The sequence below is a fragment of the Streptomyces sp. NBC_00237 genome (genome assembly GCF_026342435.1).
Taxonomy (GTDB): Bacteria; Actinomycetota; Actinomycetes; order Streptomycetales; family Streptomycetaceae; genus Streptomyces.
In genome coordinates this window covers 170,589-623,193 of the sequence record NZ_JAPEMT010000004.1, presented here as the reverse complement: position 1 = coordinate 623,193, position 452,605 = coordinate 170,589, and the positions used below count along the sequence as shown (strand labels likewise).

Here is a 452,605-nt window from a genome sequence, read left to right as displayed (position 1 = left end):
CTGTTACCCGGCGTGGCAGGCGAACGCGTGGCCCGGCTGTCCCGCCACCGGCCTGGGGTCGGGGCGCTCGGTGCGGCAGCGCTCGCGGACGTCCTCGTCGGCGAGCCGGTACACGGGGCAGCGGTCGATGAACACGCAGCCGCCGGGGAGGTTCGTGGCGGTGGGCTGCTCGCCCTCCAGGACGATCCTTTCGCGGGTGCGTTCGCGCTCCGGGTCGGGCACGGGGACCGCCGAGAGGAGTGCCCGGGTGTAGGGGTGCTTCGGGTCGGAGAAGAGCGTCTCCGTGTCGCCGATCTCGACGACGTGCCCCAGGTACATCACCGCGACGCGGTCGCAGACGTAGCGGACCACGGCGAGGTCGTGGGCGACCATGAGCGAGGCGAGTCCCAGCTCGCGCTTGAGGCGCGCGAGGAGGTTGATCACTCCGGCCTGGACCGATACGTCCAGCGCGGAGAGCGGCTCGTCGAGGGCGAGCAGTTTCGGCTCCGTTGCCAGGGCCCGGGCGATGCCGATGCGCTGGCGCTGGCCGCCCGAGAGCGCGGCGGGGAAGCGGTCGCTCACCGAGGCGTCGAGGCCGACGAGCGTCAGCAGTTCGTGGACCCGGGAGCGGATCGCGTCGCGGTCGTGGCCGACGACCCGCAGGGGTTCGGCGAGCAGTTGGTCGACCGGAAGGCGCGGGTCCAGGGCGCCGAGCGGATCCTGCATGACGATCTGCACGTCGTGCCGCAAGGAGCGCCCGCTGGAACCGGTTGGCGTGGCGGTGGTGCCGAGCGCGGCACCGGCAACCGTGCCGTCCGTCGCCCCGACCTTCCTCCCCGCGATCTCGATCCGGCCGCCCTCCGGCTGCCGGAGCCTCAGGATCTCCATCAGCGTCGTCGTCTTGCCGCTGCCCGACTCGCCGACCAGACCCAGCGTCTCCCCCGCGCGCAGCTCGAAGCTGACGCGGTTGACGGCGTGCAGGGTGCCGACCCGGCGTTTGACGAACGCGCCCTTGGTGACGGGGAAGGTCTTGACGAGGTCCTCGACGCGCAGCACCACGTCGCCGCTCCCGGCGCGGCCGGTGCCCGGCTGCTGTCCGACGACGGTGACGGGTTCGACGGGGGCGACGGGGGCGACGGGTTCGACCGGTGCGGCACCCCCGGTGGGGTCCAGCGTGCCCTCGGCCATCTCGGCAGCGCGCAGGCAGGCCACGTAACCGTGTCCGGCGACAGGGCGCAGCTCCGGTTCCTCCGAGCGGCACGCGTCGAGTGCCACGGCGCACCGGTTCGCGAACGGGCAGCCGACCGGCAGGCCGGTCAGGGCGGGCGGCTCTCCGCCGATCGGGACGAGGGGGCGGCGGACCCCGCCGTCCACGGTCGGCACCGCGGCCAGGAGGCGAGCGGTGTACGGCATCGACGGACGGCGGAACAGCTCGTGCACGTCCGTCCTCTCCACGAAGCGGCCCGCGTACATGACGGCGACGTCGTCCGCGTGGCCCGCCACGACGCCGAGGTCGTGGGTGATCAGGACGAGGCCGGCGCCGGTCTCCCGCTGTGCGAGGCGCAGTACGTCGAGGATCTGCGCCTGCACGGTGACGTCGAGCGCGGTGGTGGGTTCGTCGGCCACCAGCACCCTCGGACGGTTGGCGATCGCCATGGCGATGACCACGCGCTGGCGCATGCCGCCGGAGAACTCGTGGGGGAAGGACGAGGCCCGGTTGCGGGGGTCGGGAATGCCGACGAGGTCGAGCAGTTCGACGGCCTGCTCCCAGGCCGCCTTCTTGGACAGGTCCTGGTGGACGCGGAGCGCGTCGGAGAGGAGCCTGCCCACGGAGAAGATGGGGGTGAGTGCGGACAGGGGGTCCTGGAAGACCATGCCGATGGACTTGCCCCGTACCCGCGACAGCGCCCGGTCGTCGAGACCGATCAGGTCCTGGTCGCCGAGCAGGACCTGGCCGCTCAGGGTGGCGGTGGGCGGCAGCAGGCCCATGATGCCCATCGCGGTGGCCGACTTGCCCGAGCCCGACTCGCCGACGATGGAGAGGGTCCGGCCCGGCAGCAGGTCGAAGCTGACGCCGCGCACCGCCTCGACGGGCCCGCCCTCCGAGGGGAAGGAGATCCGCAGGTCCCGTACGGAGAGCACGGGCGAGGCGTCGGCCGACGGGACCGGGTCGAGCAGGGGGGTGGTGAGTGTCATCGTCGGCCTCCCGCCGCGCCGGTCACAGAGGTGGGGTCGAGGGCGTCGCGCAGCCCGTCGCCGATGAAGGTCATCGAGACGGTGAGCAGGACGACGAGGCCCGCGGGAAAGGCGAAGAGCCAGGGGGCGCTGGTGACGGTGGCCGCCCCGTCGGCGAGCATCGTGCCGAGGGAGACGTCCGGGGTCTGGACGCCGAATCCGAGGAAGGACAGCGCGGTCTCGCTGAGCACGGTCGCCACGACTCCGAGCGTCAGGTTGACGATGAGCAGGGAACCGAGGTTGGGGATGATGTGGCGCAGGATGATGCGCAGTGGCCCGACCCCCATGAACTCGGCCGCCGTCACGTAGTCCCGTTCGCGCAGGGAGGTCGAGACGGACCAGATGACCCGGGCGGTGGACATCCAGCCGAACACGGTCAGCACGGCGATGAGGACGCGCCAGTCACCGGCCAGGCGGTTGGAGACCAGGGCCAGGATGAGGAACGAGGGAACGATCAGCAGGAAGTGGATGACGGCGAGTGTCAGCCTCTCCACCCGGCCGCCGAAGTACGCGGCGCTCGACCCGATGACCGAGGCGACGACGATCGTCAGGACGGACACGCTCACGGCGATCACCAGCGAGCGCCGCAGTCCGTGTACCGCACTGGCGTAGATGTCGTTGCCGCCCTGGTTGGTGCCGAACCAGTGCGCCGCGCCGGGCGGTTGGGTGAGGGCGGCGAAGTCGGCGTCGGTGTGGGTGTAGGAGGTGAACAGGCCGCCGAAGGTGCTGAACAGCACGAGCAGCGCGAAGATCACGACGCCCGCGACGGCGAGCCGGTTGCGCAGGAAGCGTCGCAGGTAGAGGCGGCCGAGGCTGAGGCTTCCGGGCGGCTGGGCGGCGTTGGTGGGCGGCTGGGCGGCATCGGTGGGCGGCTGGACGGTGGGCGGCTGGTCGGTGTCGATCGCTGTCGCCATGTCAGTTCACCCGCACTCTCGGGTCGAGGAAGACCGTGGCGATGTCCGCGAGGATCGCGCCGATCGCGGTGAGCACCGCGGCGAACGCGGCCGTCGCGACCGCACCGTGCACGTCGTTCTTGCTGATGGTCTGCACGAAGTAGCGGCCCATGCCGTTCCAGCCGAAGACCGTCTCGGTGATCATGGCTCCGGTGAAGATGGCGGGCACGCTGAACGCCACGGAGGCAGCCGTCGGAATCAGCGCGGCCCGCAGGGCGTGCCTGCGGACGGCCTGGCTGCGGGTGAGACCGGTGGCCTGGGCCGTGCGCACGAAGTCGGCGTTGATCGTGTCGAGCAGCAGCGAACGCTGCGTCAGGTGGTAGCCCACATACCCCATCAGCGTCAGGGTCAGCGTCGGCAGGATCAGATGGAGGAGGCGGTCCCCGATGGTAGGGAGCAGCCCCTCGACGTTGGGGGAGTTCTCCCCGGCCACGTAGAGGAAGTCGAGCCCCGCGTGCTGGTTGAGCCAGATGGCGACGAAGACCACGGCGAGCGCCGCGACGGACGTCGGGACGTTGAACATCGCGATGGACAGGGCCTGCGTGACCCGGTCGGCCGTGCCGTACTGGCGTGCGGCGGTGTAGACGGCGAGCGCGACACCGATCACGACGGACAGGACGGTCGCCGTGACGACCAACTGGGCGCTGACGAGCGCGCGGTAGCCCATCTCACCGTTGACGGAGACTCCGGTGGGTGACTGGCCCCAGTCGAAGTCGGTGAGCACCGAGGTGATCCAGTGCCACCACCGCTGCACGAGCGGGACCCCGGCATCGAGGTTGTACGGGGCGAGGGCCCGGGAGATCTGTTCCTCGCTGCGGGCGGGCCGCAGCTCCCGGTAGTTCGATCGCGGGTCCAGGAACCAACTGGCCAGGAAGTAGGTGGCGTTGGTCGCGACCGCGATCATCAGGAGCCAGCCGCCCGCCTTGCGCATCACATAGCGCACGGTGCGGACCGCCCCCTCGTCACACACGTGGGATGCGCCGGGAAGGCGCCGGAGGGACAGGTCGAGTACATGTGTGGTGGAGCTTTCTGCGGGCTTGCGGGTACGGACTTACGGGTACGGAACGGCGCCACGAGGGGGCGAATGTCAGCTTGATCCGTACCTAGGTGGCCGCACCAGGTTTTGGCTGGTTTAGCCACAAGGCCGCAATGTGTTCGCAAAGACCGCAATGTTGCCGTAGCGGATTGATCATCTACGCAGCCGCAGGGCGGGGTGGGCCCTACCGCGTGGGTTCCCAGGCCGCCGCGCACAGGGACTCGGCCACGGCTGCCGTGTAACGGGCGGCGGCGAGCCAGTGCGTGGCGAAGCCGTCGGTGTCGGCGGGGAGGAGGCGGCCGAAGTGGTCGCGGTCGCGCTGGGCCGCCGATGCGCACAGGGTGGTGAGGAGTCCGGCGGCCGTGGGGAGGCCCGCGCGGCGGATGCGGCGGGTCTCGGCGGTGACGTCGCCGAGCATGCCGAGGGTGGCGCGGCCCGCCAGGACCGTCTGTTCGACCCGGCGCTCCAGGAGGTACAGGGGCGAGTGCCCGCCGGAGGTTTCCGGCTGGGGCAGGGCGGGGGGCACGGGGGCGGTGGGGTCGAGGAGGTCGGCGCGGCTCAGGCGGTCGAGGCCGAGGTCGACCGTGCCCTCGCCGGTGGGGTGCGAGCAGGCGAGGAGGGTGAGCCGGGGGTGGGGTGCGGGCACCAGGCGGCCGATGATCCGCAGCCGGGTTCCCGGTGCCCTGGCCAGCAGCATCAGGTTGTCGCGGTGGGCCAGGGCGGGGTCGTCGTCGGCGACGGCGAGCCGGACGGTGATGCCGCCCTCGCACAGCGCGAGAAGGCAGGTGCCGCTCGCCTCCCGTACCGGGCCCAGGAGTTCGACGTCCAGGAAGAGCAGGTCGCTGCCTCCGCCGTCCGGGGGCGCGTAGCGGGAGGCGGACCGCAGCGCGCGGGCGGCCTGTTCGGAGGGCGGCGTCTGCCACAGGGCGGCGAGCGGCTGCTCCGTCCATGCCGCGCCCCGGGCGGTGACGGCCTTGACGCCCTTGCCCGCGCCCAGTCTGCCGTCCGGCGAGAGCGTCGCACCCGAGACCGCCAGTCCGGCCCGGCCCAGTTCCCGGTGGGTGAGTGCGGTGTCCCCCAGGCGCACGGCCCGGTCGGCCACGCCCAGGGCGCGCCCGACGCCGCCGGGCGCCACGTCGCCGACCGTACAGAGACGACCGTCGGTTCCGGCGACCCAGGTGCGGACGCCGCCGTGCCCCGAGTCGGTGACCACGGGTTCGGTGAACAGGCCGTACAGGCGCAGCGAACCGTCCGGGCTGTACGGGCGGCGGGCGCGGCCCCTGACGGCGGCCAGCTCCTCCCCGGACGCCGTCCCCACCCGGTGTGCGGTGCCCAGGAGTTCCCCCAGGGCGGTCACGAGGTCGGCGGTGCGGTAGGACGGGTCCCCTGTGCGGGCCGCCCGCAGCAGGGTGACGACGGACAGCGCGGCACCGGCGGCGCGCGGCAGGTGCCGGAGCCTGGCGGTGTGCGCGGCGCGCAGGAGGGCCGCCTGGGTGACGGCACCGGCGCCGTCCACGCCCGCCTCCAGCACGGCGGCGCCCGCCGACCACAGGGCGTCGGCGGCGGCGCGCTGTCCCGGGCTCGCCACCTCGGGCGAGGCGTCGGGGGTGGGGGTGAGTCCCGTCGCGGAGGCTGGTTCGGGGACCGACCGGGTGGGCTGGTCGGCTGGCTCGGGCGTGGGGTCCGGCATGGGGTCAGGCATGGAGTCCGTCCCCGGGGCCGCCGTGGAGTGCGCCGTGAGGTCTTCTACGGGGTCCGCCGTGAGGTCCTCTGCGGGGTCCGCCGCAGGGGCGGCGCAGGCGGCGGCCGCGCGGTGGACACACGCCGGGGCGAGGAGGCAGCCGCACGTGATGGCGTCCGCCGTCGCCACCACTCCGCCCGGGGCGTGCAGGCGCAACTCGGTCTCGTCGTCGACCGCGATCGTCACCGTGTCCCCGTCGCGGTGCGTCGGACGGGCGGCGAGCTTGGTGACCGCCGCGTCCAGCCGCTTGCGGAGCCGGGGCGAGAGGTTCTCCACCAGCGTGGCCGTGACCTCCGGCGCGACGGGTGGCAGTGGGGTGGCGTTCATGCGGTCTTCTCCCCTATCCAGCGGGCCAGTTCGAGTGGGCTGAGAGCCGCCACGGGCATACCGGCGGCTACGAGCTGTCCGGCGACGCCCGTCGAGTAGCGGGGCCGACCGGCGTCGTCCAGACTCGCGCAGCCGAGGACGTGGCAGCCGGTGTTCACCAGGGCCCGCACCTCGGCCAGCAGTCCGCCGAGCGGCGCGCCCTCCTCGAAGTCGCTGATGACGACCACGAGGGTGCGGGTGGGCACCGTGATCAGGCTGCGGGCGTGCCGCAGCCCGGCGGCGATGTGCGTGCCCCCGCCCACGCTCACCTCCAGCAGGAGGGAGAGGGGATCGTGCACGTGGCCGGTGAGGTCGACGACCTCCGTGGAGAAGGCCAGGAAGTGGGTGCTCAGGGTCGGCACCCCGGCGAGCACGGAGGCCGTCAGCGCGGACCAGATCGTGGATGCCTCCATGGATCCGGAGACGTCGGTGACCAGGATCAGCCGCCAGTCGGCCGAGCGGCGGACGCGACTGCGGAACACCGGCTTCTCGGGGATCACCCGGACCGTCCCGTCGGCCGTCCGGCGGGCGGTGGCGAGGTTGGCGCGCAGCGTGCGCGGCAGGTCCAGCCTGCCGCCGGGGCGGCGGGTGGGCCGGGTCGACATCGTGCCGGTGAGGGCGGGGCGCAGCCGGGTCGCGAGCTGGCGGGTCAGTTCGTCGACCAGGTGGCGGACCAGGGGACGGAGCGCCGCGAGGCGGGCTTCGGGGAGCCCGCCGGCGTACCGCAGGACCGTTCGGAGCAGTTCCACGGAGGGTGTGACGGCCGCCGGGTCGAATGCGGCGAGGACGTCCTGTCGGCCGGTGACGGCTGCGGCGGCGAGCACCTCCTCGCGGATGCCGGGGCCGAAGAGCGCGGCCAGTTCCTCGGACCACTCCCGGACGCCGGGGAACGACGGCTCCCGGCCGCCGCGCCGTCCCGGGCCGCCACCGGGTCCAGGCAGGCCGCTGCGGGATCCCTCGCCGTGCCCCGTGCCGTAGAGCTCGTCCAGAGCGGTCGCCAGACGGGCGGCACCGGACGGCAGTCGGTCGGCACGCCGCCCCAGTACGAGCCGCCACCGGTCGGCGGGCGCGAGGGTGAGGGTCGGGGTGGGGGCGGGCGTGGGCGCGGGGGCGCTCTCGGGACGTGGTGCGACGGTGGGCGTGACGGGGGGACGGGTCGCGGCGGGTCGGCCGGACGGCGGTGGGATGCGTTCGTCGGGCGCGGGTGGCGGAACGGGCAGGCCGAGGAGGGTCAGGAGGTCGCGCGCCGCGAGGTCGGCTGCCGTTCGGCGGGCCAGTTCGGCGGGGTCGTCGGCGTCGAGGGTGTCCACCCTTTCCCCCAGCCGCTCCTCGACGGTCTCCAGAAACCGGTCCCGGGCGGCCGGGCTCAGGGTGTCGAACCCACCGCGCAGGGCCGGCAGCCGGGCCAGGAACGCGGTGTCGTCGAGCTCGACGATCCGGTGCAGCAACGGGTCCAGGGCACCGGCGCCGATGTTCAGGAGCGGACCCGCCACCGTCAGGACGCCGGTGAGGCGGGCGGTGAGCGCTGCCCGGGAGGCGCTGTCCCCGGCCCCGTCCACCCAGGAGGCGACGCGCTCGCCGAAGGTCTCGGCCGACTCGTGGCCCGTGAGCACCCTGACCGCTCCGGCGGCCGAGGCGATCAACGGGGTGCCGTCGGCGGCCAGCCGGGCCAGGGCGGCGGTGAGCCGGATGCCGCCCACCCGGTCGGCGCGCTGGGCCAGTTCGAGCAGTGCCCGGGCGTCCTCGGGCTCCTCGGATCCGGTCAGTCCTTCGACCTGCCGGACCGCGGCCGAGGTCAGGAGTTCGGCCGCGTGCGCGGTGCGGGCGGCAGGGACGGCGGGGGCCGGGGCCGAGGGGTTGTCGGGCGCGGCCGGGCCCGGCAGGTGGCCGGCGTCGATGCGGTCCAACAGGTCGAGCCCGGCGAGGAGTTCGGGAAGGGTGCCGCTCGCGGGGAGTACCGCCGCCAGCTCTGTCAGACGTTCGTCGGCCAGGGCGGGGAGGCCGCACTCGGCGGCCTCGGTGAGGCCCCGGACGGCCTGGGCGGCCGTCGGGCCGCCCTCCGCGCGCTCGGCCGCGTGCCGCTGCCGCAGCACGCCCTCGGCCGCCTGGGCCGGGGTGACTCCTCGGGCTCCGGCCGCGGTGAGCATCGCGGCCGTCGCCGGAGTCCATCGCACCTGCCAGCGCGTCGTGAGTCCTTCCGTACCCGCCGCGCCGGTCACGCCCTGCTCCTGCCCGTACGGGATGCCGCACACCGTCAGCCTGCGCAGCAGCAGTTCGCGGCGCCGGTCCAGGGGGGAGCGCGCCGGATCCAGCCGGAGGTCACGCGGTGCCTTCTCGTGCGCGTCCCCGGGGCCGGGGAGGGCGAGCGCCTCGGTCTCGGCCTCGACGGCGGGGCCCAGTCCGCTGCGCGGCGCGGCGGGCGCGGGCCGTCCGGTGCGGGCTCCGACGAGTACGAGTTCGAGGGCCCGGGCGACGGCGCGGCCCGTGCCGTGGGTCTCGCCGCGTCCCAGCACCGTCTGCGCCGCTTCCAGGAGTTCACCGCGCCCGGGGGCGGGCAGGTCACGCAGACGGGCCAGGTCGCCGGCCACCCGGACGACCTCCCGGCCGTCCGCCGGGCCGTAGGGGTGGCCCTGTTCGCGCAGCGCGGCGCAGATGTGGACCGAGGTGCGGATCAACGCCTCGTGCAGCGCGGCCGGGTCGCCTGCGGCGTCCAGGACGGTGTGCTGCCACTCCGGGTCCCGGATGCCCGCCGGGTAGCCGGACCGGGAGTCGAGCAGGGGGTAGGTGTACGGGACGAGGGAGACCGTGCACTCCGTCGGCCCGGCGGGGTCGTCCACCTGGCCGTCCGCCTCTGGGTGGGGCGCGGCGTTCGCGTCCGGCCGGGGCGCGGCGTTCGCGGCGCGCGCGTCCGGTGCGGGGCCCCCGGCCCCGGTCGGCAGCAGCGCGGGGGTGTGGAAGGCTCCCACCACGACGGCGGGCCGCCGCCCGCTCGCCAGGGCTTCGGCGAGGTGCCCGCGCATGTGTGCCTCGCGCACCAGGTCCGTGCCGGGCACGCCGCCCCGCGCCTCGGCCTCGTAACGCAGCGCCCAGCCGGTGAGCAGGGCGGCGCGGCGGAGCGCCTCCGGTGGCGAGCCGGGCGCGTGGGCCTCCACCAGCCGGTCCCACAGGTCGTCGCCGTCCCGGCCGGTGAGCCGGGACCGGAGTGCGTCGGACAGCCCGTGCCCCTCCCCCGGCAGTACGTCGGACAGCCCGTGCCCCTCCCCCGGCACGGGTACGGAGTCGGCGCCCGGGGCGGGTGCGGGGGTGTCGGGACCGCCCTTCGCCCACGCCCGGTCGGCCAGCGGCAGATCGCAGGCCACTGCCGGGATCCCGTTTCTCGCCGCCCAGCGCAGAGCGACCAGCTCGGGCGAGAAGTCCGCGAACGGGTAGAAGGCAGGGCCCCGTTCGCCTGCTTGCCCTGGCCGGTCGGAGGGTACGGCGGCCAGCGCCACCGGGGCCTCGGTCTCCTCGTGGGCGAGCCAGCCCAGCCAGGGCTGGAACTCGGCGGGCAGTTCGACGAGGAGGACGTCGGGGGCCGCCTCGTCCAGCAGTGCCGGGAGGACGGCCGCCAGCGAGGGTGCGTGGTGGCGCACCCCGATCAGGAACGGCAGCCCGGGTCCGGTCGCCGCGAGGGCCGCCACCGCGGTCTCCGGGGTGGCGGGCCGGGCTGCTGCCTGTGCTGGGAAGGTGTCCGGCCTAGTGGCGGTGGGCGACGCCTCGGGGGCGGTCGGTTCGCTCATCGGTCAGTTCTCCAGCACCGCACGCAGGTCCCACAGGGCACGCCAGGTGGCCGAGCCCTGCTCCGCACGTCTGCGCACCGGCCCGTCCCAGTACCCCAGCAGCCGTGCCGCGTCGGCGGGGTCGTCCTTACGGACGACCCCGAGCAGGTGGCCGGGCAGGAGGGAGAGCACGTCCCGGTCGCCGGGGAAGTAGGCGGCGGCCAGGCCCAGGGAGCCCGCGACGGAGACCGCCTCGGCCGTGCTCATCACCGTGGAGGGCCGCTCGACTTCCCAGCCTTCCTGGGAGCGGCCATCGCGCAGGTCCCGGAACGCGGTGACGAGGGCTTCGAGGATCGCGTCGTCCACCTGGTAGGCGGCGCCCACGCGTTCGACGGCCGCGCGCGACTGGCGTCGGACGAGCGCGGTCTCGGCGTCCACGTCCCCGATGGGGCCGACGGTCTCGAAGTTGAAGCGGCGCTTCAGTGCGGCGGACATCTCCGAGACGCCCTTGTCCCGCAGGTTGGCGGTGGCGATGAGGGTGAACCCGGGGGCCGCGTGCACCTGGGCGCCCTCGCTGCCCGCGAGTTCGGGGACGGCGATGCGCCGCTCGGAGAGCAGCGACACGAGGGCGTCCTGCACCTCCGGCAGACAGCGGGTGACCTCCTCGACGCGGGCGACGGCTCCCCGGGTCATGGCGGTGAGCACCGGGGAGGGCACCAGGGCCTGCTCGGTGGGGCCCTGGGCGAGGAGCAGCGCGTAGTTCCAGCCGTACTTGAGCTGGTCCTCGGTGGTGCCCGCGGTGCCCTGCACGGTGAGCGCGCTGGTCCCGCAGACGGCCGCCGACAGCAGTTCGGAGAGCATCGACTTGGCGGTGCCGGGCTCGCCCACGAGGAGGAGTCCGCGCTCTCCGGCGAGGGTGACCACGCACCGTTCGACCAGGGCGCGTTCGCCGACGAACTTCTGCTCGATCACCAGGCGGCGCGGCACCCCGGCTCCGGGCCTGGCGCCCTTCGGCAGGCCCAGTGCCTCGCCCGCGCTGCCCATCACGAACGTGACGACAGCGCGCGGCGTCAGAAGCCAACCGGGCGGCCGGGGCCCGGAGTCGTGGGCGGCGAGGAAGGCCAGCTCGGTGGCGTACCGGTCCTCGGGCAGCGTGACCTGACGGTGCTCGCGGCCCGGCTCGCTCGTCCGGCCCGGGAGGCCGCCCGCGGCGCTGTCCAGGGTGGTCGTGGTGTCGTTCGTCATCGGCGGCGGCCCTTCCGGGGTGCTCGGGTGTCCAGTTCTTCGAAGGCGGGGGCGTCGCCGCCGCGGACCCGTGCCCAGGCGGCTGCGTACAGCGCGGGTACGGGGAGGTGGGGCAGGGTCCGGCTGTCTCCTGCCACGGGGTACAGACGTTCCTTCCAGGTCTCCAGCGGCAGCCCGGGGGCGCCGCGTTCGAGCCAGCCGCAGGGAAGGAACAGGGTGCGGCCCGCGCGGGAGCGCTTCGCCTCCACGACGAGTTCGGTGGCGGCCAGTTCCGCGCGGGCCTTCTTGGTCCGGACGGGCTTCCACTGGGTCCAGCGGACGCAGTTGCGGTCCGTCGGGTCGGGCAGGGCGAGCAGCATCAGGTAGAGGGCCGCGGCGTCCTCGCTCAGGCCGAGGGCGTCGACGGCCTCGGCCACCAGTGCGGGCACCGCACGCGTCGGGTCCTGGGCTGGGTACTGCGGGGAACCGTCGGGGGCGCCCCCGCAGACCAGTGCGTCGATCTCCTCGCCCAGCAGTGCGCGCAGGGCGAGCAGGTCACCGGTGCGGTGCGGGCTGACGGTGCCCTCGACCAGGCCGAACGCCGGGTCGTCGGGGCCCGTCAGTCCGGCCGGGCGAACCATCAGCCTCTCGCGGTCCCCGTGGCCGGGGGTCAGGAGCAGCGCCGTACCGGCTCGGACGAGTCCGTCGGCGTCCGCGCCTCCTGACGCGGGGAGCCCGTGGGCGGCGCGGATCGCGGGGCCGATCGCGTCTCCCGACTCGGTCCAGTCCAGGCCGATCTCCAGCACCAGGCGGGGGTCGGCGAGGCGCTCGCGCAGGGCCGCGAGACCGGCGGGAAGGTGCGCCCGCAGGGGGTGCCCGTACGGGAGTGTGTAGGCGAGGGTGCGCAGGGCGGTCAGGGCCGTGAGGAGTGCGCCGCGTGCTTCCACCAGGCGCAGCCCGGGGCGGCCGGTGCCGTCCTGGACGTCGGTGCCGTGGGCGAGCCAGCTCCGGGAGCCCGCGTTGAGGATCAGTTCGACGGCGTACGACGTGGTGCCCGACAGGTCGAGGTCCAGTTCCTCGGGAACACGGACCAGCGAGGCCAGGCGCTCCTGCCAGACCTCGGCGGCGGCCCGGACGTCGGGGCCCGTGGACCACAGCTCGGCCGGGTCGGCGGGCAGCAGTGCCCGAAGCAGGGCGTGCCGGTCGTCGCGGGGCAGGGCGTTCAGCCTGTCCTGCGTCGCCTCGAAGGCACGGGGCTTCGTACCGAGCAGCGCCAGCGTCTCGGCTCCGGGTTCCGCGACGGCTGCCGACAGCAGGGCAGCGGACTGGAGGGCACCGATTCCGGTGGCCGTGTGGAACGCCTCGGCGGCTTCCGGCCGCCAGAGCGCCGGGCCCTGTTCCCGTACGAGTGCGATGAGCCGGGTGAGCCGGTCGCGGGCGATGCCCTGCTGGTGAACGTGCTCGCGGTCCAGGGTGAAGCCGGGGACGGGGCCGAAGGCGCCGGTCGGGTCGTGGTCCAGGGCGAGCCAGCGTGCCGCGTCGTTGCGGCCGTTCCAGCCCCGGCTGTCGATGATCACGACGGTACGGGCGCCCTTGCGGAGCACCTGGCCGAGGCGGGGCACGACCTCGTGGTGTCCCGTCCCCGGTGTCACGCCCAAGGGCTCGATGAGCTCGACCTGGCGGACCGTGCCCGCCGGGTCGGCCAGGGGGCCCGCGGCGAGGGTTTCCAGCAGCACGAGAAGCCCGGCGCGGTGTTCGGGGGAGGTGGTCGCCGAGGCGGCCCGGTAGGCCAGTTGGGGCAGCTTGTCGAGGAGGGACACCCAGGTCAGGGAATCGCCGGGCACGGTGGACTCGTCCCGCTGCCAGCCGTCCACCGGAGTGAACGGGACCTTGGACGGCGTGGGCGGGCCGAACGCGGGCTCGCCGCCGAAGACGTGGTTGACGGCGAGGATCTGCCGGATGGTGGTCCATCGGTTCCCCGCTCCCCACCAGCCGCCGTGGATCTGCTCGGAGCTCCAGGCGGTGGCGTTGCGCAGGCTGGTGTCGTCGGCGTGCTCGGGTTCGCGGTCGAAGAACATGCCCTGGGTGCGTGCGGTGTCGCGGGGGGTGGTGGGCTGTGCGGGCTTGGGCGGTTCCAGGTAGCGGACGGCTGCGACGGCCCGGTCCACCGCGTCGCGGACGAGGGCGGTGACGCCCGCGAGGAGCCGTGCGTCGGACACCTCGGGCAGCACCCGGGCGACGGCCTTCTCGCTCATCTGCTGTGCCGAGGGGCCGGTGTACTTCTCGACTGCCCGGAACGCCTCCCCATGCCGGGCGACCTCGGCGGCGACCTCCTCGAACAGCTCCGCCGCCCGCGAGTCCGTGAGGTTCCGCAGCGCGGTGGAGCCCCGCTCGTCCCTCGGGCGCAGGGCGTGCCAGTACGCGACGGGAGGCACGTACGGAGTGCCCGCCGCGTCGTGGCCGCCTCGGGAGCCGGGGGTGACGGACCACAGGCTGCCGCCGGCGCCGTCCGTGTCCGCCGGGTGCACTTCGACGGACCGGTGGTGCAGGGCCGCGACCGGCCGTGATCCGCCGGGCAGGGTGAGGGCGCCGAGCGGCACCGGGGAGTCGCCGTCGGGCAGCGGGTGCGGCAGGGTGACCGTGCGGCCGTCGGGGGTGCCGGCGACGATCCGGTGCCCGTCGGCGGGGGTGGCCGTGCCGGATTCGGTGACCGTGCGGCGGACCCAACGGCCGAGGACGGTGCCGTCCGTCCCGAACGGGGTGCGCTCCAGACCGGGTTGGAGGGGCAGCACCTGGCAGTGCTCGGGGAGCAGCCGGGTGCCGTCGCCCACCCCGGAGCGGAGGAAGGCGGGGAGGGAGGCGCGGCCGTGCGTGCCGGTGGCCGGGTCGTACTCCAGCCACACCCGCTGGGTGCCCTGGTGGCCCTCTCGCCAGAGGCCGGTGCCGTCGGCGATGACGGCACGCTCGGGCGGGAGGGAGGTGTCGCCCGCGTGCAGGGCCTTGCCGCCGGTGGCGCGGCCGCCGCCGGGCAGCGGCAGGGAGACCTCGTCCGAGGCGCTGGTGCCGCCCCAGCGCGGGATCTGTTCGCCGCCGACGGTGAACACCTCGGCGGGGCGGTGCGACCAGTAGCCGCGCTGCTTGCCGTCCTCCCACCACATGACCAGCAACTCACCGTCGACGTACCGGAAGGCGAACGTCCGCCACTGGTCGACGGTGGTGGGCAGCCGCAGGGTGTGCCGCAGCAGTACGCCCTCCGGGCCGACGACGACGGCCCGTTCGAGGGTGTTGAGGATCAGCGCGGGCCATGCGCCGGTGACACCGATGCTCTCCGAGCGTCGGTGCCGCTGGTGCGCGGCGGCGGCTGCCGAGACCTCGGCGGCCAGTTCGGCGTAGGTCTCGTCGAGTGCGGACCAGCCCAGTTCGTCGAGGACGCCGGTGCGCAGGGTGGCCGCGAGCAGCGGTACGACGTCGTGGCCTTCGAGGAGCCGCACGGCCTCCGGGGCGACGTCGGCGACCACGCTGCGGAACACCGAAAGCCTGTTCAGCGCGGTGCGCAGGCCGGGGAGTCCTCGCGCGGCCGTGTACTCCTCGGCGCGTGCGGTGAGCCACTCCCGGAGGAGTTCCGAGAGCACCGGGTGCGCCGCCAGTGTGGCCAGGCCCGCTTCGCCCTGCCGCTGACCGTGCCCTTGACCGAGACCGCCGACGTTCTGGCTCAGCAGTGCGCGGAAGACCGGCTGCTTCGCGACGGCGGTGAGGTCCCGCGCGCCGGGCGCGGTGTCGGTGAGCCAGGTGCCGACGAGGATGAGGGGCGGCTGCCCGGTGCCTGCGGCCTGGTCGTCCGGCTCGGCGACGGGGACGCCCGAGCCCAGGCAGAGGTCGAGGAGGTCGAGGTCGGCGTTGCGCTGCCAGCGGCCCTGGAACAGTTCGACGGGGCGTCCGTCGGCGCGCAGCCGGTCCACCATCCTGGCGGCCAGGTCGAGGGTTCGCGGGCTGCGGCCCGGGGTGGCCCGGTCGCGTCGTCGGTGTGCCTCCCAGCGACCGAGCCAGTCCGCCGGCGAGACCGGAGCGCAGGGAGCGTGGCCGGAGGCGTCCGGGAGGGCGGTCAGCAGGTCCTCGGCACCGGACTCGGCCAGCAGCTCCAGCCAGTCGCGTTCGCCGTCCGTTCCCCGGCCGCTCTCGCTGAAGGTCTCGGGGAAGAAGCCGAGGAGCCGGGCGCGCACGGCCGCGTCCCTACGGGCGAGCGCGACGAGCGCGGAGCGGTACGCGGCCCAGAACGAGGCGGGGGCGCGGACGACTCCCGGGGACGCGATCAGATCTGCCACCAGCTCGCACTCGGCGGCCTCGCGGTCCAGCCCGGCGGCCTTGACCAGCGCGCGCACGTCCTGGGGCAGTGCCGCGTACGGCGGCATGCCTGCCGCGCAGCGCTCGACCAGCAGTCGGCGGAACTGTGCCCAGGCGTCCGCCGGTTCGAGCCGGGCCGCCAGGTCCCGCACGTACTGCCGCAGCGCCTTGACGGTCAGCGCGCCCGCGAAGGCGAACTCCAGGAAGACGGCCCGCTGCCGGTCCTCGTCCACGACCAGTCCGTGGACGCGCTCGGCCTCGCGGGCCTTGCCGAAGAAGGAGGCGGCGTAGGTGGTGTTCTCGGCCTGGAGGAAGAGGCGTGCCACTTGCTCGTAGTAGGTGGGGAGGAAGTGCGGTACGGCCCGGCCGAGGCGGGTGCCGAGTTCGTCGAAGCCCTCCTTGGCCGCTCCGGCGCGGGTCCCGGCCTGTCGGCCCAGTCGCTCGATGTCCTTGACGAGGGCCAGGGCGTGGTGCCCGTTGGCCGGGTCGTTCACCAGTGCCCAGGCGGGGAAGCCCAGCGTCTCGCGGCGCACTTGGCCCACGACGGGGGCCTCGGCGGTTCGGGCCAGCCCGAGGAACTCCAGGGCCAGGTCCTCGGCCTCGCCGAGGGTGCCAGGCACGAGCCGGACCACGGGGCGGTCGCCGAGGGCGGTGTGCGTGTAGGTGCGGGCGGTCAGGGTGTCCGCGTCGTCCCGGTCGACGGTACGGGCGGGGAGGATCGCGCCCGCGTCCAGCAGCGCCGCCGCGCGGGCCTCGGCGGCGGGGGTGCTCGCGCCCCCGCCCCCGCCCTGGGCGGGCAGGAGAGCCACGCCTATCCCCTTCGTGCTCGTCTCGGCGCTCGTCGCCTCTGTATTCGTCTTGTTGGTGTTCGTCTTGTTGGTGCTCGTCGTCGTGGTGCTCATGCCGCCCGCTCCTCGTCCGCCACGTCGCGACCGGCGTAGAGCGCCGCCGCCATGCGCATGCCTTCCGACCACGCGACGGGGCCGACCTCGGCGGCCGTCAGCGTGCGCCCGGCAGGGTCGGTCCAGGCCACGGGGCCCGTCTCGGTGCCGTACTCGTCGTATCCGTCGTTCTCGCCGATCCAGATGCGCACCTCGACGGTGGCGCCGTCCTCGACGACCGGGCAGACGGCGTATCCGCCGCGCGACCGGTAACCGAGTTGGGTGACGCGGCCGTGCAGGAAGCGCAGTTCCTTGAACACGCCACCGGCGTAGGTGTCCACGGAGGTGGTGTCCGGGGCGAGGCCCGGCGGGCGCCGCCACACCTCGCGGAACAACTGCTGCACGTTCTGGCTCACTCCCAGTTCCACCGCGAACTCCCGCAGGTCGTCGAGGTCGTCGAGGAGGACGGGGTGGGGCACGCTGACGACGTCCGGGGTGACGCGGACCGTGTCGCCGTCCAGGTCGACGAGGCCGAGACCTCGGTCGGGATCGACATCGCGCAGGAATCCGGCGACCCCGCCGTCCGCGCCGGTGACCACCACGTCCCGCAGGACCGCCTGCCACGCCGGGTCGGGCCAGACCTGGGCGAGCACGGCCGTGGGAACGGACAACGAGCGCACCATCCACTGCTCGACGTCGGCCAGGCACCGGCGTTCGTGCCGCTCCAGCCACTCGGTCAACTGCCGCAGCCCGACGACCGCCGGGTCCTCCTTCAGTTTGGCCGGAACGGACTTCAGCCGCCGGCCCTTCCCGTTGCGGCAGACCACCTTGCCCGCCTCCAGGGCGACTTCGTAGTCGCCCGCAGGAACCCACCCCATGCGCTGTTCTCCCCGCTGCTCCGGACGGCCGCCGAACCCGGCGGCACGCTGATGAAACCCATCAGCGGCAACGCACCGTGACGAGTGAGAAAGACTCTAGGCGGCCCCACTGACAATGAGATCCGGGCCTTCCGCTTCGCCGTGGAAGCCGACGTCCTGGGGGTGCCCAGTGGTCCGGCGTCCTGGGGGTGACCGGTGGTCCGGCGTCCTGGGGTGCCCGGTGGTCCGGGCGCACGTCGCGGCCTCGCCGACGAGTCGTTCCTCGACTGGATCCGCCACATCCACACCACCACCACGTGGACCACGTCGGTGTGCACCGGTTCTCTGCTGCTCGGCGCGGCTCGCTTCCGTTTCGCTACGGCGAAGAGGCGCGCAGCACCGCTGTCGCCCGCCCTGCCACCCGCCTGCGACGGCGTACGCACGAGGCGGCGGGAGACCCCCGTCACCTGAGAGATCAGGCCAACCTCACGGCAGTGCAGCATGATCGCCGAGCCCCCAGGGCACAGTTGGCCCCGTGCGGACGACAACGGACCAGCGGGCAACAGCCGACGAGACGGATGGCTTCACAGTGGTGTCGGCGCAGTTGACCGGGTTCGACGCCCGGCATCTTCGCGCGACGGGACTCGTCGAGGCGTATGGAGCCGTGGCCCTGGAGCAGCTCGGGGCAGACGTCTTCGGGCGGCTGCTGCGGGAGGAGGGCCGTCCGACGGAGGGCCTGGAGGGCGACCTGCTGGACGCCGCCCGCTCCGTAACCTACCTGTGGTACACGGGCAGTTGGCCAGGACCGCCACCCTTCGTGGTGTCACCGCGCGCCTACGCCGGAGGGCTCGCCTGGACAGCGGCCGGTCTTGCCGCACCCGCCACCGCGCCCGCCGGGTACGGGAGTTGGGCCCAGAGCCCGGCCGAGGCGAGGGGCCGATGACGCGCTACGACGTGATCGTCGTGGGGGCGGGCGTCGCGGGCTCGCTCGTCGCGCACCGGCTCGGTCTGCGCGGCCGCCGGGTCCTGGTCCTGGAGGCAGGTCCAAGCACCACCGTTCCCGGGCAGGGCGGTCCCGGACAGGGCGAGCCCGGGCAGGGCGAACCCGGGCAGGGCGAACCCGGGCAGGGCGAACCCGGGCAGGGCGAACCCGGGCAGGGCGAACCCGGGCAGGGCGAACCCGGGCAGGGCGAACCCGGGCAGGGCGAACCCGGGCAGGGCGAACCCGGGCAGGGCGAACCCGACCCCCTCACCACGTACGTGACGGCGTCCGCGAAGGTGCCCGGATCCGCCTACCGGCCCCAACTCGCCGCACCCTGGCCCGAAGTGACCGACGTCGTCGGCACGGACGAAGCCCCCGGGTTCCGGGCGGCCGGGCACCTGCTCCAGGACGGCCCGCTGCCGTACGCGAGCGGCTACGTCCGCGTCAACGGCGGCACCGGCAACGTGTGGACCGGCCTCGCGCCACGCATGCTGCCGGAGGACTTCGACACCGAAGCCTTCGGATACGGTCGGCGCTGGCCTCTCACGTACGACGCTCTGGAGCCCTACTACCGTGCGGCGGAACGTGAGTTGGGGGTGGCGGCGGATGCCGCCGAGCAGCGCGAGCACGCGGGGCTGCCGCTCGCCGACGACTACGTCTTCCCCATGCGGCCGCTTCCCGCCAGCTATCTGGACCGGGTCCTCGCGGAACGCCTCGACGGTCGGCGCGTCAAGGACCCGGTCGCCCTGAGCGAGGCGGCTCTGCGTGTGGTCGGCACCCCGCACGCGCGCAACGGCATCCCCAACTCCGCCTACGAACACGGCCGGGGCTACGTTCCGCGCGGGGCGCACGGGCGACCGGATCCGGCCAACCGATGCGTGGGCAACGCTTCGTGCATCCCGCACTGCCCTTCGTACGCGAAGTACACCCCGCTCAAGACCCAAGGGCGCTGGAGCGACTCGGTCCGGCTCCGGGACCGGGCGGTCGTCAGTCGTGTGCTGGTCGACGGGAGCGGCCGGGCAACGGGCGTGGAGTACCTGTCCCACGACGGCACGGTGGCCGTCGCGCACGCCGATGTCGTCGTGCTCGCCGCGCACGCCGTCGAGAACGCCCGGCTGCTCCTCCTGTCCGGGCTCGCCAACCGCAGCGACCAGGTCGGGCGCAATCTGATGGACCATCCGGTCCTGCTGACCTGGAGTCTGTTGCCGCACGCCGTCGGTCCCTACCGGGGGCCCGGCTCCACCTCCGGCTTCGAGAGCTTCCGGGCAGGACCCGGGCGCCGGGTGCGGGCGCCGTTCCGCATCGAGATCGGCAACTGGGGATGGGCCTGGTCCAAGGGGGCCGTCGACGGCGACGTCGCCCAACTCATATCCGAGCAGGGGCTGTTGGGGGCCGAGCTGCGGCGCGCCGTCGGCGACCGGATCAGCCGCCAGTTCACCCTTCAGTTCGAGATGGAGCAGAGCGCCGACCCCGCCAACCGCGTCACGCTCCACCCGCACGCGCGCGACCCTCTCGGACTGCCCCGGCCCCTGGTCACGTACGACCTCGACGACCACGTCAAGGAGGGAATGGTCGCCGCCCGGGCGGTCTCCGACCAGATCTTCGCGCTGCTCGGTGCCGAGGACCACACCGACTTCACTCCCCCGGCCGCCTGGCCGGGACGCTTCGACCACGACGGCCGTACCTACGGCTACCGCGGCGCGGGACACGCCGCCGGCACGCACATCATGGGCGACTCCCCGACCGCCTCGGTGGTCGACTCGTGGCAGCGCTGCTGGGACCATCCCGGCCTGTACGCCGTCGGCTGCGGCAGCATGCCGTCGGTCGCCACCGCCAACCCGACCCTGACCATGGCCGCGCTCGCGCTGCGCAGCGCGGAGGGCATCGAGGCCGAACTCGCGGCACGCGACCGCCCCGCACCTCTCACTTCTCACACCGCGCACACCCCTCGTACCCCGCGCCCTCCAGGAGGAGCACCCGCATGAGCCCGCTGCCGCTGCCGCCGGTACCCGAGCCCTTCCAACTGCCATTCCACTACGGGGCTTTGCATCACCTCGGCATCGACTGGCTGGTCGATCCGGAGCCCGTCCACGACCTGCTCGCCAAGCACCACCCCGACCTGACCGCGGCCGAGTTCGGCGGACGGGCGCTGGTGTCGTTCAACTACCAGCTCTACTTCGCGCAGTACGCGTTCGGGGGCGGCGTCACCCAGGAGATCGAGTACAACGTCGTCGCCTTCCCGAGCGCCGAGAGCGACCGGATCCCACGCCTGACCTACGCCCAGTACGCACAGGGCTGGGACCAGACGAAACTGCTCGGCATCGCCCGCATCCACGTCCTGTGCGACAACCCGTTCGCCATCGAGGCCGGGCGCGCGCTGTACGCGGAGCCGAAGCACCCCGGCTGGTTCGAGGTCGACCTGCCCTCGCTGAACGGACCCGCCGGTGAGACGTGGACCGTGCACGGCAAGGCGGCCGAAACCGACGCGGAAGGAAATCTGCGCAAGGGCTCAACTCCCCTGTTCTCCCTCACGGCCACGCTGGACGGCCTCCCCGCCGCCCCCGCCAACACCACCCCCGTCACGGGCTACGGCACCGACCCGGAGGGCCGCCTGCTCGCGGGTCCCATGAACGTCTACCAGCCCTACCGGTGGTACGACCTCGCCGCCCCCGAGCACGCCGACCGCGTACGCCTGTCGATCCACGCTCCGGACGGCGACCTCGGCCGGGACGCTCGCTCGCTCGTCGCCGACACCCCGGCCGCCGGTGCCTGGACCTACCAGTCGCCCCCGGTCGCCGCCCACAACCGCCCCTACTACCTGCCCGCCCGGCCGCCCGCCGTCTGAACGCCCTCAGCAAGAGGACGACTGCTCAGCCTGTGGGCGGCTTGCTCAGCCTGTGGGTGCCCTTGTGGGCGACGGGTAGGCCGTGCAGAGGGTCGGGTTGAGCTGTTCGATCCGCTCCAGGTGCGCGGTCGGCGGTGGCGGGGGACACGACGGGGGGGCATGGCGAATTCCCCTCCGCCCGGCGTGGATACGCGGTCCGGAGTACATTCCGCGTGCAGGAGTAGAGCGATCAAGGAACGGGCGAAGCGCACATATGGGCTTGAGTGATGACGTATCGGCTGAAGGCATGTCTTGGTGCCGAGGTCAGAACCGTCCGTCGGTACGGAGTTAGCCCGGTGGGAACCTTCGGCCGAGTGCCGGACACGTACAGGGCATGGAACTGAACGACGCTGATCCCGCCGTGCCGGTCGGAGGACTGTCCGACCGAGAACTGTGGGCGAGGGCCGTCGACGGTGACCAGGAGGCATTCGGCCGGATCTTCGACCGCCACGGGAAGACCGTCTACAACCACCTGTTCCGGCGCACGGCCGACTGGTCCGAGGCCGAAGACCTCACGTCGACGGTGTTCCTGCATGCCTGGCGTCGGCGTTCGGAGACGGTCCTCGACCGCGACTCGGCCTTGCCGTGGCTGCTGGGCATCGCCGACGGACTGCTGTCGAACACCAGGCGGCGGCTGAGGCGGGCCGAGGCGTTGCTGCGTCGGCTCGTCTCCCACGACGAGCCGGTGGGCGACCACGCGGACCGCGTCGTCGGCCTGGTCGACGACGAGCGCCGCATGTCGGAAATCCACCGGGCGTTGGCGCGGCTGCCGCGCCACGAACGCGACGTCGTCGAGCTCTGCGTGTGGTCGGGCCTGGATCAGCAGGCGGCCGCGGCAGCGCTGGGGGTGGCGGTGGGAACCGTGAAGTCCAGGCTGCACCGGGCCCGGCGGAGGCTGGGCGCCGACCTCCTGGCCGGAGCTGTCGTTCCGGTGTCGTTCAGTGCCAAGAATCCCGTCAACGCGGAAGAGGTCGCACGATGAATCACAGGCAAGGCATTCCTGCGGCTCCTTCCGATCGTGATCTGCCGGACCACCGGCGGACCCGAAAGGAACTCCTGATGAAGATCGACTCAGAGAACAACTCGGAGAACAACCGTGCTTCGCTGCGCCGCAGGTGGGGAGTGCCGATCGCGGTGGCCACCGGCGTCGCCGCGCTGAGCGTCACGGCCGTGACCGTCCTCGGCGGAAGCGGGGAGGCCCAGCCGCTTCTCGCCGACCCGGCCGGAAACCCGACGCGCGCCACGACACCGAGTCCGAGCCCGAGCACGGCACCCGGCTCCACGTCGGGGGGCGCCGGATCCACGTCCGGAGGAGCCGGTTCCACCTCGGGGGGCGCCGGATCCACCTCCGGAGGAGCCGGTTCCACGTCCGGTGGGGGTTCCGCCCCGGCGGCGTCGTTCTCCGTCGCCAGCACGAAGACGACCCCGATCGACGCCGGGACCGTCACCAAGATCCTGGCCTCCTGCCTGGGCTCGGACGCATCGCGGTTCCACCCGGTGGCCGCGGTCCGCGCACCTGTCTCCGCGCAGGACCGGGACGGCGTGGTCATGGCCGTCGACTCGGGCGGCAAGTACGTGCAATGCGTGGCGAAGGGCGACCGGGGCAAGAGCGAGAACTCCCCGCCCACCTTCATCAACGACCGCCTGTGGGGCGCCGGTCACAAGATCGCGTACTTCGACACCACCAGCACGCCCGCCGGTAAGGGGAAGTACCAGGTGGTGGGCGCCGGACACTACAAGTCCGGCATCGCCAAGATCACCATCAGCTACGGCAACGACCCGAAGCAGTACCCGGCGGTCATGGCCGGCGGCGCGTTCGTCCACGCGGCGGCGCTCTCCGTCGAGAACGCCGACCCGCGCTCTGCGGACCCCAGCCCCTACGTCCACGCCTTCGACGCGTCCGGCAAGGAGATCTACAACCAGAAGAAGGACCCGGAGTTCTCCGACCAGCCGTAAGCCGGCCTGTCGCCCGGCCTCGGTACTGCCCTAACGACGCGCCCCCTGTTTCCCCGGCTCCATGGCCGGGGAAACAGGGGGCGTCGGCAGGCCGCAGCCGATCGGCTACTTGGACTGGGTGGAGACGCTCACCCCGCTGAAGCCCTGCGCGGCGGCGAGGCTGAAGTAGACCCAGCCGGACGGCGGGTTGTCGATCGTCAGGGTCTCGGTGTTGCCGTTGTTGGTGGACTTGGACTGGTAGCTGCTGGTGGTGGCCCAGCTGCCGCCGCCGTAGTACAGGTCGGCGTTGCCGGTGCCGCCGCTGCTGGTGATGGTCAGCTGCTTGACCCCGGCCGGAAGGTTGACGAAGTGGTAGCTGTAGCCCCCGGTGGCGGCGGTGAGGTTGTCGCGGCGGCAGTTCTGGTCGAACTGGCGGGGGTCGCTGAGCGTGCAGAGCGGGGTGGTCGGCGTGGTGGTCGACGCGTCCGGCAGGGGGCCGCAGTCGTTGGTCGCGCAGGTGGTGGTCAGCCAGGTGGTGAAGTCGGCGTCGTAGCGGGTGCCGATGGTCTGCTTCAGGAAGGTACGGGCTCCGTTCCAGTCACCGGTGCGGTACTTGGTGAGTACGGTCTCGACGTCGGCGGGGTGCGCCTGGAGCATGTAGCGGACCGCGAGGAAGCCCCAGCGGTAGACCCGGTTGGAACCGGCCACGGGGTCCGCCTCGCCGCCGTAGACGGTGTCGAAGAGGTCGCTGAGCTTGTAGGTCTTCTTGGCGGCCTCGGCGATGGCGTCGGCGTTGCGCTCGTTCCGGTAGCCGAACGAGATGTTCTCGGCGATGCCCTCGACCCACCAGATGGTCGGCGTGGTCATGCCCGCCTCGAAGTCACCGGCCATGTTGAACCGGCCGTCGAGGTAGTGGGTGTACTCGTGGTTGAGGTTCCAGATCTGGAAGTCCGGGCGCAGCCACTGGGCCTCGTGGGCGATGAAGCGCGCCTGGTTGCCGGGGGTGGCCGGGTTGCCCTCCTCGTACATGCCGCCGTTGTCGACGTCGATGTTGTAGATGGCCCAGGCGTACAGCGAGTAGTGGGTGTAGTCGTCGAAGACGACGACTTCGAGGTTGGTGTTCACGTCACCGGGGATCGCGCCCTTGTCGCCGATGATCCGGTGGAAGTAGGCGTCCTGGTTGACCAGGCTGGTGCAGGTACCGGCCAGCTGGCCGGGGGACATGTCCTGCGCGCGGATCTTCAGGCCCGGGGTGCAGGTGTGCTGGAGCGGCAGGATCGCCGGGAGCACGCGCTCCCCCAGGTCGCAGATGGCGTAGGCCGCGCAGTTGCCCTTGTCGAACTGGCGCGTGGCCCAGCCCAGGTTCATGGTGATCGGCGCGGTGGGGCCGACGTTCGGGTAGCGGTTGATCAGGTCCTTCAGCAGCGGCCTGAGCCGCTCCTTGAGCTCGGGGATGTCGAGGGCGCGGCCGAGGAAGCGGCCGACGTTGCTCACGACGTCCAGGCGGTTCAGCTGGGCGCCGTTGCGCGTGATGAAACCGGCCCAGGTGTTCAGGATGGCGGGGTCGGCCTTGAGGGCGGCGCGCCAGCCCCGGGCGTCGTTCTTGGCGTCGAAGCCGTTCTCGACGACCCACTCGACGTGCTGCATGGCGAGGTTCATCTGGGCGGGCCACGTGCCGTCGTAACTGCCGAGCATCCACTTCACGACACCGGCGTACCGGCCCGCCGCATGGGTGCTGTCGATCAGTGTGACGACCTCGTTCAGGATCTCGCCGTTGGCGTCGGTGACGTCCTTGCTGCGCGGGGAGGCGAAGAAGGCGTCCAGCGCACCGCGTGCCGCGCCGTCCAGGGCCGTGCCGTAGTCGCCGACGGCGTCCGCGTGGTTGTCCTGCACGTAGTAGCCCGCGCGCAGGAACATCACGAGCTGCCCGACGGAGGCGCTGTTGCTGCCCGTGTACGTGGCGGAGGCGTCGCGCAGCGCGTTGGCGACGGTCACCATCTGGGGCTCGCGGAACGCCTTGCGCGCGTTGTCCCCGGTGAGGTTGAACAGCGGGTAGGTACAGGTGATCTGGGGAAGCGCCTTGAGCTGCTGGACCAGCGAGCCGCCCGTGGCGTTGATGACGCCGGAGAGGTCGGGGCACGCTTCCGCGGCGGCGGCCGAGGACTGCTTGCTGGGCTTGACCGCGGGGGCGGCCTTCGGGGCGGACTCCGCGGTGCTGTCCTGCGAGGAGATCCGGAAGCGGGCGTTCTTGTTCGTCGCGTCGGGCGACTTGGGCACCGGGATCGACCGGGGTGCCGGGGCCGCGGGCCCGCTCACGTTCGCACCGGCCGGGGCCGTGGCGCCGACGGGGGCGGCCTGGCTCTGCGGCGTGAACATTCCGAGCGTGATGAAGACGGCTGCGCCGAGCGCGGGAAGTCTTCGCGCGCGGGTCTTCGCTATGCGGAAGGTATGCATCTGTGGGGGCCTCCGGGGCCGTCGTGGCCGCGTGCTGGGGCGCACGGGCTTCTAACACGTGACGTGTAAAATTTCACATGTCGCATTGTTCGGGAAGAGTTCTGTAAAGATTCATCGGCCACCGAACTTGGGACGGCCGGGGGGGGGCGGGCCCGGCCGGTGGCATCGGCCGGGCCCGCCCGCTGCGGACGGACTGCTCCGCGACGGTCCGTCAGGGCAGCAGCTTGGCTCCGGCCCAGTCGGCGTGGTCGCTGTTGATGCCGTCGCCCGCGTCGGTGACCTTCAGGACCAGGGACTTCACGTCCTTGACGCTGACGTCGATCGGCTGGGTCGGGCTCGTCGGCGTCATCACCGCCGGAGTCTCGTACAACTTCCGTCCGTCGCCCCATACTTCGAACCTGACGGTCGAGTTCGCACCGACCTCGTCATCGACGCCCACGTCCGAACTGAACCGCGAGTAGGCGCCGTTCAGGGCGTACGTGAGGCTGCCGTTGGCGTGCGTGCCGACGCCCTTGGCGTACGCCGTGCCGTTCAGCCTGATCGGGTTGCCGTCGACGCTCCGGTCCTTGCGCGGCGTGCCGAAGTCGCTCCGGGCGTCGCTCCAGGCGAGATCGCTCAGCTGGACCGCCTGGCCGCCCCCGCTCCCGGCGGTGGTGGTGACGGCGACGGCGGTGCTGGCGCCGGAGGCGTTCTTGGCGGCGTCCACCGCCTTGACCGTGAACGAGTACGGTGTCGAGGCCGTCAGCCCCGTGGCGGTGTAGCTCGTGCCCGTGGACGTACCGACGAGCGTGGTGCCCCGGTAGATCTCGTAGCCGGTCACGCCGACGTCGTCGGTCGAGGCCGTCCACTTCAGGTCCACGCTGGTCGAGGTGGTGTTGGCGGCCGTCAGCCCGGTCGGCACGCTGGGGGCCTCGGTGTCACCGGCCGTGGCGCCGGTGCTCGCGGTCACGGACGCTCCGGCGGCCACCGGGACCTCCACGTAGGAGACCGTCTTGCCGTAGAGCGACTTGGTCTTCGGCGTCCGCGCGACGCCGTTCACGGTGATCGAGGCGGGGGTTCCGTAGAACTGGGCCTCCCACGTGACGGCGGATCCCCCGTTGTTGGTCAGCGTGGAGGCCGTCGTGCCGGTGTGCTTCAGCTTGAGGTCGCTGTCACCGACCTTGAGGTGGTCGAGCTCCACCCACGGCGTCTCGGCGGTCAGCCGGGAGACGGTGGCCACCTTGTGGTTCGGGGCGTCGGGCTGCACGCCCATCATGCCGTCGGTGACGCTGCTGACCGCGAGGAACGCTATCTCGGGGTAGGTGTTGCGGCCCGTCATGAGCTTCTTCAGCCAGGCCCAGCCCTCGTCCGGCCGGTTGTACTGGTAGTACATCTCCGGCAGGTAGGAGGCCGCCTCGACGTTCAGGCCGTCGTCGTTGGCGGCGACGAAGTCCAGGTAGCCGCTGGTCCGGGGGCCGTGGTCGCCGAGCCCCGTCAGCATCATCAGGAAGCTGGCCTCGTGGCCCCAACTGCTGTAGCCCGTACCGGCCGCGTCCTTGCCCCGGATGTAGCGGTTGTTCGAGGCGTCCCACCACTTCGCCTCGAAGTGGTCGCGCACCCGCTTGGCGCGGTCGGTCCACTTCTGGCTGTCGGCGGTGTTGCCCTTCGCCTTCAGGATCTCCGCGTAGGCCAGCATCGACTGGTACTGGTAGCCGAGCGAGTCGGCGGCCGAGACCAGCTTCTCGTTCGGGAACTCGAAGTACGTCGCCGTGTACTCGCCCTCCTGCTTCTTCGAGACGGGCTGCTCGGCGGACGGATTCGCGTCGTTCCAGACCACCTCGTGGTCGGTCAGGAACGTGGTCATCGTCGAGTCGTAGTACGCCGAGAGGGTCGGGTCGTTGATCCAGTCCTTGTTGCCCGTCCACTGGTACTGCTTGAACGCCTTGGTCATCAGGTTGAACGGGGACGGCAGCTCCCGGAACCCGGTGCCGTCGATGTAGTACATGGCGCCGTACGAGCTGTGCGCCCACAGCGGCCAGCCCTTCTGGCCCGGATCGTCGGCGTCGTCGGCGAAGGTCTTCAGCATGCTGAAGGTCTCCTTGTCCAGGCCGACCGCGTGCGCGCCGTCGGACTGGTGGGAGATGTCCCGGTTGTAGAAGGACTCCCGGTTGGTGTACGCGCCCCAGTAGCCGGGGGTCACCGAGGTGTGGTTGGCATCCTTCAGCCGCCACCACTCCGGCTCGTGCCCCATCATCGGGTTGCCCGGGTAGAAGGTCATGTCCAGGGCGCGGTTCTTGCCCCAGTTGAAGCCGTCGTTCAGCGTCTGGTTCGGCGAGTTGATGCTGAGCGGGCTGGTCGGCGGACCGACGTGGGCCTGGACCGTGATCCGGTCCACGCGGGGCACCTCGCCCGCCGAGACGGCGGTCAGCTCGATGACGTCACCGGCCTTGAGCGCGATCTTGCTCGACGTCCGGGTGTCGATGTTCACCGGGTCGGTGTGGTCACGGCCGTAGCGCTGGGAGGTCTCCCAGGAGTCCGCCTGGACGGAGTTCACCGAGAGCTTGTACGTCACGCCCTTCGCGGTCTTGCCGTTGTAGCGCGTGATGAGGTCGTACGTTCCGGCGACGCCGTTGAAGACCGTCTTGGCGCTGCTCGTCTGTCCCGAGGCGCCCAGGGCGTAGGTGACCTTGTCGACCGGCTTGTCCTGCCAGGTGTGGTCGATGGTCTCCGTCCCGAAGTTGGTCAGCGACATCTTCTCGATTTCGAGCACGTAGGGCTCTGCCGCCGCCCCCGCCATGGCGGGGGGAGCGGGCAGGGCTGCCAAGGTGCCGGCCGTCGCGAGCACGACGGACAGTGCACAAGCCAATCGGCGCATGGGCGATCGGTCCTTTCGGGTGGGGGGTTCCTCGTGCCGGGACGGTCGGCCTCGACCGCCTGGCGGTGGAGGGACGAAACGTGCCGGGTGGAGCACTCCTGGCGACAGCCGTCGGCTCTCTCCACCGCACGGCGTGTTGGAAGAAGTTGACCTGTGTCGCATATTGAGGGCTTCGCGATGAGGCGCTGTCAATACCCGTGACCGGTCGGGCAGTTGGGCCTTCACCCTCCGCGCAGGCCCGATCCTCACCCCGGACCTGACCATTTCGACCGGGACGCCGCAGAGCCTTCGCAGGCCAGGCACCTGATGTGGGCGGGTAACACCGAGTGGCCGAGGCGGATCGGACGCACCGGGAACGACCTGCCCACCCACCCCGGATCATCAACTTGCAGCGGACAGCTGACGTCAGTTCAGAAAACTTTCAATGTGACATTGCATAGTGCGGAAAGCGCGAGTAGCTTTCCGACCCGGAGTCCTCATTTCCGCACACCCCGTCACCCGGTCGGCAGCCAGCGGTCGCCGCCCTCCGTACGCCGACACAGGCTGTGAAGGACCTGACCGAGAGAGCGACGCAACCGCACGGGCCGCACCACGGGGCCGGAGAAGACATGACTCTGACGCCACAGGCCCGCAGACTGGCCCCGCTGATCCTCCCCGCGCTGCTGGTCGGCGTCGGATCGAGCCTGCTGCTCCTCGCGCTCAGCTGGGTCTCCGACCGGCTCCAGGACGTGCTGTGGGACCGGCTGCCGGACGCCTTCGGAGTGTCCGGGACCTCGGCGGGCTGGATTCTCGGCACGCTCACCTCGGTCGGCCTGGTCGTCGGGCTCGTGGTGTGGAAGGTACCGGGGCACGCCGGGCCCGACCCGGCGACGACGGGCCTCGTCGATCCGCCGCTGCCGGTACGGGTACTGCCCGGCCTCGCGCTCGCCGTGGTCATCGGCCTCGCGGGCGGCGTGAGCCTCGGCCCGGAGAACCCGATCACCGCCATCAACATCGCCCTCGCCTACGCACTGGGCATGAAGGCCATGCCGCGTACGCCCGCTGCCGTCTGGGTCTCCCTCGCCGCCGCCGGAACCGTCGGCGCCCTGTTCGGCACCCCCGTCGCGGCGGCGTTGATCCTCTCCGAGATCAGGGCGGACGCCGACCCCCGGCCCCTGTGGGACCGGCTGTTCGCACCGCTGGTCGCGGCGGGAGCGGGGTCCCTGACCACGGTCCTCATCGCGCACCCGGCCTTCCAGGTCGACATCGCGCCCTACCCGGGACCGCAGCTGATCGACGTGGTCTCCGCCATGGTGATCAGCTCGGGTGCGGCGCTGGTCGGACTCGTCGCCGTCCACGCCTTCCCGTACGTCCACCGCGCCTTCCGGCGGCTGGGCCACCCCGTCATGATGCTCACCGCCGGTGGGCTCGTCCTCGGAGTCCTGGGCGCCGTCGGCGGCCACCTCACCCTCTTCAAGGGTCTGACCGAGATGAAGGAGCTGACCGGGCACGCCGACGAGCACGATGCGGCGAACCTGCTACTCCTGGCCCTGGTGAAACTGGCCGCGCTGGTCGTCGCCGGGTCCTGCGGCTTCCGTGGCGGTCGCATCTTCCCCGCCGTCTTCGTGGGCGTGGCGCTGGGCATGCTGGCGCACGCCCTCGTCGGCTCCGTGCCCGCGTCGCTCGCCATCACCTGCGCCGTACTCGGCATCCTGCTCGCCACCACCCGCCAGGGCTGGCTCAGTCTCTTCACGGCCGCCGCCGTCGCCATGGACCTCGCCCTGCTGCCGCTGCTCTGCGTCGCGGCCCTGCCCGCGTGGCTCCTCGCCACCGGACGCCCCGAGATGCTGATCGAGGAAGAGGGCCGCACGACGGGCCGGGCCGCTGCGTGACGTCACCCGGATGGGCCCGGCGGGGTGAAGCCCCCCGGTGGCCGGGCCAGACTTGTCCTCCCCGGCCACCGAGCGATCAGGAACGGCGGTGTCCGCCACGTGACGACCCACTCGCACGAGGCCGCCGTCCGGTGGCACCGGCCGACCCTTCTCGCGGTCTCGGCCGCCGTCATGGTGGCGGTGTACTTCTGGCTGCCGCTGCACGTCTTCGGCCATCACCGGCCCTTCCTCAGTTGGACCGCCCTGGCGTGCGGCCTCGTCCTGGTCGCCGTGGGGCTGCTCGTCCAGATCCAGTACGTCCTGGCGAACCGGGGCGGATCCCGGCCCGCCTGGATCATCGCCGGGCTGATGTGCCTGACGATTCTGCTGTTCTCGGCCACGTACTACGTACTGGCCCAGCAGCAGGACGAGTTCGACGGGCTGCGCACCAGGCTCGACGCGCTGTACTTCACCGTGGTCACCCTCGCCACGATCGGCTTCGGTGACGTCAGCCCGACCGGCCAGACGGCGCGGGCGGTGACGCTGCTCCAGGTCCTGTACAGCTTCGTCTTCCTCACCGCAGGCGCCACCACCCTCACCCGCGACCTGCGCAGACATCTGCTGCACCGGAAGGACAAGCACCCCCGGCACGACTGAGGGGCCCGGGTCGTCGCGGGTCCGGTCGACGGGTTCCGATTCTTGTTCAGCTGTACTAAATTTGGGTTGTGCGTACAAACAAGACTCCCGCAAGGCGTCCGTCGGCGGTCGGCGCGGTGCGCAGGCGGCAGATCATCGACGCCGCCGTCACCGTGCTCGCGCGGGACGGGCTGTCCCGTACCTCGCTGAGCCGGGTGGCGGAGGAGGCCGGGCTGTCCAGCCCCGGGCTGATCACCTACCACTTCGCCGACAAGGACGACGTGCTGGTGCAGCTGACGGAGGACCTGCTCGGCGAGTGCGTCGCGACGGTCGAGGCGGCGTTGCAGGACGCGCCGGACGCCATGTCGGCACTGCTCGCGTACATCGATGCCTTCGTACGGTTCCAGGACCGACACCGCGACGGCGTACGGGCGTTGTGGCGGCTGGCGTCGAGCTGGAAGGCGCCGGGCCGCACCGACGCGTTCGACGCGCGGGCGCTGGCAGGGCCAGTGGAGGAGATCCTGCGGCGCGGGGTGGCCGACGGGGAGTTCCGGGAGTTGAACCCGGCGTGGGTGGCGCAGAGCGTGCAGTGCTCGGTGGAGGGGTTCCACGAACTGTTCCGCGCGGACCCGGAGGTCGACACGGACGCCTTCGTCGGCGAGCTCCAGGAGCTGTACCGCAGGGCCGTCGCCAAGGGGGACGCACGGCAGGAGTAGCACACGTTCCGTACGGTACGACCGGAAGAGGCATCGCCATGGCAATCAGCTACTGCACCCGCCCTCCGCAGAACGACCGCACCGAGGGGCGCCCGCCGCCCGAGCGGCGCGGGCCGTCCCGCACGCGGCGGCCCACCCTGTGGGAGGAGACCGGCGGGCCCGTCGGGCTCCTCCACTCCTCCCTCCCCTCCGTCGCCTTCGTCCTCGTGAACTCCGCCTTCGGACTGCGGCCCGGGATCTTCGCGGCCATCGGCACGGTGATCGCGTTCACCGTGCTGCGGGCGGCGCGCCGTCAGCCGTTGAAGCCCGCGCTGGCAGGGGTCGTCGGAGTCGGCATCTCCTCGTACTTCGCGAGCAGGTCGGGCGAGGCGCGTGACTTCTTCGTCGTCGACATCTGGCTGAGCCTGACGGTGTTCGTGCTGTTGGTGCTCTCCCTGGTGGTGCGTCGGCCGCTGGCCGGGGTGGTGTGGAGCGCGGTGAACCGCAGCTCCCGGGCCTGGCTGCACGACCGCCCGTCGCGCTTCGGCTACGACGTGGCGACGGCGGTGCTGGCATTCGTCTTCGGCTCGCGGTTCGTCGTGCAGTTCTGGCTGTACGACCGGGACCTGGCGGGCTGGCTGGCGTTCGCGAAGATCGCCATGAACTACCCACTGTGGGCCGTGGCACTGGCCGTCTGGGCATGGGCGGTGCGCCGCGCCGCCAGGCGTGCGGGACGTACAACTCCTTGACCCTCAGGGCTTGGCGATCGGCTCCTGGAGTTCCGTCACCCACTCGTTCTGGTCCGGCGGGCATTCCAGGTTGATCTCCCGGGGGTAACCGGAGGAGCGGTAGCCGTTGGTGTCGATCCACTGGCCCAGGGTCTGGACCGTCGGCAGGATCGTCGCCATGGAGCCCCGGTGCACGATCGTCGCCGCCGCCTCCACGGGCGGCAGGTCCAGGATCCGCAGGACCCCGTCGTCCCGTACCGGAGCGGAGACCTGTACCCCGGCGTGGACGACGACGCCGCCCTCCGGGGCGTCCTCGTAGTAGGCGACGCCGGGACCGCTCGGCGTGACGCCCGCTGCTTCGAGGCGCTGGAAGAGTTCGGCGTAGAGCGGCTGGATGGTGGGGCCGATGGTGTCGAAGTCCGGTGCGACACCGGTCAGTTCGGCCACCCGTACGCCCGGCAGGCTCTTCATCACTACGTCGTTCGTGGACATGCGTCCCTCGTTCTCGATGGACCGGAGCCTCGCCTCGACGTGGGCCAGCCGGGTCGCCGCCTCCGTCATCGCCGTCTCCAGTTCGGCCTGACGCAGCCGCAGCATGGCGCGCAGCCCCTCGGGGGTCACCTTCTCGTCGAGGATCTCCCCGACCTGCTGGAGGGTGAAGCCGAGGCCCTTGAGCGCGATGACGCGGTTGAGCCGGGCGAGCTGGGCGGCGGTGTAGAAGCGGTAGCCGGTGGCGGGGTCGACCCGGGCGGGGCGCAGCAGTCCGGTCGCGTCGTAGTGACGCAGCATCCGGACCGACACGCGGCCGAGCCTGGCGAAGTCTCCGATGGTGAACATGACGAGAACGTACTTCAGCCCCTCACACGGTGTGAGGGTCAAGCACGGGCCTGCGGTCACCCCCAAGCCCATCAAGTTCATTCCGTACGAGCCTGGTTGCCGCGCCCGCGCCCCGGCGCCATAAGCTGGGAGACATTGTGCGAAATCGCGGCGCGCGGTACATTCGAGGCCGTTGCGCGCGGTGGAGGTAAGTGCGCCTATTTGGGGTATGTGGGGAATTCAGTGGCTACTGGAAAAGTCCTTCGGTTCGACGAGTTCCGAGGATATGGATTCATCGCTCCGGACAACGGCGGCGAAGACGTGTTCATTCACGTCAACGATCTCGACTTCGACAAGAGGCTGCTCGGCCCGGGCATGAAGGTCGAGTTCGACGTCGAGGACGGCGGGCGTGGCCTCAAGGCCAGCAAGGTCCGCTTCCTGGGCAGCGCCCCCGAGCGGGAGTACCGGACTCCCCCGCCGGTGAGGGTGCCTTCGGGCTCCCCCGCCGACGAGGGAATGTGCGACGTGCTCTCCGTGAAGGAGTTCATCGAGGAGATCACCGAGACCATTCTCGGGACCGCTCCGACGGTCACCTCCGCGCAGATCCTTCAGGTACGGCAGGGCTTCGTACAGGTCGCCCTCTCGCACGGCTGGATCGACGCCGAACCCGGTACGGAAATTCGTGCCGGTGGGCCGGTGTCGCCGTCCGGGGTCTTCCGGGCACCCTGACAGCGCGCGGTCCCGACTGTTTCCGCCGAGGCCCTTTGCGGGCGACTTCCCGTCGCCCGCAAAGGGCCTCGGTCCGTTTTTCCGGACGGCTGAACCGCCTCAGCCCCTCCGATGGGCGCCCGGCGTATATCCGTACGCCCGCCGGAAGACGTCGATGAACGCGCTCGCGGACGCCCATCCGCAGCGGTGTGCGACGGCCGTGACCGGGGTGTCGTCGGCGAGCATCCGCAGGGCGTGGAAGAGCCGTAGCTGGGTGCGCCACTGGGGGAAGGTCATGCCGAGTTCGGTGCGGAAGAGGCGGCTCAGGGTGCGTTCGCCGGTGTGGGTGCGGGCCGCCAGGTCGGCGAGGGTTGCCGGGAGGGCGGGGTCGGCGTGCAGGAGGTCGCAGACGGCGGCGAGGCGGGGGTCGGTGGGGGTGGGGAGGTGGACGGGGCGCTGCGGCGAGAGCCGGAGCTGATCGAGGAGTACGGCGCGCAGCCGCAGGACCTCGGGGGTGGGAGTGCGGTCGTGCCGGGGGGTGCGGGTGTACTCCAGGATCAGTTCGCGCAGGAGCGGGCTGACGCCGAGGACGGTGGGGGCGGTTAGGCCGAGGGGGTTCTCGTCGACGGGCAGGCCCAGGGTGTGCATGTCGAGGTGACCGTGGGCGCGGTGCGAGTGGACCGTCCCGGCGGGCACCCACAGGGCGCGGGTGCCGGGCGCGAACCAGGTGCCGACGTCGGTGGTGACGGCCAGGAACCCGGAGCCCGCGTAGACGATCTGGTGCTCGTCGTGCCGGTGCGGGTCGACGCGCTCGCCGGAGGCGAGGGGGCGGGTGTGGGTGGGGGCCACGGGCAGGTGGTCGACGGGCAGGCGGTCGGCGGGCGGCAGGAGCTCCGGGGGCTGGCGGATATTCGGCATTGCTTGGCATTTTATCGGAAGTGCGACAGGAGCGATCCGGTCGAGGATCGATGAGTGCTGCAAAAAGAGTCCTCACCCATAGCTGACGCATCCTCAACTCCACGCCCCTCGCGGCGTTTTCGCTCCCCCCTCGCCCTCCTCGCCCTGAGCCACGCCTGCGTCGACGTCTATCAGGGCGCGGTGGCGGCGCTGGTGCCGTTCTTCATCGCCGAGCGCGCCTACACGTACGCCGCGGCCTCCGGCATCGTGCTCGCCGCCTCGCTCCTGTCGTCCGTGGCGCAGCCGCTGTTCGGGGCCCTGACCGACAAGTGGCCGATGCCGTGGCTGCTGCCGGTGAGCACGCTGGTGGGCGGGATCGGCGTGGCGCTGAGCGGGGTCGGCGGCGGCTCGTACGCGCTCACCCTGGCGATGATCGCGCTCTCCGGGGTCGGCGTCGCCGCGTACCACCCGGAGTCGGCGCGGGTCGCGCGGCTGGCGAGCCGGGGCAGCCACACCGCGATGGGCTGGTTCTCGCTCGGCGGCAACCTCGGCTTCGCGACGGCTCCGCTGCTGGTCTCGGCGGTGATGGCCACGGGCGGGCTGCGCGCTTCGCCCCTGCTGGGGGTCCCGGCGCTGGCGGGTGCGGCGCTGTGCGTGGTGGCCGTACGGGCGCTGCGTACCCCGGCCGGTGGCGGCACACACCAGCCGTCCGCACCTGTCGGCGAGGACGACTGGCCCGCCTTCCTGAAGATGTCGGCGGCGGTGATCTGCCGTTCGGTGGTCTTCGTCGGGCTGAGCAGCTTCATCGCGCTGTACGCTCGCGAGAGGGTCCACGGCGGTGAACTCGCGGGCACGGCAGCCCTGTTCACGCTCTATCTGGGCGGTGCGTTCGGCACGGTCGTGGGCGGCAGGCTGGCCACGCGGTACGGGCGGGTGCGGGTCGTGCTGTGGTCGTACGCGCTGACGGTGCCCGCCGTCGCGGGCACGGTCCTCGTCCCCGGACCACTGCTGTACGTCTTCGTCGGCCTGACCTCCGCCGGTCTGTACGTCCCCTTCTCCCTGCACGTCACGCTCGGCCAGGACTACCTGCCGCGCCGGGTCGGGACCGCGAGCGGGGTCACGCTGGGCCTGACGGTGAGCGTGGGCGGTCTGGCGAGTCCGCTGATCGGGGCGGCGGCGGACGGGTGGTCGCTCCAGGCGGCACTGGCACCGTTGATCGTGCTGCCGGGGCTGGGGTGGCTGCTGATGCGGAAGCTGTACGAGCCGAAGGGGTGAGCCGTTGAGCGCGGCGTCCTCCGCGACCGCTCCGCCCACGCCGTCAAGTCCCCCGGTGCGTGCGGGGTTTCGCAGCAACCACTATAAGTAGTTGCATGACAATGGGTTGGAAGTTGGTCATCGACAGCGACAACGCCCCCGTCCTCGCGGACTTCTGGGCCGAGGCCCTGGGGTACGTGGTGGAGGACCCCGGCGCGCTCATCGCGCAGCTCCTCGCCGCCGGCCACCTGCCCGAGGAGGCGGTCACCGAGCACAACGGCCACCAGCTCTTCCGAGGGCTCGCCGGTGTCCGGCACCCCGACGACCCGTACGACGAGAACAGCGGCGTCGGCCACGGCCGCCGGCTGCTCTTCCAGGACGTGCCCGAGCCCAAGTCCGGCAAGAACCGGCTGCACATCGACGTACACGCCGAGCCCGGCGACCTGGTCAAACAGGTCGAGCGGCTGGAGAAGCTGGGAGCCTCGCGCGTCAACGAGGTGGACCGGGGCCCGGCCGGTCATTGGTGGGTCATGCGGGACCCGGAGGGCAATGAGTTCTGCGTGGCGTGACCGCGTCACCGCACGAGGACATGCGCAGGGGCCCCGGGTACGTACGGACGCGCCCGGGGCCCCTCCACGTGCCCGCCGCTCTAGCTGGGCGCCTCCGCACCCTTGCGGGCGTAGAACCACCAGGTCACGACCACGCAGCTCGCGTAGAACCCCACGAACCCCCACATCGCGCTGGTCACCGCGACCGACCCGAACAGCGCCGGGATGAAGAAGAACCCGTACGCGGCGATGGCGGCGGTGAAGCCGGTGACCGCACCGGACTCCATCTCGGCCTGCTTCAGCGCCTGGTCGTACGCGGCGGAACCCTCCACGAGCCCCTTGAGGTGCGTGGAGCGGAAGATCACCGGGATCTGCCGGAAGGTCGAACCATTGCCGATCCCCGAGAAGAGGAAGGCGAAGAGGAAGCAGACGAAGAAGCCCCAGAAGGAGCCGTGGTCGCCGCCGGAGGGGAGGAAGTTGATGACGCCGACGAGCGAGACGCCCATGCCCACGAAGGAGAGGACCGTGACGCGCGCACCGCCGAGCTTGTCCGCGATCCAGCCGCCCGCCCAGCGCGCGAGCGCGCCGACGGCCGGGCCCATCCAGGCGTAGGTGGCCGCCGAGTAGGCCGCGTCGATCGGGGTGAAGGTCGTCTTGATGAGCAGCGGGAGGGCGGCGGCGAAGCCGATGAAGGAGCCGAAGGTACCGACGTACAGCCAGGCCATCACCCAGTTGTGCTTGCGCTTGAAGATGATCTTCTGGCGGGAGAAGGGGGTGGAGGCGACCTTGAGGTTGTTCTGCCCGAACCAGGCGACGGCGGCCAGGACCACCAGGACCGGCACCCACAGGAACGCGGCGTTCTGGAGGTGGACCGGGGTGCCGTCCGCCTTGTGCTGGGCGGTGCCGATGGCGATCGTCGACCAGGTGATCACGATCGGGGTGAGGAGCTGGACGACGGAGACGCCGAGGTTGCCGAGGCCGCCGTTGATGCCGGTGGCGTTGCCCTTCTCCTTCTTCGGGAAGAAGAAGCCGATGTTGGCGAGCGAGGAGGAGAAGTTCGCGCCGCCGATGCCGCAGAGCGCGGCGATGGTGATCAGGACACCGTACGGGGTGGCCGGGTCCTGGATGGCGATGCCGAGCCAGATCAGCGGAACGACCAGGATCACCGTCGACAGCGCGGTGAAGGTGCGCTGGCCGACCATCGGGCCGAGGAAGGTGTAGAGGATGCGGGCGGTGCCGCCCGTGAGGCCGGGGACGGCCGTCAGCCAGAACAACTGGCTCTGACTGAGCCCGAATCCGACGTCCGTGAGGTTCGTGGCGGTGATGGACCAGACCTGCCACACCACGAAGGCGACGAGGAGCGCCGGGACCGCGATCCAGAGGTTGCGGTGGGCGACCTTGCGGCCGGTCGTGCGCCAGAAGGCGGGGTCCTCGGGACGCCAGTCGGTGATGGTGCGGCCGGGACGGTACTGCGCCGGGTCGGCGGCCTCGGCCGCGTCGTCGCCCGTACGGGGTGCCTGTGCGAGGGAACTCATGACTGCTTCCTGTACGTCTGGTGCGTCCGAGGACCGTCGAGGGTCAACTCGTGTACGGGGATGAAGACTTCGGGGTCGTCGAGGCACTGGCCCGTCCGCAGGTCGAAGGCTTGCTTGTGCATCGGGGAGGTGACGACGGGGCGCTCGCCGACCGTGCCCATGATTCCGTCGGCGAGGACGTCCGCGCCGGAGAAGGGGTCGCGGTTGCCGACCGCGTACACCTCGCCCGCCGCGTCACGGAAGACCGCGGCCTGCCCCGCGCCGTCGGGAAGGAAGGTGACCCGGCCGCGGCCGGGCTCCAACTCCTCCGTCTCGCCGGTGAATTCACCGAACCGGCCGAGCTTCACCGGGTCGGCGAGGACCGCCTCCCACTCGTCGCGGTAGGCGTCGACGTGGCGTTCCATCTGCTCCTGGAGCTCGGCGCAGATGCCGAGGGAGTCCTCGACGAGAACCTTCTTGAGGTTCTCGATGCCGCCGCCTCCGTCGGGGCGCTCGATCCACGCGGCCGTGCGCTCCAGTCGCTCGCCGGTGCGCAGGTAGTACATGAGGAACCGGTCGACCAGGGCGAAGAGCTGTGCGCTGTCGAGGTCCTGGGCGAGGAGGTCGGCATGGCGGGGGCTGGTGCCGCCGTTGCCGCCGACGTAGAGGTTCCAGCCGCCCGCCGTGGCGATGACGCCGATGTCCTTGCCGCGCGCCTCGGCGCACTCGCGCAGACAGCCGGAGACGCCGCCCTTGAACTTGTGCGGGGTGCGCAGGCCCCGGTAACGCAGCTCCAGATCGACCGCGAGCTGGATCGAATCGCCCTGCCCGAAGCGGCAGAAGCGGGCGCCGACGCACGACTTGACGGCGCGCAGCGACTTTCCGTACGCCTGACCGGACTCGAAGCCGTGTCCGGCCAACCGCCGCCAGATGTCGGGGAGTTGGTCCTTGCGGGCCCCGAAGAGGCCGATCCGCTGGGCACCGGTGATCTTGGTGTAGAGGCCGTACGCCGCAGCCACCTCGCCCAGCGCCACCAGCTGCGCCGGGGTGATCTCGCCGCCCGCGACGCGCGGGATGACGGAGTACGTTCCGTCCTTCTGGATGTTGGCGAGGAAGAGGTCGTTGGTGTCCTGGAGGGCGGCCTGCTCCCCGTCCAGGATGTGTTCCAGGCCGAGGTCAGGACCGAGCGTGCCGAGCACGTTCGCGACGACCGGCTTGCAGACGGCACACCCTTCGCCCGTGCCGTGGCCGTCCCTCAGCTCGCTGAAGGAGCGGATCTTCTCGGTGCGTACGAGGGCGTAGATCTCGGATCGGGTCAGCTCGGGGAAGTGCTCGCACAGCCCGCGCGCCTTCTCGACCCCGGCGGCGTCGAGGACGGCTTGCAGCGTGCCGATGCAGCCGCCGCACCCCGTACCGGCCTTGGTGCAGCGCTTGACGCCTGCGACGTCGGTGACGCCCTCCTCGGTGACGGCCGCCTGGACCTGCCCCTTGGTGACGTTGTGGCAGGAGCAGACGACGGCGTCGTCGGGGAGGGAGTCCGCGCCGGGCAGCTCGACGCCTGCGGTGTTCGGGACGATGAACGCCTCTGCGGTACCCGGGAGTTGACGCCCGGTGTGCGGCTTCAGCGAACCGTAGGCGTCCGCGTCGCCGACCAGGATGCCGCCGAGGAGCTGCCCTTCGGGACCCAGCAGCAGCTTCTTGTAGACGCCTTCGCGCTCGTCGGAGAAGACCACCGCGACGGCATCCTCCTCGACGCTGAACGGGTCACCGAACGAGGCGACGTCCGCGCCCATCAGCTTCAGCTTGGTGGAGGTGTCGGCCCCGGTGAAGACGCCGTCGGCCTCGCCCGCGAGGGCGTCCGCGACCGTCTCGGCCATCTGGTAACCGGGCGCGACCAGCCCGTACACCCGCCCGTCGACGGTCTGCGCGCACTCCCCGACCGCGTAGATGTACGGGTCGGAGGTACGGCAGTGGGCGTCGACCGCGACGCCGCCCCGGTCGCCGACGGCGAGCCCGCACTCGCGCGCGAGCCGGTCCCGGGGACGTACGCCCGCCGAGAAGACGACGACCTCGGCGTCGATGACCTTCCCGTCGGAGAGCCGCAGCCCGCTGGCGGCCCCGTCGTCGTCACGCACGACCTCGGTCGCACCGACACCCGTGTGGACGGCGACGCCCATCGACTCGATGGTGGCGCGCAGGGCCGCGGCACCGCCGTCGTCGACCTGTTGGGGCATCAGGCGCGGGGCGAATTCCACGACATGGGCGCGCAGACCGAGGGTGCGCAGCGCTCCGGCCGCCTCCAGACCGAGGAGCCCGCCGCCGATGACGACGCCGTCGCGGGCGTTGTCGGCGTACTGGGTCAGGGAGTTGACGTCGTACTGGGTGCGGTACGTGAAGCAGCCGGTGGAGTCCGCGCCGGGGACGGGCGGGACGAACGGGTACGAGCCGGTGGCCAGCACCAGCGCGTCGTACGCGATCGTGCTGCCCGAGGCGGTGCTGACGGTCCGCGCGGTGGGGTCGATGTGCTCGGCGGGGTCGCCGAGGCGCAGGTCGACGCCGTGCTCGGCCAGGAACTCCGGTGTGGAGAGGGCGAGTTCGGCGGGCGCGACACCCGTGAAGAGGGAGGAGAGGTGGACGCGGTCGTAGGCCGGAACGTCCTCCTCGGCGAGGACGACCGCGTGCCAGCCGGGCGAGCCTGGCCCGGTCAGTGCGCCGCGCTCGGCGAGCGCCTCCAGCAGCCGGTGGCCGACCATGCCGTGGCCGATCACCACCAGGGTCTGCGTGTCGGGATCGTGCGCCTCGGGGTCGGGTGCTCCGGAACTCTGGGCCTCGGAATCCTGGGCCTCGGGGTCGTGCACCCCAAGACTCTGCACCCCAAGACTCCGCGCCCCAAGACTCTGCGCCTCGGGGCTGCAAGCCTCAGGGCTGGGCCCCCCTGCGCCCGGGTCCCTGCGTGCGTGCGTCATGGGCGAATCTCCGCTCCGTCGCTACCGCCCGGTACGGTGCCGGGCACTCTTGACGCTAGACCTGTGAAGGGGTCGTAACTGTCGGCGAAAGCCCCAGGTGGGAGGGCCGGATGACCCTTCTCCTCCGGGACGTTCGACGGGGGCGCGGAGGGCGGTCGCGGCATAGCGTGAGAGGTGGAGGCCCCTCTCTCCCGAGAAGCGGGCGCCGCTCTCCTCCCCCTTTCGGCTCGCCCTCGGAGGCACGGATGCTGGTCCTCGCCGTACACGGCAGTGCGGTCCCGGAGGCCGCCGCGACGATCGGCCGGTTGGCCGCACGGCTCGCGGAGACGACGGGGGTGCGCCCCGTGGTGGGCCACCTCGACGTGCAGCGCCCGTCATTGGGCGAGGTACTGGCGGAACACCCCGGTGCGGTGGTGGTGCCGGTGCTGCTCGGCGACGGCTACCACCGAAAGGTCGACATCCCGGAGGTGGCCAGGGCGTACGACTGCACGGTCACCGAAGGGCTGAGCGGCGAGCGGGACGTGACGCTGGCGGTGCACGCCCGGCTGCGGGAGGCGGAGGCGCCGCTCGGGGAGCGGGCGGACGCGATCGTGGTGGCGGGGGCGGGCTCCACCCGGCCCGGCGGCAACGACGGCACCCTCGCCGTGGTCGAGGGGCTCCGCGAGCTGCGCGACGTTCCCGTACTCCCGGCGTACTGCTCGGCGGCGGAGCCAACGGTCCCGGAGGCGGTGTCACGCCTGCGCGCCGACGGCCACCGCCGCATCGCCGTCGCCACCCATCTCCTGGCCCCGGGCCGCTTCACGCGCGCGCTGGCGGAGTGCGGGGCCCGGGCGGTTTCGGCGCCGGTCGCCGATCACCCTCGTATCGCACGGCTGGTGGCGGACAGATACGCGGCGGAGCGGGTGGTGCGGGCGGCGCGGAGGGGTGCGTAGCCTGGGAAACCGGCGTGCTGAAGGGGGACCGGATTGTCGACGCGAGAAGGTGCCGGAATGAGCGCACGAGCACGTGCCAGGGTGCTCGCGTTCCTCGACGAGTGCGTCGCCGCCGCACCGGAGGGTCAGCGCGGGGCGCTGTGGCGGCTCGCCGAACGAAACCGGCAGCTCGACGCCAATTTGGTGCGGCTCCTCCCCCACGCCTCGGTGGCCCCTCATGTCGAGGGCGCACTGGACGTCCTCCTGATCGTGGTGGAGGGCGAAGGACTGCTCGACGACGGCTCGGCCACAGCACAGGAGTTGCGGCCCGGCGGCCTGGTGTGGCTGCCGAGGGGCGCGTCCCGGGCGCTGTCGGCGGGGGCACGCGGCCTGACGTACCTCACGGTGCACGGCCGCCGCCCGGGGATGGAGGTGGGCCGCCGCCCTGCCGGGCCCGCCGAGCAGGAGGGTGGGGAGCCTCCCTGTGCGCTGGACCGGGTCTGCCCGGGGTGCGGGCGGCTGGGGTCGGAGGCGGGGGCGCGTTACTGCGCGTGGTGCGGGGAGGAACTGCCGATCGCCCCGTGAGAGTCACAACGGCGTTCAGCACGGGAGGAGCTTGCCCGGGAGGGACGTGCCCGGAAACAGGGGCTGGGACTGTGGGCAGTGGGCCCGGGACTCAGTCCTGCTCACTGAACAGCAACGGTTCGAAGGCCCGGTAGGCGTCGTAGTTCTTGAAGTGGCGGCTGTAGAGGTCGGCGCGGTCGCCGAGCGAGGCATCGAGAACCTCGTTGACGTCCACGACGTGCAGGAGCTTCCAGGTGATCCGCTCACCCTGTTCGTTCTCGTAGCTGGTCTCCTGGGACCGGCCGTGAGTGAGGGCCTTGGCGCGGGCCTCCTCCTCGCTGTCGGCGGTCAGCAGGACGAAGTCCTCGGCGTAGAGGGGCTCGTGGTCCGGTGCCTCGGAGGTCGCTTCGGTCAGCAGGATGGCGATGTACGAGCTCGGCATGCGTCGGCTCCTCGTTCCCGGTGGGGCGGGGGGTACATATCGGGACCTTACGCCATGTCAGCGCGTAGCCGCGGAGACCGGCACCTCCGCCGACGCCCCACCCGGCTCGACACCCGGCGCAGCACCCGGCACAGCCCCCGCGACAGCCGTCGACCTGCCCGCCCTCGGCCGCAGCTGAGCCAGCACCACGGCCGCCAGCGCCAGCAGTGCGCCCACCAGTTGCAGCGGGGCGAGCTGCTGCCCCAGCAGCGCCCAGCCGAGCACAGTGGCGACCAGCGGACTGAGCAGCCCGAGGAAGGTGACCTCGGTCGGCGAGAGCGCCTTGATGCCACGGAACCACAGCGCGTACGCGACCGCCGCACCGATCAGCGTCAGATACCCGTACCCCATCAGGTTCTCCCCGGTGAAGGACGACGGCGGCGGCCCCTCCACCAGGAGCGCGACGGGCACCAACAGCACGCCACCCGCGACGAGTTGCCACCCGGTGGTGGCGAGCAGCGGCGCCGGGGAGACCCAGCGCTTGCTGAGGACGACACCGGTCGCCATGACGACCGCGCCGCCGAGCGCCGCCGCCACACCGAGCGCGTCCAGCCGGGCATCGGCGCGCAGCACCAGGAGGGCCACTCCGGCGATTCCGGTCACGGCCGCCAACAGCGTACGGAGCGTGAGGCGTTGGCCGAGCAGTCCGGCGGCGAGGCCCGCCACCAGCAGGGGCTGTACGGAGCCGACGGTGGCGGCGACTCCACCGGGCAGACGGTAGGCGGCGACGAAGAGCAGGGCGAAGAAGACGCCTATGTTGAGCGCGCCGAGAACGAGGGACTTCCACCACCAACTCCCCTTCGGGAGTCGCCTGGTGATGAGTACGAGAAGGAGTCCGGCCGGGAGGGCGCGCAGCACACCGGCGAGCAGCGGGCGGTCCGGGGGCAGGAACTCGGTGGTGATGAAGTAGGTGGAGCCCCAGACGGCAGGGGCGAGGGCGGTCAGCAGCACGAGAGCCGTTCGATTTCTTAGCACTAAGACAACATATCTCACCACTAAGAGATCGGCTAGGGTCTCCCCATGACGACAGACGGAGAACAGCCCCCCGCCAAGCCCGACGACCGCGCGGACCACGTGGACCACGTACTGGCCCAGTGGCACACACAACGCCCCGACCTGGACGTCTCCCCCATGGCGGTGATCGGCAGGCTGAAGCGGCTGACGCTGCTGATGGACCCGGAGATGAAGCGCACCTTCGCCGCACACGGTCTGGACCGGGCGTCGTTCGACGTACTGGCGACCCTGCGGCGCAACGGCCCCGACACCCCCCTCACCCCCGCCGAGCTGATGGCCTCCGCGATGGTGACCTCGGGCGCGGTCACTCAGCGCCTGGACCGCCTCCAGGGGCGCGGCCTGATCACCCGCAAACCGAGCCCCACGGACGGGCGTGTGGTCCAAGTGGCGCTGACAGAAGAGGGGTTGGCACTGATCGAGGGAGCCCTGCCGGACCATCTGGCCACCGAGACGCGACTCCTGTCGGCCCTCTCTCCCGCCGAGCGGGAACAGCTCGCGCTCCTGATGCGGACACTGCTGCTGGGGCTGGGGGACGAGTTCTGAGTACGGACGAACACACGGGGCCAGCAGAGGAACGGCACGACGCGCCGACGGGCCGAGGGGCCGACGCGCCGAGAGGCCGCGACCAGCCCTCCGCCGGTTCAGCCCTGCTGGCGCGGGTTCGGCTTCAGTACCGCGAAGGGCGCCCCGGCCGGGTCCGCGAAGAACGCCATCCGCCCGACCTCCGGGATGTCCGAAGCGGGCACGAGAACGCTGCCGCCGCCCGCCACGACCCGCGTCGCGACGGCATCCGGATCGGCCACGCCGAAGTACGAGATCCAGGCGGTGCGCTCGTCCGGCCTGGCCGGTGCGACGCCCCCGAAGGACGTGTCCTCCTGGTCGCCGTCCGCCGAGGAGATCACCGAGTACGACATGATCATGCCCGGCACCTCCATCTCCTGCGAGCGCCAGCCGAAGAGCGCCCGGTAGAAGGCAAGCGCTGCCGACGGGTCGGGCGTGTGCAGTTCCACCCAGAGCAGGGTGTCGTCCTCCGACGCCACCTCAAACCCCTGGTGCGCGGCGGGCTGCCACACGGCGAACTCGGCCCCCGTCGGATCGGTGAAGCACGCCATCCGCCCCGCGTCCATGACGTCGAACGCCTCGACCCGTACGGTCCCGCCCGCCTGCTCGACCGTCTTGGCGACGGCCTCCGCGTCGGGCGTGGCGAAGTAGACGGTCCAGGCCGGGTGCGCACCCTCCTCGGTGAGCGAGCCGATGCCCGCGACGGTCCTGCCGCCCTTGCGGAAGAAGCCGTAGCCGCCGCTCTCCGATCCGGCGGACTCGAATTCCCAGCCGAAGACGGAGCCGTAGAAGGCGGCCGATGCGGGGATGTCGGGGCTGCCGAGGTCGAGCCAGTTGGGTGCGCCAATGCGGAATTCGGTGGAAAGCATGAGGATGCGACCTCCCTTTCGCGGGGGCTTGTGCCGCCTTGCCTCAAATCGTACGAGCGTGCAGCCCACCCTTCAGGGCGAACGGCCACATCACAGTCGCTCGACTGGCATCTGTAAATCGAACAGACGTACGCTTTCCTTATGTCTTCCTACTCCGCCCCCTTCCCCGAGGACCTCATCGACCTCCAGCAGCAGCTCCACCAGGCCCAGGCCGACTTCCACACCCTCGCCACGGCCCCTCCCTGGGGGGCCGCCGACTCCGCCCCCGTCTTCACCGAGGAGGAGGTGGACCAGGTCGAGGAGCTGTGGGAGCGGATCCGCGAGCTGACGATGGCCGTCAACGAGCATCCGTACTGGACCACCACGGCGAGCAGCGGCCCCGTGAACAACGCCCGGCGCGGGCTGCACGTCGTCCGCGACCCCGACGCGGGCGCCGCCTGACACAGGAGGCCGCACCCCCTGTTCGCCGCCCGGTTCCCGGGTACACGTACCGCAGCGGCCGGTGACACACGGACACGAGCACGCACCGGACGGCGATACGGAAGAAGGGCAGGGCCATGTCGATGCGCGCGGTGGGCTGGGCGAGGACGTTCCCGATGTCGGGGGGCGTGCGCGAGGGCAGAAGGTGGACGGAGGAACACCTGTCCCAGCTGCCCTGGTACGAGAGCAGCCCCGACACCGCTGACTCGATCGTGCTGGCCGTGTCCGAGCTGCTCACCAACGCCCATCTGCACGCCCGCAGCGACGCCCAGCTCGTGCTGACCTGGGACAGCCGCTGCGTGCACATCTCCGTGCACGACGAATCACCCGACCGCGCCCCGAAACAGCGCGCCGAGTCCACGGGCGCGACGTCCGGACGCGGCATCGCGATCGTGGACGCGCTGGCGGACAGCTGGGAGACCCACGAGCAGCAGCACGGCAAGGCGGTCACGGCCTGCTTCACCCCGCAACTCCCGGAACCGGCCGACGCGAAGGGCTGACTCCCACGGGCGACGCGCCAGGGCCTGCGGCAGAACCTTGCGGGCGACGCGCCAGGCCGCGTGCCGGAAGCGCTAGGGCCGGTGGCCCAGGTGCGAGTGCTAGGGCCTGTGTCCCGGGTGCGGGTGCTAGGGCCGGTGGCCCGGGTGCGGTCGCCCGTCCGTGCGTACGATCTTCAGCCCGTACCGCGCCCACAGCGCCCGCTGCACGAACAGTGTCAGGGTCCCCGCAACGAGCATGCCCGCCAGGTTGACCCCGAGCTGGATCAGCGAGGCGCCCACCTCGTTCCAGTGCGCGAGCGGGACGGCGACCGCCAGGTTTCCGGCGGCGGGCACGGTGGTCACCGAGATGAAGACCCCCACCAGCGTCGCCGACTTGCCCGCCGTCATGGAGAGGATGCCCGCGACCCCGGCGAGCAGCGCCACGATGAACGACCACCGGTCGGGGTGGATGATGAACGCGGTCAGCGGCCGGTCGTCCAGCATCGTGGGCTCGATCCAGCCCAGCAGCCGCCCCGCCCCCGCGCACGCCATGGTGATCAGCACGGCCACCGTGAAGCCGACGACGAGGGTACGGACCGCCTTGGCGACCAGCACCCCCTTCCGGCTCATCACCCCGAAGCAGATCGCCGCGATCGGCCCGAACTCGGGTCCCAGCACCATCGCGCCCACTATCAGGATGGGCTGATCCAGCAGCGCACCGATCGCCGCGATCTGCGTGGCCAACGCGAGGAAGGCGAGAAAAGCCCAGGTCAGACGGGTTTCTGAGGAGGTACGGGCGACCAGCTCGTCCCACACCACGGCGTCGTCCGGATCACCGGGGGCGTCCTCCTCCGCCTTCTCCGCCGCCGTAGAGATCGACAGGTCGAGCTGTTCGACGGTGATTCCGCCGGTGTCCTTCAGGCCCAGCTCGCGCAGCGCGTCGAGCACGCCGTTGGCGGCCTCCCTCGCCACGTCGAACTCGACGAGGTCGCCTGCGGGGGCGTGCGCGGCCCCGGGCAGCTTGAGGACGTTGACGACGGCGGGGCACTCCGTCGCGATGCCCAGCACCTCGTCGGTGCGTTCGGCCGGGCTGATGACTCGTACGTGCAGCATGCGTCGCATTCTGCCCGGCCCCACGCCGTACGTTGTCCCCCATGGGAAACCCGAGCGACACCGTCGACATACGGACTCTCCAGATCGACGCGACAAGCCATGTGAACGGCGCCGCGATCGACGCGCCCCTGGTGCGGGGCCTGTTGGAGGAGCAGCACCCGGACCTGGCCGGTCTTGAACTGCGCCGCGTCCGGGGCGGCTGGGACATGCAGATGTGGCGCCTGGGAACGGAGTTGGCGGTACGGCTGCCGCTCACGCCGAGCGGTCCCGAGCTCCTGCGCAACGAGCAGCGCTGGCTGCCCGGGCTGGCTGCCCGCCTTCCACTGCCGATGCCCGTGCCGGTGCGCAACGGGAAGCCCTCCTGCCGTTTCCCGCGCCCCTGGTCGGTCATGACCTGGGTGCCCGGCGAGCCCGCCGACGGCTCCCCGGTCGCCGACGCGCACCGGCTGGAGGCGGCCGACTCCCTGGCGGGCTTCCTGCGCGCCCTGCACGTCACGGCCCCGGCGGACGCCCCGGTCAATCCGATGCGCGACGTGTCACTGGCCGACGCGACCGCGAGCTTCGCGGAGATGCGGGACCGCAACCTCGCGCAGGGGACCACCTCGGTGGTACGCGGCGTGGGCGTCGACCGGGTGGACGCCCTGTGGGCGGACGCGGCGTCCGCACCCGCCTGGGAAGGCCCTCCCGTGTGGCGGCACGCCGACCTGCACCCCGCGAACGTGGTCGTCACGGACGGCAGGCTCTCCGGAATCATCGACTTCGGCGACCTCTGCGTGGGCGACCCGGCGCAGGACCTGGCGGCGGCGTGGACACTGCTGCCGTCCGGGCCGCCGGGTGCGGAGCCCGCGACGGTGGCGCGCTTCTTCGCCTCGTACGGAGAGCGCGGAGAAGACGGAGAGGAGGGAGAGGAGGGAGAGGAGGGACAGCACGGAGAGCGCGGAGGGGCGGATGAGGCGGATGAGGCGACGGTGCGCCGGGCCAAGGGCTGGGCCCTCTTCCGTGCGCTCATGCTCCTCAACATCGGCCACGCCGGAGACAAGGGCCTGCCCGGCGGCAAGCCCACGTGGGGCCCGGCGGGCCGGGCGTCGCTGGAGCGCGTGCTCACCGCCTGACCGCCGGATCGGGCCGAACAGCCAGTTCCCCGGAGCCTGGGGGTCTCGGGGTCTCGGGGTCTCGGGGTCTCGGGGTCTCGGGGTCTCGGGGTCTCCAACTCGGTGCGGGGCACGGAGGTTTCCCGCGAAGTGCGTACGTCGCATCCGGGTGCGGTCGGCGTCCGCCCAAACCGGGTGCGGTTCGCTCGTACCGCGTGATAGGCATCCTCCCCATGAACCTCACCACGAACGACGGTCCCGCACGCCCCAGCCCCGTACCCGACCTGCTGACGGAACGGCTCGTCCTGCATCCGCTGTCGGTCGCGGAGTGCGAGCGGCTGGTGGCGGACGGGCCGCGTTCCGGGCCGTCCCCCGGCTACCCCGCCGAGGGAGACGTGTCCGCCGCCGCGCGGTTCCTGCGCGTCTGCGCGGAGAGCGGGCATCCCGGGCCGTACGTCAACTTCGAGATACGCCTGCGCGCGGACGGCCGACCGCTGGGCGGCATCGGCTTCCACGGCGCGAAGGACGCGCAGGGGTCCGTGACCATCGGGTACGGGCTGGTCCCTTCGGCGTGGGGAAACGGTTACGCGTCCGAGGCGCTCCGGGCACTCCTGCTGTTCGCGCGGGACCGGGGCGCTTCCCGGGTGAAGGGCGACGCCGACCACGACAACGTCGCGTCGCAGCGGGTGATGCGGGCCGCGGGGATGCTCCCGGCCGGGGAGGACGAACGGGTCAGGTACTTCGAGGCGGCGTGGGGACCCGCAGAGTGACCGCCTCCAGCTCCAGGAGGAGGGCCACCGGACGCAGCCTCGGGGCTTGACCTGCGGAAATCTGATGACATGATCGCGCCATGGTGAACTCTCCCGCTGACTCCCCGCCCCCTTCCTCCCCGTACTCCTCCTACCCGGCCCCCGACGGAACCCGTCTCGCGTACCGCGTCATCGACGGTGACGGCGACGGCGACGGCTCCACAGGTACGGGTACGCATGCGGATACGGATACGGATACGGACGAGTCGGCGGCCCCCCTCGTCTGCCTCCCCGGCGGCCCCCTGCACGACTCCCGCTACCTGGGCGACCTCGGCGGTCTGGCCACGGTCGCGGGACGCCGCCTGCTCCTCCTCGACTTCCGCGGAAGCGGAGGTTCCGAGGTGCCGGAGGACTCCGCCTCGTACCGCTGCGACCGTCTCGTCGAGGACGTCGAGGCCCTGCGCGTCCACCTGGGCCTGCCCGCGCTCGACCTGCTCGCGCACTGCGCCGGGGCGAACGTCGCGGTGCAGTACGCGGCCCGTCACCCGGAGCGCGTCACCCGGCTCACCTTCATCACCCCGAGCACGCGGGCGGTCGGCATCGCGATCTCCGACGAGACGCGGCGCGAGGGCGCGGAGTTGAGGAAGGACGAGGCGTGGTTCCCCGAGGCGTCGGCGGCGCTGCGGGCCGTCGCGGCGGGAGAGACCGCGAACGTCGACTTTGCGGCGCTCACCCCCTTCTTCTGGGGCCGCTGGGACGACGCGGCCCGCGCACACACCGCCGAGTCGCAGGCCAGGAACACCAACCGGGACTCCGGCCCCGCCTTCGCCGCGGAGGGTGCTTTCGACCCGGAGGCCACCCGGGCGGCCCTCGCCGAACTCACGGTCCCCGTGGGCCTGCTGGCCGGAGAGTACGACCTGAACAGCCCGCCGCGCTCGACGGAGGAGTTCGCGGAACTGTTCCCGGCCGCGGAGACGACGTACGTGCTGCAACCGGGCGCGGGACACTTCCCGTGGGTGGACGGCGCGAAGGCGTTCGCGACGGCTGCGGCGAGCCTCCTGCGCCGACCCACAGGGAACTGACCCACAGGGACCTCTGCGCCGAGGCGGGGGCGGGCCGCACCGGACCGGTCCGCCCCGCTTTCCGCCCGCGAGGCCGCACGTACTCAATTCAGTTTCTCGGTCCTTCGGTCCCTCTCGGGCCCTTCAGTCCCTCGCCCGGCCCCGACGATTCCCGTCAGATCGCCGCCAGCGCCTCGATCTCGACCCGGAACTCCGGGTTCACCAGACCGCTGACCTGCACCAGCGAGCAGGCCGGCGGCTGCGTCGTGTCGATGAACTCGTCCCGTACGTTCCGGAAGTCCTCCAGGTCCGCGAGATCCGTCAGGAACACCGTCAGCTTGACGATCTGGCCCATGCTGCCGCCCGCTGCGGCGAGCGCGGTCCTGATGTTCTCGAAGACCTGCCGGATCTGGTGTTCCGGGCTGCCCTTGCCGACGAGCCGACCCGTGGCGTCCAGCGGGACCTGCCCCGAGATCACGACCGTCCGGCCGCTGAACACGACCGCGTGGCTGTACCCCTTCACCGGGGGCGAGCCCACGGGGCGGTGTATGTGGTGCTGCACGTCTGGCTCCAGAGGGTGAGGCGTCAGTGGTCGGCGGGGGTGGTGCCGTGTTCGATCTCGTGCTGCTCGATGAGGTGGTCGTACGTGGACCTCCACTCCGGGTCCCGCGCGGTGAGGTCGCGGAGTTCGAGGGTGACCGGCGCGCCGGTGAGACCGCAGACGCCCGCAGGGTCGATGCGCAGGGCGGTGCGGGCGCGTTCCACCAGCGCCTCGGCTTCCGGCGCGGTCGCGTAGAAGGCCAGCGTCGCCTCGACCGGCAGGTCGGCCGGGTCGTAGTCGTCGCCGTGTTCGGCCTCCATCCGGTCGGCCGCCTCCTGCACGTGCCCCTGCCCGGAGGACCAGGCGTACGGGCAGGCCCCCGCGTGCGATTCGTCCGCGCAGATCAGCGTGTGCATGCCCCGCACGACCGGGTGGCTGAAGGACTCGTCGGAGAAGGGCACCGGGACCTGGGGCGGCGACCCCACGCCCATGCCCGCCGCGATCTCCCAGATCCTCCGGCCCACTTCACTCATCGGGGACTTCACTCCTTCGTCACATGCGCTGCCGGTACGCACGCTACCCCGCCCCTCCTGATGACCCGCGCGGCCCCTGTCAACCGATCGGCCGACACCCGGTTCCGACCTCGGGTCGCTACTGCCCGCGCCCCCGCCTCGGGACGATTCGTCCATGACCTTGAACAGCACGGACACAGCAGTACGGGTAAGGGACTTGACCAAACGGTACGGCCGCACACCGGTCGTCGACGGGCTCGATCTGGACATCGCACACGGCGAGGTCTTCGCCCTCCTCGGCCCCAACGGGGCGGGCAAGACGACCACCGTCGAGATCCTGGAGGGCCACCGCGCCCGGGACGGCGGCAGCGTCTCGGTGCTCGGCGAGGACCCGGCCCGCGCCGGACGCGCCTGGCGCAGCAGGATCGGCATCGTGCCCCAACAGGCATCCGACGCCGCCGACCTGACGGTGCGTGAGGTGGTGCGCCACTTCGCGAAGACGTATCCCCGGCATCGGGACCCGGACGCCGTGATCGAGCAGGTCGGCCTCGGCGAGCACGCCCGGAAGCGGGTGGGGCGGCTGTCCGGCGGGCAACGGCGCCGGGTGGACGTGGCGCTCGGGATCGTGGGCGATCCGGACCTGCTGTTCCTGGACGAGCCGACGACGGGGTTCGACCCGGAAGCACGTTCCCGTTTCTGGGAGTTGATCCGCCGCCTCTCCTTCGAGGGGACGACGATCCTGCTCACCACCCACTACCTCGACGAGGTCGAGGCGCTCGCCCACCGCGTCGCCGTGGTCGACCGGGGGCGGCTGAAGGCGCTCGGCGATCCTCAGACGCTCGGCGGCCGGGCGGACGCGGCAGCGGTCGTCAGCTGGCAGCAGGACGGTCGGGTGGTGCGGCGGGAGACCACCGACCCCGACCGTCTGGTCGCGGAACTGGTGGCCCACAACAGCGACAACTCCGGTCGCGTGGCGGGGCTTTCCGTCCACCGGCCGAGCCTGGAGGACATCTACCTGCGGCTGATCGGCGCCTCCGGCCCCGAGCACCACCCCACCCCCGGACGCACCCCCGCCCCCGGAAGGACTTCGGCATGACCGCCTTCACCACCACCCCCCACCTCCGCTCCCGCCCCGCACCCCCCTCCCCCCTCCGCGGCGGCCTCTCGCGCGGCGGCCTCGAACTCCGGCAGTTCTTCCGGGAGAAGGACGCGGTCGTCTTCACCTTCTCCCTGCCCGTGGTGATGCTCGTGCTGCTGGCGAGCATCTACCGGGACACCGTCCCCGGTACGGGCGTCGGTGCCGGTCAGATCTTCGCCGCGAGCATGATCGCCGCCGGGATCATGTCCGCCACGTTCGTCAGCCTCGGCAACGGCATCGCCCAGGACGGCGACGACGGCACCCTCAAGCGGTTGCGCGGCACACCGACACCCCTCACCTCGTACTTCCTCGGAAAGGTGCTGCTGGTACTGGTGGTGAGCCTGGCGGAGGTGGTGCTACTGCTGGCCGTGGGGCGAGGCTTCTTCGGCCTCGTGCTCCCCACGGAACCCGAACGCTGGCTGACGTTCGGGTGGGTGTTCCTGCTGGGGGTCGTCGCGTGCGCGCTGCTCGGCATCGCGGTGGGCAGCCTGGCGAGGTCCGCGAAGAGCGCCTCGGCGATCATCATGCTCCCCTTCATCGGACTACAGTTCATTTCCGGGGTGCTGGTGAATCCGATCACCAACCTGCCCGCTCCGCTCGTGCAGTTGGGCTCGGTGTTTCCGCTCAAGTGGATGGCGCAGGGCTTCCGTTCGGTGTTCCTGCCGGACTCGATGACGTTCCAGGAGGTGGCGGGTTCGTGGGAGCCGGGACGGACGGCACTGGTGCTGGCGGCATGGTGCGCGGGTGGTCTGGTGCTGTGCCTGCTGACATTCCGCCGGAGGAACTCCCAGCGGGGCTGAGGCCCGCCCCCGTGCGGAGCGAACCCCACGCCTGGCTGCGCGGCTACGTCACCTGGGACGCGTACTACGCCGTCACCCTCCTCGCCTGCCTCGTCTTCGTCCTCACCCTGGACGACCCCACCGCGCAGAGCCCCGCGTACGCCGCGTGCGCGCTGCTCGGCGGGGCCGCCTGGTACGTGGCGTACGGCAGACGGCTGATGCGTACGGATGAGGCGGCGGCCGGAGCGGGAACCGGCCGCCGCGCGCCGGTTTACCTCGGCCCCCTCCTCGCCCTCTTCGCCACGGCGGTCGTCCTCGCACCCGCCGCCTCCCTCTCCCTCGTCATCGTCGTCCCGCAGGTGTACTGGACGCTACGTCCGACGCCCGCGACGGCGGCGGTCGTGGCGTTCGCCCTGGTGCCGCTCGCCGTGGACGTCGTACGTACGGGGTCGGCGGCACACGGGATCACCACCCAGGGCCCGACCGCGCTGATGGTCGTCGCGTTCTCGGTGCTGTGCGGGAGCTGGGTGCACCGGATCATCGCCCAGAGCACGGAACGGGCCGCGCTCATCGAGGAGCTGAGGGAAACCCGTTCCGAACTCGCCGCAGCGGCCCAGCAGGCCGGGGTCGCCGCCGAACGCGAGCGCCTCGCCGGGGAGATCCACGACGCGATCGCGCAGGGCCTGAGCAGCATCGTCATGCTGGCCCAGGCCACCGGATCGACCCTGGACCGGATGGACCGACTCCCGCCCCACCAGGCAAAGCCACTGGACCGGGCACGCACCCAGATCGACCTCGTCACCCGCACCGCACGGGAGTCCCTCGCGGAGGCGGGCGCACTGGTGGAGGCCCTTCGCCCGGCTGCGCTGGACTCGGCGTCCCTCCCGGAAGCCCTGCGCAGGCTGACGGACCGGGCCGCCGAGGGAACACCCCTGACCACCGCGTTCACCCTGCACGGCGAGCCGGAGCCACTGCCGGTCGCCGTCGAGGTCGTCCTCCTGCGAGCCACCCAGGAGGCCCTGACCAACGTACGCAAACACGCACAAGCGACCCGGGCCGACGTCTCCCTCACGTACACGGAGTCCCGTCTGTCCGTCCGTATCCAGGACAACGGCACGGGCCTCACCCAGCCCCCCGAAGCCTCCCCAGGCTACGGCCTCGCCGGCATGCTCCGCCGCGTCGAACAGCTCGGCGGCACCCGACAGCTGACCAGCACGCCCGGCGCGGGCACGACCCTTCACGTGGAGGTCCCCCGATGACCCCTGGCACTCCGCCGGAAGCCGTCTCCGTCCTGATCGTCGACGACCATCCGGTCGTGCGGGCGGGCCTGCGCGGAATGCTCGTGGGAGAGCCCGACATCGAGGTGGTCGGCGAGGCCGCGAACGCCGACGAGGCCCTCGCCCTGACCCACGCCCTGAGCCCCTCGGTCGTCCTGATGGACCTGCGCATGCCGGGCGGCGGAGTCGCGGCGACGGCCCGCATCACGGCCGAGAAGCCCACCAGCCGCGTCCTCGTCCTCACCACCTACGGCACCGACGACCAGATTCTCGCCGCGGTCGAGGCGGGCGCGACCGGCTACCTCCTCAAACACGCGGACCTGTCCGAACTCCTCCAGGCCATCCGGGGCGCCGCCTCCGGCGAAACGATCCTCGCCCCGTCCGTCGCCGCCCGCCTCACCCGCCACCTCCGCAACCCGAAACGCAGCACCCTCTCGGCCCGCGAGACGGAGGTCCTCCGCCTGGTCGCCCGTGGCCTGACGAACGCGGCGATCGGCTCGGCCCTCTTCATCAGCGAGGCCACGGTCAAGACCCACCTGCTGCGCATCTTCGGAAAGCTGAAGGTGGACGACCGCACGGCGGCGGTGATGACGGCGGTGGGCAGGGGCTTGATCACGGTGGAGGAGTAAGGCTGGGGCCGCGGAGACCCGGTGCCCGGAAGGACGAGGCTGCTGCTCGCGGCGACGCGAACGGTGGCCGGGATCGTGGACCTGCGACGCCCGCACCAGCGTGTACGGCCGGACGAGGTCGGACCCCGGACCACCTTCACCTGCTCGTGCCCGCCTGGATCCCCGTGGTCAGGCTGCCAGATGAGCCCCGGACACCTTCTGTTCGCCCTGCGCGCCCTGTGCGGGTACGGGGACGGGCTCCGGCATGACCGTGCCGGTCGGTTCGACCGCGTGTGCGCAGCAGGTGCGGGCCAGCAGGGCGTCGGCCACTGCCAGGGCCGCCTCGATTCTCGTCGTCGAGGTGGTCACACACAGCGTGTACGTGACGTCGTCCAGCGCCTGCTTCGATTCCGGGGTCGGGTTCTGGGCGTGGGCGAACCGGTTCTCCGCGTAGCGCGTGAGAAGCGTGCGCAGCACCTTCGGGTCGGGCACCAGCATGTAGGGGTTCCCCTTCATCTCGTCTTGTTGAGTTTTGTGTTCTCTTGTCTCGTACGTCTTTTACGTCTTCGTGCGTCGTGTAGGTGGACGTACGTCGTTGTACGTCGCCGATTGCATCCTCTGATGCGGGTACGTGGCATGCGCCGCGTGCGTCACGTGGTGGCACGCCTCAGCCTGTTACGCATGCTCTTGGTGCGAGTTCCCATCTTTCACGTACGCCACACCGGCAGTTTTGCGCCAGAGTGTGGCGGGCGCGGCACGCACGGTGAGCAGAGGGCGCGCTGAAGACCCGCTAAGTACCGGTGAGTCAACCTCTGGCCTGCGCCTGGGCGGGCCGCCGGGGCCGTCCGGCAGGATCAGGCGGTCGTCAGCATGCCGGTGCGGAGCTGGCCGAGAATGCGGGTCAGGAGGCGGGAGACCTGCATCTGGGAGATGCCGAGGACCTCGCCTATCTCGGCCTGGGTGAGTTCCTGGCCGAACCGCATGGAGAGGATCCGGCGGTCCCGGTCGGAGAGGTCGGCGAGCAGCGGCGCCAGGGTGTGCAGGTCCTCGAAGAGTTCCATGGCGGGGTCGCAGGCACCGAAGAAGTCGGCGTACGAGACGGCGGACTTGGCGTTGTTGTCGCTGCCGGTCTCTGCGGGGAGGTCCAGGGAGCCCGCCGTGTAGCCGTTGGAGGCGACGAGGCCGTCCGTGACCTCCGCCTCGGTGAGTTCGAGGAGCTCGGCGAGCTCGGCGACGGTGGGGTCGCGGTCGAGGACCGTGGCGAGCTGCTCCTTGGCCTTGGCCAGTTCCGTACGGAGTTCCTGGAGGCGGCGCGGGACGTGGACGGCCCAGGTCGTGTCGCGGAAGAAGCGCTTGATCTCACCCGAGATGTACGGAATCGCGAAGGAGGTGAACTCGACCTCGCGGGTCAGGTCGAAGCGGTCGATGGCCTTGATCAGGCCGATCGTGCCGACCTGGATGATGTCCTCCAGGTCGCCGCTGCCCCGGTTGCGGAAGCGCCGCGCGGCGAACTTCACCAGGGAGAGGTTCATTTCGATGAGGGTGTTGCGCGCGTACTGGTACTCGTGCGTGCCCTCTTCCAGCTCCTGCAAGCGGTCGAGGAACAGCTTGGAGAGCTGGCGGGCGTCCTTGGGGGCGACGGCGGTGGGGTGCGCGATGTGCGGGAGTTCGACCGCGGCCTGCCGGGAGCCCGATGCCGGGATCTGGACGTCCGGGCCAGCTTCTTCCACAACGGTGGCGGTGGCGATGGGGGCTGACAGCGTCACAGTTCCTCCTCGGGTATCGGTCGTCTCCCACCCGAGCCTTGCCCACGAACGCGTGTTCACTCTCGGCAGATGCCAACTTTCTTCCGGGAACCTTCCAGGATTCCTTCCGGGAACCTTCACGAAAGCCGCCCCTCACCCCTGCCTTCCGGACCGTGCGCGGTGACGGGCCACGGCGTCGTTGTTGGCGCAGCGCACCGAGCAGTACGTACGCCTGCCGTTGCGCGAGGTGTCCACGAAGGCGAGGCCACAGGTGGCGCGGGCACACCGTCCCAGGCGCTCGGGCGCCGCCGAGCACACGACGTACGCGAGTCCGGCGGCGGTGACGGCTCGGATGTGGGCCGCGGCGTCGGAGCCGGGGGCGCTGTAGTGGAGGTGCGGGCGGCCGTCGTGGAGGGAGATGCGGGGCGCGCTGGAAGCCTCGGCGAGCAGGGAGTTGACCGCCTCGCACCGCTCTTCGAGCCCTTGCCGCCCGAAGCAGACGGCGAGGCTCCGGCTCCAGGCCCAGAGGTCCTCGGCCTGCGCGGCAGTGAGCCTGCGGCGGACGATGCCGTGGGCGGCGAGGAGGGGCTCCAGGTCGTCGGGGGCGGGCGGTCCGGTCAGGTTGGCCAACTCGGCGGCGAGGCGGGCGGCTTCACCGCCGTAATTGTCGAAGTGCATACGTGCATTACAGCAGTGCGTGCGGGACAGCAGTGCGTGCGGGACAGCAGCGCGTGCGGGCGTGCGGGAACCCTTCCGCCGTAATGGTTGAACTGACCAAGACCCTTACCCCACATTGGCCGCATGACGATGCCATCGACGGACCCGATGCGGGCCACGCCCACCGCAGTCAGGTCGCCGGACGAGGACTGCCCCTTCTGTCTGGGCAGGATGCCTGCCGGGACCGGACGGGAGTGGTGGTCCCTCCGGTCCCGGCACGCGACCTCCCGGGGTGAGGTGGAGTACGTACGGGGCGGCTGCGGCTGTCTCGTCGTCCTCCTCGGCGGAAACCTCGTCAGGGCACTGCCCGCGAGGGCGTGACCGGTCGCGGAGTCACCCCGGCGACCGGCCCCGGGGTCACCCTGCCCTGTACAGCTTCCGCTCCAGCTGGGCCGGAAGCGGATAGATCCGCTCCGGGGGCAGCAGCCGCCGGGCCTTCGCCCCCTGCCCCGCCCGTACGAGCGGGGCGGCCTTGCGGACCTGAGGGGTGAGGTCGGTGAGACTGACGATCCAGTCGCCGTTGAACGTACGGATCAGGTCGCGGCCGATGCCGACCTGGATGCTGTAGTGGTTGAGCGCGGCCCCGCGCGGCGAACGTTCCGGGTCCCACTGGACGTGCACGGGCGCGTGGGACACGGCCGCCGGGTCCCCGGTGGTGAGCACGGCCTGCGACAGGGCGTGCTCCCAGCCCTCCCGGGAGATCCGCACCGCGAGAACGCGCTCCTGGCCGGGCTTGGCGGCCCAGTTACTGCGGTGCATCAGCCACATCAGCGACGGCTTGATCCACGTCATCCGCTGGAACGAGAACGGCGCGACGAAGCGCCCGGCGCGCAGTGCGGCGTCGGCGATGGCGGTCGAGTACGCCTGGTAGACCACGATCGTGCGGGCATCGTGATCAGCGCGGATCTCGTACGGAGCAACCATGCGCCGCACCCTGCCATCCGCCCCACCGTCCCGGCGAGCGGATTTCGGCGGCCTCGGATACCGCGTCAGGCATCAGGTGCCAGGCGTCAGACGTCAGACGTCAGGCATCCACGGTGGCGAGGAAGTCCAGCAACGCCGCATTGAAGAGGGCCGGTTGTTCCGCGCCGGGGAGGTGGCCCGCGTCGGCGACGACCGTGAGGGTCGCGTGCGGGATCAGGCGGTGGAGCTCCTCGGCGGCGGGGACCGGGGTGTAGACGTCGTCCGTGCCGACCAGGATCAGGGTGGGGGCGGTGACGTCGGGGAGGGTCTGGCGGTAGTCGGGGCGCTGGGCGCGGCCCCGGAGGGCGGCTGCGGCACCGCGTGGGTCGGTGGTGCGCATCATCGTCAACACGGCTTCTGCCAGAGCGGGTTGGGCAGTGACGTTGTACGGGGCGAGCATCTTGTCGATGACCTCGTCGGCGTAGCCCGCCATGCCCTCGGCGAGGAGGCGGTCGGCCAGGGCGTTGCGGAACGCCTTGCCCTCGTCGGTCTCGGCGGGAGCCGAGGTGTCGGAGAGGACCAAGCCGCGTACGCGGTGCGGGTGCCTGCGGTGGAACTCCATGGCGATCTGGCCGCCCATCGACACGCCGCCGACCACCGCGCCGGGCAGCCCCACGTGGTTGAGGAGCGCGGCCAGGTCGTCGGCGAAGACGGAGAGGAGGGTGGCGGGCGCGTCGGCGGGAAGCGGGCTGTCGCCGTAGCCGCGCAGGTCGGGGGTGAGGACCCGGTAGCCGTTGGCCGCCAACTCCCTTGCCTGCGGGGCCCAGAGCGACCGGTTGAAGGGGTGGCCGTGGACCAGGAGGACCGGGAGGCCGTCGACGGGGCCGTGATCGTCGTAGTGAAGGGTGGTGTCCTGGGCCTCGTGGGTACTCATGGGGTCACGATACGAGCTTGATCACGGGCGAGCGGGAGCGGGGAGCGGCTGGATGGGCACGAGGGAACCGGGCGGGGCGTACGGGGTGTCTCGGCGGGCAGTGCTGGGGGCAGCGGTCGCGCTGCCGTGGCTGGGGATGGTGGGGTGTACGTCCAAGGAGCCTGCGGGGGTACGGGATTCGGGCGGGCCGAACCGGTCGCAGGGGGCCGCCTCCCCGACGCCCTCCGGCACCGAAACCCCACGGCACCGCGCCCGCTTCGCCGCCCTGGAGCGCGCCCACGGCGCACGCCTCGGTCTCTACGCCCTGGCCACCGGCAGCGGAGCCGTCCTCGCCCACCGCGCCGAGGAGAGGTTCGCGTTCTGCTCCACCTTCAAGTCCCTGGCCGCGGCGGCGGTCCTGCACCGCAACCCGCTCAGCCACCTCGACAAGCGGGTCGCCGTCACCCGGGCCGACGTCAGTTCCGTCTCCCCGATCGCGGAGAAACACATCGGGTCCGACATGTCGATCCGCGAACTGTGCGACGCCGCCGTACGGCACAGCGACGGAACGGCGGGCAATCTGCTGGTGCGTGATCTGGGTGGGCCGAGGCAACTGAACGCGTTCCTGAGGGAGTTGGGTGATCCCGTCAGCCGCATGGACCAGTACGAACCCGGCCTGAACAACAACCCTCCCGGTGACCCCCGCGACACCACCACCCCGCGCGCCCTCGCCGACACCCACCGGGCCCTCCTCCTGGGCACCGCCCTCCCCGCCGACAAGCGCGCCCTGCTGGAGGACTGGCTCCTGAACACCGTCACCGGCGCGAAGCGCATCCGGGCGGGGCTGCCCCGGGGGTGGGCCTGCGCCCACAAGACGGGCACGGGGGACTACGGGCGGGCGAACGACGTCGCCGTGATCTGGCCGCCCGGGGGCGCCGGGGACAAGGGGGACAAGCGGGGCAAAGGGGCGCCGATCGTGCTGGCGCTCATGTCGGACCGTCCCGGCCTTGCGGCGGAGCCGGAGGAAGCGCTCCTGGCGGAGGCGACGGCGTATGCGGTGTCCGTCCTGGCCTGACCCCTCCCCTCCCCTCCCCTCCCCTCCCCTCCCCTCCCCTCCCCTCCCCGGCGAATTTCACATCTGATTGTTCAAGTGAACATTCCTGTGTGAGTATCACGGCATGGGAGTAGCCAACCGTCTCGATCTCACCCTGCGCCTGGTCCAGGGCTCCGACCGGGTTTCCGTGTCCGAGCTCGCCCACCGGCTCGGGGTTTCCGACATGACCGTGCGCCGCGACCTGGCCGAGCTGGAGCGCCAGAGCCTGGTCAAGCGGGTGCACGGAGGCGCGGTCGCCACGCGGAAGCGGGAGGAGGGGGCCGGATTCGCGGCGCGCGAGCCGTGGCAGGCCGCGACGAAGGACCGGTTGGGCCGCGCGGTCGCCGAGCTGGTCGAACCCGGTTCGCGGGTACTGCTGGACGCCGGGACCACCACCGTGCACGTCGCCGAGCACCTGGCGGCGCGGGCCCCGCTGACCGTCGCGGTGCTCAGCATCCAGGTGGCGGTACGGCTCGCCGACCTGCCCGGCGTCGAGCTGCTGGTCGTCGGGGGCAGGTCGCGCCCCGGCGAGCGCTCGCTGGTCGGCCCGCTGGCGCTCCGTACGCTCGAAGCCCTCGCCTTCGACTGCTTCGTGATGTCCATCGGCGGTGTGCACGGCGAGCACGGCTGGTCGGAGTTCTCGCTGGACGACGCGGCCGTCAAGCAGGTCGGGCTCGCCCAGTCGACCCGTACCGTCGCGGTCGCGGACGCGACGAAGCTCGGGGTGCGGTCCTTCAGCCGGGTCGCGGAGCCGGGCGCGGTCGACACCTTCGTGACCGACACCGCCGCCGAGGATCCGACCACCCACCCGCACGGCCCGCAGACCCTGGCCGCGCTGCGCGACGCGGGCGTGCACACGATCCTCGTCTGAACCATTCCCGTACGTAAGAGGAGTTGACCCATGATCCCCCTGCACGGCCCCCTGATGATCCTGGTCGCCGGGCCCTACCGGTCCGGCACCGGCGACGACCCCGCCAAGCTCCACGCGAACGTCACCGCCATGAACGAGACCGCGCTCTCCCTCTTCCGGGCCGGTCATCTCCCGGTCACCGGCGAGGCGCTGGCGCTCCCGCTCCTGGAGACGGCGGGCAGCGCAGGGCCTGGCGACGCGCTGTACGACGAGATATTCCACCCGGTCGCGGAACGCCTGCTGGCCCGCTGCGACGCGGTGCTGCGGATCGGCGGCCCGTCCGAGGGTGCGGACCGGATGGTCGAGCAGGCCCGTTCGCAGGGCGCGGCGGTCTACGCCTCGCTCACCGAGGTCCCGGAGGTGGTCGCCGCATGAGCACGCACGCCGCCGGGACTGCCGGGAGCGTCGGGACCGAGGGAGCCGTCGGGACCGAGGGAGCCGCCGGGACCGAGGGAGTCGTCGGGACCGAGGGAGTCGTCGGCGTCGACGTCCCCGACCGGCGTGGCCGCACCGCCCTCGACACCCACGGCCGCGACCTCTCCGGCAACCCCGACGTGCGCGTCCGCGACGTGGAGGTACTGGCCTGCGACTGGTACGTCCTGCGCAAGACGACCTTCGACTACCGCCGCAGGGACGGGAGCTGGAGCCGCGAACAGCGCGAGACGTACGACCGGGGCGACGGTGCGACGATCCTGCTGTACGACGCCGAACGGGCGACGGTCCTGCTGACCCGCCAGTTCCGGCTGCCCGCTTACGTCAACGAGCACCCCACCGGCATGCTCCTCGAAACGGCCGGGGGCCTCCTCGACGGCAACAGCCCGGAGGAGGCGATCCGCCGCGAGGCCGCCGAGGAGACCGGCCACGAGGTCGGCACCCCCGAGCGGGTCTTCGCGGTCTACATGAGCCCCGGCTCGGTCACCGAACGCGTGCACTTCTTCGCCGCCCCGTACGGAACCTCGTCCGCGACGTCGGAGGGCGGCGGGGTGGTCGAGGAGGGCGAGGACATCGAGGTCGTCGAACTCCCCTTCCCCGAAGCCCTGTCGATGATCCGCAGCGGGGAGATCGCGGACGCGAAGACGATCATGCTGCTCCAGTGGGCGGCCTTGGAGGGCCCGTTCGCGGCGCGTCCCGCTTAGGGCCCGCGCACGCCCGACGTCACGGATCCAGCGTCACGGGCCCGGCGTTACGGGCCCGGTGCGGGGCCCGGCGTCACGGGCCCGTGACGCCGTCGATCCGCTCCCTGATCAGATCGGCGTGGCCGTTGTGCCGGGCGTACTCCTCGATCATGTGCACCAGGATCCAGCGGAGCGACACCGTGTCGCTCCCGGCCATCGCCGCCTCCGGTCCGGTGAGCCGTCCGGGGGCGTCGAGGGAGGCTTCGACGACGAGCGCGCGGTTGCGGTCGACGGTCTCGCGCCAGGTGTCCAGCGCTTCCGCGATGCCGCCCGCGTCCGCCTCGGTCTCGGGCCCGTCTTCGAGCCCGAAGCCGCCGTCCCGCCTCATCAGGTCCAGGAGGTCGACGTCCTCGCCCGCGAAGACCTCCTGGAACCAGTGCCTTTCCACCCCCTCCAGGTGCCGGACCAGTCCCAGCAGCGTCATCGGCGACGGCGGCACGGAGGCCGTCCGTATCTGCTCGTCGTCGAGGCCCCGGCACTTCAGGGCAAGCGTCGCGCGGTGGAAGTCCAACCAGCTTTCCAGCATGGTGCGTTCGTCCGCGTGCGGGGGCGGAACGGGGCGGCCGTCGGGCATCGTGTTCATGGACATCACTGTGACACGGGGGTCTGACAACGCCCCTTCTCACGACGCCCCGGCAGCAGGGCCGCCGGAATCACGCCCAGCGCGCCGAGTCCGGCGAGCAGGAGCAGGGCGGGCGTGATCGGCGCGTCCGCGACCCCGGGGCCCATCGTGCCCGCCGCGACGGCGATGCCCAGGCTCGGGCCGATGTTCATGGCGGTCTGTTTCAGCCCGCCGACCACTCCGGCGTACCCGGGCGGCGCGTCCCCGACGACCGTCCCGGTGGCGGCCACCATCACTGTCGCGAACCCGGCCCCCAGCACCCCGAACGCCGCCCCCTCCGCGAGCCACGCGTCGGCCGCGCCGACCCGGGTCGCGCCCGCGAGCCCCGCCACTCCGGCGACGACGAGGCCGAGCCCCGTGAGTGCGGCGCGGCGTGCTCCGTACCAGCGCAGCGCACTGCTCGCGACGGGCGCCCCCAGCACCATCAGCACGGTCATCGGAAGCACCCGCACACCGCACGCGAGCGGGTCCAGGCCCCGTACGCCCTGGAGGAAGAACGTCAGCACGAACAGTGCCCCGAACATCCCCGCCGCCGTGATCAGCAGCAGTGCCATGGAGGCCGTCACCGGTACGGCCCGGGCGACGACCGTCGGCACGATCGGGTGCGCGGTACGCCGCTCGTGGGCGACGAAGCCCGCCGCGACGAGCGCGGTCAGGGCGAGGGCGGCCCAGGTGGGACCGCCGGTCCAGCCGTGTTCCGGCACCCCGGTCAGTGCGTGCACCAGGCAGGCGAGCGCGGCCGCGAGGAGCACGGCCCCGGGCAGTCCGAGCCGCTGGCCTCCGGTACGGGGCAGAACGGGGACCCGTATCGCCAGAGCCAGCGCGGCGACCACGAGCGCCACCGGCACGTTGAGCCAGAACACCGACCGCCAGCCGAACTCGGCGACGAGCACGCCGCCGATGAGGGGTCCGGCAGCGGCGGCGACACCGATGGCACTCGTACGGAGCGCGATGGGCCCGCCGAGCCGGTCGGCGGGGTGGGTGAGGCGGAGGAGGGCGAGCGTGGCGGGTTGCAGGAGCGCGGCGCAGACGCCCTGGGCGGCGCGCAGGGCGATGGCCCAGCCGATGCCGGGGGCGAGGGCGATGGCGGCGGAGGTGAGGGCGAAGCCGACGAGGCCGGTCAGGAGGAGGCGGGTGTGCCCGTACCGGTCGCCGAGCCGCCCGGCGACGACGAGGAGGGCGGCGACGGCGAGGAGATAGGCGGTGCTGGTCCACTGGACCTGGGCGGGGGCGGCGTGGAGGTCCTGTCGCAGGGCGGGCTGGGCGACGAGGAGGACGGTGCCGTCGAGAGCGACGAGCATGGCGCCGGTGACGCTGACGAGGAGGGCGAGGGTGCGGGTGAGGCGGGGGACCGCGGGGCCGGTCGCGGGGGAGGCTGCGGCGGTGGTCGCGACGGAGGTCGTCATACGGATTCCGGTTCCGGGCGCGGGTCAGCTTCCTGATGCGAACCCGGGTGCGGGTGCGGGCCCGGGTCGGCGAGGTGGGCGTCCACCGCGGCCGTGACGAGACGGTCGAGCGCCTCGCGGGAGGCGGGGCTGCCGGGCCGGACGTCGAGGGCGAGCGGCAGGCTGCCCCAGATCCAGAGCAGGGCGATGCCGTGCAGGTTCGCCCAGAGGGCGGCTGCCGTGGTTTCGGGGCTGCTTCCTGCGGTGCCGCTCCGGAGCTGGCCCACGAGACCGGCCACCGTCGCCAGCAGGGGCAGCGTCTCCTCCCGGAGCCGGGGCCCCTCCGCACCTGTCCCGTGCTCATCTCCCGCCGCGTGCACGTCGCTGTCCAGCAGGTCATGACGGAACATCAGCTCGAACATCCCGCGCCGCTCCAGTACGAAGTCGACGTACGAGCGCGCCAGCACGCGGAGTCGCCGCTCGGGCGAGGCCCCGGCCTCCCCTCCCAGCACCTCTTCGAACCGTGCCTCCAGGTCGGCGAATCCGCGCCGGGCGATGGCGGTGAGGAGTGCGTGGTGGGTGGGGAAGTGGCGGCGCGGAGCCCCGTGCGAGACCCCGGCCCTGCGGGCGATCTCCCGCAGACCGAGGGAGGCGGCACCCCCGGTCTCCACCAGTTCGACCCCGGCGTCGATGAGCCGCTCCCGGAGGGGTGTTGGGTCCGGAACGTCTGGTGATGGTGGCATCGCTTGCGGGTCCATGAACCGTGTCTACCACCTCAAGTAGACACTGTCTACGCCCTGTAGTGCCTGCTCAGAGGCAATTGTCAGACCCTTCCCCTACCTTGTCGGCATGGCAACTTACGTAATGGTGGCAGGCGCTTGGCTCGGCGCGTGGCCCCAACCCCGCTGCTGCGGCATCCAGTCGGCCCCGGAAGCCTGCACTTCGCCCTCACCGACCGCCGCTGGACCGCGTCGAACGGGCGGAGTTCGCCTCTCACCTCCGGACCGTGGAGGGCTCTTGACGTATGCTTCGCGTGCGTGAACTGAGCCTCGGGCGTCATCTGCTTCAGCAGCGCCTCCCGGGCTTCAACTGCGCTTTCATGTTGCCTGTGTTGGGGGAGCACAGTGACGTCACAGCACCACTCCGGCGGACCTGCCGAGCGGGACGGCGGTGCGGACCCCAGCGCGGGCCGCCGCACCTTCGGGAAGGCCGTCGAGGCGTATGCGCGCGAGGACTTCGCCGCGGCCGTCGGTTATCTGCGCCTGCTCGACCGGAGCGGTCCGGTGCCCGAGCCCATCGCCGCCGCGCACGCCGCCCTCCACGGAACGCTCGCCGCCCGCGCGCGCAACTGGGACCGCTGCTGCGACTGGTACCTCGCCTCCCTCGGCCCGCGCGACGCGGACGTCCGCCTCGCCGTCTCGGGCCCCTGCTCCGTCACGGGCTGCGGAGGTGACGCCGAGTCGCTCTGCGGCCAGTGCGGGGCGGGCCTCTGCCCGGCCGACGGTGTGCGCGCCGACGACGGCACCCTGCGCTGCGTCCCTTGCCTGAACGGCGTACTGACCAACCTCGCCCAGGCAGCCGTCCTCGCCGGGCGCACCGAGGAAGCCGTACGCGTCCTGCGGTCCTGGTCGCACCCCGACGGCCCCTCGGCCGACCCCTCGGCGGCGAGCGACCTGCTGGGGAGCCTCGCGCCCGAGGACACGCGACAGCCCGCAGCGCCTGACGGCACCGGCGGCGTACGGCCGAGAACCGCCCCGCCCCACTCCCGCAAGCTCACGCATGCCCTCGCCCTCCACCAGGCACTGGGGCGGGGCGGCTTCGCCGAGTGGGAGCGCGTCGGGCGCCCCACCGCCCGGGACGCCACGGGCCGCGCGTCCGAGCTGTACGGCCAGGCCGCCGCCCGCACGGCGCGGGGCTTCACCGAGCGCGGGGACCACCTGCGCGCCTGGGGCGCCTGGCTGCGCCTCTGGCAGACCAGGCCCTTCGACCTCGGCGCGACCCACGGACTCGGCGTCGCCGCGCTGCGCCTGCTGACCTCGGGGGACGCCCTCACCCAGGGCGTCCGGATCTCCGCGACCCGGCAGAGCATGGCCTGTTGGGCTGCCGTACTGCACTCGCCCACCTACCGGAGTGCCGTGCAGCAGGCGTGCGGGGAGGTGTTCGAGGACGGCGTGTGGGCGACCGCCGTCGAGTCCCTCCACACACAGCTCGCCCAGCTGTACCAGGGCTGGGACCGCATCAGTGGCAACTCCCCTCCCGAGTCACTGGACTTGAGGTGGCGGATGGAGTGCGAGGCCGCGAGCCGCTGGGCGGAGCTTCCCGCCGCCAGCGCGCCCGCCCCGCCCGCTCCGGACTTCTTCTGCGGGCCGTACTTCCTCGGAGAGGTCGGGGCCATCAACGCGCGCTGGAAGGAGCGCATGGCGGAGGTACGGTCGAACATCCCGCTCGCGGGACCCTTCGCCGCACTGGAGACGCCCGCGCTGGCCGAACTCTTCGGCCCCCAGGCGGTGTTGGCGAAGCTGCTGCGGGAGGGGCGCTGGGACGAGGTGATCAGCACCGTCCAGAAGTCCCACCCGGGCTGGCGTACGGGGCCGGACGCCGAGCAGCCCGCCGCCGTGAAGATCCTCGCCACCGCCTTCGCACGCCGGGCCCAGGAGTACGCGAAGGGCAAGCGCTGGACGGAGGCGCTGCGGGACTTCGAGCAGGCGCGGGAGGCGGGGCAGGACGTCACGCCGTACGCGGACAGCATCTGCCGTGCCGCCGTGGGGGCCGGGGCGACCGTGCGGGGGCAGGTCAAGGCCACGTACACGCAGATCGGCCTGCTGGAGCGGGCCATACAACTCACCCCGGATCACGTGGAGTTGAAGCGCAATCTCACCGCGGCCTCCCTGCGGCTCGCCGAACAGGCCGAGAAGGCGGGCCGGAAGGAAGAGGCGGAGCGGCGCTACCGGCGGGCCTGCGAGCTGTCCCCTGAGGACCGGCAGGCGGTCGAGGGGCTGGCCAGGGTCCGCCGGGCGAACGGGAGCGGCGTACCGGCCGGGGAGCGGCCGACGGGCGGGGGACGATCGGCACCACCACCACCGCCTCCTCCGCCACCTCCGCCACCCGCCATGGACCGGCAGTCGACGAGTACCGACGGGCCTGACGGGCCGCCCGACGCCGTCCGGCCCGGGGCCTGGCTCCTCGCCGGAGTCCTGTATCAGGACTCCCTCCGCGAGGCCCGCGAAGGCTCACGCGCCAAGGCCCTGGGGCTCATGCGGGAGGCGGGCGCCCACCTGCGCGGGTACCCGGACGAACGGTTCGCCGGTGCGAGCGCGGCGGTCGACCTGGCCCGGGGACTCTGGCGGTCCAGGGGCCGGTACGACGCGACGGACGAGCAGAGCGTGCGCGCGTACGCGGAGACGCTCTGGCTGTCCCTGTCCTTCCAGCCCATCGAGGAGAACACCGAGCTCCCCTCGGTGCTGGCCATCCTGGCCCGACACCTCCTGAAGCGGCGCGCACACGCGGAGGTCATCGCGCTCGGGGAGCGCTGCACGGGAGCGGAAGGAGACCTCACGGAGTTCCACCGCCTGTTGGCGGACGCCCACAACCTGCGGGCGGCGCACCGCAGGAACGCGGGTGACGAGGCCGGGTCGTACAGGGACTTCCAGGCCGCCCGCAAGCTGCGGAATCCCGCACGGAGGAAGCAGCAGAAGCCCGTGCAGGGCGAAATCTTCGAAACCGACTTCCCCGAAGGCTCGTGATCCTGCCATGACCCAGCAGCCGACTCAGCCCGAGCGCACGACCCCACCCGACGAACCCCTCTCCCCCGCCTTCGGCCCCACCGCCTACGACGTGCTCGGCATCGGCATCGGAGCCGACGCCAGAGCGATCAGGGCCGCGCGGCTGAAGGGGATGGCCGACCCGAAGGCGCGCAGCGCCGTCTCGCGCGCGGCGAACGCCCTCTCCCGGCCGAGCGGCAGGCTCAAGGCCGCGCTGCTCACCCCGCTGACGGGCGCGCTCTCGGACGAGGAGCTGAACGCCCGGGTCTCGGAAGCGGCGCGTGACCTGCTGGCCGAACTGCCCCCCTCGCTGCCCGAACCCGACCGCTTCGGCCCGTTCCCCAGGAGCGATTCGTGAACACGCCCGTCACCCCGTCCGAGCACACCTCCCCCGACCAGACCCCGTCCGAGCACGCCTCCCCCGACCAGACCCCGGCGGTGCTGTCCGAACAGGACCGCCGCATCAAGCAGTTGACCTTCCGCGCCCAGGCCCTCGAAAAGAAGAAGGTCGCGGCCGAACGCACCCTCCGGAGCCTCCTGGAAGGGCTCCTGGAGGTGGACGACATCCTGGGCGACGCCGTGCGGCGCGCCGCCTGGGACGGGACGCGGCCCCCGCAGGCCGTGCCGGAACTCTTCGAGGAGCAGATCGGCGCCGCGCACCGGGTCCTGCGCCAGCACCTCCTCGCGGCGGGCGTCGAGCCGATGGACCTGGTGGGGAGCAAGGCCGTACCGAGCATCTCCCGGGTGGTGGCCAAGGAGCCCCGGGCGTCCGTACCGGCGGACACGGTCCTGGAGGAGCGGGTCACCGGCTTCTACGCGGACCACGAGGTGCTCCGCGAGGCCCTGGTGGTGGTCGCCGTACCCGGTGAGGACCCCGAGCCCGAGCCCGCGCCCGTACCCCAGCCCCTGCCGGAATCCCCGGCCGACCCCGCACCCGCCCGGCGTCAGCCCCGCCGTCTCTCCCGGCACAAACGCCGCCCCCGTCGCAGGGGCTGACCCGTCGCACCGCACCCTCGCGACCATCCGCAGAACCGGCAGAATCCGCAGAACTGGAGCCACCCACCGTGCACAGAACCCTCGGAATCGACCTCGGCACCACGAACTCCGTCGTCGCCTGGATGAAGAACGGCGCCCCGGAGGTCCTCCCCGTCGCGAACGACCGGCTCAGCATGGCGTCAGCGGTCGGCGTCACCGAGGACGGCGGCCTCCTGGTGGGCGAGGAGGCGCTGCGCTGGCTGGACCGCGACCCCGAGCGGGTCGTCACGTCGGTGAAGCGCTTCATGGGCCGGAAGTTCGACGAGCCCGCCGTCCAGGAGACCCTGTCCCGGATGGGCGACGCGGCCTCCCACTTCAGCGAGGGCGGCGACGGCGGCATCCTCGTGCGGCTCGGTCCGCACCAGTACACGCCGGTCCAGATCTCCGCGATCGTCCTCCGCCGCCTCAAGACGGACGTCGAGGCCCGCCTCGGCGTCGTCTTCGACCGTGCCGTGATCACCGCGCCCGCGTACTTCGGCGAGCGTCAGCTCGCCGCCACCCGCGCGGCGGGGGAGCTGGCGGGCCTGCACGTCGTACGGGTGCTGGTCGAGCCGACCTCAGCCGCGCTCGCGCACGGTCTGACCCGCCCCCAGGACGCGGCGCCCGCGACCTTCGTCGTCTACGACCTGGGCGGCGGCACCTTCGACGTATCGGTCCTGAACACGGCCCCCGGCTACCTGGACGTGATGTCCCTGGGCGGCGACAACCTCCTCGGCGGAACCGACTTCGACGACCTCCTCGCCACCAGCCTCAAGGAACGCTGGCAGAGCGAGAAGAACCCTCACGAAAACGCGAAGCACCCTCCCGCAGGCGAGAAGAACCCCTACGAAGACGCGAAGAACCCTCCCGAAGGCGCGAAGAACCCCCACGCGTACGTCCCCGCCCCCAGCGACGACTTCCGCCTGCGCCGCGCCGCCGAGCAGGCCAAGATCCGCCTCTCCCTCACCACGGGCACGGACGTCACCGTCTCCCCCCTGGGCACCCACGGCGCGACCCTCGAACAACACGTCACCCGCGCCTCCTTCGAAGCCCTGATCACGCCCCACATCACCAAGACCGTCGGCCACACCACCGAAGCCCTCTCCCGCATCGACCACCTGCCGGAAGACGTGTCCCAGGTCCTCCTGGTGGGCGGTTCGAGCGCGATCCCTCTGGTACGGGAGAACCTCGCCGAGCTCTTCGGCGAGGACCGGCTCCGTACCGACATCGACCCCATGCACTGCGTGGCCCTGGGAGCGGCGGTGCAGTCAGCCCTCCTGGACGAACTCACCTGCCCCTCCTGTCACACCACCAACCCGATCGCCGCCGATGCCTGCACCGCCTGCGAGGCCGCCCTGACCGGCGCTCCCACGATCGACTGCCCCGCCTGCCACGTCCCCGCCCCCTCCGGCAGCGCCGCCTGCCCGGTCTGCGCGCAGGACCTCTCCGCCCTGACCCCGCCCCCGCTCAAGGCAACCGTCGTCGAATGCTCGCAGTGCGGCGAGGAGAACCCTGCCGCCGCGATGCTCTGCACCCTCTGCGAGGAGCCCCTCCCCGGCTTCGCGGGCCTGAAGTGCCCGCGCTGCGGAATGGTCAACTCCGCGGGCCTGAGCGCCTGTTCCCACTGCGACAAGGAGTTCGCGGTCTCGACCCCCCTCGAAGTGACGGCCCTCCCCTTCGGCATCCAGCAGAAGGACGGAACGCTGCGGGTCCTGGTCGAGGCGGGTGAGTCGTACCCCACCGACTGGCACGTCAAGGAGTTCCAGCTCACCGGCCGCAGGGGCGACATGCTGGAGATCCTGCTCCGCGAGGGCGATCTCCAGCCCGCCCACCTCAACGACCTCTGCGCGAGCCACACCTACGAGATCGAGGAGGACTTCACCGGCACCCGCTCACTCGTCATCCGGGCCCGCCTCAACAGCGACCGCATCATCGACCTCGAATTCCGCATCGACAACGCCGACTGGCACGCTGTCGAACTCAACCGCAACCCCCTCACCAGCAAGTTCCGGGGCCGCGTGCTGAACGTCCACCGCGACTACGTCACGTACCTCGCCAACTGGCAGCACGAGCTCGAACAGGCGGAGATCGCCCAACTCGAAGACACCGAACGCCGCCTGCGCGCCCTGCTCGCCGGAGGCAGCACCAGCGGCACCCTGGACCACCTCCTCGACGACGCCCGCCGCCGTCGCGAGCAGCAGGACTCGGTCCGCTGGGCCGCCGCGCTCTCCGCGCTCTACCCGCGCTACGTGCCGCACCTCGTCTCCCCGGACGACCTGGAGAGCATGCGCCGCAACAACACGGACATCCGCGCGGCCCGCAGGGAGGGCGACCTGCCCACCGCCTACGCCATCGCCGAAGAGGTCATCGCCCGCAAGGAACGCCTGGGTTACGACCTCTACCGCGTCATGTCCACCCTGGCCTCCGCCTCCCAGGGCCGCGTCTCCTCGGCCCTGGCCCGCCGCATCCTCGACGTCGGCACCCAACTACAGGAAGCCGCCGCCGTCGGCGACACGGCCGCCCGGGACGCGGCGATCTCCCGCATGGTCGACCTGCACAAGGAGACCTCCCGGGAACTCCAGCAACAGGACGTCCCGGAACGCCAGACGATCCGGCCGGAGGGGGTCGGCGGCTGATCGGCTCGACGCCGACACGGCGAGGGGCGGGCCCTCCGAGGACCGGAGTGCCCGCCCCTCGCTCACCCGCACACGTCGGTTCACTCCATGAGGAAGACCTGTTCAGCCGCTGCCCACCACTCGCCGTCCCGGGCTTCCGGCACCCGCTCCTGGCAGGGGTCGGTGAGCTTCCACCACTCCCGGGTGGCCGGGTCGTCGGCCATCGCGGCGAGGTCGGCCGCGAGGTCGTCGCCGTGGTACTCGAAGTAGCTGAAGAGCCGGTCGCCGAGCAGGTGGATCGAGTAGTTGGCGATGTGGGCGGTCCGCAGCCGGGCGAGGACGGGCTCGGGCACCGCCGCGTGCAGTTCCTTGTACTCTGCGAGCTTTTCGGGCCTGACCCGGATGACCTGTGCGATCCGCTGCATGTGGATCACCCCCCTTCCGGCAGGAAGGTATAGGAAAAGTTCGCGGGTGGGGAGGGCAGCCCAGACGTCGGCTTCAGCTGGCTTCAGGACATTCCACCCGGTGGCTCGTCCGAGTGTGTGACACGGCATCGATGAAGCAGACACCCTCACCTGCGGTCTCCACAGCATCCGCAGGCTCGGTCCCGGTGGAGGACTTCGGGCCCTTCGCGCACCTGCCCGCGCCCGACTCCGCCTTGTACCGCCAGGTGATGGCCGTGTTCCTGGGAGCGAAGCAGCGGTTCGTGGTGCATCTGCGGCCTGGGGATGTCCACTCCGCGGCCGCGCCGCCCGGACGGCTGATCCCGGCGAGCCACCGGGTGAGCACCGGTACCAACTGTGGCCCGTAGTGCCAGACGTGCCGCAGCAGCGCACGGTCGATGCCCGGCCGGTCGTGGGTGAGCGAGACCCGCCCGTCGGCACCGAAGCGCACTCCCGCGTCGGAGCAGCGCACCATCTCGACGTACGGCCTCCGGCGATCCTGGTGATCCTTCGGGTCAGGTCCCCCTTGAGGGGTACCCGCCACGGCATGACAGACAGCAGCCGTGGCGATTCCGCTGGGAAACACGCAGAAGAGCGCGCCGCAGAGCGCGCAGAAGCGCCTGACGGGGCCGCCGAGAGCCCCAGTGATCTGCCCAAACGCTCCTGGTGGGCCGTGCTCAAGCGCACCGGCAAGGAGTTCCTGGACGACGAACTGCCGGACCGGGCGGCCTCGCTGACGTACTACGGCGTGCTCTCGGTCTTCCCCGCGATGCTGGTGCTGGTCTCGCTGCTCGGGGTGATCGGGGAGTCGGCGACCAAGACCGTGCTCGACAACGTGCGCAGTCTCGCGCCCGGCGCGGTGAAGGACATCCTGACGCAGGCGGTGCAGCAGCTTCAGGGCAGTGGCGGCACCAGCGGGATCATCGCGATCGTCGGTCTGGTCGCGGCGCTGTGGTCCGCTTCGGGGTACGTCGGTGCGTTCATACGGACCTCGAACGCGATCTACGACATGCCGGAGGGTCGGCCGGTGTGGAAGGTGACCCCGTTGCGGGTGGGGCTGACGGTGGTGCTGATGGTGCTGCTGGCCGCCAGTGCGCTCATCGTGGTGTTCACCGGGTCCGTGGCGGAGTGGGCGGGCGAGGCGATCGGGCTCGGCAGCGAGGCGGTCACGGTCTGGTCGATCGTGAAGTGGCCGGTGCTGTTGTTGCTGGTGATGGTGATGATCGCGCTGCTGTTCTGGTCGGCACCGAACGTGCGGGGGCACGGGTTCCGCTGGATCAGCCCGGGGAGCGTGCTCGCCGTGGTGCTGTGGCTGGTGGCTTCCGGCGGCTTCGCGCTGTACGTCGCGAACTTCGGCTCGTACAACAAGACGTACGGCGCTCTCGCGGGCGTGATCGTCTTCCTGGTGTGGCTGTGGCTGTCGAACCTGGCGGTACTGCTGGGGCTGGAGTTCGATGCGGAGCTGGCCCGGCAGCGTGCCATCAGCGGCGGGCTTCCGGTGGAGGAGGAGCCGTACGTCGAGCCGCGCGACACCCGGAAGTGGCCGCCCCGCATGCGGCGGAACCAGAAACGGAAGCAGGCGGCCGAGGCGAAGCCGTAGACACCGCGACACCGCCCGAGCCCGCCGCGACCACCCGGGGACCACCCAGGGACTACCCAGGGGCTACCCAGGGACCACCCAGGGCGGACGCCTCAGGCGCGCCGCCTGAGGTAGACGCCCCAGGTCACCGCCAGGCACAGCACGTAGTACGCGAGGAACGCCAGGTAGGCCGCGTCCCCGGTCCCCTCCGTCAGGAAGGACTGCCGGAACGCGATGTTCACCAGCACCCCGCCCAGCGCACCCACCGCGCCCGCGATGCCGATCACGGCACTCGCCCGGCGGCGGGAACGGTTCCCCGCCTCGGCCGGGTCCGCTCCCGCCGCCGTTTCGCGTTCCGCCTTGGCGTGGAAGATGCCCGGGATCATCTTGTACGTGGAGCCGTTGCCGACGCCCGAGAAGAGGAAGAGGGCGACGAAGCCGGTCAGGAAGAGGGGCAGCGAGCCGGACCGGGAGGCGAGGAGTACGAGGAGGGCGGACGCCGCCATCGCGACGAAGGTCCAGAAGGTGACGCGCGCCCCGCCCCAGCGGTCGGCCATCGCCCCGCCGACCGGCCTGATCAGGGAGCCGATCAGCGGTCCGAGGAAGGTCAGGTACGCGGCGCTGACCGCCGTCGGGAAGTCCGCGTGGAACTGCACCAGCAGCACCTGCCCGAAGGCGAAGCCGAAGCCGATGAAGGACCCGAAGGTGCCGATGTAGAGGAGCGACATCACCCAGGTGTGCGGCTCGCGGGCGGCCTCGCGCAGCGCACCCCGGTCGTTGCGCAGGGCGGGCAGGTTGTCCATGCGCAGCGCGGCGGCCACCGCCGCCAGGACGATCAGCGGTACGTACAGGAGCGGTACGAGGCGGGGGTGGGCCGCGCCCGCCGTGGCGAGGACCAGCAGGCCGAGGAGCTGCACGGCGGGGACGCCGAGGTTTCCGCCGCCCGCGTTGATGCCGAGGGCCCGGCCCTTGAGGTGCTGGGGGTAGAAGGCGTTGATGTTCGCCATCGAGGAGGCGAAGTTCCCCCCGCCGACGCCCGCGACGGCCGCCACGCACAGCAGGGTCGTGTAGGAGACGCCGGGTTCCAGGACGTATGCGGTGAGGAGGGTGGGGACGAGGAGGGCGAGCGCGGTGATGACCGTCCAGTTGCGGCCGCCGAAGATCGCCACGGCGAAGGTGTACGGGAGCCTGAGCGCCGCGCCGAACAAGGTCGGGACGGCCGTCAGCACGAACTTGCCCGCCGGGTCGATGCCGTACTCGGGGCCGAGGAAGAGGACCAGGACCGACCACAGGCTCCAGACCGAGAAGCCGATGTGTTCGGAGAGGACGGAGAAGATCAGGTTGCGGCGGGCGACCTTGGCTCCGGTCGCGGCCCAGAAGGCGGGGTCATCGGGGTTCCACTCGTCGAGCTGTGGGCGGGTGGAGGTGGACTGGGGCGGGCGGACGGTGGTGGTCATGGGGTGCGCCTAACTCTCTTGGTCGGACGGGGAGTTGGTGCGTACGGGCCAGACCGGGAGGGTGGCCGGGGCGCCGTCCGGGGTCTCGTCCTCGTCGAGGCAGACGCCGGTCCGCAGGTCGAACGCCTGCTTGTACATCGGGGAGAGGACGACCGGGACGCCGTCGCGGCTGCCGAGCAGACCGCGCGAGAGGACGTACGCGCCGCTGAAGGGATCGCGGTTGCCGACGGCGTGGACGGTGCCGGTGCGGTCGCGGTAGAGGGCGATCTGCTCGCCGTCGACGAGGGCGGCGACACCCCGCCCGGGGACGAGGGACGCGTAGGGGCAGACGGGGAACCACGTGTCGCCGACGGCCACTTCGACCATCGCTGTCGCCGTGGCGTGTTCCATGACGGCGCTCATACGAGGGACCTCACTTCCAGGGTGGCGCCCGCGACGAAGGTGTCGGCGGGACGGATCTGCTCGCGCTCCGGTACGAAGCGGATCGTCGGGTCCGGCGTGCCGGGCGCGTTGACGAACGACACGAAGCGGGCGAGCCGGGCCGGGTCGTCGAGGGTGGCGCGCCATTCGTCCTCGTACGAGGTGACATGACGGCCCATCAGGTCGTCGAGGTCGGCGCAGATGCCGAGGGAGTCGTCGACGATGACGGCGCGCAGGTGGTCGAGGCCGCCCTCCATGCGCTCGATCCAGGGGGCGGTGCGCTCCAGGCGGTCGGCGGTGCGGATGTAGAACATCAGGAAGCGGTCGATGGTGCGGAGCAGGGTGTCGTAGTCCGCGTCGGTGAGGAGGAGGTCGGCGTGGCGCGGGGTCATTCCGCCGTTGCCGCCGACGTAGAGGTTCCAGCCGCTGGAGGTGGCGATGACGCCGAAGTCCTTGCTCTGGGCCTCCGCGCACTCGCGGGCGCAGCCGCTGACGGCGGACTTGAGCTTGTGCGGGGCGCGCAGGCCCCGGTAGCGGAGCTCCAGCTCGATGGCGAGGGCGACCGAGTCCTGGACGCCGTAACGGCACCAGGTCTGGCCGACGCAGGACTTCACCGTACGGAGTGACTTTCCGTAGGCGTGGCCCGACTCGAAGCCCGCGTCGACCAACCGCCGCCAGATGAGCGGGAGTTGGTCGACGGACGCACCGAACATGTCGATGCGCTGACCACCGGTGATCTTCGTGTAGAGGCCGAAGTCGCGGGCGATCTCACCGATGGTGATGAGCCCGTCCGGGGTGACCTCGCCGCCGGGGATGCGGGGGACGACGGAGTAGGAGCCGTTGCGCTGGAGGTTGGCGAGGAAGTGGTCGTTGGTGTCCTGGAGGGCGGCCTGTTCCCCGTCCAGGATGTGTCCTGAGACGCCGTCGCCGAGGGCGGGGCTGAGGGAGGCGAGGACGGAGCCGACGACGGGCTTGCAGATCTCGCAGCCCTCGCTGCCGGTTTCAGGGGTGCCGTGTTCGTCGATCAGGCGGGCGAAGGTGGTGATGCCCTTGACGCGCACGATCTCGTAGATCTCGGCCCGGGTGAGGTCGAAGTGGGCACACAGCCCACGGCTCAACTCAACACCCTGGGAAGCCAGTTCGTCGTTGACGAGGGTGGTGAGGAGCTTTACGCAGGAGCCGCAGCCGGTGCCCGCGCGGGTGCACTTCTTCACGGCGGGAACGTCCGCGCAGCCGGTGTCGGCGACCGCCGAGCGGATCGCACCCTTGGTGACGTTGTGGCAGGAGCAGACGACCGCCTCGTCGGGGAGGGCGATCGGGCCGGGGGCCGCGCCGATCGAGGCGGGGAGGACGAGCTGCTCGGGCGGGGCGGTGAGGGGCGCGCCGGACAGGGCGAGCGGGCGCAGGAGGTCGTAGGAGTCGGTGTCGCCGACCAGGACGCCGCCGAGGAGGGCGCCGTCGGCACCGATGACCAGCTTCTTGTAGACGCCCTCGCGACTGTTGGCGTAGAGGACTTCGAGGGAGTCGGGGGTGGCGCCGTGGGCGTCGCCGAAGCTGGCGACGTCGACGCCGAGGAGCTTGAGCTTGGTGGAGAGGTCGGCTCCGGTGAACTCGCCTTTCTGGGAGGTGAGTTGGCCTGCCACCGCTTCCGCCATCGCGTAGCCCGGGGCGACCAGGCCGTACACCCGGCCGTCGACGGCGAGGGCGCATTCGCCGATCGCCCAGATGGCGGGGTCCTCGGTGCGGCAGGCGGCGTCGACGGTGATGCCGCCGCGTTCGCCGACGGGCAGGCCCGCGTCGCGGGCGAGCTGGTCCCGGGGACGTACACCCGCCGAGAAGACGACGAGGTCGGTGTCGACGGTCGCTCCGTTGGACAGGACCATGCCCGTGACGGTGCCGTCGGCGGCGGTCTCGACGGTCTGGGTGCCCGCGCCCGTGTGCACCGTGACGCCCAACTCCTGGATCTTCTCCCGGAGTACGGCACCTCCGCCGTCGTCCACCTGGAGGGCCATCAGGCGCGGCGCGAACTCCACGACGTGCGTCTCCAGGCCCATGGCGCGCAGTGCGCCCGCCGCTTCGAGGCCGAGCAGGCCGCCGCCGACGACGGCTCCGACACGGGCGTGGTCGGCGGCGGCGCGGATCGCTTCGAGGTCCTCGATGGTCCGGTAGACGAAGCAGCCGGGGGCGTCGTGGCCGGGGACCGGCGGGACGAAGGGGTAGGAGCCGGTGGCCAGGACGAGGGCGTCGTACGGGAGGACCTCGCCTGACCGGGTCCGTACCGTGCGCGACGGGCGGTCGATCGCTTCGGCCGGGTCGCCCAGGCGGAGATCGATGCCGTGCTTCTCGCCGAACTCGGGCTCCCACATCGAGAGTTCGTCGGCGCTCGTGCCGGAGAACCACGAGGTGAGGTGGACGCGGTCGTAGGCGGGGCGGGGCTCCTCGGCGAGAGCGGTGATGTGCCAGGCGGGGGCGTGGCCGCCGCGCTCGGCGAAGGCTTCGAGGAAGCGCTGGCCGACCATGCCGTGGCCGACGAGGACGAGCCTTCGGGGGGCTTCCTGAGCGTCCTGAGCCTCCTGGGCTTCCTGGGGGTCCTGGGTGTCCCGGGTCTTCGTCACAGGGCGGCTCCTTCGGAGAGGGGGGTCAGCAGGTCGAGGGGGCGGGGCGGCAGCGGCTCGCCCCTCTCGTAGGTGCGGGTGAGTTCGCCGATCGCGGCGAGGTCGCCGACGAGGATCGCGCCGACGAGGCGGTCGCCGCGCATCACGAGCTTCTTGTACGAGCCGTAGGTGCCTCGGGTGCCGTCGGCGAGGCGCAACGCGTCGCCCGCGGAGTCGTCGGTCTCGCCGAAGGCGGCGATTTCCAGGGGGCCTGCGGTGAGGCGGGCCGTTCCGTGAGTGCCGGTGTAGGTGGCGTCGGGGTCCTTGCCGGAGAGGCGGGCGGCGAGGGTGTCGGCCTGGGCCCAGGCAGGGCCGGTGACTCCGTGGACCGCGCCCCGGTGTTCGGTGCAGTCGCCGATCGCGTAGACGTCGGGGGCGGAGGTGGCGAGGGTGTCGTCGACGACGATGCCGCGCCGGACCTCGATCCCGGCGGTGCGGGCGAGGCCCGTGCGGGGGCGGACGCCACAGGCGAGGACGACGAGGTCGCAGGTGAGGACGTGGCCGTTGGCGAGTTCGACGCCGGTGACGGCGGTGTCGCCCTGGAGGGCGCGGGCGCGGTTGCCGGTGTAGACGGCGGCTCCCATGCCTTCGAGGGCGCGGCGGACGGTGGCGGCGGCTTCGTCGTCGAGGTGACGGTCCATCAGGTGGGGGGCCTGGTGGATGAGTTCGGTGGGGATGTCGAGGGCGGCGAGGGCGCGGGTGGCGCTGACGCCGAGGAGGCCGCCGCCGATGACGATGGCGCGGGTGGCTTGGCGGGCGGCTTGGGCGAGGGTGGTGGAGTCGGTGAGGGTGCGGAAGGGGTGGACGCCGAGTTTGAGGTCGGGGGTGGTGGTTGGGGTGGGCGGGGTCGGGGTCGGGGTCGGGTCGGAGGGTGTGGCGGTACGGGGGTGGGGCGGGGCCACGCTGGACGGGGCGGCGGTGCCGGGGCTGGGCGGGGCGGCGGCGGGGTGGGCCCGCAGTGCGGGGGCCGCCCCCTTGCCCGCCCTTCCCCAAGCTCTCAACTCCGTTCGAGCAGGGGATGCCCCACTCGCCCCCGGGGGGCGGCCCCGCCGCCCAAGGAGACTGGGCGGAGCGGAGCGTACAAGGGGGCTGGGCGGGGGCGGAGGGGATATGTGGAGGTTGCGGATGGGGGGGAGGACGGGGTTGGCGCCGGTGGCGAGGATGAGGGTGTCGTAGGGGAAGGTTTCGCCGGTGGCGGTGCGGAGGGTGTGGGAGGCCGTGTCGATGGCGACGACCTCCGTGTCCGTACGGACCGTGGCTCCGCCCGTGGGGAGGGTGAGGGCCTCCGGGGGGTAGCGGCCGTCGAGGACGCCCGCGAGGAGGGCGCGGTTGTAGGGGGCGTGGGGTTCGTGGCCGTACAGGGTGATGTCGAGGGTGCCGGGCGGGGCCTGGGCGAGGGTCTGCTGGGCGAGGCGGGCGGCGGCCATTCCGGCGCCGATCACCGCGATGCGGCGGGGGGTGCCCAGGGAGGGGGCGCCCGTGGAAGAGGTGTCCGTCGAAGGGGTCTCCATGGACGGGGTCTCCATGGACATGGAAGGGGTACTCATCGGACTGCCTCCCCGGTGGCGGGGGCGGCCTCGGAGGGGATCGCCTTCTCCGCCCGTACCGCGCACACCTTGAACTCCGGCATGCGGGACTGCGGGTCCAGGGCCGGGTTGGTGAGGGAGTTCGCGCGGCCCTCGCCCGGCCAGTGGAACGGCATGAAGACGGTGTCCGGGCGGATGGCCGTGGTGATCCTGGCCGGGGCGGTGGCGCGGCCCCGGCGGCTGGTGAGGGCCAGGGGCTCCCCCTCCGTGACGCCCAGCCGGGCCGCCAGCCGGGGGTGCAGTTCGACGAAGGGGGCGGGGGCCGCACGGTTCAGTTCGGGCGTGCGGCGGGTCTGCGCGCCGCTCTGGTACTGGGCGAGCACGCGGCCGGTGGTGAGGAGGAGGGGGTAGTCGGCGTCCGGCTCCTCCCCGGCGGGGCGGTGCGAGACGTTCACGAACCGGGCCCGCCCGTCGGGAGTGGCGAACCGGTCGAGGAAGAGGCGCGGGGTGCCGGGGTGCGGGACGACGGGGTCCGCTGCGTCCCCCGCAGGGCAGGGCCAGAACACCCCCTCCTCCGCCCGGATCCGTGCGTAGTCGATGCCCGAGTAGTCCGCCTGGCCGCCCGCCGACGCCGCGCGGAGTTCCGTGAAGACCTCCTCCGGATCGGCGGGGAAGCCCTTCCCGTGGCCCAGGCGGTCGGCGAGGTCGTGCAGGATCCGGAGGTCCGTGCGGGCGTGACCGACCGGCGGGAGGGCCGCCTGGCGGAGGATGACGCGGCCTTCCAGGTTGGTCATCGTGCCGGTTTCCTCGGCCCATTGGGCGGAGGGCAGGACCACGTCCGCGAGCGCCGCCGTCTCGGAGAGGACCACGTCGCACACGACCAGCGAGTCGAGGGCGGCGAGGCGTGACGTGACGTGGCGGGCGTTGGGGGCCGAGACCACCGGGTTCGAGCCCATCAGGAGCAGGGCCCGCGCCCCGCCCTCCGTACCGAGCGCGTCGAGGAGTTCGTACGCGGAGACTCCCGGCCCCGGGAGGTCGGCGGGGTCGACGCCCCACACCCGGGCGACGTGCGCCCGTGCCGCCGGGTCCGTGATGGAGCGGTAGCCCGGGAGCTGGTCGGCCTTCTGGCCGTGTTCGCGCCCGCCCTGGCCGTTGCCCTGGCCGGTGAGGCAGCCGTACCCGGACAGGGGTCGGCCCGCGCGGCCGGTGGCCAGGCACAGGTTGATCCACGCGCCCACCGTGTCGACGCCCTTGGACTGCTGTTCCGGCCCGCGCGCGGTCAGCACCATTCCCGTACCGGCGGAGACGAACAGCTCGACGCAGCGCCGCAGCTGCGACACCGGCACCCCGGTGATGGCCTCCACCCGCTCCGGCCAGTGCGCCATCGCCGCCTCGCGGGCCGCCTCCCAGCCGTTCGTACGGGACGCGATGAAGTCCTCGTCGACGTGGCCGCCCGCGACGACCAGATGGAGGAGGCCCAGGGCGAGGGCGAGGTCCGTTCCGGGGGCCGGGGCGAGGTGCAGGTCGGCGAGGTCGGCGGTGCGGGTGCGGCGCGGGTCGACGACGATCAGCGTGCCGCCGTTCTCCCGCATCTCGCGTACGTAGCGGACGGCGGGCGGCATCGTGTCGGCGAGGTTGCTGCCGACGAGGATCAGACAGCCGGTGCGGGCCACGTCCGCGAGGGGGAAGGGCAGGCCCCGGTCCAGGCCGAAGGCGTTGCGGTGGGCGGCGGCGGCCGAGGACATGCAGAAGCGGCCGTTGTAGTCGATGTTGGCCGTACGCAATGCGACGCGGGCGAACTTGCCGAGCAGGTACGCCTTTTCGTTCGTCAGGCCGCCGCCGCCGAAGACGCCGACCGCGTCGCGCCCGTACCGCTCCCCCGCCGCCGCGAAGGCCGACGCCGCCCGGTCCAGGGCCTCGTCCCAGGTGGCCTCCCGCAGCGGTCCGCCCTTCTCGTCCCGTACGAGAGGAGCGGTGAGCCGGACCCCCGGCGCGAGCACGGCGGCGGCGCTGTGGCCCTTGCCGCACAAGGCCCCCCGGTTCACCGGGAAGTCGGGGCGCTCGACGATCTCCACGGGCGAGGGACCTGACGCCGCCGCACCGAGACGCATGCCGCACTGGAGCGAGCAGTACGGGCAGTGGGTGTCGACAGGGACACCTGCTGGGGCGCCGGCGGGGGCCGTCGGGGTCTGGTTCATGGACCACACCGTGCCCGCGCGGCGTTACGCGCCCGCATCCCGTGCGTTGCGCGGACGGTACAGAGCGCTCACTTCCCGCAGGTGAGCGTGCGAGACGAGGGACACATGTCCGTAGCGCAGGGCTAACTCCCAGGAGACACCTCGGCAACAGGGACTTAACACGACTCAGCCACTGTCGGCTCATGACAACAGCGATGCCCGCCACGCCCGTTCCGCCGGAGGGCTCACTGACCGGACTCACGGTCGGGGTCACGGCTGACCGCCGTCGCGACGAACTCGAATCCCTGCTGCGGCGGCGCGGCGCGAAGGTCCTCTCGGCGCCCGCCCTGCGGATCGTGCCGATCGACGACGACGCTCTCGTACGGGACGCCACCGACGCCTGTCTCGCCCGCCCGCTGGACTACGTCGTCGCCACGACCGGCGTCGGCTGGCGCGGCTGGATGAGCGCGGCGGAGGGCTGGGGGACGGGGGCGCGCCTGGTCGACGCGTGCCGGAGCGCGACGGTGATCAGCCGGGGTCCGAAGGCGACGGGCGCGATCCGGGCGTCGGGGCTGCGGGAGAGTTACGCGCCCGCGTCCGAGGCCGTGGACGAGATGCTGGCGTGGCTGCTGGAGCGGGACCTGTCGGGCAAGCGGGTCGCGGTGCAGGAACACGGCGCCCCGCTGCCGGAGTTCACGGCGGCACTGCGGGAGCGCGGCGCGGAGGTCGTGGAGGTGCCGGTGTACCGGTGGGGTCCGTCGCCTGACCCGGACGCGGTACGGCGTCTGGTGGATGCGACGGTACGGGGCGAGGTGCACGCCCTGCCCTTCACGAGCGCGCCCGCGATCGACGCGTTCCTGGCGGCGGCGGACGAGTCGGGCCGCCGCGAGCAGGTCCTCGCGGCACTGCGTACGGACGTGCTGGCGGCCTGCATCGGGCCGGTCTGCGCCCGCCCGCTGCTGGCGGCCGACGTGCCGTGCGTATGGCCGGAGCGGGGGCGGCTCGGCGCGCTCGTACGCACTCTCGACCAGGAGCTTCCCGCCCGTCACCGGCGCGAACTCGCCTCCTGGGAGGGCCCGCTGGCTCTCCAGGGCGCGGCCGTCTCGGGCCCGGCGGGCACCGTGCAGCTGACCCCGCTCCCGGCGGCGATCCTCCGCGCTCTGGCGGAACGCCCCGGCACGGTACTCAGCCGGGCGGAACTCCTGCGCCGCGCCTGGCCCGCCGACGCCCCGGACGCGCCGCGCCCGACGGACGAGCACGTGGTGGAGGCGGCGGTGGGACGGCTCCGCGCGGCCCTCGGCCCGTACAGCGGTCTGATCCGTACGGTCACCAAGCGGGGGTACCGGCTGGCGGTGGACCCGGGGTGAGGCTCTCACCGCAGACCCCGCTGTCACCGAGGCCGCTGCTCGCCGTGGCGCACGGGACCCGGGACCCCGACGGCACGTCCGCGACGGAGGAACTCCTCGCGCGGGTACGGGAGTTGCGACCGGGCCTGGAAGTGGTCCTGGCGTACGTGGACGTGGCCCGCCCCGCCCTCCCCGACGTCCTCGCCACGCTGCGCGGCGACGTCGTCCTCGTGCCTCTCCTCCTCGGTACGGGTTTCCACATACGGGTGGACATCCCCGAGGCCCTGGCCGCCGCGCCGCACGTACGCGCCCGGATCACCCGTGCCCTCGGCCCGCACCCCTTGCTCGCGACCGCGCTGGCGGACCGGCTGACGGAGGTACGGGCCCCGGCGACCGGCCCCGTCGTCCTCGCCTCCGCAGGCTCGTCGGACCCGCGTTCGCGCGCCGACACCGCCGCCATGGCCGACCTCCTCACCCACCGCCTGGGCCGCCCCGCCGTCGCCTCCTACCTGTGCGGCGGCACCCCGACCCCGGCCGACGCGGTGGCGGCGCTGCACGCGGAGGGCCACCGTCGGGTCGCGGTGTCGAGCTATCTGATGACCCCCGGCTTCTTCGCCCGCAAGGCGGCGGCCACCCCCGGAACGGTCACGTCCGCCCCCCTGGGCGCGCACGACGCGGTGGCCCGGCTGGTCCTGGACCGTTACGACGAGGCGTCCGCCCACCCCTGTCACGGCACGACCCGGTAGTGCGTCGTCAGGCGGCCCCCGTCGTCCAGTACGTGGAAGGCCAGCCCGGGCGGCTGTTCGCGGTCCGCCGCCCGGTCTCCCTCCCACGGCAGCCGTAGCGTCCAGGTGATCGCCGGGCCCACGAGAAGCGGACGGCCCGCGAAGGCCGTGGCGGCAGCGGTGTGGGCGTGGCCAGTGAGAACGGCTGTGACCTGGGGAAACTCGGCGAGGATGGCGGCCAGGTCCGCCGGGTTCTGGAGGAGGTAACCGTCGGGGAGCGGGTGGTGGACCGCGACCGGGGGGTGATGGAAGGCGAGGAGGGCCCGGCTGGTGGCGGGCAGTCCGTCGAGGGTGCGCCTGATCCAGCGGAGGGTGGCCGGGTCGAGGAGACCTTCGTCGCGGCCGGGGAGGGTCGAGTCGACGAGGAGGAGGGCCGTGCCGTTGATGTCGTGGACACGGTTGACGGGCGCGTCACTCCCCGGCTCCCCTTCCCCCAGAAGCCCCTTGCGGTAGGCGGAACGTACGTCGTGATTGCCGGGGCACGGGAGCACGGGGAAGGACGCGTCCAGCAGGCGTGCGGCCTCCTCGTACTGGGCGACCGTGCCGTCGTCCGCGATGTCGCCGGTGACCAGGAGCGCGTCGACGGGGCGTGGCAGGGCACGCAGGTAGTCCATGACCCGGGCGGCACGCTCGGTGGAGCGTGCGCTTCCGTCCAGGTGCAGGTCGCTGATCTGGGCGAGCAGGGTGGGCATCGAGACAGTCCCCCTAATGGAAGATGGATGCGTTTCCGTTAGGCGGACAGTAAGCTGTGGACGCGTCGGTGATCAAGAGGGGCGAGAGAAGGAGCGCGGGCGTGGAACCGCATCTGGCACTGGAGTTGGCGAGCACCATTCGGCACGACGGGAACGGCGGCGTCGCCGACGACCTGTCCGACTCCGGCGAGGAGGGCGCGGCACGGTGGCTGCGGGCACAGCGGGCCGCACTGCTCGCGCACGGGCTCACCGCCGCCGACCTCGCCGCCGCCGAGGATTCGGGCACCGTACGGGAGGACCTCGTACCCCTGCGTGAAGCGGTACGCGCACTGTTCGCGCACGCGGTGAGCCCCGCCCCGCCCAGTCCGGCGGACGCGAACCGCCTGCTTCCCGTACCCGAAGCCCTGGAGCGGTTGAATTCGACCGCCGCACGCCAGCCCGTGGCCCCCCACCTGGCCTGCTCGGACGGCGAGTTCGAGCAGACCCTGAAGCCGCTGACGGAGCACGGTCCACACGTGCGGCTCACGGCGGCCGTGGCCCGTGCCGCCATCGCCTTCCTCGCCGGACCCGAGCGGGAACTGCTGCGCGCCTGCACCGCTCCGCGCTGTGTGCGCTACTACGTCCAACAGCACGGCCGCCAGGGATACTGCAAGCCCTCCTGCGGAAACCGGGCGCGGGTGGCGCGCCACTACCAGCGGCGGCACGCATCGGCGCCCGACGCCTGAGCCCGCTCGCCATGCCGTCGGGGGCCTGCGCCCCCGGAACGCCGCCCTGGCCGATCACTTCGCGCCCTGGCACCGGTCATGCGGTGGAGGGTGGCGTCGGTGGGCACGCTCCTCACCGCGCCTGCTTCCCGCACGCTCCTCACCACACCTGCTTCCCGCGCCGCCCCGCGCGCCGTTGACGTCGTACGCGCGAGCGCCGGACTCTCGAACGATCCTGACTCAGGGGGTGCCGAGTGATCGACGCAACGGCCCACGCCGAAGCCCGCAAGAAGCACCAGAACGGTCCGCACCGCACTTTCGCCCGGCTCCTCGCCCGGCTCTTCGGCCGCGTCCGGATGGGCGAGCCCGTCGTCTCCGCGAGTGAGCGGGAGCTGTTCGGCGGGCCGCTGCGGTACGACACCGGGTGGTCCCAACACGAAAGCGCGCACCTGGAGTTGAGCATGCTCGGCGCGGTCCGGGTGATGCCTCGGCTGGTCGGCGCGACCCTGCGCCGGGCCTGGCACGCGGACCGGAACGCCCTGCTCGCGGTCGGCGTCAGCGAGGTCGGGCAGGGGGTCGCCGCCGCCGTCGGGCTGCTCGCGGTGAACGCCGTCATGCATGCCCTGCTGGGCGCCGCCGCCCCCGTCGACCGCCTGTACGAGGCGCTGCCCGCGCTCTTCACCGCCGGGGGCGCGGCCGTCGTCAGCGCGGTCCTCGCCTGCTGGTCGACGTCCCGGGCGGGGCGGCTGGAGCCGATGGTGGAGAGGCTGGCCACCACCGAGTACCTGGCCGCCGCCTCGGCGGTGGAGCTGGAGGCCATCGAGGACCCGGAGTTCCGGCGGCTGATCGACGTCGCGCAGTTCGGCGCGCAGTCCGCCCGCCAGATGATCGGCGCGTGCGTCGCCGCCCTCAACGGCACCATCTCGCTGATCGCCGCCGGAGGCGTCCTCACCGTCCTGCACCCGGCGCTGCTGCCGATGCTGATCCTGATCGCCGCCCCGCGCGGCTGGGGTGCGATGCGGGTGGCACAGGAACGGTACGTCTCCGTGCTGACCTGGATGGAGCACCTGCGGGCGAGCCGCCTGATCGCGCAGCTCCTCACCTCGCGCACGGCGGCCCAGGAGGTACGCATCCACGCGGTCGGCCCGTACCTGCTCACCGCGTACGAGGACATGGCACACAGCGCGGAGTCCGAGCAGAAGCGCCTCGCCACCGGAAAGGCACTGACCGAGCTGGTCGCCTCCGCCCTGTCGGGGGCGGTCATGGTCGGCACGTACGCGTTGCTCGGCTGGCTGATCGTCGCCGGGCACATGGAACTGGCCGTCGCGGGCACGGCGGTGATCGCGGTGCGGTCGGGCTCGGCGAGCCTGGGGGCGCTGGTGATGCACGTGAACCGGCTCAACGAGGAAAGCCTGTACGTCCAGGACCACGAGAAGTTCCTCGTGGAGGCCGGGCGGCGGGCCATCCCGCAGGGCGGCGGGGCGCTCGCCGAGCGGGTGGCGGCGATATGCCTGGAGCAGGTGACGTACCGCTATCCGGACCGGGACGAACCCGCCCTGGACGGGGTGTCGTTGAGCCTTCCGATGGGGTCGGTGACGGCGGTCGTCGGGGAGAACGGCTCCGGCAAGTCCACCTTGATGAAGGTGGTCGCCGGACTGCTGCTGCCGCAGACCGGGATCGTGCGGTGGGACGGGCAGGAGGTGACCGGGGTGGACCGGGCGCAGGTGTTCTCGCGGGTCTCGCTCCTCACTCAGGACTTCGAACGCTGGCCGGTGACCGCCGCGATGAACATCCGGATCGGCCGACCCCAGTCCTCTTCCTCAGAGGGCGAGTTGATGGAGTCGGTCGCGTACGCGGACGCCTCCGGCGTGGTCCGGAAGCTCCCCTTCGGGCTGGGCACGCTGCTGGCCCGGATGTTCCACGGGGCGTCGGAGATATCCGGCGGGGAGTGGCAGAAGTTCGGGCTGGCCCGCACGCATCGGCGTACCGCCACCGCACCCGCCGACAGCATCCTCATCGTCGACGAACCGACTTCCGCCCTCGACCCGGAGGCGGAGATCGCCGCCTTCGATCGCATCCGCCGCCTCGCGGGCCCGAACCGGGCCGTGGTCCTGGTGACCCACCGCATGTCGGGGGTCCGGCACGCGGACACGATCCACGTACTGAGCCGGGGCCGGATGGTCGAACACGGTACGCACGACCAACTGCTGGCGGCGGACGGCAGGTACGCGGCGATGTTCCGGACCCAGGCGGAGCAGTACGCGCCGTCGGGGGCGGTATAGAACCGTAGGGGAGCGGTGGGCTCATGCGTCACGCGTCCTCAGCAAGGTCCCGCCCGCCGCCAGCGCGACGAGGGCCCACAAGGCGAGCACGCCGAGCCCCTCCCACGGGCCGATCGGGAGTGCCTCGACGCCGACCGGTCGTCTGGACGTTGAGGCCCGCGGGCATGGGGGCGGCCTGCTGGAGGAGCCGCTGCCAGTCCGGGTCGGCGATCACCTGAGCGAGGATCGGGAAGAAGAAGAAAAGCCCGAGCACGACACCGACGGCCGCCGCCGAACTCCTGACGAGCAGCGCCACGCCGAGGCTGAGCAGTCCGACGAGGACGAGGTAGAGGACGGAGCCGGAGGCGGCGCGCAGAGTCGGTTCCTCGGTCAGGGACAGGGGCGGGTAGCCGTGACTCGCCGAGTATCTGGACCAGTTCGGCGCGGGAGTACTGCGCGAGACGGCGGACAGAGAGGGGCGGGGGCTCGGATACGTGATCAATCATGCCTGCATGATGGCCCATCGGGTCCGACGGGGAACCGCCTACCGGCCCCGCCCTGCCCTGTCGTCGGGAAACGGCGTCGCCCATTCTTCTTCCTCCAGGAGGAGCCCGTTGGCCAAGTGCGCGACGGTCCGGTACCAGCCGGTGAGGACGAGGAGTTCCAGGAGCTGGGGCTCGTCGTAGTGGTCGTGGAGGGACTCCCAGGCCGGGGCTGAAAGGCGCGCGGTGTCGTGGAGTTCGTCGACGGCGACGAGGAGGGCCTCGTGTCGCGGGTGCCAGGGCGCGGCGCGCACGGGGTCGTCGGCCGCGGTGGCGCGGAGTTGCTCGGGCGTGAGCCCGACCCGGTCCGCGAACGCGGCTGCGTGCACACCCCATTCGTACGCACAGCCGCAGCGGGCGGTGGTCCTGGCGATGACGATCTCCCGGTCCAGGTCGGGCAACAACCCGTGCCCGAGCAGCCCCGCACCGAGGACGAACATGCGGGAGGCGAGGTCGGGGCTTCGGTGCAACACCCGGAAGAGCGCCAGGGGTTCGTGATCCACACCGGGCGGCATCCAGCGCCGCAGAGCCTGTTCGATCTGCGGGGAGTAGGGCGGGGCGAGCGGTTCGATGCGTGACACGGGGCACTCTCCCTCACGCTTCCAGCGAGAAGCGCTTCGGTTTCAGAAGCATCCGGAAGCCCTATGCTGATGCTTCTGAATCCGAAGCACAAGGGGTGGGCATTCCATGGTCAGGGAAAAGAACTCGGGTACGGCAGACAGCGGCGACCCGACGCCCCCCACCACCCCCCGCCCCGGCACCCCCGTACGCGGTTCGGCCTCCGGCCGTCCCCTCATGGCCGCGCTCGACCTCCTCGGACGTCGCTGGGCGCTGCGCGTCGTATGGGAGTTGAGCCAGTCCCCCGCCGGGTTCCGGGAGTTGCAGCGCCGCTGCGCCCAGATGTCCTCCAGCGTCCTCAGCACCCGACTCGCCGAACTCATCGACGCCCGCCTGATCGCCCTGCGCCCCGACGGCTACCACCTCACCCCGCTCGGCACCGGCTTGGTCACGGCACTGCGACCGCTCGACGCGTGGAGCCGACGGTGGGGCGACGAGAACGAGGAGTCCTGAGCGCCGATTTGTTGTCCGCGGACAACAAATCGGCGGACAACGGGTCACTCACATCGCTCCGTTGACCCGACCTCGCCCGACCCGTCTCAGCGTGAGCGGGCGGCCACGACCGCTTCCTGAGCGGCTTCCGCGTAGGTACGGAAGAGGGTGGGGAGCGGGGCGCCGGAGTTCCGGGATTCCGCGCGCACGTCCAGGGCCTCCCAGCAGCGGGCCACCAGGGTGCGGGCCTCCGCGCCCGGCCAGGGAGCGGGAAGGAGTTCGGGCGGAAGGAGGGGATCCGGGTCCATGGCGCGGCTGAGTTCGGCGGCGAGCTCCACCGCGAGGGTGAGGAGCTGGGGCGGAGTGAGGGGTTCCGGAGAGGTGAGGCGGGCCAGGCGGGGGCGGGCGACGGCAGCGAGGCGGTCGTAGCGGGCGGCGATCTCCTCGTGCGGCCAGAGGGCGCGGGAGAGGTCGGCAGGAGCCTGGTGCACACCCCGGCGCAGGTCGGTAGTGGTGAGGAGGGTGAGCGCGTCGCGTACACCGAGGTGCTCGACGGCCTCTTCGACGTACGGCTCCCAGGGGTTGGCGCACACATAGAGGCCGCCCTGGAGAGAGGCGCCGCCCAGGTGGACCAGGGTGTCGCGGAGGGTGTCGCGGGCCGCCCGTTCCGTTTCGGGGAGGGCGAAGGCGGCCAGGTGCCAGGTGCCGTCCCAGGGGGCGAGACCGGCGTCCTGCCGGAACGCGTGCCGAAGGAAGTCGGGGTGCGGGGCAAGGGTGCGGGCCGTGTCCTCGGTGACGTACAGAACGGCCTTGCGACCTCGGCCCTCGTGCGTGAAGCGGCCTTCGGCGACGAGCCGTTTGATGCAGAGCCGTACCTGCTGGTCGCTCATGCCGAGCATGTCGGCGACCTCGTACAGCTCCCCCGTGGCGACCGTGCCGTCCTCGCGGATCAGCGCGTGGACGAGCATCCGGGTGGGGACCTCGACACGGTCGTCGGCGGTCGTGTCCATCACGTCACTGGCCCCTGGTTCCCTCGCTCCGATCCGGCACGGGCTTGTGCATCGTCGTCACCGCCCCGAATCCCAGCAGCTTACGCAGGTACGGAGTCGACTCCGTCCGTCCGGCCCTGAAGCCCCGGCGCTCGTACAGCGCCCGCGCCCTCGGGTTCACGTCGATCACGTCGAGCCGGATCCGCCGACAGCCGTGCTCCGCGGCGACGGCCGCCACCTCGTCGAGGAGCAGGGTGCCGATCCCCAGGCCCCGCGCCGTGCCGTCGACCGCGATGCCGTCCATCACGAGCTCCCCCGCGGCGGGCCGTCGCGCGAAGAGAGCGAGCAGCGCGAGGCGATGCAGACCGCGCACGGGTCCGTACGTGCGGAGCACGTCGACGGCAGACCCTCCGGTCAGCGAACGGCCGCCGACCTGGTATCCGGCGAGCCCGACGAGGCATCCGCCGACGAGCGCGCTGACGGCACGGTCGGCGTTGAGGTGGGCGGCGAGGAACGGGAGCGCCTTGGCGGGCGGGTTGAGGGCGGGGCCCAGTTTGCGGCCGAAGGCTTCCCAGTACAGCTCGGCGGCCTGCCGCTCGGTGCCTGTGGGGAGTCCGCGCAGCAGTGTCACGTTCTCAGCTTCCATACCGCCAAAACTAACACTTCTCCGTCGTCCGTGTCACATGCGATAGTTTTTGAGTGAGCCCCTCGCCCACAGACCTCCGGCTCTCAGACCACTCACCCTCAGAAAGGCCCCCATGCGCCGACCCCGCCGCGCCCGCCTCCGCCCCATCGCCTGGACCCTGGCCGTACTCCTGCTCACGGTCGGCGCCCTCGGCGCGGTGGTGCTCCACCAGAACACGTACGACTTCGACGAGCAGCGCGTCACCATCCGCCACGGCGGCCACACCCTGGAGGGCGTGCTGACCACACCGCGCGACGGCCGCACGCGTCACGGCCTCGTGGTGTACGTGCACGGTGACGGCCCCGTCGACGCCACGCACGACGACGGGTACAAGCCCCTCTGGGAGGCGAACGCCGAGGCCGGGTACGCGTCCCTCTCCTGGGACAAGCCCGGAGTCGCGGGCGCGCCCGGCAACTGGCTCGGCCAGTCGATGGACGACCGCGCCGACGAGACCGCGGCCGCCATCGCCTGGGCCCGCACCCGTTCCGACATCGACGGCGACCGAATCGGTCTATGGGGCGCCAGCCAGGCGGGCTGGGTACTGCCGAAGGTCGCCGCCCGTACTCGCGTGGCCTTCGTGCAGGCGGTCTCGCCCGCCGTCAACTGGCTGCGGCAGGGGCGCTTCAACCTCCTCTCCGAACTCCGCGCCGAGGGCGCGTCGGACACCCGCGTCCGGAGCGAGGTCGAACGGAGCGACGCCGTCCGCGCGCTGCTCGGACGCCGCGCGAGCCACCGGGAGTACGTCTCCCGGCTCGCCTCCCTCGACCTCGCCCCCGAGGTCGACCGGACCCCGATGTCCGCCGACCGCTGGGGGTTCGTGTCCCGCAATCACACGGCGGACGCCACCCGCGACCTGCGCCACCTGCGCGGCATCCCGGTGCAGCTGATCCTGCCGGGCCACGACGTCAACGTGGACGTCGCCGAGACGGAGGCCGTCTACCGCAGGGAACTGCCCCCGACCGCCGCCGCGCTCCTGTCCGTGGACCACTACCCGGACGCCACGCACACCCTCGTCAAGCGCTCCGTCGAGCAGTCGGAGACCCGGACCGTCCTGACGGCCCTCTTCTCCCCCCGCTCACTCTTCGCGGACGGCTATCTCGACCGGCAGCGGGACTTCCTCCGCAATCAGAGCCCCCGTCAATAAACCCGCCCCACCTACCAGTTCACGCCGCTCCTGGACGGAAATCCGGCCAGCGTCCACTTCTGACGGACCATGCTGGTCATCAGAAGCAAAAAAGCACACCCGGGGGGTTGATCAACTCCGTAATTGATTCTAGGTTCAGCAATCGTTCAGCGACTCGCGGGACATTCATACGGCCTAGGCACGTTGCCCCCACAAGGGGTACCCCTGTGCCCAGAACTGCCCCATATAAAGGGGCGAGAAGGAGCAGAAAATGAAGGTTCTGTTTGCCATCAAGAACGCCGTATGCCACCAGAAGAGCCTGAAGGCCAGCGCCTGGTACATCTGGTACTAGGAAGCGCTGCTCGGGTCCGCCCCCGTCGTCCGGCGGGGGCGGACCCGAGAGGCACCGTTCGTAGCCGCGCCCGGCCCTTCGGAGTGCTTTCCCATGTCGCAGCCTTCACCCGCGCCCCTTCCGCACCCTCCGCACCACCCGCAGCCCTCCCGGCTCACCTCGCACCCCGATCCGTCGCACCCCGCCGCCGCCCGCACGACCACCTTCGCGCCCCGGCTGGCCGCCCTGCTGCGGGACCACCGGGGCAAGGACGTTTTCCGGCTGGAGCCCGACACCATAGGCGTCGCCGGACACGAACTCGCCGACCGCATTCTGTCGGCCCGGCGCGCCACGGAGACCGAACGGCCCACTTTCAAACCGCTCCAGGGGCGTTCCATCGCGCCGAGCGAAGCGGCACTGGTGATGCGGACGGTTGGCCGTGACGTACGCGACGCGTTGAAAAGGCCATTGCCCGGAAATATCGACCTCTCCGGTCCTTGGCCGCACACCGGCCATATGTTTCTGCGGGATTTGATATTGGGCGGGGACCCTTATCGGCTTCGTATTCTCATGAGCCGAAACCTCGAATTGACGACCAAACTCACCTGGTCCGTCATCGCGCTGGGCGCCGCGATCCCCCGCCCTCTCAGGGCGAAGCCAGGCCACGAACTCACCGCCCTGGCCCGCAGGACCGCCGAGCCCGCGAGCTATCACGACCGCCGCTACGCGATGGGCATGTACCGACGGGCCGCCGCCCCGGTCTGCTTCACCGTCTCCACCCTGGTCGCGAACGCGCTGTGGCTCGGCTCGCCGTTCGACGAGTCCGTCTCCAACCGCAACATCCTGTACGAGGCGATGCGCCTGCTGCCCCCGTCGTGGAACATGCTGCGCAACGCCTCCCCCGAGTACCCGGAGCTCGATCCGGCGATCGGCGCCGCCGACGACATCCTCGTACTCCCCCTGCTCTCGCAGCGCGATCCGGCGCTGTGGGAGCACCCCGACGAGTTCCGCCCCGAACGCTGGGACTCCCTCGATCCAGACACCGCGCCCGGCTACCTCGCCTTCGGCCACGGCTCGGAACGCTGCTGGGGCAGGCACGCGGTGATGCCGCTCGCAGAACTGCTGCTCGACCTGCTGCGCAACGAAGGACTCGCGGTCAGCCCGAAGCAGAGGTCCGCGAAGGTGCCGCTGGCGGGGCTCCTCGGGGTGGACGAGATACAGGTGACGAGGGAGGCGCACGATGCCGCTGCGGCCTGAGGTCACTCCCTACCAGCCTGAGCCCACTCCGTACGAGACCGCCGCGCGCGAGTCCGTCTCGTACGACACCGACGGCAGCGAGCTCGTCGACTTCTCCTTCTTCGCCCACCAGCACGAGAGTTACCGGCGTTGGCGCGAGACCGACGGCGGCGTGCACAAGGTCCGCTTCCCCGGCGGCACGCCCATCGAAGGCTGGCTGGTCACCGGGTACGCCGCCTGCAAGGCCGCCCTCACCGACCCCCGGCTCAGCAAGAACTCCGCCACCGAGGTCTTCGCGCGCCGCGTCGGCCTCTCCGGAGAAGGCCCCGGCAAGGCGCTCACCGCGCACATGCTCAACTCGGACCCGCCCCACCACACCCGGCTGCGCAAGCTCGTGCAGAAGGCGTACACCATGCGGCGGGTGGCGGCGCTCCGTCCGACGATCGAAGCCCATGTCGACGCGCTGCTCGACGCGTTGGAGAAGGACGCCGACGGCGGCCGGGAAGTCGAGCTGATCTCCGGGTTCGCGCTGCCGCTGCCGCTCGCCGTGGTCTTCGACCTCTTCGGCACCCCGCACGGGAAACAGGCCGAATTCCAGGTCAGGGGCAATACGCAGATCGAGGGCGAGGGCGACGGCGAGGTGTCCGTCCTCACCGCCGAGACCATGCTCGACCACCTGCGGGCCCTCATCGAGGACAAGCGCGCCCACCCCGCCGACGACCTCCTCTCGGACCTGATCGCCGCCCGGGAGGAAGGCGACCGGCTCACTGACGAGGAAATCACCTCAATGGCGTTCCTGCTCGCGGTGGCCGGGCACCAGACCACCGTCAACCTCATCGCCAACGGCCTGCACGCCCTCCTGCGCCATCCGGCGCAGCTCGCCGCCCTGCGCGCGGACCCTTCGCTGGTGGGGAAGGCCGTCGAGGAGGTGCTGCGGTACGAGAGCCCGTCCGGCATCGCGTCGCTGCGCTACACCACCGAACCGGTCGTCATCGCCGGAACAACCATCCCCAAGGGCGAGTTCGTACAGATCGCGCTGCTTGCCGCCAACCGCGACCCGGCCGTCTTCACCGATCCCGACCGCTTCGACATCACCCGCGACGACGCCTCCCGCCACCTCGCCTTCGGCCATGGCATCCACCGCTGCCTGGGCGCTCAACTCGCCCGCCTCCAGGCCGAGATCGCCTTCACCCGGATGCTGGAACGCTTCCCTGACCTCCGTCTCGCCGCGTCCGACGACGAGGCGGAGACGGAGGAGTGGCAGCACAACCCGCGCCACCACGGCCTCCTCGCCCTGCCCGTACGACTCGGCTGACGTCCAGCCCGCGCAAAGGCCCACGCACAGGCCCACGCACAAGCCCACGCACAAGCCCGCGCAAAGGCCCGGACGGATGCCGCTGGGGCGCCGCCGTCGCCGCCGGAATGTCGACCCGCGCCGCCCGACGGGCCGGCCACGATGTCGAGCCCGTCACCGCGCGCCGACATCATCAGAGTCGGCACCAGGCTGCTCTACCGCACCTTGCGGCACAACTCGATCCCGTCCAGTCCCGGCAGCATCACGTCCAGGACCAGCAGCACGCGCGCGGGGCGTGGGGAGGTCGGAGCGGGGGCGGGCGAAGACACGGCGACGGCTCCTGCTTCGTACGGCTCGTGCGGCTCGCGGGTACGGGGTCGGGCAGCTGCCCCACAGGGGCGACATGGCAGAAATCCGGCACACCGGCCGCACGTCCCGGATCGGCAAAAAAGAAGGGCAAGGAAGTAACCGCTCTCCTTGCCACTCTCAACTTATAACCCATGGGGGGCCTTGCGGCAAGGCCCCTGTACTGGTGCAGAATCGCGGATCTCAGCCACTGCTGAGCGCAGGACCTGCAGAAACGGGAGATCCACGAGTTGCGTGCCACGTTGTCGGAAGCCGCCGCCACGACCACCACGACCACCAGCGCTTTCAACCTGCCCGACCGCCTCTCCCTCAAGGCCGACCCCGCGCTGATCGGCACCGACGAGCAGCACTTCGCGGCCATCGCGAAGAGCCTCAGCGAATCCATCACCGAACTCTCCGAGCGCCTCGACGCCACCCTCAGGGAAACCGGTCGCCTGGGCCGCGAGGCGATGGACCGGGACTCCGAGATCCACCGTCTGACCGGCCGCCTGCGCACCCTGCGCCGTTTCGGCCTGGACCTGTGCCTCGGCCACTTCACCCCCGCCGACGGCTCCGGTCCCGTCTACATCGGCCGTCTCGGTCTGACCGACAGCACGGGAGCGCGCCTGCTGGTCGACTGGCGCTCCCCCGCCGCCGAACCGTTCTTCGCGGCGACCCACGCCCACCCGATGGACCTGGCCAGCCGTCGCAGGTACCGCTGGACGGCCGGCCGGATCAGCGACTACTGGGACGAGGTGTTCACCGCCGAAGGACTGGAGGGGCACGCCGCCCTCGACGACCAGTCCGCGTTCATCGCCAGCCTCGGCGGCGAGCGGTCGTCCAGGATGCGGGACGTACTGTCCACGATCCAGTCGGACCAGGACGCCGTCATCCGCGCGGGCTCGCGGGGCGCGCTCGTCGTGGACGGCGGTCCCGGTACGGGCAAGACCGTCGTCGCGCTGCACCGCGCCGCGCACCTGCTGTACGCGGACCCCCGCCTCGGGCACCGGCGCGGCGGCGTCCTCTTCGTCGGCCCGCACCGCCCGTACCTGGACTACGTCGCCGACGTCCTGCCGAGCCTCGGCGAGGAGGGCGTACAGACCTGCATCGTGCAGGACCTCGTCACCGAAGGCGCGACGGCGCTGCCGGAGTCCGACCCTGAGGTGGCCCGGCTGAAGTCGTCCGTCGCCATGGTGCGGGCGATAGAACCGGCCGTCGCCCTGTACGAGGAGCCGCCCACCGAGGGCATGACGGTCTCCACCCACTGGGCCGACGTCTGGCTGAGCGCGCGCGACTGGGCCACCGCCTTCGCCGCCGTGGAACCGGGCACTCCGCACAACGAGGCCCGCGACCAGATCCGCGAGGAACTGCTCACGATCCTCATGGACAAGCACGCGGACGCGTATGGAGACAGCGGCGACGGGGACGACGGCGACGACGAGGAGGGCTTCGGGGTCTCGCCCCAGTTCCTGCGCCGCTCTCTCCTCCAGAACCGCGAGCTGATCGGCACCCTCAACCGCGCCTGGCCGATCCTGGAGCCCACCGATCTGGTCGGTGACCTGTGGTCGGTGCCCGCCTACCTGCGCAAATGCGCCCCGCACCTCAGTACCGACGAGGTCAGGGCCCTGCTCCGCAAGGACGCCCCGAACGCCTGGACGGTGTCCGACCTGCCGTTCCTGGACGCGGCGCGGCAGCGGCTCGGCGACCCGGAAGCCTCGGCGCGCAAGCAGCGGCACGAGGCCGCCGTCGCCGCCGAGAGCGCACGCCGGTTCGACGTCATGAACAGCATCCTCCAGAACGTCGAGATCGACGAGAGCGAAGGTGCCCTGGGCATGCTGCACGCCCAGGACATCAAGAACACCCTGATCGACGAGAGCGGCATGCCCAGCGCCGAACCCGATCTCCTGGCGGGCCCGTTCGCGCACATCGTCGTGGACGAGGCCCAGGAACTCACCGACGCCGAATGGCAGATGCTGCTCCTGCGCTGCCCTTCGCGCAGCTTCACCGTGGTCGGTGACCGGGCGCAAGCCCGGCACGGCTTCACGGAGTCCTGGCAGGACCGCCTGGAACGGATCGGTCTCGACCGCATCGAGGTCGCCTCCCTCACCGTCAACTACCGCACACCGGAAGAGGTCATGGCCGAGGCCGCCCCGGTGATCCGGGCGGCGCTCCCGGACGCCAACGTCCCGACGTCGATCCGCAGCAGCGGCATCCCGGTCGCGCACGGTGCGGTGGCGGACCTGGACGCGGTCCTGGACGGCTGGCTCGCCGAGCACGACGAGGGCGTCGCCTGTGTGATCGGCGACCCCGGCTTCCGTACGGCGTCCCCGCGCGTCCGCTCGCTGACCCCGACCCTCTCCAAGGGCCTGGAATTCGACCTGGTCGTCCTCGTCGACCCGGCGAAGTTCGGCGAGGGCATCGAGGGCGCGGTCGACCGGTACGTGGCGATGACGCGCGCGACGCAGCAGTTGGTGGTCCTCACGAGCGCCTGACCCCGTCCGCACCACGGAGAACATCCCACCGGTCCCCACCGGCTGCTGCCGGTGGGACGCTCCCACGACTTCAGCGGTATCGGTACGGGCGTCCGCACAACCGGCCCGGTACGCCAGGTGTCCACTCTCGGCCGACGCCCCCTCCCCCGGGCCCGGGCCACGGCACGGCCGACCGCTGGTGCGCCAAGACTCTCGCCTGAGCGAAGCCGACGAGCGGCCTCACGGCCGCCAGTACAGCGCGGGGTCCGGGAGATCGTCGAAGCCGAGGGCGCGGTAGAGCGGCTCGCCCTCGGCCGAGGCGTACAGGTCGACCCGCGCCACAAACTGGTGCCGGAACCAGTCCAGCAACTCCTCCAGCACCGCCCGGCTGTGTCCGCGCCTGCGGTGTGCCGGGTCGGTGATGACGCCGATGACGTGCCCGATGCGGCCGTTGCGGAGGTGTGGACCGGGGAGCCGCTGCTCGATGGTCCCGATGCCGCAGGCGGCGAGACCGCTTCCGTCGCCCGCGTCCACGACGAGGATCCGTACGCTCTCGGAGGCCACCTGCTCCTTGAGCACGACGGCCAGCTCACCTCGCCAGCCCCCGTCGCGCTCCTCGGAGTTCTCATGCGACTCGGGGTTGAAGAAGTCCCCGCCGAGGTTCTCGAAGAGCATGGCCCGCAGCCGTACCAGCTCGGGAACGTCGTCCTGCACCGCCTGCCGCACGCGCGTCATGTAATGACCCTACCGACCATCTGCCTGTTACGAAACCCTCGCCTCGCGCGTCTGCTCCGCGACCCACTCCAGGTACGCCGGACTCCCCGCCAGCACCGGAACGGCGACGATCTCCGGGACGTCATAGTCGTGCAACTCACCTACCCGGGCCGCGAGTTCGTCGACCAGCTCCCCACGCGTCTTGAAGTCGACCCGCCACTCCCGCGCCCGCTCGACCTTCCCCTCCCACCGGTAGACCGAGTGAACCGGATACACCTGCGCACAGGCGGCCAGCCGCTCGTCGATCACCCGGGCCGCCAGCTCGTCGGCCTTGGCCTCACTGTCGGTCGTGGTGGTCAGTACGGCGTACGCGCCGGAGTACGGAGTCGTCATCATGCGCCGAGCCTACGCAGGAGGTTCGCGGGGCCCGGACCCCCACGGCCGTACGCACCCTCAGCCCCGCCCAGCCCAGAACGCGTCCAGCGGCTGCGGGGTGGCGGCGGCGATGAGCTGGCGGGCCGTACGGTGCGCCTTGTCGGCCGACTCGGCGACGGTGCCGAGGGAGTGGTTGACCACGGAACCCTCGTAGACCAGGAGGAGTTGGTCGACCAGGAGGGCGGGGTCGGGGGTGCCGGTGGCTTCGGCGAGGGCGAGCATCCGGCCGCGCAGGGTGCGCTTGTGCTGGGCGATGACGGCACGGACGACGCCGTCGGGGTGGTCGGACTCGTACTGGGCCTGGACGAAGGCATTGCTGCGGAACCCGTCCGACGCCGAGCCCGCCCACTCGCGGAGGGCGTCGAAGACGGCGAGCAACCGGGCACGCGGATCGCCACCCGCGGCTTCGACGGCCGCGTCGAGGATGAGCCGCCAGCGCGTCTGACGGCCGTCGAGGTAGGCGAGGAAGGCTGCGGTACTCACCGGCTTCACGGTATTCACGGGCTTCACGGTGCCTCCGGGGCGGTCTGCGCGATGCACTAACGAGCAGGCGAGTCGGGAGAGTCGAGGGGGTTGAGAAAGTTTGGGCGCGGTCGGCACAGGCGCCGCGTGCCTGATCGCGGGCCCGGCGTCGATGCCGTACAGCACGTCCTTGATCGACCAAAGAGCACTAAGAGGTATAGTTGCCTTTCACTCATTACGCTAGCACGGAGTAAGACGTGAAGATACTCTTTTCCCGTTACGCCACCGGTGCGGGCGTGGCCACCGGCCTCGTCAACACCTCGGCCCACGTCCGCACGGACATCGGTGAAGTCCTCACCGGTCCGGCCGAGTTGACGGCCTTCCTCGCCGAACACGACGTACGACTTGACGCCCTTCCGCCGGGAACACCGCCCACCGACCACGACCTCACCCAAGTCCTGGCGCTCCGCGAGGAAACGCGTGGCCTCCTGGAGGCCGCGACCGAGCAGGAGGTGGCCGAGGGCGCCAACCGTCTCGCCGCCAGGGCCACTTCGGGCCTCTCCCTGCTCCGGGACGCGGACGGCCACTGGCAGTGGCACGTCACCACGGCCCCCGGCGCTTCGGCCGCCGACGAGCTGGCCGCCCTCGTGGGCACCGGCCTGCTGGGCGTCCTGCACACGCTCAGCCACGACCGGTTCCGCCCGTGCGCCTCGCCGACCTGCACGGGCCTGTTCGTCGACACCAGCAAGGCGGGCCGCCGCCGCTACTGCATCCCCCACCTGTGCGGCAACCGCCTGAACGTCGCGAAGCACCGGGCACGCCAACAGGCAGCCGAATAAAGACAGTCGGGGATCCGACCGAGCCCCGTCGGACAGAGAATTCGATGGGCGCCCCTCCCCCACCCCCTATACCTTCACCCGATGGACTCAGCACGCATCCGGCGGATGCACGCGCTCGACCTCCCCTCCGCCGAACAAGCCTCGAACATCACCTTCCTGGAGGGCGACCGGCGCAGCAGGCGCGTGAGCGACCCCGAACCGGAACCCCGCACCCCCGCCGAATCCGCCCTCTGGATCGAACGGATGGGCCACTTCCTGGCCACGGACCCCGAAGGCTGCTGGGTAGCGGTCGAGGACGCGAGCGACGACAACGACACCGAGCGCGTCATCGGCTTCGCCCTCTCCCAGAACCGCGGTCCCCTCTGGCTCCTCATCACGTACGGGGTACTGCCGGGACGCCAGGGCAAGGGCATCGGCAGCCGCCTGATGGACGCCGTCCTGGCCCACGCGGGCGGCCGCCGGGGCATGTTCATCTCGACGGTCCACCCGGGCGCGACCCGCCGCTACTGGCAGGCGGGCTTCACCCTCCAGCCCCTGATGGGCCTGACCGGCACGGTCGACCGCTCCACCCTCCCCGCGATCACCGGCCTGCGCGACGGCACCCCCGACGACATCGAGTGGATGGACCGCCTGGATACGGAGCTCCGGGGCGCGGGCCACGGCGGCCCCGACCACCTCCACATGCAGCGGACCATGCGCCTGACCGTGGCCGAGAACCCCCGCACCCCCGGCTACGTCTACACGGAGAACGGCCGCCCCAACCTCCTCGCCGCCCACCACCCGGACACCGCGAGCACCTTGCTCTGGGAAGCCCTCGCCCAGGCCCCGGCCAGCCCCGTCAACGTCCCTTCATCGATCACCGCCGCCAACCAATGGGCCCTGGACGTCGGCCTGACCGCCCGCCTGGACCTGTACCAGGACGGCTACCTGGCCCTGCGCGGCCTCGACGCCCCGGCCCCGTACATCCCGAGCGGCCGCTTCCTCTAGCCCCTCACCTCTCGCGCCCCACATCTAACCCCTCGCCTCTTGCCCCTCACCTCTTGCACCTCACTCGGTCCAGCAGGTCGTCGACCGCCCGGAGCACCGCGTCCGGACACTCCTCATGGAGCCAGCCGTGCCCTGCGTCGTCGAGGATGCGGTGCTCGCCGCACGGGGACTCGGCGGCGAGTTCCGCATGGAGGGTCTGCTTGATCCCCTGGATCCGGCGCAGTTGCTCCTCCGACCAGAGGTGGGCCTGAGTGGCGTCGTGCCCCGCCGCCGAGAGCACGATCAAGGGCACGCCCGGGGTGCTCGGGGCGCTCCGGAACTCGTCGGAGACCTTGTCGTACAGGTTCCGGTTCTCCTGCGAGGCAGCCCGCCAGGTGGCGAGGTGCCGTTCGACGAGCGGCCCGCGCACCTCTTCGGGCCAGGCCGAGAAGTGCAACCGTGTACCGGCAGGTGGGCGTGCTGGCCGAGAGCGGACTGCTGGAGGTGGAGGGGGAACGGCGCGTACGGGGAGCTGTCGAGCGGCGCTACCGGCTGCGCCGGGAGCGGGCCGTCGTCGACGCGGAGGCGGCCGCGTCCGTGTCGAGGGAGGACCATCGGCGCGTGTTCGCCGTGGCGATGGCGGCGCTGCTGGGCGAGTTCAACGCGTACCTGGACCGGGACGGCGCCGACCCGGTCGCCGACCTGGTGGGCTACCGCCAGCACTCGGCCTGGCTGAGCCCGGACGAACTCGCGGAGCTGATCGGTGAGTTGCGGGCGGTGCTCGCCCCGCGTCTCGCCAACGAGCCCTCTCCCGAGCGCGTCCGGCACCTGGTCAGCCCGATCCTCTTCCCTGCCGAGGAAGCGTCCCCGGGCGAGTAGCCTTCACCGTCGCACCGGGCCCTCCTCCGCAGCGGCGTCGGCGTCCGCGAGGTGGTACAGCTCGGGCACCGGGACTTTGATGGGCTCCTGGGTGGTGCGGGCGATCACGACGACTGCGGGCACCTTCGGATCGGGGTTCTCCTCGCGGTGCGGGACGAACGGCGGGACGAGCAGGAAGTCGCCGGGCCCGGCGGTGATCCGTACCTCCTGCGTGCCGTCGTGGAAGGAGTACACCGGGTTCCCGCTGACCACGTAGATGCCCGCTTCCGAAGCACCGTGGTGGTGGTTGTCCGTCGCGCTCAGCGGCGCGTTCTCCACCAGGCCCATCCAGAGCCTCTTCGAGCCGACCGTGCTTCCGCTGATGGCGGTGTGGCCGTCCAGCTCACCGGCCCGGACGTGGTGGAGGCGATTGCCGCGCGGCTCGCTGCCGGACGCGCCCGGTGTGGATTCGGTGCCTTCGTGGGTGTTCATGATGTGCCCTCCTGGCGGTGGTGTGCGGGCTGACTTCGGATGCGCCTCAGGCTGCGGGCGCCGTACCCAAACCGCCAACTGCCTTTGCCGGAACGGCAAATCCCCCACTCGCGCGCCCCCGGACCGCACCCGTCCGTCTCCGCAGAAGGAAATTCGGTGGTGCCGCACTTCCGTGCGCCGCTACCGTCACTCCCGCCCAGAACTCCCGGCCCCGCAGAACTCCCGTTCACGCAGGGCTCCCGGTCACGCAGAGCTCCCGGTCAAGGACGTGCCGTTGTACACCAAGTGAGACACCCCGAGCGCTGAACCGTCGCGCGCCGCATCCGTGCGCCGTGCTCCTTTTCGCTGCGGTCTTCTCACCAGAACCGGTGTATCTCTGTGTCACAAACCACCTGGGTGGTCGCTCCCACCTGCCTTCCTGCCGTCCTCCGCCGTTGCCACAAGTGCTCCGCAGAGCGCTTCCGGACGACCGGCAAGTTCCGGGTCAACGCCAACCACAAGCTCCTTGACGTCTGGCTCCTCGCGCTGTGCACGGGCTGCGGGGACACCACCAAGCTCACCGTCCTGGACCGGGCTCACGTCCGTTCCGTACGTCCCGACCTCCTGGATCGCCTGCACGCCAACGACCTCTCCCTGGCTGGCGAATTGCTCCAGGAACCGGCCGTGCGGCGGCGCAATCGCATCGCCCTGGACTGGGACTGTGCCTGGCATCTCGACACCGGCAAGGCCGAGCAACCGGAACAGCCAGAACAGCCGGAATCGCCGAAACGGCCGGATGGGGAGGCAATCGAGGTCTCGGTCCACTTCGCGGCACGCATTCCCGTCCGGCCGCTGCGCCTGATCGCCGAAGGCTTCGGCCTCTCCCGGGCCGAGGTCGGGAGACTGCTCGCCGAGGGCGGGCTCGTGTCCGCCGTCCGCCTGAGTGGCAAGCTCTCCGACGACTTCACCTTCCTGCTCAAACGCTGAGCCCCCTCGGAAGGGAGGGGGCAGGGTCCGGCAGGAATCGGCTGGCCCCCGCCCCCTCCCCCCTCAATATCCGCTGGCCACAGCGGTACGACCCCGCTAGAAAGAAGCCTCATGAGCACTTCCCCCGCCCCGGCCGTCGGCCCGCGCGCGTTCACGCCCGAAACCCTCGACCTCGGGGACTCCCTCCTGCGCCCCTGGAGCCGCAAGGACATCGAGTCCCCAGTCCTCCTCCAGGGCCTGATGGACGCCGCCGCCGACCCGCAGATAGCCCTCTGGAACCCCCTTCCCGCCGCCGATCACGCCGCTGCGGTCACGTGGCTGGAGGTACGGGACGACGCCTGGACCTCCGGTGCCACCGGCACCTTCGCCCTGCTCGACACCGCGAAGGACCCCGACACCGACCCCTGCTTCCTGGGCACCCTCACCGTCCGCTGGACGGACCGCTCGGACGGGCTCGGCATGATCGGCTACTGGCTGCTCCCCGCCGCCCGAGGGCGTGGCCTCGCGACCCGCGCGGTCCGGACCGCCACCGAGTGGGCCTTCCGCACGGCGGGCGTCCGCCGCCTCGAACTCGCGCACGCCGTCGAGAACGAGGCGTCTTGCCGGGTGGGCCTGCGCGCCGGCTTCCCCGCCGAGGGCACGCTCCGCGCCTCGTACCGCTTCGGCGACGGCGAGTACCACGACGAACACCTCCACGCCCGTCTGGCCACGGACCCGGCCCCTGCCCCGGCCGCCTGACGTCTCTCCCCCCTCAGGTCCAGTCCTCCGCGCGCACGGGATACGTCCCGGCATAGGGATCGGGCTCCCCGGTGCGTGGGTCCAGCCCCGCCACGTACCGGCGACCCTGCTCCTTCCAGCTGACGAAGGTGTCCGTTCGCTTCCAGAGCGACGCGTGGCCGAGGGGGCAGTCCTCGAACTGCCCCCTCATCATGCGGGTCAGGAACCGGACCATTCCGCAGTCGAACAGGGCCCACGCCGACTCGTCGGACGAGTGGTGCCTCCGCCAGGCGACGACGGGCCACTTGTCCGGGTCCGGGTCGTTCATGAGCCAGCCCATCTCGTTGGCGTTCATGCCGCTGCCCCAGGGCAGGACCGCATCGGCTCCGAGGTCCACGCCCGGGACACCCCCGTCGGACTCCCAGAGGTGGCGCAGCTCGACCGCCTGAGCCGCCATGTGGAAGTCCGCGTAGGCCCGTATGGAGCCGGGAACCGGTGGCACGATGACGAGTTCGCCGATGTTCCCCATGCCGTACGCATCGAGCACGGCCTTGTAGTCGCTCGGCAGCCCGGTCCCCAGGGCGGCTTCCGCCGCGCCCCAGTCGACCCGCTCACCGCCCGCGAGATCCGCAGGCACGAGTTCGAGCAGTTCGGCCACATCCGGGTGCGTGTTCATGCAAGTCCCCCCCAAGGCCCCAGGGTTCGGGTGTCAGTGATCAACCACCGTAACCGCCGGGTCTGACAACGGCCCAAGAGCCCGAATCGCCCTGCCTCCGCACCGCGATGTACCCCGGATGCGTGCTCGCCTGGATGACACCCACGAGCAGTGCGGGACGGCGGGGCGAGCGGCTCAGGGGCGTTAAGACGTGCGCCCCAACGGCGCATGTGTCTCAACGGCACTCCCGGAAGGGGAATTGGACCTGTCAGACGGGCTGTCTTTGGCCCTGTTCGGTGGACCATCGACGGGTCAGGGTGGGGAGCACCTGGAAAATCGTGGTCCTGTGGAGGTCCCCTTGAGTGTCGCGTTCCTGCTCACCACCCTCGCCGTGGTGCTGACCCCGGGGCCCGGTGTCGTGTACACCCTCGCCGCCGGGCTGTCCCACGGACGCGGGGCCAGTGTGGTCGCCGCGTTCGGCTGCACGCTCGGTGTCGTACCGCATCTGGTGGCTTCGGTCACCGGGCTCGCCGCGCTGTTGCACGCCAGCCCCGTCGCCTTCGACGTGGTGAAGTACCTCGGTGTCGGCTATCTGCTCTACATGGCGTGGGCCACCCTGCGCGACAAGGACGCCCTGGAAGTGGGAGGGGCCGAGGCCCGGTCGGCGGGGCGCGTGATCGGTTCGGCGGTGCTGCTCAATCTGCTCAATCCCAAGCTCACGATGTTCTTCGTCGCGTTCCTGCCGCAGTTCGTGCCTGCCGACCGGTCCGGTTCGCTGGGCGCGATGCTCGAACTCAGCGCCGTCTTCATGGCTCTGACCTTCGCCGTCTTCGCCGTGTACGGCGTGTGTGCCGCAGCCGTACGGGACCGGGTGCTGGCCCGGCCGCGCGTGATGACCGTCATCCGCCGGGTGTTCGCCGTCTCCTTCGTGGGGCTCAGCGCACGACTGGCGGTGGCCTGAGATGCGCTTCCGGCACGCGGGCACCATCTGGTCCGCCCACCCCGAACTGAGTGCGGGCGTGCTGTACGCCAGCGGTGTGGCAGGGGACGCCGATGTCGGAGCGGGGGTCGCGGAGTACACGGGCCGCGCCCTGGCCCGGCTGGCCGACGCCACCGAGGGGCAGCTGCCCGAAGTCCTCGCCTGGCGGCGGGCGTTCGCCAGGATGGGGCTGAAGCCGACGCAGTACCGGTGCGCCTCCGAGTCACTGCTGCGGCGGCTGCGCAAGGAGCGGGCGCTGCCGAGCATCCATCCCGTGGTCGACCTGTGCAACGCGGTCTCCGTCGCGTACGGGGTCCCGGTCGCGGCCCTCGACGCCGACCGCATCGCGGGCCCGCTTCTGGAGGTGCGTCACGCCCGGGGCGACGAGCACTACACCACCTTCGGCGGGGAGACCGAGCACCCGGCCGTGGGGGAAGTGACGTTCGTGGACTCCGAAGGGCGGGCCCATGCCCGGCGCTGGACGAACCGGCAGAGCGGCCACTCGGCGGTCGGGCCGCACACCGCCCGGATCCTGGTCGTGGTGGAGGCCATGCACGAAGGCGGCGGTGACGAGGCGGAGACCGTCCCGGAGATGTTGAAGACCCTTGCCGAGGAGCTGGCCGCCCACTGGCGGACCGACCCGAGGACGGCCGTACTCAGCGCATCCGCACCGGAGTTCACCTTCGGCTCCTGACCTCTGCCCGGCGCGTGGACGGCGCCACGGGGTCCTGGCCGTGCGTGGCAGCATGGCCCGATGGACGAAGGGAAACGGGTGAATCGGATGAAACGGGTGACGGGCAGCAGGACGGTCGCGGCAGCCGACCCGGCCGTCGACCCCGTGGCGCACACACCGCACACACCGCACACACCCACGGCACACGGACCCACGACACACAGGCCCGCACCACACGGACCCGTGGCGCACGGCTCCGACTTCCTCCAACTGAACGTCGGCATGGCCCCTTCGGGCGGCAAGGCCGACTGGCTGTCGCGGCACCTGCGGCAGGCCATAGCCGACGGCCGCCTCGTCGTCGGTGCCAAGCTGCCGCCCACACGGGTCCTCGCCGCCGAACTCGGCGTCTCCCGGGGTGTGGTCACCGAGGCGTACCGACGCCTCACCGAGGACGGCCACGTCGAGGGACGGAGGCGCGGCGGTACGACGGTCGTCGCGGCCCCCCTCGGGGGGTCGATGACCCCGTCCTCGTACGGTCCCGCCGCGTACGGCTGCGCCGTGCACGACCCCGCCCCGAACGCGCCGTCCCCAGCACCGCCGAGCGCCCCCGCCCGACGCACTCGGCCCCGCCAAACCCCCGCCCCGCCACGCCCGCCCCGGCAGGCACCCCTCGTACCGCCATCAACCTCCGCCACTCAGCACCCCGCGCCCCCGCCAGCACCAACACCCCCCTCACACCTCACGCACCACGCATCGCCCGCCGCCCTCTTCTCCGGCACCCCCGGACCCGAAGTCTTCGACGCCCTGCGCGCCGCCCGCACCCGCATCGACCTCACCCCCGGAAGGCCCGACCTCACCGCCTTCCCCCGCGCGGCCTGGCTCCGCGCCGAGCGGGCCGTGCTCGCCGAACTGTCCGCCGACGACCTCGGTTACGGAGACCCCCGCGGCGCCCTCCGGCTGCGCCGGGCCGTCGCCGACTGGCTGGCCCGCAGCCGTGGCATCCGGGTCGGCCCCGACGAGGTACTGATCGTCGCCGGTACGGCCCAGGCCCTCACCCTCCTCCATCCGATACTCCACGCGGACGGCATCGACAGCATCGCCGTCGAGGACCCCGGCTCGCTCGGCACCCGCCAGCACCTCCTCAACGGAAGCCTCACCACCCCGCCCGTACCGGTCGACGAGGACGGCGTCCGCGTCGACGCGCTGCACGCCACCGGAGCCCCGGCCGTCCTCCTCACGCCCGCCCACCAGTTCCCGACCGGCGTCGTCACGAGCGGCGAGCGGCGTCGCGAGCTCCTGCACTGGGCGACCACGCACGACGGCCTGATCATCGAGGACGACTACGACGCCGAACACCGTTACGACCGCCCGCCGGTCCCGGCCCTCCGCTCCCTGCTCGCCGACCGCGTCTGCTACCTGGGCAGCGTCTCCAAACTCCTCGCCCCCGCCCTGCGCATCGGCTGGATGGTGCCGCCGCCCCGCTACCTCCCTGCTCTGACCAGCGCGAAACGCTTCACCGACCTCGGCAACGCCGTCCTCCCCCAACTGGTGCTCGCCCGCCTGATGGACACCGGCCAGCTGGAACGCCACCTCCGTCTGCTCCGCAGCCGCCACGTTCGCCGCCGCGACGCGATGATCGACGCCGTTGGCACCCATCTGCCGGGTGCGGTCGTGCACGGCGCGGCGGCGGGCCTGCACCTGACGGTCACGTACGCGCAGGACGTTCCGGACACGGAGCTGGCCGCAGCCGCACTCGCCCACGGCGTGAAGTGCCAGCCCCTGTCCTGGCACCGTCAACTGTCCGGTCCGCAGGGCCTCGTCCTCGGTTACGCGGCGGGCTCCACCAGCGCCGTCTCCGAAGGCGTGGAAACCATCGGCCGGGCACTGCGCGAGCTGGCCGGGTCCCGTGCAGGGCGGTCGTCCCGTGCCGGACGGCCGTCCCACGTCGAGTAGTCGCCACCCCCGCGCCTCAGTGCTGGACGAGGTGACCGTGGCAGCGGCGGAAGTGGCCCAAGAGCCGGTCGGCCGAGGTGGCCCGGGAGGTCGGCCGAAGTGGGTCAGTCCGTCGGCACGCATCCGCGAACCAGCTCGTCGGTGATCGTCATCAGTCGTCGGCGGACATCGGCGTCGTACGCCTGCTCGTGCGCGCGCGTGTCCGTGAACTGGTCGAAGTAGCGGCCCGTGGTGGAGCCCAGCTCCGGGTCGAGGATCAGGCGGACGGTCGGGCGCACGCCGTCCTCGACGCTCACCGCCGGAGTGAGGCCGTACTCGCGCACACCCCTGGTGTCCATGAGGTGGGCGGGGTGGAGGGTGTTGACGGTGACACCCGTGCCGTCGAGTTCGGCGGCCAGCTCGAAGGTCGCCATGATCAGCGCGAGCTTGCTCCTGCAGTAGGCGCGCAGCCCCTCGTAGCCCTGTTCCAGCATGAGGTCGTCGAAGTCGAGGGCCTCCTGGCCGATGGAGGCCACGTTGACGACGCGGGCGGGCGCGGAGCCGGTGTGCGCGGACGCGGTGAGCAGGGGCAGCAGGCCCCGGGTGAGGGCGTACGGGGCGAGGTGGTTGACGGCGAAGCGCAGCTCGTGGCCCTGCGCGCTCAGCTCTCTGCGCAGCGGCTCCGAACCGCCGCCCGCGACCGCGTTGTTGACCAGCGCGTCGAGCCGGGGCTCCGCCGCCCTCACCTGTGCGGCCAGCTCGCGGACCTGGTCGAGGTCGGACAGGTCCGCGAGGTACGTACGGACGGTGGCGTCCGGCGCGGCGGCCCGGACCTCGTCCGCGACCGCGTCGAGGCGGGCCCGGTCGCGGCCGTGCAGCAGAACGGTGTCACCGCGTGCGGCGAGGTCGAGGGCGATGCCTCGGCCGAGGCCCTGGGTCGCGCCGGTGACGAGGGTGGTGCGTGGGTTCATGGGGGCGATCCTGGCAGGGGCGGCGCGGCGCACGAGAGAGCCCGCTGATCCTGGTGTTCGCACCACCAGCCTGTGACTGCTGCACGGTCCCTGCCGCACCGAGCCCCACGGCACGGTCTTAGGGTCGGGTCCCATGGCCCTGCGAAACCCCACCTACCGCGACGCCGACGGCGAACGCGTACCCGGCACCTGGCGGCACGCCTTCCATCGCGGCGGCGGCATCTGTCACCTCACCGGCCTCGTCGTGTACGCGGACGGGCTGATCGACTGGCGCGGCGACGGCCTCGTCACCGTGGAGGAGTTCGCGGAGCTGGTCAGGTCCGGGCGGGTCGTCACCGAACTGGCGGAGGGAGAGCGGGCGTCCGCGTTCCGGGTCGGCTCCTGGACCATGACCGGCGTCCGCTCGTACACGGAGCCGGAATGCCTGATCGGCGAGGTGCGGGACGAGATCGAAGAGCTCAACGGCAGGCCCACCTCCACCGCACGGTGCCTGGTCGCCGTCGAGGTCTTCCTGGCCGAACGCACCGACGCCAACCGGGCGGCGCTCCGGGCCGCGTACCTGGAGATTCCGGAGTCCCTGCGCGTGTACGCACTCGGCGACACGGACGCCCGGGACCTCCCGCTCCAGGTCCTCGCGGCCGGTCCCGGCGGTACGGCCGAGCGGCTCGACGAGCCCGTCGACGAGGAGGACCACGAGGAAGCCGTACGGTACTTCGCCGAGCACGCGCACTGGCGGGACGCGGCCGAGCGGCACCGGGACGCGGACGGGCCGCAGCGCCCGCGCACTCCCCCGGTCCGGGTGGAGCCCGCCTTCGGCCGGGCGGAGAAGAGACCCGTGGCGCGGCTGCGGAACGAACACCCTGCTCCGATCCGGGTCGACGGCGTGACGTATCCGACGGTGACGCACGCGTACTGGGCGCTGTCCACCGACGACGCCGAACGGGCGGAGCTGATTCGGACCGCTCAGAACCCCGTGGGGGCGCGGGAGTTGGGCGAGGAGGCACCGCGCCGGGCGGGCTGGCAAGATGTCCGGCTGGCCGTGATGACGCGGCTGGTGCGGGCGAAGTTCGCCCAGCATGTGGACCTCGCCGATGAGTTGGTGGGCACCGGGGACGCCCCGTTGCACCACGTGGGGCTGCCTCCGCGTGACTACTGGGACCAGAGCGGCGCGGCGGGGCGCAACTGGATGGGCCGACTGCTGGAGCTCGTACGGTCGGAGCTGCGGGCGGAGCGGGCGGGGCTCTGACGGCGAAGGCCCCCGGCGTACGGCGGGCCCGCCACCAGGGAGGTGGCGGGCCCGCCGTGGAGAAGTCGGGGTTCAGGCAGCGAGCGCCCAGGTCGTCACGGAGGCCCGGCCGCAAACCATCGAGTCCTCGCCCCGGTCGCAGGTGGTGGCCTGCCGCTGCCCGCACTCGGCGTGCCGCGCGCAGCGCCGGTCCTGTTGGGGCTCGTCCTTGAGGACGGCCCAGCCGACGACGATACGGGCGGGGTCACCGGGGAATGGCTTTCCGGGCGCCGGACAAGTGCTTCCCGTCACCGTACGAGCCGGGCCCCCAGCCGCGCCTTCGCCTCCGGCCACTCCTCCGCGAGAAGCGAGAAGTACACCGAGTCGCGCCACGTGCCGTCCGGGCGGCGGCGATGGCGGCGCAGAACGCCCTCGCGCTGGGCCCCGAGGCGGGCGATGGCGGCCTGGGAGCGTTCGTTCCTGTGGTCGGTCTTCAGTTGGACGCGCCCCATGCCCAGGTCCTCGAAGGCGTGGCCGAGCAGGAGCAGCTTGCACTCGGTGTTGACCGGGGAGCGCCAGTACGCGCGCCCGTACCAGGTCCAGCCGATCTCCAGCCGCTCGTCCTCCACGGCGATGTCCATGTACGTCGTCCAGCCGACGGCCCTGCCGCTCGCCAGGTGAATCACGGCGAACGGCACGTAGTCCTCCTCGTCCAGCACGGACCGGAGCAGCTCGGCGAGTTCGGCCTCGGTCTGCGGGGCCGGGCCGCCCTGCCAGCGCCACACCTCCTCGTCCCGGCCACCCGCCAGGAAGAGGTCGCCGAGGTGCGCCTCGGTGAGCGGTTCGAGGCGCACGTGGCGGCCGGTGAGCGTGACGGGCAGGGGTGTCTTCGCAGGCATGATCACTAAGGTAACCGCACCGCCGGTCTGCCAACACTGCCAGCGCTACCAGCCCTGTCAGCGCTGTCAGCGCTGTCAGCACCAGCAGCACCACCGGTCACTTCAGACGGCGTACGCGATGGCAGCGGCGTACCCCTCGGGCGCCTCCACGTCGAGGATGCGCCACCCCGGAACGTCCCCGGGTCGAGCCCCGGCCCCGACGTACGTCCCGTCGAGCGGTACGGCGATGCCCGTGCCGGTGCCCTTGAGGTACGCCTCCTTCCGGGTCCAGCACCGCCCGAAGGCGGCAACGCGCGCCCCGTCGTCCCCTCGCAGGGCGGCCAGCTCGGCCCGCTCCCGGGAGTGGAGGGCCGAGGCGACCTCGTCGGCCTGCTTCGCGGACGGCAGCTCTTCGACGTCGGCCCCGACCGCAGTCGCCCCGAAGGCGAGCAGCACGAGATCCCCGCTGTGCGAAAGCGAGAAGTGCAGGCCGGTTCCCGGAAGGGAGGGCCGCCCGTGCGGCTCGGGGCACAACGGGCAGTCCTCCCGCCCGAAGACCAGGGAAGCGGGTTCCTGCCGGAGGTACGCTCCGGCCAGCCGCCGCAGAGCGGCGTGCGCGGCGCGGTACCTCGCCCGGTCCTCTTCCCGCCGGAAGGCGGAGTGCCGCTCCCGCTCGCCGGGATCGAGCAGCTCCAGGGTGCGCTCGGCCTCGGCCTCGTCGTACCCGTCGTACGTGGAGATCCGCAACACCCATACGTCGGGGAGAAGTTCAGGCATCTTCAGCACTTCGGGATACGGCCCGGAGGGCAAGGTGCGGGGCGCTACGAGGGGATCGGACATGGTGGGCCTCGTGGGGTGATTGAGGTGGGCGGGGGCTGGGAGTTGCAGCATCTCATGTGGGGCCGATGGGCCTTGAGGGCCCTCAACAAGCGCACCCCCTCAGCACCCCCCAAGCGCCAGCTCAGCGCCAGCTCGGCGCGTCCGCCCCCCACAGCCCCACCGGCCGGGCCCAGTTCGCCGGGCCGCCCTCGTACGCGACGGGCGGGAGCGCGTGCCCCAGCTTCCCGTACGGAGACTCGCAGGCCGCCATCCAGCGCCCTTCGTCGTGCACGTCGGACGTCGGCGGCTCCGGGCGCAGCCCGTGCATCAGCCAGGAGGCGGTACCGACAAGCGAGAAGCGCAAGTGACGGCCACGCCCCGTCTCCTGACGCTCCGTCAGACCGCGCAGCACACCCGCCGCGATGAGGTATCCCGTGCCGTGGTCCAGCGCCTGCGCGGGCAACGCCCCCGGTCGGCCTCCCTCGCCCGCCCCCTCCCCCTCGATCGCGGCGATCCCGGTCCCCACCTGCACGAGACTGTCGAAGCCCCGCCGCCCTGCCCACGGCCCGGCCCACCCCCACGCACACAACTGCGCCACGATCAGGTCAGGACGCCGTTCGAGCAGCGCCTCCGGGGCGAGGCCGTGCCGGTCCAGGGAGCCTGGCCGGTACGCCGAGAGCACCACGTCCGCCGTCGCCAGCAGTTCCTCGAAGACCTCGCGGTCCCCTGCCGTCCCCAGGTCCAGCAGCGTCGACCGCTTTCCCATCCCCGTATCGGTGTACGTGTCCGCGTCCTCGCGCAGCTGCGGCGCGTCCACCCGCAGCACGTCCGCCCCGAGCAGTGCCAGCGTGCGCCCCGCCACCGGCCCCGCCAGCACCCGGGTCAGGTCCAGGACCCGTACCCCTTCCGCCGGAGCCGACGTCGCGACGGCAGCGGAAGCGGACTCCCCCAACCGCCTCGGGCTCGGACCGCTCCCCTCCGCTTCCCGCACCTCCACCAGCGGAAGCGGAACGTCCGGCGCAGCGGTCGGTGCCGGGGCCAGCGCCACCGCGAGGCCGCCTCCCGCGTAGACGGTCTCCTGTACTTCCCGCGCCTCCCGCGTCGCCAGCTCGGCGGCGAGCACCCCCGCCAGCGCCCGATCGTCGCGCGACCCGTCGCCCGCGATGCCGAGCGTGCTCAGCAGCCGCGCCCGGTGGTGCGGATAGTTCGCATGCGTACGCACCCAACTGTCCGCCGTACGCCAGAACCCTGACAGCGGGGCGAAGTTGATCGGCGCGCGGCCGTCGATGCGGAGGTTGCGCTCGCTGTGGAAGGCGGTGGCCACCGCCCCCTCCGACACCCGCACCTGCGGCAGGTCTCCCCCACCGCGCACGGCCGCCAACTCGGCGGCGGCCAGCGAGGCAGCCCCCACCGTCGCCCGCGCCAACTGCCGCACCGGCAGCTGCGCGGGCAGCACGTCACCCGCCCCCTCGTACGCGACGCGCTCGGCGAGTTCCGGCCGCCCACCCACGGCTGACCAGGCATGAACGGTCGGGGCGTCAAGATCGTCAAGTGTCATGGCACCCAGAATGCACCTCGCCCCACCCCACCGGGAAGTAATTCGTGTGCGCTCTCCCGTGACCAGCAGGAAGAATCGGGGCCATGTGCGCCGCCAGCAGCAAGAGCAGTAGCCAGGGCAGTGGCCCGAGCAGCAACCCGAGCATGAGCCGGAGCAGCGACCCGAGCATGAGCCGGAGCAGTGGCCGGAGCAGCAAGATGCATGCCGACGAGATCGACCTCGATGCCCCGCTCGTGGAACGGCTCGTCTCGAGCCAGTTTCCGCAGTGGGCCGGGCTGCCCGTCGAGCGGGTCCCTTCCTCGGGAACCGAGAACGCGATGTTCCGGCTCGGGGACGACCTGGTCGTACGGTTGCCGCGCATGGCCCGTGCCGTGGAGGCCGTGGTGCTGGAGCAGCGGTGGCTGCCGGAGCTCGCACCACTGCTGCCGGTACGTGTTCCCGAGCCGGTCGGGGCCGGAGCGCCCGGGGAGGGCGTTCCATGGGGCTGGGCGGTGTACAGGTGGCTGGAGGGAAGCAACCCCGTGGTGGGGTCGATCCCCGAACCCGCCCTGCTGGCGAAGGAGTTGGCGGAGTTCGTAATCGCGCTGCGGCGCGTCGAGCCGCATCCCGAGGCTCCGCCGAACTCCCGCGGGGTGCCGCTGGCGACCCGTGACGAGGCCACCCGTGACGCGATCGAGCAGCTGCGGATGGGGCCCGAGGACGTCGACACCGATGCGATCAGCGCCGTATGGGAAGCGGCGCTGGCCCTGCCCGATCCCGCGCCCGTGACGTGCTGGGTGCACGGGGACATCTCGCCCGGCAACGTACTGCTGCGCGACGGACGCCTCTCCGCCGTCATCGACTTCGGCACGGTCGGTGTGGGGGACCCGACGGTCGACCTGCTTCCGGCCTGGAACCTGCTGCCCGCCGAGGCCCGTCCCGCGTACCGCTCCCACCTCGGCGCGGACGACGCGACCTGGGAACGGGGCCGGGCCTGGGCGCTGTCCGTGGCACTGATCCAGCTCCCTTACTACCGCGTCACCAACCCGGCACTGGCCGCCAATTCCCGGCACGTGATCCGGGAGGTTCTGGAGGACCAGGGACTCGACCGGTAGCGACGACGGCCAGCGGCTCAACAGGGACTACCCCTCAGCCACTTGGGCAGGCAGCACGACCGAAGCCGTCCCGTGGCCCCGCGCTGCGAGTTGGGTGGTCACGCGCTCAACCTCACCGCAGTGCATCTCGTCCGGACATGGCTTTACGCCCTGTGCGCCCCCTGCACCCCGTACGTCACGCCCCCCGCCGCTCTCCCCCTCCCCGGCCCCCGCCCGCCGCCCCCGACGAGCGCGTCCAGGAACCGCCCCCTCGACTCCGCGTCCGAGGCGAACCACAGGCTCAGCCGGTGGTCCGCCTCAGGAAGCACCGTCCGTACGTACTCCGCCCGCGAAGCGCCAAGTGCCTCCTCGACGGCCCCGGTGACCTCCGGCGGGATCACCGCGTCGACGGCCGGTGTGGCGAGCACCGCGCGGACGCCTTCGGGCAGCCCCCGGAAGACGTCGAGCGCGGGGGACTTCCGCCAGCTGTCCGGCGTACGGATGATCCCGGTGAAGCCCGCGCCGAACGGCACCGGCCACGCCTCGGCCGCGTACACGGCCGGTGCGCCGAGGCCGATCGCGGCGACCCGTGGCCCGTAGTGCGCGGCCAGGTCGGCGACGGTCTGGCCGCTCATGCTGAAGCCCACGAGGACGAGGGGCACGTCGGCCGGGAGGCAGGCGTCGGCGACGGTACGGGCCTGTTCGAAGCGACGGCGCAGGCTCAGCTCGCCCAAGGCGCCCGAGCTGTCGCCGTGGCCGGAGAAGTCAAAGGCGAGTGCGTGGTGGCCCCGGGCGGCGAGGTGCGCGGCGAGGACGGTGGGGCTCTGTTTGTCGCCGTTGCCCGCGCCGTGGAGGACGAGGGCGGCGAGGGGGGCGGTGGCGGGAACGGTCGGTTCCGCCTTCGCGCAGGACAGGACTTCCCCGTCGCAGACAAGTGTGAAGTGCCGTACGGAGTCGGCCAGTTCGGCCGTGTCCTCGTTCATGCTGCCCCAGCCCCCGCCGACCGCAGGACCGGCCCCAGCGGCTTCGTCCACTGTGCTCGTACGCCCTCCCACGCGTCGGCGCGCTCACGGTTGGAGGCGTGCGCATGACACCGCCGGTCGGCGGAGTCGGTACGGCCTGCCGGATCGTCCTCGTACAGCTCGTCGTACGCCGCCCACGCGCCCGCCGCGTACAGCACCTGCGGCACGCCGCCGACGCGGGCCCGCACGCCCACGCCCCGCCCACCCGAATCGCCGAAGATCATCCCCCCATCCTCCCCGACCGCACCGGCCGAGCAGAACCGGAGGGACTCAAGGGACTGAAGGGACTGAAGAATCCAAGTGAAACCCGGAGCGGTACGCCCCCGGACAGGCGAATGCCCCTCGGCCGGGGGGTGGCCGAGGGGCATTCAGGGCGCTCAGCAGGCTGGGGGGATGTGCCTGCGAGCTCGGGTCGATAGTGCTGGTGCCCCCCTTCCCAGCGGACATGCACCCTCATCCGGAAATCTTTCCGGCCCCCAGCCACCTCACCGCCCCGGCAGCACACACCGCCCATCCAGTCCCAGCACGTGATTGAGCCGCCCGAACGCCAGCCACGCCCCGAGACTCATCGTCAGCTCGACGATCTCCACCTGGCTGTAGGCCCCAGCCATCCGCCCCCAGAAATCCTCGTCCAACCCATGATGATCAAGCGCATACCGATCCGCGTACTCCGCCGCCAACCTCGTCCGCTCGTCGAAGGCATCCGTGGTCCGCCACTCCGCGACCGCCTCCGCGAACCCCTCCTCGACCTTCTCCCCCTCCCTCTCCGTCCGCCAGTCCAGACAGAACAGACACCCGTTCAACTGCGCGATCCGCAACCGCGCCGCCTCGAACTCCCGCAGCCCGAGCGTCGTATGGGCATACACCGCCAGCGAGAAGTTCGCCGCGGCAGGCCCGATCCCGGGAACCATGTCCCCCCACACGTACTCGATGGGGTCCTTGCCCTCCGGAACGTCGATCTCGATGCCGCTCATCCCCAGCTCCTTCCGAGCCGCCCCCGCGCCGGTCGCAAAGGCACATCCAGCGCGTCGTAGATCCCGGCAGGTCTCCCGACCAGCCAGTCAATGGCGTTCACCAGCCGCCCCACCGCCGTGGCGTTCCCGCCCGCCGAACGGTTCTCGTCCTCGTCACTCGCCTCGACCGTGACCTCGATACGGGGCCGCCCCTCGACGATCACCCGGTGCGCGCCAGCCCCGTCGGGCGGCGACGGCCAGTCAGGAGCGCACGACGGATGGATCCGGGTGATGTGCTCGATCACCAGTCGCGGCACACCCCCCACGATCCCCTGCACCTCGAAGCGGACGGCGCCCTGCGTGCCCGCCTCGAACTCGCCCATGGTGCGCGTACTGACGGTCCGCTCCAACGGACGCCTGACCATCGTCTCCCGCACCTCTTCGATCTCGACGCCCAACGCCCTTGCCATGAGCCGGATTTGACCGCCCCACACCATCGTCGGAACGGTCTCCAACATCATCGGCGCCACATAGTCCAGCGGATGCCCCATGCCGATGAGATCGCGGACCGAGTCCGGCTGGTCGTACGTCGAGTAGTCGAAGATCTCCTGGCAGCGGATGACGTCGAGCCTGCTCCCGAGCCCACTGATCAACAACGGCAGCACGTCGTTGCCCCACCCCGGGTCGACCCCGGAGACGAACAACGAGCCACCCCCCTCGGCAACGGCCTCACGGAGGGGCTTGAGGAGTTCGGGCGGGGCGCTCGGCGGGTCGTACAGCGCGTAGAGGGCGGGGGTGACGACCACCGCCCCGGCGCGCAGCGCCCTGGCGACGTCCGCATGGGCGTCGTCGGGGCGCATGTCGCCGGAGGCCGCGTAGACGACCGCGCGGGGCCGGGCGGCCAGCACGGCATCGACGTCGTCGACCGCGCGCACCCCCAACTCCCTTTCGAGTCCGGCGAGTTGACCCGCATCACGCCCGACCTTGGCCGGATCGTGGACCAGTACGGCGGTGAGTTCCAGCTCCGGATGAGCGTCGACGGCGCGGATGGCCGCGCGGCCGACGTTGCCGGTGCCCCAGACGACCGTGGGAATCATGCGGCGGAGGGTAACGCGGGGATGCCGAGGTTCCCATAGCCGCGCACACCCGACCTCAGGGTCTCCCCCGCCCCCCGATCACTCCGTATGCTCACTCCGTATCGATGCCGGAGATGGCGGCAGGCCCCATCGGTGCCGCCTTCTCGTCCAGGCCGACCGAGCGGAGCGCCGCGCCGGCGATCCTGCGGGCTTCGAGCTCGGCCTCCCCGCTGGTGGCGGCCTGCACTTCGAGGCGGATGACGAAGGTGGAGTTCTCCGTGTCGAGCGTGAGCCGGTCGAGGTCCTCGGCCTCACCGAGGGCGGTGTGCCGGGGGTCGGCCGGGCTCAGCTCGCGCAGGAGTGCCGCGTGGGCGTCGGGCGTCAGCTTGTCGAGCAGGGTGCCGGGGAGGGTGACGACGTAGGTGGTCATCCTGAACCCGTACCCGGGCAGCCCGGGATAAATCGGCGGGCCCGGGCACAGGGGCGGGCCCGGGCACAGGGGCGGGCCCGGGCACAGGGGCGGGCCCGGGCACAGGGGCGGGTCCGGTCACAGGGGCGGGTCCGGACACAGGGGCGGGTCCGGACACAGGAGCGGCCCGGTCACAGGCTCGGGCCCGTCCGACACCCCGCTCACCTAGGGCTCCCCCACTCCGCCTCCAGGGCCGCCCGCAGCGCAGCCACCGCCTCCCCGCCGATCCGGGCCGCGAGTTCGCCCTCCAGCCGGGCGAGGACGGCTTCCGCCCTCCGGTGAGTGCGCTCGCCCTCCGCCGTACGCCGGACCAGCCGCTGCCGGGCGGACGCGGGATCGGGGCGCTGTTCGAGCAGCCCGGCCGCGATCAGGCCGTGCACGGCCTGATGGGCGGTCTGCCGGGTGACGCCCATACGCCGGGCCAGCTCCGAGACCGTCGTGCCGTCCTCGTCGAGTACGGCGAACAGCTGGACCTGTGTCGGAGAGACCGACGCGACGCCCGCCTCCTCCAGCGCGGCCAGCAGCCCCTCCTCGAACCAGCGCCGGGCGTCATGGAGCAGGTGAGGGAAGCTGCGGCGGCCGGTGGGGTGCATGGGGCAAATCGTATCCAGGCCCGCACCCGGGCCCGTGCCCAGGCCCGCGCCCGGGACCGCAGCCCGGCTCTTGTCCACGCCGTACGACCGCTTGCCCCTCGCCCAACCTTTATGTCAGGCTGCCTGACGTTTCCGGTGAAGGAAGCTGACCGAAGGGACCTCATGACCATCGAGTACGCCACCCGCTACCGCACCACCTCCCGCATACCCGCCGACCCCACGAAGCCGTACTTCATCGAGAGGGGCGAGGGCGACCGCGCGCACCTCTTCGGCGACCTGATCACCGTCTACGCGGGCGGCGAGCAGACCGAGAACACCTTCAACTTCTTCACCGTGGAGGGCCCGAAGGGCGACATCATCCCGGCGCACGTACACGCCGACACCCATGAGGTCTTCTACGTCACGCAGGGTGCGGTCCGGCTGTTCGTCGAGGACACCGAGGGCATCCAGCAGGAGAAGCTGCTCACGCCGGGCGACTTCGGCTTCGTACCGAAGAACTGCCGACACGCGTACCGCATGGAGCGCCACCACAGCCAGGTCGTCGGCGTCGCGGCCGGCCCCGGCGGCACCTTCGAGCGCTTCTTCGAGACCCTCGGCGCTCCGGCCGACGCGCTGGGACTGCCGCGCGAGCCGGTGATCCCGGAGCCGCACAAGTTCGGCAGCGTGCCGGAGCAGTTCGACGTGCGCTTCCTGCGCGACCACGAGTGGCGGACCAGGTGACGGCAGACCGGATGACGGCGGATCCGGTGACGGCAGGTCCGGTGACGGCGGACCGGGTAACGCCTCCCACGCCTCCCCCATCGGTACGGGACCTGATCGCCGCGCCGCACCCCGATCACGCCCCACTGCCCGAACCCCCCTCCGGCGCAGTGGAGTTGCGCGGCATCCCCTTTGCCGAGGTCCCCGGCAGCCGCCCGCTGGAACTCGACCTCTGGCTCCCCCCTGCCCCGTCGAACCCACCCCCCGCTCCCCTCATCCTGTTCGTCCACGGCGGCGCGTGGCGGCGCGGTCGGCGCGCCGACCTGGGCTTCCGTACGCGCGACTGGTCGCCCGGCCCCTTCGCCCGCATCGCGGCGGCAGGCTTCGCGGTGGCCTGTGTGGACTACCGGCTCAGCGGCGAGGCCGCCTTCCCCGCCCCGCTCGACGACCTGCACGCCGCTCTGCGCTGGCTCACGCTCCGCAGCGAGGAACTGGGCGTCGACACGAACCGGACGGTGGTGTGGGGCGAGTCGGCGGGCGGTCACCTCGCCTCGCTCCTGGCCCTCACCGCTCCTTCCCTGGCGGGGGCGGTCGTCTGGTACGGCCCGAGCGACCTGACCTCCGCACGCGGGCCGTTCACCCCGGAGGACCCCACAACGCCGGAGGCGCTCCTGCTGGGCGCAGCTCCGGCCACGGTTCCGGAACGCGCGACCGAGGCGAGCCCCCTCTCCCGCGTGGGCCCCACCGCGCCGCCGTTCCTCCTCGTCCACGGCGAGGCGGACACCATGGTCGACTGCTCGCACAGCACGTCGCTGGCGTCGGCCCTGCACGGCACGTCCGGCTCCCCAGTCGAACTCCGGACGGTCCCGGACGCCGAGCACGGCTGGCACGGCGTACCTGACGCGACGGTGGAGAGCATCTTCGAGTACTCCCTCCGCTTCGCACACCTTTGTGTGAAGCCAACAAAGCCGACGGATACGAATCGGTAGACCTGAACCGCGCATCCCCAGCGGAACATTGACAGGATCGCCCTACACACACGAAGGGTCTCGCCCGCTGTATGTAGGGAGCGAACAAGACAATGTCGAGGTCAAGGTCGAGGGAGCGCGGAATGAACGACCAGTTGTGCCAGGTGCTGGTGACCGGAATCGGAGCGATGACCCCGCTGGGCCCGGACGCGGCGGCGACCTGGGAAGGCATGCTGGCGGGCCGTTCGGGGGTCCGGGCCCTGACGGAGGACTGGGCCGAGGAGGCTCCCGTACGCATAGCGGCCGGGCTGACCGAGGATCCGGCCGCGCTCCTGCCGCGCACCGAGGCCCGGAAGCTGGACAGGGGCGAGCAGTTGGCGCTGCTCGGCGCGCGGGAGGCGTGGCAGGACGCGGGGTCGCCCGAGGTGGAGCCCGAGCGGCTGGCCGTGGTGATCGGCACCGGGACCGGCGGGGTGCTCACCACGCTCGGGCAGGACGACGTGTTCGAGCGGTCGGGGGCGCGGAGGCTGTCGCCGTTCGCGGTGCCGATGCTGATGCCGAACGGGCCCGCCGCGTGGGTCAGCATGGACCTCGGCGCGAAGGGCGGGGCCCGTACCCCGGTCAGCGCGTGCGCCTCCGGGGCGGAGGCCCTCGCCGTGGGGCTCGACCTGATCCGGGCGGGGCGGGCCGATGTGGTGGTGGCGGGCGGCACCGAGGCGTGCGTGCACCCCTTCACGCTGGCCGCGTTCGCGCAGATGAAAGCGTTGTCGACGCGTTCTGACGACCCCGAGTCGGTGTCCCGGCCCTTCGACGTGGACCGCAGCGGGTTCGTGATGGGCGAGGGCGTGGGCATCGTGGTCCTCGAACGCGCCGGTTTCGCGCGGGCCCGCCGTAACCCCCGTACGTACGGAACCCTGGCGGGCAGCGCGGTGACGTCCAGCGCGCAGCACATCACGGCGTCGGACGCGGACGGTCAGGTCCAGGCGATCGAGGGGGCGTTGCGCGACGCGGACGTACCGCCGTCCGCCGTCGGCCACGTCCACGCGCACGCCACCTCGACCGAGTCCGGGGACCTGGCGGAGGCGGAGGCGGTCCGCCGGGCGGTGGGCACGCACGTGTCGGTGTCGGCGACGAAGTCGATGACGGGCCACATGCTGGGCGCGTCCGGGGCGGTGGGCGCACTGGCGGCACTGCTCGCCCTGCGGAACGGGGTGGCCCCGGCGGTCCGCAACCTCCAGCGCCTCGACCCGCGCGTGGAGTTGGACGTGATCCGGGGCGAGAACAGGAAAGGCCGGTGGGAGTCGGTCCTGTCGAACTCCTTCGGCTTCGGCGGCCACAACGTGAGCCTGGTCTTCACGCGCTGAGTTCCCGGCCGGGTTCTGCGTTCCCGCCAAGCCGCCTGACCTGCGGCGACAGCAGCGCCGCCCCCGCCGCCAGCACCACCAGCGCCGCGCACCCCGCCAACGCCGTCCGCACCCCCAGCGCGTCCGCGACGGGCCCCGCCACGAGCAGCCCCAGCGGCGCGAAGCCCAGCGCCCCGAACCAGCCGTACGAACTGACGCGGGACAGTGCCTCCTCCGGGATCTCCCGCTGCAAGGTGGTGGCCCAGACGACCCCGCCGACGGCCGTGGCCACGCCTGCCCCGCACATGGCGGCGGCGATCGTCCACACCGGGGCCGACAGGGCGAGCAGCGCGATGGGCAGGGTGGCGGGGAAGGAGCACAGCACCGCCACCAGCACGGGCCGGTTCACCCGTACGCGTACCGCCAGAACCGCCCCGCCGACGGTCCCGAGCGCCTGGGCGGCCACGACGAGCGACCAGGCCCGCGCGCCGCCCAACTCCTCCTGTGCGAGCAGCGGACCGAGAACGCCGATGTTGGCGTTGAGCCCTGCGACCACCACGGAGGTGTGGGCGACGACGACCCACAGCCACTGGCGGGAGGCGAACTCCCGCCACCCCTCCTTGAGGTCCTCCCAGCCCGTCGTCGCCTTGGCCCGCCGCCGCCCGGGGATCCGCAAACGTGCCGTGATCACCGCGCTGACGACGAAGGACGCCGCGTTGACGGCCAGTGCCCAACCGGCCCCGAGCCACGCCACGACGACACCGGACACGGCGAGCCCCAGCAACAAGGAGGTGTTCGTGCCGACCCGCAGCAGCCCGTTCGCCTGCTGGAGCCGGTCCGCGGGGACGACCAGCGGAACCAGCCCGTCCATGGCGGGTGCGAACAGGGCGGTCGCGGTCCCGGCCACCACCGCCAGCACGCACATCAGCAGCAGGGGCGCGTGACCGGACAGCACCAGTCCGGCCAGCCCCGCGTAGGCGCTCGCCCCGACCACGTCCGCGACCACCATCAGCCGTGCCCTGGACATCCGGTCCGCGATCACCCCGCCCAGCAGGACGAACACCAACTGCGGCAGCGCCTGGCAGGCCAGCACCAGCGACAACCGCCCCGGGGTGGCTCCGGGCAGCGCCAGCACGGCGAAGCCGAGGGCCACGCGGGCGAAGCCGTTGCCGAGTACGGAGATCGTCCGCGCGGAGGCGAGCAGCAGGAACTGCTCGTCCTTCCAGAGGGCGGACCGTGACGGGGTCGATGAGAGGGGCACGGCGCCGCACTCTATGCGGCTCCCCGGCACGCTCCGGCCCCCGGGGGTGTGCCCCGGTCGGCCCCTCCCGAAAGCCTCGGCTGCCCCCTCCCGCGAACCTCGGCTACCCCCTCCCGAAAGCCTCCGCCATCACCAGCCCCGCCGTCTCCGCCAAGCTGCTGACCGCCGGAACGACCGTCTCCCGGCCACCGCCCAGCAGATCCAACTCCCGGTACCACTCCCGCATCTGCACCTCCCCGTACTCCTTCGCCTGCGGTTTCGTCCCGTGCCGCCGCAGCGTCTCCTCGAACGGCACGTCGAGGTAGTACATGCGCGTCGGCCCGAGGTGGTCACGGCACAGGGCCTCCAGCATCGGGCCGTACCGGTCGGCGTAGAGCATGCCCTCCACGACCGTGTGGAAGCCGTGATCGAGGGCGTACCGAGCGACGGTGTCGATGAGTCCGATGTTCGCCGCACCAGGCACATCGCGTTCGCGCAGCACATCGCGGCGCAGGTTGTCCTGGCCGACGACGGCGAGGCCGCGGCCGTACCGGTGGCGGAGTTCGGCGGCGACGGAGGACTTGCCGGAGGCGGAGTTGCCACGGAGGACGATCAGACGGGTGTCGGCGCTGCCGACGGGGTGCGCGCGGGTCATGCCGGGGACGTTAGGGCATCCCCCGGGCCGGGCCCCGCCCCCTCCACGCAACACCGTACGAAGTCCCGCACGACCTCGTTCCGTTCGTCGCCCGGCGCCCACGCCACCCCCACCCGCGTCGGCCCCACCCCACGCACCGGCCGGTAGACGACGCCGGGCCGGGCGTAGTACCGGGCGGCGGACTCCGGAGCAAGCGCGATCCCGTACCCGTTCGCGATCGCGCTGAGCCACTCGTCGGGCTGATCGACGACCGCGCCGATCCGAACGGCCCGCCCGCCCCGCTCCTCGGTCCCGAGCCAGTGCCCCTGCCAGCCGCCGGTCTCGGGCGGAGCCGCCACGAAGGGCTCGTCCAGAAGCTCCCGGAAGTCGATCGACTCCCGCCCCGCCAAGGGGTGTCCGGAGGCCAGCGCCACCCACCGCGCCTCCGCGAACAACTCCTTGACCCGCCACCGCTCCTCCCCCGGAAACGGCAGCCGTACGAGCGCCACGTCCACTTCCCCTTCCGCGAGCCCGGCACTCGGGTCGGACCACGAGGACTGCCGCATGTCGGCCCGCCACCCGGGCCGCAGCGCGGCGAACGCGGCCACGATCCCCGGCGTCGCCTCGTTCGCGGCACTGGCCAGGAACCCCACACGCAACACCCGCGCCGCCCGGCTCGCCGCACTCCGGGTCGTCCGCAACGCCCGCTCCCAGTCACCGAGCAACGCGGGCGCGGCCCCGGCAAGGGCCCGCCCCGCCTCGGTGAGGGCCATGCCGCTCCGGGAACGTACGAACAGGGACACCCCCACCTGCGCCTCCAACTGCTTCACCTGCTTGGTCAGCGCGGGCTGGGAGACGTACAGCCGCTCCGCGGCCCGGGTGAGGCTGCCTTCTTCGGCGACCGCGACGAAGTAGCGCAGCAGCCGGGTGTCGACGTCGGCCGTACTCACCCTCCGGACCGGAGCGGCCGGAGCGGCCGGAACAGCCGCAGAGCCCGGAGAGCCTTCGCGATCCACCATTCCGCCAGGTTATAGACGCAGGTATTGGACGCCAAGGAGCCGCAGCGGGAGTGTGGTTGGCGAGACACCCCCACCCTCCCCCCTCCCCCGAATCCGGAGGCCCCCGTGTACGCCGCCTACCTCACCGTCGCCCTGCTCACGATCCTCGCCAACGCCTCCGTGGCCGCCACCGACCTCTCCGGAGCGAAGTTCGTCCAGGCCAACGCGGCCGAAGTGCACGTCCCCGCGTCCTGGATCCCCCCGCTCGCCCTCCTCAAGGCGGCGGGCGCACTGGGCCTGCTCCTCGGCCTGCTGGGCCTGCATCCCCTGGGCCTGGCCGCCGCGACCGGCCTCGTCCTCTTCTTCACCGGCGCCCTGATCGCACACGTCAGGGCCCGCGTCTTCCACAACATCGCCTTCCCCGGAACATACTTCGCCCTGTCCGTCGCCACCCTCCTCCTCATGCTCGCCGAGACGACTACCGTCCTGTGAGATGACGACCGCACCCGACCCGACGAGCTGGCTGGCCCGCTCCTCCCACCCCCTCCACACGCTCTCCGCCGACGCACCGACCACCGACCTCCAGCCCCTGCGGGACGTTCTCGACGGCGTGCGGATCGTCGGTCTCGGCGAGGCCACGCACGGAACGCGTGAGTTCTTCCGGCTCAAACACCGCTTACTGGCCTTCCTCGTCCGCGAACTGGGGTACTCGACCTTCGCCATGGAGGCCAGCGAATCCGCCGCGCCCGCCGTCGACGCGTACGTCCGTCACGGGATCGGCAGTGCGGCGGAGGCCGTCGCCGGGCTCGGGTTCTGGACCTGGCGGACGCGGGAAGTCCTCGCGATGGTCGAGTGGATGCGTACGTACAACAACGGGCGGCCCGAGTCCGCGCAGGTCCGCTTCCTCGGGATCGATCCGCAGAAGTGCGGCCCCTCCCTCGCCGCGCTCGCCGCCACCCCGGACCGCCTCCCCGCACCCGAACGCTCCCGGGCCGCCACCCTGCTCACGGCGCTCCGCACCCTCGACGGCGCCCAGCCCGGTTCGCGGCCCGACCCCGGACAGCGGCTGGTGCGAGAGGCCGAGGAGCTGGTACGCCTCCTCGAACCGCACGGCTCCGACACCCTGCGGCACGCCCGCAACCTGGTCCGGGCCGCCGACCTGGTCACCCGCCCCTGGCAGCACACGGATCCGGAGCAGACCCTCTTCGCCGTACGCGACCGGCACATGGCCGACGCCCTGGAGGCGGAGCTGGCCGCCGCCCCGGCCGCGAAGACCGTGCTCTGGGCCCACAACGGACACATCGGCAAGGCCCGCCACGGCGGCGCGATCCGCACCCTCGGCCACCACCTCCACGACCGGCACGGCCACGCCTACTACGCCCTCGCCCTCCTCTTCGGCAGCGGTGCCTTCCGTGCGCACCGCACGCTTCCCGGCCCCTGGCGGGGGCCGCGCGCCCGAACCCGTAACGCGCCCGTCCCCACCCACCCGATCGGTCCTCCCGAAGCCGACACCGTCGAGGCACAGCTCGCCGGGGCCACCCCCGGCGACCACTTCCTGGACCTGCGCTCGGCGCCCGACGCCGTCCGGGAGTGGGCCGACACCCCCCATCCGCACCGGAGTTACGGGGCGATGGTCCCCCGCTGGAGCTACCGCCTCCACCGGACGCCGGTCGTACTGAACGAGTCCTACGACGGCCTGGCGTACGTGGCCACCTCAAGCCCGTCCGAGCCGTTCACCGTCCCCCTCGCCGTGGGCCGGGGCTAGCCCAGGTCCCGTACGGCCTTCCGTACCCGGTCCGCGAGTCCGTTCGGCAGTACGCCGTAGCCCTCGCGCTCTGTCGATGCCTGGCCCGCCTCGCTCAGGGCGTGCAGGAGGAAGCCGCGGAGCGCGGGGAGGGAGGCGGGCGCGTTGCCTTGGGCGCAGACCACCGCGTACGACAGCTGGACCAGGGGGTACGTGCCGTCGGTGCGGGCCGCCTTCGCGTAGTCGAGGGTGAGGCTCCCCCGGCCGATGACGGCCGGAGCGGGGGCCAGGGCCACCGTGCGGGCGGTGGAATCCGCGTCGGGAAGTACGGAGGCCGCGTCGGGTCCGGGGGTGAGACGGACGTGGGTGGTGGTGGTACCGCGCGCCTCGGTCAGCGGCAGGAAGGTGATTCCGCCGTTCGACGCGGCGACCTCCTGGACGGGGGTCTTCGCCGTCACGGCTGTGGTGCCGGACGGGGTGGCGAGGGTGTCCGACGGCGGGCGCGGCCAGTTGTCGGGGGCGGCTGCGGAGAGGTACTGGGTGAAGGTCCGGGTGTGCGGGGACTCGCCGGAGGGGAGGACGACCGTCACGGGCGCGGCGGGCAGGAAGACGCCGGGGTTGAGACGGGCGACGGCCTGATCGTTCCACCGGGTGACGCGCCCGTTGAAGATGTCGGCGACGGTACGCGCGTCCAGGTTCAGGGCGGAGACCCCGGGGATGTTGACCGCGACCACGATCGGGAGGGTGTTCAGGGGGAGCTGGAGGACGCCGTCGGGGCCGCAGCGCTTGGCGGCGGAGGTCTGCTGAGCCTGTGTCAGGGCGACGTTGCTGACGGCGAGTTCGGTCCGGCGGGCCAGGAGGCTCGCGAGCGCGGCGCCCGATCCGTTCGGCTGGTAGTCGATGCTCGCGGACCCGCCGCACTCCTTGGCGTACCCCTCGGTCCACCGCTGCACGGCGGCCTTCTGGGCCCCGGCTCCGGCGGAGCGGAGCTTTCCGCCCGTCGGTGCGCAGAGGGGTGCGGCCGAGGCCGTACCGCCCGCTCCTGACCTCGTGCCGTCTCCCGCCGCCTCCGGAGAACCCTTCCCCTTGAGGAGGTCCGGCACGACGACGGCCGCCGTCGCCACGACTGCCAGGAGCGCCACGGCACTTGCCAAGAGGAGGGGTTTACGGTGACGGGCACGCGCGGCGGGGGTGGGGGTGGGAGCGGTGGCCGGGACCGGGGGCACAGGATGCCGGAACCCGGCCGCCTGCGTGGGCTGCCCGGCCAGCGCCTGCGCAACGGAAGAGGCTGGAGAGGCTGGTGGCAGGGTTGCGGGTCCCGGCTCCGGGCCGTTCCACTCGGTGGCCGGGTGCGGCGCGGGCACGGCCCGTGCCGCCGCCACGGGCTCCGTCTCCGGGGGCACGGTCCCCTGCTCCGTACGTATCGTCCCCCGCTCCGTACCCGCGGCGGCCCCGGCCTTCCCGTGCGCGCCCGCCAGTACCTCCAGCAGGCGGGGAACGGTGGCCCTGCGCTCGGGGTCCTTCTCCAGGCAGGAGTGCACCAACTCGCCGAGTTCCGGCGGAAGCCCGGTCAGGTCGGGCCCCTCGTACACCACCCGGAAGCCCACCACGTGCGCCGTGTCGCCGTCGAAGGGGCCGTGGCCCGTCGCCGCGTACACCAGTACCGAGCCGAGCGCGAAGACGTCGGCCGCCGGGGTGACCTCCTCGCGCCGGAACTGCTCGGGGGCCATGAACGGCGGCGTTCCGACGGCCACCCCCGTGCTGGTCAGGGCCACCGCGTCCGAGGTGCGGGCGATGCCGAAGTCGATGACCCGGGGGCCGTCCTCGGCGAGGAGTACGTTTCCGGGCTTGAGGTCCCGGTGGACGAGCCCGGCACGGTGGATGTCCCGGAGCGCTTCGGCGAGGCCGGCACCCAGACCCCGTACCTCATCGACGGTCAACGGGCCCTGTACGGATACCCGTTGGGCGAGCGAGAGCCCCGGCACGAAGAGGGTCGCGAACCACGGGGCGGGCGCCTCGGGGTCCGCGTCCACGACCGGCGCGGTGAACGCACCGCTCACCCGGCGCGCCGCTGCGGCCTCCTGGCGGAAGCGTTCGCGGAACCCGGGGTCCTCGGCCAGTTCGGGCCGGATCACCTTGACGGCGACCTGACGGCCGGAGACGGAGCGCGCCAGGTAGACGACGCCCATCCCTCCGGCGCCCAGCCGTCCTTCCAGCCGGTATCCGCCGATCTCGCGCGGATCACCCTCCTGCAGCGTCACCCGTTCCGCCTCCCCCTCGATGCCTCAGGCAAGGATGCCAGGGGGAGTGCGGGCCAGGTGGAGCCAGGGGCGGACGAGGCGGTCACTTCCGTCCCCGACTAGCGTCCTCCGTATGAAGATCGACCAGCAGCCCGCCACGGAACAGCCCGCTGCGGGACAGCCCGCGCCCCGCACCTCCGAGCAGCGCAAGAAGGACGTACTGGCCCGCCTGGAACAGGAGTCGGACATCTGGGTCGCCACGGCGGACGAGGACGGCGTCCCGTGCCTGGTCCCGCTGTGGTTCCGGTGGGACGGGGAGGCCCTCTGGCTCGCGACCCGTACGAGCAACCCGACCGGCCGAAACCTGGAACGGCTCGGCCGCACCCGGCTGGCGTTCGGGCACACCCGGGACGTCGTGCTGATCGACGGGACGGTGGAGAGCTTCAGCGCGGAGGCGGTGCCGGTCGACGCGGCGGACGCCTTCGCCGCGCGCTGGGGCTGGGACCCCCGTACATCAGCAGGGTCGGCCAAGCCGTATGCGTACTACCGTGTGGTGCCCCGGGCGGTGCAGGCGTGGCACGAGCAGCACGAGCAGCCCGGGAGGCATCTGATGCGCGAGGGCGTGTGGGTGGTGTGACGTTGAGGGTGTGACGCGGGGGGTGTTGTGGGATGGGCGGTGACGTGAGTCGGCACCGGGACCGCGGCTGGTGGCTCGCGGAGCTCTCGGCGCGGATGTACGTGGTGTGTCCGGGGTGCGGCGGCCGGGCGGTGGTGGTGCCGCGTCCCGGCCTGCCGGACCGGAAGTACTGCACGGACCTGCTGTTCATGCCCCGTCGGCTGGCCTGCACCGGATGCGGGGCGACGGCCGAGTGGACGGCCCCGATGGACGGACGGGCGCTGGTCGGCGTGGACATGGGCGGCACCGAGGACCCGTACTTCGGGCGGCCTTTGTGGCTGCAGACGCGGTGCGCCGGGCGGGTGCTGTGGGCGTACGACGAGGAGCACGTGGCGCTGCTGTCCGCGTACGTGGGCGCACGGCTGCGCGAGCACGGCGCGGTGACTTCGCTCCAGGCCCTGATCCCGCGGCTCCCCGCCTGGATGAAGCGCGCCGAGAACCGGCCCGACGTGCTGGCGGGCCTGGAGCGGCTGCGCGAGCTCGCGGACAGGTCGGCCCCGCGGGAGAGGTCGGACGCGGCGTACGTACAGGGTGAACGGCCCCGGAAACAGAGGCACGTGTTCTTCCGGGGCGGGCCGTACTAGCACCGTCCGGAGGATGCGCCTGTGCCCCACGGGTACCAGGCAGAGGGTGCACCTGGGTCCCCACTTGGGTGGTGCTACCCCCAGCGGAATGCACCTGCTGCCCGTATGGGCTTGTGGATCTTGAACGGAGAACCTGGAGGAGTCCAGCCGCCCCCTGCGGGCGGCGCCCGTTCCACTCCGCCCCAGGAGGCCCCCGTGACCGACCGTTCTTCCGTACGCACTCCCGAGCGCCCCGCACGCACCCTCTCCGCGTCCGGCCGCCGCCGGGGAATCACCGCCGTGGCCGCACTCGCCGCAGCGCTCGCCGTGGGCAGCATCCTGCCCGCGTCCGCGGCCCCGGCCCAGCCCGCTCCCCCGGCCTCGTCCGCAGCCTCGTTCTCATCCACGTCCAGCCAGAAGGACGCCGCCTTCCGCCAGGGCCTGCGCGATCTCGTCCAGAAGGACAAGTACCCGGCCGCTCTCGCCGCCACCGTCGACCGCGACGGCCGTGCCCACAACTACGCCGTGGGCACAGGCGACCTGAAGACCGGAGCCCCCGCCCCCGTCGACGGGCAGGTGAGAGCGGGCAGCAACACCAAGACGTTCACGGCCGCCGTCGTCCTGCAACTCGTCGGCGAGGGCAAGGTCGACCTCGACGCCCACATCGAGGACTATCTGCCGAACCTGGTGCGCGGCGAGAACATCGACGGCCGGAAGATCACGATCCGTCAGCTCCTCAACCACACCAGCGGCCTGCCCAACTACACCGACTACATCCTCAACGACATCCTGGGCAAGGACCGGCACACCTACTTCCAGCCCCGCACCCTCCTCGACATCGCCCTGGAGCACAAGGCGCTGTTCGAGCCGGGGGCCAAGTGGTCGTACAGCAACACCAATTACACGCTCGCCGGACTGCTGATCGAGAAGGTCACCAAGCGCCCGCTGGACGAGCAGATCAAGCACCGCATCATCGACCGCGCGGGACTGCGGAAGACGTACTTCCCGGGGGTCGGCGAGGAGCGCATCCGAGGCAAGCACCCCAAGGCGTACCACGCATCGAAGCCCGGGGCGCCGCTGGTGGACTTCACCGAGATAGACCCCTCGTGGGGCTGGGCAGCGGGCCAGATCGTCTCCACCCCCAGCGACCTGAACCGCTTCTTCAAGGCGCTGTTCGACGGCACGCTCCTGAAGCCCGCACAGGTCAAGCAGATGCGTACGACGGTCGCCGTGCCCGACGAGTGGGGCGGCAAGGGAGCCCGCTACGGACTCGGAGTGCTGCGTACGCCGCTGAGCTGCGGCGGCGCGATGTGGGGCCACGGCGGCGACATCCCGGGCCACGCGACCCGTACCGGCGTCACGGACGACGGCCGCGCGGCGGCACTGGCGCTCACGGCGAACATGGCGCCGACGGTGGAAGGACCGGTGAACGCGCAGAAGCTGCTGGACACGGCGTTCTGCGCGAAGTAGCCGGACCCGCCACGGGGGTTGTGGGTACGGGAGTTCACGCCCGTACCCACCTCGCCGTCCCGGCCGGGGATCAGCAGTCGGCCCTCAGTAGTCGATACGGTCGGACTTCGCCAGCCACGCCTCGAACGGCTCGTTCCGGTTCGCCACGTCCAGCCGCTCGATCGTCGCGGGCCACAGCTCCTGGGGCCGCTTCTCGAACAGGTCGTAGAACTTGCGGTCGTCGAAGCCCGCCACGGCCGCGTCGTCCCGGTCCGCCGCGAAGACGATGCGGTCGACGCGCGCCCACAGCGCGGAGGACAGACACATCGGGCACGGCTCGCACGAGGTGACCAGGACACAGCCCTCCAGCGAGAAGGTGTCCAACTCCTTGCAGGCGGCGCGCATGGCGCTCACCTCGGCGTGCGCGGTGGGGTCCAGGTTCGCGGTGACCTGGTTGTTGCCGAGCGCCACGATCCTGCTGCCCTTGGCGACGAGCGCGCCGAACGGACCGCCACCGTTCGCCACGCTGGTGGTGGCGATCCGGATCGCCTCGTCCATCCAGGTGCGCTCAAGCTCCTGGACGCTCTTCTCTTCGGCGTACGCGGTCACAATGACTCCCTCTGCTTCGTTCACCTTGTGTGAGGGAGTACACAGGCAACCAGGGGGTGGCAGCGAGGGGTAAAAGACATGAAAACCCGGCAGGCTGAGCCCCCCTCTTCGTAGACTCCTACAAGCGCCGCCCCACGCGACGTCACCCCAGGTGAACGCCTCACTGGCCCTCACACCGGCTGCACGCCTCCGGAAGCACCGGTGCCGTACGCCCCGCCGACGCCACGGACCATGTCGCTTCGCCCCGCTCCGCACTCGGGTGGCGCACTCCTTCACGCCCGCCCCGATCCTCCGATACGCCGACATGTGCCCCGGCCCAGTCGATACGGTGTGGGATCCCACCGGTGAACCGCGTACGAAGGCACGATGCCGTGGAACCAGGTACGAATCACCGCGCGGAGCCACGGCCCGGCGATCCCGTGGGGCCGGAAGTCGGCAATGGGTTCGAGGCCGCCGACTGGATCGACTACCGGGACATGCGGGCCGAGCTCTCCAGCCGCGCCCGCGAACTCCAGCGCCTGAACGAGGAACTGCGTCTCGCACACGCCAGGGGTCAATGGGCCAGCTGCGCAGCGCGCTGAGCGCGGCCGTCCGCGCGGCCGAGGGCCCGGCGCAAGCGCTGGAGGTGCTGGCCGAGCACTCCCGTACGGTGGACGGCGCTCTCGCCACGTCCGCTGCCCTGACGGTCGCCGACCGACCCACCCGCACCTGCCCCCGGGCCGCCTCGCGGACGCCGTACTGACCGATCTGGGCCTGAGCGACGGCGGTACGGACGACATCGCCCTGGTGATCGTCCGCCTCTGAGCGGGGCCCGGGAGGGGCCCCACAGCAGCCCGAGAAGGCCCCGCGACAGGGCCCTCAAGAGTCCCTACTTCGCCTTCTCGGCCTTCTGCTCCTTGATCCGCACGGTCTCCTTGCGGACCTCGGCCTGCGTGGCGCGCTCCTTCTGGAGCCACTCCGGGTTCTCGTCCTTCAGGGCGTCGATCTGCTCGCTGGTGAGCGCCTCGGTGACACCGCCGCGGGCGAGGCCGGAGATGGAGACGCCGAGCTTGTTCGCGACGACGGGACGGGGGTGCGGGCCGTTGGCGCGCAGGTCCTGGAGCCACTGGGGCGGCTCGGCCTGGAGCGCGGTCAGCTCGGCGCGCGAAACCACGCCTTCCTGGAATTCCGCGGGGGTGGCTTCGAGGTACACACCCAACTTCTTCGCCGCGGTGGCGGGCTTCATGGTCTGGGTGTTCTGGTGCGACGTCATGGTGTCCAGGGTATCGAGCATGTGCGCTACCGCTGACCACGCCGCTCACCCGCCCCACCGCCGACCGCACCCTGCGGCCGCTGCCGGTAACCTGACCCGCGTGACAGGCTCGGAAGCACCCTCCCCCACCTCCCCTTCGTTCCGGCTCGCGTACGTCCCGGGCGTGACCCCGACCAAGTGGGTGCGGATCTGGAAAGAGCGGCTGGCCGACGTCCCGCTGACCCTGGTCGCGGCGAGCCCGGCCGAGGTGTTCGACGTACTGCGCGAGGGCGGCGCCGACGCCGGTTTCGTACGCCTGCCCGTCGACCGTACGGATCTGGCCGCGATCCCCCTGTACACCGAGACCACGGTCGTCGTGATCCCCAAGGACCACGTGATCGCGGCGGTGGAGGAGATCACGGCGGACGACCTGGCCGAGGAGCTGGTCCTGCACCCGCTGGACGACACCTTGGTCTGGGAGCAGCTCCCGGGCGTGCCCGCCAAGGAGCGCCCGGCCACCACCGCCGACGCGATCGAGCTGGTGGCGGCAGGTGTCGGCGTCCTGATCGTCCCCCAGTCCCTGGCCCGTCTCCACCACCGCAAGGACCTGACCTACCGGACGGTCACGGGCACCCCGGAGTCCCGGGTCGCCCTGTCCTGGCCCCACACGGAGTCCGGCGAGCCGACCGAGCTGGTCGAGCACTTCATCGGGATCGTACGAGGCCGAACGGTCAACAGCACCCGAGGCCCTGCCCTCCCCAAGAACGCCGCCGACGCCAAGAAGCAGAAGCGGACGGAGAAGCCGAAACAGTCGCCCCGCAAACCGGCGGCCAAGGGCGGGGGCTCCGCCAAGCCGAAGCCCGGCGGCGGCAGGGCCGTCGCGAAGAACAGCCGGAACACCCCCAAGCGCGGCAAGCCCCGCCGCTGACCGTCGGACCGGTTCCGCCCCTCCCCCGCCGCTGGCCAACGGCTCGGTCAGCCGGACGTCGCCGCCTCCAGTACGACGTAGAGGCCGACGGTCGCATTCAGCGCGGAAAGAGTGGAGGCGGCCGTCCCGGCAGCGGCGACCAGGGCGGCCAGGCCGACCGACGTCAGGGCAGGCGGCCAGCCGTTGGCGGGCGGGAGCGGGCCGAGCAGCGCCGCGACCCGGCGTGGCACCGGCCCCGGTTCCGCGAAGGCGGCCAGACCGGGGAAGGCGGCACCCCGCGCACCGCGCCCCCTGGCCATACGGGAGACCAGCGCCGCCTTGCCGACCGCGCGCGCGGTCGTACGGCGGTCTCCCGTCACGCGGGCGGCCTCTTCGTCGGCCCACCGCTCGGTGCAGTAGCCGACGACCCGATGCAGCGGACGCAGCAGGGGGTTGGCGCAGCCCGCCAGCCGGACAGCGAGCAGGAGGCGGTGGTGCCGCCCGGCGAGGTGGGCCCGTTCGTGGGCGAGCAGCGCATGGCGTTCGGAGTCGGAGAGGGCGGCGAGCATTCCGGTGGAGACGAGGACGCGTCCGGGCGCACCGGGCAGTGCGTACGCGTACGGCTCGTCGTCCGGCAGTACGGCGACCTCGGACGCGGTACCGAGCCCGGCCAGCGCACGGTGCGCGCGAGCCCGGTAGCGGCGCTGCCGGTGGACGGTGTACGCGCAGGTCAGCAGGACGAGTGCGAGCGCACCGATGGACACTTTGCCCGCGATCTCGTCGTACGGGACGGCTGCGCGCACCTCGGGGTCGGACCAGCTGTCGGGCAGCGGATTGCCAGGCAGTTGCGCGGTGCCGACGACCACGAGGAGCCCCAGGCATACGGTGCTGCACGTGGCGAGGATCGCGGCGACGCCGGTCAGCAGGCGCGCTGCGGTACGCGGGTGGAGGTGCTGTTCGGCGAGGCGGGCGACGGGCAGTGCGGTGAGCGGCAGGATCAGCGGCAGGTAGACGAAGACGCCCATGGCTCAGCGCTCCGGACCCCGGCCCGGCGATCGGCCCGCGCCGTCTTCGGGCGCGCCGCCCTCGGGCGTTCCGTCCTGGGGCGCTCCGGACTCGTGTGCTCCGGACTCGTGCAACAGGGCCCGCAGGAGCCGTTCGTCGTCCGCGGAGAGTGCCGATACGAAGCTGGAGAGCACGGCGTCGCGGTCGTCCTCCCGGTCGAGCAGCTTGCGCATGCGCAGCGCGACCAGCCCGGCCCCGTCGGCCACCGGCGTCCACTCGAAGGACCGCCCGGAACGGGTGCGGGTCACCGCGCCCTTGGCGTACAGCCTGGTGAGGATGGTGATGACGGTGGTGTACGCGAGTCCGCCACCGAGCCGCTCCTGCACCCAGGCCGCCGTCACCGGGCCGGGCGCGGCACCGAGTACGGAGAGCACGTGGCTCTCCAACTCGCCCTGCCCGCGCCTGCGGTCGCGCGCCCGTGGGCGGCCGCCCGGATCCGCGCTCTCCGTCCCGTCCGTCATTCCCGCATCCCCTTCGTTCGCTTTCCCGCCATCTGCCGCCCGGCTGACCGCCGCGCTGACGTCGGAGCATCGTACTCAGGCACGAGGCACTCGGGCACGACGCACTCGGGCACCAGGCGCTCAGGTGCTCGGAACACTCAGCCACGAAACTTCTACAGTGCTGTAGATTCACTTCCGCATTCGAATTCTGGCACTCGGGAAGGGAAACGACATGGGCGTGAGCCTCGCCAAGGGCGGCAATGTCTCGCTGAGCAAGGAGGCCCCCGGCCTGACGGCCGTACTGGTGGGCCTGGGCTGGGACGTACGGACGACCACCGGCGCCGACTACGACCTCGACGCCAGCGCGCTGCTCGTCGACGAGTCGGGCAAGGTCCTCTCCGACCAGCACTTCGTCTTCTTCAACAACCTGAAGAGCCCGGACGGTTCGGTCGAGCACACCGGCGACAACCTCACCGGTGAGGGCGAGGGCGACGACGAATCGATCAAGGTCAACCTGGCCGCCGTGCCCGCCGGGGTGGCTCGCATCGTCTTCCCCGTCTCCATCCACGACGCCGAGAGCCGCGGCCACAGCTTCGGCCAGGTCCGCGGTGCCTTCATCCGTGTGGTCAACCAGGCCGGCGGCGCGGAGATCGCCCGCTACGACCTGAGTGAGGACGCCGCGACCGAGACCGCGATGGTCTTCGGCGAGCTGTACCGCAACGGCGCGGAGTGGAAGTTCCGCGCGGTCGGGCAGGGTTACGCGAGCGGACTGGCGGGCATCGCCTCCGACTTCGGCGTGAACGTCTGACCCGAGCCCCGGCTCCCGCCCGGCGCTCCACCGGGGCGCGGCACCCGTCCGCGCCCCGGACACGCCCGCCCCTCTCACCACCACCCATACCGGTAAGACCCACACACCAAGGGAGCGGACCCCGATGTTCGGAATCAGCGAGCTCGCCATTCTCCTGATCGTCGTCGTTCTCGTCTTCGGCGCGAAGAAGCTGCCGGAACTCGCCCGCAACGCGGGCAAGGCCGCCCGCATCCTCAAGAGCGAGGCGAAAGCGATGAAGAAGGACGGCACCGACACCACGGCACAACCGGCGAAGAACTCTCCGGCCTTCCGGATCCGCCCCGGAGGCGGCACGACCGACGCTTCCTGACTACTCATCACACACCTCCGAGCCATTTCTTCCTTCATGGCTCCGATGATGACACCAGCCACTGACAATGGCTTTGACCTGGGTATACACCCTCGGCACACCTCATCACATCGCCCCCGAAACAGCCCCGAAGGAGCTACTCCCAGACAACATCGCGCCACGAATCCTTGCAGTGACACCACAGTGATGCCATTCTGGTGCCACCCGTGAGGTCCGCCTCAGCGAGCATCTGCCCTGGAGGAATTCGTGCAGCACGAGACACCGACCGAGCCCACCGCCACCTGCCCCATGGCTTCCGCCCCCGCAGCACCAGCCCCCGGGGAGCCGCTGGCCCAGCTGCCCACCGGCCGCGACGCCGGATGCCCCTTCGACCCGACCGCCGAACTGAGTGCCCAGCGCGAGCAGGACCCGCTGGTACGGCTGCGCTTCCCCGACGGTCACGTCGGCTGGCTGGCCACGGGGTACGAAACGGTCCGGTCGATCTTCGCCGACTCCCGCTTCAGTGCGCGGTACGAGATCCTGCACTACCCCTTCGCGGACATCGGGGAACTGCCGCCCGCACCGGTCGGGGACATGACGGGGATGGACGCCCCCGAGCACACCCGCTTCCGGAAGCTGCTCATGGGCAAATTCACGGTCCGCCGCATGCGCGAACTCACCTCACGCGTCGAGCAGATCACCGCCGACCAGTTGGACGCGATGGAGCGCGAGGGCGGCCCGGTGGACCTCGTCGAGGCGTTCGCCCAGCCGATACCGGCCCTGATGATCTGCGAGCTGCTGGGGGTCCCCTCCGCCGACCGCGACTTCTTCCAGCGGTGCGCGTTGCAGCTGACCTCCATCGTCTCCGACCAGCAGGCGCAGTTCGAGGCGATGTCCGCGCTCGGGGAGTACATGCACAAACTGGTTCTCGCCAAGCGGGCTGCCCCCACCGACGACCTGCTCGGCGACCTGACCTCCACCGACCTCACCGACGAGGAACTCACCGGCGTCGGCAGCTTCCTGCTCGGCGCGGGACTCGAAACGACCGCGAACATGCTGGCCCTCGGCACGTTCGCCCTGCTCCGCCACCCCGACCAGTTCACCGCCCTGCGCGACGACCCGGCCCTCGCCCCGCAGGCGATCGAGGAGCTGATGCGCTATCTGACCATCACGCACACCGGCGCCAAGACCGCACTCGAAGACATCGAGCTGAACGGCAAGCTGATCAAGACCGGCGAGACCGTCGTCCTGTCCATGGAGGCCGCCAACCGCGACCCGTTGCGCTTCCCCGACCCCGACACCCTCGACCTGCACCGCAAAGCCACCGGACACGTGGGCTTCGGGCACGGCATCCACCAGTGCCTGGGCCAGCAACTGGCGCGCGTGGAGATGCAGGTGGCCCTGCCCGCCCTGCTGACCCGGTTCCCGACCCTTCGGCTGGCGGCCCCCGTCGACGAGATCCCGCTGCGTACGGACCAGACCATCTTCGGAGTGCACAGCCTGCCGGTCACCTGGGACGAGGTGTAGACCCGTGCCACCGGAAGCTCAGACCCGCCCGGACGATTCCGCCCCCGAGGAGTGGGAGGTGCGCGTCGCCCGGGACCACTGCATCGGTTCCGGGATGTGCACGCTGACCGCCCCCGGAGTCTTCGACCAGGACGCCGAGGAGGGCGTCGTCCGCCTCCTGCGCTCGCGGCTGCCGCGGACGGGCCCCGATGCCGAGGCAGCGCTCGACGCCGTGGGGCTCTGCCCGGCACAGGCCATCGGCCTTCGCTGACGATCGAGCACCCGGCCGCCGACCGGGCAGGGCCGAGGGACTGAAGGACCGAGAGACGACACGTCGTCCGGCGGCTGATTGTCACTGGTCCCTGCCACTATGTCCCAGCAGTGGAATCCACCCCGATCCCCACTCGGACCCCTTCACCCCCATCCATCACACCAGGAGCGAAAATGGGCGCTTGGGACCTCGGCCCCTTCGACAACGACACCGCTGCGGACTTCTCCGGCCAACTCGACGACGCCGCAGAGAGCGAGCGCGAGAACCTGGTGCGCGGGGCCCTCGCAGAAGTGCTCGGCGAGGACGACTACCTGGACCAGGACCTGGCCTCGGAGGCCGTCGCCGCAGCAGCGCTGATTGCCGCCCAGTGCCCGGGAGGCACCCCGGTCGACACCGCCTACGGGCCGAACGAGCCGCTCCCCCGGTTCTCGGCCGAACTGCGCGCACTGGCCGTCCGGGCCCTGGACCGCGTGGTCACCGAACCGTCCGAGCTGTTGGACCTGTGGGAAGAAGTCACCGAGGAGGGAACTCCCAACCCGTGGCACACCACCATCACCGACCTGCGCAACGTTCTCGCCCCCGTACTTCCGGCTCCGAACTCGCCGGAAGTGGCGGCGCTGTAGGCGTCGACGCAGGAGTCGAACGGGACACTCCGACCACCACTTCCCTACTGCGCACTTCCCTACTGAGCCAGGGGCCTGCACCGCTGCGGCGGGACCTTCCAGGCCCCTGGACCCACTCCCCTACCAATCGCTACTTCCCGGGGGTCTCTCCGGCCGCCAGCGCCGCCGCCCGTGCCTCTCCTTCCAGCTTCTCCACGTACTTCTCCCACGAATGCGCTTCGGTCGGGGGCAGGTTCTCATTGCCCTTCCCGAGCCCCGCGCTTCCGTCGATCAGTTCACGGACGATGTCCGCGTGGCCGCCGTGCCGGTTGGTCTCGGCGAGCATGTGAATCAGGATGCGGTGGAGCGAGACCTCGTTCCGGTCCTCGGGCCAGTGCGGAACATGGCCGGTGGAGTCCCACTCCAGCGCTTCGATCGTGACGTCCGCGTGCGCGCACGCCTTCCGGTAGAGACCGATGACGAATGCGCGTGACTCCTCGGCAGTGGCCCACATGTCCACGGTCGGATCGTCGTCGAAGTCCTCGACCCAGGGCATCGCCTCGGCGGTGAACGGTCGGCCGAAGGTGTCGCCGAAGTACCCGACCTCACAACCCGCCAGATGCTTGAGCAGCCCCAGCAGGTTGGTTCCGGTCGGGGTCACAGGACGGCGGACGTCGTACTCCGACAGCCCCTCGACCTTCCAAAGGAGAGCCTCTCGGGCGGACTTGAGGTAATGGTGCAGGTCCTTCTTCGGATCAGTCTGAATCATGTGGGACAGCCTCCCACCCACCACTGACAATCGGCATCCGGATAACATCCGGTCAGTCTCCGACGTACTCCGCGAGGTGCTCGCCGGTCAGCGTGGAACGGGCAGCGACGAGCTCCGCCGGAGCCCCCTCGAAGACGACCTGGCCGCCGTCGTGACCCGCACCGGGCCCCAGGTCGATGATCCAGTCGGCGTGGGCCATGACCGCCTGGTGGTGCTCGACGACGATGACCGATTTACCCGAGTCGACGAGCCGGTCGAGCAGCCCGAGCAATTGCTCGACATCGGCGAGGTGGAGGCCCGCGGTCGGCTCGTCGAGGACGTAGGTGCCCCCCTTCTCCGACATGTGGGTGGCCAGCTTGAGCCTCTGCCGTTCGCCGCCGGACAGCGTGGTGAGGGGCTGGCCGAGGCTGACGTAGCCGAGTCCGACATCAGCGAGCCGAGTCAGGATCCGATGCGCCGCCGGTGTGCTCGCCTCCCCCGACCGGAAGAACTCCTCCGCCTGCGCCACCGACATCGCCAGCACCTCGCTGATGTCGCGGCCGCCGAGTTTGTACTCCAGCACCGATGCCTGGAACCGCTTCCCTTCGCACTCCTCACAGGTGGTGGCGACGCCCGCCATCATCGCCAGGTCGGTGTAGATGACGCCGATGCCGTTGCACACGGGGCAGGCGCCCTCGGAGTTGGCGCTGAACAGGGCAGGCTTGACCCCATTGACCTTCGCGAAGGCTTTGCGGATCGGGTCGAGCAGTCCGGTGTACGTCGCCGGGTTGCTGCGTCGTGAGCCGCGGATCGGGCTCTGGTCGATCGACACGACGCCTTCGCCTGCCGGGATCGAGCCGTGCACGAGGGAACTCTTGCCGGACCCGGCCACGCCGGTGACGACGGTGAGGACACCGAGTGGAATGTCGACGTCGACGTCGCGCAGGTTGTGCGTCGACGCACCGCGGACCTCCAGCGTCCCGGTGGGCTTGCGCACCTCAGTCTTGAGCGAGGCCCGGTCGTCGAAGTGGCGTCCGGTGACGGTCCCGCCTGTCCGCAGCCCTTCGACGGTGCCCTCGAAGCAGATGGTGCCGCCTTCCGTCCCCGCCCCCGGACCGAGGTCGACGACATGGTCGGCGATGACGATGGTCTCCGGCTTGTGCTCCACGACGAGCACCGTGTTCCCCTTGTCCCGCAGTCGGAGCAGCAGGTCGTTCATCCGCTCGATGTCGTGCGGATGCAGCCCGATGGTGGGCTCGTCGAAGACATAGGTGACGTCGGTCAGTGAGGATCCGAGGTGGCGGATCATCTTGACGCGCTGGGCCTCGCCCCCCGAGAGGGTTCCCGCTGGACGGTCGAGAGCGAGATAGCCGAGTCCGATCTCCACGAACGAGTCGAGAGTGTGCTGCAGAGCGGCCAGCAACGGTGCCACGGTGGGTTCTTGGAGACCACGGACCCATGTGGCCAGATCCCTGATCTCCATGGCGCACGCGTCGGCGATGCTGATCTTCTTGATCTTGGAGGACCGCGCCAGCTCGCTCAGTCGCGTGCCGTCGCACTCGGGACAGGTGGTGAAGGTGACCGCCCGGTCAACGAACTCCCTGATGTGCGGCTGCATCGCCGCCCTGTCCTTGGACAGGAATGACTTCTGGATCTTGGGGATGAGCCCTTCGTAGGTGAGGTTCACTCCCTCGACCTTCACCTTGATCGGCTCGTGGTACAGGAAGTCCTGCATCTCCTTCTTGGTGAATCTACGGATCGGCTTGTCCGGGTCGAGAAGGCCCGATTCGGCGTAGACCCGCACGGTGAAGAAGCTGTCCGACTTCCAGCCCGGGATGGTGAACGCGCCCTCGGCCAGTGACTTGGTGTCGTCGTAGAGCTGGGTGAGGTCGATGTCCGAGACCGCGCCACGGCCCTCGCACCGCGTACACATGCCGCCTGTGCGGTTGAAGGTCGCCTTCACCGTCTTCTTGGTGCCGCGCTCGACGGTGATGGCCCCGCTCGCCTTCACGGAGGCGACGTTGAAGGCGTAGGCGCTGGGTGAACCGATGTGCGGCTTGCCGAGTCGGCTGAAGAGGATGCGCAGCATGGCGTTGGCATCGGTGGCGGTGCCGACCGTGGAGCGGGGATCGGCTCCCATGCGCTGCTGATCGACGATGATCGCAGTCGTCAGCCCGTCGAGAACGTCGACCTCGGGCCGGGCCAGCGTCGGCATGAAGCCCTGCACGAAGGCGCTGTAGGTCTCGTTGATCAGCCGCTGCGACTCGGCGGCGATCGTGGCGAACACCAGCGAGCTCTTGCCCGAACCCGAAACGCCGGTGAACACCGTCAGCCGCCGCTTCGGGAGCTCGACGCTGACGTCCTTGAGGTTGTTCTCACGCGCCCCGTGCACCCGGATCACGTCATGGCTGTCTGCGGCGTGCGGCAAGGACGACCCCACGTCCGACCTCTTGGCCCTGCTCATCGTGCCTCCATCTGTTGGGCGGATGGATCCCCATTCTGGGTGCGGGGCACAAGAATGGCCGGTTCTTTCCCCGATTGCGGGGGTTCGCGCCGCAGTTGTGTCCAGTCGGCGGCATCGCACAGTCGGCGGCATCGCAGCGGAAGATCTCCGGCACAGCACCGTCCAGGGCTTCGGCGTTCAGTTCCGGTGTGGCGACGTCAGCGCGCGCAGAACACGCTCCCTCCGTGTCTCTCGTGCCTGCTGCGTCAGCGCCTGAAGCAGCGGAAGGATCAACTGATAGCGGGCCGTACTGTCCAGCGCTTCGAATGCCTTCTTCGCCTCGGGGTCGGCTTCGAGCACCGCGGCCAGGTCAGGCGGGGCGGTGGCCGTCTTCTGCGACGCGTACGCCTTGGCCCAGCGACCGTCCTCCTGCGCTTTGCGCACCTCGGCCATTCCGGTTTCGCGCATGCGCCCCTCGGCGAGCAGCGTCGCCACCTTGTCGACGTTGACCTGCGACCACAGGCTCCGGGGACGACGCGGCACATACCGCTGGAGGTAGTGGTGTCCGTCGAGTGAGCGCCGCTGCCCGGAGATCCAGCCGAAGCACAGCCCGATGTCGACGAGTTCACCATCGGTGACGGAAGGAATCCCGGAGTTCTTCTTCGCCACCTTGACCCAAATGCCCTCCTGGCGTGAGTGGTTGTCGTCCAGCCATCTTTCGAACGCCTCACCGTCAACGAAGTTGAGGATCTGGATGCCGTCGATCAGGCCGTGCTCGCTGCTCCCACCTATCTCATTCATGTGAAGCAGGCTAGTACGCGGCGGATTGAATACGATGCAGAGCCGTATCGTTTTTGCCATGACGTCTGATCCTGAAGCCGCTCCTCCCCGCACGCCCGGCCGCCCTCGCAGCCGCGCAGCGGACGAGGCGATCCTCACCGCCGCCCTGGAATCGCTGATCGAGCGGGGCATCGCCTGGACCAGCATCGAGCAGATCGCCCGCCGGGCCGGAGTCACGCGCGCAACGGTGTACCGCCGGTTTCCGAACCTGACCGAGCTGTTGGTGCGGGCCATCGAATGGGAGTACCGGAACACCGACCCCGAGGCGCTGAACTGGCCGGATGTCTCCGCCATGGTCAGCGACTGGGCCGACCAGCTCAGTGAGCCCCGCGCCCGGCGTCTCATTCGCCGCCTGTACGGCACCCTGGACGACCTCCCCGAACTGCTCCGCACGTACGACTCGGTGCACGGGAGCCACCGGGGCCGAGCCGTCCGCGACGTGCTCAAGCGGGCCCGCGCAACAGGCCAACTCCCCCCGCACAGCGAACCGGAGACCCTCCAGCAGGTGCTCAGCGGTGCGGCTCTCCAGCACCTGGCCGCCTACCCCGACACCATCAGCGCGCAGGACGTCGAGGCGTACTTCCTCACCATCCTCCGGCAAGCCGGCCTCGCGGCAGCGACCCCCTCCTGCCGCCCCTCCCCCTCGCGCAGGGGTACCGAGCGATGACACACAACGACGCACCGAGCAGCATGTCGTGGCTCGGTCCGGACATCCGGCGGGCCCGCAAGCAAGACCCTGCCGCACTTGACCGTCGCCAACGTGCCTGACTGGCCGACTCTGTTGCCCGTGCTCGCTACTTCGTGGACGACCCCGAGCGGATCGGGCAGAAGTTCCTCGGTGCGTACATGGTGGCCACCACCTCCGGAACCAGCGGCCGACGCGGCCTGTTCGTATTCGACGACCGCTACCTGAACGTGGGCGCCGCACTCACCTCACAGGCCCTCGCCACCTGGCTGGGCCCTGCGGGCCTCTTGCGGGCCGTCGCTCGGGGAGGCCGGTTCGCGTAACTGGTCGCGGTCGGCGGTCACTACGTCGGCTTTGCCGGGAACCGCTGCGCGGCCCGTGAAGGAGGCTGGCGCAGCAAGATTCTCCGCGCCTTCTCCGTGCACACTCCCCTGCCCCAACTGGTCGCCGAACTCAACACGTACCGACCCGCCGTCGTCATCGGCTACGCCAGCACGATTCAACTGCTCACCGCAGAAAGGGAAGCCGGGCGTCTGCACATCGACCCGGTGCTGGTGGAACCTGCCGGAGAGACGATGACCTCGGTGGACACGGACCGTATCGCTGCGGCCTTGGAGGCCGCTCCGGCGACAGTCTGACTTTTCCCGGTGCCTCCGGCCACGAGGCTCGGATCAGCCCTCTCGCACTCAGCACCTTGGCTGAGGCTGTTGTCCGCGGACAACAACCTCGCGGAGCTGATCATTGAACGAGCCGAGGAACCTCCGCGGCAGTCCCCCGGTGGAAAATTCAGGATGATCATGCCACTCACCTGAATGGCCCACCCGGGGCAGCAAATACCTACCCGCAGGACGAACCCGGTGTCACACAGGGGGCCAAAAACGCACAGGAGCGCCCCTGGGGGCCTCCCACGGGGCCCGTGATCCCATCACCCCACCCATCTGGAGTTCGCGCCTCTAAGGCCCCATTCTGTGGGTCGATTTTCGCCCCTCTTTGAGAAAAATAGGCAGCTTCATCCAAATACGTCCGATGTTCAACTGTGACTGCTCTCGCGCCTGCCATCAAGCGAGCAGAAGTTGTACCGCTCGACGTACCGAGCTTGAGGGGTATCTGTTGTCCGCGGACAACACTTGCGTTGTTGTCCGCGGACAACAGCTGGGCCTCCCCCACTCTCGCGACGCATTGCGAAGCTGACGTCATCGGGTCGTACGCGCCCCTCCATTCACGTTCAGAACCTGTCCGGTGATGTGCCGAGCAGCTGACGAGACAAGGAAGGCAACGGCACCCACGATGTCGGCAGGCACGCCCGCCCTGCCGGTTGCGGTGGAGTCGACCAGCCTGCCGCGGCGTTCAGCCGAAAGGTAGCTACGGAAGAACTCGGTGTCGGCGATATAGCCCGGTGCCACGACGTTCGCCGTGATGCCGCGAGGCCCCAGCTCCGCAGCCACGTTCAGGTTCCAATTGGCAAGCCCTGCCTTGGCCGCCCCATAAGAACCTGATGCCTGGTCGGCGGCAATAGAACCGATCTGCACCACAGCGCCGCCCGCCGACAGCCTGCTCTCCAACGCCTTCGTCGTCAGAGCGGCGCTGATCAGATTCGCGTCCAGGTTGGCCCGAAAGGCCCGGGCGTAGGACGCAAGATCGACTTCCGTGCCGGGCTCAGAATCGAAGTCGGTATTGCCACCGGCGTTGTTGATCAGCACGTCGATGCGCTCGGGAAGTTCCGTCAGGAGCCGGTGGAGCGCATCCGGGTCGGTGTGGTCGCAACGCACGGCTCGTACGTTGTCGCTCTGTGCGGCCCCTTCCTTGAGAGGGCCGAACCGACGACCCGTGATCACGACGGCGTCCCCCTGTGCCGCAAAGTGCTCGGCCACAGCGCGACCGATTCCCGTTCCGCCGCCCGTGACGAGAATGTTGCGTGACATACGATGCCTCCAGAGCTGATATTCAGGTCTAAATTTAGATCTAAACGTAAGCAGGGGAGTCATGCTTTGGCAAGGGAACAAGTGAACTCGGGCGAGCAGTACCCGACGGACAGTGCTTCGACGTATCCCGTTCAGGACATCGCCTCGGCTTGGGAGCGGGAGCGCCCGGGCACTCCGGTCTCCTCCATCGGCATCGTCACGCCCATCTGGCGGCTCGCCAAGCTTCTCGGTGACGACCGCAGACGCGTCCTCGCCCAAGCCGGTGTGGACGCTGCCACTCTCGACCTCCTCAGCGTGCTGCGCCGGAGTGGTGCTCCGTACACTCTCAGCACGCGCGAGCTCAGTCGGCGCTCTTTGGTCACGGCGGGAGCCATCTCCCAACGTGTAGCCCGAGCGGAGCGCGAAGGTCTGGTCACTCGCCGCCCCGGCGAGGGACGACCCCGTACCGTCGAAGTGTCCCTGACTCAAGCCGGGCATGACCTGGTCGAGGAAACCGTGGACCAGGTACTGGGCCGGGAAGCCGAACTGATCGGTGGCCTGACGAGTGACCAGCAGGACCAGCTGACGGAGTTGCTCCAGACCCTTTTCCAGGACGTTCAGTACCGACTCGGCGATGCCCGAATCACCCACGTCGGAGAAGACTGAGCCCAGCAGGCGGGCTATTTCCCTCGCCGGACAGCATCCGTTGTTGTCCGCGGACAACAAATCTGGGCCACTCCCTGGTGCCCGCTGGTACGTGAAGGAGCTTGAACCTCCACGAGCTGTTGTCCGCGGACAACAGATTGGCGATATCCGAAGGACGGGTCTGCCACCCAGTTGTTGTCCACGGACAACGCCTGGGGCGGCAGACCCTGGGGTGCAGTTGTTGTCCGCGGACAACAACTACCGACGGACAACTTCGGCTCGTGAACTATCGGACCGCAGCGCTGGGAGGAGTGCGGACCGATGCCGAGGTGGCCAAGGTGGCGACTAAGGCCACCGCCTCGTCCAGCCGCTCCATCTCTTGTGGGGTCAGGTTCGGGTCAGCAGCCCTCCGTGTGCGGGCTCGTACGAGGCAGCCTGAACGCGCATCGCCCAGGTCGATTGCGCTGCCCCGTCGCGCCAGCAGATGCGCCAGCATCGTCCGTGCTCCGATTGTTGCGGCGGAGGCTTCCGGCCCTGCTTCGGGCGGTGCGGGTGCGACTGCGACCTCGGCAAGGATCAGTGCGGACATTGCCCAGTCCAGCCCCTCCGGTCCCTCAACCGTCGTGCACCAGTCGATGACCATCGGGCCATCAGCTGTCAGCATCACGTTGTCCGGGTGCAGATCGAGATGAAGGATCCGGTCCTCGGGGTGGTTCGCTTCCCTGGCCGGTACCTCGTGCAGGCGATGGAGAAGGTCGGCGAGGATCGTCGCCCCTTCTAGTTCAGTGATCTCACCCGAGGCAAACGCCTGAAGCATCGTCTTTCCGTACAGCCGTTGCATCACCATCTCTGACGGCACCTCGGTGGCGCGGACGGTGGGCACTGGGAATCCGTGCGCTGCCAGATGGGCCATGACGGCGACTTCCTTCCCGACATCACCTCCTCTTCGGTTCCGGCGAAGTACCCATGCGTCGTCGAGCGCGAAGACCTCTGCGCTACGCCCTGAACCCAACAACTCACCTATGTTCATGCGGTGAAATATGCCGCATCCCTGCGTTCAGGTCAGACCGTTCCACCAGCGGTGCGAGCCGGGGGAGTGGGGTGCCGGAGGAACGTCCGGTCGCCGGGTGCCACCGTGTCCGCGAAGCTGGGCCCAGCATGAATGTGCCCGGCTCGCAAGTCGGGGGGTCTGTCGAAAGAGGACAGTTGCACCGTGCGCAGGCCGCGCTCGTGTGCGGCGTCTCGCATCGTCCGGGCGGGAGGGGGAGCCGCCTGGCCCTGTGGTCGCCTCCGGAGAACGCCGAAGGGGCACGCACCGGCGTTGTCGGCCAGGTGCGTGCCCCTTCGGCGGATGCATCACATGTGCTGGTGCAGTTCCTCGATCAGAGCCACGAGTTCGTCGCCGCTGAGTCCGGCCGCCAAGGTGCGGGCCTGCTCTTTCGACGTGGCACCGAGTTGCTGCACAAGGCGGCGGGCCGCCTCGGATCGCGCGGACCCCGAACCGGCTTCGACGGCCCCGGACACGTCGTCGTCAGCGTCACCGTCACTTTCACTGCCATCAGCGAGTTCGGCGGGGTTGTCCTTCTGCGCGACCAGACGGGCCGAGTTGTTGTCCGCGGACAACAACTCGGGTACTTCCGCGGGCTGTTCCTCAACGGCCCGTACGGGCACGGGCGTCGGCGCGGGGGCCGCGGCAGGCGCCGGGGCCGAGGCCGGAGTCGGGGCAGGTGCCGGAGTCGGGGCCGAGGCTTCAGCGGCCACGGGTGCGGCAGGCTCGGGCGCGCGCGGAGCGGGAGGGTTCTCCCACACGGGCTGCGGCATGTTGTCCGCGGACAACGCCCGCTCGGCTTCGGCCTTTTCGGCGACGAGCTCCGCACTCTTCCGTGCAAAGGCTTCTTCGGTGGCGGACCGCCCTTGCTGCTTGATCTGGTCCGCGATGGCCTTCGCCTCCTCGCGGGTCCTGGCTTCCTCATCCCGGTACTGCCTGAGGTACTGGAGGAGGCTCGGCACGTCGAGTCCGGGTTCCTCCTTGAGCCGACGGGCAAGCAGCCGTCCGTCGCGCTCGGGCAGCGAGCCCGTGCTGAGCATGCCTTGCAGGTCTTCGGGGAGGTCCAGGAGCGCGAGCTGGTTGGTGACCCAGGAGCGGTCCCTGCCGAGGCGCTTCGCGGCACGGGCACGGGCGCCCGATGCGGACTCCTCGCTGCACACCAACACCAACTGCTGCACGCCCCGGGCGCGCTCGACGACGTCGAAGTCCTCGCGCTCCAGGTTCTCCTTGAGCAAGTGGTCTATGAATGCCTCGCGGGAGGACGCGAGGTCGTCCCGTACGACGAAGTCCAGCGACTCCAGACCCACGTGCGATGCGCTGCGGTAGCGGCGTTCACCGTTGATCAGGACGTACTGGGCATCCCCGATGGCCAACTCGTGCTGCGGCCAGATCTTGAGGTACGCCTTGCGGGAAATGGCCACACAGGCAGCGAGCTGGGTGTTGCGGAGCTCTTCGCCGAAGCGGGTCATCTCCTCTTCCGAGCCGAAGTTGCGGCGCGGATTGAGGGGAGTCGGGGCGACTTCTTCGAGACGGATGCGGGACAGCTCGTACTCGGGCACGTCGCCCTGGACGAGAGCCTTGGCGCGGCCGCGGGCACTGCGGCCGCGCGGAACACCCCCGAAGGAGGACCCGGTACCGAGGCGGTCGGCGACGCTCATGAGGTGATCCTCCGTGCGATGGTGCGCATGATCTCGGACTGCTCGCAGTCGGGGGCGTAGCTGAGGAGCGGCTGCTTGAGCCGGACAGCCTCACGCTGCTCCTTGCGCTCCGGCATGATGCCGATGACCGGCGGGTCGCCGATCGCCTTCCAACTGTCCAGGGAGGACGTGGCGATGTAGCCCTTGCGACTGTCGTACATGTTGACGATGAAGCCGAGCATGGTGATCTCGACCTCCATGTCCGCGGTCAGATCCTGGATCTGGTCGTAGAGCATGTCGTAAGCGTCCGCCGAGGAGTCCTCGGCGAGGACGGGCACGAAGACGCCGGAGGTCTCCGGCTCTTCGTCCTCGCGGGTACGGCAGTAGTAGAGCGCGGTGTCCATGGAGTAGCCGAGGCTGGGCGGACAGTCGACGACGATGTAGTCGAAGTCCCTCTCCAGCGGCTCCATGGCCTTCTCCAGTGCCGTCTCCTTGACCCGTACGAAGCGGCTGGTGGCCAGTTTCGCGTCGAGCAGGAACGCGTCCTTGCAAGCGGGCAGCAGGAACAGCCTGCCCGCGAAGCCGTCCTCCTCTATCGGGACGAGGAGTTCGCGGAGATCGCCCTTGGCCTCACCCAGCATGTGCTTGGCCAGGCTTGGCTCCTCGATGTCGAAGAGCTGGTAGCCGAGTTGCTTGGTGAGGTGGCCCTGGGGGTCGAAGTCGATCAGCAGAACGCGATTGCCGCCTTCGGCCAGGGCCTGGGCCACGCCGGAGGACGTGGCGGTCTTGCCGACGCCGCCCTTCTGGTTGCCGAAGATGATGCGGCGCGCACCGTTGGTGCGGGCGGGGCGACGGGGGGAGGGGTGGGCTCCGAGCCAGAGGCGGATCGCCTGAGCGATGCCCTGGGTGAAGGGGAGGCCACGCTCCTTGCAGTCGTCCTTGAAGTCCCCGTAAAGGCCGGTGGGGAGGTAGGTCGAGAAGGAGCTGCCGCCGGTCGTGTCGACGATGGGGTGTTCGGAGTCGTCCGAACGCCACGCCTGTACACCTTCGGTGACGGCATCCTTGATGTCGACGCCCAACTCGGCTGCTCTGACTTTGAGTTCCTGGCGCAGTGAGGCGGGAAGCTTCGCTACTACCTTTTCCCGGTCGTCCGGGGTGTATGGGACGGTCATGTGGTTACCTTACTCACCTCCGTGGGGTTTTTGGTGACATTGGTGAAGTCAATGCGCTGCGTGTCGGGTGACAGCAGGGGCTTCTGACGGAGCGTGAGGGGTCCGACGGGGTGCTTGGCCGGGGCGGTCCCGTGGCCCGTGGCCTTCTCCGTAGCGGACAGGAGACGGAAAAGAATGCGTCACACTCCGGCCAGCAGCAGTCCTCCCATGGCCACCATCGTCACCGCGACCACCCCGTCCAGCACCCTCCAGGCACCGGGCTTCGCCAGCAGCCCGCTCAACAGGCGCGCTCCGTACCCCAGGGTCGTGAACCACGTGAGGCTCGCCAGCATCGCGCCCACTCCGAAGGCCCACCTCAGGGAGCCGTGATCGGTGGCCACCGAGCCGAGCAGAAGAACGGTGTCGAGGTAGACGTGGGGATTGAGCCAGGTCATGGCGAGGCAGGTGAGCACTGCGGCTCGCGCCGAGCCGGTCGCCTTGCCTGTCGCGGTGAGGGCGGCATCGGGGGAGGGGCGCAGAACACGACGGGCGGCCAAGACTCCGTACGTGATCAAGAAGGCGCCGCCGGCAAGACCGACCACGGTAAGAGCCGTCGGCCAGGCGGTGACGAACGCACCCACGCCCGTCACGCCCAGTGCGATAAGGGCCGCATCGGACATCGCACAGATCGCGACCACCGCGAAGACGGCGTGCCGGTGAGCTCCCTGACGCAGGACGAAGGCGTTCTGTGCGCCGATGGCCACGATGAGGGCGAGTCCGGTACCGAAGCCGGCCAGGAGCGCAGTGACGATGCCTGAAGTGCTGTCTGTCATGTCACCGACGCTATGGATCAGCGCAGATTCAGTCCAGCTAAAGATTCTTACGTACCATTAGCGTTCGTGATGGATGAACTTCCGCTTGACCAGGTGTACACCCTGCTCGCCGTCGTCGACGAGGGCACCTTCGACGCTGCGGCGGCCGCCCTGCACGTCACCCCCTCCGCCGTCAGCCAACGCATCAAAGCACTGGAACAGCGCACCGGACGCGTGCTGTTGATGCGCTCGAAGCCAGTACGGCCCACCGACTCTGGGCAGGTGGTGGTGAGGTTCGCCCGACAGCTCGCTCTGCTGGAGCGGGGCGCACGGACCGAGCTGGGGCTTGCAGCGGGGCCGGGGGAGAGGCAAGGACCTACCAGGCTGGCCATCGCAGTGAACGCCGATTCGCTCGCAACCTGGTTTCTGCCCTCTCTGGACCGCGTGCCACAGGACCCGCCCATCTGCTTCGAGCTGCGCCGTGAGGACGAGGCACACACCACCGCGCTGCTGCGCGAGGGTCAGGTGATGGCGGCAGTCACCTCGTCGCCCGATCCCGTGGCTGGTTGCAGCGTGCGATCGCTCGGCCGGGCACGCTATCTGCCCGTGTCCAGTCCCGAGTTCGAAGAGCGGCACCTTTCCTCGGGACGACTCGTGGATCGGCTCCGGGAAGCTCCGGCGATGTTCTTCGACCGACGGGACGAACTCCAGGACGCCTTCGTACGGTCACTGGCAGACGACGGCACGGGCATTCCGGCAGCAGGCGGTTTCCGACACTACGTGCCCACCTCTGAGGGGTTCCGCGACGCCATCGTCGCCGGGCTCGGCTGGGGACTGGTACCTGAGGCACACGCTTTGCCTTTGCTGCGCTCGGGGGCGCTCACGCTGCTGGCAACCGATCGCACCTTGGACGTACCGCTGTTCTGGCAGCAGTGGAAGTTGGACTCACCCGCTCTTGCGGCCGTCGCAGCGGCGGTGGCCGCGACGGCCGCTGAGAAGCTCTTGCCTCCGGAGTGAGGAGCCTGTCAACGGGGGAGCACCGCGCGAATCGTTTTGCCCAAGACGCCCGCGGTATTTGCAGTACTGAACCTCGGGGCACGACGGGGACGTGGACTCCGCGCCGGGACGATCGTTACTTCCTGGGCCAGGAGCTGCACGAGGTGCCAGCCGAAGCCACCGCCGCTGTCATCGATGTCGGGAATGCGTTCGCGGGGAAGCTCCGGGCTGGGATCGCCCACGGCGACGGTGAGAGTGTCGAAGGTGGCCGAGAAGGCGAGTGTGTACCGGCCTCCCCCGTGCCGTACCGCATTGGTGACCAACTCCGACACCACGAGAACAAGAGAATCCGCCGCATCCTCAGCGGGGGCAGGGGACAGACCAGCTGTGAAAGCCCTGGCCGCCCTGCGCGCGTTGGCCACACCTTCGATTCCCCATCCTCGGACAGGTCCCGGCAGCAGGTCCGACGTCGCCCGGGATGTTGCCGTCTGCTGGATCAACTGCTTGCTGTTCATGCGCGTACGCCCCAATCCATGATCGGTTGTACCGCCTTGAGGCAGGCGTATGCCCGATGTATCGGCACTCAGACAACGCAGGAACATCCCTGAGCCGTTGCAGATGCGAAATTCAGCTCGTACGAGTGACAACGCGGACAACCAGGGGCCACAGGTTCACGTTCTCACTACGGCCTCCTGCCGTTGGCCAGCTGGTCCAGCAGCGGCGCAGAGCGCCCGAGGACTGTGCCCCCTCCGAGCCTTTGTTGGTTTTCTCAGTCCTTGAGTCCCTCAGTCCCTCCCTGCGCTACGTGCCCTGGAGTCGTCTGCCAGCGCCCGGAGGGACTGGGAGCCCGGTGGTGAACAGTTCTTCCTGCTGGGGACGGGTGATCGATTCTGAGCAGGTTGCCGACACTCACGGGACTGGAGCGGGAGGGACGGATCCGTTCAGTCCCTCGTTTTAGTCCCTCGGGAAAACCGCAGGTCAGGGGCATGGAGAAGGTTCCGACGGAGGGACTGAGGGACTGAAGGGACTCAACTTTGCAGTATCCATCCCAATTGTGTGCGCGTGTGTATGCGGACGCGTGTAGTAGGCAGGTATATGCCTGGAGCGCTCATAACTAGGATTTTCAGTCCCTTCAGTCCCTTTCAGTCCCTGTCTCGGCTAGGTGCACCCCGCTGACCTGCAGGTTTCCCGAGGGACTGAACCGAGGGACTGAACCGTTCCGTCCCTGACCCTTCCGTCCCTGGTCCCGGAGAGGCGAAGAAACAAACGACAGGGGCATGCTTGTGCGACGTACGGTCGAGAGGTCGGCGACCGCCCCGCAGGACTCGTGCAGCACGCAAAAGCAGGCCGGTACGAAGATCGCCCACCCGCCGAGGGCTCAAAGGGACTCAAGGGACTGAAGAACTGATACAACGGCAGTTCCCCGCGGAGATTCCCCACCCTTGCGCTAGGCTCAGGACCTCATAGGAAAGTTCAGTCCCTTCAGTCCCTCATACGGGTACCTACAGGGCGCTGACCAGCGCTTTTACTGACAGGGACTGAAAGCACCAGAACGCACGACCTCTGACCCCGACAAGGACGACCGCGTGCCGCGCCACGGTGAGACCAGTACCCCAGTCCCTTCAGGGACTGTGCGGGCACACGATGTTGCCCGCTGGTGCGCGGGCAACGGCTGGCCGGTGCACCCGTTGGCCCCAGGCCGGAAGACGCCCGCCGCCAACTGCAACAAATGCCGGGAAGTCGGACACCAAACCAGGGACTGCCCCTGCATTCCCGCAGGCCGCTGGTGTCACGGCTTTCGGGCTGCCACCACAAACCCGGCCAGGATCGACGACTGGTGGGGCACTCACCCGGCGATGGGGGTGGGCGTCGCCTGCGGTCCCGCAGGACTCGTCGTGCTCGACGTGGACGCCCACAGTGCCGAAGTGCCTCACCGCAACCGGCTCCTGCCGGGCATTCACATCGACCCGCGTGTTGACCTGACAGGGCTTGCCTCCGGGTTCGACACGCTCGCACTGCTGGCTGCCTACAGGGGGCAGCAGGACCCGTCCAAGGACAAAACGACCCTCCGCGTCCGCACGCCCTCGGGAGGTCTGCACATCTGGTACCGGAACACCCGCCCCGAGACCCGATTCCGCTCCTCCACGGGCTCCAGCCCCAAGGTCGCGCTCGCCTGGCAGGTCGACATCCGGGCGGACAACGGCTACATCGTCGCGCCCACCAACCGGATCCCCCAGGGCACCTACGCCCCGCTGGGCGACGCGAGGATTCCTGCCCCGCTGCCGGACTGGCTCGCCGACGAGCTGACCAGGACGGGGCACGTGGTGCAGGTCCGCGCCCAGGCACCCGCCGCAACGCGCGCCCCCGCTGACGTACAGCCCCAGAAGAACCTCAGGACGCCGCAGAAACCGCTCGAAGCCCTGAAGCCCCCTCTGGGGCCTTCAACGGTTCCCTACCCCCGCCTGCGCGTCCCAAGCGCTCCCAGGGCGGCACAGCGCCTCCTGGACCCGCTCCTGGCCGAGGTCGCGGCCTGCGCGGCAATTCCGGAAGGGGCGAGCTTCTCCGAGAAACTCAACCGGGCCGCGTACACCGCAGGCGGCCTGGTGGCCGGCGGCCACTTCACGGAATCGCTGGCGCGCGACCTGCTGACCCAGGCGGCCCAAGCGGCCCGTCCGCACCAGCCACAGCGCAACACCACGATCATCGACTCCGCCCTTGCCGCAGGTGCCACCCGACCGCTTCACCCCCAAGGACGCCCATGAGCAGCGCCGAGAGCACGAGCTTCGACGCCACTGCCGCCGCTCAGCAGATGCTCGAATTCCCGGTTCCCGAACCGGACTCGGACACCGCGACCGCCAGCACCGCGCTGCCAAACCAGCAGGCGTCGGGCCACTCCGGTGCGCCGGGGCCCCTTGCCGTGCACGAGCAGTACGACGCCATCGGGCAGTTGCCGCACATGCTCACCGACCGGGGCAACGCCAAGTTGTTCGCGCAGCTGTACGGCGACCAGTTCCGTCACGTGGAGGGTCTGGGCTGGTACTCCTGGGACCAGTACCGGTGGAAGCGCACCGGTGGCGAGAAGGCCGCGCTGTGGGCTGCCGGAGACATGGCCGAGCAGATGCCCGCGCAGGATCCGCGCGGCTTCTTCAGCGACCGGGAGCTGTACGCCCACCGCAAGCGCACCATGTCAACGCCGGGCATGAAGGCCCTGCTCACGCAGGCCAAGGCGTCTCCCGCGCTGACCCTGGACCCGGACGTCCTGGACGGCGACGCGTACGCGCTGTGCACGCCGGAAGGCGTCGTGGACCTCCAGACCGGGGACATGCACAAGCCCGACCCCGTCAAGGACATGCACTCGCGGGCCACCAGCGTCGCTCCGGAGAACATGCCGACGCCGCGCTGGCACAAGTTCCTGCACGACACCTTCGGCGACGACGAGAAGGGACTGGAGACGATCCGGTTCCTGCACCTGCTGCTCGGCTACTCGATCACCGGGGACGTCGGCGCGCAGGTGCTTCCGTTCCTCTTCGGTGCGGGCGCCAACGGCAAGTCGGTGCTCCTCGACGTGATGATCCAGATCCTCGGCGACTACGCGGACGCCGCGCCGCCCGGCTTCCTGATGGAGAAGGGCAAGTTCTCCGAACACTCCACGGAACTCACCGAACTGCACGGCCGCCGCATCATGGTCTGCTCCGAGCTCAAGCCCAACGACAAGTTCGACGAGTCCCGGGTCAAGCTGCTCACCGGCGGTGACCGGATCAAGGCCCGTCGGATGCGTCAGGACTACTTCTCCTTCGCCCCCACCCACAAGCTGTGGCTGCTCGGCAACCACCGCCCTGAGGTCGGAACCGGCGGACATGCCTTCTGGCGGCGCATCCGCCTCATCCCGTTCGAGCGTGTCGTGCCGAACAAGCACAAGATCGACAACCTCGCGTTCGAGCTCGTACGGGACGAGGGCCCCGGCATCCTCCATTGGCTCATCGAAGGTGCGATGAGTTATCTGGAGACCCGGGACCCGCTCACAGGTCCTGATTCCGTACGTATGGCCACTGAGGCGTACGAGTCCACGGAGGACCACATCGGCCGTTTCCTGAAGGAGTGCTGCATCAAGAGCCCGCCGACCGCCAACGGGCCGGACCGTTTCTCCGACCTCCGCGTCGAGCAGGGTGTGCTCTATGCGGCCTACGGCACCTGGTGCAACGCCAGCGAGGGAATCCGGCCTGCGACCTCCCGTTCTTTCGCCAGCCGCATCCGTCAGGAGCTCGGTCTGGCATCGCCGAACGACATGATGAAGTCCAGCGGAAAGAAGTACTACCCGGGACTGGGCCTGCTCTCGGACGAGGACGATCCGGCGGTCGCGGGGGCCGTTTCCGGCGTTTCGAACGGCCCGGCAATCACATGACGCCCATTCGTGCACTGTGCCTTGACAGCGGGCAGCCTTACGATGGGTACCGAGCCTCCGGGCAGACGCACACACGGGACCCGAAGAGCGGACCCGGCCCGGAGCGAGAAAACCGAGGCCGGTGCGTGGTCGGACACAACGAGGAGGGGCTTCAGCCATGAGCTCGCTACTGAACGAGAGCGATCTCGCCCACGAGAATGCGGTGGTGTGGCTGGAAAGCCCCGACGACCTCGACTACGTGCGTCAGGCGCTCGACAAGACCCCGCGCCGCCGAGGCAAGCCGCGTTACGCCCGGGACGGCCGCCTCGTCGGCTACACCGAGCTCGACGAACACGCCGAGGCCGACCCCGACAGCGGTCTGCACAAGCGACGGGTCTTCTTCCTGCTGCCGCACGACCGTGACACCGCTCCCGGCGGGTACTACGCGGAGGGTGCACCCGGAGAGGCCGTCGACCCGCGCACCATCGACCCGCAGAAAGTCGGTGAGAAGACGCCGCGCTCACAGCAGGGCGCTTCGGCTGCCGCCATAGCGATGCCCTGAGACGTCGCGTGATGCGGCGGCGTGGGGTTCCGGACGGTTCCGGATGGGAGAAACTGGCCGGGTGACCTCAGCTCCGGTGCAACAGCCGTTCCGTGACCGTCCTGGGCTCGGACGTGGCGTGTCGACCCTCATTCCGTCCGGTCCGGGCACCGCCGTGGATTCGGCCGCGGACCGGGCGCGGGCAGCGCTCGCGGGGGTCCGGACGGTTCCTGTGCATGTCGGAGTGCTGGAAGCAGCGGTGGTACTGCTGGAAGAACGGGCCCGGATCAGCGAGGACGGAACTGAGCGGACGGCTGCCGCCGCGACGGTGGTCAAACTGCGCGAGGCCATGCTGAGCGGGGCAGCAGACGAGTGAGACGCCGCCTCGTCAGGGGCGTGCGACAGCGCCGTGCAGCACGGTGTCCACCGTACGTGTGACGAAGTCCGCGTCCAGGGGGAGCTGGCGGAAGACGAGACGCAGCCAGGCAGCCCCGGCGAGCAGATCCATGAGGTGCGTCAAGAGGGCCGGGTCGGTGCCGGAGGCGAGTTCCCCCCGGGCGACGGCGCGGCTGAGGATCGGCTGTTCCCGGTCGAGCCGGTCGGCGAAGAACCTGCGCGCGTGGGTGGCGAGTTCGGGGCTCTGAGTGATCGCGCCGAGCGCCGCGATCGCGGTCTTGGACGCGGGCTCAGTGGTGAGCAGCGTGACCACGGAGCCGAGCACCGCCTCCAGATCGCCCTGGAGCGAGCCCGTGTCGGGGAGCGGGAAGTCCAGCTGCGTGCCGTTGACGAGCGCGGCTCCCAACAGTGCTCCCTTGGAGGGCCACCAGCGGTAGAGGGTCGTTTTGTTGACTCCGGCGCGCTCGGCGACGCCCTCGACGGTCAGGCCCTCGTAGCCCCCTTCCTGAAGGAGGCCGAGTGTGGCGTCGAAGATCTCCTGGGACTTGCGGGGGGCGCTGATCCGCTTCTTGGGTCTGGCCCCGGTGTCCCCGTTTGCGGGCCCCGCGCTGTGTGAGTGCGGCTGTCGTTCGTCGTTCATGGCTGTCGAGGCTAGCAAGGAGAAGATTCCAAAACAACGCAACGTAGCGTTGCATGTGGTGTTAGCTTCCGTGGCATGGAACCCAACGACTCAGCGCTGCCCCTGGTCTTCCTGCACGGCGTTCGTGTCAGCGGCACGATGTGGCATCCCGTCATGGAAGCCGTCGACGCCGGTTCCGGTCATCGTCGGATGGTCGCACCCGACCTGCCCGGCCACGGTCGGCGGCGCGGGGAGCGCTTCACCATCGACGCCGCCGTCGACGCGGTGGCCGAGGCCATCGACGAACTGGGCGGCAGGGCGCTGCTGGTAGGTCTTTCCGCCGGCGGATACGTCTCCATCGCCACCGCCGCCAGGCATCCCGGGCGAGTGGCGGGTGTGCTTGCGCTCGGGTGCACGGGCGTACCCCGCGGGGTGTACGCGTCTGTCTTCCGGCAGCAGTTCCACCTCGGGGCCCGGTACCCCGAGGTGGCGGAGTGGCTCAGCGTCCGGGGATTCCGCCGGACGCTTTCCGCGCGCGCGGCGGAGGCCATGACCGCAGGCGGGCTGTCCTGCGAGGTCATGGGTGACGTGGCAGATGCCATCACGGGCCTGGATCCCCTTGGCCTGCTCGCCCAGTACCCCGGCCCTGTCTGGCTGGTGAACGGTGCCCGGGACCCCTTCCGCGGCGACGAACGTGCCTTCCTGGCCGCCTGTCGCGACGGCCGCCTCGCCGTGTGGCCCGGCTTGGGTCACCTGACGACCTTGTCCGACCCTCGGGCGCTCGCCCGTACGGTGCTGGACGTGACGGCCGCCGTGGAACACCAGAGGTGCGCGGCGGTCTGAAGGGCATCGTTGGCAGCCGCATGGAGGTCAGACCGGTGCGGTGTACCACCTGCGGTGCGTCAGCGGTTCGACCAGCAGGACGCCTGCCGATGCGGCCGTGGCGACGGCGGCGGCCGGAAGAGAGCCCCAGGCCGCTGCGACCGCTCCGGCGAGCACGACCAGGGGGCGCACCAGGGTCAGCGGACCGAGGCCGATCACCACGGCGAGAGTGCTGGCGCGCAGCGGGCCCCAGAGGTAACAGGCCAGGCTGGCGGCCACGATGACGGTGTACGGGGCGTACACCAGCAGCATGCGGCCCGCCGCCGCTTCGAGTTCGGCGTAGCGGGCGTCCGGGGTGGTGTGTGTCCCGAGCAGCAGGGCGGCCAGGGCGACGGCCGAGGTGGCGGTCAGGGTCAGGGCGCCGACCACGAGTCCGCGGCGGGTCGCCTTCAGAGTGGGCCTGGTCTTACGGATGCGGCCGTCCCGGCCCGCGTAGGCACGGAACCCGGCGAACGCCGCGTCGACCAGGGCCAGAGCGGCGAGCAGGAGGGGTTTCATCGGGCGTCCCGGGAGGTGGGGCGGGTGAGGAGGTCTACCAGGTCGCCGGTCAGGCGGCCGGTGGCGCTGTGGCCCAGGGCGGCGTGCAGGGCGGGGACGAGTCCGGGGCGCAGGCCAAGGACCGGGCGCACAGTGGTGCAGAAGGGGTTGCTGCGACTGCGGGGTTCGTACACGAGTGCGACCATGCCCCGCGCTTGGGCGGCGGCCCGCAGCAGGGTCGCGTCGTCGTGGGCACGGCGGGCGGACATGACTCCGTCGTGCCGCCCGAGAGGGTCGCGCATCCGGGCACGGTGGAAGATCCAGGCGCCGACGGGAGCGAGTGGGGTGGCCGCGATGTCGAAGTGGCAGAAGGCGGCGGGGCCGGAGCCGATGCTGCCCTTTGCGTTTCTGGCCTCGGTTCCCGTTCCGCTTCTACGAGAGGCCGGAGATTCGGGCATCGCCTGGGCGGCGAAGAAGGAGTCGAGGGAGGCGCCCCGGAAGTGGTGCAGTACGCCCGTGGACACGTACACCGTCGCAGGTTCCGAGAGGGCGAAGGCATTGCCGCGTACGAAACGGCAATGCAGGTCCTCGGCCCGTGCGAGACGTTCCGCTTCGGTGACCAGGGCGGCGTTGAAGTCGACGCCGACCAGCTCGACGTCGGGACCGAGTGCGCCGGAGGCGGCCAACCACCGGACGAGATAGCCGAGACCGCAGCCCACGTCCACCACCCGGAGAGGGCCGACGGCGGGGTCCGTGCGGATGGCGGCGAGGAGGGGGCGCAGCACTTCCGCGACGCGTTCGCCGAGCCGCAGTTCCTCGCTCAGACGCTGGAGTTCCGTGTGCACGGCGACCAGGCGGCGGTCCACAGCCTGCGGGTCGAGAATGCCGTCCTCGTCGCAGGCCAGTCCGGCTGCGATGCGTGCGCCGCGATGGTCGCCCGCCGCGCGCAGGCGCGCGACGACATCGGCCCGGCGTACGGGCAGGCGCGCGAGGCTGCGGGGATCGTGGTCGACGACCAGGTCGGATATTTCGAGGAAGGGCACGCGCTGACGTTACGTGACGTGCGGGGTACGACTCGGCGAGGGGGGAGCGGAGGTACGAAGCCCGTGCGTATGGGGCGTGGGGTTGTCCGCAGGGCGACGGTGGGCGAACATCGGGCGCGGTGGGCGCGTGATGGACGCGGCCTTTCGGGCGGGGAGACGGGCGTGGTGGAGTCAGCTGTGGGGGATTCGGATTCCGAGCAGGCGGGATTCCTGGATTCGGGGGCGCCGGAGGAGTGCGTGGCCGGGGTGAAGAGGGAACTCGACCGGTTGATGGGGGCCTTCCTCGGCGCTTTCGACAACCGGGGAGAGCGGCGGGCGGATGTCGCTGCCGTACGGGAGGTGTTCATTCCGGAGGGGATGATCATCAAGAACGTCGGTGGTGAGCCCGTGATCTACGACGTCGAAAGCTTCGTCGAGCCCCGGGAGAAGATGCTGGGCGACGGGACGCTGACGGAGTTCTCGGAGTGGGAGATCGCCGAGCGGACCGAGGTCTTCGGCACGGTCGCGCACCGGTTCAGCGCGTACGGCAAGTCAGGCTTCCTCGACGGTGAATGGTTCGAGGGGGCCGGGCGTAAGACCACCCAGTTCCTCAGGACGCCGGTCGGCTGGAGGATGAGCTCGATGGCGTGGGACGACGTGCCGTAGAGAGGGCTTCGGTGGGGTAGATCCGCTGGTCGGTGGCGTACGGATGGGGAAGGATGCGGTGCTGTGACAGACAACGACAGCATCCGCGTCACCCCGTTCGCCGAGCGGCCGGAACTGATCGGGCGGGCCTACGAAATCGCCGACACCTGGCCGGAGTTCACGTCCCACGAACCGGTCGTGAACGCGCTGCTCAGCCGAGTGGTCGAGGAGTTCCCGGAGTACTGCGTGGTTGCCACCGACGGCGACCGCGTCGTCGCGCGCGGGTTCAGCGTGCCGTTCAACGCGGTGCTCGACGGCCGTGAGGAGACACCGGACCGAGGCTGGGACCAGGTGTTGCTGTGGGCCTTCGCCGACCGGCGGTTCGGCGACGCGCCGTCGATCGCGAGCGCGTTGGAGATCTCGATCGACGCCGACTACCTCGGCCGCGGGCTGTCGTACCGCATGCTGGCCGCGATGCGCGGGGCCGTCGGAAGGCAGGGGCATGACACCTTGCTCGCGCCGGTGCGCCCCAACGCCAAGCACCTCCGGCCGACGGTGTCCATGGCCGCGTACGTCCAGGACCTCCGCGAGGACGGACTGCCGGCCGACCCGTGGCTGCGCGTGCACGTCAAGGCGGGAGGCACGGTGGAGAGGATCGCGCCCGCGTCGATGACGGTGAGCGGTTCGCTGGCCGAGTGGCGAAGCTGGACCGGCCTGCCCTTCGACGAGGACGGGGGAGTGGAGGTTCCGGGGGCGCTCGTGCCGGTGGAGTGTTCCGTGGGGCACGATCGTGCGGTCTACGTCGAACCGAATGTGTGGGTACGGCACCGGGTGGCGGGACGGGGCCGGTAGGTATTCGGGGACGTCAGGGCATTAGGGCTTCGGGCGTAGGTGGGTGCGTTCGCCGTCGTGGTCGAGGATGCAGAGGATTTCGGCCGGGCCTTCGTGGGCGCCGAACGCGTGCGGGATCATCGTCGAGAACTCCGCGGCCTCCCCGGCCTCGACCAGGATCGTCCGATCGCCGAGCAGGAGTTCCACCGTGCCGGACAGCACGGTGAACCAGTCCTTGCCCGGGTGGACGCGCTGGGAGTCCGTGCTGTCGCGCGGGGCGGGTTGGGTGAAGCGCATCTTTGCCACGCTCATGCCCTGCGGTCCTGGTTCCCGGCTCAGCACCCAGGTGGTCCTGCCGTGTGCCTCGTCGCGCTGCGGCCGGATCACCACGTCGTCGTCCGAGACCGTTTCCACGAGCTGGTCCAAGGAGGTGCCGAGCGCGCGGGCGATCGGGGCGAGCTGGTCGAGGGCGATCCGGCGGTGGCCCGTCTCGATGCGGCTCAGGGTGGACGGGCTCAGGTAGCAGCGGGCAGCCAGCTCGTCGAGGGACCAGCCCTTGGCCATGCGCAGGCCCCTGATCCTCTTGCGGACCAGGTTGTCGAGGTCTCCGTCTTGCGTCATGCGCAAGAGTGTATGCCGTATGCGCAAGCATCCCGTACGGTCGGAGGTACGGGGAGCCGCAACGAGAGTCGGGAGCAGGTTCGGATGACGCAGCAGGATGGGGCTCCGCAGAGCCACGGGCACGGACATGGGCATGAGCACGGGCACGGTGCTGGGCGAGACCATGAGCACGGGCACGGTGGGCACGGACTCGGTGGGCACGAGCCGGGTGGGCACTCCGAGGCCGACGAGGCAGGACTCGCCGAAGTCCTCGACCTCGATGCCGAGGTCCTGCACTCCTACCTCGCCGAGGTCACCCATCTGCTCGCGGAGCTGACCACCGCCGCTCCGCCCGAGCGCATCCTCGACCTGGGGAGCGGTACCGGCACCGGCACCCTCGCGCTGCTCGGGCAGTTCAAGGGTGCCTACGTCACCGCCGTCGACCTCTCCGCGTCGATGCTGCGCCGCGTCACCGACAAGGTCGGCGCGGCCGGGATCGCCGAAGGCCGGGTCCGTACCGTACAGGCCGATCTGGACGAGGCTTGGCCCGAGGACCTCGGGCCGGTCGATCTCGTATGGGCGTCCGCGTCCCTGCACCACATGGCCGACCCCGACCGTGCTCTCGCGGAACTCATGACCACGCTGCGGCCCGGCGGGCTGCTGGCCGTAGTGGAGATGGACGCCTCACCGTTCCCGCGCTTCCTCTCCGAGGAGTCGGAGGCCGCGCTCGGCCGACCGGGGCTGGAGGAGCGCTGCCATGCCGCCGTCGCCGACCAGCACGCCTCGGACGTACCGCACCTCGGTGACGACTGGGGGGTGCGGCTGGCCGCTGCCGGATTCGCCGTGGAGGCGGAACGTCGCTTCGATATCCGGCTGACCGCACCGCTGCCCGCCGCGACGGGCCGGTACGCGCAGGCATCCTTGCGGCGCCTGCGCGATCACCTTCAGGACCGGTTGAGCGGTGAGGACCTTGCCGCTCTCGCCACCCTCCTCGACGGGGACGGACCCGAGAGCATCCTGCGCCGCGACGACCTCACGGTGGTCGCGGTGAGGACGCTGTGGGTGGCCAGGAAACCGTGATTTTCCGAGCGCGGTGAGTCCTGGAGTACGGCGAATGCCCGGAGTGCGGCTGCGTCTCCGGGCATGCGGCTGTGATTCTCCAGGGATCCTTGGCGTGTTGCTGGTGCGTTACGCGCCGGCCAGCGTCAGCTTGACCGCGAAACCCAGGAAGAGCACTCCGGCTCCCGTGGTCGCGCCTGCCGAGAGCCGCTTGCGGCGGCGGAAGGCCGCAGCGAGCCGTGTGCCGCTGAAGATGAGCGCGGTGAGGTAGAGGAAGCTCGCCAGCTGGGCCAGTGCCCCGAGGAGGACGAAGGAGAGTGCGGGGTAGGCATAGGCCGGATCGACGAACTGGACGAAGAAGGACACGAAGAAGAGGATCGCCTTCGGATTGAGGAGGCTGATCACGAGAGCGCGCCGGTACGGGCGCTCGATCGCGGCCGGGGCCGCGGCCTCAGGACGTTCGGCGTCGGCCTTGTCGTGCCGAGTGCGCCACATCGACCACGCTGCCCGCATCATGCCGATCGCGAGCCAGGTGAGATAGCCCGCTCCGGCGTACTTCACGATGCCGAACAGGAGCGCGTTCGCCTGGAGCAGGGAGGCGACTCCGGCGGCGGAGAGCACCATGAGCACGGCATCGCCGCACCAGACGCCCGCCGCTGCCGTGTATCCGGCGCGGACGCCGCGGCGGGCCGCGACGGACAGTACGTACAACGAATTCGGTCCTGGCAGCAGCACTATCAGGACGAGACCTATGAGGTAAGTCGGAAGATCGGTTACACCCAGCATGCGTGGAGTGTCACACGTGTGCGGCCTGCCCTGCCTCGGCTTTTCGCATGCCGGACCGAGGTGCGGGCCCCTGCGGATTTCGAGTCCGTCCGAGTGCCGTCCTGCCCGTCGAGTCCCTCGACCAGGCGGAGGGTGCCTTCCTCGCCCTCGGCAGCGACATTGAGGTGCCCGCACCGGACGCGCTGCCTGCGCGGCTGGGCGCGATGGTGCGGGAGCTGGCGAGGCGTTAGGGGACTGCGGGCGGTGAAGCCTGTACGGGTGGTTGCCTTGACGTCGGCGTCAACGTTTAGCGTCGTCCTCATGCGCATCGGCGAACTGGCGGAACGGGCCCGGGTCAGCACGCGGACCCTGCGGTACTACGAGTCGCGCGGGCTGTTGCCCGCACGGCGCTCGGTCAACGGGTACCGCGTGTACGGCGACGACGAGCTGCGGCTCGTGGAGCAGATCCGCACCTTGCAGGACGTCGGGTTCGAGCTGGAGGAGACGCGTCCCTTCGTGGAGTGCTTGCAGGCCGGGCATCCGGCGGGGGACGCCTGCCCGGCCTCGCTCGACGTCTACCGGCGCAAGCTGGCCGAACTCGACGTGCTGATAGCGGAGTTGCGGGCAGTGCGCGAGCAGGTGGGCGCGCAGCTGGTCCGGGCGGAGGCCGAGCTTCCAGAGGGTCCCGTACCGCTCTGCGAGCTGAGCCGTGCGCGGCAGAACGAGCAGGAGTGACGAATCGATGGAGGGGATCACGATGATCAAGGCAGCAGGGGTGGACGAGGTCACGGACGCGACCTTCGAGGACGAGGTGCTGCGTGCGGGCCTTCCTGTGCTGGTGGAATTCACCGCCGCCTGGTGCGGTCCGTGCCGACAGCTGGCTCCGGTGCTGAGCGCGATCGCGGAGGAGGAGCGGGGCCGGTTGAAGGTCGTCCAGCTGGACGTGGACGCCAACCAGGAGACGACCGTCGCGTACGGGGTCCTGTCGATGCCGACGCTGATGGTGTTCCGCGACGGTGAGCCGGTGAAGGCCATGGTGGGCGCCCGCCCGAAGCGGCGACTGCTGGCGGAGTTGGCGGAGTTGGCGGACGTGCGCTGAAACCAGGAGACCGTACGGGCCTGCTCGGGGCGTGCTCGCTTACGGGGGACGGGCAGGGTGAGAGTGGCGCTCCGTGTCCCGCTCTTTAGGAAGCGGTGCCGGGAAGGTTCGGGCCGTGCGCCGCCACCGCCGAAGGGGCGGCGGATGCGATCAGCTTCAGCAGGGCCGTGTGCGTCTCCGCGTCCGCCGCCGCGACCAGGCCGCCCGCGCTCGATGCGAGCGGCAGGCCGTCGATGCCCGTCACCGTGCATCCCGCCGCTTCGCACAGGGCGATCCCGGCCGCGAAGTGCACGCTGCCACGGAGGTCTTCGCCGTCCGTGACGTATGCGGCCCGGCGGCCTGCCGCCACCCAGGCCAGCGCGAGGGTGGTGGAGACCACGCGGGGGCGGAAGCGTTCGGGGAAGCCCGGGGTGGTGAGGAGGTGGGCGGTCCGGAAGGTGGGGAAGGGCGGGTCGAGGTTCAGGTCGACCAGGCAGGAGGCCGGAGACGGTTTCAGGACCGTGTCCGACCCGTCCTTGCGGAGGGCGGCATGCGTGCCGTCCGTCCAGAAGACCTCGTCGTTGAAGGGGTCTGCCGTGGCTGCTGCCGTGGTGCTGGTGCTGGTGCTGGTGCTGGTGCTGGTGCTGGTGCTGGTGCCGGTAGCGGTGTTGGAGCCGGTTATGCGGAGGGCGACGTTCACGCCGACGAGCATGTTCTGAACGGCGTAGTTCAGCGTGCCGCACAGGGGGTCGACCAGCCAACGGCGATTCGTCCCGGCCGCACCAGTGGCACCGCTTTCCTCACCTGTCACCCCGTCCTTGGGGCGTGCGGTGCGCAGCAGGTCGAGGATGGTGTGCTCGGCGGCGAGGTCCGCCTCGGTGGCGAAGTCACCGGCCGACTTCTCGACGCGGGCCAGCGGTGCACCGTACAGCTCGCGGACGACGGAGGCGCCCGCCCGGGCGGCTGACAGGGCGAGTTGGGCGTCGTCGGTCGTGTTCATGATCGGCATGGGGGGAGGGTAACCGGGGTGGATCCGTGCGTGTTCAGGACCAGCGCGGCGAGTGCCTCGGGTGCGCCCTGCTGGCCCCGGATGCCGGGGAAGGCGTTGATGTCGACGATCAGCGGAGTGCCGTCGTCCGCACCGATGACGTCGACCCCGTACACCTGGAGTCCGAACACCTCGCCCACCCGGCGGACCAGGTCGGTCCGGTCGACGAGTGAGGGCGGGGTGTCGAGGTCTGCGCGGGCCAGCTCGGAGCGGCGGTGCGCGGCGAATACCCGGCGGCCGACGGCCCACAGTTTCTCGTCCCAGCCGTCGTTCGGCACGAACTCCTGCACCACCACCGGCTCGTGCGGGTGCCGTGCGGCCAGTTCGTGCAGTTCGGCGGGGCCGTCGACACGGGCGACGAGGTCGTCCTTGCGGCTGTGTCGGCTCTTGACCACCACCGGTCCGGTGAGTTCCGGGCCTGCCGCGACGTCGGCGAGTGCGGCGAAGGTGCGGGTGCGGACGAAGGGGAGCCCGGCGCTTCGGGCCACGGCGGCCATTTCCGTACGGTCCTGGAGGAGTGCCGTCGCGGCCGCGGAATTCAGTACGCGCGCACCACGTCGCTCCAGCGCACGGGCCAGGGCGAGGGCGCGCGGTGTCCGGGCCTTGAGGAGGTAGACGTCAGCCGGAGGTGCGGAGAGCGGAGGTTCCGTGTGTGCTCCCGCGGACGACGCGTCGTGTACATCGTGTACGAGGACCTGGTGGCCGCCGTCGATGAGCAGCGCGGCGGTCGCCGACAGGAGCGGGTGGTCCGGCCGCGGCGTGATCAGGCCGACCCTCATGCGCCCTCACCCGCGGCGACCGGCATCGGCGTGCCCGAGAGGGACTGAACCGAGTCGGGGAGGGGCCGAGACGGGTTCGAGAGGGACCGAGGTGAGTTCGAGAGGGACTGAGAGGAGCCCGAGAGGGACTGGGCAGGGACCGAATGTGCCCGGACGGAGGCCGAAAGGTCCTTATCTGCGCCTGAAATGTACTGATTCGCTCCCGAAAGGGACTGAAGGGACTGAACTCTCGATACTTCCGCGCCACCGGGTCCCGGCAACTCCGGTCCCCTCCGCGCGAGTTCCAGTACCGCCCGCGCCACCTGTCCCGCCGCGTCCGGGACCCGGCGGAAGCTCGGAAAGTCGTTCACGTCCACGACCACGGGACCGTCCGGACCCAGGAGCACGTCCACCCCGTACAGATCGAGCCCGTACACCTCACCCACCCGTACGACCGTCTTCGCGACCTCGGCCGGAAGTGCGACGCGGCGTTCGCGCGCAGGGTGGTCGGGATGGAGCGGGGAGCGGCGTTCGGTGGCGTACAGCTCGCCGCCGACGCAGTACACCTTGAGGTCGACACCCGCGTTGGGGACGTACGGCTGGGCGATCAGCATGCCCTCGCCGGACAGTTCCGGGAGCAGGGCGGCGAGCCGCTGAGGCGTCGGGACCAGGTGGACCGAGCGGCCCGCGCTGCCGTCGGCGGGCTTGACGACCAGGGGGTATTCCGATTCGGGTATCCCGGCGAGGAGTTCGGGGGTGGCCGCCGCGTAGGTGGGCGGCATGGGCAGGCCGTGGCTGCGGCCGATCGCCGCCGCCAGGGCTTTGTCGCGTACGCGGCGTATCGAACGGGCGTCGTTGACGGTGGTCAGCCCGGCTTCCGCGGCCGCCTCCAGGAGGGTGAGTCCGGGGCCGCCGGAGACGGTCTTCAGGACCCAGGCGTCGTGCGTGCCCGCCCGTACCGCCTCGCCCATCTCCAGCAGGGAACCGCCCGGCCGCACCACGTCCACCCGGTGACCCCAGGAGGTCAGACGCCCGATCACCTCGATCGGCATGCCGTCGTGCCGGTAGTGCTCTTCCACCAGGAAGCAGAGCCTCATCGATGTTCCCCGTAACCCCAACGCCCCCGGACGCCCGCCGGTTCCCGTCCGGTGAGTCGTGACACTCCAGGATGTCATGACCTGTCAGAAACGGATCTTCCGGCCGTCGCCCGGCCGATGTGCTCGCTGTGACGGGGGCGGGGGCGGGGACGGGAGAAGAGGGCCGCCCCCGTACGGATGGGGGATCCGTACGGGGGCGGCGGTCAGGGGGGAGCGCGGGGACTTAGAAGTCGTCGGCGCCGTTACGGAACTCGTGCGTCCAGTAGCCGGTCTTCGCGGTCTTCTTGTCGACCTGGAAACCGCGCGGCACGGAGACGATCTCGGCGCCCTCCTGGGCGCCGCCGCCCGCGGCGAAGACCTGCACGTTGAACTCCTTGAGGGCGACGCTGTCCTCGTCCACGCCCCCGTAGTTGATCTTGATCTTGGCGTAGGCGGGCGCGCCCGGCTCCAGCACGACCGGGGCTTCGGGCTTGCTCTTGGCGACGGCCGGGATGACCTTGGCGGTGTGGAAGTCGCCGAAGGTGACCTGCGGGTAGTCCACCAGCTGGCACGTGCGGCCGGAGGTGTTCTTCGCCGTCAGTTCGAGGTGGGTGAAGGGCGGCTCCGGGTTCGTCGTCGCGGACATCTTCACGTCGTCGACGGTGCAGGCTCGGGTCTTGCCGGTGCTGGGCTTCTTCGAGCCGGTCTGGGAGGCGGAGGAGCCGGACTTGCCGGAGCCGGAGTCGTTGCCCGAACCCGCTGAGCCCTTGCCCTTGTCCGTGTCCGAGGACTTGCCGTCCGAGCCGGGCCCGGTGGACTTGTCCGTACCGGATGCCGACTGCTCCGAGGCGGAGGACGGGGAGGAGGCGCTGCCGGACGCGGCCTTGTCGGCACCGTTGCAGGCGGTGAGCGAGAGGCTGAGCGCGGCGACAGCGGCGGCGGCGAGGACGGCGGGACGGCGGGCGGAAGTACGCATGTGGGGCTCCCCCTGGGGTGGCGCATTGGTCGGTGCCGTGTACAGGCACCTGGTCTGCTTTCAGCTTCAGCCCCGGTCCTGTCGTTCCGCTTACGTTCCGCTAACGCCTCGCTATTTCCCATCTGACCTGCGTTTTTGCCGTTTCACGGCACCTTCACAAGGCTTTGCATTTCTTCTCTGAAAAGAAGGAACCGAGGTGTCTGGACCCCGTTCGCCCCCGGGGGCTAGCCCCACCCCGTAGAGCGTGGTTGGCCCCATTCCTTCCCGGTCCGCGAATTTCTACGGTGGAGGCATCAAGCACCACCAGCACCAGATCACCCGTGGCTCCGCACACCGCGAGCCGTGCAGAAAGGGACGTCATGGCCTTGCGTCGAGACCGCACGCACACCGAGACGCGTACGAAGCGCCCCAGGAGCGAGGCCCCGGCGAACCCGGCCGCGTCCTACCCGGCCCAGCACCACCCGGCCGCCTCTTCCTCCTCCTCCCCCTCGGCTCCGTATTCCGCCGCGTCGTACCCGACCGCGCCGCCCGCCATCGAGCTCCGCTCCGTCGCACGCTCCTACGGTCGCGGCTCCGCCACCGTGCACGCCCTGCGCGGCATCGATCTCGTTCTGCCGCGCGGCGGCTTCACCGCGGTCATGGGTCCCTCCGGTTCCGGCAAGTCGACCTTCCTCCAGTGCGCGGCCGGACTCGACCGGCCCAGCTCCGGCGACGTACTCCTCGGCGGCGAATCCATCTCGCGCCTGCGCGAGGACCGTCTCACTGAACTCCGCCGCTCCCGCATCGGCTTCGTCTTCCAGTCCTTCAACCTGTTGCCCTCCCTGACCGTCGCCCAGAACGTCCTGCTGCCGCAGCGACTCGCGGGCGTCAAGCAGGACCGTCGGCTCGCCCAGCAACTCCTCACCGAGGTCGGCCTGCCCGAGCACGGCGACCGTCGGCCCGGCCAGCTCTCCGGCGGCCAGCAGCAGCGTGTCGCCATCGCCCGCGCGCTGATCACCCGCCCCGAAGTCGTCTTCGCCGACGAGCCGACCGGCGCTCTCGACACCCAGGCCGCCCAGGAGGTACTCGGGCTGCTGCGGCGGGCCGTCGACTCGATGGGGGCGACCGTCGTCATGGTCACTCACGATCCCTCGGCCGCCTCGCACGCCGACCGCGTGCTCTTCCTGGCCGACGGCTCGCTCGCGGGCGAACTCCGCCATCCGGACCCGCAGTCGGTGGCCGCCCGCATGGCCGACCTCGCCGCGTACCGTCCCGCCTCCTTCGCGGGGGCCGCAGCGTGAGCAACGGTCTCGCCCGGGCGGCGGTACGCTTCCGCCCCGCCTCCTTCGTGGGCAGCTTCGTCGCCCTCCTCCTCGGCGCCGCCGTCATCGCGGGCTGCGGTGCCCTCCTCCAGACCGGCATCGTCGCGAAGGTCGACCCGGTGCGGTACGCGAACGCACCGGTGGTCGTCGCGGCCGATCCGTACACCTCCATGACGGTGAACCGGGGCGGCGAGGGCGGCCCGGAGACCATTTCGGCTCCGCTGCCGGAACGCGGCCGGGTGGACACCGCGTTGGCGGCACGGATCGCCGACCGTCCCGGCGTCGCCTCGGCGGTGCCGGACGCGCCCTTCCCCGTGCAGCAGCGCGTGAATGCCCAGCAGCGCGCGCAGGCCCAGCCGCTGCCGCTGACCGGAGGGAGCATCGCGGCCGCCGGACCCCTGGCCACCGGTCGTGTTCCTTCCGCCGGTGAGGTCGTCCTCGACGAACAGGCCGCGAGGAAGGCCGGGTTGAAGCCCGGCGACCGCATCCGCCTCACCGCCCCCGGCGGCTCCGCGACGTACCGGATCTCCGGCCTCGCAGCCCCGTCCCCGCTCGGTACGCAGGCATGGTTCGCCGCCGCGACCGCCGACCGGCTCTCCGGGCACCCCGGAAAGGCCGACGCGATCCTCGTCACCCCGAAGAAGGGGGTCGAGGCAGGCGCCCTCGCGGCCCAGGTGAAGGAGGCCGTCGGCGGTAAGGCACAGACCCTCACCGGCAAGGACCGAGGAGACGCCGAACTGCCCGCCCTCGCGGCGGGCAAGACGTATCTGATCGGCCTCGGCGGGTCCTTCGGCGGCGTCGCCGCCATGACCGCCGTCTTCGTCATCATGGGCACCATCGCCCTCGCCACGACCCAGCGCGCCCGAGAGTTCGCCCTGCTCAGGGCGGTCGGCGCGACCCCGAAGCAGATCCGGCGGACCATCGCCACCGAGGCGATGATGCTCGCCCCGGCGGCCGGACTCCTCGGTGCGGTTCCCGGCTACGCCCTGGCCCGCTGGTGGTTCGGCGAACTGGTGGAGCGGGGCGCGGTGCCGCCGCAGCTCTCGTTGGAGACGGGTGTCCTGCCGATTGTGGCGGCCGTCCTGCTCAGTGTTCTCTCGGCCCTGGCCGCCGGGTACTTCGCGGCCCGCAAGCCCGCCAACCTCCGCCCGGGACTGGCGCTCGGCGAGGCCGCCGTACCCACCGCGACCCTCGGCAAGGTGCGGAAGGGCTTCGGTATCGGATTCTGTGTGGGCGGCGTGGCCATGGCCGTCGTCGCCTCTCAACTCGGCGGCGACCTGGCCGCGACGACCGCGCTCGGCGTCGTCCTGCTCCTCTTGGTGGGGGTGGTGCTGCTCGGCCCCGTGATCGCCCGAATCGGCACTGGAATCATTTCTTTTCCCCTCAAATCGGGTGTGGCGGGGGCGTCTGGATCGTTGTCCGCGGACAACACCCGTGTCAACGCACGGCGTTTCGCCTCCGCCATCACGCCGATCGTCATGGTGATCGCCTTCTGCGGAACGCTCGTCTTCCTGCAGAGCAGCATTCGCGAAGCTTCCGCACGGAACGTCTCGGCGGCCGTGGTCGCCGACCGCGTGCTGACCTCCGGGGCCGGACTTCCCGCCGCGACCGCCGGTTACGCCGCCGCGCTTCCGGGTGTCGAGAGCGCCACCGGAATCCTCCGTACCGCAGTGGTGTACGAATCGATGCAGAACCTGGCCACGGCCACGGCGCTGGGCGTCTCCGGAAACCCCGCCGACCTCACCAAGGTCCTCGATCTCGGACCGGCAGACGGCTCCTTCACCGCCCTCGGCTCCGGCCGCGACACGGTCGCTCTCGACACGAAGCTCGCGGAGAGCCTGGGCGTACGGACGGGCGACCGCGTCCCGCTGCGCCTCGGCGACGGTACGAAGGTCGAGCCGAAACTGGTGGCGACCTACACCCGGGGGCTGGGCGTGGGCCAGGTACTGATGCCGCGCGCCGCACTGGCGCCGCACGTCACGGCCGCGTACGACTCCCACGTCCTGGTGGCGGCGAAGCCGGGTGCCGAGCAAGCTTCTCTGGTACGGGACTTGCAGGGTCTCGCTCCCTCGACGACGGTCACCGACGCGGCCGGGTACGGCGTGCAGGCCGACCTCAACCAGGAACTCGGCGCGTGGGCGAACACGGTGATGGCAGCGGTCCTCGGCGGGTTCGCCGCCATCGCAGCCGTCAACACGCTGGTGATGACGGTCCTGGAACGCCGCCGCGAGGTCGGCCTCCTGCGGCTGTCCGGCACCACGCGCCGCCAGGTCAGGGGCATGATGCGCTGGGAGGCGCTGTTGGTCGCGGGCACCGGCCTGACCATCGGCTCGGCCATCGCCTGGATCACGCTGCTCCCGATCGCACGGGGCGTCACGGGCTCGGCCCCGTACATCCCGCCCGCGGTGGCCGTCCCGCTGGCCGTCGGAGCGGTCCTCCTCACCGTCGCGGCTACGGCGTTCCCGACCCGGGCACTGCTCAGGGTGCGGCCGCTGGAGGCGGGGGCGGGCAAGCAGTAGGCGCGCCTGGACGGGCGTAGGGGCCGGACCGCTGTCGAGCGGTCCGGCCCCTACGCTTCCCTCATGACCCACACCACGCCCGAGACTCCCAGCAGCCCCAGTAGCCCCAACAAACCGGCCGTGCACATCCGTCCGGGTGGGATCGACGACGTGCCCACCGTGTTGGCCATGCTCGACGGTGCCGTGGTCTGGATGAACGCGCGCGGCAACACCCAGCAGTGGGGCACCACCCCGTACTCGCAGAAGCCCGGTGGGGTGGAACGGATCCAGCAGTACGCGACGGAGCACGAGACGTACGTCGCCGAGCTGGGCGGCGAGCCGGTCGGCGCGATGGTGATCGGGACGGAACCGGGCCCCCAGGTGCGGATTCCGTCCCTCACCGAGCCCGAGCGGTACGTCCGACTGCTGATCACCGACCGGCAGCGGGTGGGGCAGGGCATCGGATCGGTGCTCCTGGCCCACGCGGTGGAGACCACCCGGCGGGCCGGGGTGGACCTGCTGAGGGTGGACTGCTGGGCGGGCGGCGGAGGCGAGCTGGTCGCGTACTACGAGCGGAACGGGTTCGCGCCCACCGAGCCGTTCATGGTGGGGGAGTGGCCGGGGCAGGTGCTGGAGATGCGGGTGGGGGTTGAGGGGGGTGATGGAATCGGGTGATGACGAGACCGTTGACGCGGCTCTTTCAGGCCCTTGACCGGTTTCACGCCGAACGGCCCTGGGATCACAACGCCCACTACCACCCGTGGATCCTCTCGCAGCTTCCCGTGCGGTTCGGGAGTGCGCTGGATGTGGGTTCCGGGAGTGGGGACCTGGTGCGGCTGCTGGCGGTTAGGGGTGGGGTGGTGCAGGGGGTCGACGCGGATGCCGCGATCGTCGAGCGGGCCCGGGAGCTCACTCCGCCCGGGCTGCCGGTGAGCTATGCGGTGGGGGACGCGAGGGAGGGACTGCCTGCCGGGCCGTACGACGTCATCACGTGTGTCGCCGTGCTGCACCACCTGCCGTTCCGGGAGGCGATGGAGGGATTCCGGGAGAGGCTGGCGCCCGGGGGGACCTTGGTGGTGGTCGGGTGTGCGCGGGAGCAGGCACGGCTGGATTACCTGGTCGGGACCGCTTCCGCGGTGGCGAACGTCGTGATGGCGCTGGTCAAGAACCAGGGGAGGAAGGTGGCCAGACCCGCTTCGATGACCGCTCCGGTTCAGGAGGCGAGCATGAGTTTCGCGCGGATCGCGGGAGAAACGAAGGCCCTGCTTCCGGGGGCGAGGGTACGGCGGGGGCTCTTCTGGCGGTACACGTTGGTGTGGCGGAAGCCGTAGGTGAAGGGCCTCGGCGCCTCAGCGTGTGGGGCGCAAGGCGTCCTGCGAGGCCACGTACTTGATGAGGAGGCGGGCGAATTCGAGGCGTTCGGTCTCGGGCCAGTCCGAGGTGATCGCCTCGAAGGCCGAGCGCTGGTGGCGGCGGAAACGCGCCATCAGGTCCCTGCCCTCCGGGCTGAGGTGCAGAACCGTGCGGCGGCCGTCCCGCTGGGAGGCGGCGCGGATCAGATAGCCCGCCGCGATGCAGTCCGAGACCATGCGGCTGGCGACGGAAGGGTCGGCACCCAGGTGGGCGGCGACTCCTCCGACGGTGATCTCTCGGGCGTCCTCCGTGCGCTCGGACCCTTCCGCTTCCAGGACGATGTTGAGCACCAGCGTGCGGCTCAGGTCCTTCGCGGAGATCGGGTTCTCCACGTCAAGCAGGGAGGATCGCCGCAGTTTTCCCAGGGCCGGGCCTGCGGCGTCGAGGAGCTCGTCGGCCGATACCGGTTCCGGTTCCGCAGGCGCTTGCTTCGTCATGGCTGATATCGTACATAGATGATTTCCCGCAGGCATGTGTTGACGTGAAAACGTGTGCGTGTCAACATGCATATGTTGAAGCGCAAGCAAGGGAGTTCTTTTCGTGACCATTCTTATTACCGGCGCCCGTGGCCAGATCGGCCGCGTCGTCGTCGACCGGCTGCACTCCGCCGGTCTCCCCGTCCGCGCCGCCAGCGCCCGTCCCGCCGAACTGACCGTTCCGGCGGGCGTCGGCACCGTCGAGCTCGTCCTTGACCGGCCCGAGACCTTCAGCGCCGCGCTCGACGGCGTGAAGCAGGTCTTCCTCTATCCGAATCCCGCCGGGATCGACGAGCTGATCAAGGCGGCCACGGCCGCCGGGGTCGAGCACGTCGTGCTGCTGTCGTCCTCGTCGGTTCTCGCGCCGGGCGCCGAGAGCGAACCTCTCGCGCTCCATCACTCGCAGGTCGAACGTGCTCTCGCCGACTCCGGGCTCACCGCCACGTTCCTGCGGCCCGGCGCCTTCAACAGCAACGCTCGCGGCTGGGCGCGCACCATCGGGCAGTCGCTTCCGGTCCAACTCGCCTATCCGGAAGCCGAGGTCGCGTCCATTCACCCGGACGACGTCGCCGATGTCGCGGTGGCAGCCCTCACCGGCGACGCGCTGACCGGCCGTTCGCTCACCGGCCGTTCGCTCACCCTCTCGGGCCCCGAGTCGCTCAGCTTCCGGCGGCAGCTCGCCCTGATCGGGGAGGCCGTCGGTCGCGAGATCCCGGTCGAGCGGATCTCCCGCGCCGAGCAGGAACGGCAGATGGCCGCCTTCATGCCCGAGCCGATGGTCGCCTCCCTGCTCAAGGGGTGGGAGGCCGCCGACGGGAAGGCCGAAGACATCGCCGACACCACGGCTTCGCTGCTGGGCCGCCCTGCTCGTACGTTCGCCCAGTGGGCGCGGGAGAACGCCCACGTGTTTACGGCCTAGTGAGTTCTGTCGATTCGTGGCGAGTCCTGTTGAGCCGTGGTGGTCCCTGGGGAGTCCTCAGGGGTGACGCGCAGGCGGCTGATGTGTTCCATGACGGTGTGCTCTGCCTTCAGTACCCGACCCGGTGCGAGCGTGGCGAGGGGGTCGCTGAAGCCCGCGGAGGGCAGCAGTTCGGGGGCATGCGCCCATGCGTACAGGGAGATCAGGAGGGGCTGCGACACCGGTCGGCCCATGGGCCTGGGCAGGGCCGGGGATGAGTCGTCCATGTGGTTGGGCAAGCCGGAGTGGACGAGTGGCGTCAAGGGCGGTGGTCTCCCTCGGACACCTTCCCGGCGGAGTCAGCGGGCCCAGCGCGGTGGCCAGGCGTCGGCGATCGAGTCCATCAGCGCCTCCGTCCCGAGGTCGGGACCGACCGCATCGATACGTCGCGTCGATCCCGCCGTGCAGCAACGCCTCGATCGCCCTGCCCGCGGTCGTCGACGCGCAGTGCGTGTTCCGGGCCGTGCCGCGGCGGCTGCCCGCTCCGCCGTCCGCAGGATCTCCCTGGTGTGCGGGAGGAACGCCTGCCCGTCCAGAGGGAGGCGCGCGCGCTGCGAGCGCTGCGAGCGCTGCGGACGAACAGGGGCACCCCGAGGGCGCGTTCCAGGCTCGCCACCCGCTTGGAAACCGCCGGCTGGGTGATGCGCAGCTCGGCGGCAGCCTCCTGGGACCGGCCCCATGCCGTGACGGCGACGAAGGCGCGTACGGCATCGATGTCCACGAGCCCGCGGAAGACCGCGACGACTTCGACCACGTCGTCGAGGCCGGTCTCGACGTGCCCTCCGGGCAACTGGTCGTCATGGGGTGCAGCGACTACTTCCCCGACGCACCTCGCTTCAGCGGGCCCGCCGGGTGGATACGGGTCCGGGCCTCCCGCCGCAACCCCGCGGCTACCGTCGACGCGGACATCGACTCCGACGAGTCGCCCGAGAACCCCGAGAACCCCGAGAACATGGAGCAGGTACGCCTCCAGCCCTGGCCCGCCGTGCACCAAGCGCACTCCGCGCTTCGCGTGCTCCAGCGGTGGGAACCGGCGGGCAGGTGGAGGAGCCTCCCTCCGGCGCCGAGGAAAGTGCTGGCCGATTCCGGCGGGTTGTGGTTATGCTCCCGGCGATGACTACTTCCTCGGTTCGCAGATTGGGGGCCCCGTCCGCGCAAGGTGAGTGCTGATGCTCACTGAGTACGCGGCGGTGGATGCCCGCCCATTCCCGGAGTCCGGACTCGTTGTCGAGACTCCCTCTTCTTCTCCACTTTCTCCTCCGCCGGACACCCGGCATTCCCTGTGGCTGCGCGTGCGTGAGTTCGCCGTGCCGCCGACCATGATCGAGACCGCTGCCCGACGTCGCCTTGCCGGGGACTGGGCGGGAGCGTGTGCCGCAGCCGGTGTCGACGTCGACATTCCACTGCGTGACGTGCGGCAGGCGTACGGCAAGGACTTCGTGGGGCGCGTGCGCGACGACCTCCGCGACCTGGTCCCTGACTTGCTGCGCTGGCACCTGCCCCGGATCGCCCCTGACGGGCTGCTGCGGCCCGGACTGACCATTCCGCTTGCACGGTACGAGGGCGCGGGGCCCGGCGTGGTGTGGCTCGTTGTGCGTACGCCGCCCGCGTGGGCGGATGCGGGACAGCGCGTCAGCCTGGCGTTGTGGGACGGGGCGCGCGGTGGGCTCCGTGGCGTACGGGGGCGTTCCCGGCCTTCCGCCCATCCCGACCGGCGGTTCCGCTTCGATCTGCACCGGCATCTGTGGGACGCCCGCAGGGCGGGGGAGTTGGGGGTACGGGCCGGAGTCGGCCCGCGTCCCGGACAACTCGCCGATCTGCCGCACCGGGAGCGGTTCGCCGTCGACCGGTGGGCCGACGAAGCGCGCCTCCTGCTCCGCGAGGACACCGGGCGGGACCAGGGCGTCGTGCAGGTGCGGGTGGGGCGACGGCACCGGGTGGTGCTCGACGTCGCGGCCGACGAGGTGTCGCCGCGCGTCGTGGACGGCACGGTGGAGCCCGGGATTCCGGTGCTGCCCGACGCGGCGACCTGGGTACTGCCCGACCTGGAACTGCTGCGCGCCGGGTTGATCGACGCCGACGGGCTCCATCCGCTGGTCGCTCCCGTACTCGTACCCGGGTACGTACGTGCTCCAGCGGCACGGGAGGTGCCGCCTGCCGGGCGGCCGCGGTACGTGGACTGCCGGGGTGCCCGGCACCGGATCGGGCTGGTCGACGGGGTACTCGTGGCGCTGGACCACGAACCGACGGAGCTGCGCCGGGAAGAGCTGCTGGTCGAGCTGACCGGCACCCCGCTGCCCTGTCTGCGCGCCATCGACGAGGCCCACCGCAATCCGCACTGCCTCCGAGGCGTGCGCGAACGCCTCGACCACGGAGACGTGGCCGGTGCGCTCGCCGTCGTCGAGGGCCTGCTCGGGCCTGCGGCGACCCTGCGCAGCGGTGCGCTCCAGGAGGAGCTGGAGGACGCGGCGCGGCGGCGGGTCGCGTACGGACTGTTCCGGGTGGGGATCGACGAGCCCGGACACGACTGGCGGGAACTGGTGCGTCGCGGCGGGGAGTTGCGTCGGCCTCGGGCGCGGCCCCGAACAGCCCAACGCGATTGAGGGCCCTCGCCCGGTAGAGGGCCTGCTCTCCCGCCTGCTCCCGCTTGCTTTCCCGCCCGCTCTCCCCCTTCTCCTCGCTGTCTCTTCCCCGCTGTGCGCTCGTGCGGCGGTTCCTTCTCGTACCTCAAGGTGATGCCTCATGTCCGCATTTGCCCCTTCCATGACTCAGCTCGACGTAGCCGCCGACCTGTTGGGTCTGCTCCGCGACACCACGACGGAGCCCCGGCCCGACGTCCAGCTGGAAGCCCTGACCCTCGCCGTCGCCGCCGACCTGCCCGTACTGCTGTGGGGCGAGCCCGGCATCGGCAAGACCGCCGCGCTCACGCAGCTCGCCGAGTCGCTCGACCTGCCCCTGACCACGGTGATCGCGAGCGTTCACGAGCCGTCGGACTTCTCCGGGCTGCCGGTGATCGGAGACGATCCTGCGACGCAGGGCGTTCCCATGGCCCCGCCGGACTGGGCGGTGCGGCTCGCGGAGGCGGGACGGGGGCTGCTGTTCCTGGACGAGCTGTCCACCGCGCCGCCCGCCGTGCAGGCCGCCCTGCTGCGTCTCGTACTGGAGCGGCGCGTGGGTGCGCTCCAACTCCCGCCCGGTGTGAGGATCGTGGCCGCGGCCAATCCGCGCGCCTCGGCGGCCGACGGGTGGGAGCTCAGCCCACCGCTCGCGAACCGCTTCGTCCATCTGTACTGGACGCACGACCACGACGTCGTCGTACGGGGCCTCGGCGGTACGTGGCCGCGCGCGAGCCTTCCGCAGCTCGACCCGGGGAAGCTCACGGACGCGGTGGCGTTCGCGCGGCGTGCGGTGTGCGGGCTGCTGGAGGCCAGGCCCGCACTCGTGCACCGGCTGCCCAACAGCGAGACCCGGCGCGGCGGGGCGTGGCCCTCGCCGAGGAGCTGGGACATGACCTTGAGCCTGATCGCGTTCGCGACGGCGGCGGGAGTGACGAGGGAAGCGCTGTCGCTGCTGGTCAGGGGCACGGTGGGAGACGGGCCCGGCCTCGAACTCCTGGCGAGCATCGACCGGATGGACCTCCCCGACCCGGAGTCGGTCCTCGCCGATCCGGCCGGTGCGGAGCTTCCGGAGCGGGGCGATCTGCGGCAGGCCGTGCTGGACGGGGTGGTCGCTGCGGTCCGCAAGCGTCCGGAGAAGGCGCGGTGGGACGCGGCGTGGGACGTGCTCGTACGGGCGATGGAGACGGGTGCTCCTGACCTGGTGGTCGTACCGGCGACGACACTCGCGTCCCTGCGCCAGGAGGCGTGGGACGTCCCCGCGTCGATCGAGCGGCTCGCGGGGGTCGTGCAGATGTCGCGCAGGGCGGACCGGGCCGCGGGCCGGGTGGCGGCGGTCGCGAAGGCGAGCCGATGAAGGGGGAGCACGGGGTGCAGGGGCACGTGGAAGGGCGGCCAGGTCGTACGAGCCCGGGGGCGAGGCCGAAGCCCGGGCCTCGGCTCGGGTCTCGGCCGCGCCCCGGGCCTGGACCGGGCCCGTTGCCCGGCCACGCTCGCTCCGGCCAGCTTCCCCCGTCGGCTCCCGGGCCAGGCCCCGCTCCCGACGACCACACCGACCCCGACACCAACACCGACCCCGCCCTCGCCCTGGACCTGGACAAACTCCTCACCGCCCGCCTCCAGGCCGTCCGCGCCCGCCCCTACCTCGCGACTGCCCTCTTCGCCCTCCACCCCGTCGCCTCGCGGGCCGTTCCCACCATGGCCGTCGACCGGCACTGGCGCTGCTACGCCTCCCCGGGGTTCGTCGAGCGCACCTCCGTCGAGGAGTTGGCCGCCGTCTGGGTCCACGAGGTCTCGCACCTGCTGCGCGACCACCACGGGCGCAGCGATCGCGTCGCCCGTGCCCGCGACCTGACCGGGCCCGGCGACCGGCTGCGCATGAACATCGCCGCCGACTGCGAGATCAACGACGACGCGTTCGGGGACGGGCTGGTGCATCCGGAAGGGGCCGTCACGCCGGGGCTGCTCGGGCTCGGGGACGGGGAGCTGATGGAGGACTACCTCCGCCAGTTCCGGCTCGGCCCGCACACGCGGGACCTCACCTGGCTCGACTGCGGCAGCGGGGCCGACGGGCACGAGCGCGCCTGGGACCTCGGGCCCGACCGGGCGCACGGGCTCAACGCCCAGGAGCGGGACGCCGTACGGTTCCGGGTCGCGCAGGGGCTTTCGGCCCGTCCCGGGAACGCCCCCGAGGGGTGGAAGCGGTGGGCGGAGGAGGCGTTCCACCCGCCGCAGCCCTGGCGGGAGTTGCTCGGCGCGGCGATCCGGGCCGCGGCCTCCGCGTCGGGGTCGGGGGACGACTATTCGTACGGGCGGCCCTCGCGGCGCTCCGCGAGCGTGCCCGGCGCGGTGCTGCCGAGCCTGCGGCGGGTGCCGCCCCGGGTGGCGGTCGTCATCGACACGTCCGGTTCCGTGAGCGACGCGGAACTGGGCAGCGCCCTCCTGGAAGTCACCGCGATCGCGCGCGCGGTGGGCGGGCGCCGCGACCTGGTGTCCGTACTGTCCTGCGACGCGGCCCCCCAAGCCGTGCACACGCTGTGCCGGGCGGAGGGGATTGCGCTGGTGGGAGGGGGCGGCACGGATCTCCGTACGGGGTTCGGGGCAGCGCTGCGGGCCCGGCCGGGGCCCGACGTGATCGTGGCGCTCACCGACGGACACACCCCGTGGCCGTCCGCCCGCCCGTCGTGCCGGACGGTGGTCGGGCTCTTCGACCGGCCGTACCGGGGATCGGTCCGGAACGAGGACGACCCCGAGTACGTACCGTCGGGGCCGCCGCACTGGGCGCGGGTGGTCAATATCGGGTAGCGGGACAGCCCGGGGAGCCGGACAGTGTGCGGGCAGGCCGCACCTCCCGCACGCCGTCGGCGACTACGCCATGACCGTCCTCTGCTGCGTCCCCGACGACGCCCGGTACCTGGCGCTGGACCGCCTTCGCGTGTCACGTCCGCGGACCGGGGCGGGCAGTGCGGTGACTTGCTCCTGACGTTGCGGCAGGCCGTAACTTCGGCAGTCACTGCCTCCACCACGAGCGCAGTCCCAGGGCGCACGACATCGAGAGGACGGCACGGTGAACGAGAAAATTCTGCGGGCAGCCGCGGTCGTCGCCTGTGTCGGGTGTGGGGGGCCGGTGGCGGACAGCCAGGGGCCCACGCATCCGTACATGCTTGGCTCACCCGGATGCTGGCACCTGTACGGCGAGGTGATCGCCCGGGGCCACCATGCGGCCCGGTCCTCGGCGACGCACCGGCATCACGTGGACTGTTATGCCGTCCAGCATCCAGGTGGCGCCGAACACGACCGGCAGCAGCGCCGGTCGGTCGCCGTCCACCTCACCTCCTTGTGCCTCCTGCTGGAACACGGGGTGCCCGCAGTGAAGGTGCCGGTACTGCGAGGGCGGATGAGCCGGACCGTCCTGCCCCGTCTCGGCCTGACCGGCTGGCCCTACCTGCCTCCACCGGCCTTCCTCGGCGCGGTCACCGTGGTCGACGTTCACCGTGCCACCGGCGGGGCCGGCGACGGGGCCGCCCACGCGGCAGCCGTCCGTGACTGGGCGCAGGCGGCCTGGTCGGCCTGGTCCGGCCACCACGAGCAGGTGCGGCTGTGGGCGTCGGCCGGATTGACCGGGGCGTGACGGCCATGGCGATCATGATGACCAGCTGTCCCGGGTGCGGTCTTGCGGCTCCCGCCACCGGTGGGCCGCTCCCTGCCGAGCGCGTGGCGTCGGCCGAGTGCTGGCAGCGCTACGGCGAGCTCCTGGCGCGTTCGTACACCGTCGCCGACTGTCGCCACGTCCACCAGTTGGTCGTGGATTCCTATGTCGCGCAGCACGCGGGCGGCGAAAGCCGACGGGAGATCCAGACCGTGGCCCTGTGCCTGATGACGCTGTGTCTGTTCGTCGAGGACGATGCCGATCCGCGCGAAGGACCGGCGCTGCACCGGCGGATGATGGCCGACCGACCGGCCTACTTCCACTGGCTGGAGCCTCCGCCGCAGATCGGACTGATGACCGCCGCCGACGTTCTCGCCGCCCGTGACGCGGTCGAGCACGAACGCCTCGTCCGGGCCTGGAGCCGTGGCGTGTGGCGGGCCTGGGCGCCGCACCACGCCACGATCCGAGGCTGGAACGCCCGGGCACTGACACGGCCGGACACCCCGGACACCTGAGTCCGTCCTCCTACTTCCCCATCAGCTTCCGCAGGTCCGCCGTCAGGGAGGCGATCGCCCCCGGGTTGCGCGGGCTCTCCACCAGTTCCGCGTAGTCGAGGACGACGATCCGGTTGTTCTTGATCGCGGAGACGTTCTTGAGCGGGGCGTACGACATGAGGAAGGCGCGCTTCTGGGCGGCGGTGGTGTCGCCGTAGTTGTTGATCACGATGACCTCGGGGTCGCGCTCGACCACCGTCTCCCAGCCCACCGTCGCCCAGCTGTCCTTGAGGTCCTTCATCACGTGATCGCCGCCCGCCCGCGTGATGATGTCGTGCGGCGCGGCGTACAGGCCCGAGGTGAAGGGCTTGTCCTGGCCCGCGTCGTAGAGGAAGACACGCGGGCGGTCCGCGCCCTTGAGGGCCGTGGCCTGCGCGTCCGACACCTGCTTGCGGAAGGTGGAGATCAACGTCTCGGCGCGGTCCTCGACCGCGAAGACGCGGCCCAGGTTACGGAGGTCCGTGTAGAGGGCGTCGAGGGGCGGCATCACGCCGCGCGACTGGGCGCCTCGGCCGTTGCGGCAGGACTCGCTGAGGAGGTACGAGCCGATGCCGACCTTCTTGAGGTCGGCGGGGGTGAAGCCCTCGCCCTCGTTGAAGCCGTAGTTCCAGCCCGCGAAGACCAGGTCGGCGCGGGCGTCGAGGGCCATCTCCTTGTTGATCTGCTTCTTCGAGAGCCACGTGGTCTTCGTGTAGCCGTCCTTCCAGGGGACGGCGGACAGGTCGCCCTTGTCCTCGGGCATCACGAAGCCCGCCATGTGCTTCTCCAGGCCGAGCGCGAACATGATCTCGGTGATGCCGACGTCGTTCGTGACCACCCGCTGAGGGGCCTTCGCGTACGTCTGCTTCTCGCCGCAGTTGGTGATGGTGACGGGGTAGCGGGCGTCGGAGGAGCCCTTGGCGGAGGGCTTGGCGTCGGTGACCTGTGCGCCGCAGGCGGTCAAGGAGGTCAGAAGGAGGGCGGCGATGGGGAGCGTGAGGGTACGGGTGCGCATGAGGTGCGGGGTCCTTAGGAAGGGGTGGGCAGGAGGCGGTCGAAGAGGAGCTGGACCGCGCCGGTCTCGGGGTGCCGCACGCGGTGGGCCCGTACGCCGAAGACATCGGCCAGGAGGTCCGGGGTCAGGACGTCGTGCGGCGCGCCGGAGGCCACGATTCCGCCGGACTCGATGACGTAGAGCAGATCGCAGTGGAGGGCGGCGAGGTTGAGGTCGTGGAGTGCGGTGAGGACGGTCAGGCCGCTGCGGCGCACCAGGGCGAGGACCTCCAGCTGCTGGGCGATGTCCAGGTGGTTGGTGGGCTCGTCCAGGATCAGCGCGCGGGGCTGCTGGGCGAGTGCGCGGGCGATCAGGACGCGTTGCTTCTCGCCGCCGGAGAGGGTGAGGAAGCCCCGGTCGGCGAGGTGCGCCGCTCCTACCTGGGTGAGGGCGGTGGTGCAGGCGTCCAGGTCCTGGGAGGTGGTGCGGGCCAGGGCGCGCTGGTGCGGGACCCGGCCCATCGCGACGACCTCGGCGACCGTGAAGTCGAATTCGGTGGCCGCTTCCTGGGGGAGCGCGGCGACGCGTCGGGCGCTTTCGCGGGCGCTCATGGCGTACAGGTCGTCACCGTCGAGGAGGACGGTGCCGGTGGTGGGGCGCAGCGCCCGGTAGACGGTGCGCAGGAGGGTGGACTTGCCGCTGCCGTTCGGGCCGACCAGACCGACGAACTGGCCGGTGGTGGCGTGCAGGGAGATGTCGTGGACGAGGCGGGTGGTGGAGATGTCGACGGAGAGACCGGTGACGTCGATACGCATTACGCGGCTCCGTCGGGAGAAGGGGCGCTACGCATGACGCGGCTCCGTGGGGAAAAGGGCGCTGAGCATTACGCGCCTCCGAACGTGTAGGAGTTGCGCCGCATGAGCAGGACGAAGCAGGGCACCCCGACGGCGGCCGTGAGCACTCCGACGGGCAGTTCGACGGGGGCGAGGAGCGTGCGGGACAGTACGTCGACCCAGATCAGCAGCAGTGCACCGAGCAGCGGGGCCACGGCCAGCAGCCGCCGGTGGTCCGCGCCCACCAGCATCCGTACGGCATGCGGCACCATCAGCCCGACGAAGCCGATCGCCCCGCTCACCGCGACCACCGCACCCGTCACGGCCGCGCACACCACGAACAGCTCCTTGCGGAACCGGCCCGCGTCCACGCCGAGCGCGGCGGCGGTCTCGTCGCCCATCGCGAGGGCGTTCAACCGGCGGGCCGACCAGGCGAGATGGGCCAGGCCCGCGCACACCGCCGCCGCAGCGATGGGTACGGAGGCCCAGCTCGCCCCGCCCAGGCTGCCCAGCAGCCACATCATGGCGGAGCGGGCCGCCTCGCCGCGTTCGGCGGCGAACACCATGAAGGTGGTGATGGCCGAGAAGCCGTAGTACAGCGCGGTGCCGGTGAGGACCAGGCGCAGGGGGGTCAGGCCGCGCGGCGTGCGGGCGACGGCGTAGACGAGGGCCATCGCGGCGAGCGCGGAGACGAAGGCGGCGGTGGACAGCGCCCAGACGCCGAGTGCGCCGAGCGCGCCGAAGAGGAGGACGGCGTTCGCGCCGACGGCCGCGCCCGACGAGATGCCGAGGACGAACGGGTCGGCGAGGGCGTTGCGGACCATGGCCTGCACGGCGATGCCGATGGAGGACAGGCCCGCGCCGACGACGGCGGCCAGCACGGCGCGCGGGAAGCGGAGTTCCCAGACGATCGTGTACGCGGGGACTTCGTCGGGGGATATCGCGCCGCCGGTGAGGCCCGCCCAGAGGTAACGGAGGACTTCGGGCCAGGTCAAGCCCGAAGCACCGAGCCCCGCGCCGCAGACGAGGGAGAGGAGGACGCCCACCAGGAGAGCGGGCACGAGGACGGGCAGGGGGATGCGCCGGGGCGGCGCGGGGCCCGTGGAGGGCCGCGCGGTGAGGTGCTGCTCGGCGGGAGGGCGCTCGGAGGGGAGCCGGTCGGTGGGGGTGGCCACGGGGCAGGATCGCTTTCGCCTCGGGCCGTGGGGGTACGGCGACCGAAGCGGCGGGCCGGGACGCGGAACACCCGGTGCAGCGTCTTTCGCAGTCCACGGCGAATTGACTCGTGCATTTCGCTCCGTGGGTGGTCGGGCTCGCGGAACCGGGGTGTGGTCGGTCCTGCCTACCGTTGCGGGTCAGCGCCGGAGTTCGACCGGCTTCCCCCTTGGAGTTCTCGCAGCTTAATGGGTGGGTGGGGAGTGCGGGTGTGCCGCCCGGACCGAGATCCGGGCGGCACACCCCGGTCCGGTCAGGCGCAGCGCCCCCTCGGAGTCGTCCGGGTCACCACGTCCGGCGTGCCGGTCGTCGCGTCCAGCCAGATCACCTGGCTCGACGCGACCGCCGCGGCGGCCGTCTGCTCGCCCCGGTTGCAGGAGACGCGACCCTTGTACGTCGTCGGGGCGTCGGGCGCACCGGAGGCCGCGAACTGGTGGAGCTTGCCGGTCGACTCGTTGCGGATCTCGGCATCGGGGAGGTGGGTGCCGACCGTCACGGTGTCGGCGGAGACCGTCAGGTCGTACATGTTCAGGGCGTTCGGGCCGGTCTGCGCACTGAGGTCGACGACGTTCGCCCCCGAGAGGTCGGCGCGGCGCAGGGTGGTCTTCCCCTCCGCCGAACCGTCGTTCAGCAGCCAGAAGACGTGCGTGCCGTTGAGGGCGGTCGGGCCGAGGCTGGTGCCGCTCGGGTTCTCCCGGACGATTCTGTTCTCGCCGGTGGCGACGTCGAGGAGGCGGGTCGCCAGGGAGTATTCGGCGGCGGCCCGCCCTTGCGGACCAGCGGCCCGGGCTCCTTGGAGGGCGACCCTGCGGCGCTCCTGGTAGGCCACCTTGCCGTTGCTCACCGAGGAGCCGTGCGCGCGGTGGTACGTACCGCCGCCGATGGACTCGATCGCGGCGGGGTCCTTCAGGCTCAGGTACTTCACGCCCATCCGGCCGCCGTGGTTGTAGTAGTCGAAGGCGACGAGATCACCGTCGACGTCGATCGAACTGTCGGTGGCCCGGCCCTTCCACAAATTCTTGATCACGCCTCCGGCGAGCGGGCGCGACAGGACCTCCGTGCCGTCGGGGCCGACCGCCTGCCAGACCACGGTCTTGCCGTCGGTGGCCGGATTGACGTGGTAGCGGCCGTCGTTGGGGCTCATCAGCAGCTTCTGGCCCTTGCCGTTGACCCGTCCGGCCCAGACGGAGTACGGCTCCGAGCCCGCCTCGTTCGACTTCGCGGCGGCCCACCAGCCACCGCCCGCGCCGAGGTTCGTGTCGGCGGTCTGGATGCGGCCGAAGAGCTTCTCGGAGTCGATGCCGAGAGCTTGTTCCCAGCCGGGGACGATGCCGTGCGCGGTGAAGGCGCGGGTGAGGGCCTTCTGCTGGGCGGCCGTCACCTTGAGGTCCTTGGCCGCCGCCAGCATCGCCGCGCGACCCTCGGTGAAGCCGTCGATCGGGGTGAGGTACTGGGTCAGCGCCTTGTAGACGATGCGGTCGGCCAGGTCACCGCCCAGTTCCTTGCGGGCGTCCCACAGAGCGCCGCCGAAGATCGTGGAGTTGAGGTGGACGCCGCCGTTGTCGTTGGCCTGGCCGACGCCGATGAAGGAGCCGGTCGTGGTACGGCCGTCGCCCAGGTCGCGCAGGGCGCACGCGCGCGGGCCCTTGGTGCGGCACAGGCGGTCGCCGATCAGGCCCGAGTCGGGGTCGCTCGCCGGGATGCCGTACGCGGAGGTCTCGACGGCGTTGCCGAAGTAGTCGGCGATGGCCTCGTTCATGGCCCCGGACTGGCCCGCGTAGACCAGGTTCGCGGAGGTCTCGACCACGGCGTGGGTCATTTCGTGGCCGACGACGTCCAGGCCGGCGGAGAGGGGCAGGTACTCCTCGTCGCCGATGCCGTACACCATCTTCTGGCCGTCCCAGAAGGCGTTCACGTACGGCATGCCGTAACTGCTGATGCCCACCAGGGAGTTGATGGCCATGCCCCGGCCGTCGAGGCTGTCGCGGCCGTGCTTGCCCTTGAAGTAGTCGAAGACCTGGGCCGCGCCCCAGTGCGCGTCGACCGCTCCCGCGTCGGTGGCCTCGGGGCCGAAGGCGGGGGTCGGGGAGCTGAACTCCTGGATGCCGTCGGGCCAGTGCCCGGACACGTCGCTCGCCCACTTGCCGCGTGCGTCCCAGGTGGAGAGCGTGCGGTGGTAGCCGTCGTCCTGGGGAAGGCGGGTGCGGTCGCGGAGGACGTACAGACCTCGGGCGTCGTCGCGTTCGGCGTCGAGGGCGACGGGCTTGCCGTCGAGTTTGGTGCCAGTGCCAGTGCCAGTGCCAGTGCCAGTGCCAGTGCCAGTGCCGGTGCCGGTGCCTGTGCCGTTTTCGGGTGCGGCGGCGGCGCGGGTCCGTACCGGATTGCCCTGCGGGGCGCGGGGTGCTGTGAACGTCTTGATACCGCTGTACTGGAGCACGGGATACCCGGCGCGCGCGTCCACGTACACCTCGCGCAGCACGGGTTCGCCGCTCGACGGACCGGTGCCGCGCACCGTGATGTGGTGGGTGAGGACGCCGGTGCCCTGCGGGAGGACGACCAGGCCGCGTGCGGTGCCCTCCAGTACGGGGTCCTCGCCCGCGAAGTCCTGTTCGGCGAGCCGGGTGCGGACGGAGTCCACCGCGCGTTCGACGGCAAGGGTGGCGTCCACGGCGGGGGTGGTGCTCGCGGTCAGGCCCGTGAAGTACTTGCCGGAGGTGCCGGTGACGACCCGCTCGCCGCCCTCGCGTTCCATCCGTACGACGTACTGGCCGCCCAGCACGGGGACGCCCCGGTGCTTCTGCTGGAGTCGTACGCTCTCCTGGCCTGCGGTGTTCGTGCTGCGAGCCGGGGTCAGGTCGCGGGCGGCGTCGGCGATGCGGTAGCGGTCCTGCCGCCCGCCCAGGTACGCGCGGGCCGCGTCCGGTGCGCTCCCGGTCGCGGGTGCGGCCTCGCGGATGCCGCGTACGAGCGAGGGGGTCAACGTGCCCCGGCCCGGGGTGACTTCCGCCGGGGCGGGGCCGGGGGCCGGGGCCGGTTCCGGCGCGGCGTGGGCGAGGCCCGGGGTGGTCAGGACCAGCGCGGCTGCGCCGATCAGGGCTGCCGCGCCGGGTGCGCGGCGTATTCGGGCCGCGCTCGCGCCCGTACCGCTGCGGGTGGTTCTTCGTGAGTGGCTTGAGTGGCTGGAGTGGCTCACTGGCTTCTCGTCCCCCCTTGTCGGGTGCCGGTGGCGGGTCGCCGACCGGCAGGGGACATCGAAGCGGCTGGGGCGTCGATCGATCAATGGTGCGGGCGGGACCGGAGTCGACTTCCGGCCGTCATCTGTTCGATTTCCGGGAATTCGAATACCGCTCGGGCTGAAAGTAAGCGGAATGTGTCCACTTCGTCGCACGATCTGTCGATCGAGCATTGCCCAACGGTTGATACCTTGACCAACTCCCAGCTCAGCGGCGCAATTTACTCAAAATTTGGCAGGAATAGGGTCTGTCATCAAAGGTTAATGTGATGGCAAAGTGAGAGTCACGGGAGCCCTGAAGGCTGTTTCCCGTAAGACCATCGACCCGACCACACCGCGTCCGCCCCCCACGGCGAGGACGCAGGAGGCAGGCCACCATGAAGTCCCTCATCGACAACGCCCGTTCCTTCGCCGCCACCCACGTGGCGGACCCGCGGAACGCAGCGGCCTTCCAGGCCCTGCGCGCCGGGCAGTCACCCGAAGCCCTGTTCATCACCTGCTCCGACTCGCGCGTCGTACCGGCCCTCATCACCGGGGCCCGTCCGGGCGAGCTCTTCGAACTCCGTACGGCGGGGAACGTCGTACCCCCCTACCCCACCCACCGTGCCCGGCCCCCACAGGGCGAGGCGGCCACCATCGAGTACGCGGTGTGCGTGCTCGGCGTCCGTGACGTCGTCGTCTGCGGACATTCGCACTGTGGCGCGGTCGGCGCGCTCGTACGGGGCGAGGACCTGTCCGCCGTACCGGCCGTACGCGACTGGCTGGAGCACTCCGTCGCCCCCGACGCGGCCGTGCGCACCGCCGCGTCGGCCACGCCCGACGTCGCGGAAGCCGTGCAGGCACACGTGCTCGCGCAAGTGGAGCGGCTGCGCGCGTACCCCTGCATAGCCGAGCGCGTCGCCGACGGCACGCTCACGCTGCACGCCTGGTACTACGAGGTCCACACGGGCACCGTCACCGTGCACCGCCCCGCCTCCTGGGAGGCCCGAACGGCAGGCGTGCGGCCCGCCTTCGTCCCGCTGTGAGAAAGCCGCGCATCGATCGCCCGGCCCGCTTCTCACGACAGGACCCCTACCGTGAAGTCCACCCTCATCTCCTCCTTCCGCGCGCCCTTCTCCGCCCTGCGTGAACCCGGCGTGCTCCGACAGGACCTCCTCGCCTCACTCGTCGTCTTCCTGGTCGCCCTGCCGCTGTGCGTCGGCGTGGCGGTCGCCTCCGGTGTCCCCGCCGAACTCGGCCTGGTCACCGGCATCGTCGGCGGCCTCGTCGTCGGCCTGCTGCCGGGCAGCGCCCTCCAGGTCAGCGGTCCGGCAGCCGGGCTCACCGTGCTCGTCTTCGAGGCCGTGCGCGCCTTCGGTCTCGGCATGCTCGGCGCGATCGTGCTGCTCACGGGCGTGCTCCAGATCGGTCTCGGGCTGCTGAAGTGCGGCCGCTGGTTCCGCGCCATCTCCGTGTCCGTGGTGCAGGGGATGCTGGCCGGGATCGGTCTCGTACTGATCCTCGGGCAGCTCTACAGCATGACCGGGGCCGACCAGCCCCTCTCCGGGACCGCCAAGTTCGCCGGGCTGCCCGGCCTGGTCGCCGACACGATCGCCTCACCCGCCGCGCTCACCGCGGCGGCCGTCGGTCTCGGCACGATCGCCGTGCTCGTGGTGTGGCCGAAACTGCCCGCAGCCGTGCGCGTCGTGCCCGCCCCGCTGGCCGCCGTCGCCCTGGCCACGGCGGTCGGCCTCGTCCTCCCGCTCAACCTGGAGAACGTGACCGTCCAGGGCCTCTTCCACGCCATCCAGCCGCCGGGAGCCGGTGACCTGGCCGCGCTGGGCAGCGTCGCCGTCCTCGGCACGGTCCTCGCCTTCACGCTCATCGCCTCCGCCGAGTCGTTGTTCAGCGCGGCGGCGGTGGACCGCATGCACGACGGCCCGCGCACCCACTACGACAAGGAACTCCTCGCCCAGGGCGTCGGCAACACGGTGTGCGGGATCCTCGGCGCCCTGCCCATGACCGCCGTCATCGTCCGCAGCTCCGCCAACGTCCAGGCGGGCGCGCGCACCCGGCTCTCCCGGGTCGCGCACGGCGGCTGGCTGCTGCTCTTCGCCGTCCTGCTCCCGGCGGCGCTCGGCGTGATCCCGCTCGCCGCCCTCGCGGGCGTACTGATCCACGCGGGCTTCAAGCTCCTGCCGGTCAAGGACATCGTGCCGCTGGCGCGGGCGCACCGGGGTGAGGCGTTGGTCCTCGCCACCACGGCGATCGCGATCGTGGTGACCAACATGTTCGAGGGCGTCCTCATCGGTCTCGCCCTCGCCGTCGTCAAGCTGGCCTGGGACACCTCCCACGTCCATGTGCAGGTACGGGAGCTGACGGGTGGCCGGCTGGTCGTCACCCTCACCGGGAACGCCACCTTCCTCCGGCTGCCCCGCATCCTGGAAACGCTGGAGGCGCTGCCCCAGGACCGCCCCATAGAGCTCGACCTGACCACCGTCCACCACCTCGACCACGCGTGCCGCACGACCCTGGAGAACTGGGCGATGCGGCACAACGACGCCGACACGGAAGCCGTACGGATGCGGATGCGGACGCTGTCGAAACCCGCACCGGAACCGGAACCGGAGGTGGGCGCGCCGCCCGGGTGACCACGCGTGGCGGAGGGACCACGCCTTCGGTCCGGAGGATCGCCCGGTGCGTCAGACCAGCCAGCGGCCGTCGCGCATCAGGACCCGGCCGGAGAGCTCGTTCGCCTCGCGCCATGCCTGGATGCGGCGCGGGGTGATACGGAACCAGCGGTACGCGGTGGTCAGCGCCCGGGGGTCGAAGCCGGTCCGCGCGCAGAACCGATCACCGCGTTCCTTCGGCAGGGCGTCAAGCTCCAGGACCTCGACATCGCCCTCGATCATGGTCACGTCGCGGGTGGGGCCGATGCCCAGCCGGGCCGTCCGGCCGGAGGCCAGGTTCCGGCCGGTCGGACTGGCCGAGGGGGTGGCGACCAGGAGCGTCTCACCGTCCCACTCGAAGGAGAGCGGGACCAGGTACGGCACCCCGTCCGCCGAGGCACTGGCCACCCAGACGTCGGTGTCGTGGGCGAGCCGGTGCTCGGTGTCGCGACGGCGCTGGGCGGGGGAGCGTACTTCGGTGCTCAGCTGGGCGGGGGAGCGTACTTCGGTGCTCATGGGATGCCTTCGTTCCTGTCGGTCGGCGGTGACGTCGGCGGTGCGGGTGGTGGTGAGGTCGGCGCTGCGGACGGCTGGTGCCGTCGTCGGTGCGGTCAGTCCTGGAGGACGCCGATGAGGTTGCCGTCGGGGTCGGTGAGGGTCGCTACGAGGCGGCCGCCGCCGACGTCCTGCGCGGGCTGCCGCACGGTGGCTCCGGCGGCAGTCAGCTCCGCGACCTTCGCCTCGATGTCACTCACGTGCCAGTAGGCCAAGGACGAGGACAGCCCCTGCGGGCCGCCGCCGGGCACCAGGCCGACGTGCTGGCCCGCGACGTCGAAGCCGACGTAGTAGGGCGCGTCGGTCTGCGGCTCGACGCCCAGCAGCGCGGCGTACACGGCCTTGGCCTTGGCGAGGTCGGAGACGGGGTGCAGGACGGTCTTGATTCCGGTGGTGGTCATGGCTTCTCCTGTGGGTCGTGGTGGTGCGGCCGTTCTCCGTGGCCGTTCCTCGTGCTCACAGACTCCCTCGCGGAGGGCCCCGGGCACCTCCGTGCTCACCACGGAAGCCGCTACGGATAATGACTCCGTGCCCAGTCCAGTGGTCCCCTCGCCCCCGGCGGTCTCGGCCCGTGAGGCCGAAGTGCTGGCGCTGCTCGGGGAGTTCCTCAGCAACGCCGAGATAGCCGCCCGCCTGTTCATCTCCGTACGTACGGTGGAGTCGCACGTCTCCTCGCTGCTGCGCAAGCTGGAGGTGCCGGACCGGCGGGCGCTCTCCCGGTACGCGGCCGAGCAGGCCCGTACGGAAGCCGAACAGGCCCGCACGGAGGCGGCGGCGGGCCCCGCCCCCGCCCGCGCTCTCCCCGCCCCGCTGACGGCCTTCGTCGGCCGGGTGCGGGAACGCGGGGAGCTGGCCGAGGCGCTGAAGGCGCGCAGGCAGGTGACCGCCGTCGGCCCCGGCGGCGTCGGCAAGACCCGCCTCGCCCTGGCGGTCGCCGCCCAACTGGGCGACGACGAGGCGCACTTCACCGACGGGGTGTGGTTCGTCGACCTGGTCCCGGTCACCGACCCCGCCCGCATCGGCGCGACGGTGGCCGCCGCCCTCGGCGTGGGCGAGCAGCCGGGCCGCGACATCGACGAGTCGCTCCTGTCGACGTTCGCGAACCGCCGGGCCCTGCTCGTACTGGACAACTGCGAGCAGGTCCGCGACGGAGTGGGCCCGTTCCTGGAACGCCTGCTCGGGGCGTGCCCGCACCTGCACGTACTGGCCACCAGCCGGGCCCGCCTGCTGGTGCCGTTCGAATGGGTGTACCCGGTGCCGCCCCTGTCCCGGGACGGCGGCGACGCCTCCGAGGCGGTCACCCTCTTCATGGAACGCGCGGCAGCGGTCGGCCTTCCGCCCGATCCGACGGTACGGGGCCGGGTCGTGGCCCTGTGCGAGCGCCTCGACGGCATGGCGCTCGCCATCGAACTCGCCGCGGCCCGCTGGCCCACCCTCGGCCTCGACGGACTGACCGCCGGGCTCGGTGACCAGCTCCGCGTCCTGTCCGGCGGCCCGCGCGCCGCCGACCGGCACCGCTCGGTGCGGGCCGCCCTGGACTGGAGCCACGACCTCCTGTCACCGGCGGACCGGGCGCTCCTGCGCCGCGTGTCCGTCTTCGTCGCGCCGTTCACGGCACAGGCAGCGGGAGAGGTGGCGGGCGCTGCCCCGCTGACCCCGGCTTCGGTCGCCGACGGACTCGGCAGGCTCGCCGAACAGAGCCTGCTCACGGTCGTCCCCTCCGCCTCCGGCACCCGCTACCGGGCCCTGGAGACCATCCGCCAGTACGGTGCGGAGCGCCTCGCCGAGGCCGATGAGACGCTGAACGTCCGTTCCCGGCATGCGAGGTGGTGCCTGGCGGGTGCCGAGGCGCTCGGCGCGACGGACGAAGGGGCGGACTGGCGGGCCGGTTTCGACGCCCTGGCCGGAGACCTGCGGGCGGCCCTGGACTGGGCCGTCGGCGAACCGGGCCGAAGGCGGGACGCGCAGGGGCTCGCGCTGCGGCTGGCGGAGCTGACCTTCGCGCGGAACCTGCTGGGGGAGTCCCAGCAGCGCTACGAGCAGGCGGCGGAGCTGGCGGAGGAGTCGGCCGGGGTCGGGGCTGGGGCTGGGGCTGGGGCTGGGGTCGGGGCCGGGGCCGATGCGCTGCGGCATGCTGCCGGGGTCGCCGGGTGCCGACGGCACGGGGACGACATGTACCGGCTGCACGTCGCCGCCGGGGAGGCGGCCCGGCGGGCCGGGGACAGGGCTGGTGCGGCCCGTGATCTCGCGGCAGCGGCGACGGTCGCGTACCGCTTCTCCAGTGAGTTCGCGCGGCTGCCCTCGGTGCAGGAGGCCACCGCGCTGCTCGCGGAGGCGAGGACGCTGGCCGAGTCGGCCCGGTCCGGGGAGTCGTCCCGGTCCGGAGCGTCTGCCCAGCTCGGTGAGCCCGCTGAATTTGTCGAGTCATTCGGCATCCCCGACCCCACCGCCTCCGCCGGAATCGCGCTCGCCGAGGCGGCAGTGCTCGCCGACGCCTTCGGCGCCGTGCAGGGCGACGCGGACAACACCGCCCAGGAGACGGTCGGTTACGCCGAACGGGCCGTCGCCCTCGCCCGCGCCGGGGGCGACCGGGTGGCCGAGTCCGCCGCCCTCGATGCCCTCTCGGGTGCCCGCACCTGGGCGGGCGAGAGCTTCGGGGCCGCCGCCGCGGCCCGGCACCGTATCGACGTCCTCGCGGCAGCACGCCGTACCCCAGCGAGCGCACACGAACTGACCGACGCACTCGCCATGGCCGCCGCCACCGCCGTCGGCGTCGGCGATCTCCCGGCGGCCCGCCGCTGGGGCGAGCGGCTCGCCGCCCTGCCCATGCTCGCCGAAGTGGGCCACTACGCCACGTCCTGGCTGCTGGTCGCGGACGCGTTCGCGGGCAACGCCGAGGGCGTGCTCACCGGCGGCACCAGGTTCCTCGACGCCTGGGAACAGAGCGGACGCCAGCGCTCCTTCTCCCTCGGCCCCGCCGCCGCCGCGACCGCGATGGTCCACGGCCTGCGCGGCGACGAGGACGCCCGTACGACGTGGCTCGCCCTGGTCGACGACGCGGGCACCGCACGGGAATACCGCCACGGCTACGGCGCGGTTTTCGACGCGATGCTCCTGCTCCACCGGGGCGAGGCGGACGCCGCCAGGGAACGGGTCGAGGCGGAGCCCGAGGAGGTGTGGAAGTGGGTGTCGTGGATCTGGCTGCACTGGTACGTGGCCCTGCGCGCCGAGGCGGCCGTGCTCGCCGGACACCCGGAGGCCGGAGCGCGGATCGCCGCCGCCCGTCGGGTGGTCGAGGGCAATCCGGTGGCGTCGGCGCAGGTGGACAGGGCGGCGGCGCTGCTCGCGGGCGACGTCCCGCGCCTGCTGGACACGGCACGGGCCTTCGAGGCGGCGGGCTGTCGCTACCAGGCGGCGCGGACCCTGCTCCTGGCGGGGGGCGCGCACGCGAAGGCGGGGACGGAAGCGCTCGCGGCGCTGGGCTTCGAGCGGGGAATCGCCGAGTAGCCGTTCGAGGCTCAACGGGCCTTCCACTCAACGGACTTCATCCCGCCCCACCCCTTCCGGCTTTCGTCCCCCGCCGCCATGCTGGGCCGGTGACCGAGGAAGTGGCAGAGCCGAGGGACGCGGAGCCCGGTGTCTTCCGCTGGGAGACGTACCGCAGTCAACACACGAAGCAGCGGGGCGGCGACGGGGGCGTCGTCATCACGCTCCTGCACGTCGTGATGGTGGCAGGGGTCACCGTGGCGGAGCCGTGGGCCGGGCTGGTGCTGGGCGGGGTGTTCGGCGTGTTCTGGGGGAGCCTGCTGGTGCCGCCGTGGGTGCGTGACCGGCGCGCGGTGGTGTCGGCGGAGATCCGGCAGGGGCCACCGGGCGTACTGGTCCTGGTCCGGAACAACGGCAGGCGGATCGTCCGCCCGCTCGACTCGGTGACGACGGTGCGCCCGCTCACGGTGGGGTACCGGTCGGTGGACAGCAGCGCCGACCACATCCTCGAACTGCGTGTGGCGGGCCGGACGTACCGCACCCGCACCGGATTAACCCGCCCCGCGAATGACCCGGGCATCCTCCAGAACGCACTGGACCGGGCGTGCCCGCACCTGGTGATCGGCCCGCATGTCGACAAGTCGAGCTGGGTGACGGACGCGGGATAGCGGACCGGACGGGGCCCTTGAGTCTCCACCCGGTGGAGACGCCAAGCTGAACCTCATGGACAACGGCACCACCGACGACCCCCTCCACCCCATCGGCGAGCTGGCCCGCCGCACCGGCCTCCCGGTCAGGACCATCCGCTTCTACTCCGACGCCGGGATCGTCGTCCCCACGAGCCGGGGCACGAACGGCTACCGGCTGTACGGCGCGGAGGCCGTCGCCCGCCTCGAACTCGTCCGCACCCTGCGCGAACTGGGCCTCGACCTGCCCACCATCCGTACGGTCCTGGACCGGGAAGCCGCCCTCCCCGAGGTCGCGGCGGCGCACGCGAAAGCCATCGACGTACAGATCCGGACCCTGCGACTGCGCCGGGCGGTACTCACCGCTGTGGCGCGGCGCGGGGCGGAAGCAGAGGAGTTGGAACTCATGCACCGCCTTGCGAAGCTCTCCGAGGAGGAACGGCGCCGGATGACCGCGGAGTTCCTCGACGCCGCCTTCGAGGGACTGCACGCCCACCCTGCCTTCGGCGCGGTCATCCGCTCCATGACCCCTGCCCTGCCCGACGACCCGTCGACGGAGCAGATCGAGGCGTGGGTGGAGCTCGCGGAACTCTTCCAGGACGCGGACTTCCGGACGAGCGTGAACGGAATGGCCCGGAACCTGGCCTCGGACCGTGCCCCGGACGGCGACGGACTCGCGCTTCCCCGGATTCTCGCGGAAGCCGTACGTTCCCTGGTGGAACCGGCGCTGGCAGCCGGAGTCGATCCCGCCTCCGCGGAGGGCACGGCGATCGGGTCCACGTTGGCGGGGCACTACGCGCGCACCGTCGGACGGGCCGACGGCCCGGAACTGAGGTCCCGCCTGGCGGACCATCTCGCCGCGATGAACGACCCCCGCCGCGACCGCTACCTGCGACTGCTGGCGGTGGTGAACGGCTGGCCAGAACCGGACGGGATGGCTCCGGTATTGGAGTGGGCGGCGCGGTCGGTGCGCTGAAGGGACTCTGCCCTGCTTCCCGCTCCTCCCCGCTCGCCGGGCTTGCTGCGGCGTCGGCTTTCGGGGCCCCGCGCATGGGTCGGCGGAGACCTCGCGCTGCCGGGGCGGGACACTGAGACCATGTCGTGGCTCGCGGATCTCGACACGGCGGGCGGGGCGCCCCGTGCGGCGGTGTGCGCGCAGCGGGGGGCGCAAGGCTGAGGGCTTGAGGAGGGGACGGTGGGGATGAGCGAGTTCGTGGACCACGTGGATGAGGACGACCGCGTCATCGGTGTCGTCGAGCGCGCTGCGGCCATCCGCGACCGGCAGCTGCACCGCGTCGCCACCGTCGTGTGCCGCGACGCCGAGGGGCGGGTGCTCGTGCACCGGCGGCCGGGGCACCTCTCCCGCTTTCCCGGGCAGTACAACTGGCTCATCGGCGGAGCCGTCGACGCGGGCGAGAGCTATCGGGCCGCCGCCGAGCGGGAGGTGGAGGAGGAGCTGGGGGTACGGGTCCCGGTCCGGCCCCTCTTCACATTCCTGTGCCGGGGTGAGATCAGCCCGTACTGGCTCGCCGTGCACGAGGCCGTCGTCGAGGGGCGGGTGTCTCCCGACCCCGGTGAGGTCGACTGGTACGACTGGCTGACGGAGGGCACGCTCCGTGAGGTGATGAGGGAGTGGCCGTTCGTCTCCGACGGGCTGGAGGTCTTTCGACGGTACGAGCGTGAGGGCGGGGCGAGGTCCGCCTGATCGGCCCCGGGGCAGCCGACTGTCGTACTAGGCGTCGTCTCCGCCACACTCGCGACTCCGCGCCCGCCTGCTGTGCCGGGCCACTCGCACCCGGTTTCCGCATGCCGTCGTGCACCATTCACGGCGTACCGGACTCTTCACGAAGTACAGGACGCAGCCCGGCGCCGGGCAGGCCCGCACCTTCTCCCAGTCCTCCCCCGTGAACAGCCGGATCCCCTGCGCCGCGACCTCGCCCAGCGCCACCAGCAGCGGATCGGGCTCCGGCCAGCGCGGGACGACGGCGAATCCGGACCCCGCGTCCAGCTCTTCCCAACGGGCCGCCAGCCGCGCGGCCGCGTTGACCGTCTGGACGTCCCTGATCTCAGGGATACGTTGCCGGGCCCTGGCCTCGCCCAAGTGGACAAGGTCAACCACCGTTATCCCGCGTATTGGTGGTGAATGCCGGGAGTAGGCCGCTGACCTCGGACGATCGTCCCCCGCAGCAGCGTTGTCAGTGGTGCGTGCGACGATCCGGAGCATGAACGAACAGCTCGCATCGCAGGCGTCGCTGGATGGGCTGCTGCCTCTCCCCGGTCAGGCGCACACCTCGACCGTGCACGCCGACTGGGCCGCCGCCCACGATCCGGCCGCCGCCGGGATCGCACGCGACCTGGTCGACGAGATGCGCACGGAGCTGGGGCGCTCCTGGCAGAAGCCCGGCCGGTTCGTGGACGACATGGCGAGACGAGCACGGCGGCTGCCCCCGACGCACCTGCCGTGGTTCTGGGACACGGTCGGCCACCGGCTGCTGGGGTACGGCAGCCGCCCCGGCGGGCGGGCCTATGTGGCGGCCCGCACCGCCGAGGTGGACCACCGACTGCCCGTCGACCCCGCCTACCGCAGGGCCAACGCGCTGCTGTTCGCCAAGTACGGCGCCATGCCCGCCAAGGAACTGGCGGCCCATCAGCGTTTCCTCGCCGAGACGCTGGAGCCCGCCGAGGCGCACACGGCGCTGGAGGAGTTCCTCATCGCGTGGGCGCACTCGAAGGCGGACCTCCCCGCGGACCTGGTGCGCCGACTGCGGGCCTCCGCGAAGACGGCAGGCGCCCCGGACGCGGACGTCGCCCGGACGATCGGCGCGATCCTGGCCGTCACGCGCGAGAAGTCCGTGCCGGACGCGCTGCTGGCCGCCGCCGCCCCGCTCCTGACCGCCCACCCGCCGACGGACGAGGTCGCCGCCGCCCTGCTGGAGGTCTTCCCCGACGGAGCCGTCGACGGCGGCGCCTGGCTCCGGCTGCTCATCGGCTGCGGTGCGACCGCCGCGATGGAGGCCGGAAGGCTCACCCCGGAGGGCGGATTGGCCCACTGGGTCGGGCACTTCACGCGGATGTACCAATACGCGAAGCAGCCGGGCGGCGGGGTCGGCAGGCAGCAGGTGCCGGAGGAATTCCTCTACCTGATCGGCCGGTTGGGGCCCCGGCTGCGGGCCTCGCAGAAGCCGGTGGCCGTGCACTTCACCCGCTTCCACTACCAGGGGCTCGACTCGGACGTGCTGGACGCCTGCCTCGCGGCCGGGGTCCCGGTCGTCGACCCCGGCCGCGAGGTCCGGATGCGTTTCTGGGGCGAGCAGTCCCGGCGCGACCTGGCCGCCGTCGCCGCCGACCCGGTCTTCGGCCCCCTGCTGGAGGGGACCGTGCACGCGAACCTGCTGCCCAGCCGGCATGCGGCGCGCGGCCGTCGCCCCGGCTCGGCCGTCACCCTGCTGCCCGGCAACGCGGGCATCGCCCAAGGCGTGGCCGCCCGGGCGGGCAGGCTCGTCGACGCCGTCGGGGGCGGTGGCATGGCCGGGGCCGAGGAGGCGGTGGCGGAGCTGGAGACCGTACTGGACCGGCCCACGGTGTCCGCCCTCGACGGCGTCGCGGACGCCCTCGAAGCGGCGGGCGCGGCGGGTGCCCTGCGGCGCTCCCTCGCCGCCGGGCTGCCCGAGGAACTGGCCTGGCCCGCCCTGGAGTCGGCCTACGAGCGGCTCGCGGCCGATGGTGAAGAAGGGAACGGGCCGCTGCCGGGGGTGGCAGGGGTGACCTCCACCTGGCCGGTGCTGACCGTCTTCGGGCGCGACCTGGCCATCGCCGTCGCACCCGACGGGGAGCGCGGCTCGTGCCGCTTCACCGTCCCGGACGGGGCGACCATGTACGCCGTCCACTACGTCGGCGGGTCCTTCCTGGTCAGCTGGACCCTCCAGCCGAGCCCCTACTACTGCGACACCGCCGTGTGGGCCGACCGTCCCGACGAGCCGTTCACACCGGACGAGTTGTCCGGGCTCGTCCCGTTCGACGGCAGCCTGGACGGGGCGTACGGGTTCCAGTTCGAGACCGCCGACGGGGGAGGGCGGCACGGCGGCCTGCGCGTACTGCGCCCCGGCGAGACGACCGGCATCGACCGCGAGGAGCTTCAGCTCGGCGACGGCGCACACCTCTGGACCAACACCGTCTACGGCCGCAAGCCCTGGGAGACGGTCCACCGGGTCACGGGGGAGCGGCAGGGCGTCCGCCCGTTGCCGGACTTCCCCGGCCGCGCCCCGAGCCCCGACACCGAGGCGCACCTGTCCCTGGACTCCGAAGCCCTCCAGCTCGCCCCGCTGCCCGAGGGCCTGACCGGCTCCTCCCTCGGCAGCAAGGACGGCCTCGTCGGCACCCGCGTCCTCTTCCGCACCCGGCATCGCGACCACGCCCCCGACCACTACCTCGTGGAGAGCATCGACGGGCGCACCGCCCGCTTCGACATCGACCGGCAGGGCCAGGAACCCTGGGGCCTGTGGGCCGCACCGGAGGGCGCGGTCGAGGACGTCGTCCTGGCCGAGGCCCAGACCCGCACGGGAGTACGCGCCTACGCGGCCGACGGCGCCCTCCTCTGGGAACAGGACGGCCACACCGCACCCCAGCACTCCCGCCCCACCCACACCGACCGCCGGGCCACCGCCTCGGGCGGCGTCGCCCTTCCACCCGCCTTCTGGTACCTGCTGCGCACCCGCGACCCGGCCGCCTCCCGCGCCCTGCGCACCGTCGCCCGGCACACGGCGGACGCCCTGCTCGCAGCCGCCCTCACCGATCTCGAATCGGCCTCGGGACCGGCCTCGGCTGCGCTGTACACCGCCGTGACCCGGGAACTGCCCGCCCTCACCGACCCGTTCCTCATCGAGGCGGTCGCGGCCGTGACCCGGCGGGCGGCGCAGGTGGAGAAGCGGCGGCTTGCCCTGCACCACCGCGTCACCCTCCTCGGCGAGGCCCCGCCCGCGGCTCCGCGCCGCTCGGCGCTCGACGTCGACCTGATCCCGGCCCTCCACGGACTCCTCACGGACGGCTCCCGCGCCGTACGACGCCCGGCAGCGGACGCGGCCCAGCCCGCGACCCTCGCGGCCCTGGCCTCCGACGGAGCCTGCCTGGCCGGGACGATCGGGGAGGAGGTGCGCCGCCTCTCGCCCCCCGCACCGCCACACGACTGGTCACAGCTCCTGGGTGCGATCGACGCGGTGGCCTGGCGCGCGGCGGTCGCCCCGACCCCGCCCGAAGCCAGGGCCGCACTGCTCGCCCTGCTGGACACCTGGGCCGACCAGCCGTTCGCCCAAGAAGGCAGCCGCTGGTGGGCGGGGAGCACGGACGACCCGGCGGCACTGGCCGGGCTGCGCGAGGCAGGCGCGGCGGTGGCGTCGGCGGGGAGGCGCGGCGGAGGAAAGCAGCGCTGGTTCGTGACGGCGGCCGACCCCGCGAAGGGGGCCGCTGACCCCGCGACGGAGGCTGCTACCCCCGCGACGGAGCTGGCCACCGCACCCGAGGCCGCCCCCGAGCCCCTGCCGGACGCACCCCTGCCCGAGGCCCGTCTCGTCCGGATCGACCGGGACGACGCCACCCGGCTGCGGGCACTCGTGGCGGCGGTCGACACCCTGGGACCGGTTCCGCTGCCCGAGTCGGCAGCCGCGCGCTTCGCCGAACTCACCGGAGTGCGCGAGGCGTTGGCCCGCCTGGTGGTGGGAGGGCTCGTCGGCAGCGCCAACGAGGACGAGGAGAGCGCTCTGATCCGCAAGGCCCCCTACAAGGCGACCCCGCTGACGGTCGAATCGTACGGAAGCCTGCGCAAGCGCCTCGGTCAGGGCGGCCGTCGTGCGCTCCTGGCCGCCGCCCTGCCCGACGACCCCACCGACCTGTGGGGGCCGGGCGGCGTCGAGGCGGCCGTCGAGCGGATGGCCGCGGTCTGGTGCGAGCGCATCGGGGCCGAGCCCGCCGTGCACGACGAGGCCGCCGACACCCTCGAAGCGGACCTCGGGCTCTCCGAGGTGTGGGCCCGCCGCCTCGCGGGCGGCTACGCAGCGGCCCGGGACACGGCCGTGCCCGCCGTCGGCTGGGAGCTGGCGGCCAGTGCGTACGGTGCGGGAGTCGAGGTCAGGCCGATCCCTCCGGCCGGGCCCGCCCCGCGCTACGGGACACAGGTCGGCCTCCCGTGCAGGCTGATCGCGAGCGCCCTGGTCTGGGCGTGGACGGACCGCCCCGTCGGCGACCCGGCGACGGCGGGCGCGTACGACCTGTACGAACGGCTGCGCGGCGAACTCGCCCGCCCGGACCTGCTCATGGAGGTGTACTACGGCTGGGTCAAGGGCACTCCGGAGGAGCTCGCCGAGCGGTTCGGTCCCGCACGGCTGCCGGTGGCGATGCACACGCGCAAGAAGGAGGGGCCCTTCGAGGTCGTTCCCTACGACGCGGGGTCCGTGGTCGTGTGCGCCCCGAAGGGTGCGGCCTATCTGCGGCCCGCGCTCGTCGACGGTTCCGAGGCGTTGCGCAGGCTCGGTGCGGACACCGGCCTGGCCGACGAACTCGCCCGGCTGGAACCGCTGTTGGCGGGCGCCGGCCTGGAGCGCATGATGCACCGGTCGCGCTCAGGGACCGTACCGGACGGGGCGTACGAGGCGGACCCCCGTCAGTCCTGCCCCGAGCTCGTCGCCCGCGCCGCCGCACACCTGGGCACCGGCGAGGACGCTGCCGCGCTCTACCTCCAGCTCGCCGCGCTGGCCGAGCCGACCGACCGCAACGTCCGCCGCTGGAACGGCTGGTCCGCCAAGCGGCTCGGCGAGGTCCGGGCGGAACTGCTCGCTACCGGCGCGGTGCTGGAGGCCAAGCGGGCCAGGGCGGGCCGGACCCTGTTCCTCCCCGGGGAGTGGACCGAGCTCAAGTCGCCGTACCTGCCGCTGGAGACCGCCAAGCTGGCCGCGTACGCGGTGCGGCCGTGGTTCAGGGGCCAGATCTTCTCCCCGTTCCTGCGGGTGCTTCCCACGGCGCCCCTGCACGAGATGTTCGAGCGGGCGTGGGAGGGGGTGACGGCCAAGGCTTCCTGACCGTCCTCCCCGTACCGTTCCCACCCCGGCGGTAGCTCGTTCAGTTCGCCAGGCGGGCGGCCACCGGCGGCACCAGGGCCGCCTTCGGGAAGGCCCGCCGGTAGTCGCTGGGGGACACCCCGATCTGCTTGAGGAAGTGGTGGCGGAGGTTGTTCGCCGTGCCCATGCCGCTCAGCTCCGCCACCTTCTCGACCGGCAGGTCCGTCGATTCGAGGAGGCTCTGGGCCCGGCCCAGGCGCTGGTTCAGCAGCCACTGGAGCGGGGTCGTGCCGGTGGCCGCCTGGAGCTTGCGGTGCAGGGTGCGCGGGCTCATCGCCGCGCGCCGGGCCAGGTCCTCGACGGTCAGCGGTTCGTCCAGGTGCGCGCGGGCCCAGTCCAGTACGGGATTGAGGCTCCCGCAGTCGGTGTCCGGCACCGACAGGTCGATGAACTGCGCCTGCCCGCCGGGTCGGTGGGCGGGCACCACCATCCGCCGGGCCAACTGGTTGGCGACGTGCGCGCCGAGGTCGCGGCGGACCAGGTGCAGACACAGGTCGAGGCCCGCGGTGACGCCCGCGCTGGTGAGGACGTCACCGTCGTCCACGTACAGCACCGAGTCGTCGACCTCCACCTTCGGGTAGCGCGTGGCGAGCTGGGCGCTGTGCAGCCAGTGCGAGGTCGCCCGCCGCCCGTCGAGCAGCCCCGCCTCGGCGAGTGCGAACGCCCCTGTGCACAGGGACATCATCCGCGCGCCCGCCGCATGGGCCCGGCGCAGGGCGTCGATCAGTGCGGGGTCCATGGGCCGCCCCTCCTCGACGCACGGGTCGGGCACCGAGGTCACGATCACCGTGTCCGCGCCGACGAGATCGTCGAGCCCGTACGGAGTGCGCAGCGACATCCCGTACGGGGCCGCCCCCGCGCCTTCCGCCGCGGCCTCCCCCGAACGGCACAGCTTCAGGTCGTACCAGGGGATGGTCAGATCGGGCGGCGGCTGCCCGAACACGGTGAGCGGGATGCTCAGTTCATACAGGTCCCACGAGGGGACCCCGATGTCTTGCGGTACGACCACGGCCACGGAGCCGGGACCAGGGCCGGGGACAGGGGCAGGAGTAGGAGCACTCATGCCGTACAGCCTAAGCACAAGAGGTGGCAGGAATTTGGTGGTTGCCGTCACCGCTGCCACTGTTTCCGATCCGTGCGCACTGAGATCTTTGATTCACGAGATCGAACACCGCGAAAGCGGCCGAACACGGAGCAAACGAATGCTTTCTGACGCATCATCAGGGATCGGCAAGCAGGCCGTGACCGTCCTGGGCCTCGGCAACATGGGCTCCGCCCTCGCCGCCGCCCTCCTCGACCACGGCCACGAGGTCACCGTCTGGAACCGCACCCCCGGCAAGGCCCAGCCGCTCGTCGACCGGGGTGCCCGCCTCGCCGCGACCCCCCAGGAGGCCACCGCCTCCAACCAGTTGATCATCGCCTGCGTACTGGACTACGACGCGCTCTTCGGCGTCCTCGACCCCCTCGCGGACTCCCTCGCGGGCAAGACCCTCGTCAACCTCACCTCCGGCTCCCCGGAGCAGGGCCACGAGGCCGCCGCCTGGGCCGTCCAGCACGGCGTCGACTACCTCGACGGCGGCATCATGACCACCCCGCCGGGCGTGGGCACCCCCGAGGTGATGTTCCTCTACAGCGGCCCGACCGCCGTCTTCGCCACCCACCGCCCGACCCTCGGAGCCCTCGGCGACCCCCTCCACCTGGGCGAAGACCCGGGGCTCGCCTCCCTCTACGACTCCGCCCTCCTCGGCCTCATGTGGGCCACCTTCAACGGATGGCTGCACGGCACCGCCCTGGTAGGCGCGGAGAAGATCGAGGCCAGGGCCTACACCGAGATCGCCCTGCGCTGGCTGAAGACCGTCAGCGTCTTCATGGACACCTACGCCGCACAGATCGACGAGGGCCACTATCCCGGCGACGACGCCACCGTCGACGTGCAGATCGTCACCATCGACCACCTCCTGCACGCCGGTGAGTCCCGGGGCCTCGACAACGCCCTGCCCGAACTCCTCAAGGCCACCATGGAGCGCGCCAAGGCGAGGGGCCACGGCTCCGACAGCTACGCGAGCGTGATCGAGGTCCTGCGGAAGCCCGGCGGCCCGTCGTAACCCCGGCGCTGCTCCCTCGCCCCCGCCCTCCTCCCTCCTTTTCCCTCCCTCGCAAGGAGTCCTGTCATGTCCATGTCTGCACCTGCGGTCCCTCTCCCACGGATGGACAGACGCGCCTGGGGTGTCCTCTTCGTCCTCTGCGGTGCGATCTTCCTGGAGGGCATCGACGTGGCGATGCTCAATGTGGCGCTGCCCTCCATCAGGTCCGAAATGGGCCTGACCACGGGCCAGTTGCAGTGGGTGATGAGCGCCTACGTGCTCGGCTACGGCGGTTTCATGCTGCTCGGCGGGCGGGCCGCCGACCTCTTCGGCCGCCGCCGGATGTTCCTGCTCTGGCTGACCGTCTTCCTGCTCTTCTCCGGGCTCGGCGGTTTGGCCACGGAGGGCTGGATGCTGATTCTGGCCCGCTTCGTGACCGGTGTGGCCGCCGCGTTCATGACCCCGGCGGGTCTGTCGATCATCACGACGAGCTTCGCCGAGGGCCCCCAGCGCAACAAGGCCCTGCTCGTCTACTCCGGCACGGCCGCCGGCGGCTTCTCCATCGGCCTCGTCGTCGGCGGTCTGCTCACCTCCATCGACTGGCGCTGGGTCTTCTTCGCCCCGGTGCTGCTCTCCCTGGCCATCCTGATCGCCGCACTCTCCCTGCTGCCACGCGGCGAACGCCCCGAACGCAGCCCGCACGGCGTCGACTTCGGCGGAGCGATCACCGTCACCGGCGCGATCATCCTGCTCGTCCTCGGCGTGGAACGCGCCTCGCACACCGGCGCGCTGTGGACGGTGGCCACCCTCGGCGCGAGCCTGCTCCTCTTCGCCGCCTTCGTCATCCTCGAACGCCGCTCGGCGGCACCGCTCGTCCGTCTGGGCCTCCTGCGCAACGCGGCGCTCGTCAGGGCGAACGTCGTCGGCCTGCTCTTCGCCGCCGGATTCTTCGGCTTCCAGTTCATCGCCGTCCTCTACCTCCAGGAACTGCGCGGCTGGTCCACCCTCGCCACCAGCTTCGCGCTCCTCGCGATCGGCATCGACGCGATCCTCGCCCCGACCCTCACCCCGCGCCTGGTCGCCCGCTTCGGCAACGCCAGGGTCATCCTCGGCGGGCTGATCCTCGCCGCCGTCTCCTACGCCCTCTTCCTGCCGCTGGGCGCGGACCGCTCGTACGCCCTGATGTTCCCGTCCATGCTGCTGCTCGGCCTCGCGTTCTCGCTGGCGTACGGTCCGCTGACGATCGTGGCCACGGACGGCATCGCGGAGGAGGAGCAGGGCCTGGCGGGCGGACTCCTCTACACGTCCTTCCAGTTCGGCGCGGCGCTCGGTCTGTCGGCGGTCACGACGGTCAACGCGGTGGCTACCCAGGGCAGTTCGCCGGACGACCTGATCGGTGGCTTCCGGGCCGCCCTGTTCGTACCGCTGACCGCGGCACTGATCGCGGCGGTCGTGGCCGCGACGGGGCTGCGGAGGAAGAAGGGGAGGACCGCCGTGAAGGCCGCATCCGCATCCGATGCGGCCCCGACCGAGACGAGGGAGCCGCAGCACCAGTAGAGAACTGCACGTCACATGGCCGTCGCGGAACCGGGATCCCGGTTCCGCGACGGCCATGCCGCGCGCCCTGCCATGCACACCACACCACACCACCCCATCCCGCCCCACCCAGCCCCGCACCGCTCAGTTCCGCACCGCTCAGTTCCGCATCGCTCAGTTCCGCATCGCCAGGATCCAGGACGAAGGCAAGCTTCGTAGCGAGAGCGCTGCACGACGACCAGCCTATTGACGGCGGGGCGCTTAACGTTCGTGAGAACGGCGCAAGTTCGCGTTGACTTCGCGGTAGCGTCTGAGGGTGCCCCACTTCCACTCCACAACAGGCGAGCTACGAGCAGTGCTCCCTCCGCTCGTCGAAACGTGGGAGTCCTGGGCGCGCCTTCACCTGGATGGGACAACCGTCCACGGTGACCTGAACCCCCGAAACATCCTGATCGTTCCAGAGTCCGACGACGGTAGTTCTGCCCACTGTCGGGCGGTGCTGATCGACTTCGCAGCGATCCCTGACCTCCACGCCACTCAGCGCATCAGCACTCAACTGGCACGCGTCCAAGATGCCTTGGACGCAGAGATGCACCGGCGCGCCGTCATGCAGATGGTGGTCGTCAATGGACAACAGTCCGTCGCCGCCCTGCAAGCAGTCTTGGACGGCCCTGACGCGCTGACGCGGCGAGACGAGTGGGGAGGGCCAGGCCAGCCCGGCTACGGCGGCGCTGTCTATCTCGACTCGTTCTTTGCGCAGGATCCGGTAGAGGCGAATGAGCCGTGGTGTCTGCCTTCCATCACGACGAACCTGCTGAGCCAGGTAGCCAGGGCACTGTCCGGCCTCACTGTCGAGCAACTTCGTGCTCTGGCGAGTGATGTCGCGAAGATCCAGAACGTCGTCATGCGGCTGCTTCAGGACCTCATCGAACCGCCACCTCATGGACTGCTGGAGCACCACCCGCCTTCCAGCACCTCGCCGTGCGGTGTGATCAGGCGTGCGACACCGCGGGTACCCCGAGCGCCGGGAATGCCGTTGCTCTCTGACGTCTTCTCCCAACCTCTCGCGGTGGCCGCTTGACCCTTTCGGTCAGAGGCCGCCGGCCCGGACCGAAAGAACCGAAACAATGACCATGATTCGAGAACTGATCGGCCTGCTCCAGGAAGACCCCTCCAACGCATGGGTGTTGGCCCTTCTTCTCTTCATCGCAGCCTTCTTCCTCATCCCGCTCGTTGCCCCGCGAGCACAGTGGTGGAAGGAACACCTGCCTGAGGTGCACGTCAACCGCCGCCGCCGGTAACACACGGTGTTCGGCCCTCGTGCGAGGACGGGGGCCGAACTCGGGCGTGGCCCCCACGAGGTTGCTCCAGGCGATGGGCCGTCCCAGCCGGTTGCCCGTCCCGCCGAGCAGCCCCAGAAGCTGGGTCGCCGCCGCGGGATCGAAACTGCTGCTGCCCGAAGTCCCCCTCCTGGGTAGCTTTGCGAGCAGCGGCCACACGCTGCGCGTCGATGGTCACGTTGGAGATGCCCCTCCTTCCGAGGCCGCCTCCTTGCTGGCCCCGTGTGGTGATCGAAGCGCCCCTTGGGCGTCTCCGTCAGGTGGGGGTTCAGTGGCCCATGCCGACGCCGCCGTCCACGGGCAGTACCGCGCCGGTGATGTACGAGGCCGCAGAGCTGGCGAGGAAGCGCACGGCGGCGGCGATCTCTTCGGGCTGCGCGATGCGGCCCAGCGGGGTCTGCGCGACCATCGCGTCCATCCGCTCCTGGGGCAGATTCTCGGTCATGCGGGAGGCGGTGAGGCCGGGGGCGACCACGTTGGAGGTGATGCCCCGCGACCCGTACTCGCGGGCAAGGGAGCGGGCGAAGCCGACCAGGCCCGCTTTGGAAGCGGCATAGTTCGACAGGCCCGCTTCCCCGAGCAGGCCCACCGCCGAGGATACGAAGACCATGCGCCCGCCCTTGGCGCGCAGCATGCCTGGGCTGGCCCGCTTCGCCACCCGGTAGGCGGAGGTCAGGTTGGTGTCGAGGACGTCGGTGAAGTCGAGTTCCGACATCCGTGCCAGCAGGCTGCCCCGGGTGATTCCGGCGCAGTGCACCAGGACCTCGACGGGGCCGTGTGCCTCCTCGGCGCGATGGAACGCCCTGTCGACGTCGTCGGGGGAGGTGACGTCGCAGTGCACACCCAGGACTCCGGCCGGTGGTTCGCTCGCACGACAGGTCACCGCGACGTGATCACCGTCGGCGGCCATGGCCTGGGCTATCGCGAGGCCGATGCCTCGGTTGCCACCGGTGATGAAGACGCTGCGGCCCATGGGGGTCCCTTTCGCGGTTCTGGTTGATACCGGCTCCGCTCCGGCAGGTCACGCCGTGCGGGCAAGCGCGCCGGGTACCCGCTCCTGCGGGGGCCTGACGGTGGATCAACTCTGACACCTGGATTGAACGCGTTCGATGGATATCCCTATCCGTACATCTCCAGTACTGGCGGAACTGGTCCTCCCGGTACCGGTGCAGCGGCCACTGGGCGACGGAGCTGTTGCGTGATTGCCTGAATGCCCGAAAAGCGAAGCGGGGGCTAGAGGGCGGCCTGCCATCGTCCCCCGTGAGCTTCCCGTACCCGGTACGCCGCCTCACTCAGCCCGACGCCGGCCGCAGCGAGTTCCACGGACGAATCCAGGACGCGCGCCAGCAGGTCGCGGATCTCGATCACCCCGGACCGTCCGGTGATGTGCCCGTGTCGACACGCTGTCCCCCTCTCGCCCCCCGCGACGGCCTTGGTGCCCTACCAGCGACCGGGCGTCACGTGAATCGCCTGCTCAGAGTGCGTTTCTCGTTGAGTGGAAGCCCTTGGCAACCGCCCGCGCAACGCCGTGAACAAGGTCCTGAAGGGGGCGCGGATGCATCCGTGACGTGGTCGGCTGCAGTTCGGTCGTCCCGTCGAGGGCTTCTTCGCGCCGTTTTGACAACCCGTCGAGACCAATTTACCTTCATCGTGGAATTGCTTCATGATGGAGGTAACTGGCGTGCGTGACTCGTCCCCCACCCTTGACGAGACGGCCGAGCCCTACCGCTGGCGGTGGCTGATCCTGGTGGTGGTGATCGTCGCGGAGGTCATGGACCTCCTGGACGCCTCGATCGTCAACGTCGCGGGGCCGGACCTGGAGAAGTCGCTCGGGGCCGGTTCCGTCGGGCTGCAATGGGTGATCGGCGGCTACGCCCTCACGCTGGGCGCCGGACTGGTTCTCGGCGGCAGGCTCGGCGACCGGTACGGCCGGCGCCGGATGTTCCTGATCGGCCTGGCGGCCTTCACCGCGAGCTCGCTGCTGTGCGCGGCCGCGCCGAACATCGAGGCGCTGATCGGCTTCCGCCTGATCCAGGGCACGGCTGGGGCCATGCTGCTGCCCCAGGGCCTGGGCCTGCTGCGCGAGAACTTCTCCGGCCCCGAACTCACCCGGGTCTTCGCGATCTTCGGTCCCGTCCTCGGCCTGGGCGGCATCATCGGCCCGGTCCTGGGCGGCTTCCTGATCGAGGGCGACTTCTTCGGTCTGGGCTGGCGGTCGGTGTTCCTGATCAACCTGCCCATCGGATTCGCGGCGCTGGTCCTCGCCGCGAAGTTCGTGCCTAAGAAGGCGGGCGACCGTGCGGTACGGGTCGACCTGACGGGCGCTGCCCTCGTCGTGGCTTCCTGCGCACTCCTGGTACTGCCGCTCAACCAGGGGCAGGAGGACGGCTGGCCGCTGTGGTCGTGGCTGTGCATGGCCGCCTCGATGGTCGGCTTCGCCCTCTTCGCCCTCCAGCAGCGCCGAACGGCCGCCGAGGGCCGTGAACCGCTGGTGACACCGGGCCTCCTGCGCAAGCCCGCCTTCACCGTCGGACTCGGCGGCATCGCCCTGTTCTTCGGCGGGCTCGTCGGCACCCAGCTCACGCTGACCCTGTTCCTCCAGCTCGGCCAGCACTTCAGCGCCGGTGACGCGGGGCTCGGCAACCTGCCCCTCGCGGTGGGAACGGCGATCGGCGGCGCGGTCAGCGGCGCGTTCCTCGCGGACCGGATCGGCCGCAAGGTGCTGCAGATCGGACCGCTGGTCCAACTGGCCGGTGCGGCTCTGCTGTGGATCGAGCTCGACGGCCTCGACACCGGCTCGTTCTCGATCTGGGACATCGCTCCCGGCGTGACGGTGGCGGGCATCGGTGCGGGCATGGTGATCGCCGCCCTGTTCAGCTTCATCCTGGCCGCGGTCGACGACGACGAGATCGGGTCCGCCTCCGGCGTCCTGTCGGCGGTCCAGGCGGTCGGCGGCTCCATCGGCGTCGCGGTCTTCGGCTCGGTGTTCTTCGCCCGGGCCAAGACCGGCGACTTCACCACCGGCTTCCACCACGCGCTGATCGTCCAGGCATGTCTCCTGGTGGGCTTCCTCGCCATCACCTTCCTGCTGCCCAAGAAGGCCCGTCCCGAAGAAGAGCAGCACGGCGTCACCACCCACGCCAAGCACGGTGAAGGTGAAGGCGAGCACGCCAAGCAGCGCGTCACCGGGTGAGGCGGGGGAGTCGCGGGGGCGGGCCTGCACCGCAGGTTCCTGCCCGCCGACGCCTCACCCCTCGGGAAACGCGGCCTCCGTGAGTTCCTGGGACACCTGCCAGACGCGGCGGGCTTCGTCGGCGCCGCGCAAGCGGGAGTGGAGCTTCTGTTCGGCCGGGGGGCCGCCCAGGTGCCCGGGGCCGCTCGGTCCGTAGAGGCGGGAGCCCCGGGCGGAGGTTGATGGCGCCCCGGTTCTGGTGGCGGTGGCGAGGCCGGTGCCGTCACTGGCCCCGGTGACGACGGCACGCTGACCGGTCAGCCCGGGGAGGGGGCTTCCGGGGCTTCCGGGACTGTTGTCACGGCCGGGCCCCTCGGGGCCTCCGGTGCCGGTGGCCCCTCCATCCGTACGCCCCGCACCACCACCACGATCACGCAGAACGCGATCAGGATCTCCGCCCAGAAGAAGGCGAGGTAGTCCAGCAGGCTGCCGATCGGCGGCGTGCCCGGGGCTGCGTTGCGGAAGGCCGCCAGTGCGAAGAGGGTGGCGGCCATCCAGCTCAGCGCGGGCCAGGTCAGGCCCTTGCGCCGACTGACCAGGAACCAGCTGCCCATCAGCACCGCCACCGCCAGCGCCCACATCGCGCACATCATGAACACGGCGAAGACCAGCACGCTCCGGGAGCGGGACACGTCCGCGCTGAAGGCGACCGCGTCCCGCACCGTCGTGCCCCCGACGTCGAGGGCGAACAGGGCGTCGCTGCTGGAGAGGGTCATGCGCACGGGGACGCCCTCCCCGGCCAGCACCGCCCCGAACTCCAACTCCGCCGCGTACGCGTCGAAGGGGTAGTCCGTGACGGAGCCGCCCGTCAGCGTGACCGGTACGTCGACGCTCGCGATGCGGCGGTGGGCGGGGAAGGACAGGTCGCCGCGCACCGAGGGCGAGGTCTGGAGGGTGAGGTCCTCGACCGGGGCCACCCCGCCCGCCTCCGCGTACGCGCCGCGCGGTGTGACCCGTACCCGCAGCGCCAGCTCCCGGCCGAGGGCGTCGACGCGCTGGACGGACGCGTCGATGTCGATACGGTCCGGGGCCGAACTGCCCACGGTCGAGCGGGCGTCCTGGTCCTCGCGCTCGCCGAACTGGAGCCAGAGGCCGCCGAGTACGGCCGCCGTGACGGTGAGGAGGATCAGGACCGTGCCCAGGAGCCCGGGGCGGCGGGGGGATGTCGTGGCCATCGTCAGGCAGCGGGCTTTCCGGGCTGGTCGTGCGTGGAGCAGTGGATGCCACCACCGCCGGAGGCGATGGTGTCGATCGTGACCTGGACGACGTCCCGCCGGGGGAAGTGCTCCTGGAGGATGCCTCGGGCCCTGTCGTCCGCCTTGCGGTCGCCGAACTTCGGCATGAAGACGGAGTCGTTGGCGACGTAGAAGTTGGCGTACGTCGACACGAAGTCGTCGCCCTCGCCGGTGATGCGGTCCAGGTCGGGCTGGGGGAGGTCGATGATCTCGAACTTCCGGCCGCGCGCGTCGGTGGCGCGGGAGAGCACCGAGCGGGCCTGGTCGGCGGAGCGGGACCAGGAGTCGGGAGGCGTGCCGGGGAACGCCTGGTCCAAGAGGACGACACCGGGTGCGGTGAACCGTACGAGACTGTCCACGTGCGCGTCGGTGATGTCCTGGCCTCGGACGCCCGCCAGCCAGACGACCTTCTCGACGCCGAGGGTCGACATCAGCTCCTTCGTGATCTGGTCCCGGTTCTTGCCCCGGTTGCGGTTGTCGTTGACGATCGAGCTCTCGGTGACGAGGAGGGTTCCCTCGCCGTCGGTCTCGAAGGAACCGCCCTCCGCGACGAGCGGTGCCTGGACGCGCGGGACGCCGTACTTGGCGAGCAGCGTGCGGCCGACCTTGGCGTCGCTGCCGTGCTCCTGCTTGTTGCCCCAGCCGTTGAAGTTGAAGTCGACGCCGACGACCTCGTCGCCCTCCTCCACGAAGACCGGGACGGTGTCGCGGGCCCACAGGTCGTCCACCGGGAGGGCGATGACCTCGACGTCCGAGCCGCACGCCCGCTGGGCCGCTTTCTGCTGGTCCGGGCGGGCCATCATGACGACCGCCTCGTACTTCCCGACCGCCCGGGCGATGCGCGCGATGTCCTCGCGCACGTAGCGGAGGTCGTTCTCCCACACGGATTCCAGGGCGGGCCAGGACATGAAGGTACGGGTGTGGCTGTCCCACTCGGCGCCGAAGCGGCGGCGTTCGGTGGACGGGGCCGCAGTTACCGAGGAGTCCCCGGCCGGGGTGACCGCGCCCGTGGTCTTCGGGGAGTCCTCGGGGCCGCAGGCGGTGGCACCGAGGGCGACGGCGCCGCCGATCCCGGCGAAGGCACGCAGGGTCGTACGGCGAGAGAAGCTGCCGGTACGGAAGGGGGAGGGGAGGAAGCGGGACACGGGGGACTCCGATCGTGGGCTGGGCGAGGCTAACGGGCAGCCGCGCACGCGACGTGAGGCGCGCGCGGCGGGCGGGACCTACGGACCCGGACTTCACGCGAGTGGCGTCCCGTCCTTTCCATGCCGGTGAGGTGGTGGGGGAGGCGGCGGTGCCCTGCGTGGGTGGGGGTGGCCGACCTATGTGGGGGTGGCCGAGACGACGTCACTGTGACACTGACTGGATTTTCAGTCAAACTGGGAGGGGTGAGGTTGAGGTGGATTCTGCCTGGTCGGGGCAGGTACGCAGGTGAGGGACTGGATGGGGGTGGCGCAGGATCGTCCGAGGGTCCTGACGGTCCGGATAGGGTTGACGGCATGGCGTCTCGTAGTACTCAGATCCTTGAAGCGGCCGCCCGGGTCATCGCCCGGCGCGGGGTCCGCGGGCTCCGCGTGGAGGAATTGGCCACCGAGGCCGGTGTCTCGACCGGCCTCATCTACTACCACTTCAAGGACCGCACCGGGGTCCTGCGCCACACGCTGGAGTTCATCAACGACCGCGCCGAGCGGTACACGACCACCCAGGACCCCGACGCCGAGCCGCTCGCTCCGCGCGAGGAGCTGGAACAGGTCCTGCTGCTGGAGCTCCAGGACACCCCCGAGGTGCGCGAGAACAGCTCCGCCTGGGGAGAACTCCAGGCCAGCGCCGTGTTCGATCCCGTACTGAGGGAGGATCTCGCGCGGGCCACGCTCCAGTGGGTGCAGGAGGTGGCGATCCTCCTCGGGCAGGTGCGGCCCATGGCGTCGGCCGCCTCACTGGCCTCCTCCGCCGAGCGGCTCACCGCCCTCCTCCAGGGGTTGAGCATGCGGTGGCTGAGCGGGAGCCTCGGCATCGAGCACGCGCGGACCCTCATGCGGGAGGCGGTCGCTGTGGAGGTGGCGGGGTTGCGGCAGCTGTAGCTGCCGGTCCGGTTCCGCGGGCTCGGTTCGGCCCGTTCGGGGTTCGTTCCGGCGGAGGGGTTTCCCGGGTTTCGCCGTGTCTGGCGTAGGTGATGTCCCGTATGCGCAGAGTTATGACTGAAATTTCAGTCAGTACGGCAATGAGTGCTCTCCAGCCCTCTGCCTCTCTCGCAGGGGTCTCGCCGGGGCTGCAAAGCGCAGCGAGCACCGCGCGCCGGGGGAGGGCCGCCACATCGACCCGTACGAGTACGCGTCCGTGCACGGGCCCCGTGCGGGGACCGGTTTCGGATCCGGCCACGTCGACGCGACCTCCTGCTTCCTGGCTTCGTACGCCACCTACTACCTCTGCAACGGGGCTGTCATCAGCACCCACTTCGGCGATACGACGGCCGACCGGGCGGCGGTCGGCGGCGGCATCCACTGCGTGACGCGGCAACAGCCCGCCGTGTGACGGGCGGGATGCGTTCGGGCGCGGGAGATCAGGCGCGGGAAAACAGGCGTGTGAGATCAGGCGTGTGAGATCGCTCCGGTTCGGGGCGTACGGCAGCGCACATCGCCGTACGCTCCGGACCATGAAGGAACAAGAGATGCTCTCCAGGGTGATCGGCGTGCTGACCCAGAGCGGCCAGTGGTACCGGGACATCCACCGCGATCCGCACGGGCACGAGCCCGCCGACGGGCGTGTGGTCGGCGAGCTGGTGGCGGAGCTGCTCGACGGGGCGCTGCCGACGGGTCTTTCCGAGGAGGAGGAAAGGGAGTTGCGGCGGTCGACCGCGCGCCTGGTGAGCGTGTTCGCCTTCGTCTTCCACCAGTTGGCGGAGGTGCACGACACGGGGCGCGGTGACACCTCGTCGAGCGAGCTGCTCCAGCAGCTGGCGCTGAAGGCCGGTTACGGGAAGGGGGAGGACTGAGCGGAGGCGGCGGGGGAGTCCGTCCGGGTCTTCCGCCGGGGAGGTCCGCCCGCCTCCGTCCGGGTGACCGGCACGGTGTCATTTCCGACTCCGCCCGGGTCCGGGAGAACATGGACCGTTCATCGCACCAGTAACTCCTGACCCGGAAGGCCCGCAACCGTGCGCCGTCGCTCGTTCGTCCTCACCGTCTCCGCCGCCGTTCTGGCGGTTCCGTTCCTCTCCGGCTGCTCCAGCGCCGAGGAGCCGACCGCCGAGAAGTCCACGTCGAGCAAGCCCGCCGCCCCGGGCAAGAACGTCTTCTTCGACGTCGCCATCGACGGCAAGCCCGCCGGGCGCATCGAATTCGCCCTGCGCGACGACGTCGCGCCGCGCACCGCCGCGAACTTCCGTGCCCTGGCCACCGGCGAGAAGGGCTTCGGCTACAAGAAGTCGACCTTCCACCGGATCATCCCGGACTTCATGCTTCAGGGCGGCGACTTCACCGCGGGCGACGGCACCGGCGGCAAGAGCATCTACGGCGAGACCTTCAAGGACGAGGACTTCTCGCTGAAGCACACCGACGCGGGCACGCTCTCGATGGCCAACAGCGGCCCGAACACGAACGGTTCGCAGTTCTTCGTCACCACGGCCGCCACCCCGTGGCTCGACGGCAAGCACGTCGTCTTCGGCAAGGTCGTCAAGGGCATGGACGTCGTCCGCAAGGCGGAGGCGCAGGGCTCGCAGGAGGGGACCACCAAGGCCCCGGTCACCATCACCGACTCCGGAGTCGTCTGATCCCCCGCACGCGCGGGCGGCGATGCGTCTCGTACGGCTCGGTCCTGCATGGACCAGTCCTGTACGGCTCTGTCCTGGACGGAATAGCAGCGCGCCGCCCGCGCCTTGACCTGACATGCGATACGACGAGCGCGCCGTCGCCGTGGCCCGCAACATCAAGGAACTCCTCGGCGCGGGCCTCACCACCGAGGACGTCGCCCAGTACCTGGCGGCGGGCTGCCTGGACCGTCCGCTGGCCGACTCCCCTCGCTGTGCGGCCGAACTACGCACCGCACAGCGGAGGTTGGCCGGTGTTGACGAGCGGATCGCCCGCCTTCAGGAGGCCAGGGGGCGGCTCGCCGCGCATCACGCGAGCGTCCGTTCCGGGGTCGGGCCCGGGGGCGATGAGGCGCCTGTCGGCTGACCTCGGCAGCTTGCGCTTGACACTGGTGTCAGGGTCCTACGGTGCGCGCATGACTGCTCCAGCATCGGCAACAGCTACTGCAAGGCCCTGGTGGTGGGCGGCTTGGTGGTGTTCGCCGCCTCCAAGGTGGCGACCGCGCTGGCCCCCAGTTACGCCGTGCTGATGGCGATGCGCGTGCTGACCGCGCTCGTCGCCGCGTCGATCACGCCCGCCGGAACCGGGTGAACGGCAGGCGTCGGGTCTGGAGTGCCGGGGTGTCGTCGGCGGTGGCCTGGGCGCGCCGGGTGGCGGAGACGGCGACGGTTCCCGCGAGGATGCCGAGGCCGATGCACAGCGGTGAGTACAGCGCGGAGTTCCAGGTTCGGAAGCCGCTGGTGGAGCCCCGGTTCAGGGCGTAGCCGCCCACCCCGCGCAGCAGCATGACACCGGAGAGGCCGTAGACGCCGAGGCGGCGCAGGCGCTCCGGGCCGACCCCGGGAAGAGTCTCGTTGACCATGAGGGTGAGTGCGGCGCTGCCGATGAGGGCCGAGCCCACCAGTGCGGTGGGGGCGACCGGCGGCATGGTGCCGCTGGCCTCGCCGCCGATGAGGTTCGAGAACGTCGTCGCGTCCGGCAGGGGCCAGGGGGTGAACGTCCAGAGGAGGTGGAGGCCGCCGATGCCGGTGAGCGCGGTCGCGAGCGTCGCCGGAACCACGGTCCTGACCAGTGTCGCGCTCATGACTGGGGGGTGGTGGTGCTGGTGGGGGCGGCGGGAGCCTGTGGCTTGGGTTCCTCGGGTCCCCCGGGTCCGTCAGGTCGCCCGGGTCCCTCGGGGAGCAGACGTGCGCGGTCCCGCCAGGCGCGTTCCCAGGCCCGGGTCAGCGCCGGATAGACGATCAAGTACCGGAAGGGGGCGATGCAGCCCATGTACAGCCGTCCGAAGCGGCCGTTGGGCTTGACCAGCACCGCCATCCGCAGCTCGTAGTCGTCGGTGCCGGTGCCGGATCCGGTTTCCGCCGGTACCCACCCCAGGTGCATCAGGGTGTGCACGGTGCCGTTCGCCAGCTCGCGCACCGCCTCGTTGTGGCGGAGGTACACCGGGCTGAACAGTCCGTCGCCGACCCCGTCCGTGGTCTCCCGGAGGTCCTCCGGGATCCGGTCCCGCAGTGGCTGGACCCGCCCGCCGAGGCCCGACCCGGACTTCTCCCAGCCGAACAGGGCTCCGAGCTTCCAGCGCACCGCGAACAAGAACCTCACGGGGCCTGGCTGTTGGGAGACGTTGCCGCGCCCCCGCATCGCGGCGAGCATCACCGGGAAGTCGTCGGGTCCGGCGCCCGGAGTCCGGAAGGACCACACGTCTTCGACTGCGAAGTCGGGGGTGAGGTCGTGGACCAGCCACGGCTGGTCGGTGTGGGAAGTGCGAGGAAGTTTCATGGCCGCAGCCGCCTTTCCTGCCACGGGGCGTCATCCGCCGCCCCGATATACGCTGGCGTACAGCATGAGGTTAGGCCGGTTGTACGGTTGCGTATATCCGGTGGGACGGTGAGGTGGGACACATCGCGGACGCCGCGCGCGTGTCCTGCTGGGCACAACTGCCGTGCTGGTCAGGCGGGTTCGACGGTGATGTCGCCTTGCAGGCTGGTTCCGGTCGTCCAGCCAGTGGTGGTCTGTATGTCCACGGGCGCCGTGGCCCCGGTCAGGTCGATGCGCCCGGAGGAGGTGGACACCTCGACCGAGTCCACGTCGCTCAGGCTCAGGCTGACGGCACCGCTGGACCTCCGGCCCGTCACGGGCAGGCCCGCCGGGAGGGCGCGGGAGGGCGACCGTGGGGGAAGCCCCGGGTTTCTAGCTTGCGGGCTCTCCTCAGGGATGGGCGGGACGGGAAGGGAAGAGATCAGGGCGGTCCCTGCCTCCGATCCCGAGGATGTCCGGCTCCGGGTACGGGGTCTCCCGGCTCTCCTCCCGGAACCTGCGGAAGAAGTCCGACAGCAGTGCCGTGAGCGGCGCGTCACGGATGATCAGCTTGGCCACGGAGTCGGGGATTCCGGTCGGGATCTCACCCTGGGCGTACGCCTGCACGCGTGCGACGCGCTCCTCCCTCTCGTATCCGTACAGGTTCGCGACCATCCAGCTCACCAGGTGCCAGGTGGTGTACGCGCGGTCGTACGTGCGGTTGTTCTCGCAGAACGCGGCCTCGGCGGGGGAGAGGTCGAAGCGGTCGGACAGGGCGAGCCCGAAGTCCGTGAAGTAGAGGCGGTGGCCGTCGGTGAGGATGTTCTCGAAGTGGGCGTCGAGGTGCAGGAGGCCGTGGTCGTTCATGAAGGCGGTCCCGGCGGCCAGTTCACGTTCGGCCAGCGCGCAGGCCCGCTCGGTGGACTCCTCGCCCGCTGCGGTCTGCTCGCCCAGCCACTGGTGCAGGTTCTGCGGGATGTACTCCAGGAAGAGCGCGAGGCTCGCGGGGGAGTCCCGGACGCCTTCTATCCGGTCGCGCATCGGTGCGCTGTCGTTCCAGTAGGCGACGGCCCGGTCGATGTCCGCGAGCTCGTCGGGCAGGGGAGTGGTGTCCGGCAGTACGCGCCAGTGGTGGAGGAGCGGGAAGCCCTCGTACGCGCCCGAGAGCGCCCAGTCCGTCGTCATGACGTGCGCGGCGAGCTCGCGCCAGGCCCCGAAGCCGGGCGTGCCGATCGCGCCGATGCCGAAGTGGCTGAAGAGCGGCAGGTCGAAGAGGTTGGCGGTGGAGCGCAGGTTCTCCGGGCGGAGTTCCAGGTCGGTGAGCGCGACGCGCTTGACGAAGACCCGCGTCCCCTCGACGTCCAGGAGCGCGGTCTTCCCGCCGATGCCGCTGCCGGAGGGGGCCGTTCGGTCCAGGAGGTCCGCGAGCGCGCGGTCGCTGTGGAGGGCGAGGGCGGTGGAGACGCGGGCGTGTGCGGTGCGGCGGGCCGGAAGCGACATGCGGGGAGCCTAGCCGCGCCCCGCCTGCTCCCCTTTCCCGGGCTCGTTCCCCACCCCTCCGTGACCCCGGCTCGCGTCTGCCCCTCCGTGACCCGGGCTCACCCCCTACCCCTCCGTGAGTAGCGGCCCCAGCGCCCCCCGCAGTCCCCCGATCGCCACCTCCCGCAGCTCCACCCGCGTACACGTCTCCCGCTCCAGCCAGTCCACGCACAGGACCTGGACGAAGACCAGCCAGCCCTTCAGTACCGCCGACACCGCCTCCCGCCGCCCCGGATCCGTCACGCCGAGCGCGTCGAGCAACCGCTCGCGCAGCGCGTCCAGTTCGGTCGCGATCACGGTCTGGACCAGGCGGTCGCCCGCCAGCGTGCGGTTCGCCGCGATCACGGTGTTGCGGTGCTCGGCGAAGTACGAGATGTGCGCGTCCAGGCCCTCGGTCAACTGCTCCTCCAGCGTGTCCGCCGGATCGAACCGGGACTGGGCGAGCAGCTTGTCCGCCACCTGCTGGTAGATCGCCACGAACAGGTCCCGCTTGCTGGCGAAGTGCCGGTAGAGCAGCGCCCGGGACACTCCCGCCGCCTCCGCGACGTCCTCCATCAGCACCTCCTCGTAGGGCCGGGCCGCGAACAACTCCGAACCGACCGCGAGCAGTTGGGCGCGGCGGCCTTCGGGGGTGAGCCGCTTGCGGGGGGAACCGGGGGTGCGAGGAGTCACGGAGGCACTCTACTTGACACGCGTCCACTAAGCTCCGGTAGCTTAATGACGCGTGTCTACTAAGCCTCAATAGGGTTCGGCAGAAGGTGAGTTGCTCCATGTCCACCGCTCTCAAGGTCCTGGCCCGCGTCATGGGCGTCGCCTGCGTGGCGATCGGCGTTCTGCACGTCGTCGGCGGCAACGCCGTCATCCCCGGTGGCGAGAACGCGGGTCCCACCATCGACAGCCTCGGCCGCTTCTTCGGTGCGATCTTCGCCGGGTACGGCCTCGCCTGGCTCTGGGCGGTCAGGCAGGCACCGGTCCCGGCGAGCGTCGTACGCGTCCTGTCCGCGATCTTCCTGTTGGGGGCGGTGGGGCGGCTGCTGTCGCTCGCCACGGCCGGCAGCCCGCACCCGTTCCAGATCGCGCTGCTCGTCCTCGAACTCGCCCTGCCGCCCGTGTTCTTCTGGCTCGCCGACGCCGACGCCGACGCCGACGCCGATGCCGACGCCGATGCCGACGAGAAGCGGCACGGGGCCGCGGCCCGTTCCTAGGACCCCAAGTACCGCAGCACCGCCAGCACCCGTCTGCTGTACCCGCCCTCCTGCGACAGCTCCAGCTTGTCGAAGACCGCCGCGAGGTTCTTCTCCACCGCGCTCAGCGACAGATGCAGCTTCTGCGCGATGGCCGTGTTCGTGTGGCCCTCCGCCAGCGCCTCCAGCACCGTCCGCTCACGCGGCGTCAGGCGGGCCAGCGGGTCTCCGTGCGTCGTACGGAACACCAGTTGCCGTACGACCTCCGGGTCGAGCGCCGTACCCCCGGCGTGCACCCGCTCCAGCGCGTCGAGGAACTCCTCCACCTGCCCGACCCGGTCCTTGAGCAGATAGCCCACGCGCTCCGCCCCCGCGCCCAACAACTGTGCCGCGTAACGGCGTTCGACGTGCTGCGACAGCATCAGGACCCCGACCTTTGGCCACCGCTCCCGGATCTCCAGTGCCGCCCGCAGCCCCTCGTCGGTGTGCGTGGGCGGCATCCGGATGTCCAGGACCACGAGGTCGGGACGGCGTACCTCCATCTCCGTGAGGAGCGAGTCCGCGTCGACGCAGGCGGCGGGCACCTCATGCCCCTCCTCCGCCAGCAGGCGTACGAGGCCCTCCCGCAGCAGGGTCGAATCCTCGGCGATCATCACGTGCACGGCAGCTCCGCGGCAATGGTGGTCGGACCCCCGGCGGGGCTGTCGATGTGCAGGACGCCGTTGCACGCCGCCACCCGGCTGCGCAGCCCGGTCAGCCCGCCGCCGGAGGGGTCGGCGCCGCCCCGGCCGTCGTCGGTGATGCTCAAGTGGAGGGTTTCGTCGCGGAGTTGGACCCGTACGGACACCTGGGTCGCACCCGCGTGCTTGGCCGCGTTCGTGACGGACTCCGACACCACGAAGTACGCGGCGGTCCGAACCGGTTGGGGGAGGGGTGCGGCCACGTCGTACTCCGTACGTACGGGAAGCGCGCAGCGTTCCGAGACCCCGCCCAGCGCCTCCTGGAGGCCCAGCGTGTCCAGCGCGGAGGGGTAGACCCGCCAGGCCACCTCGCGGAGTTCGGTGAGGACGCCCTGTGCTTCCTGGTGTGCCTGGGACAGGAGTGCGTCGGCGTGCTCGGGGTCGCGGGCGCGGCCCCGGCGGGCCCGGCCGAGCAGCATGGACAGGGCGACGAGGCGCTGCTGCACTCCGTCGTGCAGATCGCGTTCGATGCGGCGGCGCTCGGAGTCGACGGCCCGAACGACGGCCGCGCGGCTGGCGGCGAGCTCGTCGATGCGCCGTTGGAGCAACTCGCGCTCGGAAGGGCCGAAGTGTTCCCGTGCTGTGCGCGCGTCGAGCGCGGCCAGTGCGTACATCCCCTGTACGTCGAGGAAGAGGAGGACGCTGCCGAGTCCCGCCTGGGTCAGCAACTGACCCACACCGAGCGAGAGTTGCACTGCCCTGAGCGCCAGCACCCCGGCCAGGGCGACGCCGAACAGCAGGAGGGCCAGAACCACCGCGAGCACCAGGCCCGTACCACTGCGGACCGCCAGGTAGCGCAGGACGTCCGGGCCCGCCGCCCGGTGGGGCGGGGAGGGGAAGCGGTCGCCGAAGAAGAAGGTCCGCCGTGCGCGCTCCAGTTCCGTCAGCCGCCGGGCTCCGCCCAGCAGGACACCGAGGGCCCCGGCCCGGGTGAAGGGCCAGAGGAGGAAGGGGCCGAGGGCGGTGCCGACGGTCAGGAAGTACGCGGTGTGCAGGAGCGCCGTGGCGCATCCGGCGAGCGTGCCGAGGACGCGCATCGGGCGGGAGGGGGTGCGGGAAGTGGACTTGGCGGGGCGTGGAGTGGTGTCGACGGGGCGTGCGGTGGGACCGACCGGGGCGATGCCCTCGTGACCTGCGCCGCTGTCCCCGGATTCCCCCCGCACGGTGCCCGACCCTACAACCCTCACGACGTACGGCGGTGCCGGGCGGCTGCCTCGCGGCCCCGGACCCGTACCGCCACGTACCCGGCGAAGGCCAGCACGACCAGCACGAGCACCACCTTGGACAGCACTCCGACCGAGGACTCCACGACCTCCCACCCGTCGCCGAGCCAGTAACCGGCCAGCACCAGAACCGAGTTCCAGATCAGGCTGCCGAGCGTGGTCAGCATGACGAACACGGGCAGCGGCATCCGCTCGACCCCGGCAGGTACCGAGACCAGGCTCCGGAAGATCGGCACCATGCGCCCCAGGAACACCGCCTTGGTGCCGTGCCTCACGAACCACGCCTCCGTGCGCTCCAGGTCGCCCGCCTTGACCAGCGGCAGCTTCGCCCACACCGCGTGCATGCGCTCACGCCCGAACAGCAGGCCCAGCCAGTACAGGACCACCGCCCCCACCACCGAACCGAGCGTCGTCCAGAACAGCGCCGAGACCAGCGTGATCGCCCCCTGCCCGGCGGCGAACCCGGTCAGCGGCAGGATCACCTCGCTCGGCAGTGGCGGAAAGAGGTTTTCGAGCGCGATGGCCACCCCCGCCCCGGGCCCGCCCAGGGTCTCGACCAGCCCGGTGGCCCACCCGGCGATGCCGCCGGAGGGCTCCGGCGCGGCGGACAGGGTGATGACGGCGTGCTGCACAACGGCCTCCGGATGACGTACGAGTCGGCTGCCGGAGCCCGTCGCTCCGACGACTCCCACGCTAGGAATCGCAGCTCAGCGCCGGTATGAGGGTTGCCGCCCGGTGGGGTGCGGTTTCCCGTAACGGCCGGGTGCGGAAAGCCGCACCCGACGGGGCGGCCGTCAGCCCCGTTCGAAGCAGTGGAAGCGGCCCACGGCCGAGAAGCCCCGGCGCGCGTACCAGTGCTGCGGCCAGTCCGTCGCGTCGGCGGTCAGGAACCGGAGCCCGCAGCCCGCGTCCTCGGCCATCCGCAGGGCGGTCGCGAGAACGGCGTCCGCGTGGCCGCGCCGGAGATGGTCGGGCGAGGTGTTCAGGTCCTCTATCTGGGCGATGCCGGAGACCGGGTCGAGATAGAGGTCGGCCCACGAGGCGACCTCGCCCGCCGGGGTGTGGTCGGCGAGGAAGCGTACGGTGTCGGCCCCCCTGCGCCGTGTCTCGCGCCGCTCCACGAGCTGGCGGATCACCTCGTCGTCGACGTCCGGGAGGGCGCTGCGCCACTGCCTGTCGAGCGGGGCGCGGAGTTCGTCGAGACCGACCTCCACCGCGGTGGCTCCTGCGGCGGTCGGCACCGGACCCGTGTGCACCATGAACACGTACGTGGACCGGCCGTACCCGGCCCGGCGCAGGGGCTCCGTGCACGCGACGCCGGTCGCGTCGTCAAGGACGTTGATCATGCGGTGCGGCAGATGCCCGAGCACCTTGTCCGCGAGGGCGGGCAGCTTCTCGGGGTCGACGGCGTCGCCGGTTTCGAGAGTCGAGTCGACGATCACGTGGTTGTTCGCGCGGGACTGCGCGAACGCGTCGTCGTACACGGCGAATCCGCCCGGGACGTCGACGGTACGCACGGCCTGCCGCCGGGCGAAGGCGACCAGGAAAGGCCCGAGGAGGGGGAGTTGGGGTGTCGATGGCATGCGGGACAGGCTAGGCGGGGGGGCTTCTGGGCGTCAGCCTTTCGGGCGTCAGCCGTCTGGGTGTCAGCCTTCCGGTTGTCGGCCTTCCGGTTGTCAGCCTTCCGGGTGTCGGCCTTCGTGGTGTCAGCGGGAACCAGGGCCTCCGTGTTCGTCACGGCCGGTCGACTCGTCCGGGGTCTGCCACGAGTCCGCGCCGGGCTGCGGCTCCTGCGGCAGGTTCGCGCGGTGGCGCTCGGCGCGCTTGCTCCCGTACCAGAAGGCGCCCAGTAGGAGGAGGACGACGGGCACGCCGATCACCAGCAGCCACAGGGCGGGCGATCCTTCGGCGGCCAGGGTGTGCAGGGGGGTGCCAGGGGTGAGGTTCATGGCGGACGTGTTCCCTCCGCTCGTCTCCCGGTACCGCTTCCGGGCCGGGCCCGCTCGTATGGCGCACCGCCGAACGGGGGACCTCCGGTCAGTCGACGCACGACTCGGACGTACGCGTCAGCCGTATGCGTCAGACGTACGACTCCAGGGTGCCGCGCCGCCTGACGTCCAGCGTCGCGCAGTGGAAGGAGCCGCCGAACGGTGCGTAGTGCAGCAGGTCGCACGGGATGGGTTCGAGGCCCCAGCTCTCCAGCGCGCGGAGCATGCCCGTGTGATGCCGTTCCGCGATCACCCGCTTCTCGTCGACCATGAGGACGTTCATGCTCAGCCACTTCCCGCACATCGACGTGAGTTTGAGCAGCGGATCCTTGATGGGTTCCGGTTCGGGGGCGATCAGGACGTCCCAGGAGCTCAGCACGTCCGGCAGTCGGTCGACGTCGATGTACTCGGGGTTGACCAGCACCTTTCCGGGGGCGAGCAGGCAGAAGGTGGTGTCGATGTGCATGGGGGTGCGGCAGCGGCTCTCGATCTCGTGGATGCGGAATTCAGGGCCGAGGTGACGGCGCAGCCACTCGATGCCCATGGCGTTGGTGACGTTGCTGCGCGTCACGAACAGGTCGCGTCCGGCGCGTACGAAATCCGCCGCGTCGAAGACCGGCTCGAACTCCGTGAGGAGGTACCGCATCGGCTCGCCCGGCTTCGGAACGCGGAAGTCCGGGTCGAAGAGTTCGTCGGTGAGCTGCGGCTTCGGGGCTGCCGTCCAGCGGGCTCCGCGCCGGAAGTAGTCCTTGAGGAGCGGGCGGTAGGAGTGGGTCTCGAAGTAGCGGCAGGGCCAGGCCATCGGCGTCTCGATGATCTCGTCGCCGATCACCAGCATGCTGTCGCGCGGGCAGGTGTTGCAGAAGCCGCGCGACGACCAGTCGGGGGTGCTGAAGCGCTGTTTGTGGTCGACGGCGTCGGGGCGCTTGACCGTGACGCCGAGGGACTCCAACAGGGCGACGAACCGGTCGAGTTCCTCCTGCGCGCGCTCGATCAGGAGCTTCGGATAGCGGAACCCGGCGGCCAGGCCCTGTAATCGGCCCGCCCAGGGCGGGATGTTGCAGAGCACCACCGGGTGGTCGGAGGGAATCGTCGAACCGTCCAGGCGGCCGACGACTATCTCTTCCAGAGGGTCCCATTCGTTGTACGAACTGACCGGGGAACCAAGAATCTCCATATCTGACATGTTCACCGCTGGCGGCCGTCAAAACGTGCAATAGTGGCCGGACTTAGGGAATCTAAGGGGTATATCCGGAGGAATTGAAGCGTCCTCGTCCTGGCATACTGACCCGTCATGATCACACCGGGGAAGCGTGCCGCACCAGTCCCGTCGGAAGCCCCGCAGACGCCGGGTCCGCTTTCCTCGCCACGGTTCCGCTGGTTCTTCGCGGGCAGACTCGTCTCATATCTCGGCGGTTCGATGACGCCGGTCGCACTGACCTTCGGAGTCCTTCAGGTCACGAACGACCCGAAACACCTCGGATTCATCCTTGCCGCCGGGATCATACCGCTCATCTGTTTCACCCTGATAGGCGGCGGGCTGGCCGACCGGTTCAGCCGTGACGTTCTCCTGCGGGTCACCCATACCGGGGCCGGAATCAGCCAGGCCGCCGTCGCGTTCTGTGTGATCACCCAGCAGAATCCGCTGGTGCTCATTCCCCTGGTCGCGTTGAACGGCGCCTTCCAGGCTTTCACCAGCCCCGCCCTGCGCGGAATCGTCCCGCAATTGGTGGCGACCGCGGACCTGCGCAGGGCGAATTCCCTGCTGAGCATTTCCCGGAGCGCCACCCGCATCATGGGGCCGCCCGTGGCGGGCCTCCTGGTCGCGCTGACCGGTGGCGGCCCGGCCCTCGCGCTCGACGCGTTCTCGTACCTCGTCGCCGCCTTCTGCATGACCAGGATCTCGCTGCCGGGCACCCCGAAGTCAGCCTCCCGGAACCTGCTGCGCGAGCTCAAGGAGGGCTGGGGCTACTTCCGTACGCACTCCTGGATCTGGTCCGTCACCCTTGCCTTCGCCGTGCTGAACGCCGTCCAGATGGGCGTGTGGCAGGTGCTCGGCCCGGTCATCGCGAACCAGGGCATCGGGGCGGCGGGCTGGGGAGTCGTGTCCGGTGCCAAAGCCGTCGGACTGCTCGTCGCGGGATTCCTCGCCCTGAAATTCGTCCTGCGCAGGCCCCTGGCGACGGGCTTGTGCGGAATGGCGTTGAACGCCATTCCCTTCGTGCTGCTCGGGATGGATTCGGAGGTCCACTGGCTGGTACTGGCCACCTTCATCGCCGGAATCGGATCAGGGACCTTCAACATCGCCTGGGAGACCGCACTCCAGTCGAACGTGCCGAACGACATGATTTCGCGGGTGAGTTCGTACGACGAATTCGGCTCGTACGTGGCGATTCCCGTGGGGCAGCTCTCCGTCATGCCGATCGCCGCCGCATTCGGTGCGGGGCATGTCGCGGTGGCCGGTGGAATTCTCTTCTTCGTGGTGACGCTGCTGCCGCTTCTGTTCGTCTCGGTGCGGCGACTGGAAGACAATTCCGCGAAGGCGTAGCAGGTGGTGCGGTTCAGGAGGACTGTGCCAACTGCCGGATTTCCGTGACGATGCGTTCCCACGACGGCTCCGGAACCTCGTGCCCGACCCGGGGCAGCGGCACCAGTCGAGCCCCCGGCACCCGGGACGCGATGGCCTTGGCCGCGCGGGGCTTGATCAGGGGATCGTCCTCGCCGTGCAGGACGAGCAGGGGCCGGTCGATCCCGTCGATCGACGGCCCGTGCCACTGCGCCCCGATCTGGCGGCTCTGCGCCTCCTGGTCGTACACCCCGCCGTCCGGATTGGCCTCCACGGCGGCGCGCGCGGCCGCCTCGTCGAACGTCCGGCGCGGCGAGGCGAGCAGCCGGGTCACCTCGATGCCCGCCGCGACCGCCCCCTCCCGAGTGTCGGGAAACTTCAGGCGGGCGAACTTCGCGAGGGTGCTCAGCCGGATGTACGGCAGGGCCCGCAGCCCGGCGACGTCTCCCGGGACGGAGGCCATCGTGGTCAGCGTCCGCACCCGTTCCGGGTGCCGCAGAGCCACGCGCTGCACGACGGCGCCGCCGAGCGAGACGCCGACCAGATGCGCCGAATCCCAGCCCAGTTCGTCCAGTACGGCGATGGCGTCCTCCGTCATGTCCTCGGCGGTGTAGGCGCTCTGACGCTTGGCGAACAGGGCGGCGATGGGGTTGCGGGCGGCCGTGGCCGGGAGGTGGGTGGACTGGCCGCCGTCCCGCTGGTCGTACCGGACGACCGTGAAGCCGTGCTCGGCGAGCATCCGGCACAGGCCGTCCGGCACCCAGAGCCGGTTCGCACCCAGACCGGTGGCGAGCAGGAGCGGCTCACCACCGGTGGGCCCGGTTCGCGCGCTGGGCCCGGTCTGCTCGGTCCACTCGTCGAAGGCGAGTCGTACGGGCCCGTTCTCGGCGAAGCGGAGGGGGCCCCAGGGGGATGCGGCGGGGGCTGCGGGCGTGGTCGTCATGGAAAGTGCCTCCCGAGAGGGCGTGCGGGGAAAAGCGTGCGGGAATCGGTGCGGGCCATAAACTGCGACCGTCGTTCGCAGTTCTACACTAGGGCATCCGGCCCCGCTTCGGAAAGGGCCGCGATCCGCCAGGAGGAACCCCCGTGCCGCAGGAGCCCATGACCGTCTGGGACCGCCCCGAACGAGGCGCCCGAGGCCCCGCTGCCGCACACAGCCGCCACCAACTGGCCGCCACCGCAGTGGAATTGGCGGACCGCGAGGGACTGGCGGCGGTCTCGATGCGGCAGGTCGCCCAGGCGCTTGGCACCGGGCAGGCTTCCCTCTACCGGTACGTCGCCGGGCGCGACGACCTGCTCGACCTCATGGCCGACGCGGTCGTGGCAGAGCTGGAGCGGGACCCGCTCCAGGGCGACCCGGTGGCGGACCTGACCGCCCTGGCCGTCCGCACCAAGGCCCTCCACCTCCGGCACCCCTGGCTCGCCGACCTCCCCCCGGAGCCCCTGCGCCTGGGGCCGAACGGGCTCGACCACCTGGAGCACTCGCTCGCCGCGCTGGCTCCGGTCCCTCTCTCCGGCCCGGCCAAGCTCCAGGTCGTCGCGCTTCTGAACGCGCTGATCGCCCAGTTCGCCCGCGCGGAACTCCAGTCCGCGAGGGCTCCCGGCGGCCGCGCGGTCGCCCAGGCCGCCTACCTGACCAGGGCCGCCGAGCAGGGGGACCGCCCCCGGCTCCGCGCCGCACTCGCCGCGTCCCCGGAGCCCGACCCGGAGGCCCTGTTCGACCGGACGGTCCGCCGCATGCTCACGGGCCTCGTCGCGCCCGGCTCCTCGTGAGCAGTGCCTGGCCCCCCGTGAGCAGCCCCCGCCCCCTCGTGAGCAGCCCCCGGCCGTCGTGAGCCGCCCCCGAAAAGGCATTGCCCCTCCTCGGTCCCGTGTGGGAATGTTTCTCCGGCCTGCACCAGGCCCCCGCACACAAGCACTCACCCCGAAGGACTGAAGCCAATGATTGCGGCGCCCCTGCGCGGCCGCCGTCGGCCCTGACACCCTGCCGCTTCCGGCACGGTGCGCACCGGCGTACGGCGGACGCTCCACCCGTCCCGTACACCCGCAGTTCTTCTTCGTGAGGTCATCCACACCATGGACATCAACGTCCAGAGCTTTGCCGCGCACAACCTCCGCCGCCGACCCGAACCGGTCGAAGTCGGTGGATTCGTCGCGGGCTTCGACCCTTCCACCACCGACCGCAACCTCAACTACGCCACCCCGCTCCCCGGCGCCCGTCCGACCGACCGGGACGTCGCGGACCTCGTGGAGGCGTTCCGCGCGCGGGGCCTCGTACCGCGTCTGGAGTTCGCCCCGGACGGTGCTCCCGCCGTCGAACCGGCGCTCCGGCGTGCGGGTTTCACCACGGAGGCGGTGCATCCGTACATGGTGTGCACCCCGGCCACGCTCGTCACCCCGGCCGGGTTCCGCGTGCCGTCCGCCGACCACCCGCCCGTGCACGTGGCGGTCCCGCGCACGGACGACGACTTCGCGGCGATCGACGCCGCGCTGTCCGAGGCGTACGGAGCCGAGATCCCGCCCGCGTCCGTGACCAACGCGTCCGCGACCAACGCGGGTGCGGCGAGGCTGCGCCGCATCGAGGCGGGCGGCGGGGCGGTCCGGTTCGTCCGCGCCCCCGACGGCAGCTGCGCCGGTGCCGCGACCTGCTCCGCACCCGCCGCGGGCACCGCGGAACTGGCGGGCGTGGGCACCCGGCCCGCGTACCGAGGGCGCGGGATCGCCGCCGCGGTCACCGCGTCCCTGAGCGAGACCCTGTTCGCCCGGGGAGCGGGTTCCGTCTGGCTGGAGTACGAGGGCGAGGACGCCCGCCGCATCTACGAACGCGTCGGCTTCCGGCCGCACGGCACCCGCCTGTACATGGCACTCGAAAACAGCGAGCACCCCGCACCGTGAGCCGGGTGGGGGTGGATCCGGGTCGGCCCGGCTCCGCCCCCACTCTCACCTCATGCGGAAGTCGCATGACCCATTGGTAGGGTGAGGGTCATGGGACTGAGCTTGCAGGAGTTGTTGCGGGTGACCGTCGCCGCGCTCATGCAGGCGACCGGACACTCGCAGCGCACCGTCGCGGACGTACTCGGGCTGACGCAGACGCAGGTCTCGCGCCGTCAGTCCGGGGCCGCCGCCTGGCAGCTGGACGACATCGACGCCCTCGCCGCCCACTACGGCATGCGCCCGCTCGACCTGCTCGACGGCCCCGCGCGGGCGTGTGAAGCGCTGCCCGCCGCCCATCGACGTACCACCAGCACCTCACGCACCACCACCGCACGCACCGCCCACCGGGCGAAGGGGTCGACTCGGTGAGTGACGTCGGCGCCATCGGTTCACTGCTCTCCGGCGTGGCTCCCCAGGTGCCGCTGCCCGCCCCGGCCGGGACGCCCTCGCCGGGCACGGTGGCGGCGTGGACGAGGCGACGGCCGCTCTGCTCAAGTCTGCTCAAGCGGGCGATCCCCGATGCGATGACCCTGCTCGACGAGTACGTCACGAAAGTGGGATTCACCGCCTGAGGCGCAGGAGGGCACGGGCAGGGGTTACGTGATGGTGGTGTCGCCGAGCGAGATCAGCAGCCGGCGCAGCTGCTGGGCCAGGGCCTCGCACTCCTCCCGGTCGAACGGGGCGAGCAGACGGGCCTCGTTGGCGAGGTGGCCGGTCATGTAGTCGCGGGTGACCTCGTGGCCCTTCTCGGTGAGGCGGATCTTCACCGAGCGGCGGTCCCCGGTGTCCCGGACCCGTTCGACCAGGCCCTTTGCCTCCAGCCTGTCGATGCGGTTGGTGATCGCGCCGGAGGTGACCATGGCCGCCTTGCGGAAGGCCCCGGCGTCCTGGCCGCCGCCGTCGTGACCGTCCCGCTCGTCCTGCACGTCCGTCGCCGCCCGGACGGCTTCGCGCCCGCCGCCGTGCTGCGCTCCCGCGCGTTCATCGGCTCGGCCCTGCCCGCCTTCGTCTTCTCGACCTCGTACTTCATCCTGCTCTTCGCCCTCCCGGAGCTCGTCCGGCGGCGTACGGACTGGAGCGCGGCGGCCATCGGCACCGGCCAGCTCGTCGCGCTCCTCACCGGCTCCGTGCTCTCCTGGCTGCTCGCCGCCGCCGCGCCCAGGATCGGCCACCGCAAGGTGCTCACCGTCCTCGTCGGCCTCGGTGCCGCCGCGCCGCTCACCGCCGCCTTCGCCCCCTGGGGAGTGGCGCTGCTCCTCGCGGCGGCGGCGGCCGTGTTCGTCGCGACCGGCAGCAACGCGGTGCTGTCCGTGCGCACGGCCCAGCACGCGTCGGAGGCCCAACGGCCGTCCGCCATCAGCCTGTTCGTGCTCTGCTACCAGCTCGGCGGGGCACTCGGACCGGCCCTCGCCACGGTGCTCGTACTGACGTGAGTGATGTCGTACGGTCAGCCGCCGACCAGCAGGTCCGCGAGCGGGGTGCGGGTGTGGCGGACCGAGAGGCCCGTGCGGGTGGTGGTGAGCAGACCCGCCGCCCGCAGTGCGGAGGCGTGCGCCGAGGCCGTGGCGTTGCTGACGCCGAGGCGCAGGGCCAGGCCCGTCGTGGTCGGCGACTCGTCGAGGGCGCGCAGGAGCGCGAGGCGGGTACGGCCGATGACTCCCGCGAGGGGGGCGGTGCCGGCGTCCTGCGGTGCGCTGCTGGTGAGGTGGGGGATGCCAGGGCCCGCCGGGTACGCGAGGGAGACCGGGCGTCCCGGCTGGTCGGGGAGGTCCTGGACGAGGGGCCCGGGCCGCCAGTGGAAGGTCGGGAACAGGACCAGGCCGCGACCGGAGAGGTGGACGTCGCGCACGGCGTCCGTGGGGGCGAAGGGGGGTGCGGCGGGCGGCAGTTCCCAGACCCCGTCGTGGAGACAGGAGCCGGGGGCGACGGCCGTCAGCGCGGCTCCGAGACCGTGCTCGGCGACGGCGAGCGCGTGGCGGGTGAACTCCGCGCGGTGGAGGTCCTGGATCAGGGGCCAGACGGGGGCGAGGACGGACTCGTACGCAGCCCGCTGGGCGCGCTCCCAGATCCGCCAGGCTTCGGGGAGACCGCTGTGCAGGGCGCGAATCCAGGGCGGGGCGGGGCGGCGGCCGTACGACCGCTCGATCTCGGCCCTGACGACCTCGGGGCGCGCGGACCGGATCAACTCGCAGCCCTCGTCGAGCGATTCGCCGACGACGTCGAGGAAGGCGGGCGGGCGGCCGTCCGGGACCAGGTCGGCGAGGGGGCCGGTGGCGGCGGGGAGGGCACGCACGAGCTTCGTGCGCCAGTGGACGTGCAGCGGGTCCTGGGGCGGGTCGGTGGGCGGTTCGTTCGGCGGTTCGTTCGGCGGTTCGTCGGCCAGTTCATTGGGCGGGGAACCGAGCGTCATCAGCGCCGCGTGCAACTCCGGCACGGGGGCCGGACGCGGGGCGAAGCGCAGGCGGGCGAGGTCCTCCGCCGTGAAGTGGATCCGGATCATGCACAACCCCCTTCCCCACGCAAGCCTTTCGGTCCTGGCCGCAAGCCTCGTCCCCGGCCCGGGACGCCTTCACGATCCTGTCATGAGCATCTCTTCCTCGCCCCGCCGCCGCACCTTCCTCAAGGGCGGTGCCGCAGCAGCGCTCGCCCTCGGGGGCACTCAAGCCAACTCCGCACGCGCCGAGGGGAGTTCGCGCGGCGTGACACTCCGACTGCCCCCGCCCACCGGCCCGTACCCCGTCGGAGGTGACGTCCGGTACCTCGTCGACGCGTCGCGCAACGACCCGTGGAACCCCGCCATCGGCGTGCGCGAACTCATGGTCACCGTCCTGCGACCGGCCCTCCCCAGCGGGCGGCACCCTCGGCTGCCGCAGCTCACGCCCGAAGCCGCCACCTGGTTCACCCGCCTCGCCCATCTGGTCCGCGCCCCGTACCTGCCGCCCGCCGGAGTCGACTGGGGAGCCACCCTCACCCACGCCCGCACCGGGACCACGCCCCTGCCGCGACGACGCCCCACCCTCCTCTACAGCCCCGGCGGCGGCGACTCCCGCACCATGGGCAGCGCCCTGGCGACCGACCTCGCCTCGCACGGCTGGACCGTGGTCCTGGTGGACCACCCCGGGGACGCCAGCCAGGTCGAGTTCCCCGGCGTACGGCCGCCGGGACGCCCGGAACCCGTGCGGCCGACCGAGCTGCGCCCGGACACGATGGATGCGGCGCGCTTCCGCACCATGATCGGGACCCGGGTCGCCGACCTCCGCTTCGTACTCGACGCACTGCGTCTGCAGCGGGTCGGACTGTACGGGCACTCGGCGGGCGGCACCGCCGTCGCCCAGGCGCTCCACGAGGACCGGCGCGTCGCCTCGGCCATCAATCTGGAGGGCTACCTCGACGGAATCGACGGCGAACTCTTCCCGGTGGCCCGGCAACGCCCGGACCGCCCCCTGCTCCTCGCGGGCACCGACGGCTTCCGCGACGCCCGCTTCGACCGTTCCTGGTCCGCGCTCCTCGCCCACGGCGGCCCGGTCACCCGCCGCGAGATCGCGAACGCCGGGCACTGGGCTTTCACCGACTACGCGGCCCTCGCCCCGCAGCTCCAGAAGGCGGGCCTGATGACGGCGGCCCAGCGGGCGGGCATGGTGGGGGCGGCGGACCCCCGGGTGACGGTGCGCGCGGTCGGGCATCTCGTACGGTCGTTCTTCGGGCGGTACCTGGCGGTGTGATCCGGCTGGCATGATGCGTGGCCATGGATTCTTTGCCCTGGGACGCGGTGCTGTGCGACTTCGACGGAGTGGTGAACCTGTGGGAACCCGACGGCATGGCCGCACTGGACCGGGCCTGGGGTCTCCCGGAAGGGAGCCTGGCCGGGGCGGCGTTCGCCGATGAGCTGCTGGAGGACGCCGTCACGGGACGGCTCACCGACGAGTAGTGGCGGTCACAGGTTGCCGTCGCGCTGACCGGGGCCTGCGGAACGGCCGGACGGGCCCGGGCCTTGGTCGACGCGTGGTACGGACTCAGCGGCCGGATCGACACCGAGGTCATGGAACTGCTGACCGCCCTGCGCGGCAGGGTGCCGGTGGTCCTCGTCTCCAACGCCACCACCCGGCTGGAGTCGTACCTCGCCGCGCACGGGCTCGCCAAGTCCTTCGACGCGGTCGTCAACACTTCCCGGATCGGGGTCGCCAAGCCCGATCCGCGGGTCTTCGAAGAGGCGGCGCTGCGGGTCGGGGTGGAGGTGAAGCGCTGCCTGTTCGTGGACGACACGCTTGCCAATGTCGTCGCGGCGAGGAAGGCCGGGATGCAGGGGGTGCACTACCGGAATGTGGGCCAACTCCGGGAAGAGTTCGGGGTGTTGCCTGACTGAGGTGCGACCCCGGCCAGTGCGAGTGCGGAGGCAGCGAGGTGGTCCGGGTCGGCGCCGTCCGTGGGCAGCAGGGGTGCGCCGGGCGGCGCACGGAGGGCGGATGCCTCCGCCTCGGCGGCGGTGGTCGCTGCCGCCAGCTCCGGTCCTGCGAGGCCGCGGCGTAGGTCTCCGGAGATGGGCGGACCTTCGCCCAGGGCGCGACGGGTGATCCGGTCGGCCAGCGTCGCCGGTTGTGCGCCGAGGACGACGAGGGAGGCCGGGAGGTGCTGCCGGAGGGCGGTCGCGGTGGCCATGTCGCCGGTCAGGACGACCACGGCCACTCCGCGCGGCCAACCGCCGTGCCATGGAACGGGCGTTGCGGGCGCGCAGTGTACATACTAGTAGGTACAGAAGATCGTCAGGCGTGCGCGGCGGCGGGGCTGAGCCAGAGGGACTCGGCGTGGGCGCAGAGTTCACCGTCACGGGTGGCGACGGCGCTGCCCGCCACGTACTTGCGGCCGGAGTGCGAGATCTTCCACCCGAACGTCACGTACTCCTCGCCCAGCACCACCGGCCTCAGCACGGCCGCCGCGAGGTACGCCGTGACCGTGCCGCGCGGTGCGTCGGAGAAGAGGTGGCAGGTCCACCCGGCGGGGCAGTCGAGCGCACCCCACACGTGCTCGACGGGCAGAACCGTACCGCCGGGGCTCAGTTCGGGATCCGGTCGCCAGGTCGTGGCCACCATGGACTCCTCGGGCAGCGCCGAGAGGTTCTGCCGCAGGCCCCGTCCGGGTTCCCGGCCCATGCCGCAGCCGAAGCAGTCGGGGGTGGAGAAGGGGGTGTCCGTGAGCGAGTGCTCCTTCTCGGCGCGGAGCGCGTCCTCCCAGGTGGGGATGCGGGGAGGCAGGGGCGGGGTCCCGTACGGCTGGGCGATCGCGAAGGGGGCTTCGCCGTCGGTGACTTCCCGGATCTCGTACGAGGCCCCGGGCGCGGGCCGTATCTCCAGGGGAGTGCCGAGCGGCAACGGTCGGCGGAAGCTCACCTTCACCGGGTCGCCGCCCTCGTACCGCCGCGCGAGCAGCCCGGCCGCGTAGCCGCCGAACCCCACCCCCGGCAGCCCGTACAGGTGGGGCGGGACGGCGAACCCGGTGGTGGCCCGGCGGTCCCGCGTGGCGAGAGAGGACTCCACGCGCCCCAGCCACGCGTCCTGCCCGTCGGCCAGCGGCTCCGGCAGGGGGAGTGGGACGAACCGGCACGCGAACACGTACCCGGCGTCGCCGCCGTCCCCTTCGACCCGGTGCTCCCACGCGTCAGGGGTGTCCGCCGGGGCCCTGAGGAGGAAGAAGGTGGTGCGCCGGGGCTGTCCCGTCTCGGGGTGGGGTTTGTCCTCCACGGCCAGCTCCCGTACGACCGTGGCCGTCGTCAGCCCCGTCTCCTCGACGACCTCCCGCAGGACGGCCGCCGCCGGGTCCTCACCCAACTCGGCACCACCTGTTGTGACTTGGGTGCCCGCATCCGGTATTCCCACGTGGTCGAAGACCAGGAGTTCTGGAGTGTCCCGCTCCCTGATGACGTATCCCGCTACACGAATCCGAGGGTGATCCAGAGGTGGAGTCATCCCGGAATTCTCGCTCAGCCCGCGGACCTCTCCGCAAGCGGGCGGCGGCGCAGGGCGGTCTCGGTGAGGGAGCGCGGGGGGAAGGAGGCCGTCGGGTCGTAGAGGTTCGTGCCCGGCGGCACGATCTCGTCGATCCGGTCGAGGGCCGCGTCGTCCAGGGTGAGCGCGGCACCCGCGAGCAGCCCCTCCAACTGCCCCATGGTGCGCGGCCCGAGGATGGCCGAGGTGACGCCCGGGTGGGCGACGGTGAAGGCCACCGCGAGCTGCGGGAGGGTGCAGCCGATGCCGTCCGCGAGCTCGACGAGCTGCTCGACGGCGTCGTACTTGGCCGCGTTGGCGGCGAGTTGAGGATCGAAGTTCGCCGGACGGAACGCGGCCCGGCCGCCGGAGGCGAGGCCGGCGGGCCGGTGCTCGTCGTGCTTGCGGTGCTTGCCGGTGAGGAAGCCGAAGGCGAGCGGGCTCCAGACCAGCACGCCCATGCCGTACCGCTCGGCGACGGGCAGCAGCGAGGTCTCGACGCCTCGGGCCAGGATCGAGTACGGCGGCTGCGCGGTGCGGAACCGGCCCAGGGTGCGGCGCTCGGAGACGTGGTGGGCCTCGACGATCTCGTCGGGTTGGTGGTTCGAGCAGCCGAAGGAGCGGATCTTGCCCGCGCGTACGAGATCGGTGAGGACGGAGAGCGTCTCCTCGACGTCGGTGGTGTGGTCGGGGAAGTGGATCTGGTAGAGGTCGATCCAGTCGGTGTTCAGACGGGTGAGGCTGTCCTCGACGGCCTTGAGGATCCAACGGCGTGAATTGCCGCCCTTGTTGGGACCGTCGCCCATCGGGAAGTGGACCTTGGTGGCGAGTACGACGTCGTCACGCCGACCGCGCAGCGCCTTGCCGACGATCTCCTCGGACTCGCCCCGCCCGTACATGTCGGCGGTGTCGAGGAAGTTGATCCCCCGGTCGATGGCGGCGTGGATGATGCGGACGCAGTCGTCGTGGTCGGCGTTGAAGCCGTCCTGGAACATCATGGTGCCGAGGCAGTGCGTGCTGACCTCTATGCCGGTCCTGCCGAGGGTGCGGTAGCGCATGGCGGTGCCCTTTGCTGGTCATGGGGTTGGCGGGTGCGTCCCGTACGGGAAGCGGCGGAGGCCGCCGGTCGGTCGCACGACGGACCCTAGGAGCTAGACCCGGCTCTAGATCAAGCCCTCCGCCACCGGGCCCCGTCGCGCCGGGCCCCGCTACGCTGACCCGCATGGTTGAGGTCCCCACGCATCTGAGCATCGGGCAGGTCGCCGAACGCACCGGCCTGAGCGTGCACGCGCTGCGCTTCTACGAGCGCGAGGGCCTCTTCCTTCACCCCGTGCGACGCCTCTCCGGCGGACGCCGCGTCTACGGCGCGGCGGACGTTGACTGGCTGACCGTCTGCGTCGTCCTCCGGGCCTCGGGCATGCCCCTGCCCGTGCTCCGCCGGTACACCGAGCTGGTCCGGGAGGGCGTCGGCAACGAGCCGGAACGCCTCGCCCTGATGCGGGAGCACGAGGCGCGGGTGACCGCGCAGATCGCCAGGCTCACTGAGTCCCGGGACCTGATCCGCTTCAAGGTCGGGGTGTACGAGGACATCCTCGACCAGGGCGAGGGCGAGGGCGAGGGCGAAGGCGAGGGCGGAGCCGTGGCCCAGCAGTGTCACGCCCCCGCCCTCTGACGCCTCCTACCGCACGACCCTCTCGATCCGGACACTGCTCGCGCCCGCCGGAGTGCCGCGTGCGTTCAGTAGCTGGACCGTTCCGTACAACCAACGGCCTTCGGGTGCGCGGGAGTTGACCCGCACCGTCGCCGGGAAGGGGGCGGATGCGCCGTGGGTGAGCCGGACCGGCTTCGTGTCGTCGCTCAGGACCGTGCCGAACGCGGGGGCGAAGTAGACGTCCCGGTAGTCGTACGCCGTCGTGCCGGACGGGATCGCGTAGCCGTCGACGACCACCGTGTACGTCCCGGCTTCCGGCGCGGGCACGCTCACGGACTCCTCCGAGCCGTCGGAGGCGGATAGGGCCACCATCTGGCCGTCCTTCAGGACGATCAGGTCCAGATCGGCCCCCGCGTCTCGCCCTCCCTGACGCTCGGCCGCGCGGACTTCGCGGCACCGAGCGGACCGCCCTTCAACGTGGCGTCCAGCGGCGCGAGTTGCTTGGTCACCTGCCAGCGCACGGGAGCGGGACTGCCGACCCTCGCCTCGGGCACGACGTTCACCGCCGGGTCGAAGGCCGTGCCGAGCACCGTCACGTCGAGCGCGTACGGCGTGGCGAGCCGCGGTGCCGTGCGCAGCGACTCGACCTCCCAGTCGACCGCACCGGTCTCGTGGGTGGGGGTGTACGGATTCGCCGCCGGGGTGTTCCGGCCGGGGGCGGGGTGCGCCTCGGGTCCGGGGTGTCGGCGGGCTTGGGGGCGTCCGGCCCGCGGTCCTGCCGGACGTCGCGCTTGAGGTCGATTGCCTCTACGGCGGCGAGGCGCGCCGCAGCCCGGAGCGCGGCCTCGGCCCGGGGAGTGGGCAGGGTGGCCCGTACGTAACCGAGCTTGTCGTGCGTACGGTCGATCCGCGTACCGGGTACGGCGCGGAGCTGGGCGGTGAGCTGTTCGGTGGCACCCGGTGCGGCGGCCACCATCACGGTCACGTCCTGGGCACCGGACGTCCGGGCCCGGGCGAGCAGTGCCTCGTCCGCGCCGCCCAGTTCGGGCTGAGCCGTTCGAGGGCTCTTCGGGAGGGGACGGTCCGTGTCCGCCGCGAACGCGGGGGCCGGGGCGGTTGCGCACCATCCGGTCAGGAGGAGGGTGAGGAGGGCGACGGCGAGGGAGCGCGCACCGCGTCGGACGCGGTGCGCTCCGGGTGTGTGGGGAGTCTCGGGTGTGTGGGGCGGCGGAATCGGCCTCGGTAAGAAGGACGTCATGACCGCGGAGCAGTCCCCAAGTGGCTTGTGTCTGGGGAGAGTTGGGATTGACGGAAGGCGCTCGCGGCGCACACCCGCCACTGGCGCGGGGCCGCCCGCTCCGAACGGAGTGCGGCCTTCTGGCTGTCGGCTACTCCGGTTCGGCCCGCAGGAGTTGGCGGCGGGCGATGCCTGTCATCCAGATCAGGGTGAAGGGGATGACGGTGAGGTTCTTCGCGGCCAGCAGGCAGGCGAAGTAGAGCGGGCGGTCGGCCTCGGGGACGTATGCGACGAGGACGTTCTCGGGCAGGTGGTTGAAGAGGAGTGTGGCCGCGCCGAGCAGGACGCCCTGGCCCAGGAGGTAGGGGAGGAAGTCGGCCGTGGTGGTGGGGTGGCGCTTGGGGACGACGGCCTCGCCCCGGCCGAAGGCGACCTCCGGGTCCTTGCGGATCGCCAGGTGGATCACGTAACCGACGAGGACGACGCGGGAGGTCAGGGTGAGGGCTTCGAGGGGGAGTCGCGGAAGGTCGTCGTACAGGCGGGAGAAGAAGCGCTCGGTCGCGGCGACGAGGCCGAGGGCGGTGAGGGGGAGGGCGTGGAGACGGTGGAAGGCGAAGGCCCAACGGGGCGTGTCCGCAACGGAGTTGATGGTCCTCCTTAAGGAGGGGCGGAAGGGGGCGGCGGTTTCCGTTCGACGGGTCATATTCCTTAGGTTAGTAAGATGCTTAGTGCTGTGAAGGGTTGAGGACCCTGAGATGACCCGGAGAAAACGAGAAGTGGAGCAATACCGTGCCAGATCACCGCAGAATCCCTGAAGGGGACCGCCTCGGGGCCGAGTTGAGTACCGCGGTCGTCCTCTTCCACGAGGCCGTGGGCCGACAGCTGGGGCTGAGCGCGGCCGATCAGCGCGCTCTGAGCCTGATCCGTCGGGAGGGGCCGTTCACCGCCGGGGTCCTGGCGCAGCGCATCGGGGTCACCTCGGGGGCGGCGACCGGGCTGATCGACCGGCTGGAGCGGGGTGGGCACGTACGTCGTGCGGCCGATGCGGGCGACCGTCGGCGGATCCTCGTCGAGGCCCGTCCGGACGCGCCCGGGACCGGTGCGCTGGAGGAGCTGGGCCGGGCCATGGGAGTGTTCATGGCCCGGTACGACGCGGACGAACTCGCGGTCATCGAGGACTACGTACGCGGCACGATCGAGGTCCTCGGCGAACAGACGCGGAGGCTGGGTCCGCGGGGCGAGGCGTAGGGGGCGGGGGGTAGGGGACGGGCGGCTGTTGCGGAGGGGGCTACGCCCCTTGCCCCCCTGTACGGATTCGCCGCGCGTCCTCAAGCGCCGGACCCTCACGCAGCGGCCTGAACCTCAGCCATCGACCGGCATTGGCTGGAAATGGGTCAACCCTCCCAGACCGCGCAACCCCGCACATCCGCCCCCGGTCCTCCCCCGCGACATGCCGCCGCACCCGTCGCCCGGCACGCACCCGACTCGCCAAGGACCCCACATGCCCGCACGTCCCACCCGCACCGCCCTCCTCACCGCCACCGCCCTGGCCGCCCTCACCGCCGCCACCCTCGCAAGCCCCGCCACCGCCCAGACCCGCGACCGTACCGGCGACGACCACGCCCAGACCCGCGCCGCCGTCGACGCCCTCGTGCGTGACGGAGCTCCCGGCGTCGTCGCCCGCTCCGAGGGGCCCGGCGGGTCCCGGCCCTGGACGGCCACCGCCGGGGTCGGCAACGTGACCACCAAGAAGGAACGCAGTCCTCAGGACCGCTTCCGGATTGCCTCCCTCACCAAAACCTTCGTCGCCACCGTCGTGCTCCAGCTGGAAGCCGAGGGGAAGCTCCACCTCGACGACCGCGTCGACAAGTGGCTCCCGGGCGTCGTCAGCGGCCACGGCCACGACGGCCAGAAGATAACGATCCGCCAGCTCCTCCAGCACACCAGCGGCATCTTCGACTACACCACCGACCCGGAGTTCGCCCGGCAGCACATGGGCGTCGGCTTCCTTGAGCACCGCTACGACTCCCTCCCCGCCCGCGAACTCGTGAAGGTCGCCATGGGTCACGCCCCCGAATTCGACCCCGGCGCCAAGTGGCAGTACTCCAACACCAATTACGTCATCGCCGGAATGGTCATCGAGAAGGCCACCCACCGCTCGTACGAGAGCGAGATCGAGCGGCGCATCGTGCGCCCCCTGGGCCTGCGCGCCACGTCCGTCCCGCACGACGAGTCCCGGATGCCCCGGCCCAGCAGCCGTGCGTACAGCACGCTCGGGATCGACCCGGCGACCGGGAAGAAGTACGACATCACCGAATTCAACCCCACCCTGGCCGGTGCCTCGGGCGGCATGATCTCCAGCACCGCCGACCTCAACCGCTTCTACCGCTCCCTCCTCACCGGCAAGCTCCTGCCCGCGCAGCAGCTCAAGGAGATGAAGACCACCGTCCCGGTCCACGAACAGCGCCCCGACCTCGGCTACGGGCTGGGCATCTTCAAGGAGGAGCAGTCCTGCGGGAAGGTGATCTGGGGCCACACCGGCGGCATCTTCGGCTCGACCACCCACACGATGACCTCAGGCGACGGACGGAAGACCGTCTCCCTGAACCTCAACAACGACTGGAGCGGGGACACCGACTCCGTGATGGAGGCCGAGTTCTGCCCCAAGTAGCCGGGCCCTGCCCCCAGTAGAACCATGGGGGGTGGGCCCCGCCACGCGGACGGCCCACCCCCCGACACCTCCGCTCCTCCCAGAGCAGCCCACGCCCTACACGCCCGCCTACACGCCCACCTGCTCACCCGACGCGGACCCGGCAGCCTGCCCGGTACCAGAACTGCTACCAGAACCGGTACCAGTACCCGGGCGAGATCCGTTCCGCTTCTCGCCCCGCATCACCAGCAACGTGACCAGTCCACCCAGCGCGGCCACCCCCGCCGCCCCGACGAAGGCCGCACCGAACCCGTCCGTCAGCGCCGGGAGGTCGCCGAGTTCGCCCGCGCCCTGTGACGTCGCCAGCGCGGTCAGCGCCGCCAGGCCGAGTGCCGAACCCACCTGGTAGGTGGTGTTGACGATGCCGGAGGCAAGGCCGGCCTGCTCCTGCGGGGCCCCGGACATCGCGGTCATCATCGCCGGGATGTACGCGAGCGACATGCCGAGCGCGGCGACCAGCGACGCCGGGAGCACGTCCACCAGGAAGCTCCCCGTCGGCTCGACCGCCGACAGCCACAGCAAACCGGCCGCCAGCACCAGCAGCCCGCCCCCGATCAGCGGCCTCGCGCCGAACTTCGCCATCAGCCGGGCCGTGATCGCCGTCATGAAGATCATCAGGAGTACGGTCATCGGCACCAGCGCCGCCCCGCTCGCGAACGCCCCGTAGCCCAGGACCTGTTGCAGGTACAGGTTGAGGAAGTACCACATCGGAATCCACGCCGCACCGAGCAGCAGCATCGCCAGGTTCGCCGACCCGAGCCGGGGCACCCGCCACACGCCGAGCGGCATGAGGGGTTCCCGTACGGACTTCTGGATGAAGAGGAAGACACCCAAGAGGGCTGCCGCGCCCAGCAGTTGGAGCACCGTCGCCGTGGAGCCCCAGCCGGTCTCCGGAGCCCGTACGACGGCGAAGACGGCCAGCGCGAGGCCCGCGGTGACGGCTACCGCGCCGGTGATGTCCACCGAGCCCCGGCGGCTCGCGACGGCGGGCAGTATCCGGGTGGCGGCCAGAGTGGCGAGGCCGATGGGAACGTAGATGACGAACACCCAGGGCCAGCTCAGCCACTCCGTGAACACGCCGCCCAGGAAGACTCCGGCCGTGCCGCCCGCCGGGGCTGCGGCGCCGTAGAAGGCCATGGCCTTGCCGAGTTCCTTCCGGTCGTGCCCGAAGAGCATCATCAGCAGGGTCATCGCGGACGGTGTGATGAGCGCTCCGCCGACGCCCTGGACGCCGCGTCCGAGCACTTCCGCCCAGGCGGTGGTGGCCGCCGCCGCGACGACCGATCCGGCGATCATCACGATCCAGCCGGTCACGAATATCTTCCGTGCGCCGATCAGGTCGGACAGCCGCCCGCCCAGCAGCAGCAACCCGCCGAACGCGATCACGTACGCGTTGAACACCCACTGCAACTCGCCCTGCGAGAAGCCCAGATCCTTCTGCATCTCGGGGAGCGCGACCCCGATGATCGACGTGTCCATGATGACCATGAACTGCGCGGTGGCCAGCACGGCGAGTGCCCACCAGCGCTTGGGATTGACGGTTGGCATGATCCTTCCCCTCTCTCGGATTGATACCCCCTAGGGGTATCTAGAGCTCGGACATTAACATACCGGTGGGGGGTATGTGAGAGGGGTGGGTGTGCGCTGCGGAAGGTGGGCGCGCAGCGGTCCGCTCCCCACGGGCGGAGAAGTCGCCCGTGGGGAGCGGGAGTTGGCGGAAATCGCCAGGGCCGGGCCACGTCAGGACGCGGCCGGAAAAGTCAGGGCAGGAGTTCGACGTACCCGTCCGTACCGTGCACCCGGATCCGCTGCCCGTCCCGGATCAGCCGGGTCGCCCCCTCCACCCCGACCACAGCGGGCAGCCCGTACTCCCGCGCGATCACCGCGCCGTGCGTCATCAGCCCGCCCACCTCCGTGACCAGACCCGCGATCCCGACGAACAGCGGTGACCAACTCGGGTCCGTGAAGGCCGTGACCAGGATGTCGCCCGGCTGGAGATCGGCGTCCGCCAGGTCGAGGACGACCCGGGCCCGCCCCTCCACGGTCCCCGCCGAAACCGCCACTCCGGTCAGCGCCCCCGCCGGTACGTCGTCGCGCCGGTACGAGCCCGAGAGGGCCTCGCCCTCCGAGGTGAGCACCCGGGGCGGGGTGAGCGTCCGGTACGTAAGGAACTCCTCCTTGCGCCGCCGGACGAGGTCGCCGACCGTCCGGCGCGAGCGCACGACCTCCTCGAACTCCCCGAAAGTGAGGTAGAAGGCGTCCTCCGCGCTGTCGAGCACACCCGCCCGCGCGAGGCGCTCCGCCTCCGCCAGCAGGGCCTGCTTGTAGACGAAGTAGCGGCAGATGATCACGTACTTCGGGTACTCCCGGTAGCCGATGAAGGTACGGACCCGGTCGATCATCCGCCAGGTCTCGGCGGCCTTCGCCTCCCCGTCCGGCAGCTCCCGCAGCCGCGCCAGCACCTCCTGCTTCTTGTGCAGTGCCCGCAGCCTGCCCTCCTCGAAACGCCGTGCGGCGGCCCCCGCCTCGAAGTTCCGTACGTTGTCGAGGATCACGGGCACCAGCGTGCTCGGGCGTTCGCGCCAGCGCGGGCGCGTGATGTCGATCTCCCCGACGCAGCGCATGCCGTACCGGTCGAGGTACGTCTCGATGGCGTCGCGCGCCTCCGCCCCGCCCGGGACCTTCGCCAACCCGTCGAGGAATTCCCCGCCTTCGACGTCCCGCAGGTCCCGCAGGAACGCCACCACCTTCGGGTGCGGACGGATCACGTCCGCGACGTCGAGCAGTTCGAGACCCATCTCCGACGTGATGTTGTCGGGCGCGGAGAGCGTGAGGGTGTCGGCCGCGTTCTTCTCGCCGAGCCACTCCTCCAGCTTCTCGTTGAGCCACCAGGTGGCCTCCATGCCCGCCATGACCGCCTGCATGCTCAACGGGTCGCCCAGCACCCGCTTGTGCTCCTCGAAAGCCTCCCGCAGGAAGTCGAACAGCGCCGGTCCGCTCTTCGTCCGGATCTCGCGCTCCAGGGCGGCGACGGAGGCCCGGCTGCTCTCGATCAGCCCGGTGACGAGCGCCGGATCGGTCGGGATCGGTTCGGGCGTCTTCCGCACAGGCGCAGGCGCAGGCGCCGTCGGCGGCCCGACGGGAGCCGGGTCCGGCAGCGACGGTACGAATCCCTCCCTGTCGAGTACGGTCTCCAGCGCGTCCCTGACCAGCGGGTCGCCCTTCCCGATGAGGTCCAGCAGCCCGGCCCGGCTCGCGGGCGAGGCCAGCCGCCGCGTGACGTCCACGAACAGCCGTCCGCCCGCCTCCGGCATCTCCACCATGGCCGTGCGCTGCCACATGGAGTACCCCAGGGGCTTCATCGCGTCCGTCATCATCTGCTGATGGCCCACGGAGACGTACACGTGATTCTCCTGGTCAGCGGCCTCCGGAAGCGGAAACAGCGTGGTGATCGGCCGACTCTGGACGATCCGGAAGTCGTCGTCTACCAGACACCACTCGATGTCCTGCGGACTGCCGAAGTACGCCTCGATCCGCCGCCCGAGTTCCACGAGCCGTACGGCCTGAGCGTCCGTCAGGGACGGCTGCTCCTGCCGCCGCGCGTCGACCGCGACCTCCTCCGTGCCGCCGCCCGGCAGGGGCTCGACGGCACGCTGCTTGGCGGCGATCGCCTTGGCGACGACCGCGCCGTCCCGCACCGTGAAGACGTCCGGGTTCACCAGCCCGGAGACCAGGGCCTCGCCGAGCCCGAAACCGGAGTCCACGGTGGCGACCTTCCGGTTGCCCGTGACGGGATCGGCCGTGAACAGGATTCCGGACGCCTGCGGGAACACCATCCGCTGCACGACCACGGCCATGTGCACCGCACGGTCGTCGATGCCGTTGTGTCGCCGGTACGTCACGGCCCGCTCGGTGAACAGCGAGGCCCAGCACCGGCTGACGTGCCGCAGGACCTCCGCCGCCCCGATGACGTTCAGGTACGTGTCCTGCTGACCGGCGAACGAGGCCGTCGGCAGGTCCTCCGCCGTCGCACTGGACCGTACGGCGTACGCGGCCCGGTCGCCGTGCCGGGCGAGCCCGCCCGTGATCTCCGCCGCGATGTCGTCCGGAATCGCGATGCCCTCGACGGCCGCGCGGATCTCCGCGCTGAGAGCACGTACCGTCTCCTGGTCGTCCGCCGCCACGCGCGACAACCGGTCGAGCAGAGCGCCGACCGCCGGAGCCTCCGCCACGACCCGCCGGAACGCGGCCGTCGTCACACAGAACCCGCCCGGCACCCGGACCCCTTCGATCCGCGACAGCGCGCCCAGATGCGCCCCCTTGCCGCCGACGGCCTCGATCCCTCGTCCGTCGGCCTCCGCCCCGTTGCCCTCGGCTCCGTCGACTTCTTGCAGATCCCGAACGTACTGCTCGCTCATCGTGCCGCTCTCATTTCCGCAGGTGGTGGCCTCGGCCGACGATTCTCCGCCACCCACGGGGTCTTGCCGCAAGCCCCCGGGTGAGCTATAGCTTGGTAGTGGCAGGGAGAGCGATCTCCCTGCTTTTGTCCTTTCCCTTGCCGCAGGGGCTCCGCCGCCCGGTCAGGCTTGGCGCAGCGCTGCGAGCAGTTCGCGTTCGCGCGCCGCGCTCAGGCCCGCGCGCCGTTCGCGGCCCAGGCCCTCTTCGCGTTCCCACTCCAGTGTGTCGGCGAGGAGTTCCGTGCGCGGGCGGTGGCGCAGGCCCGTGGCGGTCGCGGCTGCTCCACTGCGGGAGGAGAACGCCTCCCAGCCCGGCTCGACGATCCACAGCGCCAGCGATTCGGGGCCCATGAACTCGACCACGCCCTGCTCGCGCAGCCAGGCCGAGTCGGCGCGCACCACCGGACCGGTGTGCCCGCCCGCCGAACGGGACAGCTCGATCCACTCGCCGAGCGGGACGACGGGACCCACCGCGTTGTACGTCCCCGTGGTGCCCTTCTCGGCGGAGTCGAGCAGCCACGCCGAGAGGTCGCGCGCGTCGATCGCCTGGGTCGCCAGGGACGGTTCGTCGGGCACGAGCAGAGGGTCCCGGGGAGCGCGGGCGGCGCGGGCCGCCCAGTAGCCGGAGCGCCCGCTGTGGTCGCCGGGGCCGCCGATCAGGCCCGCCCTGGCGATGAGGAGGCGGTCGCCCACGGCTGCCGTGGACGCCTGCTCGCACGCCACCTTCGCCTGGCCGTACTGCTCGCGGTCGACCTCGCGCCCCTCCGCCGCCTGGAGGAGGGCCGCCGACTCGTCGGCGCCGTACTCCGCATGCGTGGCGTACGCGCTGACGGAGGACACGTACGTCCAGTGCCGGGCCCGCGCGCCCAGGGCGTCGAGCGCGTCCCGTACGAAACCGGGCTGCCAGGACACCTCCACGACGGCGTCCCAGTCGCGGTCCGCCACCTCCTCGTACGCGGAAGGCGAGGACCGGTCGGCGCCCACCAGCACCGCCCCCTCCGCGATCCCGCCGCTCTCGCCGCGCGCCAGACACGTCACCCGATGACCGCGCTCGACCGCCTGCCGCGACAGCTCCCTGCCCAGCCATGCCGTACCGCCAAGAACCAAGATCTCCATGGCCCCAGGCAAACACCGCCCGCGCCGGGATGCCCAGGGGGTTCGCTCATGGCGGACCGGTTGCGGACGTACGACAACCGTGCACGGCGGGTTCGTGCATGGCACGCGGCAGGGTGGGAACCCGCGCCGCATGGCACTCATCAGGAGGATCGCAAGGCCCTTGCTGGCCTCGGTATTCATCAGTGGCGGCATCGGCACCCTCCGGCGTCCGGAGCAGGTGGCTCCGGAAGCCGAGCCGGTGGCGGTACCGCTGGGACGACGCATCCCGAAGCTGCCCGCCGACCCCGAACAGCTCGTACGGATCAACGGCGCGGTGCAGCTGGGCGCAGGCACCCTCCTCGCCCTGGGCCGCTTCCCGCGCCTCGCCGCGTTCGCCCTGGCCGGGACGCTGGTGCCCACCACGCTGGCCGGGCACCGGTTCTGGGAGGAGAAGGACCCGGAGGCGAAGGCGCAGCAGCGCGACCACTTCCTCAAGAACCTCTCCCTGGTGGGCGGTCTGCTCGTCACGGCGGCCGACACCCACGGCAAGCCCTCGGTCGCCTGGCGGGCCCGCAAGTCCGGCGCGAAGGGGCGCCGGGCGGCCCAACAGGCGGGCCGCCGTGCCGAGTTGGCCGCCCGTCGCGCCGAGGTCGCCCGGGTGCGCTCCGCGCGGGCGGCGCAGAAGAGGGCGCACGCGGCGGCGGGTTCGTTCCGCAGGCGGGTTTCGGCCCGTTGAGGTGCGCGGAGACGAATTGAGCTGCGTGGCGGGGCCCTGAGGTGGTGAGCTGGACTCCTCTGCCGGAGTTCCCAGGAGGCCGCCTTGTCCCGCACGCCGCAGGAGATCTTCGAGAGTTACGTGTACGCCGGTTCGCTGAGCCACGACGCCGACGCCCTCGCCGCGCAGTTCACCGAGGACGCCGTCTTCGAGGCGCCGCTCGTGCCCGCCGCTTCCTCGTTCCCCCGGAGGCTGGAGGGCCGCGAGCAGATCCGTACCGCGATGGCGGCGTACTACGAGCGGCAGGCGGAAGGGCCCCGGGCCGCGCACGAGCGCGCGCCCAACCTCAAGAAGTCCGGGTACGTGCTGCACAGCACCGCCGATCCCGACGTCTTCGTCGCGGAGATCGACACGGTCTTCGACGGGGAGGACGGCGGGGCGGACGTGGTGGTCTCCCTGGTGCAGATCTTCCGTCTCCGGGACGGCCTGATCGCCCGCCTGCGGGACTACTTCGCGCCGGATCTGGTGAGCTGAGGCCGGACCCGCCGAGGGGCACGCTCGCCCCTCAGCCCTCCGCCGCCGCCTTCGACGCCCGAGCCGAGTCCGTGCCCGCCGACGAACCCGGTCCCGAGCCCCGCCCCGCCGCCGCGAACACCCCGTGCAGCACCACCGCCGTCAGCGTCCCGGCGACCACGCCCGAGCCCAGTACCGTCCGCACCCACGAAGGGAATCCGGCGTACAGCTGCGGGGCCACCACCGGCAGCAGCCCGACCGCCAGCGCCAGTGCCGCGATCATCGACTGGCCCTGCTGGGCGAGGTCGGAGCGGGCGAGCATCTGCACCCCCAGCACGGCGATGAGCGCGTACACGACGAGCGCCGAACCACCCACCACCGCGGGCGGAATCCCGGCCACCGCACGCGACACCGGCGACAGCAGCCCCACCGCCACCAGCAGCACGCCCGCCGCAGCGGTCACGTACCGGCTGCGCACCCCAGTGAGACGGCTGATGCCGATGTTCTCGGAGCTGGTCACCATCAGCGAGGTGCCCCACGCCCCGGCGAACAGCGACATCACCGCATCCGCCCGCGCCACCTTCGGCACGTCGCGCCCGGGAGCGGCCTCGCGTCCCGAGCTCTCGCTGTTGAGAACGGTCTGACCGGTGATCTCGGCGAGCGTGGTGAGGCTGAAGACGAGCAGCGGCAGCGCGGCCAGGAGGTCGAACCGAGGTGTCCCGTACGGGAAGAGCTCGGGGAGCGCGAAGCCGCTGCCCGCCGCCGGGCCGAAGGAACCGAGCCCCGTGGTCACCGCGATCACGGTCCCGGCGGTCATCCCGATGAGCACCGCGCTCTGCCGCCACACACCGCGCAGCAAGAGGTACGCGGCGAGGGTGACGGCGACCGTGAGACCGGCCAGGACCACGGACTCGGGCCGTGCCCGCCCGGTCGGCCCGGTGACGAGCTGCGCCGCCACCCGCACCATGGCGATGCCGATCAGCAGCACCGTCACGCCCATCACGAGCGGCGGGAAGAGCCGTACGATCCGCGCGTACAACGGCACCACCGCCAGCAGCAGCAACGCCGCGAGGAACACCGAACCCGTGGCGACGGCGGGCCCGTGATCGGCGGCGATCTGGAGGAACAGCGCGGCCGCCGCCCCGCCCGGCAGCATCACGAACGGCAGCCGCGCCCCCACCTTCCACACCCCGAGCGACTGGAGCAGCGACCCCGCGCCGCACAGCACGAGCACGGCGCTGAGCAGCGACGCCGTCCGGGCGGGGGAGAGGTGCAGGGCGGTGGCGGTCAGGAAGACCGTGGAGACGGGAGCGGCGGCCATCGCGAGGACGTGCTGGAGGGCGAGCGGGGCCAGCCGCCTGAGCGGAACCTTCTCGTCGACTGCTGCTACGGCTGTGCTCACCGGCCCGCCTCCAGCCAGGGCAGCTCCTCGGCCGCGTAACGGTACGAGCGGAACACGGCGTTCGGCTCGGCCGGGAAGAGGCCGCGCACCTCGGACTCCTCGTACCCGCCGAAGTACGGGACGACGTACTCCCAGACCACGAGACCGTCCGCCGTGACCTCGAAGAGCCGACCCGCCGGGGAGTCCGTGACCAGGGTGTTCCCGTTCGGGAGGCGCTGGGCGGAGCCCATGAAGGGCGCGAAGAAGGACTCCTTGGCGGGGTCGTGGTACTCCCACACCACCTCCTTCGTCGTACGGTCGATCTCGATGACGCGCGAGTACGGGACGTCGTGGCCCGGCCGGAAGACGCCGTTGTCGAAGACGAGGAAGTTGCCGTCTCCCAGCTCGGTGGGGTGGTGCTGCTGGGAGACGGTGCCCGGATCCGTGCGCCACAGGACGTCGCCCGTGTCGCGGCTGATGACGATGACGGCGGAGGAACTGCGCAGGCTCGCCAGGACGTTGCCGTCGGCGAGCGGGGCGACGGAGTTGATCAGAGGCCAGTGCTCGCGCGCGTAGTCGGGGTGCAGCGCGTACGCGTCCCGGTCGAGGTGCTCGAAGGCCCGCCAGGACCAGACCTCGGTTCCGTCCGCGTCGACCTCGACGATGGTGTCGGCCCAGACGGTCCCGCCCCTGGCCTCCGACCCCGCGACCCCGCCGCGCACCCCTTCCGCGTCCGTACCGGTCAGCGCTTCGACGGCGGTGTACAGGATCCCGCCGCCTTCGAGGTGGTGCGCGTCGTGGTGCTGGAGCGGGTCGCGGTGCTCGCGCAGGGGCGTGCCGTCGGGCGCGTACACGCCGAGGACCCCGCCCCGGTACTTGTGCCACATGGGGAACAGGGCTTCCTGGTCCGGGAGTACGCCGTTGTGGGCGAGGCTCCCGTCGCCGAGCATCCGCGCGTGCCGCCCGGCCCGGTACGGCAGCTTCCAGGTGTGGACCTCGGTGCCGTACAGGTCGATCAGGTGGACCTCGCCGCCGCCGGTCAGCGGCGCGAAGAGGGTGTACCCGGCGAAGGCGCGCGCCGTGTCGAGGGCGATGAGCCCGGTCCCGCGGCGGCGGCGCTGGTTCTGGTCGACGCTGGTCACGACAACCCCTTCCCATTCTCAAAGTTTCTTTGACTCGGTCGAATGTCTTTGAAGGTAGGGGAGTTGTATGTCAGGGGTGTGACAGGAGTACGAAGCCTCGCGCGAAGCTGCATAAGGTGATCGCGAGACGTGAGGACGGCCATGAACGACACGCAGGACACGAACGCGCGGCACGGTGACGACAAGCCGCATTCCGGGCTCGGCGGTGCCGTGCGCCGCCGTCGGCGGGCACTCGGCCTGACCCTGGCGGGCCTCGCCGAACGCAGCGGTCTGTCCGTGCCCTTCCTCAGCCAGATCGAGAACGAACGCGCCCGCCCGAGCATCCGCTCCCTGCAACGCATAGCCGACGGTCTGCGGACCACCGCCGTCCAGCTCATGGCCGCCGCCGACGACACCCGCACCGCGCTCCACGTGGTCCGCGCCCAGGACGACCCGGGCCTCGCCACCGACACGGGGGTGCGCCCGCTGGTCAGGGGAGCCCGCCAGATGCACGCCCTGGAATTCACCGGACCCCAGCAGGCGGACCGCGAATTCCTGCACGAGAACGACGAGTTGATGTACGTGGCGGACGGTACCGCGGAGGTCCACGCCGACGGCCGCACCCTCGTCCTCGAACGCGGCGACACCCTCTACCTCACGGGCGGCGTACGCCACCGCTGGCGCGCCACCAGCCCGGACACCCGGGTGCTGGTGGTGGCCGTCGCGGACGGCAGCGACCGCTCGTAGACCGTCGCGACACTCACCGTGCTGCTGAAGGCACGCCCGATCACGGCCGGGACCACCGGCCCCGAGCGCAGCCGCAGCCAGGTGAAGACCGGCAGCACGAGGACGCAGCTCACCACCATCGCGGGCACGGCCACGCACCAGGCCCGGCCCGGGTACTGTCCGCCCATCAGCAGGGTGGGCAGGTGCCGGAGCGCGAAGGCCACGAGGCAGGCCCGTACGGTACGGGGCCAGGGCTTCGGCCACCGGAGCGCGAGGGCCGCACGCACCGAGGTGCGGCGCTCGACGACGCGCACGGCGAGGCGCGACACCGGACCATCGGGCAGGTCCGGACGTACTGGCCACCCACCACCCCGCCCCGCAGGAGTGGAGCCCGTTGGCCTTGGGCTTCCTCGACGCGCGCGGAAACTAGGAGGGGACCGGGGCGCCGTCCTGGAGGTACAGGGTGGTGCCCGTCCGCAGCGCTTCCCGTACGAGGGTGAGGCGGGCCGTCTGCCGGGGGCCGACGAGCGGGGCCCACTCCTCGACGGTGCGCAGCGCCCAGTCGTCGTGTTCGGCGGAGAGGGTGACGGTGAAGGCGGCGGGGGTGATCGACGGGCCCCGGAAGAGGAACTGGGTGTACGGGGCGAGGCCGGGCGGGCGGCACCAGTCGACGCCCAAGAGGTGCGGTGTGAGCGGGAGTTGGTGGCCGATCTCCTCGTCGACCTCGCGGACGGCGGCCTCCCACGGGTCCTGCCCGTGTTCGACGGTTCCGCCGGGGAACTGCCAGGCGTCCTCGTACGTGGCGTGCAGGAGCAGCAGACGCAGGTCGGGGTCGTGGAAGACGACGGAGGCGGCGGAGGTCGTGCGGACCATGGAGGCCAGCCACTCCTCGTGGGTGGGGTGCTGCTGTACGGCCATGTCCATGGTGTGCTCCTCGGGTTCGGCGGCAGTATTCACCACGTTGCCGGGGTGGGGCCGAACCTCCGGGCCGGGGAGGGCAATTGATCACCCCATTCGGTGAATGGGGAGGGGTCTGTCGCGGAGGTGTCAGAGGCGAACGGTCATGTCCACGGTGACCTCGTCGCCCGCCGCGAGTTTCTGCGGCTTGCGCACGGCCTGCTTGAGGGGGAGGAGGTACGCGCCCTCCTTCGGGAAGAGCGAGGTGGCGAAGGCGGCTTCGCCGATCCGGGCCTCGACGGGGACGGCGCCCCAGCCGTAGGTGGCCATCGAGGCGACCTCGCGGATGTCGGCGGACTGCTCCGCCGGGACGGGGACGAAGAAGAACGGGGAGGGGCCGCGCCACTCGATCACTCGGCCGGTGAAGGTGATGTCCATGCGGGGCGTCCGTTCTTCGGTGACTCGTGGCGGGCCGGGAGCAGTTCTGTCGGCAAGGTTGACGCAGGCACGACAGCACCCGCACATTACCTAGCGGTAGACCTACCTGTCGGTAAGTCCGGTCGCTCAGCTTCACGAGAAGCCTCACGAGAAGAGGGAGCACATGCCGAAGTCGTTCCGCAATGTCATGGCCGCGTCAACACTGGCCGGGGTCATGGTCCTCGGTCTCCCCGCCACTGCCGTACCGGCCGCCGCCGCACCCGCCGCCGTCGCACCCGCCGCCGCACCCACCGCCGCCCCGGCCTCCGCCCCTGCCTCCGGACCGGCCGGCTCCGCCTCGTACGGGACGCTCAACTACGTTGCGCTGGGCGACAGTTACAGCGCGGGCTCCGGCGTCCTCCCGGTGGACCTCAGCAATCTCCTCTGCGCGCGCTCCACCCGGAACTACCCCCACCTCATCGCCTCCAGAACGGGCGCCCGCCTCCAGGACGTCACCTGCGGCGGGGCCCAGACCAAGCACTTCAGCCAGTCCCAGTACCCGGGCACCGCCCCCCAGCTCGACGCGCTCTCCGCCACCACCGATCTGGTGACCCTGACCATCGGCGGCAACGACAACAGCACCTTCATCAACGCCGTCGTGGCCTGCGGTACGGCCGGAGTCCTCAGCGGCGGCAAGGGCAGTCCCTGCAAGGACAAGAACGGCACGATGTTCGAGGACCAGATCAAGGACACGACTTACCCGGCGTTGAAGGCCGCCCTGAGCGCGGTCCGCGCCAAGGCGCCCGGCGCTCGGGTGGCCGTGCTGGGTTACCCGTGGATCACCCCGGCCACCGCCGATCCGTCCTGCTTCGCCAAGATGCCCATCGCGACGGGCGACGTGCCGTACCTGCGCGGTATCCAGACGACCCTCAACTCCGCCGTCGAGCGTGCCGCCGAGGAGACCGGGGCCACCTATGTCGACCTCGCCGAGGTGTCCGACGGTCACGACGCGTGCAAGCCGATCGGCACGCGCTGGATAGAGCCGGTCCTCTTCGGCACCAACGTGGTTCCCGTTCACCCCAACGCCCTCGGCGAGCGCCGGATGGGTGAAGTCGCCCTGGCCGCGCTCGGTCTCGGCGGCTGAGTAGGCGTATTCGTGCGTGGAGTTGAGGAGATCGGGTCAGGCTTGTGTTCGACGCCGAACCGACTCTCACTCCGGGGAGCACACCATGCACCGCCGTACCACCCGTACCCGTACCCGTACCCGTACCCGTGCCTGTACAGCTGTCCGTCGCGGGGGCCGCCCGCTCGTCCTCCTGCTGGCCTCCGTGGCGGCGGTCCTCGCCCTCGGGGGCTGCGCGCAGGACGCGATCTGCGGGGGCGGTGAGTATCCCGTACTGAATGTCGGCTCCACCGGCCGCGCCTGTGCCCCCGACGGCGAGGAGCCGCCGAAGGGTTACGTCCGCTTCCCGGAGGGCAAGGTGCCGGAGCGGGTGGGGGACGAGTGGGACGAGTACTGGCAGACGCACACCGTCGACACGGACGGGAAGATCGTCACGGCCCCTGCCGGGTAGGGGAGTTCGTCCCGTTCCTGTTCATGCCGTCGCCGATCGCGCGTACGGTGGCCGTACGAGCCGCCAGGCACGGACACGGACGTGTACCCACGCGGACACGGACAGGGACATGAACAGCGAGGGCATCGGCACGTGACCGCGATCCCGGCACGGTTCGCCGCGCACGTCGGCAGGACCGTCAGAGACCTGCCCGCCCCGGCCAGGGAGGAACTGCACGACGCGCTCCTGCGGGCGTGCCGCGACCCCTGGTCCTGGCCGCAGGCCGACACGTACGAACTCGACGAGACGGTGCGCGTCATCACCACGTCCGCCGCGATCGTCCACTACGCCGTCCTGACGGGGGCCGACCCCCACCTCTGGGTCTTCGCCGTCGTCATCTGAAGACCTCTCCGCGCGGTCGCTCGGGGCGTGGTGGGCCGACATGACCCGGCGTGGCCGCTCAGGCCGCCGGATGCCCGCTGCGGAACGCGCGCCGGTAGCTGTCCGGTGGTACGCCGACCAACCGCTTGAACTGGCGGCGCAGCGTCGTCGCCGTGCCCATGCCGGTGGCGAGCGCCACGGACTCGACGCTCTGGTCGGTGGTCTCCAGCAGTTCCTGGGCGCGGCGTACGCGCTGGGTGAGCAGCCATTGGAGCGGGGTCTGTCCGGTCACCGAGCGGAACCGGCGGCCCAGGTGGCGCGGGCTCGTGTTCGCCCTGCGGGCCAGGTCGGCGACCGTCAGCGGACGGTCCAGGCGCTGTCCGGCCCAGGCGAGCAGGCCGGAGAGCGAGTGGTCGTCGTCGTCCGTGAGCTGGACCGGGGTCGACACGAACTGGGCCTGACCGCCCGGCCGGTGCGGCGGCATGACGAGCCGCCGGGCGACCGCGTTGGCGACGGCGGCGCCGTGGTCGAGGTGGATCACGTGCAGGCACAGGTCCACCGCCGCGGCCTTGCCCGCGGCGGTGAGGACGCTGCCGTTGTCCGTGTAGAGGACGTCCGGGTCGACCTCCGCCAGCGGATGGCGTGCGGCCAGGTCCGCGGCGTGCGCCCAGTGCGTGGTGGCCCGCCGCCCGTCGAGGAGCCCCGCGGCGCCCAGGACGAACGCACCCGTGCACAGCGACGCCACCCGCGCCCCGGCCTCGTGCGCCGCGCGCACGGTGTCGACCAGCTCCGTGGGCGGGGGCTCGTCGACGTCGGCGCAGGCGGGCACGATCACGAGGTCCGCCCCGATCGCGTACGGCAGGGCCCGGTCGGGCTCCACCGTGAACGGTCCGACCCGAACAGGGCTGTTCCCGCAGAGAGTCACGTCGTACCAGGCGTCGGCCGCGTCCCTCCCGGTCGGCGGATTGCCGAAGATCTCGTACGCCACTCCCAGTTCGAAGTGCAGCGGGCGGCCGACGGCGAGCAGCGCGACAGAGGGCATGTCCGAAAGTGTACGCATGACGTCGTTCTGGCCACTCACGCGGGTGCCGCGCCGCCGATCACACTGGAGCCATCAACCGCGCACGTGATCGGAACGGGGAACAACCATGAGCGGGACCAAGGCAGTTGTGGTGTACGGGGCGACCGGGCACACCGGCCGGTTCGTCGTCGCCGAGCTGCGCGGACGCGGCCTCGGCGTCGTCATCTCGGGCCGCGACGCGGAGCGGCTGGGGGCGATGGCGGACGAGGACGCGTCCCTGGTCGTACGTCCGGCGGCGGTCGACGACGCGGACGCTCTCGACCGGGCCCTCGCCGGTGCGGCGGCCGTCGTCAACTGCGCCGGACCCTTCGCCGTGACGGCGGGCCCGGTCGTCGAGGCGGCCCTGCGGGCGGGGATTCCGTACCTCGACGTCGCGGCGGAGATCGAGGCGAACGCCGCGATGTTCGCCGACCACGCGGAGGCCGCCCGCAAGGCGGAGGTGCCGGTCGTCCCGGCGATGGCGTTCTACGGGGGCCTCGGCGACCTGCTCGTGACGGCGGCGACGGGGGAGCAGGAGTCGGCCGACGAGGTCCAGGTGGCGTACGGGCTGAGCAGCTGGCACCCCACCCCGGGCACGCGTGCGGCGGGCGAGGTCTCGCACGAGCGGCGCGCGGGCCGCCGGGTGCGGTTCGCGGGCGGGGCGCTCGGCTACCACGACGAGCCGGTCGTCCGGCAGGACTGGGACTTCCCCCAGCCCCTGGGCAGGCGCACCGTGGTCGCGGACTTCACGATGGCCGACGTCGTCACCGTACCCAGCCACCTGGCCGTGCCCGAGGTCCGTACGCACATGTCCGTCGAGGCGGCGGGCGATCTGGCCGGACCCGACACCCCGGCCCCGTCGCCCGTCGACGAACTCGGCCGCTCCGACCAGACCTTCGTCGTCGACGTACGGGTCCGCACGGACGGCGTCGAGCGGCGTGCGACCGCCCACGGCCAGGACATCTACGCGGTCACCGCGCCGCTGGTGGTGGAGGCCGTGGAGCGCGTCCTCTCCGGGCGGATCCGCACCACCGGGGTCGCTTCGGCAGGTGCGATGTTCGACGCACCGGACTTCCTGCGGGCATTGGCCCCGCACGTGACGGTGGACCTTCCGGAGTGACCCCCGGAACGTGTCACGGCTTTCCCCTGGGCTGGCGTATCCGGACCACCTGCGCGTCCAGGTCCACCTGGAAGGGCGGCTCCTCCGCCGGTCTGACGTTCTTGCGTACGCGTTCCTGCTCCAGGGCGTGCTTCTGGGCCCGGGCCCCGGGCGTGACCTCCTGGAGGACGTCCGAGCCCATGGACAACAGGCTCTTGCGCTTGCGCCAGTAGATCCAGCCCCGCTCCTCCATCCACAGCAGCGCGCGGTCCGCGAGGAACAGTGCTGCGGCCAGCACGGCCGCCCCGCCGACGATCAGTACCACCGTGTTCATCACGTCAGGGTGAACCGGTCGGGGCAGGGGGAGAGTTCCCGTGACCGTCGGCGGCGGGTGCTTTTCGGCCACCTCGTTCCTACGACGTTCCCTCGAAGGTCAAAAGGAGGTCCGCCGCCACGCTCACCGCGATCGTCGCGGGCTCCTTGCCCGTGATGTCCGGCAGCCCGATCGGCGTCTTGATCCGGGAGATGGCGGCGTCGTCGTGGCCGCCCTCGTCGGCGAGGCGCTTGCGGAAGCGGGACCACTTGGCGGCCGAGCCGATCAGGCCGATCGAGCCCAGACCGGGAGTGCGCAGGGCGGCGTCGCACAGCGCGGCGTCCTCCGCGTGGTCGTGGGTCATGATCAGGACGTGGGTGCCGGGGGCCAGTTCCGTGAGTACCTCCTCCGGGAGGAGGGGGACGTGGTGGGCGTGGACCTGGGCCACCGCGTCCGAGAGGACCGCGAGGCGGTCGGGCGAGACCATGTCGGGGCGGGTGTCGACCAGGTGGAGGTCCAGGTCGTGGCGGGCCAGGATGCGGGCCAGTTCGATGCCGACGTGGCCGACGCCGAAGACCGCCACCGCCGGGACCACCGGCAGGGGTTCCAGGAGTACGGTCACGGCCCCGCCGCAGCACTGCACGCCGTGCGGACCGGACACCTTGTCGTTGAGGGCGAACTCCATCAGCTCCGGTTCCGGGCGGGGCACGGCGATCAGTTCGCGGGCCCGGTCGATCGCGACCGCCTCGATGTTGCCGCCGCCGATGGAACCCCACGCCTCGGTCCGCCCCACGACGAGCTTGGCGCCGGCCTTGCGGGGGGCGTGGCCGCGCACGGTCGCGACGGTCACGAGGACACCGGTCTCCCGGCGTTCCCGCAACCGCGCGACCGCGGCCACCCAGGTCATGTCAGGCATTGCTGAGTGCGGTGGTGGTGGAGGGGGCCTCGGCGCCGTCGTCGCCCTCGCGGACCGACTCGATGGCCCAGTACACCGCTTCCGGCGTCGCCGGGGAGGCCAGTTCCACGCTCGCCCCGGCGGGGCCGAACGCGGCGGCGGCCTGGCGCAGTGCCTCGCGTACCGAGAAGGCCAGCATGAGGGGAGGCTCACCGACGGCCTTGGAGCCGTAGACCGCGCCTTCCTCGGTGGCGTTCTCCATCAGGGTGACGTTGAACTCCTCCGGCATCTCCGAGAAGCTCGGGAGCTTGTACGTGCTCGCGGCCTGCGTCTGGAGACGGCCCCGGTGCGGTCCTTCGCTGGTGTCCCAGCGCAGGTCCTCCAGCGTCAGCCAGCCCGCGCCCTGCACGAACCCGCCCTCGACCTGACCGATGTCGATCATTGGGGAGAGGCTGTCGCCGACGTCGTGGACGATGTCCACGCGGCGGATCCGGTACGCCCCGGTGAAGCCGTCCACCTCGACCTCGGTCGCGGCGGCGCCGTTGGAGAAGTACTTGAAGGGGGTGCCCCGGAAAGCCTTGGCGTCCCAGTGCAGCCCCTCCGTCCGGTAGAAACCGGCTGCCGAGAGCTGGACCCGCTGGAAGTACGCGGTGCGCACCAGGTCCTCCCAGGCCAGCTCCTTGTCGCTGCCCAGGACCCGGGCGACGCCCTCGACGATGCGCACGTCCGAGGCGTTGCCGCCGAGCTGGGTGCCCGCCACCTGGTGCAGGCGGTCGCGCAGCTGCTCGCAGGCGTTCTTGATCGCCCCGCCGTTGAGGTCCGCGCCCGCACTGGCCGCCGTGGCGGAGGTGTTGGGGACCTTGTCCGTACGCGTCGGAGCCAGGCGCACCTTGTGGAGGGGGATGCCGAGCGTGGTGGCCGCGACCTGCATCATCTTGGTGTGCAGGCCCTGGCCCATCTCGGTGCCGCCGTGGTTGATCAGGACGGAGCCGTCCTTGTAGATCAGTACGAGCGCGCCGCCCTGGTTGAAGGCGGTGAGGTTGAACGAGATGCCGAACTTGATGCCGGTGAGCGCCAGCGCCCGCTTGGTGTGCGGGTGCGCTGCGTTGAACGCGGCGATCTCGCGCTTGCGGTCGGCGAGTTCGCTGTTCTCCTTGACCTGTTCCCAGACGGCGGAGATCCGGTCGGCCTGCGTGACGAGCTGGCCGTACGGCGTCGTCTGGCCCTGGCCGGGCCGGTAGAAGTTGCGCTCGCGCAGCTCGATCGGGTCCAGGCCGAGCAGCGGGGCGACGCGGCCGAGGATGTCCTCGATGACGAGCATGCCCTGGGGGCCGCCGAAGCCTCGGAAGGCCGTGTTGGAGACCGTGTTGGTCTTCGCGATGCGGCCGTTGACCCGTGCGTTGGGAATCCAGTACGTGTTGTCGATGTGGCACAGTGCGCGGGCGAGCACCGGCTCGGAGAGGTCCAGGCTCCAGCCGCCGTCGGCGGTCAGCGTCGCGTCGAGGGCCTGGATGCGGCCCTCGGCGTCGAAGCCGATCTTCCAGGAGGCGTGGAAGCCGTGCCGCTTGCCGGACATGGTGAGGTCCTGGGTGCGGTTGAGGCGGAAGCGGACCGGACGGCCCGTCAGCTTCGCGCCGAGCGCGGCGACGGCCGCGAAGCCGTGCGGCTGCATCTCCTTGCCGCCGAAGCCGCCGCCCATCCGCAGGCACTGCACGGTGATCTCGTGGGACGGGACCCCGAGGACGTGGGAGACGATCTCCTGGGTCTCGGAGGGGTGCTGGGTGCTGGACTGGATGAAGAGCTGTCCGCCCTCGTCGATCAGGGCGAGCGCGGCGTGCGTCTCCAGGTAGAAGTGCTCCTGCCCGGCGAAGGTGAACTCACCGGTGAACACGTGCGCGGAGTCGGCGAAACCGGCGTCGACGTCACCGGTCTCCATGTGGGGGCGTGCGCCGTGGAAGCTCTCGGCCGCGATGGCCTCGCCCACGGTGACGACGGCGGGCTTCTCGTCGAGTTCGACCTCGACGGCCGCAGCGCCCAGGCGGGCCGCCTCCAGGGTCTCGCCGAGGACCCAGGCGACGGCGTGGCCGTAGAACATGACCTCGTCGGGGAAGAGCGGCTCATCGTGCTTCATGCCCGCGTCGTTCACGCCGGGCACGTCCGCGCCGGTCAGGACGCGGACCACGCCGGGCACCGCGAGCGCGGGCTCGGTGCGCAGGGCGGTGATCAGGCCGTGGGCCTTCATCACCTGGACCGGGTAGGCGTGCAGGACGTCCTTGGTGCGGTGGACCAGGTCGTCGGTGTAGAGCGCGGTGCCGGTGACGTGCTGGTAGGCGCTCTCGTGCGGCATCGAGACGCCGACGACGGGCTTCTCGGGGCGTTCGGACAGGTGACTCATGACGAAACCGCCTCGGTGGTCTGCGCGTACAGCTTCTTCAGGCTCGTGCCGAGCATCGCGGAACGGTAGAGGGAGCTGGCCCGGTGGTCGCTCATCGGGGTGCCCTCGCCGCGCAGGACGCGGGCGGCCGCGTCCACGGTCTCCCGCGTCCAGGGCTTGCCCTCCAGGGCCGCCTCGGTGGCGAGGGAGCGGATCGGGGTGGCGGCGATGCCGCCGAGGCCGATGCGGGCCTTGCGGACGATGCCGCCCTCGATGTCGACCGCGAAGGCGACGGCGACGCTGGAGATGTCGTCGAAGCGGCGCTTGGCGATCTTGTGGAAGGCCGTGACCTGCGACAGCGGCGTCGGGATGCGCACCGCGCGGATCAGCTCGTCCGGGCGGCGCACGCTCTGCCGGTAGCCGGTGAAGTAGTCGGCGAGGGGGACGACGCGCTCGCCGTCGGCGTCCGCGAGGACCAGCGACGCGTCGAGTGCGAGCAGTACCGGCGGGCTGTCGCCGATGGGGGAGCCGGTGCCGAGGTTGCCGCCGAGGGTGGCGCTGTTGCGGATGAGGAGTGATGCGAACTGCGGGAACAGCTCGGCCAGCAGCGGGACGGTGCCGTCGAGGCGCCGCTCGATCTCGGTGAGCGTGACCGCCGCGCCGATCTCGACGTACTCGGACTCCACGCGCAGCTCCCGCAGTTCGGGGAGGCGGTCGACGGCGACGACGCAGGTGTCGCGACGGGAGCGGATGTTGACCTCGACGCCGTAGTCGGTGCTGCCGGCGACGACGACCGCTTCGGGGCGCTCGCGCAGCAGCCGGACGGCTTCGCCGAGGGTGGCAGGGCGCAGGAAGGTGCTGTCGCCCTGGGTGTACGCGGTGGCGACCGGCTCCGGCGCGGACTGCTCGCGGCGCTGGGCGAGCGGGTCGTCATCGGCGGGCTCGCCGACGGCGTACGCGGCGTCGCGGATGGGGCGGTAGCCGGTGCAGCGGCACAGGTTTCCGCTGAGGGAGTGCAGGTCGAAGCCGTTCGGACCGTGCTCGGCGTCCGTCTGCCCGTCCGGATCCGCTTCCGTGTGCGTACAGCGGTCGGGCCGGTAGTACTCCGAGGCCATGCTGCAGATGAACCCCGGGGTGCAGTAACCGCACTGCGAGCCGCCTCGGACCGCCATCTCCTCCTGCACCGGGTGCAGCGCGGCGGGCGTGCCGTCCGCGCCGGGGGTGGCGAGGCCCTCGGAGGTGACGACCTCCTGGCCGTCGAGTGCGGCGGCCGGGACCAGGCAGGCGTTGACCGCCACCCAGTCGGTGGGCTTGTTCACGCCGGGACGGGCCACCAGGACGGAACAGGCACCGCATTCACCCTCGGCGCAGCCCTCCTTGGTGCCGGTCAGGCCGCGCTCGCGCAGGAAGTCGAGCACTGTGGTGTGAGGGGCGTCCGGTGCAAGGGGAGTTTCTTTCCCGTTGACCGTAATGCGCGCGCTTACCATGGCAAAACCTCTTTTTGGTGCGCAATCGACCTAATTGTCAAATTGGGCATGTGGGGAGCTTTCTACGGGGTCGCGGATCGGCACGCCGGGGAGCGCGTGCCGTGCCGCAGGCAGGGAGGGATCAACTGACGCCGGGGTGCCGCGCGTTGGGCGGGCCGGGCGGCGGAGGAGCTGCCTTCAGCAGCCGTGGGCCACACGGCCCGGGGCCCAGGCGGTGCGCCGGGCGAGGCGTTGCAGGTCGGAGATGATCGACATCCGACGTCGCCTCCTTTCGGCTTGACGGCTCATGGGTTGATCTCTTCGAAATTAAGTTGCCGCAAGGTGACCGTCAAGAAACCTGGGGCAACATTCGGGCACTTCGGCGGAAGCTATGAACGAGAAAACGAATGCTCCAAATGCTCCCGACAGGCGTACCTCATTCACGCGGATTCCACGGAAACGACGCGCCGCAGCCCCCTAATCGCCGGGATCGCGAACAGCGCCGCGCAGCCCATCAGGCACACCCCCGCCGACACCAGCAACAGCCGCTCCGGGGCGGCCAGCGCGAGGGCGGGCCCGGCCAGGATCTGGCCGATCGCGATCCCCGACACCGAGCCCGCCAGCTCGTACGCGGAGACCCGGTTGAGGACCGCCGCCGGGGTGTGGGTCTGCACGCTGGTCGCCCACATCACCGACCAGAACGCCATCGCGCCCCCACCCAGGACATGCCCCGTGAGCAGCACCGGAAGCCCGGCGTCCAGCGCCACGCACAGCGGCAGCACCGTGTACAGGGCCATCGCCCCCGCCCCGGCGGCCAGTGGCCTGACCGGGCGCACGCGCAACGCCAGCAGCCCGCCGACGACCGTTCCGACGCCGAGGAAGGAGACCGCCAGACCGTACGTGTCCGGGCCGAGCCGCGCCCCGACGAGCGCGGAGCTGAGCGGCACGAGCGGGCCGAACACCAGCACGCCGTACACCATCCAGATCAGGATCACCGCCCACATCCAGGTGCGCGCACGGAACTCCCGCCACCCCTGACGCAGATCACCGCGCAGTGAACTCCCTTTTTCCGCAAGGGAATTCACGGAATTCGCGGCGCCCGGGGCGAGCCGAATGAACGCCAGACACAGTGCGCTGAGCACAAAGGTCCCGGCGTCGACCGCGTACACGGTCCCGGCATGGGTCAGCGCGATGAGCAACCCTGCCACGGCCGGGCCCAGCAGGTGGGCGAGCGCGTCGGCGACCTTGAGGGTGGCGTTGGCCCGCTGCGGTTCGCGGGCGACGAGCGGGACCATCCCGTTCATCCCCGGCAGGAACATCGCGACGGCCGCACCGCCGACCGCCGCCATGCTCACCAGCAGCCAGAACGGGGGCGTCCCGGTGAAGAACGCGACGGCCAGCACTCCCTGGGTCACCACCCGTACGAGATCCGCGCCGACCATCATCCGCCGGGCGCCGAACCGGTCGGCCAGCACCCCGCCGAACAGCACCAGCACGACGAACGTCCCGGTCCAGGTGCCGAGGACGAGCCCGACCCCGGAGATCCCGTACACCGCACCGACCGCGAGCGCGGCGGCCACCGGCATCATCGCGTCGCCGAACTGCGAGACCGTACGGGCGGCGAAGAAGAGCGTGAAGGGCCGGTCCCACAGGGGAGGGCGGACGGCGGCCGGACCGCTCCCGCACGCCTGCTTCCGTTGCTGCTCGGGTTGCTGCTTCTGGTGCTGCTTCCGGGGTGGTGTCTGCGAGGAGGTCACCGTACGAATAATGGTTCAGACCAATTGGCGAGCCCCAGTGCCCGGGAGGGCGCGATGCGGTGTTTTCCAGCCATACCCCACCGGCTCAGGTGCCGAGCGCGTGTCCGGTCGTCGCGTCCACGTGGTCCGGGATCCCGACGGCGTGATCCCCCACGGTCAGCGTCCCGGTGGGCTCGAACAAGAGGATGGAGGTACGGCGTGGAGCGTACGGCTTGTGCTCCGTGCCGCGCGGGACGGTGAAGACCGACCCCTGGGGGAGCACCACCGTGCGCTCCCCTCCGGGCTCACGCAGGGAGATGTGCAGTTCCCCGTCGAGGACCAGGAAGAACTCGTCGGTGCTGTCGTGGACGTGCCAGATGTGCTCGCCCTCGACCTTGGCGATCCGGACGTCGTAGTCGTTCACGCGTGCCGCGATGCGGGGGCTCCACAGGGCGTCGAAGGAGGCCAGGGCTTTGCTCAGGTGTACGGGTTCGCTGCTCATGGGGTCATCGTGGGCTGTTTTCGGGAGCCGCACGAGTGATAGGAATCGCATATGACGCAAGAATCCTCGCATGCGGGTCGGGCGGCGGGCGCACACCGGGTCGTCGTGATCGTGGACGAGAACTCGAACCCCTTCGAGCTCGGCTGCGCCACCGAGGTCTTCGGTCTCCGCAGGCCGGAGATCGGCCCCGACCTGTACGACTTCTCGCTCTGCTCGCCCGAGCCGAGCACCCTGATGCGGGACGGCTTCTTCACCCTCACGGGAGTCGCCGGCCTGGCGGCCGCCGATACGGCGGACACCCTGATCGTGCCCAACCGCCCGGACGTCGAGGTGCCCCGTCGCCCCGCCGTGCTCGATGCCGTGCGACGGGCGCACGAGCGGGGTGCGCGCCTGGTCGGCTTCTGCAGCGGTGCCTTCACCCTGGCCGAAGCCGGAGTCCTCGACGGGCGCCGGGCCACCGCGCACTGGCAGTGGGCGGATTCCTTCCGGGTGCGCTTTCCCGCCGTTCACCTCGAAGCGGACGTGCTGTTCGTGGACGACGGCGACATCCTCACCGCCGCGGGCAGCGCGGCGGCACTCGACCTCGGGCTGCACCTGGTGCGACGTGACCACGGCGCGGAGGTCGCCAACGCGGTGAGCAGGCGGCTGGTCTTCGCGGCCAACCGGGACGGCGGGCAGCGGCAGTTCGTGGAGCGCCCCATGCCCGACGCCCCCGACGAGTCCCTGGCACCCGTCCTGGACTGGGCCGAGGAGCGGCTGGGCTCCCCGCTCACCGTCGCCGACCTCGCGGCGCGCGCCGCCGTCAGCCAGGCGACACTGCACCGGCGCTTCCAGGCGCAACTGGGTACGACGCCGCTGGCATGGCTCACGGCTCAACGGGTCGCCCTGGCCTGCCGGTTGATCGAGCGGGGCGAGTCCCGCTTCGAGGTCGTCGCGCGGCACAGCGGGCTCGGCACCGCCGCCAACCTGCGGTTGCTGATGCGCCGCGAGACCGGCATCACGCCGTCGGCGTACAAGGGCCGGTTCGGGCCCGGGGGCCGCGCGCTCGGCGAGAGGTGACCTCCGGCCCGCCCCGGCCCCGGGCGCTCCTCAGGCCGCCCGGCCCACGGCCCCCACGGCGTCCAGGTCGCGGACGGCGACGGCGGTGCGGCCGATGATGGCGTCGCAGACGGCGTCCGGCTGGTACTTCGGCTGGATCGCGTTGCGGCCCCGGGTCGTGAGCCAGATGTACAGCGGATAGAGAGTCTGCCGCCGGTAGGCGAGCCACGCCGCTTCGGGGTCCGGCGCGGCGCCGCCCGCCTTCGCCAGCTCCTCCAGGTAGAGGCCGAGCAGGTCGCGCTCCCAGGCGCGCCGGTCCTCGACGGCAAGACCCGAGGTGATCAGGTACGCGACATCGCAGGCCCAGCTCCCGCGCATCACGACCTGCCAGTCGACGAATCCCGTCCGCCCGTCGGCGGTGCGGTAGGTGTTGCCGATGTGGGCGTCGCCGTGCAGCAACGTCTGCGGGCCCGTCGCGGCCTGGTCCAGGGAGCGCCGCAGTGCGGAGTACAGCACGTCCGGGGAAGGGCCGTCGTCCGGCTCCGGCGGCAGTACGGGTGCGGAGCGGCGCAGGCCGACCCGGGAACGCGCGTTCATGCCGATCAGCCGGTCGAGGTTGGCGAAGTGGACGTCCGGGGTCTTCAGGAAGCCGTACCCGGACAGGCTCGGGTCTGCCCACAGCTGACCGTGCCGACGGGCCGTCTCCGTCAGCAGACCCTCGATCTCGGGGCGGGTGAAGGGCACGGTCGGGTCCAGGAAGACCGCGCCCCTGCTCGCGGCCACGTCCTCGATCAGCACCACGCAGCGCCCGGTCGCCGGGTGGGCCGCGCCGTGGAAGCCCCGGGGCGCCTCGATGTCCAGGGCGGGCCTGAGTTCGTTGTAGAAGGCGGGCTCCTGGACGAGGACGTCGGCCAGGTGCAGGGTCAGGCGCTGGAGCACCCCGGCCGTGCTCTTCACGAACACCCTGGTCGGCAGCCCGGCCGCGACGCCTGCCTCGTCGTACGTCACCGAGATCCGGAACCGCGACGAGGTCCCGCTGCTCACCGGGACCACCTCGCAGCCGGTCACCGTGGCTCCGGGATGCTCGGCGCACAGGACGGCCGTCAGCCAGACCGGGTTCACCTCCCCCGGCCGTACCGGCACGTCACCGGCCCGCCGGGCGGGAACCGTACGGACCGCCTCACCGGCGGCGGCCGACCCGATCCGTACCAGGTTCCCCAGAATCTCCCGCGCGGCGCTTCCGGCCATGACCCACCCCTGTCCGCTGGCTGCTCGAAGCTGACGGCCAGTCAATATGCCGCGTACGCCCAGGGGAAGAAGGCGTACGGAGATGGGAGGAGCCGTTCCGGGCAGCGAGGCGGCACCCGGCGAGGCCAGGGTGACCGGCTTCGTCTCGTCCGGCGGGGTCACCACGAGGCCGCCTTATGCGACGGCGGTGCCCTCCAGTTCGACCAGCTGACCGGGAACCGCCAGGCGGCGCACCTCCAGCATCGTGGAGGCCGGGGCCACTCCGGCGGCTCCCAGCCGGGCCGCCAGCACGCCGTAGTGCGGGAAGAGCGCGTCGACGTCGGTCGTGTAGACGTTGAGGCGGACGAGGTTCGCGAGGATCATTCCCGCCTCCGCGAGCACGGCCTCCAGATTGTCGACACTCAGCGCGAGCTGCGCCGCGATGTCGCCCTCGTGCTGGGGCTTGCCTTCGGCGTCCATCGCGGTCTGCCCCGAGACGTACAGGGTCCGGGTCTGTCCGGAGACCAGCTCGCCCTGGTTGAAGCCCAGCTCCACGGACCAGGTCACCGGGTTGACCGCTGTGCGTTCCACTGACATGTCGGCTCCATCTGCTCGTTCGTTCCATCGGGCGTTCCATCGGGCGTTCCATCGGGACTGCGTACGCGGAAACGAGACTCGCAGCCATTCACGACACCCTTGGTCATGTATTCCGTGGGAGTTCTCGCACGTATTCGGTGCGCGTTCCGGCACACGCCCCGACCCGCCTTGCTCAGTGGCACCGACCGGCGGCTAGTTTGTGGGGAAGGACATGCAGGTAGGACATGCAGACAGGCCACGTGGCCAGGTCATACAGGCAGGTCGTGCAAGCAGGTCATACAGACAGGTCATGCAGGCAGGACATGCAGGCAGGTCACGTGGACAGGCCCGTCGGGGCACGGACGTACGAGGGGCAGGAGGGCGGGAAGAGTGTCGCTGCGCGGAGGTGACCCGGCCGAGATCGGTGGCTACCGGCTTGAGGCACGGCTCGGCTCGGGCGGCATGGGCACCGTCTTCCTCGCGCGTACGGACTCCGGCCGCCCGGTCGCGATCAAGCTCATCCACCAGCAGTTCGCGGCGGACGAGGAATTCCGCATCCGCTTCCGGCAGGAGGTGGCGGCGGCGCGGCGGGTGAGCGGCGCGTTCACCGCCGCCGTGGTCGACGCCGCCCCGGAGGCCGAGCAGCCGTGGATGGCCACGGCCTACATCGAGGGCGACACCCTCGCCCAGCGCATCGCGGCGCGCGGCCCGCTGGCCGGTGCGGAGCTGCGGACGCTCGCCATCGGCCTGACGGAGGCGCTGCGCGACATCCACCGGGTGGGCGTCGTCCACCGCGACCTGAAGCCCTCGAACGTCGTGCTCTCGCCCGAGGGCCCGCGCGTCATCGACTTCGGCATCTCGCGCGCGGCCGACCAGCAGACCCTGACCATGACGGGCCGGGTCATCGGCACACCGCCCTTCATGTCGCCGGAGCAGTTGCAGGCGCCGCGCGGGGTGGGGCCGCGCTCCGACGTGTTCTCGCTGGGAACGCTGCTCGTGTACGCGGCGACCGGGCAGGGGCCCTTCGACGCGGACAGCCCGTACCTGACGGCGTATCAAGTGGTGCACGAGGAACCGTCGTTGGGCTCGGTGCCGGTGGTGCTGCGCGCGGTCGTCGAGCCGTGCCTGGACAAGGAGCCCGAGGGGCGGCCCTCGGCGGACGAACTCCTCGTACGGCTGCGGGACCTGCCCGTCGACCTCGGCGGGACCGACCCCGGGACCGCCGGTACCGGCAGCGGCAGCGGCACCGGCACCGGTGCGGGCCGTACCAGGGACACGGACACCGAGCACCACCTCGCCCTGCGTCCCACCCCGCCGCCCGGCGTCCCCATGGGTCCGGCCACGGCTGCGGACGGCCCCCGCGCGAAGGGCTCCCGGGCCGGCGGCCGACTGCGTCGTCGGTGGCGGCCCGTGCTCGCGGCGGCCCTCGCGGTGGCGGCGATCGGCGGCGGAGTCGCCGTCGTGACCTCCGGCGGCTTCGGCGGGAACGGTCAGGACGGCCAGGCCGACGGAGGCGACCGCAGCAGCAGCGTCGCGGCTCCCGGGCCCGCGCTGCCGCACGGCTTCCGGCCCTGGCACACGGCCCTCCTGGGCGGCCGTCCGGACATTCCCGACGAGCTGCGCTGCGTCGCGCGCGGTGACGACGCGCTGTTCTGCGGGGGCGGTGGAGTCGTCGCGGCCCGGGTCAACGCCGCCGACGGCTCGCGCGTGTGGACGAGGAAGAGCCCGGGCGTCCCCGTCCAGGGCATGCACCTGGTGGACGCCACCGACGACACGGTGCTCGGCTACCGCTTCTCCGCCGAGAACGATCCTCGGGGCTTCTCCGCCGAGGTCGTGGCCCTCGACGCGGCCGAGGGCCGGGAGCTGTGGTCCGCACCGGCCGGTATCCAGTCGATGGCCGTCACCGGCCGCTCGCGGGACGCCGTGGTGACCGGTTCCACCGTGGTGACCGTCGACGCCGCCGAGTCCCGCTTCGAGGCCCGGGACCTGCGCAGCGGCAAGGTCGCCTGGACGAGGCCGTTCCCCGCGCGCACGCGGTGCGCTCCCCTTCCGGTGGGCGTACGGCTCTACGCGATGTGCGCGCCGACCGCCGAGGTCAACGAGACGGAGGTCCGCCGACCCACCCTGCGCACGCTCGACCGCGCCTCGGGCGCGCTGGGCGGGCCCGTCGCGGTCAGGGGCCCCGCCGTGCCGATGGGCGTCGCCGACGGCGCTCTCGTACTGCTCCAGGTGCACAGGGAAGGACCGGCGTCGGCCGGTTACGAGGGGGTGGCACGCTTCGACCCGACCACCGGGAAGGTCACGTACTCCCGGCTGTCGAAGACGTACGCGGGCACGCCCGGCCTGGCCGACGGCACCCTCTACGTCAGCGGGCAGACCGGCCGCGTCACCGCGCTCGATCCCGCCACCGGCCGCGAGAAGTGGTCGCGGCAGACGAGCGTGGAGGGTGCGTCGGGTCCCGTGGCGGGATCCGGTGCGCTGTACTTCAGCTCGGCGACCGGCCGGGTGGCCGCGCTGTCGCCGCGCGACGGCAGGCCCCTGTGGACGACGGATCCGCAGGCGGACGGCCTGACGGGCGAGCAGGGGGCGAGCCCGAGGGTGACCGTCGCGGGCGGTGCGGTCGTCGTGACCGCCGCCAGGAACACCGTCTTCGCCTTCGACGCGAGGAAGCCGCCGAGGTCGGGCTGAGGACTGAGGGCCGGGGCCGGGACTGAGGCCCGGGGGCTGGGACTGAGGCCCGGTTCCGTCAGGCCGCGAGAGTGACGGGAGCCCCTGCGACACGGGCCGCCGCCGTGCGCCACGCCGCCGTCACGGCCGCGTGGGCGTGCGCGGTGCGGGCCGCCAGATCGCCGGTCGGGCGGATCGGCGTACCGACGTGGACGTGCAGCCGGGGGCGGCGCAGCGGAGCGGTCGCGAGGCCCGCGAGCTGCTTGGGCACGCTGCCGGAGGTGATGCGCCGGGCCCCGGCCTGGCCGAGCGGGACCACGGCGGCCCCGGTGCGCTGCGCGAGCCGGGCCAGCCCGCTGCGGAAGGGCTCCGGCGGGGCTTCGCCCGCGTCGGGTCGGCGGGGCAGGCCGCCCTCCCCGTAGATCAGGACCAGCCGTCCGTCGGCGAGGGCTTCGGCGGCGTAATCCAGAGCTTCGGCGGCCCGGCGGGACTGGCGGTGGACGGGGATGTGGCCGCCTTCGGAGAGCATTCGCCCGAGGACCGGGATCTTCCACAGTCCGGCGGCGGCCATCACGGTGGGCCGGATCCCGAGCTCGCGGAGCCCGGCCAGGACGAGTGCGGGGTCGGCGAGCGAGGTGTGGTTGGCGGCGATGATGCTGCCGGGGGCGAACCCGGCCCCCGCGTCGACGGTGACGGACAACCGGCCCGTGCAGGGCAACAGGGCTCCGGCGAGACGGCTGAGCATGGGGGCGGTACCTCCTGGTCGGATGCGGTGCGTCGACCGGATCGAGCGCGGTGCGTCGACCGCGTCGGGTGCGGCGCGTTGATCACATCCTGGGCGGCGGGAGGGGCGCGCGCGTGAGTACCCGTACTCAACCTCCCTGGGGAGGAGGGAGGTCGAGTACGGGCAGTACGGGGGCCGGTACGTCGTCGGCCCTGCTCAGCGCACCATTTCCGCCAGCACCGTGCGGAAGTCCTCGCCGGGCTCCGGGCGCAGTGCGTCCGCGAGCCGGTCCGCCGCGTAGTGCCAGCGGTGGTCGAGGTCCGGGTGCACCTCGGCCGCCTGCCGTACGGGGCTGGAGCTGCCCAGCAGGTCACGGAGCGCGTCGGTGAGTTCCGGCCAGCCGACGTGGCCGCTCACGGCGTTGGCCACACCGTGCACCGGGGCGTCGAGGCACGCGGTGACCGCGCGGGCCAGCGCCGAGGCGTGCACCCAGGCGGCCCCGTACCACGCGTGGCCCTCCGTGCCCGGTGCGGGCAGGGTGATCAGGGCGTCCGCGCGGGCGGCCTGGTAGAGCAAACCCGTCGCGCCCCAGCGGAGTTGGTCGCGCAGTCGGTCGTGCGCCCCCCACACGAGGGGGGAGCGCACCACGCTCGCGCCGCCGCGCCCGCCGGTTCCGGCGGCCCCGAGGAGGATGTTCTCGCAGTCGGCCTTCCCCTGCCCGTACGGGCTCAGCGGCAGGCCGGGCGGGGCTTCCTCGGCCACCTTGTCCGTCGCGGGGCGGCCGTACGCGTCGACGCTGCTGACGAAGACGAAGGGGCCCCGGCTCCAGGCGTCGGCCATCGCCCGCATCGCCGCGACGTCCACCTCGGGCCGGGTGAAGGTGCAGGCCGCGTGGATCACCGCGTCCGCCCCGGCGACGGCGTCCCGCAGCCCGTCGAGGTCGGCGAGGTCGCCCTCCACCACCTCGACGCCGTCCCCGGCCACCAGGTGGGCGGACTCGGGGCGGGCCAGGGCCAGGACGGGGCGTCCCCGTGCGGCCAGTTCCCGCAGGACGAACGCGCCGACGCCGCCCGTGCCCCCGGTCACCAGGACGGTTCCCGGCCGTACGGTGCGTCGGCCGGTGGACCGTACGGACGCGGAACGCGCGGCGGATGCGGTTGCTGCGGCCGACTGTGCGGCGTCGCGGGTCTCGGCCCGGGTGTCCAGGAGCGCGGTCAGCGCGCGCGGGGTGCGGCACTCCATGACGTCGAGGCCGGTCAGGGGCAGAACGAGCCCGGTACGCAACCGCTCGGCGAGCTGTACGGCGGCCAGCGAGTGCCCGCCCAGCGCGAAGAAGTCGTCGTCGGGTGCCGGACGGCGGCGCAGGACGTGCGCGAACGCCTCCGCCACGGCAGCGGCGTGCGGTCCGCCGGGAGCGGCGGCGCGGGCAGGCCCGGGGCTGCCGGGCAGCGCGCTCGCGTCCGGCGAACCGTCGGGCGTACGGGGCAGCGCGTCGAGCAGCGTGACCGCGACCGGCACCTGCTCCCGGGGCAGCGAGCCCCGCAGCGCGGACCGGAGTTGGGTGGGGGAGGGGCCGATCCTGTCCCGCAGTACGGCGTACGCGAGGAGCGGGCCGCCGGGCGTGGTGAGCACGGCGGCGTCCGCGACCCGGGGGTGGGCGCGCAGAGCGGCCTCCGCCGGGTGCGGGGCGCTCCCGGCGGCCGGGGCCGCAGCCCCGGGCAGGGCGGAGATCCGCAGCGAGGCGTCGGCGGCCACGGCGGTCAGGAGCGCCGCGAAGGAGCGGCCCAGCGCCACCCCTGCCTGGTCGTCCAGCGCGGCCCGCGCGTACTGCACCAGACCTGCGGGTTCCGCCGTGTCGAACAACCCGAAGGACAGGTCGAACTTGGCATCGGGCAGGGTGACGTCGACCGCTTCGGCGTTCAGCCCCGGCAGCCGCAGCGCCGTCGGCTCGCCCAGGACGTCGGCCGTCACGCGCACCAGCGCCGTGCCGTCCGCGCCGCGCGCCGCCGCGCCGAGGCGTTCCATGACCAGGTCGTACGGAACCTGGCGGTGCTGCTGTGCCTCCAGCAGCGCGTCCCGTACGCGTTCCACCAGCTCCCCGAACTCCGGGTCGCCGCCCAGGTCCACCCGTACCGGCAGGGTGTTGACGCACAACCCCACCAGACCGGCCATCTCCCGGCCCTCGCGGTGCCCGGCCGCACAGCCGATCACCAGGTCGTCGAGGTCCGTCAGCCGGTGCAACGCGGCGAAGGCGGCGGCGAGTTGCACGGTGAACAGGGTCGCCCGGTGCTTCGCGCCGATCGCCCGCAGTGCGTCGGGCACCGCGTGGCCGAGGGGCTCGACGCGGGTGGCGGCGGGCCGCTCCGCCAGGTCGGCGGGCGGCGCGGCGGGGCGGGGGAGTGCGGGCGGGACGGCTCCGGCGAGGCGGCGGGACCAGTGGTCCAGGCTCGGACCGAAACCGTCGGCCGTCCCGGCGGTCGCACCGGTGGCCGTACCGTCGGGCGCTCCGCCGACCGTGGCGTGCTCGCGCCGGGCGAAGTCCGCGTACTGCGGGGGCGACGGGGGGAGGGCGGCCGGGGTGCCGCTGGTGGCCTGCCCGTACAGCCTCCCGATCTCGTCGGCGACCGTCACCAACGAATGGCCGTCCAGAGCGATGTGATGGAACGTCAGCAGGACGGTGTGGTCCTCGGGCCCGTGCCGCAGCACCAGCGCTCGCGGCGGAGCACCGGCGGCGAGGTCGAACGGGAGCCGGGCCTCGGCGGACAGCACGTCCGCCCAGTCGTCGTCGCCCGCGTCCCCGGTGTCGACCACGCGCACGGGGACGGAGCCCGGCGCGGGCAGCGCCTCCTGGTACGGCACGTCGTCGCGCTGCCCGTAACGGGTGCGCAGGATCTCGTGCCGGGCGACGAGCGCGGTCAGCGCCTCGCCGAGCGCGTCCAGGTCGAGCGGTCCGGTGAGCCGCGTCGCGAAGGGAACGCTGTAGACGCCGTCGCGCTGACCGAGCCGGTCCATCAGCCACATGCGCCGTTGGGCGTGCGAGAGAGGGGCCGTCGCGCGGGGCGCGGCGGCCGTCGGCGCCGCCGTCGGAGCGGTGCTCCGGGTCGAGGTCCGGGCGCGGGCGCGGCGCAGCAGTTCCTCCTGGAGTGCTGCGGGGGTGTCAAGGGACATCGGTGTGCTCCGGCGCGTCGAGGGAGGTGTCGAGGGAAGTGTCGGGGGAAGGGGCGGGTTCGAGGGATTGCGACAGCGGGTGCAGATCGGTGTGCGCCGCCAGCAGGGCCCGCTCGACGAGGGCGGCGTGACCTGCCACCGTCGGCGAGGCGAAGAAGTCGGCGAGCGACAGTTCGACGCCCAGGTCCTCGCGGAGGTCGTCGGTGACGACGAGGGCGAGCAGCGAGTGACCGCCGAGGGCGAGGAAGTCGTCATCGGGGGAGGCCACTTCACAGCCGAGCGACCGCGCCCACACCTCGGCGACGGCCTGCTGGAGCGGCGTCAGGGAGGGCGTACCCGTCCCTGCCGTTCCTGCCGCTCCGTCCTGCGCACCGGACGGGTGCACCGCACCGTGATCGGTCCCGGCACCGGAGACGGACGCCGAACCAGTACCGGAGGCCGTGACGGTGCCGAGTCCCGCGCCGGGATCGACCGCCGTACCCGGACCGGATGCCGCGTCAGGGCCCGCCCCCGGCCCGGAACCGTTCCCCGCACCGGAGCCGCGCTCCACGAGCGCCCGCCGGTCCACCTTGCCGGTCGCCGTCAGAGGCAGCCGCTCCACCACCGTCAGCTCGTCCGGCACCAGATGCGGCGGCATCAATTCGCCCAGCCAGGAACGGAGTTCGGCGGGAGAGGCGCGCAGCGTCCCGGGATCGGCCGCGTGCGACGCCCCCAGCACCACGAACGCCGCCAGCCGCACGTCGTCGGGGGTCGCGCGGCGCACCGTCACCGCCGCGTCCTCCACCTCCGGCCGCTCCCGCAGCGCGTGCTCGATCTCGCCCGGCTCGATGCGGTGCCCGCGCACCTTCACCTGGTCGTCCGTACGGCCGTGGAAGTCCAGGACCCCGTCGGCACGCACCGAGGCGAGATCGCCGGTCCGGTAGAGGCGGCCGAGTCCGGGACGCACCACAAACCGTTCGGCGGTCAGCTCCGGCTGCCCCACGTAGCCCTCGGCCAGCCGGGAGCCGCCGATCCACAGTTCGCCGACCTCACCGACCGCGACCGCGCGTCCGTCCTCGTCGAGGACGTGCGCAGTCGCTCCGGCGATCGGACGGCCCACCGGCATCGGCCCCTTGAGGTCCGCCTCCGTCACGCGGTGCGCGGTGGCGAAGGTCGTCGTCTCGGTCGGCCCGTACCCGTTGACCAGTTCCAGCCAGGGGTACGCGCGCAACACCGCCTCCGCGTGCTGGACCGACAGCGCCTCGCCGCCCACCACCACCGAACGCAGCAGCGCGAAGACCCGCGAGCGGCGGGCGGCGAGCTGGTGGAAGAGCGCCGTGGTGAAGAACGCGACGGTGACGGAGTGCCGTTCCACCTCGCGCACCAGGTCCTCGAAGGACGGCCGGTCGGCGGGGCAGACCACGACGGCCGCCCCGTTGGCGAGGGCCACCCACACCTCGAAGGTCGAGGCGTCGAACGTCGCGGGGGAGTGCAGCAGCACCCGGTCACGCGGGCCCACCGTCACGTACGACGGGTCGGCGGCCAGCGCGGCGACGGCCCGGTGCCGGACCGCCACCCCCTTGGGCCGCCCGGTGGATCCCGAGGTGAACATGATGAACGCGGCGGCGTCCTGGCCGGGTCCCGGCAACGGCGTCACCCCGTCGTACGACGGCAGGTCGGCGTCCAGCACCAGCCGGGGACCGCTCAGCCCCGCCTCCGCCAGCAGATCGCCGTCGCCGACCGTGAGCACGGCCCCGGAATCGGCGACGACCGCCTCGGTGCGAGCCTTGGGGTGCGCCGGGTCGAGCGGTACGCACACCGCGCCCGCCCACCACAGTGCGAGCTGCGCCACGACGGTGCGGGCCGAGCGCCGCGTCAGCAGGGCCACGGGCTCGCCGGGCCGCAGTCCCTTCTTCTGGAGGTGGACCGCCAAACCCTCGGACAGGGAAAGGAGTTGACGGTACGTCAGTGTCGAGTCGCCGTCGATCAGGGCGAGCGCGTCAGGCGTCAGTGCCGCCTGCCGGGCGAACAGGGTGGGCAGGGAGGGCAGCGTGGAGTGCGTGTTCGCGGGCATCTCGGACCGCGTGGAGTGTGTGTTCGCGGACATCTCAGACCGCCGCCTTCAGCGTCGCCGCACAGCGTGCGTCGAGCAGGGCGACGACCGCCCGCAGGTCGGGCTGGCGCAGCAGTTCCGGCGCGCGCAGCCGCACCCCCGCCTCCCGCTCGATGGCCGCGAGCAGCCGGGCGGCGACGAGTGACGTCCCGCCGACGTCGGTGAAGTTGTCCGTCAGGGCGACATCCGCGCGGCCGAGGAGTTCGCGTACGGTCCCCAGCACGAGCCGTTCGTTCGTCGACGCGCCCTCGACGCCGAGGGCGGCTCCGGAGGTGTCCGTCCGCTCCTCCTGCTTCAGGAGCGCGGCCCGGTCGACCTTCCCGTTGGCGTCCAGCGCGAACGCGTCCACGATCCGCACCGCCGACGGCACGGCCTGCTCCGGCAGCCAGCCGCGCACGGCGGCCAGCAGGGCGTCGGGAGCCGGGGGTGCGGCAGCACCTGCGGCGGGCAGCACGTACGCGACGAGCCGGGCGCGGCCCTCCGCGTCCCGGGGTGCCACGACGACCGCGCCGCGCACCGCCGGGTCCTGCTCCAGTGCGGCCTCGACCTCGGCGGGTTCGATCCGTACGCCACTGATCTTGACCTGGTCGTCCAGGCGGCCCAGGAAATCCAGCACCCCGTCGGCGCGCATCCGCACCCGGTCGCCGGTCCGGTACGCCCGGCCCTCTTCGGTGGGGGAGGCCGCGACGAAGCGGCGCTCCGTCAGCTCCGGGTCGAGATAGCCGATCGCCAACTGCGCGCCGCCGATGCGCAGTTCACCGTCTTCGCCGCGCGGTACGACGCGACCCTCCGGGTCGGTGACCAGCACGGACACCCCGGGCAGGGGGATGCCGATGGGCGGTGCCGCCTCCTCGTGCACGTCGGCGTCGGTGGCCCGCATGGCGTGCGTGGTGGTGACCACGGTGGCCTCGGCGGGCCCGTACGCGTTGTGCACCACGCAGGTCACGTCCGGGCCGGGGCGGCGGCGCATCCGGTCGCCGCCGACAATCAGGTGACGCAGCGTCAGGTCCTGCGGCCAGTCCGCGTCGAGCAGCGGTTCGATCATCGGGGTCGCCGAGACCGCGACCGTCACCCCGGCCTCGCGCCACCAGTCGACGAGCGCCGCAGGGTCCCAGCGGACGGCGTCCGGCGCGGGCACCAGGGCCGCGCCCGAGGTCAGCCCGGCCCACAGCTCCATCACGTGCGGGTCGAAGGCGACGCCGATGAGCAGGGACTGCCGGTCGCCGGGGCCGATCCCGGTCTCCGCGCGGTACCAGCCGAGCAGTGCGCGCAGCGCGGGCTCGGCCACGGCGACCGCCTTGGGGCGGCCGGTGGAACCGGACGTGAGGACCGCGTACAGCGCGTTCGCCGGGGCGGCGTGAGCGCCGGGCGTGGGCGGCAGGAACGCCGCGACCACCCCGGCCACCGCGTTCGCCCCCGCCTCGGGCAGCGGCAGCGCGAGGTGCTCGGCGTCCCCCTGCCCGGCCTCCCGGTATGCGGGCGGCAGCACATCCGGCGCGCCGATCAGGCACGCCACGCCGACGTCCTCGCCGACCGCCGCGAGCCTGCGCTCGCCGGGGCGCGGCCCCAGCGGCAGGCAGACCGCGCCGACCCGGGCCAGCGCGACCGTCGTCACCACGAGTGCGGCGGACCTGTCGAGGCAGACCCCGACCAGGTCGCCGGGGCGCAGCCGCCCGTCCCAGGTCCGTATCAGCGCGTCGGCCGCCGCGTCGATCTCCCCGTACGTCCAGGAGTGCGCCCCGTCGAGAACGGCGGGCGAGTCGGGAGTGCGGCGCACCCACTCCTCGTAGCGGGCGAGCACGCCCGTCGGGTCCTGGGGGGCCTCCTTGCCGTGGAGCAGGCTGGGAAGCGCGCGGGGAGTCATGTCCTGAAGTCCTTCGTCGTTCGGCAGGGTGGTCATCACGACCCCGTCGGTACGGTCGTGGCGGTCAGCGCGCGCGCCTGGTCGGCGAGCACCGGGTTCTGGAAGAGCACCCGCAGCGGCGGGCGGCTGCCGAGGTGCGGCTCCAGCCACGCCGCGAGCTGCGCGGCCAGCAGGGAGTGCCCGCCGACCTGGAAGAAGTGCGAGTCCGCCGCGAACCGGCCGTGCCCGAGCACCTCCTGCCACCCCTGCGCGAGCAGGGACAGCGCGGGGTCGTCGAAGGACGGGGAGCCCAGTTCCTCCGGAGCCGACGCGGGCTCCGGGAGGGGCTCCGCCGCCTCCAGCTCCGCGGCCAGCTTCGCCAGCGCCGTACGGTGCGGCTTGCCGCCGGGCAGCGTCGGCATCGCGTCGAGGCGCACCCAGACCCCCGGCACGAGCGCGCCGGGCAGCTTGTCGCTGAGGGCACGGTGCAGTTCCTGCTCGTCCCACGCCTCTTCGGCCCCGGTGCCGCTGCCCGCGGCCTCCAGGAAGCCGACGAGGCGAGGCGTGGAGGCGGTCGACGCGTCGAGGACGACGGCACAGGACCGTCCGCCGAGCACTGCCGACGCTGCGGCCTCCACCTCCTCCAACTCGATGCGGTAGCCGCGCAGTTTGATCTGGTTGTCGCGCCGCCCGAGGAAGCGCAGCAGCCCGTCCTGGCCCCGGAAACCGAGGTCGCCGGTCAGATAGACGCGCGCGCCCTCCAGGGCGGGTACGTGCACGAAGCGGGCGGCGGTGACCTCCGGGTTGCCGAGGTACCCCTCCGCCAACCCGGCCCCCGCCACGGCCAGTTCACCGACCGCGCCGTCCGGAAGCGGCTGAAGTCCCGCACCCAGTACGTGGATCCGCTCCCCCGGCAGCTCGGCGCCGAGCGGAATCTCCGCCGTGTCCGTCAGGCCCGCCGGATCGATCTCGTACACCGTGGAACTGATCGACGCCTCGGTCACGCCGTACGCGTTGAACACCCGCAGGCCGCTGTCGCCGCCGGACAGGAACTCCCGCAGCACGTCGGAGGGCAGCCGCTCCCCGCCGAGCACCAGCAGCCGGGGCGACCAGCCGCCCCCGTCCAGCGCCGCCCGCAGTTCCTCCCGCGTGGCGAGGAAGTAGCTGGTGGGCAGGTTCGCCACCGACACCCGCGCGTCGCCCAGGAGCTGGACGAGTTCCGATCCCGTCGGCACCTCGAACTCGGGCACCACCAGGCAGGCCCCCGCGTACAGCGACGGCAGCACCTCCTCCAGCGCCACGTCGAAGGACGGCTGCGCGAACAGCAGCGCACGGTCCCCGGCCGCGAGACCGAACCGTTCGGTGACCCCGGTCAGATGGTTGCGCAGCGCGTCGGGTCCGACCGCGACCGGCTTCGGCACGCCCGTCGAACCCGAGGTGTGGATCACGTACGCGGCGGACGGCACGGTCTGGGCCGGGGCGGCGGGCGGCAGCACCTCGTCGCCCACGGCCGCCGTCGGCAGCCCCGCCGGGACCCGTACGTCACCGTCGGCGGCGGTCAGCACCAGCGCCGGGGCCAGCCGATCGAGCAGCAGCTCCAGGCGGGCGGGCGGGTCGGAGGGCGACAGCGGACAGTACACCGCACCGCCGCGCAGACAGGCCAGCAGCGTCACCACCGAGTCCACCCCGCGCGGCAGCACCGCCGCGACCGGCTGTCCGGCCGTGACCCCGGCCGCGCGCAGCCGCCGTACGAGGGAGTCGACGCGCTCGTTCAGTTCGCCGTACGTGATCCGCCTCGCGCCCACCAGCAGCGCGGGCAGCGAAGGGTCGTGGGCGGCGACCGGGTCCAGCGGGTCGTGGGCGCTCACGATCTCGGGCTCGGCGAGCGGGGCCGCCGCCGGGGGAGCGAGCGCGGCCAGCGCCGTGCCGGGGGCGTCCAGGTAGGCGCGCAGCAGGTCGAGGAAGCGCCCGGAGAGGAGCTTGGCCACGTCCTCGCCGTACAGGTCTGCGTCGTAGTCCCAGACCAGCGTCATGCCCGCCGCACCGAGCCGGGGGCCGACCCCGCGCCGGTCGTCGGGCAGCAGGACGACGTCGAGGTCGAAGCGGGTGGTCCCGGTGTTGAAGCCCTCGAACAGGGAGACCTCCAGGCCCGGCACCTCCAGGTCGGGCAGCACCGCGTCGTGCGCGCTGAACATCACGCTGAACAGCGGGTTGTCCGCCCCCGACGTGTGCAGCCCGAGCGCCCGGGTCAGCTCCTGGACCGGCACTTCCTGGTACGGCAGGGCCCGCACCAGCGTGTCCGTCACCTCGTCCATGGTGTCCTCGGCGGGAGCGTCCGGGTCGAGGCGCAGCCGCAGCGGGATGGTGTTGACGAACATCCCCACCGCGTCCTCGAACCCGATCGGACGGTTGCCGACGGCCGTGCCGACCACCATCTCCGCACGCCCGCCGTGCCGCCGCAGCAGCTCCGCGAACAGTCCCAGCAGCGTCGCGAACGGCGTCAGACCGCGCTCCTTGGCGTGCGCCCGCAGCCGCTCGGCGAGGTCCGCGCCGATCGACTGGCGCAACTGGCCGCCGTGATGACGGCGGCTGGCCCCCGGCTGGGTCAGCCCCGGCAGCGGCATGTCGTACGAAGCGCCCGCCAACTCCCGTGTCCAGAAGTCGAGTCCGTCCTGCGAAGGTCCTGACCGGCCTGCCTGGGCGCGCACGTGGTCCGCGTAGGAGGACGCGGGCGGCAACGCGGCGCTCTCGCCCAGGACCCGGGCGCGGTAGGTGCCGAAGACGTCGGCGAGCAGGATGGCGAAGGAGTGTCCGTCGTGGATCAGGTGGTGCTCGACGTGGATCAGCCGGTGGTGGTCCGCCGCCATCCGCACCAGCGTCCAGCGCAGCAGCGGGGCCTCGAAGGTGTCGAGCGGACGCTCGGCCTCCGCCCGCAGCAGGTCCTGGAACGCGGCCTCGGGATCGTCCCGCCCTTCGAGTTCCACCCGGTGCAGCCGGGGCGGGCAGACGTCGGCGACCCGCTGCCCCGGCATCGCGCCCGGCACGGGCACGAGCTCCAGGCGGAGCCCCGGGTGCCGGTCCAGCGTGGCGGCGAGCCCGGCGTGCAGGGCGTCGGCGTCGAGGTCGCCCCACAGGTCGAGCGAGGCGGTGAAGTTGTAGGCGCGGCTGCCCGGCTGCACTTGCTCGTGCAGCCAGACGATCTCCTGCGAGGAGGAGAGGGGGAGCATGGCGATCCCTTGGGTTGGTGGGTCGTGGGTGAGGAAAGGGGCGGGGGTACGGTCGTGCCCGCCGCCCGGAGGTGTTCCGGCCGGTCCACGGGTCGCGCGGACCGCACCGGCAAGTGGTGCGTGCTGTGAGGTCAGGCGACCGGCAGGCCGCTCACGCGACCGGCACTGTCAGGCAACCGGCGCTGTTCACGCGACCGGCAGGCTGGTGCGCAGCGCCCCGGCCAGGGCGGCGAAGGCGTCCTGCGCGCGGTCGTCGTCGAGCACGGCGCGGTCCCACACCATCCGCAGGTCAAGCTCGGGCCCCTGGACGACGGAGACGGCGAACGGTGCGCGGATCCGGCGGCCGTCGACGTCGACCTCGCGGCCGGTCACCCCGTCCAGCCGCAGCAGGGGGCGGCGGCCGGCGTCGTCGACGGTCAGCAGGCCGTCCAGCGCCCCCGACCACCGGGACCCTGCGGTACGGGCCGCGTGCACGACCTCGTCGAAGGGGGTGTCGGCGCGGTCCAGGTCGTCCCACCACTGGGTGGCGGTCCGTTCGGGTGCGGGGCGCACCGAGTCGGTGGCGGCGGGGAAGACCACCGTGTTGAGGAAGCAGCCCACCACCGGCGGCGCCCCGGCCGGGCGTCCGCCCCACGGATAGCCGATCGGCGGGACCTGCCCGGCCCCGTACAGCACGGTGGCGGCGGCCCGGCAGGCGTCGAGCAGCGAGGCGAAGGGGACGCCGAACGAGTCGGCGGACAGGCGCAGCCGGGCGGAGCCGGTGGGCCGTGACTCACCCGTCGGCGGACGCGGCGCACACTCCCCTACGGTGCGCAGGCGCTCGCCCCAGTACGCGAGGGCGTCCGGGGAACTGGCCCGCCTCTCCGCCTCCAGCTGGAGCAGGACCGCCTCCCGGTACTCGGCGAGCCCGGCGGCGATCTCGTCGGCCGTCGCGTCGCCGGGGCCGAGCCGGGTCAGATAGGCGTCGCCGAGGTCCTCGACGATGCGGGCCAGCGACTGCCCGTCGCAGGCGGCGTGGTCCAGGACCACCGCGAGCACCTCATCGGCGGAGGTGTCGCGGGCGAGGAAGAGCCGCAGCGGCGGCCCGTCCGGCGACCACGCGCCCACGGCACGCCGCAGCGCGTCCCGTGCGTTCTCTCCGGGTGCCGCAAGCACCTCCTGAAGCGGTACGGACGGCTGCCCGGGACGGAGTACCGGCGTGCCCCGGACCACGTGCGTCTGCGAGTGCAGGGCCGGGTGGCGGGCGGCGACGTGCTCGGCCGCCGCCCGCAGCCGCCCGGTGTCCACGGTGCCGCGCGGGAACGCGAAGAACATCGGTACGGTGTCCGGCCGCCCGGCCGGGTCCATCGCCCGCACCAGGACGAACCGGCGCTGGGCACCGGTGACGGGCAGCAGGTCCGCGCCGCCGTCGCTCGTGGCGAGGCGCTGGAAGCGGTTCAGGTACTGGCCGGTGATGGTGGTGTCGCTGGTGTGCACGTGATCCTCTCTCGTGAATCGGAAGGGTCGGGGGGAAGTCCGGAGCAGATGGGTCCGGCCGTCACTCGACGACGGCATTCGGGCGCGGCTCCGACTCGGGTACGGGCTTGGTCTCGGGCTCTGGATCGGTCTCGGGGTCGGTCTCGGGCTCGGGCAGTTCACGCATCGTGCGCAGCCGCGAGAGCAGCAGGGGCAGCGGTACGACCAGGAATCCGGCCGCGCACACCCACAGGGCGGCGCGTGCGCCGAACCCGTCGGCGACGGCCCCTCCGACGAGGGCGCCCAACGGCAGGGTGCCCCACATCAGGAACCGCAGGGTGGCGTTCATCCGCCCCAGCAGCCGGGGCGGGCACAGCATCTGGCGGAAGCTCACCTGGGCGACGTTGTAGACGACCGCGCCGAAGAAGACCACGCCGGAGGCGACCGCGAACAGTGCCGCCGCGGCCCCCTCGCCCGACAGCGGCCACAGCAGCGCGAAGGGTCCGGTGACCAGGCACGCCAGCCAGATGATCCGGGCCTGCCCGAACCGCCGGGCCAGTCGGCCCGCGCACAGGGCGCCGGCGAGCCCGCCGACCGCCGAAGCGGACAGCATCAGCCCCACGACGCCGGGCGCCAGTCCCAGCACCCGCACCAGATAGACGGTCTGGGTGGCCATGAGCATCGCGGCGAAGAAGTTGCCGAGGCCGGTCGCGGCGGCGATGACCCGCAGCAGCGGCTGGCCGAACACGAAGCGCAGCCCCTCCGCGACGTCCTTGCGGACCGAAGCGCCGGGCACGGGGTCGGGCTTGCTCTCGGGCTGCCGTATCGCCATGAGGAACAGTGCGGAAAGGGCGTACCCGATCGCGTCGGCCACGATCGCCAGGTGCGCGCCGACGAGCTGCACCAGCCCGCCGCCGAGTCCTGGCCCTGCCACCTGGGCGGACGACCGGACGGTCTCCAGCGCGCCGTTGCCCTCGACCAGCCTCTCCCTGGGCAGGAGTTGCGGCAGGTAGCTCTGGTGCGCCACGTCGAAGAAGACCGTCGCCACACCCGTGACCAGCGCCACCACGTACAACTGCGCCATCGTCAGCACCCCGGCGAGGGCGGCCAGCGGAATGCTCGCCATCGCGGCGGCGCGCACCACGTCGGCCCGGATCATCAGCGCGCGCTTGCGCATCCGGTCGACCCAGGCGCCTGCGGGCAGGCCGATCAGCAGGAACGCGGCGGTCTCGGCTGCCGTGAGCAGCCCCACCTGGAAGGCGGGGGCCCGGAGTTCGAGGACGGCGACCAACGGAAGCGCCACGAGAGTGACTTGGGCGCCGACCTGCCCGGCCGCCGCCCCCGCGAGCAGGAATCGGAAATCGCGCAGCCGTAGGAGGCCGCCGGAAGCGGCTGGAGACGAGGTGGACATGCACGAGACCTTCATCAAGGGAAGATCTGGAGTCAAAAGAGAGAGTTCAGTTCCGGTCGTTCTTCCTGTCGAAACGCCCAAGTTCCGCAAATTATTTGGCAGATGTGGGCGAAGTGGAGATGAACGACGGGGATGGGTGGAGAGGGCCGAAGTGCTTGCCGCCGTTGCCCTGCGGGCGTGTGCGCCGTGTGGAGAGGGGGCGAGAACCAGCGAATGCGCGTATGTCCGAAAGTGGTCACTCCTCACCGAAGAATGATCATGGAGGCAACCTCAACGTCTGCGGACACGTCCGGAGTTGTCAGGAAGGTGGTACCTGGGTGTGTGCGCGCCCCCGGCCTCTGGAAAAGTGGGCGTCGTACGGACCGACACACCACAAGGGGAGTCATGACCACCGAGACGTTGGAGTTCCAGGCCGAGGCCCGGCAGTTGCTGGACTTGATGGTCCATTCGATCTACTCGAACAAGGACATCTTCCTGCGCGAACTCATCTCCAATGCTTCCGACGCCCTGGACAAACGGCGCCTGGCCGGGCTCAAGGACGAGGCACTCAGGGCGGACGACCTGCACATCGACCTCGTGGCCGACCAGGAGGCCCGCACCCTGACCGTGCGGGACAACGGGATCGGCATGACGCGCGACGAGGTGGTGGGGCTGATCGGCACCATCGCCAGGTCCGGCACGGCCGAGATGCTGCGCAAGCTCAAGGAGAGCAAGGGCAAGGACCAGAACGGCGAACAGGCCGAGCTGATCGGCCAGTTCGGCGTCGGCTTCTACTCCGTCTTCATGGTCGCCGAACGGACCACGCTGCTCACCCGCAAGGCCGGGGAGACGACCGGCGTGCGCTGGGAGTCGGCGGGCGACGGCACGTACACGATCGAAACGGTCGAGGACGCGCCCGAGGGCACGTCGGTCTGCGTGCACCTGCGGCCCGCCGACGAGGAGGACGCCCTCTACGACTACACCGACGAGCGGAAGATCCGGGAGATCGTCAAGCGGTACTCGGACTTCATCTCCTTCCCGGTCCGTCTCGGCGACGACACCCTCAACTCGATGAAGGCGCTCTGGGCGCGCCCGCGTTCGGAGGTCAGCGAGGAGGAGTACCGGGAGTTCTACCGGCACGTCAGCCACGACTGGACGGACCCGCTCGACATCATCCAGATGCGGGCCGAGGGCACCTTCGAGTACGAGGCCCTGCTCTTCCTCCCGTCGCGCGCCCCGCAGGACCTCTACCACCGGGACGCCCGCCACGGCCTCCAGCTGTACGTCAAGCGCGTCTTCATCCTCGACGACAGCCGCGAACTCCTCCCCGACCACCTGCGGTTCGTCAAGGGAGTCGTCGACGCCGCCGACCTGTCGCTGAACATCTCCCGCGAGATCCTCCAGCAGGACCGGCACATCCAGCTGATCCGCCGACGGCTGGCGAAGAAGGTGCTGTCCTCCGTCAAGGACCTGATGAAGAAGGACGCCGACAAGTACCGCACGTTCTGGCGGGAGTTCGGGTCCGTCGTCAAGGAGGGCCTCCTCGACCCCTCCGAGGACCACAAGGCGATCCTCGACATCGCCTCCTTCGCCTCCACCGGGGGCGAGGAGCCCACCACCCTGGCCGACTACCTCGACCGGATGCCCGAGGGCCAGGACAAGATCTACTTCATGACCGGCGACAGCCGCACCCAGCTCGCCAACTCCCCGCACATGGAGGCGTTCCGGGCCAAGGGGTACGAGGTGCTGCTGCTCACCGACCAGGTGGACGAGGTCTGGGTCGAGGCGGTCGGGGACTACCGGGACACGCCGTTCCAGTCCATCGCCCGGGGCGCGGTCGACCTGCCCTCCGACGAGGAGGCGTCCCCGGAGCAGGCCGAGTCCTACGCCCCCGTACTGGCCTGGCTCAACGAGACGCTCGGCGACGTCAAGGACGTACGGCTGACGACCCGGCTCACCAGCTCCCCGGCGTGCCTGGTCAGCGACAACGACGGGATCACTCCGGCCCTGGAGAAGATGTACCGGGCGATGGGCCAGGTCCTTCCGCCGGTCCAGCGCATCCTGGAGCTCAACCCGCAGCACCCGCTGGTCAGCGGACTGCGCACGGCCCACGAGCAGCGCGCCGACGACCCGTCGCTCGCCGAGTCGGCCGAGCTGCTGTACGGCACCGCCCTGCTCGCCGAGGGCGGCGACCTGGCCGACCCGGCCCGCTTCGCCTCCCTGCTCGCCGACCGCCTGAGCAAGACGCTCTGATCACGTCGCGCTGATCACGTCATCCCGTTCCGGGGCTCGTTGTACGTCCTGTACGTCAACGGGCCCCGGGCGGAGCCCCGGCCACCGGCCCCGGGCGGGGGCCCGTTACCGGCCCCGCCGCTCCGTCGGCTCGGGCAGGATGCGGCTCAGCCTGCCGGGCGGCGTCTTCCGGGACCGCCACTCGCGCGGATAGCCCACCGACACCTCCTCGAAGCGGATCCCTTCGTGGAAGGTGGTCCTGGGGATGTGGAGGTGGCCGTAGACCATGGCGGCCACCCGGAACCTGCGGTGCCAGTCGGCGGTCAGTTCCGTGCCGCACCACATGGCGAACTCGGGGTACCACAGGACGTCCGTGGGGTGGCGGTGCAGCGGGTAGTGGTTGACGAGCACCGTGGGCAGGTCCTCGGGCAGCTCCGCCAGCCGTCGTTCGGTCTCGGCCACCCGGGCGCGGCACCATGCCTCGCGGCTCGGGTAGGGGTCCGGGTGGAGCAGGTACTCGTCGTTGCAGACGACACCGGTCTTGTGCGCGTACGCGAGCCCCTCGGCCTTGGTCGCGCAGCCCTCCGGCAGGTAGCTGTAGTCGTACAGCAGGAACAGCGGGGCGACCGCGACCGGCCCGCCGGGGCCCTCCCACACCGGGTAGGGGTCCTCGGGAGTGATCACGCCCAGCTCCCGGCAGGTCTCGACCAACTGCTCGTAGCGGGCGACGCCCCGCAGAGTGACGGTGTCCGACGGGTGGGTCCACAGTTCGTGGTTGCCGGGGGCCCAGACGACCTTGCGGAAGCGGCCCGCCAGCGTCTTGAGGGCCCAGCGGACGTCCTCGACCGTCTCGGCGACGTCCCCGGCCACGAGCAGCCAGTCCTCGTCGGACTCGGGCGTCATCCCTTCCACCAGGGCGCGGTTCTCGGCGTAACTGATGTGCAGGTCGCTGATGGCCAGCAGGCGTCCGGCTCCGTCGGCCATCGGTCCTCCTCGTTCGTTCGCGCACAGGTGATCACCACTACGAGACCACACCGTACGACGTTCGCGAAAGTGTTCAAGTGAACTCACCGCCCCGGGGGTTGGGGTCAGGGGTCGGGTGCGCGGAAAGTTAGGGGTGTTGTACGGGGTGAGGTGCTGCCTACGGTGCGGAGGTCCGCCCGCGCCCGACACCCACCGGGCGCGCGGCCAGGGGACCACCGACTCACCGGGGAGGGCAGATGATCGAACGGATACTTCCGGGTCGCGTCGTCGCGTACGAGACGTTCACGGACCCGCCGGAGGCGGCGCTCCTCGCCGAGGAGGAGCCCTACGTCCGGGACGCCGTGCCGAAGCGGCGCGACGAGTACACCACCGGCCGCCACTGCGCCCGCCGGGCACTCACGGGCCTCGGCCTCCCCGAGCGGCCCTTGCTGAGCGGCCCCCGGGGGGAACCGCTGTGGCCCGACGCGGTGGCCGGAAGCATCACGCACTGCGACGGCTACCGGGCGGCGGCCGTCGCCCGCACCGAGGACGTCGTCTCGCTGGGCATCGACGCCGAAGTCCATCAGCCCCTGCCCGACGGCGTCCTGGAGGCGGTGGCGCTGCCGGAGGAGCAGAACAGCATCGAGGCGCTGCTCCGCCGCGAGCCCGGGGTTTGCTGGGACCGGCTGCTGTTCAGCGCCAAGGAGTGCGTCTACAAGACCTGGTACCCGATCACCCGGCGGCCGCTGGGCTTCGATGAGGCGACCATCGCCTTCGACCCCGTCGGCGGCCGTTTCACGGCACGGCTGGCGGATCGCAGCGTACGGGGAGTCCCGGGCGCGCCAAGGGAGTTGACCGGCCGCTGGACGGTGGGCGACGGGCTGGTCCTCGCCGCGATCGTCCGTACCGCCGATCCCGTGCGCGGAGCCTGACGCACCGCCGGACCCGCGCACGGGGCACGAGCTGCGCACCCGGCAGCCGTGCGCGGAGCCTGACCTACGGCCTGACCTCCGCGCCCGGCAGCCGCGCCCGGAGCTTCAGCGGCTCCCACCACGCACGGTTCTCCCGGTACCAGGCGACCGTCGCCGCCAGCCCCTCCTCCATCGTGTGCTGCGGCTTCCAGCCCAGTTCCGCGCGGATCTTGCCGTCGTCGACGGAGTACCGCAGGTCGTGGGCCTTGCGGTCGGCGACCTGCCGGACGCGGCTCTCGTCGGCCCCGCACGCGTCCAGGAGCCGTGCGGTCAGCTCCCGGTTGGTCAGTTCGGTGCCGCTGCCGATGTTGTAGACCTCCCCGGGACGGCCGTCGGCGAGGACCGTGCACAGGGCCCGGCAGTGGTCCTCCACGTGCAGCCAGTCCCGGACGTTGCGCCCGTCCCCGTACAGCGGCACGTCGAGCCCGTCCAGCAGCCGGGTCGTGAACAGCGGGACGACCTTCTCGGGGAACTGGTACGGACCGTAGTTGTTGGAGCAGCGGGTGACCCGGACGTCCAGAGAGTGCGTGCGGTGGTACGAGAGCGCGACCAGGTCGGAGGACGCCTTGGAGGACGCGTAGGGGGACGTGGGCCGCAGCGGGTGCTCCTCGTCCGTCGAACCCCGGGGCACGGAACCGTAGACCTCGTCCGTCGACACGTGCAGGAAGGTCCGTACGGAGTGCCGCAGTGCCCCGTCCAGGAGGGTGCCCGTACCCAGCACGTTGGTGCCGAGGAACTCGGCGGCGCCCGCGATGGACCGGTCGACGTGCGACTCGGCCGCGAAGTGCACCACCGCGTCCCGGCCGGGCATCAGCTCGCCGACGAGCCGTGCGTCCCGGATGTCGCCGTGCACGAGGACGAGCCGGGGGTCGTCGGCCACCGGAGCGAGGTTCGCCCGGTTGCCCGCGTACGTCAGCGCGTCGAGGACCGTGACCGACGCGACCGGCAGCGGCGCGTCCGGCCCGAGGAGCAGCCGGACGAAACAGGAGCCGATGAACCCGGCTCCACCGGTGACGAGGACGTCGAGGGGACGGCCCGGGGGCTCGCCGAGCCCGCTCCGGGGCTCGCCCGGAGGCCGGTTCGGGAGGTGGCTCATGGAGTGATCTGCACCTTGCTGTGGTCGCCGACGAGGGGACGAGGCGAGGGGACGAAGCGGGGGGACGAAGCGGGGGGACGATGCGTCCTAGCTTGCGTCCCCGGGGTGCGGCTGCCCCGTCGCGTACGGGTTCGGGTCGTCCTCCGCCAGCACCCCCACGAAGGGTTCGCCCTCGCCCGCGAAGGTGTACGCGCCGCCCTCGATCCGCGCGATCAGGCCGCGGGTCCATTCCGCGCCGCTGTCGGCCAGGTGCAGCCACATGTTCATGATCTCGCCGATGTGCCCGAGCTGGGCGGGCCCGGCCTCCGGCAGGTAGTAATCGGTGACCCCCGCCCGCCAGTCCGCGAGCCCCCTGACCCGCTCCTTGAGCAGCGCGACGGCTTCCTCGCGCGGCAGGTCGACGATGAAGCCGACGCCTGCCGACAGCACGTCGACCTTCTGGTCGTGCGAGGTCAGGGACTCGCGCAGCAGCGTGAAGTACTCCTCGGTGCCCTTGTCGGTGACCTCGTACTCGACCCGGGGCGGGCCGCCCACCGTGCTCGGCGCCACCTCGTGCGCGACGAGGAGTCCCTGCTTGGCCATCTGCTTGAGCGCGTGGTAAATCGACCCCGGCTTCGCGTTGGACCACTCGTGGGCGCCCCAGAACTCCAGGTCGTTGCGCACCTGATAGCCGTGGGCCCGTCCGTGCTGGCGCACCGCCCCCAGTACCAGCAGCCGGATCACCGACATGAGCACCCACATCCTGACTTGTTGATCAACGTTGACTAGACCGTAACAGTAATCAAGTTTGACTAATCCTGGAACCCCGGTTACCTTCTCGGAGCTAGTCAAGTTTGACCACCAAGGTGAGGGGAACATCTTGACCGACCGCGATCCGGCGATCGTCGCCGAAGGACTGCGGAAGAAGTACGGGGACAAGCAGGCCCTCGACGGCCTCGATCTCACCGTCCCGCGCGGCACCGTCCAGGCGGTCCTCGGACCGAACGGCGCGGGCAAGACCACGTCCGTCCGCATCATGTCCACGCTGCTGCGCCCCGACGAGGGCCGCATCGTGGTGGCGGGGATCGACGTCAGGACCCGCGCCGCCGAGGTGCGCTCGCGCATCGGACTGCTGGGTCAGCACGCCGCCGTCGACGAGGAGCTCAGCGGCCGCCAGAACCTGGAGATGTTCGGCCGCCTCTACCACCTGGGCGCACGCCGCGCGGGTGCGAAGGCCGACGAACTCCTCGCCCGGTTCGACCTCACGGACACCGGAAAGAAGGCCGTCAAGCAGTACAGCGGCGGCATGCGGCGCAGGCTCGACCTCGCCGCCTCCCTCATCTCGGAACCGGAGGTGCTCTTCCTCGACGAACCCACCACCGGCCTCGACCCGCGCGGCCGCACGGAAGTGTGGAACGCGGTCCGTTCCCTGGTCGGCGGCGGCACGACCGTACTGCTGACCACGCAGTACCTGGAGGAGGCCGACCAACTGGCCGACCGGATCTCGGTGATCAACCACGGCAAGGTCATCGCCGACGGCACCGCGGACGAGCTGAAGTCCAGGACGGGCGGCGACCGCATCGACGTCGTCCTGCACGACCCGGCCCAACTGGCGCTCGCCGCCTCGCTGTTGCCCGGCGAAGCCACCGTGGACGAGGACCGGCTGCTGATCAGCGCCCCGGTCAGCGACCGCATGACAGCACTGACCGAGACCGTACGGGCCCTGGAGGCGGCCGACATCGACGCCCAGGACGTCGCGGTACGCCGCCCCACGCTCGACGAGGTCTTCCTGCACCTCACGAAGGAGGACGCCGCATGAGCACGACCCACCTGAGCACACCCCACGAAACCGCCGCCCGCACCCCCCGCGTCAAGGCCCCCGTGCTGGGCTGGGCCGCCGCCGACTCCTGGACGATGACCCGGCGCGAACTGGCGCACTGGGCCAGGCAGCCCGTACAGGTCGTCGTCGGGCTGGTCTTTCCCGTCATGATGCTGCTGATGTTCAGCTACCTCATCGGCGGCGGCCGGGGCGTCGAAGGCGACTTCACGGCCTACCTGGTCCCCGGCATGCTCACCATGACCATGGCATTCGGCCTCGAAGCGACGATGCTCTCGGTCACCCAGGACCTCGGCAAGGGCGTCATCGACCGGTTCCGCGCGATGCCGATGAACTCGGGCGCGGTCCTGGTCGGACGGAGCATCGCCGACATGCTCCAGTCGGTGGTCGGCCTGACCGTGATGATCGGCGTCGGCTACGTCATCGGCTGGCGCTGGCACAACGGCTTCGCCTCCTTCCTCGGAGCCGTCGGCCTGCTCCTCCTCCTGCGCTTCGCGATGCTGTGGATCGGCATCCACCTGGCGATGGTCGCGGGCAAGCCGGAACTGGTGCAGGCGGTGCAGATCCTGGTCTGGCCCGTCAGCTTCCTCTCCAACGCCATCGCCTCCCCCGAGTCGATGCCCGCCTGGCTGGGCGCGATCGTCGAGTGGAATCCGATGTCCGCGACGGCCACCTCGGTACGCGGTCTGTTCGGCAACCCGGGCGGGACAGGCACCTCCTGGGCGGCCGAGAACGCCGGACTCCTCGCGGTGGCCTGGCCCGCGGTTCTGGTCGCCGTGTTCTTCCCCCTGGCGGTACGGCGCTTCCAGGGCCTGAGCCGCTGACGCACCGCGCCGGGTGACGCACCACCCGCTCCTCGGGCCGGTGCGTCACCCGGCGCGGCCGAACGCCGTACCCGAACGCGGCCGACTGCCGTACTGATCGTGGCCGACTGCCGTATCGAATACGGCACTCCACCCGGCCCGTCGTTCTCGTCGTGATCCTCCCGGGCTTCGGCTTCGCGCACAGGGCGGACCCACGGTGGCGTTCTCCCGTTGGCGTGGCCGTCGGCCTGAACGGAGCCGCGCCCGTGCGTGTGCCGTGCGGCAATCAGGGGTAGAGCGCGGGGGGCCCGAGAGGCGCGAGTGAACTCCCGGGCCCACCGCCGCCACGGGACGTTCCCCGGCGGTACCCTGCACCGCTCCGGACCTCGGCGCACCCCTCACGGTGCGCAAGCAGAAGGGCGACGACGCCGTGAAGAGCCCCACGAAGAGCCCGAAGAGCCCCACGGAGAGACCCGCCCACCCGGCCCGCATCGGCCTCGCTCTGGCAGCAGCCCTGGCGACGACCGCGCTCTGCGCCACCGCCTCCGCCGCGCAATCCCCGGACGCGAGCACGGAGAACGCTTCCGCGCGTACCCAACTCCCTTGCCCCGTCGTGTACTTCGACCTGGGTGAAACCCTCATCCACACCGCCGAGGACGGCAGCACCGGCTACCAGTCCCGGGCCGCCGCCTACCTGCGCTCCCTGCACGAACGCCACATCACGGTCGGTCTGATCACCAACGTCCCGTCCGCCTGGGGTGCGACCGACGCCGAACGCGCCGCCCGGCTGAGGACCGAGGTCGACGCCACGTGGCGCGGCTCGACTCCCTTCGCCTGGAAGGACTTCGGCGACCGCGTCCTCACCCCGCGCACCGAGGCGGAACGCAAGCCCGCCGCCACCCTCTGGCAGCGTGCCAGGGCGGGCTCGGGCGACTGCCGACTCGTCTTCCAGGGCGAGAACCCCGCAGAGGTCAAGGTCGCCGCCTCGCTCGGCTTCGTGTCGTACCAGGTGGGACAACCACACCGTCCGACGTTCCTCCCGGCGGGCCTGATCGGCCTCCTCGACCACTGACCCGCCCGCACACCGTCCCACCCGTGCACCGATCCCCTCGAAGAGAAAGAGGACCCACCATGCGCACTCTCGGCCGCAACAGGTTACGGACAGCCGCCCTCGCCCTGCTGGCGGTGACGCTCATGGCCGGTGCGACGGCGACCACCCCCGCCGTGGCGGCGGACACCCCTTCGACGGCGCCCGCCATGGCCAAGAAGGGTCCGATCTCCGTCGCGTACGTCGAAGTGAACAGCAACAGCATGCTCAACGTCGGCAAGTACACCCTCGCGGGCGGCGGCGGCAACGTCTTCGACGTCGCCGTCATCTTCGCCGCCAACATCAACTACGACACCACCAAGAAGTCGGCCTACCTGCACTTCAACGAGAACGTGAAGCGCGTCCTGGACAACGCGCAGACGCAGATACGGCCGTTGCAGGCCAAGGGCATCAAGGTCGTGCTGTCGGTCCTCGGCAACCACGAGGGCGCGGGCTTCGCCAACTTCCCCTCCCAGACGGCGGCTTCCGCCTTCGCCAAGCAGCTCTCCGACACCGTCACCACGTACGGCCTGGACGGCATCGACTTCGACGACGAGTACGCCGAGTACGGGAAGAACGGCACCGGTCAGCCCAACGCCTCCTCCTTCGTCCACCTGGTCACCGCGCTGCGCGCCAACATGCCGGGCAAGCTGATCTCCCTCTACAACATCGGCCCGTCCGCGTCGCGGCTCTCCTACGGCGGCGTGAACGTCTCGTCGAAGTTCAACTACGCCTGGAACCCCTGGTACGGCACCTGGCAGGTGCCCGCCATCGCGCTCCCCAAGTCGGGCCTCTCGCCCGCGGCCGTCGACATCGGCGCGACGTCCGCGAGCACCGCGGCAAGCCTCGCCCGGCGGACCGTCAGCGAGAACTACGGCGTCTATCTCACCTACAACCTCGACGGCTCCAACCGGCAGTCGTACGTGTCCGGCTTCACCAAGGAGCTGTACGGAAGCACTGCCGTGTACACCCCGTAGCGCTCCGCCAAACCCGGCTTCCCCGACCCGTCGAAGCCAGGCGGCGCACTCGGTGGTGGAGTGCGTGCTCCCGCACGCCGAATACGCAATGCATTCATGTGGCTACGATGAGTGACTTCATGGGTCGCATCCCGCGCGGCCCGTTCCAGTGAAGAGAGCTCACCATGATGCGACGACGTATCGCCACGGCCCTGGGGGCACTGGCAGCCGCCACGACACTGCTGGTCGCGATGCCCGGTTCGGCGTACGCGGCGGAAGGAGTGCTGATCGTCAACGGCGACGCGTACGAGGATCCGAGCGGCTGTTACGCCGTCGACTGGTTCCCGTCCTCGGTGACCAACCACACCGATGCCATCGCCGAGGTCCACTCCGGTCCGGACTGCACCGGCCAGGTCGAGTGGCTGGTCTACCCGGGGGAGACGTACCACACGGAGACGGCCCAGAGCGTGTTCATCCTCTGATCCCGAACCCCGACCGTTGACTGTGGCGCCCCACCCCCGGGCGGGGCGCCCCTGTCCGCCGTCCTTCTGCGGTGCGGCGACCTGAGTCCTGCCGACGGGAGACCTCGGGTCACCACCTGCTGGAGCCCCTGGCCAAAGGCAACGCGCTCGCCTCCCTGCGTCCGCTGCGAAGGGCGGACCCTGCCCAGCCCCCTCCGGGCTCCGCCCCTCCGCTTCCGCTTAGCCTCCTGGGGCTCCGCTTTGCCTCGTCCCCTTGGGCGGCGGGGCCGCCCCCCGGGGGCGGAACGGGCGGGCAAGGGGGCGGCCCCCTCCGCTCCGGGCCCACCCCGGAGCCGCCCGCCGTTACCTCGCCCCATGGGTGCGCCGCACCCCGGTGCGCCTGCGGCGGGCCGCCCCAGACCCTTCCCCAAGCTCTCAACTTCGTTCGAGCAGGGGAGACCCCATCCTTCACCTAAACTCGCGAGGCTTGGGGGTCGTACGTACGGGTGCGTTGGGGCTGGGCGCGCAGTTCCCCGCGCCCCTAAAGGGGCACGTTCCCGCAAGCCCAAGCGAGTAGGGAGCGCCCACGCGGCGCAGCCGCACAGTGATACAGCCCCGCGCCCCTAACGGGGCGCACACCCCAGCCCCAGCGAAGCCGGGAGCGGCCACGCGGCGCAGCCGCACAGTGACACAGCGCCCCTGACGGGGGCCCCGCTCAGACCGCCTCGTCGCCGTCCGCGTCCATGGTCATCCGCGCCACATGAAGCGCCAAGTACGACACCTCGTCCTCACTCAGCGCCTCCCCCAACCGCATCTCGACGATCGTCGCCAAGCGCTGTGCGGTGCGGGTCGCCTCCGGGTAGTGGCGGCGGATCCCCGTACCGATCGTGGACTCGTGGCCCTTCAGCTGCCGGTGCTGCTGGATGCGTACGAAGAGGTAGCGCACGTGGGTGATGAACCGCGCCGCGCTCATGGACTCCTGCGAGACCTCAAGCCCGTACTGCTTCTGCACGACGGCGAGCATCTGCTGGATGACGCCGGTCATCGTGTACGTGAAGGACAGATCGCCCGAGGCGAAGCCCGCGTTGACCAGGTGCAGCGTGAGCGCGGTCGCCTCGGAGGGGTCCAGCTTCGGGTCAACGCGCTCGTTGATGGCCGCCAGCAGGCGCTGTGCCTGGGCGTACTCGGCGGCGTACAGGGCCTGGGCCTCGGCGCGCAGCGGGTACTCGATGACGATGCCGCGCTGGGCGCGGTCCAGCGCTCCGGCGACGTGGTCGGCCACGGCGATGGCGAGGGTGGGGCGGGTGGACTCGCGGCCCTCGATGCCGACTTCGCCCAGCGCGATCACCACGGCCCGCAGGACCTCCTCGCCGACGAGGGCGAGGGCCTCGGCCAGGTGGTCGGGGTCGCGGCCGTCGGACGGGACGAAGACCCGCACGATCAGCGAGGGGTCGACGGGCTTGCCCTGGCGGGCGTTGAAGCCGATGCCGCGCCCGGTGAGGATGACCTCCTGGCCCTTCTCGTCGCGTGCGAGGACCACGTTGTTGTTCAGGACGCGCAGCGCTTTCAAGTCCGGTCCGCCTTTTCGTCCGTGGTCCGATTTCCGACCAATGATCTCGCATTGTCTGCCGTGCTCGTGCCACCCCCCCCGCATCGACGCGGTGCCCGCAGGCGTCCCACGAGGGGACGTCTGCGGGCACCGGATCAGGGGGAGTTAGCGCCGTACGGTCACCACAGGTGCCCCGGCGGAGACGTCCTGCCCGACGTGCGGCTCGACCGAGGCGAAGTCCGCGGTGTTGGGCACCGTCATGAGGGTGACGGTCGGGTGCCCGGCGGCACGGACCGCGTCGAGGTCGACCACCGCGAGGAGGTCGCCGGCCGACACCTGCCGACCGGGCTCGACCCGTACGTCGAAGCCCTCGCCCTTCATCTGCACCGTGTCGATGCCGACGTGGACGAGCACCTCGACGCCGTCCTCGGTGCGGATGCCGAAGGAGTGGCCGGTGACGGCGGTGGTCACCAGCTCGCCGCCGACCGGGGCGACGATACGGCCGTCGGTCGGCTCGATGCCCACGCCCTCGCCGAGCGCGCGGGAGGCGAAGACCGGGTCCGGGACCTCGTCGAGAGCGACGACCCGGCCCGCGACGGGCGCGGCGAGGACGACGTCCCGGGGCGCGGCGGAGACGGCGGAGGCAGCGGTCGGAAGGGTGGCCCTGACCACGGAGTCGGTGGAAGCCACCGGGGCCGCGCCGACGGAAGCGCCCACGGAGACCAGCTCGCGCTCCTCGGCCGCCGCGCCCTCTGCTCGGGCGGCGCCCTCGACCGCGTCACGCTCGGCGTTGGCCTCGGCGCGCTCCGCCGGGGTGCGGAAGTCGGAGAAGTACACGAGCGCCATCGAGGTGAAGAAGGCCGCCGTGATCGCGATGCCGTACGTGGCCATCGGCGTGAAGACCGGGATGGTCAGCAGCGAGGTGAAGGCGAACGCGTTGGTGTCGACGCCGCCCAGGACGCCCACGAGCACACCGCCCACGAGGCAGCCGACCAGCATGCGCGGGTAGATCCGCTTGAAGCGCAGGTGGATGCCGTACAGCGAAGGCTCGGAGATGCCGCCGAACAGACCCGCGGCCAGGGCGCCCGTGGCGGTCTGGCGCATCTCCTTCTCGCGGTGGCGGATCGAGAGCAGCAGCACACCGGCGGTCGCGCCGAAGCAGGCGAAGTTCCAGGCGCCCATGGGGCCCTGGATGAAGTCGTAGCCGAGGGTGTTGATGTTCACGAGCATGAGCGCGTTGAGCGGCCAGTGCAGGCCCAGCGGCACCAGGAACGGGTACAGCAGCGGGATGAGGATCGCGAAGACGATCGGGGCGTTGCCGTTGAGCCAGGAGAGGCCCTCGCCGAGGCCGTTGCCCGCCCAGACGCCCATGGGGCCGATGAGGAAGGCGGTCACCGGGATCATGATCAGCATGCTGAAGAACGGCACGAAGACCATGTGCACGTTCTCCGGGAAGACGCGCTGGAGCCCCTTGTAGACCAGGGCCAGCAGGGCGACCATCAGCAGCGGCACGAACACCTGGCCGCCGTAGTCGTTCAGCTGCATCGGCAGCCCGAAGACGTGCGCCACGCACTCCTGGGTGCCCAGCGTCTGGTTGGTGGTGCAGGTGATGCCGGGGATCCCGGAGTCCTTGTTGAGCATGCCCGTGAAGTTCGGGGTCATCACCGCGGCCATCACGGCCGCGCCCACCCACGGGTCGATCTTCAGCTTCTTGGCCGCGTTGTACGCGACGAAGATCGGCAGGAAGTACAGCACCGAGCGCCACATCGCGTCGACGAACACCCAGGTCGCGGACTTGTCCGCGGCCCGGAAGTCGATCACGTCGAAGGCGTCGAGGACGGAGGCGATCGCGATGATCAGCGAGGAGCCGAGCAGCACGCCCATGAGCGGGCGGAACGAGTCCGAGAGGTACTCGAAGAAGTTGTCGACCCAGCCGTAGCGGCCGCGGCTCTTGGCCCGCATCGCCGCCTTGACCTCGGCGTCGGACGTCGGGCGGGGCGTACCGCCGCCGGTCATCGACGGCAGGTTCATGATCTCGGAGTAGACGCGTGCGACGGCCCCGCCGATCACGATCTGGAAGCGGTCGCCGGACTGGGCGACCGTTCCCATGACACCGTCGAGGGCGTCCAGGGCGGCCTTGTCGACCTTGTCCCCGTCGTGGAGCTGGAAGCGCAGCCGCGTCGCGCAGTGCGTGAGGCTCTCGATGTTCGCGGCTCCGCCGACGCCGCGGAGAATCTTCTCCGCGAGTGTCTCGGGTCCCTGTGCGTGTGTGTTCATGATGCGTCCTTGCATCTGGTGGCACGTGCCGTGCTGGATCGGTCCGCGACCTCTCACGCCGGATTCGGGCAACAAAAAAGGCCCGGGTCGCGCACGCGGCGCGTCCCAGGGCCTTGCCTCCCCTCAAGCGGTGCGCCTCCGTCGCATCGCCTGGGGCGATGACGGTGACGTCCTCGGGGAGTAACAATCCTGCGATCGAGATCGATCGAGCACGACTGTAGCACCGAGCGGGACGGGGTCGTGGTCACCGGCGCTGACGTCCTGTCAGGCGTGTCGCCGACGGCACCGGCCTCAGGAGGTCACGGTGGCGACGAACGCCGCGAGGTTCGTCAGCGTCCGCTGCGCCTTCTCCTCCAGGGTGAGGGACTCGTGGAGCCGCGATCCGGCCCCGGCGTCCTTCTTTCCGCGTACGTACAGGGAGCAGGCCAGGTCGCTACAGAGGTAGATGCCGGTCGAGTTGCCCTGCTGCCCGGCCTTCCCCGCCTTCGGTGCGACCATCAGGGAGACGCCCCCGGTGTGAGTGGTCACACACACCGAGCACATGCTGCGCCGCGTCTGCCAGGAGCCCGCGCCGGAGGTGCGGAGCTGGACGCCGACGGTACGGCCGTCGAGTTCGGCGACGAGATAGGCCCGGTCGGGGGCCTGGGGATCTCGCCAGCCCAGGAAGTCCAGATCGTCCCAGGGGCGGTCCTCCAGGTCACGGGGCACGTGCAGGCGCTTGGCCTCGCCCTTGGTGCAGTTCACGAACGCGTTGCGGATTTCCCGCTCGGTGAGTGGCTTCATAACGGACACGCTAAGTTGGCTAATGGGATTAGGCAAATGCATAATCAACATACGTAGGGGTGGGAAGCGATTCGGAGGATCGGCATGGCGCGGGTAGGACTGACCACGGAGCGACTGGTGCGGGCGGGCGCCGACCTGGCGGACGAGATCGGGTTCGAGCAGACGACCCCGGCGGAACTGGCCCGGCGGTTCGGGGTCAAGACCGCGAGCCTGTACTCGCACGTCAAGAACGCCCACGACCTCAAGACCCGGATCGCCCTGCTGGCCCTGGAAGAACTCGCCGACCAGGTGTCCGCCGCCGTGGCCGGGCGGGCGGGCATGGATGCGCTGACCGCCTTCGCGAACGTCTACCGCGACTACGCCCTCGCCCACCCGGGGCGCTTCACCGCCGCCCGGTTCCCGCTCGACTCCGAGACGGCGGCTGCCAGTGCGGGCGTACGGCATGCGCGGATGACGCGGGCGATCCTGCGCGGATACGACCTCGCCGAACCCCACCAGACGCACGCGGTACGGCTGTTGGGCAGCGTCTTCAACGGTTACGTCACCCTGGAGTCCGCCGGGAGCTTCAGCCACAGCGCCCCCGACGCGCAGGAGAGCTGGACGGAGATCCTGCACGCGCTCGACGCCTTGCTGCGCACCTGGCCCACCACCCGCTGAGAAGTTCTAGGGCGCCGTGCTGAAGATCCGGTTCAGGTGGTGGTCGAGCACCGCGAGTGCCGACTCCGGTGTGCGCTGGTTGACGAGGATGCTGGTGCCCAGGGTCGCGGTCATGGCGAGCAGGCTGACGGCCTCCGTCCGCGCGTCGACGGCGGGGTCGGCGAGGCCCGTCTCCTGTGCCTGCCCGATCAGTCCGGTCAGGGCGTTCTCGGCGGCGTCGGGGTCGTCGGTGAAGGGCTGGGAGGCGAGGGCCGGGTCGGTGACGGACAGGATCGAGTACGAGCTGTAGAGCAGGTGGAAGGTGCGGCCCTCCTCGTCGGTGGGCAGCGAGGCCAGCAGCAGCGCCTCGACGGTCGTGCGCGGGCCGGGGTCGGGGCCGGCTGCGGCGAGGCGCGCGCCGACCCGGGCCGTGAAGCGTCGGGTCAGGTGCTGGAGCCCGTAGAAGAGCAGCTTCTCCTTGGTCTCGAAGTAGTACTGGACGAGGCGCAGCGACACCCCGGCCTCGGCGGCGACGTCGCGCATGCCGACGGCGTGCAGCCCCTGACGTCCCGCGGCCTGGATGAGCGCCTCGGCGATCTGGGTGCGCCGTTCCTCGTGGTCAACGCGCTTCGGCATCCGTACAGTCTCCGGCCCGTAGTGAGGTGGTGGTCGCCGCCCGGTGCGGACCGGACTTCTTCATGGTACCGCTGTACCAGCATCGTGGTACGGTCGTATCACAAATACCGGTCCTGCCCCGGAGGTGCCCCATGCCCGAGAACGCGACCCGCCTGCGCCGCGACGTCGGCCGCTACGTCAGCGACGAGCTGCGCGACCGCTACTTCGCGGCCGCCGACGAGCTCTACGCGATGGGCGCACCCATCCGCTCCGAGACGGACGTGGAGACCAGCTTCGGCACCACGCACGTCTACCGGTACGGGACCGCCGACCCCGTCGCCGACGCCCGTACGCCGATCGTCCTGATCCACGGCGCGGGCTACAGCTCCGCCATGTGGTACCCCAACACCCCCGGGCTCAGCGCCGAACGCCCGGTCTACTCCCTCGACACCCCCGGCGACGCGGGCCGCAGCGTCCAGCGCGAACCGATGTGGCAGCCCGAGCGCGCCGCCCGGTGGATGGACGAGGCCCTCGACGCCCTCGGCCTCGACAGGGTCCACCTCGTCGGTTCCTCCTACGGCGGCTGGCTCGTCATCAACCAGGCCCACCGGCGGCCCGAACGCCTCGCCTCCGTCACCGCCCTCGACCCCGGCGGCCTGGAGAAGGTCGGCCTGCGCTTCTTCGCCTGGGTCTTCGTCAGCCTCTTCGCCAGCTTCGCGCCCAAGGCGCTGCGCCCGCGCCTGGCCTCCTGGCTGGAACAGCCCGTCATCGCCGTTCCCGAGCTGCGCAGGTGGGTGCAGCTCGGCGCCCGCGCCTTCCGCGTCCGCCGCCCGGCTCCGCTGCCGCTGTCCGACGCGGAACTGGGCTCGCTGCGCACGCCGTTCAACCTGATCATGGGCAAGCGCAGCCTGCTCGTACACCCGCAGCGCCAGCTGGAGCGCGTACCGCGCCTGATACCGGGAGCGCGCGCCGAGATCGTCGCGGCGACCGGGCACGGTCCGCAGATCGACCACCCGGACCTGGTCAACGGCCGGATGCTGGACTTCATGGACGACGTCGACTCCCGCACCCCGGCCGCAGCGGACGCGTAGTCCCGCCGTCTCACAGGCCCCGGGCTACTTCTTCCTGCGGCCCAGCAGCCAGGCGGTGACGGCCCCGGCCAGGAAGGTGGCGCCGAGCACGAACCACATGGGGGCTTCCGCCCAGGGAATCCAGAAGTGGATGCGGACGGAGCGGTTGTTGATCAGTACGAACCAGAGCGCCAGGGCGACGATCAGCACGCCCGCGACGAGCCGGGGCGAGATGTTCGGGCGCTTGCTGCTCGGTTTCCGGTCGGTCCGGGCTCGGTCGTTCTCGGCCATCACGGTCTCCTAGGGGGCCCGGCGGCCGGGCCGTTGCGACCAGGATTGCCCGGCTCCGGCGTTCCGGCACCTCCAGTCACCCTTCCGTGCCCCACCGCCTTCGGGCTGGTCAGGCGGACACCATCAGCGAGGTGACCGTGTTGATCGTCAGCGACGGGACGGTCGGCCCCGGCGCGTCCGCCAGCCGCAGCGCGGGGAAGCGGGCGAAGAGCGCGGAGAGCGCCGTACGGAGCTGGAGGCGGGCCAGGGGTGCGCCGAGGCAGAAGTGCGGGCCCCGGCCGAAGGCCAGGTGCGGGCCGCCCGGGCCGCCCGGGCCGGGGAGCCGGAAGGAGGAGCCGCCGCCCTCGCGGGACGGGTCCCGGTTCGCCGCCGCGTAGCACAGCAGCAGCGCGTCACCGGCCCGGATGTGCTGCCCGCCGAGCGTGACGTCCTCGCGCGCGAAGGCGAACGGCAGGGCGAAGACGCTGGCGTCGTAACGCAGGGCCTCCTCCAGCACTTGGTCCCAGGACACCTCTCCGGCCAGGACACGGTCCAGTTCGTCGCGGTGCTCCAGCAGGGCGCGCACCGTGTTGACGAGGGCGGCCACCGTCGTGTCGAAACCGGCGGCGAGGAACAGCCACAAGGTGTCGCGTGCCTCCTGCTGACTGAGCCCGCCCTCGGAGTCGGCCGACTCCCGCAGGTCGGCCACCAGACCGCCGTCCTCGCCGGGGGCGACCGGCCGGGTCAGCAGATGGTCGAGGCAGGCGCGGATCTCGGCGCTGAGCAGACGCGATTCCTCGGGCGTCAGGGCCGCCCGGGACAGGGCACGGGAGACGAGCGCCGTGACCCGGGGCCTTTCGTCGTCGGGTACGCGGAGCAGGGAGCACAGGGTGCCCAGGGCGAGGGGCAGCGCGAACTCCTCGCGGAGGTCCACCGGCCCCGCCGCCGGGTCGACGCCGTCGAGCAGCCGGTCCACGACGGCGGTCACGGACGGGGCGAGCGCCTTGACCCGGCGGGGGGCGAAGGCACCCGCCGCCGCCCTGCGCAGCCTGGAGTGCTCGGCCCCGTCCGAGGTGAGCATCCACTGCCGGTCGAGGTGGTCCCGCATCGGCCAGTCCCGAGGGATCTCCCCGTCCCGCAGTGCCCGCCAGTGACGGGGGGAGCGGGCGAAGAGCGGCTGGGTCAGGGCCGCCTCCAGCTCCGCGTAGCCGACGACGGCCCAGCACTCCACGCCGCCCGGCCAGGAGGCGGGGACGACGCTGCCGTGCGCGCGCAGCAGCCGGGCCTGTTCCTGGAGGTCCAGATGGGGATCGAGGGCGATGCGGTCCGGGACCATGCGAGCCTCCTGCGGAATCACGCCGTCGCGGCGACGGCCGGGGAATCCTGCCCGGGCCGCCTGTGCCCATGCCCGTGTCCGTGCGGACACCTGCGGGTCCTAGCGGGGCGGGGCGAGTTCCTTGAGGGCGGTGGGGGTCTCCAGTTCCGCGAGGGGGTGCCAGGTGTTGCCCGCCTGGGCCGTGAGCACGATCAGGGCCGCCACGAAGACGAGGGAGGCGGCTACGAAGGAACCCTGGAGGATGTAGGTGTCGTCGGGGTCGATGCGGCGCAGGAGGAGGAAGGCGTGTACGGCGGGGGCCGCCGCGCCGAGGCCGTAGCACCACAGGGCCAGGTCGTTGAGGGTGGTGCCCACGTGGATCCGGGTGGCGGGGGCGTGGAGGAGAAGGCCGGTCAGGTGGGTGCGGACGGCCGCCTGGAAGTCGGCGTGACGGCCGATGTCGCCGACGCGGGGGCGGTCGCTGACGGATCCGTACCCGGCGATGACGCGGTACGCGGCTGCCGTGACCGGGTGGGCCGGTTCGGCCGCGTTCTCCGCCAGCCGCATGCCGGGGACGTCGAGCAGCCCGGCCTCGTCCAACAGGCGGACGGCCACCGGGGCGGCGCGGCAGGCGTTCTTCAGCAGCCTGCCCGGCTGGTGGTCGGTCGCGCACAGGGGTTCGGAGGTGCTCAGCAGGTCCCGGTGGTACGCGTCGAGCCCCGGCCACGCCCGCACCTGCCGGACCGCCCGGGCCTCCATCCACCGCCGCCACGGCCGGGTCGCCAGCCCGAGCACGACGTTCACCACGGCCAGCGAGACCAGGCAGGTCGTCAGCATCCCCATGGGCACGACGATCGACGACGCGGGGCGCGGTCCGCAAGACCCGGGCGGGAGCCGCGCTGCCGTCGGCTGGGGTCGCCGACGCACTCACGGGTGACACGGGACGTGCCGGGGCGCGCGCCGACCGGGGAGTCCGGCCCGACCGCGCGCCCCTTGCGGCCCGCCCCCTCAGGAACCCTCGACGAGAATGAGTGTGTTGCCGTCCGGGTCGCGCACCGTGAACATCGGCGGTGCCGAGGGCCCCATCCGCAGGACCTCCGCGTCCGTGTCGACGCCGCGCGTGCCCAGCTCCGCGTGGTCGGCGTCGGCGTCCCGGGTGGTCAGCCGGATACCGGCCGGAATCCCCTTCAGGACGAGCGCGACGGTCGTCGTCGCCCCGGGTGGTGCCACCTCGATCCAGCGCCCCTCGCCGAACGGCGCGTCCCGGCGTACCTCGAAGCCGAGTTCACCGACGTAGAACTCGACCGCCTTCTGCTGGTCGGTGACGTGGATCGCGATCGTGGCCACCTGGGTGATGTGCGTGGTCCTGCCCATTTCCTGCCTCCGCTCCTCGGCGTTCACCCGTAAGACCGGAGCGGGCGGGGAAACTCATCGGCGGCCACGAAAGGTGGCCCACAAAGCCCCCGCGTGCCTCAGCCGGCCGCAGGGGGGCCTCCTGTGATCCGGCGTTCTGGCCGTACCTACCTGTCCGTGAGTTCCCGCACTTCTGCCCGGCTCAAGTACCCCTTCCTGCTCTCGAAGTGATCGAGCGTCGACTCCTGCTCCGCCTGGAGCCCGATGCGTACGTAGTCGTCCCCCGCCAGCGCGTTGAGCAGCCAGCCGCCGACGGCCCGGGAACGCGCGGTCAGCGTGCGCAGCGCCATCAGGTGGTACGCGGTGGTCACCCCCTGCGCGACGATCCCGCTCAGCGGGACGCCCAGGGGCCTGGCCACCGCCTGCGCGCCGCCCAGGTCGACCACGAGGCCGAGGTCCCGGTGCCGGTAGTCGGCGCCCGGGAAGCCGCGTATCGCGGAGAGCACGTTCATCGCCGCGGCCTTGCCCTGCCGGGTGGCGTGTTGGGCGGTGGGTGCGCAGACGGCGTCGGCCCCGGTCGCCAGGTCCGGGACGGACGCGGCGTCCCCCAGCGCGTACACCCCGTCGAACCCGGGCACGGTCAGGTCCGCGCGGGTCACCAGCCGCCCCCGTTCGGTCTCCGCGTCCAGGGTCGCGATCAGCGGGCTGGGGGCCACCCCGGCGGTCCACACCAGCGTCCGGCACGGCAGCGTCCGGCCGTCGGTCAGGGTGACGGACCCCTCGGTCGCCGAGGCGACCGAGACGCCGAGGGACATCTCCACCCCCCGCCGTTCCAGGACGCGCACCGCCTTCCTCCCCAGCGCGTCCCCCAGCTCCGGCATCAGCTTCGGGGCCAGGTCCACCAGGTGGCAGCGGATCTCCGACGCGTCGAGTCCCGGGTAGCGCTTGGCCGCGCGGCTGGTCAGCCGCTGGACGTAGGCGGCGGTCTCGCTTCCCGCGTAGCCGCCGCCGACCACCACGAACCGCAGTCGTGCGGCCCGCTCCTCCGGGTCGTCCGTCGCCGCGGCGAGGTCGAGTTGGCCGATGACGTGATCGCGGAGGTAGGCCGCCTCGGCGAGGGTCTTCATGCCGATCGCGTGCTCGGCCACCCCCGGAATGTCGAACTGCCGGGTCACGCTGCCGGGCGCGAGGACGAGGTAGTCGTAGCGCAGGGCGCGCACCTGCTCGTCGATGGTGCGGACCACGACGGCCTTGGCCGCAGGATCCACGCCGACGGCCCTGCCCGGCACCAGCGTCGTGCGGCGCAGCAGCCGCCGCAGCGACACGGCGATGGACTGCGCGGTCAGCTTGCCCGCCGCGACCTGCGGCAGCAGCGGCAGATACAGCTGGTGGTTCTGCTCACTGACCATCGTGATCTCGGCCTCCCGCGCGGTCAGCCTGCGCTCCAGCCGGTACGCGCACTCCAGCCCGGCGAAACCCCCGCCGACGATCAGGATCCTGGGTGTGGACATGACGCTCCTCGCATGGTGGGTCCGACGCTTGGTGGGTTCACCGCTGAGTGGGTCCGGCGCTGGTTGGTTCCGGCGCTCGGTGGATTCAACGGCTGCGCACTTCGAAGGTCCCACCCGGCCGGGGAGCCGAGCATCCCTCGGCGGGGTGAACCGACTCCCCCGCGCGGGGGAAGGGGCCTCCACCTCAAGGAAGCGCCGGAAGCACACCGCCGATGCCGGACCCGGTCCCCTGTGACGGTGTGCGGGAGACGTTCGTTCGACGACAGCGGGAGGCCCACGGCCCCGAAACGCTTCATGGCTGATCTGCTGCCCGGGAAGGGCACGCGCATGCCCGCCGTCCAACCGGCAGGTGGACAGCGGGCACGAGAGCGGCTCACCCCTCCTCGGCGCGGTGCGCCGTGGGGTGCCGTGGAGTCAGGACCGGGTCACACCCCGGCCACGGACCGGGTCACACCCCGGCCACGGACCGGATCCACGAACGGTAGGCGGTGACGTTCGTGTACGCGGTGGTGGTCTGCCGGTCGCTGGTGGAGGCCACACCGACCTGGATGCCGTTCGCCGTCATCGGGCCGCCCGAGTCGCCGCCCGCGGTGATGCCGTTGCCGCGCCGGGCGCAGATCGCCGAGCCGCCGTACGCGTCACTGCACCCGCCGGTGACGGTCACGTTGGCCACCTTCAGCAGCCGGGACTGGCAGTTGATCTCCTGGCCGCACTGCGAGGTGGCGCCCCAGCCGTACACCTGGACGCTCTGTCCGACCGTCACCGATCCGGGCTGGCCGAGTCTGGAGTACGTGCCCGCCACGGACCGGTCCAGCCGTACCAGCGCCAGGTCGGAGCTGTGCGTGTAGGTCTGGGCGCCGTTGGCCATGGTGCCGCCGCTGTGCTGGTCGAGGCTGCCGATGCGGAAGGACAGGCCGCCGCCGGAGACACAGTGCTTCGCGGTCAGGATCCAGGTGGGCGCGATGATCGTCGCGGAACAGGTCTCTCTCCCGTTGGAGAAGAGCCGCGCGGCCCACGGAGCGTTCGAGGCGTAACCGCCGCCGATGATCGGCTGGTTGCCCGCGTCGGCCGAAGCCGAAGCCGGGACGGCGGGCGGGGGAGCGGTGGTCGCGGCCGATGCGGTGGGGGACAGCAGGGCGACGACGGAGACGGCGGCGGCGAGGGCGGCGGGAACTAACCCGGCTATCTTCATGGTTCCTCGTTTCGGGGAACACGCTGAGGCGCGTGTGTGGGGGTTGACGGCCCCAGGCTGCCGAAGCGCGGCGAAGCCGGGTACTAGCGACTGGCCATAACGCGGACAGCTACCCCCTCCTGACCCTGACCGCCCCTACGACCCCGCCTCGTCGACCCGCACCCCGAGCCGCCGGGCCACGTCGGTGAGGACCTGCCCGAGGGGCAGTGCCACCCGGGTCAGGGCCTGCCGGTCGCCGCGCGTCGGGTCCCTGTTGACGATCAGCACGGGCTTCTCCGCCTGGGCCGCCTGCCGTACGAAGCGGAGCCCGGACATCACCGTCAGCGAGGACCCGAGGACCAGCAGCGCGTCCGCCTCACGGACCAGGGCGCGGCACCGCTCGACCCGCTGCGGCGGGACGGCCTCCCCGAAGAACACCACATCCGGCTTGAGGACTCCGCCGCAGACCGTGCAGGGCACCACGTGGAAGTCGCCGACCTGCTCGTCGGTGAGGTCGGCGTCGCCGTCCGGGTTGATCCCGGCGGCCACCGGGGCGAAGTCCGGGTTGGCCTCGGCCAGGCGGCGGGCGAGCTCGCCGCGCGCCCCGAGGGCGTCGCAGGTCAGACAGATGACGCGGTCCAGGCTGCCGTGCAGTTCCACCACGTTCTCGCTGCCCGCAGCCTGGTGCAGCCCGTCGACGTTCTGCGTGATCAGACCCGAGACCAGGCCGTGGCGCGCGAACGCGGCCACGGCCCGGTGCCCCGCGTTGGGGCGGGCCCGGCCGAAGACGCGCCAGCCCAGATGGCTGCGCGCCCAGTACCGGCGCCTGGCCTGCGGGTCGGAGACGAATTCCTGGTACGTCATCGGAGTGTGCCGACTCAGGCTTCCGCCCTCGCCCCGGTAGTCCGGAATCCCCGACTCCGTGGAGAGGCCCGCTCCGCTGAGCACGAGCACACCGCCGCGAGCGAGCGCGTCGGCGACCGGCTCCCAGTCCGAGGAGCCGGGTGGCAGGTCACCGTCGGGGACCCAGTTCAAGGTGGGACGCATATGCATGCTGCCAGCGTACGAAGGGGGCGGGCGCGGGGGCGAAAAGGGCACGCTCGCCCTCGCCCCCGCGCTCGCCCCGCCCCCCCCAGCCTCAGCCGCCGAAATAGGTGTCGAAGTTCCGGCTGAACTCCTGGTTGTTGAAGCGGTCCCAGTTGATCGACCAGGTCATCAGGCCGCGCAGGGCGGGCCAGGTGCCGTGGGTCTGGTAGCTGCCGCAGTTCGTCTTCTTCGTCAGGCAGTCCAGCGCCTTGTTGACCTCGGCGGAGGACACCCACCCGTTTCCGGCCTGGGTGGAGGCGGGCATGCCGATGGCGACCTGTTCGGGGCGCAGCGGCGGGAAGACGTTGTTCGCGTCGCCCGCGACCGGGAAGCCGGTGAGCAGCATGTCGGTCATCGCGATGTGGAAGTCGGCGCCGCCCATGGAGTGGTACTGGTTGTCGAGACCCATGATCGGGCCCGAGTTGTAGTCCTGGACGTGCAGCAGGGTCAGGTCGTCGCGCAGCGCGTGGATGACCGGGAGGTACGCGCCCGCGCGCGGGTCCTGGCCGCCCCACTTGCCCACGCCGTAGAACTGGTAGCCGAGCTGGACGAAGAAGGTCTCGGGCGCCATGGTCAGGACGAAGCCGCTGCCGTACTTGGCCTTGAGGGTCTTGACCGCCGAGACGAGGTTGACCACGACCGGGGTCGTCGGGTTCTTGAAGTCGGTGTCGGCGGTGTCCAGGGAGAGCGAGTGGCCCTCGAAGTCGATGTCGAGGCCGTTCAGCCCGTACTCGTCGATGATCTTCGAGACGGAGGCGACGAAGGCGTCACGGGCGGCGGTCGTGGTGAGCCGGACCTGTCCGTTCTGCCCGCCGATGGAGATGAGCACCTTCTTGCCCTGCGCCTGCTTGGCCTTGACCGCCGCCTTGAAGTCGGCCTCGGACTCGACGTTCGGGCACTCGGCGACGGGGCACAGCTTGAAGCGGATGTCGCCGCTGGTCACCGAGGTGGGTTCGCCGAAGGCGAGGTTGATGACGTCCCAGGAGGCGGGCACGTCGGCCAGCCGGGTGTAGCCGGAGCCGTTGGCGAAGCTGGTGTGCAGATAACCGATCAGCGCGTGGGCGGGGAGGTCGCCGGGGTCGGGGTTGCCGCCGCCCGGGAGAGTGGTGACGGTGAGCGCCGTCGACTTGGCCGATTCCCCGTCGGCGTTGAGGGCGGCTACCTGGACGCTGTAGGCGGTGGCGGGAGCGAGCCCGGTGAGGGTGGCCGAGGTGGAGGTGGCCGTGGCCGCCTTCGTCCCGTTGCGGTAGACCGCGTACGAGGTGGCGCCGGTGGAGGCGGACCAGGTGAGGGCGGCGGTGGTCGAGGTGACCGTCCCCGCCTTGAGGCTGGTCGGCGGGGCGGGCGGCTGGGGCTGGGTGGTGTCGCCAGGACCGAAGAGGCTCAGGTCGTCGGCGTAGTAGGCGGGGGTGCCGTACCAGCCGTGGGTGTAGATGGTGACCTGGCTGGTGTTCGCCCCGGTCTTGAAGGTGGTGCTCAACTGCTTGAAGGCGTCGGCCGACTGGGTCCAGGTCGACACGTCGGTGGTGCCGGTGCCGCTCGCGCCGAGGTAGACGTACGAACCGCGCACCCAACCGCTCAGTGTGTACGTCGAGTTGGGCTTGACCGTGATGGTCTGCGTGCACTTGGCGTGGTCGCTGCCCGCGGGGGTGGCCTTCAGAGCGGAGCTGCCGCTGCGGACGGGGGTGGTGACCACGGCCCCCGAGGTGCAGTTCCAGCCGGTGAGCCCGGCCTCGAAGCCGCCGTTGCGGGCGAGCTCGGTGTCGGCGGCGACGGCGGCGACGGGGGCGGGGGCGGCTTCGGCGACGGCTGCCGGGGCGACGGCGGTCAGGCCGGACGCGGCGAGCGCGAGTGCGGTGACGAGGAGTCCGACGGCCGACCGAGGGGACGGGCGGCGTCTGGGCGTGCGGGATCGGTGGGGACGGTCCACAACTGCCTCCGGAACGGGGGGAAGAGGAGGTTTCGACGGGGCGCCCAATTTGGTCCAGACCAATGGTCCTGTCAAGGCTGTCGGCAGCACGACGACGGATGGCCGGAGTCGCGGCCGCACTCTTGACGGGCCGTCAACTGGCCCATAAAACTGTGGACTTGCTGTCAGCGCATCGATCTCAGTGCTCGTGGCCTCCCTCTGGGCGGTGGATTACCGGAAGGCTGCTGAGCATGGACAAGAACCGGCTGCGGTACGGCGTCGCGCTCGTGGCCCTCCTGCTCTGGTGGACCACCGGCTGCGCCTTCTTCGCCGAGCCGCCCGAAGAGGAACCGCCACCCCCGGCCCCGACGGTCGCGGCACGGCCGGACGGCCAGCCCCGCTCTCCCGGCGACGGCGACGGCGACGGTGGGGGTAGGGGCAGCGACAGAGCCAGTGACCGCGACAGCGACCGCGCCGACGACGCCCAGCACCCCCGGACCGCGTCCGATCCCCAACTCCCCGTCGGCGAGCGGCCGACGGTGCTCTACCTCGGGGACTCGATCGCCATGGAGAGCCAGGTGGCGCTCGGCGACGCCGTGGCGGCGGGCGGCAGGGCGACCGTGCACAGCGCCCCGTACTCCGGCACGACCCTCTGCGACTACCTCACCGGACGCCCCTCGGGGTCCCTCGTGCCCGACAAGGACAAGGCGGCGGCTCTGGTCGCCACGCACCGCCCCCGGGCCGTCGTCCTCCAGTTCTGGGGAAACTCCTGGGGATTCACGCCCTGTATGAACAACATCCCCCAGGGCAGCGGCCGTTACTACACCCGCTACGCCCAGGACGCCGAGGCCCTGACGGAGCAGATCGCCGGAGCCGCCCGCCGGGCGGGCATCCCCCGCCCCCGGATCATCTGGGTGCTCCAGGGCCCGGACGCCTTCTCGTCCGACCGCACCCGCCGGGTCAACGAGCTCTACCAGGCCCGGGCGGCGGCCTCCGGCGACGCGGTCGCCGACGCGGGCAAGGCGGTGAGCCCGTCCGGCGGACGCTACGACTGGCGCCGCAGCCTCCCCTGCAACGCCGAGGAACGAAACCGCCGGGGTGCGTGCCGCAACGGCCTCGCCGCCCTCCACCGGGACGACGACCCCCTGCACTTCTGCCTGGCCCCCACGACGTCGACCCCCCGCCCATGCCCGGCCCCCTCGCCGGGAATCACGCGCTACACCCAGGCCATCGCGTCGGCCGTCGCGTCGCACGTGAACTGAGCCGGGACAGCACCTGATCTCAGCCGGGACAGCACGTGACCTGAGCCGGAACAGCGCGAGGGCCGCGCGGGACCCGTGCGGGGCGGCTTTATTCGGTTGCCGCTCGCCGCGACCTTCCCTCACCATGGGCCAGTCACCGGGAGCTGCCCGGTGCTTCACGAGAGGAGGCAAGACCGTGATGACGACTGTCCTCGGCCTGCCCGCAGACCGACCCCCTCTCATCTCATGGAGCACCCTCAGCGATGTCTCACGACAATCTCCCGCAGTACCCGCAGTACCCGGCAATTCCTGACGACTTCCTCGCCGGTCCCTCTCACCACGTCCCGCCCGCCGCCGACGACCTCCACGACGTCGACGACCGGTTCGTCTTCGACTTCCGTACCTACGGCGACCTCGCGGACGGCCAGCGCTGGTCGACCTGGCTCAGCGTCGAACCCCTCTCCAGGGGCCCCGAGCCGCTCCCGGACTGGGTGGTGACCTCGCAGGGCGCGATCGACACCGAACTCGGCGTCCTCAAGACCGGCAAGGAGGCCGACGTCCACCTCGTCGAGCGCGCCGACCCGCTCCACCCGGACGCGGGCGTGGTCATGGCCGCCAAGCGCTACCGCTCCTCGGAGCACAGGTCCTTCCACCGCGCCGCCTCGTACACCGAGGGCCGCTCGATGAAGCGCTCGCGCGACGAGCGGGCCGTCAAGCGGAAGAGCACCTTCGGCCGCCAGGTCGCGGCCGGTGAGTGGGCGGTGTCCGAGTGGGGCGCGCTGGTACGCCTCTGGAACCTCGGACTGCCCGTTCCCTACCCGGTCCAGATCGACGGCACCGAGATCCTGATGGAGTGGATCACCGTCGTCGACGAGGACGGCGCCGTCGCGACCGCGCCCCGGCTCGCTCAAGTACGCCCGTCCCCCGAACTGCTGGCCTCGTACTACGAGCAACTCACCGACGCACTCGCGACGTTGGTGCAGAACGGCCTCGTGCACGGCGACCTCTCCGCGTACAACATCCTGGCGGCGGGGGAGCGGCTGGTCATCATCGACCTGCCGCAGATCGTCGACCTGGTCGGCAACCTCAACGGGATGGCGTTCCTCCAGCGCGACTGCGCCAACATCTGCGGCTGGTTCCGCTCACGCGGCCTGGAGGCCGACGAGCACACCCTGTTCGCGGAGCTGATGGCCCACGCCTTCTGACACACCGCGCGAGGACGGGTCGCGCGGGTACGGTCACCAACCGCCGGGAGCGTCCGCGCCGAGGTAGGCGAGGACCGCCCGGACCCGGCGGTTGGTGTCGTCGTCGGCGGCGAGCCCGAGCTTGGCGAAGATCGCCGTCGTGTACTTGCTGATGGCGCCCTCGCTCAGGAACAGCCGGGCCGCGATCGCCGTGTTGGAGAGGCCCTCCGCCATCAGGGCGAGCACCGAGCGCTCCCGCTCGGTGAGCGCGGCGAGCGGATCGGCCCGGCCGGGGCGGCCGAGGAGTTTGGCCACGACCGTCGGGTCGAGTGCCGTACCGCCGTCGGCGACGCGGCCCAGTGCGTCCATGAACTGGGCCGTGTCCAGCACCCGGTCCTTCAGCTGGTAGCCGATCCCGCCGTGTCCGTCGGCCAGCAGATCGCGTGCGTACAACTGCTCCACGTGCTGCGAGAGGATCAGCACGGGCAGTCCCGGAACCTCGCGGCGGGCGGCGAGGGCCGCCTGGAGTCCTTCGTCGGAGAAGGTCGGGGGCAGCCGTACGTCCACGATCGCCACGTCGGGCCTCTGGACCAGCAGCGCGTCGAGCGTGGCGGGGCCCGTGTCGACGGAGGCGACCACCGTGTGCCCGTGCGCCTCGACGATCCGGACCATTCCCTCGCGGAGCAGGAAGAGGTCCTCGGCTACGACAACGCGCACGGCACCGCCACGGTGATGTGAGTGGGTCCCCCGGTGGGGCTGTTGATGTGCAGGGTGCCACGGAAGGCCGCCATCCGGCGCTCGATGCCGCGCAGCCCGGAACCGGCGGAGGCGGCGGCTCCGCCGACCCCGTCGTCCGTCACCGTCACGGAGAGCAACTGGTGCGCGTACGCGAAGCCGATCGTCACCCGGGAGGCCCCGGCGTGCTTGGCGACGTTCGCCATCAGTTCGGCGACGGCGAAGTAGACGGCCGACTCCATGGGACGTTCGATGCGCGAGACCACCGTGCTGTGCACGGTGGTCTCGACGGGGGCGTCAAGCGCCAGGGCCCGGACGGCGTCCACGAGGCCGCGCTCGGCGAGCACGGGCGGGTTGATGCCGCGGACCAGTGAGCGCAGCTCGGCGAGTGCGGTCACCGAAGCGCCCCGGGCCTCCGCGAGGAGGGCCTTCGCCGCAGTGGGATCGGTGTCGACGAGCTGCTCGGCGGCTCCCACCGACATGCCCAAAGCCAGCAGCCTGGCCTGGGTACCGTCGTGCAAGTCCCTCTCGATGCGCTCCAGTTCGGCTGCCTGAGTGTGCGTCAGGTCTGCCTGTACGGCCTCCAGCTCCCGCACCCTGCGGCCGAGCCAGGAGTGCGGCACCGGGCCGAGGAAACGACGCCCTACGGGCCGGAGGATCCGCCATGCGAACGGAGCGGCGGCCAGCCCGGCGACGATCAGCGCGATGCCGTACCCGTACTCGAATCCGTACCCCAGGAGCTCCGGTGCCAGCATCAGATACGTCCCGCCCGCGAGCCCGAGCAGCGGCAGGCCCGCCACCGGCAGGACGGCCGCCCCGGCGGCTAGGCCCCACAGCCCGTCCCAGTGCAGCTGGGGGTCGTGGAACCTGGCGTGCGTCTTCGCCCGGCGGCGGGCCTCCCGCTCGGAGCCGTGGTACTCGTGGCCGTCCCACCAGTAACCCGTCGCCATGCGGCTGACCCGGGGCACGGCGCGGTACGTCACCTCGAACGTCTCGCCCAGCCAGCTCCGCGCGCACCGACGGGCGGCCCGGGCGAGGAGGCGGCTGGTCAGCGGGTGCACGATGCACACGGCCGCCACGAGCCACAGGAGCACCATCAGCACCTGCCCGAGGCCCACCAACGCCCGTACGGCCAGCGGAGCGTTCAACCCTTCGGACCAGGAACCCACCGCACGGGATCCACCGAAGCCGACGGCCAGGCACACCGAGGGCAGCAGCCACGTCAACCCGACCAGCACGGCGGACCGGTACACACCACGCACGGCCTCGGCCCACCAGCGCAGTGGGCCGTGCCCCTCGGGCAGCCTCATTCGTCCGGTCCCTTCGCCACGACGCCAGTCTGACAGGACAGCGGCGCCCCGGAACATCCGCTCACCCGTTCTTGGGGAACACGGCGCGCAGCGCGGTGCCCCTGACCGTGACGGCGGCGAGGACGAGGGCCAGGGCGGACACCCCCTGCATCACGGCGAACCACGGCGGGCAGAGGCCGGGGATTGCGTCGACGCCGACGATGGCGACGGGCAGGACGACGGTGAGGGCGCTCACCCGCTCGTACGCCCGCCGCGATCCCTTCGCCACCGCGACGGCCATCCGGTGGATCAGGACGGTGACGGCGAGCAGGAGCGCGGAGCGCACCCACATGAACGAGGACACCGCGTGCCCGCCGATCGCCAGCACGGCGACCGTGGCGAGCACGACGGCGCTGACGACTCCGTAGAGCACGATGCTCTTCTTCAGTGTGGCCACGGCCTCGTGAACCTGCGGCGCGCCCAGCCGCGCTGTCTCGACCCTGGTCCCGGTGGTCTTTCCCATGGTTTCTTCCCTCCGTCTCGTGATGACGACGACGCTACGGAGAGCGGGGCGCGGCGCGGTATGGGTCTGGCCGTACGACGGGGTGGGTCCAGCCCCACCCCGCCCCCTTCTAGGGAGCGGCGGCGGGTGCTCGCGTGCTGTCGCTGACGATGTGTGGTGGCAGTACGCGTTCGGCGCACAGCAGGAGCGCGGCGCCGGTCAGGACCAGGAATGCCAGGACCGTCCACAGGTGCCACTGGCCCGCGTCGAGCAGGAACCCCAGCAGCAGGGGCGCGATGGTGCGGCAGACCGACCAGGACAGTTGATACGTCGACAGATACCGTCCCCGCAGGTGATCGGGGGCGGCCTGGATCGACAGGCTCTGCGAAGGGCCGGAGTGGACGAGTTCGCCCACCGTGTAGAGGACCGCGACCGCCAGGACCGCGACGAAGGCCCCCGTACCGCTGGTCAGTCGGGGGAGCACCGCGAAGGCGGCGAAGGAGAGCGCGAAGACGACCGCGCCGCCCGCGGCCGTACGGGTGCGTCGGCCGCGCAGGGTCAGCCGGGCGACCGGGACGCCGAGCGCCGCGACCAGGATGGTGTTGAGTGCGAAGACGGCCCCGGCCCAGGCTTCGGGGAGGCCGACGTCCCGGGTGAGGAAGACCGGCAGCGCGATGGCCTGAGTGGTGTATCCGAAGGCGATCAGGAAGTTGGCCGCCGTGAGGAGCAGGTAGGGCCGGTCGGCGAGCACCCGCCGGTATCCGCCCCGGGCCGCCTCCGGCCCCTTGGACCTGCGGGGGACGGCCGGGATGCGGGCCACCAGTACGGCGGCGACGGCGAAGACCGAGGCCAGGACCATGGCGGCGCCGACGAAGCCCGCGCTGCCGTTCCACGCGAGCATGCCCGCCGCCGCGAGGCTGCCGAACCCCATGCCCGCGTTGCGCAGGCTGCGGTCCCACGCCAACAGCCGGTCGCGCTCCGTGCCTTCGGCCAGCTCGCCGACGAGGGCGTGCAGGCTGGGCGACGAGGCCCACATCCCCACCGCGACCACCAGGGCGACCATCAGGAACGCGGGGTAGGAGGTGGCGAACGGGTAGGCGGCGAACCCGACCGCCCGCAGCGCGAGCACCCCGATGAGGACCCGTCGGCCGCTGAACCTGTCGATGAGGACGCCCGCGACGGGCATGAACGCCAGGGCGCAGAGTCCGGCGATGGTCAGCCCCGCGCCGATCGAGGTCAGCGACAGGCCGGTGAGGGAGGAGATGAAGAGCATCGTCAGCGGTACGTAGATGCCGTCGCCCACCGAGCTGACCAGGCTCGCGGCGATGAGGCGACGGCGGGTGCGAGCGCCCGGTCCGGTGGATGCCCCCGGCCCGGTGGGCGCCCCCGGCTCACCCGACGCGCCGGGCTCCGTGGACGTGCCGGGCTCCGTGGACGCGCCGCCCTCATTGGACATGCCGACCCCAGTGGACGCGCCGGGCTCAGTGGACGTCGAGCGCACCACGGCCCCGCTTCAGTTCGGTGAACGCTCTCGTCCCCGCCAGGGTCCGGACGGCCTCGAACAGCCGGACCGCCTCCTCGCCCCGGGGTGTCGAGGTGAGGACGGGCCCGAAGAAGCCGACGCCGTCCACGGTGACGACGGGAGTGCCGGTCTCCTCGCCGACCGCCTCCTGCCCGGCGCGGTGGCTCGCGCGCAGGGCCGTGTCGTACGCGTCGCTGTGCGCGGCCTCGGCCAAGGACGCGGGCAGCCCCCGTTCGGCGAGGGACTCGGCGATGACGGCGTCGTAGTCCTTGTTCCCCTTCAGGTGGATGCGGCTGCCGAGCGCGGTGTAGAGCTCGCGCAGGACGCCGTTGCCGTGCAGGGCTTCGGCTGCGGCGCACACCCGGGCCGGGCCCCAGGCCCGGTCGTTGAACTCGCGGTACCAGGGCTCGACTTCACGGTGCTCGTTGAGGACGGAGATGCTCATGACCCGGAAGCGCAGGTCGATCGGCTGAAGCCGTTCGACTTCGAGCAGCCACCGGGAAGTGATCCAGGCGAAGGGGCAGGCGGCGTCGAAGTGGAGGACGACGGGCGTCGGGGCAGGGGGAGTGACAGAAGGAGCAGAGTTATCTTCCATGGAAGGTAATTTATCATCCGTGGAAGATATAGTGAAGGCATGCAGACCGACGCCGTCACCGCCATCGTCGAACAGTGGAAACGCGAACGCCCCGAGCTGGACGCGACGCCGATGCTCGTCATCGGCAGGCTCTTCCGCCTCACCGACGCCCTGGACCAGCGCCTGCGCCCGCCCTTCCAGGCCGCCGGCCTGGGCGGCGGCGACTTCGACGTACTGGCGGCGCTCCGCCGGGCCGGGGAGCCCTACGCGCTGTCCGCAGGAGAGCTCAGCCGCGCCGCCCTGGTCACCACCGGAGCGATCAGCAAGCGGGTGGACCGGCTCGTAGGCCGTGGCCTGGTCGGCCGGTCCGTCGCCGAAGGCGACTCGCGCGGACGCCTCATCACCCTCACCGCCGAAGGCGTCGCGCTGGCCGACGAGCTCATCGCCGTCCACCTCGACAACCAGCGACGACTCCTCTCCGGGCTCGGCGCCGACGACCAGGCTCACCTCGCCGACCTGCTCGAACGACTCGCTTCCACGCTGACCGCAGGCGACGGCTAGGGCCTGCCCGACGGAACGTCGGCGCGGCCGTCGTCCGCGCCCGAGAAGAGCTCACCGAGCTGCGCCTCGGCGAACAGGTTCTCCTCGGTGCTCCGGCGGAACATCGCCTCCTCGTACGACGACAGCGCGGTCTCGACGTCGTCGGGCCGGGCGGCGAGCGCCTTCGCCAGCTCGGCGCCGTCCAGCATGGCGAGGTTGGCGCCCTCGCCGTTCGGGGGTGCGAGGTGGGCGGCGTCGCCGAGCAGGGTCACTCCCGGCACACGGTCCCACCGGAGTCCGGTCGGCAAGGAGTGGTGGGAGCGCAGGACCGGCGGGCTGTCGGTCTCGGTGATCAGCGCGGCGAGTTCGGGTGCGAAGTCGTCGAACTCCGCGGCGATCCGCGCGGTGGCCGTGGCGGCGTCGGTGAAGTCGACTGCGGCGAACCATTCCTGAGACCTCGTCAGCTCCACGTAGGCGTGCAGTGTGCCGCCGCTCTCCCGGTGGGCGAAGAGGTCCTTGTCCTCCCCGGGCACGACCATCAAACCGGCGCCGACCGCCTTCGCGGTCGCCGGGTGCCGCGTGTCGGCGTCGAAGAGGTACGTCTCGACGAACGACGTGCCCGCGTACTCGGGCACGGCCGCCGACACCAGCGGACGGACCCGCGACCACGCGCCGTCCGCACCGACCAACAGGCGGGTGACGACGCTGCCGCCGCCGTCGAACCGCACCTCGTGGCGGCCGTCGCCGAGAGCCCTGGCGCCGCTCATCCTGTGCCCCCACCGCACGGAGCCCGCCGGGAGCGAATCCAGCAGGATCCGGCGCAGTTCACCCCGGTACACCTCGGGGCGTCCGCCCGTACCGTCGTCGGCCTTGTCGATCCGGACGTTTCCGTCCCGGTCGAGGACGCGCAGGGCCTGGTGGCCCTCCAGGACGATGTCCCGGAACTCGTCCAGGAGACCGGCCACTTCGAGGGCGAGCTGCCCGTTGTGGTCGTGGATGTCGAGCAGCCCGCCCTGCGCCCGCGCCATGGGCGAGGACTCCGCCTCGTACACCGTGAACGGGACGCCGTGGACGTGCAGGACGCGGGCCAGCGTGAGTCCGCCGAGCCCCGCGCCGATGATGGTCACGGGTGTGTGCAGGGGATCTGTCGCGAGGTGCATGGGTCTCCTTCGGGACCGGGTGACCGGGGGATTCCGGTCGGCCGTCTCCGGAAAGGTGTCAGCCCCCGCCAACAAGCCGCTGGCATCGGACCGACAGCCCCCGGCATTCCCGACAGGTGGCCGACAGGGTCCGACAGCCCCGACAGGTGACCGACATCTCGGCTGGGCCGAAACTCTGTGCCGGAACTCTGTGCCGGAACTCTGGGCCGAAACTCTGGACGGGCAGCCGGAAGCCGTGGTCCGGTTGCCCTTCGGGCAGGTGTGCCCGAAGGGCCGCCGCGAGGGCGACGGTTCGCCGGGGCACGGAGGGAAGCAGGGGGACTCGACGGTGTTCGTACGCGCATTACGGCTGCCCGACGTGCGGAGGCGGCTGCTCGTCACGCTGCTCGCCGTCCTGGTGTTCCGGCTCGGCCAGAACGTACCCCTGCCCGGGGTCGACCCCACCGCGCTGGCGGCGGCCGAGCGGACCGAGGGCCAACTGCCCGGACTCCTGGACCTGCTCAGCGGCGGCGGGCTGGCGAACCTGTCGATCCTCGCGCTGGGCGTCCTGCCGGTGATCGCCGCGCACTGGACCGTGGCCTTCGGCGGTCTCCTGGTCCCCCGTATGCGCTCGCTCGCGGAGGCGGGCCGGGCGGGCGAAGCCGAGCTGGCCCGCGTCGCCCGGTGGGCCGCCGTCCTGTGGAGCGCGGTGCTCGCCACCGTGGTGGTCCGCATGACGGCCGACGGCCGCCCCCCGCTCGCGGACCTTCCGGCAGTCGGGGCCGGTACGGGCGTCCTGCACGCCACCGGCACTCTCGCGCAGATCACCCTGGTGGTCTGCATGACGGCGGGCACCGCCGTGGTCATGTGGCTGAGCGGGACCATCACCCACCGAGGCTTCGGCGAAGGCATCTCCGTTCTCCTGCTCGCCCAGGTCGCGGCGGTCTTCCCCGGGCAGGTCCGGGACGCGGTCCGGTCGTCGGGCGGCTGGGCCGGGGCATGGGTCGCGCCGGTCCTCCTGGTGGCCCTGGCGCTCGCCGTCGCCCTGGTCGTCACCGTCCGGCGGAGCGAGCGCCGGGTCCCGGTCCAGTACGCCAAACGCATGATCGGCCGCAGAGCGTACGGCGGTTCGACGGCCTACGTTCCCATCCGGGGCGGCAGCGGTTTCGGCACGATGACCGTGGCCTCCCTGCTGTTCCTGCTGCCCGTGGTTCCCGCTCCCTGGCTCCTGGTGGCGTACGCCGTCGTCGTCTTCGCGAGCGCGTTCCTCCGGGCGGGCCTCGCGTTCAACGCCGTCGACGTCGCGGACGACATGAAGCGCAGCGGGGGATTCGTCCCGGGCATCCGGCCCGGTCGGCCGACCGCCGAGTACCTCTCCTACGTTCACGTACGGATCGTCTTCGCCGCCGCGCTCGGCATGACGGTGGTCGCGCTGATCCCGGTGGGGGTCCTCGCCCTGCCCGGACTGCCGGGCCCGCACGCGCGGGACGCCGCTTTCGGCGTCACCGCGCTGCTCGTCGTCGTGCGCCTCGCCCACGACACGGTGCTGCCCGCCCTCCGCCAGATCGAGTCCCGGCTGCTGGTACCCGACGAAGAGCGGCTGCACGGCCTGGGCTGAGCCCTGCCGCCACGGACTCCCCGCCCCCGCCGGGCCGACCGGGGTCACCCATGGCCTTCTGCGGTGCCGGGCGGGAGTGCTCCTTATTTCTGTATCGACCGCTAAATAAATCTGCTACGGTCATATCTGTAGCAACCACTATGGAATTCCTGGGGGTCTCCCATGCCTGAACTCACCCTGACCGCACCCGCCTTCGCCCGAACCGTTCGCGGTACCGGCCCCGGACTGCTGCTCGCCCACGGAGCAGGGGGAGGCGTGGCCGCCAACTACGGGCCGATCCTCGACGGGCTCGCCGCAGGGCACCGTGTGGTCGGCATCGACTACCCCGGCACCGGTGACACCCCCCGCTCGGCGGAGCCCCTCCTCCTGGACGACCTGGCCGACCAACTCGTGTCCGCCGCACGCGCGGAGGGCCTCGAAACCTTCGCCGCCGTCGGCTACTCCCTGGGCACCGCCGTCGCGGTCCGCGCCGCGGCCCGTCACCCCGAGCGCGTCACGGCCCTCGTGCTGACCGCCCCGTTCGCCCGGCCCACCGCACGCCTGCGCCTGAACGCCGAACTCTGGCAGGACCTGTACGCCTCCGGCGCCCACACGGCGCTGGCGCGGTTCCTCGTGTCCCACGCACTGGGAGCCACGGCGCTGGAAGCCCTCCCCGGCGGCGAACTCGACGCCCTGGTGCGGGGGGCGGCCAGCACCCTCCCGTCCGGCTCCGCCGAACACGCCGAGCTCGTCACCCGTGTCGACGTCCGCGAGGACCTCGCCCGCATCACCGCGCCGACCCTCGTGATCTCCACGACCGGGGACCTCCTGGTCACCCCCGACCTGCACCGCGAGGTGGCCGACACGCTCCCCGGGGCCGAGCTCGTCGAACTCGCGACCGGGCACCTCCCGTTCGCCGAGGACCCCGACGGATGGCTCGGCCACATCGCCGCGTTCCTGAACCGGCAGGCGGCCCTGCGTGGCTGAGGACGGGCCAGACCTAGCGCGCGGCGGACCCCGGCGACGAGCGCAGGACGAGCAGGGTGATCTCGCTGGGCGCGAAGACCCGGAACGGCGGGCCCCAGAAGCCGGTGCCACGGCTGGTGTAGAGGAGCGTGCGGGGGCCGTGGCGGCTGAGGCCCGCGAGGGCGGGCTGGTCGATGCGGACCAAGTGGTGGAAGGGCCAGATCTGACCGCCGTGGGTGTGGCCGGAGAGCTGGAGGTCGACGCCTCCGGCCGCCGCCCGGTCGACGAACTTGGGCTGGTGGGCCAGGAGCAGTACCGGGTGATCGGGGTCGGCGCCGTGCAGGGCTCCGGCGAGGTGGGCGCGGTGGCCCGCGAGACCGGAGGACTCGGCGGTGACGTCGTCCACCCCGGCGACCACGAGGGTGTCCCCGCCGCGTTCGAGCAGGAGGTGGCGGTTGCGCAGGGGTTCCCAGCCCAGCTCGTCCATCAGGTCGACCCAGCCCTGGGCCTCGCTGTAGTACTCGTGGTTGCCGGTGACGTAGACCCTGGCCCTGGTGGCCCGCACGGTGCCCAGCGGGGCGGCCTGGGCGCGGCGGCGTTCGGCCGTGCCGTCCGCGATGTCCCCGGTGTGGCAGACCAGGTCGGCCTCCAGCGCGTTGACCGTCTCGCAGACCCGTGCCGACCAGCGGGCGCGGTCGAGCGGTCCGTAGTGGGTGTCGGTGATCAGGACGACGCGCGTGCCGTCCAACCCGGCCCCCAGACGCGGGAGTCGTACGTCCAGGCGGCGCACCCGGGGCACCCGGCGGGCCTCCGCGTACCCCCAGGCGAGCAGTGCGGCAGCCGTGCCGAGGACCGCCCAGGTGACGGTCCGGGCCCGGTCCTGGCCCTCGCCGACGCCGAGCACGGTCAGGGCGAGCCGCAGCACGACGCCGAGCAGGACGGACCAGGTGAACAGGACCCAGACGGCGCCCAGCAGCGTGTCCCCGACGATCGCCGCCCCGTCCCGCTGCCGTCGGCCGTGGCCGCGCACCATCGCGATCGGCATGCCGACCAGGCCGAGGGCGAACAGGGCCGTGCCGGTCAACTCGACGGGGCGGGGCCAGTGCTGGCCGGAGTACAGCAGCAGCCAGCAGGGCACGGCCCACAGCAGGACGGGGGCGACCAGCGGAAGGTAGCGCATCAGGCGGTGCAGCCGGTCGGGCTGGGCGTCGTGCGCGTCACCGTCGGCTGATCGCGTCTCTCTGGTGTCGCTCACACGCCCCTCCTGGTCGACCGGGCTGCCGTCGCGCGCACTGTATCCCGACGGGTTCCCCGGTGGAGAAGCGCCCGGGCCTACCCGTGCGTGGGCTCCAGTACGAAGACGGGGATCACGCGGTCGGTCTTCTCCTGGTACTCGGCGTACGGCGGGAACGCGGCGACCGCGCGCTCCCACCACGCGGCCCTCTCGGCCCCGGTGACCTCACGGGCCGTCATGTCCTGACGCACGGGCCCGTCCTGGAGCTCCACGTGCGGGTCGGACGTGAGGTTGAAGTACCAGACCGGGTGCTGGGGGAAGCCGCCCTTCGAGGCCACGGCCGCGTACCGCCCCTCGTGCTCCACCCGCATCAGCGGGATCTTGCGGATCTTGCCGCTCTTCGCGCCGCGCGTCGTGAGGATGACGACGGGCAGCCCCGTGTCCCGGAGCGTCAGGCCCTGGGTGCCGCCCGAACTCTCGTACAACTCGACCTGATCGCGCACCCACTGCGCCGGGCTCGGCTCGTACTCGCCCTCAAGAGGCATCGCGTTCATCCCATCGTCACGTCGGATCAGTCTGCTTCCCGACAGGCAAGCAGGTGAAACGCGTGGTGTCCACGGTCGGCAACTGCCCTGCCCCAGAGGCCGATTGGGCTCGTATAGCGAAAGAGCGAGATCGCCGGATCCGAGGTTCACCGTGGGTCCTCCTTCCGTTCCGCTTAATCGTTAGGAAGGTTTACCAACACTCTTGACGCCTTCTGCAAGGACCTTTAGTTTTCACGCCAGGAGCGCAAGCCCACCCCACACCTGGAGCCCGTGATGCAACGATCACGTCGATCTGTCATGCCCATGGCGACTGCTTCCCTCGCAGCCGTTCTGCTCTCGCTCTCCGGCATCACCCCGGCCACCGCCGCCGGTTCCGGCCCCGCAGCCGGCGGGGCGAAGGCGATCAACGGCCCCCTGAAGGTCTGCGGCACCCAGCTCTGCGACGCGGACGGCCAGGCCGTCCAGCTCAACGGGATGAGCACCCACGGCACCCAGTGGTTCCCCAAGTGCGTCACCAGTAAGTCGGTCGACGCGCTCGCCACCGACTGGCGCGCAGACATCCTGCGCGTCTCCACGTACGTCCAGGACGAGGGCTACGAGGACGACCCCGCCAAGTTCACTGCCCGCGCCCAGAAGTTCGTCGACATGGCCCTCGCCAAGGGCATGTACGCGATCATCGACTGGCACATGCTGGATCCGGGCGACCCGTACTTCAACCTGGAGCGCGCCAAGACCTTCTTCACCGCCATGTCGAAGAAGTACAAGGACCACCCCGGCGTGCTCTACGAGATAGCCAACGAGCCGTCCGGGGTCAGCTGGTCCCGCGTCAAGTCGTACGCGGAGCAGATCATCCCGGTCATCCGCGCGCAGGACCCCGACTCGGTGGTCCTGGTGGGGACCCGCGCCTGGTCGTCCTTCGGGGTCTCCGAGGACGGCGACGAGTCCGAGGTCGTGAAGAACCCGGTACGGGCCTCGAACATCATGTACACGTTCCACTTCTACGCGGCCTCGCACCGCGAGGAGTACCTGAACACCCTCGACCGCGCCTCCGACAAACTCCCCGTGTTCGTCACCGAGTTCGGCACCCAGAACTACGAGGGCGAGGGCGCCAACGACTTCGCGATGGCGCAGAAGTACCTCGACCTCATGAAGCGCAAGAAGATCTCCTGGGTCAACTGGAACTACTCCGACGACCACCGCTCGGGCGCCGTCTTCAAGAAGGGCGTCTGCGACACCGACGACAAGTGGACGGGCACCTCGATCCTCAAGGAAGCGGGCGTCTGGATCCGGAACAAGATCCGCGCCTGAGCCGTTCCGGCAGCCCCGGCAGAATTACCGCAGTCTGACGTACGGCGGCTTGGCGCGGTGCCCGCACTCCGACGGGCATGACGCGCTCAGCGAGAGCTCTGACCCGGCCGCCGTCCCGCCGCCCCCCGCACGTCGGTCCGCGGCGACCAGTACGAATTTCCAGCTCTCGCAACCCCCATGTCAGGGAGTCCAGGTATGCGCCTGAACGTCTCAGCCCACCTCCCCACGTCCCCCGGCAGGCATCGCACCCCCCTCCTCACCCTCACCGCCGTGTTCGCGCTCGTCGGCGGGCTCCTCCTCGCCTCGTCCGCAGGGGCCGAAGCCGCCGCCGACCCGATCGTCTCGACCGGGAAACCCGCCACCGCCTCCTCCGCCGAGTCCTCCTCCTTCGGCGCCGCGAACGCCTTCGACGGCGACCCCGGCACCCGCTGGGCCAGCGCCGAGGGCAAGGACCCGCAGTGGCTCCGGGTCGACCTCGGCACCCCCACCGCCGTCTCCCGCGTCAAGCTGACCTGGGAGGACGCCTACGCCAAGGCGTACCGCGTCGAGGTCTCGACGGACGGTACGACCTGGACGCCGATCGCCCAGGAGACCGCGGGCGACGGCGGCACCGACGACCTCACCGGCCTGTCGGGCAAGGGCAGGTACCTGCGCGTGTACGGCACCGCGCGCGGCACCGCGTACGGCTACTCGCTCTTCGAGGCCGAGGTGTACGGCACCCCCGACGGCGGCCCGCCGCCCACCGGAGCCTTCACCGTGGTCGCGGCCGGTGACATCGCCGCCCAGTGCACCGCGTCGAGCAGCAAGTGCGCCCACCCCAAGACCGCGAAGCTCGCCCAGCAGATCAACCCGAAGTTCTACCTGACCATGGGCGACAACCAGTACGACGACGCCCTGCTGTCCGACTTCCAGAAGTACTACGACAAGACCTGGGGCGTCTTCAAGGCCAAGACCCGTCCGGTCCCCGGCAACCACGAGACCTACGACCCGGCAGGCCCCCTCGCCGGGTACAAGTCCTACTTCGGCTCCATCGCCTACCCGCAGGGCAAGAGCTACTACAGCTACAACGAGGGCAACTGGCACTTCGTCGCCCTCGACTCCAACTCCTTCGACAAGACCGAGCAGATCAACTGGCTCAAGGCCGACCTCGCGGCCAACAGCAAGAAGTGCGTCGCCGCCTACTTCCACCACCCGCTCTACTCCTCCGGCGGACACGGCAACCAGCCCGTCTCCAAGCCGGTGTGGAAGCTCCTCTACGGCGCCAAGGCCGACGTCGTCCTCGGCGGACACGACCACCACTACGAGCGGTTCGCCCCGCAGAACGCCGACGGCAAGGCGGTCTCCGACGGCATCGTCGAGATCGTCGGCGGCATGGGCGGCGCCGACCCGTACGCCATCGAGGAGGTCCAGCCCAACAGCCAGAAGCGCATCAGCGGACCCTACGGCGTCCTGAAGATGGACTTCACGGACAACGGCTACAGCTGGACGTACGTCGACACCGACGGACAGGTGAAGGACACCAGCCCGAAGTACAGCTGCCACTGATGTACCTGGCCACCAACGGCCGCCCGGACACGTCGCCCCACCCCTCAGGGGTGCGGCGGCGTGTCCCCGGCACCGTCATCGCGCTCGGCGCGGTCAGCCTCGTCACCGACGTCTCCTCGGAGATGGTCACGGCGGTGCTGCCGCTCTACCTGGTCCTCGGCCTCGGCCTCTCCCCCCTCCAATTCGGCTTCCTGGACGGCCTGTTCAACGGCGCGACCGCACTCGTACGGCTGCTCGGCGGACGCCTCGCCGACCGGGGCGGCAGGCACAAACGCGTCGCGGGCGCGGGCTACCTGCTCTCCGCGCTCTCCCGGCTCGGCCTGCTCCTCGCGGGCGGCGCCGCCGGGGGAATCGCCGCCGCGCTCGCCGCCGACCGCCTCGGCAAGGGCATCCGCACCGCACCGCGCGACGCCCTGATCTCCCTGAGCAGCCCGCCGGAAACCCTCGGCCGCTCCTTCGGCGTGCACCGGGCGATGGACACCACGGGCGCACTGCTGGGTCCGCTCGTCGCGTTCGCCGTACTGTGGGCGACCGCCGACGCCTACGACGCGGTGTTCGTCGTCAGCTTCTGCGTCGGCCTCCTCGGCGTCCTGCTGCTCCTCCTGTACGTCCCCGACTCCGTCTCCGGCCCGGTCGGGGCACCCAGGGTCCCGGTCTCCAGGCCCGCCAAGGCCCAGCACAAGCCGCTGCGCGACCCCGCCTTCCGCCGCATCCTGTACGCCGCCGCCCTGCTCGGCGCGGCCACCATCGGCGACGCCTTCCTCTACCTGCTGCTCCAGCGCGGCCTCGACCTCTCGCCCACCCTGTTCCCGCTGCTGCCGCTCGGCGCCGCCGCCGGGTACCTGCTGCTCGCCGTACCCGTGGGCCGGATCGCCGACCGGACGGGGCGGAGGCTGCCGTTCCTGCTCGGACACGCCGCCCTGCTCGGCGCCTACGCCGTGCTGCTCGCCCCCGTCTCCTGGGCGAGCCTCGCGGCGGTCCTGGCACTCCTCGGCGTCTTCTACGCCGCCACGGACGGCGTGCTGATGGCCCTCGCGGGACCGGTGCTGCCCGCACACGGCAGGGCGAGCGGGTTCGCGGTCCTCCAGACTGGCCAGGCACTGGCCAGGCTCGTCGGTGCGGCCGGATTCGGGGCGGCCTGGACGTTCTGGGGGCAGGGGCCCGCCCTCTGGGTGGCGGGCCTCGCGCTGGCCGGAGCGCTGGTCGCCGCCTGGCGGGTGCTGCCCCCAGCCCCGGACGTCCCTGTGCAGCCCTCTCCCTCACGCGCCCCGGAGGCGTCATGAAATTCCGCAGCCGACAGCTCCGCCTCGTCCTCGTCGTGGCCGCCGTGCTCCTGCTCGGCGGCGGCTCCCTGGGGTACGTACTGCACGCCCGGCAGCGTGACGCACCGGCCCAACAGGTGGGCGCGGACGCCTCGTTCACCCTCGCCGAGCCCGGACTGTACTTCCGGGACGCGGCCACCGGACGGATCGCCAGGCAGCCCGGCCGCCAGGCACCACGGGTGGCGGGCGGTCCCTCCTGCGACCGGTTCTACGCGGCCGGGGAGCGCGCCCTGTGCCTGCGGAAACTGCCCGGGGTGCCCGCCCGCACCCAGGCCCTCGTGCTCGACCGGCAGCTGAAGGAGGTCCGCCGGGTGGCCGTCGTCGGCATCCCCAACCGGGCCCGCGTCTCCGCCTCCGGGCAGCTCCTGTCCTGGACGACGTTCGCCACCGGCGACTCGTACGCCACCTCGGCCTTCTCCACCCGTACGGCCATCCTGGACCTGCGCACCGGCGACCTGGTCAAGTCGGTCGAGGACATCCCGCTGACCGTCGACGGGGCCCGCTACCACGCCCCCGACGTCAACTACTGGGGCGTGACCTTCGCCCGCGACGACAACCGCTTCTACGCCACCGTCTCGTCCAAGGGCCGCACCCACCTCGTCGAGGGCGACCTGCGGAAGTGGTCGGCCAGGGCGCTGCGCGAGAACGTCGAATGCCCGTCGCTGTCACCGGACAACACCCGGCTCGCGTTCAAGAAGAAGGTCTCCGACGACCCCAAGGCCCCCTGGCGGCTGTACGTCCTGGACCTGGCCACCCTGCGTGAACACCCCCTTTCCGAGACGCGCAGCGTCGACGACCAGGCCGCCTGGCTGGACGACGCCACCCTCGGCTACGCCCTGCCGGGCGGCGAAGGACGCAAGAGCGACATCTGGACGGCCCCCGCGGACGGCACCGGCACCCCGCACCTCATGGTCCCGGGCGGCTCCTCACCGGGGGCCGTGCACTGACCGGAGCGCTCTCCTCCAAGAGAGGGAAGGAGGCTCTTGCCGATCTCCCGTCGCCACCCGATGATGGCCCCAACTCAACTGCCAATGAAGGCAGTTGCTGCCACCTCGGTGGCTTTCGGCGGCACCGGGGCGCGAGCCGGAGTGCGAGGACGAAGGGCGGGCAGCGGTGCTGCATCCGACGACGGGCGACCCGAACGCGCGGCCGAGACCGGGGGCGCCGCCCCAGCGTCCGGCACCCATACTGCTCACCGTTCCCCGCGCGCGGCGCGGGGCCCTGTGGTGGCTGGGCTGGTTGGTGCCCGTGATCGCCGCGCACCGGCTGTGCAGCCCGACCCGCGAGGGCCGCGTCGAGGACCCCGTCATCAAGAAGGCGCACCTGTGGCGGCTGGCGCTCGGACTCGGACTGACCGTCGGCGCGTGGCTGGCGTTCGGTCTGGTGCCGCTGCGGGAGATGCCCGGCCGGTTCTTCGAGAGCTTCGGGTGGGGCCTCAGCGCGGTCCAGATGAACGTCTACGTCGCCGGGGTCGCGGTCGCCATGACCCCGGCGGGCAGGAAAGGAGCCGCGGCCGCCCGGTGGCGCGGACCGTTCCTCGCGTTCGCCGTGACGCTGACCGTGTTCATCCTCCAGCCCATCGACCTCTCCCACTGGCCGCCGTCCTGGTCCTGGACCACGGTCTTCGGTGGGTGGATGCTGCTCTTCGGCGGGTACGGCGGCCTCCTGCTCGTCCTCAACGGAGGACGCACGGCCGACGTCAACGACGCGCTTCCGGCGGTCGTGCCCTTCTTCACCGTCCTGGCCGTCGTCCTGCCCTCCATCGGCGACCCCATGTACGACCAGGTCTCGATGCCGACGCGCCTGGTGCTCGGACTGACCGGCCCGTTGACCCTGGTCCTGCTGACCGGTTGGGAGCTGCGACGGCTGCGGACGCTCCACGGGGTGCGGCTTTCGGACATGTGGCGACGGGGCTGAAGCACCTTCCGAGGCCGCTCGCGGCACGGCTCCCGCGGTCAAGGGGACGCCGCTCGGTTACCGCCAACGTGTGCCATCCACTGCCTCGTTCGTGTCCCGGAGCCCACCGGGAGCCCTTCGGGGGCCCGGCGGCGCACATGCTGCCGGAGTCGACTTCGTATCCCTCGGGAGGGCTCTTCATGACCAGTGACGTGATCGGACTCAAGTACGACCGCCTGTTCGACATGCTCGACGTGGACGTCAACGGGGTGCTGGAGGAGCAGGACTTCATCACGCTCGCCCGGTCGATCGCGCGCGCCACGGGGGTCGGCGACGGTTCGGCCAAGGGATCGCTGCTGGTACGGGAACGGCAGCGCTGCTGGGCCCTGCTGCTGGCGCACGCCGACGCGAACGGGGACGGGCAGATCAGCCGCGACGAGTTCCACCGGGCGATGTCGGGAGCCTTCGGCGACCCGACGCTTCTGGAGCAGAACCTGCGCGACGGCCTGCACGCCGAGTTCGCGGCGATCGACGCCGACGACGACGGTGTCGCGACGGTGGAGCAGATGACGGCGTTCCTGGTCGCCTGGGGCCTGGAGCACGAGGTGGCCCGGGCGTCGGCCTCGGGTCTCGACCTGAACGGTGACGGGCACATCACGCGCGAGGAGTACGTGGCGGGATGGAGCGACTTCCTGCTGGAAGAGGACGTGGAGGGTGCGGGCAGCACCCTGCTCGGCGCGGTCGGCTGACGTCGCACGCTCCGGGGACCCCAAATCGATGCCCCGTGACAGGAACCGACGTGACGCGTTGGCACTCATGATTCATGGGCATCCGGGACAGTACGCACCGATCGTTCCTCCCCGGACCCCGCGGCACACCCCACCCAGGTGTGCCGCACTTCCGCTGAGTTGAGAACGAGGAATTCACGTGCCCCTGTCGACACACCGGCGTCTGGCCGTCAGCGCCACCCTGATCACCGCCCTCGCCGCCGGTCTCGCCCCCGTCACCGCGGCCTCCGCCGCACCGGCGGCCCCCACCGCCCCGGCCGGGCCCGCGACCCCCGCCCCCGACATGGAGGGCGTGACCGCCGCCCTCAACGACGCCATGGCCAAGGGTGCGCCCGGCGCGATGGCCCGCTTCACCGGCCCCGACGGCGTCCGTACGCGCACCGTCGGCGTCCGCGACCGCGTCACCGGTGAGGCCATGGACACCCGGGCCCGCTTCCGCATCGGCAGCGTCAGCAAGACCTTCTCCAGCGTCGTCCTGCTCCAACTGGTCGACGAGGGAAGACTGGAGCTCGACGCACCGGTCAACCGCTACCTGCCCGGGCTGCTGCCCGACGACCGCATCACGGTCCGTCACCTGCTCACCCACCGCAGCGGCCTGGCCGAGTACACCGACCCCATGTTCGACAAGACCGTGCCCGGCTTCGAAGCCGTACGCAACCGCGTCTTCACCTACCAGGAGCTGGTCGACCTCTCGCTGGCCCTCCCGCGCACCACCGAGCCCGGCGCGGCCTACAAGTACTCCAACGCCAACTTCGTCGTCGTCGGCATGCTCATCGAGAAGGCGACGGGAACGCCGGTCGCCAGGCAGTACGAGCGGCGCATCATCAAGCCGCTGAAGCTGCGGCACACCGTGTACGTCCACCCGGACACCCGGATCAAGGGCAAGCACGTGCGCGGCTACCTGCACCCCGACGAGGAGGGCGCGCCGCTCGTCGACTCCACGAACCAGACCGTTTCCTGGGCCCAGTCGGCCGGAGCGGTCATCTCCGACCCGGCCGACCTGAACACCTTCACGTCCGCGCTGATGCGCGGCAGTCTGCTCTCGCCCCGGATGCTGGACGCCATGACCACGGTCACCCCGACCGACACCGCCCAGACCCGCTTCTACGGGCTCGGGCTGCGCCGCTACGACCTGTCCTGCGGCACCCAGGTGTTCGGGCACACCGGCACCGTGCAGGGCTACTACACGTACGCCTTCGCCACCCGCGACGGCAAGCGCGCGCTCTCCGCCATGGCCAACACCTCGAACCGGGGCGCGGTGAACACGGCGCTCGGCGCGACGCTGGAGGCGGCCTTCTGCGGGAAGAAGCCCGCGCCCACGGCTTCGGCGCCCACGATGCGGCGCGCGCTCCCCACCCTCCCGGCGGAGGCCGACCTGCGCGAGCGCCGCTAGGGTCCGACCGGTTCGGCGGGCGGCCGGTCAGCGTCGTCTGTCGGTGGGATGTCGACGCTCCGGCCGCGTGGGTCGGTGATCCGTGGGCGTCGTGTCGGTCCTCCCTGGCACGGTGATTGCCAGGCCGCTTCCCCCTCGGGGGAAGCGGCCGTCATCCCGTCCTGCCCGATCGAGGGAGCCCGCCGACATGCCGCCCACGTCTTCCACCCCGCCCTGGGACGTCCACCGCCCGCCCCGTGCCGAGGGCCGGGTCTTCCTGGTCACCGGCGGCAACGCGGGCATCGGGTACTTCATCGCGGAACAGCTGTCCGCGACCGGAGCCACCGTCGTGCTCGGCTGCCGGGACCCGGCGCGGGCCGCAGCCGCCCTCACCTCGATCCGTACGCAGGTGCCCGGCGCGGACGTGCGTGCCGTACGGCTGGACCTCGCCGACCTGGCGTCGATCAGCGACGCGGCGGAAGCCCTGGAGGTCCCCGCCCTCGACGCGGTGGTGCTGAACGCCGGTGTCGCCCTGGACGCCCCGCCGCGCCGTGAGACGGCGGACGGCCATGAACTCATGTTCGGCACCAACCACCTCGGGCACTTCGCGCTGACCGGCCGACTGATGCCGCTGCTGTCGGCCGCACGGGCGGCACGCGTCGTGACCGTCGGCAGCTTCGCGGCGAAATCGGAACGGCTGGACCCGGACGACCTCCAGTCCCGGCGGGACTACCGGGCCAAACGCACCTACGGACGGTCCAAGCTGGCCCAGATGTACTTCGGGCTCGAACTCGACCGCCGCCTGCGCGCCCACGGCAGCCCCGTGCGGAGCCTGGTGGCCCATCCGGGCGGGGCCCTGGACTCCCTCACCCCGCCACGGCCCCCGGTCCACGACCGGAGCGTCGGCGCGCTGCTGCGCGCCGCACCCGCCGCCCTGCTCGTCCAGGGCAAGCACGCCGGAGCCTGGCCCGCCGTGCGTGCGGTGCTCGACCCGGCCGCGTACGGCGGACAGCTGTGGGGACCGCGCCGCTTCGGACTGCGGGGCGCGCCCCGGCCGGAAGAGACCTGGAGCCAACTCGCCGACACGGCCGTCGCGGCCCGGCTGTGGGAGGCCAGCCGCCGGGCGACAGGCGTCGACCCCGACCCAGCACAGGGGCCACGCGGCCGCTAGGGCCTGTCCGGCGGATCTTGTCGCGGTCGCGTGCCCTGGCACGCACATCTGCGGCGTTGTCGTCACTCGCCATGGCTCCGCCATGTTTCCCTCCTCCGCCTTGCAGCTGCACGCACCATGCCCCGCTCAGCCGCTCCGAGAAGTCGCAGGTCACTCCATACGACCTGATCCGCCGGACAGGCCCTAGTCCGTCCGGCGCGCCGTGACGCAGGTCAGGTCCCGGGACGGCAGTCGGCCGGTGGCCAGGTAGCGGTTGACCTCGGCATCCACACAGGTATTGCCGTAACGCCCGTAGAGACCGTGCCGGTTGGCGCCTTCGAGGGTGAGCAGCCTGGAGCCCGGCAGCCGGTCGTGCAGGGCGACGCTGCTCCGGTACGTGGTGCGCGGGTCGCCGGTGGCGGCCACGATCAGGGCAGGGGCGTCGTGTCGCACCTGGGTGGGCTCCTCACGCGGCCGGTCCCAGAAGGCGCACGGGCCGATGTTGCGGGTCATCGGCCCGAACAGCGGGTGTGCGGCACGGCTGCTCTCGATGTCCCGCCAGTACGACCGGGGGTCGCGCGGGGCGGCCACGTCCCCGCAGAGGACCGCGTGCTGGACGCCCGAGGGTTCGCTCCCGCCGTGCAGCAGGTAGCGCAGCGACGCGGCGAACCCCGGTGACAGCGCGGTCGGCGCCGCCCCGCCCGCGGCCCTGGCCAGTACCGACATCTGCTCGCTGAAGGAGGCCCGTGCCGCGTCGGTGTCGTCCGCCGTGGCGGTGAGGAGGAGGGCGGGCACCTGGGTGTCGTCGAGCCGGAAGGAGTCGGTGCCGGTGCCGACCCTGAGCGGTCGGCGCGCGGACGCCGCGACGACGCGGTCGACGGTGGCGAGCACCGCCGCACGGGTACGGCCCAGGCCGTAGTCGGTGGGGCGCTGCGCCGCCCAGGCGGCCCAGTCGGCGAGCGCCCTCTCGTTCTCGCGCTCCGAACCCTTGAGCATCCGGGGGCCGTAGTCGTCCGGGGCGAACGCGCCGTCTAGCACCACCCGGTCGTACCGGCCGGGGAACAACTGCGTGTAGACGGTGCCCAGGTAGGTGCCGTACGAGTAACCCAGGTAGGAGATCTTCCGCTCGCCCAGCGCGCCACGGATGACGTCCATGTCGCGGGCCGTGTTGCGGGTGGTGACGTGGGGGAGCACTGAGGTGTGTGTGCGAGGGAGTACGGAGCTGCCAGCGGAGCGGCACTTGGCGGCCAGGGACTTCTGGAGGGCGACCTGGCGTTCGAACCCCGCCCGCCCGGCGCCCGCCGAGAACCAGGCCGTCCCGACGGGCCAGCCGCAGTCCAGGGGCGTGCTGCGGCCGACGAAGCGCGGGTCGAAGCCGACGATGTCGTACCGGGGGCCGGCCTTCTTCATCGCCTCGCGGATGACCGGCGGGACCTGACGGGCGGGTCCGCCGGGACCGCCGATGTTGACGAGGAGCGTGCCGATGCGGTGGCGGGTGTCGGTGGCCTTGAGCCGGGAGACCGCCACGGTGATCGTGCGTCCCGACGGGGCCGCGTAGTCCAGCGGCACGGTCAGGTCGGCGCATTGCAGACCGGCACCGTCCATGGCGCGGCCCGCCGCGTCCCGTGGGCCATCGGCGCAACTGCCCCAGGCGGGGCGCTGCTGGTAGTAGCGGTCGAGCGCGGCTCCCGAGCCGCGTCCGGCGGGAGCCTCGGCGGCCTGGGCCAGGGGCGGGACCGTGGTGAGGCAGGCGGTGAGGGCCCATCCGACGACGCAGGCGCGGAGCAGGGCGGGGTGGCGAGGGGACACGGGACTCCGTAGGCAGTCGGGGGTCGGTGCCCCCGACACTAGGAACGCGGCCCGGTGCGGCACATCGCCCCCGGGCACGAGGACCCCGGTCCCGCCCGCCCCGCCGCCCGGGACCGTCGGCCCGGTGCGTCTCCTCCTGCGGGAGGAGACGCACCGCGGGCCCGGCCCTCCCGGGAGAGGGGCGGGATCAGGCCGGGACCAGCTCCCTGCGGGCCGCCCTGCGCACCGCAGCGAGCACCGGGTCGAGTGTGGGCACGGCCGCCAGGAGCGCCTTCGTGTACGTCTCGGTGGGCGCGCCGTAGACCTCGGCGACGGTGCCCTGCTCGACGATCCGGCCCTGGTGCATGACCGCGATCCGGTCGCTGACCTGCCGTACGACGGACAGGTCGTGCGCGACGAAGACCAGCGAAAGCCCCAGGTCCCGCTGCAACTCGCCGAGCAGGGCGATCACTTGGGCCTGCGTGGTGACGTCCAGCGCGGAGACGGGCTCGTCGCACACCACCAGCCCCGGGGACGGCGCGAGCGCGCGGGCGATGCCGACGCGCTGGCGCTGCCCGCCGCTGAACTCGTGCGGATAGCGGTCGTAGCGGTCCGGGTCGAGCCCGACCCGCTCCAGCAGCTCCCGCACCCGGTCCCTGAGCACCTTCTCGTCGCGTTCCCCGGCCGCCCGCAGCGGGTCGGCGACGGCCTCCCCGATGCTGCGGCGCGGGTTGAGGGAGGCGACGGGATCCTGGAACACCATCTGCACACCCGTCGCGCTCTTCGAGCCGAACTCCGCACCCCCGTAACGCAGTCGGCCCGAAGTGGGCTCCAGCAGGCGCACCAGCATCCGCCCGAGCGTGGTCTTGCCGCTGCCGCTCTCGCCGACGATGCCCAGGGTCTCGCCCCGGTGCACGGTCAGCGACACGTCGTCGACGGCGGTGACGGTCCTGCGGCCCTGCCGGAACTCCTTGTGCAGGCCGACGGCTTCGAGCACCGGCTCCCCGTGGCCCACGGTCACCGGCACCCGGTCGAGGGGGCCGTCCAGGCGCGGCACGGCCTCCAGAAGCGTCCTGGTGTACGTCCGGCGGGGCGCGCCCAGCACGTCGGTGACGGGGCCGCGTTCCACCGCCCGCCCCTCGCGCATCACGAGGACCTCGTCGACGCTCTCCGCGGCCACGCCCACGTCGTGGGTGACCAGGAGCAGCCCCATGCCCTCCTCGCGTCGCAGCCCGTGCAGCAGGTCCAGGATCTGGGCCTGCACGGTGACGTCGAGGGCGGTGGTGGGCTCGTCGGCGATCAGCAGTCGCGGCTCGCAGGCGAGCGCCATCGCGATCAGCGCACGCTGCCGCATGCCGCCGCTGAACTCGTGCGGCCGTGCCCGTGACCGGCGCGCCGCGTCCGCGATCCCCACCCGGTCCAGCACCTCGACGGCACGTGCGCGGGCCGCCCGCCGGGACACCCGCCGGTGCACCCGCAGCACCTCGGCGATCTGGTCGCCGACGGCGTAGTACGGATCCAGCGACGACAGCGGGTCCTGGAACACCATCGCGGCCTTCGCGCCCCGCAGCGCCCGCAGTTCGGCGTCGGAGGCCCCGCCCACGTCCACACCGGCCACCTTCAGCGAGCCCTCGACCCGGGCGTCGGTGCCCCGGTGCAGCCCGAGCAGGGCGAACGCGGTGGCGCTCTTTCCCGAGCCGGACTCGCCGACCAGGGCGAGCGCTCCGCCTTCGGGCAGCGAGAACGACAGGTCCCGCACGGCGGCGACGTCCTGGTCCGCGGTGTCACCGGGGAAGGTGACGGAGAGCCCCTCCACCTCCACCACGAAGTTCGCGCTGTTCGCGCCGTTTGTGCCGTTTGTGCCGTTCCCGTTGTTCCCGCTGTTCCCGCTGTTCTCGCTCATGCGAGCACCACCCGTCGGTCGGCCACCGCGTACAGCAGGTCCGCGACGGCATTGGCCAGCACCACGAAGAACCCCGTCACCAGGACCATCCCGACGACCACCGGCAGATCGACGACCTTGACCGCCTCCACCAACTCCCGTCCCAGGCCCGGCAGTCCGAACAGCGACTCGGTGAGCACGGCCCCGCCGAACATCGACCCGAAGTCGAGCGCGCTCAGCGCGATCACGGGTGCGACCGCACCCCGCAGGGCGTGCCGCCCGACGAGCGCGCGCTCACTCACCCCGTACGCACGGAACGTCCGCACGTGATCCTCGGCGAGCGTCTCCAGCATGGAACTCCGGGTGAGCCTGGCGTACTTGGCGGACTCGATCGCCGCCAGGGAGACCCAGGCCAGCAGCAGGTTCCACGCCCACTGCTCCGGGTTCTCGCCGAACGGCACGTACGTCGGGAAGGGCAGCCACTGGAGCGTCGAGCAGAACACGATGATCAGCAGCAGCCCGATCACGAAGACGGGCGTCGCGGTCCCGGCGAGCGTGAGCCAGGTCAGCACCCGCTCCGTGGGACGGCCGCGCCGCCAAACGGACAGCAGCCCGGTGCCGACGCCCAGCAGCAGCCACAGCGCGAACGCGCCGATCACCAGGGAGCCGGTGACGGGCAGCTTGCTCAGGATCAGCTGGGTGACCTGCTGGTCGCTCTGGTACGAGACCCCCAGGCACGGCGCGTCGCAGTGCAGCACGCCGATCCCGGAGGAGTAGTCGCGGCCCGCGAAGACGCCCTGCACGAAGTGCGCGTACTGGAGCCAGAGCGGGTCGTCCAGGCGCAACTGCTCCCGGACCTGCGCCACTTGGACGGGCGAGCAGCGCGGACCGCAGGCGATCTGCGCGACGTCGCCCGGAGCGACGTAGAAGACGAGGTACAGGAAGACGCTCAGCGCGGCCAGGACGAAGACCGCCCCGCCGAGCCTGCGCAGCAGGAAACCGGTCACTGGGCACCCTCCTTGCTGGAGCGGCGGAAGAGGGATGCGCGTCGTACGTTCCCCAGCCGCGACCGCGACCGGGGGTCGAGCGCCGTACGGACGCCCTCACCCAGCACCGTCAGCGCGAGGACCGTGACGAACAGCAGGGCCGCGGGGATGAGCAGGTACGAGGGCGCCGCCTGGTACCAGACGTCGGCGTCGGTGAGCATCTGCCCCCACGACGGCGTCGGCGGTTTGATGCCGACGCCCAGGAACGACAGCGCGGCCTCGACGGTGATGTTCTGCGGCAGCAGCAGCGCGGAGTACGTGATGACGGGCGCGGCCAGCGACGGCAGCATCTCGCGCCGCGCGATCCGCCACTTACCCCAGCCGCTGAGCCTGGCCGCGGAGACGTAGTCCAGCGACTTCAGCGCCAGCGTCTGCGCGCGCACGATCTTCGACGTACCGGCCCAGTTGATCAGCCCGACGACCAGCGCGATCAGCACCGGACGCGGAAACTCCGGCGGCACCACGGCGAGCAGCGCGAGCGCGATCACCATCAGCGGCATCGCCACGTTGACGTCGGTGATCCGGCTGAGCACCTGGTCGACGGCCCGGTTGCCGAGCCCGGCCGCGAGGCCGACGACGACGCCGATGAAGACCTGGAGGAGGGTCGCGAAGACGGCGACGCCGAGGGAGACCCGGGCGCCGTACACCACCCGGGCGAAGAGGTCGCGGCCGGTCTGCGGCTCGACGCCGAGCCAGTGCTCGGCGCTGATCCCGCCGAAGGAACCGAGCGGCACGCCCCCGGCCGCCGAGTCGACGAGCGAGGGGTGGAAGGTGTTCGGGTCCTGCCCTTCCAGGGCGGCGAGCAGCGGCGCGGCGAGCGCCACCAGTACCAGGAGCGCCACCACGGACGCGGCGACGACGGCGGCCCGCTGCGCACGCAGCCGCCGCCAGAACTGACGGGCCCCCGAGGCGGGGACGGCGGCCGGCGCCGTCCCCACCTCCTGGGCCAACAAAGCCTCACTCATGGTTACTTGACCGCAACCTGCGAGACGTCCAGCACACCGGTCCAGTCGCTGATCACGATGTTCTTGACGTCCTTGCCGTACAGCCGCTTGTAGACCGGGTGGAACAGCGGCACGGTGAGCGCCTGCTCGCCGATCTTCTGGTCCAGAGCGCCCCAGCGCACGGCGGCGGCCGACAGGTCGGTCAGCTTGTTGATCTCGTCGATCTCCTTGTTGACCGCCGGGTCGTCGAGCTGCGCGTAGTTGAAGTTGGCGCCGTCCTTGACGATCTGGCGGCCGTCGAAGAGCGGCGCGAGGAACGGACCGCCCGACGGCCAGTCGGCACCCCAGTGCGCGAGGAAGAAGCCGGGCTGCTTCTTCACGCTGTGGATGGTGTCGTTGTAGTCGTTCTCCTCAAGTCCCTTGAGCTCCAGGGTGATTCCGGCCTTCTTCAGGGCGTCCTGGAGGGCGGTGGCGATCTCCGGGCTGGTCTCGCGGTCCTTGGCGTTGGAGTGCGTGAGGGTGACGGTCAGGCCCTTCTCGAAGCCCGCCTCCTTCAGCAGTTCCTTCGCCTTCTCCGCGTTGCCCGTCTCGCCCGCCGGGAAGTGGTCGTACTTCACGTGCCCGAAGGACTTCTGCGGCGGCAGGTTCGTCGTCGCGGGCAGTGCCAGCGAGGAACCACCGGCCGCGTTGATCACCGAGGAACGGTCGACGGCGTACGCGACGGCCTGGCGCACCTTCGGGTTGTCGAAGGGCTTCACCTTGGGGTTGAACGCGAGGTAGTTGGTGTACCCGAAGTGCCCCGTGCCGACCCGGGCGGCGAGGTTCTTGTCCCCGGCGACCTTGGCCAGCTCGGCGGGACCCAGGTTGTTGTCCGTGGTCACGGCGGCCGAGTCGGTGCCCGCGCTCGCCGAGAGGCGCTGGTTGATGACCGCCGGGTCGAGCCCGGAGCGCACCTCGATCCTGTCGGGGTACGCCTTGCGCTCCTCGTCCGTCTTCGCGTCCCAGTGCGGGTTGCGCTCCAGGAGCAGCTTCTCGCCGTCGTTCTCGTTCTTGACGACCTTGTACGGGCCCGAGGAGACGGGGTGCTCCTCGTACGTGGCCCCCTTGTCCTGGGCCTTGGGTACCGGCGTGGTCTGGGTCTGGGTGGCCAGGTAGGGGAACTCGCCCACCGGCTTGTTCAGATGGAAGACGATCGTCCGCGCGTCCGGGACCTCGATCGAGTCGAGCCCCTTCTTGGCCTTGTACGGGCCCTCGTAATCGGCGCCGCCGATCAGCCAGTCCCTCAAGTACGGTGCGCCGCCGGAGAGTTCGGCCGCGAAGGAACGCTCGATGCCGTACTTGACGTCGGCGGAGGTGATCGCGGTCCCGTCCTCGTACTTCAGCCCCTCCTTCAGCGTGTACGTCCACACGGTGGCGTCCTTGCTGGGCTTGCCGAGGTCGGTGGCGAGGTCGGGGACGACCTTGGTGCCCTCGGCGCCGCTCTCCCGGTTGCGGGTGGTGAGCGTACGGAAGACCAGAGACGGGACGTTGCCGCCGCCCGAGGTGTAGAGCCGGGCCGGGTCGAAGTCGGTCTGCGGCTGCCGGTTGAGGATCTGGAGGGTGCCGCCCTTCTGCGGGGCACCCGCCTTGCCGCCCGCGCCGCTCGCGGAGGCGGCACCGTCGCCCTGCGGACCGGCGCAGGCGGTGGCGGCGGTGGCGAGCGCGACACTGGCGGCGACGACGGCCACCCGGCGGGATATGACGGTTCTGCGCATGATGGAAGGGCCTCTCGGGGTTCTGAGAAAAGGAAGCACGCGCAGGCGCACGGAACCCGAGAAGGAGTCACTCGGAAAATGCCGCGCCTGCGGACGGAATGCAGAGGAAATGCAAACGCCCGGGCGCGGCACATTCGGTGAAGGAAAAGCGATGTCCGACGCGCACCAGGGCAGACGTCAGCTACAGAGAATGTCCGCCACGCAATGCGCGGTCACACCGATGAGCGCGAGCTCAATGGCTGCGCGATCGGTGGCGGCGGCGTGACGGGGCGACATGCCGAGAAATATGAACGACCCCGACCTTTATGTCAATCTCACTCTGAGACGGCGTCTCATATACCGATACGGGGTCGCGCCACGACAGCACTCAGGGCGCCCGCGAGGAGTCCGAACACCAGGGCCGCGGGCACGCCTTCGCCGAACCTGCCCGCGTAGGAGACGAACGAACCGCCCACCTGCGCGGCGTCGAGCAGCGTCGCGCACAGCTGGCTGAGCAGCAGCCCCAGCACGGTCACGCTGACCGCGCCGACCGCGAACGCCGGGACGGTGACGCGGTCGAGCCGGTCCGCCAGCAGCCGCAGACCCCACCACACGACCGCCAGCAACAGCAGGTCGGGAAGGCGGTGGAGCAGCCAGGTGCCGAACGGGTAGTACGAGGAAGGGGCGGACCAACCGCCGAGCAGCAGCCACTGCCGCAGCAGGTCGCCCAGTTCCTCGAAGGGCCCGATGCCGGAGAAACCGGTCTGGATGCGGGCGGCGACCTTCTCGTACGAGAGGACGACCAGGGAGACCGCGACCACGGCGGTCCCCAGGGTGGCCGCGAGACGGGCGGCGCGCACCGGAACCCCGGGCGAGGACGGCCGCTCGCCCCCGCGCCGGACGACCGCCGAGGCGACCAGGGCGCCGACCGAGGCCACCAGGGCGGCGACGACGAGAACCTGCCGCCCGGCCGCCATCTCACCGGACAGCCTCGGCAGCAGGCGGAACCCGCCGTGCCCGCCCGAGGCGACCAGCCAGGGCGCCGAGACGACCACGGCGAGGGTCCCGGCCACCAGACCCCACCCCCACAACGCGAGCAGGAGGGACGCCGACCGCTTCGCTCCGCCCGGAGCCAGCCGCCGCACCAGGGGCGCGGCCCCGCACAGGTAGAAGACGACGAGGGTGACGTACCGCACCTGCATCCCGGTGCGGTGCAGTCCCGCGTACGCCTGCCCGCTGCCGGGAGCGCCCACAGGGCTGCCGTACTGTGCGGAGGACGGTGGCCCGTACGACCAGGGGGCCAGCCATCCTCGTAGCTGCGTCGCCCCTTCGGGGCCGAAGAACTGCCCCGCGCCCGGCAGGCCGAGCGCGCGGGTGCTCGCCCCCGCCCACCACAGAAGCCCCGCGAGCAACAGCCCGCCGAGCAGTCCCGGAACCAGCGCACGCCGAAATGTCACGACACCCCCCGATCACCCGCCTTGCGGCGGGCGTCCCGGGCGGCGGCCACGGGTCTGTCCGTGTTCCGCCCCCAGGACATCACCATGTACACCGCAAGTTTCCCATGCGGGGGGTGCCCGTCGAACACGGCCGCCGGGTGTTCCGTCACTGTTCCGCCGTCACTGCCCCGGTCGCTGTGCCGCTGTCACTGTGCCGCTGTCACTGCCCCGGGCCGGGTGTGCCGGCGGCGTGGGCCTGGCGGATGAAGCGCCGTTGCCACCGCACTTCCACCGCACGGGGGTGGTAGTTCCTCCTCACCCACTTCACGGCCTCCTTGGGGTCCATGCCCTCGAAGACGCAGAGCGCCGAGAGTCCCGTGCCCGTCCGGCCGATGCCGCCCCCGCAGCAGATCTCCACGCGTTCGTCCTCGGCACGGTCGTACGCGACGCGAAGCGTGCGCAGGGCGTTCATGGGGTCGGCGGGGAGCCAGAAGTCCCGCCAGGGAATCCACAGGGACTCCCACGGCGGCTTCGGGGGCTCGTGATCCGTCAAATGCACCGCAAAGGTGGGAGTCTGCCCTTCCGGTACGCCGTGCCTGAGCCCGCGCCCGCGAATCCGCCGCCCGGACGGAAGGGTGATGACCTGGGGCGTACCGGTGTTCCACAATTCAGTCATGAAGAATCCCTCTTCGGTTCCCTCTTGGCTTTGTCGGGCACGGGGGAACCGTCCAGAGTGATTCCCCGGAATACCGCCACCACGGCCAGGATCCCGCCGCAGACCACGGACATGTCGGCGATGTTGAAGACCGGCCAGTAGGGCAGTTGGATCCAGTCGATGACCGCCCCCTGCATCGGGGAGGGCGGCCGGAAGACGCGGTCCACGAGGTTGCCCGCGGCACCGCCGACCAGCAGGCCGAAGACCACTCCCCACAGGGGGACGCGGACCCGGCGCGCGACCCAGAGCATGCCGGTGATCACGATGATTTTGGCTGCGGTGAACAACCACGTCGTGCCCTCGCCGAGGGAGAACGCGGCACCGGAGTTGGAGATCAGGGTGAACTTCAGGAGACCGCCGAGAGTGCTCACCGGGTCTGCCGGGGAGAAGTGGGCCAAGGCCATCTGCTTGGTCGCCAGATCCACGGCCAGCGGTATGGCCGCCATCACGGCGATGAGGCCGAATCGCCCCCGGCTCCTCGCTTCGTCCAACGCGCTCACCTGATCCCCGCTCTCGGACATTCCCACTGATGAACTCCCGGGCCCCATCGCGGTGTTGCACCTTCCACCATGCTGGAAGTCCGGACCGCACCAGCACCGCTGGCCACCCTACGCATCCTGATCCGTTCCCGACGCATCACGGCTCGGCGGCCCCGGCCGTCGGCGCGGCCCAGGGAGCCGCCCCGGCCGATCGGGCGCTCAGGGCGGCCAGTTCAGGTCCGGGAACGTGTCGCGCACCTCCGCCCTCTTCTGGTCGTCGAAGGGAGGGGGCAACTCCTCGCCGCCTTGCAGCGCCAGGATCGCGCGGGCGAACTCAGGGAACATATGGAGTTTCGCCGCGACGAGGGCGCTACGGGCCGCCCAGTGGGCGATGGCTCGCTGGGCGGTCGCGTCGGCGGTGTCCACGGCGTCCATCAGGTCACGGTTCAGGGCGGAAAGGCCCAACTTGTTGTCGCCGACCTCACGCAATGTGGGGCTCGGTGCCCGCCCGGCCCCGTCGTGTTCCTCCACGTGTCGCTCCGCCTCGCGGACGGTCGCCTCTTGCCCCTCACGCCGACGGCGCTCGGCCTCGGCGCGTTCCGCAGGTGTGGGCGGGGGTGGCAGGGTACGCGCGTGGTCGTGCCAGTACGCGGCGTGACTCCCCGTCCCCCTTCGGTCGGCCCTCCGTCTGAGGGCAGTATGCGCCAGAGGGATATTCCTTGACACGAATATGCTTGGAGGGGAATACTTGTCGTCATGGACGCACTCCTCGCCGCACTGGCCGACCCGGCCCGCTGGCGGCTCGTGACCCTGCTCGCCGAACGGCCCCGTCCGGTCGGAGTCCTCGCCGAACTCGCCGGGGCACGCCAGCCGCAGACGACCAAGCACCTGCAAACCCTGGAGCGCACCGGCCTCGTCACCTCCCAGCGCACCGGCCAGCGCCGCATCTACGCGCTCCGGCCGGGCCCCTTGCGGGAGTTGGCGGACGCGCTCGCCCGGCTCGCCGACACCGCCGAGCGGGCCGGGGGGCCGCGCGAGACCTACGACCGTTACGGGGTCAGCCTCCACGCGGAGCGGCTCGCCGCAGTGGAGCCGGGATGGGCCGACGGCCGTTCGTTCGGCTTCCGCCGGTCGCTGACGGCTCGCCCCGAGCTGGTGTGGCGTCACGTGACCGAGCCCTCCCTGCTCGCCCGGTGGTGGGTGCCCCACGACCTCCGCGTGTCCGAGCTCGTCTTCGAGGCGAGAGAAGGCGGGCGAGTCGTACAGGAGTACCGCGATGTCGAGGACGCCGACGGTAGTGACCTGGTCGCCGGGCGCGCGGAGGGAGTCGTCGTGGACGTCCGCCCCGGTGAGCGCCTCGCGTACCGACTCGCCCCGCTGCTTCCCGACGGCAGCCCCGCCTTCACCGCCGACGTCGCTCTCGACCTGCGATCCGCCGGGACCGGCACGGACCTCGACGTCCACTGGCGGATCACCGACAGCACCGTCGACGCCGCCGACTTCATCGCGGGCGTCGAGATCGGCTTCGGCCAGAGCCTCGACAAGCTGGCGGCAGCCCTCGCCGTCGACCCGCACGACACCGGCCGTACCGGCAGTACCGGCAGTACCGACCGCAACGTCAACCTTGGCCCAAGGAGCACGCAGTGACTGGTTCGAACGGACGTAGGGTGACCGCGAATCTGAGCCTCTCCCTCGACGGGCGCTATCACGGCCCCGGCGGGCCCGGCGACTTCGGCATGTTCGCGCCGTACGTGACCACCGACGTCGCGCGGGGCCAGCTCACCCGCATCTGGGAGGGCGCGACGACGGCGCTGCTCGGCCGGATCAACGCCGAGGGATTCCTTGGCTATTGGCCGACGGTCGCCGAGGACGAGAACGCCGATCCGCGCGACCGAGGCTACGCGAAGTGGTTGCGCGACACGGAGAAGGTAGTCCTCTCGACCACGCTGACCGAAGCGCCGTGGGAGCACACCCGCATGGTGAACGCCCCGGCCGCCGACGTCGTTGCCGAACTCAAGGCCACTGACGGAGGCGACATCCTCGTCAACAGCTCCCCGAGTGTCATCAAGCCGCTCCTTGCCGCAGATCTGATCGACCGGCTGTACCTCATGATCTTCCCCGAGATCGCCGGAGCCGGGCAGCGGCTGTTCGATGACGGCCTGCCGTCTTCGACGTGGAAGCTCGCGCACCAAGAGACCGGCGAGCTGGGCGAGATGGCCATGGTCTACGACCGGGCCCGCTGAGCGACGGAAGCTCCTGGAACCTCCGGGGCGTACGCGAAGACCTGGACGCCGGGCTCCCGGGTGACGGCGTTCGCCGGACCCGGACCCCGGCCCGGACCCCGGCCCGGACCCCGGCCCGGGAGCCGGGCCGGCACCGGACGCCGCCTGGCCGGGGCCCGGTCCCGACCGGCACCGGCCCTGCGGGTCCGGGGCGAACCCCGTCAGGTCGTCGGAGAGTGCCGATTGCGGCTCCCGGCCTCGTACGGAAGTACGGTCAGGGCGCGGAACCGGGCAGGGCGGGCCGGTGCCCCCGTTCCTCGCCCTCCGTATGGCCGAAGGCGGAGAACGGGCGCTCCTGACGCGGTGCGGCGATGCGCGGACCGCTCCAGTCCAGCGCTTGCTGGGCCTCGGCCTGGGTCTGCCGGGCGGCGACGCGGCTCGCGGTCAGGGCGTCGCCCAGTTCCTGGACGAGAAGGTCGTAGATCGGTGTGGTGGTCGATATCGCAGAGGTAGTCACGGGGGGTCATTCTCCCCACCCGGCTTCCCCGCCACTCACCCCACCCACCGATCGACCCGCGCGCGCGTCGTTTCCCCGCATCGGGAGTACGCCTTACCGCGCAGGTCACCCGGCATGCGGCCCCGGTTCTGGGCCCGCCTGAACCGGACTGGCACTCCGGTGATTCCGGGGCCGACGCGGGGGCGCGGTGAGCGGGCCGGGCGCGCTCACCCCGAGCTGCGGGCCGCCTTCTCGACGGGCTCTGCGGTTGCCGTCGGCCCCAGCCCCTTCCCCTCCGCCTCCCGCGCTGCGAGCAACGGCCCCAGCAGCCGGGTGCCAGGCCCCACCCGCCCGCCGGGTCCTGGCAGTTGTGTCGTGTCGGCCACGGTCAGCGGCTCCCGGCAGGCGTGGCAGGTCACGACCGGCGTGGCCGCGTGCCCGCAGGCGTCGTGGCGGATCCGGGCGGGCGGCCCCGCGGTCTCCGCGTACCACTTGTCGCCCCAGGCCATCAACGCCAGCAGCACGGGGTAGAGCTCGCGGCCCTTCTCCGTGGCCACGTACTCCTCGCGCGGCGGGCTGACCTGGTACCGCTCGCGCGTCAGTACGCCCTCCTCGACCAGCCGGGCCAGCCGTGCGGCGAGAACCTTGCGGGACAGCCCGAGGTCCTCCGCCAGCTCGTCGAAGCGGCGGATGCCGATGAGGACGTCGCGCATGATCAGGGCCGTCCAGGCATCGCCGAACAGGTCGGTCGCGCGGGCGATCGAGCACGCGACGTCGGAAAGCGGAGTACGGGTCACGCCGTCACCGTATCGCCCATGGGTTCCCTCAGGGAACTCGCGGATGTTAGGTTCCTTCAGGGAACCTGACCGGTCACGTCGAGGGAGCCAGCCATGCCCGCCGCCCCGCACATCGCACTCGACTCCGCCTCGGCCGTCGACGGCCGCCACATCCGCGCGCTGACCTTCCAGTCCGTACGTCTGGAGTACCTGCGCCGCACACTCGACAGGCTGAGCCTCACCGAGGCGGGCAGCAGGGCCCTCGTCGTCGGCAGTGGGCGCGGGGTCCTGGCCCGCAGCCTGGCCCGGCTCGGGTTCGAGGTCGTCGCCGCCGACCCGTCCCCCGCCGCGACGGCCCTCGCCCTGGCCGAGGACGGCGGTCTCGGCGTCACCTACCTGACAACACCCGCGGAGCAACTCGACCTGCCCGACGGCTCCTTCGACCTCGTGTACTGCGCCGACACCCTGGAGGTCACCGAACGGCCGGACGCCGTTCTCGCCCAGACCGCGCGCGTGCTGCGCCCCGGCGGGGTCTTCGTCTACGACACGGTGAACCGCACCCCGGTGTCCCGCCTCGTCTACCTCGGCGCCTTCCAAGCCTTCCCTGGCACCCGGATCATGCCCCACGGCCGCTACGCCGCACACCGGCTGCGCCGCCCCGAGGAACTCGCCGAGTCCCTCGACCGGGCCGGGCTGCGCGCGCAGGACGTCTCGTCGTTCAAGCCGCGCGACGTACGCAGCCTGGTGCGCGCGACACGCGGGCGCAGGCGCGGCACGCTGACCGACGAGCAACTGCCGGAGTCCGTCGGCATGGTGCTCGAACCGGAGGGCAGCCCGCTGGTGACGTATCTCGGGTACGCGGTCCACCCGGCCTGAACCCCCGTGCGGGCCCTGGACCGGCCGCCCCGGGCGTGCCGGACCTGGCGCGCTCCGACGGGCGACGCCTCTTGCGGGGGGCGCCCCGGCGCTCCGTACGGCGAGTACGTGACCTCCTGGGGGCTGCGCGGTTATAGGGGGCGATCCAGTCTTCCGCTCTCACTTCGGAGTCCCCATGCCTCGTACCCGTACCTCCCTGGCCGCGTTGGCGCTCGCGGCGGCCGCCTCGGTCGGTGCCGTCGCGCCCGCCCTGGCCCACTGCCCGGAACCCGCCACCTTCTTCCTCTCCGACGAGAACAACGAGCGCTACCTCGACGCGCCCGCCGAAGAGCGGCGCCTGATCGAGCAGAACCCGGAGTACCGGGAGGTCTGGACCGACTGCCTGCCCCCCAGCCGCGTCGAGCCGAACGTCTGGGGCCCGGGGTACGTCTGCATCCCGGAGGGCGCCCTGCAGTGAGCGGCCGTCGGTGACGGTGCGGGGCCGCCCCCAAGAGGGCATACGCACTCCGGGCGCCCCGCCCTGCCCTCTAATGATTCAACCGGCCCATGTACCATTAGCTTTATGGTTGATCCCCCTCCGCTGACCGGCGAGCCCCTGGCCATCGACTTGGTCAACACCCGCCCGCACACCGCCGACGGCCCGGTCGATCTGCTCGGTGACGTCACCCGGCTGCGGGCATGGCTGGATCTCCAGGCCGAACGCCTCCCCGAGCCGACGCCGGACCTTGCGGCCCTCGCCGCAGCCGACGTGGCCGCCGTGCACGCCGTACGCGAGCACATCGCAGCCGCCGTGCAGGCCGCCCGGCACGGCGAGCGGCCGCCCGCCACGGCCCTGAACGGCCTCAACGCGGCCTTGCGCGCCGCGCCCGCCGCCCAGGAGCTGGTCTGGAGCGACGGCTCCGTCCAGCTCACCGCCCACCGGTCGGGCACCCCCGGCACCCGCCTGGCAGCCCTGTTCGCAGAGGACGCCGCCCGCCTGCTGACCGATCCGGCAGTCCGCACGGTCCGCCCCTGCGAGGCCGACGACTGCGTGATGCTGTTCCTGCCGACCCACCCCCGCCGCCGCTGGTGCTCGGCCTCCCGGTGCGGCAACCGCGCTCGCGTGGCCAGGTACTACCAGCGCCACAAGGCCACCTGACGCCACCGGCAGCACGCTCCCGCGCTCCCACGCAGGGGGCCCTCCTTACTCCTTCCAGCCTGGCGGCTGGGCGGGGTCGAGCAGCCGCCACCGGGCCAGCACCTTGGGGTCCTGCGCGTCGAGCCAGTCGGTCAGTTCGCGGAAGGAGACGCAGCGCACCCCCTCGCGGGGGCAGACGTCCTTCATCACGTCCTCCACGGCGTCCATGTAGATCCCGCCGTTCCAGTCCTCGAAGTGGTTCCCGATGAACATCGGAGCCCGGCTGCCGTGGAACACCCGCTGGAATCCCGCGAGATAGGCGTCCCTGGCTTCCTTCCGCCACTCCTGGTACTTCGCCGGATCCCCCTCGGTGCTCCCCTTCGACTGGTTGTAGAGGAAGTTGAAGTCCATGGAGAGCACCTGGAACTTCTTCTGCGGGAAGGGCAGCAGCTGCAACGGCAGGTCCCAGACGCCGTCCTTCTTGGCGGGCCAGATCTGGAAGTCCCCCGCGGAACTGGCGTCGTAGCGCCAGCCGAAGGGCTTGGTCGCCGGCAGGAGGGTCTTCTGCCCCTCCAGGCAGGGCGCCCGCCCGCCCACGACCTCACGGGTGGGGTCGAAGGGCAGCGGATCGAGGTCCTTCAGACCCGTGTTCGTCTTCCAGTTCTGTACGAAGGAGTAGAACTGGTCGATCTCCGACGTCCACTCCGCCGAACTCCAGTCGCCGCCGCCCTTCTTGCCGCAGAAGTGGCCGTTGAAGTGCGAGCCGATCTCGTTCCCCTCCTTCCAGGCCCCGCCGAGCTGCTCCAGCGTCATCCGGATGTGTTCGTCCGTCGGGTACGAGATCGCCGCCGCTCCGGTCTTGTGCTGCGGCGGCCGGTACAGGTCCTTCTTCTCCTTCGGCAGCAGGTAGATGCCGGTGAGGAAGAACGTCATGTTGGCGTTGTTCTCCTTCGCCACGCGCCGGAAGCGGGAGAACAGCCGGTCGTCGCTCTCCAGCGCGCCGTCCCAGGAGAACACCACGAACTGGGGCGGCTTCTCGCCCGGCTTGAGCCGCTTCGCCTTCAACTGGCCCGGCTGCGGGCCGGTGTAGGACGTGGAGCCGTCCCCCAGCACCCGCACCTGCCCGTCCCACTTCTCCTCCTTGCCCTTGCCGGTTCCCGCAGGCGTCTTCCCCTCGGTGGGCTTCGGCGCGGCGGCGGTCGCCTTCGATCCGGCTCCGGTGGGCGTGGCGTCGTTCGGCGAGTCGTCCGAGGCGGAGACGACGAGCGCGGTGGAGAGCGAGGCGACGAGCACCGCGGCGACACCGAGACTGATGGCGGGCCTGGTACGGACCCGGGCACGCAGCGTGGCCGACTTCTTCCAGATCATCGCGACTTCTCCAGACAGAGGGGGAAGGGAGGGAAGGGGGGCGAAGGCATGACGGGACGCGTCATCGTCACCGTCGCAGCGCGGCCGTGTACCGGTCCCAGATCTCGACCGGCATCTTCCCGGCGGCCGAGGGGCCCCGGCCGAGCCCCTTCAAGGGCAGGGGCGCGAGGCTCTTGGCGAGGTCCATGCGGTAGAGGACGACCGCGGTGGACGCCTCCTTGGTGGAGCCGACGTACCAGCGCGCGGTGTCGTCGGGGGTGATGCCCGTCTTTCCGGCGAAGTCCTCGCCGGTACGGGTGAGCGCCTCGGTGACCTGGCCCGCCACTGCCTGGTCCAGGGCGCGTGCCGAGCGCGGGCGCGGCAGCGGCACCGGCTCGCCGTTGCGCGTGATCTTCCGTACCGAGTACGGGTCCGTGTGCATGCCGCCGCCCCCGAACACTCCGTAGGCACCGGCCATGCGGATCGCGCTCGGGGTGGAGTTGCCCAGCGAGAAGGCGGGCACGGGCGGGCCGAAGTTGGAGGCGAGCATCCCGGACTTCTCGGCGGTTTTCCGCACCAGGCCGAGCCCGACGTCCATGCCGAGCTGGAGGAAGGGGGTGTTCACGCCCCGTGCCACGGCGTCCCGCAGGGGGACGGGCCCGTAGGAGCGGTCGCCGTCGTTCTGGCCCTTGACCATCTTGCCGCCCCGGTCCCAGTAGGGGCCCTCCGGGGTCATCAGGGGCACGTCGTCGTTCCCGTCGTACACGGTCGAGGGGGTGACGGGGGTGCGGGGGCCGGTGCGCTCGCGCTGGACGCCGTGTTCCAGCGCGGCCGCGTAGACGAAGGGAGTGAACGCCGAACCCGCGGGGACCGTGGCCGTGTTGGACTCGTTGAAGGCTTGCTTCTGGAAGTCGGGACCGCCGTACACGGCGAGTATCCGCCCGTCGGATGCGACCGTGGCGGCCCCGAACTTGGCGTGCCGGTCGGAGGCCCGCTTCGTGGGGTCCAGGGTGTCGCGCGACTTCTTGACCGCCTCGGTGAGGGCGGCCATCCTCGGCTTCTCGAAGGTCGTGTAGATCTGGTACCCGCCGAGGTCGAAGGCCGCGTCGGGGATCTTCCCCGTGCGCTTCGCGTACGACTCCGCGAGCTCGACCAGGTAGCCGTCCTGCCCACTGGCGATGGTCGCCCGGGGGGTCGCTCTGGGCTCGGGGAACTCGGTGTACCGCGCCCGCTCGGCCCGGCTCAGCCTGCCGACCTCCACCATGCGGTCCAGCGTCCACTTCCACCGCTCGACGGCGCGCTGGTGGTTTCCGGGTCCGAGGGCGGGGTCGTAGAGCGCCGCACCCTTGAGGAGGGAGGTCAGGAACGCGCCCTCGCTGACGTTGAGTTGGGTGACCTCTTTGCCGTAGTACGCCTGCGCGGCACGCTGTAGCCCGTAGGAACCGCGCCCGAACCAGCTGGTGTTGAGGTAGTCCTCCAGTATCTGGTCCTTGCTCCGCTGCCGGTCGAGCTTGATCGCCATGAGCATCTCGGTGAACTTGCGCGAGAAGGAGCGGTCGTGCGAGAGATAGACGTTCTTCACGTACTGCTGGGTGATGGTGGAACCGCCCTGGGTCTCCCCGCCGCTGACGGTCTGCCAGAACGCACGGGTGACTCCCTGGAGCGAGACGCCGGGGTCCGAGTAGAAACTGTGGTTCTCGGCAGCCAGTATCGCCCCTCGGACGTGCTCGGGAATCTTCTCCAGGGCCATCTCCTGACGGCTCACCCAACCGGTGCGCGCCATGGGCGTGCCGTCCGCCCAGTAGTAGACGTTGTCCTGCTGGGTGGCGAAGGTGTTGAGGTCGTCGGGTATGTCCGTGCGGGCGTACGCGACGGCGACCGTCGCCGCCAGCACACCGACGAACGCCGCCGCACAGCCCAGCACTTGACGCCACGAAGGCACCCAGCGGCGCCAGCCGCGCCGCCCCGGCCGGGGATAGTCCGGCCTCTTGGGCAGCCGCAGCCTCACGGACCGCGTCCTGGCCCGCTTCCTCTTGCCCCGCCCGGGTGCCAATGCCGCACGTACGGCCTGCGTTGCCCTGTCAAAGCTGTCGTGCTTGCTCATTCCCGTCCTGCTGCTCGCGATGTCAGGCCGAAGCGTCACGGAGGGTCACGTCGTGAAGTCACGTAAAGATAACAGGAGCGTGACGCCCCCCATGACCCAACAGGTCGTGAATGGCCGGTAACAGGCGGGGACTTCCGGTCTGCGGACCCGGCCGACGGTGGCCGCCCCCTGCGTCCGCGCACCCTTCCCTCAGTCGGCCGACGCGCGGGCCCCGGGGAGGCCGAGAAGCAGAGCCGCGGCCTCGCGCAGCGCCCTGTGGGAGTTCGGCGACTTCACCGTCGGCTACTTCGGCTGATCAGCCATGTCCTGACCCCGGGCGCCAGGTGCACCGTCCGAACGGGCGCGGACCGCCTCGACGATGTGGTAGTTCGGCAGGTCCGGCAACGGAATGACGCGACGGAGCCGCAGCCCGGCAGCCGAGAACAGGCGTGAGTACTCCTTCTCGCCGCGTTCCCTCCCGGCTCCCAGACACATCAACTGGACGTCGTTGACCGCCGCGACCATCAGGCTGAGGGGGTCCTCCGCGTCCCATTCGGGCATGAGGGCCGTGACGACGAGCACCCGGCCGTCCTCCGTCATCGCTTCGCGGCAGTTCCGCAGGATCTCCGTGCACGAGGCGTCGTCCCACTCGAACAGGACGTGCTTCAGGAGATAGGCGTCTCCACCCGCCGGGACCCCGGTCAGGAAATCTCCCACGCTGCCCGTGCACCGCTCGGACACCCCGGCGTCACGCACGACGCCGGGCACCGCCCGGATCACGTCCTCGGTGTCCACGACCGTCCCCCGCAGAGCGGGGTGGGCAGCGGCGATCGCGGCGAGCGTGTTGCCGTCGCCGCCCCCGACGTCTACGAGGTGCCGCACAGTGCCCCAGTCGTACCCGTCCACCAGGATCGGCAGCAACTCCTCACGTCCGGCCCGCATGGCACCGTTGAAGGAGCGGGCGTAGGCGGTGTCGCTCTTCTGGTACGCGTAGAACGCCTCGCCCACGATCTGCTCGAACGCCGCTGTTCCGGTGCGGACGGATTCCTCCATCGCGCCGAAGGCACGCCAGGTGAGCGGGTTGCCGTAGAACCGTATGAAGTCCGCGGGCCCCTCGGCTGCGCCGTCCCGGAGCTGATCGCCCGCACCGGCCAGGGACCAGGTGTCCTCGCCGTCACGGTGAACCACCCCGAAAACGCTGAGAGTTCGAAGGAGGCGCAGGAGCGAGTCCTCATCCGCTCCGGCGACGGCGGCCAGCTCCTTCGTGCGCAGGGAGCCGTCCGCGAGAGCGTCCGGCAGTCCCAGGCTCACCGCCGCGGTCAACGCGTGGAAGGTGAGGACGTTGAACACCAAAGGCGCGAAGATCGTCGTGACATCACGCTGGGGCTTGGAATCAGGCACTCTTCCCCCTGGTCAGAATGGAGATTGCCGAGAAGTCGGACAGCTCGCCGAGGTCGGCACCGCAGTGGACGATGAGATAGAACGGGCGGGCCGCTTCCGCCGCTTCCTTGAGAGAGCCGAAACCTCGGTCCAGCGCCTGTATGTCCGCGTCCTGTTCCGTGCTTCCCCACAGAGCGGTCAGGAGTTCGCGGATCGGTTCCAACGGCAGGAGAGCATGCGAGTACGCCGGATCCCGGCGGACTCGCTCCGTCTCCACCTCGTGGGACGCCTGCGCGATGGCCGAGGCGTGCGCGAACCCCGGGGTGTGCTGGAGCCGGTCGAGCAGGGGCTCTTCCCAGGCGACACCGGGGCGGATCTGGAAACTGCGAGCCAGGAACAGCCTCGCCTTTTCCTGCGGGTCACCCCCCGCTCGCTCGCTCGCGGTGAGCCAGTCGTCGAGGAAGCCGAGATCTCCGTCGACGTCAAAGACGCCCCGGTGGCCGCTGTGCGCGATGGCAGCCGCCGCGTGCCCGGTCGGGGCGGTGGAGGTGCCGCACTGCTCGGTGCACTCTTCGGCGATCCAGCTCAGCCGTTCCTCGTGGAGGAACGCCGGATAGGCGGCCGAGAACAGTTGCAGCACCCGCAGAGCGTCCAGGTCCCCCGGAGCCGGGTAGGGGAGTGCGTCCTGGTCGGTGAGAGCGCGCCCCCGGGCGGCGAGTTCCCAGTCCACCAGGTGCACGGTCCGGTTCATGCCCGGCCGCCGGGCCGGTTCCCGTTCGGGCTGCCGCATCCGCTCGATGAGTTCCAGGGCGTCGGCCCGTTTGACGTCCACCGGGTGGCGCACACAGAAGGCTTCGAGTTCGGCCAGCTCCTGCTGCGAGCAGTCCACCTCGTCGGCCAGCGAGGGCAGCAGCCGATACGTGCGCTGGGCGTACGGAACGGAGCGGAGGGCCTCGACGATCCGGTCGGCGCTCTCCCTGTCGCAGACGCCGCTCTGGTGCGCGGCGGCGAAGGTCGCCCGCATGTTGACCAGCGGCACCGACATCGCCCGGTAGCCGCTCTCGGGCGGGCCGTGCCGCAGCGCGACCTCGTCGTCGCCCTCGGTCCGCCCGGCGCGGTAGTCCGTGTAGACCTGCCCCACACCGTGCATGCCGAACACGTCGAGTTCGGCGGCCCGCAGAGCACCCATGCTGGAGGACCCGAGCACGTGCACTCCCCGGTCCATGACGGCGAGGATCTCCTTGTGCCGGACCGACAGCTGCTGATGGAAGTAGCCGTCGACGATCCCGACGACGTCTCCCTCCCGCAACGGCAGGCGCAGCAGGTCACCGGCAACGACCGGAGGCAGGACCCGGATGTCCGCCGGTCCTTCGAAGCCGGGAAGGGTGGGGCCGAGGAACAGATACAGCTGGGTCATGTACGGATCTCACTCACGCTGGGAAGGCAAGGCCGGGGCAGAGCACGTGGACGACGGGGATCCCCAGGTCGTCACGTGTGTGGTCGACGACCAGCGGAGACCACCCGGTGACGCCCACGACACGCGTGACGAGCTCGTCGATCTCCTGTCCGAGGTCGAGGACGGTCAGCGACGGGATCGTCGCGAAATCGACGGCGTCCGCAGTTCCGGCCATCTCGAAGAGGGCGGCGTCGGCCGGGTTCGCGATGGCGCGCTGGATGTCGCGGTACTCGCGCTCCAACAGGTCGTCCCGGGATCCGGCGATGTAGGAGACGCGAACCTGCGCTGCTTCCGTGAGGGCCCGGCACAGCGCGACATCGCTGTCCAGGTGGCAGCCGAAGCCGTTGCGGGGGACGGGGAAGTTGTCGTTCCAGATCGTCGCGCTGAAGCACGGGATGCCCAGCGGCGAGGGCAGGACACTGATCAGCACCCTGACCTTGGCGTCCCGGTAGTGGTCGAGGAGGGCTCGGCTGTGCCCGACCACGGTGTCGGGGTCGACCACCGCCCAGGGCGACGATTCGAGCCGGGTCAGGGTGTCGCGTTCGACCACTTCGTACAGGGCGTGCAGGGTCGCCTCGTCGACGGTGTTGCCGCTGGCCAGACCGTTGGTGGTGCCCCGGAACGTCGGCGGCTGCCACTGCCGGTCCACCCGCAGGTCGATGTTCAGGCTGTCCACCGGCACGAGAGACGGCTGACCGTCGCTGAGTCGGCGGGCCGTGCGCAGCGCCAGTCGGCTGCCGGGATTCAGGCAGTTGCGCCGGTGCAGAGTGAGTTCGTCCAGGGCGTAGCCGAGTTCGGGGGCGATCTCCCGCGCGGTGGCCACCAGGTCGGGACGGAGGTCCAGGTGCTCGCCGTGCCAGCGTTCGATGGCCTCCATGGCGGCGGACACCTTCGCCGATACGGTGTCGAGCCCTTTGCCCTGGTAGACCGACAGATAGCGGCCGTCGGGGCGGATCGCCTGGTACACCGGGATGCCGATGTCGTCCAGCCAGGTGATGTCGGCGATCCGGGTGATGCCGAAGGTGGGGAACAGCGGCTCGATCCGTTCCCACGTCTGCTCCGGCGGGCACACGCGATGCGTGCCGGAGAAATAGCTCTTCTGCCCGTTCATGGATTCGATCCGACTCATAGGATTCCCGATCTGGACTTCACCGATCGATGACGTACGCCTTCGGTGGGTGGCACGGGCCGGATTGCTTCCGTCGTGCCGTGCGGATTCCCCGTGTGGATTCCCCGTGTGGGGGGTCCGGCCGATACGGCAGGCCGGACCCCCCACACGGATCACATCGGATTCCGCCGTATCAGAATCAGATGGCGGTCGACGTGGTGGTCACCGTCGTCAGCGTGATCGTGGTGGGCAGCTGCTTGTTCTCAAGGGTGACCTTGGCGTCCATGGCCTGGAGCTTGAGGATTTCCATGATGTTCAATCCGTTCTGTGAAAAGGGCGCTGGTGAATTAGATGATGGTGGAGATGGTCGTCACGGTGACGGTGGTGACGGTGCCGGTTCCGAACGCAGGCTCGGTCTCGGTCTCCGTCTTGGCGTTGATGGCCTGGAGCTTGAGGATTTCCATTTTTCTGTCTCCTGTCCGGTTCAGATGATGGTCACGACGGTCGTGACCGTCACGGTGCTGGTGGTGTGAGCGGCAACGGGCTCGTCGTCGACGGCGATCGGCAGCTCGATGGCCTGGAGCTTGAGGATTTCCATGAGTCTGTTCTCCTTTTCTGAGCTCTTGGATTTCCCCCGGACCGGGATCGGCCGGGGAAGTCTGTGATCGCGAAGCCGAACGGAATCGGCTCGGCCGTGTGTCCTCAACGGGCGGAAGCGGTTGACGGACGGGGAACTGCGCGGAACGGCGTTGAACTGCGCGGAACTACGCGCCGAGGAGCGGGCCGAGGAGGTCGGCGCCCGTACGGTGGCTTTCGAGCGCGAGCAGAGCACCGGCGCCGCCCGTGGCCACGTCCATGGACAACCGCATCAGATTGCCCCCCGGCAGGGCGGCGGCCTCCTGGTACGGAACCGCGTAGCGCCAGAGGATCCGCGCCAGTCCGGACGCCCGGGGGTCGCCGCACGCACTCAGGGCGTACAACTGCCCGGCCGTTCCGTCGAAAAGCCCCGGAGCGAGCGTCAGCGGCAGGCAAGCGCTGGTGAGGCACTGATCCAGGGCGGCGGCCAGCTCGTCGTCGGGCCGGTGCGCCAGGACCGCGGCCAGGGCCAGACCGGCACCGGCGGCGCCGGTCGACAAGGACGGGCCCGCCTTCTCGCCGTCGCCGGAGCGTGTCGCACGCGTACCGTCGATGAGCGCTTGCCTGGCCTGCTCCAGGTAGGAGTGCTCCGAGGTGTACTGGTACATGCGTGCCAGCAGGAGCGCCGCCCCACCCACGCCCCTGGTCAAGTCGGCACTGTCGCGGGAGTGTTCGGCGAGAGCGTCGACGACCTCTTGGGCCACTTGCTCGGCCCGGCGCAGAAGGGCGGGGTCGCCGGTGCGCCGGTGGAACCCCAGCAGGGAGATGCCGATGCCGGGCAGGCCCGTGAACAGGTCGAGCCCCGAGGGCAGATCGCGGGTGCCGGAGCGGTCGAGCACGTCGGCCGCCTCGTCGCGGCGGCCGAGCAGATCCAGCACCGTGGCGATGCCGTGCAGCCCGTCGAACAGACCCAGTGGCGCGGTGGCGGCCCTGCGTACCGCGGCCTTCGCCAGCCACGTGGTCCATGCGTCGTCGATGGACTGCCCGGCCGCGTGCAGCGCGTACAGGACCCCGGCCGCGCCGTGCTGCACGTCGATCGCCCCGCTGGGCGTGGTGCTGGCCGGGGCGCCGGGGAACAACCGGTCGCTGCGGTGAGGGGTGGCCGAGGCATGGATACCGGCGGCCATCAGCCGTGCCTGGTCGGCCGGGGCGGCGTACTCCAGTGACTGCGACTGCGACTGCGACTGCGACTGCGACTGCGACTGCGACTGCGACTGCGCCGGTGTTCGGTGGTGCAGTTGGCCGAGCCGACGTGCTGCTTGGTCGGCCGCACCGGCGGGTGCTCCGAACACGTCACCCGCCCAGCGGGCCAGTTGGGCGGGTTTGTCCGGGTCCAGCGCCGCGAGCGCCATCAAGGGGATGAGGGTGTGCACGCGCAGCGCGGCCAGAGCGTGATCATCGAGCGCGACACCGCTCGTCCCGAGGGGCGCCGCGAAGCCGGGGGCGCCGTGCAGACCCGTACGCTCCCCGGTCACGGCGTGGGCCGCTTCGAGGTCGATCAGGGTGATCCGTCCGTCGGGGCGCACGAGGATGTTGTTGGGATGCACGTCGCCGAAGACGAGGCCCTCGTGGTGCACGGCCTGTAGCGCGGCCTCGACCTTGCTGATCGTCTCGTCGGCCCATGCGGCGTAGTCCTGGACGTCCGTGTCCGAGGCCGTGGTCCGGCGCAACGGATGCCGGGTCAGCACGGCAGAGGTGAGGGTGTCGCCTTCGACGTACTCCTGGACGAGGAAATGGTGTTCCCACAACACGTGGTAGCCGAAGACCTTGGGCACGTATCCGGTGTCGGCCAGGGCGAGCAGCATGGCGTGCTCCCGCTGCAGCCGTGTCACGGCGTCGTGGCCCCTGCCGTCGGTGCCGGCCAGCGGACGCGCTTCCTTCAGGACGACCTTGGCACCCGTGGCCGGGTCCACGGCCAGATAGACACCACCGCCGTTGGAGAAGTGCAGCGGCTCGATCTCCGTATAGGGCATGTCGACACGGCTGGAGCTGCTGAACTCGTCGATGCGGTCCTGGACGAACGCCGGGACCTCCAGCCAGTCCGGGACCTCGAAGTAGGGGGCCCGTCGGTCGGGAACCAGTGTTCCGTCCGGGGCGGTGATCGCCATGACCCGCTTGCCGTCGTCGCCGTCAACCCACAGTTCCGCGAAGCCGCCGTACCGGATGAAGACCGGACTGGAGTCGTTCCACCGGAGATCAGACAGGACATAGGGCCCGGTGAATCCCTGGAGCGCGGTCGACAGTTCCGCCAGGAGATCCTTCAGATCCGCTTCGTCGACGGGGTAGACCGCGATGAATTTCCCTGCCGAACCCCGGTGGGCGTATTTGGAGTTGAAGGTGGTCAGGAGGGTGCTGCTCCGCAGATACTTGAAGTCGGTCTGCCGCCGGGCACAGATGGCCGAAACGGCCCGCAACGTCGCCTCGGCGTTGTCGGCGGTGGCGGAGACGTGGATCTTCCAGCCCTGGGTCGGGAGGGCGTTTCCGTAACTCACCCGCACCCATACGTCACGGCCCTCGGTGCGACGACCTGCGCCGATGTCCGGAGTCGGCCAGCGCCTGGCTTCGTCTTGAATACATTCCGGCGCTTCGTAGAACTGCGGATGCGCGAGCGCATACAAGTCGAAGCCTGTCAATCCCATCGGGTTAACCCCGCCCCTCTCCATCGAACTCTACCGATAGGGGGAATGCCCATTCGTCGGCGCATTTCCCCGTGATGGATTCCTGGTCAGGGAATCCTGATCCGAATGCGCGCGTCAGCTCTCCGCCGGGGGAGTGATGCCCTGCCCCCAGGTCACATCGTCGATCTCCTGGAGCGGCAGCACGATTCCCGTAGCGGGGAGGGACGGGCCACCGGCCAGGGAGGGGTGCGATTCTGCGGGGCCGTTCTGGGCAGGCGAATGGGTCATGGCCAGGACGCCGAGGGTGAGGAAACCAGCTGCGGTGGCCTTGGCTATCTGAGCGGAAAGCGCGGACATCGGTCCCCCTGGAATGGGATTGCTGCGGTCTTTTTCCGGGCAGCTTTCAAGAACTCCCCGTGTCTGCCGTTTCTGCTTCGGCCTTTCGACGTTCTTACTGTGGCTGATGGCCAGAACGGGCGGAAGGGGTTCGCGTTGGACGGATCATGCAGTGGCATAACCCGTCCAGCAGTGACCAGCAGCAGTGACCGGGAGCAGTGACCGGCGACTCCGGTCGAGGCGGGGAGACGGTCAACGCGGTAGCCCGGACCGTGGAACCCGACCGCCCAACTGCGGGACGGTGCACGCCGAGAGACCCACGTTCAACCCACGCTCAACCGGGCGCGCACCACGCCACCCGCGACCGCAGGTACCCCGCTGTCGCGCGAAGTGCGGTGATGTCAGGTGCGGTTGAGGGGGAGCCAGCCGTTCTGGACGGCGTGCGCGCCTGCCTGGAAGCGGCTGCGGGCTTGGAGGGCTTCCATGAGTTCGGCGGCGATACGGCGGGCCGTGCGGGGCGATACGCCGAGGCGTTTGGCGATGCCCTCGTCGGTCAGGCCCTGCAACAGGAGGCGGAGGGCCTCGCGGTGCTGGCGGGTCAGGCCGTCCATGTCGCGCTCCACCATGGTGCCCAGCGGGGTGGCGTTCTGCCAGATGTTCTCGAACAGGGCACACAGTGCGGCGATGGTGCCCTCGCCGGTGAGGACGACCGCGCCGCTGTTGGCGTCGCTGGTGTGGAGGGGCAGGACCGCCTCGCGCCGGTCCGCGATGATCATTCGTACGGGCAGGGTGGGAGCCGTGCGCACCTGCCCGCCGTGCTGGTGGAGCCAGTCCACGTGCTCCAGAGTGGGCTGGTGGTTGCGGACACTGCCGAGGTAGACGGTGCGCATGGTGACGCCTCGGTCCAGCAGAGCGGCGTTGGGGCCGCGGCTGGCCTCAAGGTCGGCCGCGGTGTGCGCCCCGCCGGGCGCGAACGTCATGATCTCGTGCTGGGTGTCGGCGGCCAGCCGTGCCAGGCGGTCGCGTATCTCCGCGGGCCCGGTCAGCCGTTCCTCGTCGAGGCCGCCGGGGGACGGCCGCAGCGTGGAACACTCGGCGATCAGCTGGACGGCGGCGGCCCGGGACGCCTTCACCTTCTGCTGGTGGGCGGCGAGTTCCGCCTGCTGGCGGGCGAGCAGCAGCTCCATGGCGAGCTCCGCGTCCAGCGGCCTGAACCCGGTGCCTTCGCGGGCCGCGGGCTGGATCAGTGCCAGGGCGCTGAGCCGGTCCAGACAGCCTCGCAGATCGCTCTCGGGCAGGGCGAGCCGTTGCGCGAGTGTGCTCACCCCTTCGTCCGGGTAGGCAAGCAGTGCCCGGTAGACACGTTCGGCTTCGGTGTCGAGCCCCAGCAGTTCCAGCATGTCGATACCCCCCCGGTACTGGGACATGTGTCCGGGTAGGAAACCACACGTTTCAACATGAGTCACGTGGTCACTTCCTGCCGCGTCCTAAACCGTCCTTCCAGGGGCCCTGGGCTGCGGGGGAAGGGGCGGCAAGGATGGATCCCATGTATCTCGTGCACGCCCGACTCCGCGCCCCTGACGGGGCAGAGCTGTCCGCTGAGAGGGTGCCCCTGTTCATGTGCTGCGGTCGCGACGGGGAAGGGCTGGAGCACGTCAGCGTCCACTCCGACGCCGTCGGCGGGCCGGTCGTGGGCCTCTATCTCACCGCGCCCTCCCTCGCCGTCGCGGAGCACAGCGCCCTCGCGGTCTGTCGTCGTGCGCTGTCCGCGCACACCGAGTTGGCGGGGTTCGCCGTGGTGGCCTGCGGTGCGGTGCTGGTGCCGCAGTACTGGGACCGGCTGGCCCTTCCGGACGGGAGCGGACGGATCACACCCCTGCGTGATCCGCCCCGCCCGGATCCCCCGCACCCGTTCTGACGGCGGGCGTCACACGACACCCGTACCGGTGCCCGCCGAGACCGTACGGGCCTCGGTGGGGAGGGCTTCCGCCATGTCGTCGCGTACTTCCACGAGCCGGGGGAACCACACGTTGAGTCAGCCCGCGACAGTGCCGATCGAGCCCTGCGCCCGTCGCGCGGGATCCTCCGAAAGGTCGGATGCGTGATCTGTCGCCCATTGCGCCAGCGTGCGGCCCTGCCGGCCCAGCACGCGTTCGACGTCGGGCCGCACCTCGGGCGGCTCTTCCGCGTACTCGGCCTGGTAGCCCAGCAGGTACTCGGCGATGTCCCACGGCATTCCGGCGGTGATGTACGCGGCGCGGGCCTGACCGTACGTCACCTGCTCGAAGCGCAGCGGCCTGCCCAGGCCCTGGGCGACCGCTGCGGCCTGCTCCCGCTGGGTGAGCCGCTGCGGCCCGCTCAGTGAGTACGCGTGCCCGGCGTGGCCGTCCTCAAGGAGTGCGGCGGCGGCCACCTCGGCGATGTCCGCCTCGTGGACGGGGACACCGAGTGCTGCGGGGAAGGCGTTGCGCACCGTGTTCTCCGTACGGATCGAAGCACCCCACATGTCCAGCTTGTTCATGGCGAACTCGCCCGGCCGGACGTGTGTCCACTCCAGCCCCGAGGCTTCGACGACCTCCTCGACGGCGCGCAGCATCTCGTGGCTGCCCGGCCGCCGCACGGTGACGGCGAGGCCGGAGAGATCGACGATGCGCCTGGCTCCCGCTGCTGCGGCGAGCTCCATGAAGGCGCGGGCCTGTGGTACCGCGTGCTCCGGGTCGAGCACGCCGGAGAGGTAGTAGACGCCGTCCACCCCGTCGAGTGCCGCCTCGGCTCCGCTGAGTTCGGTGAGGTTGCCCGCCACCACCTCGACGGCAGCGGGGAGTCGGGCGTCGTTCGGGTTCCTGGTCAGGGCCCGTACCCGCTGACCGGCTCCGAGCAGCCGGTCGATCAGGACGCGGCCGGTCGTTCCCGTCGCACCCGTTACGAGAATGGTCATGGATTCCCCTTGGTGGTGGGTGGTGAACTCGTCGGTGGGCGGCCGACGTTAGGCCGGCGGTCCCCCTGCGCGCACATCTCGTTTGGTGGACCAGCGCGGTGTCCCGTCCCGGTTGCGTACGATCATGGGATGGAGGCACTCGCTCAGCGCCTGGTCCCCGACGAGATGTGGGCGGCGGCCCGGCCGCTCCTGCCCGCCCTGCCGTCGCGGCCCCAGGGCGGTGGCAGGGCCGCGACGGACGCGCGCAAGGTCATGGTCGCCGTCGTCCACGTGGTCACCAGCGGCTGTGCGTGGCAGCAACTGCCCTCCTCGTTCGGCGTCAGCGTGCCGACGGCTCACCGCTGGTTCATCCGATGGAGCAGTGCGGATGTGTGGCAGAAGCTGAGCGACGCTACGTCCCACACTCCGGAACTCGCTGCCTGGACCAGGTCGGTCCACGCGTGTGCGGCCTCCCGCTTCTACCGCTGAGCCACTCACCAAACGAGACATGGCGTCACTTCTGAGGACGGCTTCCTCGACCGCGTGCCCGGCCGTGCGGCCTCGGGCGTGCGGACGGCAACGCCCCTTGCCCGGCGGGCAAGGGGCGTTGCGGTGGGCCGGAACCGGATACCGGTGTCAGTAGGGGGAGTTGGTCTGTGTGAGCAGGCCCATCCGGTAGGGCATCTTGATGTAGCCGTCGTCGCCGTTGGCCCGGGGGTCGACGCCCTGGTAGACGAATTGGAGCCGACAGGGGTCGATGGTCAGCGTCTGGTCGTTGCTCGCGCGGATCATCTCGCCGTGGCTGATGTCCTGGCTCCAGGCGCCGCCGGGGAAGGTGACGTTGGACTGGCCCGCGAACGGGTCGTCATGAAGGCCGGAGGTCGGCGTCCAGGGCCCGGTGAGGCCGGTGGAGGTGAAGGACCGGAAGTAGCGCCGCCAGCCGGGCCCTGCCGCCTCCTGGATCAGCAGGTACTGGTCGCTGCCGGCCACCTTGTAGACGTTGGTGGCCTCGAACAGGTTCTCCTTGGTGTCGGACAGGATCAACTCGGTGTTGCCGAAGCCGTTGGGGAAGTTGCCCAACGACGTCTGGGCGCGGTAGACGTGGCCGTTGTCGTCACTGAAGAACAGGTGGCAGTTGGCGCTGTCGCAGATGACCCAGAAGTCGATCCACGTGCCGTCGCCCTTGTTCTCCTTGACGATGTCCGGCTCCTCGGACATGAGCGTGCGCGGCGTCGACCACGACCGGGGGTCGGCAGGGTTGGTGCTGGTCGAGTAGGTGGGCCAGGGGGTCTGGTAGACCATGTACCAGAGGTTCTGCGGTGCGAAGTAGAACACCTGCGGTGCGGCGCGGTAGCCCTTCCCGACCGCCGTGGTGTCCAGGTAGGTGTGCGGCGCCGACGCGGCCTGCGACCAGTCGTCGAACGCGTAGTGCACCAGGTTCCACCCGGCGGGGGTGGCCGTGGTGGCGTAGACCTGCCACTGGTTGTCGTACCGGATGACCGAGAAGTCCTTCACCGCCCAGGCTTCGGGGTGTTGGGCGTCGGGCTTCGGACCGGCCAGCGGACCGCTGGAGGACCACTGGAACTTCGACGGCAGCGAGGCCGTGGCGCCGTGGTCGCTCCACTGGTTGACGGCGGCGTTGTCGGCCGTCGACCAGCCGGAGAGGTCCAGCAGTTTGCCGGAGTGCCTCGCCTTCAACCGGTGGTAACCGTCACCGGAGTCCACGAACTGGAACTGCTGGTTGGTCCCGTCGTGCCGGGCCCACTGCGTGATCGCGGCGCCGTCCGCGGAACTCGCGCCCGCCACGTCCCCCGTGGCCGCTTGTGCCGTCGGTGTTCCGATCACGGCCAGTGAACCGGCCATCAGGGCGGTGACCATGCCGATCACCGTTGTTCGCCTGTCCATGTTCACCCTCTCTCCTTCGTCGGCCCGAGTGGGCTCAGCGCTGCAGGGTGAGCAGGCCCGGCCGGTACGGCAGTTTCAGGTAGTCGGTGTTCGCCGGTGTGTCGGTGGGCAGGCCCTGGTACAGGAACCGCAGGTTGCAGGGATCGATGGTCATGGTCTGGTCGGGGTTGTTGCGGACCAGGTCACCGTGGCTGACGCCCTTGGCCCAGGTGGAGCCGCTGTTGGCCTGGCCCGCGAAGGGGCTGCTCTCGCTGCCGGCCTGGACGGTCCACGGACCGTTCAGACTGGGGGCGGTGAACGAGCGGAAGTAGCGGTCCGAACCCTGCGCCTCCACGATCATGAGGTACTGGTTCTGGCCCTGGACCTTGTAGACCTCCGGCGCCTCGAACAGAAGGTCCTTCGCGTCGCTCATGACCGTCGTGTACGAGGAGCCGAAGTTGCCCGGGAAGTTCCCGATCGGCATGCTCGCCCGGTAGATCTTGCCGTTGTCGGCGGCGAAGAACAGGTACATGTTCTGGTCGTCGGCGATCATGGTCGGGTCGATCGGGGCGTCCTTCTGGCCCGGCTCGGGACCCTCGGGGAGGCTGCCGGTGAACAGCGGCTGCGCGGCGGACCAGCCGTTGGGGTTGGTGGGGTCGCTGGACGTGCGGTAGTAGAGCGGCCACTGACTCCACTGGGACACCATCACCCAGACGTTCTTGGGCGCGAAGTAGAACACGTCCGGTGCCACCGCGGGCTCGTTCATCCCGGTCTGGGTGGCCGCCCCCATGTCCGACCAGTTCGAGAAGGGGCTGAACGCCGTCGAGCCCCACTTCGTTCCGTTGGAGGTGGTCGCGTAGACCAGGTGCTTGCCGTTGTACGTGGTGGTGCTGAAGTCCTTCAGCGCGAGCTGCCCGTTCGCCGGCTGCGCCAACGGACCCGACGACGACCACCGGTAGGTCGACGGAAGAGCACACGCGTTGCTCGCCCGGGACAGGCCGGTCCACTTCTGGTTGGCGCCGCCGTGGCACGACCAGATCTGCACCCCCGTGCCGTTGGCCGTACCCCAGCCCGAGACCTCCAGGCACAGCCCGGACCGCACGCCGACGATCGTGCCGTCGGGGTTCACCCGCCACTGCTGGTTCTCACTGCCGTTGCACGTCCAGATCTGCACCGGGGTGCCGGGTGTGGTGGCGGCTCCCCGGACGTCCAGGCACTTGTTGCCGTACACGGTCAGCTGGTCGCTGTCCGTCAACGTCATCTGCTGGTTGGTGCCGCCGTGGCAGTCCCAGAGCTGCACGTTCGCGCCGTCGGCCTGGCTGACGCCCGCCACGTCCAGACAGCGGCCGGAAGCGACACCGCGCACCTCGCTGGTGGTGGCCGCCTGGGCCGGGTGGGCGACGAGCAGCGCCGCCAAGGCGGCCAGGGCCGCGACTGCGGCGGCGAGCGCCGAGGACGGGCGTCTGAGGCTGAAACTACGTTTGCGCATGAAGGACCTCGTCATCCTTGAGCAAGGGGCCTCCGGCCGTCCCCGTCAGAGGCTGTCCGGATGCCGATGGGGTACGACCCTCCTTGTTCGAGATACCGAACGTGGGTCGAAGTGCCGATCAAGGGAATGCTAGACATCCCATGAATGGCGTCAATACTTCTTGCAGAATCCGCCGGAAGAAACGTTCACAGACGGAAACCGGGTGGCTTCAAGTCCCGTGGTCCCAAGCGTCTTTGGTGTGAGGGTCAGGTGGCGGTGCGGGCTCGGGTCCGGTCGGCTGACCAGCCTGTCAAGGAGATACGTCCTGGTCCGGTACGCGCACCCTCCCCGCCAGCACGATCCCCACGACCGGGACCGCCGCCAGGGCCAGCCACGGCAGCACCCCGCCGCCGTCGACGAGCGCGCCCACCGGCGCCCCGCCCGCCAGGACCACCACCCCGGACAGCGACGACAGGGCGCCCGTGAAGAAGCCGAGCCTGCTCTCCTCCACGAGGTCGGGTAGCCAGGCCCGAGTGGCCGGGACCACCAGCATCTGCCCGAGTGTCAGCAGCACCACGAACGCCAGGGACGGCACCGGGCCGCCCACCGGGAGCAGCGCCCCCGCCGCCGCGAACGCCCAGGCGACCAGGGCGAGCCCGAGGCGCAGCGCGGCGGAGGGCGTCAGGCGCCGCGACACCCACCGGGACGTCGGCAGTTGGCCCGCGACGACCAGGGCGGACGACAGCGCGAAGAGCCAGCCCAGCGCGGCCTGGGAGCCGAGGGCACGGTCCACTTCGGCGGGTAGCGCGAGGTAGAGCTGGTTGTACGCCAGCAGGTACGTGCTGTACGCGAGGCAGAGGCAGAGGAAGGCCCGGTTGCGCACCAACTGCCGTACGCCGCACCGCACATCGCCGGAGCCGGAGCCGGAGCCGGAGCCGGATCCCGAGCCGGATCCAGAACCCGAGCCCGAGCCTGAGCCCTTGTGCGTACGCGGCATCAGTCGCCAGTGCCCGGCCAGCACCACCACGAACACCCCGGCCCCGGCGAGACAGGCCGCCCGGAAACCGCCCGACAGGAGGAGCGCCCCGAGCACCGGGCCGATCAGGGCGCCCGCCTGGCCTCCGGCCGAGAACAGGCCCAGGAGTTGGGTGCGTTCGGTGCCGGTCGCCTTCTCATGGCGTACGGCCTGACGGGTGATCTCGCTCTCCACGGCCGGGGAGAAGAGCGCGGCCGCGAAGCCCACGAGAAGCACCGCGCCGATCACCGACCAGGTCGCGTCGGCGAAGGCGAGCCAGGCGAATCCGGCGACGCGCAGCGCGCAGCCGGTCAGGACGACGGGGCGCGGACCGTAGCGGTCGCTCAGTGTGCCGCCGACGATGAACAGCCCCTGCTGGCTGAAGGTCCGCAGGCCCAGCACCAGGCCCACCAGCCAGCCCGCGAGCCCGATGGAGCCGCTGAGGTGGTGGGAGAGGTGGGGCAGTACGGCGAAGAAGCCGACGTTGAAGGCGAACTGGGTGACGACGAGGAGTCTGGGCAGGGCGGGCAGCGTACGCAGGAGGCGGGTGCGGGTGCGGGTGCGGGGGCGGAGGCGCGGTGTGCGCCCGGGCGTGGCCGTGGGGGTGCGGGAGGGCATCAGACGAGGGGGTGGGGTCGGACCGCGGAACGGTGGCGGGCGGCGGACAGGAGGTCTCGGGTGTACGGGTGCCGGGGCGCGGTGAACACCTCGCGCACCGGCGCGCTCTCCACGATCCGGCCCGCCTTCATGACGGCCACCCGGTGTGCGAGGTGCCCCACGAGGGCGAGGTCGTGGCAGATGAACAGGTAGCCGAGGCCCAGGCGTTCCTGGAGGTCGGTGAGGAGGTTGACGATGCCGGAGCGTACCGAGGGGTCGAGGGCGGAGAGCGGTTCGTCCAGGACGAGGAGCCGGGGGCCGAGGGCGAGGGCGCGGGCGATCCCGACACGCTGGCACTGGCCGCCGGAGAGTTCGTGCGGCAGGCGGCGGGCGTACGCGGGGTCGAGCCCGACCAGGTCGAGGAGTTCGGCGGCTCGCCCGGCGACGGGCCTGCGGTGGACGCGCAGAGGCTCGACGACGGTGTCGCCGATGGGGGTGCGGGGAGCGAGTGAGCCGTACGGGTCCTGGAAGACGGGCTGGAACTGGGGACGCAGCGCGCGGAGTCGGCGTCCGCGCAGGGTCGTCAGCTCCTGCCCGGCGAAGCGGACGCTGCTGCCCTGCTCCGGCCGCAGCAGCGCGAGGACGGCTGCCGCCGTGGACGACTTGCCGCAGCCGGAAGCGCCGATGAGGGCGAGCGTCTCACCCTCGTCGACGTGGAAGGAGACACCGTCGACTGCGGTGTGTTCGCCGTGGCGCACGGTGAGGTCACGCACGTCGAGGAGTCGGTTCGGGGGAGGGGGGCTCATGGGGTCGGCTGCTCCGTCGGCGTGGTCGTGAGGGTGAAGAGCGCGGTGGCGGGTACGGGCAGCCACCCCGAGCGGTGACAGGTGACAGCGTGGTCATCGGCTGTGAGTACGGGTTCGGTGTCCCGGCACGCTGCCTCGGCGAGCGGGCAGCGCGGCGCGAAGCCACAGCCGTGCGGGAGCGAGAGCGGCGAGGGAGGACTGCCGCCGATGGCGGGCAGGGGGCGGTGCCGGGGGGTCGGGGCGGGCGGGGCGAACACCCGGCCCGGGTCCGGCGGCAGCGACGCCACGAGGCCAGCCGTATAAGGGGACTTGGGGCGTACGAACACCTCGCTCGCCGGTCCGGACTCGACGACGCGGCCCGCGTACAGCACCACGGCGCGGTCGGCGTGCGAGGCCGCGAGGTCCAGGTCGTGGGTGACCAGGAGCAGTGCGGCGTCCGTCGCTTCGCGGGCCTGTGTCAGGGCGTCGAGCACCTGGCGCCGGACGAGGGGGTCGAGCGCGGTCGTCGGCTCGTCGGCGACGATCAGGGCGGGGTTGTTGACCAGTGCCAGGGCGATCACCGCGCGCTGGCGCATGCCGCCGGAGAACTCGTGCGGCAGCGCGCGGGCACGCCGTGCCGCGTCCGCGATGCCGACCCGGTCGAGCGCGGCGACGGCGCGGCGACGAGCCTCGGCCTTCGGTACGCGGGCCACCGAACGGACCGAGGCGACGAGTTGGGCGCCGACGGTGTGGACGGGGGAGAGGACCGTGAGGGCGTCCTGGGGGACGTACGCCAAACGCCGCCCCCACAGCCGCCGGTACACCTCGGCACCCGCGCCCGCCGTCTCCTCGCCGTCCAGCCGGATGCCGCCGCCGATCCGGGTGCCGGGCGGCGTGAGCCCCAGGACGGCCTTGGCGGTCAGTGACTTCCCGGCGCCGGACTCGCCGACGAGGGCGACGGCCTGGCCCGGCCGGATGTCGAAGGAGACGCCGCGCACGGCCTCCGCCCCGTCGACGGTGACGCTCAGCTCACGCACGGACAGCAGCGGCGGCCTGGTGGCGTTCACGGAACTGATGCTCAACTGGGCACCTCTGCAAGGGGATTGGGCTGGGATGTGCGGGTACGTCGGGTACGGGGTCGCAGCGCCGCCACGGTCACAGCGAGACCCGCGAGGAGGGCGAGCGCGACGGCGGGTGCGAGGGCCGCGACCGGCGCCCGCTCCACGTACAGCCGTGACTCGTCGAGCAGCAGCCCCCACTCGGGCGACGGTGGCTGCGCGCCGAGGCCGAGGAAGCCGAGGGCCGCGAGGGCGAGGGCGACACCGGGCAGCCGCAGGGCCGTGTGGCGGGCGACGGGCCCCGCCACGGTGGGCAGCAGGTGCCGGGTGAGGATCCACCAGGGGCTCGCCCCGATGGCACGCTGAGCCGCCAAGTGGCCTCCGGCGCGGGCCTCTTCGACCAGTGCGGCGGCGTGCGCGGCCAGCGGAGGCCAGGAGATCAGCGCGATCGCCAGGGACGCGCCGAAGACGCTCGGTCCTGTGACGGCGGCGACGAGGACGCCGACGACGACCGGCGGCAGCGCGTTGGCCACGTCGGCGAGGCCCGCGCCGACGCGCGGCAGGAAGCCGAGGGCCAGCGCGAGCACGAGGGAGACGGCGCACACGGCGAGCGCCACCCCGACCGTGCTCGCCGCACCGTGGCCGAGCCGGGCCAGCACGTCGCGGCCGAGCGCGTCCGTGCCGAGCGGGTGCGCGGCGGACGGAGCGGCGAGGCGCAGAGCGGAGGTGACGGTGTACGGGTCGCGCAGCAGACCCGCACCGATGAGCAGGGCGAGCGCGGAGCCGAGGACGACGGGCACCCAGCCGCGCACCCGCCCCGGAAGCGGCGCGGGCAGCGCGAGGGCGCGGCTCCTGAGAGCGGTGCCGAACAGGGCGGACCGCACCAGCGATGCGCAGCCTCCGACGGCCAGCGCGAGCAGCAGCAGGGCCAGCACACAGCCTTGCAGGAGCGGCAGGTCCTGGGACTTGGCCGCACCCAGGGCGGTGCGGCCCAGTCCGGGCACCGCGAAGACGGTCTCGACGGCGACGGCACCAGCGGTGAGTCCGACCACCACCTGGCCGATCTGCGGTACGAGCGCGGGCAGGGCGCGCCGCAGAGCGGCGGCCACCACGCGGGTCCTGCCGACCCCGGCGGCCCGCCACACGTCGGTCCAGCGCTCGCGGAAAACGGCGGGCAACGCGTCGCAGACGAGCCGTCCGAGCAGCCCGCCCGCAGGGATGCCCATGGCGAGTGCGGGCAGCACGAGGTGGGGCGGGCCCTGCCAGCCGGAGACCGGCAGGAGCCCCCACCCCACGCCGAACACGATCAACAGCACGGTGGCGAGAAGGAATTCGGGCAGCGCGGCGAGCATCGCCCCCGCCCCGCCACCGGAGCCCCGCAGAGTGCCGCGCGCGCCGCGGACCAGGGTGGGCGCGCACAGGGCGGCAGCGACGAGCAGCGCCACGGCGAGCGACGCGGCCATCAGGGTCAGCGAGACGCCGAGGCCGGACAGGACGGACGGCAGGACCGCGGTGCCGGAGACCCAGGACAGACCGAGGTCGCCGTGCGCAAGGCCGCTCGCCCAGTCGGTGAGCAGGGCGAGCGGGCCCGCGTCCAGGCCGAGATCGCGGCGGACGGCGGCCAGGGCCTCGGCTGTGGGCTCCTGTTCGGCCGAGCGGGCACGCAGCACGGTGAGCGCCGGATCCCTGCCGGAGAGCCAGGGCAGCAGGCCCACGACAGTAACCACGACGGCGAGCGCGGCGGCGCGGGCGAGCCCTGCCCGCCAGGCGGTGGACGGGGTCTTCCCGGACCGCCCGGCCTTCCGAGGCCGCCATGGCTTCCCGCGAAGCCCGGCCTTCCCGGACCGCCCGGACCACCCGGCCTTCCCGGACCGCCCGGACCACCCGGCCTTCCCGGTAGCCCCGGTCTTCCCTGAAGACCCGGGCCGCCCGGTCCACCGCCGCCTGTGCACCAGGGCGGTGCTCCGCATCACGCGGCACATGTGCTCCACCAGGCTCATGTGACGTACGTACCGAGAGTGATCAGCTCACGCTCACGCGGGTCCTTGGCGGAGCCCACGACGTGGGTGGCGTCGCCCTGAATGACGCGCTCGTGGAGCATCGGGACGGCCGCGTCGGTGTTGAGGACGGCAGTCTCGGCGTGGAGGACCGCGGTCCGCCGGGTCTGTCCTGCCGGGGCCTCCTCGGCGGTGCGCACGGCCTTGTCCACGGCGGTGTCGGCGAGCTGCGGGAGGTTGAAGGAGCCGTCGCTCGCGAAGTCGCTGCGCAGGTAGGCGGTCGGGTCGCCGGAGTCGATGACCGTGGCGCGGGACAGGACGAACGCGTCGAACTTCCCCGCCAGCGCGTCCGCCTCGATGTTGGCGTACTCGCGCACGTCGAGCTTCACCGTGAACCCGGCGTCCTGGAGCTGCTGCTGGAGCGTGGCGGCCACTTCCGGCAGCTCGGCCCGGTCGGTGAAGGTGCCGATGGTGATGGTCTGCTCCGACGGCTTGGCGGGCTTCGCCGCCCCGGTGCGCCCGGCACGTTGCTCGGCCGCCCACGGCAGGGCGGGCCCGAGCAGCCCCTCCGCGACATCGGCGCGCCCTTCGTAGACGCCCTTGACCAGGGCCTTCGCGTCGATGGCCGCGCGGGCGGCGGCCCGCTGCCCCGCATCCTTGAAGACGCCCTTCCCGGTGTTCAGGTACAGGGTGTTGGTGCGCGGCATCGGCACCTCGGTGATCTGGTCCTCCTCCAGGAGGGAAGCCTGGGAGACCGGGATCGCCTCGACGATGTCGGCGTCGCCGCTGCGCAGGGCGGCCGCGCGGGCGGCGCCGTCGGGGACGAAGGTCACGTCGATCCCGGCGGCCCTGGCGCGCCCGCCCCAGTACTGCTCGTTGCGGTCGAGGGTCGCGGACGAGGTGCCGTCGGCCCTCTTCAGGACGAAGGCCCCGGTGCCCGCCCCGATCGGGTCCACCGTCTTGTCCCGGTACGCCTTGGCGGCCAGGATCGACAACTGCGGCGAGGAGACCCGCTGGGGCACGAGCGGATCGGCCTTGCCGGTGGTGACGACGACGGCGCCCCCCTTGGCCTCGGCCTTGAAGGCCACGCCGTCGAGGATGCGCGGCTTGGGGGAAGCGGTGGCGGCCCTGGTGAGGGAGCGTTCGACGGCCTCCGCGGTCAGCGCGGTGCCGTCGTGGAAGGTCACGCCCTTGCGGAGGGTGAAGGTCCAGGTCCGCTCTCCGGTCCGCTGCCACGCGGTCGCGAGCGACGGCTTGGCGTCGCCCTCCTTGTCCAGCGTGGTCAGGGTCTCGGCGGTGGACCAGCGCGACAGCTTGAACGCGTCGTCGGTGAGCGGCGAGAGGCCGGAGCGAGGCGGGTTCATCATCGCCACGCGTATGCGCTTGCCGTCCGGTCCTTCGGCGGTGCCGGACGTACTCGCTGAGAAGCACCCGGTGAGGGTGAGCGCGCAGGCAAGGGCCGGGGCGGCGGGGGACAACAGCTTGGGGAGGCGCACGGGACTTCTTCCGGGAGTGCCGGGCAGGGCCCGGGAGGGGTACGTCCGGCAGACCATAGCAGGATGATAATCGTTTTCATTAACCGGCTCGGAGTTCGCCCCGGCCCGGGTGGGCGGTGTCGACGCGAACTCGGGGTGGCGGTGCGGGCGAGGGCCCGCACTCCCGAAGGGAAGCGCTTCGATGGAATGGCCTGGACAGGCGCCATCAGCTCGGATTACTGTGCGTTCAAACTGGCAATTTAAACGCGAAACGCGCTGTCGAAGCGCTTCATCAGATGGAGCTCCCGTTGGTCACCCTCGCTCAAGTAGCGCAACACGCCGGAGTCTCCGCCAGCACCGTGAGCTACGTCCTCAGCGGCAAGCGGACCATCTCCGAGACGACGAAGCAACGGGTGGAGCGCAGTATCCAGGAGCTCGGCTACCACCCCAACGCCGGGGCCAGGGCGCTGGCGAGCAGCCGGTCCAACATCATCGCGCTGATGATGCCCCTGCGGACGGACATGTATGTGCCCGTGATGATGGAGATCGCCATCGCCGTCGCCACCCACGCGCGGGAGCACGGCTTCGACGTCCTGATGCTCACCGGCGAGGAGGGGCCCGCCGCCGTGCACCGGGTGGTCGGCAGCGGTCTCGCCGACGCCATCATCCTGATGGACGTGGAGCTCGACGACGCCCGGCTCGCCCCGTTGCGGGAGAGCGGCCGGCCCGCGGTGCTCATCGGGTTGCCCGCCCAGACCGCCGGCTTCACCTGCGTCGATCTCGACTTCGCCGGGGCCGGGGCCCTGTGCGCGGAACATCTGGCACAGCTGGGGCACCGTCAGATCGCCGTGATCGGTGAGGCACCGGCGGTGTACGAGCGCAAGACCGGCTTCGCGGAGCGCACCATCGACGGCTTGCGCACGCGTGCGCGCGAGGTCGGGCTGCGGGTGCTGCACCGGCCGAGTGAGGGCTCGTACGCCGCGATGGCCGGGACCCTCGGCCAGATCTTCACCGAACGCCCCGACGTCACGGGCTTCGTCGTCCAGAACGAACAGGCACTGGAACCACTGCTCAGTCTGCTGCGCCAAGACAGACGAGCCGTGCCCGAGGACGTCTCGGTGGTCGCCGTCTGCCCTGAACAGGTGGCTCTCCAGGGGTCGGTGCGGCTGACCTCCGTCACCATTCCGGCGCGCGAGATGGCACGGCACGCCGTCGACCGTCTCGTCGCCAAGATCGACGGGCGGACCGACGACGAGGTGCTCCTGCTGAAGCCCGAGTTGATCGTCCGGGCGAGCAGCGGCCCGGCTCCCGCCGAGGAGTGACCGGCACCGAAGCCTTTCGGTGCCGGACTCCCGTGCGTCGGCCCGGAGCCCGCGTCGCGCGCGCAGGGGGCCGACGCGGACCCCGGGCGGAGGATCAGCCGGAGAAGGCGACGCGTGCCAGCCGTACCGGCCCGCGCAGCGCGATGCGGACCTCGTGCACACCGGCCGGTACGAGGACGGGAGCGCCCACCGTGGCGTAGTCGTAGGGTCCGGCCATACCCGGGGACAGGGCGATCGTCGCCAGCGGCGGACTGTCCCCCAGTGACAGTGCGACCGTGCCCCGGCCCGAGACCTCCACCGTGATTCCGGTGGCCCTCGCCCCGAAGTCGCAGTCACGGAAGACCAGTTCGCCCGCCCGGCCGGACACCGGGGTGACGGAGTCGCCCCAGGTCTTCGTGCGGTCCACGATCTCCGTCCCGCGCTGGTCGTCGAAGTCCACCGCGTCCAGGCCGTCCGCCAGCACCGGCCGGGGGACGGACGGCTCGCCGTCGAGGTCGACGGTCCCCGACAGCCGTACGTCCTCGCTGGACGCCCCGACGAGGATCTCGTAGGCGCCGGGTGCCACCCGGAGGCGCCCCTGTGCCACGTCCCAGAACGCGAAGTCCTTCACCGGCACCTCGAAGGAGATCTCCGCGGCCTCGTCGGGAGCCAAAGTCACCCGCCGGTGTGCGAGCAGTTCCCTGCGGGGACGCGGCACCGACGGGTCCACGGCCCGGGTGTAGAGCTGGGGGACCTCGTCCGCGACGGCCTCTCCGGCGTTGGTGACCGTGAAGGACACGTGCAGCGTCCCGTCCTCGACGCGCGTCGTGAGGCCGTCGTAGGAGAAGGACGCGTACGACAGGCCGTGGCCGAACGGGAAGAGCGGCGTGCCCTGGAAGTAGAGGTACGTCTGGCGGCTGCCGATCACGTCGTAGTCGAGGAGGTCGGGCAGGTCGGAGTCGGCCGCGTACCAGGTCTGCGGGAGGCGGCCTGCGGGGGAGACGTCACCGGCCAGGATCCGCGCCAGGGCCGTGCCGGCCGCCTGACCGCCGTGGGCCGTCCACAGCAGCGCGGGGATGTCCGTGTGCCGGACCGCGTACGGGTAGGCCGAGACCAGCGCCAGCACCGTGTCCGGGTTGGCCGCGCGGGCCGCGCGCAGCAGGCGTTCCTGGTGGTCCGGCAGGGCCAGGGTCGTACGGTCCTCGGTCTCGCGGCCGTTGATGTGCGGATCGTTGCCCGCGACCACCACGACGACGTCCGCATCCGAGGCGGCTCTGCGCACCGCGTCCTCGCCCTTTTCGACGACGACGATCTCGAAGACTTCTCCGCCCTCGTCTCCGTCCTCGTCGGCAACCTTCAGGCCGTCGGCGGCAACAGAAAGGAGGCGACCTGTCCCCAGGTGCCGGAGGAGGTGGGCGTTTCCATGCGGTTCCAGGCGGAACGTCTCCTGGACGACCCAGCCCCCGGGCTGGTCGGCGGAGGCCCGGACGCGGCCGTCCTCGGCCACGGAGAGGTAGCGGCCGTCGGGGGCGCGCAGGGTCAGCACGCCCTCGCCCCAGTCGACGAGGGAGAGTTCGGTGCCCCTCGCGTCGGTGGTGAGCGGCGGCAGGTCGGTGCGGCCGACGAGCAGGGCCGGGTCGACCGCGCCCTCGGCGCCGCGCCGCTCGTCGCCCGCGTCCGCCTCGGGGACGTACAGGAACGAGCCGGTCGAGGTCTTCAGCAGGACCCGGTCCACGCCCTCCGCGAACTGGACGCGGTCGTGGCCGAACCGTTCGGACAGACCGTCCAGCGGCGTGCTGCGGTGCAGGAGGGTGCCGCTGTACCAGTCGAGCTTGCACTCGTCGGCGAGCAGGCCGACCACCGCGAGCCTCCGGCCGGGCGCCAGGGGCAGCAGGCCGTCCTCGTTCTTGAGCAGGACGACCGCCTGCTCGGCCGCCTCCCGGGCGAGGGCCCGGTGGGCCGGGGTGTCGAAGTCCGCGGTGTGTGCGTGCGGGGCCGGTTCCGGGTCGAACTCGCCCAGGCGCAGCCGCACCGAGAGCTGGCGGCGCACCGCGGCGTCGACGTCCGCCTCGGTCAGCAGCCCCTGTTCCAGGGCGCCTCGGATCCGTGCGGCGATCTTCGAGCCGTCGGTGCCGTGGTCGGTGAAGCTGTCGACACCGGCCCGCAGGGCTGCGGCCGTCGCCTCCTCGTGGGTCTCGAAGTAGTGCTCGGAGTCGACCAGGTTGGAGGGCGCGGTCGCGTCCGAGCAGACCAGCAGCTCCTCGTCGGTCCAGGTGCGCAGATGTTCCCGCAGATACGGCGAGACGTGGTTCGGGCGGCCGTTGACCAGGTTGTACGCGGGCATCACACCCGCCACGGCGCCCGCCTCGACCGTTGCGCGGAAGGCGCGCAGATCGTACTCGTGCAGGACGCGCGGGCGCACCGAGGAGGAGCTGACGTCGCGGCCCGTCTCGTTGTTGTGGGCCAGCCAGTGCTTGAGGACGGGGGCGGTGCGCCAGTACGTGGGGTGGTCGCCGCGCAGGCCGCACGTGTACGCGGTGGCGATCACGGAGGTGAGCTTCGGGTCCTCCGAATAACCCTCCTCGTTGCGCCCCCACAGCGGGTGGCGCAGCAGGTTGACGGTGGGAGCCCAGACGTTCAGCCCCACGCGGTCGTCGCGGGCGCTCATCGCCCGGACCTCCTGGGACACCGCCTCGCCGACCCGTCGTACGAGATCCGTGTTCCAGGTCGCGCCCAGGCCCACCGCCTGCGGGAAGACGGTCGCCGGACCCATCCAGGCGACCCCGTGCAATGCCTCCTGACCGGTGCGGAAGGCGGCGAGGCCGAGCCGCTGCACGGCGGGCGTGAACTGGTGCAGGAATCCGACCTTCTCGTCGGGGGTGAGCCGCGACAGCAGGTCGTCGACGCGCTTCGCGACAGGCAGCAGCGGATCGCGGAAGGGCAGTGGTGTGTGCGGCGTGGCTGCGGACACGTGGGATCCCCTTGTGCTGGAGCAATGTTGAAGTGCGAAGCGCTTCGATGCTCGTCAGAGACCAGGGCGAGTGTCAAGGGATCAGTGTCGATGTATCGGGCACGGCAGGGGAGAAGCCCTCTGGTCGCCTCGGAGGAATCTTGGGAACGACTCTTGTGCGCCTTTGGGTGTTCACTTAACCTCGCAGCAACATCGAAGCGCTTCGACTCTGCATGACGGCGCATTGGTTGGATGTCCGCTTCGATCCAGCTCAGCTCAGCTCAGCTCAGCCGGTTCCAGTCACGACACCGCAGCCGACGGCCATGCCGCCGGGTGGTCAGGTGTGCCATGAAGGGTTGACGCAATGACGCCGAATGTCGCCTCCCCCGGACCGAGCCGGAGGAGCATCCTTGCCTCCACGGCGCTCGCCACCGCAGCGGTGGCCGGGGGGATTCCGCTGCTCACCGCCTGCGGCGGCGGTTCGGAGAACAAGAACCGCGAGGGCTCCACATCCGGCAAGGACGCGGGCAGGCTGATCCCGGCCTACGTCCCCAGCACGGTCGCCAGGCCCGACCTCCCGTCGAAGAACGGTTCGGCGGACGGTTACACCGGCAAGGTCGCCCTCGCCGCCCTCGCCGTCTCGGTCCCGGACAAGCTCGGCACCGGCGCCCCTCTCAAGGTCATGTCCCCGCTCTGGGGCACCCCGCCGAAGGGCGACTGCGCGTACTACGAGGCGGTCGACGAGGCGGCGGGCACCAAGGTCGTCTGGCAGAACCAGAACGGCGTGACCTACGCCGACAAGGTGGGAGCCGTCCTCGCCTCCAGCTCCCTGCCCGACGTGATGGTCGTGGCCGACTGGATGCTGGTCGGCAAGATCGCGAACGCGGTCACCTCGAAGTTCCTGGACCTCGGCCCCCACCTGGCGGGCGACAAGGTCAAGAAGTACCCGAACCTGGCCGCCATTCCGTCCGACTCCTGGCGCATGAGCATCTTCGGCGGCGCGCTGCGCGGCGTTCCGATGCCCGCCGCCCCCGCCAGCTTCATCGTGCCGTACTACCGCAAGGACGTCTTCGACGAGAAGGGCTGGTCCGTCCCCACGTCGGGCGACGCGTTCATGACGTGGGCCAAGGAGGCCACCAGCGCCAGGGCCAAGGTGTGGGCCTGCGGCGACATGAGCTGGATCACGGGGTACATGTTCAACCTTCCCACCAAGTGGAACGTCGACGCCGACGGCAAGCTGCGGTACGAGAAGGAGCGCCCCGAGTACCTCGAATCCCTGGAGTGGTGCCGCAAGCTCTTCGCCGCCGGCGTGGTGCACCCCGACGACCGGGCACGCACCGGGGACGTCACCCAGCGCTTCACCGCCGGACAGGTCCTGGTCATGACCAACGACATGTCCACCTGGTACCAGAAGACCGCCGAACAGGCCAAGACCAACCCGGACTTCCGGATCGAGGGCATGGACCTGTTCGCCGCCGGCGGCGGCAACCCGACGCTGTACGCGTCCACGCCCGCCGGTTACTGGTCGCTGATCCGCAAGGACGCACCCAAGGAGGTCGTGGAGAACGCGCTGGCCGCCGCCAACTTCGCCGCCGCGCCCTACGGCACCAAGGAGCGGATGCTCGTCGACTACGGCGCCGAGGGCACCCACTACACGGTCGAGGACGGCGTACCGGTCAAGACGGACAAGGGAAACGCCGAGCTGATCAACGCCTGGCCGATGCTGGCCGCCCCGGCCGCCTTCTACGCCCACCCCGACTTCCCCGACGTCGCCCGCAAGCAGGTCGAGTGGCAGCAGCGGATGGGCGCCTTCACGAAGAAGACGTCCGTCTACGGCATGAACATCGTCGAGCCGAGCCGCTACGCCAACCTGAACAGCCAGTGGGAGCAGCTCCAGATCGACTACGTGCGGGGCAACAAGAAGATGTCCGACGTGCAGGCCGCGATCTCCAGCTGGCGCACCTCCGGCGGTGACAAGCTGCGCGACTGGTACAAGGAGCTCCTCGACAAGAACGGCAGCGGCAACTGATGGCCGTCACAGTCGGCAGCAGGCCGGACGGGACCCGTCCCCCCACGGCCGTGGAGGAGCCGACGGCCGCGATCGCAGCCGCCGGGACGAAGGCGCGGGGGCCGCGCCGGAAGGCCAAGGACCACAAGGCCAAGGGCCGCAAGATCCCGTTCCGGATCCGGCTGCGCCGCGACCGCACGCTCATCCTGATGACGCTGCCCGTCATCGTGCTGCTGGTGGTCTTCAACTACGTACCCCTGCTCGGCAACGTCGTCGCCTTCCAGGAGTACGACCCGTACGCCTCCAGCAACGGCATCACGGCGATCTTCGCGAGCCCCTGGGTCGGCCTGGAACAGTTCTCGAAGATGTTCGAAGACCCGCTGTTCTGGGAGGCCACGGAGAACACCCTCGTTCTGTTCATCCTCCAACTGGTGCTGTTCTTCCCGGTGCCCATCGCCCTCGCGCTGGTCATCAACAGCGTGATCCGGCCCCGGGTGCGGGCCGTGGCGCAGGCGATCATGTACCTGCCGCACTTCTTCTCGTGGGTCCTCGTCATCACCGTCTTCCAGCAGATCTTCGGCGGCGCGGGCATCATCGCCCAGGCATTCCAGGACCTCGGCTGGGGCGGCTTCGACCTGATGACCAACTCGGAGCTGTTCACGTACCTGGTCACCGCGCAGGCCGTGTGGAAGGACGCGGGCTGGGGGATCATCGTCTTCCTCGCCGCACTGTCCGCCGTCAGCACCGACCTGTACGAGGCCGCCGCCATGGACGGCGCGGGGCGCCGGCGCCGCCTGTGGCACGTGACGCTGCCCGCGCTGCGCCCGGTGATAGCGCTGCTCCTCGTCCTGCGCGTGGGAGACGCGCTCAGCGTCGGATTCGAGCAGTACCTGCTCCAGCGGGACGCGGTCGGCGCGGGGGTCAGCGAAGTCCTCGACACCTACGTGTGGAACGTGGGCATCCAGAACGGCGACTTCAGTTACGCCGCCGCGGTCGGTCTGGCCAAGGGAATCATCGGCATCGCGCTCGTCCTGGGCGCGAACAAGTTCGCGCACCTGCTGGGCGAGCAGGGGGTGTACAAGAAATGAGCCTCAACACGCAGCTCGTCCGCAGCCTGAAGGCTCCCCCGCGCCCCGTGTGGGAGGAGCCGCCCAGCAAGACCGGCATCACCGCCAAGAGCGGATTCCTGCTGCTGTGCTGTCTGGGAGTGATCGGTCCGCTGTGGATCGTGATCATCACTAGTCTCTCCCCCCGGTCCGTGATCGACCAGGCCGGTGGCCTCGTGGTGATCCCCCGGGCCGTCACCTTCGTCAACTACACCGAACTGCTCGGCGGCGGACAGGTCAGCCGGGCGATTCTGGTGTCCGTCGGCGTCACGCTCTTCGGCACCCTGTTCTCGATGGCGGTGTCGGTCCTCGGGGCGTACGGGCTGTCGCGGCCGGGGAGTCTGGGGCACCGGGTCTTCCTGATGATCATGCTGGCGACCATGTTCTTCGGTGCCGGGCTCATCCCGACGTACCTGCTGGTGCAGTCCCTGGGGCTCACCGACAGCTATCTGTCGCTGATCCTGCCCAGCGCGGTCAGCATCTTCAACATCCTCGTCCTGCGCGCCTTCTTCATGGGGATCTCCCCCGAACTCACCGAGGCCGCCCGCATCGACGGGGCCAGCGACCTGCGCATCCTGCTGACCATCATCCTGCCGCTGTCCCGTGCGGTGGTGGCCGTCATCTCCCTCTTCTACGCGGTCGGTTACTGGAGTGCCTGGTTCAACGCCTCCATCTACCTCAACGACCAGGAGATGATGCCGCTGCAGAACGTGCTCATCCAACTGGTCCAGAAGGCCACCGAGGCGCCGACCGGCCTCCAGCAGGCCGTCCGCACCGGTGAACTCTCCGGCCTGGGCCTCCAGATGGCCGTCATGGTCCTCGCGCTGATCCCCGTCGCGGTCGCCTCGCCCTTCGTCCAGCGGCACTTCAAGAAGGGGATGCTCACCGGAGCCATCAAAGGCTGAGGCCCTGACTTCTTCCGGTGGCGCGGAGCCGATCGATCGCGTCGCCGGAGAGGACCGCGCCCTCATCGGCATGAGGGCGCGGCAGCACATCGCACTTCCCCCCCACCCGTGGAAGGGACACCATGGCAACAAGCGCGATACGCAAGGTCAAACTGGCCGTACTGGCGCCGGTACTGGCTCTCGGAGCCACCGTCGGCCTGGCCGCCGCCCCCGCTTCGGCGGCGGTCTGGAACACCTGCGACCAGTGGGGCAGCACCCGTCTGGACGGCTACACGCTCTACAACAACGTCTGGGGTTCCGGAGTCGGCAGCCAGTGCGCCTGGGCCAACTCCGGTACCAGCTGGGGTGTCTGGGCCGACCACCCCGACAGCGGCGGCATCAAGTCGTACCCCAACTCGACGAAGGCGATCAACAAGACGATCGACTCCCTGGCCCGGCTCACCAGCGACTACAACGTCAGCGTCCCGTCCTCGGGCGCGTACAACACGTCGTACGACATCTGGGACACGAACCACCGGTACGAGATCATGCTCTGGGTCAACCACCACGGGGCCGTCGGCCCGATCGGCACCTGGCAGGCCGACGTCACGCTCGGCGGCCACAGCTGGAAGGTCTACAAGGGCACCAACGGGTCGAACCAGGTGTTCTCGTTCCTGCGGACGTCGAACTCGTACTCCGGCACCGTGGACGTCAAGCCGATCCTCCACTGGATCGCGCACACCAAGGGCTGGATGCCCGGCAGTGAGACCATCGGCGACGTCCAGTTCGGCTACGAGGTCACCTCGTCGGCCGGTGGACTCAACTTCACCACCAACAACCTGACGGTCAGCGGAGGCTGACGGAGCATCAGGGCCGGGTCGCGTCCCCCGTCGGGGAGCGGCCCGGCCCTCGGTGCGTGGTGGCCCGCGCGGTCAGTGGCGGGCGAACTGGGCCCCGGTGGGCTGTACGACGTCGGCCCGCACCGCCATCGCGGGGAGGGTCAGCCGTTCGCCGTAGATGTCGGTGAGCCTGATCGCGCCCCCGCAGCCGTTGCCGTCCGCGGCGATGAAGTAGTTGAAGGCCGTACGGGACAGCTTCCGCCAGCCGCTCGCGGTGCGTACCTCAAGACCGGCCACGGGATTGCGGTGGCCGAGCGCCTGGAGGGCGCACCAGTGGGGGCTGGAGCCGGTCTTGTACCGGATGGAGACCTTCTCGGAGGTGGCGGGGCTCAGCACGCTCCAGGTGATGGGGATCCGGCCGACCTTGAGGTCGGCGAGCTTGGCGAACGCCTGCTGGCTGAGGTCGATCTGGCCCGGTGCGCAGGGCAGGGGGCACTCGTTGGTTATCCGTACGGTGACGGACTTCCCGTTGGCGGCCCGGACGAGTACGTGGGAGCCGCACGCCTGGGACGTCTCGTAGTCCATGGTGTTCATGGCCGCGACCATGAGGTCCGCGCTCGGGCCGAACAGGCAGGCGCCGTTTCCGTCCTTGGCCTCGTAGGCGGTGGCGACGCCCTGGTGGGTGGGGGAAGCAAGCCGTCCCGCCTTCGGCTTCGCGGGGGCGGCGGTCTTCTTCCCGGGCGGCCGGGCCGTGGTGGGCGACGGCCGCGCCGAGGGGGTGCTGGGGGCGGCCTTCGGGGTCGGGGAGACCGGCGTACCGCTCGTAGCGGACGCGGACGCGGGAGCGGTGGCCGGTGCCTGGGTGGTGACGAGGGACGGCGCGGCGGCGGCGGGCCTCGGGGCGTCGCTCCGGCCGGGGGACGACACCGCGACCAGGGTGGCGAGAAGGCCCGCGACGATCACCGCCGACGCGGCGTACAGCATGAGGTGCCGCCTGCTTCTGCGCTGCCGTGCGGCTTGCCTCGGTGTGTTCATTTCCTGTCCGTTCCTGCCTCAGGGGGGTGGGCCCCGCACGGAGAAACCGGCGGGGCCCACGGGATCAGATGGTCAGCGGGTGCTCAGCAGGTCGAATGGGTCTGCTTGAGCAGGCTCAGACGCCACGGCAGCAGGTCGTAGTCCCCGCCCGCCTTGGGGTCCTGACCCTGGTACAGGTACTCCAGGTTGCAGGCCGGGACGGTCAGCGTCTGGTCGTTGCTCGCGCGGATCAGTTCGCCGTGGCTGATGTCCTTCGTCCAGGCGCCTGCCGGGAACGTCACGTTGTTCGACCTGGCGAAGGGGTTGCCCTCGGTCGCGGCCAGGGGCGACCACGATCCGGCGAGGCTGTTCGTGGTCCAGGAGCGGAAGTAGCGCCGACCGTCCGAGCCGATGGCCTCGACGAGCAGCAGGTACTGGTTCCTGCCCTGCACCTTGTAGACGTTGCTCGCTTCGAACATGGCGAACTTGGAGTCCTTCGCCGCGATGACCGTGCTGCCGAAGCCCTTCGGGAACTGGCCGACGGTCGTCTGCGAGCGGTAGAGGTGACCGTTGTCGTCGGAGGAGAACTGGTAGCAGTTGGCGGTGTCGCAGATCACCCACATGTCGACCCAGTTGCCCTTGCCCATGTTCTGCTTGATGATCTCCGGCATCGACGGGTAGAAGTGGCGCGGGGCGCTCCACCCGCTGGGGTCGTTGATGTCGGGGTTGGTGGAGTACGAGGCGTTGCCGGTCTGGTAGACGAGGTACCACAGGCGCTGCTGCGTGTTGTAGAAGACCTGCGGGGCGGCCCGGTACCCGGTGCCGATCGCGGTGCGGTCGAGGTAGTGGTGGGTGGCCTTACCGGCCTGGGACCAGTCCTTGAAGTTCAGGTACACCAGGTTGTACCCGGACTTGCTCGCGGTGCTGGCGAACACGTGGTACTTCCCGTCGTGCCGGACGACCGTCGGGTCCTTGAGCGCGGCGACCTTGTGGGCCGCGTCCGGCTTGGGGCCGATCAGCGGTCCGCTGGAAGTCCAGCGGAAGGAGGCAGGGAGACCGGCCGCGGGCTTCTTGGCTCCCAGCGCGGAGAGTGCCGCCTGGTAGGCGGGCTTCTGTTTGCCCCTGCCGTCGAACAGCAGCGGGCTCTCCTTGACGCGCCAGGAGTCGCTGTCGCGGATGCCCCACGCGGTGATGCCGGTGCAGCGGGCCACACTCAGGCACGCCTTCACCGATTCCGCGTACGCGGTCGGTGCCGCCTGCGCGATGTCCAGTTCGGTGATCTGGACGTCGACGCCGAGTGCGGCGAAGCTGGCCAGCGTCGTACGGTAGTTGGCGGGCGGGCCCTCGGCGCCGAAGTGGGACTGGAAGCCGACGCAGTCGATGGGGACGCCGCGCTTCTTGAAGTCGCGCACCATGCGGTAGACGCTCTGGGTCTTGGCGTGCGTCCAGTCGTCGGTGTTGTAGTCGTTGTAACAGAGCTTGGCCTTGGGGTCGGCCGCCCGTGCCGTGCGGAATGCCTGCTCGATGAAGCCGTTGCCCAGCACCTTCTGGAACACCGAGGGGCGGAGCTGTCCGCCGGGGCCGTCCTCGAACGCCTCGTTGACGACGTCCCAGGCGTAGACCTTGCCCTTGTAGCGGTTCGCCACCGTGGAGATGTGGTTGTTCATCACGCCGCGCAGGGTGTTCGCGTCCTTGATGGAGGCGACCCAGGCGGGCAGTTGGGAGTGCCACACCAGGGTGTGGCCGCGCAGGCGCTGCTTGCGGGCCGCCGCCTGGCTCGCGATCCGGTCGGCGGGGCCGAAGGCGAACGCGCCCCGGGCGGGCTCGGTCGCGTCCCACTTCATCTCGTTCTCGGCGGTGACCGAGGTGAACTCACGGTTCAGGATCGTGGCGTACGTGCTGTCGCCGAGCCTTCCGGCGGCCACCGCGGTCCCGAAGTACCGTCCGGACGTGGCGGCCTGCCCGCCGAGCGTGGACTCCTGGGCCGCATCGGCCGCATCGGCGGCGGAGGTCTTGGGGGCCTGGGGAGCCCTGGGGGCCTTGGGCGCGGGTGCCGGGACGGTGTCGTCGGGCACGGCGGACGCGGCTACGGGTATCGCCAGGGCACCCACGGCCAGCAGGGACAGTATCGAGGCTCGGCGACGGCCGAGCCGTTTGAGCGGCTTCATGCTTCTCCTCGTGCGGGGGGGCGTGCGGTGGGGCAGTGATGCGGTGGGGCAGTGGTGCGGTGGGCCCCGGCCCGGCTTCAGGACTTCGTGCCGGTCACCGTGGTCCCCGACGTGGTGATCTGGTACGTCGCCCTGGCGCCGCTCCAGAAGTGGAAGGTGAGCTTGACGCGCGCGTTGTCCTTGAGCGTCTTGAGGTACGCGGGGGTCAGGCTGATGGTCTTCTTCGCGTAGTCGGGCGCGAAGGCGGTGTTGAACTGCTGGTACGGAGTCCACGTGGTCGGCCCGGCGTTGGTGCCGTCCGCGTAGGTGGACTCCATCGTCGCCAGCTCGTCGCCCCGGAACTGGGTGGGGATGCGGAAGGAAGCGCCCGTACCCTGCGCGTCCGACAGCACCGGGGCCTCGTGACTGACCACCTGGATGCGCCAGGGCACTCCCCGGGAGAACTCGGCCTGGAGCGTCGCCCTGACCCCGGGGGCGCCGTTGCCGACGAGCCGCCCCAGCATGGCCGCCTTCAGCGTGAGGTTGTTGCCGGAGAGGGTGTAGTCCCGGCCGCGCACCAGCGTGGTCTTGCCCTGCTTGAGCGCCGTGAAGGTGGCGCCGTTCAGGTTCAGGGTGAGCGAACTGTCCTTGGCGGGGCGGGACTTCGCCACGAACACCCGGTCCGAGGAGGCCGTCGCGGAGGGCGTCGTCCAGCTCGACTTGATCTGGCGGAACAGCTCCGGGTCCTTCCACCGGAGTTTGCCCCGGTCGTAGAAGGAGCCGTTGTCCCAGAGGGTGGTGGTGACCTTGTTGGCGCGTGCGGCGTTGCCGAGCGCCTCGAAGTACTTCAGCATCTCGCCGCGTTCCACCGCGCCGGGACCGTGGTCGTAGCCGAGCACTCCGTACTCGCCGAGGACGACCGGGATGCCCTGGGCGACGAAGGTGTCGCGCATCCGCTGGAACGTCTTGTCCAGGTCGCCCCTGGCCCGCGCGTCGAAGCGGGTGGCACCGGCGAGGTTCACGCTGAACGGGAAGTAGCCGTAGTAGTGCACGGTGGCGATCAGCCGGGGATCGCGCAGCGACGTGATGGTGGAGACCAGGTTGTCCATCAGCGGCTGGTCGGGGGTGCAGACCTCGGTGGGCAGCATGAGCAGGCGGCTCGTGTTGTTGCCTCCCGACGCGCGCACGACGTGGTGGAAGGACGTGTTGAGCTCATGGAGCAGGGCTGCCTTGCGGGCGGCGTCGGCGTTCTCGAACTGCGGCTCGTTGACGCTTTCGAGGACCAGCCGGGCGGAGGTGTCGCGGAACGCGGCGGCGATCTGGGACCAGGTCTTGTTGAAGCGGTCCAGCACCGCGTCGTGGTCGTCTGCCATCTTGCCGATCCACTGCCAGGAGTCGTGATGGACGTCGAGGAGCACGTACAGGCCCTCGGCGGCGGCCCAGTCGACGACCTGCTTGACCCGCTTCAGGTACGCCCGGTCGATGGCGTAGGCCGGTGCGGTTCCCTGGTGGGTGCTCCACGTCACGGGAACGCGGACGCTCTTGAAGCCCTGGGCGCGGACCGAGGCCAGCAGGGCCCTGGTGGTGAGGGGCTGGCCCCAACTGGTCTCGCCGGGGACGGCGTCCAGGGTGTTGCCCAGGTTCCAGCCCGGCTGCATCGCGGCGACGGCCGCCGTCGCACTGGCGGGGACCGGGGCGGGCGCGGCTCCCGCGCGGGGCTCTGCGTCCTCGCCGAACGTACCGAAGGCGCCGCCGTAGGCGAGGACGCCCGCGACGGTCAGCGCCACCGGCGCACCCACGGCCAGCCGCAGCCTGCGGCGGCGGTGCTGCGGGGCTTGCTGCTTGCTCATTGCTCGTCCGTTTCTGGAAGTGGGGGGACCGGCCCCCGAGGGGGATGGGGGCCGGTGTCGCCTTCCAGTTGCCGCCGGGGCGCGAGAGGTTGCCGATCCGGTCGGACATTCTTCAACTACTTCTGTGCGGTTCCCCGCTGGTGCAGCCACTTCAGCTGGGCCGCCGTGTTGCGGCCGTGGCCGCCGCCGTGGTCGGCGAAGGGCCAGACGGTCATGGTCCGGTCCGCCCCCGCGTAGAGCTGGAAGGCGGCGTACACCGTGGCGGGCGGGCAGACCGGGTCCATGAGGCCGACGCTGAACAGGACCGGGGCGCTCGCCCGGGTGGCGAAGTGGACGCCGTCGAAGTAGTCGAGCGTCGCGAAGGTCTGCTCGACGCGGTGCGGGCTGTGCCAACGCAGGTACTCGACGATCTCCTGGTACGGGCCGTCCAGGCTGGTCCGCGTCGCCTCGCGGTAGTGGCACAGGAACGGGACGTCGACCATCGCCGCCGCCACCTTCTCGGGGGCGAGTGCGGCGACCGCGAGGGTCAGGCCGCCGCCCTGGCTGCCGCCCGCCACCACGACCCGGCCGCTGTCGAGACCCGGCAGGTCGGCGACCGCGTCCACGGCGCGCACGCAGTCCGTCATGAAGCGGCGGTAGTAGTAGGTGTCGGGTGAGTCGATGCCACGGGTCATGAAGCCCCCGGACCACTGGGTGCCGTCGCCCTCGCCCCGGTCCGGGGTGGCGTGGCCCTGGCCGCGGGTGTCGACGACGAGGTGGGCGTAACCGGCCGCCGACCACACCAGGTTGTCGTGCGGCAGCCCTCGGCCACCGCTGTATCCGGCGTAGGAGACGACGACCGGAAGCGGCCCTTCGGCAGTGCGCGGGCGCAGCAGCCAGGCGGCCACCGGTTCGCCGTTCCAGCCGGGGAAGCGGACGTCGTACACCTCGACGGTGCTCAGCAGGTGCTCGCCGGTGACCAGCTCGGCCCGCACCGCCCCGCCGTGCGCGCGGGCCTCGGCCAGGGTCTTCTGCCAGAAGGCGTCGAAGTCCGCCGGTACGGACAACTCCGGCCGGTGGGAACGGAGTTCGTCAGGAGTGGGGTCGGAAGGAAGCATGGCGGTCCTCGGGGCGGTCGAAGGCGTGAAGGGGAAGAGAGAGGCGCCCCGGCCGCCCGGGGAGGCGGGAGGCCGGGGCGCGGGGCGAGCGGTCGGTCAGGGGGTCTTGACGGTCGTACCGGTGACGGTGTCGCCGGACTTCGTGATCCGGTACTTCGCCTTGGCGCCACTGTGGAAGTGGAACGTCAGGATCGCCGGGTCGCCGTCGCGCAGTGTCTTCAGGAACCCGGGGGTCAGCGTGATCGCGTCCTTCGGGTAGTCCGGCGAGAAGGACATGTTGAACTCCTGGAACGCGGTCCATTCGGTCTGGCCTGCGTTGCTGCCGTCGCCGTACGTCGCCTCCATGGCCGCCAGCAGGTCACCCTGGAACTTCGTGGGAACGGCGAACGCGGCGGCCGTGCCCGTGGCGTCGGCCAGGGTCGGCTTGTCGTAGGTGACCACGTCGATCTGCCAGGGCAGCCCGCGCGAGAACCGGCTCTGGAGCGTCGCGTTGACCCCGTACTCCCGGTTCCCGGTCAGCCGGGTCAGCGCCTGCTTCGTGAGGGTGATCCGGTCCTCGTACAGGGTGTAGTCGCGGCCCTCGGCGAGCTTCGTGTCACCGTGCCACAGGCCCCGGAACCGGGTGCCGTTCCGGTGGAGGGTGAGCGACTGGGGAATGATCGGCTCCGACTTCGCCACGAAGACCTTGTCGAAGGAGGCGGTTCCCGAGCGGGTGGTCCAGCTCGACTTGATCACGGCGAACAGGGCGGGATCGCGCCACTTCAGGGTGGCCCGGTCCAGGTAGGCGAAGGGGTCCCACAGGGCGGTGGTGACACCGGCCCGGCGCGCCGCGTGCCCGAACTGCTCGTAGTACTTCAGGGCCTCACCGCGCTCGATGCGGGCGGGGTGGTGGTGGTCGGGATAGCTCAGCAGACCGTACTCGCCGAGGTAGACCGGGATGCCCTTGCTGGTGAAGGTGTGGTGCATGCGGGCGAAGGCGTCGGTCAGGTCGTTGCGCGCCGCGTCGTCGTACCGGTAGCCGCCCGCGACGTTCACGCTGAACGGGTACCAGCTGTAGTAGTGCACGGTGGCGACCAGGTTGCTGTCGCGCAGCGACGTGATCGTGGTGTTCAGGTTGTCCATGAGTGCCTGGGACGGTGTGGCGTACTCCGTGGTCAGCACGAGCAGACGGTCCTTGTTCGCGCCGCCCGAAGCGCGGACGACCTTGTGGAACGAGGTGTTGAGCTCGTTCATCAACTCGGCCTTGCGCGCGGCGCTGACCTGGCCGAAGACCGGTTCGTTGATGCCTTCCAGGAGCAGGGTGCGCGGCGCGGAGCGGAACGTCGCGGCGATCTGGGTCCACAGGGAGTTGAAGCGTGCGAGCACCTGGTCGTGGTCCGTGGTGGAGATCTTCTCCAGCCACTGCCACGAGTCGTGGTGCACGTTGAGCACGACGTAGAGGTTCTCGGCGACCGCCCAGTCGACGACCTGCTTGACGCGGTTCAGGTACGCGGCTTCGACGGCGAACGGCGCGGTGGCCGACTGGTGTGCGCTCCAGGTCACCGGGATGCGGACGCTGCGGAAGCCCTCCGCCCGGACGGCCTTGAACAACTCCCGGGTGGCCTTGGGGTTGCCCCAGGAGGTCTCGTCCGGAATCGCGTCCAGGGTGTTGCCCAGGTTCCAGCTGGGCTGCATCGCCGCGACGGCGTCCATGGCGCGGGCCGGAACCTTGACCGCGGCGGGGGCCTGCCGCGCCGGGGCGTCGGGTGCGGCGGTCGCGGTGCCGGTGGGGGCCAGCCCCAGGACGACGAGCAGCGCCACCAGCAGGGCGGTCAGACGTCCGGAGCCGTGGCCGCGACGGTGTGCGGGTCTGGGCAGGTGTTTCACGGGGCGTGCCTTTCGGTCGGTGGTGGGGGTGTTCCGATCCGGTTCAGCCGTCGAGGGGTTCGTAGTCGAACCAGTCGAAGCGCAGGGTGCCGTCCGAGGCGTACAGGCCGATGACCCGTCCGGTGAAGCCGCCCGCGACCTCGGTCGACAGGTAGCGGCCGTCGAGGTTCGCCAGCTCGGTGAACGTGCCGTCGGACTGTTCGAAGCCGAGGGAGACCACATCGGGTCCGGTGCACGGTCCGCCCTCGGGCGGCGGGGCGGTCGTCAGGGCGAGGACCAGCGGTCCTGCGGGCGCGGGCCGCTCGGCCACGACCGTGCTCAGGGAGCCGACGCGCGCGATCACCCGGACCTCGGTGCCGGTGGCCTCGACCGCGTAGTGGTGCTGCTCGTCCAGCCGTACGGCGAGACCGCCGCGCCCTTCGGACGGGTCGACCAGGGTGCGCGCCCGGCACGCGACGTGCTGCTGGCGGCGGCCGGTGAACACCACGTCCGGTTCGTCCAGCGATGTGCCGCGCGCACGCAGCGTCAGCCATCCGGGACGCTCCTCGGTGGTGCAGTGCTCCACCGGCCGGTCGCGTACGGAGATCCAGTACGGCCGCAGTCCGGCGGAGTCGAAGTCGTCCCGCAGCTCCTCGGCGGGCCCGGGGACCAGCGGCCACGGCAGCTCGGGCAGCTCCAGGGAGACCCTGCCGACGACCGGCCAGTCGTCCACCCAGGTCACCGGGGTCAGGAAGGTCTCCCGGCCGAGGACGTGCCAGCCCGGGGTGCCGCCCCCCGGCCGCACCCCGAGCAGCACCATCCACCAGGAGCCGTCTGGGCCTTGGACCAGGTCGGCGTGCCCGGTGTTCTGGACGGGGCGGTCGGTGCCCCGGTGGGTGAGGACCGGGTTGTCCGGGCACGGCTCGAACGGACCGGCGGGGGAGAGCCCGCGGGCGATCGACACTCCGTGCCCGCGCTCGGTGCCGCCCTCGGCGATGAGCAGGTACCAGTACCCGCCGATCCGGTACAGGTGCGGCGCCTCCGGGGCCTTGGCGTCGGGCCCGCCCGCCCAGAGTTGGTGCGGGGTGCCGAGCGTCCGCCCGGTGGACGGGTCGATGCGGACCTGCCACCCCCCGGCGACCGTGCACCAGCAGGTGCCGTCCTCGTCCCAGGCCAGGTCGGGGTCGATGCCGGGCACGTCCGGTGCCAGGACGGGATCGGACCACGGCCCGGCGGGGTCGGTGGCGGTGACGATCAGATTGCCGCCGCCCTCGCGGCAGTTGGTGACGATCAGCCAGAAGCGGCCGTCGTGGTGGCGCAGGGTGGGGGCGTAGATCCCGCCGGAGGACCACGCGGAGGACAGCCGCAGTTGCTCCGGCCGGTCCAGGACGTTGCCGAGCTGCGTCCAGTGCACCAGGTCGCGGCTGTGGAAGAGGGGCACGCCGGGGAAGTACTCGAAGCTGGAGCAGGCGAGGTAGTAGTCGTCGCCGACCCGGCAGACGCTGGGGTCGGGGTGGAGGCCGGGGAGCACGGGGTTGGTGGGGCGCTTGTCCAGCTGGTGCGGAGGGGGCACTCGACGGGTCCTTGGTGTCGATCGGTGAGGGGGAGAGCGGGACGGTGGCGGTTCAGGGAGCCGTGATGCGGAGCAGGACGGCGGACGGTGCGGTCGGCAGGGTCACGCGCAGCTCGGCCCGCTCGGGCGTCCAGACGTGATCGACCCGGCTGGTCGAGGGATACAGCAGGTCGAAACGGGTGGCGCTGCCGTGCAGGTGGGGCAGGCGAAGCGTCGCCGTGGCATCGGCTCCGGGGCGGCGCCAGACCGTGAGGTAGGTGACGGCAGGGGTACGCAGGGCCAGCGCGACCCAGGGGTCGTCCCAGGCGGGCAGGCCCAGCGGCCAGGACGGCACGGCCTGCGGCAGGTCGCCTCGGACGGATTTGTACGCCGCCACGGCCTCGTGCACTAACGCGCTCGCCTCCGGGGCCAGTTCGGGAAGACGGCCGGAGAGATGGATCCGCCCCAGGAGCGCGCTGGCCATGGTGAAGGCCACCTCGTCGAGGGAGTCCTCCGGCTGCGGGTACGCCCACACCGCCCCCTGTTCGGGAGTGGCGGCCGTGGGAGCGGAGGCCGCGATGGGGGCGTAGTGGTGGAGGTTCTGCTGATCGCTGGTGGACTGCAACTGCATCCGGGACAGCAGGGCGTCGTCCCAGCGCATCCCGCCGGAGGCGCAGTTCTCCAGGACCAGGTGCGGGTACCGGTCGAGGACGCCGTCGAGCCAGTCGAGGTGCGCCCGGTTGTGGCCGAGCAGGCCCGCGCCCGGACTCTCGCCGGGGTGGGCGCTGGTGCCGGAACCGGGGTCGACGTTGTGGTCGAGCTTGAGGTAGCCGACGCCCCACGCGCCGACGAGGCGGTCCACGACCTCGTCCAGGTGGGCGCGGGCGGCCGGATGGCGCAGGTCCAGATGGTGCCGTCCGGCCTCCGCGACGCGGATGCCGTCGCGGCGGAAGAACGCCTCGTCGGGCAGGGACGTGGCCATGGGGCTGCGTACGCCGATCATCTCCGGCTCCAGCCACAGTCCGGGGACCATGCCCCGGTCCCGGATGCGGTCCAGCACCTCGTGGATGCCGCGCTCCCCGGGGAACCGGGAGGCGGCGGCCTCCCAGGCGCCGACGGTGTTCCACCAGCCGCCGTTCTCGTCGTCGTACCAGCCCGCGTCGATGACGAAGTACTCCGCGCCCGCGTCGGCCGCGGCCTCGATGTGCGGCAGCAGCTTCTCGGTCGTGGGGTCGCCCATCAGGCAGTTCATGTAGTCGTTGAAGACGACGGGCAGCCGTTGGTGGTCGGCGTGCGGGCGGCGCTGGAGGCGGCGGTAGCGGGTCAGCGCGGCGAACGCGGCATCCGGACCGCCGTCGGCGCTGAAGGACAGGGCGGCGGGCACGGCACGGAACGCGGCGCCGGGTTCGAGGGGGTGGCGCCAGCCGTGGTGGATGTCGGTGGGCCCGAACAGCGCCGCGTAGACGGCCTGTTGCTGCTCCTCGCACTCCCAGCGCCAGCCCCCGCCGTTGTGCTCGATCTGCCACACCCAGGTGCGGCCGGTACGCCGGTCCGTCCACCCGCCCATGGGAAGACGTCCGCAACTGGACCAGGCGCCCTGCCCGTTGAGGGCGATTCCGGCCTTGCCGTGCGAGACGCTCACCCGTCCGTTGCGGGCCGGTGTGCTCAGGCGCATCGGCTGCCGCTGCCAACGGCATTCGGCCATCCAGTCGTTCTGCGCCCACAGCAGGTCCGCGTCGTCGACGGTCCTCTCGGTCTGCGGGGCCAGGCAGCCCACCGCGAGCGAGCTGACCGACTCCAGGTTCAGCGCGGCCCGCCCCTCGTTGCGCAGGGTCACCTCGCTGCGGAGTACGGGGACGCCGTCCGGCGACCGGTACGTCACCTCGGCGACCAGCCCGGTCCGCGGCTCGTGGAGGTGCACGCTCAGTACGTGCCAGTCGCCGTCACGGCTCGCGCGGTGGCTCCGGTACCGCAGCCGTCCGCCGAGGTCGGTGCCCACCAAGCGGTCGCCCGACCAGCCTCGGCCGTGACCCGTGGCCGTCACCTCCACCAGGGGCAGGGCCGCACCGGGGCTCGGCAGTGCCTCGCCGGGCTGTCCGATGTGGGTGACGCGCGGGCAGCCGTCGTCGAGGGTGATCTCCAGGTGGAGGGCGTCGTGCCCCCACAGAAAGAGCCTGTGTTCTTTGGCCGTGTCCTGCTCGGTCATGGCGTTCCTTTCGGGTTCAGTGCCCGCGCAGAACCGCGCAACCGCCGGCGGGCAGTTCACGTACGGGGGCGTCGGTGAGCAGGTCGTGGGCGGGCTCGGGCAGGGGCACGGCCTCGGCGGTGTGGTTGAGCAGCACCTGCCAGTGACGGCCGTCGGAGGAGCGGCGGGTGACGGCCTCGACACCGGCCGGAATGCCCGGCACGTCGGGCCCGGCTCCGGCCTCCGTCAGCAGGCGGCCGACCAGGGCCGCGTAACCGGCGTCGTCCAGCCGGGTGGACAGGTACCAGCCCTGCCCGCCACCGGAGCGGTGCCGGGTGAGGGCGGGCCCGCCCGCGAGCATGCCGTGGGTGTACGTGGCGAGGGTCTGTGCGCCCTCGGTGCGCACCACCTCGCTCCAGACCGTGCCCTGCGACCCGTCCGACAGGGTGATCCGCTGGTCCTCCCGCAGCGGCCGGGGCTCCTCGACGCGGATGCCCAGCGCCTCGCGCAGCGGCCCGGCCGGATAGCCGCCGAGCCTGGCGTGCATGCGGTCGTCGACGAAACCGGCCGCGTGCTGGACCAGGAGCGTCCCGCCGCCCTCGACGTAGCGGCGCAGGTTCTCGGCGGCTTCGTCGGACAGGAGGAACAGGGCAGGGGCGACGACCAGCCGGTAGCGGCCCAACTCGTGCTCCGGACGGGCGAAGTCGACGGTGAGCCCCGCGTCCCACAGCGCGCGGTGCGCCCGGACGAGTTCCCCGTGGTAGTCGTCGAGCCGGGAGGAAGGCAGTCCGTCCACGCCGAGTGCCCACCAGGCGTCCGGGCTGTCCAGTACGGCAACCGAACCGGTGACCGTCGACCCCGCCAGCTCGCCCAGCCGGGACACCGCCTCGCCCAACTGCGTGACCTCGCGGAAGATCCGGCTGTCCGGGCCCGCGTGCGGGACCATCGCCGAGTGCCAGGTCTCGGCGCCTGCCCGGGACTGCCGCCACTGGAAGAACAGGGCGCCCTCCGAACCACGGGCGACATGGCCCAGCGAGTGGCGCAGGATGTCGCCGGGCTCCTTGCCGAGGATCCGACCCCCGTCGTAGACGGTGTTGGTGCCCTGCTCCATCAGCAGCCAGGGGCGTCCGCCGCCCAGGGAACGGGTGCGGTCGGCGTGGACGGCGACACTGGCGGCGGCGTCCAGGCCGGGGGAGCTCGGGTACTGGTCGGAGGTGACGACGTCGAGTTCGCGGGCGAAATTCCACAGGTCCACGTTCTGGTAAGCGGGCAGCATCAGGTTGGTCGTCACCGGCCGGTCGCTGTGCGCGCGGATCGCGTCGCGCTGCTCGCGGTAGGCGGCGATGATCTCGTCGGACCAGAAGCGGCGGAAGTCCACGGCCTGGCCGGGGTTCCCGTGCCAATGCGTCGCGCGCGGCGGCAGCACCTGCTCCCAGGAGGTGTAGTGCTGGCTCCAGAAGGCCGTCCCCCAGGCCGCGTTGAGGGCGTCCAGCGAGCCGTGGCGCTCGCGCAGCCAGACCCGGAAGGCGGCGGCCGTGTGGTCGCACCAGCAGAGCGTGGCGTACTCGTTGTGCACGTGCCACAGCGCGAGGGCGGGGTGGTCGCCGTACCGCTCGGCCAGCGCGGAGGCGATCCGGCGGGCCGCGTTCCGGTAGGCGGGCGCGGCGAGGCAGTACGTGTTGCGGCTGCCGTGGACGTGGCGGGTGCCCTCGGGGGTGACCGGCAACGCGTCGGGGTGGGCCAGGGTGAACCAGGGCGGCGGGGAGGCGGTCGGGGTGGCCAGGTCGACGGCCACGCCGTTCGCGTGCAGGCGTTCGACGTGTGCGTCGAGCCAGTCGAAGTCGTAGCGCCCCTCCTCCGGTTCGAGCAGGGCCCAGGAGAAGACGCCCACCGTGGCCAGGTTGACCCTGGCCCGGCGCATCAGCTCGTCGTCCTCCTTCCACACCGGCTCGTCCCACTGCTCGGGGTTGTAGTCCCCGCCGAAGGCGAGGCCGCCCAGACGGTCGGTGATGCTGCGAGTGGTCATGCGGGCTCCTCGTACGAGGGAGTCGGGTGGTGCTCCGGCGATGTTCCGGAGCGGGGGACAGGAGTACGCGACGGCCCTCGGCCCGCTCGCGCCGCATGGAGGACGGGGTGTCCGGAGAGCTGCCGTGGACACAGGTGGACACAGGTGGACACAGGTGGACACAGAGGGACACAGAGGGGCGCAGAGGGACACAGAGGAACACACAGGACGGCAGGAAGGGCCCTACGAGCCTGTCGAAGCGCTTCACTGGCAGGCGCAAGTTAACGGGGATGTTTCTCGTAAAACAAGAGCCCGTCACGCGTGAGGCTTTAGACAGCTGGTCACTTGTCGAATACCCGGTGCACGAGACAGAGTTGAAGCGCTTCATTTCCGTGCTGCGAAACCGGGTGGATGCCGCTGTGACCGAACTCCCGCCCGCCCACACCTCTCGTGTCCGGCTGGACGGTCCGCCCGACCCCGTGGCCGTCGGCATCGGCGTCCACGGTCCCGCCGGGCACGTGGACGAGTTCCAGCTGCCTCACCTGTGGCAGTTCCACCTCTACGCCTACGAGGCCGACCTGACCGTGGGCGGCGTCGCACACCGGATCCGCCCCGGCACCGTCAGCCTCGTGCCGCCCGGAACGCCGGTGGTCTACCGCTATCGGGGCCGATCCGAGCACCTTTACGCGCACCTGCGCCTCGGAGCGGCGGGCGTCGCCCGCGAGGTGCCGACGGTTCAGCACGCCGGGCACCAACTCGGCGTACTGGAGGCCCGGTTGAAGCAGGCGCTGGCCTCCTGGCCGCAGACCCCCGGACGTACGGTGGCCGAGGTGTGGGCCGCGCTGTGGACGGTGGCCGAGCTGGCACCGCTCCGGGACGGGAGCGCGCGGGCACTCCCGCCCGTCGTGGCCGCCGCCGTGGCCCTGATCGAGGCCCGGCTGGCGCAGCCGCTCGCCGTGGCCGACCTCGCGAAGGCGGTGGGCATTTCGCACAACCACCTGACCCGCCTCTTCCGCGCCGCCACCGGAGAGACCGTGGTCGGCTACATCAGGGCCCGCAGGATGGAGCGGGCCCGGCACCTGCTGCGGGACAGCACGCTCTCCATCGCCGGGGTGGCCGCCGCCGTCGGCATCCCCGACCTCCAGGCGTTCAACAAGGCATGCCGACGGGGGCTCGGGGCCTCCCCGCGCGCCGTCAGGGCCGCGTAGCGCGCCGCGCACTCCGCCCCCACGTACCTGGTCATGGTGAAAATCGACCACCAAGCGGTGAACGGGACCCACGCGCCCCGCAGGCGTCCGCTCCTAGCGTGTGGCCCATGACGCGGACCGAGGAAACCGGGGAAACCGAGAAACTCGTGAAAGCCGAGAAACTCGTGAAAGCAGAGGAGCCGCCCGGACGGCAGAGCGGCACCCTGCTCAGTTCCGTGCGGATGGCGCGCTTCGTGGCGAGCGGATCGCTCCGCCTCGACGCGGTGGTCCCGGCGGAGATGAACGCCGAGGCGCTGCACGTCCTGGCGGACGGAGTGCCGTCGGTGCCGTGCGGAACACCGCTGTCACGGGCCTATACGCCGGGCTCGTTCGCCCACCGGCTGCTCGAACTGCCGCAGGTGGCAGGCGCGTTGAGCAGTCTGGTGGGGCCGGAGCCGGACGTGGACCACCACGCCGTGCACATCCGTGAGCCGCACGGGGGAGAGGCCCAGCCGCTGCACGCGGACGCCATCATCGACGTGCGGACCGACGCGTTCGACGTCCAGCTGATGTACTACCCGCAGCAGGTCACGCTGGAGATGGGCGGCACGCTGAGCGTGCCCGGCAGCCATCTGCGGCGCACCAACGAAACCGACACCGGCCGCTACCAGAACCTGCGGGGTCAGGACCGGCTGGTCTGCCCGGCAGGCACCGTGGTGTTCCTGCACCACGGGCTCTGGCACGGGGGCCGCCGCAACGACAGCGACATTCCGCGCTACATGTTCAAGATCCGCTTCAACCCGACGGTGCGCCAGCGCCTCCTGTGGGACGTCACCGACCTGCACGACCCCCGGGTGCGCAGGGAACTCGACGCGCACTTCCCGTGGTACGAGCAGGCGGGCGGCCGTCTGGAGCGGTACAACCGGGTCCTGCTGTGGCGCGAGGTGACCGGCGACGAAGGATTCGACCTCGACCACTGGGTGACCAGGGTCGCCAACCGCCCCGAGGGGGACGCCGCATGACCGTCGGCAGGACGACCCCCGCCCCGCAGGAGACCGGCACCCCCGCCCTGCGCCAACGGGTGCTGGTGCTGTACCTGTCCACCTCGGCCCTGGACTCCCCGGTCATCGGCTGGTCCCGCTACGACGGGACCGGCCGCACCTCCCCGACCACGGGCGACAGCGACGAGCCGCCGTACGAGACGGGCGTGGCGGCCCTGTGCGACGGCTGGCGCTTGATCCAGGCCGCGCAGCTGATCCCGTCCGGATCAGGCAGCGAGTACGACGTCTCGTTCCTCAAGCACGAGTTCTTCTTCGAGCAGCTCGTGGACTCACGGGTGTAGTGCCCGCGGGGCGGTCGGCGGGCCCGGGAGAGGCCCGGCACACACGTGCCGGGCCCTCCTTTTGTCACTCCCCGGGCGGGACCGGCGGGACCGGCGGGGCCGCGAAGACGCGGACGTCCCACGCGCCGAGCCGCACCGGAGTACCGGCCGGGACCGGGACCGCGCCGCCGTCCAGTACGTCCGTCAGGTCCAACGGAGCCCGGGCCTCGGCCGGTTCCCAGTTCCAGTTGTGGACGACGTGGACGCGCCGCCCGTCCTCGGCGGTGCCGGTCGCGACCGTGACGGAGCCCGGCAGGTCCTGCCAGGCGCTGCACGGCGCGGGTGCGACCCAGGCGGCGAGCGCGCGGGCCAGCTCGCGGCCGGGCACGGTGCCGACACAGGTGACGCGACCCGCGCCGTGACGGCGCGTGGTGACGGCGGGCCACCGGCCGAAGTGCGGGTGCTCGTACGCGGCCAGGACCTCGGCGTCGTCCACGGCGAGCCCCTCCACCCACCGGGTGGCCACCGCGTCGTCCGACAGCCGGAGCGGGCTGCCCGGCGTGCTGCGCAGCGGCAGGTCGGCGTGCAGGTTGCTGAACTCGTCGTAACGCACGCCCGCGGCCTTCACCAGCCGGGCCGGCGTCACCCCGTGGCGCGCCCGTGCCTCCTGGTCGCCGTAGCCGGTACGCGGCCCGAGCACCAGGTGGCCGCCCGCCTCGGCGTACGCGGCGAGCCAGTCGAGCATGCCGTCGTCGGCGACGTACAGTCCGGGTGCGACGAGTACGGGATGCCGTCTGGCCATCAACTCCGCTGCCAGAGGCGGGCGTTCGCCGCCCGGGTCGTGGAGCTGGCGGGCGTGCAGGATCCGTATCTGCCGCCCCGCCTCGAACGCGCCCCGGTAGAACGGTTCGAAGATGCCCTCGTACGCCCCCGCGTCCGGACCGCCGTCGGGACCGGTCAGCGGGGGGTGCCTCTGCATCAGCCACCTGCTGTGCGCCGAGTGGACCATCGCGATGTCGGCGTCCGGCGTGATCCCCGCGACGAGGTCGCCCGCCCGCTCGAACTCGGCCCCCAGCCGTGCGAGTTCGGCGTAGGCGCGGCCCGGCCGTCCGCTGTGCGGCAGGACTCCGCCCCAGTACGTCTCGGTGCCGAAGTGCAGTGTGTGCCAGTGCCAGTACTCGATCATGCGGGCACCGCGTGCGACCAGCGCCCACGCGGCCTGCCGCCACTGGCCGTCGAAGGCGGGGCGGTTGTCCGAACTGCCGCCGATCGCCTGGGCGTTGGTCTCCGTGATCAGGAAGGGTTCCTGGCGCGATGAGTAGATCCGGTCGGCGCTCTGGTGCAGCGCCCACGCCCCGTACGCCATCCACTGCTGGGGCAGCTTCTCGCGCGGCGGCCCGGGCATGGTGAGGCTGTCCTGCATGTCGTAGTACGGGTTGCCCGCCGTGACGTCCAGCGCGTCCGTCAGCTCGTCGTCCTCCAGGCCGGGAGAGCCGTAGGCCAGGCACGTCGTGACGAACTGCCCGGCCCTCGTGTACTCCCGTACGATCCCGGCCTGCCACGCGATGAACTCCGTCACCTGGCGCGCCTCGAACGCCCGCCAGGCCAGGTCGTACTGCGGCTGGGCGTTGCCCTCGGGCTTCCACAGGTCGGCCCAGGTGCTCAGCCGGTGCGACCAGTACGTCAGCCCCCACTCGCGGTTGAGGGCCTCCACGTCGCCGTAGCGCTGCCGCAGATCGTCCACGAAGCGCTGGAAGACGCCGTGGTTGTGCGTGATCCGGGTGCCGGGCTCGTTGTCCACCTGGAAGCCGACGACGGCGGGGTGCGAGGCGTACCGGGCGACGATCCGGCGGATCACGCGCTCCGCGTGGAAGCGGAACGCGGGGTGGGTGTAGTCCACCTCCTGACGGCCGCCCCACGCGGCGGGCCTTCCGGCCGCGTCCTCGGCGGCGATCTCCGGGTACTGCCGGGCCAGCCAGGGCGGCACCGCATAGGTCGGCGTACCGATGATGACGGACATGCCGCGTTCGTGGGCGCCGTCGAGGACGGGGCGCAGCCAGTCGAGGTCGAAGCGTCCGTTCGAAGGCTCCCAGGTGGACCAGACGGACTCGCCGACCCGGATGACGGTGAACTTGGCCTCCGCCATCAGATCGAGGTCGGTCTCCAGCCGCTCGTAGGGCTGGTACTCGTGGTAATAGGCGGCGCCGAACAGGACGCGCGGGGGCAGGGACGTCACCACTGCTCGACCCTCGGCACCGCGCCCCCGTCAGACGCCGTGACCGTCACGGCCCCGCCCACCGCGTCCCGGCTCACCCGGTACGTCGCGACCGTACGGCCCTCGCGGTCGGGCAGCCCGACACTCACGTCGTACGCGCCGGGTGTCACCAGCAGGGTGAGGCCGTCGGCCCAGTCGCCGTCGGGGCGCTGCTCGTCGGCGCCGAGCGGCAGCACCGCGCCCGGCCGGACGTACAGCGGGAGGCTGTCGAAGCCGTGCTTCTCCCGCCGCCAGCCCGGACCCACCACCCGCTCACCGGTCAGTAGGTGCGTCCAGATTCCCTCGGGGAGGTAGAACTCGACGTCGCCGTCCTCGGTGAACACAGGGGCCACCAGCAGGTCAGGGCCGAGCATGTACTGCCGGTCGAGCGTGCGGGAGGACGGGTCGTCGGGGAACTCCAGGAGCATGGGCCGCATGAGCGGCACGCCGTCGCGCTGTGCCTCGGCCGCCGCACCGTACAGGTACGGCATCAGGCGGTGCTTGAGCCGGGTGAACTTACCGGCCACGTCGACCGCTTCGTCACCGAACTCCCACGGCACCCGGTACGAACTGGAACCGTGCAGGCGGCTGTGCGAGGACAGCAGGCCGAACGCCAGCCACCGCTTGAAGACGGCCGCGTCGGGCGTGCCCTCGAAGCCGCCGATGTCGTGCGACCAGAAGCCGAAGCCGGACAGCGACAGGGAGAGCCCGCCGCGCAGCGACTCCGCCATCGCGCCGAACGACGCCCAGCAGTCGCCGCCCCAGTGCACCGGGAACTGCTGGCCGCCCGCCGTGGCCGAGCGCGCGAACAGCACCGCCTCGCCGGTGCCGCGCTCCTTCTGCAGCAGCTCGAAGACGACCTGGTTGTACAGGTGCGTGTAGTAGTTGTGCATGCGCTCGGGGTCGGAGCCGTCGTGCCAGCGGACATCGGTGGGGATGCGCTCGCCGAAGTCCGTCTTGAAACAGTCGACGCCCTGGTCCAGGAGGACCTTCAGCTTCCCCTGGAACCAGGCGCAGGCCGCCTGGTTCGTGAAGTCGACCAGGCCCATGCCGGCCTGCCACAGGTCCCACTGCCAGACGTCGCCGTTCGGCCGCTTCACCAGATACCCGTACCGCGCGGCCTCCTCGAACAGGGCTGACTTCTGGGCGATGTACGGATTGATCCAGACGGAGATCCGCAGGCCCCGCTCCTTGAGGCGGGCCAGCATGCCGTCCGGATCCGGGAAGACGTGCGGGTCCCAGGCGAAGTCCGACCACTGGTACTCGCGCATCCAGAAGCAGTCGAAGTGGAAGACGGAGAGGGGGATGTCGCGCTCGGCCATGCCGTCGACGAAGGACGTGACGGTCTCCTCGTCGTACTGCGTGGTGAACGACGTCGTCAGCCAGAGGCCGAAGGACCAGGCCGGTGGCAGCGCCGGGCGGCCGGTGAGCGCGGTGTAGCGGCGCAGTACGTCCTTGGGGGCGGGACCCGCGACGACGTAGTACGTGAGGGTCTGGTCCTCGACGCTGAACTGCATCTGGCCGACCGACTCGGAGCCGATCTCGTAGCCGACCCGGCCGGGGTGGTCGACGAACACCCCGTACGCGCCGGTGGGCGAGAGGTGGAGGCTGAACGGGACGTTCTTGTACGACTGTTCACTGCTGGTGCCGCCGTCGGCCTGCCACATGTCGACGCTCTGACCGTTCTTGACGAACGGGGTGAAGCGTTCGCCGAGGCCGTAGACCTGCTCGCCGATGCCGAGGGCGAGCTGGGCGGCCATGTGGTGGGTGCCGTCGGCGGTGGTGAAGAAGGCAGTGCCCTTGCGGCCCGCCTGCGTCACCTCGCGTCCGTGCGCGTCGCGGAAGGAGAGCGTCCAGGGGGCGGCGGTGTCCAGACGGACGGACAGGGCGCCGCTGGTCAGTTCGACAACGCTGCCCTCCCCGTGCACCTTTCCGGCGGCGGTGTGTGCACCGGGCAGGGCGAAGTCCGGGCCGGGGTGCCGTTTGCCCGCGTGGTGCGTGATGCGCACGCCGATGACGCCCTCGGCGGGGGAGAAGCAATCGGTGGTCAGCAGAGGTGAGTTGAGGGTGTCGCCGCGGCGCTCGACGCGCTGGGCGGCGGCGTACGCGGTGAAGCGGTCGGTGCGTACGTGGAGGTCTTTGACCTCGGTGGCGTACGAGGCCCGGACCCCGTCGCGCATCAGCCAGAAGCCGTCGGTGAACTTCATGATCTTCCCAGGGGAGCAGAGGTGGTTCAGGTAGGAGAACACAGGAACAAGGGTTCAGGGTAGAGATTGGTCGAAGCGCTTCGACTCTTTGCTGTCAGGGAGTGTGGGGGAATATGGAGGCAGGATCGCGCCTTGGGGTCTAGCGCTTCGACGAGGCATGGCGTATTAGTCATGGCAGGAAACAAACCGCCCCGGGGCGCCGGGCCGACGCACGGCCGCGCGTACGTACAGCAGCCGCATGCAGTCGCAGGCAGCCGCACGCAGCTCCGGGCCACCGCCGACTCCCCGACGGGGCCGAGGCGTTCCACCGGAACCGCCACCCCTCCCAGGCAAGGGCCATCACCGTGACAGCAGCACCACCCCCTGACGTGACACCGGCCATCGCGCCGGTCGTGCCGCGCGTCAGGCGTCGACGTACCGGCCGACGGGGCGTGCTCCCGCCCGCCGTCGCCTCCTTGCTCGTCGCGTCCGTCGCCCTCACGGGCTGCGCCCAGCAGCGCGACGACGGCGTCTTCACCGTCCTCAACTCCTCGACCGACGCCTCGTACCACGGCTGGGACGCCGCCGCGCTCGCGCGCTGCGGCAAGCAGCTCGGTCTCACCATCGAGCAGCGGAGCGTCCCCGCCGCGCACGTGATGACGAAGTCCCTGCGCATGGCGTCCTCGAAGTCCCTGCCGGACGTCATCCAGTTCGACGCCTCCGAGATGCCGACGTTCGCCGGGGCGGGCGGGCTCGTCGACCTGCGCACCCTCGGTCTGTCCACCGAGGACGTCCCTGGGGGCATCGTCGACTTCGGCTCGTACCGGGGCACCTACTACGGCGCCGCGCGGACGGTGAACACTCTCGCCCTCTTCTACAACGAGGACCTCCTCGACCAGGCCGGTCTGCGCGTGCCCACCACGTGGGCCGAGATGAGGCAGACCGCCAAGCAGCTCACCCGGGGCAAGCGGTACGGCATCGCCCTGAGCGCGGGCGGCGCCGAGGACGGCGTCTTCCAGTTCACCCCGTTCATGTGGTCCAACGGCGGTGACGAGCGCGACCTCGCCACCAGGAACGTCGCCGGGGCGCTCGACCACTGGAAGGGCCTCATCGCGGACGGATCGCTGTCCAGGTCGACCGTCAACTGGACGCAGGCCGACGTCAACGACCAGTTCATGGCGGGCAACGCCGCGATGATGATCAACGGTCCGTGGCAGGTGGACACCCTCAACACCAAGAAGGACCTGCACTGGAAGATCGCCCGGATACCCGTGCCGAAGGCGGGCGACACGTCCGTCGGCCCCCTCGGCGGCACCGTGCTCACCGTCCCCAGGACCGGTGAGGCGACCCGCGAGAGGACGGCCGCGAAGATCGTCCGCTGCATGTCGTCCGAGCAGGAACAGATCACCTACGCACGCAACAGCCGGACGGTACCGGCGAACGAGAAGGCCGCCGAGGCATGGCGCAGGGAAGTGCCCGAACTGGCCGCGCTGGCCGACCAAGTGGCCACCGCCCGCTCGCGCACCACGAAGGTCGGCGCCCGCTGGCCGTCCGTGTCACTGGCACTCCAGAGCGCCTTCCAGTCCGCGCTCACCGGACAGAGCAGCGAGGCCGTGCTGAAGAAGGCGCAACTGCGCGCGACGGGCGGGGGGCGAGGCGAATGACCACCGTGTCGACCACCGTCCCCGCCGCCCACCGGACCACGGCGGGCGGCAGGCCCCCCTCGCGGCCCGCCCGTCGGCGCAGGCTCTCGCAGTGGGGGTTCATCGCCCCCGCCGTCGTGTTCATGCTGCTGTTCTTCGGCTACCCGCTCGTCCGCAACGTCGTGATGAGCTTCCAGGACTTCTCACCGTCCACGTTCTTCGACGGCAGGTCCCCCTTCAACGGCACCGACAACTGGAGCAAGGTCTTCCACGACGACCTCTTCGGCAAAGCGCTGTGGCACACCGTCGTCTTCACGGTCGGCTCCCTGGTGGGCCAGTTCGGCATCGGCCTCGCGCTCGCCGTCTTCTTCACCAAGAGGTTCCCGCTCAACGGTTTCCTGCGCTCGCTGATCCTGCTGCCCTGGCTCGTCCCGATGGTCGTCTCCGGCGTCGTGTGGCGCCGCATCCTCGACCAGGACACCGGCGTCCTGAACTCCTTCGCCGACACCCTCGGCCTCGGCGGGAACACCCCGTGGCTGACCAGCCCCGGCACGGCCCTGTTCTCCGTGATCCTGGTGAACGTCTGGATCGGCATCCCGTTCAACATGGTGATCCTCTACGGCGGACTCCAGGAGGTCCCCAGAGAGCTGTACGAGGCCGCGGCCCTGGACGGCGCGTCCGCCTGGCGCACCTTCCGCTCCGTCACGCTGCCGCTGCTCAGACCGGTCATCACCGTCGTCCTCGTGCTGGGCTTCATGTCGACGGTCAAGATCCTCGACCTGATCCTGGCGCTGACCGACGGCGGCCCGGCCGACTCCACCCAGACGCTCGGCACGCTCACGTACCAGAACTCCTTCGTCCAGCTGGACTTCGGTGCGGGAGCCGTCGTCGGCAACGTCCTGATCCTGATCTCCGCCGTCTTCGCGGTGCTCTACCTGCGGGCCAACCGCTCCGAGGGGAAGTGACCGGCATGGCGACCACCCACCCGCCGTCCGTACGGAACCGTCCGCCGTCCGTACGCAGCCGTCCGCCCGCCCTACCCGGACCCGGACCCGGGCGACGCTGGGGCGCGACCGTCACGGGCGCGGTCATCCTGGGCGTGATGCTGTTCCCGCTGTACTGGATGGTCAACACGGCGCTGCAACCCGAGTCCGGACTGCTCGACGTCGCGCCCGTACCGCACGCGGTGGACCTGTCCGGATTCGCCGACGCCCTCGCCGAACAGGGCGGCCATCTGCTGACCTCGCTCGCCGTCGCGCTCGGCGCCGTCGTCATCTGTCTGGCGGTCGCCGCGCCCGCCGCGTACGGGCTCGCCCGGTTCCGGCTGCCCGGCGCCAGGAGCATCGTCTTCGCCACCCTCATCACGCAGATGGTGCCGGGCATCGTCATCGCCAACGCCCTCTACAGCGCCTACGTCGAACTCGGCCTGGTCAACTCCTACTTCGGCCTGATGCTCGCCGACGCGTCGCTCGGCATCCCCTTCGCTATCGTCCTGATGCGCTCCTTCATGCTGGCCGTTCCCCAGGAGGTCATCGAGGCGGCCGAGGTCGACGGTGCGGGCACAGTGCGCACGTTCGTCCAGGTCGTGCTGCCGATGAGCCGCAACTCCCTCATCACCGCAGGGCTGTTCTCCTTCCTGTACGCGTGGAGCGACTTCATGTTCGCGCTCACCCTCAACACCACCGACGACGTCAAACCCGTGACGCTCGGCATCTACCAGTACATCGGCGCCCACGTCGGCGACTGGGGCTCGGTCATGGCCGCCGCCGTCCTGTCGGCGGTCCCGGCCGCCGTGCTGCTCGTCCTCGCCCAGAAGTACATCGCCGCCGGGATCACCGGCGGATCCGTCAAGTAAGGCTGACCATGCGCGACGTGCCCCCCTTCCCCTCGTTCCCCGCAGGCTTCGTGTTCGGCGCGGCCACCGCTTCGTACCAGATCGAGGGCGCCACCCACGAGGACGGCCGTGGCCCCTCCATCTGGGACACCTACAGCCACACCCCTGGCCGGATCGACGGCGGCGACACCGGCGACGTGGCCTGCGACCACTACCACCGCTATCCCCAGGACGTGGCGCTCCTGCGCGACCTCGGCGTCGGCTCGTACCGCTTCTCGATCGCCTGGCCCCGCATCCAGCCGACCGGGCAGGGGCCCGCGAACCTCCAGGGCCTCGACTTCTACTCCCGGCTGGTGGACGAACTCCTCGCGGCGGGCATCGAACCGGCCGCCACCCTCTACCACTGGGACCTGCCGCAGGCCCTGGAAGACCGGGGCGGCTGGCGGGTACGGGAGACCGCCGAGCGGTTCGCCGCGTACACGGCGGTCGTCGCCGACCACCTCGCCGACCGCGTCCCGCGCTGGATCACCCTCAACGAGCCCTGGTGCAGCGCCTTCCTCGGCTACTCGGTGGGCCGCCACGCACCCGGCGCGCAGGAGGGCACCGGCGCGCTCGCCGCAGCGCACCACCTGCTCGTCGGCCACGGCCTGGCCATGCGGGCGCTGCGGGCGGCCGGTGTCCGCGAGGCGGGCATCACCCTCAACCTCGACCGGAACCTTCCCGCCACGGACTCGGCCGCCGACCGCGCCGCCGTCGTCCGCGCCGACACCCAGCACAACCTCGTGTGGACGGAGCCGCTCCTCGCGGGCCGCTACCCGGACACGGAGACCGAGACCTGGGGCGAACTGATCACCCGGCAGGACTTCCGGTACGACGGCGACCTCGAACTGATCGCCCAGCCGATGGACTTCCTCGGCGTCAACTACTACCGGCCGACCGTCGTCGCCGACGCCCCGCACCGCGAGAGCGATCCCGCGCTGCGCGTCGCCACCGACAACCGGTTCACGGAGCGGCCGTACCCGGACGTGCGCCACACCGCGATGGGCTGGCCGGTCGCCCCCGAGACCTTCACGGACCTGCTGACCTCGCTCAAGGAGACCTACGGCGACGCGCTGCCGCCGGTCCACATCACGGAGAACGGCTCGGCGGAACCCGACGAGGTCACCGCGGACGGCACCGTGCACGACACCGACCGCGTCACCTACCTGCGTGACCACCTCACGGCACTGCGCACCGCCATGGACGCGGGCGTCGACGTGCGCGGCTACTACGTCTGGTCGCTCCTGGACAACTTCGAATGGGCCCTCGGCTACGCGAAGCGATTCGGCATCGTCCACGTCGACTACGCCACACAGCGGCGCACCCCGAAGGACAGCTACCACTGGTACGGAAAGCTGATCGCTTCCCACCAGGGGTGAGGTACGTGGCGTGCCCGGCCGCCCTGACGAACGGCCGGGCACGTCACCCCGTCACGCCCGAGGCACCGCCTCCACCGCGAAGTGCGCGTGCAGGGAACGCCGGTGGCCGACCTCGCGCGGGGGACCGGTGAGAGCGACCCGCGCCGTCAGCCGCCGGTCGGTGCTCGACGCGCTCAACCGCAGCTCCAGCTCGCCGGGCTCGACGAGGCGCCGGCCCTCGCGCCCGGTGAAGGACGCGAGGTCGGCAGGCACCCGCACCCGGACCCGTACGGCCTCGCCCGGCGCCAGCTCCGGCAGGCGCAGGTAACCGACGAGCCGCTGCACCGGCTGCACCACGGACGCGACCGGGTCGTGCAGATACAACTGGACGACCTCGGTCCCGGGCAGCGCACCGGTGTTGCGCACGGTGCACGACAGCTCGAACTCGCCGTCGGTGCAAGCGAGTTGACTGTCCACCTCCAGTGCGTTCCAGTCGAACGTGGTGTACGTCAGTCCGTGGCCGAAGCCGAACGCCGGGGTCGGGTCGAGGTTCGAGACCTCGGTGGCCCGGCCCAGGCGGGGAGCGAGATACGTGGACGGCTGCACGCCGGGCCCGCCGGGCACGCTGACGGGCAGCCGCCCGGAGGGGCGTACCCGCCCGCTGAGCACACCGGCCAGGGCGGTCGAGCCCTCCTCCCCGGGGAAGAAGGTCTGCACCAGCGCCGCGCTCTGGCGGGCGGCGCGGCCCAGCGCGTACGGCCGCCCCGCGAGCAGCGTCACCACGAGGGGTTTCCCCGTGTCCAGGAGCGCGTCGAGGAGCTGTTCCTGGGCGCCCGGCAGCACGAGGGACGCGGCGTCGCAGCCCTCGCCGCTGGTGCCGCGCCCGAAGAGCCCGGCCCGGTCGCCGAGCGCGGCGACGACCAGATCGGCCCCGCGCGCCAGGTCGACGGCCGCCGCGAAGCCCTCGGTCCCGTGGGCGTCCGCCTCGGCGAGACCGGACGCCGTGACGACCTCACTGTGCGGGAACTCCGCCGTCAACGCTTCGTACAGCGTGGGGAGTTGGATGCCGTGCGCGGTGCCGGGCGTACGGCTGCCGACGTGCACCGGGAACGAGTAGCAGCCGAGCACGGCCATCGGGGTGTCGGCGTTGGGGCCGATCACGGCGATGCGGGCCGGAGCAGTGGGCCCGAGCGGCAGGGTGCCGTCGTTGGCGAGCAGCACCACCGATTCCTCGGCGACCTGGCGGGCCAGCGCGCGGTGCGGCGCGGTGTCCAGGTCGACGCTGCCGCGGACGCGGTCGGCGTCGACCGACGCCAGGGCGGGCGGGGTGGGGTCCCAGTCCTCGTCCAGCAGCCCCAGCTCGATCTTCTGGACGAGTACCCGGCGGACGGCGCGGTCCACGAGGGACTCCGGTACGGATCCCTCGGCGACCGCCTTGCGCAGGGGCGCGCCGAACGTCTTCACCGTGGGCAGTTCGACGTCGACGCCCGCGGTGAGCGCGGCCCCCGCCGCCTCGCCGAAGGTACCGGCCACGCCGTGCAGCGTCTTGAGGAACGCGATGCCGAAGTAGTCGGCGACGACGGTCCCCTCGAAGCCCCAGGTCTCCCGCAGCAGCCCCGTGAGCAGCGGCTCGTCGGCGGCGGACGGCACACCGTCGATGTCGGTGTAGGCGTGCATCACGGACCGTACGCCGCTCTCGCGCACGGCCATCTCGAACGGCGGGAGCACCACGTCGGCGAGCTCCCGCGCGCCCATGGACACCGGGGCGAGATTGCGTCCGGCGCGCGAGGCGGAGTATCCGGCGAAGTGTTTGAGCGTGGCGACGATCCCGGCCGACTCCAGGCCCGTTACGTACGCGGTGCCGACCGTGCCGACGAGGTAGGGGTCCTCGCCGATGGTCTCCTCGACGCGTCCCCAGCGGGCGTCGCGCACGACGTCCAGGACCGGGGCGAGTCCCTGGTGCACGCCGACCGAGCGCAGGTCGCGGCCGATCGCCTCGGCCATCCGCCGTACCAGACCGGGATCGAACGTGGCGCCCCAGGCGGTCGGGACGGGGTACGCGGTGGCGCCCCAGGCGGCGAAACCGGCCAGGCACTCCTCATGGGCGAGCGCCGGTATCCCGAACCGGTTCGCCGCCATGATGCGGCGCTGGGTGCGGGCCAGGGACAGCGCGCCGAGGGCGGGGTCGACGGGCGCCGTGCCGAACGGGCGGGTCAACTGGCCCAGCCCATAAGGGAGCAGCTCGTCGAGGTCGACCGTCTCCTCCATGTCGTGCTGGTGCGGGGCGACGTCGCCGCCCTCGGCGGACGCGCCCACCCACACGCCGTAGAGCTGGGCGGTCTTCTCCTCCAGGGTCATCTCCGCGAGCAGTGCGTCGGCACGGGCCCCGGCGCTGCGGCGCGCGTCGCGCCAGGGAGGCATGTGCGCCGCAGGGACTTCTCCGGTCGGGCCGGTCCCTTCGGTCGGGGCGGTCTCTTCGGCCGGGCTGGTCTCTTCGGCCGGTACGGCCATGTGGTCGTTCACTTTCCTCCGACTCCCATCAGCCCCTGGACCAGGGCACGACGGGCGAACAGGTAGACGATCAGGATGGGCAGCATGGACAGCACCACCGCGGCGAGCAGGCCCGGGATGTCGACGCCGTGTTCCGTCTGGAAGTCGTAGAGCCCCATGGTGATGACCTTGGTGCTCGCGGACTGGGTGAGGACCAGCGGGAAGAGGAAGCCGTTCCACGCCTGGAGCGCGGAGAAGACGACGATCGTGGACAGGCCGCCTCGGGAGAGCGGAAGCACCAGGCCGAAGAAGATCCGCCGGGGCGACGCGCCGTCCACCGTCATCGCCTCGTACAGCTCCGGGGTGATGTCCCGCATCGACCCGGTCAGGATGAGGGTGCACACGGGCATCGCGAACGCGGCCGTCGGCAGGATGACGCCGATCAGGTTGTCGTAGAGGCCCGCCTCGCTGATCACGTAGAACATCGGGACGATGACGGCCTGCGCGGGGATCGCGAGGCCGAGCAGGAACAGCCGGAACACGCCGCTGGTCAGCCGGCCCCGGCCCCGCACGATCGCGAACGCCAACGGCGGTACGAGCAGCAGGACGAGGCCGACCACGCAGACGGTGACGACGACGGTGTTGACGAAGTACCGGCCGAAGCCGCTGCTGAAGACGTTGAGGTAGTTGTCGAGCGTGAAGTGTTCCGGAAGGGACAGGGGGCCGCCGGCGCCGTAGTCGGCGCGCGTCTGGAACGCGGCGACCAGCATCACGTACAGCGGCAGCCCGACCACGAACAGCCAGATCAACGACCCGAATCCGGCGAGGTAGTTGGGCCGTCCGCGAGGGCGGGACCGGGTCTCGACGGGTGTCACAGGCCCTCCATCGTGCTGCGCATCTTGTCGTAGCCCGACAGGCGCACCATGGCCAGCGAGACGACCGTGGCGACGAGGACCAGGAGCAGTCCGACGGCGGACGCCGTCCCGTAGTCGAAGCTCTTGAACGCCTTCTGGTACATGTAGTACGCGCTGATGGTGGTGTCCGTGCCGGGGCCGCCCTGGGTGAGGATCAGGACCGTGTCGAACGTGGTGAGGCCGCCGACCACCATCAGGATCGTCGAGGTGACGATGCTGTTGCGCAGCTGCGGCAGGGTGATGTGGAAGAACTGGCGGACCGTGCCCGCGCCGTCGATCTGCGCCGCCTGGTACAGGACCTGGGGGATGGCGCGGGCGGCGCCCTGGTAGATCAGCGTGTGCAGCGGGGTGAACTGCCAGGTGCTGACGAGGACGAGGACGCCGATCGCTCCGGCCTGGTGGCCGAAGAGGTTGCCGTCGCCGAACAGCCAGGCGGCCTGCGCCGGTACGCCGAAGTTCGGGTCGAGGACGGCCCGCCACAGGACGGCGACGGCGGCGACGGACAGCAGCAGCGGAACGAAGTAGAGGGCCGACAGGACCGCGCGGTTGCGTTGACGGCCCGCTGCCCAGACGCCGAGGAGGATGCTCAGCGGGGTCTGGACGGCGACGCCCAGCACGGTCAGCAGGATGCTCAGCCCCACGCTCTTGAGCAGGACCGGATCGTCGAACAGCTTCTTCCAGTTGTCGAACCCGGTGAACTCCGGGTCGCTCAGGCCGTTCCACGTCGCGAACGACAGGACGGCGACCAGGACGAGGGGGACGAGGGCGAACAGGCCGAAGAAGAGCGCGGCGGGGACCGCCCAGCCGAAACCGGGACGGCCCACACCGCCACCGCCACCGCTGTTGCGGTGGTCGGCGGGTGCCACTCGCGCGGTGGACTGTTCGCGTTCACGCCTGACGGGAGTCTTGGTGCTCATGACGTCGGCAGAGCCTGCATCGCCCTGATGAACCCGCCCTCGTCCAGGTGCCCGTTGAAGAACTGCTGGACCGCCTGGTGCAGCGAGGTCGCAGCGGACTGCGGATACGCCTGGTCCCACGACAGCTGGAACGAGGGCGCCTTCTGCACCAGGTCGTACTGGAACTTCGCGTAGCCGGGGCTCGCGGCCTCGCCCAGGAAGTCGGGGGTGCTGGTCGTGGTGGGCAGATTGCCGATGCCCAGCTGCGCCTTCACGAACTGGTCGGAGTACTGGAGCTTGAGGAACTCGGCGACGGCCTCGGGGTGCTTGGTCTTCTTCAGGACGGAGTAGAAGTTGTTGGTGTTGCCGACGAGGTTGCCCGCGTCTCCCTTGCCGCCCGGGACGGTCGGGAAGGCGGTGTAGCCCAGGTCCTTCTTCGCGAACTCGGGGTGGGACTCCTGCTGCGTGGAGTACTCCCACGAACCCATCAGTTCGAACGCGGCCTTGCCGGTGGCGAGCAGGGTGGGCGAGCCCTGGTCGGTGAACTTCACGGAGTCGAAGTTCGTGCCGAAGGCCCCCGCGTCCACCAGCTCCCTGATCATGCCGAGCGCCTTCTTGCTGTCGGCGCTCTCCCAGGCGGACGTGTCCCCGTCGATGGCCTTCTGGAACAGGCCGGGTCCTGCGACCCGGTCGTAGAGGGAGGAGAACCACATCAGGGTCGGCCACCGGTCGCCGCCGCCGAGCGCGATGGGCGTGACGCCCTTCGCCTTCAACGCCTTGACCGAGGCGAGGAGTTCGTCCCAGGTCCGGGGCGGCTGCACGCCCGCGGCGTCGAGGACCTTCTTGTTGTGGAAGAACAGGACCGGCTGGGTGCCGCGCATGGGAACGCCGTACGCCTTGCCGTCGACCGTGGCGCTGTTGAACACCGAGGGCAGGAACTTCGACTTCAGGCCGGGGTCCTTGGCGATGAAGTCGTCCAGCGGCATCAGCAGGTCCGCCTTGACGAACGGCTTGATGCTGCCGCCGCCCCAGTGGAAGAACACGTCGGGTGCCTGCTTGCTGTTGATGATCGTCTGGAGCTTCGCCTGGTAGTCCGCGCCGGGGATGGTGTCCAGGACCGCCTTCACCTTCGACGTCTTGTTGAAGGTGTCGATCAGCTGCTTCTCGACCTTGTTCCCGGCGTCCCCGTAGACCAGGACGTGGATCTTCCCGTCGTCGCCCGCTGCGGCGGAGCCGCCGCCGCACCCGGACAGGGCGAGCAGCAGGGCCAGGGCCGCACCGCCCGCTGCGACCGATTTCGGCAGCCGTGCGCGTTGAGTCATCGCCTCGCCTTTCGAAACTGTTTCGGTAATGTCGCCGAAACTTCATGGGTCGGGACGCTAGATCTCGGCCGGGGAGCGGTCAACCCCGCTCCGCCGCGTTACCAAAGCGTTACGACGGTGAGAAGGCTGAGCGTGCCTTATGCTCCAAGGCATGCGCGATGACGAGGAGTTCGGCCGGATCACCCTGGCCGAGGTGGCCGAGAAGGCGGGCGTCTCCATTTCAACTGTTTCGAAAGTGCTCAACGGGCGGCAGGACGTGGCCGCCCCGACCCGGGTCAAGGTCGAACAGCTCCTGGAGACGCACTCCTACCGGCGTACGACACGGGCGGCCCGCGAGGCGCCGCTCGTCGAGCTGGTCTTCCACGAGCTCGACAGCATCTGGGCGATGGAGCTGATCCGGGGCGTGCAGAACGTCGCCAAGGCGCACGGGGTCGGCGTGGTGCTGACCGAGAGCGGCACCCGGCAGGCCCCCGCCCCTGACTGGATCGACGCGGTCCTGCAGCGCAGCCCGCGCGGCGTGGTGCTCGTCTTCTCGGCGCTGCCCGCCGAGGTCAAGCAGCGGCTGCGGTCGCGCTCCATCCCGTTCGTGATCGTGGACCCGGCCGGCGACCCCGACCCGGACGTCCCCTCGGTCGGCTCGGCGAACTGGAACGGGGGCCGGGTCGCCACCCGCCACCTGGTCGAACTCGGTCACCGCCGCATCGGCGTCATCACCGGCCCCGACGACATGCTCTGCTCCCACGCCCGCCTCGACGGCTACCGCTCCGCACTCGCCATGGCGGGCATCGGGGCCGACCCCGACCTCGTGCGCTACGGCGACTTCCACGTGGAGGGCGGCTTCGAGCAAGCCCTCGAACTCCTCGACCTGCCCGAGCCGCCCACGGCCGTCTTCGCGGGCAGCGACCTTCAGGCCCTCGGCGTCCTGGAGGCGGCCCGCATCCGTGGCCTGCGGGTGCCCGAAGACCTCTCGGTGGTCGGCTACGACGACGTACCGGTGGCGCGCTGGTCGAGCCCGGCCCTGACGACGGTCCACCAGCCGCTGCGGGAGATGGCCGAGGAGGCGGTGCAGATGATCATGCGCCTGCGCGACCAGGAACCGGTGACCACCCGCCTCGAACTGGCCACCAGCCTCGTGGTCCGCAAGAGCACGGCACCACCGTCGTCCTGAGGCACGGGCTCCGGGCCGTACGGGGCGGGGGCCGGGGCCGAGCCCCGGACCGGACGCTCACGCGTGTGCGCCCCGGCCGGGACGGGTCCGGTCGGGGCGCACGTGCTCCGGCACCGCCGAGAAGCGGGGAGGCGGGGAGGCGCGGAGAGGCGGGGAGCGGCGCGGAGTCGGTCAGCGCGCCGAGAAGCTGTGCACCGTCGTCGAGCGGTACGTACGCCCGGGACGCAGCACCGTCGACGGGAACGCCGGGTGGTTCGGGGAGTCCGGGAAGTGCTGGGTCTCCAGGCAGAGGCCGTCGCTCTGGCGGTAGGTGCGTCCCGAGGGGCCGGTCAGGGTGCCGTCCAGGAAGTTGCCCGAGTAGAACTGGACGCCGGGCTCCGTCGTCGCGATGCGCATCGTGCGCCCGGAACCCGGGTCGCGCAGGGTGGCGAAGTGTTCCGGGCGGGCGGTCAGGCCCTTGTCCAGCACCCAGTTGTGGTCGAAGCCCTGCGCGGTGACGAGCTGCGGGTGGGACACGCGGATGTCCTCGCCGACGGTCTTGGCCGTACGGAAGTCGAAGGGCGTGCCCGCGACTCGGGAGAGCTCGCCGGTGGGTATCAGACCGGTGTCGGTGGGAGTGAACCTGCTTGCCTTCAGGGTGAGTTGGTGGTCGAGCACGTCACCGCTGCCCTCACCGGCGAGCTGGTAGTAGGTGTGGTTGGTGAGGTTGACGACGGTGGCCCTGTCGGTGGTGGCCGTGTAGTCGATGCGCCAGTCGCCTCGGGCGGTGAGGGCGTAGGTGACCTTCACGCGGAGGGTTCCGGGGTAGCCCATCTCGCCGTCCGGGCTGACCCGGTGGAGGTGGAGGCCCACCTCGTGGGAGGACGGGTCGGCGAACGGTTCCACGTCCCAGATCCGCTTGTCGAAGCCCTGGGCCCCGCCGTGCAGGCTGTTCTCGCCGTCGTTGACCGAGAGCTGGTGGCTGCGGCCGTCGAGGGTGAAGCGGCCCTTGGCGATGCGGTTGCCGTACCGGCCGATCAGCGCGCCGAAGAAGGTGGTGGCGCTGAGGTAGCCGTCGAGGTGGTCGAAGCCGAGGGAGACGTTGGCGTACGTGCCGTGGCGGTCGGGGAGTTCGAGGGCCTGGACGACGCCGCCGTAGGAGAGGACCTTGAGGCGGGTTCCGCCGTTCTCCAGGGTCCAGCGGTCGACGCGGGTGCCGTCGGGGAGGGTGCCGAAGCGCTCGCGGGTGGGCTTCATGGTGCGCTCCTTGTCCCGTGCGTGCGGGTTCTCCTGTGCGTACGAGATCCCGGCGGTGGCCGCCGTGAGACCGGCCGCCGCTGCGGCGCCGAGTACGGTTCGTCTGCTGGTGTCCATGTTCTGCTCCTGGGTTGGGAGGTGACGGGGGGTCAGCGACCGGCCTTGCGCTTGTTCCAGATGTCGAAGCCGACCGCGGCGAGCAGGACCAGGCCCTTGATGACCTGCTGGTAGTCGGTGCCGATGCCGACCAGGGACATGCCGTTGTTGAGGACGCCGAGGACGAGGCCGCCGATGACGGCGCCCATGACGGTGCCGACGCCGCCGCTCATCGACGCGCCGCCGATGAACGCGGCGGCGATGGCTTCGAGTTCGAAGCTGAGACCGGCCTGCGGGGTGCCCGCGTTGAGGCGGGCGGCATAGACGCAGCCCGCGAGGGCGGCCAGGACGCCCATGTTCACGAAGACCAGGAAGACGACGCGCTTGTCCTTGACGCCGGAGAGTTTCGCCGCCGCCTTGTTGCCGCCGAGCGCGTAGACGTGGCGGCCGATCACCGCGTTGCGCATCACGTAACCCAGCCCGATCAGCAGCGCGCACATGATCAGCATGACGACGGGGACGCCGTGGAAGCTGGCGAGCGTGAGGGTGAAGGCGATGACGGCCGCCGCGACGGCCACGCACTTGGTGATCCACAGGCTTTTCGGCACGACGTCGAGCTCGTACGCCAACTGGCGCTTGCGGTCACGGACTTCGCGCAGGATGAGGACGGTGAGCGCGAGCGCGCCGAGGACCAGGGTCGGGTTGTGGTACTGGGTGTACGGGCCCATCTCGGGGATGAAGCCCTTGGCGATGTTCTGGAAGCCTTCGGGGAAGGGGGCGAGGGACTGGCCTTCGAGGACGATCTGCGTCAGGCCGCGGAAGAGCAGCATTCCGGCCAGGGTCACGATGAAGGACGGGATGCCGAGGTAGGCGATGAAGTACCCCTGCCAGGCGCCCGCGACCGCCCCGATGAGGAGCGACAGGACCAGGGCGAGGACCCAGGGCATGTCGTGCTTGACCATCATCACGGCGGACATGGCGCCGACGAAGGCGACCAGTGAGCCGACCGAGAGGTCGATGTGTCCGGCGATGATCACGATCATCATGCCGATGCCGAGGATGAGGATGTAGCCGTTCTGCTGGATCAGGTTGGAGACGTTGTTGGGGAGCAGTAGCGTGCCGTCGGTCCAGATCTGGAAGAGCACGACGATGAAGAGCAGGGCGACGAGCATGCCGTACTGGCGCATGTTCGACCGCATGCTGTCGAGCAGCGCGGCGGCGGCCGACGGGCGGGCGGGTCCGGGTTCGTCGGGTGCGTCCTTGCGGAGTGGTGTGGCGGTGGTCATGGCAGGGCCTCAGCTTCGGGTCATGGTCGTGGTCGGCACGCGGCGGTCGTCAGGTGCGGAGGTCGGGCGCGGGGCGTCAGGAGCGCGGGTTCGGGTGCGCGGCCTCGGGTGCGCGGGTTCGGGCGCGGGGCGTCAGGTGCGGGAGTTCGTCATGTGACGCATCAGCGCTTCCTGAGTGGCGTCCGCGCGGGTGACCTCTCCGGTCAGCCGGCCTTCGGCCATGGTGTAGATCCGGTCGCACATGCCGAGGAGTTCGGGCAGTTCGGAGGAGATGAAGAGCACGGCCTTGCCCGCGGCGGCGAGCTTGTCGATCACCGTGTAGATCTCGAACTTGGCGCCCACGTCGATGCCGCGCGTCGGCTCGTCGAGGATCAGGACGTCGGGGTCGGCGTGGATCCACCGGCTCAGGACGACCTTCTGCTGGTTGCCGCCGGAGAGCCGTCCGACCTGCTCGAAGACCGTGGGGGTCTTGATGTTCATGGAGGTGCGGTAGCGCTCGGCGACCTGGCGTTCGTGGTGCTCGTCGACCACGCCGCGCCGTCGCATCCCGGCCAGGGAGGCGAGGGAGACGTTGCGGTTGATGTTGTCGATGAGGTTGAGGCCGTACTGCTTGCGGTCCTCGGTGACGTACGCCAGGCCCGCCGCGATCGCCGCCGGTACGGTCTTCGTGCTCACCTCACGGCCGCCGATCTCGACGCGCCCGGCCTCGTACCGCCCGTAGGAGCGGCCGAAGACCGACATCGCGAGTTCGGTGCGTCCGGCGCCCATCAGGCCCGCGATGCCGACGATCTCGCCGCGACCGACCGTGAGCGAGACGTCGTCGACGACCTTGCGCTGCTGGTCGACCGGGTGGCGGACGCTCCAGCCGTGCACGGCGAGCGCGGTCGTTCCGGCGTCCTCGCCCCGGTACGTGCTCCGCTCCGGGAAGCGGTGGTCCAGGTCACGGCCGACCATCGACCGGATGATCTGGTCCTCGGACAACTCCGCCGGCGAGGAAGGGGCCTGACGTACCGTCAGCGACTCGATCGTGCGACCGTCGCGGAGCACCGTCACGGTGTCGGTGATCTGCCGGATCTCGTTCAGCTTGTGCGAGATGATGATGCAGGCGATGCCCTGGTCGCGCAGTTCCACGATGAGGTCGAGGAGCTTCGCGCTGTCGTCGTCGTTGAGGGCCGCCGTCGGCTCGTCGAGGATGAGCAGCTTCACCTCCTTGGCGAGGGCCTTCGCGATCTCCACGAGCTGCTGCTTGCCCACGCCGATGTCGGCGACCGGGGTCTGCGGCTTCTCGCGCAGCCCGACCCGCTTGAGGAGGGCGGCGGCCCGGCGCTGGGTGTCGTTCCAGTCGATGAACCCCCTTGTGCCGCCCGTCTGTTCGTTGCCGAGGAAGATGTTCTCGGCGATGGACAGATAGGGGACGAGCGCCAGTTCCTGGTGGATGATCACGATGCCTCGGCGCTCGCTGGCCCGGATGTCCTTGAAGGCCACCGGCTCCCCCTCGAAGAGGATCTCGCCGTCGTACGAGCCGTGCGGATAGACGCCGCTGAGCACCTTCATCAGGGTCGACTTGCCCGCGCCGTTCTCGCCGCAGATCGCGTGGATCTCACCGGCCCGGACGGTCAGCTTCACCTCCGAGAGCGCCTTGACGCCGGGGAACGTCTTGGTGATCTTGCGCATCTCCAGTACGGGAGCTCCCTCGGAGCGCCCCGTCACTTGAGCTGCCCCGCCGTGAAGTACCCCTCGTCCACGAGGAGTTGGGTGTTCGTCTTGTCGACGTTGACCGGCTTCAGCAGGTACGAGGGGACGACCTTCTTGCCGTTGTCGTAATCGGTGGTGTTGTTGACCTGCGGCTTCTTGCCGTTCAGTACGGCGTCGCTCATCGCCACCGCCTGCGCGGCCAGCTTCCGGGTGTCCTTGAAGACGGTCTGCGTCTGCTCGCCGCCGATGATCGACTTCACCGATGCCAGCTCCGCGTCCTGCCCGGTGATGACCGGCAGCGGCTGCGCCGAGGAACCGTAACCGGCGCTCTTCAGGGCGGAGATGATGCCGATCGAGATGCCGTCGTACGGGGAGAGCACCGCGTCCACCCGCTGCTCGCCGTAGTTCTTGCTGATCAGGTCGTCCATCCGCTTCTGCGCGGTGCCGCCGTCCCAGCCCAGGGTGGTGGCCTGGCTCATCTTCGTCTGCCCGCTGCGCACCACGAGTTGACCACTCGTCAGATAGGGCTGGAGGGCCTTCATCGCGCCGCCCCAGAAGTACTTGGTGTTGTTGTCGTCGGGGGAGCCCGCGAACAGCTCGACCGAGTACTTCTCGCGCTTCGCCGCCTCCGGCGACGGCTTGCCCAGCTTCAGCTTCTCGACCAGGTACGTGCCCTGGAGCTCGCCGACCCGTGCGTTGTCGAAGGACGCGTAGTAGTCGACGTACGGAGAGCCCAGGATCAGCCGGTCGTAGCTGATCACCGGGATGCCCGCGTCGTGTGCGCGCTGGAGGACCTCGGTGAGCGCCGAACCGTCGACCGCGGCGACGACCAGGAGCTTGCGCCCCTTGGTGATCATGTTCTCGATCTGGGCGATCTGGTTCTCGGCCTTGTTGTCGCCGTACTGCAGATCGGTCTGGTAACCGGCCTGCTCGAACTGCTTGGCCATGTTCTCGCCGTCGGCGATCCAGCGTTCGGACGCCTTGGTGGGCATGGCGAGACCGATGGTGCCGCCCTTGCCGGTGTCGGCCTTGTAGCGGCTGCCGCCCCTGGCCTCCTGGCCGCAGGCGGTCAGCGAGACGAGGAGCAGCGCGGCGGCGCCGAGGGCGAGAGCGTGCGTGCGGGCCTGCCTGCGCGGGGAGCGGTTCTGCGTGCGGGTGCGGGTGCGCATCGGATCAGTCTCCTTCCGGTACGGGCGTGGAGGTGGCGGAAGATACCGGGAAGCGGCGCAGCTCACCGGGGTCGTGGGAGCCGAGCGGCGACATTCCGCCGTCCGCCCCGTGCCGGGCGAGCAGATCCAGGACGAGGCGTCCGCGCCTGACGCGCTCGCGGGCGGTGGCGAGCGCGGTGTCGCGCAGCTGGGCGCCGTAGGGGTAGATGCCGGGGGAGCGGCTCAGCCCGAACTTCAGGTACAGAGGGGCGCCGCGCCGGATGAGTTCGGCCGCCTCGTACATCCGGATGTAGCCGCCGAGGTCGTCCGGCGCCTCCACGTACATGTCCATCGGGGCGCGGCTGACCCGGCGGATCTCGGTGAGGTGGTCGAGGGACAGGTCGGAGGGGACGTTGAGGGAGTCCGCGCCGAGCTGCTCGTACACCGCGTACGAGGCCGGATTGACCGGCCCGGTGAGCGCGGACAGCTTGAAGGTGACGTCGGCGGGAAGCACCCCGGCCACGCGCATCCGGTGCAGCGTCCACAGCACGCCTTCGTCGGCGATGAGCAGGCAGCGCACCCCCAACTCCGTCGCCCGCAAAGCGTCTTCGACGCATCCGGCGAGCGCGTCGTGCCCCCGGGCGCGCAGCCCGCCGCCGCCCGAATCGGTACGGGTGGAGCCGCCGATGTCCCAGGTGCCGCGCGGCCCGGTGAACAGGCACAGCTCGATGTCGCGTGCCGCGCACGCCTCCACCATCTCGGTGATCTCGGTGTCGGTGAGCATCCAGATGCCGGAGCCCTGGCTGATCCGGTGCACCGGAAGGTCGAGCTGTGCGCTCTCCTTCAGTACGACGGAAAGCGCCTCCGGCCCCTCGACCGAGGGGATCTCGGTGCGCCAGGTGCCGCCGTCGGGGAAGGCGTGCGCGGAGGTGTCGGCGGGGTCGATGCCGGGGAAGGGGTGGCCGATCCGGGCGAGGGCGTCGGCGCCGGGACGGCGGGGGACGGCGGATGGTGTAGGGGGCATGGTGCTCCGTAAGTGACGTTCGACATGTCGAACGGTGGTCGGACAAATGATCGTGCGGTGCTGCCGAAGGGGGGTGCGGCGGTACGCAGGCGTCAGGCGCACTCCGTACCGCCGCACGACTGGGGAGGCGGGAGGCGGTTACGGTCGCAACAGCACCTTCCCGGTCTCGGGGTCGCCCCCGCCCACCAGCGCGATCGCCTCCGCGAACCGCTCCAGCGGGAACTCGTGCGTGATGAGCGGCGCCGGGTCGATCAGCCCGATGGAGAACGCCCGTACCGCGTCCGACCAGGCCGAGGACGGCGCCCCGAAGACGCTGCGCACCTCCAGCTGGCTGAGGGAGAGGTGCACCGGGTCGATCCCCGTGGCGCCCGGTGCGAACATCCCGGTGAGCACGACCCGCCCACCGCGCCGCGCCAGCAGGCAGGACGTCGCGGCGGTGGTCGGCGCGCCCGCCGTCTCCACCACCAGGTCGAAGTGTCCGTACGCCGACCGGGCCTCGTCCGGGGTCAGCGTCTCCACCGCACCGAACCGCCGCGCCTGCGCACCGCGCGCCGACCGGGGGTCGATCACCGTCAGTTCGGCGGGCGAGGAAGCGGCGAGCAGTTGTACGGCGAGCAGCCCGAGGGTGCCCGCGCCCACCACCGCGATCCGCTCACCGGGGCTCGGCCGCCCCGCGCGCACCGCCGCCGCGACGACCGCGGCGGGCTCCAGGAGGGCGGCCGCACGCAGGTCCGCGTCGTCCTCCAGCAGGTGCAACAGCCGTGCGGGGAGCGTGAGACGGTCCGCGAAGGCCCCCGGCTCGGTGAAGCCGGTCTCCGCGTACCCGCTGGTGCACAGGCTCGTCTCGCCGCACCGGCAGCGCGTGCAGGTGCCGCACGCCCTGAACCCCTCGGCGACGGTCCTGCGGCCGACCAGCGCCGGGTCCACGCCCGCGCCGACCGCCTCCACGGTGCCGGACCACTCGTGTCCCGGCACCAGCGGATAGCGTACGAAGCCGGGGTCGCGGTGGCCGTCGTACACCTCGCGGTCGCTCCCGCAGATCCCGGCGGCGGCCACCCTGACCAGCACCTCGCCGGGGCCGGGTTCCTTCAGCTCCGTCTCGGTCAGACGGTGTTCACCGGGCCGGTCGACGACGATCGAACGGCTGCGGACGGCCCCGGACTTCGGGCTGCGGACGGTCTCGGACTCCAGGGCCCGGGCGGCCCCGGACCTCCGGCCTCGGACGGTGTCGGGGCTCACTTGGGGGCCCTCTTCTCCCAGCCCTCGGCCCACAGGTCGAAGCGCGCCTGCTGCTGCGGGAACTCCGCCGCCGCGTCCACGTCCAGCTCCACTCCGAGCCCCGGCGCGTGGGAGATCTCGAAGCAGCCCGTCTCCGGGTCCACCTGCGGAGCGCCCTTGACGACCTTCTTGATCTCCGCGTCGGCGAAGTCGTTGAAGTGTTCCAGGATCTTGAAGTTCGGCGTGGAGAAACCGACCTGGAGGGTGGCGGCCGTCAGGACCGGTCCGCCCACGTTGTGCGGGGCGACGAGCGTGTAGTGCGTCTCGGCGGTCGCGGCGAGCTTGCGGGTCTCCGCGATGCCGCCGATGTGCCCCAGGTCCGGCTGGATGATGTCGGCGGCCTGCGACTCGAAGAGCTCGCGGAACTCGATGCGGTCGTGGATGCGCTCGCCCGTGGCGATCGGCATGTCGACCTTCGCGGCGACCTTCTCCAGCGCCTTGAGGTTCTCCGGCGGCACCGGCTCCTCCAGCCACGCGGGCCGGAAGGGAGCCATCTCCTTGGCGAGCCGTATCGCCGTGGAGGGGCTGAAGCGGCCGTGCATCTCCAGCATCAGTTCGGCGTCCGGGCCGATCGCGTCCCGTACCGCCTCGATCAGGGAGACCGCGTAGCGGCTCTGCTCGGCATCGAGTTCCAAGTGCCCCGTGCCGAACGGGTCGATCTTCAGGGCGCGGTAGCCGCGCTCCATCACCGCGCGGGCCGCCTTGTGGTACGCCTCCGGGGTCCGCTCGGTGGTGTACCAGCCGTTGGCGTACGCCTTGACGCGGTCGGTGACCTTGCCGCCGAGCAACTGCCAGACCGGGACGCCGAGCGCCTTGCCCTTGATGTCCCAGCAGGCCATCTCGACGCACGCGATGCCGGACATGACGATCTCGCCGGCCCGCCCGTAGTCGCCGTACTTCATCCGGCGCACCAGGGCCTCGGTGTCGAAGGGGTCCGCGCCGACGACGTGGTGGGCGGCGGCCTCGTTCAGATAGCCGACCAGCGCGTCGGTGTGGCCGAGCATCCGGGTCTCGCCGACCCCGGTCAGCCCCTCGTCGGTCTGCACGACGACGTAGGTGAGATTGCGCCAGGGGGTCCCGACGACATGGGTGGTAATGCCCGTGATGCGCACGGAAGTTGCTCCTTGTGGGCCGGGGGAGGGACGTAGCGGGTGTTCGATATTTCGACACACGTTCGAAATGTTGGCGTGACCGTAGCCAGCGGCTCCGTAGGTGTCAATGGTTCGCACGCGGATCGCTCGTGGTGGCCGTTGTCGTCGGGGAGGTCCAGGCCATTGCCCGGCGGGCTCGCCCGGGGCTAACCTGCGTTCGTGATACCGGTCAACGGCCGGAATCTCGAACGCCCGAGACATCGAACGAACACGACGCACACGACGCAGAGGGTGGGTGGACGGACATGGGACGTCATGTTCCCGCAGTGACCAGGGCACTGGACATACTCGAACTGTTCCTGGAGGGCGACGGCACGCTCTCCGCACCGGACATCACCCGCAAGCTGGGCCTGCCGCGCACCACCGTCCACGAACTCGTCACCACCCTCGCCGCCCGCAACTACCTGGTCACCGTCCCCGAGCAGCAGGGACGCTACCGACTGGGCGTGCGAACCTACCAGTTGGGCAGCCGGTACGCCGAGCAGCTCGACCTCGCCGCCGAGGGCCAGCAGGTCGCCCGCGAGGTCGCCGAGACCTGCGACGAGACCGTCCACGTCGCCGTACTCGAAGACACCGACGTCATCTACATCGCCAAGGTCGACTCCACGCACGCGGTGCGCATGGTGTCCGCAGCGGGCCGCAAGCTGCCCGCGCACTGCACCTCCGTGGGCAAGATGCTGCTCGCCTCCCTGCCGGAGGCCGAACTGCGCTCCCGTATCGACGGCCGGGAACTCGTCGCGATGACCCCCCACAGCATCACCGACCCCGAAGCCCTCCAGCAGGCCCTGGCCGCGATCCGCACCCGAGGTCTGGCCACCGAGCACCGCGAGTCGAACCCGGACGTCAGCTGTGTCGCGGCCCCCGTGCGCGACAGCGCGGGCCGGGTGGTCGCCGCACTGTCGGTGTCGGTCCCGATGATCCGCTGGAGCGAGCAACGCGAGGCGGAACTGGCCGAGTTGGCCGCCAAGGGAGCCGCCGACCTGTCGCTGCGGCTCGGTCACCGGAGCCGTCAGGCGTGAGCACTCACGCGAGGACCCACGCCCCGAGGACCGGCAGGAGGACCGACAGGAGGACCGGTATGCGTGCGGAGACGGCGGTGCGGGAGCACGCGGCGCTCGGCGAGGGCCCCACCTGGGACCCGGCGACGGATCGGCTGATCTGGGTCGACATCCTCGGCTCCCGCGTCCACACCTACGCCCCCGGCACCGGCCGCCGCACCGTCCTGGCCACCGAACAGCACGTGGGCGCCGCCAAGCCGACCGCCGACGGCGGACTGATCGTCAACCTCCGTGACGGAGTGGCCACTTACGCCCCCGACGGCGCCTTCCGCTGGCTGCACCACGACCCGGTGCCCGGCAGGCGAGGCAACGACGCGGCGGTCGCCCCGGACGGCTCCCTGTGGGCGGGCACGATGCGCTACGACGAAGCCCCCGGCGGCGGAAACCTGGTCCGCATCGACCCCGGCGGCACCGTCGAATCCACGGTCCTCTTCGGCTCCGTGACCGTCAGCAACGGCATCGGCTGGTGCCCGCTGAGCCCCCGCGTCTACTACGTCGACAGCCCCACCCGCCGGATCGACGTGTGCGACGCGCTGGAGCACGTCCCCACGGGCAGACGTCCGTTCGTCGAGATCGAACCCGGCGCCGGATTCCCCGACGGACTCACCGTCGACGCCGAGGGCTGCGTCTGGGTCGCCCTGTGGGACGGCGGCCAGATCCGCCGCTACACCCCCGACGGCCGCCTCGACCGTACGATCCGCCTCCCGGTGCCCCGCCCCACCGCCTGCGCCTTCGGCGGCCCGGACCTGCGCGACCTCTACGTCACCACGGCCCGCACCGGCCAGAGCCGCCCGCACCCGCAGGCGGGTTCCCTGCTCGTGGTCCCGGACGCGGGGCAGGGGCTGCCGTCCCCGGCCTTCGGGACGGTCAGTCCTCCCGGAGGCCGTCGACCACGCGGGGCAGATTCAGCGGGTTGGACTCGCGCAGCTCCGGAGGCAGGAGCGCGTCCGGGGTGCTCTGGTACGTGACCGGGCGCAGCCAGCGTTCGGCGGCGGTGGTGCCGACCGAGGTGGAGGTCGAGGTCGTCGCCGGGTAGGGGCCGCCGTGGTGCTGGGCGGGGGCCACGGCGACGCCGGTGGGCCAGGCGTTGACGAGGACGCGCCCGGCCAGCGGGGTCAGCCGGGCGAGAAGTCCGGGGTCGCCCTCGGCGCCCGCCGCCTCCGGTCCCGAGACGTGGAGGGTGGCCGTGAGGTTGCCGGGGAGGCGGGCCAGCAGGGTCTGCGCCTCGGCCGGGTCCGCGTACCGGGCGACGATGGTCACCGGGCCGAAGCACTCCTCCAGGAGCAGGGCGTGCGCGCTCTGGTCCTGGGCGAGTACGGCGGCGGGCGCCGTCAGGAAACCGGGGCCGACCGTGTGGGCGTCCGGCCCGGGTCCGGGACGTACCGGAGCCTCCACGTGCGGGAGTTGCGCGCGTTCGGCGACGCCCGTCACGAAGTTCTCGCGCATCCGCCTGTCGAGCATCACGCCCGCACCGACCTCGCCGAGGGACTGCCCGAGCACCTTGAGGAGCTCGTCGCCCGCCGCGCCCTCCGGGACCAGGACGAGTCCCGGTTTCACGCAGAACTGGCCCGTGCCCATCGTCATGGAGGCGGCGAGCCCGGAACCGATCTCCTCCGGGCGTTCGGCCGCTGCCGCCGGTGTCACCAGCACCGGGTTGAGCGAGCCGAGTTCACCGTGGAAGGGGATGGGTACGGGGCGTGCCGCCGCCGCGTCGAAGAGGGCGCGCCCGCCTCGTACCGACCCGGTGAAACCGGCGGCGGCGACCAGCGGGTGCCCGATCAGGGCGACACCGGCGTCGAAGCCGTGGACCAGACCGAGGACGCCTTCGGGGACCGCGTGCTCGGCGGCGGCCCGGCGCACGGCGGCGGCGGTCAGTTCGGAGGTCGCGGGGTGGTCGGGATGGGCCTTGACCACGACCGGGCAGCCTGCGGCGAAGGCGCTGGCGGTGTCGCCGCCCGCCACCGAGAAGGCGAAGGGGAAGTTGGACGCGGAGTAGACGGCGACGACGCCGAGCGGAATCTTGTAGCGGCGCAGATCGGGGACGGGCGGAGTGGCGGAGGCGTCCGGGTGGCTGATGATGACGTCGAGGAAGGAACCCTCGTCGACGGTGTCGGCGAAGGACCGCAACTGGTAGCAGGTGCGCGTGAGTTCGCCGTTCAGCCGGGGTGCTCCCAGGGCGGTCTCGGCGTCGGCGACCGCCACCAGTTCCTCGCGCGAGCGCTCTAGCTCGTCGGCGGTGGAACGGAGGAAGGCGGAGCGCACGCCCCGGTCCGCGAGCGTGTCCCACGCGGCGTGCGCGGCCAGGACCGCCGCGTCGACCGCCGCGGGGGTGGCTTCCGTCCCGACCTGCTCGCGCCGTTCGTCGGTCCGTGGGTCGATGCTCCAGACGGGACGGGGCGCCGTGTTCGCCTCGGGGCCGGACGCGGGCACTGGGGGTATTCCTGACACCGTGGCCTCTTCTCGCCATACTAGTTCGACATATCGAACAATGTTCATTATTTCGGATGTTGGGCTGGTGTCGGCAGGTTAGGTGGGGGGAAGAAGGCCGGTCAAGGGCTGTCGGCCCCGGCCTTCGGGGGTGGACGGAGCGCCTGCGCCGGTCGCGTACCCTGCTCCAGTGCCGGAAACGGCCTTCGCATCCGCACATGCGCACATCCACACACTCGTGCATTCGCACATCCCCACATCCGCTATGCGCATACGTGGCAGAGAGAGGTAGCCCGTGGTGACATCGGACGGTGATGCCGCCACGGAGTTCCATGAGTTCTTCGAGCGCCACTACGCCGAACTGGCCCGCCTCGCCCATCTGTTGACGGGCGAGCCGGACGCCGCCGACGACCTCGCGGCCGACGCGCTGCTCGCCGTGTGGCACCGCTGGGACCGGGTCCGTGCCGCCGACCATCCGGCCGCGTACGCGCGCGGGGTCCTCGCCAATCTCGTACGCGGACGCATCCGCAGCGCCGTACGGGAGCGGCGCAGGGTCACGCTCTTCTGGGCGCAGCGCTCCGAGACCGTGGAGGGCCCCGACGTTCCGGGCGTCGTCGACGTGCAGGAGGCCCTGCGTCGGCTGCCGTTCCGCAAGCGCGCCTGTGTCGTGCTGCGCCATGCCTTCGACCTTTCCGAACGGGACACCGCCCTCGCCCTCGGCGTGTCCGTAGGTACGGTGAAGAGCCAGACCTCCAAGGGGATGGCGCAACTGGAGCAGATGCTCGGCGACAGCGACGGCAACCGGGCCGTGGCGGTACTGGCCGGAAGGAAGAAGTAGCCGCCATGGACGAGGACGAGCACGAAGTGGACAAGGGGCGTTCCGCCGCAGGCGACGGCCGCCAGCCCGACGCCGACCAGCCCGACGCCGACCAGCCCGACGGCCGCCGACCCGACGAGCAGCCCAGCGCTGAGCGGTCGAGCGGCGCGCAGCCGCGCACAGAGCAACCGCGCGCCGAGCGCCTGCGCGCCGAGCTGCACCGGGCCGCTGCCTCCCACCGTCCCGACCGCGCCCGGATCCTCGCCCGCGTCGAGCGCGGCATGGCGGAGGACGCACGGACGGACGGCAGGACCCGGGGTGCACGGAAGCCGTCCGTGCGGTCCGCAGGGGCACGCGGTCCTGGCCGTGCCGCTTCCTGGCCCCGGGTCGCTGGGGCCACCGTCGCCGTGGCGGCGGTCCTGGCCGCCGGTGGGTACGGCGTGGCAGGCGTGCTGCACGAGGACGTCCGCGTGCACACGGCCACCACACCGGACCCCACGCCCACGCCCACCCGCACCGCGCCCACCGGCCCGCCCCCCGTCCCGGACCCGGCGCACACGTCCCCGCCGAAGCCGCCCCGTCAGCCCGAGCGCAGCTCCGGCGGCTCCTCCGCGACCTCGAAGGCGCGGCCGCCTGCGGGCACCCGGCCGCCGACCGCACCCGCTTCCCCGCCCACGCCGGCCAGCAACCGCGTCCAGGACGGCCGTCTGTGGGGCGAGGGCGCGGTCGACCCGCACAGCCACGAATTCTGGGCCCAGAGCAACATCACCTTCGAGAACGGCGAGATCCTCACCGCGCTCGCCGTGGAGCTGCGCATCGCCAAGACCGAGGGCGTCACGAACACGGGGGCCTGGATCTCGCTTCCCCTCGACGACTTCACCGTCGAGGTACGGGAGGAGCAGAGCGGCCCCGCGCAGCCGGTGTACCTCCTCTACCGCTGGACGCTGAAGCCCGGCCGTACCGTAGGGCCGGGCGTGCACATGGCGGCCGGGCAGTACCAGCACGTCAAGGGCGACCGTGACGCGGGCGGCGACCGTTACTCGGTGACCACGACGGCGCAGGGCGGACAGCGGGCCACGGTCCGGGGCGGCTTCCGCCCGCCCCGCTGACGTACCGGAAGCCCTCGGCTCAGGCCAGTCGGATCACGTTCCAGGACAGCGGTTCCAGCACCGCGCTCAGCACGCCGTCCACGAGGCGGGTGCCGGTGACGGGGTGCGGGCCGACGCGTTCGGGGTCGGCGAGGGTGTTGCGTGCGTCGGGGTCCTCGTCGGCGAGGGCGCTGTGTTCGACGACCTCGCTCAACTCCATGGCGTACAGCGCGACGTCCAGCGGCAGGGGCTCGGTCTGGCTGCGGTTCACGGCGAAGACGGTCACCGTCCCGTCCTCGCCGCGTACCGCCGTCGCGTGCAGCAGCGGCACCTCGCCGTAGCTCTTCGTCGCGTACGTGGGCGAGGCGGGCCGTACGTCGAGGACCTGCCCGCGCCCGTGGCGGGCGGCCTGGGCGAAGGGGAAGAAGGTGGTCTGCCGCCAGGCGGGGCCGCCGGGCTCGGTCATGATCGGGGCGATGACGTTGACCAGTTGGGCGAGGCAGGCGACGGCCACCCGGTCGGCGTGCCGGAACAGTGCGATGAGGAGCGACCCGAGGACGACGGCGTCGGTGACGGAGTAGCTGTCTTCGAGCAGACGAGGGGCCTCGGGCCAGTCGAGGGGGGCGACGGCGGTCTCCTCGGTGGAGCGGCGCTGGTACCAGATGTTCCACTCGTCGAAGGAGAGGGTGATCTTCTTCGACGACTTCAGCCGGGCGCCGATGTGGTCGCAGGTGGCGACGACGGCCTCGATGAACGTCTCCATGTCGACGGCCGAGGCGAGGAAGGAGTCCCGGTCGCCGTCGACCTCCTCGTAGTAGGCGTGCAGGGAGACGTGGTCGACGAGGTCGTACGTCTCGCTGAGGACGGTCGCCTCCCAGGCGGCGAAGGTGTCCATGGCGCGACTTGAACTCCCGCAGGCCACCAGTTCGACGGCGGGGTCGATCTGCCGCATGGCGCGGGCCGTTTCGGCGGCGAGGCGGCCGTACTCCTCGGCGGTCTTGTGGCCGGTCTGCCAGGGGCCGTCCATCTCGTTGCCGAGGCACCACAGGCGGATGCCGAAGGGCTGTTCGTCGCCGTGGGCGATGCGGCGGTCGGAGAGTTCCGTTCCGGCGGGGTGATTGGCGTACTCCTGGAGTTCGAGGGCTTCGGCGACCCCTCGGGTGCCAAGGTTGACGGCCATCATGGGTTCGGCCTGCGGGCCGACCTTGCGGAGGAAGTCCATGTACGCGCTGAGCCCGAAGCGGTTGGTCTCGGTGGAGCGCCAGGCGAGGTCGAGACGCCGGGGGCGTTCGTCGACGGGGCCTGTGCCGTCCTCCCACCGGTAACCGGAGACGAAGTTGCCGCCGGGATAGCGGATGGTGGTGGCGCCGAGCTCGCGGACGAGTGCGAGGACGTCCGCACGGAGTCCGGCCTCGTCAGCGGTGGGGTGGCCTGGTTCGTAGATGCCGGTGTAGACGCAGCGGCCGAGGTGTTCGACGAAGGAGCCGAAGAGGCGGGGGTCGACGGTGCCGACGGTGAAAGCGGGGTCGAGGGTGAAGCGGGCGGGATGCGCCATGGAAGTGCCTTCCGAGTGGGCTGTGCGGCAACGAGGGGAAAGGCACGGTGTGTTGTCCGCGGACAACACACCGTGCCCGGAGGCCGACGGCCCGGCAACACGCCACCGGGCGGGTGGCGTTGCTGCCGGGCCGTCAGTCACTCACGCGGTCTCACTCACGCGGTTTCACTCGCGTTCACTCGCGCGGTCTCACTCACGCGGTCTCACTTCCCGTGCGAACCCCTGCGGCGACGTCCGCGAAGCACCAGTGCGCCACCGACAGCGATGATCAGCAGGCCACCGAGGGCGCTGTACGTGGCAGTGTTGCTCGCCCCGGTGGAAGCCAGGTCGCCGGACGTGCTGCGCGGGGCCGGTTGGCCGACGCGTGCGCCGATCTCCCCCTGCGCACGGGTGCCGGTCGTGCCGGAGGCGGAGACCACCGGTGCGGGGACGGCCGGCGTGGGGGCGGGCGTCGGCTGGTGAGCCCCGGCGGTGCCCGACGCGGGCTTCAGCTGAAGAGTCGTGATCGAGTACGGCGGCAGCGTCTGGGCGGCCGCCGTGCCCCGCTTCGCCGTCTTCAGGGCGGTGTCTCCCTTGGCGTGCGAAACGGTCGTGACCGCCCCTGCGGCCGGGGTGAATCCGGCGTACGAGAGCGACACCGGCGCCGCGTTCTGCGGGTCCTTGTTGATCAGCATGACGTTCAGACCCCCGGCGCTGTTCCGCACCGCGTGCACGGCGACGGACGCGTTGCCCGAGGACGACTTGACCATGGTGTCGCCGGGCTTCGCCAGTGCGGTCAGCGAGCGGATGCCCCAGTAGGTCGGGAAGGGCGTGTCGCGCGGCGGTTCGCACTTCCCCCCGACGCAGGTTCCGGCGGAGAGCACACCCCCGTCCTGGTAGTCGGTCTCGCCGTGGACGGTGGTGGGTGCCTGGTCCGTGCCGTTGTGCAGGTTCCACCAGTCCACGTGGGTGGCGCCCTTCTCGAACCAGGTCATGTAGGTGTCCGACGCGAACAGGGCCGCGGCCTGGCTGGTCTGGGCGGGCGACCCGACGGCGCCGTTCTCGGTGACCGCGATCTCCACCGAAGCGGCGCGCGAGCCCGCGTACTTGGTGATCAGCGAGCGCAGCGAGGACGTGACCCCGGCGATCCGGGTGGGGGTCTTCAGCAGGTCGTCCGTGGTGGTGCCGCCCGGATACCAGTGGACGATGGCGAAGTCGATCGACTTGCCCGCGATGGAGAGCACCGTGTTGTTCCAGTCGGCGCTGTCACCGGGGGCCTTCTCCGCGTCCGGCCAGAAGCCGGGGGTGGTGAGCACCGCTCCGATCTTCACCTTCGGGTCCACGGCCTTCATCGCCTTCGCGTAGGCGACCAGGTTCTTCCCGTACTCCTTCGGGCTCTTGTCGGCGTGCTTGTCGGTCTCCCAGCCCTTGCCGTTGCCGTAGTGCCCGTTGCCGTAGACCTCGTTGCCGATCTCCCAGTACTTCACGCCGTAACCCTTGTCGATGTTGGCGTACTTGACCCAGTCGGCGGCCTCCTGGGGGGTGCCGGAGCCGTAGTTCGCGGTCAGGATCGGCTGGGCGCCGACCTTCTTCGCGGTGGCCATGAAGCGGTCGAAGGTGGTGTTGGAGGGGATCCAGCCGCTGCCGTCTCCGTAGCTGTGGGTCTTCCAGTGGTACTCGTCCGCGCCGGAGCCGCCGGGGTAGCGCAGCTGCCGGACCCCAGCGGCCTTCATCAGCGACGTGACCTTGGCGGTCCCCATGTTCTCGTCGCCGAAGCCCGTGTTGAGGCCGACACCGCTGCTGGGCACCGTGCCCAAGGAGGTACCGGCATCGACACGGATGCCGATGGGCTGCGCGGCGCCCGCGCTGGGCGCCAGGGCGCCGACACCGGCCGAGGCGGCGAGCACCGCCACCGTCCCCACGACGGTGTGCCGGAGCGTCCGGCTACGGCGGGGCGTGCGGCCCCGGGGCATCGGCTGCTCGGCGGATATGGGGTCGTCTGGTGACATGGGGGGGGCTCCGATCGGGTGTTGATAAGAGGGCGTAGCGCCGCTGACCACGGCTCGCCCTCGTCGGTACACCCCTCAGTGACCGCTGGGAGCGGAAAGGTTGCCTCCTCAATTACTTTTTTTCGAGACGTGATCGCACCGTCTCTCCGCCGCTGTCGGCGATCCGTCAACTGCCCCCCGATCAAGTGGTGTTGACACCCCACCTGCCCCCTCCTATATTCCCGTTCGACAGTCAGAACCATGTACGAAATATCGAACATCCGCTCTCCGTTCCGCACACGTGAGGAAGCTGATCTCGCATGTCCTGGCTCCAACACCCCCACAGCCGCCGGAGGGTCATGGCGGCCACCGCCGGCCTTGTCGCGGGCGCCGCGCTGCCGGTGACGCGCGCGGCGGCTGCCGCGTCGGCCCGGCAGGAGCATTTCGCCAACCCGGTGATCTGGCAGGACTTCGCCGACCTCGAAGTCATCCGCGTCGGCGACGCGTACTACTACACCGGCTCGACCATGCACTACTCGCCTGGCGCGCCCGTCCTGCGCTCCTACGACCTGGTCGGCTGGGAGTTCATCGGCCACTCGGTGCCGGTCCTCGACTTCGGCGACGCGTACGACCTCAACGGCGGACGGGCGTACGTCGGTGGCATCTGGGCGTCCTCCATGCGCCACCGTCCCAGCGACCAGACCTTCTACTGGCTGGGCCAGATCGGCTTCCAGCGGTCGTACGTGTACAGCGCCACCGACGCGGCGGGCCCCTGGACCCGGCACGCCGAGATCGGCAGCATTTACTACGACGCGGGGCTGCTCTTCGACGACGACGGCACCCCGTACGTGGCGCACGGCGCCAACGAGATCCGCGTCGCGCAGCTCTCCCCGGACCTGCGCACCGAGGTCAGGAACGAGCACGTGCTCACCAAGCCCGCCGAGTTCGGCCTGATGGAGGGCTCCCGCTTCTACAAGATCAACGGGAACTACTACATCTTCGTCACCCGCCCGGCCGACGGCACCGCCGGGCAGTACGTCTGGAAGTCCACCTCGGGCCCCTTCGGCCCGTACGAGATGCGGGAGGTGCTGTGGGACCTGTCCCGCCCGATCCCCGGCGGCGGCGTGCCGCACCAGGGCGCGCTGGTCGACACCCCGAACGGCGACTGGTACTACATGGGCTTCATCGACGCCTATCCCGGCGGCCGCGTCCCCGCCCTGGCCCCGGTCACCTGGAACGCCGAGGGCTGGCCCGAGCTCCAGCTCGTGGACGGCGAGTGGGGCAGGGAGTACCCCTACCCCGTCACCCCGCACCCGCTCCCGCCGCTGACCGGCGCCGACACCTTCGGGGGCACGGCGCTGGCACCGTACTGGGAGTGGAACCACAACCCCGACACCGCCGCGTTCACCGTCAATAACGGGCTCACCCTCAGGACCGCCACCGTCACCGACGACCTCTACAACGCCCGTAACACCCTCACCCGCCGCATCCAGGGCCCCACCTCCACCGCGACCGTCGTGCTCGACTGCTCTACGATGGCGGACGGCGACCGGGCCGGGCTGGCGATGCTGCGGGACTCCTCCGCCTGGATCGGCGTCACGCGGCAGGACGGCGTCCGCAGACTGGTGATGTTCGACGGCCTGACCATGGACGCCCGCTGGAACACCACCGGCACCGGCGCCGAGCGGGCCGCCGCAGCCCTCCCGGCGTCCGGCTGCCGCGTCTGGCTGCGCGCCGCCGCCGACATCAGCCCGGGTCCTGGCCGCCGGGCGACGTTCTCCTACAGCACCGACGGCACCACCTTCACCCCGCTCGGCCCGGCGTTCACCCTGAACAACGCGTGGGAGTTCTTCCTGGGCTACCGCTTCGCCGTCTTCAACCACGCCACCCGGGCCCTCGGCGGCGAAGTGCGGGTGGAAAGCTTCGAGTTGAGCACGCCCTGACCAGCCGTCGATCTCCACGGGGGGCCACGGTGTGACGTAGCATCACCGATATGTCTGTTATCGCCGCAATTGCGGTTGTCGCGCTCGCTCTCCTGCACGTCTACATCCTGGTTCTGGAGATGTTCCTGTGGACCGGCCCCCGGGCCCGGGCCGCTTTCGGTACGACAGTGGAGTTCGCGGCCTCGACCAAGGCGATGGCCGCCAACCAGGGTCTGTACAACGGATTCCTGGCCGCCGGACTCCTCTGGGGTGCTTTCGCCTCCGACCCGGTCGGATTCCAGGTACGGGTCTTCTTCCTGGCCTGCGTCGCCGTGGCCGGGCTGTACGGCGCCGCGACGGCGTCCCGCAAGATCCTCTTCGTGCAGACCGTCCCCGCCCTCGTGGTACTCGCGCTGGTGCTCCTGGCCCGCTGAGGCAGCGGGCCAGGAGCACCAGCGGTCAGCGGGCGGCGCGGTAGCGGTCGAGGACGTCGGGAGCGGGACGCGCGGTCACCGTGCGGGTGCCCGCGCGCCGCCAGGCGGGGAAGTGTCCGAGGTACACGCCCGCGGCTTGGCGTGCGGCGCCTTCGGCGACGTACTCACCCGGTTCGGGGACGAGCACGGGGAGCCCGAAGACCGAGGCGGCGGCCTCCTGCACGGCGGTCGAGCGCGCTCCGCCGCCGACCAGGATGATCCGTTCGGCCGGAACGCCCCGCGCGGTGAGCGCGGCGAGCCCGTCCGCGAGGGAGCACACGATGCCCTCGACGGCGGCGCGGGCCAGGTGGGCGGGCGTGAAGTTCCGCAGCGTCATGCCGTGCAACGAGCCGGTGGCATCGGGCAGGTTGGGGGTGCGCTCCCCCTGGAAGTACGGCACGAGGGTGAGGCCCCCGGCCCCCGTCGGCGCGGAGAGCGCCAGCGAGGTGAGCCCGTCCAGCGAGACGTCGAGCAGGGCTGCCGTCGCGTCGAGGACCCGCGAGGCGTTGAGGGTGCAGACGAGCGGGAGGTAGTGGCCGGTTGCGTCCGCGAAGCCCGCCACGTGCCCGGAGGGGTCCGCCGTCGGCCGGTCGGCGACGGCGAACACGGTGCCGGAGGTGCCGATCGAGACGACGACGTCACCCACCGAGGCGCCGACTCCCAGCCCGGCCGCCGCGTTGTCCCCGGCGCCGGGACCCAGGAGGGCGCCGCCCGGCGTGCGGTTCCCTGCTTCGAGCGGGCCCAGGACGCGGGGGAGGACGGGAAGGTGCCCGAGGGTGCGCACGAGGACCTCGGGCAGGTACTCGCCCGTCGACGGCGACCAGTAGCCCGTACCGGAGGCGTCCGAACGGTCCGTCCACAGCGCGTCCAGTCCGCCCGAACCGGGGCCGTGCCCCGCGAGCCGCCACGAGAGCCAGTCGTGCGGAAGGCACACGGCGGCCGTCCGCGCGGCGTTCCGGGGCTCGTTGTCGGCCAGCCACCGCAGTTTGGCCGAGGTGACCGAGGCGACCGGCAGGGTGCCGGTCGCCTCGGCCCACCAGCGAGCCCCGACCGCGGCGTCGCCGCCGCCCGCCTCACGGACGAGCGACGTCGCCGCACCGGCCGAGCGCGTGTCGTTCCACAGCAGCGCCGGGCGGACGACCGCGCCGTCCTCGTCGAGACAGACCATGCCGTGCTGCTGCCCGCCCACCGACACGGCGACGACGTCGTCGATGCCGCCCGCCGCCGCGATCGCGGCCCGCAGCGCGTCCCACCACGCGTCGGGATGCACCTCGGTGCCTTCGGGATGGCGGGCCGAGCCCGAGCGCACCGGCGCACCGGTCACGGCGTCCCGGACCACGACCTTGCAGGACTGGGTGGAGCTGTCGACTCCGGCGACGAGAGCGGCCATCGGTCAGCGCCCGCCGACCAGGTGCTCGATCGCCAGCTGGTTGAGGCGTACGAACGCGAAGGAGTGCGCGGCGGTCTTCTCCGCGTCGAACCCCTGGAACGCGGACGCGTCGGCGAGCAGGTCCGCCGCCGACTCCCCGGCCGCCAGCGTCGGTTCGGACAGCTCGTACACCCCCGAGGCGCGCAGCGCCTCCTGGACCTCCGGGTCGGCGCGGAACGCCGCCGCGCGCTCCTTGAGGAGCAGGTAGGTGGCCATGTTGGCGCGGGCGGACTCCCACACGCCGTCGTACCCGTCGGTGCGGGAGGGCTTGTAGTCGAAGTGCCGGGGACCCTCGTAGCGGGGGCCGCCGCCCGGGAAGCCGTTCTCCAGGAGGTCGACCGTGAAGAACGCGCTGGTCAGGTCGCCGTGCCCGAAGACGAGGTCCTGGTCGAACTTGATGCCGCGCTGGCCGTTGAGGTCGATGTGGAACAGCTTGCCCGCCCACAGCGCCTGCGCGATGCCGTGCGTGAAGTTCAGCCCGGCCATCTGCTCGTGCCCGGTCTCCGGGTTGAGGCCCACGATGTCGCCGTGCTCCAGCTGCGCGATGAACCCGAGGACGTGGCCCACGGTCGGCAGGAGGATGTCGCCGCGCGGCTCGTTCGGCTTCGGCTCCAGGGCGATCCGCAGTCCGTAGCCCTTGTCCTTGACGTACCCGGCGGCGGTGTCCACGCCCTCGCGGTAACGGTCGAGCGCGGCGGCGAGGTCCTTGGAGCCGTCGTACTCCGAACCCTCGCGGCCACCCCACATGACGAACGTCTCGGCGCCGAACTCGGCGGCGAGATCGATGTTGTGGAGCACCTTCGCCAGGGCGAAGCGGCGCACCGAGCGGTCGTTCGAGGTGAAGCCGCCGTCCTTGAAGACGGGGTGGCTGAAGAGGTTCGTGGTGACCATCGGGACCTTGAGGCCCGTCTCCGCCAGCGCGGACCGGAAGCGGCCCAGGATCTGCTCGCGCTCGCCCGACGAGGCCCCGAACGGGACCAGGTCGTCGTCGTGGAACGTGATGCCGTACGCGCCGAGTCCGGCGAGCCGGTGGACGGCCTCCACCGGGTCGAGAGCGGCACGGGTCGGGGCGCCGAACGGGTCGGTGCCCGTCCAGCCGACGGTCCACAGACCGAAGGTGAACCTGTCGGCGGGGGTAGGGAGCAGAGTCATGCCAGACACCTCTTCCGGGGTCTCCCTCCGCCCCGGGAAGAGTCACTTCCGAGCAGAAGAAGAATTAGTATTGATCCTGAACTATATGGGTCGTGGTGAACTTGTCAACGATCCTCCGGCGCGGCCGGACGCAGTCAGAACCACCGAAGGGGCGCACGTGCGGGAGCAGAACGAGGGCGCGGCGCGCATGCAGGAGCCGGGCCGGGTCGCCGACGTACGGCGAAGGAACCTCGCCCTCGTGCTCGCGCACATCGGGCCGGACGCCCCCGCGTCCCGGGCGGACATCGCCTCGGCCACCGGCCTCACGAAGGCCGCGGTCTCCAGCCTGGTGACGGACCTCCTGGCAACGGGGCTCGTCGAGGAGATCGGCGTGACCCGGGTCGGCGGCCGGGGGCGGCCCGGGGTGGGACTGGCCCTCGCCCCGCGGCCCGGCGCGGTCGGTGCCGAGGTGAACGTCGACTACCTCGCGGCCGGAATCGTGGACCTGCACGGAGAGCTGCGCTTCCACGAAGTGGCCGAGGCCGCCAACCGGGGCCGTGCTCCGGGCGACGTCCTCGCGGAACTCACGGAACTCGTCGCACGCTGCTCGGCCCGGGCCGCCGACGCGGGGATGACCCTCCTCGGCGGCGGACTCGCCGTTCCCGGTCTCGTCGACCCGGGGCGCGGGACCGTTCTGACGGCCCCCAACCTCGCCTGGCGGAAAGCCGATCTGAGTACCGAGCTCACCGGCCTCGCCCCGCGGACGCCCCTCGGCGTGGCCGTGTCCAACGAGGCGGACAGCGCCGCCCTCGCCGAACTCTGGTACGGCCGTGGGGCGTCGCTGGGCTCGTATCTGTACGTGTCCGGCGAAGTCGGGGTCGGCGGCGGCCTCGTGCTGGGGACGGAACTGTTCTCCGGTCCGGGCGGACACGCGGGCGAAGTGGGGCACGTCGTCGTCGAACCCGGCGGCCGGCGCTGCTCGTGCGGGGGCCGGGGCTGTCTCGAAACCGTCGCGGGCCAGGAGGCCATCCTCGCGGCGGCGGGAATCACCGACGGCGGCAGCACGACGGCGGAACGCATGAGCGTGCTGCTGACCGCCCTGCGGAACGGCGACGCCCGGGCGATCGCCGCCGTCGCGCACGCGGGGCACTGTCTCGGTATCGCGGTGGTGTCCTGCGCGCGCCTCGTGGACCTTTCGGCGGTGGTGCTCGGCGGGCACTTCGCGACGCTCGCCGCATGGCTCAGGCCCGTACTCCTGGACAGCCTGGACGACTTCGCCCCCGGCCTCGTCGCCCCCGGCTCCGCCGTCTTCTCGGAGCTGGGGGCGACCGCCGCGCTGCGGGGGGCCGCGGGTTCCGTGCTGCGGCGGGCGCTGGCCACACCGTACGAGCTGCTGGGCTGAGCATCCGCAGCGGCACGGAAGACGCGGTGGAAGCTGCCGCGTGAACCTCCCTCCTCCGGGTGTTCGAAGCCCGTTGCGTGCTGGCGCCGCATCGGGCCGTGCGTTCAAGCCTTGCACCAGTGGGAGCGCTCCCACTGTGAAGGCGGGGGAGTTGCGCGGTCAAGAAGAGTGAAGAGTCGAAGATATTCGACAGAGATATGGCGGTGAAAGTTGGTGACACGTCTGTTGCTTGAAGCCACGTAGCGCTACGGTCTGCCTCACCAGTGGGAGCGGTCCCCTTCACTAGGTGCCCTGTCAGGGAGCACCTCAGTTGTCAGGAGTCGCTCATGCATCACCCCCTGCATTCCCCTCTGAGCTCCCCTTCGAGCTCCCCTGTGAAGTCCCCGGCCTCCCCCTCGCGCAGTCGTACGGGTCTCGCGGCGGCCTGCGCTCTGCTCATGGCGGCCGGGACCGTGGCCGTGGCAGCCGGATCAGCGTCGGGAGCGGCAGCGCCCGCCTGCACCGTCGACTACAGGATCCAGAATCAGTGGAACGGCGGTTTCGGCGCGAACGTGACCGTCACCAACAACGGCTCCCCGGTCACCGCGTGGACCCTGGAGTGGGTCTACGCCGGTGACCAGAAGATCACCCAGGGCTGGAACGCCACCGTCAGCCAGACGGGCAAGGCCGTCACCGCCCAGAACGTCTCGTACAACGGGAACCTCGGCACCGGCGGCTCCGCCTCCTTCGGCTTCAACGCGAGCAACAGCGGCGAGAACGCCGTGCCGGCGGCCTTCAAGCTCAACGGCGTGACCTGCAACGGCGGTACGGACCCGGGCCCCGGCCCCACGGACCCGCCCGGCAAGCGGGTCGACAACCCGTACGCGGGCGCGAAGACCTACGTGAACCCGGAGTGGTCCGCGAAGGCCGCCGCCGAACCGGGCGGTGCCGCCGTCGCCAACCAGCCGACCGCCGTCTGGCTGGACCGCATCGCCGCCGTCAAGGGCAGCGCCACCACCATGGGCCTGCGCGCCCACCTGGACGAGGCCCTGAAGCAGAAGGGGACGGGCGAACTCACCGTCCAGCTGGTGGTCTACAACCTGCCGGGCCGCGACTGCTCCGCACTCGCCTCCAACGGGGAACTCGGTCCGACCGAGATCGGCCGGTACAAGAGCGAGTACATCGACCCGCTCGCCGCGATCCTCGCCGACCCCAAGTACGCGGGCCTGCGCATCGTCACGATGGTGGAGATCGACTCGCTGCCCAACCTCGTCACCAACACCACCCCCCGCCCCACCGTCACGCCCGCCTGCGACGTGATGAAGGCGAACGGCAACTACCAGAAGGGCGTCGGGTACGCGCTCAACAAGCTGGGCGACGTCCCCAACGTCTACAACTACGTCGACGCCGGACACCACGGCTGGCTCGGCTGGGACGACAACTTCACCGCCTCCGCCGAGATGTTCAAGGAGGCCGCCACCTCCGAGGGCGCGACCCTCGCCGACGTACACGGCTTCATCGTGAACACCGCCAACTTCAGTGCCCTCAAGGAGGACCACTTCGCCATCGGCGACAGCGTCAACGGAACCTCCGTCCGCCAGTCCAAGTGGGTGGACTGGAACCGGTACACCGACGAGCTGAGCTACGCACAGGCCATGCGCGCCAAGGCGGTCACCCTCGGCTTCGACCCCAACATCGGCATGCTGATCGACACCTCCCGCAACGGCTGGGGCGGTACGGCACGGCCGGCGGGACCCGGCCCGAAGACGAGCGTGGACACCTACGTCGACGGCGGGCGCTACGACCGCCGCATCCACCTCGGCAACTGGTGCAACCAGTCGGGGGCGGGACTCGGGGAACGCCCGACGACCGCGCCCGCGGCCGGAATCGACGCGTACGTGTGGGCCAAGCCGCCGGGCGAGTCCGACGGCGGGAGCAAGGAGATCCCGAACGACGAGGGCAAGGGCTTCGACCGGATGTGCGACCCGACGTACACGGGCAACCCCCGCAACGGGCACAGCATGTCCGGCTCACTGCCGAACGCCCCGCTGGCGGGGAAGTGGTTCTCCGCCCAGTTCCAGGAGCTGCTGAAGAACGCCCACCCGGCACTGTGACCGCGTTCTGACGGGTGTGCCGACGGCCCCTTTCCCCGGTGTGCACACCGGGGAAAGGGGCCGTCGGCCGATGCGGACCCGCTCAGGTGCGGGTCCAGCGCTGGTTGCTGCCGTTGGAGCAGGAGTAGAGCTGGATCGGGGTGCCGTTGGCGGTCCCGCCTGCGGCGGCGTCGAGGCAGAGGCCGGACTGGACGCCGACGACGGAGCCGTCGGAGTTCAGACGCCACTTCTGGTTGTCGCCGCCCCAGCAGCCGTAGATCTGGACCTTGGCGCCGTTGCCGGTACCGGCGGCGTCCAGGCACTTGTCGCCGTAGACCCTGAGCTCGCCCGCGGCGGTGGGGGTCCACTGCTGGTTGGTGCTGTTGCGGCAGTCCCACAGGTGGAGCTGCGTGCCGTCGGTGGTGCCGGCGCCTGGCACGTCCAGGCAGCGGCCCGAAGCGACGCCCTTGATCTGTCCGGAACCCCCGGGGGTGGTGGGGGAGGCGGCGTTGAGTGCGTTGAGGACGGCGGAGTAGGCGGCCTTCTTGCTGCCGTCACCGTTGAACAACAGCGGTGAGTGCTCCGGTCGCCAGGAGTCGGTGTCGCGCACACCCCAGACGGTGATGCCGAGGCAGCGCGCGACGGCCAGGCAGTCGTTGGTCACGGCGGCGTAGGTCGAGGCCGGAGCGCCCTGGATGTCGAGTTCGGTGACCGCCACGTCGACGCCGAGGGCGGCGAAGTTCTGCAAGGTGGTGCGGAAGTTGCTGTGGTAGGGGCTGCCGCTGTTGAAGTGCGACTGGAAACCGACGCAGTCGATCGGCACGCCGCGCTGCTTGAAGTCCCGGACCATGGCGTACATGGCCTGGGTCTTGGCCCAGGTCCAGTTCTCGACGTTGTAGTCGTTGTAGCAGAGCTTGGCGGCCGGGTCGGCGGCGCGCGCGGTGCGGAAGGCGACCTCGATCCAGTCGTTGCCGGTGCGCTGGAGGTTGGAGTCGCGCCGGGCGCCCGAACTGCCGTCCTCGAACGCCTCGTTCACGACGTCCCACTGGGGGATCTTGCCCTTGTAGTGGGTCATCACGCCGTTGATGTGGCCGGTCATCGCCTGGCGCAGCGTGCTGCCGCTGAGGCTCTGCATCCAGCCGGGCTGCTGGGAGTACCAGGCCAGGGTGTGGCCGCGCACCTGCTTGCCGTTCTGCACCGCCCAGTTGTAGACGCGGTCACCGGCGGTGAAGTCGAACCGGCCCCGCTGGGGCTCGGTGGCGTCGATCTTCATCTCGTTCTCGGCCGTCACCGAGGTGAACTCGCGGTTCGCGATCGACGCGTACGTCGAGTCGCCCAGCCTGCCCGAGGCGACGGCGGTGCCGAAGTAGCGGCCGCTCTGCGCCGCCGCGGCGCCGAGCGTGCTCGCGGCCGCACTCTCGGCGGCGTGTGCGGTCGGTGTCGCGGCCGGTGTGGCGAGCGCACCGAGGCCGCCGACGACCAGCGCTGTCAGCAGAGCACCGAACTTGCGGCGGACGGTGGGTGGGGGAGTGGCGTGCGAGGACATGACTGTGCCTCCAGAGGGGGAATCACGCAGGGACGTACGGGGCTTCGACGTACGGGGCTTCGAGGAGCGGGCGCGGCGCGCGGCCGTCTGCCCGGGTCCGGCCGACCGCCGGTCAGGTGCAGGCGGTCCCGTTGAGGGTGTAGGCCGTGGGGGAGGGGTTGGTTCCGCCGTACGTGCCCTGGATGCCGAAGCTCGCTGTCGCACCGGGGGCGAGGGTCCGGTTCCAGTCGGTGCTGCGGGCGACGACGGCGGGGCCGTCCTGGGTGACGGTCGCGTTCCAGGTGCTGGTGACGCGCTGGCCCGCCGGATAGGCCCAGCTCAGCTGCCAGCCGTCCACGGGCTTCGGGCCGGTGTTCTTGACGGTGACCGTCGCGGTGAAGCCCGTGCTCCAGACGTTGTCGTTCTTGTACGTCACCGTGCAGGCACCGGCGGGCGGTTCGACGGTGGAGGTCCGCTCGGCGGCGTAGGCGGCGAGCCAGGCCAGCGGGGCGTTCCAGTTGACCGCCACCTCGTTGGTGGAGTACGAGCCGATGTCGTCGACGTAGCAGGCGGCGGGCGCGCAGCCCGACAGCTTCTCCTTCGCCACCGGGTCCTGGAGCCCGCTGTTGGGACCGCCCGCGAGCGACCCCGCCGGAGGGTGGGGCAGCGAGGCGTCCAACTGGTGTGCCCAGAAGCGGTGGTGCTGGTTGCGCGAGGACGTCTCGCCGTGGCCGGACACGTAGGACTGCCCGATGGCGTTGCGGCCGAGCAGGTAGTCCATCGTCTCCAGGGCGCCGGTGCGGTAGCGCTCGTCGCCGGTCAGCTCTCCGGCGACGGCCAGCACGATCGCGTCGTTGGCGACCTCGCCGTTGGAGCCCCAGAAGTACCCGTCCGCCGGGACGGGCACCGCGTAGCCCTGGGCGGCCATCCTGGCCAGGTAGCCGTCCGCGGCGGTGGTCACCGAGGAACGGACGCGCGCCAGGTCCGCGGCGGGCAGTCCGCCCGGGACCGTGGCCAGGGTGAGCCGCCCGAGCGCGGCCGTGTCCGCCCAGCCGAACCCGTAGGCGGAGAAGGCGGTCGGAGAGGTGTGCCAGGTGGAGCCGGTGACCGCGTCCCGGTAGCCGCTGTCGCCGGTCGTGGCGTACAGCTCGGCCGCCGCCCAGTAGAACTCGTCGGTGACCACGGCGTCGCCGTAGGCACCGCCGCCCGTGCTGTCGGAATCCGGCGCGTACAGGGCCGGGTTGGCCCGGGCCGCCGTCCAGGCCCGGCGGGCGGCCGACAGGCAGCGGTCGGCGAACGCGGCGTCGTAGGGCCGGTAGACCCGGGCGCACTGTGCCGCCGCCGCCGCGAGGTTGAGGGTCGCCGCCGTGGACGGACGGTGCAGTTCGCGCGGCTGGGCGTCCTGTTCGGGGCGCATCGGCATGGCGGTCCACTCCGCGTCATGGACCTTGTGGAACGCCATGCCCGCGTACGGCTTGTTCGCGGGCACCTGCATCCGCAGCAGGAAGTCGAGCTCCCAGCGCGCCTCGTCCAGGACGTCGGGCACGCCGTTGCCGCGCTCGGGGACCCGAAGGGTCGAGTCGCCCAGCGCCGCGTCCTTGCCCGCCCGTTTGGCCCGCTCGAAGGAGTTGACCATCAGCCAGGTGGAGATGCCGCCGTTCACCACGTACTTGCCGTGGTCGCCCGCGTCGTACCAGCCGCCCCTGACGTCCTGGGTGTAGTCGCACACGCCTGCCTGGCAGGGCACGGAGGTGTCGCCCTTGTTGGGCGCGACACCGAGGTGACCGGCCGGGCGGGCGTAGGCGGAGCCCACCAGGGACGCGTCGATGGGCGCGCCGCTGCGCTGGTGGTGGAAGAAGGCCATCGCGTCGGAGCGCAGGGAGTCGTACAGGTTCGCGCGGATGTCGAAGGGCACGCTGTTGTTGCCGTCCACCGCCAGGACGTATCCCGATCCTGACCCCCGGTACGAGGAGAAGTCGGCCACCTGGACGGACTGCCCGGAGGGGGCGTCGGCGCCGCGCGGGACGGTCGCGCCGGAGGCGACCACCGCCCCGGAGGCGTCGCGCAGCTGCCAGGTGAGCGACTGCGTCGCCGTGGTGACCACGGTGGCGCGCTTGGGCCCTTCCGGCAGGTAGCCGACCTGGTTGACGCGTACGGCCGAGGTCGCCGCCGCAGAAGCAGCGGAGGGCACGACGGCCGAGGCGGGCGCGCTCAGGAGCCCGCCGACGAGGAGGGAACCCGTCACCAGGACGGCGGCGAGGTGTCCGGGGCGGCGTAACGAGGGTCTGGGGCGGGGTGACGAAGGGAGGACGGAAGGCATGAGCGGCTCCTGTGTCGATGGCGATCAGCAGGTGGCGTTGGTCCGGATGGGGCGGGCAGGTCCGTCCGCCAGGGCAGGCGGAGGCAGTCGCCCCGGGCACCGGGGTGTAGCGGGGGTTCACGGCGCAGTCGGCGCCGGAGAGAGGGAGTGTCCTATTCGAAATACCGAACGGCGGTCGGTGTTTCGGTGAATGCGAGTCGGACAGTAATGACGCGCGGAGCAGTCGTCAACAGGGTCGCCTGATACAGGAGTTGACGAGTCTCCTCGAAAGCTTTCGAAGACGCGCAGCTCGGCCGACAGCCTGCACAAGCCCACGTAGGCGACGTTGTTTGCGAGCGGATCGGTCATAAGTCTTGACCGGGGGGCCCTGCTTTCCTAACTTGTGGCGTCAATGATTCGAGAACATTTCGAAAGGTTTTCGAGATGTCGTGCCCCGCCCTCCGAAGGAGCTCTTCGTGATGTGGTCCCACCATCAGCGCCTGGTTCAGCTGAGACGCTTACTCGCCGCCCTCGCGCCCCTGCTGCTCGCGGCCGCCTTCCTCTCCGCCCAGCCCGCCGCCGCGACGACCGCCCGGCCCGCCGCCGAGGCGACCGTCGACACCAGAGCCTGGTACGTGCTGGTCAACCGCAACAGCGGCAAGGCCCTTGACGTCCACAACCTGGCGACCGGCGACGGCGCGCGCATCACCCAGTGGACCAGGAACGACCAGAACCAGCAGCAGTGGCAGTTCGTCGACTCCGGCAACGGCGACTACCGCATCACGTCCCGCCACTCCGGCAAGGTGCTGGACGTCCACAACCTGTCCACCGCCAACGGCGGCGCGATCGTCCAGTGGGCCGACCTGAACCGCGCCAACCAGCAGTGGCGCCTGGCCGACAGCGCGGACGGCTACGTACGGCTCATCGCGCGCCACAGCGGCAAGGCCCTCGAAGTACAGGGCGCCTCCACCGCCGACAACGCGAACATCGTCCAGTACGACGACTGGGGCGGCACCAACCAGCAGTGGCAGCTCGTCAAGGTCGGCGGCAGCCCCGGTGCGTGCGCTCTTCCGTCGACGTACCGCTGGAACTCGACGGGCGCGCTCGCGCAACCCAAGCCGGGATGGGCCTCGCTCAAGGACTTCACCGTCGTCCCGTACAACGGCAAACATCTCGTCTACGCGACGACGCACGGCGCAGCGGGAACGGGGGCGGGCTGGGGCTCGATGAACTTCGGCCTGTTCGGCAACTGGCCGGAGATGGCCTCGGCCAGCCAGAACACGATGTCCAACTCCGTCGTCGCGCCCACGCTCTTCTACTTCGCGCCGAAGAACATCTGGGTGATGGCCTACCAGTGGGGAGGGGGGAGCGCCTTCTCCTACCGGACGTCGAGCGACCCCGCCAACCCCAACGGCTGGTCGGCGCAGCAGACGCTCTTCACCGGAAGCATCACCGGCTCCGGCACGGGCCCCATCGACCAGACCCTCATCGCTGACGGCCAGAACATGTACCTGTTCTTCGCCGGTGACAACGGCAAGATCTACCGGGCCAGCATGCCGATCGGGAACTTCCCGGGCAGTTTCGGCTCCTCCTACACAACGATCATGAGTGACACGGCGGACAACCTGTTCGAAGCCCCGCAGGTCTACAAGCTCCAGGGCCAGAACCGCTACCTCATGCTCGTCGAGGCGAGAGGCTCGCAGGGCCGCTACTTCCGCTCGTTCACCGCCACCAGTCTGAACGGTTCCTGGACGCCCCAGGCCGCGACCGAGAGCAACCCCTTCGCGGGCAAGGCCAACAGCGGCGCCACCTGGACCAACGACATCAGCCACGGAGAACTGATCCGCACCAACGCCGATCAGACCTTCACCGTCGATCCCTGCAACCTGCAATTCCTCTACCAGGGACGCAACCCCGCCGTCGGCGGCGAATACGGCCACTGGCCCTACCGTCCGGGTCTGCTGACACCGCGACGCTGACGCCCCGACACGAGTCCGGTACGGAGCCTGCCCGGCGGGCTCCGTAGGAAGGCCGAGCCCGCCCGACCGGGCCCTATACCTGGACGACACCCTGCTTCTCCAGCGCCTTGCGCAGGGCCCGCACGGCGTAGAAGGCGCGGCTCTTGACGGTGCCGGGCGGGATGCCGAGGTGCTCGGCCGCCTGGGCCACGCTGAACTCCAGGTAGTACATGAGCCGGATGACGCTGCGCTGCTGCTCGTTCAGCACCCGCAGGGCCTCCAGCACCACATGGGAGGTGATCGTGCCCTCCGTGCTGTCCCAGGACGCGTTCAGGTTCTCGACCGGCATGAGCTCCAGCGGCCGGATCTGCCGGGCACGGTGGTGGTCGATGACGAGGTTCCTCGTCACGGTGAACAGCCACGGCCGGATGTGCTCGCTACGGCTGCCCAGGAACGGGGCGTGTTTCCAGGCACGGGCCGCGGTTTCCTGGAGGACGTCCTCCGCCTTGTGCCAGTCGCCGTCCAGCAGCCGCGTGGCGTACCGGAGAAGCACGGGTCCGTACTGGGCGTAGACGTCGCGGACGAAGGCGTCGCAGTCGGCGTCCCGTGCGAGGTGCCGGGCCTGCGCGTGAGCCGGGGCGAGGGCGGGGGTCTCCGCTTCCATGATGCTGCTCATGGGTGGCTTCCCCTCCTGTTCGAGTGTGGTGTGCGTGCTCACCCGCAGGTGCGGGTGAGTGGCTTCACACTCGTGGGGAGCCCTTGGCCAAACCTTGTCGCTTTCTTGCCGTACGTCCTTGCCGTCTCTCGCGGCCCCGGGACGACGGGATCACGGATGCGCGGCGTCCCGCTGTCCGGAGCCTTGCAGACCGGCCTCCTGATACGCGGGACCGCCCTTCCTCGGGGTCGGGAGCTTGTGGCTGCCGGCCGCCCGCTCCGGCACCGTGGGCGTGGGGTCCCTGTCCATCTCCAGGGCGGTGAGCCGGTCACGGACCTGCTGGGCGCTGTGGGACATGGCTCGCTCGGCGGCGTCTTCGAGGGCGTTGACCCAGTCCGCCCGTGCGCCTTCCCGGTCGCCCAGGGCCAGCCGGGTGTCGCCCAGCCGCATCAGCGAGCCGATGGCGTTCCTGTGGTCGCCCAGTTCCTCGAACGCCCGCATCGCCCGCTGGTAGGTGGCCACCGACTCCTCGTGACGGCCGAGCATCCGGAGGTTGTAGCCCAGGATGTCCCACGCCTGGGCCAGCTGCCACGGTGCGCCGAGGCGCTCGAACAGGGCGATGCCCTCCTCGCTGTAGCGAAGGCTCCGTTCGAGCTGTCCCAGGTTGGAGTAGAACCAGGCGAGCTCGATGAGGCACTCGGCCAGCCACAGCTCCTCACCCGTCTCCCGGGACAACTCCAGCCCCCGTTCGGAGTGCGTCACCGCTTCCTGGACCCGGCCGAACAGGAACAGCGCACACGCCGTGACGTAGTGGGCCCGCGCCCGGTCACCGGTCGCGTCGAGCTGCTCGAAGATCGCGGTGGCGCGTCGCAGGTGGTCCAGGGCCTGCTCCTGGTGGTCCAGGTAGCCGTGGATGCTGCCGAGGTGGCGCAGGCAACGGCCCTCTTCGAGGAGGTCGTTGTGGCGGCGGGCCACGTCGAGGGCGGGGGTCAGCGCGGTGATGGCCTCGGGCCAGAATTCCTTGCGGTTGAGATATTCCTTGAGGGACCAGGCCAGTCCGGTGGTGTGGCGGTCCAGCCGCCGGCTCACGGCGGTGTGGAGCAGGCTGGTCAGCACCCGGTGTTCGGCGGTCAGCCAGCGGGTGGCCTGCTCGATGCCGGTCAGGTTCTCCGGCACGACTCCCGGCACGGGCACACCGAGGTCGAGTTCGATCGAGGTGTCCTGCTTGAGGAACTGGTTCGCCTCGTACGCGGTGAACAGGTAGTGGTCCAGGGTCCGGAGCGTGGCGTGGTGCCGGTCCTGGGCGGTGTCGTGGGTGTGGCCGAGTTCGCTGGCGTACCCGCGAAGGAGGTCGTGCAGGGCGTAGCGGCCGGGCAGCGGTTGTTCCACGAGGCAGGACCCGACCAGGCCCGCGAGTGCCCGGCGGGTCAGGGGGAGGGGGAGACCGGCGAGGCTGGCGGCGGCGGGGGCGGTGATGTGGGGGCCGGGGTGCAGGGCGAGGAGGCGGAAGAGACGGGCGGCGGCTTCGTCCAGGGAGTGGTAGGACCAGGAGAAGACGGTGCGGACGTCGGTGGTGGTGTCGAAGCCGGTGAAGGCGTCGAGGCCGTGGGTGTGCCGCAGGTCCTCGGCGATGGCGTGCAGGGGGAAGGACGGGTCGAGCTCGGCGCGGGCGGCGACCACGGCCATGGCCAGGGGGAGCCGCCCGCACAGGCGGATGATGTCGGCCGTGGCGGTGGGATCGGCGGCCAGCCGTTCGGTTCCCAGGCGTCGTTCGAGGGCTTGGTGGGCCTCGGCCGGCGAGGGCAGCGCGAGGGTGAGTGGTCTGGCGCCGTCGGTCGCGACCAGGCCGGGGAGCTGGTTGCGGCTGGTGATCAGGGTGAAACAGCCGTCTCCTGCGGGGAGCAGGGGGCGCACCTGGTGTTCGTCGCGGGCGTTGTCCAGGACGAGGAGGACCCGCCGCTCGGCGAGGAGGCTGCGGAAGAGCGTGCTGCGGTCGGCGGTGTCCTCGGGGATGCGCGGCGCGGGCACGCCGAGGGCGGTGAGGAATCCGTGCAGGGCGTTGCCGGGGTCGACGGCGGGTGCGTGCGGGTGGAATCCGCACAGGTTGACGAAGAGCTGCCCGTCGGGGAAGGAGGAGGCGACGCGGTGGGCGTGGTGGACGGCGAAGGTCGTCTTGCCGACACCAGGAGCACCGCTGATGACGACGACCGGGGCAGCGGCAGGCCCGGGGCGGCCCGGTGCGCCGCTCACGGCCGACAGCCACGCACCTTCGGCCGTCCGGCCCGCGAACACCGGGAGGCTGCGCGGTAGTTGGGCCGGACGCGCCGGGAGCGGCGAAGCGGTCTCCTCGTCGTTTGCCGCCGGTGCGCCGCATCCTTCGGCCGGTCCGCTGCCCGTACCGGACTCTGCGGCGGGTCCGTCGCCCGTACCGGAATCTTCGGCCTCCTCGGCGGCCTCGGCCTGTCCGGCGGTGCCGAAACTCCGTCCCGCGTCGGCCGGGTGAAGCGGTGGCAGGTCGTGGTGGAGGATGCCGTGGTGCAGGGAGCGCAGCGGTGGGCCGGGTTCGAGACCCAGTTCCTCGTCGAGGAGCCGACGCAGGTCGTTGTAACGCTGAAGCGCTTCGGGGTGCCGGCCGGCGAGGTACAGGGCGCGCAGCAGCAGTGCCCAGCCGGTCTCCCGCAGGGGATGCTGGACGGTCATCTCCTGCGCCGCGTCCAGGGCTTCGGTGATCCGCCCCTGCACGAGCAGCGCAGTGGTGCGTATCTCGCGGGTGGACTGCCGCAGTTCTTCCAGGCGTGCTGCCTCGTGGGTGGCGAACAGATGGTGTGCGGCGTCGGCGAACGCGGTGCCGCGCCACATCTCCAGGGCTCTTCGGGCCTCTTCCACGACGTGCTCGGGCCGGCCCTGGCCCATGAGCCGGTGCGCCCGGGCATGAGCCCGCTCGAAGTGTACGGTGTCACGGCTCTCCGGCGGCACCCGCAGGGCGTAGCCCAGGGGTTCGGTGACCAGCACCGCGAAGGTGCCCTGTCGGCGCAGGTGCTGCGGTTCCAGGACCGCGCGGACCTTGCTGACGTGGGCGTGCAGGGAGCCCATCGCGCCGCCCGGCGTCCGTCCCGGCTGCTGCGGCCACAGTTCCTCGCACAGCGTCTGCGGGGCGACCGCCCGGCCGTCGGCGAGCAATAGGCGGATCAGCAGCAGCCGCTGCCTGCGCCGACCCGGATCGAGTACCGTGCCCGCCCGCCGTACCACCAGCGGACCCAGCAGTCCGAAGTCGAGTCCCTGCTCCACAGCTGTCACCGCACCCACCCAGAACCTGCTCGACGGCACCACCGTCGGGGGCGCACACATGACCATGACCTGCCCACAGAGAGGGGACAGGTGATCGGAGCGGCGAGGACACCGCCTTCCGCCTTCCGCACGACGGACAGGACATTAGCAGGGCGGCGACCGGCGCGAGGCGGCCGTTCCCCTGCCTGAGAAGGGCTCTCACCTGCGACGAAGCGTGAACCAGCGTGCCGTTCTCCCCGTTGAGCGAGCGAACAGCCGTCATCCGGAGTGGAGAAGAAGACATGATCACCGTCGAAGGAACGAGCACCGACCGGTTCGAACCGGTCCGAGCGGCACTTGAAGCGCACCTGGAATCGGGGGAGGAGCTGGGGGCGTCGATCGCCGTCGACGTCGACGGCGTGATGGAAGTCGACCTGTGGGGTGGGTACGCCGACGAGGCGCGGACCGTTCCGTGGGAACAGGACACGGTGGTGAACCTGTGGTCGACGACCAAGACCCTCAGCAGTCTGGCGGTCCTGCTCCTCGTCGACCGGGGGGCGCTGGATCTGCACCGCCCGGTCGCGCACTACTGGCCCGAGTTCGCCGCCCGGGGCAAGCAGGACATCGAGGTGCGGCACGTCCTGGCACACACCTCGGGGCTCTCCGGCTGGCAGCAGCCCTTCACCATGGACGATCTGTACGACGGGCCGACCGCGAGCGCCCGGCTGGCCGCGCAGGCGCCCTGGTGGGAGCCGGGCAGTGCCTCGGGCTACCACGTACAGACCCAGGGGCAGTTGGTGGGCGAGCTCGTACGACGGGTCACCGGCCGTACCCTGACCGAGTTCGTCGACACCGAGATCGCCGGGCCGGCCCGCGCCGACGTCCAGATAGGTGCGCGGGAGGCTGACTGGCCGCGCATCGCCGAGTCGGTGGCCCCCTCCCCGCTCTCCGGCATGCCGGCCGGTCTCGATCCCGAGGGGATCTTCACCAGGACGTTGCTCGGCAGCCCCGCCCGGGACGAGCACGTCGACACGTCGCGGTGGCGCCGGGCCGAACTCGGCGCCGTCAACGGCCACGGAAACGCACGAGGTCTGGCCCGTGCCCTCTCCGCCGTCTCACGAAGCGGCCGGGTCAACGGCCATCAGCTTCTCTCCGCCGACACCGTGGACAAGATCTTCGACGTACAGGCCGACGGAGTCGACCTGTTCCTGGGCGTTCCCGTGCGCTGGGGCATGGGCTTCGCGCTCGCCGACGCGCGGACGATGCCGCACCTGCCCACCGGCAGGGTCTGCTTCTGGGTCGGCCGGGGCGGTTCGATCGTCGTGATGGACCTCGACCGGCGCGTCACGTTCTCGTACGCGATGAACCGGCTGGGCGACGGAATCCTCGGCTCGGAGCGCACCCTCGGCTACCTGAGGCAGGTCTACGACGTCCTGGGCTCCACGGACTGAGCCCCCGGCCAGGACCCGCGAAAAATCATTCCGTTCGCAGGGTGAACCGATCCCGTCCTCTCCTCGTAGGACAGAACGCAAGACGCTCCACCCCGGTCGAACAAGACGCTCCACCCCGGTCGAAGAAGAAGGACATACCCGCATGCGTATCACCCGTCCGACCCGCCGATCCGCCCTGCTCGCTGCCGCAGCGGCCCTGGGTCTTTCCGTGGCCGCCGCCACCCTGCCCGGTGCGGCCGGTGCCGCCGGTGCGGCGTCCCACCAGCCGGTACGCCCGACGATCGTGCTGGAACACGGGGCGTTCGCCGACGCCGCGAGCTGGGACGGCGTCGTCACCCGGCTACAGCGTGCGGGCTACCCCGTGGTGGCCGCCGCCAACCCGCTGCGCGGCCCGGCGACCGACGCCGCGTACCTCCGCAGTGTCGTCGGCCACATCGAAGGTCCGGTCGTCCTGGTCGGTCACTCCTACGGCGGCACCGTCATCAGTCAGGCCGCCGCGGGTCTGGAGGACAAGGTGAAGGCGCTGGTCTACATCGCCGCGTTCCTGCCCGACGCGGGCGAGAGCTCGCTCGGGCTGACGAACAAGTTCCCCGGCAGCACCCTCGGCCAGGCCGTCGAGCCGGTCAACTACGCGCTGCCCGACGGCAGTCAGGGCGCGGACGTGTACATCAAGCCGGAG

General features: G+C 71.3%; 413 protein-coding genes, 8 pseudogenes and 1 riboswitch (1 of these 422 running past the window's edge). Of the genes and pseudogenes, 194 read left to right on the top strand and 227 right to left on the bottom strand.

Annotation, left to right across the window (positions count from 1 at the left end):
- Positions 1-3 precede the first annotated feature (3 nt).
- The 8 genes from OG897_RS35305 to OG897_RS35270 all read right to left on the bottom strand — a co-directional run bounded on the left by OG897_RS35305 (position 4) and on the right by OG897_RS35270 (position 17,392).
- Positions 4-2,175: an ABC transporter ATP-binding protein gene (locus OG897_RS35305; protein ID WP_266663471.1), complete on the bottom strand. Its 2,172-nt coding sequence runs from the start codon at positions 2,173-2,175 to the stop codon at positions 4-6.
- Positions 2,172-3,128 carry an ABC transporter permease gene (locus tag OG897_RS35300; RefSeq protein ID WP_266663469.1) on the bottom strand — a complete coding sequence of 319 codons (957 nt, stop codon included), beginning with the start codon at positions 3,126-3,128 and terminating at the stop codon, positions 2,172-2,174. Before OG897_RS35300 ends, OG897_RS35305 begins: the two co-directional genes overlap by 4 nt.
- Position 3,129: 1 nt before the next feature.
- Positions 3,130-4,098: an ABC transporter permease gene (locus OG897_RS35295; RefSeq protein WP_323188151.1), complete on the bottom strand. Its 969-nt coding sequence runs from the start codon at positions 4,096-4,098 to the stop codon at positions 3,130-3,132.
- A 289-nt stretch (positions 4,099-4,387) separates the two neighbouring features.
- Complete coding sequence (locus tag OG897_RS35290) at positions 4,388-6,271, bottom strand: hypothetical protein (RefSeq protein WP_266663466.1); 1,884 nt, start codon at positions 6,269-6,271, stop codon at positions 4,388-4,390.
- Complete coding sequence (locus OG897_RS35285; protein ID WP_266663464.1) at positions 6,268-10,089, bottom strand: DUF5682 family protein; 3,822 nt, start codon at positions 10,087-10,089, stop codon at positions 6,268-6,270. The genes OG897_RS35290 and OG897_RS35285 overlap by 4 nt, the downstream gene beginning before the upstream one ends.
- 3 nt (positions 10,090-10,092) lie before the next feature.
- Positions 10,093-11,313 carry an AAA family ATPase gene (locus OG897_RS35280; protein ID WP_266663462.1) on the bottom strand — a complete coding sequence of 407 codons (1,221 nt, stop codon included), beginning with the start codon at positions 11,311-11,313 and terminating at the stop codon, positions 10,093-10,095.
- Entirely contained in the window at positions 11,310-16,535 is a 5,226-nt protein-coding gene (locus tag OG897_RS35275) for a hypothetical protein (RefSeq protein ID WP_266663460.1), read from the bottom strand. The genes OG897_RS35280 and OG897_RS35275 overlap by 4 nt, the downstream gene beginning before the upstream one ends.
- Positions 16,532-17,392: a DUF4132 domain-containing protein gene (locus OG897_RS35270; RefSeq protein WP_266663458.1), complete on the bottom strand. Its 861-nt coding sequence runs from the start codon at positions 17,390-17,392 to the stop codon at positions 16,532-16,534. Before OG897_RS35270 ends, OG897_RS35275 begins: the two co-directional genes overlap by 4 nt.
- A 213-nt stretch (positions 17,393-17,605) precedes the next feature.
- Here OG897_RS35270 and OG897_RS35265 point away from each other — a divergent pair.
- The 8 genes and pseudogenes from OG897_RS35265 to OG897_RS35240 form a co-directional block, all read left to right on the top strand.
- A pseudogene (locus OG897_RS35265) lies at positions 17,606-17,734 on the top strand (DJ-1/PfpI family protein); the annotation flags it as partial.
- A gap of 172 nt (positions 17,735-17,906) precedes the next feature.
- A complete protein-coding gene (locus tag OG897_RS35260; protein ID WP_266663456.1) occupies positions 17,907-18,314 on the top strand; it encodes a hypothetical protein in 408 nt (135 codons plus the stop codon).
- Positions 18,311-18,433: pseudogene (locus OG897_RS41120) on the top strand (FAD-dependent oxidoreductase); the annotation flags it as partial. The gene OG897_RS35260 and the pseudogene OG897_RS41120, both read left to right, overlap by 4 nt.
- A gap of 73 nt (positions 18,434-18,506) precedes the next feature.
- Positions 18,507-18,635: pseudogene (locus OG897_RS41115) on the top strand (TetR family transcriptional regulator); the annotation flags it as partial.
- 206 nt (positions 18,636-18,841) lie between these two features.
- Complete coding sequence (locus tag OG897_RS35255; protein WP_353963771.1) at positions 18,842-20,338, top strand: GMC family oxidoreductase; 1,497 nt, start codon at positions 18,842-18,844, stop codon at positions 20,336-20,338.
- Positions 20,335-21,198, top strand: coding sequence for a hypothetical protein (locus OG897_RS35250; protein ID WP_266663452.1), 864 nt, complete (start codon positions 20,335-20,337; stop codon positions 21,196-21,198). Before OG897_RS35255 ends, OG897_RS35250 begins: the two co-directional genes overlap by 4 nt.
- 373 nt (positions 21,199-21,571) lie before the next feature.
- Complete coding sequence (locus OG897_RS35245) at positions 21,572-22,219, top strand: RNA polymerase sigma factor (RefSeq protein ID WP_266663450.1); 648 nt, start codon at positions 21,572-21,574, stop codon at positions 22,217-22,219.
- A 77-nt stretch (positions 22,220-22,296) separates the two neighbouring features.
- Positions 22,297-23,193 (top strand): hypothetical protein, encoded by an 897-nt coding sequence (locus OG897_RS35240; RefSeq protein WP_266663448.1) that lies wholly within the window; start codon positions 22,297-22,299, stop codon positions 23,191-23,193.
- A gap of 105 nt (positions 23,194-23,298) precedes the next feature.
- Here OG897_RS35240 and OG897_RS35235 read toward each other — a convergent pair whose 3' ends face one another.
- Both OG897_RS35235 and OG897_RS35230 read right to left on the bottom strand, forming a co-directional pair.
- On the bottom strand, positions 23,299-25,626 hold the full coding sequence (locus tag OG897_RS35235) for a collagenase (RefSeq protein WP_266663446.1): 2,328 nt from the start codon (positions 25,624-25,626) through the stop codon (positions 23,299-23,301).
- Positions 25,627-25,837: 211 nt separating this feature from the next.
- Complete coding sequence (locus OG897_RS35230) at positions 25,838-28,450, bottom strand: NPCBM/NEW2 domain-containing protein (RefSeq protein ID WP_266663444.1); 2,613 nt, start codon at positions 28,448-28,450, stop codon at positions 25,838-25,840.
- A 638-nt stretch (positions 28,451-29,088) separates the two neighbouring features.
- Between OG897_RS35230 and OG897_RS35225 the strand changes: the two genes are divergently transcribed.
- The 4 genes from OG897_RS35225 (at position 29,089) to OG897_RS35210 (ending at position 32,410) form a co-directional block, all read left to right on the top strand.
- Positions 29,089-30,351, top strand: coding sequence for an ion channel protein (locus tag OG897_RS35225; RefSeq protein WP_266663442.1), 1,263 nt, complete (start codon positions 29,089-29,091; stop codon positions 30,349-30,351).
- Positions 30,352-30,450: 99 nt separating this feature from the next.
- Positions 30,451-30,987 (top strand): potassium channel family protein, encoded by a 537-nt coding sequence (locus OG897_RS35220; RefSeq protein ID WP_266663440.1) that lies wholly within the window; start codon positions 30,451-30,453, stop codon positions 30,985-30,987.
- 68 nt (positions 30,988-31,055) lie between these two features.
- Positions 31,056-31,682 (top strand): TetR/AcrR family transcriptional regulator, encoded by a 627-nt coding sequence (locus tag OG897_RS35215; RefSeq protein ID WP_266663438.1) that lies wholly within the window; start codon positions 31,056-31,058, stop codon positions 31,680-31,682.
- A gap of 38 nt (positions 31,683-31,720) precedes the next feature.
- The gene (locus OG897_RS35210; protein ID WP_266663437.1) at positions 31,721-32,410 is read left to right on the top strand and encodes a DUF3159 domain-containing protein; all 690 of its coding nucleotides are present in this window, start codon (positions 31,721-31,723) and stop codon (positions 32,408-32,410) included.
- A gap of 3 nt (positions 32,411-32,413) precedes the next feature.
- On the opposite strand, the gene OG897_RS35205 is transcribed toward OG897_RS35210, so the two are convergent.
- On the bottom strand, positions 32,414-33,226 hold the full coding sequence (locus tag OG897_RS35205) for a MerR family transcriptional regulator (RefSeq protein ID WP_266663435.1): 813 nt from the start codon (positions 33,224-33,226) through the stop codon (positions 32,414-32,416).
- 222 nt (positions 33,227-33,448) lie between these two features.
- Between OG897_RS35205 and OG897_RS35200 the strand changes: the two genes are divergently transcribed.
- Positions 33,449-33,934 (top strand): cold-shock protein, encoded by a 486-nt coding sequence (locus OG897_RS35200; RefSeq protein WP_266663433.1) that lies wholly within the window; start codon positions 33,449-33,451, stop codon positions 33,932-33,934.
- Between the two features lie 99 nt (positions 33,935-34,033).
- On the opposite strand, the gene OG897_RS35195 is transcribed toward OG897_RS35200, so the two are convergent.
- A complete protein-coding gene (locus OG897_RS35195) occupies positions 34,034-34,831 on the bottom strand; it encodes a helix-turn-helix domain-containing protein (RefSeq protein WP_266663431.1) in 798 nt (265 codons plus the stop codon).
- A 78-nt stretch (positions 34,832-34,909) separates the two neighbouring features.
- Here OG897_RS35195 and OG897_RS35190 point away from each other — a divergent pair, with 78 nt between their 5' ends.
- Positions 34,910-36,085 carry an MFS transporter gene (locus OG897_RS35190; RefSeq protein ID WP_266663763.1) on the top strand — a complete coding sequence of 392 codons (1,176 nt, stop codon included), beginning with the start codon at positions 34,910-34,912 and terminating at the stop codon, positions 36,083-36,085.
- 95 nt (positions 36,086-36,180) lie between these two features.
- A complete protein-coding gene (locus OG897_RS35185; RefSeq protein ID WP_266663429.1) occupies positions 36,181-36,633 on the top strand; it encodes a VOC family protein in 453 nt (150 codons plus the stop codon).
- A gap of 80 nt (positions 36,634-36,713) precedes the next feature.
- Here the strand turns inward: OG897_RS35185 and OG897_RS35180 are convergent, their stop codons facing one another.
- Positions 36,714-38,147, bottom strand: coding sequence for an MFS transporter (locus OG897_RS35180; protein WP_266663427.1), 1,434 nt, complete (start codon positions 38,145-38,147; stop codon positions 36,714-36,716).
- On the bottom strand, positions 38,144-40,897 hold the full coding sequence (gene nirB, locus OG897_RS35175) for a nitrite reductase large subunit NirB (protein WP_266663761.1): 2,754 nt from the start codon (positions 40,895-40,897) through the stop codon (positions 38,144-38,146). Before nirB (OG897_RS35175) ends, OG897_RS35180 begins: the two co-directional genes overlap by 4 nt.
- Before the next feature lie 440 nt (positions 40,898-41,337).
- Between nirB (OG897_RS35175) and OG897_RS35170 the strand changes: the two genes are divergently transcribed.
- Positions 41,338-42,024 (top strand): sirohydrochlorin chelatase, encoded by a 687-nt coding sequence (locus OG897_RS35170; RefSeq protein WP_266663425.1) that lies wholly within the window; start codon positions 41,338-41,340, stop codon positions 42,022-42,024.
- Positions 42,025-42,081: 57 nt separating this feature from the next.
- Positions 42,082-42,588: a cupin domain-containing protein gene (locus tag OG897_RS35165; protein WP_266663423.1), complete on the top strand. Its 507-nt coding sequence runs from the start codon at positions 42,082-42,084 to the stop codon at positions 42,586-42,588.
- 91 nt (positions 42,589-42,679) lie between these two features.
- Here the strand turns inward: OG897_RS35165 and OG897_RS35160 are convergent, their stop codons facing one another.
- A complete protein-coding gene (locus OG897_RS35160) occupies positions 42,680-43,009 on the bottom strand; it encodes a DUF4288 domain-containing protein (RefSeq protein ID WP_266663421.1) in 330 nt (109 codons plus the stop codon).
- A gap of 57 nt (positions 43,010-43,066) precedes the next feature.
- A complete protein-coding gene (locus OG897_RS35155) occupies positions 43,067-44,023 on the bottom strand; it encodes an EamA family transporter (RefSeq protein ID WP_266663419.1) in 957 nt (318 codons plus the stop codon).
- A gap of 45 nt (positions 44,024-44,068) precedes the next feature.
- On the opposite strand from OG897_RS35155, the gene OG897_RS35150 reads away from it, so the two are divergent.
- Positions 44,069-44,605, top strand: a complete 537-nt coding sequence (locus tag OG897_RS35150) for a MarR family winged helix-turn-helix transcriptional regulator (RefSeq protein ID WP_266663417.1) — start codon at positions 44,069-44,071, stop codon at positions 44,603-44,605.
- Between the two features lie 98 nt (positions 44,606-44,703).
- Here the strand turns inward: OG897_RS35150 and OG897_RS35145 are convergent, their stop codons facing one another.
- Positions 44,704-45,492: a VOC family protein gene (locus OG897_RS35145; protein ID WP_266663415.1), complete on the bottom strand. Its 789-nt coding sequence runs from the start codon at positions 45,490-45,492 to the stop codon at positions 44,704-44,706.
- A gap of 141 nt (positions 45,493-45,633) precedes the next feature.
- Between OG897_RS35145 and OG897_RS35140 the strand changes: the two genes are divergently transcribed.
- The gene (locus OG897_RS35140; protein ID WP_266663413.1) at positions 45,634-45,933 is read left to right on the top strand and encodes a hypothetical protein; all 300 of its coding nucleotides are present in this window, start codon (positions 45,634-45,636) and stop codon (positions 45,931-45,933) included.
- A 116-nt stretch (positions 45,934-46,049) separates the two neighbouring features.
- The gene (locus tag OG897_RS35135) at positions 46,050-46,472 is read left to right on the top strand and encodes an ATP-binding protein (protein WP_266663411.1); all 423 of its coding nucleotides are present in this window, start codon (positions 46,050-46,052) and stop codon (positions 46,470-46,472) included.
- 126 nt (positions 46,473-46,598) lie between these two features.
- Here OG897_RS35135 and OG897_RS35130 read toward each other — a convergent pair whose 3' ends face one another.
- Positions 46,599-47,564 carry a DUF389 domain-containing protein gene (locus OG897_RS35130; protein WP_266663409.1) on the bottom strand — a complete coding sequence of 322 codons (966 nt, stop codon included), beginning with the start codon at positions 47,562-47,564 and terminating at the stop codon, positions 46,599-46,601.
- Between the two features lie 41 nt (positions 47,565-47,605).
- Between OG897_RS35130 and OG897_RS35125 the strand changes: the two genes are divergently transcribed.
- The 3 genes from OG897_RS35125 to OG897_RS35115 all read left to right on the top strand — a co-directional run bounded on the left by OG897_RS35125 (position 47,606) and on the right by OG897_RS35115 (position 50,486).
- Positions 47,606-48,676, top strand: coding sequence for an aminoglycoside phosphotransferase family protein (locus OG897_RS35125; protein WP_266663407.1), 1,071 nt, complete (start codon positions 47,606-47,608; stop codon positions 48,674-48,676).
- A gap of 212 nt (positions 48,677-48,888) precedes the next feature.
- Positions 48,889-49,425, top strand: a complete 537-nt coding sequence (locus tag OG897_RS35120) for a GNAT family N-acetyltransferase (protein ID WP_266663405.1) — start codon at positions 48,889-48,891, stop codon at positions 49,423-49,425.
- Positions 49,426-49,505: 80 nt separating this feature from the next.
- Entirely contained in the window at positions 49,506-50,486 is a 981-nt protein-coding gene (locus tag OG897_RS35115; protein ID WP_266663403.1) for an alpha/beta fold hydrolase, read from the top strand.
- A gap of 154 nt (positions 50,487-50,640) precedes the next feature.
- Here OG897_RS35115 and OG897_RS35110 read toward each other — a convergent pair whose 3' ends face one another.
- The gene (locus tag OG897_RS35110; protein WP_266663401.1) at positions 50,641-51,027 is read right to left on the bottom strand and encodes a RidA family protein; all 387 of its coding nucleotides are present in this window, start codon (positions 51,025-51,027) and stop codon (positions 50,641-50,643) included.
- 23 nt (positions 51,028-51,050) lie between these two features.
- Positions 51,051-51,539, bottom strand: coding sequence for a hypothetical protein (locus OG897_RS35105; protein ID WP_266663399.1), 489 nt, complete (start codon positions 51,537-51,539; stop codon positions 51,051-51,053).
- Between the two features lie 154 nt (positions 51,540-51,693).
- Here OG897_RS35105 and OG897_RS35100 point away from each other — a divergent pair, with 154 nt between their 5' ends.
- From OG897_RS35100 to OG897_RS35085, 4 genes are read left to right on the top strand one after another with little or no spacing between them, the layout of a single operon-like run.
- A complete protein-coding gene (locus OG897_RS35100) occupies positions 51,694-52,614 on the top strand; it encodes an ABC transporter ATP-binding protein (RefSeq protein WP_266663397.1) in 921 nt (306 codons plus the stop codon).
- Entirely contained in the window at positions 52,611-53,456 is an 846-nt protein-coding gene (locus OG897_RS35095) for an ABC transporter permease (protein WP_266663396.1), read from the top strand. Before OG897_RS35100 ends, OG897_RS35095 begins: the two co-directional genes overlap by 4 nt.
- An 11-nt stretch (positions 53,457-53,467) precedes the next feature.
- Positions 53,468-54,694, top strand: a complete 1,227-nt coding sequence (locus OG897_RS35090) for a sensor histidine kinase (protein ID WP_266663395.1) — start codon at positions 53,468-53,470, stop codon at positions 54,692-54,694.
- The gene (locus OG897_RS35085) at positions 54,691-55,341 is read left to right on the top strand and encodes a response regulator transcription factor (RefSeq protein ID WP_266663394.1); all 651 of its coding nucleotides are present in this window, start codon (positions 54,691-54,693) and stop codon (positions 55,339-55,341) included. The genes OG897_RS35090 and OG897_RS35085 overlap by 4 nt, the downstream gene beginning before the upstream one ends.
- A gap of 168 nt (positions 55,342-55,509) precedes the next feature.
- On the opposite strand, the gene OG897_RS35080 is transcribed toward OG897_RS35085, so the two are convergent.
- The 3 genes from OG897_RS35080 to OG897_RS35070 all read right to left on the bottom strand — a co-directional run bounded on the left by OG897_RS35080 (position 55,510) and on the right by OG897_RS35070 (position 57,743).
- Positions 55,510-55,836, bottom strand: coding sequence for a DUF5133 domain-containing protein (locus OG897_RS35080; protein WP_266663393.1), 327 nt, complete (start codon positions 55,834-55,836; stop codon positions 55,510-55,512).
- 338 nt (positions 55,837-56,174) lie between these two features.
- The gene (locus tag OG897_RS35075) at positions 56,175-56,978 is read right to left on the bottom strand and encodes a SigB/SigF/SigG family RNA polymerase sigma factor (protein WP_266663759.1); all 804 of its coding nucleotides are present in this window, start codon (positions 56,976-56,978) and stop codon (positions 56,175-56,177) included.
- A 240-nt stretch (positions 56,979-57,218) separates the two neighbouring features.
- Entirely contained in the window at positions 57,219-57,743 is a 525-nt protein-coding gene (locus OG897_RS35070) for a CGNR zinc finger domain-containing protein (RefSeq protein ID WP_266663392.1), read from the bottom strand.
- A 123-nt stretch (positions 57,744-57,866) separates the two neighbouring features.
- Here OG897_RS35070 and OG897_RS35065 point away from each other — a divergent pair, with 123 nt between their 5' ends.
- A complete protein-coding gene (locus OG897_RS35065) occupies positions 57,867-58,103 on the top strand; it encodes a hypothetical protein (RefSeq protein ID WP_266663390.1) in 237 nt (78 codons plus the stop codon).
- A gap of 36 nt (positions 58,104-58,139) precedes the next feature.
- Here the strand turns inward: OG897_RS35065 and OG897_RS35060 are convergent, their stop codons facing one another.
- Both OG897_RS35060 and OG897_RS35055 read right to left on the bottom strand, forming a co-directional pair.
- A complete protein-coding gene (locus OG897_RS35060; protein WP_266663388.1) occupies positions 58,140-58,706 on the bottom strand; it encodes a DUF4291 domain-containing protein in 567 nt (188 codons plus the stop codon).
- A gap of 100 nt (positions 58,707-58,806) precedes the next feature.
- Complete coding sequence (locus OG897_RS35055; protein ID WP_266663386.1) at positions 58,807-59,619, bottom strand: alpha/beta fold hydrolase; 813 nt, start codon at positions 59,617-59,619, stop codon at positions 58,807-58,809.
- A gap of 52 nt (positions 59,620-59,671) precedes the next feature.
- Between OG897_RS35055 and bla the strand changes: the two genes are divergently transcribed.
- The 4 genes from bla to OG897_RS35035 all read left to right on the top strand — a co-directional run bounded on the left by bla (position 59,672) and on the right by OG897_RS35035 (position 62,737).
- Positions 59,672-60,673 carry a class A beta-lactamase gene (gene bla / locus OG897_RS35050; RefSeq protein WP_266663384.1) on the top strand — a complete coding sequence of 334 codons (1,002 nt, stop codon included), beginning with the start codon at positions 59,672-59,674 and terminating at the stop codon, positions 60,671-60,673.
- Positions 60,674-60,776: 103 nt separating this feature from the next.
- On the top strand, positions 60,777-61,562 hold the full coding sequence (locus OG897_RS35045; protein ID WP_266663382.1) for a DeoR/GlpR family DNA-binding transcription regulator: 786 nt from the start codon (positions 60,777-60,779) through the stop codon (positions 61,560-61,562).
- A 30-nt stretch (positions 61,563-61,592) separates the two neighbouring features.
- Positions 61,593-61,976 carry a DUF4406 domain-containing protein gene (locus tag OG897_RS35040; protein ID WP_266663380.1) on the top strand — a complete coding sequence of 128 codons (384 nt, stop codon included), beginning with the start codon at positions 61,593-61,595 and terminating at the stop codon, positions 61,974-61,976.
- Positions 61,973-62,737 carry an NUDIX domain-containing protein gene (locus OG897_RS35035; protein ID WP_266663378.1) on the top strand — a complete coding sequence of 255 codons (765 nt, stop codon included), beginning with the start codon at positions 61,973-61,975 and terminating at the stop codon, positions 62,735-62,737. Before OG897_RS35040 ends, OG897_RS35035 begins: the two co-directional genes overlap by 4 nt.
- Positions 62,738-62,810: 73 nt before the next feature.
- Here the strand turns inward: OG897_RS35035 and OG897_RS35030 are convergent, their stop codons facing one another.
- The 3 genes from OG897_RS35030 to OG897_RS35020 all read right to left on the bottom strand — a co-directional run bounded on the left by OG897_RS35030 (position 62,811) and on the right by OG897_RS35020 (position 65,541).
- Positions 62,811-63,359 (bottom strand): DinB family protein, encoded by a 549-nt coding sequence (locus OG897_RS35030; RefSeq protein WP_266663376.1) that lies wholly within the window; start codon positions 63,357-63,359, stop codon positions 62,811-62,813.
- A gap of 5 nt (positions 63,360-63,364) precedes the next feature.
- Positions 63,365-64,699, bottom strand: a complete 1,335-nt coding sequence (locus OG897_RS35025) for an MFS transporter (RefSeq protein WP_266663757.1) — start codon at positions 64,697-64,699, stop codon at positions 63,365-63,367.
- Between the two features lie 101 nt (positions 64,700-64,800).
- Positions 64,801-65,541, bottom strand: a complete 741-nt coding sequence (locus OG897_RS35020; RefSeq protein WP_266663375.1) for a TetR/AcrR family transcriptional regulator — start codon at positions 65,539-65,541, stop codon at positions 64,801-64,803.
- Between the two features lie 366 nt (positions 65,542-65,907).
- Between OG897_RS35020 and OG897_RS35015 the strand changes: the two genes are divergently transcribed.
- The 4 genes from OG897_RS35015 to OG897_RS35000 all read left to right on the top strand — a co-directional run bounded on the left by OG897_RS35015 (position 65,908) and on the right by OG897_RS35000 (position 72,194).
- Positions 65,908-68,526, top strand: a complete 2,619-nt coding sequence (locus OG897_RS35015; RefSeq protein ID WP_266663374.1) for a lipopolysaccharide assembly protein LapB — start codon at positions 65,908-65,910, stop codon at positions 68,524-68,526.
- 7 nt (positions 68,527-68,533) lie between these two features.
- Positions 68,534-68,902, top strand: a complete 369-nt coding sequence (locus OG897_RS35010) for a hypothetical protein (RefSeq protein ID WP_266663373.1) — start codon at positions 68,534-68,536, stop codon at positions 68,900-68,902.
- Entirely contained in the window at positions 68,899-69,540 is a 642-nt protein-coding gene (grpE, locus tag OG897_RS35005) for a nucleotide exchange factor GrpE (protein ID WP_266663371.1), read from the top strand. The genes OG897_RS35010 and grpE overlap by 4 nt, the downstream gene beginning before the upstream one ends.
- Before the next feature lie 68 nt (positions 69,541-69,608).
- Entirely contained in the window at positions 69,609-72,194 is a 2,586-nt protein-coding gene (locus tag OG897_RS35000) for an Hsp70 family protein (RefSeq protein ID WP_266663369.1), read from the top strand.
- Positions 72,195-72,274: 80 nt separating this feature from the next.
- Here the strand turns inward: OG897_RS35000 and OG897_RS34995 are convergent, their stop codons facing one another.
- Positions 72,275-72,598 carry an L-rhamnose mutarotase gene (locus tag OG897_RS34995; protein WP_266663367.1) on the bottom strand — a complete coding sequence of 108 codons (324 nt, stop codon included), beginning with the start codon at positions 72,596-72,598 and terminating at the stop codon, positions 72,275-72,277.
- Positions 72,599-72,729: 131 nt separating this feature from the next.
- Between OG897_RS34995 and OG897_RS34990 the strand changes: the two genes are divergently transcribed.
- Positions 72,730-72,984: a DUF2397 family protein gene (locus tag OG897_RS34990; RefSeq protein ID WP_266663365.1), complete on the top strand. Its 255-nt coding sequence runs from the start codon at positions 72,730-72,732 to the stop codon at positions 72,982-72,984.
- A gap of 179 nt (positions 72,985-73,163) precedes the next feature.
- The gene (locus OG897_RS34985; protein WP_266663363.1) at positions 73,164-74,216 is read left to right on the top strand and encodes a YihY/virulence factor BrkB family protein; all 1,053 of its coding nucleotides are present in this window, start codon (positions 73,164-73,166) and stop codon (positions 74,214-74,216) included.
- 92 nt (positions 74,217-74,308) lie between these two features.
- Here the strand turns inward: OG897_RS34985 and OG897_RS34980 are convergent, their stop codons facing one another.
- The 5 genes from OG897_RS34980 to OG897_RS34960 form a co-directional block, all read right to left on the bottom strand.
- Positions 74,309-75,652: a NarK/NasA family nitrate transporter gene (locus OG897_RS34980; RefSeq protein WP_266663361.1), complete on the bottom strand. Its 1,344-nt coding sequence runs from the start codon at positions 75,650-75,652 to the stop codon at positions 74,309-74,311.
- A 9-nt stretch (positions 75,653-75,661) separates the two neighbouring features.
- Positions 75,662-76,054: a nitrite reductase small subunit NirD gene (gene nirD, locus OG897_RS34975; RefSeq protein ID WP_266663359.1), complete on the bottom strand. Its 393-nt coding sequence runs from the start codon at positions 76,052-76,054 to the stop codon at positions 75,662-75,664.
- Complete coding sequence (nirB, locus tag OG897_RS34970; RefSeq protein WP_266663755.1) at positions 76,051-78,591, bottom strand: nitrite reductase large subunit NirB; 2,541 nt, start codon at positions 78,589-78,591, stop codon at positions 76,051-76,053. Before nirB (OG897_RS34970) ends, nirD begins: the two co-directional genes overlap by 4 nt.
- A gap of 92 nt (positions 78,592-78,683) precedes the next feature.
- Positions 78,684-80,273, bottom strand: coding sequence for an NAD(P)/FAD-dependent oxidoreductase (locus OG897_RS34965; protein ID WP_266663357.1), 1,590 nt, complete (start codon positions 80,271-80,273; stop codon positions 78,684-78,686).
- Positions 80,270-82,450: a molybdopterin oxidoreductase family protein gene (locus OG897_RS34960; RefSeq protein WP_266663355.1), complete on the bottom strand. Its 2,181-nt coding sequence runs from the start codon at positions 82,448-82,450 to the stop codon at positions 80,270-80,272. The genes OG897_RS34965 and OG897_RS34960 overlap by 4 nt, the downstream gene beginning before the upstream one ends.
- A gap of 182 nt (positions 82,451-82,632) precedes the next feature.
- Between OG897_RS34960 and OG897_RS34955 the strand changes: the two genes are divergently transcribed.
- Both OG897_RS34955 and OG897_RS34950 read left to right on the top strand, forming a co-directional pair.
- Positions 82,633-83,796: a uroporphyrinogen-III synthase gene (locus OG897_RS34955; RefSeq protein ID WP_266663354.1), complete on the top strand. Its 1,164-nt coding sequence runs from the start codon at positions 82,633-82,635 to the stop codon at positions 83,794-83,796.
- Positions 83,793-84,521 carry a sirohydrochlorin chelatase gene (locus tag OG897_RS34950; RefSeq protein ID WP_266663352.1) on the top strand — a complete coding sequence of 243 codons (729 nt, stop codon included), beginning with the start codon at positions 83,793-83,795 and terminating at the stop codon, positions 84,519-84,521. Before OG897_RS34955 ends, OG897_RS34950 begins: the two co-directional genes overlap by 4 nt.
- Here OG897_RS34950 and OG897_RS34945 read toward each other — a convergent pair.
- Positions 84,503-85,252 (bottom strand): metallophosphoesterase, encoded by a 750-nt coding sequence (locus OG897_RS34945; RefSeq protein ID WP_266663350.1) that lies wholly within the window; start codon positions 85,250-85,252, stop codon positions 84,503-84,505. The two genes, OG897_RS34950 and OG897_RS34945, sit on opposite strands and share 19 nt — an antisense overlap.
- A 101-nt stretch (positions 85,253-85,353) precedes the next feature.
- Here OG897_RS34945 and OG897_RS34940 point away from each other — a divergent pair, with 101 nt between their 5' ends.
- Together OG897_RS34940 and OG897_RS34935 are read left to right on the top strand one after the other, a co-directional pair.
- A complete protein-coding gene (locus OG897_RS34940) occupies positions 85,354-85,977 on the top strand; it encodes an ABATE domain-containing protein (protein ID WP_266663348.1) in 624 nt (207 codons plus the stop codon).
- Between the two features lie 335 nt (positions 85,978-86,312).
- A complete protein-coding gene (locus OG897_RS34935) occupies positions 86,313-88,238 on the top strand; it encodes an ABC transporter ATP-binding protein (RefSeq protein WP_266663753.1) in 1,926 nt (641 codons plus the stop codon).
- 28 nt (positions 88,239-88,266) lie between these two features.
- Here the strand turns inward: OG897_RS34935 and OG897_RS34930 are convergent, their stop codons facing one another.
- Both OG897_RS34930 and OG897_RS34925 read right to left on the bottom strand, forming a co-directional pair.
- A complete protein-coding gene (locus tag OG897_RS34930; protein WP_266663346.1) occupies positions 88,267-88,719 on the bottom strand; it encodes a hypothetical protein in 453 nt (150 codons plus the stop codon).
- Positions 88,720-88,761: 42 nt separating this feature from the next.
- Positions 88,762-89,340 carry a carboxymuconolactone decarboxylase family protein gene (locus OG897_RS34925; RefSeq protein WP_266663344.1) on the bottom strand — a complete coding sequence of 193 codons (579 nt, stop codon included), beginning with the start codon at positions 89,338-89,340 and terminating at the stop codon, positions 88,762-88,764.
- A gap of 214 nt (positions 89,341-89,554) precedes the next feature.
- Between OG897_RS34925 and OG897_RS34920 the strand changes: the two genes are divergently transcribed.
- On the top strand, positions 89,555-89,830 hold the full coding sequence (locus OG897_RS34920) for a helix-turn-helix domain-containing protein (RefSeq protein WP_266663751.1): 276 nt from the start codon (positions 89,555-89,557) through the stop codon (positions 89,828-89,830).
- Positions 89,831-89,916: 86 nt separating this feature from the next.
- Here the strand turns inward: OG897_RS34920 and OG897_RS34915 are convergent, their stop codons facing one another.
- Positions 89,917-90,819 carry a PaaX family transcriptional regulator C-terminal domain-containing protein gene (locus tag OG897_RS34915; protein WP_266663749.1) on the bottom strand — a complete coding sequence of 301 codons (903 nt, stop codon included), beginning with the start codon at positions 90,817-90,819 and terminating at the stop codon, positions 89,917-89,919.
- 4 nt (positions 90,820-90,823) lie between these two features.
- A complete protein-coding gene (locus tag OG897_RS34910; protein WP_266663342.1) occupies positions 90,824-91,444 on the bottom strand; it encodes a GNAT family N-acetyltransferase in 621 nt (206 codons plus the stop codon).
- A 112-nt stretch (positions 91,445-91,556) separates the two neighbouring features.
- Between OG897_RS34910 and OG897_RS34905 the strand changes: the two genes are divergently transcribed.
- The 4 genes from OG897_RS34905 (at position 91,557) to OG897_RS34895 (ending at position 95,488) form a co-directional block, all read left to right on the top strand.
- Entirely contained in the window at positions 91,557-92,627 is a 1,071-nt protein-coding gene (locus OG897_RS34905; protein ID WP_266663340.1) for a S9 family peptidase, read from the top strand.
- Between the two features lie 250 nt (positions 92,628-92,877).
- On the top strand, positions 92,878-92,958 hold the full coding sequence (locus tag OG897_RS41110) for a tryptorubin family RiPP precursor (protein ID WP_353963770.1): 81 nt from the start codon (positions 92,878-92,880) through the stop codon (positions 92,956-92,958).
- Positions 92,959-93,051: 93 nt separating this feature from the next.
- Positions 93,052-94,194 (top strand): cytochrome P450, encoded by a 1,143-nt coding sequence (locus OG897_RS34900; protein WP_266663338.1) that lies wholly within the window; start codon positions 93,052-93,054, stop codon positions 94,192-94,194.
- Positions 94,178-95,488: a cytochrome P450 gene (locus OG897_RS34895; protein WP_266663336.1), complete on the top strand. Its 1,311-nt coding sequence runs from the start codon at positions 94,178-94,180 to the stop codon at positions 95,486-95,488. The genes OG897_RS34900 and OG897_RS34895 overlap by 17 nt, the downstream gene beginning before the upstream one ends.
- 131 nt (positions 95,489-95,619) lie before the next feature.
- Here the strand turns inward: OG897_RS34895 and OG897_RS34890 are convergent.
- Positions 95,620-95,748, bottom strand: a pseudogene (locus OG897_RS34890) (DNA-binding response regulator); the annotation flags it as partial.
- Between the two features lie 315 nt (positions 95,749-96,063).
- Between OG897_RS34890 and helR the strand changes: the two are divergent.
- Entirely contained in the window at positions 96,064-98,304 is a 2,241-nt protein-coding gene (gene helR / locus OG897_RS34885; protein WP_266663334.1) for an RNA polymerase recycling motor ATPase HelR, read from the top strand.
- Between the two features lie 219 nt (positions 98,305-98,523).
- Here helR and OG897_RS34880 read toward each other — a convergent pair whose 3' ends face one another.
- Genes OG897_RS34880 through OG897_RS34870 form a run of 3 tightly spaced genes read right to left on the bottom strand, consistent with a single transcriptional unit; the run spans position 98,524 to position 99,915 of the window.
- Positions 98,524-99,018 carry a GNAT family N-acetyltransferase gene (locus tag OG897_RS34880; protein ID WP_266663333.1) on the bottom strand — a complete coding sequence of 165 codons (495 nt, stop codon included), beginning with the start codon at positions 99,016-99,018 and terminating at the stop codon, positions 98,524-98,526.
- Positions 99,019-99,045: 27 nt separating this feature from the next.
- Positions 99,046-99,390, bottom strand: a complete 345-nt coding sequence (gene cutA, locus OG897_RS34875; RefSeq protein WP_266663747.1) for a divalent-cation tolerance protein CutA — start codon at positions 99,388-99,390, stop codon at positions 99,046-99,048.
- A gap of 60 nt (positions 99,391-99,450) precedes the next feature.
- Positions 99,451-99,915: a hypothetical protein gene (locus OG897_RS34870; RefSeq protein WP_266663331.1), complete on the bottom strand. Its 465-nt coding sequence runs from the start codon at positions 99,913-99,915 to the stop codon at positions 99,451-99,453.
- A 236-nt stretch (positions 99,916-100,151) separates the two neighbouring features.
- Between OG897_RS34870 and OG897_RS34865 the strand changes: the two genes are divergently transcribed.
- Positions 100,152-100,733, top strand: a complete 582-nt coding sequence (locus tag OG897_RS34865; RefSeq protein ID WP_266663329.1) for a CGNR zinc finger domain-containing protein — start codon at positions 100,152-100,154, stop codon at positions 100,731-100,733.
- A gap of 81 nt (positions 100,734-100,814) precedes the next feature.
- Complete coding sequence (locus tag OG897_RS34860) at positions 100,815-101,720, top strand: GNAT family N-acetyltransferase (protein ID WP_266663327.1); 906 nt, start codon at positions 100,815-100,817, stop codon at positions 101,718-101,720.
- 46 nt (positions 101,721-101,766) lie between these two features.
- Here the strand turns inward: OG897_RS34860 and OG897_RS34855 are convergent, their stop codons facing one another.
- Positions 101,767-102,156 (bottom strand): alpha/beta fold hydrolase, encoded by a 390-nt coding sequence (locus tag OG897_RS34855; protein WP_266663325.1) that lies wholly within the window; start codon positions 102,154-102,156, stop codon positions 101,767-101,769.
- Positions 102,157-102,158: 2 nt separating this feature from the next.
- Here OG897_RS34855 and OG897_RS34850 point away from each other — a divergent pair, with 2 nt between their 5' ends.
- Positions 102,159-102,578 (top strand): ArsR family transcriptional regulator, encoded by a 420-nt coding sequence (locus OG897_RS34850; protein ID WP_323188148.1) that lies wholly within the window; start codon positions 102,159-102,161, stop codon positions 102,576-102,578.
- A gap of 3 nt (positions 102,579-102,581) precedes the next feature.
- Here the strand turns inward: OG897_RS34850 and OG897_RS34845 are convergent, their stop codons facing one another.
- Entirely contained in the window at positions 102,582-103,049 is a 468-nt protein-coding gene (locus OG897_RS34845) for a cupin domain-containing protein (protein ID WP_266663323.1), read from the bottom strand.
- Between the two features lie 396 nt (positions 103,050-103,445).
- Here OG897_RS34845 and OG897_RS34840 point away from each other — a divergent pair, with 396 nt between their 5' ends.
- Together OG897_RS34840 and OG897_RS34835 are read left to right on the top strand one after the other, a co-directional pair.
- Entirely contained in the window at positions 103,446-104,015 is a 570-nt protein-coding gene (locus tag OG897_RS34840; RefSeq protein ID WP_266663745.1) for a DUF1062 domain-containing protein, read from the top strand.
- Between the two features lie 111 nt (positions 104,016-104,126).
- A complete protein-coding gene (locus OG897_RS34835; protein WP_266663321.1) occupies positions 104,127-104,753 on the top strand; it encodes a GNAT family N-acetyltransferase in 627 nt (208 codons plus the stop codon).
- 13 nt (positions 104,754-104,766) lie between these two features.
- Here OG897_RS34835 and OG897_RS34830 read toward each other — a convergent pair whose 3' ends face one another.
- Positions 104,767-105,408: a hypothetical protein gene (locus tag OG897_RS34830; RefSeq protein ID WP_266663320.1), complete on the bottom strand. Its 642-nt coding sequence runs from the start codon at positions 105,406-105,408 to the stop codon at positions 104,767-104,769.
- Positions 105,409-105,745: 337 nt separating this feature from the next.
- Here OG897_RS34830 and OG897_RS34825 point away from each other — a divergent pair, with 337 nt between their 5' ends.
- From OG897_RS34825 to OG897_RS34815, 3 genes are all read left to right on the top strand, one after another.
- Positions 105,746-106,348, top strand: coding sequence for a LysE family translocator (locus OG897_RS34825; protein ID WP_266663319.1), 603 nt, complete (start codon positions 105,746-105,748; stop codon positions 106,346-106,348).
- A gap of 1 nt (position 106,349) precedes the next feature.
- Positions 106,350-107,060: a B3/4 domain-containing protein gene (locus tag OG897_RS34820; protein WP_266663317.1), complete on the top strand. Its 711-nt coding sequence runs from the start codon at positions 106,350-106,352 to the stop codon at positions 107,058-107,060.
- A 261-nt stretch (positions 107,061-107,321) separates the two neighbouring features.
- Positions 107,322-108,992 (top strand): PLP-dependent aminotransferase family protein, encoded by a 1,671-nt coding sequence (locus OG897_RS34815; protein ID WP_266663743.1) that lies wholly within the window; start codon positions 107,322-107,324, stop codon positions 108,990-108,992.
- 104 nt (positions 108,993-109,096) lie between these two features.
- On the opposite strand, the gene OG897_RS34810 is transcribed toward OG897_RS34815, so the two are convergent.
- Entirely contained in the window at positions 109,097-109,942 is an 846-nt protein-coding gene (locus OG897_RS34810) for an SDR family NAD(P)-dependent oxidoreductase (RefSeq protein WP_266663316.1), read from the bottom strand.
- Between the two features lie 133 nt (positions 109,943-110,075).
- Here OG897_RS34810 and OG897_RS34805 point away from each other — a divergent pair, with 133 nt between their 5' ends.
- Complete coding sequence (locus OG897_RS34805) at positions 110,076-111,188, top strand: NADAR family protein (protein ID WP_266663314.1); 1,113 nt, start codon at positions 110,076-110,078, stop codon at positions 111,186-111,188.
- 72 nt (positions 111,189-111,260) lie between these two features.
- On the opposite strand, the gene OG897_RS34800 is transcribed toward OG897_RS34805, so the two are convergent.
- The 4 genes from OG897_RS34800 to OG897_RS34785 all read right to left on the bottom strand — a co-directional run bounded on the left by OG897_RS34800 (position 111,261) and on the right by OG897_RS34785 (position 114,422).
- Entirely contained in the window at positions 111,261-111,479 is a 219-nt protein-coding gene (locus OG897_RS34800; RefSeq protein WP_266663312.1) for a hypothetical protein, read from the bottom strand.
- Positions 111,476-112,066 (bottom strand): GNAT family N-acetyltransferase, encoded by a 591-nt coding sequence (locus OG897_RS34795; protein ID WP_266663310.1) that lies wholly within the window; start codon positions 112,064-112,066, stop codon positions 111,476-111,478. The genes OG897_RS34800 and OG897_RS34795 overlap by 4 nt, the downstream gene beginning before the upstream one ends.
- 102 nt (positions 112,067-112,168) lie before the next feature.
- Positions 112,169-112,822, bottom strand: a complete 654-nt coding sequence (locus OG897_RS34790) for a 4'-phosphopantetheinyl transferase superfamily protein (protein WP_266663309.1) — start codon at positions 112,820-112,822, stop codon at positions 112,169-112,171.
- Between the two features lie 184 nt (positions 112,823-113,006).
- Entirely contained in the window at positions 113,007-114,422 is a 1,416-nt protein-coding gene (locus OG897_RS34785; protein ID WP_266663307.1) for a CoA transferase, read from the bottom strand.
- Positions 114,423-114,565: 143 nt separating this feature from the next.
- Between OG897_RS34785 and OG897_RS34780 the strand changes: the two genes are divergently transcribed.
- A complete protein-coding gene (locus OG897_RS34780) occupies positions 114,566-115,516 on the top strand; it encodes an aminoglycoside phosphotransferase family protein (RefSeq protein WP_266663306.1) in 951 nt (316 codons plus the stop codon).
- A 143-nt stretch (positions 115,517-115,659) separates the two neighbouring features.
- Here the strand turns inward: OG897_RS34780 and OG897_RS34775 are convergent, their stop codons facing one another.
- The 6 genes from OG897_RS34775 to OG897_RS34750 form a co-directional block, all read right to left on the bottom strand.
- Positions 115,660-116,478: an alpha/beta hydrolase gene (locus tag OG897_RS34775; RefSeq protein WP_266663304.1), complete on the bottom strand. Its 819-nt coding sequence runs from the start codon at positions 116,476-116,478 to the stop codon at positions 115,660-115,662.
- Positions 116,475-116,741 carry a hypothetical protein gene (locus OG897_RS34770; RefSeq protein WP_266663302.1) on the bottom strand — a complete coding sequence of 89 codons (267 nt, stop codon included), beginning with the start codon at positions 116,739-116,741 and terminating at the stop codon, positions 116,475-116,477. The genes OG897_RS34775 and OG897_RS34770 overlap by 4 nt, the downstream gene beginning before the upstream one ends.
- Positions 116,742-117,002: 261 nt before the next feature.
- Positions 117,003-117,482: a carboxymuconolactone decarboxylase family protein gene (locus OG897_RS34765; protein WP_266663741.1), complete on the bottom strand. Its 480-nt coding sequence runs from the start codon at positions 117,480-117,482 to the stop codon at positions 117,003-117,005.
- A 5-nt stretch (positions 117,483-117,487) separates the two neighbouring features.
- The gene (locus OG897_RS34760; protein ID WP_266663300.1) at positions 117,488-118,567 is read right to left on the bottom strand and encodes a dihydrodipicolinate reductase; all 1,080 of its coding nucleotides are present in this window, start codon (positions 118,565-118,567) and stop codon (positions 117,488-117,490) included.
- A 91-nt stretch (positions 118,568-118,658) separates the two neighbouring features.
- A complete protein-coding gene (locus tag OG897_RS34755) occupies positions 118,659-118,976 on the bottom strand; it encodes a hypothetical protein (RefSeq protein ID WP_266663298.1) in 318 nt (105 codons plus the stop codon).
- Positions 118,977-119,176: 200 nt separating this feature from the next.
- Positions 119,177-119,608 carry a MarR family winged helix-turn-helix transcriptional regulator gene (locus tag OG897_RS34750; protein WP_266663296.1) on the bottom strand — a complete coding sequence of 144 codons (432 nt, stop codon included), beginning with the start codon at positions 119,606-119,608 and terminating at the stop codon, positions 119,177-119,179.
- Between the two features lie 162 nt (positions 119,609-119,770).
- On the opposite strand from OG897_RS34750, the gene OG897_RS34745 reads away from it, so the two are divergent.
- The 3 genes from OG897_RS34745 to OG897_RS34735 all read left to right on the top strand — a co-directional run bounded on the left by OG897_RS34745 (position 119,771) and on the right by OG897_RS34735 (position 122,639).
- Positions 119,771-120,328, top strand: a complete 558-nt coding sequence (locus OG897_RS34745) for a quercetin 2,3-dioxygenase (protein WP_266663294.1) — start codon at positions 119,771-119,773, stop codon at positions 120,326-120,328.
- Positions 120,325-121,296: an alpha/beta hydrolase gene (locus OG897_RS34740; protein WP_266663292.1), complete on the top strand. Its 972-nt coding sequence runs from the start codon at positions 120,325-120,327 to the stop codon at positions 121,294-121,296. The genes OG897_RS34745 and OG897_RS34740 overlap by 4 nt, the downstream gene beginning before the upstream one ends.
- A gap of 122 nt (positions 121,297-121,418) precedes the next feature.
- Positions 121,419-122,639 (top strand): beta-ketoacyl synthase, encoded by a 1,221-nt coding sequence (locus OG897_RS34735; RefSeq protein WP_266663290.1) that lies wholly within the window; start codon positions 121,419-121,421, stop codon positions 122,637-122,639.
- Here the strand turns inward: OG897_RS34735 and OG897_RS34730 are convergent.
- From OG897_RS34730 to OG897_RS34720, 3 genes are all read right to left on the bottom strand, one after another.
- Positions 122,629-123,879, bottom strand: coding sequence for an MFS transporter (locus tag OG897_RS34730; protein WP_266663288.1), 1,251 nt, complete (start codon positions 123,877-123,879; stop codon positions 122,629-122,631). The genes OG897_RS34735 and OG897_RS34730 overlap by 11 nt on opposite strands.
- 103 nt (positions 123,880-123,982) lie before the next feature.
- On the bottom strand, positions 123,983-124,513 hold the full coding sequence (locus OG897_RS34725; RefSeq protein WP_266663286.1) for an AAA family ATPase: 531 nt from the start codon (positions 124,511-124,513) through the stop codon (positions 123,983-123,985).
- Positions 124,510-125,442: a LysR family transcriptional regulator gene (locus OG897_RS34720; RefSeq protein ID WP_266663284.1), complete on the bottom strand. Its 933-nt coding sequence runs from the start codon at positions 125,440-125,442 to the stop codon at positions 124,510-124,512. The genes OG897_RS34725 and OG897_RS34720 overlap by 4 nt, the downstream gene beginning before the upstream one ends.
- A 174-nt stretch (positions 125,443-125,616) precedes the next feature.
- Between OG897_RS34720 and OG897_RS34715 the strand changes: the two genes are divergently transcribed.
- Positions 125,617-125,982, top strand: a complete 366-nt coding sequence (locus tag OG897_RS34715) for a DoxX family protein (RefSeq protein ID WP_266663283.1) — start codon at positions 125,617-125,619, stop codon at positions 125,980-125,982.
- Between the two features lies 1 nt (position 125,983).
- A complete protein-coding gene (locus tag OG897_RS34710; RefSeq protein WP_266663281.1) occupies positions 125,984-127,255 on the top strand; it encodes an erythromycin esterase family protein in 1,272 nt (423 codons plus the stop codon).
- On the opposite strand, the gene OG897_RS34705 is transcribed toward OG897_RS34710, so the two are convergent.
- The gene (locus OG897_RS34705) at positions 127,252-129,495 is read right to left on the bottom strand and encodes a serine/threonine-protein kinase (RefSeq protein WP_266663279.1); all 2,244 of its coding nucleotides are present in this window, start codon (positions 129,493-129,495) and stop codon (positions 127,252-127,254) included. The genes OG897_RS34710 and OG897_RS34705 overlap by 4 nt on opposite strands.
- A 112-nt stretch (positions 129,496-129,607) precedes the next feature.
- Here OG897_RS34705 and OG897_RS34700 point away from each other — a divergent pair, with 112 nt between their 5' ends.
- From OG897_RS34700 to OG897_RS34690, 3 genes are all read left to right on the top strand, one after another.
- Entirely contained in the window at positions 129,608-130,111 is a 504-nt protein-coding gene (locus OG897_RS34700) for a pyridoxamine 5'-phosphate oxidase family protein (RefSeq protein ID WP_266663278.1), read from the top strand.
- 32 nt (positions 130,112-130,143) lie between these two features.
- On the top strand, positions 130,144-130,734 hold the full coding sequence (locus tag OG897_RS34695) for a hypothetical protein (protein ID WP_266663276.1): 591 nt from the start codon (positions 130,144-130,146) through the stop codon (positions 130,732-130,734).
- A gap of 195 nt (positions 130,735-130,929) precedes the next feature.
- A complete protein-coding gene (locus OG897_RS34690) occupies positions 130,930-132,183 on the top strand; it encodes a serine hydrolase (RefSeq protein ID WP_266663274.1) in 1,254 nt (417 codons plus the stop codon).
- Positions 132,184-132,267: 84 nt separating this feature from the next.
- On the opposite strand, the gene OG897_RS34685 is transcribed toward OG897_RS34690, so the two are convergent.
- Positions 132,268-132,720: a nucleoside deaminase gene (locus OG897_RS34685; protein WP_266663739.1), complete on the bottom strand. Its 453-nt coding sequence runs from the start codon at positions 132,718-132,720 to the stop codon at positions 132,268-132,270.
- A 422-nt stretch (positions 132,721-133,142) separates the two neighbouring features.
- Between OG897_RS34685 and OG897_RS40915 the strand changes: the two genes are divergently transcribed.
- Both OG897_RS40915 and OG897_RS34680 read left to right on the top strand, forming a co-directional pair.
- Entirely contained in the window at positions 133,143-133,352 is a 210-nt protein-coding gene (locus tag OG897_RS40915; RefSeq protein WP_323188147.1) for a hypothetical protein, read from the top strand.
- Positions 133,328-133,575: pseudogene (locus OG897_RS34680) on the top strand (hypothetical protein); the annotation flags it as partial. The gene OG897_RS40915 and the pseudogene OG897_RS34680, both read left to right, overlap by 25 nt.
- Positions 133,576-133,639: 64 nt before the next feature.
- Here OG897_RS34680 and OG897_RS34675 read toward each other — a convergent pair.
- A complete protein-coding gene (locus tag OG897_RS34675) occupies positions 133,640-134,044 on the bottom strand; it encodes a DUF5997 family protein (protein ID WP_266663272.1) in 405 nt (134 codons plus the stop codon).
- 79 nt (positions 134,045-134,123) lie between these two features.
- Here OG897_RS34675 and OG897_RS34670 point away from each other — a divergent pair, with 79 nt between their 5' ends.
- On the top strand, positions 134,124-134,930 hold the full coding sequence (locus OG897_RS34670; RefSeq protein WP_266663270.1) for a LysR family substrate-binding domain-containing protein: 807 nt from the start codon (positions 134,124-134,126) through the stop codon (positions 134,928-134,930).
- Between the two features lie 47 nt (positions 134,931-134,977).
- Here OG897_RS34670 and OG897_RS34665 read toward each other — a convergent pair whose 3' ends face one another.
- Entirely contained in the window at positions 134,978-135,934 is a 957-nt protein-coding gene (locus OG897_RS34665) for a M56 family metallopeptidase (RefSeq protein ID WP_266663268.1), read from the bottom strand.
- Positions 135,935-135,937: 3 nt separating this feature from the next.
- Positions 135,938-136,435 (bottom strand): BlaI/MecI/CopY family transcriptional regulator, encoded by a 498-nt coding sequence (locus OG897_RS34660; protein ID WP_266663266.1) that lies wholly within the window; start codon positions 136,433-136,435, stop codon positions 135,938-135,940.
- 211 nt (positions 136,436-136,646) lie between these two features.
- Between OG897_RS34660 and OG897_RS34655 the strand changes: the two genes are divergently transcribed.
- The 5 genes from OG897_RS34655 to OG897_RS34635 all read left to right on the top strand — a co-directional run bounded on the left by OG897_RS34655 (position 136,647) and on the right by OG897_RS34635 (position 139,950).
- Positions 136,647-137,222 carry a TerD family protein gene (locus OG897_RS34655; RefSeq protein WP_266663264.1) on the top strand — a complete coding sequence of 192 codons (576 nt, stop codon included), beginning with the start codon at positions 136,647-136,649 and terminating at the stop codon, positions 137,220-137,222.
- A gap of 124 nt (positions 137,223-137,346) precedes the next feature.
- Positions 137,347-137,571, top strand: coding sequence for a twin-arginine translocase TatA/TatE family subunit (gene tatA, locus OG897_RS34650; RefSeq protein ID WP_266663263.1), 225 nt, complete (start codon positions 137,347-137,349; stop codon positions 137,569-137,571).
- A gap of 288 nt (positions 137,572-137,859) precedes the next feature.
- Positions 137,860-139,077, top strand: a complete 1,218-nt coding sequence (locus tag OG897_RS34645) for a cytochrome P450 (protein ID WP_266663737.1) — start codon at positions 137,860-137,862, stop codon at positions 139,075-139,077.
- Positions 139,078-139,081: 4 nt separating this feature from the next.
- Positions 139,082-139,327 carry a ferredoxin gene (locus OG897_RS34640; protein ID WP_266663261.1) on the top strand — a complete coding sequence of 82 codons (246 nt, stop codon included), beginning with the start codon at positions 139,082-139,084 and terminating at the stop codon, positions 139,325-139,327.
- A 173-nt stretch (positions 139,328-139,500) separates the two neighbouring features.
- Positions 139,501-139,950, top strand: coding sequence for a DUF4259 domain-containing protein (locus tag OG897_RS34635; RefSeq protein ID WP_266663259.1), 450 nt, complete (start codon positions 139,501-139,503; stop codon positions 139,948-139,950).
- Positions 139,951-140,080: 130 nt separating this feature from the next.
- On the opposite strand, the gene OG897_RS34630 is transcribed toward OG897_RS34635, so the two are convergent.
- From OG897_RS34630 to OG897_RS34620, 3 genes are all read right to left on the bottom strand, one after another.
- On the bottom strand, positions 140,081-140,698 hold the full coding sequence (locus OG897_RS34630) for a DinB family protein (protein WP_266663257.1): 618 nt from the start codon (positions 140,696-140,698) through the stop codon (positions 140,081-140,083).
- A 52-nt stretch (positions 140,699-140,750) separates the two neighbouring features.
- Positions 140,751-143,141, bottom strand: a complete 2,391-nt coding sequence (locus OG897_RS34625) for an excinuclease ABC subunit UvrA (RefSeq protein ID WP_266663255.1) — start codon at positions 143,139-143,141, stop codon at positions 140,751-140,753.
- Positions 143,142-143,318: 177 nt separating this feature from the next.
- Positions 143,319-143,921 (bottom strand): YdeI family protein, encoded by a 603-nt coding sequence (locus OG897_RS34620; RefSeq protein WP_266663253.1) that lies wholly within the window; start codon positions 143,919-143,921, stop codon positions 143,319-143,321.
- 58 nt (positions 143,922-143,979) lie between these two features.
- Between OG897_RS34620 and OG897_RS34615 the strand changes: the two genes are divergently transcribed.
- The 3 genes from OG897_RS34615 to OG897_RS34605 all read left to right on the top strand — a co-directional run bounded on the left by OG897_RS34615 (position 143,980) and on the right by OG897_RS34605 (position 145,283).
- A complete protein-coding gene (locus OG897_RS34615) occupies positions 143,980-144,627 on the top strand; it encodes a TetR/AcrR family transcriptional regulator (protein ID WP_266663251.1) in 648 nt (215 codons plus the stop codon).
- A gap of 134 nt (positions 144,628-144,761) precedes the next feature.
- On the top strand, positions 144,762-144,968 hold the full coding sequence (locus tag OG897_RS34610; RefSeq protein ID WP_266663249.1) for a hypothetical protein: 207 nt from the start codon (positions 144,762-144,764) through the stop codon (positions 144,966-144,968).
- Positions 144,969-145,064: 96 nt separating this feature from the next.
- Positions 145,065-145,283: a hypothetical protein gene (locus OG897_RS34605; RefSeq protein WP_266663248.1), complete on the top strand. Its 219-nt coding sequence runs from the start codon at positions 145,065-145,067 to the stop codon at positions 145,281-145,283.
- A gap of 555 nt (positions 145,284-145,838) precedes the next feature.
- Here the strand turns inward: OG897_RS34605 and OG897_RS34600 are convergent.
- Complete coding sequence (locus OG897_RS34600) at positions 145,839-146,567, bottom strand: SDR family NAD(P)-dependent oxidoreductase (RefSeq protein WP_266663246.1); 729 nt, start codon at positions 146,565-146,567, stop codon at positions 145,839-145,841.
- Positions 146,568-146,648: 81 nt separating this feature from the next.
- Between OG897_RS34600 and OG897_RS34595 the strand changes: the two genes are divergently transcribed.
- Positions 146,649-147,212: a MarR family winged helix-turn-helix transcriptional regulator gene (locus tag OG897_RS34595; protein ID WP_266663735.1), complete on the top strand. Its 564-nt coding sequence runs from the start codon at positions 146,649-146,651 to the stop codon at positions 147,210-147,212.
- Between the two features lie 265 nt (positions 147,213-147,477).
- On the opposite strand, the gene OG897_RS34590 is transcribed toward OG897_RS34595, so the two are convergent.
- The 4 genes from OG897_RS34590 to OG897_RS34575 all read right to left on the bottom strand — a co-directional run bounded on the left by OG897_RS34590 (position 147,478) and on the right by OG897_RS34575 (position 151,860).
- Positions 147,478-148,221, bottom strand: a complete 744-nt coding sequence (locus tag OG897_RS34590) for a phosphotransferase family protein (RefSeq protein ID WP_266663244.1) — start codon at positions 148,219-148,221, stop codon at positions 147,478-147,480.
- Positions 148,222-148,547: 326 nt separating this feature from the next.
- Positions 148,548-149,897 carry a ParB/RepB/Spo0J family partition protein gene (locus OG897_RS34585; protein ID WP_266663242.1) on the bottom strand — a complete coding sequence of 450 codons (1,350 nt, stop codon included), beginning with the start codon at positions 149,895-149,897 and terminating at the stop codon, positions 148,548-148,550.
- A complete protein-coding gene (locus OG897_RS34580; protein ID WP_266663240.1) occupies positions 149,894-151,048 on the bottom strand; it encodes a ParA family protein in 1,155 nt (384 codons plus the stop codon). The genes OG897_RS34585 and OG897_RS34580 overlap by 4 nt, the downstream gene beginning before the upstream one ends.
- Positions 151,049-151,227: 179 nt before the next feature.
- Positions 151,228-151,860, bottom strand: a complete 633-nt coding sequence (locus OG897_RS34575) for a LysE/ArgO family amino acid transporter (protein WP_266663238.1) — start codon at positions 151,858-151,860, stop codon at positions 151,228-151,230.
- Positions 151,861-151,929: 69 nt separating this feature from the next.
- On the opposite strand from OG897_RS34575, the gene OG897_RS34570 reads away from it, so the two are divergent.
- Complete coding sequence (locus OG897_RS34570; protein WP_266663733.1) at positions 151,930-152,856, top strand: LysR family transcriptional regulator ArgP; 927 nt, start codon at positions 151,930-151,932, stop codon at positions 152,854-152,856.
- Positions 152,857-152,864: 8 nt separating this feature from the next.
- On the opposite strand, the gene OG897_RS34565 is transcribed toward OG897_RS34570, so the two are convergent.
- Positions 152,865-153,350, bottom strand: coding sequence for an ATP-binding protein (locus OG897_RS34565; RefSeq protein WP_266663236.1), 486 nt, complete (start codon positions 153,348-153,350; stop codon positions 152,865-152,867).
- Between the two features lie 1,071 nt (positions 153,351-154,421).
- On the opposite strand from OG897_RS34565, the gene OG897_RS34560 reads away from it, so the two are divergent.
- The 4 genes from OG897_RS34560 (at position 154,422) to OG897_RS34545 (ending at position 158,133) form a co-directional block, all read left to right on the top strand.
- Complete coding sequence (locus OG897_RS34560; RefSeq protein WP_323188146.1) at positions 154,422-155,597, top strand: bifunctional DNA primase/polymerase; 1,176 nt, start codon at positions 154,422-154,424, stop codon at positions 155,595-155,597.
- Positions 155,594-157,237 (top strand): phage/plasmid primase, P4 family, encoded by a 1,644-nt coding sequence (locus tag OG897_RS34555; protein WP_266663232.1) that lies wholly within the window; start codon positions 155,594-155,596, stop codon positions 157,235-157,237. The genes OG897_RS34560 and OG897_RS34555 overlap by 4 nt, the downstream gene beginning before the upstream one ends.
- Before the next feature lie 157 nt (positions 157,238-157,394).
- The gene (locus OG897_RS34550) at positions 157,395-157,778 is read left to right on the top strand and encodes a DUF6009 family protein (protein ID WP_189823634.1); all 384 of its coding nucleotides are present in this window, start codon (positions 157,395-157,397) and stop codon (positions 157,776-157,778) included.
- Between the two features lie 118 nt (positions 157,779-157,896).
- Positions 157,897-158,133 (top strand): hypothetical protein, encoded by a 237-nt coding sequence (locus OG897_RS34545; RefSeq protein ID WP_266663229.1) that lies wholly within the window; start codon positions 157,897-157,899, stop codon positions 158,131-158,133.
- Positions 158,134-158,145: 12 nt separating this feature from the next.
- On the opposite strand, the gene OG897_RS34540 is transcribed toward OG897_RS34545, so the two are convergent.
- Positions 158,146-158,793, bottom strand: a complete 648-nt coding sequence (locus OG897_RS34540) for a TetR/AcrR family transcriptional regulator (protein ID WP_266663227.1) — start codon at positions 158,791-158,793, stop codon at positions 158,146-158,148.
- A 75-nt stretch (positions 158,794-158,868) separates the two neighbouring features.
- Here OG897_RS34540 and OG897_RS34535 point away from each other — a divergent pair, with 75 nt between their 5' ends.
- Positions 158,869-159,615 (top strand): alpha/beta fold hydrolase, encoded by a 747-nt coding sequence (locus OG897_RS34535; protein ID WP_266663225.1) that lies wholly within the window; start codon positions 158,869-158,871, stop codon positions 159,613-159,615.
- A 27-nt stretch (positions 159,616-159,642) separates the two neighbouring features.
- Here OG897_RS34535 and OG897_RS34530 read toward each other — a convergent pair whose 3' ends face one another.
- On the bottom strand, positions 159,643-160,152 hold the full coding sequence (locus OG897_RS34530; protein ID WP_266663223.1) for a hypothetical protein: 510 nt from the start codon (positions 160,150-160,152) through the stop codon (positions 159,643-159,645).
- Positions 160,149-161,174, bottom strand: coding sequence for a class I SAM-dependent methyltransferase (locus OG897_RS34525; RefSeq protein WP_266663221.1), 1,026 nt, complete (start codon positions 161,172-161,174; stop codon positions 160,149-160,151). Before OG897_RS34525 ends, OG897_RS34530 begins: the two co-directional genes overlap by 4 nt.
- 162 nt (positions 161,175-161,336) lie before the next feature.
- On the opposite strand from OG897_RS34525, the gene OG897_RS34520 reads away from it, so the two are divergent.
- Complete coding sequence (locus tag OG897_RS34520) at positions 161,337-161,819, top strand: DUF4440 domain-containing protein (RefSeq protein WP_266663219.1); 483 nt, start codon at positions 161,337-161,339, stop codon at positions 161,817-161,819.
- A gap of 63 nt (positions 161,820-161,882) precedes the next feature.
- The gene (locus OG897_RS34515; protein ID WP_266663217.1) at positions 161,883-162,650 is read left to right on the top strand and encodes an N-acetyltransferase; all 768 of its coding nucleotides are present in this window, start codon (positions 161,883-161,885) and stop codon (positions 162,648-162,650) included.
- A 21-nt stretch (positions 162,651-162,671) separates the two neighbouring features.
- Here the strand turns inward: OG897_RS34515 and OG897_RS34510 are convergent, their stop codons facing one another.
- Complete coding sequence (locus OG897_RS34510) at positions 162,672-163,250, bottom strand: helix-turn-helix domain-containing protein (RefSeq protein WP_266663215.1); 579 nt, start codon at positions 163,248-163,250, stop codon at positions 162,672-162,674.
- Between the two features lie 84 nt (positions 163,251-163,334).
- Here OG897_RS34510 and OG897_RS34505 point away from each other — a divergent pair, with 84 nt between their 5' ends.
- Positions 163,335-164,309, top strand: a complete 975-nt coding sequence (locus tag OG897_RS34505; protein WP_266663213.1) for a class I SAM-dependent methyltransferase — start codon at positions 163,335-163,337, stop codon at positions 164,307-164,309.
- Positions 164,310-164,417: 108 nt separating this feature from the next.
- Here the strand turns inward: OG897_RS34505 and leuE are convergent, their stop codons facing one another.
- Positions 164,418-165,074 carry a leucine efflux protein LeuE gene (leuE, locus tag OG897_RS34500; RefSeq protein ID WP_266663211.1) on the bottom strand — a complete coding sequence of 219 codons (657 nt, stop codon included), beginning with the start codon at positions 165,072-165,074 and terminating at the stop codon, positions 164,418-164,420.
- A gap of 47 nt (positions 165,075-165,121) precedes the next feature.
- On the opposite strand from leuE, the gene OG897_RS34495 reads away from it, so the two are divergent.
- The 3 genes from OG897_RS34495 (at position 165,122) to trxA (ending at position 166,152) form a co-directional block, all read left to right on the top strand.
- A complete protein-coding gene (locus OG897_RS34495) occupies positions 165,122-165,304 on the top strand; it encodes a hypothetical protein (protein ID WP_266663209.1) in 183 nt (60 codons plus the stop codon).
- 70 nt (positions 165,305-165,374) lie between these two features.
- Positions 165,375-165,788, top strand: a complete 414-nt coding sequence (locus OG897_RS34490) for a MerR family transcriptional regulator (protein WP_266663207.1) — start codon at positions 165,375-165,377, stop codon at positions 165,786-165,788.
- A 22-nt stretch (positions 165,789-165,810) separates the two neighbouring features.
- Positions 165,811-166,152, top strand: coding sequence for a thioredoxin (gene trxA / locus OG897_RS34485; protein ID WP_323188150.1), 342 nt, complete (start codon positions 165,811-165,813; stop codon positions 166,150-166,152).
- Positions 166,153-166,237: 85 nt separating this feature from the next.
- On the opposite strand, the gene OG897_RS34480 is transcribed toward trxA, so the two are convergent.
- From OG897_RS34480 to OG897_RS34465, 4 genes are all read right to left on the bottom strand, one after another.
- Positions 166,238-167,140: an inositol monophosphatase family protein gene (locus OG897_RS34480; RefSeq protein ID WP_266663205.1), complete on the bottom strand. Its 903-nt coding sequence runs from the start codon at positions 167,138-167,140 to the stop codon at positions 166,238-166,240.
- Positions 167,128-167,958, bottom strand: a complete 831-nt coding sequence (locus OG897_RS34475; protein WP_266663203.1) for a RimK family alpha-L-glutamate ligase — start codon at positions 167,956-167,958, stop codon at positions 167,128-167,130. The genes OG897_RS34480 and OG897_RS34475 overlap by 13 nt, the downstream gene beginning before the upstream one ends.
- A complete protein-coding gene (locus OG897_RS34470) occupies positions 167,955-169,034 on the bottom strand; it encodes a RimK family alpha-L-glutamate ligase (RefSeq protein WP_266663201.1) in 1,080 nt (359 codons plus the stop codon). Before OG897_RS34470 ends, OG897_RS34475 begins: the two co-directional genes overlap by 4 nt.
- Before the next feature lie 223 nt (positions 169,035-169,257).
- On the bottom strand, positions 169,258-169,989 hold the full coding sequence (locus OG897_RS34465; protein ID WP_266663199.1) for a DUF4232 domain-containing protein: 732 nt from the start codon (positions 169,987-169,989) through the stop codon (positions 169,258-169,260).
- Between the two features lie 359 nt (positions 169,990-170,348).
- Between OG897_RS34465 and OG897_RS34460 the strand changes: the two genes are divergently transcribed.
- The 4 genes from OG897_RS34460 to OG897_RS34445 all read left to right on the top strand — a co-directional run bounded on the left by OG897_RS34460 (position 170,349) and on the right by OG897_RS34445 (position 175,119).
- Positions 170,349-171,269, top strand: coding sequence for an ABC transporter ATP-binding protein (locus OG897_RS34460; protein WP_266663197.1), 921 nt, complete (start codon positions 170,349-170,351; stop codon positions 171,267-171,269).
- Positions 171,266-173,809: an ABC transporter permease gene (locus OG897_RS34455; RefSeq protein WP_266663195.1), complete on the top strand. Its 2,544-nt coding sequence runs from the start codon at positions 171,266-171,268 to the stop codon at positions 173,807-173,809. Before OG897_RS34460 ends, OG897_RS34455 begins: the two co-directional genes overlap by 4 nt.
- Positions 173,810-173,872: 63 nt before the next feature.
- Positions 173,873-174,463: a GNAT family N-acetyltransferase gene (locus OG897_RS34450; RefSeq protein WP_266663193.1), complete on the top strand. Its 591-nt coding sequence runs from the start codon at positions 173,873-173,875 to the stop codon at positions 174,461-174,463.
- Positions 174,463-175,119, top strand: a complete 657-nt coding sequence (locus OG897_RS34445) for a bifunctional 2-polyprenyl-6-hydroxyphenol methylase/3-demethylubiquinol 3-O-methyltransferase UbiG (RefSeq protein ID WP_266663191.1) — start codon at positions 174,463-174,465, stop codon at positions 175,117-175,119. Before OG897_RS34450 ends, OG897_RS34445 begins: the two co-directional genes overlap by 1 nt.
- Before the next feature lie 18 nt (positions 175,120-175,137).
- Here OG897_RS34445 and OG897_RS34440 read toward each other — a convergent pair whose 3' ends face one another.
- Entirely contained in the window at positions 175,138-175,638 is a 501-nt protein-coding gene (locus OG897_RS34440) for a MarR family winged helix-turn-helix transcriptional regulator (protein ID WP_266663189.1), read from the bottom strand.
- Positions 175,639-175,741: 103 nt separating this feature from the next.
- Between OG897_RS34440 and OG897_RS34435 the strand changes: the two genes are divergently transcribed.
- On the top strand, positions 175,742-176,596 hold the full coding sequence (locus OG897_RS34435) for an NAD(P)H-binding protein (RefSeq protein ID WP_266663188.1): 855 nt from the start codon (positions 175,742-175,744) through the stop codon (positions 176,594-176,596).
- On the opposite strand, the gene OG897_RS34430 is transcribed toward OG897_RS34435, so the two are convergent.
- Together OG897_RS34430 and OG897_RS34425 are read right to left on the bottom strand one after the other, a co-directional pair.
- Entirely contained in the window at positions 176,593-176,898 is a 306-nt protein-coding gene (locus tag OG897_RS34430) for a hypothetical protein (RefSeq protein WP_266663187.1), read from the bottom strand. The genes OG897_RS34435 and OG897_RS34430 overlap by 4 nt on opposite strands.
- A 186-nt stretch (positions 176,899-177,084) precedes the next feature.
- A pseudogene (locus tag OG897_RS34425) lies at positions 177,085-177,356 on the bottom strand (LysR family transcriptional regulator); the annotation flags it as partial.
- A 54-nt stretch (positions 177,357-177,410) separates the two neighbouring features.
- Between OG897_RS34425 and OG897_RS34420 the strand changes: the two are divergent.
- From OG897_RS34420 to OG897_RS34395, 6 genes are all read left to right on the top strand, one after another.
- On the top strand, positions 177,411-177,752 hold the full coding sequence (locus OG897_RS34420; RefSeq protein ID WP_266663185.1) for a hypothetical protein: 342 nt from the start codon (positions 177,411-177,413) through the stop codon (positions 177,750-177,752).
- 52 nt (positions 177,753-177,804) lie between these two features.
- The gene (locus tag OG897_RS34415; protein WP_266663183.1) at positions 177,805-179,238 is read left to right on the top strand and encodes a hypothetical protein; all 1,434 of its coding nucleotides are present in this window, start codon (positions 177,805-177,807) and stop codon (positions 179,236-179,238) included.
- Positions 179,239-179,377: 139 nt separating this feature from the next.
- The gene (locus OG897_RS34410) at positions 179,378-180,607 is read left to right on the top strand and encodes a MoxR family ATPase (protein WP_266663182.1); all 1,230 of its coding nucleotides are present in this window, start codon (positions 179,378-179,380) and stop codon (positions 180,605-180,607) included.
- A 230-nt stretch (positions 180,608-180,837) separates the two neighbouring features.
- A complete protein-coding gene (locus tag OG897_RS34405; protein ID WP_266663731.1) occupies positions 180,838-182,055 on the top strand; it encodes a VWA-like domain-containing protein in 1,218 nt (405 codons plus the stop codon).
- A gap of 262 nt (positions 182,056-182,317) precedes the next feature.
- Positions 182,318-182,881, top strand: coding sequence for a DUF5946 family protein (locus tag OG897_RS34400; protein ID WP_266663180.1), 564 nt, complete (start codon positions 182,318-182,320; stop codon positions 182,879-182,881).
- 5 nt (positions 182,882-182,886) lie between these two features.
- On the top strand, positions 182,887-183,414 hold the full coding sequence (locus tag OG897_RS34395) for a DUF5946 family protein (RefSeq protein WP_266663178.1): 528 nt from the start codon (positions 182,887-182,889) through the stop codon (positions 183,412-183,414).
- Positions 183,415-183,424: 10 nt separating this feature from the next.
- On the opposite strand, the gene OG897_RS34390 is transcribed toward OG897_RS34395, so the two are convergent.
- The 4 genes from OG897_RS34390 to OG897_RS34375 all read right to left on the bottom strand — a co-directional run bounded on the left by OG897_RS34390 (position 183,425) and on the right by OG897_RS34375 (position 189,667).
- Positions 183,425-184,447 (bottom strand): ABC transporter substrate-binding protein, encoded by a 1,023-nt coding sequence (locus tag OG897_RS34390; RefSeq protein ID WP_266663176.1) that lies wholly within the window; start codon positions 184,445-184,447, stop codon positions 183,425-183,427.
- 14 nt (positions 184,448-184,461) lie between these two features.
- Positions 184,462-185,241: an ABC transporter ATP-binding protein gene (locus tag OG897_RS34385; protein ID WP_266663174.1), complete on the bottom strand. Its 780-nt coding sequence runs from the start codon at positions 185,239-185,241 to the stop codon at positions 184,462-184,464.
- Positions 185,242-185,309: 68 nt separating this feature from the next.
- On the bottom strand, positions 185,310-186,434 hold the full coding sequence (locus tag OG897_RS34380) for an iron ABC transporter permease (protein ID WP_266663172.1): 1,125 nt from the start codon (positions 186,432-186,434) through the stop codon (positions 185,310-185,312).
- A gap of 126 nt (positions 186,435-186,560) precedes the next feature.
- A riboswitch (cobalamin riboswitch) is annotated at positions 186,561-186,645 on the bottom strand.
- Between the two features lie 82 nt (positions 186,646-186,727).
- Positions 186,728-189,667, bottom strand: coding sequence for a M4 family metallopeptidase (locus tag OG897_RS34375; RefSeq protein ID WP_266663170.1), 2,940 nt, complete (start codon positions 189,665-189,667; stop codon positions 186,728-186,730).
- 416 nt (positions 189,668-190,083) lie between these two features.
- Here OG897_RS34375 and OG897_RS34370 point away from each other — a divergent pair, with 416 nt between their 5' ends.
- Together OG897_RS34370 and OG897_RS34365 are read left to right on the top strand one after the other, a co-directional pair.
- The gene (locus OG897_RS34370) at positions 190,084-190,731 is read left to right on the top strand and encodes a carbonic anhydrase (protein ID WP_266663168.1); all 648 of its coding nucleotides are present in this window, start codon (positions 190,084-190,086) and stop codon (positions 190,729-190,731) included.
- Between the two features lie 96 nt (positions 190,732-190,827).
- Positions 190,828-192,336 carry a SulP family inorganic anion transporter gene (locus tag OG897_RS34365; RefSeq protein WP_266663730.1) on the top strand — a complete coding sequence of 503 codons (1,509 nt, stop codon included), beginning with the start codon at positions 190,828-190,830 and terminating at the stop codon, positions 192,334-192,336.
- Between the two features lie 51 nt (positions 192,337-192,387).
- Here the strand turns inward: OG897_RS34365 and OG897_RS34360 are convergent, their stop codons facing one another.
- The gene (locus OG897_RS34360) at positions 192,388-192,870 is read right to left on the bottom strand and encodes a pyridoxamine 5'-phosphate oxidase family protein (RefSeq protein ID WP_266663166.1); all 483 of its coding nucleotides are present in this window, start codon (positions 192,868-192,870) and stop codon (positions 192,388-192,390) included.
- Positions 192,871-192,965: 95 nt separating this feature from the next.
- The gene (locus OG897_RS34355) at positions 192,966-193,310 is read right to left on the bottom strand and encodes a VOC family protein (protein WP_266663164.1); all 345 of its coding nucleotides are present in this window, start codon (positions 193,308-193,310) and stop codon (positions 192,966-192,968) included.
- A 127-nt stretch (positions 193,311-193,437) separates the two neighbouring features.
- On the opposite strand from OG897_RS34355, the gene OG897_RS34350 reads away from it, so the two are divergent.
- From OG897_RS34350 to OG897_RS34335, 4 genes are all read left to right on the top strand, one after another.
- On the top strand, positions 193,438-196,416 hold the full coding sequence (locus tag OG897_RS34350; protein ID WP_266663163.1) for a LuxR C-terminal-related transcriptional regulator: 2,979 nt from the start codon (positions 193,438-193,440) through the stop codon (positions 196,414-196,416).
- Between the two features lie 89 nt (positions 196,417-196,505).
- Positions 196,506-197,063, top strand: coding sequence for a hypothetical protein (locus tag OG897_RS34345; protein WP_266663161.1), 558 nt, complete (start codon positions 196,506-196,508; stop codon positions 197,061-197,063).
- A 55-nt stretch (positions 197,064-197,118) separates the two neighbouring features.
- Complete coding sequence (locus OG897_RS34340) at positions 197,119-198,057, top strand: MerR family transcriptional regulator (RefSeq protein ID WP_266663159.1); 939 nt, start codon at positions 197,119-197,121, stop codon at positions 198,055-198,057.
- 225 nt (positions 198,058-198,282) lie between these two features.
- Entirely contained in the window at positions 198,283-198,786 is a 504-nt protein-coding gene (locus OG897_RS34335) for an NUDIX hydrolase (RefSeq protein WP_266663158.1), read from the top strand.
- A gap of 27 nt (positions 198,787-198,813) precedes the next feature.
- Here OG897_RS34335 and OG897_RS40910 read toward each other — a convergent pair whose 3' ends face one another.
- Entirely contained in the window at positions 198,814-199,182 is a 369-nt protein-coding gene (locus tag OG897_RS40910; protein WP_323188145.1) for a CGNR zinc finger domain-containing protein, read from the bottom strand.
- A 121-nt stretch (positions 199,183-199,303) separates the two neighbouring features.
- On the opposite strand from OG897_RS40910, the gene OG897_RS34325 reads away from it, so the two are divergent.
- The gene (locus OG897_RS34325) at positions 199,304-204,148 is read left to right on the top strand and encodes a hypothetical protein (protein WP_266663156.1); all 4,845 of its coding nucleotides are present in this window, start codon (positions 199,304-199,306) and stop codon (positions 204,146-204,148) included.
- A gap of 40 nt (positions 204,149-204,188) precedes the next feature.
- Here OG897_RS34325 and OG897_RS34320 read toward each other — a convergent pair whose 3' ends face one another.
- Positions 204,189-205,250, bottom strand: coding sequence for a GlxA family transcriptional regulator (locus tag OG897_RS34320; RefSeq protein ID WP_266663154.1), 1,062 nt, complete (start codon positions 205,248-205,250; stop codon positions 204,189-204,191).
- A 139-nt stretch (positions 205,251-205,389) separates the two neighbouring features.
- Here OG897_RS34320 and OG897_RS34315 point away from each other — a divergent pair, with 139 nt between their 5' ends.
- From OG897_RS34315 to OG897_RS34300, 4 genes are all read left to right on the top strand, one after another.
- Entirely contained in the window at positions 205,390-206,292 is a 903-nt protein-coding gene (locus OG897_RS34315) for an NAD(P)-dependent oxidoreductase (protein ID WP_266663152.1), read from the top strand.
- A 102-nt stretch (positions 206,293-206,394) separates the two neighbouring features.
- Positions 206,395-207,828 carry an MFS transporter gene (locus tag OG897_RS34310; RefSeq protein WP_266663150.1) on the top strand — a complete coding sequence of 478 codons (1,434 nt, stop codon included), beginning with the start codon at positions 206,395-206,397 and terminating at the stop codon, positions 207,826-207,828.
- Between the two features lie 475 nt (positions 207,829-208,303).
- A complete protein-coding gene (locus OG897_RS34305; protein WP_266663149.1) occupies positions 208,304-208,888 on the top strand; it encodes a hypothetical protein in 585 nt (194 codons plus the stop codon).
- A gap of 46 nt (positions 208,889-208,934) precedes the next feature.
- Positions 208,935-209,108: a hypothetical protein gene (locus OG897_RS34300; protein ID WP_266663148.1), complete on the top strand. Its 174-nt coding sequence runs from the start codon at positions 208,935-208,937 to the stop codon at positions 209,106-209,108.
- A gap of 307 nt (positions 209,109-209,415) precedes the next feature.
- Here OG897_RS34300 and fabG read toward each other — a convergent pair whose 3' ends face one another.
- Both fabG and OG897_RS34290 read right to left on the bottom strand, forming a co-directional pair.
- Positions 209,416-210,120: a 3-oxoacyl-ACP reductase FabG gene (fabG, locus tag OG897_RS34295; RefSeq protein ID WP_266663147.1), complete on the bottom strand. Its 705-nt coding sequence runs from the start codon at positions 210,118-210,120 to the stop codon at positions 209,416-209,418.
- A 260-nt stretch (positions 210,121-210,380) separates the two neighbouring features.
- The gene (locus OG897_RS34290) at positions 210,381-210,515 is read right to left on the bottom strand and encodes a hypothetical protein (RefSeq protein ID WP_266663146.1); all 135 of its coding nucleotides are present in this window, start codon (positions 210,513-210,515) and stop codon (positions 210,381-210,383) included.
- Between the two features lie 295 nt (positions 210,516-210,810).
- Between OG897_RS34290 and OG897_RS34285 the strand changes: the two genes are divergently transcribed.
- Positions 210,811-212,340, top strand: a complete 1,530-nt coding sequence (locus OG897_RS34285; protein WP_266663144.1) for an MFS transporter — start codon at positions 210,811-210,813, stop codon at positions 212,338-212,340.
- Between the two features lie 54 nt (positions 212,341-212,394).
- Here OG897_RS34285 and OG897_RS34280 read toward each other — a convergent pair.
- The 3 genes and pseudogenes from OG897_RS34280 to OG897_RS34270 form a co-directional block, all read right to left on the bottom strand.
- Positions 212,395-212,553 (bottom strand): annotated as a pseudogene (locus tag OG897_RS34280) (short chain dehydrogenase); the annotation flags it as partial.
- Between the two features lie 83 nt (positions 212,554-212,636).
- Entirely contained in the window at positions 212,637-213,554 is a 918-nt protein-coding gene (locus tag OG897_RS34275) for a DUF4436 family protein (protein WP_266663142.1), read from the bottom strand.
- Positions 213,555-213,556: 2 nt separating this feature from the next.
- Positions 213,557-214,759, bottom strand: a complete 1,203-nt coding sequence (locus OG897_RS34270; protein ID WP_266663140.1) for an agmatine/peptidylarginine deiminase — start codon at positions 214,757-214,759, stop codon at positions 213,557-213,559.
- A 354-nt stretch (positions 214,760-215,113) separates the two neighbouring features.
- Here OG897_RS34270 and OG897_RS34265 point away from each other — a divergent pair, with 354 nt between their 5' ends.
- The 6 genes from OG897_RS34265 to OG897_RS34240 all read left to right on the top strand — a co-directional run bounded on the left by OG897_RS34265 (position 215,114) and on the right by OG897_RS34240 (position 218,008).
- Complete coding sequence (locus OG897_RS34265) at positions 215,114-215,695, top strand: TetR/AcrR family transcriptional regulator (RefSeq protein WP_266663138.1); 582 nt, start codon at positions 215,114-215,116, stop codon at positions 215,693-215,695.
- A gap of 256 nt (positions 215,696-215,951) precedes the next feature.
- Positions 215,952-216,146, top strand: a complete 195-nt coding sequence (locus OG897_RS34260; protein ID WP_266663137.1) for a hypothetical protein — start codon at positions 215,952-215,954, stop codon at positions 216,144-216,146.
- 121 nt (positions 216,147-216,267) lie between these two features.
- On the top strand, positions 216,268-216,606 hold the full coding sequence (locus OG897_RS34255) for a hypothetical protein (RefSeq protein WP_266663136.1): 339 nt from the start codon (positions 216,268-216,270) through the stop codon (positions 216,604-216,606).
- 312 nt (positions 216,607-216,918) lie between these two features.
- A complete protein-coding gene (locus tag OG897_RS34250) occupies positions 216,919-217,380 on the top strand; it encodes a peptidylprolyl isomerase (RefSeq protein WP_266663729.1) in 462 nt (153 codons plus the stop codon).
- Positions 217,381-217,495: 115 nt separating this feature from the next.
- Positions 217,496-217,783, top strand: coding sequence for a MerR family DNA-binding protein (locus OG897_RS34245; protein WP_266663134.1), 288 nt, complete (start codon positions 217,496-217,498; stop codon positions 217,781-217,783).
- A 102-nt stretch (positions 217,784-217,885) separates the two neighbouring features.
- On the top strand, positions 217,886-218,008 hold the full coding sequence (locus OG897_RS34240; protein ID WP_266663132.1) for a hypothetical protein: 123 nt from the start codon (positions 217,886-217,888) through the stop codon (positions 218,006-218,008).
- On the opposite strand, the gene OG897_RS34235 is transcribed toward OG897_RS34240, so the two are convergent.
- The 5 genes from OG897_RS34235 to OG897_RS34215 form a co-directional block, all read right to left on the bottom strand.
- Positions 217,986-218,501: a DUF3995 domain-containing protein gene (locus OG897_RS34235; protein ID WP_266663130.1), complete on the bottom strand. Its 516-nt coding sequence runs from the start codon at positions 218,499-218,501 to the stop codon at positions 217,986-217,988. The genes OG897_RS34240 and OG897_RS34235 overlap by 23 nt on opposite strands.
- The gene (locus tag OG897_RS34230) at positions 218,498-219,196 is read right to left on the bottom strand and encodes a DUF2867 domain-containing protein (protein ID WP_266663128.1); all 699 of its coding nucleotides are present in this window, start codon (positions 219,194-219,196) and stop codon (positions 218,498-218,500) included. The genes OG897_RS34235 and OG897_RS34230 overlap by 4 nt, the downstream gene beginning before the upstream one ends.
- 170 nt (positions 219,197-219,366) lie before the next feature.
- The gene (locus OG897_RS34225) at positions 219,367-219,504 is read right to left on the bottom strand and encodes a hypothetical protein (protein WP_266663126.1); all 138 of its coding nucleotides are present in this window, start codon (positions 219,502-219,504) and stop codon (positions 219,367-219,369) included.
- A 121-nt stretch (positions 219,505-219,625) separates the two neighbouring features.
- A complete protein-coding gene (locus OG897_RS34220; RefSeq protein WP_266663124.1) occupies positions 219,626-220,714 on the bottom strand; it encodes a protein kinase family protein in 1,089 nt (362 codons plus the stop codon).
- A gap of 105 nt (positions 220,715-220,819) precedes the next feature.
- Positions 220,820-221,425, bottom strand: coding sequence for a TetR/AcrR family transcriptional regulator (locus OG897_RS34215; RefSeq protein ID WP_266663122.1), 606 nt, complete (start codon positions 221,423-221,425; stop codon positions 220,820-220,822).
- Positions 221,426-221,523: 98 nt separating this feature from the next.
- Between OG897_RS34215 and OG897_RS34210 the strand changes: the two genes are divergently transcribed.
- Positions 221,524-221,958, top strand: coding sequence for a DUF4345 domain-containing protein (locus OG897_RS34210; protein ID WP_266663120.1), 435 nt, complete (start codon positions 221,524-221,526; stop codon positions 221,956-221,958).
- On the opposite strand, the gene OG897_RS34205 is transcribed toward OG897_RS34210, so the two are convergent.
- From OG897_RS34205 to OG897_RS34180, 6 genes are all read right to left on the bottom strand, one after another.
- Positions 221,955-222,590, bottom strand: a complete 636-nt coding sequence (locus OG897_RS34205) for a response regulator transcription factor (RefSeq protein WP_266663728.1) — start codon at positions 222,588-222,590, stop codon at positions 221,955-221,957. The two genes, OG897_RS34210 and OG897_RS34205, sit on opposite strands and share 4 nt — an antisense overlap.
- A complete protein-coding gene (locus OG897_RS34200; RefSeq protein ID WP_266663727.1) occupies positions 222,590-223,714 on the bottom strand; it encodes a sensor histidine kinase in 1,125 nt (374 codons plus the stop codon). The genes OG897_RS34205 and OG897_RS34200 overlap by 1 nt, the downstream gene beginning before the upstream one ends.
- A 146-nt stretch (positions 223,715-223,860) precedes the next feature.
- Entirely contained in the window at positions 223,861-224,532 is a 672-nt protein-coding gene (locus OG897_RS34195) for a DedA family protein (RefSeq protein WP_266663726.1), read from the bottom strand.
- A gap of 162 nt (positions 224,533-224,694) precedes the next feature.
- A complete protein-coding gene (locus OG897_RS34190) occupies positions 224,695-225,483 on the bottom strand; it encodes a GNAT family N-acetyltransferase (protein WP_266663117.1) in 789 nt (262 codons plus the stop codon).
- Positions 225,484-225,606: 123 nt separating this feature from the next.
- Entirely contained in the window at positions 225,607-225,849 is a 243-nt protein-coding gene (locus OG897_RS34185; protein ID WP_266663113.1) for a DUF6479 family protein, read from the bottom strand.
- A gap of 130 nt (positions 225,850-225,979) precedes the next feature.
- Entirely contained in the window at positions 225,980-227,065 is a 1,086-nt protein-coding gene (locus OG897_RS34180) for an amidinotransferase (RefSeq protein ID WP_266663111.1), read from the bottom strand.
- A gap of 117 nt (positions 227,066-227,182) precedes the next feature.
- On the opposite strand from OG897_RS34180, the gene OG897_RS34175 reads away from it, so the two are divergent.
- On the top strand, positions 227,183-228,436 hold the full coding sequence (locus OG897_RS34175; RefSeq protein WP_266663109.1) for an MFS transporter: 1,254 nt from the start codon (positions 227,183-227,185) through the stop codon (positions 228,434-228,436).
- A gap of 13 nt (positions 228,437-228,449) precedes the next feature.
- Here the strand turns inward: OG897_RS34175 and OG897_RS34170 are convergent, their stop codons facing one another.
- On the bottom strand, positions 228,450-229,397 hold the full coding sequence (locus tag OG897_RS34170; RefSeq protein ID WP_266663107.1) for an alpha/beta fold hydrolase: 948 nt from the start codon (positions 229,395-229,397) through the stop codon (positions 228,450-228,452).
- Positions 229,398-229,555: 158 nt separating this feature from the next.
- Here OG897_RS34170 and OG897_RS34165 point away from each other — a divergent pair, with 158 nt between their 5' ends.
- The 4 genes from OG897_RS34165 (at position 229,556) to OG897_RS34150 (ending at position 231,960) form a co-directional block, all read left to right on the top strand.
- Entirely contained in the window at positions 229,556-230,227 is a 672-nt protein-coding gene (locus OG897_RS34165) for a TetR/AcrR family transcriptional regulator (RefSeq protein ID WP_266663725.1), read from the top strand.
- Positions 230,228-230,530: 303 nt separating this feature from the next.
- Entirely contained in the window at positions 230,531-231,349 is an 819-nt protein-coding gene (locus OG897_RS34160; protein WP_266663105.1) for a GNAT family N-acetyltransferase, read from the top strand.
- 90 nt (positions 231,350-231,439) lie between these two features.
- On the top strand, positions 231,440-231,757 hold the full coding sequence (locus OG897_RS34155; RefSeq protein ID WP_266663103.1) for a helix-turn-helix domain-containing protein: 318 nt from the start codon (positions 231,440-231,442) through the stop codon (positions 231,755-231,757).
- The gene (locus OG897_RS34150) at positions 231,754-231,960 is read left to right on the top strand and encodes a hypothetical protein (protein ID WP_266663101.1); all 207 of its coding nucleotides are present in this window, start codon (positions 231,754-231,756) and stop codon (positions 231,958-231,960) included. The genes OG897_RS34155 and OG897_RS34150 overlap by 4 nt, the downstream gene beginning before the upstream one ends.
- 24 nt (positions 231,961-231,984) lie before the next feature.
- Here the strand turns inward: OG897_RS34150 and OG897_RS34145 are convergent, their stop codons facing one another.
- Complete coding sequence (locus OG897_RS34145) at positions 231,985-232,314, bottom strand: MarR family transcriptional regulator (RefSeq protein WP_323188144.1); 330 nt, start codon at positions 232,312-232,314, stop codon at positions 231,985-231,987.
- On the opposite strand from OG897_RS34145, the gene OG897_RS34140 reads away from it, so the two are divergent.
- The gene (locus OG897_RS34140) at positions 232,291-232,821 is read left to right on the top strand and encodes an MFS transporter (RefSeq protein ID WP_266663099.1); all 531 of its coding nucleotides are present in this window, start codon (positions 232,291-232,293) and stop codon (positions 232,819-232,821) included. The genes OG897_RS34145 and OG897_RS34140 overlap by 24 nt on opposite strands.
- A 14-nt stretch (positions 232,822-232,835) precedes the next feature.
- Here OG897_RS34140 and OG897_RS34135 read toward each other — a convergent pair whose 3' ends face one another.
- Positions 232,836-233,888, bottom strand: coding sequence for a helix-turn-helix transcriptional regulator (locus tag OG897_RS34135; protein ID WP_266663097.1), 1,053 nt, complete (start codon positions 233,886-233,888; stop codon positions 232,836-232,838).
- A gap of 82 nt (positions 233,889-233,970) precedes the next feature.
- Here OG897_RS34135 and OG897_RS34130 point away from each other — a divergent pair, with 82 nt between their 5' ends.
- From OG897_RS34130 to OG897_RS34120, 3 genes are all read left to right on the top strand, one after another.
- Positions 233,971-235,110, top strand: coding sequence for an alpha/beta fold hydrolase (locus OG897_RS34130; RefSeq protein WP_266663095.1), 1,140 nt, complete (start codon positions 233,971-233,973; stop codon positions 235,108-235,110).
- Between the two features lie 23 nt (positions 235,111-235,133).
- Positions 235,134-235,316 (top strand): hypothetical protein, encoded by a 183-nt coding sequence (locus OG897_RS34125; RefSeq protein WP_266663093.1) that lies wholly within the window; start codon positions 235,134-235,136, stop codon positions 235,314-235,316.
- 63 nt (positions 235,317-235,379) lie between these two features.
- Positions 235,380-235,751: an HAD-IA family hydrolase gene (locus OG897_RS34120; RefSeq protein WP_323188143.1), complete on the top strand. Its 372-nt coding sequence runs from the start codon at positions 235,380-235,382 to the stop codon at positions 235,749-235,751.
- Here OG897_RS34120 and OG897_RS34115 read toward each other — a convergent pair.
- From OG897_RS34115 to OG897_RS34105, 3 genes and pseudogenes are all read right to left on the bottom strand, one after another.
- Positions 235,700-236,065 (bottom strand): hypothetical protein, encoded by a 366-nt coding sequence (locus OG897_RS34115; protein ID WP_266663091.1) that lies wholly within the window; start codon positions 236,063-236,065, stop codon positions 235,700-235,702. The two genes, OG897_RS34120 and OG897_RS34115, sit on opposite strands and share 52 nt — an antisense overlap.
- 860 nt (positions 236,066-236,925) lie before the next feature.
- A pseudogene (locus tag OG897_RS34110) lies at positions 236,926-237,348 on the bottom strand (NUDIX domain-containing protein); the annotation flags it as partial.
- Between the two features lie 14 nt (positions 237,349-237,362).
- Positions 237,363-238,424, bottom strand: a complete 1,062-nt coding sequence (locus tag OG897_RS34105) for an aldo/keto reductase (RefSeq protein ID WP_266663089.1) — start codon at positions 238,422-238,424, stop codon at positions 237,363-237,365.
- A 164-nt stretch (positions 238,425-238,588) separates the two neighbouring features.
- Here OG897_RS34105 and OG897_RS34100 point away from each other — a divergent pair, with 164 nt between their 5' ends.
- Positions 238,589-239,038, top strand: coding sequence for a MerR family transcriptional regulator (locus tag OG897_RS34100; protein ID WP_266663087.1), 450 nt, complete (start codon positions 238,589-238,591; stop codon positions 239,036-239,038).
- A 6-nt stretch (positions 239,039-239,044) separates the two neighbouring features.
- On the opposite strand, the gene OG897_RS34095 is transcribed toward OG897_RS34100, so the two are convergent.
- The 4 genes from OG897_RS34095 to OG897_RS34080 form a co-directional block, all read right to left on the bottom strand.
- Positions 239,045-239,389 carry a hypothetical protein gene (locus OG897_RS34095; RefSeq protein WP_266663085.1) on the bottom strand — a complete coding sequence of 115 codons (345 nt, stop codon included), beginning with the start codon at positions 239,387-239,389 and terminating at the stop codon, positions 239,045-239,047.
- Positions 239,390-239,409: 20 nt separating this feature from the next.
- A complete protein-coding gene (locus OG897_RS34090) occupies positions 239,410-239,613 on the bottom strand; it encodes a hypothetical protein (RefSeq protein WP_266663083.1) in 204 nt (67 codons plus the stop codon).
- Positions 239,610-240,275, bottom strand: coding sequence for a hypothetical protein (locus tag OG897_RS34085; protein WP_266663081.1), 666 nt, complete (start codon positions 240,273-240,275; stop codon positions 239,610-239,612). The genes OG897_RS34090 and OG897_RS34085 overlap by 4 nt, the downstream gene beginning before the upstream one ends.
- 130 nt (positions 240,276-240,405) lie before the next feature.
- The gene (locus OG897_RS34080; RefSeq protein ID WP_266663079.1) at positions 240,406-240,957 is read right to left on the bottom strand and encodes a hypothetical protein; all 552 of its coding nucleotides are present in this window, start codon (positions 240,955-240,957) and stop codon (positions 240,406-240,408) included.
- Positions 240,958-241,091: 134 nt separating this feature from the next.
- Between OG897_RS34080 and OG897_RS34075 the strand changes: the two genes are divergently transcribed.
- On the top strand, positions 241,092-241,502 hold the full coding sequence (locus OG897_RS34075) for a MarR family transcriptional regulator (protein ID WP_266663077.1): 411 nt from the start codon (positions 241,092-241,094) through the stop codon (positions 241,500-241,502).
- Between the two features lie 253 nt (positions 241,503-241,755).
- Entirely contained in the window at positions 241,756-242,925 is a 1,170-nt protein-coding gene (locus OG897_RS34070; protein ID WP_266663075.1) for a serine hydrolase, read from the top strand.
- A gap of 108 nt (positions 242,926-243,033) precedes the next feature.
- Here the strand turns inward: OG897_RS34070 and OG897_RS34065 are convergent, their stop codons facing one another.
- The 3 genes from OG897_RS34065 to OG897_RS34055 form a co-directional block, all read right to left on the bottom strand.
- A complete protein-coding gene (locus OG897_RS34065) occupies positions 243,034-244,512 on the bottom strand; it encodes an MFS transporter (protein WP_266663073.1) in 1,479 nt (492 codons plus the stop codon).
- A gap of 212 nt (positions 244,513-244,724) precedes the next feature.
- Positions 244,725-247,382, bottom strand: coding sequence for a rifamycin-inactivating phosphotransferase (gene rph, locus OG897_RS34060; protein ID WP_266663071.1), 2,658 nt, complete (start codon positions 247,380-247,382; stop codon positions 244,725-244,727).
- 162 nt (positions 247,383-247,544) lie between these two features.
- Complete coding sequence (locus tag OG897_RS34055) at positions 247,545-248,537, bottom strand: NAD-dependent epimerase/dehydratase family protein (RefSeq protein ID WP_266663069.1); 993 nt, start codon at positions 248,535-248,537, stop codon at positions 247,545-247,547.
- 130 nt (positions 248,538-248,667) lie between these two features.
- Between OG897_RS34055 and OG897_RS34050 the strand changes: the two genes are divergently transcribed.
- Together OG897_RS34050 and OG897_RS34045 are read left to right on the top strand one after the other, a co-directional pair.
- Positions 248,668-249,252, top strand: a complete 585-nt coding sequence (locus OG897_RS34050; RefSeq protein WP_266663067.1) for a DoxX family protein — start codon at positions 248,668-248,670, stop codon at positions 249,250-249,252.
- An 84-nt stretch (positions 249,253-249,336) separates the two neighbouring features.
- Positions 249,337-249,765, top strand: coding sequence for a nuclear transport factor 2 family protein (locus OG897_RS34045; RefSeq protein WP_266663065.1), 429 nt, complete (start codon positions 249,337-249,339; stop codon positions 249,763-249,765).
- A gap of 31 nt (positions 249,766-249,796) precedes the next feature.
- Here OG897_RS34045 and OG897_RS34040 read toward each other — a convergent pair whose 3' ends face one another.
- Together OG897_RS34040 and OG897_RS34035 are read right to left on the bottom strand one after the other, a co-directional pair.
- Positions 249,797-251,146, bottom strand: coding sequence for a uracil-xanthine permease family protein (locus tag OG897_RS34040; protein WP_266663063.1), 1,350 nt, complete (start codon positions 251,144-251,146; stop codon positions 249,797-249,799).
- Entirely contained in the window at positions 251,143-252,267 is a 1,125-nt protein-coding gene (locus tag OG897_RS34035) for an aryl-sulfate sulfotransferase (RefSeq protein WP_266663061.1), read from the bottom strand. The genes OG897_RS34040 and OG897_RS34035 overlap by 4 nt, the downstream gene beginning before the upstream one ends.
- Before the next feature lie 141 nt (positions 252,268-252,408).
- Between OG897_RS34035 and OG897_RS34030 the strand changes: the two genes are divergently transcribed.
- Positions 252,409-252,993 (top strand): helix-turn-helix domain-containing protein, encoded by a 585-nt coding sequence (locus OG897_RS34030; RefSeq protein WP_266663059.1) that lies wholly within the window; start codon positions 252,409-252,411, stop codon positions 252,991-252,993.
- On the opposite strand, the gene OG897_RS34025 is transcribed toward OG897_RS34030, so the two are convergent.
- The 3 genes from OG897_RS34025 to OG897_RS34015 form a co-directional block, all read right to left on the bottom strand.
- On the bottom strand, positions 252,897-253,301 hold the full coding sequence (locus OG897_RS34025; RefSeq protein WP_266663057.1) for a hypothetical protein: 405 nt from the start codon (positions 253,299-253,301) through the stop codon (positions 252,897-252,899). The genes OG897_RS34030 and OG897_RS34025 overlap by 97 nt on opposite strands.
- Before the next feature lie 97 nt (positions 253,302-253,398).
- Positions 253,399-253,932 carry an NUDIX domain-containing protein gene (locus OG897_RS34020; RefSeq protein WP_266663055.1) on the bottom strand — a complete coding sequence of 178 codons (534 nt, stop codon included), beginning with the start codon at positions 253,930-253,932 and terminating at the stop codon, positions 253,399-253,401.
- Between the two features lie 87 nt (positions 253,933-254,019).
- Entirely contained in the window at positions 254,020-254,307 is a 288-nt protein-coding gene (locus OG897_RS34015; protein WP_266663054.1) for a DUF1905 domain-containing protein, read from the bottom strand.
- A gap of 163 nt (positions 254,308-254,470) precedes the next feature.
- Here OG897_RS34015 and OG897_RS34010 point away from each other — a divergent pair, with 163 nt between their 5' ends.
- The 3 genes from OG897_RS34010 to OG897_RS34000 all read left to right on the top strand — a co-directional run bounded on the left by OG897_RS34010 (position 254,471) and on the right by OG897_RS34000 (position 256,241).
- Positions 254,471-255,430, top strand: coding sequence for an SGNH/GDSL hydrolase family protein (locus tag OG897_RS34010; protein WP_266663053.1), 960 nt, complete (start codon positions 254,471-254,473; stop codon positions 255,428-255,430).
- 85 nt (positions 255,431-255,515) lie between these two features.
- Positions 255,516-255,860: an SCO0607 family lipoprotein gene (locus tag OG897_RS34005; RefSeq protein ID WP_368082041.1), complete on the top strand. Its 345-nt coding sequence runs from the start codon at positions 255,516-255,518 to the stop codon at positions 255,858-255,860.
- A gap of 132 nt (positions 255,861-255,992) precedes the next feature.
- Entirely contained in the window at positions 255,993-256,241 is a 249-nt protein-coding gene (locus tag OG897_RS34000; RefSeq protein ID WP_266663051.1) for a hypothetical protein, read from the top strand.
- A gap of 58 nt (positions 256,242-256,299) precedes the next feature.
- Here the strand turns inward: OG897_RS34000 and OG897_RS33995 are convergent, their stop codons facing one another.
- The gene (locus OG897_RS33995) at positions 256,300-257,262 is read right to left on the bottom strand and encodes a GlxA family transcriptional regulator (protein ID WP_266663049.1); all 963 of its coding nucleotides are present in this window, start codon (positions 257,260-257,262) and stop codon (positions 256,300-256,302) included.
- Positions 257,263-257,368: 106 nt separating this feature from the next.
- Between OG897_RS33995 and OG897_RS33990 the strand changes: the two genes are divergently transcribed.
- The gene (locus tag OG897_RS33990) at positions 257,369-258,400 is read left to right on the top strand and encodes a saccharopine dehydrogenase NADP-binding domain-containing protein (protein WP_266663048.1); all 1,032 of its coding nucleotides are present in this window, start codon (positions 257,369-257,371) and stop codon (positions 258,398-258,400) included.
- A gap of 13 nt (positions 258,401-258,413) precedes the next feature.
- On the opposite strand, the gene OG897_RS33985 is transcribed toward OG897_RS33990, so the two are convergent.
- The 6 genes from OG897_RS33985 to OG897_RS33960 form a co-directional block, all read right to left on the bottom strand.
- Positions 258,414-258,713, bottom strand: a complete 300-nt coding sequence (locus OG897_RS33985) for a hypothetical protein (RefSeq protein WP_266663047.1) — start codon at positions 258,711-258,713, stop codon at positions 258,414-258,416.
- Between the two features lie 79 nt (positions 258,714-258,792).
- A complete protein-coding gene (gene xdhC / locus OG897_RS33980; protein ID WP_266663045.1) occupies positions 258,793-259,599 on the bottom strand; it encodes a xanthine dehydrogenase accessory protein XdhC in 807 nt (268 codons plus the stop codon).
- A gap of 1 nt (position 259,600) precedes the next feature.
- Positions 259,601-261,982 carry a xanthine dehydrogenase molybdopterin binding subunit gene (gene xdhB, locus OG897_RS33975; RefSeq protein ID WP_266663043.1) on the bottom strand — a complete coding sequence of 794 codons (2,382 nt, stop codon included), beginning with the start codon at positions 261,980-261,982 and terminating at the stop codon, positions 259,601-259,603.
- On the bottom strand, positions 261,979-263,448 hold the full coding sequence (locus tag OG897_RS33970; protein WP_266663041.1) for a xanthine dehydrogenase small subunit: 1,470 nt from the start codon (positions 263,446-263,448) through the stop codon (positions 261,979-261,981). Before OG897_RS33970 ends, xdhB begins: the two co-directional genes overlap by 4 nt.
- A gap of 419 nt (positions 263,449-263,867) precedes the next feature.
- Positions 263,868-265,184 carry an MFS transporter gene (locus tag OG897_RS33965; RefSeq protein WP_266663040.1) on the bottom strand — a complete coding sequence of 439 codons (1,317 nt, stop codon included), beginning with the start codon at positions 265,182-265,184 and terminating at the stop codon, positions 263,868-263,870.
- Positions 265,185-265,269: 85 nt separating this feature from the next.
- Positions 265,270-265,665 carry a cupin domain-containing protein gene (locus OG897_RS33960; protein WP_266663038.1) on the bottom strand — a complete coding sequence of 132 codons (396 nt, stop codon included), beginning with the start codon at positions 265,663-265,665 and terminating at the stop codon, positions 265,270-265,272.
- Between the two features lie 51 nt (positions 265,666-265,716).
- On the opposite strand from OG897_RS33960, the gene OG897_RS33955 reads away from it, so the two are divergent.
- Entirely contained in the window at positions 265,717-266,724 is a 1,008-nt protein-coding gene (locus tag OG897_RS33955; protein WP_266663036.1) for a GlxA family transcriptional regulator, read from the top strand.
- Between the two features lie 30 nt (positions 266,725-266,754).
- Here the strand turns inward: OG897_RS33955 and OG897_RS33950 are convergent, their stop codons facing one another.
- Both OG897_RS33950 and OG897_RS33945 read right to left on the bottom strand, forming a co-directional pair.
- Positions 266,755-267,951: an aminoglycoside phosphotransferase family protein gene (locus OG897_RS33950; protein WP_266663034.1), complete on the bottom strand. Its 1,197-nt coding sequence runs from the start codon at positions 267,949-267,951 to the stop codon at positions 266,755-266,757.
- 174 nt (positions 267,952-268,125) lie between these two features.
- On the bottom strand, positions 268,126-268,527 hold the full coding sequence (locus OG897_RS33945; RefSeq protein ID WP_266663032.1) for a RidA family protein: 402 nt from the start codon (positions 268,525-268,527) through the stop codon (positions 268,126-268,128).
- Positions 268,528-268,896: 369 nt separating this feature from the next.
- On the opposite strand from OG897_RS33945, the gene OG897_RS33940 reads away from it, so the two are divergent.
- Positions 268,897-271,194, top strand: a complete 2,298-nt coding sequence (locus tag OG897_RS33940; protein ID WP_266663030.1) for a PQQ-binding-like beta-propeller repeat protein — start codon at positions 268,897-268,899, stop codon at positions 271,192-271,194.
- A gap of 58 nt (positions 271,195-271,252) precedes the next feature.
- Here the strand turns inward: OG897_RS33940 and OG897_RS33935 are convergent, their stop codons facing one another.
- From OG897_RS33935 to OG897_RS33905, 7 genes are all read right to left on the bottom strand, one after another.
- A complete protein-coding gene (locus OG897_RS33935) occupies positions 271,253-271,918 on the bottom strand; it encodes a lysophospholipid acyltransferase family protein (protein WP_266663029.1) in 666 nt (221 codons plus the stop codon).
- A 195-nt stretch (positions 271,919-272,113) separates the two neighbouring features.
- The gene (locus OG897_RS33930) at positions 272,114-275,065 is read right to left on the bottom strand and encodes a condensation domain-containing protein (protein ID WP_266663027.1); all 2,952 of its coding nucleotides are present in this window, start codon (positions 275,063-275,065) and stop codon (positions 272,114-272,116) included.
- Complete coding sequence (locus tag OG897_RS33925) at positions 275,055-277,151, bottom strand: non-ribosomal peptide synthetase (RefSeq protein ID WP_266663025.1); 2,097 nt, start codon at positions 277,149-277,151, stop codon at positions 275,055-275,057. Before OG897_RS33925 ends, OG897_RS33930 begins: the two co-directional genes overlap by 11 nt.
- Before the next feature lies 1 nt (position 277,152).
- On the bottom strand, positions 277,153-279,057 hold the full coding sequence (locus tag OG897_RS33920; protein ID WP_266663723.1) for a non-ribosomal peptide synthetase: 1,905 nt from the start codon (positions 279,055-279,057) through the stop codon (positions 277,153-277,155).
- Positions 279,057-282,227 carry an amino acid adenylation domain-containing protein gene (locus OG897_RS33915; protein ID WP_266663023.1) on the bottom strand — a complete coding sequence of 1,057 codons (3,171 nt, stop codon included), beginning with the start codon at positions 282,225-282,227 and terminating at the stop codon, positions 279,057-279,059. Before OG897_RS33915 ends, OG897_RS33920 begins: the two co-directional genes overlap by 1 nt.
- Before the next feature lie 186 nt (positions 282,228-282,413).
- The gene (locus OG897_RS33910; protein ID WP_266663021.1) at positions 282,414-283,703 is read right to left on the bottom strand and encodes a non-ribosomal peptide synthetase; all 1,290 of its coding nucleotides are present in this window, start codon (positions 283,701-283,703) and stop codon (positions 282,414-282,416) included.
- Positions 283,704-283,764: 61 nt separating this feature from the next.
- Entirely contained in the window at positions 283,765-285,093 is a 1,329-nt protein-coding gene (locus OG897_RS33905; RefSeq protein WP_266663019.1) for an MFS transporter, read from the bottom strand.
- 384 nt (positions 285,094-285,477) lie between these two features.
- Here OG897_RS33905 and htpG point away from each other — a divergent pair, with 384 nt between their 5' ends.
- Positions 285,478-287,325: a molecular chaperone HtpG gene (gene htpG / locus OG897_RS33900; protein WP_266663017.1), complete on the top strand. Its 1,848-nt coding sequence runs from the start codon at positions 285,478-285,480 to the stop codon at positions 287,323-287,325.
- A gap of 105 nt (positions 287,326-287,430) precedes the next feature.
- Here htpG and OG897_RS33895 read toward each other — a convergent pair whose 3' ends face one another.
- Positions 287,431-288,288: a metallophosphoesterase gene (locus OG897_RS33895; RefSeq protein WP_266663015.1), complete on the bottom strand. Its 858-nt coding sequence runs from the start codon at positions 288,286-288,288 to the stop codon at positions 287,431-287,433.
- Positions 288,289-288,524: 236 nt separating this feature from the next.
- Here OG897_RS33895 and OG897_RS33890 point away from each other — a divergent pair, with 236 nt between their 5' ends.
- Entirely contained in the window at positions 288,525-289,199 is a 675-nt protein-coding gene (locus tag OG897_RS33890; protein WP_266663013.1) for a 4'-phosphopantetheinyl transferase, read from the top strand.
- 64 nt (positions 289,200-289,263) lie between these two features.
- On the opposite strand, the gene rfbB is transcribed toward OG897_RS33890, so the two are convergent.
- Positions 289,264-290,334, bottom strand: a complete 1,071-nt coding sequence (gene rfbB, locus OG897_RS33885) for a dTDP-glucose 4,6-dehydratase (protein WP_266663011.1) — start codon at positions 290,332-290,334, stop codon at positions 289,264-289,266.
- A gap of 87 nt (positions 290,335-290,421) precedes the next feature.
- Entirely contained in the window at positions 290,422-291,063 is a 642-nt protein-coding gene (locus OG897_RS33880) for a PadR family transcriptional regulator (RefSeq protein WP_266663009.1), read from the bottom strand.
- Between the two features lie 130 nt (positions 291,064-291,193).
- On the opposite strand from OG897_RS33880, the gene OG897_RS33875 reads away from it, so the two are divergent.
- From OG897_RS33875 to OG897_RS33855, 5 genes are all read left to right on the top strand, one after another.
- Positions 291,194-292,132 carry an ATP-binding cassette domain-containing protein gene (locus tag OG897_RS33875; protein WP_266663007.1) on the top strand — a complete coding sequence of 313 codons (939 nt, stop codon included), beginning with the start codon at positions 291,194-291,196 and terminating at the stop codon, positions 292,130-292,132.
- A gap of 95 nt (positions 292,133-292,227) precedes the next feature.
- A complete protein-coding gene (locus OG897_RS33870; protein WP_266663722.1) occupies positions 292,228-292,974 on the top strand; it encodes an ABC transporter permease in 747 nt (248 codons plus the stop codon).
- Positions 292,975-293,356: 382 nt separating this feature from the next.
- Positions 293,357-294,025, top strand: coding sequence for a hypothetical protein (locus OG897_RS33865; RefSeq protein ID WP_266663005.1), 669 nt, complete (start codon positions 293,357-293,359; stop codon positions 294,023-294,025).
- Positions 294,026-294,084: 59 nt separating this feature from the next.
- Positions 294,085-295,017, top strand: a complete 933-nt coding sequence (locus tag OG897_RS33860) for an endo-beta-N-acetylglucosaminidase H (protein ID WP_266663003.1) — start codon at positions 294,085-294,087, stop codon at positions 295,015-295,017.
- Positions 295,018-295,181: 164 nt separating this feature from the next.
- On the top strand, positions 295,182-295,478 hold the full coding sequence (locus OG897_RS33855) for a hypothetical protein (protein WP_266663001.1): 297 nt from the start codon (positions 295,182-295,184) through the stop codon (positions 295,476-295,478).
- A gap of 694 nt (positions 295,479-296,172) precedes the next feature.
- Here the strand turns inward: OG897_RS33855 and OG897_RS33850 are convergent.
- The 3 genes from OG897_RS33850 to OG897_RS33840 form a co-directional block, all read right to left on the bottom strand.
- The gene (locus OG897_RS33850; protein ID WP_266663000.1) at positions 296,173-297,027 is read right to left on the bottom strand and encodes a PRD domain-containing protein; all 855 of its coding nucleotides are present in this window, start codon (positions 297,025-297,027) and stop codon (positions 296,173-296,175) included.
- Between the two features lie 144 nt (positions 297,028-297,171).
- Entirely contained in the window at positions 297,172-299,283 is a 2,112-nt protein-coding gene (locus OG897_RS33845; protein ID WP_266662999.1) for a glucose PTS transporter subunit IIA, read from the bottom strand.
- Positions 299,284-299,574: 291 nt separating this feature from the next.
- On the bottom strand, positions 299,575-300,066 hold the full coding sequence (locus tag OG897_RS33840) for an FBP domain-containing protein (protein ID WP_266662998.1): 492 nt from the start codon (positions 300,064-300,066) through the stop codon (positions 299,575-299,577).
- 84 nt (positions 300,067-300,150) lie between these two features.
- Here OG897_RS33840 and OG897_RS33835 point away from each other — a divergent pair, with 84 nt between their 5' ends.
- Positions 300,151-300,723, top strand: a complete 573-nt coding sequence (locus OG897_RS33835; RefSeq protein ID WP_266662997.1) for a TetR/AcrR family transcriptional regulator — start codon at positions 300,151-300,153, stop codon at positions 300,721-300,723.
- Between the two features lie 6 nt (positions 300,724-300,729).
- On the opposite strand, the gene OG897_RS33830 is transcribed toward OG897_RS33835, so the two are convergent.
- Positions 300,730-301,338: a TetR/AcrR family transcriptional regulator gene (locus tag OG897_RS33830; RefSeq protein ID WP_266662996.1), complete on the bottom strand. Its 609-nt coding sequence runs from the start codon at positions 301,336-301,338 to the stop codon at positions 300,730-300,732.
- 131 nt (positions 301,339-301,469) lie between these two features.
- On the opposite strand from OG897_RS33830, the gene OG897_RS33825 reads away from it, so the two are divergent.
- Positions 301,470-302,408 carry an alpha/beta fold hydrolase gene (locus OG897_RS33825; RefSeq protein ID WP_266662995.1) on the top strand — a complete coding sequence of 313 codons (939 nt, stop codon included), beginning with the start codon at positions 301,470-301,472 and terminating at the stop codon, positions 302,406-302,408.
- A gap of 24 nt (positions 302,409-302,432) precedes the next feature.
- On the opposite strand, the gene OG897_RS33820 is transcribed toward OG897_RS33825, so the two are convergent.
- The 8 genes from OG897_RS33820 to OG897_RS33785 all read right to left on the bottom strand — a co-directional run bounded on the left by OG897_RS33820 (position 302,433) and on the right by OG897_RS33785 (position 310,924).
- Complete coding sequence (locus OG897_RS33820) at positions 302,433-302,678, bottom strand: LapA family protein (RefSeq protein WP_266662993.1); 246 nt, start codon at positions 302,676-302,678, stop codon at positions 302,433-302,435.
- A gap of 109 nt (positions 302,679-302,787) precedes the next feature.
- Positions 302,788-303,993, bottom strand: coding sequence for a cytochrome P450 (locus tag OG897_RS33815; protein ID WP_266662991.1), 1,206 nt, complete (start codon positions 303,991-303,993; stop codon positions 302,788-302,790).
- A 99-nt stretch (positions 303,994-304,092) separates the two neighbouring features.
- Positions 304,093-304,815 (bottom strand): hypothetical protein, encoded by a 723-nt coding sequence (locus OG897_RS33810; protein WP_266662989.1) that lies wholly within the window; start codon positions 304,813-304,815, stop codon positions 304,093-304,095.
- A 165-nt stretch (positions 304,816-304,980) separates the two neighbouring features.
- Positions 304,981-305,346 carry a VOC family protein gene (locus OG897_RS33805; RefSeq protein WP_266662987.1) on the bottom strand — a complete coding sequence of 122 codons (366 nt, stop codon included), beginning with the start codon at positions 305,344-305,346 and terminating at the stop codon, positions 304,981-304,983.
- A gap of 146 nt (positions 305,347-305,492) precedes the next feature.
- Entirely contained in the window at positions 305,493-306,836 is a 1,344-nt protein-coding gene (locus OG897_RS33800) for an NAD(P)/FAD-dependent oxidoreductase (RefSeq protein ID WP_266662986.1), read from the bottom strand.
- A 448-nt stretch (positions 306,837-307,284) separates the two neighbouring features.
- A complete protein-coding gene (locus OG897_RS33795; protein ID WP_266662985.1) occupies positions 307,285-308,028 on the bottom strand; it encodes a trypsin-like serine protease in 744 nt (247 codons plus the stop codon).
- A gap of 135 nt (positions 308,029-308,163) precedes the next feature.
- Positions 308,164-309,060, bottom strand: coding sequence for an NAD-dependent protein deacetylase (locus tag OG897_RS33790; protein ID WP_266662984.1), 897 nt, complete (start codon positions 309,058-309,060; stop codon positions 308,164-308,166).
- An 85-nt stretch (positions 309,061-309,145) separates the two neighbouring features.
- Positions 309,146-310,924, bottom strand: coding sequence for a chitinase (locus OG897_RS33785; protein ID WP_266663721.1), 1,779 nt, complete (start codon positions 310,922-310,924; stop codon positions 309,146-309,148).
- 329 nt (positions 310,925-311,253) lie between these two features.
- Between OG897_RS33785 and OG897_RS33780 the strand changes: the two genes are divergently transcribed.
- The gene (locus OG897_RS33780) at positions 311,254-312,264 is read left to right on the top strand and encodes an SGNH/GDSL hydrolase family protein (protein ID WP_266662982.1); all 1,011 of its coding nucleotides are present in this window, start codon (positions 311,254-311,256) and stop codon (positions 312,262-312,264) included.
- A gap of 242 nt (positions 312,265-312,506) precedes the next feature.
- The gene (locus tag OG897_RS33775; RefSeq protein ID WP_266662980.1) at positions 312,507-313,448 is read left to right on the top strand and encodes a serine protein kinase RIO; all 942 of its coding nucleotides are present in this window, start codon (positions 312,507-312,509) and stop codon (positions 313,446-313,448) included.
- A 33-nt stretch (positions 313,449-313,481) separates the two neighbouring features.
- On the opposite strand, the gene OG897_RS33770 is transcribed toward OG897_RS33775, so the two are convergent.
- From OG897_RS33770 to OG897_RS33750, 5 genes are all read right to left on the bottom strand, one after another.
- Entirely contained in the window at positions 313,482-314,144 is a 663-nt protein-coding gene (locus tag OG897_RS33770; RefSeq protein WP_266662978.1) for a response regulator transcription factor, read from the bottom strand.
- Positions 314,129-315,472, bottom strand: coding sequence for a sensor histidine kinase (locus OG897_RS33765; protein WP_266662976.1), 1,344 nt, complete (start codon positions 315,470-315,472; stop codon positions 314,129-314,131). Before OG897_RS33765 ends, OG897_RS33770 begins: the two co-directional genes overlap by 16 nt.
- A gap of 61 nt (positions 315,473-315,533) precedes the next feature.
- A complete protein-coding gene (locus OG897_RS33760; RefSeq protein ID WP_266662974.1) occupies positions 315,534-315,974 on the bottom strand; it encodes a hypothetical protein in 441 nt (146 codons plus the stop codon).
- 109 nt (positions 315,975-316,083) lie between these two features.
- Entirely contained in the window at positions 316,084-317,409 is a 1,326-nt protein-coding gene (locus OG897_RS33755; RefSeq protein ID WP_266662972.1) for an MFS transporter, read from the bottom strand.
- Positions 317,410-317,434: 25 nt separating this feature from the next.
- Complete coding sequence (locus tag OG897_RS33750; protein ID WP_266662970.1) at positions 317,435-318,070, bottom strand: disulfide bond formation protein DsbA; 636 nt, start codon at positions 318,068-318,070, stop codon at positions 317,435-317,437.
- Positions 318,071-318,109: 39 nt separating this feature from the next.
- On the opposite strand from OG897_RS33750, the gene OG897_RS33745 reads away from it, so the two are divergent.
- Positions 318,110-318,610, top strand: a complete 501-nt coding sequence (locus OG897_RS33745) for a MarR family winged helix-turn-helix transcriptional regulator (RefSeq protein WP_266662968.1) — start codon at positions 318,110-318,112, stop codon at positions 318,608-318,610.
- Here OG897_RS33745 and OG897_RS33740 read toward each other — a convergent pair.
- Positions 318,607-319,728 carry an NAD(P)/FAD-dependent oxidoreductase gene (locus OG897_RS33740; protein ID WP_266663720.1) on the bottom strand — a complete coding sequence of 374 codons (1,122 nt, stop codon included), beginning with the start codon at positions 319,726-319,728 and terminating at the stop codon, positions 318,607-318,609. The genes OG897_RS33745 and OG897_RS33740 overlap by 4 nt on opposite strands.
- Positions 319,729-319,939: 211 nt before the next feature.
- Here OG897_RS33740 and OG897_RS33735 point away from each other — a divergent pair, with 211 nt between their 5' ends.
- Both OG897_RS33735 and OG897_RS33730 read left to right on the top strand, forming a co-directional pair.
- The gene (locus tag OG897_RS33735) at positions 319,940-321,346 is read left to right on the top strand and encodes a preprotein translocase subunit SecY (protein ID WP_266662966.1); all 1,407 of its coding nucleotides are present in this window, start codon (positions 319,940-319,942) and stop codon (positions 321,344-321,346) included.
- A 162-nt stretch (positions 321,347-321,508) separates the two neighbouring features.
- Positions 321,509-322,312: an alpha/beta fold hydrolase gene (locus tag OG897_RS33730; RefSeq protein WP_266662965.1), complete on the top strand. Its 804-nt coding sequence runs from the start codon at positions 321,509-321,511 to the stop codon at positions 322,310-322,312.
- Between the two features lie 13 nt (positions 322,313-322,325).
- On the opposite strand, the gene OG897_RS33725 is transcribed toward OG897_RS33730, so the two are convergent.
- Both OG897_RS33725 and OG897_RS33720 read right to left on the bottom strand, forming a co-directional pair.
- Positions 322,326-323,546: a metallophosphoesterase gene (locus OG897_RS33725; RefSeq protein ID WP_266662963.1), complete on the bottom strand. Its 1,221-nt coding sequence runs from the start codon at positions 323,544-323,546 to the stop codon at positions 322,326-322,328.
- Positions 323,547-323,623: 77 nt separating this feature from the next.
- Complete coding sequence (locus OG897_RS33720; RefSeq protein WP_266662961.1) at positions 323,624-324,070, bottom strand: nitroreductase family deazaflavin-dependent oxidoreductase; 447 nt, start codon at positions 324,068-324,070, stop codon at positions 323,624-323,626.
- A 303-nt stretch (positions 324,071-324,373) separates the two neighbouring features.
- Between OG897_RS33720 and OG897_RS33715 the strand changes: the two genes are divergently transcribed.
- From OG897_RS33715 to OG897_RS33680, 8 genes are all read left to right on the top strand, one after another.
- On the top strand, positions 324,374-325,378 hold the full coding sequence (locus OG897_RS33715) for a glycoside hydrolase family 5 protein (protein ID WP_266662959.1): 1,005 nt from the start codon (positions 324,374-324,376) through the stop codon (positions 325,376-325,378).
- Between the two features lie 195 nt (positions 325,379-325,573).
- Positions 325,574-326,923, top strand: coding sequence for a discoidin domain-containing protein (locus OG897_RS33710; protein ID WP_266662957.1), 1,350 nt, complete (start codon positions 325,574-325,576; stop codon positions 326,921-326,923).
- A complete protein-coding gene (locus tag OG897_RS33705; protein ID WP_266662955.1) occupies positions 326,923-328,206 on the top strand; it encodes an MFS transporter in 1,284 nt (427 codons plus the stop codon). Before OG897_RS33710 ends, OG897_RS33705 begins: the two co-directional genes overlap by 1 nt.
- The gene (locus tag OG897_RS33700; protein ID WP_266662953.1) at positions 328,203-329,192 is read left to right on the top strand and encodes a hypothetical protein; all 990 of its coding nucleotides are present in this window, start codon (positions 328,203-328,205) and stop codon (positions 329,190-329,192) included. The genes OG897_RS33705 and OG897_RS33700 overlap by 4 nt, the downstream gene beginning before the upstream one ends.
- A 94-nt stretch (positions 329,193-329,286) precedes the next feature.
- The gene (locus tag OG897_RS33695; protein WP_266662951.1) at positions 329,287-330,162 is read left to right on the top strand and encodes a hypothetical protein; all 876 of its coding nucleotides are present in this window, start codon (positions 329,287-329,289) and stop codon (positions 330,160-330,162) included.
- A 179-nt stretch (positions 330,163-330,341) separates the two neighbouring features.
- Complete coding sequence (locus OG897_RS33690; RefSeq protein ID WP_266662949.1) at positions 330,342-330,890, top strand: EF-hand domain-containing protein; 549 nt, start codon at positions 330,342-330,344, stop codon at positions 330,888-330,890.
- 178 nt (positions 330,891-331,068) lie between these two features.
- Positions 331,069-332,322 (top strand): serine hydrolase, encoded by a 1,254-nt coding sequence (locus OG897_RS33685; RefSeq protein WP_266662947.1) that lies wholly within the window; start codon positions 331,069-331,071, stop codon positions 332,320-332,322.
- A 187-nt stretch (positions 332,323-332,509) separates the two neighbouring features.
- Positions 332,510-333,472 (top strand): SDR family NAD(P)-dependent oxidoreductase, encoded by a 963-nt coding sequence (locus OG897_RS33680; protein WP_266662946.1) that lies wholly within the window; start codon positions 332,510-332,512, stop codon positions 333,470-333,472.
- Positions 333,473-333,655: 183 nt separating this feature from the next.
- Here OG897_RS33680 and OG897_RS33675 read toward each other — a convergent pair whose 3' ends face one another.
- The 10 genes from OG897_RS33675 to OG897_RS33635 form a co-directional block, all read right to left on the bottom strand.
- A complete protein-coding gene (locus OG897_RS33675) occupies positions 333,656-335,179 on the bottom strand; it encodes an alpha/beta hydrolase (protein WP_266663719.1) in 1,524 nt (507 codons plus the stop codon).
- A gap of 268 nt (positions 335,180-335,447) precedes the next feature.
- On the bottom strand, positions 335,448-337,142 hold the full coding sequence (locus tag OG897_RS33670) for an ABC transporter ATP-binding protein (RefSeq protein ID WP_266662945.1): 1,695 nt from the start codon (positions 337,140-337,142) through the stop codon (positions 335,448-335,450).
- Positions 337,139-338,128 (bottom strand): ABC transporter permease, encoded by a 990-nt coding sequence (locus OG897_RS33665; protein WP_266662944.1) that lies wholly within the window; start codon positions 338,126-338,128, stop codon positions 337,139-337,141. Before OG897_RS33665 ends, OG897_RS33670 begins: the two co-directional genes overlap by 4 nt.
- Positions 338,125-339,132 (bottom strand): ABC transporter permease, encoded by a 1,008-nt coding sequence (locus tag OG897_RS33660; RefSeq protein WP_266662943.1) that lies wholly within the window; start codon positions 339,130-339,132, stop codon positions 338,125-338,127. Before OG897_RS33660 ends, OG897_RS33665 begins: the two co-directional genes overlap by 4 nt.
- Before the next feature lie 2 nt (positions 339,133-339,134).
- On the bottom strand, positions 339,135-340,865 hold the full coding sequence (locus tag OG897_RS33655; RefSeq protein WP_266662941.1) for an ABC transporter substrate-binding protein: 1,731 nt from the start codon (positions 340,863-340,865) through the stop codon (positions 339,135-339,137).
- 177 nt (positions 340,866-341,042) lie between these two features.
- Positions 341,043-341,141 carry an Ms4533A family Cys-rich leader peptide gene (locus OG897_RS40905; RefSeq protein WP_323188142.1) on the bottom strand — a complete coding sequence of 33 codons (99 nt, stop codon included), beginning with the start codon at positions 341,139-341,141 and terminating at the stop codon, positions 341,043-341,045.
- A 56-nt stretch (positions 341,142-341,197) separates the two neighbouring features.
- A complete protein-coding gene (locus OG897_RS33650) occupies positions 341,198-342,301 on the bottom strand; it encodes a hypothetical protein (RefSeq protein ID WP_266662939.1) in 1,104 nt (367 codons plus the stop codon).
- A 199-nt stretch (positions 342,302-342,500) separates the two neighbouring features.
- Positions 342,501-342,956 carry a protein-tyrosine phosphatase family protein gene (locus OG897_RS33645; protein WP_266662937.1) on the bottom strand — a complete coding sequence of 152 codons (456 nt, stop codon included), beginning with the start codon at positions 342,954-342,956 and terminating at the stop codon, positions 342,501-342,503.
- Complete coding sequence (lspA, locus tag OG897_RS33640; protein ID WP_266662935.1) at positions 342,953-343,486, bottom strand: signal peptidase II; 534 nt, start codon at positions 343,484-343,486, stop codon at positions 342,953-342,955. Before lspA ends, OG897_RS33645 begins: the two co-directional genes overlap by 4 nt.
- Positions 343,487-343,693: 207 nt before the next feature.
- Complete coding sequence (locus OG897_RS33635; RefSeq protein ID WP_266662933.1) at positions 343,694-344,005, bottom strand: hypothetical protein; 312 nt, start codon at positions 344,003-344,005, stop codon at positions 343,694-343,696.
- Positions 344,006-344,230: 225 nt separating this feature from the next.
- Between OG897_RS33635 and OG897_RS33630 the strand changes: the two genes are divergently transcribed.
- Both OG897_RS33630 and OG897_RS33625 read left to right on the top strand, forming a co-directional pair.
- Positions 344,231-345,121, top strand: a complete 891-nt coding sequence (locus tag OG897_RS33630; protein WP_266662931.1) for a metalloregulator ArsR/SmtB family transcription factor — start codon at positions 344,231-344,233, stop codon at positions 345,119-345,121.
- Positions 345,118-345,717: a dihydrofolate reductase family protein gene (locus tag OG897_RS33625; RefSeq protein WP_266662929.1), complete on the top strand. Its 600-nt coding sequence runs from the start codon at positions 345,118-345,120 to the stop codon at positions 345,715-345,717. The genes OG897_RS33630 and OG897_RS33625 overlap by 4 nt, the downstream gene beginning before the upstream one ends.
- Before the next feature lie 253 nt (positions 345,718-345,970).
- Here OG897_RS33625 and OG897_RS33620 read toward each other — a convergent pair whose 3' ends face one another.
- Together OG897_RS33620 and OG897_RS33615 are read right to left on the bottom strand one after the other, a co-directional pair.
- Positions 345,971-346,213 (bottom strand): hypothetical protein, encoded by a 243-nt coding sequence (locus tag OG897_RS33620; protein ID WP_266662927.1) that lies wholly within the window; start codon positions 346,211-346,213, stop codon positions 345,971-345,973.
- 206 nt (positions 346,214-346,419) lie between these two features.
- On the bottom strand, positions 346,420-346,989 hold the full coding sequence (locus tag OG897_RS33615) for a helix-turn-helix domain-containing protein (RefSeq protein ID WP_266662925.1): 570 nt from the start codon (positions 346,987-346,989) through the stop codon (positions 346,420-346,422).
- Between the two features lie 93 nt (positions 346,990-347,082).
- Between OG897_RS33615 and OG897_RS33610 the strand changes: the two genes are divergently transcribed.
- The 3 genes from OG897_RS33610 (at position 347,083) to OG897_RS33600 (ending at position 348,982) form a co-directional block, all read left to right on the top strand.
- Positions 347,083-347,844, top strand: coding sequence for a bifunctional 2-polyprenyl-6-hydroxyphenol methylase/3-demethylubiquinol 3-O-methyltransferase UbiG (locus OG897_RS33610; RefSeq protein WP_266662923.1), 762 nt, complete (start codon positions 347,083-347,085; stop codon positions 347,842-347,844).
- 175 nt (positions 347,845-348,019) lie between these two features.
- Entirely contained in the window at positions 348,020-348,301 is a 282-nt protein-coding gene (locus OG897_RS33605) for a hypothetical protein (protein ID WP_266662921.1), read from the top strand.
- Between the two features lie 105 nt (positions 348,302-348,406).
- Positions 348,407-348,982, top strand: coding sequence for an ABATE domain-containing protein (locus tag OG897_RS33600; RefSeq protein ID WP_266662919.1), 576 nt, complete (start codon positions 348,407-348,409; stop codon positions 348,980-348,982).
- A 45-nt stretch (positions 348,983-349,027) separates the two neighbouring features.
- Here OG897_RS33600 and OG897_RS33595 read toward each other — a convergent pair whose 3' ends face one another.
- The 9 genes from OG897_RS33595 to OG897_RS33555 all read right to left on the bottom strand — a co-directional run bounded on the left by OG897_RS33595 (position 349,028) and on the right by OG897_RS33555 (position 361,352).
- Positions 349,028-350,329, bottom strand: coding sequence for a hypothetical protein (locus OG897_RS33595; protein ID WP_266662917.1), 1,302 nt, complete (start codon positions 350,327-350,329; stop codon positions 349,028-349,030).
- Between the two features lie 67 nt (positions 350,330-350,396).
- Positions 350,397-352,316 carry a transglycosylase domain-containing protein gene (locus OG897_RS33590; protein ID WP_323188141.1) on the bottom strand — a complete coding sequence of 640 codons (1,920 nt, stop codon included), beginning with the start codon at positions 352,314-352,316 and terminating at the stop codon, positions 350,397-350,399.
- Between the two features lie 378 nt (positions 352,317-352,694).
- Entirely contained in the window at positions 352,695-353,792 is a 1,098-nt protein-coding gene (locus tag OG897_RS33585; protein ID WP_266662913.1) for a methyltransferase, read from the bottom strand.
- Complete coding sequence (locus tag OG897_RS33580; RefSeq protein ID WP_266662911.1) at positions 353,785-355,188, bottom strand: TfuA-like protein; 1,404 nt, start codon at positions 355,186-355,188, stop codon at positions 353,785-353,787. Before OG897_RS33580 ends, OG897_RS33585 begins: the two co-directional genes overlap by 8 nt.
- A 13-nt stretch (positions 355,189-355,201) precedes the next feature.
- On the bottom strand, positions 355,202-356,338 hold the full coding sequence (locus OG897_RS33575; RefSeq protein WP_266662909.1) for a YcaO-like family protein: 1,137 nt from the start codon (positions 356,336-356,338) through the stop codon (positions 355,202-355,204).
- A 344-nt stretch (positions 356,339-356,682) separates the two neighbouring features.
- The gene (locus tag OG897_RS33570; RefSeq protein WP_266662907.1) at positions 356,683-356,799 is read right to left on the bottom strand and encodes a class III lanthipeptide; all 117 of its coding nucleotides are present in this window, start codon (positions 356,797-356,799) and stop codon (positions 356,683-356,685) included.
- Positions 356,800-357,099: 300 nt separating this feature from the next.
- Entirely contained in the window at positions 357,100-359,610 is a 2,511-nt protein-coding gene (gene lanKC / locus OG897_RS33565; RefSeq protein ID WP_266662905.1) for a class III lanthionine synthetase LanKC, read from the bottom strand.
- Positions 359,611-359,724: 114 nt separating this feature from the next.
- The gene (locus OG897_RS33560; RefSeq protein WP_266662903.1) at positions 359,725-359,946 is read right to left on the bottom strand and encodes a hypothetical protein; all 222 of its coding nucleotides are present in this window, start codon (positions 359,944-359,946) and stop codon (positions 359,725-359,727) included.
- A 380-nt stretch (positions 359,947-360,326) separates the two neighbouring features.
- A complete protein-coding gene (locus OG897_RS33555; RefSeq protein ID WP_323188140.1) occupies positions 360,327-361,352 on the bottom strand; it encodes a helix-turn-helix transcriptional regulator in 1,026 nt (341 codons plus the stop codon).
- A gap of 110 nt (positions 361,353-361,462) precedes the next feature.
- Between OG897_RS33555 and OG897_RS33550 the strand changes: the two genes are divergently transcribed.
- A complete protein-coding gene (locus OG897_RS33550; protein ID WP_266662901.1) occupies positions 361,463-361,843 on the top strand; it encodes a hypothetical protein in 381 nt (126 codons plus the stop codon).
- Between the two features lie 117 nt (positions 361,844-361,960).
- Here the strand turns inward: OG897_RS33550 and OG897_RS33545 are convergent, their stop codons facing one another.
- Entirely contained in the window at positions 361,961-362,863 is a 903-nt protein-coding gene (locus OG897_RS33545; RefSeq protein ID WP_266662899.1) for an SDR family oxidoreductase, read from the bottom strand.
- A 129-nt stretch (positions 362,864-362,992) separates the two neighbouring features.
- Here OG897_RS33545 and OG897_RS33540 point away from each other — a divergent pair, with 129 nt between their 5' ends.
- A complete protein-coding gene (locus OG897_RS33540; protein ID WP_266662897.1) occupies positions 362,993-363,331 on the top strand; it encodes a transposase in 339 nt (112 codons plus the stop codon).
- Between the two features lie 147 nt (positions 363,332-363,478).
- On the opposite strand, the gene OG897_RS33535 is transcribed toward OG897_RS33540, so the two are convergent.
- From OG897_RS33535 to OG897_RS33505, 7 genes are all read right to left on the bottom strand, one after another.
- Entirely contained in the window at positions 363,479-364,747 is a 1,269-nt protein-coding gene (locus tag OG897_RS33535) for a non-reducing end alpha-L-arabinofuranosidase family hydrolase (RefSeq protein ID WP_266662895.1), read from the bottom strand.
- A gap of 34 nt (positions 364,748-364,781) precedes the next feature.
- Positions 364,782-366,215: a non-reducing end alpha-L-arabinofuranosidase family hydrolase gene (locus tag OG897_RS33530; RefSeq protein WP_266662893.1), complete on the bottom strand. Its 1,434-nt coding sequence runs from the start codon at positions 366,213-366,215 to the stop codon at positions 364,782-364,784.
- A 289-nt stretch (positions 366,216-366,504) separates the two neighbouring features.
- A complete protein-coding gene (locus OG897_RS33525) occupies positions 366,505-367,827 on the bottom strand; it encodes an MFS transporter (protein ID WP_266662891.1) in 1,323 nt (440 codons plus the stop codon).
- Positions 367,827-368,612 carry an ABC transporter ATP-binding protein gene (locus OG897_RS33520; RefSeq protein WP_266662889.1) on the bottom strand — a complete coding sequence of 262 codons (786 nt, stop codon included), beginning with the start codon at positions 368,610-368,612 and terminating at the stop codon, positions 367,827-367,829. Before OG897_RS33520 ends, OG897_RS33525 begins: the two co-directional genes overlap by 1 nt.
- Positions 368,609-369,658, bottom strand: coding sequence for an ABC transporter ATP-binding protein (locus tag OG897_RS33515; RefSeq protein ID WP_266662887.1), 1,050 nt, complete (start codon positions 369,656-369,658; stop codon positions 368,609-368,611). The genes OG897_RS33520 and OG897_RS33515 overlap by 4 nt, the downstream gene beginning before the upstream one ends.
- An 11-nt stretch (positions 369,659-369,669) precedes the next feature.
- Positions 369,670-371,376: an ABC transporter permease subunit gene (locus tag OG897_RS33510; protein WP_266662885.1), complete on the bottom strand. Its 1,707-nt coding sequence runs from the start codon at positions 371,374-371,376 to the stop codon at positions 369,670-369,672.
- A gap of 269 nt (positions 371,377-371,645) precedes the next feature.
- Positions 371,646-373,142: an ABC transporter substrate-binding protein gene (locus OG897_RS33505; RefSeq protein ID WP_266662883.1), complete on the bottom strand. Its 1,497-nt coding sequence runs from the start codon at positions 373,140-373,142 to the stop codon at positions 371,646-371,648.
- 287 nt (positions 373,143-373,429) lie between these two features.
- On the opposite strand from OG897_RS33505, the gene OG897_RS33500 reads away from it, so the two are divergent.
- Complete coding sequence (locus OG897_RS33500) at positions 373,430-374,443, top strand: LacI family DNA-binding transcriptional regulator (protein ID WP_266663716.1); 1,014 nt, start codon at positions 373,430-373,432, stop codon at positions 374,441-374,443.
- 94 nt (positions 374,444-374,537) lie between these two features.
- On the opposite strand, the gene OG897_RS33495 is transcribed toward OG897_RS33500, so the two are convergent.
- Positions 374,538-377,393 (bottom strand): glycoside hydrolase family 3 C-terminal domain-containing protein, encoded by a 2,856-nt coding sequence (locus tag OG897_RS33495; protein ID WP_266662881.1) that lies wholly within the window; start codon positions 377,391-377,393, stop codon positions 374,538-374,540.
- 343 nt (positions 377,394-377,736) lie between these two features.
- Here OG897_RS33495 and OG897_RS33490 point away from each other — a divergent pair, with 343 nt between their 5' ends.
- The 4 genes from OG897_RS33490 to OG897_RS33475 all read left to right on the top strand — a co-directional run bounded on the left by OG897_RS33490 (position 377,737) and on the right by OG897_RS33475 (position 382,230).
- A complete protein-coding gene (locus tag OG897_RS33490; protein WP_266662880.1) occupies positions 377,737-379,401 on the top strand; it encodes an extracellular solute-binding protein in 1,665 nt (554 codons plus the stop codon).
- Positions 379,401-380,468, top strand: a complete 1,068-nt coding sequence (locus OG897_RS33485; RefSeq protein WP_266662878.1) for a sugar ABC transporter permease — start codon at positions 379,401-379,403, stop codon at positions 380,466-380,468. The genes OG897_RS33490 and OG897_RS33485 overlap by 1 nt, the downstream gene beginning before the upstream one ends.
- Complete coding sequence (locus OG897_RS33480) at positions 380,465-381,391, top strand: carbohydrate ABC transporter permease (protein ID WP_266662876.1); 927 nt, start codon at positions 380,465-380,467, stop codon at positions 381,389-381,391. The genes OG897_RS33485 and OG897_RS33480 overlap by 4 nt, the downstream gene beginning before the upstream one ends.
- A gap of 122 nt (positions 381,392-381,513) precedes the next feature.
- Positions 381,514-382,230: a hypothetical protein gene (locus tag OG897_RS33475; RefSeq protein WP_266662874.1), complete on the top strand. Its 717-nt coding sequence runs from the start codon at positions 381,514-381,516 to the stop codon at positions 382,228-382,230.
- A 72-nt stretch (positions 382,231-382,302) separates the two neighbouring features.
- On the opposite strand, the gene OG897_RS33470 is transcribed toward OG897_RS33475, so the two are convergent.
- The 8 genes from OG897_RS33470 to OG897_RS33435 all read right to left on the bottom strand — a co-directional run bounded on the left by OG897_RS33470 (position 382,303) and on the right by OG897_RS33435 (position 395,925).
- Positions 382,303-383,244: an expansin EXLX1 family cellulose-binding protein gene (locus OG897_RS33470; protein ID WP_266662873.1), complete on the bottom strand. Its 942-nt coding sequence runs from the start codon at positions 383,242-383,244 to the stop codon at positions 382,303-382,305.
- An 83-nt stretch (positions 383,245-383,327) separates the two neighbouring features.
- On the bottom strand, positions 383,328-385,391 hold the full coding sequence (locus tag OG897_RS33465; protein WP_266662872.1) for a non-reducing end alpha-L-arabinofuranosidase family hydrolase: 2,064 nt from the start codon (positions 385,389-385,391) through the stop codon (positions 383,328-383,330).
- A 77-nt stretch (positions 385,392-385,468) separates the two neighbouring features.
- A complete protein-coding gene (locus tag OG897_RS33460) occupies positions 385,469-387,220 on the bottom strand; it encodes a cellulase family glycosylhydrolase (RefSeq protein WP_266662871.1) in 1,752 nt (583 codons plus the stop codon).
- Positions 387,221-387,336: 116 nt separating this feature from the next.
- The gene (locus tag OG897_RS33455; RefSeq protein WP_266662870.1) at positions 387,337-388,317 is read right to left on the bottom strand and encodes an alpha/beta fold hydrolase; all 981 of its coding nucleotides are present in this window, start codon (positions 388,315-388,317) and stop codon (positions 387,337-387,339) included.
- A 96-nt stretch (positions 388,318-388,413) separates the two neighbouring features.
- Positions 388,414-390,183 carry a cellulase family glycosylhydrolase gene (locus OG897_RS33450; RefSeq protein ID WP_266662869.1) on the bottom strand — a complete coding sequence of 590 codons (1,770 nt, stop codon included), beginning with the start codon at positions 390,181-390,183 and terminating at the stop codon, positions 388,414-388,416.
- Positions 390,184-390,226: 43 nt separating this feature from the next.
- A complete protein-coding gene (locus OG897_RS33445; protein WP_266662867.1) occupies positions 390,227-391,735 on the bottom strand; it encodes a glycoside hydrolase family 43 protein in 1,509 nt (502 codons plus the stop codon).
- Positions 391,736-391,787: 52 nt separating this feature from the next.
- Complete coding sequence (locus OG897_RS33440; RefSeq protein ID WP_266662865.1) at positions 391,788-393,920, bottom strand: glycoside hydrolase family 36 protein; 2,133 nt, start codon at positions 393,918-393,920, stop codon at positions 391,788-391,790.
- A gap of 16 nt (positions 393,921-393,936) precedes the next feature.
- Positions 393,937-395,925: a beta-galactosidase gene (locus OG897_RS33435; protein ID WP_266662863.1), complete on the bottom strand. Its 1,989-nt coding sequence runs from the start codon at positions 395,923-395,925 to the stop codon at positions 393,937-393,939.
- A gap of 398 nt (positions 395,926-396,323) precedes the next feature.
- Between OG897_RS33435 and OG897_RS33430 the strand changes: the two genes are divergently transcribed.
- From OG897_RS33430 to OG897_RS33420, 3 genes are all read left to right on the top strand, one after another.
- Entirely contained in the window at positions 396,324-397,112 is a 789-nt protein-coding gene (locus tag OG897_RS33430) for an AraC family transcriptional regulator (RefSeq protein WP_266662861.1), read from the top strand.
- 221 nt (positions 397,113-397,333) lie between these two features.
- A complete protein-coding gene (locus OG897_RS33425; RefSeq protein ID WP_266663714.1) occupies positions 397,334-398,113 on the top strand; it encodes a phytanoyl-CoA dioxygenase family protein in 780 nt (259 codons plus the stop codon).
- Entirely contained in the window at positions 398,110-398,433 is a 324-nt protein-coding gene (locus tag OG897_RS33420) for a hypothetical protein (protein WP_266662860.1), read from the top strand. The genes OG897_RS33425 and OG897_RS33420 overlap by 4 nt, the downstream gene beginning before the upstream one ends.
- Positions 398,434-398,497: 64 nt before the next feature.
- Here the strand turns inward: OG897_RS33420 and OG897_RS33415 are convergent, their stop codons facing one another.
- Both OG897_RS33415 and yicI read right to left on the bottom strand, forming a co-directional pair.
- On the bottom strand, positions 398,498-400,648 hold the full coding sequence (locus tag OG897_RS33415) for a beta-galactosidase (protein WP_266662858.1): 2,151 nt from the start codon (positions 400,646-400,648) through the stop codon (positions 398,498-398,500).
- Positions 400,645-402,873 carry an alpha-xylosidase gene (yicI, locus tag OG897_RS33410; RefSeq protein WP_266663712.1) on the bottom strand — a complete coding sequence of 743 codons (2,229 nt, stop codon included), beginning with the start codon at positions 402,871-402,873 and terminating at the stop codon, positions 400,645-400,647. Before yicI ends, OG897_RS33415 begins: the two co-directional genes overlap by 4 nt.
- A gap of 431 nt (positions 402,874-403,304) precedes the next feature.
- Between yicI and OG897_RS33405 the strand changes: the two genes are divergently transcribed.
- From OG897_RS33405 to OG897_RS33390, 4 genes are all read left to right on the top strand, one after another.
- Entirely contained in the window at positions 403,305-404,516 is a 1,212-nt protein-coding gene (locus OG897_RS33405) for a sugar ABC transporter substrate-binding protein (RefSeq protein ID WP_266663710.1), read from the top strand.
- Positions 404,513-405,460 carry a carbohydrate ABC transporter permease gene (locus OG897_RS33400; protein ID WP_266662856.1) on the top strand — a complete coding sequence of 316 codons (948 nt, stop codon included), beginning with the start codon at positions 404,513-404,515 and terminating at the stop codon, positions 405,458-405,460. Before OG897_RS33405 ends, OG897_RS33400 begins: the two co-directional genes overlap by 4 nt.
- A 137-nt stretch (positions 405,461-405,597) precedes the next feature.
- Positions 405,598-406,350 (top strand): carbohydrate ABC transporter permease, encoded by a 753-nt coding sequence (locus OG897_RS33395; RefSeq protein WP_266663696.1) that lies wholly within the window; start codon positions 405,598-405,600, stop codon positions 406,348-406,350.
- Positions 406,351-406,367: 17 nt separating this feature from the next.
- Complete coding sequence (locus OG897_RS33390; protein WP_266663694.1) at positions 406,368-407,747, top strand: GH1 family beta-glucosidase; 1,380 nt, start codon at positions 406,368-406,370, stop codon at positions 407,745-407,747.
- 51 nt (positions 407,748-407,798) lie between these two features.
- Here the strand turns inward: OG897_RS33390 and OG897_RS33385 are convergent, their stop codons facing one another.
- The 4 genes from OG897_RS33385 to OG897_RS33370 form a co-directional block, all read right to left on the bottom strand.
- On the bottom strand, positions 407,799-410,147 hold the full coding sequence (locus tag OG897_RS33385) for a glycoside hydrolase family 3 N-terminal domain-containing protein (protein WP_266663692.1): 2,349 nt from the start codon (positions 410,145-410,147) through the stop codon (positions 407,799-407,801).
- Between the two features lie 98 nt (positions 410,148-410,245).
- Complete coding sequence (locus tag OG897_RS33380) at positions 410,246-411,091, bottom strand: carbohydrate ABC transporter permease (protein WP_266662854.1); 846 nt, start codon at positions 411,089-411,091, stop codon at positions 410,246-410,248.
- On the bottom strand, positions 411,088-412,047 hold the full coding sequence (locus tag OG897_RS33375) for a carbohydrate ABC transporter permease (RefSeq protein ID WP_266662852.1): 960 nt from the start codon (positions 412,045-412,047) through the stop codon (positions 411,088-411,090). Before OG897_RS33375 ends, OG897_RS33380 begins: the two co-directional genes overlap by 4 nt.
- Complete coding sequence (locus tag OG897_RS33370; protein ID WP_266662850.1) at positions 412,044-413,348, bottom strand: ABC transporter substrate-binding protein; 1,305 nt, start codon at positions 413,346-413,348, stop codon at positions 412,044-412,046. The genes OG897_RS33375 and OG897_RS33370 overlap by 4 nt, the downstream gene beginning before the upstream one ends.
- Before the next feature lie 139 nt (positions 413,349-413,487).
- On the opposite strand from OG897_RS33370, the gene OG897_RS33365 reads away from it, so the two are divergent.
- Positions 413,488-414,516 carry a LacI family DNA-binding transcriptional regulator gene (locus tag OG897_RS33365; protein WP_266662848.1) on the top strand — a complete coding sequence of 343 codons (1,029 nt, stop codon included), beginning with the start codon at positions 413,488-413,490 and terminating at the stop codon, positions 414,514-414,516.
- 171 nt (positions 414,517-414,687) lie between these two features.
- Here OG897_RS33365 and OG897_RS33360 read toward each other — a convergent pair whose 3' ends face one another.
- From OG897_RS33360 to OG897_RS33330, 7 genes are all read right to left on the bottom strand, one after another.
- Complete coding sequence (locus tag OG897_RS33360) at positions 414,688-415,869, bottom strand: aldose epimerase family protein (RefSeq protein WP_266662846.1); 1,182 nt, start codon at positions 415,867-415,869, stop codon at positions 414,688-414,690.
- A gap of 32 nt (positions 415,870-415,901) precedes the next feature.
- Positions 415,902-417,134, bottom strand: coding sequence for a multiple monosaccharide ABC transporter permease (gene mmsB / locus OG897_RS33355; protein ID WP_323188139.1), 1,233 nt, complete (start codon positions 417,132-417,134; stop codon positions 415,902-415,904).
- A 132-nt stretch (positions 417,135-417,266) separates the two neighbouring features.
- A complete protein-coding gene (gene mmsA, locus OG897_RS33350; protein ID WP_266662845.1) occupies positions 417,267-418,808 on the bottom strand; it encodes a multiple monosaccharide ABC transporter ATP-binding protein in 1,542 nt (513 codons plus the stop codon).
- Between the two features lie 32 nt (positions 418,809-418,840).
- Positions 418,841-419,998 (bottom strand): multiple monosaccharide ABC transporter substrate-binding protein, encoded by a 1,158-nt coding sequence (gene chvE / locus OG897_RS33345; protein ID WP_266662844.1) that lies wholly within the window; start codon positions 419,996-419,998, stop codon positions 418,841-418,843.
- Between the two features lie 4 nt (positions 419,999-420,002).
- Positions 420,003-421,001, bottom strand: coding sequence for a hypothetical protein (locus tag OG897_RS33340; protein ID WP_266662843.1), 999 nt, complete (start codon positions 420,999-421,001; stop codon positions 420,003-420,005).
- A gap of 138 nt (positions 421,002-421,139) precedes the next feature.
- On the bottom strand, positions 421,140-422,192 hold the full coding sequence (locus OG897_RS33335; protein WP_266663688.1) for a zinc-binding dehydrogenase: 1,053 nt from the start codon (positions 422,190-422,192) through the stop codon (positions 421,140-421,142).
- Positions 422,193-422,236: 44 nt separating this feature from the next.
- Positions 422,237-423,391 carry a mandelate racemase/muconate lactonizing enzyme family protein gene (locus tag OG897_RS33330; protein WP_266662842.1) on the bottom strand — a complete coding sequence of 385 codons (1,155 nt, stop codon included), beginning with the start codon at positions 423,389-423,391 and terminating at the stop codon, positions 422,237-422,239.
- Between the two features lie 284 nt (positions 423,392-423,675).
- On the opposite strand from OG897_RS33330, the gene OG897_RS33325 reads away from it, so the two are divergent.
- Entirely contained in the window at positions 423,676-424,449 is a 774-nt protein-coding gene (locus OG897_RS33325) for an IclR family transcriptional regulator (RefSeq protein WP_266662841.1), read from the top strand.
- Positions 424,450-424,508: 59 nt separating this feature from the next.
- Positions 424,509-425,456, top strand: coding sequence for an SMP-30/gluconolactonase/LRE family protein (locus OG897_RS33320; RefSeq protein ID WP_266662840.1), 948 nt, complete (start codon positions 424,509-424,511; stop codon positions 425,454-425,456).
- Here the strand turns inward: OG897_RS33320 and OG897_RS33315 are convergent.
- The gene (locus tag OG897_RS33315) at positions 425,356-426,918 is read right to left on the bottom strand and encodes an aldehyde dehydrogenase (NADP(+)) (protein WP_266662839.1); all 1,563 of its coding nucleotides are present in this window, start codon (positions 426,916-426,918) and stop codon (positions 425,356-425,358) included. The genes OG897_RS33320 and OG897_RS33315 overlap by 101 nt on opposite strands.
- A gap of 292 nt (positions 426,919-427,210) precedes the next feature.
- On the opposite strand from OG897_RS33315, the gene OG897_RS33310 reads away from it, so the two are divergent.
- A complete protein-coding gene (locus tag OG897_RS33310) occupies positions 427,211-427,753 on the top strand; it encodes a SigE family RNA polymerase sigma factor (RefSeq protein ID WP_266662838.1) in 543 nt (180 codons plus the stop codon).
- 5 nt (positions 427,754-427,758) lie between these two features.
- Positions 427,759-428,841: a hypothetical protein gene (locus tag OG897_RS33305; protein WP_266662837.1), complete on the top strand. Its 1,083-nt coding sequence runs from the start codon at positions 427,759-427,761 to the stop codon at positions 428,839-428,841.
- Between the two features lie 19 nt (positions 428,842-428,860).
- Here the strand turns inward: OG897_RS33305 and OG897_RS33300 are convergent, their stop codons facing one another.
- Both OG897_RS33300 and OG897_RS33295 read right to left on the bottom strand, forming a co-directional pair.
- Complete coding sequence (locus tag OG897_RS33300; RefSeq protein WP_266662836.1) at positions 428,861-430,375, bottom strand: alpha-N-arabinofuranosidase; 1,515 nt, start codon at positions 430,373-430,375, stop codon at positions 428,861-428,863.
- A gap of 203 nt (positions 430,376-430,578) precedes the next feature.
- Positions 430,579-432,363, bottom strand: coding sequence for an LPXTG cell wall anchor domain-containing protein (locus tag OG897_RS33295; RefSeq protein ID WP_266662835.1), 1,785 nt, complete (start codon positions 432,361-432,363; stop codon positions 430,579-430,581).
- A gap of 299 nt (positions 432,364-432,662) precedes the next feature.
- Between OG897_RS33295 and OG897_RS33290 the strand changes: the two genes are divergently transcribed.
- Together OG897_RS33290 and OG897_RS33285 are read left to right on the top strand one after the other, a co-directional pair.
- A complete protein-coding gene (locus OG897_RS33290) occupies positions 432,663-434,285 on the top strand; it encodes a glycoside hydrolase 43 family protein (protein WP_266662834.1) in 1,623 nt (540 codons plus the stop codon).
- A 50-nt stretch (positions 434,286-434,335) separates the two neighbouring features.
- Positions 434,336-434,698, top strand: a complete 363-nt coding sequence (locus OG897_RS33285) for a DUF1304 domain-containing protein (protein WP_266662833.1) — start codon at positions 434,336-434,338, stop codon at positions 434,696-434,698.
- 25 nt (positions 434,699-434,723) lie between these two features.
- Here OG897_RS33285 and OG897_RS33280 read toward each other — a convergent pair whose 3' ends face one another.
- Both OG897_RS33280 and xylA read right to left on the bottom strand, forming a co-directional pair.
- A complete protein-coding gene (locus OG897_RS33280; RefSeq protein WP_266662832.1) occupies positions 434,724-436,127 on the bottom strand; it encodes a xylulokinase in 1,404 nt (467 codons plus the stop codon).
- 3 nt (positions 436,128-436,130) lie between these two features.
- On the bottom strand, positions 436,131-437,318 hold the full coding sequence (gene xylA, locus OG897_RS33275) for a xylose isomerase (protein WP_266662831.1): 1,188 nt from the start codon (positions 437,316-437,318) through the stop codon (positions 436,131-436,133).
- A 157-nt stretch (positions 437,319-437,475) separates the two neighbouring features.
- On the opposite strand from xylA, the gene OG897_RS33270 reads away from it, so the two are divergent.
- Both OG897_RS33270 and OG897_RS33265 read left to right on the top strand, forming a co-directional pair.
- Positions 437,476-438,699, top strand: coding sequence for an ROK family transcriptional regulator (locus tag OG897_RS33270; protein WP_266662830.1), 1,224 nt, complete (start codon positions 437,476-437,478; stop codon positions 438,697-438,699).
- Positions 438,700-439,136: 437 nt separating this feature from the next.
- Complete coding sequence (locus tag OG897_RS33265; protein WP_266662829.1) at positions 439,137-440,792, top strand: glycoside hydrolase family 6 protein; 1,656 nt, start codon at positions 439,137-439,139, stop codon at positions 440,790-440,792.
- Positions 440,793-440,874: 82 nt separating this feature from the next.
- On the opposite strand, the gene OG897_RS33260 is transcribed toward OG897_RS33265, so the two are convergent.
- Complete coding sequence (locus tag OG897_RS33260) at positions 440,875-442,317, bottom strand: endo-1,4-beta-xylanase (RefSeq protein ID WP_266662828.1); 1,443 nt, start codon at positions 442,315-442,317, stop codon at positions 440,875-440,877.
- Between the two features lie 112 nt (positions 442,318-442,429).
- Entirely contained in the window at positions 442,430-444,616 is a 2,187-nt protein-coding gene (locus tag OG897_RS33255; RefSeq protein ID WP_266662827.1) for a glycoside hydrolase family 9 protein, read from the bottom strand.
- A gap of 458 nt (positions 444,617-445,074) precedes the next feature.
- Here OG897_RS33255 and OG897_RS33250 point away from each other — a divergent pair, with 458 nt between their 5' ends.
- On the top strand, positions 445,075-446,574 hold the full coding sequence (locus OG897_RS33250) for a non-reducing end alpha-L-arabinofuranosidase family hydrolase (protein WP_266663686.1): 1,500 nt from the start codon (positions 445,075-445,077) through the stop codon (positions 446,572-446,574).
- Positions 446,575-446,647: 73 nt separating this feature from the next.
- Here OG897_RS33250 and OG897_RS33245 read toward each other — a convergent pair whose 3' ends face one another.
- Both OG897_RS33245 and OG897_RS33240 read right to left on the bottom strand, forming a co-directional pair.
- Positions 446,648-447,229 carry a sigma-70 family RNA polymerase sigma factor gene (locus tag OG897_RS33245; RefSeq protein WP_266662826.1) on the bottom strand — a complete coding sequence of 194 codons (582 nt, stop codon included), beginning with the start codon at positions 447,227-447,229 and terminating at the stop codon, positions 446,648-446,650.
- 150 nt (positions 447,230-447,379) lie between these two features.
- The gene (locus OG897_RS33240; protein WP_266662825.1) at positions 447,380-450,556 is read right to left on the bottom strand and encodes a BTAD domain-containing putative transcriptional regulator; all 3,177 of its coding nucleotides are present in this window, start codon (positions 450,554-450,556) and stop codon (positions 447,380-447,382) included.
- Between the two features lie 221 nt (positions 450,557-450,777).
- On the opposite strand from OG897_RS33240, the gene OG897_RS33235 reads away from it, so the two are divergent.
- Both OG897_RS33235 and OG897_RS33230 read left to right on the top strand, forming a co-directional pair.
- A complete protein-coding gene (locus OG897_RS33235) occupies positions 450,778-451,926 on the top strand; it encodes a serine hydrolase domain-containing protein (protein WP_266662823.1) in 1,149 nt (382 codons plus the stop codon).
- Between the two features lie 142 nt (positions 451,927-452,068).
- On the top strand, positions 452,069-452,605 hold the 5' portion of the coding sequence (locus OG897_RS33230; protein ID WP_266662821.1) for an alpha/beta fold hydrolase. 303 nt of this gene lie beyond the right edge of the window; 537 of the gene's 840 nt are visible here — the first part of the coding sequence; it begins with the start codon at positions 452,069-452,071; its stop codon lies beyond the right edge, outside the window.

Bases quoted from the DNA above. Each gene is read 5' to 3' on its own strand.
- OG897_RS35305 (WP_266663471.1), bottom strand. From the start codon at position 2,175: ATGACACTCACCACCCCCCTGCTCGACCCGGTCCCGTCGGCCGACGCC.
- OG897_RS35300 (WP_266663469.1), bottom strand. From the start codon at position 3,128: ATGGCGACAGCGATCGACACCGACCAGCCGCCCACCGTCCAGCCGCCC.
- OG897_RS35295 (WP_323188151.1), bottom strand. From the start codon at position 4,098: ATGCGCAAGGCGGGCGGCTGGCTCCTGATGATCGCGGTCGCGACCAAC.
- OG897_RS35290 (WP_266663466.1), bottom strand. From the start codon at position 6,271: ATGAACGCCACCCCACTGCCACCCGTCGCGCCGGAGGTCACGGCCACG.
- OG897_RS35285 (WP_266663464.1), bottom strand. From the start codon at position 10,089: ATGAGCGAACCGACCGCCCCCGAGGCGTCGCCCACCGCCACTAGGCCG.
- OG897_RS35280 (WP_266663462.1), bottom strand. From the start codon at position 11,313: ATGACGAACGACACCACGACCACCCTGGACAGCGCCGCGGGCGGCCTC.
- OG897_RS35275 (WP_266663460.1), bottom strand. From the start codon at position 16,535: ATGAGCACCACGACGACGAGCACCAACAAGACGAACACCAACAAGACG.
- OG897_RS35270 (WP_266663458.1), bottom strand. From the start codon at position 17,392: ATGGGGTGGGTTCCTGCGGGCGACTACGAAGTCGCCCTGGAGGCGGGC.
- OG897_RS35255 (WP_353963771.1), top strand. From the start codon at position 18,842: ATGCTGCCGGAGGACTTCGACACCGAAGCCTTCGGATACGGTCGGCGC.
- OG897_RS35250 (WP_266663452.1), top strand. From the start codon at position 20,335: ATGAGCCCGCTGCCGCTGCCGCCGGTACCCGAGCCCTTCCAACTGCCA.
- OG897_RS35245 (WP_266663450.1), top strand. From the start codon at position 21,572: ATGGAACTGAACGACGCTGATCCCGCCGTGCCGGTCGGAGGACTGTCC.
- OG897_RS35240 (WP_266663448.1), top strand. From the start codon at position 22,297: ATGAAGATCGACTCAGAGAACAACTCGGAGAACAACCGTGCTTCGCTG.
- OG897_RS35235 (WP_266663446.1), bottom strand. From the start codon at position 25,626: ATGCATACCTTCCGCATAGCGAAGACCCGCGCGCGAAGACTTCCCGCG.
- OG897_RS35225 (WP_266663442.1), top strand. From the start codon at position 29,089: ATGACTCTGACGCCACAGGCCCGCAGACTGGCCCCGCTGATCCTCCCC.
- OG897_RS35210 (WP_266663437.1), top strand. From the start codon at position 31,721: ATGGCAATCAGCTACTGCACCCGCCCTCCGCAGAACGACCGCACCGAG.
- OG897_RS35205 (WP_266663435.1), bottom strand. From the start codon at position 33,226: ATGTTCACCATCGGAGACTTCGCCAGGCTCGGCCGCGTGTCGGTCCGG.
- OG897_RS35195 (WP_266663431.1), bottom strand. From the start codon at position 34,831: ATGCCGAATATCCGCCAGCCCCCGGAGCTCCTGCCGCCCGCCGACCGC.
- OG897_RS35185 (WP_266663429.1), top strand. From the start codon at position 36,181: ATGACAATGGGTTGGAAGTTGGTCATCGACAGCGACAACGCCCCCGTC.
- OG897_RS35180 (WP_266663427.1), bottom strand. From the start codon at position 38,147: ATGAGTTCCCTCGCACAGGCACCCCGTACGGGCGACGACGCGGCCGAG.
- OG897_RS35170 (WP_266663425.1), top strand. From the start codon at position 41,338: ATGCTGGTCCTCGCCGTACACGGCAGTGCGGTCCCGGAGGCCGCCGCG.
- OG897_RS35165 (WP_266663423.1), top strand. From the start codon at position 42,082: ATGAGCGCACGAGCACGTGCCAGGGTGCTCGCGTTCCTCGACGAGTGC.
- OG897_RS35160 (WP_266663421.1), bottom strand. From the start codon at position 43,009: ATGCCGAGCTCGTACATCGCCATCCTGCTGACCGAAGCGACCTCCGAG.
- OG897_RS35150 (WP_266663417.1), top strand. From the start codon at position 44,069: ATGACGACAGACGGAGAACAGCCCCCCGCCAAGCCCGACGACCGCGCG.
- OG897_RS35145 (WP_266663415.1), bottom strand. From the start codon at position 45,492: ATGCTTTCCACCGAATTCCGCATTGGCGCACCCAACTGGCTCGACCTC.
- OG897_RS35140 (WP_266663413.1), top strand. From the start codon at position 45,634: ATGTCTTCCTACTCCGCCCCCTTCCCCGAGGACCTCATCGACCTCCAG.
- OG897_RS35135 (WP_266663411.1), top strand. From the start codon at position 46,050: ATGTCGATGCGCGCGGTGGGCTGGGCGAGGACGTTCCCGATGTCGGGG.
- OG897_RS35130 (WP_266663409.1), bottom strand. From the start codon at position 47,564: ATGCTGCACGTACGAGTCATCAGCCCGGCCGAACGCACCGACGAGGTG.
- OG897_RS35125 (WP_266663407.1), top strand. From the start codon at position 47,606: ATGGGAAACCCGAGCGACACCGTCGACATACGGACTCTCCAGATCGAC.
- OG897_RS35120 (WP_266663405.1), top strand. From the start codon at position 48,889: ATGAACCTCACCACGAACGACGGTCCCGCACGCCCCAGCCCCGTACCC.
- OG897_RS35115 (WP_266663403.1), top strand. From the start codon at position 49,506: ATGGTGAACTCTCCCGCTGACTCCCCGCCCCCTTCCTCCCCGTACTCC.
- OG897_RS35105 (WP_266663399.1), bottom strand. From the start codon at position 51,539: ATGAGTGAAGTGGGCCGGAGGATCTGGGAGATCGCGGCGGGCATGGGC.
- OG897_RS35100 (WP_266663397.1), top strand. From the start codon at position 51,694: ATGACCTTGAACAGCACGGACACAGCAGTACGGGTAAGGGACTTGACC.
- OG897_RS35095 (WP_266663396.1), top strand. From the start codon at position 52,611: ATGACCGCCTTCACCACCACCCCCCACCTCCGCTCCCGCCCCGCACCC.
- OG897_RS35085 (WP_266663394.1), top strand. From the start codon at position 54,691: ATGACCCCTGGCACTCCGCCGGAAGCCGTCTCCGTCCTGATCGTCGAC.
- OG897_RS35080 (WP_266663393.1), bottom strand. From the start codon at position 55,836: ATGAAGGGGAACCCCTACATGCTGGTGCCCGACCCGAAGGTGCTGCGC.
- OG897_RS35070 (WP_266663392.1), bottom strand. From the start codon at position 57,743: ATGCACTTCGACAATTACGGCGGTGAAGCCGCCCGCCTCGCCGCCGAG.
- OG897_RS35065 (WP_266663390.1), top strand. From the start codon at position 57,867: ATGACGATGCCATCGACGGACCCGATGCGGGCCACGCCCACCGCAGTC.
- OG897_RS35060 (WP_266663388.1), bottom strand. From the start codon at position 58,706: ATGGTTGCTCCGTACGAGATCCGCGCTGATCACGATGCCCGCACGATC.
- OG897_RS35055 (WP_266663386.1), bottom strand. From the start codon at position 59,619: ATGAGTACCCACGAGGCCCAGGACACCACCCTTCACTACGACGATCAC.
- bla (WP_266663384.1), top strand. From the start codon at position 59,672: ATGGGCACGAGGGAACCGGGCGGGGCGTACGGGGTGTCTCGGCGGGCA.
- OG897_RS35045 (WP_266663382.1), top strand. From the start codon at position 60,777: ATGGGAGTAGCCAACCGTCTCGATCTCACCCTGCGCCTGGTCCAGGGC.
- OG897_RS35040 (WP_266663380.1), top strand. From the start codon at position 61,593: ATGATCCCCCTGCACGGCCCCCTGATGATCCTGGTCGCCGGGCCCTAC.
- OG897_RS35035 (WP_266663378.1), top strand. From the start codon at position 61,973: ATGAGCACGCACGCCGCCGGGACTGCCGGGAGCGTCGGGACCGAGGGA.
- OG897_RS35030 (WP_266663376.1), bottom strand. From the start codon at position 63,359: ATGAACACGATGCCCGACGGCCGCCCCGTTCCGCCCCCGCACGCGGAC.
- OG897_RS35025 (WP_266663757.1), bottom strand. From the start codon at position 64,699: ATGCTCGTCGCTCTCGACGGCACCGTCCTCCTCGTCGCCCAGCCCGCC.
- OG897_RS35020 (WP_266663375.1), bottom strand. From the start codon at position 65,541: ATGGACCCGCAAGCGATGCCACCATCACCAGACGTTCCGGACCCAACA.
- OG897_RS35010 (WP_266663373.1), top strand. From the start codon at position 68,534: ATGACCCAGCAGCCGACTCAGCCCGAGCGCACGACCCCACCCGACGAA.
- OG897_RS34995 (WP_266663367.1), bottom strand. From the start codon at position 72,598: ATGCAGCGGATCGCACAGGTCATCCGGGTCAGGCCCGAAAAGCTCGCA.
- OG897_RS34990 (WP_266663365.1), top strand. From the start codon at position 72,730: ATGAAGCAGACACCCTCACCTGCGGTCTCCACAGCATCCGCAGGCTCG.
- OG897_RS34985 (WP_266663363.1), top strand. From the start codon at position 73,164: ATGACAGACAGCAGCCGTGGCGATTCCGCTGGGAAACACGCAGAAGAG.
- OG897_RS34980 (WP_266663361.1), bottom strand. From the start codon at position 75,652: ATGACCACCACCGTCCGCCCGCCCCAGTCCACCTCCACCCGCCCACAG.
- nirD (WP_266663359.1), bottom strand. From the start codon at position 76,054: ATGAGCGCCGTCATGGAACACGCCACGGCGACAGCGATGGTCGAAGTG.
- nirB (WP_266663755.1), bottom strand. From the start codon at position 78,591: ATGGTCGGCCAGCGCTTCCTCGAAGCCTTCGCCGAGCGCGGCGGCCAC.
- OG897_RS34965 (WP_266663357.1), bottom strand. From the start codon at position 80,273: ATGAGTACCCCTTCCATGTCCATGGAGACCCCGTCCATGGAGACCCCT.
- OG897_RS34960 (WP_266663355.1), bottom strand. From the start codon at position 82,450: ATGAACCAGACCCCGACGGCCCCCGCCGGCGCCCCAGCAGGTGTCCCT.
- OG897_RS34955 (WP_266663354.1), top strand. From the start codon at position 82,633: ATGACAACAGCGATGCCCGCCACGCCCGTTCCGCCGGAGGGCTCACTG.
- OG897_RS34945 (WP_266663350.1), bottom strand. From the start codon at position 85,252: ATGCCCACCCTGCTCGCCCAGATCAGCGACCTGCACCTGGACGGAAGC.
- OG897_RS34935 (WP_266663753.1), top strand. From the start codon at position 86,313: ATGGGCGAGCCCGTCGTCTCCGCGAGTGAGCGGGAGCTGTTCGGCGGG.
- OG897_RS34920 (WP_266663751.1), top strand. From the start codon at position 89,555: ATGGCCGCGCTCGACCTCCTCGGACGTCGCTGGGCGCTGCGCGTCGTA.
- OG897_RS34915 (WP_266663749.1), bottom strand. From the start codon at position 90,819: ATGGACACGACCGCCGACGACCGTGTCGAGGTCCCCACCCGGATGCTC.
- OG897_RS34910 (WP_266663342.1), bottom strand. From the start codon at position 91,444: ATGGAAGCTGAGAACGTGACACTGCTGCGCGGACTCCCCACAGGCACC.
- OG897_RS34905 (WP_266663340.1), top strand. From the start codon at position 91,557: ATGCGCCGACCCCGCCGCGCCCGCCTCCGCCCCATCGCCTGGACCCTG.
- OG897_RS41110 (WP_353963770.1), top strand. From the start codon at position 92,878: ATGAAGGTTCTGTTTGCCATCAAGAACGCCGTATGCCACCAGAAGAGC.
- OG897_RS34900 (WP_266663338.1), top strand. From the start codon at position 93,052: ATGTCGCAGCCTTCACCCGCGCCCCTTCCGCACCCTCCGCACCACCCG.
- OG897_RS34895 (WP_266663336.1), top strand. From the start codon at position 94,178: ATGCCGCTGCGGCCTGAGGTCACTCCCTACCAGCCTGAGCCCACTCCG.
- OG897_RS34880 (WP_266663333.1), bottom strand. From the start codon at position 99,018: ATGACGCGCGTGCGGCAGGCGGTGCAGGACGACGTTCCCGAGCTGGTA.
- cutA (WP_266663747.1), bottom strand. From the start codon at position 99,390: ATGACGACTCCGTACTCCGGCGCGTACGCCGTACTGACCACCACGACC.
- OG897_RS34860 (WP_266663327.1), top strand. From the start codon at position 100,815: ATGGACTCAGCACGCATCCGGCGGATGCACGCGCTCGACCTCCCCTCC.
- OG897_RS34845 (WP_266663323.1), bottom strand. From the start codon at position 103,049: ATGAACACCCACGAAGGCACCGAATCCACACCGGGCGCGTCCGGCAGC.
- OG897_RS34835 (WP_266663321.1), top strand. From the start codon at position 104,127: ATGAGCACTTCCCCCGCCCCGGCCGTCGGCCCGCGCGCGTTCACGCCC.
- OG897_RS34830 (WP_266663320.1), bottom strand. From the start codon at position 105,408: ATGAACACGCACCCGGATGTGGCCGAACTGCTCGAACTCGTGCCTGCG.
- OG897_RS34820 (WP_266663317.1), top strand. From the start codon at position 106,350: ATGCGCTTCCGGCACGCGGGCACCATCTGGTCCGCCCACCCCGAACTG.
- OG897_RS34815 (WP_266663743.1), top strand. From the start codon at position 107,322: ATGGCCCCTTCGGGCGGCAAGGCCGACTGGCTGTCGCGGCACCTGCGG.
- OG897_RS34810 (WP_266663316.1), bottom strand. From the start codon at position 109,942: ATGAACCCACGCACCACCCTCGTCACCGGCGCGACCCAGGGCCTCGGC.
- OG897_RS34805 (WP_266663314.1), top strand. From the start codon at position 110,076: ATGGCCCTGCGAAACCCCACCTACCGCGACGCCGACGGCGAACGCGTA.
- OG897_RS34795 (WP_266663310.1), bottom strand. From the start codon at position 112,066: ATGCCTGCGAAGACACCCCTGCCCGTCACGCTCACCGGCCGCCACGTG.
- OG897_RS34790 (WP_266663309.1), bottom strand. From the start codon at position 112,822: ATGCCTGAACTTCTCCCCGACGTATGGGTGTTGCGGATCTCCACGTAC.
- OG897_RS34785 (WP_266663307.1), bottom strand. From the start codon at position 114,422: ATGACACTTGACGATCTTGACGCCCCGACCGTTCATGCCTGGTCAGCC.
- OG897_RS34780 (WP_266663306.1), top strand. From the start codon at position 114,566: ATGAGCCGGAGCAGCGACCCGAGCATGAGCCGGAGCAGTGGCCGGAGC.
- OG897_RS34775 (WP_266663304.1), bottom strand. From the start codon at position 116,478: ATGAACGAGGACACGGCCGAACTGGCCGACTCCGTACGGCACTTCACA.
- OG897_RS34770 (WP_266663302.1), bottom strand. From the start codon at position 116,741: ATGATCTTCGGCGATTCGGGTGGGCGGGGCGTGGGCGTGCGGGCCCGC.
- OG897_RS34760 (WP_266663300.1), bottom strand. From the start codon at position 118,567: ATGATTCCCACGGTCGTCTGGGGCACCGGCAACGTCGGCCGCGCGGCC.
- OG897_RS34755 (WP_266663298.1), bottom strand. From the start codon at position 118,976: ATGACCACCTACGTCGTCACCCTCCCCGGCACCCTGCTCGACAAGCTG.
- OG897_RS34750 (WP_266663296.1), bottom strand. From the start codon at position 119,608: ATGCACCCCACCGGCCGCCGCAGCTTCCCTCACCTGCTCCATGACGCC.
- OG897_RS34745 (WP_266663294.1), top strand. From the start codon at position 119,771: ATGACCATCGAGTACGCCACCCGCTACCGCACCACCTCCCGCATACCC.
- OG897_RS34735 (WP_266663290.1), top strand. From the start codon at position 121,419: ATGAACGACCAGTTGTGCCAGGTGCTGGTGACCGGAATCGGAGCGATG.
- OG897_RS34725 (WP_266663286.1), bottom strand. From the start codon at position 124,513: ATGACCCGCGCGCACCCCGTCGGCAGCGCCGACACCCGTCTGATCGTC.
- OG897_RS34710 (WP_266663281.1), top strand. From the start codon at position 125,984: ATGACGACCGCACCCGACCCGACGAGCTGGCTGGCCCGCTCCTCCCAC.
- OG897_RS34700 (WP_266663278.1), top strand. From the start codon at position 129,608: ATGAAGATCGACCAGCAGCCCGCCACGGAACAGCCCGCTGCGGGACAG.
- OG897_RS34695 (WP_266663276.1), top strand. From the start codon at position 130,144: ATGGGCGGTGACGTGAGTCGGCACCGGGACCGCGGCTGGTGGCTCGCG.
- OG897_RS34685 (WP_266663739.1), bottom strand. From the start codon at position 132,720: ATGGACGAGGCGATCCGGATCGCCACCACCAGCGTGGCGAACGGTGGC.
- OG897_RS34675 (WP_266663272.1), bottom strand. From the start codon at position 134,044: ATGCTCGATACCCTGGACACCATGACGTCGCACCAGAACACCCAGACC.
- OG897_RS34665 (WP_266663268.1), bottom strand. From the start codon at position 135,934: ATGGGCGTCTTCGTCTACCTGCCGCTGATCCTGCCGCTCACCGCACTG.
- OG897_RS34660 (WP_266663266.1), bottom strand. From the start codon at position 136,435: ATGACGGACGGGACGGAGAGCGCGGATCCGGGCGGCCGCCCACGGGCG.
- OG897_RS34655 (WP_266663264.1), top strand. From the start codon at position 136,647: ATGGGCGTGAGCCTCGCCAAGGGCGGCAATGTCTCGCTGAGCAAGGAG.
- tatA (WP_266663263.1), top strand. From the start codon at position 137,347: ATGTTCGGAATCAGCGAGCTCGCCATTCTCCTGATCGTCGTCGTTCTC.
- OG897_RS34645 (WP_266663737.1), top strand. From the start codon at position 137,860: ATGGCTTCCGCCCCCGCAGCACCAGCCCCCGGGGAGCCGCTGGCCCAG.
- OG897_RS34635 (WP_266663259.1), top strand. From the start codon at position 139,501: ATGGGCGCTTGGGACCTCGGCCCCTTCGACAACGACACCGCTGCGGAC.
- OG897_RS34630 (WP_266663257.1), bottom strand. From the start codon at position 140,698: ATGATTCAGACTGATCCGAAGAAGGACCTGCACCATTACCTCAAGTCC.
- OG897_RS34625 (WP_266663255.1), bottom strand. From the start codon at position 143,141: ATGAGCAGGGCCAAGAGGTCGGACGTGGGGTCGTCCTTGCCGCACGCC.
- OG897_RS34620 (WP_266663253.1), bottom strand. From the start codon at position 143,921: ATGAATGAGATAGGTGGGAGCAGCGAGCACGGCCTGATCGACGGCATC.
- OG897_RS34615 (WP_266663251.1), top strand. From the start codon at position 143,980: ATGACGTCTGATCCTGAAGCCGCTCCTCCCCGCACGCCCGGCCGCCCT.
- OG897_RS34600 (WP_266663246.1), bottom strand. From the start codon at position 146,567: ATGTCACGCAACATTCTCGTCACGGGCGGCGGAACGGGAATCGGTCGC.
- OG897_RS34590 (WP_266663244.1), bottom strand. From the start codon at position 148,221: ATGAACATAGGTGAGTTGTTGGGTTCAGGGCGTAGCGCAGAGGTCTTC.
- OG897_RS34585 (WP_266663242.1), bottom strand. From the start codon at position 149,897: ATGAGCGTCGCCGACCGCCTCGGTACCGGGTCCTCCTTCGGGGGTGTT.
- OG897_RS34580 (WP_266663240.1), bottom strand. From the start codon at position 151,048: ATGACCGTCCCATACACCCCGGACGACCGGGAAAAGGTAGTAGCGAAG.
- OG897_RS34575 (WP_266663238.1), bottom strand. From the start codon at position 151,860: ATGACAGACAGCACTTCAGGCATCGTCACTGCGCTCCTGGCCGGCTTC.
- OG897_RS34570 (WP_266663733.1), top strand. From the start codon at position 151,930: ATGGATGAACTTCCGCTTGACCAGGTGTACACCCTGCTCGCCGTCGTC.
- OG897_RS34565 (WP_266663236.1), bottom strand. From the start codon at position 153,350: ATGAACAGCAAGCAGTTGATCCAGCAGACGGCAACATCCCGGGCGACG.
- OG897_RS34555 (WP_266663232.1), top strand. From the start codon at position 155,594: ATGAGCAGCGCCGAGAGCACGAGCTTCGACGCCACTGCCGCCGCTCAG.
- OG897_RS34550 (WP_189823634.1), top strand. From the start codon at position 157,395: ATGAGCTCGCTACTGAACGAGAGCGATCTCGCCCACGAGAATGCGGTG.
- OG897_RS34540 (WP_266663227.1), bottom strand. From the start codon at position 158,793: ATGAACGACGAACGACAGCCGCACTCACACAGCGCGGGGCCCGCAAAC.
- OG897_RS34535 (WP_266663225.1), top strand. From the start codon at position 158,869: ATGGAACCCAACGACTCAGCGCTGCCCCTGGTCTTCCTGCACGGCGTT.
- OG897_RS34530 (WP_266663223.1), bottom strand. From the start codon at position 160,152: ATGAAACCCCTCCTGCTCGCCGCTCTGGCCCTGGTCGACGCGGCGTTC.
- OG897_RS34510 (WP_266663215.1), bottom strand. From the start codon at position 163,250: ATGACGCAAGACGGAGACCTCGACAACCTGGTCCGCAAGAGGATCAGG.
- OG897_RS34505 (WP_266663213.1), top strand. From the start codon at position 163,335: ATGACGCAGCAGGATGGGGCTCCGCAGAGCCACGGGCACGGACATGGG.
- leuE (WP_266663211.1), bottom strand. From the start codon at position 165,074: ATGCTGGGTGTAACCGATCTTCCGACTTACCTCATAGGTCTCGTCCTG.
- OG897_RS34495 (WP_266663209.1), top strand. From the start codon at position 165,122: ATGCCGGACCGAGGTGCGGGCCCCTGCGGATTTCGAGTCCGTCCGAGT.
- OG897_RS34490 (WP_266663207.1), top strand. From the start codon at position 165,375: ATGCGCATCGGCGAACTGGCGGAACGGGCCCGGGTCAGCACGCGGACC.
- trxA (WP_323188150.1), top strand. From the start codon at position 165,811: ATGATCAAGGCAGCAGGGGTGGACGAGGTCACGGACGCGACCTTCGAG.
- OG897_RS34480 (WP_266663205.1), bottom strand. From the start codon at position 167,140: ATGCCGATCATGAACACGACCGACGACGCCCAACTCGCCCTGTCAGCC.
- OG897_RS34475 (WP_266663203.1), bottom strand. From the start codon at position 167,958: ATGAGGGTCGGCCTGATCACGCCGCGGCCGGACCACCCGCTCCTGTCG.
- OG897_RS34470 (WP_266663201.1), bottom strand. From the start codon at position 169,034: ATGAGGCTCTGCTTCCTGGTGGAAGAGCACTACCGGCACGACGGCATG.
- OG897_RS34465 (WP_266663199.1), bottom strand. From the start codon at position 169,989: ATGCGTACTTCCGCCCGCCGTCCCGCCGTCCTCGCCGCCGCCGCTGTC.
- OG897_RS34460 (WP_266663197.1), top strand. From the start codon at position 170,349: ATGGCCTTGCGTCGAGACCGCACGCACACCGAGACGCGTACGAAGCGC.
- OG897_RS34450 (WP_266663193.1), top strand. From the start codon at position 173,873: ATGACCCACACCACGCCCGAGACTCCCAGCAGCCCCAGTAGCCCCAAC.
- OG897_RS34445 (WP_266663191.1), top strand. From the start codon at position 174,463: ATGACGAGACCGTTGACGCGGCTCTTTCAGGCCCTTGACCGGTTTCAC.
- OG897_RS34440 (WP_266663189.1), bottom strand. From the start codon at position 175,638: ATGACGAAGCAAGCGCCTGCGGAACCGGAACCGGTATCGGCCGACGAG.
- OG897_RS34415 (WP_266663183.1), top strand. From the start codon at position 177,805: ATGCTCACTGAGTACGCGGCGGTGGATGCCCGCCCATTCCCGGAGTCC.
- OG897_RS34410 (WP_266663182.1), top strand. From the start codon at position 179,378: ATGTCCGCATTTGCCCCTTCCATGACTCAGCTCGACGTAGCCGCCGAC.
- OG897_RS34395 (WP_266663178.1), top strand. From the start codon at position 182,887: ATGGCGATCATGATGACCAGCTGTCCCGGGTGCGGTCTTGCGGCTCCC.
- OG897_RS34390 (WP_266663176.1), bottom strand. From the start codon at position 184,447: ATGCGCACCCGTACCCTCACGCTCCCCATCGCCGCCCTCCTTCTGACC.
- OG897_RS34385 (WP_266663174.1), bottom strand. From the start codon at position 185,241: ATGCGTATCGACGTCACCGGTCTCTCCGTCGACATCTCCACCACCCGC.
- OG897_RS34370 (WP_266663168.1), top strand. From the start codon at position 190,084: ATGAAGTCCCTCATCGACAACGCCCGTTCCTTCGCCGCCACCCACGTG.
- OG897_RS34360 (WP_266663166.1), bottom strand. From the start codon at position 192,870: ATGAGCACCGAAGTACGCTCCCCCGCCCAGCTGAGCACCGAAGTACGC.
- OG897_RS34355 (WP_266663164.1), bottom strand. From the start codon at position 193,310: ATGACCACCACCGGAATCAAGACCGTCCTGCACCCCGTCTCCGACCTC.
- OG897_RS34340 (WP_266663159.1), top strand. From the start codon at position 197,119: ATGGACAACGGCACCACCGACGACCCCCTCCACCCCATCGGCGAGCTG.
- OG897_RS34335 (WP_266663158.1), top strand. From the start codon at position 198,283: ATGAGCGAGTTCGTGGACCACGTGGATGAGGACGACCGCGTCATCGGT.
- OG897_RS34325 (WP_266663156.1), top strand. From the start codon at position 199,304: ATGAACGAACAGCTCGCATCGCAGGCGTCGCTGGATGGGCTGCTGCCT.
- OG897_RS34320 (WP_266663154.1), bottom strand. From the start codon at position 205,250: ATGAGTGCTCCTACTCCTGCCCCTGTCCCCGGCCCTGGTCCCGGCTCC.
- OG897_RS34315 (WP_266663152.1), top strand. From the start codon at position 205,390: ATGCTTTCTGACGCATCATCAGGGATCGGCAAGCAGGCCGTGACCGTC.
- OG897_RS34310 (WP_266663150.1), top strand. From the start codon at position 206,395: ATGGACAGACGCGCCTGGGGTGTCCTCTTCGTCCTCTGCGGTGCGATC.
- OG897_RS34300 (WP_266663148.1), top strand. From the start codon at position 208,935: ATGACCATGATTCGAGAACTGATCGGCCTGCTCCAGGAAGACCCCTCC.
- fabG (WP_266663147.1), bottom strand. From the start codon at position 210,120: ATGGGCCGCAGCGTCTTCATCACCGGTGGCAACCGAGGCATCGGCCTC.
- OG897_RS34285 (WP_266663144.1), top strand. From the start codon at position 210,811: ATGATGGAGGTAACTGGCGTGCGTGACTCGTCCCCCACCCTTGACGAG.
- OG897_RS34275 (WP_266663142.1), bottom strand. From the start codon at position 213,554: ATGGCCACGACATCCCCCCGCCGCCCCGGGCTCCTGGGCACGGTCCTG.
- OG897_RS34265 (WP_266663138.1), top strand. From the start codon at position 215,114: ATGGCGTCTCGTAGTACTCAGATCCTTGAAGCGGCCGCCCGGGTCATC.
- OG897_RS34255 (WP_266663136.1), top strand. From the start codon at position 216,268: ATGAAGGAACAAGAGATGCTCTCCAGGGTGATCGGCGTGCTGACCCAG.
- OG897_RS34245 (WP_266663134.1), top strand. From the start codon at position 217,496: ATGCGATACGACGAGCGCGCCGTCGCCGTGGCCCGCAACATCAAGGAA.
- OG897_RS34235 (WP_266663130.1), bottom strand. From the start codon at position 218,501: ATGAGCGCGACACTGGTCAGGACCGTGGTTCCGGCGACGCTCGCGACC.
- OG897_RS34230 (WP_266663128.1), bottom strand. From the start codon at position 219,196: ATGAAACTTCCTCGCACTTCCCACACCGACCAGCCGTGGCTGGTCCAC.
- OG897_RS34220 (WP_266663124.1), bottom strand. From the start codon at position 220,714: ATGTCGCTTCCGGCCCGCCGCACCGCACACGCCCGCGTCTCCACCGCC.
- OG897_RS34210 (WP_266663120.1), top strand. From the start codon at position 221,524: ATGTCCACCGCTCTCAAGGTCCTGGCCCGCGTCATGGGCGTCGCCTGC.
- OG897_RS34205 (WP_266663728.1), bottom strand. From the start codon at position 222,590: ATGATCGCCGAGGATTCGACCCTGCTGCGGGAGGGCCTCGTACGCCTG.
- OG897_RS34200 (WP_266663727.1), bottom strand. From the start codon at position 223,714: ATGCGCGTCCTCGGCACGCTCGCCGGATGCGCCACGGCGCTCCTGCAC.
- OG897_RS34190 (WP_266663117.1), bottom strand. From the start codon at position 225,483: ATGCCATCGACACCCCAACTCCCCCTCCTCGGGCCTTTCCTGGTCGCC.
- OG897_RS34185 (WP_266663113.1), bottom strand. From the start codon at position 225,849: ATGAACCTCACCCCTGGCACCCCCCTGCACACCCTGGCCGCCGAAGGA.
- OG897_RS34180 (WP_266663111.1), bottom strand. From the start codon at position 227,065: ATGGAGATTCTTGGTTCCCCGGTCAGTTCGTACAACGAATGGGACCCT.
- OG897_RS34175 (WP_266663109.1), top strand. From the start codon at position 227,183: ATGATCACACCGGGGAAGCGTGCCGCACCAGTCCCGTCGGAAGCCCCG.
- OG897_RS34170 (WP_266663107.1), bottom strand. From the start codon at position 229,397: ATGACGACCACGCCCGCAGCCCCCGCCGCATCCCCCTGGGGCCCCCTC.
- OG897_RS34165 (WP_266663725.1), top strand. From the start codon at position 229,556: ATGACCGTCTGGGACCGCCCCGAACGAGGCGCCCGAGGCCCCGCTGCC.
- OG897_RS34160 (WP_266663105.1), top strand. From the start codon at position 230,531: ATGGACATCAACGTCCAGAGCTTTGCCGCGCACAACCTCCGCCGCCGA.
- OG897_RS34155 (WP_266663103.1), top strand. From the start codon at position 231,440: ATGGGACTGAGCTTGCAGGAGTTGTTGCGGGTGACCGTCGCCGCGCTC.
- OG897_RS34135 (WP_266663097.1), bottom strand. From the start codon at position 233,888: ATGATCCGGATCCACTTCACGGCGGAGGACCTCGCCCGCCTGCGCTTC.
- OG897_RS34130 (WP_266663095.1), top strand. From the start codon at position 233,971: ATGAGCATCTCTTCCTCGCCCCGCCGCCGCACCTTCCTCAAGGGCGGT.
- OG897_RS34125 (WP_266663093.1), top strand. From the start codon at position 235,134: ATGGATTCTTTGCCCTGGGACGCGGTGCTGTGCGACTTCGACGGAGTG.
- OG897_RS34105 (WP_266663089.1), bottom strand. From the start codon at position 238,424: ATGCGCTACCGCACCCTCGGCAGGACCGGCATAGAGGTCAGCACGCAC.
- OG897_RS34100 (WP_266663087.1), top strand. From the start codon at position 238,589: ATGGTTGAGGTCCCCACGCATCTGAGCATCGGGCAGGTCGCCGAACGC.
- OG897_RS34095 (WP_266663085.1), bottom strand. From the start codon at position 239,389: ATGGTGGCCCTATCCGCCTCCGACGGCTCGGAGGAGTCCGTGAGCGTG.
- OG897_RS34085 (WP_266663081.1), bottom strand. From the start codon at position 240,275: ATGACGTCCTTCTTACCGAGGCCGATTCCGCCGCCCCACACACCCGAG.
- OG897_RS34080 (WP_266663079.1), bottom strand. From the start codon at position 240,957: ATGACCCGTCGAACGGAAACCGCCGCCCCCTTCCGCCCCTCCTTAAGG.
- OG897_RS34070 (WP_266663075.1), top strand. From the start codon at position 241,756: ATGCCCGCACGTCCCACCCGCACCGCCCTCCTCACCGCCACCGCCCTG.
- OG897_RS34065 (WP_266663073.1), bottom strand. From the start codon at position 244,512: ATGCCAACCGTCAATCCCAAGCGCTGGTGGGCACTCGCCGTGCTGGCC.
- rph (WP_266663071.1), bottom strand. From the start codon at position 247,382: ATGAGCGAGCAGTACGTTCGGGATCTGCAAGAAGTCGACGGAGCCGAG.
- OG897_RS34055 (WP_266663069.1), bottom strand. From the start codon at position 248,537: ATGGAGATCTTGGTTCTTGGCGGTACGGCATGGCTGGGCAGGGAGCTG.
- OG897_RS34050 (WP_266663067.1), top strand. From the start codon at position 248,668: ATGGCACTCATCAGGAGGATCGCAAGGCCCTTGCTGGCCTCGGTATTC.
- OG897_RS34030 (WP_266663059.1), top strand. From the start codon at position 252,409: ATGAACGACACGCAGGACACGAACGCGCGGCACGGTGACGACAAGCCG.
- OG897_RS34015 (WP_266663054.1), bottom strand. From the start codon at position 254,307: ATGGACATCACCTTCACCGGCCGAGTGATCGAGTGGCGCGGCCCCTCC.
- OG897_RS34010 (WP_266663053.1), top strand. From the start codon at position 254,471: ATGCCGAAGTCGTTCCGCAATGTCATGGCCGCGTCAACACTGGCCGGG.
- OG897_RS34005 (WP_368082041.1), top strand. From the start codon at position 255,516: ATGCACCGCCGTACCACCCGTACCCGTACCCGTACCCGTACCCGTGCC.
- OG897_RS33995 (WP_266663049.1), bottom strand. From the start codon at position 257,262: ATGCCCTCTGTCGCGCTGCTCGCCGTCGGCCGCCCGCTGCACTTCGAA.
- OG897_RS33990 (WP_266663048.1), top strand. From the start codon at position 257,369: ATGAGCGGGACCAAGGCAGTTGTGGTGTACGGGGCGACCGGGCACACC.
- OG897_RS33985 (WP_266663047.1), bottom strand. From the start codon at position 258,713: ATGAACACGGTGGTACTGATCGTCGGCGGGGCGGCCGTGCTGGCCGCA.
- xdhC (WP_266663045.1), bottom strand. From the start codon at position 259,599: ATGACCTGGGTGGCCGCGGTCGCGCGGTTGCGGGAACGCCGGGAGACC.
- xdhB (WP_266663043.1), bottom strand. From the start codon at position 261,982: ATGAGTCACCTGTCCGAACGCCCCGAGAAGCCCGTCGTCGGCGTCTCG.
- OG897_RS33970 (WP_266663041.1), bottom strand. From the start codon at position 263,448: ATGGTAAGCGCGCGCATTACGGTCAACGGGAAAGAAACTCCCCTTGCA.
- OG897_RS33960 (WP_266663038.1), bottom strand. From the start codon at position 265,665: ATGAGCAGCGAACCCGTACACCTGAGCAAAGCCCTGGCCTCCTTCGAC.
- OG897_RS33955 (WP_266663036.1), top strand. From the start codon at position 265,717: ATGACGCAAGAATCCTCGCATGCGGGTCGGGCGGCGGGCGCACACCGG.
- OG897_RS33950 (WP_266663034.1), bottom strand. From the start codon at position 267,951: ATGGCCGGAAGCGCCGCGCGGGAGATTCTGGGGAACCTGGTACGGATC.
- OG897_RS33945 (WP_266663032.1), bottom strand. From the start codon at position 268,527: ATGTCAGTGGAACGCACAGCGGTCAACCCGGTGACCTGGTCCGTGGAG.
- OG897_RS33935 (WP_266663029.1), bottom strand. From the start codon at position 271,918: ATGCTCAGCCGTCTCGCCGGAGCCCTGTTGCCCTGCACGGGCCGGTTG.
- OG897_RS33930 (WP_266663027.1), bottom strand. From the start codon at position 275,065: ATGTCCCTTGACACCCCCGCAGCACTCCAGGAGGAACTGCTGCGCCGC.
- OG897_RS33925 (WP_266663025.1), bottom strand. From the start codon at position 277,151: ATGTCCGCGAACACACACTCCACGCGGTCCGAGATGCCCGCGAACACG.
- OG897_RS33920 (WP_266663723.1), bottom strand. From the start codon at position 279,057: ATGACCACCCTGCCGAACGACGAAGGACTTCAGGACATGACTCCCCGC.
- OG897_RS33915 (WP_266663023.1), bottom strand. From the start codon at position 282,227: ATGCTCCCCCTCTCCTCCTCGCAGGAGATCGTCTGGCTGCACGAGCAA.
- OG897_RS33905 (WP_266663019.1), bottom strand. From the start codon at position 285,093: ATGTCCACCTCGTCTCCAGCCGCTTCCGGCGGCCTCCTACGGCTGCGC.
- htpG (WP_266663017.1), top strand. From the start codon at position 285,478: ATGACCACCGAGACGTTGGAGTTCCAGGCCGAGGCCCGGCAGTTGCTG.
- OG897_RS33895 (WP_266663015.1), bottom strand. From the start codon at position 288,288: ATGGCCGACGGAGCCGGACGCCTGCTGGCCATCAGCGACCTGCACATC.
- OG897_RS33890 (WP_266663013.1), top strand. From the start codon at position 288,525: ATGATCGAACGGATACTTCCGGGTCGCGTCGTCGCGTACGAGACGTTC.
- rfbB (WP_266663011.1), bottom strand. From the start codon at position 290,334: ATGAGCCACCTCCCGAACCGGCCTCCGGGCGAGCCCCGGAGCGGGCTC.
- OG897_RS33880 (WP_266663009.1), bottom strand. From the start codon at position 291,063: ATGTCGGTGATCCGGCTGCTGGTACTGGGGGCGGTGCGCCAGCACGGA.
- OG897_RS33870 (WP_266663722.1), top strand. From the start codon at position 292,228: ATGACCCGGCGCGAACTGGCGCACTGGGCCAGGCAGCCCGTACAGGTC.
- OG897_RS33860 (WP_266663003.1), top strand. From the start codon at position 294,085: ATGCGCACTCTCGGCCGCAACAGGTTACGGACAGCCGCCCTCGCCCTG.
- OG897_RS33855 (WP_266663001.1), top strand. From the start codon at position 295,182: ATGATGCGACGACGTATCGCCACGGCCCTGGGGGCACTGGCAGCCGCC.
- OG897_RS33845 (WP_266662999.1), bottom strand. From the start codon at position 299,283: ATGAACACACACGCACAGGGACCCGAGACACTCGCGGAGAAGATTCTC.
- OG897_RS33840 (WP_266662998.1), bottom strand. From the start codon at position 300,066: ATGAAGCCACTCACCGAGCGGGAAATCCGCAACGCGTTCGTGAACTGC.
- OG897_RS33835 (WP_266662997.1), top strand. From the start codon at position 300,151: ATGGCGCGGGTAGGACTGACCACGGAGCGACTGGTGCGGGCGGGCGCC.
- OG897_RS33830 (WP_266662996.1), bottom strand. From the start codon at position 301,338: ATGCCGAAGCGCGTTGACCACGAGGAACGGCGCACCCAGATCGCCGAG.
- OG897_RS33825 (WP_266662995.1), top strand. From the start codon at position 301,470: ATGCCCGAGAACGCGACCCGCCTGCGCCGCGACGTCGGCCGCTACGTC.
- OG897_RS33820 (WP_266662993.1), bottom strand. From the start codon at position 302,678: ATGGCCGAGAACGACCGAGCCCGGACCGACCGGAAACCGAGCAGCAAG.
- OG897_RS33815 (WP_266662991.1), bottom strand. From the start codon at position 303,993: ATGGTCCCGGACCGCATCGCCCTCGATCCCCATCTGGACCTCCAGGAA.
- OG897_RS33810 (WP_266662989.1), bottom strand. From the start codon at position 304,815: ATGGGGATGCTGACGACCTGCCTGGTCTCGCTGGCCGTGGTGAACGTC.
- OG897_RS33805 (WP_266662987.1), bottom strand. From the start codon at position 305,346: ATGGGCAGGACCACGCACATCACCCAGGTGGCCACGATCGCGATCCAC.
- OG897_RS33800 (WP_266662986.1), bottom strand. From the start codon at position 306,836: ATGTCCACACCCAGGATCCTGATCGTCGGCGGGGGTTTCGCCGGGCTG.
- OG897_RS33795 (WP_266662985.1), bottom strand. From the start codon at position 308,028: ATGAAGATAGCCGGGTTAGTTCCCGCCGCCCTCGCCGCCGCCGTCTCC.
- OG897_RS33790 (WP_266662984.1), bottom strand. From the start codon at position 309,060: ATGCATATGCGTCCCACCTTGAACTGGGTCCCCGACGGTGACCTGCCA.
- OG897_RS33780 (WP_266662982.1), top strand. From the start codon at position 311,254: ATGGACAAGAACCGGCTGCGGTACGGCGTCGCGCTCGTGGCCCTCCTG.
- OG897_RS33775 (WP_266662980.1), top strand. From the start codon at position 312,507: ATGTCTCACGACAATCTCCCGCAGTACCCGCAGTACCCGGCAATTCCT.
- OG897_RS33765 (WP_266662976.1), bottom strand. From the start codon at position 315,472: ATGAGGCTGCCCGAGGGGCACGGCCCACTGCGCTGGTGGGCCGAGGCC.
- OG897_RS33760 (WP_266662974.1), bottom strand. From the start codon at position 315,974: ATGGGAAAGACCACCGGGACCAGGGTCGAGACAGCGCGGCTGGGCGCG.
- OG897_RS33755 (WP_266662972.1), bottom strand. From the start codon at position 317,409: ATGTCCAATGAGGGCGGCGCGTCCACGGAGCCCGGCACGTCCACGGAG.
- OG897_RS33750 (WP_266662970.1), bottom strand. From the start codon at position 318,070: ATGGAAGATAACTCTGCTCCTTCTGTCACTCCCCCTGCCCCGACGCCC.
- OG897_RS33745 (WP_266662968.1), top strand. From the start codon at position 318,110: ATGCAGACCGACGCCGTCACCGCCATCGTCGAACAGTGGAAACGCGAA.
- OG897_RS33730 (WP_266662965.1), top strand. From the start codon at position 321,509: ATGCCTGAACTCACCCTGACCGCACCCGCCTTCGCCCGAACCGTTCGC.
- OG897_RS33720 (WP_266662961.1), bottom strand. From the start codon at position 324,070: ATGCCTCTTGAGGGCGAGTACGAGCCGAGCCCGGCGCAGTGGGTGCGC.
- OG897_RS33715 (WP_266662959.1), top strand. From the start codon at position 324,374: ATGGCGACTGCTTCCCTCGCAGCCGTTCTGCTCTCGCTCTCCGGCATC.
- OG897_RS33710 (WP_266662957.1), top strand. From the start codon at position 325,574: ATGCGCCTGAACGTCTCAGCCCACCTCCCCACGTCCCCCGGCAGGCAT.
- OG897_RS33705 (WP_266662955.1), top strand. From the start codon at position 326,923: ATGTACCTGGCCACCAACGGCCGCCCGGACACGTCGCCCCACCCCTCA.
- OG897_RS33700 (WP_266662953.1), top strand. From the start codon at position 328,203: ATGAAATTCCGCAGCCGACAGCTCCGCCTCGTCCTCGTCGTGGCCGCC.
- OG897_RS33690 (WP_266662949.1), top strand. From the start codon at position 330,342: ATGACCAGTGACGTGATCGGACTCAAGTACGACCGCCTGTTCGACATG.
- OG897_RS33680 (WP_266662946.1), top strand. From the start codon at position 332,510: ATGCCGCCCACGTCTTCCACCCCGCCCTGGGACGTCCACCGCCCGCCC.
- OG897_RS33670 (WP_266662945.1), bottom strand. From the start codon at position 337,142: ATGAGCGAGAACAGCGGGAACAGCGGGAACAACGGGAACGGCACAAAC.
- OG897_RS33660 (WP_266662943.1), bottom strand. From the start codon at position 339,132: ATGAGTGAGGCTTTGTTGGCCCAGGAGGTGGGGACGGCGCCGGCCGCC.
- OG897_RS33655 (WP_266662941.1), bottom strand. From the start codon at position 340,865: ATGCGCAGAACCGTCATATCCCGCCGGGTGGCCGTCGTCGCCGCCAGT.
- OG897_RS40905 (WP_323188142.1), bottom strand. From the start codon at position 341,141: ATGTCGCCCCGTCACGCCGCCGCCACCGATCGCGCAGCCATTGAGCTC.
- OG897_RS33645 (WP_266662937.1), bottom strand. From the start codon at position 342,956: ATGACTGAATTGTGGAACACCGGTACGCCCCAGGTCATCACCCTTCCG.
- OG897_RS33630 (WP_266662931.1), top strand. From the start codon at position 344,231: ATGGACGCACTCCTCGCCGCACTGGCCGACCCGGCCCGCTGGCGGCTC.
- OG897_RS33610 (WP_266662923.1), top strand. From the start codon at position 347,083: ATGCCCGCCGCCCCGCACATCGCACTCGACTCCGCCTCGGCCGTCGAC.
- OG897_RS33605 (WP_266662921.1), top strand. From the start codon at position 348,020: ATGCCTCGTACCCGTACCTCCCTGGCCGCGTTGGCGCTCGCGGCGGCC.
- OG897_RS33600 (WP_266662919.1), top strand. From the start codon at position 348,407: ATGGTTGATCCCCCTCCGCTGACCGGCGAGCCCCTGGCCATCGACTTG.
- OG897_RS33595 (WP_266662917.1), bottom strand. From the start codon at position 350,329: ATGATCTGGAAGAAGTCGGCCACGCTGCGTGCCCGGGTCCGTACCAGG.
- OG897_RS33580 (WP_266662911.1), bottom strand. From the start codon at position 355,188: ATGACCCAGCTGTATCTGTTCCTCGGCCCCACCCTTCCCGGCTTCGAA.
- OG897_RS33575 (WP_266662909.1), bottom strand. From the start codon at position 356,338: ATGAACGGGCAGAAGAGCTATTTCTCCGGCACGCATCGCGTGTGCCCG.
- OG897_RS33570 (WP_266662907.1), bottom strand. From the start codon at position 356,799: ATGGAAATCCTCAAGCTCCAGGCCATCAACGCCAAGACGGAGACCGAG.
- lanKC (WP_266662905.1), bottom strand. From the start codon at position 359,610: ATGGGATTGACAGGCTTCGACTTGTATGCGCTCGCGCATCCGCAGTTC.
- OG897_RS33560 (WP_266662903.1), bottom strand. From the start codon at position 359,946: ATGTCCGCGCTTTCCGCTCAGATAGCCAAGGCCACCGCAGCTGGTTTC.
- OG897_RS33555 (WP_323188140.1), bottom strand. From the start codon at position 361,352: ATGTCCCAGTACCGGGGGGGTATCGACATGCTGGAACTGCTGGGGCTC.
- OG897_RS33550 (WP_266662901.1), top strand. From the start codon at position 361,463: ATGGATCCCATGTATCTCGTGCACGCCCGACTCCGCGCCCCTGACGGG.
- OG897_RS33545 (WP_266662899.1), bottom strand. From the start codon at position 362,863: ATGACCATTCTCGTAACGGGTGCGACGGGAACGACCGGCCGCGTCCTG.
- OG897_RS33540 (WP_266662897.1), top strand. From the start codon at position 362,993: ATGGAGGCACTCGCTCAGCGCCTGGTCCCCGACGAGATGTGGGCGGCG.
- OG897_RS33535 (WP_266662895.1), bottom strand. From the start codon at position 364,747: ATGGACAGGCGAACAACGGTGATCGGCATGGTCACCGCCCTGATGGCC.
- OG897_RS33530 (WP_266662893.1), bottom strand. From the start codon at position 366,215: ATGCGCAAACGTAGTTTCAGCCTCAGACGCCCGTCCTCGGCGCTCGCC.
- OG897_RS33525 (WP_266662891.1), bottom strand. From the start codon at position 367,827: ATGCCCTCCCGCACCCCCACGGCCACGCCCGGGCGCACACCGCGCCTC.
- OG897_RS33520 (WP_266662889.1), bottom strand. From the start codon at position 368,612: ATGAGCCCCCCTCCCCCGAACCGACTCCTCGACGTGCGTGACCTCACC.
- OG897_RS33490 (WP_266662880.1), top strand. From the start codon at position 377,737: ATGACGCCGAATGTCGCCTCCCCCGGACCGAGCCGGAGGAGCATCCTT.
- OG897_RS33485 (WP_266662878.1), top strand. From the start codon at position 379,401: ATGGCCGTCACAGTCGGCAGCAGGCCGGACGGGACCCGTCCCCCCACG.
- OG897_RS33480 (WP_266662876.1), top strand. From the start codon at position 380,465: ATGAGCCTCAACACGCAGCTCGTCCGCAGCCTGAAGGCTCCCCCGCGC.
- OG897_RS33475 (WP_266662874.1), top strand. From the start codon at position 381,514: ATGGCAACAAGCGCGATACGCAAGGTCAAACTGGCCGTACTGGCGCCG.
- OG897_RS33470 (WP_266662873.1), bottom strand. From the start codon at position 383,244: ATGAACACACCGAGGCAAGCCGCACGGCAGCGCAGAAGCAGGCGGCAC.
- OG897_RS33465 (WP_266662872.1), bottom strand. From the start codon at position 385,391: ATGAAGCCGCTCAAACGGCTCGGCCGTCGCCGAGCCTCGATACTGTCC.
- OG897_RS33460 (WP_266662871.1), bottom strand. From the start codon at position 387,220: ATGAGCAAGCAGCAAGCCCCGCAGCACCGCCGCCGCAGGCTGCGGCTG.
- OG897_RS33455 (WP_266662870.1), bottom strand. From the start codon at position 388,317: ATGCTTCCTTCCGACCCCACTCCTGACGAACTCCGTTCCCACCGGCCG.
- OG897_RS33440 (WP_266662865.1), bottom strand. From the start codon at position 393,920: ATGACCGAGCAGGACACGGCCAAAGAACACAGGCTCTTTCTGTGGGGG.
- OG897_RS33435 (WP_266662863.1), bottom strand. From the start codon at position 395,925: ATGACCACTCGCAGCATCACCGACCGTCTGGGCGGCCTCGCCTTCGGC.
- OG897_RS33425 (WP_266663714.1), top strand. From the start codon at position 397,334: ATGGCGCGCTTCGTGGCGAGCGGATCGCTCCGCCTCGACGCGGTGGTC.
- OG897_RS33420 (WP_266662860.1), top strand. From the start codon at position 398,110: ATGACCGTCGGCAGGACGACCCCCGCCCCGCAGGAGACCGGCACCCCC.
- yicI (WP_266663712.1), bottom strand. From the start codon at position 402,873: ATGAAGTTCACCGACGGCTTCTGGCTGATGCGCGACGGGGTCCGGGCC.
- OG897_RS33400 (WP_266662856.1), top strand. From the start codon at position 404,513: ATGACCACCGTGTCGACCACCGTCCCCGCCGCCCACCGGACCACGGCG.
- OG897_RS33395 (WP_266663696.1), top strand. From the start codon at position 405,598: ATGCTGTTCCCGCTGTACTGGATGGTCAACACGGCGCTGCAACCCGAG.
- OG897_RS33385 (WP_266663692.1), bottom strand. From the start codon at position 410,147: ATGCCTCCCTGGCGCGACGCGCGCCGCAGCGCCGGGGCCCGTGCCGAC.
- OG897_RS33375 (WP_266662852.1), bottom strand. From the start codon at position 412,047: ATGAGCACCAAGACTCCCGTCAGGCGTGAACGCGAACAGTCCACCGCG.
- OG897_RS33370 (WP_266662850.1), bottom strand. From the start codon at position 413,348: ATGACTCAACGCGCACGGCTGCCGAAATCGGTCGCAGCGGGCGGTGCG.
- OG897_RS33365 (WP_266662848.1), top strand. From the start codon at position 413,488: ATGCTCCAAGGCATGCGCGATGACGAGGAGTTCGGCCGGATCACCCTG.
- OG897_RS33360 (WP_266662846.1), bottom strand. From the start codon at position 415,869: ATGGACACCAGCAGACGAACCGTACTCGGCGCCGCAGCGGCGGCCGGT.
- mmsB (WP_323188139.1), bottom strand. From the start codon at position 417,134: ATGACCACCGCCACACCACTCCGCAAGGACGCACCCGACGAACCCGGA.
- mmsA (WP_266662845.1), bottom strand. From the start codon at position 418,808: ATGCGCAAGATCACCAAGACGTTCCCCGGCGTCAAGGCGCTCTCGGAG.
- chvE (WP_266662844.1), bottom strand. From the start codon at position 419,998: ATGCGCACCCGCACCCGCACGCAGAACCGCTCCCCGCGCAGGCAGGCC.
- OG897_RS33340 (WP_266662843.1), bottom strand. From the start codon at position 421,001: ATGCCCCCTACACCATCCGCCGTCCCCCGCCGTCCCGGCGCCGACGCC.
- OG897_RS33325 (WP_266662841.1), top strand. From the start codon at position 423,676: ATGGGACGTCATGTTCCCGCAGTGACCAGGGCACTGGACATACTCGAA.
- OG897_RS33320 (WP_266662840.1), top strand. From the start codon at position 424,509: ATGCGTGCGGAGACGGCGGTGCGGGAGCACGCGGCGCTCGGCGAGGGC.
- OG897_RS33305 (WP_266662837.1), top strand. From the start codon at position 427,759: ATGGACGAGGACGAGCACGAAGTGGACAAGGGGCGTTCCGCCGCAGGC.
- OG897_RS33300 (WP_266662836.1), bottom strand. From the start codon at position 430,375: ATGGCGCATCCCGCCCGCTTCACCCTCGACCCCGCTTTCACCGTCGGC.
- OG897_RS33295 (WP_266662835.1), bottom strand. From the start codon at position 432,363: ATGTCACCAGACGACCCCATATCCGCCGAGCAGCCGATGCCCCGGGGC.
- OG897_RS33290 (WP_266662834.1), top strand. From the start codon at position 432,663: ATGTCCTGGCTCCAACACCCCCACAGCCGCCGGAGGGTCATGGCGGCC.
- OG897_RS33285 (WP_266662833.1), top strand. From the start codon at position 434,336: ATGTCTGTTATCGCCGCAATTGCGGTTGTCGCGCTCGCTCTCCTGCAC.
- OG897_RS33280 (WP_266662832.1), bottom strand. From the start codon at position 436,127: ATGGCCGCTCTCGTCGCCGGAGTCGACAGCTCCACCCAGTCCTGCAAG.
- xylA (WP_266662831.1), bottom strand. From the start codon at position 437,318: ATGACTCTGCTCCCTACCCCCGCCGACAGGTTCACCTTCGGTCTGTGG.
- OG897_RS33265 (WP_266662829.1), top strand. From the start codon at position 439,137: ATGGCGGCCGGGACCGTGGCCGTGGCAGCCGGATCAGCGTCGGGAGCG.
- OG897_RS33260 (WP_266662828.1), bottom strand. From the start codon at position 442,317: ATGTCCTCGCACGCCACTCCCCCACCCACCGTCCGCCGCAAGTTCGGT.
- OG897_RS33255 (WP_266662827.1), bottom strand. From the start codon at position 444,616: ATGCCTTCCGTCCTCCCTTCGTCACCCCGCCCCAGACCCTCGTTACGC.
- OG897_RS33250 (WP_266663686.1), top strand. From the start codon at position 445,075: ATGTGGTCCCACCATCAGCGCCTGGTTCAGCTGAGACGCTTACTCGCC.
- OG897_RS33245 (WP_266662826.1), bottom strand. From the start codon at position 447,229: ATGAGCAGCATCATGGAAGCGGAGACCCCCGCCCTCGCCCCGGCTCAC.
- OG897_RS33240 (WP_266662825.1), bottom strand. From the start codon at position 450,556: ATGTGTGCGCCCCCGACGGTGGTGCCGTCGAGCAGGTTCTGGGTGGGT.
- OG897_RS33235 (WP_266662823.1), top strand. From the start codon at position 450,778: ATGATCACCGTCGAAGGAACGAGCACCGACCGGTTCGAACCGGTCCGA.